Origin of the sequence: Bradyrhizobium sp. BR 10289, from assembly GCF_019455385.1 — a bacterium.
In the GTDB taxonomy this organism is placed as follows: domain Bacteria; phylum Pseudomonadota; class Alphaproteobacteria; order Rhizobiales; family Xanthobacteraceae; genus Bradyrhizobium.
In genome coordinates this window covers 1-422721 of sequence record NZ_JACOFR010000002.1, presented here as the reverse complement: position 1 = coordinate 422721, position 422721 = coordinate 1, and the positions used below count along the sequence as shown (strand labels likewise).

Sequence of the window (422721 nt, the reverse complement as noted above, 5' to 3'; positions counted from 1 at the left end):
TCGTGACCGGGCTGGCCGGCAAGGATGTCGCCACCGCGGTGACCAAGGCGCAAGACAGCACGTCCGATCTGGTCGGGACAGGCATCGACTATCATTTCGGCGATGCGACCGGCGACCAGGTTCTGGACGCAGCCGGCAAGGCCAGCGGCGATATCTCGAATGCGATCGTGACCGGGCTGGCCGGCAAGGATGTCGCCACCGCGGTGACCAAGGCGCAAGATGGCACGTCCGAGCTGGTCGGGACAGGCATTGACTATCATTTCGGTGATGCGACCAGCGACCAGGTGCTGGATGCAGCCGGCAAGGCCAGTGGCGATGTTTCAAATGCGATCGTAACCGGCCTCGCCGACAAGGACGTGGCCGCGGCCGTCGCGAAAGCCAGAGACAGCACCTCCGATCTGGCCAGGACCGGCATCGATTATCAATTTGGCGATGCGACCAGCGATCAGGTCATCGATGCGGCCGGCAAGACGGCCGGCACCATTTCCGACGCGATCGTGACGGATCTCGCTGGAAGCGGTTCGGCCGAAGCCGTTCGCCGCGGTCGTGAAGGCGTGTCGGAGCTTGTCGGCGAAGCCATCGACAATTTGACGGAGACGGATCGTCCGGCCACTCCCGCAAACGACAATGTCGAGACGGTTCAGGATGGGCCGGATTTTTCGCCTTCGTCGGACGATTCCGACGTGTCGAATTCCGGCAGCCAGCAATTGGCGGGCGACCGCGACGATGCAGACGCAAGCGCACAGAATGATGGTGTCCAGGACAGCGTCGCCACCTCGTCCAATTCTTACAACGATGTTACCGCGAGCGACACCTCGGATGCGAGCACCGTCGCGGCGGCAGATTCACAGAGTTCGAGCGTAGCCTCTCAGGACTCATACGACACGGAGAGCGACGCGCAGCCGGTCGGCGACGACAGCGTCGATCGGGCCGGTTCATCGGATCTCTATGGCGCGGAAACGGACACACGGCGCGACGATGGCGATGTATCCGACAGCGTATCAGCGCAGGACGTCGGCACTGTGCAGTCCGACGCCTGGGGCGCGCCCGATGGCAGCACACGCGCCGATGGTGCCGCCGATGACCCCGGCGAGCCGGGGCAGGACGACAGCTATCGGTCGTCGCAGGACAATGACGACAGCTCCGAGAGCGGCGTGCGTAGCGACGCCGATGCCGCGGGACCAACGCTCGCGACGTTGAATGATTCATACGGCGATGAGATCCCGGCACCGGAGCCGAGTTCAAGCGACACTTCGGATTTCTACGAGGATCCGGATTCCGGCGGCGCGTATCAGGCGCCGGCCGCCGGCTCCGACACGCAGACATCATTCCAGTCGGAGACTTACAATTCGTCCGACGATGCCATGCGCGAAGTCCCGGATGACAATTCCGACTCGTATTCCGAGACGTCGATCCCCGACAGCGTGGTCGAGACCGACTCGACCAGCGACGACAACGCATCCGATGCGGGAGCATTCACGAGCACATATTCGGTGAGCGCAGGGCCTGAAGTCACATCCGATTCGGACACCGGCGGAGGCGGTTACGACGCGGGTAGTTCCGGGGCGGACATTGTCGCGGGATCTTCGGGCGGGGAGAGCGACTAGCTCAGGGGGATGATATGCAGAAGGTCATTGGCTTCTTCTTTCCAAGGCTGACTTCCTCGTCCAGCCAGGGTCAAACCGCACCCGCCGAAATCGTTGCTGGCGATGCTTTGGAGCAGGTCCAGAAATACGTCCAGACAGCTCCGGACCTGCCCAAGTCGCCGAGCATCCCCCCACCAATCCCGGGTTTTGCTCCGCTCCTGACGGCGACCCAGGACGGCAACACCACCGACATTCCGGTTTTTCAGGTCTTTGTGCTCGGGACAAGAGGCGCGGGAAAGACGGTTTTCCTCTCGTCGCTCTACAATCTTCTGTCCGTCCAGGACGCGAGAAACAAATTTCATCTGGAGTGCGATGTCGAGTCCCGCATCCAGCTCATGGACACTTACCAATGCATTGCGAATCCGCATCGTGGCTGGCCGGATGGCACGTCAAAGACGGTGGAATACGTATTCAGTTGCATCCATCGCAAGGCGGGGAGCAAGCCACTCGAGCTGTTCAAGTTTCGCTATTTCGACTTTCCCGGCGGTTACATCACGAGCAGCACCAAGCCGGAGGAGGTCAAATTCATTCTCAATCAGGCGAAGGCTGCGCACTCCGTCCTCGTGCTGCTCGACGGGCTCAAGATCAAGAACCTGCTGGACAACGTGCCCTTTGTTCCCGCCGGCAGGGATGACACGTCGCTTTGGCAGGATCTCGATATGATGAAGGACATCCTTCAGCAGTGTGAGGGCAAGCCGATTCACTTCGCCGTCACGAAGGCCGACCTCCTGTCGAAGTCGAAGCACTCGCTCTCGAAGATCAGAGAGCTTCTGATGAGCCATCGTGGATTTCGGAGCTTCGTCAGTTTCCAGTCTATCGGAGGGGCGGTCCACCTGCTGCCTGTCAGCGCTGTGGGAGCGCATTTCGCATCGATCGATCCCAAAACCAAGCAGATGATCAAGAATCCAAACGCGCACGTGTCTCCCTTCAACGTCGATCTCTCGCTGACGTTCACGATCGTCGATTTTCTCAATCAGGTCGCGACCGATCTTCTGAAGGATCTGTCCGACCACTCCAGTGCAAACGACGTGAAGTCGTGGATTTATACCAAGGCAACGTCGTTTCTCGAATATTCCGGCTTCGCGGCATCTCCGCTGGTGATGCTGGGCGAGCATCTGTTCGGTCTGGCCGCGATAGCAAATCCGATCACCTCGGTCATCGTAAGCGGCGCCTCGCAGCTCGGAGCCGGTGCGGCACTCAGGGCCGGCGGTGCGCGGCTTCAGGCCATCCTGAGCGACCTGCGTGCGGAAATCGAGACGTCGGGGCAGGCGCTCAAGGGAAAGCAGACGATCATTCATGAGATCATTCGCATCCAGATCGCCCGCGCGGAGCAATTCACGAAGGATTATCCGGATTCGGAAATTGTCGCAGACCGAGGCTCCCAATGAGCGTTTGGCCATTCTCGATCGCAGCGAGCAGGGCGCTCGATTATCGATTTGTGCTTTGTCCCGAGCTGGTCGACCAGGGTGATCTGGGTGGACGGCTGCGCAACAGCCTCAAGGTTGAGGACGGCGCGTCGATCAAGCTGAGCGAATTTTCCGGACCGGGTGGCGAGAGATATTCCTGCGCATACCGCGCGCAGCAGATCGTCTTCAACGGAGCGGCGCAGTTCGACTCGGTCGGACGACCGCTCTTGCACATCGTTGGCCTCGTCGCCACGGTCGACCTTGGCGGGCTCCCGGCGGAGGTGCTCGAAAAGAGCGTGGACGCGCTTGATCCTCAGTTTTGCGATGCGCTGTCGGAGTTTCTGCGAGCCAAGGAAAGCTGGACCAGCATACCGTCGAGCGCGATTGCTACTTTCGCCCCCTCCAGTGATTCCTCGCCGCAACCGGCCGGCACCAGGGAGATTGCTCGGCCTCCCAACGTCGTCCGACAGGAGCCGAGGCACGACTATCTGAGTCGCGGGCGGAGAAGGGTTGCAGCAATTTGCCTTGGGGCCATCGGTCTGTCGCTGGCGTCGCTCGCGCTGTCAGCGCTGCTTTATTGGGACAACCGGGATGTCGCGAAGCGGCTGAGGAAGATCGAAGCGGTCTGGGAGAAGCTGGAGGGCAAAGTCTTCCAGGGCGACAGGACAATGTCGAACGAAACGACAGGGCCCAGCCAGCCCGAAGGTCGAAAGGTGGTTGAAAAAGAGCAGCATCAGCCAGCGGGTCCCAACGAGGGCATCCCTGCGGCACCGGAAGAGCCGAATGCGCCGACCGGGAAGCGGGCCCATTCGATCTCGCAGGACGCGGGACGCTTGAGTGACCATTAAAGTTAGAGGGCGGAATGGCGTTACGCTTTGAGCTGACGGATGGGAACGGTGCCAAGGCCGCCGGGTATTACGGCTTCTCTTGGACGACGCTGTTCTTTGGTCCGCTCCCTGCCTTGTTCAGGGGAGACGCTGGCTTCTTCATGGGGCTGTTGACGCTGGAAATCCTGGCGTGCGGCCTTGCCTATTGGTATTTCGGACTGGCCTGGCTGATCGGCGCGAGTGCCCTGGTGGTGGGGTTCGCCTGGGCGCTCGTGTACAACGAGATGCATGTCTTGCAGCTCATGAAGAAGGGCTTCCGCTTGACTGGAGAGCCCGAGGTCGTGACCGCCCTCCAGTCCGTTTTTGACGGCAAGGATATCGGGGGCAAGGAGCAACTGCTCAAGCAGCGTGCGTCGCTCATGATGCTCATCGCCTTTACGGCATTGTTCGGCGCGCTGCGCTGGGTTGGCCCGATCCCGGAGCGACAGCCTCCTGCAAGAGTGGTAACTCCGGAGCCGAGCCAGACTGCCGTCGTGGAGCCTCGCGTGCAACCGCCCCCGCGCCCCGATCCGGCGCCCGAGCCCTCGACGACGACGACGCCGACGCTGGCGCTCGACCCGGTCGACGCCTGCAACCGCGCGATGGCAATTTCCTACGATCAGGATCTGCCCGCTGGCGTCAGCGCCGTGCAGGACGTCTCCAGTCTGAGCACTGACGAACTTGATCGCGCCGTCACCGCTTGCGGGACCTCGCTTCAGCAAAATCCGGGCTCCCGTCGCCTCATGAGCCAGATGGGCCGAGCCTATGCGGCGCGAGCGGTCTACCTCGCCAAGAGCGGAAATATGGCCGCCGCGACCGCGGATATGAACAAGGCCGTCGAGCAGTGGACCAAGGCTGCCGATCGCGGTTCTAGCGCAGCTCAAAATTTCCTGGGAGCGTACTTCAGAGGCACCTTCAACAATAGTTCCGGACGACAGCTCGTTGAGCCCAATTTCCAGAAGGCGCTGTCTTACTGGTTGGCGAGCGCGAATGCAGGAAATCCTCGCGGCGCCCGCAACGCGGGGGCGATGCTGCTGCTCGGATCGGATGCACTGAAGCAGGACGACGTCAAATTTCCTGGGTCCAGCGGTGGCAGCAATCCAGTTCAGCCCGACATCCATCGTGCCCGCCAGTTTCTGGATTTCGCTGCGAGAAAAGATCCAAGCGCGGCGACCTTCTACGGCAAGGCCTTCTTTTATGGCGACCCTCCAGCCCTGGGAAAAGATACCAGCAAGGGCGTGTCGCTTCTGACCCAGGCTTGTGCGGCAGGTGACTCGGACGCGGGTGCCTTTTTCGACAAGGAAATGAATCGGCCTGCCTCCAAGCCATTGTTGCCTGCCAGCAAGCCACCGGGCTGTTAGCGTTCCGTCCGCAATGCAATCTGGGGGATGAGGCTTGGTCCGCTGGCCCGCAGCCAACGAAAAGGCCGCCCAAGGGGGCGGCCATGTTGTCCAGGCGGAAGTTGGCCGGGCTTTAGCGAATCTCGGACGTACCCGCGCTCGTCACCACCACCGGCTTGCCGGCCTTGATCACATGGGTGGACTGGGCGGTCTGGCTGTAATCGGCGTTGGTCCGGGCAGCAATCCCGAAACCGGCCACGGCAATGCCGGCAACCAGCGCCACCACCACGATCTTCAGGTGGGTCGCACGATCAGCAGAGTGAATGGAGTGGTTCATATGAGCCTCCCGACGGGCTTGGCCGCCGTCTATGGGCTCATCTTTTAGGGACCATCTGTTTCCGGATGGTTTCGCGGGTTCCGCAAAATGGTTTCATCTCTACGCTTGCTTGATTGCGCGGGGCTTGCCCGGGCAGCCTCAAGCCGCCCGGCCGATATCGTCCCGGATGCTGCGCGCCGCCCAGATGAACAGCAGGGCCCCCAGCGTGGTCGTCAGCGCCGCCGAGAGCAGGGAATAGCGCACGGCATCAGTGCCGTAAGCACCCTTCAGGGCGTCATTGACCACGCCCACGGCGAGCGGCCCGACGCCCTGGCCGAAGCAGGTCGCGGTCAGCGCGATCAGGGCGGAGGCGAGCGCCCGCATGCTGGGCTTGGCCACCGTCTGCGCGATCGCGAAAATCGGTCCGAGATGGAAGCCGACCAGGAACGAGGTCAGCGCCAGCGTGGCGACCATCATCGCAAAATCCTGCGTCAGCATGCAGAGCGCGAACACGGGGCCGGCAAGCCCTGAGGTGATCGCCGGCGCCCACAGCTTCCAGCGGTCGTCGCGGCGGCTGATTTGCGCCACCACGAAGCCGCCGAGCAGGGTGCCGGCCATGCCGGCGAGCCCCTTGAAGGTGCCGGCATAGGTGCCGATCTCGGCGCTGGAGAGATGGTGCACGCGGGCGAGGAACGGCGGGATCCAGGCTGCGGTCGCATAGTTGGTGTAGGTGGTGAGGCAAAAGCCGACCAGCACGATCACAAAGCTCTGCTGCGAGGCGAGGAAGCGCAGCGTCGGCCCGAGCGGCTCGGGCACGAAGTTCTCCTGCAGCGCGCCGCGCTTCGGCTCGGAGATCGTCAGCCACAGGATCAGCGCGAGCAGGATGCCGGGCAGGCCCGCGACATAGAACGCCATCCGCCAGCCATAGTGCTGGTTGATGGTGCCACCGACGAAATAGCCGAGAAAGACGCCGAGATAGGTGCCGATGGCGTAGATGCCGAGCGCGCGCGGGCGCTCGTTCTTGGCGAAGAGATCGGCGACGATCGACTGCGAGGCGGGCGAGCCCGCGGACTCGCCGATGCCGACACCGATGCGCGCCAGCGCCAGCGATGTGACGCTCGAGGCCGTACCGCACAGCGCCGTCATCGCGCTCCAGAACGCAAAGGCTGCGGCCACGATGTTGCGCCGGTTGAGCCGGTCGGCGACGCGCGCAATGGGAATGCCGAGCAGGGAATAGAACAGCGCGAAGCCGAAGCCCGCGAGCAGGCCCATCATGGTGTCGCTGAGCGAAAACTCCTTCTTGATGGGCTCGATCAGGACGTTGAAGATGGTGCGGTCGAGGAAGTTCAGCGCGTAGATGATGGTGAGCAGGCCTAGCACGTAATAGCGCCGCGGCGAGGGCGGGGCCGCAGCGGTCGTTTGCACCGACACCTGTGATGTCACATCGACCATCGCTTCCCCCAGCTTGTATTTGTTATCGTTGTCGGTCCAGCTCTTATTGAGCTGGTTACGTCAGGCTTCGCGAATGGAGTTCCCCGCTTCGAATTCGACCATGGGAGCGTCCGCCTCGAAGGAGACGCCGACCGGATCGCGACCTGCGTCCATCGCCTCGAGCTGCTCGGTCAGCATGCGCCGGATCATCAGGATGCCGCGGTCGCTCTGGCCAAAGTGCTCCTCGGAGTGAACGGTCACTGCGCCCTGGCCGACCTGCGCCTCGTAATCGCCGGGGAATTGCTGGTGCTCCTGCTCGGTCATGTCCCACCAGAATTTTCCGTTGAATTTCGAGCGCATGCGGCCGATGTCGCCGGAATTCTTGACGCGGCCGGCGACGTAGATGCGGAACGAGGTGTCATCGATCGGCAGCGTCCAGCCGATCGACTCGACACGGGCAAATTGCGCCACGCGCGGATTGGGCACGACGCGCAGCGTCGGGAGGGCGGCTTCGGTGACGCGGTAAAACACACGGCCGTCGTCCTGCTTGCGGATCGAGCGCACGGCAATGCCGCGCGGCGTCTTCTCGAACGTCACCTCCGGCATCGAGGCCATCATGGTGGTGAATTGCGGCCCCGAGAACGAGCCGTGCAGCACCGGCACGTGATAGGGGTCGACCACGTTCTCGAAATGCTGCAGCCAGTTGCAGGGGATGATCGCGGGGCCGCCGCCGCCGATCGAGGAATCGTCAGCCTCGACGAACTCGCCGTCATCCATGTTTTCCAGGCATTCGTAAGCCGGCAGCACCGGGCGCTTCTCGGCCGGACCCATATAGGCGAAGATCAGCCCGTAGCGCTCTTCGACCGGATACCAGGGCTGGCGCACCTTGTCCTTGAACTGCCCGCCGTCGGGCTCGCAGGGTTGTTCGAGGCAGCGACCCTCGGTGTCGAACTTCCAGCCGTGATAGCAGCAGCGGATGCCGTCGTCCTCGACCTTGCCATAGTAAAGCGTGGTGCCGCGGTGGCAGCAGCGTGCGTGCAGCAGGCCGGCGCGGCCGTTGCTGTCGCGGAACAGGATCAGGTCCTCGCCCAACGCGCGGACCTTCTTCGGCGTGTCGGTGGCGTCGCCGGCGAGCCCGACCGGATGCCAGTAGCGGCGCAGCAATTCGCCCATCGGCGTGCCGCGCACGACCGAGGTAAGCTCGGTGCGGGTGTGCGCCGGCTTCATCGCATAGGCGGTGCCGAGATCACGATCCCGCTGGGTGATGGTCATGCTGGTCCTCCCCGTCGTGGGCCGTGCCGGCCGGGCCTTTTCGATGCCTTGCTCACAGTGAAAAATAATTCGATGACAATGTCAACGATCTTCCAAATGCCTTTAAGTCGCATTGCGATGAGGCTGGGGAGGTTGCGCTGCCAGCCCTTGGCACACCCGACCTTTCTTGGCACAGGTGAAGCATGAACCAGACACCGGGCAGGGACGGGTGGGCGACGCCCGACGTGGACGCAAGCGAACCGGCGCCGATCACCGTGATGCTGTCGTCGCGGTTGCTGGTGCTCGCCAACCTGCTCAGGCGCGGTGCCATTCTGCGCTACAAGCGGGTTGCCGGTTTGTCTTCGGTCGAGTTCGGCCTCGTCGCTTCGCTCGGCCGCCGCCCGCCGATGAGCGTGGCCCGGCTCGCTGAAGCCGTCGGCCAGGATAAAGGGCAGATCAGCCGCGCGCTCGCCGAGCTCGTCTCGCGCAAGCTGATCGCGAAATCGGCGAACCCGAAGGACAGCCGCGAGGTGCTGGTCTCGCTCACCCCGGCAGGGCTCACGGCTCATGATGCCATCGTCGAGGGCGCACAAGAGCGCAATCGGCAATTGCTCGCGCAGTTGAGCAAAGACGAGTTCGAGACTCTCCTTGCCCAGATCGATCGCCTCACGGCGACCGCCGAGAAGATGCTCGAAGCCGAGAAGACTGCTCGCTGACTCTGCTTATCCTTCAGCAATCTCCGGACATGTTGGATGACTTCTAAGAACCTCTCTAAGAGAGTTTCTAAGAAGCATTCAATTAGCGAAACCGCGCACCTTCACCTAAGCGTCACCGCAAGCGCATGCCGTTGGGGGAATGGCATGACGCGGGCAAACAGACATTTTGGGGTGCGCGTTGAACAGTCTTCGTATGCTGCGGTCGGCCGTGTTGGCGACTGCATCCACTTGCGTATTGATGCCGCAGGCATCGCTCGCGCAATCGTCTGCGCAAAGTGGTGCGCAGAACCTGCCGCCGGTGAGCGTCACCGCGCCTGAAGTGCGACGCCGTGCGCCTGCCGCCGCAACGCGTACCGCGCCGCGGCGCGTGGTGCAGGCTGTCAACCGGAACAAGCCGGTGCCGCAGCGCAATGCCGGCTTCGTCGAGACGCCGCGTGGACCGGTGAACGGTTATGTCGCCGGTCGCAGCTCGTCCGGCACCAAGACCAACACGCCGATCATGGAGACGCCGCAATCGGTGTCGGTGATCGGCGCCGAGCAGATCCGCGACCAGAAGCCGAACAAGCTCGACGAGGTGCTGCGCTACACCGCTGGCGTGAGGGCAGGGACGTTTGGAGCCGATACGCGCAATGACTGGTGGCTGGTTCGCGGCTTCAAGTCCGACGATGTCGGGCTGTTTCTCGACGGCTTGCAGCTGTTCTACACCTCCTATGCGAGCTGGAAGCTGCAGCCGCCCAACATGGAGCGTGTCGAGGTGCTGCGCGGACCGTCGGCGGTGCTCTATGGCGGATCGAGCCCGAGCGGCATCGTCAACGTCATCAGCAAGCTGCCGCCGGCCGAGCCGATCCGCTATGTCGAGACCGGCGTCAACAATTTCGGCAACGCCTATGTCGGCTTCGATGTCGGTGGTCCCGTCGCGACACAACCGCAAGATGGCAAGCTGTTCTACCGCGTCGTCGGCCAGGTCCAGAACGGCCCGACGCAGGTCAATTTCACACCCGACAACAACTACTTCATCGCGCCGTCCTTCACCTGGAAGCCGGATGCCGACACCACCTTCACGGTGCTGGCCTCGGCCTCGAAGCAGGACACCCGCGGCATCAACTTCCTGCCGTACCAGGGCACGGTGACCAACGCGCCGTTCGGTAAGATACCGACCAGCTTCTTCGTCGGCGACCCCAACGTCGACAAGTTCACGCGCGAGCAGGAGATGCTGGGCTACCAGTTCGAACGCAATCTCACCGACGATCTGACGTTCCGGCAGAACGCGCGGTTCGCGCATGTCGATGTGACCTATCGCGGTTATGTCGGCAACGGCTGGGACAACATCAACACGGCCACGCTCAACCGCTACAATTGGTATGCGAAGAACACGGCGAACCAGGCCGATCTCGACAACCAGCTTGAATATCGCTTCGGCACCGGCCCGGTGAAACACACCATGCTGTTCGGGGTGGACCTGAAGGGCTATCAGATCGACGATTATCAGGCCTTCAACTTCAGTACCGTGCCGTCGATCAACGTGCTCAATCCGGCCTACGGTACGAACGTTCCGATCACCGGCGCGCCGTTCCGCAACTTGCAGATCACGCAGAAGCAGGCCGGTACCTATCTCCAGGACCAGATGAAGCTTGGCAGTTTCACGCTGGTGCTGAGCGGCCGCAATGACTGGGTCGAGACGACACAGGCCGCCCGGGACACCGGCGCGACTGTCGATCAACGCAACGACAGCAAGTTCAGCGGTCGCGCCGGCCTGATTTACAATTTCGACAACGGCATTGCGCCTTACGTCTCTTACGCGACCAGCTACAATCCGATCATCGGCATCAATAGTGCAACGAACCGGTTGTTCCTGCCGGAAACCGGCAAGCAGGCCGAGATCGGCGTAAAGGTGGCGCCGAAGGGGTTCGACGGCTATTTCACCGCCTCGTTGTTCGACCTGAAGCGCCAGAACGTGGCCACCACCGATCCGTCGAATGCGCTGCTCCAGAACCAGACCGGCGAGGTGACTTCCCGCGGCATCGAGCTCGAAGCGGTCGCCAATGCGACCAAAGAGCTGAAGCTGATCGGCGCCTTCACGGCCTATCATCTCTTCACCAGCAAGGACCTCGATCCAACCCTGGTCGGAAAGACGCCGACCAACACGCCCGAATTGCTGGTCTCGGGCTGGGCGGACTACACCTTCAAGGAAGGGCCGCTGGAGGGCTTCGGCTTCGGTGGCGGCGTGCGTTACATCGGCGCGTCCTGGGCGGACACGGCCAACACGCTCGAAGTTCCCGCGGTTGTGCTCGGCGACCTCGCGCTTCACTACGAATGGCAGAACTGGCGCACGGCCCTCAACGTCATCAACCTGACCGACAAGATTTATGTCGCCAGCTGCTCCACGGCCACGTCGTGTTTCTACGGCGATCGGCGCCGTATCACCGCCAGCGTCTCCTACAAATGGTAGGCGCGGGGAGGGCAGCGTGAAGGCGCGCACGGTCAGGCTCTGGTCGCTGGTCCATACCTGGACCAGTCTGATCTCGACCGTCTTCCTGCTGCTGCTCTGCCTGACCGGGCTGCCGCTGATCTTCCATCACGAGATCGATGAGCTCCTGGGCTATGCCCCCCAGCCCGAAGCTCATGCGGGCGCGGCGCGCGCGACGAGCCAAGCCGTCGCCGACGCCGCGCTCGCCGCCGATCCCGGCCACGTCCTGCAATACATCTCATGGGACAAGGACGAGCCCGGGATCGTGACCGCCTTCACCAACAGCGCCGTCGATGGTCTACCTGACAATACGACGGTACGTGCCTTCGATGCGGTCTCGACAAAACTGCTCGGGCCTGTCGGCGTCGGGCCGATGCTGATCATGCTCAAGCTGCACACCGACATGTTCGCGGGGCAGCCGGGCAAATTGTTCCTCGGCGGGATGGGGCTGTTGTTCGCCGTCGCCATCGTCTCCGGCGTCGTGCTGTACTGGCCATTCACCCGCCGCCTGCGCTTTGCCACCATTCGTGACAGCGCCGCGCGCCGCGTCCGCTGGCTCGACTGGCACAATCTGATCGGCGTCGTGACGGTGGCCTGGGCGCTGGTGGTGGGACTGACCGGCGTCGTCAACACCTGGGCCGAGCTGATGCTCAATCAGTGGAAGGCGACCGAGCTCGCCAGCATGGTCGCACCTTATGCCGGCAAGCCGCCGCCGGTGCATCTGGCCTCGCTCGACGACGTCGTCGCGCGCGCCCGGCAGGCCGCGCCCGGGATGGAGGTCGCCTTCATCGCGTTTCCGGGCACGCCCTTCACCTCATCGCACCATTTCGCCGCCTTCATGCGCGGCGATACCGCGCTGACCGCGCGGCTGCTCAAGCCGGTGCTGCTCGACGGCGAGACCGGACAGGTGGCCGATGCCCGCGCGCTGCCGCTCTATCTCCAGGCGCTGCTGATCTCGCAGCCGCTGCATTTCGGCGATTACGGCGGCATGCCGCTCAAGGTGATCTGGGCGGCGCTCGATCTGCTCACCATCGTCGTGATCGGCAGCGGCCTCTATCTCTGGCTGGCGCGGCGGCGCAAGCGCGCGCCGGGCCGGACCAATGCATTCGCCAGACGAGCCCCGGTCCCGTCGTGATGCATGGCTCCCCTGATCGTTCGCGGCTGTGGATACGTGTGTTTGCTGCACCCATCGTGCTCGCGGTTTCGACCCTCACGGGTCTGCTGGCCGCGCTGCTCTGGGAGACGGCCGGTCAATATGTCGCCTGGGTGACGGTGGGGGCGCCGGTGCTGGTCATTGCCTGGGTTTGGGTGCGCCGCCGCAGTGACAAAATCGGGCGATTTTCGCGGGCGAGAGCTGGCAAATAGCGGCCAGGCCCTGTGCGCTGCAATCTCGGGATCGCTGCCCTGCAAACCTGTGACCGCCCTTGCTGGCTTTGGCGATCTGCTCCATACCAGCCGCGGGGTGATTCCGGGATTTCTGCCGGTCTGGGAGCAGCAAAGGGCCTAAAAAGACCGTGTCTTGCGCCCATTGGTGCACTGCGCTAAGGCTCAGAATAATTCCAAATCGGACGAATCCGTGGCTGTCCCGAGGCTGCGGGAAAAAGGGCTCGTCAATGAGCGGCATTCTACAGAACTATCTTCCACTCGTCGTCTTTATAGGGGTAGCAGGGCTGATTGGCCTCGTGCTGCTGATCGCGCCCTTCATCGTGGCGTTCCAGCAGCCGGACCCGGAAAAGCTGTCGGCGTATGAGTGCGGTTTCAACGCCTTCGACGACGCCCGCATGAAGTTCGACGTCCGCTTCTATCTGGTCGCCATCCTCTTCATCATCTTCGACCTCGAGGTGGCGTTCCTGTTTCCCTGGGCGGTGGCGTTCGGCAAGCTTGGCGCGACCGGCTTCTGGTCCATGGTGGTGTTCCTCGCCGTGCTGACGGTCGGGTTCGCCTATGAATGGAAGAAAGGGGCACTGGAATGGGATTGAACCCTGTATCGTCCGCGGGTCCGGTTGTAGCGCCGGCCCCCAAAGGCATCCTGGATCCGTCGACCGGCAAGCCGGTCGGGGCCAATGATCCGTTCTTCCTCGAGGTCAACTCCGAGCTATCCGACAAGGGCTTCTTCACGGCCGCGACCGACGACCTCATCACCTGGGCGCGGACCGGCTCCCTGATGTGGATGACCTTCGGTCTGGCCTGCTGCGCCGTCGAGATGATGCAGGTGTCGATGCCGCGCTACGACGTCGAGCGCTTCGGCTTCGCCCCGCGTGCCTCGCCGCGCCAGTCGGACGTGATGATCGTCGCGGGAACCCTGACCAACAAGATGGCGCCGGCGCTGCGCAAGGTCTACGACCAGATGCCCGAGCCGCGCTATGTCATCTCGATGGGCTCGTGCGCCAATGGCGGCGGCTATTATCACTATTCCTACTCGGTCGTGCGCGGCTGCGACCGCATCGTGCCGATCGACATCTACGTGCCGGGCTGCCCGCCCACGGCGGAAGCGCTGCTCTATGGCGTGCTGCTGCTGCAGAAGAAGATCCGCCGCACCGGCACCATCGAACGCTAAGGTTTTACGTCATGGACGACGCCAAGCTCGACGCCCTGGGGCAGACGATCGTTAGCGCGCTTCCGGGCGCCGCCCTCGGTCATGCCGTGGCTTTCAACCAGCTCACGGTCGACGTCGAAGTCAGCAAGATCGTCGAGGTGGTCAAGTACCTCCGCGACGATCCGAACTGCCGTTTCGTCAACTTCACCGACATCACGGCCGCGGACTATCCGTCGCGCGAAAAGCGCTTCGACGTCATCTATCACCTCCTGTCGCCGACCCTGAACACGCGCATCCGCCTCAAGGCCCGGGCCGACGAGACCACGCAGGTGCCATCGCTGATCGAGGTGTTCCCCGGCGCCGACTGGTTCGAGCGCGAGGCCTACGACCTCTACGGCGTGTTCTTCGTCGGCCATCCCGACATGCGCCGTATCCTCACCGATTACGGTTTCGAGGGCCATCCGCTGCGCAAGGACTTTCCGCTCACCGGCTTCGTCGAGGTTCGCTACGACGACCAGGAGAAGCGGGTGGTCTACGAGCCGGTCCGGCTCAACCAGGAATTCCGCAAGTTCGACTTTTTGTCGCCGTGGGAGGGAGCCGACTATCCGGTTCTGCCGGGCGATGAAAAAGCAGGGCCGAAGGCTTGATCATGAACGAGCAACCCGAACAGCTTCGCAACTTTACGATCAACTTTGGGCCGCAGCATCCGGCGGCGCACGGTGTTCTGCGTCTTGTGCTTGAACTGGATGGTGAGGTGGTCGCCCGCGTCGATCCCCATATTGGCCTGCTTCACCGCGGCACCGAAAAACTGATCGAGCAGAAGACCTATCTCCAGGCGATCCCTTACTTCGACCGTCTCGACTACGTCGCGCCGATGAACCAGGAGCATGCCTTCTGTCTCGCGGCCGAGAAGCTGCTCGGCATCGAGGTGCCGCGCCGTGGCCAGCTGATCCGCGTGCTCTATTGCGAGATCGGCCGCATCCTCTCGCATCTTCTCAACGTCACCACGCAGGCGATGGACGTCGGCGCGCTGACCCCGCCGCTGTGGGGCTTCGAGGAGCGCGAGAAGCTGATGGTGTTCTACGAGCGCGCCTCGGGCAGCCGTATGCACGCGGCCTTCTTCCGCGTCGGCGGCGTCCATCAGGACCTGCCGCAGAAGCTGGTCGACGACATCGAGGCCTGGTGCGATCCGTTCCTGAAGGTGGTGGACGATCTCGACCGCCTGCTCACCGCCAACCGCATCTTCAAGCAGCGCAACGTCGACATCGGCGTGGTGCCGCTCAAGGAAGCCTGGGAGTGGGGCTTTTCGGGCGTGATGGTGCGCGGCTCGGGCGCGGCCTGGGACCTGCGCAAGTCGCAGCCCTACGAGTGCTACGCCGAGATGGATTTCGACATTCCGATCGGCAAGAACGGCGACTGCTACGATCGCTATCTGATCCGCATGGAAGAGATGCGCCAGGCCGTGCGCATCATGAAGCAGTGCATCCAGAAGCTGAACGCGCCTGACGGCAAGGGCCCGGTCGTCGTCGCCGACAACAAGGTCGCACCGCCCCGCCGCGGCGAGATGAAGCGCTCGATGGAAGCGCTGATCCACCACTTCAAGCTCTACACCGAAGGCGTCCACGTTCCGGAAGGCGAGGTCTACGCCGCGGTCGAGGCGCCCAAGGGCGAGTTCGGCGTCTATCTGGTCTCCGACGGCACCAACAAGCCCTACAAATGCAAGATCCGCGCGCCGGGCTTTGCGCATCTTCAGGCCATGGACCACATCTGCCGCGGCCATCTGCTCGCCGACGTATCGGCCATTCTCGGCTCGCTCGACATCGTGTTCGGAGAGGTCGATCGGTGATGGGGCAGCAGGCGCCGATCCAGTTCGACCGCGCCTCGGGGGCCCTTGAAGGGGCCAACCTGTGGGAGCGGACGGCTGCCCTGGCGCTGGTGACGGGCTCGAAGATCTCCTCGCACTTCTCGCATATGGGCTACATCGCCTGCGCCAATTTGCTGCGGAAAACGCTGCCCGAGCGCAACATCGCGATCAAGCTCAACCCCGACGCCGTGTTCGAATTCCCCTACGGTGACGGCTACTGGAGTAAGCTGCTCAACCGCTCGTACAACTATGAAGACGAGCTCGAGCTGTTGTTCGCCGATAGCATCGACGTCGACTACATGCTGCTCGATTGCGGCGCCAATTACGGCTACTGGTCGGTGCTGGTCTCGAGCAAGCCATTCGGGTCGCACAAGGCGATCGCGATCGAGCCGTCGGGCCAGAACTATCCCAAGCTTGCCAATAACGCCCGCATCAACGGTGGCCGCTTCGAGACCATGAAGTGCGCGATCGGCGCGGCGCGCGGCACCGCGCGGCTGTCGGGCACCAAGCACGAAGCCTTCAGCATCGCCGGCGGCCCGTCAGCGGGCGGCGAGGAGGTGCCGGTTCTGGCACTCGACGATCTGATCGACGACGGCAAGGTTTCGGCCAGCGGCAAGTACCTGATCAAGCTCGACGTCGAGGGCGTCGAGATCGAGGCGATCAAGGGCGGCGCCCGGCTGCTCCAGGCCGACAGCGTCATCATGTGCGAGGAGCACGGCAGCGACCGCTCCCATGCGGTGTCGCGCTACATCCTCGAACAGACGCCGATGAAGCTGATCGTGCTCGACCCCCGCACCAACCGGCTGGAGACCGTGACCGAGCTGTCGATCCTCGACCGCATCAAGGTCTCGACCCATGTCGGCTACAACGTTTTCGGCACCGCAAGCGCGTTTTGGCAGGACAGGATCGATGCCCTGAACGCCAAAAACGCGCGCCGTATGCAGTGAGAGATAAGATATGTCCGTTCGCCGATTAGCACCGAAGGAAGTCCAGCCCGCGAGCTTCGCGTTCACGGAGGAGAACCTCGCCTTCGCCAAGCAGCAGATCGCGAAATATCCGGCTGGCCGGCAGGCTTCCGCGGTCATCGCCATCCTCTGGCGCGCGCAGGAACAGAATAACGGCTGGGTGTCGGAAGCCGCCATCCGCGTCATCGCCGACATGCTCGACATGCCCTATATCCGCGTGCTCGAAGTCGCGACCTTCTACACGATGTTCCAGCTCTCGCCGGTCGGCAAGAAGGCCCATGTCCAGGTCTGCGGCACCACGCCGTGCCGCCTGCGCGGCGCCGAGGATCTGATCCACGTCTGCGAGAGCCGCATCCATCACGATCCCTTCCATCTGTCCAAGGACGGCGATTTCAGCTGGGAAGAGGTCGAGTGCCTGGGTGCCTGCGTGAACGCGCCGATGGTGATGATCGGCAAGGACACCTATGAGGACCTGACCAAGGAAAGCTTCGGCAAGGTGCTCGACGGCTTCGCCTCCGGCAATCCGCCGAAACCCGGTCCGCAGAACGGCCGCCAGTTCTCGGCGCCGATGGGCGGACCGACCACGCTGAAGGAGACCTCCTGATGCGTGATCTCTCGTCACCGGCAGTTGAGGGGAGCGGCATCGTGCAGAAGTGGGGCTTCATCGCGATGCACGCCGCGGGCGCGGCCGTTTTCATGTACCTGCTGCAGCGTTTCACCATGAACGCGTCGCAGGAAACCAGTCTGCTCTGGGCGCTGACCTTCGCCGTCTGCGCCGCCGGACTTGCCTACAAGCAGTCCAATCGTTGATCGGAAAGCACTGATATGCTCGAGGACAAGGACCGCATCTTCAAGAACCTCTACGGCCTCCATGATTGGGGGCTCGAGGGCGCGCGGCGCCGCGGCGCCTGGGATGGTACCAAGAACATCATCGACAAGGGCCGCGACTGGATCATCAACGAGATGAAGGCGTCTGGCCTGCGCGGCCGTGGCGGCGCCGGCTTCCCGACCGGTCTCAAGTGGTCCTTCATGCCGAAGGAGTCCACCGACGGCCGTCCGAGCTACCTCGTCGTCAACGCCGACGAGTCCGAGCCCGGCACCTGCAAGGATCGCGAGATCATGCGGCACGATCCGCATCTGCTGATCGAAGGCTGCCTGATCGCGAGCTGCGCGATGAACGCGCACACCTGCTACATCTATGTCCGCGGCGAGTTCATCAGGGAGCGCGAGCACCTCCAGGCCGCGATCGACCAGGCCTATGATGCCAAGCTGGTCGGCAAGGACAACGTCAATGGCTGGCCGTTCGACATCTATGTCGCGCACGGCGCCGGCGCCTACATCTGCGGCGAAGAGACCGCGCTGCTCGAAAGCCTCGAGGGCAAGAAGGGCCAGCCGCGCCTGAAGCCGCCGTTCCCGGCCAATGTCGGCCTGTTTGGCTGCCCGACCACCGTCAACAACGTCGAGTCGATCGCGGTTGCGCCGGACATTCTGCGTCGTGGTGCGGCCTGGTTCGCGGGCATCGGCCGTCCGAACAATGTCGGCACAAAACTGTTCTGCGTCTCCGGCCATGTCGAGCGGCCCTGCAACGTCGAAGAGGCCATGGGCATTCCGTTCCGTGAGCTGATCGACAAGCATTGCGGCGGCATCCGCGGCGGCTGGGACAATCTCAAGGCCGTGATCCCCGGCGGTTCGTCCGTGCGCATGGTGCCGGCCGAGCAGATCATCGACACGCCAATGGATTTCGACAGCCTGAGCAAGCTGCGCTCGGGCCTCGGCACCGCGGCCGTGATCGTGATGGACAAGTCGACCGATTTGATCCGCGCCATCGCCCGCATCTCCTATTTCTACAAGCATGAGAGCTGCGGCCAGTGCACGCCGTGCCGCGAGGGCACCGGGTGGATGTGGCGCGTGCTCACCCGCATGGCCGAGGGCCGCGCCCACAAGCGCGAGATCGACATGCTGCTGGAAGTGACAAAACAGGTCGAAGGCCACACCATCTGCGCGCTCGGCGACGCAGCTGCCTGGCCGATCCAGGGCCTGATCGCGCATTTCCGTCACGAGATCGAAGCGCGCATCGACCAGTATTCGCACAAGGCCGACATCGACGATGCCGGCGTCCGCGATCCCGTGAACATGGTCGCGGCGGAGTAAGAGACATGACCCAGCTCATCATCGACGGCAAAGAGATCGATGTCCCCGCCGAGTACACGCTGCTTCAGGCGTGCGAGGCGGCCGGCGCCGAGATTCCGCGCTTCTGCTATCACGAGCGGCTGTCGATCGCCGGCAATTGCCGGATGTGCCTCGTCGAGGTGAAGGGCGGCCCCAAGCCGGTCGCATCTTGCGCCTGGGGCGTGCGCGACTGCCGTCCGGGCCCGAAGGGTGAGCCGCCGGAGATCTCCACCCGTTCGCCGATGGTGAAGAAGGCACGCGAAGGCGTGATGGAGTTCCTTCTGATCAACCATCCGCTGGATTGCCCGATTTGCGACCAGGGCGGCGAGTGCGACCTGCAGGACCAGGCGATGGGCTATGGTGTCGACACCAGCCGCTTTGCCGAGAATAAGCGCGCCGTCGAGGACAAGTATCTCGGCGCGCTGGTCAAGACCTCGATGAACCGCTGCATCCAGTGCACGCGCTGCGTCCGCTTCTCGGCGGAAGTCGCCGGCGCGCCCGAGATGGGCGCGACGGGCCGCGGCGAGGACATGGAGATCACCACCTATCTCGAGCACGCGCTGACCTCGGAATTGCAGGGCAACCTCGTCGACATCTGCCCGGTCGGCGCGCTGACCTCGAAGCCTTATGCGTTCGCGGCGCGTCCGTGGGAGCTCGGCAAGACCCAGTCGATCGACGTCATGGACGGCCTCGGCTCGGCGATCCGTGTCGACACCCGCGGCCGTGAAGTGATGCGCATCCTGCCGCGCATCAACGAGGCCGTGAACGAGGAGTGGATCTCCGACAAGACCCGTCACGTCGTCGACGGCCTGCGCACACAGCGTCTCGACCGGCCCTATATCCGCGAAGCCGGCAAGCTGCGCGCGGCAAGCTGGCAGGAAGCCTTCGCAGCGATTGCCTCCAAGGCGGCGCGCACTGACGGCAAGCGCATCGGCGCGATCGCCGGCGATCTCGCCGGCGTCGAGGAGATGTTCGCGCTGAAGGACCTGCTCGCCAAGTACGGCTCGGGCAATCTGGCGGTGCAGGGCGGCGACGCCTTCGATCCCGCGCTCGGCCGCGGCTCCTACATCTTCAATCCGACCTTGGTCGGCGTCGAGCAGGCCGACGCGCTGCTGATCATCGGCGCCAATCCGCGCAAGGAGGCGGCGGTGTTCAACGCCCGCATCCGCAAGCGCTGGCGCGCCGGCGGTTTCAAGGTCGGCGTGATCGGCACCAAAGCCGATCTCACCTACGATTACGATCATCTCGGCGCAGGCACCGAGACGCTCGGTGAGCTCGCGGCCGGCAAGCATTCGTTCATGGACGTGCTGAAGAACGCCAAGAACCCGATCATCCTGGTCGGCGCGGGCGCGGCCGCGCGTCACGACGGCGCCGCCATCCTCGCAAGCGCCGCCAAGCTCGCGCTCGATGTGGGCGCGGTCAAGGACGGCTGGAACGGCTTTGGCGTTCTGCACGAGACCGCTTCGCGCGTCGGCGCGCTCGATATCGGCTTCACCGCCGGCCAGGGCGGGCTGAATGCCGCGCAGATGACGACCTTCGGCACGCTGGACCTCTTGTTCCTGCTTGGGGCCGACGAGATCAAGGCGCCGGATGGTACCTTCGTCGTCTATATCGGCACCCACGGTGACCGCGGCGCCCATCGCGCCGACGTGATCCTGCCGGCCGCGGCCTACACCGAGAAGTCCGCGATCTACGTCAACACCGAAGGCCGCGTGCAGATGACGGGCCGCGCCGCGTTCCCGCCGGGCGAAGCCCGCGAGGACTGGGCGATCATCCGCGCGCTGTCGGAAGCACTCGGCAAGAAGCTCGGCTACGACTCGCTTGCCGCGCTGCGCCAGGCGATCTTCAAGGCCGTCCCGCATTTGATGCGTCTCGATCAGATCGAGGCGGGCTCCGCCGACCAGATCAGGAAGCTGGCCGGGAAGGGCGGCTCGCCCGAGAAGGCGCCGTTCAAGCCTCTGGTCGAGGACTTCTATTTGACCAACCCCATCGCGCGCGCGTCCGCCGTGATGGCCGAATGCTCGCGGCTTGCCTCCGGGCAGATGCTGACCGCAGCGGAGTGAGCGGAATGGAATTCTTCGAAAGCGCATTCTGGACCGGTTTCCTCTGGCCGCTGATCATCATGATCGCGGAGAGCGTCTTGGTGCTCGTCGTCCTCCTGGTCGCGATCGCCTACATCCTGCTCGCCGACCGCAAGATCTGGGCGGCGGTGCAGATCCGCCGCGGCCCGAACGTGGTCGGCCCGTGGGGCCTGCTGCAATCCTTCGCGGACCTGCTGAAGTTCGTGCTGAAGGAGCCGATCATCCCGGCCGGCGCCAACAAGGGCGTCTTTCTCCTTGCTCCCTTGGTCTCGTGCGTGCTTGCGCTCGCGGCCTGGGCGGTGATCCCGACCAATCTCGGCTGGGTGATCTCCGACATCAATGTCGGCATCCTCTTCATCTTCGCGATCTCGTCGCTGTCGATCTACGGCATCATCATGGCCGGCTGGTCGTCGAACTCGAAGTACCCGTTCCTGGCGGCGCTGCGCTCGGCGGCGCAGATGGTGTCCTATGAAGTCTCGATCGGCTTCGTCATCATCACGGTGCTGCTCTGCGCCGGCACGCTGAACCTGTCGGCCGTGGTCGAGGCCCAGCATGTCCGCGGTCTCGCCAGCCTGATCGGCCTGCCGCAGCTGACCATCCTGAACTGGTACGTCTGGCCGCTGTTCCCGATGTTCGTGGTGTTCTACGTCTCGGCGCTGGCGGAAACCAACCGTCCGCCCTTCGACCTCGTCGAAGCCGAATCCGAGCTCGTCGCCGGCTTCATGGTCGAATACGGCTCGACGCCGTATCTCTTGTTCATGCTCGGCGAATACGTCGCCATCGTCACGATGTGCGCGATGGCCACGATCCTGTTCCTGGGAGGCTGGCTGCCGCCGGTCGACCTGCCGCCCTTCAACTGGGTGCCGGGGATCATCTGGTTCGCGCTGAAACTGTTCTTCATGTTCTTCCTGTTCGCGATGGCAAAGGCGATCGTGCCGCGCTACCGCTACGACCAACTGATGCGCCTCGGCTGGAAGGTGTTCCTGCCGCTGTCGCTGGCGATGGTGATCGTGGTGGCCGGCGTGCTGCAGTTCGCCGGCATCGCGCCGAAGTGAGGGCCGTCATGGGTATCAACATCAACGCCACTGCACGCTCGCTTCTGCTGTCGGAATTCGTCTCGGCGTTCTTCCTCGCCATGCGCTATTTCTTCCAGCCGAAGCCGACGCTGAACTATCCGTTCGAGAAGGGCCCGATCTCGCCGCGCTTCCGCGGCGAGCACGCGCTGCGCCGCTATCCGAACGGCGAGGAACGCTGCATCGCCTGCAAGCTGTGCGAGGCGGTGTGCCCGGCGCAGGCCATCACCATCGAGGCCGGCCCGCGCCGCAACGACGGCACCCGCCGCACCGTGCGCTACGACATCGACATGGTGAAGTGCATCTATTGCGGCCTCTGCCAGGAGGCCTGTCCGGTCGACGCCATCGTCGAAGGTCCGAACTTCGAGTTCGCGACCGAGACCCGCGAGGAACTGTTCTATGACAAGGCCAAGCTGCTCGCCAATGGCGATCGCTGGGAACGCGAGATCGCCAAAGCGATCGAGCTCGACGCGCCGTACCGGTGAGATGAGAGCATGATCCTCCCCGCGCTGTTCTTCTATCTGTTCGCCGGCGTCTGCGTCGCCTCGGCGGTGATGGTGATTGTCTCGCGCAATCCCGTGCACTCCGTGCTGTACCTGATCCTGGCCTTCGTCAACGCCTCCGGCCTGTTCGTGCTGATGGGCGCCGAATTCCTCGGCATGATGCTGATCGTCGTCTATGTCGGCGCGGTCGCGGTGCTGTTCCTGTTCGTGATCATGATGCTCGACGTCGACTTCGTCGAGCTGCGCGAAGGCTTCATCCAGTACCTGCCGGTCGGCGTCGTGATCGGCGGCATCTTCCTGTTCGAGCTGCTGCTGACGGTCGGCGCCTGGGTCATCAATCCCAGCGTGAGCAAGACCATCACGTCGGCGATCCCGACCAACGTCTCCAACACCGAGGCGCTGGGCCTGGTGCTCTATACGAAGTACATCCACTACTTCCAGCTCTCGGGCATGGTGCTGCTGGTGGCCATGATCGGCGCCATCGTCCTGACGCTGCGCCACAAGGCGAGCGTGAAGCGGCAGGACATCAACGTTCAGAACGCGCGCACGCCCGACATGGCGATGGCGATGCGCAAGGTGGCGCCGGGGCAGGGGCTCCAGGATGCCGATGCGGCGGAGTGGGTGAAATGACGATCGGGCTCGGACATTACCTGGCGGTCGCCGCGATCCTGTTCACGCTCGGGATCCTCGGCATCTTCCTGAACCGCAAGAACATCATCGTCATCCTGATGTCGATCGAGCTGATCCTGCTCTCGGTCAACATCAACCTCGTGGCGTTCTCGACCTTCCTCGGCGACATCGTCGGCCAGGTCTTCGCGCTTCTGGTGCTCACCGTCGCGGCCGCTGAAGCCGCGATCGGTCTCGCCATCCTGGTGGTCTATTTCCGCAACCGTGGCTCGATCGCGGTTGAGGACGTCAATCTGATGAAGGGCTGAGCTCTCAAATGGTTCAGGCAATCGTTTTCCTGCCTCTGCTGGGCGCCATCCTTGCCGGGCTCATCGCCCTGGCCGGCGCGCATGCCCGCAACCCCTCGGGCGACGAAGTCGAGCATCACGGCGACCACGGTCATGGCGCGCACGCGCATGCGTCCGCTTCGATCAACGAGGATGCTTCCGTCATCCACGAGACCCACCATGAGCCGGGCGACGGCCATGACGACCACGGCCACGGTCCGGCTGAGCCGCCGGCGGCGGGCTCGCGCGGCGCCGAGCTGATCACCACGGGGCTGCTGTTCGTCTCGGCCGCGCTGTCCTGGATGACGCTGGTCGATGTCGGCTTCAACGGCCACGACGTCCGGTACCAGCTGCTGCCCTGGATCTTCTCCGGCGACCTCCAGGTCTGGTGGACGCTGCGCGTCGACACGCTCACCGCCGTGATGCTGGTGGTGGTGACGACCGTGTCCTCGCTCGTGCACCTCTATTCCATCGGCTACATGGACGAGGATCCGAACCGGCCGCGCTTCTTCGGCTATCTCTCGCTGTTCACCTTCGCCATGCTGATGCTGGTGACAGCCGACAACCTCGTGCAGCTGTTCTTCGGCTGGGAAGGCGTGGGTCTGGCCAGCTACCTGCTGATCGGCTTCTGGTACCAGAAACCGACGGCGAACGCCGCCGCCATCAAGGCCTTCGTGGTCAACCGCGTCGGCGACTTCGGCTTCGCGCTCGGCATCTTCGCGATCTTCATGCTGACGAGCTCGACCGATTTCGAGACCATCTTCCATGCGGCCCCGAGCCTGACCGGCAAGACCATCGACTTCCTCGGCTGGCATGCCGACGCGCTGACCCTGACCTGCCTCTTGCTGTTCATGGGTGCGATGGGCAAGTCGGCACAGTTCCTGCTGCACACCTGGTTGCCGGACGCGATGGAAGGCCCGACGCCGGTGTCGGCGCTGATCCACGCCGCGACCATGGTCACCGCGGGCGTCTTCATGGTGGCGCGGCTGTCGCCGCTGTTCGAGCTCGCCCCGACCGCCCAGGCCGTCGTGATGTTCTTCGGCGCCACCACCGCGTTCTTCGCGGCGACCATCGGCCTCGTCCAGAACGACATCAAGCGCATCGTCGCCTACTCGACCTGTTCGCAGCTCGGCTACATGTTCGTGGCGATGGGGGCAGGGGCCTATTCGGTCGGTATGTTCCATTTGTTCACGCACGCCTTCTTCAAGGCGCTGCTATTCCTGGGCTCCGGCTCGGTGATCTACGCGATGCACCACGAGCAGGACATCCGCAACATGGGCGGCCTCTGGAAGAAGATCCCCTACACCTATGCGGTGATGGTGGTCGGCACCCTGGCGCTCACGGGCTTCCCGCTCACCGCCGGCTATTTCTCCAAGGACGCGATCATCGAAGCGGCCTACGCCTCGCACAATCCGTTCGCGGTGTACGGCTTCCTGATGACGATCGTCGCGGCCGGCCTGACCTCGTTCTACTCCTGGCGCCTGATCTTCAAGACCTTCCACGGCGAGCCGCATGACGAGCATCATTACGAGGCCGCGCACGAAGCCCCGCTCTGGATCCTGATCCCGATCGGCGCGCTCGCGGTCGGCTCGTTCGTCGCGGGCCTGCCGTTCAAGGAGCTGTTCGCCGGTCACGGCATCGAGGAGTTCTTCCGGGAGTCCGTGAAGATGAACCCGCACATCATCGAGGAGATGCACCACATCCCCGAGACCATCGCCTTCCTGCCGACGGTGATGATGGTGCTGGGCTTCCTCGTCTCCTATCTGTTCTACATCCGCCGGCCCTATCTGCCGGTCGAGCTCGCGAAGACGCAGCCGATGCTGTACCAGTTCCTGCTCAACAAATGGTACTTCGACGAGCTCTACGACCTGATCTTCGTCCGTCCGGCGAAGTGGCTCGGCTATCAGCTCTGGAAGAAGGGCGACGGCTTCATCATCGACGGCTTCGGCCCCGACGGCGTCTCGGCCCGCGTGCTGGACGTCACCCGCAACGTCGTGAAGATCCAGACCGGCTATCTCTATCACTACGCATTCGCCATGCTGATCGGCGCCGCCGGCCTGATCACCTGGTTCATGTTCGGCTTTGGAGGCCAGTAAATGACAACCTGGCCCATCCTTTCGGTCACGACGTTCCTGCCGCTGGTCGGCGCGCTGATCGTTTACCTGAGCCGCGGCGATGACGAGGCGGCCAGGCGCAATTCGCGCTGGATCGCGCTCTGGACCACGCTGATCACCTTCGCGGTGTCGGTGATCCTGGTCATGCGCTTCGACCCCAACAGCGCCGACTTCCAGTTCGTCGAGAAGGCGAGCTGGCTCGCTACCGGCATCACGTATCACATGGGCGTGGACGGCATCTCGCTGCCGCTCGTGATCCTGACCACCGCCGTGATGCCGTTCTGCATCATCGCCAGCTGGAAGGCGATCACCAACCGCGTCCGCGAATACATGATGGCGTTCCTGATCCTGGAAACGCTGATGATCGGCACCTTCTCGGCGCTCGATCTCGTGCTGTTCTATCTGTTCTTCGAGGGCGGCCTGATCCCGATGTTCCTGATCATCGGCGTCTGGGGCGGCCCGCGCCGGGTCTACGCGTCGTTCAAGTTCTTCCTCTACACGCTGCTCGGCTCAGTCTTGATGCTGCTCGCCATCATGGCGCTGTACTGGAACGGCGGCACCACCGACATCCCGGCGCTGATGCACACCGCCGTACCGCGGTCTTTGCAGACCTGGGCGTGGCTGGCCTTCTTCGCTTCCTTCGCGGTGAAGATGCCGATGTGGCCGGTGCACACCTGGCTGCCCGACGCGCACGTCGAGGCGCCGACCGCGGGCTCCGTGGTGCTCGCCGCGATCCTGCTGAAGATGGGCGGCTACGGCTTCCTGCGCTTCTCGCTGCCGATGTTCCCGCTGGCCTCGCATGACTTCGCGCCGCTGGTCTTCACCATGTCCGCCATCGCCATCATCTACACCTCGCTGGTGGCCTTGATGCAGGAGGACATGAAGAAGCTGATCGCGTACTCTTCGGTGGCGCATATGGGCTTCGTCACCATGGGCATCTTCGCCGGCACCATGCAGGGTGTCGCCGGCGGCGTGTTCCAGATGATCTCGCACGGCATCGTCTCCGGCGCGCTGTTCCTCTGCGTCGGCGTTGTCTACGACCGTCTGCACACCCGCGAGATCGCCGCCTATGGCGGCCTCGTCAACCGGATGCCGCTCTACGCGCTGACCTTCATGGTCTTCACCATGGCCAATGTCGGTCTGCCCGGCACCTCCGGCTTTATCGGCGAGTTCATGACGCTGCTCGGCACCTTCAAGGTTTCGATCCCGACCGCATTCTTCGCCACCTTCGGCGTGATCCTGTCGGCTGCTTACGCGCTGTGGCTCTACCGCAAGATCGTGTTCGGGGCCCTGGTCAAGCCGTCGCTGATGAGCATGAAGGATATGACCTTGCGGGAGTGCGTGATTCTGTTCCCAATGATCGCGCTGACGATCCTGTTCGGCGTCTATCCGAAGCCGGTGCTCGACATGTCGGCCGCCTCGGTCCAGCAACTCGTCAACAATTACAACACCGCTGTGACGGCCGTGAAGGCCGCCGCACTGCTCCATTGATCGGGCAGGTCAGGATATCGCCATGAGCATTACGACTGCAGGTTATCAACTGGCGCCGGTGCTGCCCGAGCTCGTGCTCGCGATCGGCGCCATGGCGCTCCTGATGCTGGGCGCCTATCGCGGGCAGGGGACCACCGGCGCGGTCACGACGCTCGCGGTGCTGCTCCTCATCCTCGTCGGCGTGCTGGAATACGCGCTGCCCGCGGGCAAGCAGGTGACCTTCGGCGGCAGCTTCATCGTCGATGACTTCGCCCGCTTCATGAAGATCCTGGCCCTGATCGGCTCGGCCGTGACGCTGATCCTGTCGACCGAGTTCCTCGCCGATCCGTCGCGCCGCATCTTCGAATATGCCATCCTGGTGCTGCTCTCGACGCTCGGCATGATGGTGCTGATCTCGGCCGGCGACCTGATCTCGCTCTATCTCGGCCTCGAACTGATGTCGCTCGCGCTCTACGTCGTGGCGGCCTCGAACCGCGACAACGCCAAATCGACCGAAGCGGGTTTGAAGTACTTCGTGCTCGGCGCGCTGTCCTCGGGCATGCTGCTGTACGGCTCCTCGCTGGTCTACGGCTTCACCGGCACCGTGAGCTTCACCGGCATTGCCGCGGCCACGACCATCTCGAATGTCGGCCTGGTGTTCGGCCTCGTCTTCCTGCTCGCCGGCCTCTGCTTCAAGGTCTCGGCCGTGCCGTTCCACATGTGGACGCCCGACGTGTATGAGGGCGCCCCGACCCCGGTCACCGCCTTCTTCGCCTCGGCGCCGAAGGTGGCTGCGCTCGCCGTCTTCACCCGCGTCACGCTGACCGCCTTCCCCGGCATCGTCTCGCAGTGGCAGCAGATCCTGGTGTTCGTGTCGATCGCTTCGATGGCGCTCGGCTCCTTCGCCGCGATCGGCCAGACCAACATCAAGCGCCTGATGGCCTATTCCTCGATCGGCCATATGGGCTTTGCCCTGGTCGGCCTTGCCTCAGGCACCATCGAAGGCGCGCAGGGCGTGCTGATGTACATCGTGATCTATGTCGCGATGACGCTCGGCTCGTTCTCGATCATCCTCGCCATGAAGCGCAACGGCCAAGCGGTCGAGCAGATCAGCGATTTCGCCGGCCTGTCGCGCACCAACCCGCTGCTCGCCTTCATGTTCGCGATGCTGCTGTTCTCGCTCGCAGGCATCCCGCCGCTCGCCGGCTTCTTCGCCAAATGGTACGTCTTCGTCGCCGCCATCAAGGCCAATCTGTTCACGCTGGCGGTGATCGGCGTGCTGACCAGCGTGGTGGGTGCCTACTACTATCTGAGCATCGTCAAGACGATGTATTTCGACGAGCCGGCCGGCCAGGTCGATCCGGTGCGTTTCGAGGTCAAGGCGGTCATGGCCGTCTTCGGCCTGTTCAACCTGCTGTTCGCGCTGTTCGCAGGTCCGGTGGTGACCGTCGCCTCGGCCGCGGCAAAGTCGCTGTTCTAGGATGGCATTCGCGCTCGGTCCTCGCGCACAAGCCGCGGGCTACAAGCTCGCGGCCCTTGAACGGACCGGCTCGACCAACGCCGATGCCATCGAAGCGGCGCGGGCTGGGGAGCGCGGCCCGATCTGGTTCGTCACGGATGAACAGACCGCCGGCCGCGGCCGCCGCCAGCGGCCCTGGATCGCGCCCAAGGGAAATCTCGCCGCCAGCGTCCTCGAGGTCCTCGATGTCGCGCCTGCGGTCGCCGCTACGATCGGATTTGCGGCGGGGCTGGCCGAGGAGGCCGCCCTGGAGAAGGTCAGCCTGGAGGCCGCGCTGCGGTTCGGCGAGGGCCGTCCTCGCTACGCCCTGAAATGGCCGAACGACGTCCTCGCCAACGACAAGAAGCTCGTCGGCATCGGGCTGGAGGCGGAAGCCGTCGGCGAGCGCCTCGCCATTGTGGTCGGTATCGGCACCAATATCGTCGCGGCGCCCGAGGGCATGCCGACGCCGGCAGTGTCGCTCGCGGCCCTCGGCGTCCAGATCAGCGCTGAGGAGCTGTTCTCGGCCCTCTCGGACGCCTGGGTCGAATATCGTGGCATCTGGGACAATGGCCGAGGCTTTGGCGAAATCCGCAAGCTGTGGCTGGAGCGGGCCGCGCGCCTTGGCGAGCCGGTCGCGATCAACACGGGAACCAAGGTCCTGGAAGGCATCTTTGAAACAATCGACGACACCGGCTGCCTGATCGTCCGCACCGCGGAGGGCGGCCTCGTGCCGGTTGCCGCAGGCGAGGTGTTCTTCGGTGAGGCTCGTTCGGCGGGAGCGGCGTGATGGCGAAACCCGACGAACTGGTGTTTGCGCCGCTCGGCGGCGTCGGCGAGATCGGCATGAACCTGTCGATCTATGGCCTCGGCAACCGCCAGCAGCGCTCCTGGCTGGCCGTCGACCTCGGCGTCTCCTTCGGCGACGAGGAGCATTTGCCCGGCATCGATCTGATCATGCCCGACATCTCCTTCCTGGAGAAGGAGCGCAAGAACCTGATGGGCCTCGTGCTGACGCACGCCCATGAGGACCATTTCGGCGCCATCATCGACCTCTGGCCGAAGCTGAAATGCCCGATCTATGCGACCAAATTCAGCGCCGCTTTGTTCGAGGCCAAATGTGCCGCCGAGCGCAATGCGCCGGAGATCCCGGTCACCGTGGTGCCGTCGGGCGGCCGCGTCGATGTCGGCCCGTTCAACGTCGAGTTCATCCCGGTCGCGCATTCGATTCCGGAAGCGCACGCGCTGGCGATCCACACCGACGCCGGCATCGTGCTGCACACCGGCGACTGGAAGATCGACCCGACCCCGACGCTCGGGGCGCCGACCGACGAGAGGCGCCTGCGCGAGCTCGGCGAGGAGGGCGTGCTGGCCCTGATCGGCGATTCCACCAACGCCGTGCGGGACGGCCGCTCGCCGTCCGAGGCCGAGGTTGCCAAAACCATCGTCGACCTCGTCAAGTCGGCCAAGGGCCGCGTCGCCGTCACGACCTTCGCCTCCAACGTCGCGCGCGTCAAAGCCGTGGCCGACGCCGCCAAGGCCGCCGACCGCGAGGTCGTCGTGGTCGGCCGCGCCATGGAGCGCGTGGTGCAGGTCGCGCGCGAGACCGGCTATCTCGACGGTGTGCAGAATTTCCGCTCGCCCGAGGTCTACGGCCACCTGCCCCAGGACAAGGTGCTGGCGCTCTGCACCGGCAGTCAGGGCGAATCCCGTGCCGCGCTGGCGCGGATCGCCAATGACGACCATCCCGAGATCACGCTGAACCGCGGCGACAGCGTGATCTTCTCCTCGCGCACCATTCCCGGCAACGAGAAGGCGGTCGGCTCGATCATCAATAATCTCGTGCTTCAGGGCGTCGAGGTTATCACGGATCGCGACGCGCTGGTCCACGTCTCCGGCCACCCGCGCCGGGACGAGCTGCGCGACATGATCTCCTGGGTGAAGCCGCAGCTCCTGATTCCCGTCCATGGCGAAGCGCTGCATCTCAATGAGCACGCAAAACTCGCCCGCGCCGCCGGCGTGCCGCGCGTGCTGGTCATCCGCAACGGCGACCTCGTCAAGCTCGGCCCCGGCGATCCCGGCGTGGTCGGCGAGGTGCCGTCGGGCCGGCTCTACAAGGACGGCAACATTCTCGAGGATTCCAAGTCGCGCGCCGTGGTCGAGCGCCGCCGCATGGGCTTTTCCGGCTGCGCCTTCGTCGCCATCGCCATGACCGCGCAGGGCGAGCTCGCTGACGATCCCGAGGTCGATCTGGTCGGCATCCCCGAGAAGAACCGGGCGGGCGAAGCCTTGGACGACATCGTTTTCGACGTCGTCGTTTCCACCGTCGAGGGACTGCCGAAGCCGCGCCGCAGGGATCCGGATGCGCTGGCTGAATCGGTGCGGCGCGCCGTCCGGGCCGTCATCAACGAACATTGGGGCAAAAAGCCCCCCTGTCTGGTACACGTCCTGACAGTGTAGATTGGGCGGCCTTTCGGATCACGCCCTGAGGGAGAAGAGACATGCTGGGTCGCCTCAATCACGTCGCGATCGCGACCAAGGACGCCGTCAAGGCCGCAAGGATCTACGGCACCGCGTTTGGTGCCCAGATCTCCGAGGCCGTGCCGCTGCCCGAGCACGGCGTCATCACCGTGTTCGCAACGCTGCCCAACACCAAGATCGAGTTCATCGAACCGCTGGGGGAAGCTTCGCCCATCGCCAAATTCGTCGAGCGTAATCCCGACGGAGGCATCCACCACATCTGCTACGAGGTCGTCGACATCATCGCCTCGCGCGACACGCTAGTGAAAGAGGGCGCGCGCGTGCTCGGCGACGGCGTGCCGAAGATCGGCGCCCACGGCAAGCCGGTGCTGTTCCTGCACCCCAAGGATTTTTCCGGCGCCCTCGTCGAGATCGAGCAGGCGTAAGGCCGTCCCATGGCCATCCAGATCTCGACCGCGCTTGCGATCTACTTCGTCATCTGGTGGATCGCGCTGTTCCTGACGCTGCCGTTCGGCGTGCGCAGCCAGCACGAGGACGGCGTCGGCGCCCCCGGCACCGACCCCGGCGCGCCGATCCTGACGCGGATGGGGCGCAAGCTGATCTGGACCACGATCATCTCGGCGATCATCTACGGCCTCGGCATGGTCGCCTATCAGGCCGGCTATCTCTCGATCGAACGCCTGTCGAAACTGATGGGCATGCCGTTTTAGCTTCACCTCTCCCGAAGGGAGAGGTCGGATCGCATCGCAAGATGCGATCCGGGTGAGGGGTTACGCTCTCACCGTATATTGCGGCCCCTCACCCGGATTGCTGCGCAATCCGACCTCTCCCCGTTGGGGAGAGGTGTAAGACCTCGCCGACAGACCTTGCCTGGTTTCATCACTAGCTTAGAGTTTTGCGCTCGCTTTGTTTTTGGGGGGTAACAAATGACTTTTCAACGGATCGTCATCGCGCTTCTGGTGCTGATCGTCGCCGGCCTCGGGGCCATCGGCTATGTCGAGTGGAAGATGGCGCTGCAGGTGCGAACGCTGAAGGCCTTTGTCGAAGGCTATGTCTTCAACGAGGCCGTCGCGGCCTGCGAGCAAGCCAAGAGCTCGACGCCGTTCAAATGGAATGGAGGCAAGAGCACCTCGGTGATCGGCCTGAACTCGGTCAAAACGGACAAATACAGCGTCTTCGCCAGCTACACGCTGGTGGCGGACAGCGTCTATTGCGATTACGATCCGATCAAAAGAAAGGCCGAGATCGGCTCGAGCTTCCTGGAGCGGGAGTAACGATCCGGACCGAGCGGGGCATGATCCGGAATAATGCGAAGCGGTTTTCCGACAGGATCATGCCCACATAAAAAGGGGATGGGATCGTCATGGCGCAGCAGCAGGCGGGCGACTATCGGATTCTGCATGAGGCCGGCTTGCGGGATCATCTCGCAGGCCTGTCGGACCTGAAGGCGCTGCTCGGCGGCGATCCGGCGTCCTGGTCGATCACCGAAGTCGGCGACGGCAATCTCAACCTCGTTTTCATCGTCAAGGGCGCGCGCGGCGGTGTCGCCGTGAAGCAGGCGCTGCCTTACGTCCGCCTTGTCGGCGAAAGCTGGCCGCTGCCGCTGTCGCGGGCGCACTACGAATATTTGGCCCTGTCGAAGCAAGCCCAGCTCGCGCCCGGCCTCGTGCCGGCCCTGCTGCACCACAATGAGAGGCTGGCGCTGACGGTGATGGAGCTGCTCGAGCCCCACATCATCATGCGCAAGGGGCTGGTGGCCGGGACGCAATACCCGCGCTTCGTGGACGACATCACCACCTTCACGGCGCGCACGCTGTTCTTCACCTCCGATCTTGCGCTGCCGGCCGCCGGGAAGAAGGAGGCCATCGCCGCCTTTGCCGGCAACCACGCGCTCTGCAAGATTACCGAGGACCTGATCTTCACCGATCCCTACCGCATCGCCGAGCAGAATCGCTGGACCGCGCCGTATCTCGACGGCCTCGCGGCATCGATGCGCGATGACATGGAGCTGCATGTCGCGATCTCGCGGCTGAAGCTGAAGTTCATTGCAAGCCCGGAAGCGCTGCTGCACGGCGATCTCCACACCGGCTCGATCATGGTGACCGAGAGCCAGACGCGCGTGATCGACCCGGAATTCGCCTTCTACGGCCCGATGGGCTTTGACGTCGGCGCCGTGCTGGCCAATCTCCTGATGGCCTATTTCGCCTCCGCGGGTCACGAGCGCACGCCGGGTGAGCGGCAAGCCTTCGAGCGATGGGTGCTGGAGACGGTCGAGAAGGTCTGGATCGAGTTCGCCCGAAAATTCCTCGATCTCTGGCGAACGCAGGCTCGCGGCGATGCCTATCCGGTCTCGCTCTTTCCCGGCGAGAAGGGCGCCATGCGCCTCGAGGCCGAGCGGCACGCCTACATGCAGCGCCTGTTCACCGACACGATCGGCTTCGCTGCCGCCAAGTCCATCCGCCGCATCTTCGGCCTTGCCCACAACGCCGATTTCGAGCTGATCGCGGATTTGAAGTCGCGGGCGACGAGCGAGGCGCGCGCCGTGCGGCTCGCGCGCGGGATGATGGTGGAGGCGGCAGCGTTCCGGACGATCTTCGACGTGACGGGTGCTGCGCGGAAGCTGAGGGACTGGCAGCCGGAGTTATCGGGCTGAAGACATTGAGCGAGGCGCATCTCCGAAGGGGGAGAGTAGAACACTAATACAGCCGCACCGGCAGCAGGACGCCATGCTCGACCAGCAGCCCCCAGCTCTCGTTGGCCGCGACCTCGAACTCCTGGCTGCGGGCCGCGCTGCCGTCCACCGTCAGGGTGATCTTGTATTTGCCCGGCGACAGATCGAGCTTTTGGCTGGCCGGCAATTCGCCGGCTGCGCTCTCCGAATTTGCCAGATGCTCTCCGGCGCGCGCCGCCAGCTTGATGATCCGCTCGTTGACGGTAACGACGGCCGACTCGTCCGTCCTGTTGCCGAGCATCAGCCGTCCTTGCTCCGGCTTCGGCAAGAACCCTGCCATTGCGACACGCGGCTTGTGCAGCGACAGGTCGGCGATTGTCCTGCCGTCCTGACGGGTGAGCCGAAGCGAGGCCGGTCCATCCGGCGTCGTGAAGGCGATCACGGCCCGATCAGCCTCGACCGCCGCGCCATCCGTCTCGGTCCAGCCGTTTTTGGTGAGGGCGGCGCGATAGAAGCCGAGGACGCTCTCGAGATCGAGGGGGAGCTCGACGTGAGCCGACTGGATGAAGGGCGAGTTGTTCGCGGTGATCAGGCCCCAGCCCGCGGGCAGTGGCAGGCCGACGTCCGCGGACATTTTGCTCTCGAAGGTTCGGCTTGCGGCCTGGGCCAGCACCCTGAGGCCATCGCAAAGCAGGCGCTCGCCGAGATAGTCGGGAGAGCAGCGGTCCCTGAGCGCCCACCAGATGTCGGCCACATCGCCATTTGATCGCGAGGTGTGGGACCAGCCGGCCTGGATGGTGCCGTTCGAACCGTCCCGGGCATCGTCGGGCGTGACGGGGATCGCCAGCGCGGCTGTCGCGGCGAGCAGACCGCCTGCGAGCAGGATACCTAACGTTCGGCCTTTCATGTGTCCGCGATCCTTATTTTCCGCGATTCCCGGGGCTCAGATAACGATCCCAAGCTTGGTCGCATCGATCGCGAAAAATGTTCACTGGTTCGCCTGCGCCATGACGCAGCGCGTCAATCGGCGGATTGCATCACCGCAGCATGCAACCTCTCCCACGGGGCGCCCGCTGCCTCAGGAACCGGCATCAATTGCCACCAAAACGAAGCTTGCTTTCGACAGGTGACGAATGATCAAATCCCTGATCGGAATACCTGCGCTGGTGAGGGACCCATGATGTTCAAGAGAGTGGCGCTCGTCGCCGGGTTGGGACTGGCGCTCGTCGCCACGGCAGAGGCCCAGACGCCGCGCAAGGGCGGAACCATCCGCATGACCGCGCCTTACGGCTCGAGCTTCACCAGTCTCGACATTCACACCACCCAGCGCGCCCAGGACGAGATCTACGCCAAGGCCCTGCATCGCTCGCTCTACATCTGGAATTCGGCGGAAGGCAAACCGGTGCTCGAGCTCGCCAGGGAGGATGTCGTCTCGGGCGGAGGCCTGGTCCACACCTTCAAGCTGCGCGACGACGCCTATTTCCACAATGGCCGCAAGATGACCGCCGACGACGTCATCTGGTCCTACAACCGCATCATGGACGGCGCCAAGGCCTATCCCGGGGCGCGCTATGTCCGCGTGATCGAGGGGGCGGCCGCGGTCGAGAAGGGCCAGGCCAAGGAGATCTCCGGGCTGAAGAAGATCGACGATTTCACAATCGAGATGAAGCTGACCGAGAAGGTCGATCCAGGCTTCTATTTCTTCACCGCGCTGACGTCGATTTATCCCGCGGACGAAGCCGCCAAGGACGGTTTCATCCAGAAGCCGATCGGCCTTGGCCCCTACAAATTCGTCGAGCACGTGCCGGGCTCGCGCATCGTGCTGGAACGGTGGGAGAAATTCTACAAGCCCGGCAAGCCCTATGCCGACAAGGTCGTCGTCGCGGTGATGGGCGAGGCTGCGGCGCGCGATGTCGCCTTCCGCAACAAGGAGATCGACACCTCCGTGCTGGGACCTGCGCAATATGTCGCCTACCAGTCCGATGCGGCCCTCAAGGGCACCGTCGTCGAGGTCGCCGAGGTCTTCACGCGTTACATGGGGATGAATCCGGCCTTCAAGCCGTTCACCGACAAGCGCGTCCGGCAGGCGATCAACTACGCCATCGATACCGATCTGATCATCAACAAGCTGGTCAAGGGCAAGGCCTATCGCGCCACCAGCTGGCTGCCGCTGACCTCTCCGCTCTACGACAAGGAGATGAAGCCCTACGCCTATGATCCGGCCAAGGCCAAGCAGCTGCTCGCAGAGGCCGGCTATCCCAACGGCTTCGAATTCGAATGGACCACCAGCCAGAACGAGAGCTGGGGCCTGCCGATCGTGACGGCGGTGATCCCGATGCTGGACAAGGTCGGCATCAAGGCCAAGGTCAAGCAGGTCGAGGCCGCCGTGCTGTCGGAGGTGGTCCGCAGCGGCGACTACCAGGCCTTCATCTACTCCCAGCAGACCGGCCCGGATCCGCAGGCCGCGCTGAAATGCTTCCACTCGGCGACGCCGCAATCGGCCTGCAACTACATGAATTTTAGGAACGCCGAGTTCGACAAGCTGATCGACGAGGCCGGGCAGGCCGACGACATCGCCAAACGCGGCCAGCTGCTGCAAAAGGCCAATGCGCTGCTCTACGAGGAGGCGCCGGTCTGGTTCTTCAATTACAACAAGGCCGTCATGGCCGTGCAGCCCTGGCTCCACGGCGTTCAGCTCAACGCGACGGAGCTGACCCATCAGAATGTCGAGGACCTCTGGGTCGACGAGACCTCGCCCGCGAAGTGACGTCGCGCTCCCTCCGTCGCCACAAGCGGTGGAGGGAGAGAGGACAAGTGCCGATGCTCTCATTCCTGATCCGCCGTCTGCTGCAAACCATTCCGACCGTGCTCGCCGTCGTGCTGCTGGTCTTCGTGCTGTTCAGCGTCGTTCCCGGCAGCATCGCCTCGACCATGAGCGACGATGCCGATCCCCAGGTCGAGCTGCGCCTGAAGAAACAGCTCGGCCTCGACGATCCCGTCTACCTGCGCTTCGGCACCTATGTGGCAAGGCTCGCGACCGGCAATCTCGGCGCCTCGTTCCGCACCCGCGAGCCCGTCACGACCATGATCGCCAAACGGGCCTGGCCGACGCTGCAGCTGATCTTCGCATCCATGGCCTTTGCGGTCGTGCTCGGCGTGCCCCTCGGCTTCGTCGCGGCGTTGCGACCCGGCGGCATCGTCGACAGCGCGGCGATGGTGTTGGCGGTGTCCGGCCTGTCATTGGCAAAGTTCTGGCTTGGACTGCTGCTGATGTATTTGTTCGCGCTGAAACTCGGCTGGCTGCCGAGCTTCGGCTATGGCGATGGCGGCGGCAAATATCTGATCCTGCCGGCCGTGACGCTCGGGGTGTCGCCGATGGCGCTGCTGGCGCGGACGACGCGCGCCGCGGTGCTCGAGATCATGACCGCGGATTTCGTCCGCACGGCGCGCTCGAAGGGCATGAGCGAGGTCCGCGTCGTGAAATGGCACGTGATGCGCAACGCGCTGGTGCTCATTCTCACCACCATGGGCCTGCAATTCGGGGCGCTGATGGGGCAGGCGGTCGTCGTCGAAAAGCTGTTCTCGTGGCCGGGCATCGGCTCGCTGCTGGTCGACAGCGTGCTCCAGCGCGACATTCCCGCCGTGCAGGGCTCGATCCTCGTGGTCGTGCTGTTCTTCCTCGCGATCAATCTCTTGATCGACTTGCTCTACGGCGTGATCGATCCCAGGATCAGATACGCATGAAGCTCCGCGCCAATCTCGTCATCGGCGGGGCGCTGTTTGCGCTCGCGATCCTGGTCGGGCTGCTCGCGCCCTGGCTCGCGCACACCGATCCCGTGCTCGACGCCAACCTGATGAATGCGGAGGAGCCCCCCAGCTGGACCTGGTGGTTCGGGACCGACGGGCAGGGCCGCGACATCTATTCCCGCGTCGTCTACGGCGCGCGCATCTCGCTGACGGTCGGCATCGTCTCGCAGCTGATCAACAGCGTCATCGGCGTCGCGTTAGGGCTGAGCGCCGGCTATTTCGGCGGCTGGTGGGACGACGTGGTCAACGCCCTCACCAATCTCATGCTCGCAATCCCCTCGCTGATTTTTGCGCTCGCCATCATGGCCGTGCTCGGACCGGGACTGACCAGCCTCTTGATCGCGCTCGGCCTGACCAACTGGTCCTTCACCTGCCGGATCGCGCGGGCCTCGGCGCTGTCGCTGCGGAGCCAGGGCTATGTCCAGGCCGCGACCGTGCTCGGCTACGGCGATTTTCGCATCATGTTCACGCAGCTGCTGCCGAACATGCTGGGCCCCCTCATCGTCATCGGCACGCTCGGCATGGGCAGCGCCGTCCTGTCCGAAGCCGCGCTGTCGTTCCTCGGCCTCGGCGTCCGCCCGCCGTTCCCGAGCTGGGGCAGCATGCTGTCGGAGGCCCGCGACCAGATCACGACGGCGCCGTGGCTCTCGGTCTTTCCAGGGCTTGCGATCTTCCTGACAGTGCTCGGCCTCAATTTGCTCGGCGATGGCCTGCGCGACAGCCTCGATCCCCAATCGCGGAGCCGGCGGACATGACGGCCGCGCCGCTGCTCGAGGTCGAGGACCTGCGCATCGATCTCGACGATGGTGCGAGGCGCGTTGCCGCCGCCGAGGGCGTTTCATTCCGGATCTCACGCGGCGAGACGTTTGGTCTCGTCGGCGAATCCGGCTGCGGCAAGAGCATCACGGCGCTGTCCCTGATCGGCCTGTTGCGGCCGCCGCTGTCGATCGGGAGCGGCGTCATCCGGTTCGAGGGCAGGGAGATCCAGCATCTCTCCGCGGCGGCACAGCGCGACCTCCGTGGCAATCGCATCGCCATGATCTTCCAGGAGCCGATGACGGCTCTGAACCCGGTCTCGCCGGTGGGCCGGCAGATCGCCGAGATGTTTGTGCTGCACAAGGGCAAGAGCTGGCGGGAGGCCAACCAATTGGCGGTCGAGGCGCTCGCCAGCGTCCGCGTTCCCGCGCCGGAGCGGCGCGTCCACGATTATCCGCACCAGCTCTCCGGCGGCATGCGCCAGCGGGTGATGATCGCCATTGCGCTGGCCTGCGGCCCGGACCTCTTGATCGCGGACGAGCCGACCACCGCGCTCGACGTCACCGTGCAGGCCGAGATCATCGAGCTGATGCGCAATCTCTGCGCCGAGCGGGGCACGGCTATCCTGATGATCAGCCACGATCTCGGCCTCGTCGCCAATGTCTGCCGCCGCGTCGCCGTGATGTATGCCGGTCGTATCGTCGAGGAGCGCGGCTCGGCCGATATCTTCCGTGCGCCGGCGCATCCCTATACGCAGGGCCTCGTCGACTCGTTGCCGCGGCTCGGCAGCCGTGCCGCGCTCGGCCGCACCAGGCTCAAGGAGATCGCCGGCGTCGTCCCGGCGATCACGAGCTTCCCCGATGGCTGCCGGTTCAATCCGCGCTGCGCGCAGGCGAGCGATATTTGCCGCACCAATGCGCCGACCGCGGATTTCCTGGAGGCCGGCGGTCTGGTGAGATGTCATCACCATGCATGAACCCAGGGACAGAGCGGTCGAGCGGAAGCCGGACGACGATGTCATTCTCAGCGTCGAGGATCTCGCAGTTCATTTCCCGTTGGCTGGCGGTCTCTTCAGCCGCGACCGGCGGCTGCTCCGCGCCGTGGATGGCGTCGATCTCACGCTGAAGCGCGGCGAATGTCTCGGCCTCGTCGGCGAGTCCGGCTCCGGCAAGTCGACCGTCGCGCTGTCGATCCTTGGGCTGCAGGCGCCGACGCGGGGCCGTATCGTGGTGGACGGGCAGGCCGTGACGGACGGGCCGTCCAGCGATCGCAAGGCCCTGGCCCGCACCGTGCAGATCGTGTTTCAGGATCCCTACGCCTCGCTCAACCCGCGCCAGACCGTCCGCCGCACGCTGGAGGATCCCCTGCGCGTGCACGGCGTGACCGCGGCAAGCGAGATCGAGGACCGCGTCGCGACCATGCTGCGGCATGTGGGCCTCCGGCCCGAGCAGGCGGGCCGCTACCCCCATGAATTCTCCGGCGGCCAGCGCCAGCGCATCGGCATCGCGCGTGCACTGATCCTCAATCCCAAAATCGTCATCTGCGACGAGCCGGTCTCGGCGCTCGACGTCTCGATCCGCGCCCAGATCATCAATCTGCTGCTGGAATTGAAGGACACGCTCGGTCTCTCCTACATCATGATCAGCCACGACCTCGGCGTCGTCGAGCACATGAGCGACCGGGTCGCCGTGATGTATCTCGGCCGCATCGTCGAGAACGGCCACTGGCGCGAAATCTTCGAGCGGCCCGCGCACCCCTATACGCAGGCCCTGATCGCGGCGATCCCCGATCCGCTGCGCCATGCCCCGTTGGCAACGACCGGCGGCGATCTTCCCAACCCGCTCAATCCGCCGAATGGATGTGCGTTCAGCCCGCGCTGTCGTTACGCGGAGGATGTATGCCGCCACGAGCCGGGGCCAGTGCTCGGGACGCGGCCGGATGGGCATACGGTAAGGTGCTGGCGAGCCGATGAGATCGCCGGTTCGGGAGTGCTCGCCGCGACCGAATGAATCCTTTGAGTGCTACCTGGCCGCAATTGCGGCCAGGTAGCTGCCGGGCATCGTCTCAGTGGTGCATCTTCTTTGCGCGAGCCGGCGGCAGCAGCACCGTGTCGATGACGTGGATCACGCCATTCGACGTCTCGATATCCGGCTGGATGACGTGCGCGTCGTTGACGCGAACGCCGAAGGTGCCGTCGACCTCGACGGGCTGGCCCTGAACGGTCGCGACCTTCAAGGATTTGCCGGCGACGTCCGCAGCCTTAACGCGACCCGGAATGACATGGTACTTCAGGATGGCAGCGAGCTTGGCCTTGTTCTTCAACAGCCCCTCGACCGTCCCGGGAGGCAGCTTGGCGAACGCCGCGTCATTCGGTGCGAACACCGTGAAGGGGCCCTTGCTCTTGAGCGTGTTCACCAGGCCTGCGGCTTTCACGGCCGTCACCAACGTGGTGAACGAGCCGGCCGAAACCGCGGTGTCCACGATGTCGGCGGCGCGCGCGACGGATGGTCCAAGCAGGCCAGCGGCCACGGCTGCGGCAGCCACGAACTTACGAACAGCAGGCGTCATCAGGTTCTCCAGCTATAGTTGAAACCATGCAGAGGCGGGGACGCATCCGAGGCGCCCCGCATCATGCGGTCAATTGCGATAGACCTGCCGGAAACGACGAGGCCCGCTGCCTGGATCACCGCACCTCACGAAAATCCACACGACGCGTGCGACTGCACGTTTGGCAACAGGACGTGGTACGAACGTGCGGTGCCCGGCCGAATGATGCCTTCAGCTCAGGGTCTTGATCACGAAGTCCTTGAGCCGTTGTGCGGGAAGCGGCAGGCGGTCCCGCTCCAGGATCGCAATTTCCGTGTCCTTGAGATCAGGCAGCGGTTTTCCATCGACGACGTGCAGATCGGGCGGGACCATGTCCTTGGGAAGCACGGTGATCCCAAGCCGGGCCCGGACGGCGGCAAGCGTGCCGGCGAGCGATCCGCAGGTATAGGCGACCCGCCATGACCGCTTGGCACGGTCGAGCGCTTCCGTTGCACGCTTGCGATAGACGCAGGGCTTGGGCGAGACCGCGAGCGGCAATGCGCCTTGCCTGAGATCGATGCCGCCGGTCACCCAGACCAGCGGCTCACGCCAAACCCGCGTGCCTGGAATTTCGATGGAACGCTCGCGCTTGATCAGCGCAAGATCGAAGGCGCCTTTGCGGAAGCGCTCGATGAGATTCATCGTGAGGTCGCAGGTCACCTCGAGATCAACCTGGGGATAGGCGTGGGCAAACCGGGCGAGCACGTCGGGCAGATGGCGCGTCGCAAAGTCCTCGGGTGCACCCAGGCGGACCAGTCCCCGCATCGCCGGCTCCCGAATGCGCGCGACCATTTCGTCGTTGAGGTCAAGCATCCGTCGCGCGTAGTCGAAGAACGTGTCGCCTTCCGGCGTCAAGGCCACCGCTTGGGGGGATCGTTCAAGCAACTTGCTCCCGACCAGCTGCTCAAGCCGGCGGACCTGCAGGGATATCGTCGACTGCTGCAAGCCAAGCGCCTGTGCGGCGCGCGTGAAATTGCCGAGCGAAACGATGGTCACGAATGACCGGATCAGGTCGATATCCACATTCGAGCGTGCGCGAGGCATCATCATTGCCATTTTTAATGGTAATATTCAATATAATCAATTTTCTTGAATGACAACAAGAAGCTATCTAGCCCTCGTCCAATCCCAACCCGCAGGAGGTCTCTTGCTCGCGCTCGCTGTTCAGAATCTCGCCTCACCGTCAGTGCTGTTCTTCAGTATGGGGATCGGTGCCTCGCTCGGCCGGTCGGACCTGTCGGTGCCGGAGGCGATCGCACGCTTTCTCTCGCTTTATCTTTTGATTTCGATCGGCTTTCGAGGCGGCGCCGAGGTTGCCCATCAAGGCCTGACCCTGGCGCTGGTGCTGACAATCGTGGCGGGCATCGTGTTGTCGGCCGGCTTGCCCTTCATCGCCTACGTGATGCTGCGGGGGGCCGGGCTCGACCACGTCAACGCTGCGGCCGTTGCCGGCCACTACGGATCGATCTCGGCGGTTACATTCGTTGCCGTGACCGGTGTGCTCACTCAGCTTGCTCTACCGTATGACGGCCACATGATAGCGGTTGCAGCCGTGATGGAGACGCCAGCGATTTTCTCGGCGCTCTTGATCGCGCGCAGCGGGCACCAGGGCGTGAAGGGACAATTTTCAGGAGATTTCCTGCGTGAGATCGCGCTCAATGGGTCGATTGTCGCCTTGCTCGGCGCGTTTGCCGTCGGCTGGATCACCGGCGAGCGCGGCATGGCCTCGCTCAAGCCTTTCCTGCTCGATGCATTCCCTGGCTTTCTTTGCGTCTTTCTGCTCGACATGGGTCTGATCGCCGGGCGCGGTCTACGGGATGGCTGGAGATCGCTTTCGATTGCAGTCGCCGGCTTTGCTTGGGGCATGCCGCTGATCGGCGCGGCGTTCGCGGCACTGTTCGCCTGGCTGATCGGGCTTTCGGCCGGCAGTACGGCAATCCTGATGACGCTCGGCGCATCTGCCTCCTACATCGCCGTGCCGGCTGCGATGCGGCTCGCCCTGCCGGCGGCAAACCCCGCGATCGCCCTCACGCTCTCGCTAGGTCTGACTTTTCCCTTCAACCTTATCGTCGGCATTCCGTTCTACATTGCCGTTGCTCAGATGGTCGCAGGGTGAGCGCATGCAGTTGTTTGCCAGGAAGCGGATCGAAATCCTCATCGAACGGGCGCTGTTGAAACGGCTGGCCGACGAGCTCGACCGCATAGGAGAGATCCCTTACTCGGTCGCTCCGCTCGCTGGGGGGCGTGGTCGCGCCGGGCGGTGGGAAGCAGACGGCCAGGTGGGGAAAGCCGCCGGCATGTTCGTTCTCTGGTGCATCGTCGATGCGGCCCGGACGGACGACCTGCTCAAAGTCCTTTTTGCCATCGTTGCCCGCCAAGTGGGGCTGATCTCCGTGAGCGACGTGCAGGTGTGCGGGCAGACCTGATGCTAAACCCGTCGCCCAAAAGATGGTATGAGGCGGTTTTGGGAGGCTGGCGTGCGGCGGCGCAATTTTCTGATGAGCTTGGCTGTTGTGGCGAGCGGATGGCCAATCGAGGGACGTGCGGCGAAACCGCCGGTTCGGATCGGCTTTCTGTGCGCGGGGTCCGCAACGTCCCAGAACTCCATCGATACGATCCGAACGATCAAGCAGTCGCTGTCTAGACAGGGGCTCGTCGAATCCCGTGACTATGAGTTCGAGGATCGGTACGCCGCAGGGGATTATGATCGGTTTCCGGCACTGGCCAGGGAGCTGTCACAGGCAGGGGTCAGCATCGTTCTTGCGAACACGATCGCGTCTGCGCGCGCTGCCCAGCAACTGTCCCCGTCAGTGCAGGTCGTCATGATCGGGATCAATAATCCCGTGGATGTCGGGCTCATCGCCAGCCTCGCAAGGCCTGGTCACAACACCACGGGCATGTCCGTCCTGGCAGAGGATCTGACGCCGAAATTGCTCGACCTCGCGCGGGAGTTGCTGCCATCGGCGAAATCGATTGCCGCATTGTTCAATCCATCGAACCCCTCCAATCCGGTTCTCTTGGAACGCCTGCAGAAAGCCGCGGGGTCGGCCGGAATGACGGTGGCTGCCGTCGAGCTCAAATCGGCCTCGGGCCTGGAGACCGCGTTTGCCGGCATTGCCGCCAGCCGGCCTGATCTGCTGGTCCTGATACCGGATCTCGGGACCACCGTTGATCTCTCGGAGAACATCGCTTCATTTGCGCGCGATCGGAAGCTGCCGAGTATCTCCATCGTCCCGGACTATGCGCGGCTTGGCGGACTGATGGGCTATGGCGTGCCCTCGCGCGATCTGTTCACGAAAGCGGCGTATTTTCTGAAGCGCATTCTCGATGGCGCCAATGCCGGTGACCTGCCGGTGGAGCAGCCCACACGCGTCGAATTGGTGGTGAACTTGAAAATCGCAAAGGTGCTTGGGGTCGACGTGCCTGCGACGATGGTTACTCGCGCCGACGAGGTGATCGATTAGCAGGCCTCGTGACGCCCCCTGGCCATGATGCGAGCGCAATTGGCGGAATGCGGGCGTCGCCTTGAGGCATTCCATTCGCAATCGCACGGTCCATCTGCGCGATCCGCTTGATCCGGATATGATTTAAGCGTGCTGGCAGGTGAGATTTCGGCTATCCAGAGCAGATTAGCAACGGGGCGCCGCAGATGGTGTCGGCATTCAATCGGCCAGCGCCCCGCTATGAGAGTCGGGTGATCGGCGAGCGGTTCCATCTGGACCTGCCGCCGACCGTGCTGGCGGGAACCGCCTCGGTCGCGCCGATCGGGTTCACCCGCCTGTCCAGCGATCGCGCGCTCAGCCTGCACCGCGTACGAATTTTACAAGAGGCTGGGGTACATGGAGGGAGGCGCGGTGTTCGATGATGGAGGCATACCACACGTGATGATGCGCAAGAAATTGCAGCTATGAACTTACGATCGGCTGAATCGACCGAAAATCTGTTCCGCCGCAGGGGATCAATCGATGGAAGTCATAACCTGTCGAACCAAATCAAGAAAAGTCGCGGAGTGAATTCCCCTCTGGCGTTCGTTCAAGTCGACGACCTGAACGGCGACCAGATGCTTCTCCGGCACGATCACGATCAGCTGTCCTCCGTAGCCGGACGCAAAGATCGCGTCTTTTCCCCAAGCGCCGGCATCGAGCGTCCACCACAAATAGCCATACCCGCGGTCATTTCGATCGGTTTCCGAATAGGCCTTGGTCGACTCCGCCGTCCATCGGGACGGCACGACGGAAACGTCGTTCCATCGCCCTTTGTTGAGGAACAGCAACCCAAAACGGGCGAGATCACGCGCACTCATGCTGAACACGTACGCGCGATAGAGAGAGGAGGCATCTCCGACGAATGTCCCGTCATGAGCCGAGAAATCTTGCATCCCGATGGGACGCGCAATCAGCTTCTCGAAGCTGTCGAACACGTTCGAGCTCGTCGCCTTCTCATAAATTGCACCAAGCGCGTTGAAGTCCCAGTTGTTGTAGTACCAGAACGTTCCGGGGGAATGAGCGCCGCGCGGCGGGCGCGTCGATTTCTGTTCGCTCGTCTCGTAAGCCGCCGGGTGATAGACCCCCGAGCGGGCCATGAGGAGCTGACGAACCGTTGCATGCTGCTCGTCAGCCGTCAGGGACGGCGCGATGTCGTCGATGCCGAGCTGGGCGAGGGTGCTGTCGATGTTGATCTGGCCGCGGTCGATGGCGAGACCGTAGAGAGCGCTCAGGAAGCTCTTCCGAACAGAGCGAACATTGACCTTGCGGCTGACGTCTCCCGATGCCGCGACCACGAGGCCGTTCTGCACGACCATGATCGCAGTTGGCCTATATTTGCGAGCATAGCTCTGGACAGCGCCTTGAACCGGTGAGGGTGGCGTGGGTCCGGCAGCACCGAGGAACTGCCATTCGATCCCGGGCTCAGCGCTCGCCCACCCTGAACAGAACAGCACGATCGCGATCAGTGCTGAATACCGCATGATCATGGTTGGCTCGATGATTCGACAGGCGTTTGGAGAAGGGCGAGGGAGACGACGTGGGTCGCCTATCACGAACTCGGGGGCGGCTCGAGCTGCGTGCTGCGCGGACACCCGGTCGTTGCCATGATGACATCCTACTCCTGTTTTGCCCGACGTGTCAAGCCGGAATTCGGAAAAATCGTAGCTCCCTCTGGCGCCCAAAAATTCCTCAACGATTTGTACTGTGCATGGGGTTGTTTTCGCATTTTTGTTTTGCGGGCGGGCTACTCCGCCGCTTCTTCCCTCAAGCGCTGCGCATAGACATTGATGATCAGCGCCGCCAGCAGGATCAAGCCGCGGATCAGGATCTTCAGAAAGCTGTCGATGTTGACGTGGTCGAGGCCGTTGTTGAGGACGCCGAGGACGAACAGTCCGACGATGGTGTTGCCGATGCCGCCGCGGCCGCCGAACAGGCTGGTGCCGCCGACGACGACGGCGGCGATGGAGTCGAGCAGATAGGTGTCGAACTCGTTCTGTTGCGCGCTGCCGAAATGGGCGACGCCCAGCATGCCGCCGATGCCGGAGCACACCGCCGAGATCACCATGACGCTGCCCAGGATGAGCTTGACGTTGAGGCCGGCATATTCGGCGGCCTCGCGATTTCCCCCGACCATGTAGACGTAGCGGCCGAAGCGCGTGTAGGTCAGCACCAGGTGGCCGCCGAGCAGCATGAGGGCGGCGACGATGACGATCCAGGGGATGCCGCCGATCGATCCCGAGCCGAGCGTCGTGATCAGGCCGGGTACCTTGTAGGCGATCTGGCCGCGCACCAGCAGCGCCGAGATGCCGGCCGCGATCTGCATCATGGCGAGCGTCATGATGAAGGAGGGGATGCCGATCACCGTCAGCCCCAGCGCATTGACGAGGCCGAGGGCTGCGCAAAGCAGGATCGACAGGACGATCGCAACCGCGCCGGGCAGGGGAATGTTGGCGATGTTGACGTAGGACTCCTGCAGCGTGAAGTAGGCGACCGCGATGCCCGTGACGTTGGCGATGCTGGCGATCGAGAGGTCGATCTCGGCGCACAGGATCACGAAGGTGAGGCCGACCGCGATGACGCCCGTCACCGACACCTGCGTCAGGATGTTGCCGAGATTGTCGAGCGTCGCGAAGGAGGGGCTGGCGAAGGCGAAGAAGGCGGAGAGGAAGATCAGCGTCAGGAACGGCGCGATGTTGCGCATCTGCGAGCGCAGGAACGGCGCAAGGCCCCGCGCCCCCCGAGCCGCCGCGAAAGCCGTGTCACTGCTCATGTGCTTCTCCGTCACGCCGCTTCCAGCAGGCGGTCCTTGCTGACCGGCTCGTTCCTGAATTCCCGCACCACAGCGCCACGCTTGAGCACGAGGATCCGGTCGGCCAGCGACAGCACCGTTTCCGGCTCGGTCGACAGCACCAAGATCGCGAGCCCTCTGGCGCGGAGGTCGCGGACGATGTTGATGACGTCGTTCTTGGCGCCCACATCCATGCCGCGGGTCGGCTCACACAGCACCAGCAGCTTGGGCGGATAGGTCAGCCACTTTGCGAGGGCCACCTTCTGCTGGTTGCCGCCGGAGAGCATGCCGAGATCAAGGCCGACCACCGGCGGCCTGATCTGCAATTGCTCGACCTGGCGCCTGGCGATCTCGCGCTCCTGCGCCGGCCTGAGCAGCAGCGCGGAGATGCGATCCAGAATGCTGATCGAGATGTTCTTGTAGACCGGCTCCTGATGAAACAGCATGTCGCGCCGGCTCTCCGGCACCAATGCCACGCCCGCGCGCCGCGCCGCCGCCGTGCTGGCAAAAATCTTCGGCGTGCCGCCCACGAGAAGCGTGCCGCTGTCCGGCTTCAGCTTGCCGAACAGGATGCGGGACAGCTCCTGCTGGCCGCAGCCCATGAAGCCGTAGACGCCGAGCACCTCGCCGGCGCGGGCCTCGAAGGAAATGTCCTTCAGGCTGCGGGCCAGCGAGAGCTGGTCGACCTTCAGGACCACCGGGCTGGCGCTCGGCTCCGGCAGCATCAGATCGTCGGAATAGCTGTGCTCGAGCGCTTCGCCGCCGCGGCCGATCATCGCCTCGATCAGCGCGCCCTTGCTGGTCGCCGATGACGCGGTCTCGGCGACCTTGCGTCCGTTGCGGAACACCGTGACGGTGTCGGACACGCGAAGGATGTCCTCGATGAAATGCGAGATGAAGACGATGGCCGTGCCTTGCTCGCGCAACCGCCGGAGGGTGGCGAAGAGCCGCTCGACCTCGGGCGGGGAGAGGGCCGAGGTCGGCTCGTCCAGGATGACGATACGGGCGCCCGAGAACAGCACCCGCGCGATCTCGATCAGCTGCTGCAGCCCGATGGGCAGGTCACCGAGCCGTGTCATCGGATCGACGTCGATGCCGAAGCGAGAAAGCTGCTCGCCGGCCTCGCGCGCCATGCGCCGCCATTGCACCAGGCCAAGGGCGTTGGTCGGCTGGTTGCCGAGGAAGACGTTCTCGGCGACGGTGAGGTCGGGCGCGACGGAGAGCTCCTGATGCACCATGGCGATGCCGGCGGCATGCGCGTCGCGGGCGGAGCGGAAATGCGTCTCCTGGCCGTCGACCAGGAAACGGCCGGAGAACTCGCTATGCACGCCGGCGATGATCTTCATCAGCGTGCTCTTGCCGGCGCCGTTCTCGCCGACGAGACCATGGATCTCGCCGGCTGAAAGCGCGAAGTCGACACCACGAAGCGCCTCGACGCCGCCGAAGCTCTTCGTGATGCCCTGCAACTCAAGGATGGGCGGACGCACCTCTCGCATGGAAGCTCAGATCAGGAAATGATCCTGCATCCACTGCATCCCGGCGGCATTGGCCTTGGTCACGACAGGCCCATCGGTGACGACGTTCTTCGGAATGCCCTGGCCGCTCTTCTCGCCGCCGACCACGGCGGACACGCCCGCGATGATGGCGCCGCCATGGATGCGGCAGGATGGATTGCGCACGGTCGCGAACATGCGGCCTTCGGCGACGGCCTGGATCGCGGGCGGCATGGCGTCGACGCCGCCGATCAGGATGTTGGTCCGGCCGCGCGCCTTCATGATGTTGTAGGCGGCGAGCGCCATGTCGTCATTGTGGAAGAACGCCGCATCGATCTGCGGATATTTGGTCAGGTAGGTTTCCCAGAGCCGCGCGGTCTTGGAGACGTCCCAGTCGGCCGGCTGGGTGTCGAGCACCTCGATGCCGGGGAACTGCTTCACGACGGCGTTGAAACCCTTCGCGCGGCCCTGCGCGCCGGTGTGGCCGAGACCGCCCTGGGTCATGATGATCTTGCCCTTGCCACCCATGGCGTTGCACAGCGCCTGGGTCACCGAGGCGCCCATGAACTCGTTGTCGGGGGCGAGGTAGGAGTGGACGTTGATCTGGTCGAGCGGCGCAATCAGCGTGTCCATGTCGATCACGGGCGTGCCCGCGTCGATCATCTTCTGCACGGGCTGGGTGAGGGTGCCGATGCCGGCGGCCTGGATCGCGACGAAATCCCATTTCTGCGACGCCATGTTGTCGACCGCCGCGCGCTGCTTCACCGCATCGAGCTGGCCGTCGAACCAGGTGACCTCGACGTTGAACAGCTTGCCCCAGAATTCCGCGGCCTGCTTGCCCTGCGCGCACCAGGTGGCCTGAAGGCCCGCATTGGAGAACGCCGCCTTCAGCGGCTTCTCGCTGCGTCCGACTTCGGCTGCCAATGCGGGATTTATGCCCATGCTGCCGAGAATGGCCGCTCCGGCGCCGGCGGCCGCTGCCGCCTGAAGAAGATCGCGCCTCGTCGTCGAGAAATCTTTGGTCCCGGACATCGCTCGCTCCCATGTATTTTTCGTCGGCGCGTCATTGCGTGCGCGACCGATCGGCGAAAGTCTCTCACAATCGCAGAGTTCACGCCACCCAATCTGCAATTGTGCGGGATGTCGCGAGCATCGTTCCCTCGACGAATTGGCTACGCTGCGCGCGGAAGATGGCTTGCGTTCGGGACTCTGTTCGCACGGACGTCGATGCGCCAAGGAGATGAGATCAGTGCTGCGCATGGCCGCGAGCCTGAAGCTCTACGTGATCGGCGCTGCGGGAGCTTTCATCGGCGCTTCAGCCCGAGGACAAAAAAAGAGCGGGGCCCTGGCCCCGCTCAAAAATTGTGTCGACCCTATTATCCCCGATTCTAAGATTTGCTCTTGATTGACGGGGCGACGCTGCGTTTTGCGCGCCAGGGGCTCCTCCCGAGACTTGGACCACCAGACTTCGACCTCGCGGTTCAGCCTGAGCAAGAGGATGCTAGATCAACTTTTCTCACTTGTCATCATTTTCGGCAATGATTGTTCAAAATAACAGCAGCGTACGAAATGATCGGGCTGTTTACCGAGTAAGCATATGACAAATATAAGAAATCTGTGGACGAGGCAGCTTGCCGGACTGCCTTAAATGCCGGACGTCCCGGTCCGATGGGGCGCTCCGACCACAGTTTTCGAGAAATTTGCGGTGGTCCAGGACGGCGGCGGAACTGACCTCGACTCAGGGCGAGCTGAGGTGTTTAGTTAGCGCACGAACGAATGGTTCGGTGGATGCGCGCTCGGCTGCAAAAATTCCTACCCTTGGTCCTGCTCGCTTTGGCGATGCAGGTGCTGGCGCCGATCGCCGCCTGCCTGGCGGCGAGCCAGGCCGTGGCGGATCCGCTGTCCGCCGCGGTCATCTGCCATAGCGCGAGCGAGCAGGGTGGTCTGAAGGACCAGACCGGCACGCCTACAGCGCACGCCGGAGCGTGTGCGCTCTGCTGTCTGGCACAGGCGAACGCCTCGCTCGATTCGCCGCCGCAAATTGCGCTGGCCATTCCCTTCCGCCACGTCGAGCGTGTGGTCTGGCGTCAGGCGGATGCCTCCATTGCTTTTGCTCCCAGGGGCTCGAACGCCCAGGCGCGCGCGCCACCTCGATTGTCCTGACGACCCCCAGTGTCGCCGCGGTTCGTCCGTCGGCGATCGATGCTGTCGAACAGCCGGGAAGAAAGCCGGCGTCAGGAATGCCCCATGTTATGTCGTCATGCCCGCCGCGGCGTGAGCGTCGTTGCCGTCCCGGCCGCGCTGCTTGCGTCGTCGTGCGGAGTTTTTGCCCAAAGCAGCAGCGCAGTGTTGCCACAGGTCACCGTCGATGCACCCGCCGTGGCGAAACCCAAGCCGCGCAAGCCGGCTGTGCACAGAGCCGCAGCCAGGAGCCAGTCGGCAAAGCCTGCCAGCGAGCGGGCGGCCCCCATCGTCGCCAGCGAACAGGGGACGGGGGGCGCCCGTCCGTCGCTGGATCCGCCGGCCGCTGTTGCACGCTATCAATTGCCGCAGCGTTCCTTCAGCGTCACGGCCAGGGAGGTCGACGAGACCATCAACCTCAAGGATCCCGAGGATGCGGTCAAATACATGCCGAGCCTGTTCGTGCGAAAGCGCAACGACGGCGACAACAATGCTGTGCTCGCGACGCGAAGCTGGGGCCTGAATTCCAGCGCACGCACGCTGATCTACTACGACGAACTCCTCATCTCGGCGCTGATCGGCAACAACAACACCAATGCCTCGCCGAAGTGGAACCTGATCTCTCCCGAAGCAATCGGACGTATCGATTTCCTCAACGGCCCGTTCGCGGCCGCCTATCCCGGCAACTCGATCGGCGGCGTGCTGCTGATTACGTCCAAGATGCCGGACAAGCCGTTCGCGACCGCCAAGGAAACGATCTCGGTGATGCCGTGGAATCAGTACGGCACCAAGGACACCTACGTCACCAGCCAAACCAGCGCCGCCGCGGGCGATCGCGAGGGTGCACTGTCGTGGCTCGTCAGCACCAATTATCTCGACAGTTTTCAGCAGCCGCTGACCTACACGACGAGCGGCGCGATCCCGGCCGGCACGACCGGCACATTTCCCGCGTTGACCAAGCAGGGCATTCCCGCCAATGTGGTCGGTACGGGCATCCTCGCCCATTCGCAGCAGACCTCCGGCAATATCCGCCTCGCCTATGATGTGACGGCGCAGGTGCAGGCGACCTATTCGTTCGGTGTCTGGAACAACCACCAGGTCTCCGATCCCCAGACCTATCTGCGGTCAACGGCGAACGGGCTGCCGACCTTCAACAACATCTCGACCTTCGCGAACGCCAAATATATCTGGGACGAAACCCATGTGAGCAACGCGGTCGCGATCAAAAGCGACACCAGGGGGATTTTCGATTTCGACCTGTCTGCCTCGAGCTACAACTATCTCGAAGACGCTCAGCTCAATCCCTACACCGTGACCCCGACCGGCGTCGGCTTCTCCCAGAACGGCAAGATTCAGCGCATGGACGGCACCAATTGGCAGAACGCAGACGCCAAGGGCATCTGGCGTCCACTCGGCTATGGTGGTGCGCACGAGGTCAGTTTTGGTATTCACGGCGATCGCTACCGCCTGGAGAACCCAACTTATGGCTCGGCCGTCTGGTATCAGGCCTCGACCACGACGGGGCAGCTCTACGCGAACAGCGAGGGCGAAACCCGCACCGGCGCGCTCTGGCTTCAGGATGCCTGGAAGATAAAGCCGAATCTGAAGCTGACGCTGGGTGGGCGGCTGGAGACCTGGCAATCGCTCGATGGCCAGAATGTCGTGACTCTGGCCAATGGGGCAGGTGCCGTCACTTCGTCGTTCATGACCAATCAGCCGGGCCTTGCATCGACGAATTTCTCGCCGAAGGCCTCAGTCTCCTACGATCCGAACGAGGATTGGAACGTCACATTCAATTTCGGCGAGGCCTATCGCTATCCGACGGTTCTCGAGCTCTATCAGAACGTGACCGTCGGCAATACGATCACGGTGGCCAATCCCTTCCTGAAGCCCGAGCAGGACTTCACCGGCGAACTCAATATCGAGCGCCACTGGGATGACGGCCGTATCCGGTTGACCCTATTCAGGGAGCGGACCAACAGCGCGATCATCGCGCAGACCAACATGATCAACGCGACTCAGAGCGCGACGACGTTCAGCAATGTCGATGCGATCAGGTTGCAGGGCGTGGAGTTGTCCGCCGACAAGGATAACGTCTTCGTTCGCGGTCTGCAGTTATTCGGCAGCGTCACCTATGTCGACTCCCGCATCCTGGCCGATGCGGGGTGGGCCGGATTGGATCCCTTGACCAACGTGGCCACGACCGTCGTCGGCAAGCGCGTGCCTTACGTCCCGGACTGGCGCGCCAAGTTCGGCGTGACCTATCGGCCGAACGAGAGCTGGGCGTATACGGTTGCGGCACGCTATAGCGGTAAGCAGTACTCGACGCTCGACAACACCGATCGCATCTCCCACGTCTACGGCGCGTTCGATAACTTTTTCGTTGTGGACTTGAAGATGCACTATAACGCAACGAAGAATCTCGCGTTGGACTTCGGCATCGATAATCTCTTCAACGAGCAGTATTTCCTGTTCCATCCGTTCCCGGGGCGAACTTTCGCTCTCGCGGGCAAATACACGTTCTAACGGCTGGGATGACATCTATGACAAGAAAGGCAAACGATATGAACAAGCTCTCTCGCATCCTCGCGCTCGCAGTGCTCTCCGCCGCAACGTTCGCCGGGCTCGCGCGTGCTGAGGACATCAAGGCCGGCGATCTCGTCATCTCGCAGGCGTGGAGCCGCGCGACTCCCGGTGGTGCCAAGGTTGCGGGCGGCTATCTGACCATCGAGAACAAGGGCGCGGCGGCCGACAAGCTGGTCAGCGTGACCGCCGACATCGCGGGCAAGGCCGAGGTCCACGAGATGGCGATGGACAATGGCGTGATGAAGATGCGCCCGCTCGACAAGGGTCTCGTGATCGATCCCGGCAAGACGGTGAAGCTCGCGCCCGGTGGCAATCATTTGATGCTCCAGGAGCTGAAGGGGCCGTTCAAGCAGGGAGACAAAGTTCCGGTGACGCTGGAGTTCGAGAAGGCGGGCAAAGTCAGGGTCTTGCTCGATGTGCAGGCTGTCGGCGCGCAGGCGCCAGGCGATGGCGGGCAGATGATGAAGAAGATGCACGATCATTCGGGAATGAAAATGTGACGACCATGATCTGGACTTTCGGGAGGTCGAGCATGTCGAAGCAAATCTGGCTGTTGCCTTTGACCATCCTTGCAGCGACGCCAGCGAGCGCGCACGTCTTCCTCGAAGGCAAGCAGGCGGCCGTGGGGGGATCGTACAAGGCAGTGTTCGCGGTACCGCACGGCTGCGCGGGATCGCCGACGACCAAAATCCGCGTGCAGGTCCCGGAAGGCGTGATCGCGGTGAAGCCGATGCCGAAGGCGGGTTGGAGCGTCGATGTGGTCGAGGGCAAATATGCTGCCGAGTACGACTATCACGGCAACAAGCTCTCTTCCGGCGTCAAGGAGGTGGCGTGGTCCGGCGGCAAGCTGCTGGACAAGAACTATGACGAGTTCGTCATGCATACCGTGCTGACCGAGGCGCTCAAGCCGAACACGACCCTGTACTTTCCTGTGGTCCAGGAGTGCGAGACCGGCGTCAGCCGTTGGATCGAGATTCCGGCGGAAGGGGCTGCGCATTCGCATGAGAGCAAGTCGCCGGCGCCGGGCGTGAAGCTGCTGCCGAAGCCCTGATGCGGCTGCTCGCCGCACTTGCCACGCTGCTCCTCGTCGTCGGCTTCGCAACCGGCGTCTCCGCGCATGCGGCGCTCGTATCGGTCCAGCCGACGAGCGGCAGCCTGCTCGCGAGCGCGCCTAAGGCGGTGGAGCTGCGCTTCAACGAGGCGGTGACGCCGGGCGCGATCCTGGTGATCGACGGCGCGGGACGGGCGCGGAACGATGCGCGGGTCAGCGCATCGGGCGAGACCATCTCGGTCGTGATGCCACCGGACCTGCCGCAGGGAACGTCCGTCGTCAGCTATCGCGTGATCTCCGAGGACGGTCACCCGGTCTCGGGATCGGTGATCTTTTCGATCGGCGTGCCGACCGGGACGCTGCCCCCGACCACCGCGGATAGCGGGTTGAATGCGCTGATCTGGCTTGCACGGGTCGGTCTCTATCTCGGGCTGTTCGTCGGTGTCGGCGGTGTGTTCTTTGCGCGCTGGATCGCGAGGTCGATGATCGGGACGACCGTTCCGCGCCTGGCGCTCGCAGTCGGCATTCCCGGTGCCATAGCCTCGCTTGGCATGCTGGGCCTCGACCTCCTCGGGCTGCCGCCGGCGGCGCTCGCGACGGCCGCGCCCTGGAAGGTCGCGTTCGCGACCAGCGCTGGCCCCGCGTTGCTGATGGCCATCGCCGCGATGCTGCTCGCGCTGATGGCGCTGCGCAGCGCACGGTATGCGCGTGCGCTCGCAATCATCGCGTTTGTCGGCGTCGGCCTGGCGCTCGCCATGACCGGTCACGCCGCAACGGCCCCGCCGGAAGCGCTGACCCGTCCGGCGATCTTTTTCCACGGCCTCGGCGTCACCATCTGGATCGGTGCCTTCGCGCCGCTGGTCGCGCTGGTGTCGAGGCCGACGAGCGCGACGCTCCCCGTCGTGAACCGCTTCTCCCGCATCGCCGCGCTGGCCGTGGGCGTGCTGGCTCTCACCGGCCTCGCACTGGCGATCGTTCAGCTCGAAAAGCCGGCCGCCCTGGTGGAGACACGCTACGGGCTCACCCTCGCGACCAAGCTTGTGCTTGTCACGGGATTGCTCGCGCTCGCCGCGCTCAATCGGTTCCGGCTGACGCCAGCCCTGGCGCGGGACGAGAATGCGGCACCAGCACTCAAGCGTTCGATCCTGCTGGAAGGGGGGATTGCACTCGCCATCCTTGCCGTCGTCGCAGGGTGGCGCTTCACGCCGCCACCGCGGACCATCGTTCCGGAGACGCCGCTGGCGCTCCACATTCACACCGACAAGGCGATGTTCCAGGTACTGGTTTCGCCGGGCAAGGCCGGGGTGGACGATTTCGTGCTCCAGCTCATGACCGGCGATGCGGCCTTGCTAACCGCCAAGGAGGTGACGTTGACGCTGAGCCTGCCCGAGCGCGGCATCGAGCCGATGGAGCGGGGGGCCTTGCTGGGGCCAGACGGTTATTGGCACGTGCGCAAGGTCGAGCTGCCGTTCTCCGGCCGCTGGCATGTGCGGATCGACGCGCTGGTGAGCGATTTCGAAAAGATCACGCTCGAGGACGACCTCGAGGTGGCGCCGCCTTAAGGCCGACATGGTTCAAGTCGAACCTGAAGTCGACGGAAAATGATAAGGAATTTCGTCGCGTTAGCGGCTTTTCCTCATTCCCGGTCTTGTGTTTTCGCTTCCAATCCGGTTTCACTGCAACCCCTCACTGATTCCCCGAGTATTGCCATGCGGTTGTCGCGGTTCTTTCTGCCCATTTTGAAGGAAAATCCGAAAGAGGCGGAGATCGTCTCGCATCGGCTGATGCTGCGCGCCGGCATGATCCGGCAGGAAGCGGCCGGCATCTATGCCTGGCTGCCGCTGGGCTTTCGTGTTTTGAAGAAGATCGAGCAGATCGTGCGCGAGGAGCAGGACCGCTCCGGTGCGCTGGAACTCCTGATGCCGACGCTTCAGCTCGCCGACCTATGGCGCGAGAGCGGCCGCTACGATGCCTACGGGCCGGAGATGCTGCGCATCGCCGACCGCCACAAGCGCGAGCTGCTGTACGGGCCGACCAACGAGGAAATGATCACCGAGATTTTTCGCGCGTATGTGAAGTCCTACAAGAACCTGCCGCTCAATCTCTATCATATCCAATGGAAATTCCGCGACGAGCAGCGTCCGCGTTTCGGCGTGATGCGCGGCCGCGAGTTCCTGATGAAGGACGCTTATTCGTTCGACCTCAACGAGGCCGCGGCGCGCGTCGCCTACAACAAGATGTTCGTGGCGTATCTGCGCACCTTCGCGCGGATGGGGCTCAAGGCGATCCCGATGCGGGCCGAGACCGGCCCGATCGGCGGCGATCTCAGTCATGAGTTCATCGTGCTCGCCGAGACCGGCGAATCCGGCGTGTTCATCAATCGCGATGTGCTGGACCTGCCGGTGCCCGATGAGAACGTCGACTATAGCGGCGACCTCACGCCGATCATCAAGCAATGGACATCGGTCTACGCCGCCACCGAGGATGTCCACGACGCCGCGCGGTTCGAGCAGGAAGTGCCGGCGGAGAAGCGGGTGAACACCCGCGGCATCGAGGTCGGCCAGATCTTCTATTTCGGCACCAAATATTCCGAGCCGATGAAGGCGATGGTGGCGGGCCCCGACGGCGTCGATGTGCCGATCCATGGCGGCTCCTACGGTGTCGGCGTCTCGCGTCTGCTCGGTGCCATCATCGAGGCCTGCCATGACGATGCCGGAATCAAATGGCCGGAGGCGGTGGCTCCGTTCCGGGTGTCGATCCTCAACCTGAAGCAGGGCGATGCCGCGGTCGATGCGGCCTGCGAGAAGCTCTATGCCGAGCTGACCGCAAAGGGCGTCGACGTGCTCTACGACGACACCGACCAGCGCGCCGGTGCCAAATTCGCCGCCGCCGACCTAATCGGCATCCCCTGGCAGATCATGATCGGCCCGAAGGGGCTCGCCGACGGCAAGATTGAGCTGAAACGGCGTGCCGACGGCGCGCGTGAGACGATGTCGCCTGCGGACGCGGTCGCAAGACTTGTGGGCTGATAAGGCTGGTCGGCTGAATAGTGTTCATCGCGCGATAGTGGGCCGGTAATCCGGCCACATTTGCCCCCGAATCATGGGATTATCGAGCGATGGATGAAACCATGACTGAAACCGTGCAAACCGCGCCTTTCGCGCCCTTCGAGTGGATGCTGTCGGCGCGCTATTTGCGGGCGCGCCGCAAGGAGGGATTCATCTCGGTGATCGCCGGGTTCTCCTTCCTCGGCATCATGCTGGGCGTGGCGACGCTGATCATCGTCATGGCCGTGATGAACGGCTTCCGCAAGGAGCTGCTCGACAAGATCCTCGGGCTGAACGGTCACATCCTGGTGCAGCCGCTGGAATCGCCGCTGACCGACTGGAAGGACGTCGCCGACCGCCTCAGCCAGGTCCAGGGCATCCGCCTTGCGGCGCCTGTCGTGGATGGCCAGGCGCTGGCGTCCTCGCCCTGGAATGCCTCGGGCGTGCTGGTGCGCGGCATCCGCTCCGACGACCTCAACAACCTCACCTCGATCGCCAAGAACATCAAGCAGGGCTCGCTCGAAGGTTTTGACGACGGGCAGGGCGTCGCGATCGGTCGGCGCCTCGCCGACCAGCTGTCGCTGCATGCCGGCGACAGCATCACGCTGGTGGCGCCGAAGGGCGCGGTCACGCCGATGGGCACGACGCCGCGCATCAAGCCCTACAAGATCGTCGCGGTGTTCGAGATCGGCATGTCCGAATACGATCTCGGCTTCGTCTTCATGCCGCTCGCGGAAGCGCAGGCCTATTTCAACCGCAGCAATGATGTGACCTCGATCGAGGTGTTCACCACCAATCCCGATCGTATCGTCCAGTTTCGCCAGGCGGTGACGGAAGCGGCGGGCCGCCCGGTCTTCCTGGTCGACTGGCGGCAGCGCAACTCGACCTTCTTCAACGCGCTCCAGGTCGAGCGCAACGTGATGTTCCTGATCCTGACCATGATCGTGCTGGTCGCCGCGCTCAACATCGTCTCCGGCCTGATCATGCTGGTGAAGGACAAGGGCAGCGACATCGCCATCCTGCGCACCATGGGCGCCTCGCAGGGCTCGATCATGCGGATATTCCTGATCACGGGCGCCTCGATCGGCGTGGTCGGCACTCTGGTCGGCTTCTTCGTCGGGCTGGTGATCTGCCTCAACATCGAATCCATCCGGCAATTCCTGTCCTGGCTGACCGCGACCGAGCTGTTTTCGCCCGAACTCTATTTCCTGTCGAAGCTGCCCGCCGAGATCGACATCGGCGAGACAGCGGCGGTCGTCATCATGGCGCTGACGCTGTCGTTCCTGGCGACGCTCTATCCGTCCTGGCGCGCCGCGCGCCTCGATCCCGTCGAAGCGCTCCGGTATGAATGAGGGGCTGATGGAGCGCGAGCAGGGGGCTGAGGATGTACCGGTCATTTATCTCCACGAGATAAAGCGGCAGTACTTGCAAGGCGAGGTGCCGCTGACGATTCTGGACGGCGCCAAGCTCGCGCTGTGGCCGGGCCAGTCGGTCGCGCTGGTCGCCCCGTCCGGCTCGGGCAAGTCGACGCTGCTGCACATCGCAGGCCTGCTGGAGGCGCCGGACTCCGGCGAGGTCTATGTCAACGGCGCGCCGACTTCGCAGCTGCCCGACATCGAGCGCACCCAGCTCCGCCGCACCGACATCGGCTTCGTCTACCAGTCGCACCGGCTCTTGCCAGAATTCTCGGCGCTGGAGAACGTGATGATGCCGCAGATGATCCGCGGCCTGAAGAAGTCGGAGAGCGTCAAGCGTGCGAAAGAGATCTTGGGCTATCTCGGCCTCGGCGACCGCATCACCCATCGCCCCGCCGAGCTGTCCGGCGGCGAGCAGCAGCGCGTCGCCATCGCACGGGCGGTGGCCAATGCGCCGCGCGTCCTGTTCGCGGACGAGCCGACCGGCAATCTCGACCCCGGCACCGCCGAGCGCGTATTCCAGGCGCTGATGCAGCTGGTCAAGGCGACCCAGGTCTCGATGCTGATCGCGACCCACAACATGGAGCTCGCCGGCCGCATGGACCGGCGCGTGTCGCTGTCGAACGGCCAGGTGGTCGAGCTCGAATAACAAAAGTTCGAAAACAACCCCATGCACAGTAGCCGAACACCGTCGGCTGCGATCGGGGTAATGCGTCCCAATCCCCTGACATGTCACGCAAACCTGCTGCGACGGCGCATCGCCGCAGCGGGCAGGCGATTTACGGCCTGATCACCGTCAGCCTGAACGGCCCGCCATTGGCCGCGGCATGCGCCACCGCATCGTTGGCATGGTCGAGGTCGAAAGCGGTGGTCTCGTACTCCTCCAGCCGCAGCAACCCGGCGCGCACCAGCGCGATCAGACGGCTCGCCGCATCCGGCGGGTACATCCAGACGCCGTGGATGCTGATGCAATTGCGCATGATCCAGGGGTAGGGCAATTCGAGGCCGGCGCCGCCGGCCATGCCGACACCGCCCATCAGCACGACACGTCCGTAGGCACGCACCGTCATGACCGCCGCGCGCACGACGGTCGGGCTGACCGAGGGCGGCATGATGTCGAACACGCAGTCGATCGGCCCCGGTGCGGCGCGCTTCATCGCCTCGCAATCCTCCGTCTCGCTGCCGGTGAGTTTGACCGGCTTCACGCGGTTGCCGAAGCGGCGGACGAGATCGGCCAGAATGGTCTCGTTGCGGCCCGGCGTGACCACGCAGGCCGCGCCCATCGCGAGGGCAACGGACACCGCGGCGCTGCCGAAATTGCCCGTGGCACCGCTCACCAGCACGGTCTCGCCGGGCTGAAGGTTGGCGGCGAGGAAGCCGCCATAAGGCACCAGCAGCGTGCCCAGCGCGCACCAGCGCGTGGCTTCTTCCGACGTGATCGCGCCGAGCCGTTTGACGTTCTCGGTCGGCACGCGCATCTGCTCGGCAAACGAGCCGCCGTGAAAATGCTTTTGCAGGCGCATTCCGCCGGGGCCGGCGGCGGTGAGGCCCTGCAGCGCGATGTCGGGCGCAACGATGTCGTCGCGCGAGCGTACCGTGGGGTCGCAGAACACCCAGTCGCCGACGCTGAGCCTGGTCGCGTCCGGGCCGATCGCGCGGACCCGGCCGATGCCGCCGGGGCCCGGGATGATCGGCAGGTCGAGCGCGTAGTTGCGCTCCCCGCTGAAAACCTCGTTCATGTAGGAGAGGACGCGCGTGGCGACGACATCGACGATGACCTCGCCGGTGCCGAGCACCGGGTCCGGGGCATTTTCGATCACCAGGGGCGATCCGAAGGATTTCAGGACGGCGGCTTTCATGTGTTCACCTCAAGGACGGGTGAGGCAGATATGCGCCGCCTTGGAAGGACCAGGAAGGCCTGGTATTATCCTAGTATTCCAAAAGCCCTCCATCCGCGGGAGCAATGCCATGGCCGACCCACGCCGCGTCGAATTCGGCGACTTCCTGAGGTCCCGCCGCGAAAAGCTGACGCCGAAGACGGTCGGGCTGCCCGCCGGCCGCCGGCGCCGCACCGCGGGCCTGCGCCGCGAGGAGGTCGCCCAGCTCGCCGGCATCGGCGTCGACTGGTACATCCGCCTCGAGCAGGGCCGCACCGTCAGCCCGTCGGTGACCACGATCGACGCACTGGCGCGCGCGCTGCGGCTCTCCAAGACCGAGCACGCGCATCTGAAGGCTTTGGCGCGGGACGGCGCGCGAACCGCCTTCGTGCCGGAGATCGTGCCGTCGCCGATCCGGCGGATGGTCGCGAGCCTGCAACAGCCGGCCTACGTCACGGGCCGGCGCTGGGACGTGCTGGCCTGGAACGAAGCCGCCGAGGACATCTTCGGGTTTGGCAAGCTGCCCGAGCAGGACCGCAACACGCTGCTGCTGGTGCTGACCAACAAACAGACGCGAAAATTCTACGGTGCCGGCTGGGCGGATGTCGCCAAGAGCATGGTCGCGATGTTCCGCGCCACCCACGACGTCTGGGCCGGCGATCCCGCCTTCGCCGAATTGCTGGCGCGGCTGCGCCAGGGCAGCCCGGAATTCGTCAAATGGTGGGAAGCCCACGAGATCCGCAGCACCTCGTCCGGCCTCAAGATCATGCACCATCCGACCAAGGGCCTGCTGCGGTTCGAGCACACCAGCTTCCAGGCCAACGACGATCCCGCACTGAAGCTGGTGATCTATACGCCGGTGTAGCAGTGTCGCACCGGCGATCTTGCGTGCGACCTGAGCGTGCCTTAGGATTTCTGCTCGCGCCGGGGATTTGGAATGTTCTTGAAGATCGTCGCAATTTTCTATGCAGTTTGTTTTTCGATTTCGCTCTTCAATCCCACGTTCTACGAAACACCGCTCCGTATCATCGGATTTGCGCTTGGGCTGGGTGGGGTGGCGGGCCTCTTTGTCGTCGCCTTCAAGAAGCACTTCCTTTCGCGGGGATTTTGGCGAGCTTTCTCGGCGATTTATGTCGGCTATCAGCTGTTCTGCGTGCTCTCGGGCGGCGCCCAGGCAGTATTCGCAGCACACGGCATTTTGGGCGTCATAGGTGCCCTTGCATCGAGCATCATCTTCCAGTTTCCGATCTTTCTGAGTCTGTGGCGCCTTTCGTTCGCGACCGATAAATCCGGTTCGCAAGCGTCCAATGGAATCGTTGCTCCCGAAGGTCACGTTTGAATGTCGGTTCAGCCCAACGATGTGGCGGCCTGATGCGCGTACCTCGACCGTCGGGCATTATATGGTTCGAGCGACTGGGCTGGATGGCGGTCGCTCTCAGCGCGGTATCGGCGGCCACGGATTGGGTTGATGTCGTCAAGTACTACCGTCAGCAGCCGATCGCTTATCCCATCGTGGTTGCCTGCGTCTTCGCATTACAACTGGCCTGGATCTGGCTGGTCGCCCGCAAGCGACGGAACTGGGCGCGGTGGATCAGTCTCGTTCTTGTCGTTCTGGCAATTCCCGGTGAAATAATCGTCTTGGACGAACGCTTCAGGTTCAACGCTGCCATGGCAATCGTCTCCTGCGTGACAGTCGCTGTGTGGGTGGTCGCCGTCGTGCTGCTGTTCCGCCGGGACGCGCGCGCATGGTTTGTCGAAGCGCGCTTGGTGTCGGAGGCCGGCCTGCCGCCCGCAACGTAGGAAGCGATGCACGAGCGAGGGACGCCGAGGAGAGACGGAATGATGGATCAGCTAGAGCTTGCAGGCCTTCATCGGATTGGTAGCGGCGATCCGCAGAAGCGAGAGCGGTATTCCTTTGATTTCGTGGTCAATGGAATCTCTCTCTTCGAAGCCACTCAAGCCCTCGAATACGATCTGTGCGGATGTCTTTCGGACCCTCAATTCGAGCCGGAGGTGGCTCGGCGGATGAATCGAACGACAATCGCGCAATTGACTTCGGGCGCTCCCGTCAGGGGGCACCGTGTCGCTTTGTTTGTTTGTCCGGAGTGCGGCGACCTCGCGTGTGGCGCCATCACCGCCCGCGTTTCCCACGAGGAGGCCCGCGTGCAGTGGTCCGATTTCGCGTACGAGAACGGCCATGATGCAGCCTCCAAGCTCGCGCTTGGGCCATTCGCGTTCGAGTGGGCTGCCTACACCGGCGTAATTGAGCGATCGCGGACCGATTGATTGAACGGGCCAGCCCAGCGTTCATGGTGTCGGTACGGCAGGTGGCGTCGCGCCGACGTTCGGCACAGTTGCGGGCCTGGGGCAGATCGGGTTCAGCGTCGACAAGGCGCAGGATGATTTGAGCCGTGCTCCACGTCACCGCCAGGCCCGTCAGCCCCGAGCAACTTCGAGCCATGGTGACATCTCGGAGTCCAGGAACCTAAATGCTCTCATAGAGTTAAGCGAGGCAGGGATAGCCTCGCGGCATGATCTCGGATTTCACAGACGCGGACAGCTCAACGCGAAAACTGGATATCGCCACAGCTTTGGGAGATGAGAAGGTGTCGGGGGCAGGCCGATGACGATAGCGACCGGGGCACGCCCGGCCGATCGCAACGCCGTCCTGGCAACGCTCGGCGACTACATCCGAGAGATCGGCGATCCGGACGATCTCGCCTACGCCGCTGCAGAGCTCCTCGGCCGCAGTCTGAACGTCAGCAGGGCGGGTTATGGCACGGTCGATACCACTGCCGAGACCATCACGATCGCCCGCGACTGGAACGCGCCGGGCATTTCCAGCCTGGCCGGCGTCCTGCAACTCCGTGACTATGGCAGCTACATCGAAGACCTGAAGCGGGGTGACACCGTCATCTGTGCCGATGCGGAGAAGGACCCTCGTGTCGGCGACCGCGCTGGTGCGCTCGAGGCCATATCGGCGCGCGCACTTGTCAACATGCCGATCTCCGAGCCCGACGGGGTCGTGGCTCTCCTCTATCTCAACAATGCGACGCCGCGCGAATGGAGCTCGGAAGAGCTGGAGCTGATCCGGGAGGTCGCTGAGCGCACCCGCACCGCCGTCGAGCGTCGCCGCGCAGAGATGGCCGTGCGGGAGAGTCAGGCCCGGCTGATCTTCCTGGACCTTCTCAACAAGGAGACCGCCAGAACGCGTGATGCAGACGGCGTGTTGGCGGTGACGACCAGAATGCTCGGTGAGCATCTGGGCGTGTCGAGTTGCGCCTATGCCGATATGGATCCCGACGAGGACGGCTTCACGATCAGGGGCGATTGGGCCGCCCCCGGAGCGACGCATATCCTCGGGCACTACAGTCTGGCTGATTTCGGCAAGAAGGCCGTCCAGGAGTTGAGCGCGGGCAGGCCTCTCATCATCAACGACAATCTGAAGGAGCTTGCGCCGGAGGAAGCGGCCACTTTCCAGAACATCGGCATCGGATCGACGATCTGCATGCCGCTTGTGAAAGAGGGGCGGCTGACGGCTTTGATGGCGATCCATCATCGGGGGCCGCATCGGTGGGCCCCGCGCGAACTCGCCTTGCTCAGCGAGGTGACCGAACGATCCTGGGCACATATCGAGCGAGTTCGATCCGACGATGCGGCGCGGGAGGCCGCCGAACGTTTGAGCCTTGCGACGTCCGCGGCCGGCATCGGCACCTGGGACTACGACCCGGTCAATGATTTGCTGCGATGGGATAGCCGCTGCAAGGCGCTGTTCGGCTTGTCGCCGCAGGCGGAGGTGAGCTACGAGGGGACCTTCCTGAAGGGATTGCATCCGGAGGATCGTCAGCGCACGCACGAAGCCGTCTCCAACGCCCTCGCGCCAAATTCTCCCGCAAGTTACAACATCGAATACAGAACCATCGGCATCGAGGACGGCGTCGAGCGCTGGGTTGCCGCCACGGGTGATACGATCTTCTCCAACGGCAAGGCTGTCCGGTTCATCGGCACGGTGCTGGACATCACCGCGAAGAAGAAGTCCGAGCGCCATCTTCGAATCCTGAACGATACCGGCGCTTCCGTGGCCCGCGAACGCGACCTCGAAAAGATCGTTCAGATTGTCACGGATGCGGGCGTCGAGCTGTCTGGCGCACAGTTTGGCGCCTTCTTCTACAACGTCCTGACCCCGGACGGCGGCAGCTACATGCTCTATGCGCTGTCCGGTGTGCCGCGATCCGCGTTCGAAAACTTCCCGATGCCGCGAAACACCGCAGTCTTCGAACCCACGTTCAAGGGAATGGGGGTGGTGAGGTCCGACGATATCCTGCGGGATCCGCGTTACGGCAAGAATGCGCCGCGAAGCGGCATGCCCGAAGGGCACCTTCCTGTCCGATCCTATCTGGCCGTTCCCGTGGTCACGCGCGCGGGCGAAGTTCTCGGCGGATTGTTCTTCGGTCATCCTGAAACGGGCAAGTTTCAGACGGAGCATGAGACCGCATTGCTCGGCATCGCTGGTCACGCTGCGACGGCCATCGAGAATGCACGTCTCCTGACGCGGCTGCAGACGCTCAACAGCGACCTGGAGCGCCGGGTTGCCGACGAGATCGCCGAGCGCATGAAGGCCGAGGAGCAGCTGAGGCAGGCTCAGAAGATGGAAGCTGTGGGACAGCTGACAGGAGGTATCGCCCACGACTTCAACAACATGCTTGCCGTCATCATCGGCAGTCTGAATCTCGCCAAGCGGCGCCTCGGCAAGGGGGAGGTCAATATCGACCGCTTCATCGACGGCGCCATTGACGGCGCGAACCGTGCAGCCACGTTGACGCAAAGACTGCTGGCATTCTCGCGCCAGCAGCCGCTTGCGCCTGAGGTCGTGGACATCAACAGGATGGTCGGTGGGATGAGCGAATTGCTCGACCGTTCGCTTGGCGAGCTCGTCAGTCTCGAGACAGTTCTGGCGGCCGGCCTCTGGCGCGTGAGAGTCGACCCGGCCCAATTGGAAAGCGCGGTGCTCAATCTCGCGGTCAACGCCCGCGATGCCATGCCACGAGGCGGCAGGCTGACCATCGAAACCAGCAATTACTCGATCGATCAGAAATATGCGCGCGAGTACGCGTTGACGCCGGGCCAGTACGTTCTGGTGGCGGTGACGGATAATGGCGTCGGCATACAAGACCACGTGCTGGGGCGGGTTTTCGACCCGTTTTTCACGACGAAGGAAGTCGGCAAGGGCACCGGACTTGGCCTCAGCCAGGTGTACGGTTTCGTGCGACAGTCGGGCGGGCACGTGAAGATCTATTCGGAGGTCGGTGTCGGCACTACCGTCAAGATCTACCTGCCGCGCCTCGTGGGCGACGCGACCATCCCGGATCCCTCGCAAGGGGCCGCGCACCCCGGTGCAAGTCTTCAGAAAGAGACCATCCTCGTCGTAGAGGACGATGAGCGCGTCCGGAGCATCTCTTGCGAGAGTTTGCGCGACCTCGGCTACACCGTCATCGAAGCGGCCGGTGCGAAGGAAGCGATCAGAAAGGTCGAGGAAGGGCCTGTTCCCGATCTCTTGTTCACGGATGTCGTGATGCCGGGGATGACCGGAGCCGATCTCGCGGCCGAGCTGTTGAAGCGACATCCCGGGCTGAAGGTGTTATTCACCACAGGCTATACGCGCAATGCGATCGTTCACAATGGTGTCCTCGACGCCGGCAAGCACCTGCTGACCAAGCCCTTCGCGATCGAAGATCTCGCGGCCAAGGTCCGCGGTTTGCTTGACGAGATCATCTAGTCCACGCGCGTCCGGAGATCAGCTTGTCCGAGCACCCGGTCTCACTTGCGTCATGGCGACGCCGGAGATCGCGAGCAGCCCGCCGGCAATCATTTTCGGCGTCACCTCATCACCGAGGAACAGCACGCTCGATATCAGGGCGAACACCGGAAGCAGCAGGCCGAAGGGGGCGACGCGGCCCATGGAGCAACGGGCGATCAGCCAGAACCAGAGGCCGAACCCGACGATTCCACCGATGAAGATGGTGTAGGCGAGCGCCAGCCAACCATGACCATCCGCCGTGACAAGGCTTGCCAGCTGTCCATGTTCAAGGAGCAGCGACATCACCAGGACTTGCGGCACAGTGAGCAGCGACGACCACCCCATCAGCATCAGGGGATCGAAGGGCCCGTAACGTTTCGTCAGGACGTTCGAGATCGCGAATGCAAGAGCCGCACCGACCACAAGCAGCAGCGGAAGCGGTTTTGCCGACAGGCCGGGCTCCGCCGCGAGCACGACCACGCCGACGAAGGCCAGCACCACGCCGGCGGACGTGGTGAGAGACGGTTCTTCCGCGAGCAGCGGCCAGGCGAGCAGGACGGTGAAGGGGGTGGCGAGCTGATAGGCGATCGCCGACATGGTGCCGGAGCCGAGCCCGAGACCGACATAGAACAGCCCGAAATTCAGTCCGCCCAGGAAGAGCGAGATCGCTGCCACGGGGCCGATCTGCCGGCGCATCGGCCTTCTGACGAAAGGAACGAGCAGCAGCGCGATGGCGAGGAAGCGCAGTGCGAGGAAGAACAGCGGCGGAAACTCGGTCACGCCTACCTTGATGGCCACAAACTGATAGCCCCAGAGCAGGGGCACCGCGACCGCGCAGACGATCTGGATCACCGACATGGCATTCTTTCTTTCGAGACCAATCGGTCTAGATATCGACGCGGTGATGGTGCGAGGGTGTCGGTGCGGTTGTCACCTTAAGAAGCGGTCGAGCAACGCGTCAGCGGTGGCTTGCGATGCGGTCCGCGTCGGCGCCGTCTTGCCGACCACGCGCAGCCCCTCGACGAAACAGACGAGAACGCGGGCGGCACTTGATGGCTCGACGCCATCGGCCAATTGGCCTCCCGTCCTCGCTCGGAACAGTGCGGCCGCCACCCGGGTCTCCATGGCACTGAAGAAGCCCGCGACGCGACGGCCGACCTCGGCATCCTGGCCGGCCAGCTCCATGGCGGTGGCGACCAGAAGGCAACCGCGCCGGCCGTTGGCACCGCTGGTGCGCTCGACATAGCCGCCGAGAAAGGCGCGGAGGCCGTCGATCGGCTCTCTGGCGGAGGCGAATTCGACATCCATTCGCGCGACGGCATCGGCAATGTAGCGATCGAGCGCGAGCAGGAACAGCGAGTGCTTGTCGCCGAAGGCCGCATAGAGGCTGCCACGCGACAGCTTCGTCGCACGAAGCAGGTCGGGCAGCGCGGTGGCGTGATAGCCGCGCGACCAGAACACGCCCATCGCGCGTTCGACGGCGGCGTCGATGTCGAAGCCTCTCGGGCGGCCGCGGGGCTGCGGCGCTGGGGTCTGGCGGCTCATGGTCGATATATAGACTGATCGGTCTTTAAAGCGCAAGGGGAGATAGGGCGGGCAGCTCGCTTGCGGCCGTCCTTCGGGACGCCCGCCACGGCGGGCCCTCGGGACGAGGCCGAGTTTGCTGCGAGGGTTCCGGACCACGGCGTGTCCCATGTTATTTCGGAAGGTATCGGGATCGACTAATGTCCCGCGCATCGAGAACCCAGCCATCGGGGGGCAGATGCAAGAACCGGTGAACGAGCCGAAGTCGCAGGACTGTCGAGACTGCAACATCCCCGCAACGTTCAGATCGTCGATCTCGAAGCGACAGCCCACCGAGCGCGTCGACGTGTATCAGTGCCCGAACTGCGCACGGCTGATCTGGACAGGCCGCGGAACTCAAGCGCGATGAGATCGGGATGAATCATCAACGCGCTCGAGATTGTTGTTTGCGCATGATCTTTCCGGAAAACCGCTTCGCACTTTTCCGGATCGTGCTCTAGCTCGCGATCTGCAGTTCGCCGGTATCGACGGGCCGGTCGACCTGCGCGATCCGCTTGTCGAGACGCCACAACTCGATGCGATGGACCAGCACGAGCGCGGCTGCCTGACGCTTGGCGTCCTCGTCGTCGCCGCAGACGAGATTGATGCAGCCGAAGACCTAGCCGTCCGGGTCGAGCTGGAATGCGCGATCGTGCTTGACGGTCTGCATCATCGTTTTGCCCGTCTCTGGTGGGCTGGCGCGCTCAGCCAGTCGGTCAGACTGGAGGTGATCTCGCTCTGGTTGGCGCGCCTGAGCAGCAACTCCCGCTCCTTGCCCGCTGGTAATTGGCGGGCGCTTTCGCGAGCGCTGCTGGCAAATGACATCAGTCGTTCCTGCAGCGATTGTGTCTGTTTCCTTCGATTGCGTTTGGCAGTCATTGGTCACTTCCGGCTTATGTCCAAAATGAGGAGTAGCCGCCCCGGCAGGGAGGTGGCGCCGGGGCCTTCGGCTGCCGTTCGGGAGAAGTCCGAGCCAGCAACATCGGAAGCTTCGGGCGCGCGTCAGGTTCCAGCATTTCAATAGGTTAATGGGTGGAGCCTTCATGCCGTTTGGTTTGCTGCGAGAGCGCGGCTCCAGGCTCCGCCGTCCATCCCGCGCCGCGCGAGATTCACCTGCGATAATGCGCAGCGCTGGAAAAATCCGATAATGCGCCGTCCTGCTGGTTTTCAAACAGCGGCAGGCGCCTTTGCCCCAGCACTCGATCCAAGATACCCCAGGTGCTGGGGCTTTTTTTGCGGGAGAAGGGCGCTAGGCCCGCCGGTAGAGCTGGAGATAGGTCGGCGAAAACAATGCCGCGCTCTTGAGGGCGTCGAGATCGCTGATCGTCAGCGTACGGTCACGCAGCGTGATCAAGCCGGTCGCCCTCAACTCCTGGATCGTGCGGTTGAGATGAACCACGGACAGGCCGGTCGCGTCTGCCAGATCCATCTGGGTGACGGGAAAGCTGCAGGAATTGCCCTCAACGAGCCCCACCGGACGAAGGCGTTCGTAGATCTCGCAAAACAGGTGAGCCACCTTCTCCAGCGCGACCCGCCGTCCGAGGTTGATGGCCCATTCGCGCTGGATCGCATTGTTCAGCAGCGTCTCGCACATGAACGCTTCGGCCAGCGTGCGCTCGCTCGCCATGAGCTTCTCGAAACGGACCCGCTTGATCTCGGCGTAAGCGACCGGCGTTGCCGTCGTGATCGAATGGTCGATGCTGGGCAGCAGATAAGCGTGCGCGTCGCAGGTCTCGCCGGGCAGGATGAAATTGACGATCTGCCGCCGACCGTCCTCGAGCGTCTTGTGCCGGAACAGCCAGCCCGAAAGCACGATCCGGACGCTCTCGATCTGATCGCCTTCGGCAACCAGGTCTTCGCCCGGACCCGCCCGAAACAAGCCTTCGAGAACGGCTTGCTCGAGCGCCGCCACGGCGCTCTCGGACAATGGCCGCAACACGTTGAAGCGGCGTATGACCGCCTGTGCGAGACCTCCATCGGTGCCCTGCGAGCGCATCAGCCGTCCATCGAAGGCGTGTGAAAGGTTCGTTTGATGAGAGGAATGACGATCTGGCAGTGAAGCCCCGACCCATTGAAGGTCATGGTCGTCTGCCCCTTCAGGTCGAACGCCATGGTACGCTCGAGAAGCTCCGAACCAAAGCCCTTGCGCGTCGGCCGTTGGACGGGCGGTCCGCCTCGCTCGCGCCAGTCGAACAGCAATTGCGGGGGATCGGCGGCCTCGTCGATGCGCCAGGAAATCTCGAGGCGCCCGGTCGGCTGTCCGAGCGCGCCGTATTTGAGCGCGTTCGTGGCCAATTCGTGGATCGCGAGCGCAAAGGTCTCGGCTGCCTTCGGCTGGAAGCGGACGGCGGGACCGGACACGCGCATCTGCTCGCCCTCGCGGGCATTGTAGGCGAGCAGTTCCTCGATGACGAGGTATTCGAGATCGACGCCGCCCTCGGGGTCGCGCGTCACCAGCGCCTGGGTTCGCGCGAAGGCGTTCAGCCGGCCGTCGAGATGCGCGGAATATTCCTCGACCGTGGAACTGGTCTCGGCCGACCGGCGGGCGATCGAGCGCACCACGCCGAGCGTGTTGCGCACGCGATGCTGGAGTTCGGCCAGCAGAAGCCGCTGCCGCTCTTCCGCGCGCGTGATCGCGGTCACGTCGATGAAGGTGATGACCACGCCGGCGATGAAATTGTCGATGCTGCGATAGGGCAGGATACGGACGATATAGCGCGTGCCGCTGTCGGGTGCGGTCAGCTCGCGCTCGGCGCTGGCGAGCGTCCGCAGCACGCGGCGGACGTCGTCATAGAGCTCTTCGATCGGAATGCGCGCCTTGATGTGCGCGATCGGCCGGCCGACGTCGGTCTCGACCAGATGCAGGATCTGGGTGATCGCAGGCGTGAAGTTCATGACGCGGAGATCGTTGTCGAGGAAGACCGTCGCGATCTGCGTGCTTTCGAGGAAGTTCTTGAGGTCGCTGGTGGCGCGGGTCAATTCCTGCACCCGGTGCGCCAGTTCGCCATTCACCGTGGTCAGCTCTTCGTTGACCGACTGCAATTCCTCGCGCGAGGTTTCGAGCTCTTCGTTGGCGGACTGCAGCTCCTCGTTGAGCGACTGGTATTCCTCGTTGGAGGATTTCAGCTCCTCGTTGGTGCTCTCGAGCTCCTCGATGGTCGCCTGCAGGCGTTCGCGGGTCGCCCGCAACTCGCTTTCGAGACGCTCGACATGCTCCGTGCGCACCAGCGTGCTCGGGTTGCTGTCGCGTGCCTCAGGGTCACGCGCCGGTGCGTCCTTGAACAGCACGACGAAATTGCGATGGCCGTCCGCACCCTCCTGGATGGGTTCGACGGTGATGTCGACGAGAATCCGGTGCCCGTTGACGCCGAGCTGAACCTGCTCGGCATGCGCGGATTCGTTGGATTCGGCCGCGCGGCTGAGCGCCGTGCGCAATTCCAGCCGAAGATCGCGGTGGACCAGCTGCAGGAGATCGAGCGAGGCGGCCCCCGCCGTCGGCTCGATATAGCGCCCGGTGCGGCCGGAAAAATGCAGGATCTGGAAATGATCGTCGGTGATGACATAGGCCGGCGCGTAACGCTCGGCGATCCGCTGCGCCCGGCGCTCCAGCCCGACGTCGGGACCGAAGGAGCGGACCGGGGCCAGCTCGACCGGCGCGCGGCCGGCGGAGGTCGCGATCGGAAATTCGGGCGGCAGCCGCGTGCCGGTCTCGAGCTTCTTGAAGATGCGGGCGCGGCGGTCGACGGGCGCAAACAGCTTGGAATGGCGGGTGACGTTCTCGGAATTGCCGAGGAACAGGTAACGGTCCGGCAGCAGCGCGAAATGAAACAGCGGGATGACGCGGTTCTGGAGCTCGGCGTTGAGATAGATCAGCAGGTTGCGGCAGGAGACGAGATCGAGCTTCGAGAACGGAGCGTCCTTGATCACGTTGTGCTGGGAGAAGATGCATATCTCCCTGAGCTCCTTCACCACGCAATAGGTATCGCCCTCGCGCACGAACCAGCGCGCCAGGCGTTCCGGGCTCATGTCCTGTTCGATATTGGTGCGGTAGCGTCCGACGCGGGCGGTGGCGAGCGCTCGTCCGTCGATGTCGGTTGCAAAGATCTGGACCTGCGGAGCGGAGTCCATCGTCGCCATATGCTCGCGCAAGAGGATGCCGATCGAATAGGCTTCCTCACCGGTGGCGCAGCCGAGCACCCAGACGCGAACCTGCTGCCCGGCACTCTTGGTTTCGAAGATCTTGGGAATGATCTGGGTCTCAAGCACCTCGAACTCGCGCTTGTCGCGAAAGAACTCGGTGACGCCGATCAGAAGATCGTTGAAGAGATGCTGGGCCTCGTCCTTGTCGTTCCTGAGGAAGTCGACATAGGAGGTGATCTCCTCGATCTGCACCACCTGCATGCGCCGCTGCACGCGACGTAGAAAGGTGTTCTGCTTGTAGCCGTGGAAATCGTTGCCGGTCTTGCTGCGCAGAATGTCCGCGATGCGCGACAGCGAGGTGGCGGCGGCCGCGAGCACCTCGTCAAAACCCTGCTTCTCCTCCAGGCGGCGCAGATGGCGCGCGTAGACCTGGATGTGTTCCGGAATGTCCTCCGGCGACAGCACATAGTCGGCGATCGCCGCAGGCTTGCTGCTGTCGATCAGGTGCTCGGATTCCTCCTCGTCGACCTTTTCCGCGATCGCCAGCCCGCCATGGTCCTTCAGCGTGGCCGCGCCCAGCGTGCCGTCGCCGTCGGTTCCACTCAGCAGCACGCCGATGGATTGCTCGGCGCGTTCTTCGGCGAGCGAGACGAGGAAGCTGTCGATGGTTGCGCGCTCGCCGGGCCCTTGCTCGGCCTTCCGCACCGCGAGGCGGCCGCCCTGGAGGGTGGTGATCATGGCGACAGGGCTGAGGTAGATCGTCCCGCCCTGGACCGCGGTGCCGTCGCTGATGTCGGAGAGGGCGGCGCCCTCGGCACGCCGGATCAGCGCGTGCAGCCGCTGGTCGGAAAGCGCCTCGCGATTTTGCAGCACGAGCACGATGGCCTGATCATCGGCCAGCGTCAGCTTTGCGAAGAAGCGCTCGATGCTGTCGATCGCACCGGCCGACGCGCCAACGCCGATGATCAATGGGGCCTTGGCCTGACGCTCCGCAACTCCCGGCGCCTTGCCGACTTCATCCATGATGGCCGCTACTCTCTTGATCCCGGATCAGAAAATACAAGTCCGTGCAATAGCAGAGATTTAGGGCATCCCAACAGCAAAAAGGCGAGAGCCTTCGGTCGTCATCCGCGGGCGATGGGTGCGTGATCAACGCGCGGCGGAGGTCCGGATCCGACCTCGCTCTGGAGATACTTGACGCGCTGAACGATCAGCGTGCGGTGCCGCTCCCATTCCAACAAGGTCTGCTTGAGCGACTCGACCAGCCGTTCGGCTTGCCGGGAGTCGTGACCCCCTGCCTGAAGCTCCCGCACCAGATCCTCCTGGTTACGGATCCGCTGCCAGCCTTCATCGATGTCGGCATCGGCCTTGACCAGAAGACGCTGCTCGGCGAGGAGCTGCTCGGTTCGTTCGGCAAGCGAGATGGCCACGGCGATGCCTCAGGTCTCTTGCCGCGGGAGCGCGGGATCGAGCGATTGTAGCACGACGCGCCGGATCATGTCGGCATAATCGCGATATTCCGCAGCGCGTGCCTCGTACATTTCGGCGACCGCCCGCCGGCCGCTCCGCCGGCCATCCTCGGCCATCCGCTGCACCAGCTCTGCGCGCTCCTCGATGATCCGCAGCGCGACCCGCAGCGCCTCATCGACCTGGCCTTCCTGCTCCTTGGCGAGGGCATCGGCGGTATAGGCATGGCCAACCTGGCAGCGAAACCGCATGGGATGGCCATCCTTCACGGCGGACAGCACGCCGCCACAGCTGGGGCAGGTGAGGGCCGCCGGATCGGCGATCCGCGCCAGGCTCGTTGCGCCAAGTCGTTCGCCGGCGGCGATTTCGACTTCCAGGCGGATATCCGGAGCAACCGGCAGCGCTGCTCCAGGTGCCTGCTGGGTCAGCTCGGACAGGACGTCGCCGAGCTTTGCTGCGGGAACGCAGAGGTCGGCGATCGTTGCCTCCAGAGCGCGCTGCGGCATCTCCGGCGAAATCGCGTCAGTCGGGTCCTGAACCAGCGCCATCCCGCCGCACCGCTTGATGGCATGCAGACCCGCGGCGCCGTCCGACAGCAATCCGCTGAGGACGACCCCGATGACGCGGGGGCCGTGATGCAGTGCGGCCGACCGGAACAGGGCGTCGATGGCCGGGCGGACCATGTTCTCGCGCGGGCCGCGCCCGAGCTGGATGTGATTGCCGGACAGCAGGAGATGGTGGTCGGGCGCCGCCAGATAGACGTGACCACGCTGGAACGTCATGCCGTCCGTCACCTGATGCACCGGCAGCTTGCCGGCCGCCGCGGCAACCGTCGAGAGGATGCCGATGCCCTGTGCGGGGATGTGCAGAACGATGAAGATGGCGGCGGGCAGGTCGAGCGGCAGCGCCGCCAGGATCTGCTTCAGCGGTGCCGTGGAGCCGGCCGAGCCGCCGATCACGATGATGTCGCGGTTGCTCATCGGGAACCCGCTACCTTGTGTTGCGTTTGCACCAAGGCGGCCTTTCGCCGTATGTTCCAAACTCTTTCGGAGGCCTGAGGACACATGCTGGCATCGGCAATGTTGTCTCGTGACCGTGCCCTGCTGTCCGGACGGCGCGTTCTCGTCGTCGAGGACGAGTATTTCCTCGCCGACGACATCAGCCGGGCGCTTCGTTCGCGCGGCGCGGATGTGGCCGGACCGGTCGGCGAGCTCGAGGACGCGCTGCGCATCCTCGATGACGGTTTGATCGTCGATGGCGCGGTGCTGGACGTGAACATTCGCAGCGAGATGGTCTTTCCGATCGCGCGGGAGCTGCGTGCGCGCCGGGTGCCGTTCGTGTTCACCACGGGCTACGAGAAGGTGAGCATTGCTCCCGAGTTTCACGACGTGCCGTTCTGGGAAAAGCCGATCGAGATCGCAGCCATGATCCGCGGTCTGGCGGGATTGATCGGCCAGAGTCGAACGTAACGCGCTTGGTCGGGAGCGCGGCCAATCCGCCTAGAGCAGGCGGCTCCAGGTCAGCCACAGGGCCAGGGCGAGGCAGAGGATGATCGCGCAATAGGGCAGGGCCAGCCGCAGGAGCGTGGCGCCCTTGTCCGTCAGCTCAGGATCATCCATAGAATCGCCCCAAGCATGACCAGAAAGCCCGTGGCCGCGGTTGCTACGAAAACCCGTTCGACGCGATCCATCGTCCTCACGGCCCTCTTGCACGGCGGCGATTTTGCCGCTGCGCGGCACCGTGCGCATTAGGCTATGTGAATCGCCGGCGCGATTTCGCTCGCGCGGAATCGAGCGATCGGGACGCGATCAGGCCAGCCCGCGAAGTCAGCGGCACACGCGTTCTATTGCTGGATTCGAGCCGCTCGCTACTGCAGCGGGATTGATCCGGAAAATGCGCCATTGCTGCCGTTGGCGCTGACGGCATTGTTCCCGTAGGTGGCCAGTAGGCCGCCTCCGGAGAAGCTCAGACCGGTACCGTTTCCGATGACGGAGGAGCCGTCGACGCGCACTGTCACGTTCGGTCCGATCGACCGAATGCCAATGGCATTGGTCACCGATTTGGTGTTCTTGACATAGACGCCGATCGGAGCGCCGCCGTTGGATGTCGTGGCGACGATGCCGTCCTGGGAGTTGCCGGCTATCATGCTGTCCGCAATCGTCATGTTAACGCCGCCCGTGCTGCGGCTGCCGTCTGCGGCGACGCCGAATGCGTTGCCGATGACGCTGACGCGCTCGAGCGCGACCTGAGCGGTGCCGCCAGATTGCGGGTTGATCACGACGCCACCCCCGGTACCCGTGCCGTTGGCATAAAAAACGGAGTCGCTCACTTGCAGTTTCGCAGGCCCATTGGGCGCGAAAAGCAGACCGGAAGAGCTCGAGCCGGGGTTGTTGCCAATGCGAGCGCGGTGAAGCTGGAGGCTTCCCTGACCGGAAAAAAAGATAGCGGTTCCGGAAGCTCCCGTACCGTCGAGCGTGAGACCTTCGATGGATACGATCGCGCCAGCGGGGAGGTTGATAAAAATGAACCCTGTGGGAGCCTCCCAAAGACCGTCGGCGCAGGATATCGTGACCGATTGCTGGATAGTGAACCCGGCGCCATAGGGGCTCTTGTCCATGCAGATGATCTCGCCGCCGACGCCGGCGACCGAGAGGGCCTTGCCCATCGAGGCGCACGGCTGCGTCGGCACGCAACTTGCGCTGTCACTCCCGGTCCGCGAAATGTAGACTGCTCCTCCGGCGGCGGACGTTGTCGTCAACGCCGCGAGCGCAAGCGTAAGGCCGGCAAACAGCATAGTCTTTTTCATGAAATGCCTTTCCACGAACAGCATGAAATCAATCGCTCACGCGCGGAGGCCTGGACAACGTAACGGGGCCGCGTTCCCTACCGGGAGCGGCAATCAGTCATTTGACGCGCATCTTCCCATTCGTTCCGCGCTGCGCAAAACTGGAGGAAGATCGCGCGCCGCACATCAACTGTTTGGTTGAGGCCCACACAATGACGGGTCGCCCGCCACGGATTTTCTAACCGCTGTTGCCGAAGTGCATCCCGGCGCTGCTCCGCCGCACTCGCGGGTCTTCAGCGCAGCCGTCAGCACGGCCGCGCAGGGCGACGCCCTGGCAGTAAACAGTCCAAGATCGGCGCCGGACCTACGCGCCCTCGCGTTTGCATGCCGGGCTCACAAGCGCTATGTCCGGCCTTCCCGCAACAGAGCCCTGCCATGACGATCTCCGACGACAACGACCTCACGCGCCTGAAGGAGATCGGCCGCATCGTCGCCAAGACCCTGGAGGCGATGGGCAAGGCGCTCGAGCCTGGCATCACCACAGCCGAGCTGGACCAGATCGGGAGACAACTGCTGGAGGCCGGCGGCGCGCGTTCGGCGCCGGAGCTTGCCTATGACTTTCCCGGGGCGACCTGCATCAGCGTGAACGAGGAGGTCGCACATGGCATCCCGGGTGACAGGCGCATCGCGCGCGGCGACCTCGTCAACATCGACGTGTCTGCCGAGAAGAACGGCTTCTTCGCCGATACCGGCGCCTCGTTCGCGGTGCCGCCCGCGACACGCGCGATCGAACGGCTTTGCCGCGACGGAAGGCGGGCGATGTGGACGGGGCTTCAGCAGGTCGGGACCGGCAAGCCGATTGCCGGCATCGGCAAGGCGATCGGGGTTTTTGCGCAGAAGCACGGCTACAGCCTGATCAGGAATCTCGCCAGCCATGGTGTCGGCCGGTCACTCCATGAGGAGCCGACGGAGATCGCGACTTGGCCCGACCGCTCCGAACGCCGCGTCATGAGCGACGGCCTGGTGTTCACCGTCGAGCCGTTCCTGTCGCTCGGCGCCGAATGGGCCCAGGATGGCGATGATCCCTGGACGCTCTACAGCAGCCCCGAGGCGCCGACCGTTCAGTACGAGCACACGGTGATCGCAACCCGGAACGGGCCCTTGATCGTCACGCTGGCGGGCTGAGGCCGCCTGGATCAGGGCCGGACGCGCCAGAATTCGTCGTGGCACCGGGTCAGGTCAGATCGTGGATGATCTGAAGCAGCCGGTCGGAAGCCGCTTCGATCTTCTTGTGCGGGCTTGTCGCGATGCCCAGCAACAGACCGGGGCAGCACGAAGCCTTCGAGGCGTACCAGAGCGAGAGCGGAGTAGGCGCCAATCCGAACGACATCGCTCGCCTGGCGATGGCGAGATCCGGCGCCTTCCTGGGCAATCGCAAGACCGCCGCCAATCCGGCAAGCTCGACGTTTGCGGCGCGCGGGCGAAGGTATTTCAGCAGCGCATCGGCTTGCGCGGCGTAGACTCGCTTGGTGCGTCTCAGATGCCGCAGATAGTGGCCGTCTCGGATGAAATCGGCCATCGCGAGTTGCACCGCCGGCCCGGGCGCCGGCGCAAGGCATGCCGCCACTTCGGCGAAACGCGATACAAGAGCTGCGGGTGCGACGACAAAGCCGAGCCGTAAAGCAGGAGTCACGGTCTTGCTGAAGGAGCCGATGTGAATGACGCGACCGGCGCGGTCGAGCGAGGCCAGCGCAGGCGTCGCCCGGCCCCTGAGCTGAAGCTCGCTGAGATAGTCGTCCTCGATCACCCATGCCCTGTTGTGTGCGGCCCAGTCGAGCAGGCGTGAACGTCTTTCCAGCGAAAGCGTCGATCCCAGAGGTGCCTGCTGTCCGGGTGTCACGACGACCAGCGCGGCGTCAGGGGCATGTTGCAGTCCGTAGCCGACGTCGATCCCATCAGCGTCAACCGGAATAGGCACGGGCGACAGCCGCGCAAGCTGGAGGCCGTGCCGTGTGAACGGAAAACCCGGATCCTCGATCCACGCCTTCTTCTGCTCGAGGCCGAGCACACGAAGTGCCAGGCCGAGGCCACCGCTGAAACCGCCGGTGATGATGATCTGGGACGGTGCGCAGGCGATCCCTCGCGCCAACGCCAGATAGCCGGCAATCTCGTGCCGCAAGTCCCGTTCGCCGCGCGGGTCGGGATAGATTGCCGGCGCACTCGCCTCGACGCGAACGGCACGCGCGCGCATCCGCGCGACAAGCTTGGCGGGAAAGGTCTCCCGCGCCGGCACGCCCATCTGGAAGATGGCCGGACCCGCCGTGAGCTCCTGGTACATCTGCATGAACGGGCCGAGGTCCGGCGCGCTCTCCTGCCGGACCGGGAAGGGCGGCCGGTCCGCGACATGCGTTCCGGTCGCGCGGGCCGCGACGATCAATTGGGCGGAGGAAAGCTTTTCGTAGGCCGAGCGCACGGTGCCGCGCGCGACACCCAGCTGGGCTGCCAAATCCTGCCAGGACGGCAGGCGCGAGCCCGGCGCCAGCACACCCCGTTCGATGGCGGTCCTGATCCCTTTGTGGATCTGTTCAGCCAGCGACGTCTTTGCCGATCGATCGAGTTCCAGCCGCAGCGGTTTGACCATGCCTCCCTGGTACACGAGTTCTGTCCGTTCTTGGTGCTTTTTTGTGGACCATGGAAAGAACATCTGAGGCGCAAGGGGAGCGCGCCGCTCCTCATCGATCATCCAGGACAAGGAGAAAGCAGATGAGCGAACGTCTCGACTACAATCGCATCGCACCGGCAGGTGCGAAGGCGCTGGGTGGGGTCTACGGCTACGTCATGCAGAGTGGGTTGCCCGCGACGCTGGTGACTCTTGCTTACTTGCGCGTCTCGCAGATCAACAACTGCGCCTATTGCCTCGACATGCATACGCGCGACCTGCTCAAGCTCGGGGTGAAGATCGAAAAGCTCGCCTTGCTACAAGCCTGGGCCGAGGCCGGTGCTCTGTTCGACGAACGCGAACGTGCGGCGCTGGCATGGGCGGAGACTGTAACCCGCGTCGCCGAGACCGGCGTGCCGGACGAGGCGTATCAGGCCGCCCGGAAGATCTTCAGCGAGCGCGAGCTGGTCGATCTCACGATCGCGATCAGCCTGATGAATGCGTATAATCGCATGTCGATCAGCTTCCGAAATACGCCCCAGGCCGCCATCGCCAAGGCCGCCTGACGGACCGCGGCACCACGTCAGCGGACATGCAGGACAGGAGCTTAAAATGACGAGCGTGATTTCCGGCATCAAAATTCCCGACAGCAAGCTGGCGCGCGAGGCCGCCGAGCTGGTGCGCAGTTACGAGGACGAGATGCTGTTCAACCATTCGGTACGCGTCTACGTGTTCGGCGCGATGAAGGGGTTGCGGCAGAAGCTGAAATTCGATTCCGAACTGCTCTATGTCGCGGCGTTGTTTCACGACCTCGGCCTTGTCGATCATTACCACACGGAGACCAAGCGGTTTGAGGTGGACGGGGCCGACGCCGCGCGCGATTTCCTCCGGGCGCGCGGGATTGGCGAGCCGCAAGCCGATCTGGTGTGGGAGGCGATCGCGCTGCACACCACACCGGGAATTCCGCAATACATGCGGCCGGAGATCGCGCTCACGAATGCAGGGGTCTTGGTGGACGTCGTCGGCGTAGGGTTTGACGAATACACGCCGGAGCAGCGCGACGAGGTCATCTCCGCGTTTCCACGCGGCGACTTCAAGAACGAGTTCCTAAAGGTCCAGACCTGCTCGGCGCTGAAGAAGCCCCACACGACGTTCGGGACGGTCAATTTCGACTATATCGAGGATCATGATCCGACCTTCCGCAAGCCGAACGCGTGCACACGCATCCGCAACACACCCTGGCAAACCTGAGCCGGCGCCTACGCCACCGGCTCCCGGCCGGCATCCGAGCGGCTGCGAGGGGCTGGCGCCGGCGGTGTTGGCGCGTTCTTCGGCGGAGCAGCGCCGGCGCCTGAGGCAGTGGTCATTGCAGCGGTCCGGGCGTCGCGCCAGGCGACGATCCAGATCAGGAAGCCGAGCAGCGCGAGCGCAGCGCCGACCGGACCCGTCGAGGTCCAGCCGAGGCCTTCGCGGATGGCGAGGCCGCCGAGGAACGGGCCGAGCGCATTGGCGGTGTTGAAGGCCGAATGGTTCAGCGCGGCGGCAAGCGCCTGCGCCTCGCCCGCGACGTCCATCAGGCGTGTCTGCAGGATGGCGCCGATCGAGACGCCAGTGCCGATCGCGAAGACGTCGGCTGCGAGCAGCCAAGGGTTATGGGCGGCGAGCGGAAACAGCAGCAGCGTGACCGCCGAAAACAGCAGGATCACGCCCGCCGTCGGCATCAAGGCGCGATCGGCAAAGCGCGGCACGAACAGATTGCCGAGCGTGGCGCCGACGCCGAAGATCGCCAGGAAGAACGGAATGACGGAGGGGCTGACCCTGGTGACCTCGATCAGCGTCGTCGCCAGATAAGTGTAGACCGCGAACATGCCGCCGAAGCCGATGGCGCCGATTGCGAGCGTGATCCAAACCCGGCCGCTCTTCAAGGCGCCGAGCTCGCGCAGCGGATCCGACCGGCCGGCCTGGTCGCGGGGCGCGAACAGCGCGCATAGCAGCACGGTGAGCAGCGCCAGCACCGAGACGAGGCCGAAGCTCGCGCGCCAGCCGACCGCCTGGCCGATCCAATTGGCCATGGGCACGCCGATGATGGTCGCGACGGTCAAACCGAGCATCACCTGACCAACCGCTCGCGAGCGGCGATCGGTGGGCACCAGCGAGGCGGCGACCAGCGCGGCGATGCCGAAATAGGCGCCGTGCGGCAATCCCGACAGGAAGCGCGCGGCGATCATCCAGCCAAAGCCGGGCGCAAGCGCAGTGAGCCCGTTGCCGATCGCGAACACGGCCATCAGGGCCAGCAACTGCGTGCGCCGGGCAAAGCGCGCGCCGAGCACCGCGATCAGCGGCGCGCCCAGCACGACGCCGAGCGCGTAGGCGCTGATGGCGTGGCCGGCGGTCGGCTCGTCGATGTGGAGGTCGGCGGCGAAGAACGGCAGCAGGCTCATCGATGCGAACTCGGTGGTTCCGATCGCAAAGCCGCCCATCGCGAGCGAGAACAGGACGATGGCGAGGTGAGGGCGCGCCGAAGCTGCCGTTGAACTGGCGCGAGACGAGGTCGCGTGAGGCGTGGTCGCCTGAGACTTGGTCGTCATCTGTCCTGCATTGGTGGCGTTGGCGGGAACCAGCCCAGCGAACGTCGCCACCCCTGCAAGATTTGTCTGTCGTACTTAAACCCGGATCAGCTTGCGTCAACCGGTCAGGCGCGGTGCAAGCAGCCCGCATATCAGCATCCCGCTTGCGAGGGCCGACATCCGCCGGAACGCCTGGACCGCGGAGCGGCTCTCCGCTGCGGATAATAGGGATTCACGAGACAGCTCGCCGAGCGGCCGACGGCAAGGAATCGGCACTGCTCGAGCGAATTGTAGCGGCAGTCGAAATAGCCGACCGGGCCGTAGATCTGCATGCAGACCGGATAGCTCGGATCATAGGTCTGCGCGTGGGCAGTTGCGCTCACGAGGAGCGCGCCGGTGGCAGCGAGTGCGAGAGCTGTGCTGCGCATCTCAGCGCGGCGGGAGGTAGCCCTGCGCGTAACCCGGCGCCAGCGTACGCGGACGGTTCTGATAGGCGTAGGGATCATCGCTCTCTCCTGCGAAATACGGATTCGCAAGGCAGGTGAGCGCGCGGCCTGACGCGCTCGCCTGACACTGCGCATAAGTGTCGAACGTGCAATTGCTCAGGCCCGGCCATTCATCGCCGGTCAGGCAGAACGCGTGATGCGTGCCGAACGCGCGCACTGGTGTGCTTGCACCCAGCGTCAACGCAAATGAGGCGAGAGCGAGCGAAAATGTGGCGGCAATGAGGAAGGTCATTCGTCGACGCATTTTCAAATCTCCATCACGCGATCGTGCGCGCGACGATGTTACGCGCGCGCGCAGTGTAGCGCGTTCAGAAAGCATTGGAACTGCTGAAAACTCTTGTTTCAAAGGGTTTCCAGCGCGCTCCGCTAAATCTTCATTAATGTTGCGCGGGCCTTTGGTGCGCAGTGTTGCGTCGTGGTTACAGCAATTCCGTCGATCGCTGTTATGACCACGCAACGGCCCGGGGGCCTACTAAGAAACTGGAACGGGATTCAAATGAAGAAGAACTTGTTGCTTGCTGCTGTGAGCCTCGTCGCGCTGAGCGCGGCTGCACCGGCGCTGGCTGCTGATCTCGCGGCTCGTCCGTACACCAAGGCGCCAGCGATGGTTGCCACCATCTACGACTGGAGCGGCTTCTACATCGGTCTCAACGGCGGCGGTGGTTCGTCGCACGCGACCTGGGATCTGGTCGGCTTCGGCCGCGACGGTTCGCACGATGCGACCGGCGGCACGGTCGGTGGCCAGATCGGCTATCGCTGGCAGTCCGGCCAGTTCGTGTTCGGCGTGGAAGGCCAGGGCAACTGGGCCGACTTCTCCGGCAGCCATGTCGGCGCGATCTCCGGCTTCACCAACAACACCAAGATCGACGCGTTCGGTCTGCTCACCGGCCAGGTCGGCTACGCCTGGAACAACGTGCTGCTCTACGTGAAGGGCGGTGCCGCTGTGGTCAGCACCAAGTACGACGCTTCGTTCGCCGGCGTGGGACTCGGGTCTTCCGACGACACCCGTTGGGGCGGCACGGTTGGCGCAGGCCTCGAATACGGCTTCGCTCCGAACTGGTCGGTCGGCGCCGAATACAACCACATCTTCCTGGATGGCAAGGATCAGACCCTGACCGGCGCGTTCGGCACGCTGGCGATCCATACCAAGCAGGACGTCGACATGGGTCTCGTCCGCCTGAACTACAAGTTCGGCGGCCCGATCCTCGGCAAGTACTGACACTGATCGCTTCGCAAGAAGCGGTTCTCAAAAGCCCCGGCCTCGCGCCGGGGCTTTTTTATTCGTGAATTCAACGGATTAACCATTGCATTTCGAGATGGCCCGGATCGCTTGACTCCCAAGAACGAAATGAGAACAATGTTCTTTATACGTTCTGCTGAGGGAGCAAACCATGTTCAGGATTTTCGTGGAAGAAGCCGCCGCACTCGCCTCGATCTCGCTGTTCGTCGGGATGATCGCAATCTGGGCGCAGGTGATCCCGCAGCTCTGATCCCGCAGCCCTGACAGGGCCTCCCTTGGGGAAAAGCGGGACGGCGCGGCAGATCGGCCGCTCCGGCGTGGACTCTGGCGGCGCGACACCCCACCATTGTGAGGCGAGTCGGCCGGGTGGGGCGGGAAGCTTCCATGATCCCCTGGAGCCGGCGACCGCTCCAACCCATTTGCAAGAGGCCGTCACGCGACCATGCCGAGCGCCGGATTTGTCCACCTTCACGTTCACTCGGCCTATTCGCTGCTCAAGGGCTCGATCAAGATCGCCAAGCTCGGCGAGCTCGCCAAGAAGGACCACCAGCCGGCGCTGGCGCTGACCGACACCGACAATCTGTTCGGCGCGCTGGAATTCTCCGACAAGATGGCCGGCTACGGCATCCAGCCGATCGTCGGCCTGGAACTCGCCGTCGATTTCGGCGACCAGGATCCGAACGCGCGCAACGCGATGGGACCCTTGCGCATCGTGCTGCTGGCCGCGCAGGAGCGCGGCTATCGCAGCCTGATGCGGCTGAACTCGCGGGCGTTCATCGAATCGCCCGACAGCCACGCCCCCTTCATCAAGTTCGACTGGTTCGACGGCGAGACCGACGGCGTGATCGCGCTGACCGGCGGACCGGACGGTCCGATCTCGCAGGCGCTGGCCGGCGGCATGGCCGAGCTTGCCGCGAGCCGCTGCGAGCGTCTGGCCAATCTGTTCGGCGACCGCCTCTACGTCGAGCTGCAGCGCCACAACACCGACAACGAGCGGCGCGTCGAGAGCGGCTTGATCGACATCGCCTATGCCAAGGGCCTGCCGCTGGTTGCGACCAACGAGCCGTATTTCGCATCGACCGACGATTACGAGGCCCATGACGCGCTGCTCTGCATCGCCGGCGGCCGGCTGATTGCCGAGACCGACCGCGTGCAGCTCACGCCCGATCACCGCTTCAAGACCCGCGCCGAGATGGCGGTGCTGTTCGCCGACATTCCGGAGGCGCTGGCGTCCACGGTCGAGATCGCCGAGCGCTGCTCGTTCCGCCCGCTGACGCGCAAGCCGATCCTGCCGTTCTTCACGGTGGGCGCCGCTGCAAGCTCCGACGCTGCAGCGGTCGAGTCGTCCGAGCTGAAGCGCCAGGCGGAAGAGGGGCTCGCCAATCGGCTCCGCGTGCACGGCCTGTCGCAGGGCACGACGGAAGAGGACTACAACAAGCGCCTGGCGTTCGAGCTCGACGTCATCATGCGCATGAAGTACTCCGGCTACTTCCTGATCGTCTCCGACTTCATCAAATGGGCGAAGTCGCAAGGCATCCCGGTCGGACCGGGCCGCGGCTCCGGCGCAGGCTCGCTGGTGGCGTGGGCGCTGACCATCACCGACCTCGATCCGATCAAGTTCGGCCTGCTGTTCGAGCGCTTCCTCAATCCCGAACGCGTCTCGATGCCGGACTTCGACATCGACTTCTGCCAGGACCGCCGCGGCGAGGTGATCAGGTACGTCCAGGAACGCTATGGCCGCGACCAGGTCGCGCAGATCATCACCTTCGGTACGCTGCAGGCGCGCGGCGTGCTGCGCGACGTCGGCCGCGTGTTGCAGATGCCCTATGGCCAGGTCGACAAGCTGACCAAGCTGGTGCCGCAGAATCCGGCCGCGCCGGTGACGCTGGCGGCGGCGATCGAGAGCGAGCCGAAGCTGCAGGCGTTCCGCGACGAAGATCCGATCGTGGCGCGCGCCTTCGACATCGCCCAGCGCCTCGAAGGCCTGACCCGGCACGCCTCGACCCATGCGGCCGGCATCGTCATCGGCGACCGTCCGCTCAGCGAGCTGGTGCCGCTCTACCGCGATCCGAAATCCGACATGCCGGTGACCCAGTTCAACATGAAATGGGTCGAGCCGGCGGGCCTCGTGAAGTTCGACTTCCTCGGCCTGAAGACGCTGACCGTGCTCGACGTCGCCTGCAAGCTGCTCAAGCCGCGCGGCATCCATGTCGATCTCGCCACGCTCCCGATCGACGATGCCGAGAGCTACCAGATGCTGGCGCGGGGCGAGGTGGTCGGCGTGTTCCAGGTGGAAAGCGCGGGCATGCGGCGCGCGCTGGTCGACATGCGGCCCGACCGTTTCGAGGACATCATCGCGCTGGTGGCGCTGTATCGCCCGGGCCCGATGGCGAACATCCCGACCTATTGCGCGCGCAAGCACGGCGACGAGGAGCCGGAATATCTGCATCCGGTGCTCGAGCCGATCCTGAAGGAAACCTTCGGCGTCATCATCTACCAGGAGCAGGTGATGCAGATCGCGCAGGTGATGTCGGGCTATTCGCTCGGCGACGCCGACCTCCTGCGCCGTGCCATGGGCAAGAAGATCCGCGCCGAGATGGACAAGCAGCGCGACATCTTCGTGGCCGGCGCGGTCAAGAACGGCGTGCCGAAGGGGCAGGCCGAGACCATCTTCGAGCTGCTGGCGAAGTTCGCCGACTACGGCTTCAACAAGAGCCACGCGGCCGCTTACGCGCTGGTGTCGTACCACACCGCCTATATGAAGGCGCATTATCCGGTCGAGTTCATCGCGGCGTCGATGACGCTCGATCTCAACAACACGGACAAGCTCTCCGAATTCCGCTCCGAGGCGCAGCGCCTCGGCATCAAGGTCGAGCCGCCCAACATCAATCGCTCGGGCGCGACCTTCGAGGTCGGCGACAAGGTCATCTACTACGCGCTCGCCGCGCTGAAGGGCGTCGGCATCCAGGCGATCGAGCAGATCATCGAAGAGCGGACCAAGAACGGCCTGTTCACCTCGCTCGCCGATTTCGCCGCGCGCGTGTCGCCGCGTGCGATCAACAAGCGCATCATCGAAAGCCTCGCCGCGGCCGGCGCCTTCGACACGCTGGAGCCGAACCGCGCCCGCGTCTTTGCCGGCGCGGATGCGATCCTCGCCGCCTGCCAGCGCGCGAACGAGGCTGCGACCATCGGCCAGAACGACATGTTCGGCGGTTCGGCCGATGCGCCGACCATCATGCTGCCGCAGATCGAGCCGTGGCTGCCGGCCGAGCGGCTGCGCCGCGAATATGACGCGATCGGCTTCTTCCTGTCGGGCCATCCGCTCGACGATTACGCCACCGTGCTGAAGCGCCTGCGGGTGCAGTCATGGGCCGAGTTCTCGCGCGCGGTGAAGACCGGCGCCACCGCCGGCAAGGTCGCGGCGACCGTAGTGTCGCGCATGGAGCGGCGCACCAAGACCGGCAACAAGATGGGCATCATGGGGCTGTCCGATCCCACCGGCCATTTCGAGGCGGTGCTGTTCTCCGAAGGCCTCGCGCAATATCGCGACGTGCTCGAGCCGGGCGCGGCCGTGCTGCTGCAATTGGGCGCCGAGCTCCAGGGCGAGGACGTGCGCGCCCGCGTGCTGCACGCCGAGCCGCTCGATGATGCCGCCGCCAAGACGCAGAAGGGCCTGCGCATCTTCCTGCGCGACACCAAGCCGCTGGACTCGATCGCCAAGCGTCTCGCCGGACCCGACGCCGCCGCCTCGAACGGCGCCGCGCCAAAAATCGGCAGCCCCGGCATCGCGCCGCGCTCGAATGGCGACGGCGAGGTCTCGCTGGTGATGATGCTCGAGCTCGGGACCGAGGTGGAGATGAAGCTGCCCGGCCGCTTCAAGGTCTCGCCGCAGATCGCCGGCGCGATCAAGGCGGTGGCGGGCGTGGTGGACGTCGAGCAGCTGTAGCGGCATCTATCCGCGGCTTGCGGCCCGCCTTCATCGAGTTGTCATACCGGGCCGGTTGCAACTTTTCGCTCTTTCCGGCTAGCATGCTCCGGGGAATTGGAATGGGGGCGTCATGCTGCGCGTGGGCGTGTTGTTGCTGGCCGTCGGTGCCGTGCTGACGGGCTGCGTCAGCGATCAGGTCGGAACCGACTTCGCATCGGTCTCGCAAAAAGTCGGTCCTCCGCGTGCAGGGCAGTCACGCGTCGTGTTCTTGCAGGACAAGCGGCAAGGTCTGAGCATGGCCATCTGCGGTTGCCAGGTGAAGCTCGATGGCGCACCGCTCGGAACGGTCCTGGCCGGGAAATACGCCTATGCCGATCGTCCTGCCGGCCGGCACGAGGTGCTGCTGAGCGAGGCGTTGTTTCCCGGTGATACCAAGCGCGAGATCGTGATGGAGTCCGGCCGGACGCATTTCTACCTCATCAAGAGCAGTGCCCGGCACGATGCCACGACGGGAGGAGCGATCCTCGGCGGCCTCGCCGGGCTTGCGGTCGTTTCCGTTGCGACGGCAGGTGAAGCCAATCTCGGGCCGGGCGAGCTCGTGGCGCTGGACGAGGCGACTGCACGAACGAAGCTCGCCGAACTGCAAGCTGTCGACTAGGTGGCGATGCGATCTGGACGAATCGCCGCTGCCTTCTGGATCGTTGCTTGAGCAAGCTCTCCGTGCAAACGCGCGCCCCGTTTGTTTTGCGTGAAAATCTTCACACATTTTGTCGCGTCTGCTTTTGCGGTTGATGGCGAATGCCTGCAGGCGGGTGCAGGTCGGTGCAGTCGCTGCGCGCGACACAAGCGATCATTTCGGCTGCGCAGCATGGTTGGCGTTGCAGCAATGATAAGTTGCACCCTTCACCATTTGTTATTTCTTCACATCGGGAAACCTATCCTCGCGACGTTTCCATTCGTCACTGACCCTGGGAAAACGTCACATGTGCGACAAGTGTTCTGACTCTCTGCATCTGGAATCTCACCATCAGGATATCGCGCCGTCACGGCGGTCCGCGATGCTGTTTGGCGTTGCTGCGTTCGGCATGGCCGTCGGCGGCGGAGCTTTCGCCGGCGCGGCCTACGCAAAGGACGCCAAGGCGCCGCCGAAGCCGGAGAACGTGCTTTCGCCCGACGCGTCGTTGAAGCGTCTGATGGATGGCAATTCGCGCTACGTCTCGGGCGTGTCGCGCCGGCATGATTTCAAGCACGAGCGCGAGGCGCTCGCGGGCGGACAGAATCCATTTGCGGCCGTGCTGAGCTGTGCGGATTCGCGTATTGCGCCGGAATACGCCTTCGACACCGGCCGCGGCGACCTGTTCGTTTGCCGGGTCGCCGGAAACTTTGCGGGCACCGAGACCATCGCCAGCATGGAATACGCGGTCGCCGTGCTCAACACGCCGCTGATACTCGTGCTCGGCCATGATGCCTGCGGTGCGGTCGATGCGACGCTGAAGTCGATCAAGGACGACAAGCCGCTGCCGGGCCACATTCCCTCGCTGGTCGAGGCGATCGCCCCCGCCGCGAAGGCTGCGATGCAGCAGGGCGGCGACGTGCTCAACAAGGCGATCCGGCAGAACGTGATCGACAACATTGCCAAGCTGAAGACGGCCGCGCCGATCCTCAACGCGGCCGCGGAGCAGGGCAAGCTGAAGGTTGTCGGTGGCATCTATCGGCTGACGACGGGCGCGGTCGATCTGATCGCGCAAGGCTGAACGAGTTCGTGGCCTTTCGCTTGGTTTGGCCAGTAAGGCTTACGCGGAGCTGACGCAACGGATTGGGGGCGGCTGGCGCCATGCCGCCGCCTCAATCCAAGCCTTTCGTGACAAAGTGTTTCGTTCAAGTGTCATTCAGCTGGCCAGGCGTCACATGCGCTTTGGCACCTCAACAACAAGAGCGGGCAAGCAAGCCATGCGTGGGACCAACAAGGCCTTCCTCTGTCTTCTCCTGCCGATCCTGCTGCTCGCCGCAGGTGCGCTCGATTCGGCGCGTGCACAGCAGCAGGAAAAGCGCATCGCGCTCGTGGTTGGCAACGGCGCCTATGCCAAGTCGCCGCTGGCGACGACGGCGAACGATGCCGGCCTGATCGCGCAGACGCTGCAGGCGGCGGGCTTCGACGTCGTCGGCGCGCGCGATCTCGACGGCGACACGCTGCGCAAGAGTTTCCGCGATTTCGTCCAGAAGGCGCAGGCCTCGGGACCGGGCACCGTCGCGATGGTCTATCTCGCCGGCTACGGCGTGCAGCTTGCCGGCGAGAACTATTTCATCCCGGTCGATTCCAACATCACCCGCGACACCGACATTCCGACCGAGGCCCTGCGCATCAGCGACTATGCGCGCCAGCTCGCGGCGATCCCGCTCAAGGCCAACATCATCGTGCTCGACGCGGCGCGCGCGCAGCCCTTCATCGAGGGCGGCCAGCCGATCGCGAGCGGGCTCGCGCTGGTCGAGCCCGATCCGAACATGCTGATCGCGTTCAACGCCGCGCCCGGCACGGTGGCGCCGGAGGAGCCGGGGCCGTACGGCATCTACGCGCAGTCGCTGGCTGAGATGATCCGCACCGGCGGCCTGCCGTTGCCCGAGGTGTTCGATCGCGTCCGCCTGCGCGTCAACGAGGCCAGCAAGGGCGCGCAGGTGCCGTGGAACGAGCAGAAGATCACCGCGCAATTCTCGTTCTTCGAGCGCGGGCCCGATGCACCGCCGCCGGCGGCGGCGCCCGACCAGGTCGCCGCGATCCGCAGCAAGCCGATCCGCGACCTCGGTGTGCAGGATGCCTATGCCGCCGCGCTCGAGCGCGACACGCTGCCGGCCTACGAGGAATTTCTCGCAGCCTATCCGGGCGACCCGCTCGCAAAGCGCGTGATGGCGATCGTCGCGGCACGGCGCGAGGCGATCACCTGGCGGCGGACCTATCGCACCGACACGCCCGAAGCCTATTGGTCGTATCTGCGCCGTTATCCGCGCGGGCCGCATGCGGCGGATGCGCGCCGGCGCCTTGCGATCCTCACGGCGCCGGCGGAGCCGCCGCCCACCTTTGCGATGATCGACTATGACGTGCCACCGCCGCCGCCGGAGGAGGTGGTCTATGTCGATCGTCCGGTGCTCTATTTCAGCGATCCCGATTTCGGCTTCGTGCCGCCCCCGCCGCCGCCGGTTTATTTCTGCCCGCCGCCGCCGCCCGACTTCGTCGTGCTGCCGCCGCCGCTGCCGGTGGTCGGGCTGTTCGTGCTGCCGCAGCCGGTGTTCGTGCCGATCCCGGTGTTCGTGAGGCCGCCGGTCTATGTCGCGCCGCCGCCGAACAACATCATCTACCAGAACATCCACAACACCACGGTCATCAACACCGTGATCAACCGGCCGATCGCACCGCCGCCGGGGGCGGGACCGGCGTCCGGACCAGCGAGCCTTGCGCCGGCCGTTGCCGGCCGCGCCAACCCGGTCGGCCCGGCCGTGCCGCAGGCGGTCGCGCAGCGCGCCGCGCTGATCCAGCAGGGCAAGGCACCGATGCCGCAGAGCGCGACGGTCCAGCCGACGGCACGGCCCGGGACACCGCCGGTGACGCCGGCGAATGTCGCGCCGGGGGCAGGGACGAGCCCGGCTCCGGGCACGGCGCAAGGCGCCGCGCCACATGCCGGGCCGGGGGCTGCTCCGAACGTTGCGCCACAGGCCAAGCTGCCCGCCGCCAACACGCTGCCGGTCCCCGGAGCCCATGGCGGTCCGCCGGCGCCGCCAGCGGCAGCCGCGCCCTTGCCGGGCGGCAAGCCCGCGCCGGCTGCGACGGCACCCGGCGCACCGACGCCGACGCATCCGGGCGCACCGGCGACTGCGGCAGCGCCGGCAACCGCCTCGCCCAATCCGGCAAGTCCGGCCGGCGCGCCCGGCCAGCCACCGAAGCCGCCGGTTGCACAGACCCCGCCCGGCGGGGCGCCTGCCGATCGTGCCAAGTCGGCAGCCCATGGGCCGGCCGGCGTAGCTCCGCCGGCAACCGCGACCGGCACGCCGCCCGCAGCAGCGGGACGACCGGCCTCGCCATCGCCACCGCCTTCGGCCGCGCACGAGCCGGTCAGGCCGCAGGCTCATCCGCCGGTCCCGCCGCAGGCGGCAAGACCCGCTGCGGCCCCGCCGCCGCGGCCCCAGGCTGTGGCGCGGCCCGCGCCGCCACCTCCGCCGCGCGTTTCGGCCCCGCCGCCCCGGGCTGCACCTCCGCCGCCTCGGCCGGCTCCCGTTGCCGTGGCCCGGCCCACGCCGCCCCCGGTGGCCCGCCCGGCTCCGCCGCCAGTGGTCAGGCCGGCTCCGCCTCCGCCGCCCCCTCGGGTGGCGGTCGCTCCGCCGCCGCGCCCGGCGCCCCCACCACCGCGCCCGGCAGCGCCGCCGCCGGCGGCCAAGAAGTGCCCGCCCAACCAGCCGAGGTGTTAGGGGTAGGGGTATTTACGGAAAGGGCCTCTCGCGGGCGGAAACGCCCGGGATGAGGCCCTTATTTCCTTGCTTCTGGCCGAAATGGCGCTATACAGCGCGCCATCTCACACGGAAACATGGCTCGCAAGGCCGTCCGGTGGCAACCGGGGCGAGAACGCTCCGTTTTGCTCACACGTTTCCGGAGGAACCAACCGGAGAATTCAAACGATGGCACTACCCGATTTCACCATGCGTCAGCTGCTCGAAGCTGGCGTGCACTTTGGTCACCAGTCGCACCGCTGGAATCCGAAAATGGCGCCGTTCATTTTCGGCGCGCGCAACAACATCCACATCGTCGACCTCGCCCAGACCGTGCCGATGCTGCACACGGCCCTGCAGGCCGTCAGCGACACCGTGGCCAAGGGCGGCCGCATCCTGTTCGTCGGTACCAAGCGCCAGGCGCAGGACGGCGTTGCCGACGCGGCCAAGCGCTGCGCGCAGTATTTCGTCAATTCGCGCTGGCTCGGCGGCACGCTGACCAACTGGAAGACGATCTCGGCCTCGATCAAGCGCCTGCGTCACCTCGACGACGTGCTCTCGGGCGGCGAAGCCAATTCCTACACCAAGAAGGAGCGCCTGACGCTGCAGCGCGAGCGCGACAAGCTCGACCGCTCGCTCGGCGGCATCAAGGACATGGGCGGTCTGCCCGACCTGATCTTCGTGATCGACACCAACAAGGAAGACATCGCGATCCAGGAGGCCCAGCGCCTCAACATCCCGGTCGCCGCGATCGTCGACACCAATTCGGACCCGAAGGGCATCACCTATGTGGTCCCGGGCAATGACGACGCCGGCCGCGCCATCGCGCTGTATTGCGACCTGGTCGCGCGCGCGGCGATCGACGGCATCTCGCGTGCCCAGGGCGATTCGGGCATCGACATCGGTGCTTCGGCCCAGCCGGTCGCCGAAGATCTGCCGGCGCCTTCCTCGAGCGGCTTCCAGGGTCTTGCCGGTCCCCGCGGCACCGCCGACGACCTCAAGAAGCTCCCGGGCGTCTCGGGTGCGATCGAGAAGAAGTTCAACGATCTCGGCATCTTCCACTATTGGCAGCTCGCCGAGCTCGACCACGACACCGCGCACACGATCGGCGAGGAAGTCGGTCTTCCGAGCCGCGCAGATGCCTGGGTCGCCAAGGCCAAGGCGCTGACCGCGGAAGCGGAATAGTCAGAGCGATCGGTTGGCCGGATCGGATCCGGCCACCATTTCATTCAGTTGACGCGAATTCCTGAGATGGACCGCGGCGGGGCAATCGAGGCCACGCCGCGGCAAACCGGCAGGCAAGAAGGATTTTCAACGATGGCAACGATCACTGCTGCGATGGTCAAGGATCTGCGCGAGTCCACCGGCGCAGGCATGATGGACTGCAAGGCCGCGCTGACCGAGAACGACGGCAACATGGAAGCGGCGCAGGATTGGCTGCGCAAGAAGGGCTTGTCCAAGGCCGCCAAGAAGTCCGGCCGTGTCGCGGCCGAGGGCCTGATCGGCGCGCTCACCAAGGGCAACAAGGGCGTCGTGGTCGAGGTCAACTCCGAGACCGACTTCGTCGCGCGCAACGGCCAGTTCCAGGGCCTCGTCAAGATGATCGCCCAGGTCGCCTTCGACGTCGGGGCCGATGTCGAGAAGATCAAGGCCGCCAAGGTCGGCGACGTCACGATCGAGACCGCGATCAATGACGCGATCGCCACCATCGGCGAAAACATGACGCTGCGCCGCGCCGCTGCGCTCGAAGTGAGCCAGGGCGTGGTCTCGCACTACATCCACGGCGCGGTCATCGACGGCGCCGGCAAGCTGGGTGTCCTCGTTGCGCTGGAATCGCCGGGCAAGGCCGACGAGCTCGCCGCACTCGGCCGCCAGATCGCGATGCATGTCGCCGCGACCAACCCGCTCGCGCTCGATGCCTCCGGCCTCGATCCGGCCGTGGTCAAGCGCGAGAAGGACGTTCTCGCCGACAAATATCGCCAGCAGGGCAAGCCCGAGAACGTGATCGAGAAGATCGTCGAGTCCGGCCTCAAGACCTATTACAAGGAAGTCTGCCTGCTCGAGCAGGCCTTCATCCACGACACCGGCAAGTCGGTGGCGCAGGCGGTGAAGGAAGCCGAAGGCAAGGTCGGCGGGCCCGTGAAGATCGCCGGCTTCGTGCGCTATGCTCTCGGTGAGGGCATCGAGAAGCAGGAAAGCGACTTCGCGGCCGAGGTCGCGGCGGCCAGCGGCAAGAAGTAAGCGCCGGAACACCTCCTTCCGGCGTTGCCGCCGGAAGCGGCGCCAGGGCCAAGGAAAGTGCTCATGACTGATCCGGTCTATCGTCGCGTCGTGGTCAAGCTGTCCGGCGAGTATCTCGCGGGACAGCAGGGATTTGGCATCGATCAGCCGACCATGGACCGGGTTGCGGACGATCTCATCGCCGCCCGCCAGCTCGGATGCGAAGTTGCGGTCGTGATCGGCGGCGGCAACATCTTTCGCGGCGTCGAGGTCTCCTCGCGCGGCGTGTCGCGTCCGACCGGCGACACCATGGGCATGCTTGCCACCATGATGAACTGCCTTGCGCTCGAAGCCACGATCGAGCGCAAGGGGACGCCGGCGAGGGCGCTCTCGGCCTTCGTCATGCCCGAGATTTCCGAGCTGTTCACCCGCACTGCGGCGCACAAATACCTGGCCGAAGGCCGGATCCTGCTGCTCGGCGGTGGAACCGGCAATCCGTTCTTCACCACGGACACGACGGCGGTGCTGCGGGCTGCCGAGATCGGCGCGGAGGCGGTGCTGAAGGCGACCAATGTCGATGGCGTCTACTCGGCCGATCCGAAGAAGGATCCGTCCGCGACGCGGTTCGACCGCCTGACGCATTCGCAGGCGATCGAGGGCGGCTACAAGGTGATGGACGCGACCGCCTTCGCACTTGCCCGCGAGACGTCGCTGCCTATCATCGTATTTTCGATCGCCGAGCCCGGTTCGATCGGCGCGATTCTGCGCGGCGCCGGCCACGGGACAATTGTCGCCGGCTGACGGCTCATCGGATGCGCCCTACAGCAAGGGCGCGGGTCGGGTCGCCGGGATATTGAAGGAGAAACGTGATGGCCACGGGTAATTTCGACCTCAAAGAAGTCAAGCGCCGCATGCAGGGCGCCGTCGCATCGCTCAAGCACGAGCTTGGCGGCCTGCGCACCGGCCGCGCCTCGGCCTCCATGCTCGACCCGGTGCAGGTCGAAGCTTACGGCAGCCACATGCCGCTGAACCAGCTCGCCACCGTCAGCGTGCCGGAGCCGCGCCTGATCTCGGTGCAGGTCTGGGACAAGACCATGGTCAAGGCGGTGGAGAAGGCGATCGTCGATTCCAATCTCGGCCTGTCGCCGGCGACCGAAGGCCAAGTGCTGCGCCTGCGCATCCCCGAACTCAACGAGGAGCGCCGCAAGGAGCTGGTGAAGGTCGCGCATAAATACGCCGAAGCCGCCAAGGTTGCCGCGCGCCATGTCCGCCGCGACGGTCTCGACGTCCTCAAGAAGCTCGAGAAGAATCACGAGATGTCGGAGGACGATCAGAAGCGTCACGCCGACGAGGTGCAGAAGGCGACCGACGGCACCATCGCCGAGATCGACCAGCTGCTGGCCGCCAAGGAAAAAGAAATCCTGACCGTTTAAGGCCGCTTCCATGTCCAACGCCGCCGCGCCCGCCACGGAAGGACCCGACCGGTCCGACGCGCCTGCGCATGTCGCCATCATCATGGACGGCAACGGGCGTTGGGCAGCGGCGCGCGGCCTGCCGCGGGCGGAGGGTCACCGCCGCGGTGTCGAGGCGCTGCGCCGCGTGGTGCGCGCCTCGCACGAGCTCGGCATCCGCTATCTCACCATCTTCTCTTTCTCTTCCGAAAACTGGTCGCGCCCGGCGAGCGAGATCGGCGATCTCTTCGGTCTGCTCCGCCGCTTCATCCGCAACGATCTCGCCAGCCTGCATCGCGACGGCGTCAAGGTCCGTATCATCGGCGAGCGCGAGGGACTCGAGGGCGACATCTGCGCGCTGCTGAACGAGGCCGAGGAGCTGACGCGCGACAATACGCGCCTCACGCTCGTCGTCGCCTTCAACTACGGCTCGCGGCAGGAGATCGCGAAAGCGGCGCAGAAGCTCGCCCGCGAGGTTGCGGAAGGACAGCGCGATCCTGCCTCGATCGACGCCGACACGCTCGGCGCGCATCTCGATGCGCCCGACATTCCCGATCCCGATCTCATCATCCGCACCAGCGGCGAGCAGCGCCTGTCCAATTTCCTGATGTGGCAGGCCGCCTATAGCGAGCTCGTCTTCGTGCCGATCCACTGGCCCGATTTCGACAAGGCGGCGCTGGAAAGCGCGATCGCCGAGTTCGCCCGGCGCGAGCGCCGTTTTGGCGGTCTGGTCGCGAAAACCGCCTCGTGAGCGAACCCGACGCCGCACCGGCGGGCGAAAGGCCTGCCCCGAGCAATCTGGTGATGCGAGTCCTCGCAGCCCTGGTGTTGGCGCCGCTCGTCATCGCGGTGGCCTATGCCGGCGGATGGCTGTGGGCGCTTCTCGTTACCCTGGTGTCGATCGGATTGTTCGCGGAATGGCTGATGGTGGTGGGTGCGGGCTCGACCGCGCTGACCGGAGCAGGGACGATCGTCATCGCCGCGATGGGACTGTGCGTCGCCGCCGGCGCACTCAAGACCGCGATCATCGTCGGCTGCATTGGCGGTGCGATCGTGACGCTGATCGCGCGCGGCAAGTTCATGTGGGCGGCGACCGGCTTCGCCTATGCAGCGGCGGCGCTGCTCGCTTCGATCCTGGTGCGGAAGGATCTCGTCAACGGCTTCTCCGCGCTGATGTTCGTGCTGCTGGTGGTGTGGGCAACCGACATCGGCGGCTATTTCGCCGGCCGCAGCATCGGCGGACCGAAGCTCTGGCCGCGCGTCAGTCCGAAGAAGACCTGGGCCGGAGCCTTTGGCGGCTTCACGGCGAGCCTTGCGGTCGCTGCCGGCTTTGCTGCCTGCGGGATCGGGAAGGCGGTTCCATTGCTGCTGGCCAGCGCCGTCCTCTCGGTGGTCTCGCAGCTCGGCGACCTCTTCGAATCGGCCGTGAAGCGGCGCTTCGATGTCAAGGATTCCAGTCACTTAATTCCCGGCCATGGCGGTCTGTTGGACCGTCTGGACGGCTTCGTTGCCGCCATTCTGATGGCATGGATTATCGGTTTCCTCCGCCATGGTGTGCATAGCGCCGGAAGCGGTCTTATGGTTTGGTGAGGATATGAGCGCCGTTCCCTTGCGTAACAACAGGCCTGCTGCGGCCGATATCCGCAGCGTCACGGTCCTCGGTGCCACCGGCTCGATCGGCGACAGCACGATGGATCTGCTGCGGGCGTCGCCCGAGCGTTACCGCGTCGAAGCCTTGACCGCGAACAGCAATGTCGAAGCGCTGGCCAAGCTTGCGAAGGAATTTTCCGCGCGCTTCGTTGCGATCGCCGACAGCTCCAGGCTCGCCGACCTCAAGGCCGCACTCGCGGGCACAGCGACCGAATGCGGCGCCGGCGAAAGCGCGGTGATTGAAGCCGGTGCGCGTCCCGCCGACTGGGTCATGGCGGCCGTCAGCGGTGCGGCCGGACTGAAGCCGGCGCTGGCTGCGGTCGATCGCGGCGCGCATGTCGCGCTCGCCAACAAGGAATGCCTGGTTTGCGCCGGCGATTTCTTCATGCAGCGCGCTGCGAAAGCAGGCGCCTGCATTTTGCCTGCTGATTCCGAGCACAATGCGTTGTTTCAGGCGCTCGCCTCGGGCAACCGCGACGAGCTCGTCCGCGTCATCATCACGGCCTCGGGTGGTCCGTTCCGGACCTGGAAGCCCGCCGACATCGAGCAGGCGACGCTCGAACAGGCGCTGAAGCATCCGAACTGGAGCATGGGCCAGAAGATCACGATCGATTCCGCCTCGATGATGAACAAGGGCCTCGAGGTGATCGAGGCGTCCTATCTGTTCGCGCTCTCGCCCGACGAGATCGACGTGCTGGTGCATCCGCAGTCGATCATCCACGGCATGGTGGAATTCTCCGATCGCTCGGTGATGGCCCAGCTCGGTTCGCCCGACATGCGCACGCCGATCGCGCATTGCCTCGGCTGGCCCGACCGGATCAAGGGCCCGGCGGCCAAGCTCGACCTCGCCAAGATCGGCCAGCTGACCTTCGAGGCACCGGACTTCGAGCGGTTCCCGGGACTGCGGCTGGCTTTCGACGCGCTCCGCACCGGGAAGGGGGCGACCACCGTCTACAACGCCGCCAACGAGGTTGCGGTCGCCGCTTTCATCGCCGGCAAGATCCGGTTCGGCGCCATCGCCCGCCTGGTCGAGGCGACGCTCGACGACTGGATCCGCAGCGGGAACCAGGCCCCCATGACCTCAGCGGATGATGCAATCTCTGTTGACCATGTTGCGCGAAATAGAGCTGCCGCCCTATTGCCTCAAATTGCCTTAAAGGCATCCTAGTTAATTCGGGGCCAGGGCCGAGCGGCGCTGGGCGAGGGACATCGATGATCGACTTTTTTACCCATAGTTTTAATACGTTGAGCCATGGGCTCCTCGGCTACGCAGTTCCCTTCCTGTTCGTCCTGACGATCGTCGTGTTCTTCCATGAGCTTGGCCATTTCCTGGTCGCGCGCTGGGCCGGCGTTCGGGTGTTAACCTTTTCGCTCGGTTTCGGACCTGAGCTCGTTGGTTTCAACGACCGCCATGGCACCCGCTGGAAGATCTCGGCGATCCCGCTCGGCGGCTACGTCAAGTTCTTCGGCGACGAGAGCGAAGCCTCGACCCCGTCGACCGAGAAGCTCGCGGCCATGACGGCGGAGGAGCGCGCCGGCAGCTTCCACCACAAGAAAGTTGGTCCACGCGCTGCCATCGTCGCAGCCGGCCCAATCGCCAATTTCATCCTCGGCGCCCTGATCTTTGCAGGGATGGCCCTGTATTACGGCAAGCCGAGCACGATCGCGCGGGTCGACGGCGTCGTTGCGGACGGCGCTGCTGCGGCCGCCGGTTTCAAGGTCGGTGACGTCGTCGTTCAGATCGACGGCAAGCCGATCGAGAGCTTTGCCGATATGCAGCGAATCGTTGCGATGAATGCCGGCTCAGCGCTTGCCTTCCAAGTGAAGCGGGACGGCGCCGTCGTGTCGCTGACGGCGACGCCGGCGCTGCTCGAACGCAAGGATCCGTTCGGCAACAGCCACAAGGTCGGCGTGCTCGGCGTCGAGCACAAGGCCCAGGCCGGCGAGACCTCGACCGCGCCGGTCGGGATCGGCGAGGCGCTCAAGATCGGGGTCGAGCAGGTCTGGTTCATCATCACCAGCACCTTCAAGTTCCTGGGATCGCTGTTCGTCGGACAGGGCAATCCCAACGAGGTTAGCGGCGTCCTGGGCATTGCCAAAATGTCGGGTCAGGCCGCAAGCGCCGGGTTCCAATTCGTGATCAATCTGTGCGCCGTGCTGTCGGTGTCGATCGGCCTGCTGAACCTGTTCCCGATCCCGCTGCTCGACGGCGGTCACCTTATGTTCTATGCGGCGGAAGTGGCTCGCGGCCGGCCCTTGTCCGAGCGGACCCAGGAGATGGGATTCCGAATCGGACTGGGCCTGGTGCTGATGTTGATGGTGTTTGCCACCTACAACGACATCCTCAGGATGGCGGCGTCCTGATAGGGGCTTTTTTGTGGCGTTGTGCATGGCGTTGCTGATCAGCAACGTCTTGGAATGAAATTGAAATTACGATGTCTGCTGCCGTTTGCGGCATCGAGGAAATTGGCTACAAGCGGCATCGAACTTGGGGAATCTCCAGACCGGCGTTGGGGTTGGGTCTGGCACGTTGATAAGGGCGCGTTGCGCATGAAGTTTGGACTGCGACTCCGGGGGGGCTTGCTCGCAACCCTGATCATGTTCGGCGCGCCGGTGCTTGCCCCGGTTGGGGCTGCTTTTGTGTCTTCGTCTGCGGTTGCCCAGACCGTCCAGTCGATTTCCGTCGAGGGAAATCGTCGTGTCGAGGTGGAGACGATCCGCTCCTACTTCAAGCCCGGTCCCGGCGGCCGCCTCGATCAGGGCGCCATCGATGACGGCCTCAAGGCCCTGATCGAGACCGGCCTGTTCCAGGACGTGCGAATCAACCGCGGCGCCGGCGGCCAGATCATCGTCTCCGTGGTGGAAAACCCGGTGATCGGCCGCATCGCGTTCGAGGGCAACAAGAAGATCAAGGACGAGCAGCTCACCGCGGAAGTTCAGTCCAAGGCGCGCGGCACCTTCTCCCGTGCCATGGTGCAGTCCGATACGCTCAGAATCGCCGAGATCTATCGCCGTTCCGGCCGTTATGACGTGCGCGTGACGCCCGAGATCATCGAGCAGCCGAACAACCGCGTCGACCTCGTCTTCACGATCGAGGAGGGTGCCAAGACCGGCGTCAAGTCGATCGAGTTCATCGGCAACAACGCGTTCTCGTCGTACCGTCTGCGCGACGTCATCAAGACCCACGAATCGAACCTGCTGAGCTTCCTCGCCAGCAGCGACATCTACGATCCCGATCGCGTCGAGGCCGACCGCGACCTGATCCGCCGCTTCTATCTCAAGAACGGTTTCGCCGACGTCCAGGTCGTCGCCGCGCTCACCGAATACGACCCGGAGAAGAAGGGCTTCAACGTCACCTTCAAGATCGAGGAAGGCTCGCAATATCGCGTCGGCGCGGTCGATTTCCGCTCCAGCATTCCGAACTTCGATCCCTCCTCGATGCGCAGCTATTCGCGCGTCAATGTCGGCTCGCTCTACAACGTCGAATCGGTCGAGAAGTCGGTCGAGGAGATGCAGATCGAGGCCTCGCGCCGCGGCTACGCCTTCGCCGTGGTCCGTCCCGGCGGCGACCGCAATTTCGAGGCGCACACCGTCTCCGTCGTATTCAACATCGACGAGGGCCCGCGCACCTATATCGAGCGCATCAACCTGCGCGGTAACACCCGCACGCGCGACTACGTCATCCGCCGCGAGTTCGACATCTCGGAGGGCGATGCCTACAACCGCGCGCTGGTCGATCGTGCCGAGCGGCGCCTGAAGAACCTCGATTACTTCAAGAGCGTGAAGATCACGACGGAGCCCGGCTCCTCGAGCGACCGCGTCATCCTGATCGTCGACATGGAAGAGAAATCGACCGGCGACTTCTCGATCTCGGGCGGTTACTCCACCACCGACGGCGCGCTCGCCGAAGTTTCGATCTCCGAGCGCAACCTGCTCGGCCGCGGCCTGTTCGCCAAGGCGTCGGTGACCTACGGCCAGTATGCACGCGGCTATTCGCTGTCGTTCGTCGAGCCCTATCTGCTCGACTACCGCGTCGCGCTCGGCCTCGACCTCTATCAGCGCCAGCAGCTGTCCAACAGCTACATCTCCTACGGCACCAAGACGCTCGGCTTCTCGCCGCGCCTCGGCTTCTCCTTGCGTGAAGATCTGGCGCTGCAGCTGCGCTACTCGATCTACCAGCAGGAAATCACGCTGCCGTACTATCTGGCGAACTGTAACAACGTCGTCGGCTCGCCAGCCTTCAACCCGAGCCCGGCCTTCGCCAACGCCAACGGCATCGACCTGAGCTCGACCAGCGGCCTTGGCTGCTACAGCGACGGCGAAGCCTCGCTGCCGGTGCGCAAGGAACTCGCCAACGGCAAGACGCTGACCTCCGCGCTCGGCTACACGCTGACCTACAACACGCTGGACAACAACAAGAACCCGACCGACGGTCTGCTCATCGACTTCCGTCAGGATTTCGCCGGCGTCGGCGGCGACGTCTCCTACCTGAAGTCGGTCGTCGATGCGAAGTACTACGCTCCGCTGGTGTCGGACATCGTCGGCCTCGTGCATTTGCAGAGCGGCATGCTGAACAAGATCGGCAGCCAGGATCTGCGCATGCTCGATCACTTCCAGATGGGTCCGAACCTCGTCCGCGGCTTCGCTCCGAACGGAATCGGTCCGCGCGATTTGAACCCTTACGGCACGCAGGACGCCATCGGCGGCACCAAATATTGGGGCGCTTCGCTCGAATTGCAGATGCCGTTCTGGTTCTTGCCGAAGGAAGTGGGCTTGAAGGGCGCGGTCTACGCCGACGCTGGTGGTCTCTATGATTATCAGGGGCCGACGACGTGGTCGGTGACCAACGAGATGACCACGACCAAGAACTCGAACTGTACGCCCTCGACGATCAACCCGGCCACGCCCGGCACCTGTACCGGCCTGGTGTATGACAACGGTAACGTCGTCCGCTCGTCAGTCGGTGTCGGCCTGATCTGGCAGTCGCCGTTCGGTCCGCTGCGCTTCGACTACGCCGTGCCGCTGACCAAGGGCAAGAACGACCGCACGCAGGAATTCCGGTTCGGCGGCGGCACCACGTTCTAATTCAAACAGCACGGCATGATCTGTTCCCCAGGGGTTTCCTTTGGATTTCCCTGGGGATCGGCCTTTCAAAAAGATCGTGCTCAATCCGTGAGATAAGGCATGATGCGGCCTTACCGCTTCATGCCGAAGCCGGACCGCGACGGGGTGGAATGGCGCAGCCGACCTTCTTCACAAAACCGCCTGCGACAGCGCTGGCCGATATCGCCACGCTGACCAAGGCCGAGCTGGTCGACCCCACTCGGGGCGGCCACATCATCACGGGCCTGGCTTCGCTCGACGAAGCCGGCCCGATGCATCTGACGTTCTTCGACAACCTCAAATACGCGGATCAGCTCAGGGCGACCCGGGCCGGGGCCGTTCTGGTCAGTCCGCGCTTCGAGGCCGAGGTGCCCGCGCATGTGGCCGTGCTGCGGGCCAAGCAGCCGTTCCGGGCCTTCGTCGGGATCGCCCGCGAATGGCACGGCGATGCGCTCCGGCCGCAGTCCTGGACCGCGACGTCAGGCATTGCGCCGTCGGCCATCATCGATCCCACCGCCCGGCTCGAGGACGGCGTGATCGTCGAGCCGCTGGCGGTGATCGGGGCGGATGTCGAGATCGGCAGCGGCACCGTGGTTGGCGTGGGCGCGGTGATCGGGCCGGGCGTCAAGATCGGCCGGGACTGCAATGTCGGCGCCCGCACGGCCATCCAGTGCGCCCTGATCGGCAACAACGTGCTGATCCATCCGGGGTGCTCGATCGGCCAGGACGGCTACGGCTTCATCTTCTTCGGCCCGGAGGGCCATCTGAAGGTGCCGCAGACCGGGCGCGTGCTGATCCAGAACGACGTCGAGGTCGGTGCCAACACCACGATCGACCGCGGGTCCCTGCGGGATACGGTGATCGGCGAGGGGACCAAAATCGACAATCAGGTCCAGATCGGCCACAATGTCACGATCGGGCGGCACTGCCTGCTGGCGGCCCAGATCGGCCTCGCCGGCAGCCTGACCATCGGCGACAATGTGGCGCTGGGAGCGAAGGTTGGTATCAACAATCACCTCAAGATCGGCGATGGAGCCCAGGTCACCGCGATGAGTGCGGTCAAGGACGACATCCCGCCGGGCGGTCGCTGGGGAGGACATTTCGCCAAGCCGACCAAACAATGGTTCAAGGAAATTATCGCGGTGGAGCGCCTGGTACGCGACAGCAAGGCCGATCCGAAAGACGAGGGACGGGAATGACGGAGGAATCACCGATCAAGTTTGCGCTGGTGGATATCAACGCGATCCTCCAGACGCTGCCGCATCGCTTTCCGATGCTGCTGATCGACCGCGTGATCAACATCCGCGCCGATTACAGCGGCATCGGCATCAAGAACGTCACCTTCAACGAGCCGGCCTTCCAGGGCCATTTCCCGGAGCGCCCGGTCTATCCCGGCGTCATGATGATCGAGGCGATGGCGCAGACGGCGGGCGTGATCGGCATCAAGTCGGTCGAGGGCACCGAGAAGCCGCGCGCGGTGTATTTCCTCACCATCGACAAATGCAAATTCCGCAAACCCGTGCTGCCCGGCGATACCATCGAGTATCACATGCGCTCGCTCGGCCGCCGCAAGGCGATGTGGTGGTTTCACGGCGACGCCAAGGTCAACGGCCAGGTCGTCGCGGAAGCCGATGTCGGTGCCATGCTGACGGACTGAGGGTGGTTCAGCGGACTTAAAGTGCCGGATGAAGTCGCTGAAGTCGCCAGACGGCTGGCTCGACCGGTATCTGAAATGCGCCGAGATGATACGTCACTGGACAGACCGGGCGAAGTCGCGCTAACCACGGAAAAGCCAGCAACTTCAACACATAAGCAGACCTTTTTGATGAGCAGGATTGATCCCACCGCACGGGTCGCGGACGGCGCCGTGATCGGCGAGGGCACCGAGATCGGACCGTTTTGCATCATCGGTCCGAATGCCGTGATCGGCGCGAACTGCAAGCTGATCGGACAGGTGACGGTCATCGGCCACACGTCGATCGGCGACGGCTGCGTGATCTCGCCGTTCGCGGTGCTCGGCGGCGCGCCGCAGGATCTCAGCTACAAGGGCGAGCCGACCACGCTCGAGATCGGCTCCGGCAACACCATCCGCGAAGGCGCGACGATGAACGTCGGCACCGTCAAGGGCGGCGGCAGGACGCGCGTCGGCAATGACGGCTACTTCATGAACAACAGCCATGTCGGCCATGACTGCACGGTCGGCAACAATGCGATCTTCGCGACCTCGGCGACGCTGGGCGGCCACTGCGAGATCGGCGACGCCGTCTATATCGGCGGCCTCTCGGCAGTGCACCAGTTCACCCGCATCGGCTCCTATGTGATGGTCGGCGGCCTCTCGGGCGTGCGCGACGACATCATCCCTTACGGGCTTGCCAATGGCCAATATGCGGTGCTGGAGAGCCTCAATCTCATCGGCATGAAGCGGCGCAAATTCACCAAGCAGCGGCTAGCGACGGTGCGGGGGTTCTACCAGAAGCTCTTCCTCGGCCCCGGCACCTTTGCCGAGCGGCTTGAGGCCGTCCAGCCGCTCGCGAGCGAGGATCCCGCGATCGCCGAGATCCTCGGCTTCATCGGCAAGGGCAAGCGCCCGCTCTGTCTTCCCGCCATCGAGAAGTGATCCTGGAATGGCCGCGGACATGACATCGGCGGCTTCGCAGGTTTCGTCGCCGGTCGGCGTGGTCGCGGGCGGCGGCGCCATGCCGTTCGCAGTGGCCGATTCGCTCGCCGCGCGCGGCATCACGCCGGTGCTGTTTCCGCTGCGCGGGGCCTGCGATCCGGCGCAGGTGGAGAAATTCCGCCACCGCTGGATATCGGTCGGCCAACTCGGCCGCGCGATGCGGCTGTTCCGCGAGGAGGGCTGCCGCGACCTGATCTTCATCGGCACATTGGTGCGGCCCTCGCTGTCCGAGATCCGGTTCGACTTGAAGACGCTGCGCCTGCTCGGCAACGTCATCCGCGCGTTCCGCGGCGGCGACGATCATCTGTTGTCGGGCGTCGGCCGCATGCTCGAACAGGACGGCTTTCGCATGGTCGGCATCAAGGATGTCGCGCCTGACCTCTTGATGCCGGAAGGCTGCATCAGCCGCGCCTGGCCGAACGAGAATTCCAAGGGCGATATCGAACGCGGCCGTGCGGTGCTGAATGCGCTCGGCCCGTTCGACATCGGGCAGGCCGTCGTGGTGATCGACGGCCATGTGGTGGCGGTCGAGGACATCGAGGGCACCGATGCGCTGCTCGCGCGCGTAGCCCGGCTGCGCGAGGAGGGCCGCATTCGTGCCGCCACCGGCCGCGGCGTGCTGGTCAAGGCACCGAAGAGCGGCCAGGACCTGCGCTTCGACCTGCCGACGATCGGCCCGCGCACCATCGAGGGCGTTGCGAAGGCCGGCCTTGCCGGCATCGCGGTGATCGCCGGCAACACCATCGCCGCCGAGCCGCAGGCGATGGTCGCGCTCGCCGACGCAAAATATCTCTTCATCATCGGCCTGCCGGCGTGATGCAGTCCCGCGATCCCAAGCGGAAGATTTTCCTGATCGCGACGGAAGAATCCGGCGACCGGCTCGGCAGCGCCTTGATGAAGGTGCTGCGCCAGCGCCTCGGGGACGGCGTGCAGTTCGTCGGCGTCGGCGGCCGCACCATGGCGCGCGAGGGGCTGGAGACGTTGTTTCCGATCGAGGAGCTGTCGATCGTCGGCTTTGCGGCGGTGGTGCAGCAACTGCCGAAGATCCTGCGGCTGATCCGCCAGACCGTGGACGCCGTGCTGGAGGCCGCGCCCGACGCGCTCGTCATCATCGACAGCCCCGATTTCACCCATCGCGTCGCCCGCCGCGTGCGCGCGAAGAATCCGGCGATCCCCGTCATAGACTATGTCTCGCCCTCGGTCTGGGCGTGGCGGCCGGGCCGGGCGCGGGCCATGCTCGGTTATGTCGACCACGTGCTCGGCCTGCTGCCGTTCGAGCCGGAGGAATATCGCAAGCTCGGCGGGCCGCCCTGCAGCTATGTCGGCCACCCCCTCATCGAGCAATTGGGCTCGCTGCGGCCGAACGCTGCGGAGCAGGCGCGTCGCGACACCGAGCCGCCGGTGCTCCTCGTGCTGCCCGGCAGCCGCCGCAGCGAGATCAGGCATCATCTGGATGTGTTCGGTGCCGCACTCGGCCGCTTGCAGGCTGGGGGCCGCGCGTTCGAGCTGATGCTGCCGACCATGCCACATCTCGAAGCCAGTGTGCGTGCAGGCATCGCGAGCTGGCCGGTCCAGCCGAAAATCGTGATCGGCGAGGCGGAGCGGCGTGCCGCCTTCCGCATCGCGCATGCCGCGCTGGCCAAATCCGGCACGGTGACGCTCGAGCTCGCGCTGTCGGGCATTCCGATGGTGACGGCCTATCGCGTCGGCGCGATCGAGGCCTTCATCCTGCGCCGCGCGATCCGGGTCTCCTCGGTGATCCTCGCCAATCTCGTGATCGGCAAGGATGTCATTCCGGAGTATCTGCAGGAGGACTGCACGCCGGAGAAGCTCGCGCAGGCGCTGTCCGCGGTGCTGGCGGACACGCCGCTGCGCCGGCAGCAGGTCGATGCGTTCGCGCGGCTCGACACCATCATGTCGACCGGCAACACATCGCCGAGCGTGCTCGCCGCCGACATTGTGCTCGCGACGATGCGGAAGGGGCGGCGGTAAAGGCGACGGCTTCGTAACAGGGGCAAAGCGAAGCGTGCCTTTAGGCGAGACGCGCGACGTCGACGATGATCCGTTTGCGATTGTCGGGATCGACGAGCACGGGCAATTCGACGCCAGGGGCCGTGCGGCTCTCGCGGCGGCTTGCGCTGCTGAAGGACATGCGCGTGACCGCGTCCCAGCCTGCGGCACCATTCGGATCGTTCACCGCGACGGCGATGTCCCATGTTCCTCCCGGAGCGCTGCTCGGCCGCACCTCGTGCGCGCTCAGCACCGTGGCCGTGGTCTGCACCAGACCGAGTGCGGCACCGGCGCCGGCGAGCGCGATTTCGGTCTGCTGCGGCGTAAGGCCGTTGACCAGCGCAGGCGATGCTGCGGCGTGTTCCACCTCGCGCCAGATGCGGGGAAACGGGCGGCGCGGCGCGTCAGGCTGGCCGTTGCCGCGCAAATGCTCCGCAAGCTGTTCGGCAGCTTCCCGCCCGGTCGGCACCTGATCCCATTCGATCCTGAACCGCCGGGGATCGGCGCGGTCCACGGTGACCGGAAGCATCATCCCCGGGCGCGGCCATTTTGGCTTGGGGACGTCGTAGCCGCTGTGCTGCACGGCCGTTGCGGCGAGACGCTCTGCAGTGATCACCCCGTCGATGACGCAGCGCGGAAGAAGTACGGTCTCGCCGGCCACATCGGGAAATGGCGAGCAGGACTCTACCTGCAGCCATCCATCCACCGGGTTCGTGATCCGCATCGGCCTGACCTGTGCTGACTCGTTCTTTCGGGTGTGATCGCAAACAAAAACGGCGCCATCGTGAGATGGCGCCGCTTCGAAAGCCATGTCGGCTTCAGACTTACTTGCGATCCTTGATCGCCACGTAGTCGCGGCGGGTGACGCCGGTGTAGAGCTGACGCGGGCGGCCGATCTTCTGCTGCGGATCCTCGATCATCTCGCTCCACTGGCTGATCCAGCCGACGGTGCGGGCGACCGCGAACAGCACGGTGAACATCGAGACCGGGAAGCCCATCGCCTTCAGCGTGATGCCCGAATAGAAGTCGACGTTCGGGTACAGCTTGCGGTCGATGAAGTACTGGTCGCTGAGCGCGATCTTCTCGAGCTCCATCGCCACCTTCAGCATCGGATCGTCGCCGTGGCCGGTCTCCTTGAGCACGGCGTGACACATCTTCTGCATGATCTTGGCGCGCGGATCGTAGTTCTTGTAGACGCGGTGGCCGAAGCCCATCAGGCGGACCTCGGAGTTCTTGTCCTTCACCTTGGCGATGAACTCGGGGATCTTGTCCACAGTGCCGATCTCGGCGAGCATCGCGAGCGCGGCTTCGTTGGCGCCGCCATGCGCCGGGCCCCACAGGCAGGCGATGCCGGCGGCAATGCAGGCGAACGGGTTGGCGCCGGAGGAGCCGGCGATACGCACCGTCGAGGTCGAGGCGTTCTGCTCGTGGTCGGCATGCAGGATGAAGATCTTGTCCAGCGCGTCAGCGAGCACCGGGTTGATCTTGTACTCCTCGCACGGGACGGCAAAGCACATGTTGAGGAAGTTCTCGGCGAAGCCGAGCGAGTTCTTCGGATAAACGAAGGGCTGGCCGATCGTGTACTTGTAGGCCATCGCCGCCAGCGTCGGGATCTTCGCGATCATGCGCATGGAGGCGATCATGCGCTGCTTGGGATCGTTGATGTCGGTGCTGTCGTGGTAGAACGCGGCGAGCGCGCCGACCGAGGCGACCATCACGGCCATCGGATGGGCGTCGCGGCGGAAGCCCTGGAAGAAGCGGGCCATCTGCTCGTGCACCATCGTGTGATGGATCACGCGGTCGTCGAAATCCTTCTTCTGCGCGGCAGTCGGGAGCTCCCCGTAGAGCAGCAGGTAGCAGGTCTCGAGGAAGTCGCCGCTCTCGGCGAGCTGCTCGATCGGGTAGCCGCGGTATTCCAGCACGCCCGCATCGCCGTCGATGTAGGTGATCTTGGACTGGCAGCTCGCGGTCGAGGTGAAGCCGGGATCATAGGTGAACAGGCCGGACTGGCCGTAGAGCTTGCCGATATCGATGACGTCAGGCCCGACGCTGCCGCTGTGGATCGGGAGATCGTAGTTCTTGTTTCCGACCGTGAGCGTGGCGGTCTTATTGCTTGCTTTTGCGTCCATCAGAGGTCCCCGATGTGTGGTGAAACGGGCCGGACCCGGAAGGCCCCGAAGACATGGTGGGGCAGGCCGGATATTCCAGAAGGTACGGCTGAGATGGGTATATTATTGCTGTGTGCGCTGCAAGATGGCGCCGCGCATGCTCGACTTACGTCGTAACCTAATCCTTGGCCTGGTCCTGAAGCCGGCCCAGACTTTCCTGGCGTCCCAGGACGTCCAAAACCTCAAATATACCAGGCGATGTCGTGCGGCCGGTCAGCGCCGCGCGCAACGGCTGGGCGACCGCGCCGAGCTTGAGACTATTTTCCTCGGCAAAGGCGCGCAGCGCGGCCTCCGTGGCGGCGCCGCTCCAGGTCTCGACATTCTCCAGCGCGGAATGCAGCTGGCCGATCAGCTTGCGGTTTTCGGGCGTCAGCAGCGCCGCCGCCTTCGGGTCGAGCTGCAGCGGGCGGTCGGCGAAGATGAAATGGGCGCCGTCGATCAGCTCGAGCAGCGTCTTGGCGCGCTCCTTCAGGGCCGGCATGGCTTTGAGCAGCTGCGCGCGCGTGGTGTCGTTTAACTTGGCCTTAATCTCGTCGCGGGCCGGCACGACGTGGTCGAGCACGTCCGCGAACATCTTCACGAGTGATTGATCGTCGGCGTGGCGGATGTAATGGCCGTTGAGGTTTTCCAGCTTGGCGAAATCGAAGCGGGCGGCGGCGCGACCGACGCTGGCGAGGTCGAACGCCGCGATCATCTCCTCGGTCGAAAAGATCTCCTGATCGCCATGGCTCCAGCCGAGCCGGACGAGGTAGTTGCGCAGCGCTGCCGGGAGGTATCCCATGGCGCGGTAGGCGTCGACGCCGAGCGCGCCGTGGCGCTTGGACAGTTTCGAGCCGTCCGGGCCGTGGATCAGCGGGATGTGCGACATGCTCGGCAACGCCCAGCCCATCGCGTCGTAGATCTGCTTCTGGCGGGCGGCGTTGATCAGATGGTCGTCGCCGCGGATGACGTGGGTGACGCCCATGTCGTGGTCGTCCACGACCACCGCGAGCATGTAGGTGGGGTTGCCGTCGCCGCGCAACAGGACGAGGTCGTCGAGGTTCTCGTTCTGCCAGACCACGCGGCCCTGGACCTGGTCCTCGATCACGGTCTCGCCGGTCTGCGGCGCGCGCAGGCGGATGGTCGGCTTCACGTCGGAAGGGGCGGTCGCGGGATCGCGGTCGCGCCACATCCCGTCGTAAAGCCGGGTGCGGCCCTCCGCGCGCGCCTTCTCGCGCATCGCGGTCAGCTCCTCGGCGGTGGCGTAGCAGCGATAGGCCTTGCCGTCGGCGAGCAACTGCTCGGCGACCTCGCGATGACGGGCAGCGCGGCTGAACTGGTAGATGACGTCGCCGTCCCAGCCGAGCTCCAGCCATTTCAAGCCGTCCAGGATCGCGCCGATCGCAGCCTCGGTGGAACGCTCCCGGTCGGTGTCCTCGATCCGGAGCAGCATCTTGCCGCCATGCTTCTTCGCATAGAGCCAGTTGAACAGCGCGGTGCGGGCGCCCCCGATATGGAGGAAGCCGGTCGGGGACGGAGCGAAGCGGGTGACGACGGAATCGGTCATTCGTGGCAGGGCCTATGCATGAGAGGCGGTGGTATATAACAGGACCGGAGCATAACTAAAGCCCGGCAGCGGACCGCTTAAGGCCTTGGCTCAGCCAAGCGAATTTGGCAGAAGGACCGCTGATTTCCCTACAGGATTTTCGTAATGACAGAACCGGTGGCACCTGAGGTTGGGCGCGATTTCATTCGTGACATCATCCAGGCCGACCTCGATCAGGGCAAGTACAAGGAGATCGTGACCCGGTTCCCGCCGGAGCCGAACGGCTACCTGCATATCGGCCACGCCAAGTCGATCGCGCTCAATTTCGGCATCGCCCAGGAGTTTCCGGGCCGCTGCCACCTGCGCTTCGACGACACCAACCCGGTCAAGGAAGAGCAGGAATATATCGATTCCATCCAGGCTGACGTGCACTGGCTCGGCTACGATTGGGGCAAGAACCTGTTCTACGCCTCGGACTATTTCGACCGCCTGTACGAATGGGCGGAGAAGCTGATCCGTGACGGGCTTGCCTATGTCGACGACCAGTCGCAGGAAGAGATCCGGCTTTCGCGCGGCACGCTGACCGAGCCCGGCAAGAACTCGCCGTTCCGCGACCGCTCGGTGGACGAGAATCTCGACCTGTTCCGCCGCATGAAGGCGGGTGAATTCCCGAACGGCGCGCGCGTGCTGCGGGCCAAGATCGACATGTCCTCAGGCAACATCAATCTGCGCGATCCCGTGCTGTACCGGATTCTGCACGCGCACCATCCGCGCACCGGCACCAAGTGGAGCATCTATCCGAGCTACGACTACGCCCACGGCCAGTCCGACGCCATCGAAGGCATCACGCATTCGATCTGCACGCTGGAGTTCGAGGACCATCGGCCGCTCTACGACTGGTTTATCGAGAAGCTGCCGGTGCCGTCGAGGCCGCACCAGTACGAAATGGCGCGGCTCAATCTGACCTACACGTTGTTGTCGAAGCGCGTGCTGACCCAGCTCGTCCGCGACGGTCACGTCGCGGGCTGGGACGATCCGCGCATGCCGACCATGGCCGGCATGCGCCGCCGCGGCGTGCCGCCGGCGGCCTTGCGCGAATTCGTCAAGCGCATCGGCGTGGCGAAAGCCAACAGCGTGGTCGATGTCGGCATGCTCGAGTTCTGCATCCGCGAGGAGCTGAACCGCACCGCACAGCGGCGCATGGCGGTGCTCAAGCCGCTGAAGGTCGTGATCGAGAACTATCCGGAAGGGCAGACCGAGGAGCTCGAGGCGATCAACCATCCGGACGATCCCACCGCGGGCACGCGCAAGATCACATTCGGCCGCGAGCTCTATATCGAGCAGGACGATTTCATGGAGAATCCGCCGAAAAAGTTCTTCCGTCTGTCGCCGGGCAACGAGGTGCGGCTGCGCTACGCCTATTTCGTCAAGTGCACCGGCGTGATCAAGAACGACAAGGGCGAGGTGGTGGAGCTGCGCTGCAGCTACGACCCCGCGACCAAGGGCGGCAACGCGCCCGACGGCCGCAAGGTCAAGGCGACCATGCACTGGCTGCCGGCGGCGACGTCTGTCCCTGCGGAGATCCGCATCTACAACCAGCTCTTTGCGAACCCGAGCCCGGACGCCGCGAAGTTCGCCGCTGATCTCAATCCGAACTCGCTGGAGATTCTCAGCGACGCGCGGATCGAGGCGTCAGTTGCCGAGAGCAATGCGACCGAACCGATGCAGTTCGAGCGCCAGGGCTACTTTGTGCGCGACAAGGATTCGACGCCGGGCAAGCCGGTGTTCTCGCGCACCATCGGCCTGCGCGACACCTTCGCGAAGGAAGTGGCGAAAGGTTGAGCTACGCATGAGTAGTGAAGCCGACGCCATCGTTTCCGCCATCATCGCGAAATGGTGCGCCGGCTTCGCAACGCTCGATGCAACGGCGCTGTCGTCGCTGTATGCGAAGAACGCGTTCTTCTTCGGCTCCAATCCAAAGCTCTACCGGAGCAGGGGCGGCGTCGCGGATTACTTCAACGGCTTGCCGCGCTGGCGCAGGCCAGCCGCGACCTTCTCGGACGTGAACGCAGCCCAAGCCGGCCGTGACCTCATCAACATGGGCGCGACCATCACATTCGACCTCGCCGGGGAGCGCCCGGACCTCGTGGTCAAGATGAGCTGGGTCATCATCCGCGAAGACGGCGACTGGAAGATCGTCAATCACCATGCCTCGGCGAAGGCGCCGCTGATCTGACGCACGGCATCGTCATTTCGACGATGGAAACGAACATGCGTACCGAGCGTTGACGGGGGTCCCAACAAGGATCCCACCATGCAGAACATCGCAGAACACATGGAAGTCATCGGCGCTGACGGCGTCCACGTCGGCACGGTCGACAAGGTCGAGGGCAACCGCATCAAGCTGACCAAGAAGGACAGCGGCGAGGGCAGCCACAAGGGCCACCATCACTTCATCGACAAGGGCCTTGTCGCCGGCGTCGAGGGCAACAAGGTCCGGCTGTCCGCCAAAGCGGATGTCGCCGTGACGATGGAAGAGGAAAAGTAGGCCCCAGCTCCCTCGTTCCTGATCCGTACCGCTATTCGACCCGCTGCACGTTCCAGTAGCCTCCAGCCCAGTCGCGTATCGCAGGGTGCGGGGTAATGGCGGAGCCGGGCCGGCCGATACGGTCCCAGGGGATCGCGGGCACTTGGCCCGTTGGCCGGGCCGCGCCGGCTGGCGGCTTTGCGCCGGCAGGCTTGGGCCTCACGCCTGCGGTTGCGGGTACGCTGCGCGAATGGCTCCGCGCCGAAGCCGGCGCCGGGCGGCTGTTGCCGTGGGTGCCTGTCGCGTTCGGCTGCGGCATCGCGCTCTACTTTGCGGCCGACCACGAGCCGGTGCTGTGGATCGTCACCACAACGGCCGCAGCCCTCATGCTCGGCGCCGTGCTGCTGCGGCGGAGCCGGCTGTTTGCACCGGCGATCATGATTGCGGCGGTCGCGGCCGGTTTTGCGATGGCGACCTGGAAGACGGCGCGGATCGCGCACACGGTGCTGGCAAAGCCGCTTTATTCCGTCTCGCTGTCGGGCTTCGTCGAGACGCGCGACATCCGCGAGCGTACCGATCGCTTCGTGTTGCGCGTGACGTCGATGGAGGCGCAGCGCAGCGACGTCAGGCTGGAGCGCGTGCGCCTGTCGGTGCGCAAGGGGACCGCGCCGGAGGTCGGCAGTTTTGTCCAGCTCAAGGCGCGACTGATGCCGCCGCTCTCGCCGGTGCGGCCCGGCAGCTACGATTTTTCGCGAGACCTGTTCTTTCAGGGGATCGGCGCCTCCGGCTTTGCCATGGGCGCGATCACGGTGGCCGCGCCGCCCGAGACCGGCGGCTTGCGGCTGCGCTATGCCGCGATCATGCAGAGCCTGCGCGATGCGATCGACACGCGCATCCGTGCCACCCTCGAGGGTGACAACCGGGCGATCGCGACCGCGCTGCTGACGGGGCGTCGCGATGCGATCACGACGCCGGTCAACGATGCGATGTTCGTGTCCGGGCTCGGCCATGTGCTGTCGATCTCCGGCTATCACATGGCGGTCGTCGCCGGCGTCGTGTTCTTTGCGGTGCGCGCGCTGCTCGCGCTGATCCCGGGACTGGCGGCAGGCTTCGCCATCAAGAAATGGTCGGCGGCAGCGGCACTGGTCGCGGCTGCGTTCTATCTGCTGCTGTCCGGTGCGGAGGTCGCAACGCAGCGCTCGTTCTTCATGACCGCAGTGGTGCTGATCGCGGTCATGGTCGATCGCCGCGCGATCACCTTCCGCACCCTGGCGGTGGCGGCGCTGATCGTGCTCGCGGTCGCGCCGGAAGCGCTGGTGCATCCGAGTTTCCAGATGTCGTTTGCGGCTACGCTCGGGCTCGTCGCGCTGGTGCAGATCGGCATGCCGAACCTGTTCGCTTCGCCCGATCATTCGACAACGGCGCGGATCGCGATGTGGGGCGGCCGCGAGATTGCGATGCTGTTCCTGGCCTCGATGATCGCGGGGCTCGCGACCACGCCTTATGCCGCCTTCCATTTCCACCGCGTCACGCCCTATGGCGTGCTCGCCAATCTCGGCGCGATGCCGGTGGTGTCGGCCCTGGTGATGCCGGCGGGATTGCTGGGATTGCTTGCAGCTCCCTTCGGGCTCGATGGCGTGTTCTGGTGGCTGATGGGGATCGGGATCGACTGGATGGTCATGGTCTCCCGCTGGGTGGCGGCGCTGCCGGGTGCGGTCGGCCGTATCCCGGCGTTCGGAATCGCGCCGCTGATCGCGGCCAGCCTCGGCATCATCGTGATGGGCTTGTTGCGTACGCCGCTGCGCTGGTCAGGTGGGTTGGTGCTGCTGGCTGCGATCCTCTGGGGGCTGTCGATGCCGCAGCCGGACATCCTGATCGCGGGGGACGGGCAGAGCGTCGCGGTCCGGGGCAGGGACGGGCAACTGCATCTGATCAGGGCGAGCAAGGATGGTTTTCTGCTGAAGGAGTGGCTCGCCGCCGATGCCGATCCGCGTGACGTCGGCAGCGCTGTGCTGGGCGACGGCGTGTCGTGCGACGAGGCCGGCTGCGTGACGCCGCTCGCTGATGGGCGGCTGGTCGCGCTGGCCCTGCGCGTCGACGCGCTGGCGGACGATTGCAGCCGCGCCGCGCTGGTGGTGACGGCCCGTCCGGCGCCGCCGGATTGCGCGGCGATGGTCGTCGACCGGCAGCGGCTCGCCGCGCAAGGCGCGCTGGCGCTGACACGGCGCGGTGACGGCTTTGAGATTCAGGCCGTGAAGGCGAGAGGGACGGACCGCCCGTGGTCGCCGGCGACGGCCGGCGAGGCCGATTTCGGCACCAGCCTTGCGCCGCAGGCGGCGGCGCCCCGCAACCGGGACGCGACGCCGTCAGAGTCTGACTTGCAGGCCGATGACTAAGTCGGCGAGCGAAATCTCGTGCAGCATGTCGGGTTCTTTGTGCTGGAGCTCGATCGCGCCGACTTCATGCGGCGGGCAGGCGCAGCGGATCGGAATTTCCGGAGGCACAAATACCACCACGTCGCCGGCCACGGCCGGCGATGGCGATTTCGATCCTGGCCCCGGACCAGTGAGCCGGGCTGACTACATCAGCCGATCGGCAGACGCGTGATCGTCGGCCTCTCCGCAATGACCTCAGGCTTGTGCTCGCGCTCGCCGAGCGGCTGGGTCACCGGCAATTGCAGCACGGTTGCGCGCTGGCCTTCAACCAGCTGTGTCACCAGCACGTATTTGCCGTCTGGGAATTCGATCGCGTCGTGATGACGGTCGGGAATGTGCGGATCGATCTTGCCGAACTTGCCGACGCGCGAATTGATCGTGCGGGTCCAGATCCAGCGATTGTCGTAGCGGACGTTGTCGGCGAAGGCGAGCTCCGTTCCCGGCAACAGGCAGACCGCGACGGACGTGTCGGCTTCGGAGGCGAAGCCGCGCGTCGAGGTACCGCGGAACGTTGTCGTGACGATGGTCTCGCCGACTTCTGCGGGACGCGTCGCGACGGCGTGCAGGCTGTAGTCACACATCGGGTGCTCCTCATTCGGGATAGAGCACCGACGCCTCTTACGAGGCGCAGGCCTCTATCAGAGTGGAAGCATTCTAGCGTCTGCCTGGTTGTAGGCAAATCTGCGGCTTGGGTCCGCGAGCCGCCATCACAATATCTTTCCCGGACGCGGGAGGAACAAAGCCCGCTCCCGTGCATTTCGCGTGCGTCTTTCGTCAGTGGCCAGCGGGCGCCGACCAGCCCGAATACGGCCAGGCTGGCTGCGATGGCTGTGCGACGGCGTTGCGAGCGTTGCGGAATTGCTCGCTCGTCGCCACCGCCGGCTTGCGGGCACGATGCCGTTGCGCGGCAAGGGCTTGCGATGCCGATACTGCGATCAGCGCCAACGTAACTGTGCTCAAGACGATCTTGCGCATATGGGTCTCCTCGGTTTTTCAAAGGCCTGCGAAGCGATGCGTGCTTCGTTGCGGCGTGCCGAGGAGGTAGCGCTGGAGAGATGGCCGGATAATCTATGCAGAACCAGAAAGACTATCCAGCCGGAGCGGACAATCATCCGCTCCAATCATGGATGGCGATCCCTGATCGCGTCAGAGCCGGCGCTCAGTACTTCCGGTACAGCCCGATCAGCTTGCCCTGAATCTTCACCCGATTCGGAGGAAGGATGCGGACCTCATAGGCGGCATTCGCCGGCTCCAGTGCGATCGAGGCGCCGCGGCGGCGGAAGCGCTTCAAGGTGGCTTCCTCGTCATCGATCAGCGCCACCACGATGTCGCCGGTGTCGGCGCTCTCGTTGCGCTGGATCAGCGCCATGTCGCCGTCGAGGATGCCGGCTTCCACCATGGAATCGCCGCGCACTTCGAGCGCGTAATGCTCGCCTGCGCCGAGCATGTCGGGCGGCACGCTGATGGTGTGGCTGCGGGTCTGGAGCGCCTCGATCGGCGTGCCGGCCGCGATGCGGCCCATCACAGGCACGGCAACGGGCCGCTCGCCCTCGTCGACGGGCGGGGTGGAGGTCGTGCGCACCTTGCCGAGATTGCCCTCGATGACGCTCGGCGTGAAGCCGCGGCGGTTGCCGGCGGCGGCCTGCAGCTCGGGCAGCTTGATCACTTCGATCGCGCGGGCGCGATTGGGCAGGCGGCGGATGAAGCCACGCTCTTCGAGCGCGGTGATCAGGCGATGGATGCCCGACTTCGAGCGCAGATCGAGCGCGTCCTTCATCTCGTCGAAGGACGGCGGGACGCCGCTTTCCTTCAGCCGTTCGCTGATGAACCGCAGGAGCTCGTATTGTTTGCGCGTTAACATCTCGACCTAGATCCCCCGGTTGGTGTCGTTCGATTCCGAGACGCTGAATTCAGCGATAAGCCGCTGCATGCTCGAAACAAATCATGAACGGACACTATATGTTCGATACATGTTCCGCAACTGCTTAATTTACCGTCAACGCGACAAAATTCGCGGAACGCACGCGAACGAAGCGGTCAGACGGGCAGGCGCAGCACCTCGCAGGGCGAGCCGGCCTCGGCCTTCGGCGCGAACGGTGCGCGCACGAGAAGTGCCTGTGCCGCAGCGAGATTCGCAAGCAGCGAGGAGTCCTGATGATTGACGGGAAGGGCGACGAGCGTGCCGTCGTCGTGCATATCGAGGCGCGCCCGCAGATAATCCTCGCGCTGGTCGTTGGCGCCGACATCACGGCCGAGCACGGCGCGCTCACGGCGGTGGTGAATCACCTGTCGGCCCGACAATGCGCGAATCAGCGGTACCATGAACAGGAAGGCGCAAACGTAGGACGACACGGGATTGCCGGGCAGGCCGATCACGCGCATCGCGCCGAGCCGACCGTTCATCATCGGCTTGCCGGGGCGCATCGCGATCTTCCAGAACGCCATGGCGATGCCTTCATCCTTCAGCGCCTGCTGCACCAGATCGTGGTCGCCGACCGAGGCGCCGCCGGTCGTGATCAGGATGTCGGCGCCGCTGTCGCGAGCGCGGCGGATGCCCGATGTAGTGGCCGCAAGCGTATCGCCGGCGATGCCGAGGTCGACGGTCTCGGCGCCCTCCAGGCGGGCGAGCGCGTGCAGGGCATAGCCGTTGGAGTAGACGATCTGGCCGGGGCCTGGCGTTGCACCGGGCATGACCAGCTCGTCTCCGGTGGCGAGGATCGCAACCTTCGGGCGGCGACGGACGGCGAGGAGAGGGTGATTCATCCCGGCTGCGAGCGCGAGATCACGATCGGTCAGTCTCGTTCCCTGACGGAGCAGCACGTCGCCTTCGCGGAAGTCGACGCCGGCAGGCCGGATGTGCCGCCCGGTCACGGCAGCTTCCTTGATCGTGATGCGCTCGCCGTCTGCAACGGTGTCCTCCTGGATCACGACGGCGTCGGCGCCGGCGGGAACGACACCGCCGGTGAAGATGCGTACCGCCTTGCCGGCGCCGACCGATCCCGCGAACGGCCGGCCCGCCGCGACCTCGCCGATCACGGTGAGTTGCGCATCGATCTTCGCCGCATCGGCCGCGCGCACGGCATAGCCGTCCATCGCCGACATCGCCTGCGGCGGCTGGGTGCGCCGCGCCGCGACGTCGCGTGCCAGCACGCGATGGAAGGCTGCCTCAAGGGAAACCATCTCGTCAGGCAGCGGCTCGGCGCCGGCCAGCACCGCGGCAAGCGCGTCAGATACCGGCATGAGGGCCACGGGTCAGAACTCCAGCTGCGCCCGCTCGGGCAAATCGGCGGCGAGAGTTCTAGCTGAGCGCGGGCGCGGAGGCAAAGCGGCAGCGAGCTGGACGATTGATCCTGCACCGCCGGTCGGCGATGAGGCCAATCAAGCCCGCGGCATGGTCTGCAGGATGAGCAGAACCGGTACGAGTGTGGCCATGGCGAGGATAAGAATGACGAGCGCCACGGCCAGCATCGGTCAGCGCCCCGATCCGTTTGGACTAACGTCCGGAGCGGCAGGGCTCTGGTCCTTGTCGGGCATCGGATCGGCCTGCGATTTCAAATCCGCGGCCTTGCTGATCAACTTGGCGGAAAGCTCAGAATCCGAGGTGGTTCTGGCGAACTTCATCAGCAGGGAGGCCTGCTTGGTAAGATAGGTTTTGCCCAACACGTGGATACGTCCGATGTAGAATTCCCAACGGACTCATGAGTCCGGAACAGGGCATTCCGTTCCCGGAACTTTGTACAAAATTGCACAAAGTGATTTGGTTCCCCATTTTGCCCAAATTGTTCCAGCCGGGCGGCGGGCAGTCCTAGATCCCCAGCGCCTTCAGGGCAGCCCCGACATCCGTCGGCGAGGTCACATGCACGGCGGTCAATCCGCAGGCGCGCGCTCCCTCGATATTCTCGGCGAGATCATCGAAGAAAACGATCCGGCTGGCCGGTACGCCCATCGCGGCGACCACGTGGTCGAAAGCCTCCGCGTCCGGTTTGCGAAGGCCGATGCTGGACGACAAATAGATCTCGCGGAAATGGCCTAGCAGATCGGCATATTCCTTCGAGAAATAGTCCACGTGCGGCCGGTTGGTGTTGGAGAAGGCGTAGAGCGGCATCTGCCTCGCCGCACGCGGCAATAGCTCGGCGATATCAGGCATCTCGCCGGCGAAGATCGCGTTCCAGCCTTCCAGGAACTGCGCATCCGAAATGCCGATGCCGAGCGATGCGCGCAGCGAGGCGAAATAATCCTCGTCGCTGATCTTGCCGACCTCGTGCAGGCGATAGGCCTCGTCGCGCACATAGCGCGCGACGATCGCCTCGGGCTTGCAGCCCGCATGTTGCGCCCAGCAGGCGATCGCCTTGGAGAAATCGATGTCGAGCACGACGCGCCCGAGATCGAACAGGAGCGCATCCGCGCTGCCGGGAGAAAGCGATGTCACCTGCGTCCTTTCACTCAATATCGGCAAGGTCAGTATCGATAAGGCTCGTGGTCGAACAGCGGGAACGCGCTGAACACGCTCGGCGCATTGGTTGCGGTGGCCGGATGCAGGCAGGACTTGCTGACGTCGGCAAACGACGTGACGCCCAGCAGGCCAAGGCAGCGCAGCACTTCGTCCTCGAGCAGCTCCAGCATCCGCGTCACGCCGGCTTCGCCGTTGGCCGCAAGGGCCCAGCATTGCAGCCGCCCGATGCCGACGAGATCAGCGCCGGCGGCGATCGCCTTGACGATGTCCGTGCCGCGGCAGAAGCCGCCATCTACCATGATTTTTGCGCGGCCCTTCACGGCATCCACGATCTCGGGCAGCACATGCATGGCGCCGCGGCCATGATCGAGCTGACGGCCGCCATGGTTGGAGACGTAGATCCATTCGACGCCGTGATCGATCGCGATCTGGGCGTCCTCGGCGGTGGCAATGCCCTTGAGGATGAGCGGGATCTTGAACTTGTCCTTGATCATCTTCACGGTCCGCCATTCCAGGCCTTTCTGGAAGTCGCCGCCGGTGGCGCGCAGGCGGCTCTCGCGAACATAGCGCTTGGCGATGTCACGTTCGCGACGGCTGTAATGGGCGGTGTCGACGGTCAGGCAGAAGGCCGCGTAATTGTTCTTCATGGCGCGGTTGACGACGTCGGCGACGAAGTCATCGTCACCGCGGACATAGAGCTGGAACAGGCGCAGCGCATCGGGAGCAGCCTCGGCGGTCTTCTCCAGCCCCGGCTCGGTGACCGAGCTCAGCATGTGGGCCGCACCGAAGGTGCCGGCGGCGCGGGCGACGGCCGCCGCCCCATGGGGATCGAACACTTCCAGCGCCCCGACCGGGGCCAGCACCACAGGCAGGCGCATCCTGCGGCCGAACTGCGCGACGGAGCCGTCGACCTCGTGCACGTCGCGCAGCACGCGCGGGCGAAAGGCGATCTCGTCCAGCGCCATGCGGTTGCGGCGCATCGTGGTCTCGGTCTCGGCGGCGCCGACAATATAGTCCCAGGCGTTCTGGTTGAGGTTGGCGCGTGCCTTCTTGATGAATTCGTGCAGGTTCTGGAACGGCTCGTTGCTGGCGCCGAGCTCGACGTTCCGTTCCGGCCGGATGCGGGGTGCCTCGTTCATTGTTATCCTCCCGAGAATTTGAAGCCTTGTCCCATCGCCTAACCCGTCCGGGCTTCCAAAACCATCCTAATATCGCATAGCTGCGAAGCAGCGGCCGGTCGGCCGATTCCCGCCGGGTGCGAGACGGTTTCCGAACGTTGCCAAAAGTTTAGCTCGAGGCGAAGGGATTTTTGCAGGTACAAGCCGGCGTGGCATTCCGGCCTTGAAGAAACCAGAATGGTATTGTGAGAAGCGGGCTGGATCGCCATTTGCATGGCGGCTCCCGAGCCCGAGCCAAGCTCCCAGGAAGAAGGCCAACTCATCCATGCGAAAATCCCTGCTGTTCCCACTGGGCGCGCTCACCGGAGTGTGTCTGACCCTTCTGGTTTCCGGTCCGCAGGGCGGACTTTGGGCAGCGAGGGCGGCGGCAGGCGCGGATGATGCCTATTCCAAACTCAACCTGTTCGGCGAAGTGTTCGAGCGGGTGAAGGCGAGCTATGTCGAGAAGCCCGACAACGCCAAGCTGATCGAAGGCGCGATCACCGGCATGGTGACCTCGCTCGATCCCCATTCGCGCTACATGAATGACAAGGCCTGGACCGAGATGCAGGAGACCACCTCCGGCGAGTTCGGCGGCCTCGGCATCGAGGTCACGATGGAGGAGGGCCTGGTCAAGGTCGTCTCGCCGATCGACGACACGCCGGCCTCCAAGGCCGGCATCATGTCCGGCGACCTCATCAGCAAGATCGACGGCGAGAACGTGCAGGGCATGACGCTCGAGCAGGCCGTCAACAAGATGAAGGGGCCGGTCGACACCCAGACCAAGCTCACCATCGTGCGCAAGGGCGCCGACGCTCCGCTCGATGTCGCGATCAAGCGCGAGATCATCCACGTCCGCCCCGTGCGCTTCCATGTCGAGAACGGCGACATCGGCTATATCCGCGTCACCTCGTTCAACGAGCAGACCACCGATGGCCTGAAGAAGGCGATCGCGTCGATCTCCAAGGATGTCCCGCAGGAGAAGCTGGTCGGCTATGTCATGGACCTGCGCAACAATCCCGGCGGCCTGCTCGACCAGGCCGTGTCGGTGTCGAGCGCGTTCCTGCAGCGCGGCGAGGTCGTCTCGACCCGCGGCCGCAATCCGGAAGAGACCCAGCGCTTCACCGCGCATGGCGGCGACCTCACCAAGGGCAAGCCGCTGGTGATCCTGGTCAATGGCGGCTCGGCTTCGGCCTCGGAGATCGTGGCCGGCGCGCTGCATGATCACAAGCGCGCGACCATCATCGGCACGCGCTCGTTCGGCAAGGGCTCGGTGCAGACCATCATTCCGCTTGGCGCCGGCAACGGTGCGCTGGCGTTGACCACGGCGCGCTACTACACGCCGTCCGGCCGCTCGATCCAGGCCCAGGGCATCGCGCCCGACATCGAGATCCTCCAGGACATCCCGCCGGAATTGAAGGGCCGGATGGACACCATGGCGGAGTCGCAGATGCGCGGGCATCTCCAAAACAGCGAGGGTGCCGAGCAGACCGGCTCGCAGTCCTACGTCCCGCCGGAAGAGAAGGACGACAAGGCCCTGCACGCGGCTTTCGACTTCCTGCACGGCCAGTCCGCGAACGCGGTCGCCGCCAAGCCCGCGCCGAAGGCTGCGGTGCCGAACTAAGCCGTCGCACTTGGAGACATCGATCGCCCGGGAGTGGATCACCGCTCCCGGGCGATTTCGTTTCAGGATGCGGTCTCAGCTCGGATTCATCGCCGCGAACGTCGCCTCGTAGCGGCCGTCGCGCTCGGCCCAGCGGCGGGCCCGGTCACGCTCGACCAGCACCTCGTCGCGGGGATGAACGCGCAGCTCCAGCAACTGCATGACCTCCGCGACATACGCATCGAGCGGCATCGCGCGTGCGTCGCTGGCCTGCTGCGTGCCCGTCAGCTCGGTCTGCACATAGGGCGGTGCGAGCTCCAGCACCTCCACCGGAATCCTGCGCAACTGGTGCCGCAGCGACTGCAGCCAGGAGTGCAGGAACGCCTTGCTGGCGCAGTAGGCCGGGAAATCGGCACGCGGCACGAAGGCGAGGTTCGAGCTGGTCGCGATGATCGTCGCGTCCGGCCGTCCCTTCAGGAGCGGTAGGAACGCCGCCGTCACGCGCAGCACACCGAGAATGTTGGTCTTGACGATGGCCTCGGCGTCCGAGGCATCCCATCCGTTCGCGGTCATGTCCTCGCTGCGCGAGATGCCGGCATTGGCGATCAGGACGTTGAGCTCGGGGAAGCGCTCGCGCATGTCAGCCGACAGGCGCTGCAGGCTCGCGGGATCGTCGAGGTCGAGCGGCAGGCCAACCATATCAGGGCGTTCAGCCGTGATCTGATCGAGCAGCGTCTGCCGTCGTCCCGTGACGATGACGCGATTGCCGCGGTCGTGGAAAGCCTCAGCCAGCGCGCGGCCGATGCCGCTGGTGCCGCCGGTGATGAGGATCGTGTTGCCAGTCATCTTCATGGTTGCCTCTCAATGGAGTTGAGAGCCGCGGCAACCCGGAAAATCCCTGCTGGGGCAAGCAAGACCACGGACGTCGCGGCGCGGACGAGCCGCGTCGGGACCGATGTCTTGAATGGATGATTGGCCGCAAACAGGGAGATGGATGGCATGACCGTGGCGTCTCGTGAATCGAGATCTCCCAGCTGGGTTCCTCTCGACAAGGGACGCGTTGGATGACGGTAACGCCTACGGCAGCGGCGTCGCGGCAGCTGCAAATGCTGAAATACTTTGGCCTGGTGTCACCGTCAAGCGCGGCGGGCCGGCTGAGACCTAACTCGCCTCGCGCCTTCGGCTTTCCCCGCCGGCGCGCTTGGCAAGCCGGCTGCGATGCAGCGCGAACAGCTCGAGCATTTTGTCGGCTGGCTTTGCGGCGCTGAACAGATAGCCCTGCATCTCGGAGCAGCCGAGCGTACGCAACAGGCGCTGCTGTTCCTCGGTCTCGACGCCCTCGGCCGTGGTGGTCATGCGGCGGGCGGTCGCGAGGTTGACGACGGCCTGAACGATGCTGGCGGAGCCATCGGGGCCAGCGATGTCGTTGACGAAGCAGCGGTCGATCTTGATCTTGTCGAACGGGAAGCGGTGCAGATAGCTCAGTGAGGAATAGCCGGTGCCGAAATCGTCGAGCGCGATGCGCACGCCGATGGCGCGGAGCTGGTGCAGGATCGCAAGCGCCATGTCATCGTCGCGGATCAGCACGGCCTCGGTGATCTCGAGCTCGAGCCGGCTCGCCGGCAGGTTGGAAGCGGCGAGCGCCGCCATGATCTTCAGCGCCAGCGTGCCGCTCTTGAACTGCACCGGCGAGACGTTGACGGCGAGGCGGATGTCGTCGGGCCAGCCTGCCGCGTCACGGCAGGCGGTCGCCAGCACCCATTCGCCGATCTCGTTGATTAGCCCGGTGTCCTCCGCGATCGGGATGAACTCGGCCGGCGAGACCCAGCCGCGCTCGGGATGGCGCCAGCGCACCAGCGCCTCGCAGCCGGTGATGCGGTCGTCCTTGAGGCCCAGACAGGGCTGGTAATAGACCTCGAGGCCGCCTTCACGCCCGCTTTGGGCGATGGCGTGACGCAGGTCGATCTCGAGCTGCCGCCGCTCGCGGACCTTGGCGTCCATCTCCGGCTCGAAGAAGCGGTAGGTGCGGCGCCCGGCGGATTTGGCGGCGTACATCGCCATGTCGGCATTCTTCAGGATCTGGTCCAGCGCCGTGCCGTGCTCGGGCGCCAGCGCGATGCCGATACTGGCATCGGTGGTCAGATGATGCCCCATGCAGTCGAACGGCGTACGGATGGCGTGGAAGACCCGGGCGACGAGATCGGTCACCTGCTCATGCGCCGTCACCGCGCTCTGCACGATGGCGAATTCGTCACCGCCGAGCCGGGCGACGAAATCCGTGGGGCCCGCGCAGAAGCTGAGCTTCGCTGCGACCGACTTCAGCAGCTCGTCGCCGACGAGATGGCCGAGCGCGTCGTTGACGCCCTTGAACTCGTCGATGTCGATGTAATGCACCGCGATCTCTTCGCCCTCGGCGAGCGCGCCGAGCTCCTGCCGCAGATGTTCGTGGAACATAGCGCGGTTGGGCAGGTCGGTGAGTGCGTCGTAATGAGCAAGGTGGGTGATGCGCGCCTCGATGCGCCGGCGCTCGGTGATGTCCTCGTGCGTTGCCACCCAGCCGCCGTCCGTGAGCGGTTCGTTGAGGATGTGGATCGAGCGCCCGTCGGCGGTGTCGACCACCATGGAGTTGCGCAGATGGATGTCGCGCAGCACGCGCGCGACATAGTCGTCGACGTCGCCGGTGAAGGAGCCGGTCGTCTTGCGATGGGCGATGATGTCGCGGAAGCTGCAGCCGGGCTTCACCACGTCAGGCGACAGGCCGTACATCTCGATATAGCGCTGGTTGCACACCACGAGCCGCCGCTCGGCGTCGAACAGCAACAAGCCCTGGGTCATGTTGTTGACGGCGCGGTCGAGGCGCTGCTTTTCCAGCGTCAGCCGCTCCCGCGAGAGGCGGTGCTGCTCGAGCAGCTTGCGCACGATCGCGATCAGCACGCCGGCGATGGCGAGGGCGGAGGAGGCGGCGACCGAGATCAGGATGCCGATCTGCTCGCGCCAGTCCGCCAGGGCCGCAGCGCGCGTGGTGGTGGCCATCATCAGGATCGGGAAGTGGGGCAGGGCTCGGGCCGAGATCAGCCGGTCCTCGCCGTCGACCGGGCTCATGAAGCGCCCCGCGAAGTGGTCGAGCCCGAACACGCGCTGCTGCTCGAACGGGCCGTTCCTGAAATTGCGTCCCATCAATTCGCCGGAATGCGGGTAGCGCGCGAGCAGCGTGCCGTCACGATGCAGCATGGAGATCGTCGCGCCTTCGCCGAGCACGACGGACTCGAAGAATTTCTCGAAATTGGCCGGCTCGATGCCGCGTCCGACGGCGCCCAGAAACTCGCCGTTCGGTCCGACGATCTTGCGCACGATGACAATCGTCCAGGCGCCGGAGACGCGGCTGTGCAGCGGCTCGATCAGGATTTCGGGCGAATGAGGATCGTAGCGAAAGGTGCGGAAATAGGCGCGATCGGCGAAGTTGATCTTCGGGACAGGCCATGTCGTCGACGAGTTGACCAGATTGCCTTCGGCGTCGATGACGTTGACGCCGCCCATATAAGGCAGTGCCTCGATCTTCGAGCGCAGCATCAGGTGGATGTTCTGGCCGGAAAGCCGCTTGCGATAATCCTCGGCACCGCTGACGCCGATGGTGCGGACGTAGTCAACGAAATCTTTCTGGATGACGGCGAAATCCTGCAATTGCTGGTCGAAATGATGGGCCAGCATCAGCACCGTGTTTTCCAGTTCGCGGCTGGAATTGCGCAGCGCGCGCTCGCGAAAATTCTGCGCCATCAGCACCGCGCCGACGGCAATCGCGGCGATCAGCAGCGTGCCGCCCACGACCAGCCAGCGGATCGGTCCGCTGCGCACGAAAGCCTGGTCGAACAGGCGACTGCCATATTTCGTCATCATCTTGATCGCTGCCGCGTACACGCCAGGATCAATTCTTGATCCTCAAAACATCCGTCGGTTTACGGGAACGATGTGGAGGTGAAGTTAGGAAGCACGGTTAACGCGGCGTGAATGGCTGCGTGCAAAAGCAACCGATGCGATCGGAGCGTTTTCGAGCGAACCGGGTGCCGGTTCGGTCAAGAAAACGCGTCGGAGCAATCCAGAGCCCGCTTCCGATGCAATCGGAAAGGGGCGCTAGACGCGGTAATGGCCGGACTTGCCGCCGATCTTCTCGACGAGATGGATGCCCTCGATACGCACGCCGCGCTCCACTGCCTTGATCATGTCGTAGATGGTGAGGCAGGCGACCGACACGGCGGTGAGCGCCTCCATCTCGACACCGGTCGGGCCCGTGACCTTCACGCTGGCCCGGACCAGGCAGCCCGGCAGCTTGCTGTCGGGCTCGATGTCGACCGTGACCTTCGACAGCGCGAGGGGATGACAGAGCGGGATCAGCTCGGAGGTGCGCTTGGCGGCCATGATGCCGGCAATGCGGGCGGTGCCGAGCACGTCGCCCTTCTTGGCATTGCCCGAGACGATGAGATCAAGCGTCGCCCTCGTCATGACGACGCGGCCTTCCGCGACCGCAACCCGTTCGGTCGCGGGCTTGTCCGAGACGTCCACCATCCGCGCCTCACCGGAGGCGCCGATATGGGTGAGGGCAGGGCCGGCCTTGGTCGGTTTGGCCTTTGCGGGCTGACGCGCCATCAGCGCGTGCCCGTGGCATGCGCCGTCGTCTCCCGCGCGAGCAGCGTGCGCGTGGCGGCGGTCACGTCGGCCTGCCGCATCAGGCTCTCGCCGACCAGGAAGGTCGACATGCCGACGCGCTCGAGCCGGGCGATGTCGGCGGGCGTGAAGATGCCGCTCTCGCCGACCATCAGCCGTTCGCGCGGGATCAGCGGCGCCAGCGCTTCGCTGGTCGCAAGCGTGGTCTCGAAGGTGCGCAGATTGCGGTTGTTAACGCCGATCATCGGTGAGCGGAGCTTGAGCGCGCGGTCCAGTTCGGCGCGGTCGTGGATCTCGATCAGCACATCCATGCCATAGGCGATGGCGGCGTCTTCCAGATCCCTGGCGGCGGCATCGTCGAGCGCATCCATGATGATGAGGATGCAGTCGGCGCCATGCGCGCGGGCCTCGACCACCTGGTAGGTGTCGAACAGGAAGTCCTTGCGCAGCACCGGCAGCGAGGTCGCCGCGCGCGCGGCCACCATGAAGTCGAGATGGCCCTGGAACGAGGGCGTGTCCGTCAGCACCGAAAGGCACGCGGCGCCGCCGGCCTCATAGGCCTTCGCGAGCGCGGGCGGATCGAAATCGGCGCGGATCAGCCCCTTTGATGGCGAGGCCTTCTTGACCTCGGCGATCAGCGCGGTGTCGCCATTGGCATGCTTGGCCTTGATCGCGCGCACGAAGCCGCGTGGGGCGGCTTGTGCCTTGGCCCTGGCCTCGACCGCGGAGAGCGGCTGCGCGCGCTTGGCGGCGGCGATCTCCTCGCGCTTGTAGGCCTCGATCTTGGTCAGAATGTCCGACATGTCAGGTTCAGCCGTTGGAGACTGCGATCAGATGCTTCAGCCGTGCATTCGCAGCGCCACTGTCGAGCGACTTTGCACCGATCGCGACGCCTTCCCTGAGATCCTTGGCGCGTCCGGCCACGACCAGCGCGGCGGCCGCGTTCATCAGGGCGACGTCGCGATAGGGGCTCGGCTTGCCGTTGAGCACGCTTTGCAGCGCGATCGCATTGGCGTCGGCATCGCCGCCTTTCAGCGCGCCGGGCTCGCAGCGCGGCAGGCCCGCGTCCTCCGGTGTAATCTCGAAATTCCTGATCTCGCCATTGTGGAGCGCGGAGACGAAGGTCGGGCCGGTGAGGGTGATCTCGTCGAGACCGTCGGAGCCGTGCACGACCCAGGCGGATTCGGAGCCGAGGTTCTTGAGCACCTGCGCCAGCGGCTGCACCCATTGCCTGGAGAACACCCCGACCATCTGCCGCTTGACGCCGGCCGGATTGGAGAGGGGACCGAGCAGGTTGAAGATCGTGCGCGTCGCCAGCTCGACCCGGGTCGGGCCGACGTTCTTCATGGCGGGATGGTGGGCGGGGGCGAACATGAAGCCGATGCCGCATTCGCGCACGCAGCGGCCGACCTGCTCCGGCTTGAGGTCGATCTTCACGCCAAGCGAAGCCAGCACGTCGGCGGCGCCCGAGCGCGACGACAGCGCGCGATTGCCATGCTTGGCCACCGGCAGGCCGGTGCCCGCGACGATGAAGGCGGCGCAGGTCGAGACGTTGACCGAGCCGGAGCCGTCACCGCCGGTGCCGACGATGTCGACGGCCTCAGGCGGTGCCGCCACAGTCAGCATCTTGGACCGCATCGCCGACACCGCGCCGGTGATCTCGTCGACGGTCTCGCCGCGTACCCGCAGCGCCATCAACAAGCCGCCCATCTGCGAGGGCGTGGCCTCGCCCGACATCATGGCGTCGAAGGCGGAAGCTGCTTCCTCGCGCGACAGGCTGGCGCCGGTCGCCACTTTTCCAATGATCGATTTCAGGTCGTCCATCGCGTGCTTTCAACTCACTGGTTCGCGCCGGTCACCTGCGCGAAGGCGGCCTGATTAATGGTGGTCCCGATGTCGGTTTCAAGCTTGTTGACGTAGGCGGAGACCTGCTCCTCGGTCTGCGCCTGGTCGAGGCTGGTCTTGAGCTTCTTGACCGCGTCGGAGGCGGCATCGACCGGGGGATCGACGATGTCGGTGACGCGGAACACGATCACCTCGGTGCCGCCGGTCACCGCCGTCTGTCCCACGCCGTCCTTGGCGGTGCGGAAGGCCGCGGCCACCACGGCGGCAGGCACGCTGGCTGGCGTATCGTCGCGCTTGAAGCCGCTCGCGCTCTCGACCTTGGCGCCGATCGCAGCGGCCTCATCGGCTAGCTTGCCGCCTGCCTCCAGCTTCTGCACGATCTCGGTCGCCTTGGCCTTCAGCTTGGTTGCGATCTGGTCCTGGCGCCAGCGCGCCTCGACCTGGTCGCGGACCTCGTCGAGCGAGCGGTCGCGCGAGGGCGTGATGGCGAGCACGTCGTACCAGGCATAGCCGCCCTTGAACGAGATCGCGTCATTGTCGACGCCGACATCGGTGTTGAAGGCCTGCGACACCACGTCGAGGCCCTGCGGGATGTTGGCGACCGGCTGGCCGTTCGGAGCGCGGCCGGAGCGGTCGACGGCGTCGATGGTAACGGCGGTGAGACCGAGCTTCTGCGCTGCGTCGATCACGCTGGCGCCGCCGCCGCGCTCGTCTTCCATCTTGTCGCGGAGCTCGGCGACCTTGACGCGCGCGCGCTCGGTCGCGACCTCGCGCTTGATGTCGCCGGCAAGCTTCGCATAGTCGGCCTCCGTGCCCGGCTCGATCTTGTCGACCTTGACGATCGAGGTGCCGAGGGCGCCCTGGATCGGCTGGCTGATCTCACCGGCGGGCAGCGCGAAGGCGGCATCGCCGACCGCGGCGTCGAGCGAGGATTTCGTTACGAGGCCAAGATTGACTTCGGAGGCACTGAGCCCGCGCTCCTTGCCGAGGTCCTCGAACGACATCCCACCGACCAGGCGCTCGCGCGCGGCCTGCGCCTCGGTGGCATTCGGGAACACGAGCTGCTGGATCTGGCGCTTCTCCGGCGTGCCGAGCCGGTCCTTGCGCTGCTCGAACAGTTTCTTCGCCTCCTCGTCGGAGACCTCGGTCCACTTGCCGATCTCTTCCGGCGAGATCACGACGAAAGCGATCTTGCGATATTCGGGCGCGCGGAACTGGACCTTGTGATCCTCGAAATAGGCGGCGAGCGCTTCGGGCGAGGGCGCGTCGATGGTGCCGGCCTGCGCCGAATTGAGCCTGACGAACTCGATCGTGCGCTGCTCGTTCTGGAAGCGCGTCAGCACGTCGATCATCGCCTTCGGTGGCTCGAGGCCGGCGCCGATCGTGCCGGTGATCTGCCGGCGCAGCGACACCTTGCGCTGCTCGGCGACGTAACGCTGCTCGGTGTAGCCGAAATTGCGGATCACGGCCTGGAAGCGGTTCGCGTCGAATTTGCCGTCGACGCCCTTGAAGTTGGGGTCGTTCATGATGAACTGGCGGATCTGCTCGTCGGACTGGCCAAGGCCGAGCCGGCGCGACTCTTCGTCGAGGGCGGCTTCCGCAATGGTCTGCTGCAGCACCTGACGGTCGAGGCCGAAGGCGCGCGCCTGGTCAGGCGTCAGCGGACGGCCGAACTGGCGGCTGATCTGTTGCAGGCGGTCGGTATAGATCTGACGGAACTCGTTCAGCGAAATCTCGGTGCGGCCGATCTTGGCCACCGTGGACTGCCCGAAGCCGCGGAAGATGTCGGCGATGCCCCAAATGCCGAAGCTGATGATCAGCACGCCCATCACCAAGGCCATAATGGTCTTGCCGAGCCAGTTCGATGAGGCCTTGCGCATTCCTCGAAGCATTTGGTCCAACTTGTTTGGTCAGGAGGGAAACGGGAGCGCGTCTTAATGCAGATTCCGCAAAAGCGCGTCACCAAATTGATAGTTCATCATAAAGTGGCGGCTTTCCCCCCGCAACCTCAGGTCAGGCGGCCCTTGAGTCCTGCGGTTAAAAGCCCCTGGTCTCTGGAACTGCCGCGACAGCTCTGCTAGCGCATGCACAAACCTCATTCTGCTGGACATTGACATGACCGACGCCATCCGACCGCTGATCGCCGGCAACTGGAAAATGAACGGGCTGAAGGGCTCGGCTGCCGAATTCGACGCCATGCTCAACGGCGCGGCAGATGTGGCTGCCAAGGCCGACCTGCTGGTGTGCCCGCCGGCCACCCTGATTGCCGCTTTCGCCGAGAAGGCACGGGGCAAGACGGTCGCGGTCGGGGCCCAGGATTGCCACCCCAAGGCCTCCGGCGCCCATACCGGCGACATCGCTGCCGAAATGCTGGCCGATGCCGGCGCGAGCGCCATCATCGTCGGCCATTCCGAGCGCCGCGCCGACCATGGCGAGGGCGATGCCCTTGTGAGGCAGAAGGCTGAGGCGGCCTGGCGCGCCGGGGTGATCGCAATCGTCTGTATCGGTGAAACCCAGGCCCAGCGCGACGCCGGAAAAACCCTGGACATCCTGCGCGGCCAGCTTGATGGCTCACTGCCCGATGCCTCGACCGCCGCGAATCTGGTCGTGGCCTATGAGCCGGTCTGGGCGATCGGCACCGGCCTGACCCCGACGGCCAAGGATGTCGAGCAAATTCATGGGTTTATCCGGGAACTCCTGATCTCCCGTTTCAAGACAGAGGGTGCCGGGATGCGGATTCTTTACGGCGGCTCGGTCAAGCCCTCGAACGCGGCCGAACTGATGGCGGTGAAAAACGTCAACGGCGCGCTGGTCGGCGGTGCCAGCCTGAAAGCGGCCGATTTCCTTGCGATTGCCAAAGGCTGCCCCTAGCTAACGTCAAAGCCGCGGCCCGGGCCGATCGGGGGTGACAATGCCCCCTCCGATCGTGTAACACCGCGCAACTTCAGGAAAACCCCGCGAAGCGCGATCGGCCGCCGTCAGGCGCCGTCCGCTTGTGACGGAAGGACGCTATGCAGACCGTTGTTATCGTCATTCACCTCATGATCGTCGCCGTGATGATCGGCGCCGTCCTGCTCCAGAAGTCGGAAGGCGGCGGCCTCGGCATGGGCGGCGGCGCGGGCTTCATGTCGAGCCGCGGCACCGCAAACCTGTTGACGCGGACCACCGCAATCCTGGCTGCCGGCTTCTTCCTGACCAGCCTGTTCCTGTCCTGGTATGCGGGCTACAACCGCGCGCCCTCGTCGATCATCGGCAGCCCGGCCTCGCAGGGCCAGCCGGCCGGCGGAACGCCGCTCGCGCCGTCGACCTCGGGCGGCATCCTGGATTCGCTGAAGAAGGCGGACGAACAGCAGCAGGCCCCGGCTCCGACCGGCCCGCAGGTGCCGCGTTCGCAATAAAGCAAGGGGGCCATGCAGGGCCGCTTCTACCGTCCTGCATCAACAATCCCCATCAAGGCACTGTCACCACACTTCGTTTTGGCTCACCCACAGGCCCGCAGAATCTTTGGGGCGGAATACGAATCGCTTTGGCGAATCGTATTCGAGGGATTAGAGGTTAGGTCCCATGGCGCGGTACATATTCATCACCGGCGGCGTGGTTTCTTCGCTCGGCAAGGGTCTGGCTTCAGCGGCACTCGGTGCCCTGCTGCAGGCCCGGGGCTACAAGGTCCGCCTCCGTAAGCTCGACCCCTATCTCAACCTCGATCCCGGAACGATGTCGCCGTATCAGCACGGCGAAGTGTTCGTGACCGATGACGGCGCGGAGACCGATCTCGATCTCGGTCACTACGAACGCTTCACCGGCCGGCCTGCGACCAAGCAGGACAACATCACGACGGGCCGCATCTACCAGGACATCATCTCCAAGGAGCGCCGCGGCGATTATCTCGGCGCGACCATCCAGGTGGTGCCGCACGTCACGAACGCCATCAAGGAGTTCGTGCTGTCGGGCAACGACGATTACGACTTCGTGCTGGTCGAGATCGGCGGCACCGTCGGCGACATCGAGGGCCTGCCGTTCTTCGAGGCGATCCGCCAGCTCAAGAACGAGCTGCCGCGCGATCACGCCGTCTATATCCATCTGACGCTGCTGCCCTACATTCCGAGCGCCGGCGAGCTCAAGACCAAGCCGACGCAGCATTCGGTCAAGGAGCTGCGCTCGATCGGCATCCAGCCGGACATCCTGCTCTGCCGGACCGATCGCGAGATCCCGAAGGAAGAGCGGCGCAAGCTCGGCCTGTTCTGCAACGTGCGCGAAAGCGCCGTGATCGAGGCGCGCGACGTCGACAACATCTACGCCGTCCCCGAGGCCTATCATAACGCCGGCCTCGACGACGAAGTGCTCGCCGCCTTCGGCATCGCCTCGCGGATTCCGCCGGCACTTCAGAGCTGGCAGAAGATCAACGAGCGCGTCCGTAATCCCGAAGGCAACGTCACCATCGCCATCGTCGGCAAGTACACCGGCATGAAGGATGCGTACAAGTCGCTGATCGAGGCGCTCTCGCATGGCGGCATCGCCAACAAGGTGAAGGTCAATCTCGACTGGATCGAGAGCGAGATTTTCGAGAAGGAAGATCCGGCGCCGTTCCTCGAGCACGTCAACGGCATTTTGGTGCCCGGCGGCTTCGGCCAGCGCGGTGCCGAAGGCAAGATCAAGGCGGCGCAGTTCGCGCGCGAGCGCGACGTGCCGTATTTCGGCATCTGCTTCGGCATGCAGATGGCGGTGATCGAGGCGGCGCGAAACCTCGTCGGCATCGAGGAGGCCAACTCCACCGAGTTCGGCCCGACCAAGGAGCCGCTGGTCGGCCTGATGACGGAATGGCTGCGCGGCAACGAGCTCGAGAAGCGCACGCAGGCCGGCGATCTCGGCGGCACGATGCGGCTCGGCGCATACCCGGCGGCGCTGACGCGCGGAAGCCGCGTCTCGGAAGTCTATGGCGGCGCGACCGAGATTTCGGAGCGTCACCGCCATCGCTACGAGGTGAACACCGCCTACAAGGACCGCCTCGAGCAGCACGGCCTGAAATTCTCAGGCCTCTCGCCCGATGGCGTGCTGCCTGAAATCGTAGAGTACGAGGATCACCCCTGGTTCATCGGCGTCCAGTTCCATCCCGAGCTGAAGTCCCGGCCGTTCGAGCCGCACCCGCTGTTCGCCTCGTTCATCGAGGCGGCGGCGAAGCAGAGCCGGCTGGTCTAACAATCCACTTCCGCTGCGACCCGCGTTGAAGAACCGGGCGCAACCGATCCTGCGACGATCTTCAACTGCGGCCGCCGCGTCAGCCTGTAGACGGCGGCGGGCGGCACGTTCAGCAGGGCGCGATCGACGAGCTTTGCGCGCAGACCCAGCCGGTCCAGCACCGGCCGCGGCACCGGGCAACTCATGCCGTAGGTGAACTGGTAGAAGGCACCGCCGGGGCGGAGATAGCTGAACGCGCCGCCGAGGATGGAGACGGCCTTGCGCGTCGACATGTTGAGCAGCGGCAGGCCGCTCACGACCGCGCCGACCGGAGCGCCGTCATAGAGGCGGTGTGTCGCAAGCTGCGCCGCGTCCATCCACAGCACGCGTGCGCCGGGGAAGCGCATCTGCAAGAGCTTCATGAAGTCGGAGCCGTATTCGATCAGCGTGAGATCCTGCGGCCGCACGCCGCGCTTGAGCAGCTTGTAGGTGAACGCACCGGTGCCGGGACCGAGCTCGAGGATCGGGCCCGTCGCCGCACTGATCTCGCGCGTGATGAGATCGGCGAGCGCCGCACCCGACGGTGCGATCGCGCCGACCTGGCGCGGGGACGACATCCAGGACAGGAAGAACGACAGAAAATCGTTGGGCATGCGCACTCCAGCATCTTGGTTTGCACCTCGAGAGATCAGAGGTGAGACGGATGCAGTTTCGGGGAAGCGCATTGCGACAGCATTGCGCTGTCGGAGACGAAGGCGAATTGTATCAGCTTTGTCGCATCGGCGGCAGCGTCATCCTGAAGCAGGCGCCGCTATCGGGGCCGTCCGCGACCGAGACGTGACCACCATGCAGCTGCACGATCTCGCGCACCATGTTGAGGCCGAGGCCGGCGCCGCGATCGAGCGGCGCCAGCCGGTAGAACGGCTCGAACACCTGTTCGCGCTGGTCGGCGGGAATGCCGGCGCCTTCGTCGCTGACCTCGATGCATGCGGGTCTGGAGACGCGAATCCCGATGGTGCCGCGGCGCGGACCGTGCTGGATCGCATTCTGCACGAGATTGGTCAGTGCGCGCTCCAGCGCCGCCGCATCGCCGATCGTCTCGATCGGCGTCTCCGGCGCATCGAGCGCCAGCTCGTAGCCGGCGGCGATCGCCAGCGGTGCGAGATCGGCGGCGACGCTTTGCGCGACCGCGGCGAGATTGACGTTGGTGAAGGGATGGCCGCAGCGGTCGAGCCGCTGGATGTCGAGCAATTGTTCGGCGAGCGTCGCCAGCCGCGCGGCATCCTCCAGCAGCCGCGTCTTGTCCGGCGAGGGGCTGAGCGATTCAAGGCGCGTATTGAGAATCGCGATCGGCGTGCGCAGCTCGTGCGCGGCGTCGGCGACGAAGCGCTTGTGGCGGGCATAGCCCTGGTCGAGCCGCGCCAGCGCGTCGTTGATCGCGCTCACCAGCGGCACGACCTCCAGCGGAATCCGTTCCACCGAGAGCCTCGCGCCGCGCTGGTGAATGTCGATGCGGCGCGCCTCGTCGGCCGTGGTGTCGAGCCTCCTGAACGCGCGCTGCACGATCATCGGTGTCGCAATGAACGTCGCCGTTCCCATCAGCAGCAGGCCGGGCAGGGCGATGCCGAGAAACGCAAGCGATGTCATGACCAGCGCCTTGGCGCCGGTCATCCGTCCCTGCGTCGCCGTGATGATCTGGACGTTACCGGCGTCGGTGTCGACGCGCTTGAGCCGCGCCGCCGGTTTGCGCGGATCGTCCTCGAACATCTGCCAGCCGAGCCGCGCCTGGCTGATCTGGTCTAGGCCGCCCCCGATCGCGGCGAATTCGGCCGGCACCGTGCCTTCGCTGAGCGAATGTCCTTGCTTGTCGCGGACCAGGAACCACAGATCGGGCGTTTCGCCCCGCAACTGTCTCAGCTCGGCCGTGGGGCGGATGATCAGGCCGCCCTGCGCATCACGCGCGAGCGCGCGCTGCACGATGTCGATCACGCGGTCCTCGTCGCGTTCGGCGAGCACGAAGCCGGATGCGCACAGCCCGGCGAGGACGACCGCGACCAGCGCAATCAGGATCGCAGCCTGGAGCCAGAGCAGGCGCCAACTCAGCTGCGAGCGCAGGCAGTAGGGATCCTCGTGGTGTACGCTGATCGTGCTCATGTTAGTTTCTTCAGGAGATAGCCGACACCGCGAATGCCGTGGATCTCCACGCCCGCCTCGGCGTCGGCAAGCTTGCGCCGCAGCCGCGAGATATGCGTGTCGAGCGCGTTCGACTGGATCTCGTCGTCGAAATTGTAGACCGCTTCTTCCAGCGCCGAGCGCAGCACGGTCCGGCCGATGCGGCGGATCAAGGCTTCGAGCACCAGGAGCTCGCGGCGCGGCAGCTCGAACGGCTGGCCGTCGATGCTGGCTTCGCGATGGCCGACATCGAAGGCGAGACGGCCGGCGCGGATGATTTCAGGAGAGAGGCCCGCGGGCCGCCGCAGCACCGCACGCAGCCGCGCCAGCAACTCCTCGACTGCGAATGGCTTTGCCAGATAATCATCGGCGCCGCTGTCGAGCCCGGCGATGCGGTCGGCGAGCTCGCCGCGCGCGGTGAGCACGATGATCGGCACGCCGTCGGCGCGCGCGCGAAGCTTCGGGATCAGCGCCAGGCCATCTCCATCGGGGAGCTGGCGGTCAAGCAGAACGGCGGCATGGACGTCGGCGGAAATGGCCTCCTCCGCCTCGGCGAGCGTCGGGGCGTGGTCCACGACCATGTCGTAGCGCTTCAGCGCCGACGACAATGCGCCGGCCATCTCCGCCTCATCTTCGACGAGCAAAATCCGCATGTAATGGGCACCTCGACCGCAACTCAGCCATTCTAGCGGCCCGATCATTGCGGCAGCATTGCGGGAGCCGGATGCGATGCGTTGCAAGGGTCCAACCTAGCCATGCGCAAAACGCCGCGGGGCCGGCCGGGCAGGGCTCAAGACACCATCGTGGCCAGACGTTATAACCGCCCGACCTGTTCAGGGAGGAGACGAATATGATCTACGAAATGCGCATCTATCGTTGTGTGCCCGGCCGCCTGCCGGCGCTGTTGAAGCGGTTCGAGACGGTGACGCTGAAGCTCTGGGAAAAGCACGGCATCAAGCAGGCCGGCTTTTTCACCACGCTGATCGGTGAATCCAACCAGGAGCTGACCTATTTCCTGGCCTGGGAGTCGCTTGCCGAGCGCGAGACCAAGTGGGGCAAGTTCATGACCGACCCCGACTGGATCAAGGCACGGGCCGAGAGCGAAGCCGACGGCCAGATTGTCGGCAACATCGTCAGCCAGTTGCTGACGCCGACCGCCTTCTCTGCCGTCAAATAGCAGGGCGCGTCCCATGGCGCGCCGGGGAACCCCGGCGCAACCCTGATATTCTGACCGTCCGGGGCGAATAGGGTTGATCAGGCCTCGATGGCGGCTATGGTCGCGCCGAAACGAGGGATTTGCCTTGAGCTCTTCATCATCCGCCGCGCCTGTCGTCACCGTTGGCTCGACCAAATTCGGCAATGATCTGCCGATCTCGATCATCGCGGGACCCTGCCAGCTCGAAAGCCGCCAGCATGCGCTGGAGGTGGCATCCGCGCTGAAGGAGATCGCCGCGCGCCTGAAGATCGGCCTCGTCTACAAGACTTCGTTCGACAAAGCCAACCGCACCAGCGCCTCTGCCGCGCGCGGCCTTGGCCTTTCGCAGTCGCTGCCGATCTTCGCCGAGATCCGTTCCTCGCTCGGCCTGCCGGTGCTGACCGACGTGCACGATGCCGCGCAATGTGCCGAGGTGGCGCAAGCTGTGGACGTGCTGCAGATCCCGGCGTTCCTGTGCCGGCAGACCGATTTGCTTCTTGCCGCGGCCGCAACGGGCAAGGTCGTCAACGTCAAGAAGGGGCAATTTCTGGCGCCCTGGGACATGACCAATGTCGTGACCAAGATCACCAGCGCCAACAACCCCAACGTGCTCGTCACCGAGCGCGGCGTCTCCTTCGGCTACAACACGCTGGTCTCCGACATGCGCGCACTGCCGATCATGGCGCGCACCACCGGCGCGCCGGTGATCTTCGACGCCACCCATTCGGTGCAGCAGCCGGGCGGGAAAGGCGCGTCCTCGGGCGGCGAGCGTGAATTCGTTCCGGTGCTCGCGCGTGCGGCCGTCGCTGTCGGTGTCGCCGGCGTTTTCATCGAGACCCATCCCGATCCTGATCGTGCGCCGTCCGACGGGCCCAATATGGTGCCGTTGCGTGAGTTCGAGGGATTGATCGCAGGGCTGATGGCGTTCGACGCGGTGACCAAGAGCATGTCAAAGGGCGCTGGCCGCTGATGCACCAGAAGGTGAGCAGGCCGCCCCAGGACCAGAAGTTTCCGCCCGCGATCAACATCATTGCGCTCGCGGGCTTTTCGGCGGCGCTGTCGGCGCGCGCGCTCGATCCCGTTCTGCCGCACATTGCGGACGATTTTTCGATCAGCATCACGACGGCCGCGAGCATCGCTGCCGGATTCGCCTTGATCTACGCGCTGGTGCAGCCGGCGATTGGAGCTGCCGCCGATCTGTTCGGCAAGGCGCGGTTGATGACGGCGTGCCTGGCCCTGCTTGGCGTTTCCTGCATTCTGGGGGCGCTCGCCACCTCGTTCTCGGGCCTGTTTGCAAGCCGCATCCTGGCCGGCATTGCCTCCGGCGGCGTGTTTCCGGTGGCGCTTGGTCTCACCGCCGACCTCGTCGCGCCGGCCAAGCGGCAGGTTGCGATCGGGCGCACGATGGCGGGGTCGATGACAGGCAATCTGCTCGGTGCGTCCGCCTCCGGCATCATCGGCGATCTCGTCGGCTGGCGCGGCGTGCTCATGCTCCTCGGCGCGCTCGGCCTGATCGCGGCCGTCGCGGTGGCGGCGGGGTTTCGCGGCGCCGCGCTGACCGCACCGCCGAAGACCGACCTGAAAACGCTCAAGCAGGGCTATCGCACCATCTTCGCCAATCCCAACACGCGCTACTGCTATTCGGCCGTGTTCATCGAGGGCTGCTGCGTGGTCGGCCTGTTTCCCTTCATTGCCGCATTCCTGTTCGATCTCGGCGAGAAATCGCTGTCGATCGCGGGCATCGTCATCGCAGGGTTTGCGGTCGGCGGCTTGTTCTACACGCTCACCGTCTCGCGCTTCCTGCCGCGGCTCGGCGTCAAGGGCATGATGATCGCCGGCGGCAGCATCGTGGCGCTCCAGCTCGCCTTCCTCGCGTTTGGTCCAGGCTGGAAGCTCCAGTTCGTCAGCATGCTGGCGATGGGCTGGGGATTCTACATGATCCATGGCTGCCTGCAGGTGTTCGCCAGCGAGCTGACGATCGAGGCGCGGGCAACCGCGATGTCGCTGCACTCGTTCTTCTTCTTCATGGGGCAGACAGTCGGACCGCTCGCCTATGGCTTCGGGCTCCACCATGGCGGCAAGGTGCCGACCCTGCTTGCGAGCGCCGCGATCATGGTGGCGCTGGGCCTCGTTTGCGCCCGGTGGCTCAGGTCGCGAGCACCGGCGGACGCACAGCCCTGACGGACGTATCGCGCTACCATTCCCGTAGTTTTCCGGGAAAAAATGGCAGCCAAGTCCGTTCGATCTTAAGTCAAATCTCACCGTTCGCTTCATAGATTGCCCGCGAACCGCGAAAGGGCGGCAACATCTGTGGATCAGTCGATGCAAAAGCAGCGTTCGGTCGCCCGTCTCCTCGGGGCGGTGGTCGGGTCCCTCGGCCTCGTCCTCGTCGTCATCTGTGCCTATGCATTGAAGCTCGCGGTCACCCGCTACTCGGACAGCAACCGCATCGTCTCGCTTGCGGTTGCCAGCCGCGACCTCACCAATACGCTGGTGATCTTTCGCCTGGAGCGGGGTGACACGCTGAGCTTTCTGGCGTCGGCCGCTCCCGCGCCGGACAGCACTATCAGCAGCCTCGCCGGGCAGCGCGCCACCGTGACGAAGAATCATGCGCAAGCCTTGCAGAGCCTCGCCTCCGTCGATGAGCCCGGTCTTGGCGCCAAGCTCGACAAGCTCCGTGGCATCTGGGCACAGCTCGAGGAGCTGCGGCCGCGCGCGATCGCGGCTCTGAAGCAGGAGAAGGGTGCACGTGATCCGAACCTACAGCCGAACTGGGCCAAGATCAGCGACGCCTATATGGAGGCGATCGGCGATGTCACCGCTCATGTCGACGGCGCGATGACATTGATCGATCCCGTTGTCGATCGGCTTCTGATCGCCAAGCAGGCGTCCTGGCAAGCCCGCGCCAACGTCGGTCAGACCATTCTGGTTCAGTTCTCCTCGATACTCGCCAACAAGACCTGGACCGCAGCCGACGGCGTCGCCTTCGCAGACCTGCGCGGCCGCATCCAGCAGTCCTGGCTGGTGGTGCGTGACCTCAGCCCGAACGTGGCTTCGCCCGACTTGCTGCAAGCGATCCGTAACGCCGAGCCGGAAATCTCTGGCGGACTCAGCGACGAGCGCAATACGATCGCGACCAAGCTGCTTGCCGGCGACCCCGCAGGCGTTGCCGGGATCGATTTTCGCGATCGCCAACTGGTCGGTGCCAACAATGTCGTCATCGTCACTCAGACCGCGCTCGCCAACATGATCGCGCGCGCCGAAGACGGCGCCTCGCGCGCCCGCTTCAGCCTGATTCTGTTTGGGGTGTTGCTGCCGGCATCGCTGGCGATGACCATCGGGGGCATGCTGTTGACGCGCAACCGCGTGACTCGGCCGCTGACCGCGATCACCGGCGTCATGACCCGGTTCGCCGCGCATGATTTCGCCGGCGACGTGCCGGGCCTCGGTCGCAACGACGAGATCGGACGGATGGCCTCGGCGCTGCAAGTGTTCAAGGATGCAATGATCAACGCCGAGCGCCTGTCGAGCGACCAGGCCGCCGAACGCGCCGAGAAAGAGAAGCGTGCGTCCGAGATGGCCGGCCTCGTGCGGCAGTTCGAAAGCCGTATCGGTCAGATGGTGCAGACGCTGTCGAACGCCTCGGGCGAGTTGGAGACGACGGCGCGCTCGATGTCGGGCACAGCGGCCGAGGCCCAGACCCAGGCCGGCTCGGCTTCCACCCTTGCTGACCAGGTCGGCAGCGGCGTGCAGACCGTTGCCGCCGCTGCCGAAGAGCTCAACGCCTCCATTCGCGAGATCAATCGCCAGGTCGAGCAGGCAACCCGCGCCACCGAGCAGGCGGTCGTCACCGTCAAGGAGACCGACAGCACCATGCGGGCGCTCGCCGACGGCGCCGACCGCATCGGCGAGGTCATCGGCCTCATCACCTCGATCGCCGGCCAGACCAATCTGCTGGCATTGAACGCGACCATCGAGGCCGCGCGAGCCGGCGAATCCGGACGCGGGTTTGCGGTGGTCGCGAGCGAGGTGAAGAACCTGGCCTCGCAGACGGCGAAGGCGACCGAAGAGATCAGCGCCCAGATCACGGAGATTCAGGGTGCGACCCAGAAGGCGGTCTCTGCGATCGACGGCATCGTCAAGACGATCGAGGAAGTCTCGACAATCAATCGCACCATCGCGGCGGCAATCGAGGAGCAGAACAAGGCCACCGCCGAGATCGCCAACACCGTGCAGCACACCGCGGAAGCCACCTCGACCGTGACGCGCAACATCGCAACCGTGTCGTCGGCGGCAAGCGAGACCGGCCGCGCCGCGTCCGGCGTGCTGCAGGCCGCAGCCAATCTGTCAGGCCAGTCGACCTCGCTGACCTCGGAGGTGGACGGGTTCATCAGCAAGGTGAGGGCGGTTGCGTAAGCTGCCGGACCGAGCGGTACAATTGTGGGTCCACCGCAGCGTCAGGCCGCGCCGCCGTCGTCTTTCTCGCGGCACCGTGCCACAGTCTTCTCCGGTATACATGGCACATGAATTGCTTGGTTTTTGAGCAAATCGAGGTGTGAGACCGTGGACGCCCAGACCCGCCGTTCGCCCAACGCAGCCAGCGTCGCCCGATCGGCCGGATATCCCACCAGGCCACCGCTGCGGCGTTTCCTGACCGAATGCCACGAGCAATTCCGGACCGATAAGTCCGGCGAGCTCGCCGACTACATCCCCGAGCTGAAGCGCGCCAATCCCGATCATTTTGGCATCGCGCTCGTCACCATCGACGGCCATGTCTATGAGGTCGGTGACAGCGCGGTCCCCTTCACGATCCAGTCGGTCTCGAAGGCCTTCGTCTTCGCGCTGGCGCTGGAGGCGGTTGGCGAGGAACGGGTCGCGGCCACCATCGGCGTCGAGCCGAGCGGCGAGGCTTTCAATTCGATCCGGCTTACCAACGACAATCGTCCGTTCAATCCGATGGTCAATGCCGGCGCCATCGCCTGCTCGGGCCTGATCTACGAGGTCGACGGCAGCGGCGCCTTCGAGCGCGTCCGCGCAAAACTGAGCCAGTTCGCCGGGCGCGAGCTCGGCGTCGACGAAGCCGTGCACGCCTCGGAGACCGCGACCGGCAATCGCAACCGGGCCATTGCCTGGCTGCTGCGGAATTACGCGGTGCTGCCCGATGATGTCGATGCCGTGCTCGATGTCTATTTCCGCCAATGCGCGATCCTGGTGACGGCGCGCGATCTCGCGGTGATGGCGGCAACGCTTGCCAATCGCGGCATCAATCCGGTGACGGGCGTTCAGGTGATCACGCCGCACATCGTCGCGCGCACCCTGTCGGTGATGACGAGCTCGGGCATGTACGATTATGCCGGCGAATGGACCTACCGCGTCGGCATTCCCGCCAAGAGCGGGGTGGGCGGCGGCATTGTCGCGGCGCTGCCCTCACAGCTCGGGCTCGGCACCTTCTCGCCGCTGCTCGACAATCATTTCAACAGTGTGCGCGGCCTCAAGGTCTGCGAGGCGCTGTCGGCCCGGTTCGATCTGCATATGCTCAACCGCAACGCCGATGTGCGGACGAGCATCATGGCGGACTACGACATCTACGGCATCTCCTCGCGCCGCAGCCGCCAGCCGCGCGAGCAGCAGATCCTCGACGAACGCCACAGCGACGTCCGGGTGCTCGAGCTGGTCGGCGCGATGAATTTCGGCACCATCGACTATGTCACGCGAAGGCTCACCAGCGAGCCGCCGAACGCGCCGCTGCTGATCATCGATTTCCGCCGCGTCCCCGATATCACGGCCGCCGGCGCCGAACTGCTCGGCGAGACGCTGACCGCGCTCGGCAATGCCGATGTCACTGCCGTTCTCTCGGGGGTCGAGGAGACCTCCGCCGTATGGGCGGCGATCTCCACGCGTACGGCCGATCCGCGCCGGCTGCGGCGATTTGCGTTGCTCGATGATGCCATCGAATGGGCCGAGGACCAGGTCATCTACCGCTTTGGCGGCTTCACCGATGTGAAGGAGAGTTCGCATCTCGGCGAGCAGGCGCTGCTCGCCGAACTCGACGCGGACGAGATCGCCGCAATCGTTAAACTGTCGACCACGCGCTATTACGCCGCCGGCCAGCGCATCATCGCCGCCGGCGAGCCCGCCAATTCGCTGTTCTTCCTCCAGAGCGGCATGGTCAGCGTCAAGCTGCGCAGCGGCGTGCGGCTCGCCTCGCTCGGCCCCGGCATGGAATTCGGCGAGATGGCGATGCTCGAGCAGAGCCGCAGCGCCGACGTCTTTGCCGACACGCCTGTCACCTGCCTCGAACTGCCGCTCGACAGCTTTGCCGATTATCGGCGGCTGCATCCGGACGCGTCGCTGAAGATCATGCGCAATCTCGCCGCCATCCTGGCGCGGCGGCTGGTCGCCGCCAACGCCAAGGTCGATCTGCTGAGCGCATATTAGTTCGCGATCGGCTCCATGCCGCTGGCGATGATGGTATCGCGCGCAGCGGGGGAGGCGAGGAACTTAATCAGCGCCCGGCCGGCCTCGGGCTCCTTCGAACCGGTGACGATGCCGGCGGAGAAGATCGTGATCTTCTGCAGTTCATTCGGCAAGGGACCTACGATGTCGATGCCCTTCACGGGCTTCAGCTCGCTGATCTGCTGAAAGCCGAGTTCGGCTTCGCCGTGGGCGACGATCTCGCCGACCGGTGTTGCCGGAATCTTGCGCGCCTTGTCTTTCATGGCCTCAGTGATGCCGAGCTTCTCGAACATCTCGGTCGAGACATAGACGCCGCTGGCGCTGTCGGAATAGGCGATCGTCTTCGCCGCCAGCAGCGCGCGCTTGACCGCTTCCACCGAACTGATGTCCGGCTTCGGCGCGCCTGCCTTCACGGCAACGCCGATCGGCGATTTCGTCAGATCGACTTGACTGCCGGCGACGACCTTGCCCTTGCCGGCGAGGTCGGTGAGGGCATAGCCCACCATGATCAGGACGTCCGCCGGCTCGCCGCGTTCGAGCCGCACGGGAATCGCATTGGTGGTGGTGCCCATCGAGGGCCCGTAGGCCGTCACCACCTTGTTGCCGGTGGCCTTCTCGAACTCCGGCACGAGCGCCTGATACGCCGCGGTCAGCCCGCCGGAGATCATCACGCGGACCTCGGCCGCCTCGGTCGCACCCGTGAGCCAGAGGGCGCTGAGAACGCCCAAGCCAATGCTGCGGAATGTTGCTGATATCGAGGTCATCGTCATTCGTCTCCCACTAACCCCGCCCGCGATAGGGCGCGACGCCTTGGTCGGGCACCCACAGGCCTTTCGGCACGCGGCCGGTCTGCCAGAACACATCGATCGGGATGCCGCCGCGCGGATACCAATAGCCGCCGATGCGGAGCCATTTCGGCTTGATCTCGCTCGCGATGCGCTTGCCGATCATCACGGTGCAGTCCTCGTGGAAGGCGCCGTGATTGCGGAAGCTCGCGATGTAGAGTTTCAGCGATTTCGATTCCAGCAGCCATGGGCCGGGCGCGTAGTCGATCATCAGATGGGCAAAATCGGGCTGGCCCGTGACCGGGCAGAGCGAGGTGAACTCGGGGACCGTGAACCGCACCAGATAATCCGTGCCGTTCTGCGGATTGGGCACGCGGTCGAGCTTGGCCTTTTCGGGCGCGTCGGGCCATTCCACGGCGCGGCCGAGCTGCAGGTCGGGGGAGGTCTTCGATTTGTTGGGCTTTTTCGACATGCGGCCCTCTTAGCCAATCATCGCCCTGCCGTCACCCGGCCTTTTCCACTTCGATGCATTGCGGTAGAAGCACCGCCAACTGCCCCCTTTGTTCCCCGAAAAGAGGCTCTCATGACCGCCATCATCGACATCATCGGCCGCGAAATCCTGGATAGCCGTGGCAATCCCACCGTCGAGGTCGACGTCGTGCTGGAAGATGGCGCGCTCGGCCGCGCCGCGGTGCCGTCGGGCGCCTCCACCGGCGCCCATGAGGCCGTGGAGCTGCGCGACGGCGACAAGGCCCGCTATCTTGGCAAGGGCGTCACCAAGGCGGTCGGCGCCGTCAACGGCGAGATCTTCGAAGCCCTGAGCGGTCTCGATGTCGAGCAGCAGGCCCAGATCGATCAGATCATGATCGACCTCGACGGCACGCCGAACAAGAGCCGGTTAGGGGCCAACGCCATCCTCGGCGTCTCGCTGGCCTGCGCCAAGGCGGCCGCGAACTCGCTCGACATGCCGCTGTATCGTTATGTCGGCGGCACCTCGGCGCGTCTGCTGCCGGTGCCGATGATGAACATCATCAATGGCGGCGTGCATGCCGACAATCCGATCGACTTCCAGGAGTTCATGATCCTCCCTGTCGGCGCGTCCTCCTTCGCCGAGGGCCTGCGCTACGGCGCCGAAGTGTTCCACACGCTGAAGTCCGAACTGAAGAAGGCCGGCCACAATACCAATGTCGGCGACGAGGGCGGTTTCGCGCCGAACCTGCCGTCGGCGGATGCTGCGCTTGAATTCGTCATGAACGCGATCGGCAAGGCCGGCTACAAGGCAGGGACGGACATCGTGCTTGGCCTCGACTGCGCCTCGACCGAGTTCTTCAAGGACGGCAAGTATGTCTATGAAGGCGAGGGCAAGACCCGCTCGATCTCCGAGCAGGCGAAGTATCTCGCCGACCTCGTCTCGCGCTATCCGATCGTCACCATCGAGGACGGCATGTCGGAAGACGACATGGACGGCTGGAAGGAGCTCACGGATCTGATCGGCAAGAAGTGCCAGCTGGTCGGCGACGACCTGTTCGTCACCAACGTCAAGCGACTCGCCGACGGCATCAAGACCGGCCGCGCCAACTCGATCCTGATCAAGGTCAACCAGATCGGCACGCTGACCGAGACGCTCGCCGCCGTCGAGATGGCGCACAAGGCCGGCTACACCTCGGTGATGTCGCACCGCTCCGGCGAGACCGAGGATTCCACCATTGCCGACCTCGCGGTCGCCACCAATTGCGGTCAGATCAAGACCGGCTCCCTTGCGCGCTCCGATCGCACCGCCAAATACAACCAGCTCCTCCGCATCGAGCAGCAGCTCGGCAAGCAGGCGCTGTACGGCGGCAGGGCGGCACTCAAGGCGCTGGCATAAGCCAGCGTCACCGCGCGAAAGCGCGAAAGAAGGACAGGGGAGGTTCGACATGAGCGACGGCAAGACCGGACTGCAACTGCGTTCGCTGATCAAGACGAGCGGTGAGCTCGAGATCTCGCTTGTGGACGTGCCGACCCCCGAGCCGGCGGACGACGAGGTCGTCGTCCGCGTCGAGGCGGCGCCGATCAACCCGTCCGATCTCGGCCTGCTTATCGGCGCCGCCGACATGAGCACGGCCAAGGCCTCCGGCACGAAGGAGGCGCCGATCATCACCGCAAAGGTGCCTGACGGCGCGATGCGCGCGATGGGGGCGCGGCTCGACCAGTCCCTGCCGGTCGGCAATGAAGGGGCAGGCGTCGTCATCAAGACCGGCGCGTCCGATGCTGCGAAGGCGCTGATGGGCAAGACGGTCGCGATGATCGGCGGCGCCATGTACTCGCAGTACCGGACCATGAAGGTGAGGGACTGCCAGGTGCTGCCCGAGGGCACCAGTGCGGCGGAAGGCGCGTCCTGGTTCGTCAATCCGCTCACCGCGCTCGGCATGACCGAGACGATGCGACGCGAGGGCCACAAGGCGCTGGTGCACACTGCGGCCGCCTCCAATCTCGGCCAGATGCTCAACAAGATCTGCATCAAGGACGGCATCCCGCTCGTCAACATCGTGCGCAGCCAGGAGCAGGCGGAGATCCTGAAGAAGATCGGCGCCAAGCACGTCGTCGATTCCAGCAAGCCGAGCTTCCTGGACGATCTCACCAATGCGCTGGTCGAGACCGGAGCCACCATCGCGTTCGACGCCATCGGCGGCGGCAAGCTTGCCGGCGACATCCTCAACTGCATGGAAATCGCGATCAACAAGACCGCCAAGGAATACAGCCGCTATGGCTCCATGGTGCACAAGCAGGTCTATGTCTACGGTGGGCTCGATACCCGTCCGATCGAGTTGCCGCGCGGCTTCGGCATGGCTTGGGGCGTCGGCGGCTGGCTCCTGACCCCGTTCCTCCAGAAGATCGGGCCGGCCGATATCGGACGGCTGCGCCAGCGTGTCGTGAGCGAATTGAAGACCACTTTCGCCAGCCACTACACCAAGACAGTTTCGCTTCAGGAAGCGCTCGATCCCGCCAACATCGCGGCCTACGCCAAACGGGCCACCGGCGAAAAATTCCTCATCAACCCAAATAAATAATCATCACGTGCGACGGCACGTCACCGCAAGAAGGTCTTGCCTTCTGAGCAAGGCGGGAGATTATTTCCGCCGCCATTTGAAAGCGGACAACCGCGAAGGCGCTCAGAAGGGGACCTCTCCATGACCGATCTCAATCGCCGCCATCTGCTCGCAGCCGCTGCCGCCATGGGTGCGGCTGCCGCCACCGGCCTGCGGCCGACCACCGCCAATGCCGCAGTGCCGCAAGCCGGCACGCAGGCGCCGGGCTTCTATCGCTACAAGGTGGGCAGCTTCGAGTGCACCTCGATCAATGACGGTGCCCGCACCTTCCCGATGCCGGACAAGTTCGTCGTCAACGTGCCCAAGGAAGAAGCCGCCGCCGCGGCCGAGGCCGCCTACATGCCCAAGGGCATGGTCACCGTGCCGTTCAATCCGCAGCTCATCAACACCGGCTCCAAGCTGGTGCTGATCGATGCCGGCAATGGCGTTGCCAATCTCGAGCCGAGTAAGGGCGCGGTCGGCCGCACGCTGCAGAACCTACAGGCCGCCGGCGTCGACCCCAAGAGCATCGACGTCGTGCTGCTGTCGCATCTGCATCCCGATCACACCAACGGCATCCGCCTCGCCGACGGCGGGCTCGCGTTCCCGAACGCCGAGATCATGGTGCCGGGCAAGGACTGGGAGTTCTGGACCAGCGAGGACAACACGGCCAAGGCCGAGTCCAATCCGATGATGAAGAACTACTTCGCCAACGTGAAGAAGACGTTTGCGGGCCTCGAGTCCAAGGTGACGAAGTACGAGTGGGGCAAGGAGGTCGCGCCGGGCATCACCTCGATCGCGACGCCGGGCCACACGCCGGGCCACACCTCGTTCGCGGTCGCCTCGGGCGATGCCAAGGTGCTGATCCAGTCCGACGTCACGAACATTCCGGAATTCTTCCTGCGCAATCCGGACTGGCACGTGGTGTTCGACACCGATGCCGCGATGGCGCAGGAGACGCGCCATAAATTCTACGACATGGCGGCCGCCGAGAAGGCGACCGTGATCGGCTTCCACTTCACCTTCCCGTCGGTCGGCCATGTCGAGAAGGACGGCGCGAAATATCGTCTGATCCCGTCGGCGTGGAATCCGACGATCTGAGAGCGTGGTTGCAGATTTATAGGAGACATCAGGCCGCCGCTTGGCGGCCTGATCGTTTTGGCCGACCATCTGCTTCCAGGAAACTCAGCGTTTCCAATCCCGACCGGTTCATGCACTTGCATCCATCAATCCGGATCGCTTAAGTGCCGCGCGGCACTCTCCCTCAAGCCTCCAAGGACAATCCATGGCCTACAACATCCTCGTGATCGCCGGCAGCCTGCGCAAGGACAGCTTCTCGCTGAAGATCGGCAACGCGCTGGCAAAGCTCGCACCCAGCTCGCTCAAGCTCGAGGTCATCACGCCGGCAGGCATCTCGTTTTTCAACCAGGACCTCGAGAGCGCGCCGCCCGCCGACTGGCTGGCGTTCCGCGAGAAGATCCAGAAGTCCGACGGCGTCATCTTCGTGACCCCGGAATACAACCGCGCCATCCCCGGCGTGCTGAAGAATGCCATCGACGTCGCCTCGCGCCCCTACGGCAAGAGCTCGTTCAACGGCAAGCCGGTCGGCATCATCTCGAACTCGCCGGGCCCCCTCGGTGGCGTCAGCGCCGCCAAGACCCTCCAGCACATCCTGCCCGGCATCGCCGGCCAGATCATGCAGCAGCCGGAAGCCTATCTGAACGCCGTCGGCGACGCTTTTGATGCCGAGGGTAACCTCGTCAAGGACTCGCTGAAGGGCGTGCTGCAGGCCTATATCGACGCCTTCGCGGCACACGTTGCCAAGTATCACGGCTGAGGCCGTGCTTGGTCATGCCCGGGGGCAAGCCCGGGCATGACACTCGATGGAGTGGGCAGGGCGCGTTAGCGTGCCCTTAACCAAGCTGCCCCATCTTCCAAAAATGGTCTCCCGCGCGCGCCTGAAATCGATCCTGACCGGCCTTGCCCTCTATGCGATGGCGGCCGCGATCGTCGGCTATTTCGGCGTCAACGCCTACACCGGCAAATACGGCCTCAACGCCCGCCAGGAGCTCGACCAGGAGATCATCGCGCTGACCGGCGAGCTCGCCCAGCTCAAGCGCGAGCGCGCCAGGAGCGAGCAACGCGTCTCGCTGCTGCGGACGTCGCGGATCGACCCTGATATGCTCGACGAGCGGGCGCGGTTCCAGCTCGACTATGTCAATCCGCACGATCTGGTTCGGATGATCCCGCAGAGCCAGTAACTGCGCGGGTTTCGAAAGTGGCGGCGAAAGCCGGCACCTCCCGACCTCATCACATCGAAAGTCGCAAGACCGCAGCCGCGTTGCCGCCTTGACGGGACGGCGCCCGCAGGGGCATGGCTTGTCCGGTGCGCTGCATCCCAGGATTGACGGAGATCAATCGGGCCGCGCCGGCAGGTCTTAAGATTGCCACCCGGAGGAAACGGTGATGAATGGGCAAGCCCCCCAGCATCACGCGGCCCGTGTCGAGGCCGCCATTGCATCAGGCCAGGCGGCGCGGTCGGCGCTCGTGGCCTCCTGGCGCCGTTCGTCCCGATTGCATCATCTCGACCCCTCCGGCCGCGGCCTGCCGCAACGGCTGACGGAGGCGGAACTCCGTGCGGCGCGCGAGCGCATCGCGCCGCTGCTGGCCGCCGCGCAAGGTGCGATGGACCGGCTCTACCAGGCGGTCGGCGTGGCCGGCTGCTGCGTGCTGCTGGCCGACGGCGAGGGGGTTCCGGTCGACCGCCGCGGCATGCCCGCGGACGACACGACGTTCCAGTCCTGGGGCCTGTGGACCGGCGCGCTCTGGAGCGAGGAGCACGAGGGCACCAATGGCATCGGCACCTGCGTCGTCGAGCAGCGGCCGCTGACGATCGACCGCGACCAGCACTTCTTCGCCCGCAACACCCTCCTGAGCTGCACCGCCGTTCCGATCTACGACCATGAGGCAGCCTTTGCCGGCGTGCTCGACGTCTCCTCCTGCCGTGCCGACCGCACCGATGCGTTCTCCAACCTGATTGCGCTTGCGGCAGGCGAGGCGGCGAAGCGCATCGAGGCCGACCTGTTCCGCCGCGCCTTCGCCTACGCCCGCATCGTGCTGACGCCGACTGCTGACGGCCAGTGCGGCGGCCTTGTCGCGGTCGATGCGGACGATCTCGTGATTGGCGCGACCCGGTCTGCGCGGATCGGGCTCGGAATTGCGCCGGGCAGGGCGCTGCAGCCGGTGCCCGCGGCCGACCTGCTCGGCGGCGATATCGCGCGCGACCATCTCGCCGGCGGCCAGCGCGCGGTGCTGCAGCGCGCGCTGCTCCGCGCCGGCGGCAATGTTTCGGCTGCCGCCAAGGCCCTCGGCGTCAGCCGCGCCACGCTGCACCGGAAGCTGAAGCGGTTTGAGATCCGGCACTGAACTCTATCCCCTCATGGTGAGGAGACCGCGACGCGGTCGTCTCGAACCATGCAGGCCCCACTGGATCCGTGGCCATCCTCCGAGACGCGCGCAACGGCGCGCTCCTCAGGATGATGACTGAGTATGCTGCTGCAGCCTCGTGATCTGTCGCAGAACTGCGACAGGTCGGCTTCGTCATCGCGCTCCCCAGGGCTGACAGAAATCACCTCCCGCGAGATCGTCGGCGCAAGTCGTGAGCACACGACGACAAGCGCAAACAGCAACATCGGGAGTGATCAATGAACAAGGTGGAATTCCTCGGCCTCACCCAAAGTCCGTTCGCCGAGCGCTATGACAATTTCATCGGCGGCAAGTTCACGGCGCCACGTTCCGGCAAGTATTTCGACAACGCCTCGCCGGTGAACGGGCAGATCGTCTGCAAGATCGCGCGCTCCGACGCTCAGGACGTCGAAGCCGCCCTCGATGCGGCGCATGCCGCCAAGGGCCCATGGGGCCGCACCAGCGTCGCCGAGCGCGCCGCGATCCTGAACAGGATTGCCGACCGCATGGAGGAAAATCTCGAGCGCCTCGCGGTCGCCGAGACCTGGGACAATGGCAAGCCGATCCGCGAGACCCGCGCCGCCGACCTGCCGCTCGCCATCGACCATTTCCGCTATTTCGCCGGCGTGGTGCGCGCGCAGGAAGGCTCGATCGGCGAGATCGACCACGACACCATCGCCTATCATTTCCACGAGCCGCTCGGCGTGGTCGGCCAGATCATTCCCTGGAACTTTCCGCTGCTGATGGCCTGCTGGAAGCTTGCGCCAGCGCTTGCCGCCGGCAATTGCGTCGTGCTCAAGCCGGCCGAGCAGACTCCGGCCTCGATCATGGTCTGGGCCGAGATCGTCGGCGACTTGCTGCCGCCGGGTGTCCTCAACATCGTCAACGGCTTCGGTCTCGAAGCCGGCAAGCCGCTCGCCTCCAGCCCGCGCATCGCCAAGATCGCCTTCACCGGCGAGACCACGACGGGCCGGCTGATCATGCAATACGCCAGCCAAAACCTCATTCCGGTGACGCTGGAGCTCGGCGGCAAGTCGCCGAACATCTTCTTCAAGGACGTCACCGCCGAGGACGACGACTTCTTCGACAAGGCGATCGAGGGCTTCGTCATGTTCGCGCTGAACCAGGGCGAGGTCTGCACCTGCCCGAGCCGGGCGCTGGTTCATGCCGACGTCTACGACCGCTTCATGGAGCGGGCGCTGAAGCGCGTCGCCGCCATCAAGCAGGGCGACCCGCGCGTGGCCGACACCATGATCGGCGCGCAGGCTTCCGGCGAGCAGCTGGAGAAGATCCTGTCCTACATCGACATCGGCAAGCAGGAGGGCGCCAAGGTGCTCGCGGGCGGCGGGCGTGCCGAGCTCGGCGGCGATCTGTCGGGCGGCTTTTACGTCCAGCCCACGGTGTTCGAGGGTCACAACAAGATGCGCATCTTCCAGGAGGAGATCTTTGGTCCCGTCGTCTCGGTCACGACCTTCAAGACCGATGACGAAGCGCTCGCGATCGCCAACGACACGCTCTACGGCCTGGGTGCCGGCGTCTGGAGCCGCGATGCCAACCGCTGCTACCGCTTCGGCCGCGCCATCCAGGCCGGTCGGGTCTGGACCAATTGCTACCACGCCTATCCCGCGCATGCGGCCTTCGGCGGTTACAAGCAGTCGGGCGTCGGCCGCGAGACCCACAAGATGATGCTCGATCACTACCAGCAGACCAAGAACCTGCTGGTCAGCTACAGCCCGAAGAAGCTCGGCTTCTTCTGATCGAAGATGTGATCGGGCGGAGAGGGCGGCGTCAATTTTTGACGCCGCTTATCCGGCAAACGGGGTTGACTGCCGCGGCGCTTTTTGTCGCGGTCACCGAATCTGCTGCGGTCGAGACCGGTGCTTAAATTTGTTGCCTGATCGGCGTCAAACATTTTGCAATATTACGGCCACGTTGCACTGCGGCATAATGAAAATCGTGCTATTCCGTTGCGGTGCTTTCCAACGGCGTTTGACTTGGGCTAGAGAGGGCTGAAGTTTTCTCTGACCCGGAATTCCCATGGCCGCACCCAAGAAAGCCGCCGCAGGCGCTGTACAGGACAAAACCGACGGCGCTTCGCCCCCGGAATTCACCAAAGAGCAGGAGCTGAAGGCGCTCCGCGAGATGCTCCTGATCCGGCGGTTCGAGGAAAAGGCCGGCCAACTCTACGGCATGGGCGCGATCGGCGGCTTCTGCCATCTCTATATCGGCCAGGAGGCCGTGGTGGTCGGCATGCAGATGGCCCTGAAGGAGGGCGATCAGGTCATCACCGGCTATCGCGATCACGGCCATATGCTTGCCACCGGCATGGACGCCAACGGCGTCATGGCCGAGCTCACGGGCCGCCGCGGCGGTTATTCCAAGGGCAAGGGCGGCTCCATGCACATGTTCAGCAAGGAGAAGCACTTCTACGGCGGCCACGGCATCGTCGGCGCCCAGGTCTCGCTCGGCACGGGTCTGGCCTTCGCCAATCACTATCGCGGCAACGGCAATGTCAGCGTCACCTATTTCGGCGACGGCGCGGCCAACCAGGGCCAGGTCTATGAGAGCTTCAACATGGCGGAGCTCTGGAAGCTGCCGGTGATCTACGTCATCGAGAACAACCGCTACGCCATGGGCACGTCGGTGTCGCGCGCCTCGGCGCAGCAGGATTTCTCCAAGCGCGGCGCGTCCTTCAACATCCCCGGCAAGCAGGTCGACGGCATGGACGTGCGCGCCGTCAAGGCCGCGGGCGAAGAGGCGGCGGAATGGTGCCGCGCCGGCAAGGGCCCCTACATCCTGGAAATGCAGACCTACCGTTATCGCGGCCACTCGATGTCCGACCCGGCCAAATACCGCACGCGTGAGGAGGTCGAGAAGGTCCGCCACGACCAGGATCCGATCGAGCAGGTGCGCAATCGCCTCTTGGCCGCCAAGGTCAGCGAGGCCGATCTCAAGGCGATCGACGCCGAGGTGCGTGACATCGTCAACGCCTCCGCCGATTTCGCCCAGCATGATCCCGAGCCGGATGCCGCCGAGCTCTGGACCGACGTTTACCGCTAAGACGCGCGCAAGCTTTCTCTTGGAGTCGATATGCCAATTCAAGTGCTGATGCCCGCGTTGTCGCCCACCATGGAAAAGGGCAACCTCGCCAAATGGCTGAAAAAAGAGGGCGAGACGATCAAGTCCGGCGACGTGATCGCCGAGATCGAAACCGACAAGGCCACCATGGAGGTCGAGGCGACCGATGAGGGCACGCTCGGCAAGATCCTGATCCCGGAAGGGACAGCCGACGTCGCCGTGAACACGCCGATCGCAACCATTCTCGCCGATGGCGAGAGCGCCGCCGATCTTTCGAAGGCGCCTGCACCGGCCGCGAAGTCCGCAGAGTCGGCTCCGCCCGCCGCCGCAAAGGCCGAGGCGCCGGCGCCGAAGGCCGCGCCTGCACCGCAGGCCGTTGCCGAGCCCGATCCGGAAGTGCCCGCCGGCACCGAGATGGTCACCCAGACCATCCGCGAAGCGCTGCGCGACGCCATGGCCGAAGAGATGCGCCGCGACCCTGACGTCTTCGTGATGGGCGAAGAGGTCGCCGAATATCAGGGCGCCTACAAGGTGACGCAAGGGTTGCTCCAGGAGTTCGGGCCTAAGCGCGTCATCGACACGCCGATCACCGAGCACGGCTTTGCCGGCGTCGGCGTCGGCGCCGCGATGACCGGCCTGAAGCCGATCGTCGAGTTCATGACCTTCAACTTCGCCATGCAGGCGATCGACCAGATCATCAACTCCGCGGCCAAGACGCTCTACATGTCCGGCGGCCAGATGGGCTGCTCGATCGTGTTCCGCGGGCCCAACGGCGCGGCCGCGCGCGTTGCCGCGCAGCACAGCCAGGATTACTCGGCCTGGTATTCGAACATTCCCGGCCTCAAGGTCGTCGCCCCGTTCTCGGCCGCCGATTACAAGGGCCTGCTGAAGGCCGCGATCCGCGATCCCAATCCGGTGATCTTCCTCGAGAACGAAGTGCTGTACGGGCACAGCGGCGAGGTGCCGAAGCTCGACGATTTCGTGATCCCGATCGGCAAGGCGCGCATCGTGCGCTCCGGCAGCCACGTCACGCTGATCTCCTGGTCGAACGGCATGACCTATGCGCTGAAGGCTGCCGACGAACTCGCCAAGGAGGGCATCGAGGCCGAGGTGATCGATCTGCGCACGCTGCGCCCGATGGACACCGAGACCATCATCAACTCCGTCAAGAAGACGGGACGCGCCGTCACGGTGGAAGAAGGCTGGGCCCAGAGCGGCGTCGGCGCCGAGATCGCCGCGCGCATCATGGAGAACGCCTTCGACTATCTGGACGCGCCGGTTACGCGCGTCTCCGGCAAGGACGTGCCGATGCCCTATGCGGCGAACCTGGAGAAGCTGGCGCTGCCGTCGGCGGCTGAAGTCGTCGAGGCCGCCAAAGCCGTCTGCTACAGGTAGACCATGGCGGGCCCCAAGGAGCAGCCACTGCCGCCCGACGTCATGACCCGCGACGACGCGGTCGAGATCCTGCGCGTGTTCGTGCTGGACGGCGGGCTGTCGATGGCGTTCCAGCGGGCCTTCGAGGAGCCCGACATGTGGGGCCTGCTGCTGGTCGATCTCGCCCGCCACGCCGCGCGCGCCTATGCCCGTGAGAGCGAATACACCGAGGAGGACGCGTTGAACCGGATCCTCGACATGTTCCAGGCCGAGATCGAGCGCCCGACGGATACCGGCACCACGACGCCGCGCGGGAAGGGGCACTGACCATGGCGATCGAATCCTATCATTTCGACTTCATGCTCGAGGCGATCCGCGAGGCCGAGGCCTCGATCGCGCAGGGCGGCCTGCCGATTGGCGCCGTGCTGACGCGCGACAACAAGATCATTGCCCGCGGCCACAACAACCGCGTGCAGGAGAACAATCCGATCCTGCATGGCGAGATGAGCTGCCTGCGCGAAGCCGGCGCGATCTCGTTCCACGACACCGTCATGTACACCACGCTGTCGCCATGCTCGATGTGTGCCGGCGCGCTCGGCCTGTTCAAGGTCAAGCTGGTGGTGATCGGGGAATCCGTCACCTTCGAGGGGTCCAAGGATATCCTCGACAAGTTCGGCATTCCCTGGATCGACCTTGCCGACGACCGCTCCATCACCATGATGAAGAATTGGCGTTCCATCCCCGCCAATGAGCGCCTCTGGCAAGGCGACATCGGCAACTAAACCTGGTCCTGTTCGTCTTCGCTTTCGGAGACGAGTTTTTGCAAAGTTCTTCTTGAGGTCAGCATGCCCATCAACATCCTGATGCCCGCTCTTTCGCCGACGATGGAGAAGGGCAACCTCGCCAAGTGGCTGAAGAAGGAAGGCGACAAGGTCAAGTCCGGCGACGTCATCGCTGAAATCGAGACCGACAAGGCGACCATGGAGGTCGAGGCCATCGACGAGGGCACGATCGCCAAGATCCTGGTGCCGGAGGGCACGCAGGATGTGCCGGTCAATGACGTCATTGCCGTGCTCGCCGGCGAGGGCGAGGACGTGAAGGCCGCAGGCAGTGCCAAGCCCAGCGCTTCGGCGGCACCGCCCAAGGCTGCCGAGGCTCCTGCCGCTGCTCCGGCACCCGCACCTGTCCCGCCCAAGGCTGCTCCCGCGCCCGCTGCGGCCCCGGCACCTCAGGCTGCCGCACCCGCCGCGCAGAGCAACGGTCACGCCGGCCGCGTGTTCTCATCGCCGCTGGCGCGGCGTCTTGCCAAGGAAGCCGGCATCGACGTGTCGATGATCACGGGCACCGGCCCGCATGGCCGCGTGGTCGCCCGCGACGTCGAACAGGCCAAATCAGGCAAGGGCCTCAAGGCGCCCGCCGCGGCTCCGTCATCTGCACCCGCGATCGCGCCGACCATGTCGGACAAGCAGATCCTGTCGCTGTTCGAGCCCGGCTCCTACGAGGTCGTGCCGCATGACGGCATGCGCCGCACGATCGCGCAACGCTTGACCGCGTCGATCCAGAACGTCCCGCACTTCTACCTGACCATCGACTGCGACATCGGCAAGCTGCTCGCCGCGCGCGAGGAGATCAACGCCGCCGCGCCGAAGGACAAGGAGAAGAAACCGCTCTACAAGATCTCGGTCAACGACTTCGTCATCAAGGCGATGGCGGTGGCGCTGCAGAAGATCCCGAACTGCAACGTCAGCTGGACCGAGAGCGGGATGGTCAAGCACCACCATTCCGACGTCGGCGTTGCCGTCGCGATGCCGGGCGGCCTGATCACGCCGATCATCCGCAAGGCCGAGACCAAGACGCTCTCGACCATCTCCAACGAGATGAAGGATTTTGCCGCGCGCGCCCGTTCGCGCAAATTGAAGCCCGAGGAATATCAGGGCGGCACCACCGCCGTCTCCAACCTCGGCATGTACGGCATCAGCCACTTTACCGCGGTGATCAACCCGCCGCATGCGACCATCCTCGCGGTCGGCACCAGCGAGGAGCGGCCCGTCGTGCGCGGAGGCAAGATCGAGATCGCGCACATGATGAGCGTGACGCTGTCGTGCGATCACCGTGCCATCGACGGCGCGCTCGGCGCCGAGCTGATCGGAGCGTTCAAGCAGCTGATCGAAAACCCCGTCATGATGATGGTGTGAGATGGCGTATGACGACGCGCTGGCCCTGGATCTCGATGCTGGTTTCGCTGATCCTCACGCTCACCCCGTTCGGCCTCGAGATCGTCAACGCTGCCTTCTTCGCCGATGAGGCGCTGTCGCGCAACATCTGGGCGCCGATCGCGCTCAGCATCATAGCCGTCATGACGGCAGCCATTCTCCTCGAATGGCTGGTCAGAACCTACATCCTCAATCGCCGCGCCCGCGGCGTTACGTCCTGAGTTGAACGGGAGCCGACATGGCCGACACATCCTTCGACGTCATCATCATCGGCTCCGGCCCCGGCGGCTATGTCGCCGCGATCCGCGCCGCTCAGCTCGGCTTCAAGACCGCGATCGTCGAGAAATCCTATCTCGGCGGCATCTGCCTGAACTGGGGCTGCATCCCGACGAAAGCGCTGCTGCGCTCGGCCGAGATCTACCACTACATGCAGCACGCCAAGGATTATGGCCTGTCGGCCGACAACGTCTCGTTCGACCCCAAGGCGGTGGTGCAGCGTTCGCGCGGCGTCTCGAAACGGCTGAACGACGGCGTCGGCTTCCTGATGAAGAAGAACAAGGTCAGCGTGATCTGGGGCAACGCCACGATCGATGCGCCCGGCAAGATCACCGTGAAGAAGTCGGACGTCGAGGCGCCGAAGGGCGCGCTCGGCGAGGGGGCCTACCAGGCCAAGCACATCATCGTCGCCACCGGCGCGCGGCCGCGCGTGCTGCCCGGACTCGAGCCCGACAAGAAGCTGATCTGGACCTATTTCGAAGCAATGGTGCCGGAGAAGATGCCGAAGTCGCTGCTGGTGGTCGGCTCCGGCGCGATCGGCATCGAGTTCGCCTCGTTCTTCCACACCATGGGAAGCGACGTGACTGTGGTCGAGGTGCTGCCGCAGATCCTGCCCGTCGAGGATGCCGAGATCGCCGGCCTCGCGCGCAAGCGGCTGGAGAAGCAGGGCATCAAGATCATGTCCTCGACCAAGGTGACCAAGCTGGAGAAGAAACCCGACAGCGTCGTCGCCACCATCGACGACGGCAAGGGCAAGCCTGTGACGACCGAGTTCGAGCGCGTGATCTCGGCGGTCGGCGTCGTCGGCAATATCGAGAATCTCGGCCTCGAAAAGCTTGGGGTGAAGACCGAGCGCGGCTGCATCGTGATCGACGGCCACGGCAAGACCAACGTGCCCGGCATCTACGCCATCGGCGACGTCGCCGGTCCTCCGATGCTCGCCCACAAGGCCGAGCATGAGGGCGTGATCTGCGTCGAGGCGATCAAGGGCCTGCATCCGCATCCGATGGACAAGCTCCTGATCCCCGGCTGCACCTATTGCAACCCGCAGGTCGCCTCGGTTGGTTTGACCGAAGCCAAGGCCAAGGAGAGCGGCCGCGAGATCCGCGTCGGTCGCTTCCCCTTCGTCGGCAACGGCAAGGCGATTGCACTCGGGGAGGACCAGGGCCTCGTCAAGGTGATCTTCGACAAGAAGACCGGCCAGCTGCTCGGAGCCCACATGGTCGGCGCCGAGGTGACCGAGCTGATCCAGGGCTATGTCGTCGCCATGAACCTGGAGACCACGGAAGAAGAGCTGATGCACACGGTCTTCCCGCATCCGACGCTGTCGGAAATGATGAAGGAAGCCGTGCTGGATGCCTATGGCCGGGTGCTTAATATCTGACGAGGCGAGGGCGGCGCCGTACCCGACCCGTCATCCTGAGGTGCGAGGCCGGCGGTGCGGAGCACCGTTGGCAGAGCCTCGAAGGATGAGCGGCCGAGATGCAGCAGCCGGGCTCGTCGCCCTTCGAGGCTCTCCATACGGCGCGTTGCGCCGCATGAAGAGCGCCTCAGGGTGACGGGTCTAATGACGAAACACCAGAACAAGAAGAGGAAATCACCCCATGCATGACAACGACAACCTCACCATCGAGCGCCCGACCTTCGTCACGCATCTCGAATGCGCCATGGAGGGCGATCATTACGCCGCCGACCAGGTCCACAATCTCTCCAAGGCCGGCAAGCCGCTCTTGGTGCGCTACGACCTCGCGGGTGTGAAGAAGGCGCTGACCAAGGATGCGCTCAAGGAACGTCCCGCCGACATGTGGCGCTACCGCGAGCTGCTGCCGGTGCGCAAATGCCAGGACATCGTCTCGCTCGGCGAGGTCACGACGCCGCTGATCCGGCTGCCGAAGCTGGCCAAGAAGCTCGGCGGCGGCGAGATCATCGTCAAAGATGAAGGTCGCCTGCCGACCGGCTCGTTCAAGGCGCGCGGCCTCGTGATGGCGGTGTCGATGGGCAAGGCGCTCGGGATCAAGCACATGGCGATGCCGACCAACGGCAATGCTGGCGCGGCGCTGGCGGCTTACGCGACGAGCTGCGGCATCAAGACCACGATCTTCTGCCCGGCGGATACGCCCGAGGTGAATGTCAGCGAGATCGAGCTGCAGGGCGCAACCGTCTACCGCGTCAACGGCTATATCGACGATTGCGGCAAGATCGTCGGCGAGGGCAAAGCCAAAGTCGGCTGGTTCGATACCTCGACCTTGAAGGAGCCGTACCGGATCGAAGGCAAGAAGACGATGGGCCTCGAGCTCGCCGAGCAGCTCGATTGGGACGTGCCCGACGTGATCTTCTATCCGACCGGCGGCGGCACCGGCCTGATCGGCATGTGGAAGGCCTTTGACGAACTCGAGAAGATTGGCTTCATCGGCTCGAAGCGCCCGCGCATGGTCGCGGTGCAGGCTTCGGGCTGCGCGCCGATGGTGCGGGCCTATGAGGCCGGCACCGAGCACGCCACGCGCTGGGAGGACGCCCACACCATCGCGTCGGGTATCCGCGTGCCGCAGGCGATCGGCGATTTTCTCATCCTGCGCGCCGTGCGCGAAAGCAAGGGTTTTGCCATTGCGGTCGACGACGACAAGATCTCGGCAGCACTGAACGAGGTCGCGCGCGAGGAGGGGCTGCTGCTCTGCCCCGAGGGCGCCGCCACCTACGCCGCCTACAAGGAGAGCCTTGCCGATGGCCGCGTCTCGAAGAGCGACCGCGTCATGCTGTTCAACTGCGCCACCGGCCTGAAATATCCGCTGCCGAAGGTCGACCGCACGCTCGATCGCCACAAGCCGATCGACTACACGCAGTTCTAGCGCGTCGTTTCGTCTCTTCACGAACGATCCCTCTTCCCGTACGCGGGGAGAGACAAGAACAAAAAGCACATCGTTGGGGAGAAGACCATGAAGAAGGCCGTCTGGGCTGCGCTGATTGCTGTTCTCGCTGTTTCGGGCGTCGCGCGCGCCGACGATTACCCCTCGCATCCCATCACCATCATCGTGCCCTTCGCGGCCGGCGGCCCGTCCGATGCGATGGCGCGCGTGCTCGCCGAGCGGATGCGCGTCTCGCTTGGCCAACCATTGGTGATCGAGAACGTCACCGGCGCAGGCGGCTCGATCGGAGTGGGGCGCGCCGTGCAGTCGCCGCCGGACGGATACACCATCTCGTTCGGCCATCTCGGCACCCACGTCGCCAACGGCGCGGTCTACAAGCTCAAATACGATCTCGTTGCCGATCTCGAGCCCGTGGTGCTGCTGCCCAGCAACCCGATGATCGTCGTCAGCAAGAATGCAGTCCCCGCGACCTCGCTGAAGGAACTGCTGGACTGGCTGAAGTCGCGGCCCTCGCCGCCGACCGCCGGCACCGCCGGCGCGGGCTCCGGCAGCCACATCGCCGGCGTCTATTTCGAGAGCGTCAGCGGCATCAAGCTGCAATACGTGCCGTACCGCGGCACCGCGCCCGCGTTGAACGATCTCATCGCCGGCCAGATCGACGTCATCGTCGACCAGACCTCCAACTCCATCAGCCAGGTCCGCGCCGGCACGATCCGCGCCTACGCCATCACCGACGACAAGCGCCTCGCCTCGGCGCCCGACATTCCGACCGCGGAGGAGGCCGGCCTGAAAGGCTTCAACATGACGCTGTGGTCGGGCATGTGGGTGCCGAAGGGCACGCCGAAGGAGATCGTGACCAAGCTCAACGCCGCGGCCGTGGAGGCCTTGAACGATCCCGCCGTGAAGAAGCAGCTCGAAAGCCAGGGCCTCGAGATGACACCGCAGGATCAGCTCACCCCGGAAGCGCTCGGCACGCGGCAAAAGGCCGAGATCGCAAAGTGGTGGCCGATGATCAAGGCAGCGAACATCAAGGTGGATTGAGAGGGGACTCTGGTAGGGTGGGCAAAGCGTAGCGTGCCCACGTTCGGAGTGTGATCAATGAGATCGTGGGCACGGCGCTTGCGCGCCTTTGCCTACCCTACGAGACCGTCGTCTAATCAACCGGCATCGCCTTGGCACTCACGTCCTTCGTCACCACGCGCTCATCGCTCTTGCCTGCGACCACGCCGCTGCCCTCGAACCTTGCGCGGTAGACCAGCACGTTCTCCATCACGCGCTGGACGTAGTTGCGCGTCTCCGAGAGCGGGATGCGCTCGACCCAGTCGACCGGATCGACCTTGGGATCCCTGGGGTCGCCGTGCGCCTGCACCCATTCGCGGACGCGGCCGCGGCCGGCATTGTAGCCGGCGAAGGTCATGATCTGGTCGCCGCGATATTCCGACAACAGCGCGCTGAGCTCGGCCGCGCCCATCTGCGTGTTGTAGACGGGGTCGGAGACCATCCTGTCCCAGTCATAGGTCAGGCCGAAGCGCTTTGCCGTGTCGCGTCCGGCTTCCGGCGTCACCTGCATCAGCCCGACCGCGTTGGCGGGCGACTTGTCGCGCTGGTCGAACGAGCTTTCGGTGCGCGCCACCGAGTAGATCACGCTGGTCTCGATCGCCGGGGCCACCTGCTTGTGCTCGGGAATCCCGATGGTCGGGAAGGCGTAATGGTCGAGCGCGAGCCCGCGCGCCAGCGCCGATTTGCCGACCTCCAGCATCACGCGCGCGTCGTTGCGCTGGCCGGCGAGCTCGCCGAGCGCCTCGAGCGCTGCGACGTCGGTGCTCTCCTTGGCGAGGTCCTCGGCATAATAGAACACTGTGTCGCGCTCGCCGATGCCGTAGAGCATGTCGGCGGCGCGCACGCGCTCGTCCGCTGGCGGCGTGCCGGCTGCGGCCAGCACGGGCGAGGGCGGGCGCAGTTCGATCCGGTCGAGCCCGAGCCTGGCGCGGGCGAGCTGGCCGTAATAGGCGGTCGAATAGCGCGCCGCCGCCTGATAGCTCATCCGGGCGTCCGCAGTCGCGCCCATCGCTTCGGCGGCGCGGCCGCGCCAGTAATGCGCGCGCGATAGCGCGATCGGATTGGCCGAGCCCTCGTCGATCGCGGCGAAATGCACCAGTGCCGTTTTTGGATCGTTGAGATAGCGCAGCGCGATCCAGCCGCACATGAAGTGATAGTCGACGCGGTAGACCTCCATCGCCGGCACGGCCGCGGTGCGCACCACGTCGTAAGCTGTTTTGAACTTGCCCTGGTCGAGCAGCTTTCGCGCCAGCAGGCGGCGCTCGCGCCACCACGCATCGGTGTCCTGCGCCGCCATGGTGTCGGGTGCGGCAGCCAGGATCACTTCGGCGGCGTCGTCGATACGGTCGTTCTGGAGATGCCATTGCGCGCGGCAGAGCACATAGCCGAGATCGCGGCGCGCCTCGGCCGCGACGTCCTCGAGATAGTCCTTGGCCTTGCTGGCCTTGCCGGTGACGGCCGAGCAGGCCTTGACGATTGCGAGCGCATCCTCGCCGAGCCGTTTGGCCGCGCGCCTTGCGCCGGCATAGTCCTTGGCGCCGAGCCGCTTGTCCATGCGGGCGCGATGGTCGTCGGCGGTCAGCAGATCGCGGAACGCTTCGTAGGAATCCGCCTCGCTGCGTTCGGACAATTCCTCCGTGCGCCAGGCCTCGCGGACGAGACGCGTTGCCCTGTCATTGTCGCCTTCAGCCAGCAGCACGCGCGCGAGCGCGAACTTGCCCTTGGCGCTGGTCGGCCGGTCCATGGTGAATTTGTGCACGGTCGCCGCATCGCTCTTCTCCTGCCACAGCCGCGCCTCGGCGCGGCGGCGGAGCAGGGCGCTGCTCGGCCAGTCCGGACTGGTGGCGAGAAAGGCGGCGTAGCGCTTGAAAGGTGCGGTGCTCTCCGAATGGCGCAGCATGAACCAGTCGGCGAGCTTTTGGCCGGCGGGATCGGCGATGCGGTCGCGCGCGGCGGTCGCATCGTCGGTCTTGCCCTTGCGCGCGAGATCGATGGCGTCCTTCAGCGCAGCGAGGTCGCCGGTGAGCGGCGGCGCCGCCGGCTTGTCCGCGGGCTCGTCGTCCTGCTTCTTCGATTTGCGCTTGGCGTCGGCATGCTTGCCGTGACGCGACTTCGCGGCGGCATGGCGCTGCTTACCGCCGGCTTTCGTTTCATGCGTCTTCTTCGACGCGGCCGATTTGTGATTGCTCTTCGCTGCCAGTTCGGAAGGAAGGAGGGCCAATGCGGCCACGGCAACGACACACGCGAGCGAGCGTAGGCACTGGTTCATTCGATGGTCCCCCTGCGAAACCACTACAAACCAAGGTCCGCGACGACATGCGGCTTGAGAATCAAGAGACGACACCAAAACGATGCCACGACATCGTTCGCATTCCTCACGCTGGTTCAACAATGCGGCAAAATACGGATTGGAACTGGGAACTTCCGAAATCGCTGAAGGGGGTAGCGGCTTTAACCTTTGTTAACGATCCGGGCTCGCGCGACGGTTGTGTGTGGCCAGCGGCGTCACGAGCGGACCAATTGCGCGTGTTCCCGTGGTCAAATCCGGTGTATTGAGGTTCCAATCCGTCCTTTCAGCCTTTGCCCCGCTCCAGATGCCGCTTTTCAACCAGTCGATCCGGCGCAAGATCGTCGGCATCGCCCTCGGATTGATCGTCCTGATGCTGGTCACCTCGATCCTGTCGATGGTGATGTCGAGCCAGGTCGGCGTTCTCCTGGACGAGCTGACCAACCGCTACATCCCGGCCTATGGCGACCTCGCGCGCGCCAATATCCGCTCGCTGGAGCGGTCCGTGGCACTGCGCCGGATGGTGATGATGAAGATGCAGGAAGCCCCGGACGAGGAGGCGTATGCTGCACGGCTCAAGGAGTTCGAAGAGGCCGACCGCAAGATCGAGGCGGAGACCTCGGACGCGCGAAAGCATATCAACGCGATCATCGACGACACCAGGACGCCGTCCGACAATGCCGCGCTGGCGCGGATCGATGTCCGCATCGAGACCGCCGTCTCCGAGCTGCGGCAAGGCATGAGCGAGGAGCACGCCAAACTGCTCAAGCAGATCGACGCCAGGCAGATGGCGGACGCGCGCGGCACGCTCGAGCATCTCGACATGCTGCGCGACCAGTTCAACCAGAAGATCGACGGCATTCGTTCCGACATGCTCAAGCAGGTGTTCGCGAGCACCTCGACGGTCGTTGGCCGTCAGCACGAGACGATCATCATCTCCGGTGTCGTCACCGCGCTCGCTGCGGTCGTCGGATTTGCCTTCGCGCTGCTGGTGTCCAGCGGCATCACGCGGCCGGTGCGGCTGCTGCTGGCCGGCACGCGCGAGGTCGAGGCGGGGCGCTTCGACAAGCCCATCACCGTGTCCACCCAGGACGAGATCGGCGAACTCGCCGCGGCCTTCAATCGCATGATCGAGCAGCTGCGCCACAACGAGCGCATCCGCGAGACCTTCGGCCGCTACATCGATCCGAAGGTGGTGCAGGGCCTGATCGACCGGCCGGAAGTCGCCATCGAGGGCCAGCGCCGCGTCATGACCATCATGTTTTGCGACATGAGCGGCTTCACCTCGATGAGCGAGGGCATGACGCCACGCGGCCTCGTCAAGGTGATGAACCACTATTTCACGGTCATGTCGGCGCCGGTGAGGAACAATCGCGGCATCATCGACAAATATATCGGCGACGCCATCATGGCCTATTGGGGCCCGCCCTTCATCGAGGATGATGAGCCGGCGCTGCTCGCCGGCCTTGCCGCCGTCGAGATGGCCGACCAGGTGCCGGCGCTCCAGAAGCAATTGCCCGACCTGCTTGGCATCCGCGCCATGCCCGGTCCTTGCGATTTGCGCATCGGCATTGCGACCGGCGAGGTCCTGACCGGCAGCATCGGCTCCGAGCTGATGATGAGCTTTACGGTGATGGGCGATGCCGTGAACCTCGCCTCGCGCCTGGAGCTGGTCAACAAGCTCTACGGCACCCGCATCCTGATCGCGCAGGCCACGGCCGATGCCATCGGCCAAAACCTCGAGCTGCGCGAGATCGATCGTCTGGCGGTCGCGGGCCAGGGTGCGCCGCAGCCGATCTTCGAGGTGATGGGCAGAGCAGGCGCGCTGACTGCCGTGCAGGAGGGCCTGCGAAAGCACTATGCCGAGGGGCTTGCTGCCTATCGCAGCCGCCGCTTCGGCGAGGCCCGCATGGCCTTTGGCGCCGCGCTGGAGAGCGTCCCGGGCGATGGTCCGTCGCGCACAATGCTTGCCCGGATCGCGCAGTTCGAAGCGAGCCCGCCGGCGGCCGATTGGGACGGAGCCTGGCGGCTGGACAGCAAATAGCCGGGCCGCTTCGGAATAATTGATTCTATCTCATAACGATGTTGGCCGTGACCTATTTCCCGGGCTTAGGTTGGTTGGCCCTAAGGCGTTTGATGGGGACACGCCGATGACCGAACTTGAGGACAGGCTGGAACGGTTCGAGACGCTCACCGCCGAATGCGAGCTGATTGCCAAGCTCGCCACCGACAGCACCAAGCGCGAATTCTATCTCAAGCTCGCCGAGCACTATTACGAGCTTGCGGACGAGACCCGGCGCGCGGTTGCGACCAGGGCTGCTGCCTAAACAGCAGCGTGAGGCGAGACGTAAGCCTCGGGCATGCAATCCGCTGCATGATGCGTGGAACCATTGCGGGGCCGCGCGGCTGAAAGCCGTTTTTAACGTTTGGCGCGCATCCTTGATCGCGATGCGAGGCGCGCGACGTTGCGTCGTTCCTCGCGATGGGAATGCCAGGGCTTGTTGCAACGCAACGAGCCTCTGGAAGCGTCGCTTTGACGCTGGCTTTTGCAGGGCGATCCCATGCGTGTCGTTGCGGTTCTCATGCTCGCGCTCCTGACGGCGGCCTGCAACCAGGAGCCTGATATCACCGGCTCGACCGCAGTCTGCCCGGCGCGGAATTACAGCGCCTACAACCCTCGCGACATGAACCAGTGCGTGGCCGCCTGTAAGACCTGCGATCACGGCAACACCGTGACCTGCACCACCGCCTGCACCCTCAGGGGCGCGCGCTGAGCCGACGGTTGCGGCGGTCTGCAGGGATCGCAACCGCGCCATCTCCTGCCGTCCATCGTTCCGCACGATGCGACCTGATAGGGCTCGTTCGGGAGCAGGGACATCCGATGATACTCGCAAGCCTCGAAATCGACGACGCCGTGTCAGGCGGCGTCTCATTGAACGTTTCATCGGCCCTGGCATCAGGCGCTATCGAGGCCTGATGCCGGTGGAGGAGACGAGGGCCTACGCGCCGCTGCTGCGCGCGATCCACTGGGCAACCGCGGTGCTGTTCATTGCGGCGATGCTGATTGGCCTTTATTGCGGCCTGCAGCCGCCGGGCACCTCGCCGCGTCGCGAGCTGCTCGAGGTGCACAAATCGGCGGGCATGACGTTGCTGTTCCTGTCGGTGCTGCGATTGGCGGTGCGCCTCGCGACCAAGGCGCCGCCGGAGCCGGAATCGTTCGGTTGGCTGGTCCGGCTGGCGGCGCGGCTCAATCATTGGGCGCTCTATGCCATCCTGTTCGCGATGCCGCTCACCGGCTACGCCTTCTCGTCGGCCGGCGGTTACTCGCTGAAGTATTTCTGGACGTTCAGCTGGCCGCGGCTGGTTGCCGACAACCCCGCGATCGCGCATGCCGGCGAGCTCTCCCACGATACGCTCGCCTGGCTGGTCTATGCCGTAGTCGCGTTGCATATCGCCGCAACCGTCTGGCACGCCGTCGTCATGCGCGATGGAACGTTGGCGCGGATGTGGCCCCGGGCGGGGAGCCGCAAGCGCTCCGCCGGCTGACGGTGCGGGGGCACCGGAACGATTCACATAGGATAATCATTGAGGTGGCGGCAGGACGCGGAGTCCGATGGAATGGGTATGCTCGATCCCGGTCGCTTTCTGGTGTCATGCTCGCATTGCGAGGCCTGGCCGATGGCCGCCAATGTCAAACGGTCGAGCTGGTCGGCGTCGCCGCACGAGGTCCGCTTCGTCTGTCCGCGCTGCCGCCGCGAGGAGACCGCGATCGTCTCGGCCTCGGGCGAGCTGACGCCAATCCGGCGCCTGGACGTTCCGCCGCGCCACGTCAGCATTGCCTGGGCGCAGGCTCAGCGCCCGCGAGGGCGAACGTAGGCCGCCCTGCTCCCCTTGTGCTCCCCTTGGGAACCCTGCCGCTCCGGAAGCGTTTCCGCGCCGACATCAACGCATCGAGGCTGGCGCATGATCAGCGAGCATTTCGACATCCGCACACGGATCAACATGAAGCTGGCGCTGGACCGCGTCTGCCGCAATCGTTCCCGCGGCGACGATCTTGGCTTACGCAGGTTGGTCGCCGAAAACATCATCCGCAGCGCGCTCGCAGGGAGGACCGGCATCGGCCAGCTTGTCGACGCCGGCGAGCGTGCGGTGATCCGGACGCAGGCGGAGCGGGAGTCGGCCCGGAGCTCGTGACGTCCGTTGCTCGCGCGCATGTCAATCGAAGCCTGCAGGCAAATGTGCTAGGATGGTCGCCAGGAGATCCATGATGCCTGCCGACATGCCTTCACCCCATGCCGATTGTTTCCGCCTTCATCCAGTCGCGCCGCGTCTCGCGCCAATGTTCGGCTTTGCGCTGCTGACGGCGTCGTGCCTGCTCGCGAGCATTGCACTGGCCTGCGCAACGCCGTTCGCGGCCTTCGCCGTCGTTGCGGCCGCGATGCTGCCGCTGCGTCCGGCGCTGCTCGTCGTCACCGGGGCGTGGCTCGTGAACCAGGGCATCGGTTTCGGCGCGCTGCACTATCCCGCCGATGGCAGCACCATCGCCTGGGGTTTTGTCATCGGCGCTGCGGCGCTGCTCGCAACCGCCGTCTCGTCGGCCGTGCTTCGCGTGCTCCCGCAGGGCCGCACGCCGCTGAGGCTGGCGATCGCGTTCGTCGCCGCCTTTGCGGCCTATGAGCTCGCGCTGTTCGCCGCGACGCCGCTCCTCGGCGGCGAGGGCGCCTTCACCGCCGCCATCGTCACGCGCATCGGATTGACCAGCGCGGTCTGGCTCGCCGGGCTCGTTGCTGCCTGTGAGATCGTGCGGCTGGTTCGGCCGTTCGGTCGCAAGGGCGCGATGTCGGCCTGAGCGGCTTCTTGAAGCCACCGCCGCAAGGCGACAGACTCCGTCTCAACAAACTCGAAGGCCCAAACGCCTTCACGGGACGAGTGTCCGCGGCGACTCACTCGCGTTGTTTGTTGTCATCGCAAGCAAGTCGGGCGCGATGTTCCCGTTTTGAAATTTCAAGTTGCGAATTGTCATATTCGGAAGGGTATTTCAGTAAGCGCACCCGTGTCTTCCCGGTAACGAATGTGCTGTCTCCGCAACACCCACGGTGGATTTAACCTTCACCACCGGTGGTTCGCATCACCGCCGCTTTTTGGCCACACCCAAACATGAATAAAATCACTCTAATGTTTCAGGGACTGGGCTGGTCCCTTGCAGGCGCTGGAAAATCCCAAGGTCGATTCAAATCTTGGGTCTCATGTTCCGGGTCTGACAAGGGTTCGCCAAGGAAACTGGACCAAGGAAACTGGTCGCGATGGACGCCAAGACCAACATCAAGCAGAGGCTGCCGAGCCGTCACGTGACGGAAGGTCCTGCGCGCGCGCCCCATCGGTCCTACTTCTACGCCATGGGTCTGACCACCGAGCAGATCCACCAGCCCTTCGTCGGCGTCGCCTCGTGCTGGAACGAGGCTGCGCCCTGCAACATCGCCCTGATGCGTCAGGCGCAGGCGGTGAAGAAGGGCGTTGCATCCGCCGGCGGCACGCCGCGCGAGTTCTGCACCATCACCGTCACCGACGGCATCGCCATGGGCCATGACGGCATGCGCTCCTCGTTGCCGTCGCGCGAATGCATCGCGGACTCGGTCGAGCTGACCGTGCGCGGCCACGCCTATGACGCCCTCGTTGGGCTCGCCGGCTGCGACAAGTCGCTGCCGGGCATGATGATGGCGATGGTCCGCCTCAACGTGCCCTCGATTTTCATTTATGGCGGCTCGATCCTGCCCGGCAATTTCCGCGGGCAGCAGGTCACCGTGCAGGACATGTTCGAGGCGGTCGGCAAGCACTCCGTCGGCGCCATGTCGGACGAGGACCTCGACGAGATCGAGCGCGTGGCGTGCCCCTCGGCGGGCGCTTGCGGCGCGCAGTTCACCGCCAACACCATGGCGACCGTCTCGGAAGCCATCGGTCTTGCGCTACCTTACTCGGCTGGTGCCCCGGCACCGTACGAGATCCGCGACGCGTTCTGCATGACAGCGGGCGAGAAGGTGATGGACCTGATCGCGCAAAACATCCGGCCGCGCGACATCGTCACCCGCAAGGCGCTGGAGAACGCGGCGGCCGTGGTCGCCGCGTCCGGCGGCTCGACCAATGCTGCGCTGCACCTGCCGGCGATCGCGCATGAGTGCGGCATCAAGTTCGACCTGTTCGACGTCGCCGAAATCTTCAAAAAGACACCTTATGTCGCGGATTTGAAGCCGGGTGGCCGTTATGTCGCCAAAGACATGTTTGAAGTAGGTGGCATACCGCTTCTGATGAAGACGCTGCTCGACAACGGATTTCTCCACGGCGACTGCATTACGGTCACCGGTCGAACGATCGCCGAAAACCTCAAAAGCGTGAAGTGGAATCCGCACCAGGACGTGGTGCACCCGGCAGACAAGCCCATCACCGTGACAGGCGGTGTGGTCGGCCTGAAGGGCAATCTGGCGCCAGAAGGTGCGATCGTGAAAGTCGCGGGCATGTCCAACCTCAAGTTTACCGGTCCGGCCAGGTGCTTCGACCGGGAGGAGGATGCGTTCGAGGCCGTTCAGAACCGCACCTACCGAGAAGGCGAAGTCATCGTGATCCGCTACGAGGGCCCCAAGGGCGGCCCCGGCATGCGGGAGATGCTCCAGACCACCGCGGCGCTGACCGGGCAGGGCATGGGCGGCAAGATCGCGCTCATCACCGACGGCCGCTTCTCCGGCGCCACGAGAGGCTTCTGCATCGGCCATGTCGGGCCCGAGGCGGCGGTCGGCGGCCCAATCGGGCTGCTCGAGGATGGCGACATCATCGAGATCGACGCCGACATCGGTACCCTTAACGTAAAATTGAGTGACGCTGAGCTGGCTCAGCGCAAGACCAAATGGGCGGCTCGCGCGACTAACCACACGTCGGGTGCGCTCTGGAAATATGCTCAGCAGGTTGGACCAGCAGTCGGGGGGGCAGTGACCCATCCGGGCGGCGCGCACGAGAAACAGTGCTATGCGGACATCTAGGCGTGCCATTGTTGCGTTTGTGTTGGGGGCCGGTGCGCTGGCCGCGCCGGCGCTCGCCTTTGATGGCGCGCCGGTCAACAACAAGGACGCGACCATCCCCGTCGTGACGACCTTGCCGGGTGCTGCGGGCACCGTGCGCAGCAAGGTGCCGGCGCCGGCCCAGGAAACGTCTCTCAGCGCGTTGCAATATGCCGCCGAAGGCGGTCATCCCGGCGCCCAGTTCAAGCTCGGCCGCATGTACGCCAATGGCGACGGCGTCGCCCAGGACGATGTGCGCGCCTTCGAATATTTCAGCCGGATCGCCAACGCCCATGCCGACGACAGCCCGTCGGCGCCGCAGGCGCAGATCGTGGCCAACGCCTTCGTCGCGCTCGGTCGTTACTACCTGAACGGCATCCCGAACTCGAAGATCAAGCCGGACCAGGACCGCGCGCGGGAGATGTTCTCCTATGCCGCCTCCTATTTCGGCAATGCGGACGCCCAGTATGATCTCGCCCGGCTGTACCTGAAGACCCCGGACGCCTCGCGCGAGGATTTCCGCTATGGCGCCCGCTGGCTCGGCCTTGCCGCCCAGAAGGGCCAGCACGAGGCGCAGGCGCTGCTCGGCCAAATGCTGTTCAACGGCGACCGCGTTCCGCGGCAGGCCGCGCGCGGCCTGATGTGGCTGACGCTGGCCCGTGACAGCGCTGGCACCGACGAGATCTGGATCAAGGAAAGCTATAACCGCGCTTTCGCCAAAGCCTCCGACGACGACCGCGCCATGTGCCTGCAGATGCTGGAGCAGTGGGTGCAGGGCCGCCGCGAGTAGGGCGGGTAAGGTCGGGTGAGGCGGCGTTACGCCGCCTCCAGATCCAGGTCCGCCCACACCGGCACGTGGTCCGACGGCTTCTCCCAGGCCCGCACATAGCTGTCGATCCCGACATTGGCGAGCTTGTCGCTGGCCTGCGGCGACAGCAGCAGATGGTCGATCCGCAGGCCGTGGTTCTTCTGCCAGGCACCGGCCTGGTAATCCCAGAAGGTGTAGAGCCCGCCCTCGTCGGTGACGGCCCGCAGCGCATCGGTCAGGCCGAGGCCGAGCAGGGCCTGAAAGCTCTCCCGCGTCGCCGGCTTGAACAGGGCGTCCTCGGTCCAGGCGGCCGGGTTATGGACGTCGCGGGCATGCGGGATGACGTTGAAGTCGCCTGCGAGGATCAGCGGCTCCTCGGTCTTGAGGCGCTCCTTCGAATACTCAAGAAGCCGCGACATCCATTTGAGCTTGTAGGGATATTTCTCGGTCCCGACCGGGTTGCCGTTGGGCAGATAAAGGCAGGCGATGCGCAGCACGCCGGATTTGAGCGTCACCACGCCCTCGAGGAAGCGGGCATGGGCGTCCTCGTCGTCACCGGCGAGGCCCGACTTGGTCTCGTCGAAGCGGAGCTTTGAGAGCAGCGCGACGCCGTTGAAGGTCTTCTGCCCGTGGGTGACGACGTTGTAGCCCAGCGCCTCGATCTCCAGCCGCGGGAACGCCTCGTCGACGCATTTGATCTCCTGCAGGCAGACGATGTCCGGCTGGCACTCCTTCAGCCAGGTCAGCAGCAGGTCGATCCGCTGCCGGACCGAATTGACGTTCCAGGTGGCAACTCTGATGGGCATAGGGGCGGCTCCGGACCAGGGGCCACGGTTAGAACAAACCGCTAACGCTCCCGTCAAGGACGCCGCAAAATCTCCCACAAAATTAACCCGGCTTAAGCCGGCTCCGCGCCATTGATACTGAAAGGTTTTCGAACGGGATGGCCGGACAAAATTCATGAAGCGAATTGAGCCGCAAGACGGCCTGATCGGTGCCTTCCTGTACTGGCTCGGTGGCTTCGAGATCGAGGACGGTTTGACCGTGGGTCTCAGCGAGCGCGAGCTGCGCCGGATCCGCGCCAAGCAGATCGACGCGGTGACCCGGCTGATCCCGGTGACGATGGCCGTCACCATGCTCAACGTCGCCATCGTGCTGATCCTGTTCTGGGGCCGGGGCTGGAACGATTTTCTCGCGATCTGGGGCCTGACGCTTGGTGCCACCGCCTCGCTCGCGGTGCGCTCATGGCGGCGCTCGCACAAGAACCCGCCCCAGGAAGCTTCGCCCCGCGCCGCGCGGCAGATGCTGCGGCAGGCGTTCTTCCTCGCCGCGATCTGGGGCACGCTGCCGCTCGCGTTGTTCAGCCGGATCGAGCCGACCAGCCAGCTGATCCTGGCCTGCCTGATGGTCGGCATGATGTCGGGCGGCGCCTTCACGCTGTCGACGTTCCCGCGCGCGGGCCTCGTCTATCTCGCCACCATGACCGTCGGCTGCGCCGGTGCGCTGCTGCTGTGCGGCACCGGGCCGTATCTGGTGACGGCGGTGTTCCTGATGCTGTTCGCCTTCTTCATGGCGCGCAACATCGTCTCGCAAGGCAATCTGTTCCTCGGCAATCTCAAGGCCCAGCTCGAGCTCGAACGGCAGACCGAGATCATCTCGCTGCTGCTGAAGGACTTTCAGGAGAACGCCAGCGACTGGCTGTGGCAGACCGACGCCGAGGGACACCTTGTCGACGTCCCCCAGCGCTTCGCTGATGTCGCGCAGCTGCCGTTGCCGCTGCTGAAAGGCTCGCACTTTGCGGACGTGCTCGACATGCTCTGCCCCGAGGACAAGGCGGCCGCCTACAATGTCGTCGGCCTGATGGAGCACGCCGAGCCGCTGCACGAGATGAACATCAAGGTCGTCGCCGGCGGCGAGGCGCGGCTGTGGTCGCTGACGGCAAAGCCGGCCTATGACCGCGACGGGCAATTTCTGGGCTATCGCGGCTTCGGCCGCGACGTCACCGAGCGCTGGCGCGCCGAGAAGGCCGAGGCCGAAAGCCGCGCCAAGTCGGACTTTCTGGCGGTGATGAGCCACGAGATCCGCACGCCGATGAACGGCGTGCTCGGCCTTGCCAGCATGCTGCTGGAGACCAAACTCGATGCGGAGCAGCGCGAGGCCGTCACCACGATCCGCGAGTCCGGTGACAATCTCCAGCGCATCCTCAACGACATCCTCGACCTGTCCAAGCTGGAGGCCGGACGCTTCCAGTTCGAGGCGATCGACTTCGCGCCACAGGCGCTGGTCGAGACAGTCGCGACCGTTGCGCGCGCGAGCGCCAAGAGCAAGGGGATCGCGGTGAAGGTCGAGCTCGATCCGAACCTGCCGCCGACGCTGCGCGGCGATGTCGCGCGCATCCGCCAGGTGCTGCTCAACCTCGCCTCCAACGCGGTGAAGTTCACGGATAGCGGCGAGGTGACGATCTCGGCGCGGTGTCAGGCGCGCCGCGATCTGCTCGCCACCGTCGAATGGACGGTCACCGACAGCGGCATCGGCATTGCGCCCGAAAAACTCGGACAGCTGTTCAGCGACTTCGCCCAGGCCGACGCCTCGATCAGCCGCCGCTTCGGCGGCACCGGGCTTGGCCTTGCGATCTCACGGCGCATCATCGAGCAGATGGGCGGCACCATCGGCGTCACCTCGACGCCGGGCGAGGGCTCGACCTTCCGCTTCACGCTGGTGCTGCCCTGGAGCCAGGCGCAGGCGTCCGACCAGGATGCAGGCCGTGACGAGATCGACGAACTCAAGGCGCGTATTGCCGAACTTGATCGGCCCTTGAAGGTGCTGGTCGCCGAGGACGATGCCGTCAACCGCATGGTCGTGAGCAAGATGCTCGGTGCGTTCGAGGTCGAGCTGCGCGTCGTCAGCGACGGCGTCGAGGCTGTCGCGGCGGTGTCCGAAGGCGATTACGACATCGTGCTGATGGACGTGCGCATGCCCGAGATGGACGGCCTCGCCGCAACCCGCGCGATCCGCGCGGAAGGCGGGCGCTTTTCCTCGCTGCCGATCATCGCGCTGACCGCCAATGCCTTCCCTGAGGACGTCAAGATCTGCCGCGAGGCCGGTATGTCGGACTTTTTGGCCAAGCCGCTGCGCAAGCCGGCGCTGGTCACGGCGCTGCTGCGCGCGCTGGACGGCCACGTGATGGCGGAGGACGCGCCGCTGCAGCCCGAACTGATGCCTGACGATGTCGAGTCGACGGACGACGAGAGACAGATCATCGGTGCGTAACCGCGCAGAACCGTTTATCTGCCACAACAATCCAGACTAGTTTCTTGATCGCTTGACAACCTTCGCTGTTCGGCTTTCACGTCTCGTGATATAGCGTCCGTCGCAAGCGTTTGAGGTCGCCATGAACTGGGAAGTGCCGGCGGAAGCTGCTGAGAGAAAGCTCAGATCGGAAGCGGTCCTTCGAGCCGAGGGCGTACCTTTCTTTGCCCAACTGCCCGTGATCGATACAGCCGCTGAGGCGCTGAAACGATCCAAGGAGGAGGTCGCGTTCCGCGCTCTCTGTGTCCTTTTCGTTGCTGCAAAGGGCGAAGGACTTGGAGAGGAGTTAGCCGAACATCTTCTGGAATCCTACGAACTCCGGCCGCATCTCACTCCCAAGGAGCTTGCCTTCGTCCTCGACAAATCCCCTTCTGAGCACGACCGGATACAGTTCACATGGAGGCACGAAGCTGCGTGGGCTTTGCTTTGGGCATTGGGCTTCGTGGCGGAGCTGGGCAAGCCAGATCGGATTTGCGACGTGGAATATGCCGCAGGAACGATGGCCGAAAGGACAACCTCTCAGTTCATCGCAGACTCCGAACTTCGTCCGATCGACCAGATTCTTGATCAGGCCGATCTGATCTACAGATATCACTGGGCTGTAACAAACGCGCGCATCAAAGGACAGCCAGTACCTGCAGGTCTCGATCCCGGCGTGACCCAGGAAAGACACCACGCCTTAAATTGGCTGATCGGGTACGACGAAGGAGGGTGGGATGATGTCTGGACCCATACCTGACCTCGATCGAGGCGGCCGGCATCCGGGACGACGGCCGAGCCTGGGCGCTCTCTCGGGTTTGGGTGTCAACTGGCGCAACTGACGAGCTTCGCGCGTTCTTGTAGTATCTGCCTGCTACGGATCACGCCGTTTCCAAGCTGCCAGGCGCGTGCCTGACTAAGCCGCCCGTCAGATCGAGAAGCTTGTCCCGCAGCCGCAGGACGCCGTCGCGTTCGGATTGTTGACGCGGAACGAGGCGCCGATCAGGTCGTCGACAAAATCGACTTGGGAGCCCGCGAGGAACGGCTGCGAGGCGGAATCGACCAGCACCACCGCATTCTCCTGCTCGATCACGAGATCGTCCTCGCCGCGCGCGCGGTCGATGTCGAACTTGTACTGGAAGCCGGAGCAGCCGCCGCCCTCGACCGAGATGCGCAGCATCGCGCCTGTGCCTTCGCCCTTGAGGATCTCCCCGATCCGGCGGGCGGCACGGTCACTGATGGTCACGGCAGTCGTCATGGCTCGTCTCCGATAGGCCCGCGGTCACACCAAGTTCATTTGGCCAATTCATTTGGTATCCCGCGTCCGGCATAGTTAAGTGCAAGGATACGCAGAATCAAATGGATAGGGACTAAATTCGTCGTGTCCGTCGGAATGGCAGCTCCCCGCGCGCCCTATGCCTGCGATCCCGACCGCAGCCGCGGCCGGCTGGTCGCCGAGCCCCCGAGCCGGACCCGCAGCCCGTTCCGGCGGGATTGCGATCGGGTGATCCATTCCACCGCGTTCCGCCGCCTGAAGTACAAGACCCAGGTGTTCGTGTTCCACGAGGGCGACCATTACCGGACCCGGCTGACCCATTCTCTGGAGGTGGCCCAGATCGCCCGCGCGCTGGCGCGCCAGCTCGGGCTGGACGAGGATCTCACCGAAACCTTGGCGCTCGCCCACGATCTCGGCCATCCGCCGTTCGGCCATGCCGGCGAGCGGGCGCTGGATGCCTGCCTGAAGGACTTTGGCGGCTTCGACCACAACGCCCAGACCTTGCGCGTCGTCGGCTCGCTGGAGCACCGCTATCCCGAGTTCGACGGCCTGAATCTGACTTGGGAGTCGCTGGAGGGCATCGTCAAGCACAACGGCCCGCTCACCGACCGCAGCGGTGCGCCGGTTGGCCGGTATCGCGAGTACGGCGTTCCCATCGGGATCGCCGACTACATCAAGACCTATGATCTCGAGCTGTGGAGTTTTGCCTCGCTCGAAGCCCAGGTCGCCGCGCTCGCCGACGACATCGCCTATGACGCGCACGACATCGATGACGGCCTGCGCGCCGGCCTATTCCAGCTCGACGATCTCAAGGTGATGCCGCTGACCGCGGAGATCATCGCCGAGACCTCGGCGCATTACCCCGACCTCGAAGATGTCAGGCGCGGGGCTGAACTGGTGCGCGAGCTGATCTCGCACCTGATCGGCGCGGTGTTCAGCCAGACGCGAAAGAACCTCGATGCGGCGAAGCCGCAATCGGCCCAAGACGTGCGCCAGCACAGCCGGGCGCTGGTCGCGTTCCCCCAGGAGGTCGCCGAGGAGGAGGCCGCCATCAAGCGCTTCTTGTACCAGCACATGTATCGCCACAAGCGGGTGATGCGGGTGATGGGGGAGGCCGAGCAGATCCTGTTTGACCTGTTCGAAAAATACCTGAAATCGCCGGCCGACCTGCCGCCGGAATGGCTGCTCGGCGCTGAGGCTGATAATGAGGGCGACCGGGCCCGCCGGATCGGCAATTTCATTGCCGGAATGACCGACCGTTTCGCCCTGACCGAGCACCAGCGGCTCTTTGACTCGACCCCGGATTTGCGTTAGGCGGCGGCCATGCCCGACACAGCTTCAGCACCGCATCTGTTCGCCGACGTGCTCGCACGCGTGCACGCCGCCTGCCGCGCGCTCGCCGCGGACGCCAACTGGCCCGAGGGCATCGATTTTTCGCGCGTGGTGGTCGAGCCGCCGCGCGATGCCTCCCATGGCGATATGGCGACCAACGCTGCCATGGTGCTTGCGAAAGAGGCAAAGGCAAAGCCGCGCGATCTGGCCGAGCAGATCGCCGAGAAGCTGAGGGCGGACGCGCTGATCGCCAAGGTCGACGTCGCCGGTCCCGGCTTCATCAATCTGACCCTGAAGCCTGCCGCCTGGGCCGAGGCGCTGCGCACCGTGCTGCGCGAGGGTGCCGATTACGGCCGTGTCCGCGGCGGCTCCAAGGTCAATGTCGAATACGTCTCTGCCAACCCGACCGGCCCGATGCATGTCGGCCATTGCCGCGGCGCCGTGTTCGGCGATGCGCTGGCGAGCCTGCTCGAGTTCGGCGGTCACGACGTCACCCGCGAATATTACATCAACGACGCCGGTGCGCAGGTCGACGTGCTCGCGCGCTCGGCGTTCCTTCGTTATCGCGAGGCGCTCGGCCAGGACATCGGCGCGATCCCGGAAGGCCTCTATCCCGGCGACTACCTCAAGCCTGTCGGTGCGGCGCTCGCCAAGGAGCACGGCGACAAGCTGCTCGCGATGAGCGAGGCACAATGGCTGCCGACGGTGCGCGCCAAGGCGATCGCGATGATGATGGACGAGATCAAGGATGATCTCGCCGCGCTCAACATCCGCCACGACGTGTTCTTCTCGGAGCGCTCGCTGATCGAGACCGGCAACAACAAGGTTGCCGAGACCATCGATTTCCTCAGGGCCAAGGGCGACATCTACGAGGGGCGCCTGCCGCCGCCGAAGGGGGCGCCGGTCGAGGACTGGGAAGACCGCGAGCAGTTGCTGTTCAAGGCGACCGCTTACGGCGACGACGTCGATCGTCCGCTGATCAAGTCGGACAATTCCTACACCTACTTCGCCTCCGACATCGCCTACCACAAGAACAAGTTCGACCGTGGTTTTGCGGAGATGATCGACGTCTGGGGCGCCGACCATGGCGGCTACATCAAGCGCATGCAGGCGGCGGTGAAGGCGACGACCTCGGGCAAAGGCTCTCTCGACGTCAAGATCGTCCAGCTCGTGAAGCTGCTGCGCAACGGCGAGCCGGTGAAAATGTCCAAGCGGAGCGGGGACTTCGTCACCTTGCGTGAGGTGGTGGATGAAGTCGGCCAGGATGCCGTCCGCTTCATGATGCTCTACCGCAAGAATGACGCGGTGCTCGACTTCGACCTCGCCAAGGTCATGGAACAGTCGCGCGACAACCCGGTGTTCTACGTCCAGTACGGCCACGCCCGCGGCCACTCGATCTTCCGCAACGCCCGGGCGGAGATGTTCCCGGACCTGCCCGAGGATGCCGGCAAGCGCATCGCCTGGCTGGGTGAGTCGGAGGTGGAACGGCTGTCGGACCCCGTGGAGCTCGATCTTCTCAAGCGCCTCGCAATTTATCCGCGGATGCTGGAAGCCGCCGCCGCGGCCCACGAGCCGCACCGTATTGCCTTTTATCTCTATGACTTAGCGAGCGAATTTCACGCACTTTGGACGAAAGGGCGCGATTTGCCCTATTTACGCTTCATTATCAATAATGATGCAGTTCTAACAAAGGCGCGACTGGCTATGGTCCAGGGCGTCGTCTCTGTCCTGGCATCGGGCCTCGCCATCCTCGGCGTCCATGCTCCGGACGAGATGCGGTAGTTTGGGGCGAACTACTTAAGGGGAATATCGGGGGTACCGGCAGAAGCCGGATCGCTTAGATTTGGTTGAAAGCCTTGTGGGTCGAAAGCCGTACCTTGGTCGAGGGGGCGCGCGGCTTTCCCGAAGGGACGCATCATCACGATGGCCGAACGATATCAGGATAGACCGTTTCCCTCCGATGACTACGGTCGCGGTGGCGACCAGCATGGCAAGGTGGAAAATGATCCCCTGGCCGAGCTCGCCCGCCTGATCGGACAGACCGATCCATTCGCTGCGCAGGGCCGGCCCAGCGCGCACTCGCCGACACCGCCTCCGCCGTCGGAAGGCTATCGCGACGACTATCAGCAGGACGATGATCAGCAGGACTATGCCGAGCCGGCTGCGCCGCCGCCCGGTCCGCCCTCATGGATGCGCCGCGCCAACGTGCAGGCGCCGCCGGCGCCCGCGCCGGAACCTGACTATCCCGTCTCGGTCAACCCGGTTCATCCGTTGCATCGTTATTCCGCCCAGCCGGCCGCGCCCGCACCTGATTTCCATCAGTCGCAGGCCTATCAAGCTCAGGCCCGTCAGGATCACGCTTACCAGGATCAGGCTTATCAGGATCAGGCCTACCAGCAGCACGATCAGGCCTATCAGGACCAGGCTTATCAGGAGCCGCACCAGCAGCCCGATCCGTCGCGCTATGACGATCAGCTCTACGGACGGCTGGAGGCGGGCGAGCAAGACTATCAGCGCGATCCCGCTTATCCTGACGATCCTTACGCGTTCCAGAGCGATTATCCCGAGGCCGATCTCGACGAGCCGAAGAAGCAGCGCGGCGGCCTCATGACGGTCGCAGCGATCCTGGCGCTGGCCGTGGTCGGGACGGGCGCTGCGTTCGCCTACAAGACCTATGTCGGTTCGCCTCGCAGCGGCGAGCCGCCGATCATCAAGGCCGACAACACCCCGACCAAGATCGTGCCGGCGCCGACGGATTCTTCGGCCAAGGTGCCCGATCGCATGGCGAGTGGCGACGGCACCGAGAAGATCGTGCCGCGCGAGGAAGCGCCTGTCGACGTCAACGCCAGGGCGAGCGGTCCCCGTGTCGTGCTGCCGCCGCTGACCCCGAATACGAACCCGCCGTCGGTTGCGAGCGTGTCGCCGTCCACCTTGCCGCCGCCGAGCGCGGGTCCGATCCCGAGCAACGGCACGATGCCGGCCAACACGCCGCGCCCGATCCGTACCGTCGCCGTGAAGGGCGACCAGACCGACAGCGCTGCGCCGCAAACTGCTGCAAAGCCCGCCGCAACGGCGCCGAAGCCTGTTGCCGCGCCACGCAATCCGCCGACCTCGGCCAATGCCAGTGCCAACCAGCCGCTCTCGCTGGCACCGCAATCGGCGCCCGCCGCCGAGCCGACGCAGCGGATGGCGGCCACCAATCCCACCCAGATCGCGCCAAGCGCGGCTCCTCCCGAGAGCCAGGGCGTCATGGTGTCGGTGTCGTCCCAAGACACCGAAGCTGCGGCAAGGGAATCGTACCGCGTGACGCAGGGCAAATATCCGTCGGTTCTGGGCTCACGCTCGGCGGTGATCCGGCGGACCGAATTGTCGGACGGCAAGGTCAAATACCGTGCGCTGGTCGGCCCTTACCGGACGCGCCAGGAGGCCTCGCAGTTCTGCAAGGAGCTGATGGCGGCCGGCGGGCAGTGCTTTATCCCGTAGTATTATCGGCCGTTTCCTTGACCCCCTGACGGGGCAGGGTTAATCGGCCGTTATGAGCACGCGGGCCTTCATTACGGGCGTATCCGGAACGGAACTGACCGCTGTCGAGCGGGAGTTTATCCGTGCGCACCGCCCATGGGGCTTCATCCTCTTCAAGCGGAATGTCGCGACCCCGGCTCAAGTGGCTGCGCTGGTTGCGGAATTGCGGGCGGCCGGAGAAGCGCCCGATGCGCCTGTCCTGATCGACCAGGAGGGTGGGCGGGTGCAGCGGCTCGGTCCGCCGCACTGGCCGGTCTATCCGCCGGGGGCGATCTTCTCGACCTTGTACGACGCTGATTCGGCGCTCGGGCTCACCGCGGCGCGCCTCAGCGCCCGGCTGATCGCCGCGGATCTCGCCGATCTCGGCATTACCGTGGATTGCTTGCCGCTGGCCGACGTGCCGGTTGCGGGCGCTGACGCCGTCATCGGGAACCGGGCCTATGGCACGGAGCCGGGCAAGGTTGCGGCGATCGCCCGCGCAGTCACCGACGGTCTGGAGCAGGGCGGCGTGCTGCCGGTGCTCAAGCACATTCCCGGCCATGGTCGGGCCACCGCCGACACCCATTTCAAGCTGCCGACGGTCGATACACCGAGGGCCGAGCTGGAGCGGACCGACTTCGCTGCATTCAAGCCGCTGGCCGATCTGCCGATGGCCATGACTGCACATGTTGTGTTTAGCGCGGTCGACCCCGCCCATCCGGCGACGACTTCTGCGACAATGATTGCTCAGGTGATTCGCGGCGCAATCGGGTTCCAGGGTTTGTTAATGAGTGATGACGTGTCGATGAACGCGCTGTCGGGGAATATCGCCGAACGGACTCGCGCCATCTTCGCAGCCGGTTGCGACATCGCCCTGCATTGCAACGGCAACATCGAGGAGATGCGCGAGGTCGCCGGCCAGACACCTGAATTGTCGGGCAGGGCACTGGCGCGCGCGAACGCCGCGCTCGCCGCACGCAAGGCACCGCTTCCGTTCGACCGCGCGGCCGGGCGCGCTGAACTGGACGCATTGATCGCACGGGCTAACACGGCATCCGCATGACCGCAGAAATCCTATCGTTTGAGACCGGGCGGCCCGCAGAGCTCGCCGAGGGCGAGCCGGCGCTGGTGGTGGACGTCGAGGGCTATGAGGGCCCGCTCGACCTGCTGCTCGCGCTCGCCCGCCAGCAGAAGGTCGATCTCGCCAAGATCTCGATCCTGGCCTTGGCCGACCAGTACCTCCACTTCATCGAAGCCGCGCGAAAGATCCGGCTGGAGCTTGCCGCCGATTATCTGGTGATGGCGGCGTGGCTCGCTTTCCTGAAATCGCGCCTGCTGCTGCCGGAGCCGCCGAGCGCGGAAGGTCCGAGCGCCGAGGACATGGCGACGGCGCTCGCCAACCGCCTGCGCCGTCTCGAGGCCATTCGCGAAGCGGCCAACCGGCTGATGAACCGGGCGCAATTGCAGCGCGACGTGTTCCCGCGCGGCGAGCCCGAGCAGATCGCCGAGATCAAGCATCCGAAATACACCGCAACCCTGTACGATCTGCTCACCGCCTATGCCTCGCAGCGCCAGTCGCGCGTGCTGGCGAGCGTGCATCTGGCCAAGCGCACCGTGTGGTCGCTCGCCGAAGCACGCGCCACGCTGGAGCGGCTGGTCGGCAGCATCAGCGAGCAGGACGATTGGGGCGTGCTCGACGACTTCCTGATCCGTCATGTCGCCGATCCAACCCAGCGCGCGACGGTGTTCGCCTCGAGCTTCGCCGCGGCGCTCGAGCTGGTGCGCGAAGGCCAGCTCGAGCTGAACCAGAAAGAGGCGTTTGCGCCCATCTATTTCCGGAAGGGGCGTCCTAAACCGGTCCCGGACGCAGCTCCTGCGCCCGACGCGCCGGTCGCTTAAGTGCAAGAAGGAGAATCTGCCATGGCAAGCCTGGCTGAAGTGCGGGTAGAAGAGGCCGAGCCGATGGAGAACGAGCCCCAGGCACGTCCCGAAGAACTGCGGCTGCTGGAAGCGCTGCTGTTTGCCTCGAGTGAACCGCTGGACACCGCAACGCTGGCCAAGCGCATGCCCGAGGGCGTTGACGTCAAGGTCGCGCTCGAGCAGCTCCAGGCCGACTACGCCTCGCGCGGGGTCAACCTCGTGAAGGTTGCCAACAAATGGACGTTCCGCACCGCCGGCGATCTGTCCTGGCTGATGACGCGCGAGAGCCACGAGACCCGCCGCCTGTCGCGCGCGGCGATCGAGGTGCTGGCGATCATCGCCTATCACCAGCCGGTGACGCGCGCCGAGATCGAGGAGATCCGCGGCGTCGTGACCTCGAAGGGCACGCTCGACGTGCTCCTGGAGACCGGCTGGATCAAGCCGCGCGGCCGCCGCAAGACGCCCGGCCGCCCCTTGACCTTCGGAACCACCGAGGAATTCCTGTCGCAGTTCACCCTGGAACAGCTCGGCGACCTCCCGGGTCTGGAGGAGCTGAAGGGCACGGGCCTGCTGGATTCGCGCCTGCCGACCGGCTTCAGCGTGCCGACGCCGTCGGATGATCCGCAGCTGCGCGAGGACGAGGATCCGCTGGAACCCGGCGAGGACCTCGATCTGGCGCTGGCCCCTGCGGTCGAGCCCGAGACGCCGCCGGAAAGCGGCCACGAGGGCGGCGAGGGCGGCAGCGAAGAGTGATCCTTGCGGCCTTCTACGGGCTGACTGCGACCAGTTAACACTAGCAGGATTACCTAGCGCCAACAGCGAATTGGCGCTGCCTTGGTCCTTGTTTTTGAGGCCTGCCGCGCCTAGGTTTCGGGGAAGATCGGCCGGGTCCCCGGCCATGCGTGTTTGGAGGGTTGCAGGATGGGTTCACTCAGCATTTGGCACTGGATCTTGGTGATCGCAGTGGTCCTGCTGCTGTTCGGCCGCGGCAAGATTTCGGACCTGATGGGCGACGTGGCGCAGGGCATCAAGGCGTTCAAGAAGGGCATGCAGGACGACGACAAGCCCGCCGAGAAGCCCGAGCCCTCGAAGTCCATCGAGCACAACGCCGCGCCGACCGCGGCACGGTCCGACGTCGGCAGCAAGGCCGTCTGAGCCGAAGCAAGCACGCGAGACGCGGGGTGCGGACCCGATCCTGCGCGCAAGGGATTGGGCCGGCTCCGGCTGGCGTGAACGGAAGACCTCATGTTCGACATCGGGTGGAGTGAACTGGTCCTGATCGGGGTCGTGGCCCTGATCGCCATCGGCCCGAAAGAGCTACCGGGCGTGCTGCGCATGGTCGGCCAGTGGATGGCCAAGGCCCGCAAGATGGCCGCCGAATTCCAGGGCCAGTTCCAGGAAGCGATGCGCGAGGCCGAGATGGCCGACCTCAAGAAGAGCTTTGACGAGGTCAAGGAGGCCGCCACCGGCTTCAATCCGCTGAGCTCGCTCCAGAAGGACGTCAGCGACGCGCTTCGCGTCGATGCGCTGGACAAGCCGGCCGAGACGCCCACCAACACCACGGTCGAACCGCCCGTTGCGCCGAGCACGCCCGAAGCGCCGACGCCCGAGACCTTCGTGGAGGCCGAGGCCCATGCGGCGGTGAACGAGCCGCTCGCCATCACCCGTGAGGTCGAGCAGGCGCAGGCTGCGCAGACTTCGGTGACCCAGGACACCGCGCCGCCCGAAGCGATCAAGGACGTCAAAGCGTCATGACCGACGCCGATATCGAGGCCAGCAAAGCCCCCTTGATGGACCATCTGATCGAGCTGCGGTCGCGGCTGATCAAGGCGCTGGTCGGCTTTGGCCTGGCCTTCATCGTCTGCTTCTTCTTCGCCAAGCAGATCTTCAACGTTCTGGTGTGGCCCTACGTCCTGGCGGTCGGAGACGGCGGCAACGCCAAGCTGATCTACACCGCGTTCCTGGAATATTTCCTGACCCAGTTGAAGCTGGCGTTGTTCGGGGCCGGCTTCATCTCGTTCCCGATCGTGGCGACGCAGATCTACAAGTTCGTGGCGCCCGGGCTCTACAAGCACGAGAAGCAGGCCTTCCTGCCGTATCTGGTCGCAACGCCGTTCTTCTTCGTGCTCGGCGCGGCGCTGGTCTATTTCGTGGTGTTCCCGATGCTGGCGCGCTTCTCGCTGGGCATGCAGCAGCTCGGCAGCGACGAGACCGCCAAGATCGAGCTGTTGCCGAAGGTCGGCGAATATCTGTCGCTGATGATGTCGCTGATCTTCGCCTTCGGCATCGCCTTCCAGCTGCCGGTGATCCTGACGCTGCTCGGCCGCATCGGCATCATCACCTCGAAGATGCTGCGCGAGAAGCGGCGCTATTTCATCGTCATCGCCTTCGTCATCGCGGCCGTGCTGACGCCGCCCGACGTGATCAGCCAGTGCTCCCTGGCGATTCCCCTGCTGGCGCTCTATGAGGGCTCGATCATCGCGGTGGCGATGGTGGAGAAGAAGGCGGCGCAAGCCTCTACCGGCACTGACGTGTCGACGCCGGTCAACCCGGCCGAGTAGGCGCCCCATCCTCGGTGTCATTCCCCGCGAAAGCGGGGAATCCAGTACGCCGCGGCTCCTCGGAGAATCACTGTCGTCTCTGGAATACTGGGTCACCCGCCTTCGCGGGTGACGACACCTGTGCTAGTGGATGCCCCGCCGCGAAAGACTGGCATGAATCATCAGCCGTTCGCCCAATACGCCCAGGACCACCGCCATGCACGACATCAAATCGATCCGCGACAATCCGCAAGCCTTCGACGCCGGCCTCGCCCGGCGCGGCCTGAAGCCGCTGTCGGCCTCGCTGCTCGCGATCGACGAGAAGCGGCGCGCGGCGATCCTGGCATCCGAGCAGGCGCAGGCGCGGCGCAACGCGGCCTCCAAGGAAATCGGCGACGCCAAGAAGACAAAGGACGAGGCGCGTGCCGCCAAGCTGATGGCTGAAGTCGCCGAGCTCAAGACCACGATGCCGGAGCTCGAAGCCGCCGCGAAGGCTGCCGACGAGGAACTGACGAAAGAGCTCTCCGCGATTCCGAACATCCCGTTCGATGACGTGCCCGACGGTGTCGACGAGCACGGCAACGTCCAGCACCACGTCTACGGCAACAAGCGCAATTACAGCTTCGCGCCGAAGCTGCATGACGATCTCGGCACCGCGCTTGGCTACATGGATTTCGAAGCGGCGGCAAAACTCTCGGGTGCGCGCTTCGTCGTGCTGAAGAAGGGGCTGGCGCGGCTCGAACGCGCGATCGGCCAGTTCATGCTCGACCTCCACACCAACGAGCACGGCTACACCGAGATCAATCCGCCGCTGCTGGTGCGCAACGAGGTGATGTTCGGCACCGGGCAACTGCCGAAGTTCGAGGACGATCAGTTCTGGGCGATCAAGGGCGAGCTTCTCGCTTCCCCGGATCACGGGCGGCTCAAGAGCGAGCGCCTCGGCCTGATCCCGACCGCGGAAGTTTCGCTCACCAACCTTGCGCGCGAATCCATTCTCGACGAGAAGCAGTTGCCGATGCGTCTCACCGCGCTGACGCCGTGCTTCCGCGCGGAAGCGGGTGCGGCCGGGCGTGACACGCGCGGCATGATCCGCCAGCACCAGTTCACCAAGGTCGAGCTGGTCTCGATCACGACGCCCGAGACAAGCAAGGACGAGCTGGAGCGGATGCTGTCCTGCGCCGAGCAGGTGCTGCAGAAGCTCGACCTGCATTATCGCGTCATGACGCTGTGCGCGGGAGATATGGGCTTCTCGTCGCAAAAAACCTATGACATCGAGGTCTGGATGCCGGGGCAGGGCGAGGGCGGCATGTTCCGCGAGATCTCGAGCTGCTCGGTGTGCGGCGACTTCCAGGCACGGCGCATGGATGCGCGCTCGCGCGGGCCGGACGGCAAGCCGCGCTTCGTGCACACGCTGAACGGTTCCGGCACCGCGGTCGGCCGCGCGCTGATCGCGGTGATGGAGACCTATCAGCAGGAGGATGGCTCGATCGCCGTTCCCGACGTGCTCCAGCCCTACATGGGCGGGCTGAAGGTGGTCGCGCGCGACTAGCAAAAGCGTTTTCAAGCGAAGTGGGCACCGGTTCGCGTCAAGAAAACGCGTCAAAATAAGAATCGCGGTGCCCGTCTGAAACGTTGGAACGTTTGGTTGCGAAGATCGGGGGGCGGGTTATCCTGCCGGCTACCGACAGCACGAACCAAATGTTCATGGCTTTACACCGCGACATCTTCTGGGTCGGCCGACAATGGGCGGTGACGGGTGCCGGCATCCAGGCCGTCGATCAGCGGCTGCGCGGCGTGCTCGACATCGAACTCGCGCGGCTGTGGGACGACGATCTCGTGCAGAGCCGGCGGGCGAAGCCCGGCGTGAACGCCGCAGATTTCGACGAGGCGCTGACGGTCGCGCGCGAACGTTTTCCCAATGCAGCTGTTGAAGCGGCGGCGCCGGATCCGATCCTTGCACAGATGAAAGCGCTCGGCGTGATCGAAACGCCGGTCGTGCCGGCGATGAAGCTGCGTGCAGAAGGCCGGCTCGCACGCTTCCTGCCGCAATGGCGCATCCGCCGCTAGCTAATAAGGCATGGGGCTCGGACAGCCGGGTATCCAGCCGAAACCAGCAAATATCGACCGAGAACGGGGATCCTTGCTGCGCTGCGGCGGCGAGTTGAGCGATAGCTCTCCGGCGGTTTGCCTCACCGGCCATAGCCGGATAATACGGCGCAAACGGCTTCAGGAATCGACCTTGTCCATGCGCATCCTCTGCACCAATGACGACGGCATTCACGCCCCCGGCCTCAAGGTGGTGGAGGAGATCGCCAGGGCGCTCTCCGACGACGTCTGGGTGGTCGCGCCCGAGCTCGACCAGTCCGGCGTGTCGCATTCGCTGTCGCTGAACGACCCCTTGCGGTTGCGCGAGGTCGGCGAACGGCACTTCGCCGTGCGCGGCACGCCGACCGACTGCGTCATCATGGGCGCGCGGCATATCCTCGGCACCAAGCCGCCGGACCTCGTGCTGTCGGGCGTCAACAAGGGCCGCAACGTCGCCGAGGACGTGGTCTATTCCGGCACCATCGCCGGCGCGCTGGAAGGCACCATTCTGGGGCTGCCGTCTTTCGCGCTGTCGCAGGAGTTCAGTGTCGAGACGCGCGACCGGCCGCTCTGGGACACCGCGCGCCAGTTCGGGCCCGACATCCTGCGCAAGGTGATCAAGGCCGGCATCCCCAAGGACACCGTCATCAACGTCAACTTCCCGGCCTGTGTGCCGGAGGACGTGCAAGGCATTCGCGTCACCCGCCAGGGCAAGCGCAATCTCGGCTTCCTCAAGATCGACGAGCGCAAGGATGGTCGCAACAATCCCTATTTCTGGATCGGCTTCGAACGCACGGCGATGATGGATACGCCTGCGGAGGGCACGGATCTGGCGGCACTGCGCGAGCGGTGTGTCTCGGTCACGCCGCTCCGGCTCGACCGCACCAATGAGGCGTTCTCGGAAGCGCTGAGTGCGACGTTGAAATAGCGGCTAGCCGCCTCGGAGGGCTGCCTCGATGGTCTTGCCGAGCGCATCGAGCTGAAACGGCTTTTGCAGCGCCGGCCGGTCGCGATACTGCTCGGGCAGGCCCGAGGAGCCATAGCCGGTGGCGAAGATGAACGGGCAGCCCTTGGCCTTGATGACGTCGGCGACCGGCGAGATCACCTTGCCGTTGACGTTGACGTCGAGGATGGCGATGTCGAACTCGGTCGCCTGGGCGAGCCGCATGGCCTCGGTAATATCGCCGGCTTCGGCGGCGACCTTGTAGCCCAGCTCCTCGAGCATGTCCGCGACCATCATCCTGATCATCACCTCGTCCTCGACGAGGAATACAGAGCGGCCGGAAAGCCCTGTCGCGGTCATTGTCGGTGAGTCCTTGCCCATTCCCGGAAAACGTTCGCAGATAACACGAATCGACGCAATGCGCGTTTCGACGAACGGCCACCCGAAATTGGCCTTTGCGGCCAGCCCGCTGCAAGCCAATTTGTGGTCAAATACTTCCGCCAAAGGCTATCATGAGTTCCTGAGCAGGAACAAGATTGCTGCCCTGCGCTTGCCGCAAGGCAAGTGACGATCCGGACCCTGACAGACGATACAATCAGCGATGATCTCCAATCAGCCCCCGCCGGAAAAGATGATGTTTCAGCTCACGCTGAGGCGTCGGGGCATCAGCGATCAGGCGGTGCTGCGGACCATGGAGGAGGTGCCGCGCGACGAATTCGTCGACGAGGCCGATCGCGAAGGGGCCTATCGCGATAGCGCTCTGCCGATCGCCTGCGGGCAGACCATCAGCCAGCCCTTCGTCGTCGCCTACATGACCGAGCAGCTCCAGCTCCAAAAGGCGCATCGCGTGCTGGAGATCGGCACGGGCTCCGGCTATCAGGCCGCTGTGCTGTCGCGGCTGGCAGGGCAGGTGCTGACGGTCGAGCGCTATCGCAAGCTGGCAGACGTCGCACGCGCGAGGATCGAGAAGCTCGGCTATCACAATGTTGAGGTGATGCTCGGCGACGGGCTCAATCTGCCGCCCAATATCGGCCCGTTCGACCGCATCATCGTCACCGCCGCGGTCGAGCAGCTTCCGGAGAACCTGGTCGAGCGGCTCGAGGTCGGCGGCATCCTGATCGCGCCGGTCGGTCCGCATCAGGGCGTGCAGACGCTGGTCCGGCTGAGCCGCACCGAGACCGGGATCGAGCGCAAGGAACTCGTCGAGGTCCGCTTCGTGCCGGCGCTGCCCGGGGTGGCGCGAGAGCTGTAGAATTCCGGATCAGCTGTGCCACCAACATCTTATTGGGAGGGTTAAGCCGTTATTTACTCGACGCGTGTTTACTTAAAAAATCAGTTCTGTTGCGTACGAGTGAGTAACCATGTCCGTTGTCGCCGAGTTGCTTTACTCGCGCCGCGTACCGCAGGTCGCGGTGCTGGCGCTGATTTCCTTCAGCTTCGCAGGGTGCAGCGCCGACATGTCGTCGCGTCTGTCCCAGTCGAACTTCTCCAATCCCTTCTCGTCTGAGCAGACCGGCTCGGTACAGCAGGCCCCGCCGCCGCAGCGCGAGCTGCCGCAATATGCGCGGCCGCAGACCCAGCCCGGATATTATCAGTCGCAGGCCTTGCCGCCGCCCGTCGTGTCAGCGCCGCAATCCTATCCCGTCACATCGAATGGTGGCGTGTCCGGAGGCGGGCGCGGCGTCAGCTCCTACGCGCCCCCGGCGCAGCCTCATCTTGAGACCACGGCCGCCGTGCCGCCGCGCTCGGTCGCGGCTGCCCAGCCGGCCGGTGGGACCAAGATCATCGTCGGCACCAGCGACACGCTCGACGTGCTCGCCAAGCGCTACCACGTCACGCCGCAGGCGATCCTCGCCGCCAACGGCTACAAGGGTCCGCGCGCGCTGTCGCCCGGCCAGCAGCTGATCATCCCGCATCCGGCGGCGGTCGCCGCTGCTCCCGCGCCAGTGATGGCTCCGGTCGCGGCTGCTCCCGCGATGGCACCCGCTGCGAAGCCGGTGGCCGCCATGGCCGCGCCGGCGAGCTCGCACTTCGTCAATCGCGGCGACACGCTCGCCAGCATCGCCCGCAAGAACCACATCTCTTCGGCTGAGCTCGCTCGTGCCAACGGCCTCGATCCCTCGGCCAAGCTCAAGCTCGGCACCAAGCTGACCGTGCCCGGCGCCAAGACGGCTGCCCTCGCGGCGCCGATTGCTGCGGCTCCGGTCGGAGCCGCCCCGGTTGCCGGTACGCTCCAGCCGGTCGCGGCCGCTCCCGCGCCCGCCACCAAGATGGCCGCTGTTGCCGCGCCCGTGCAGAGCGCGCGCCTCGCCCAGGCCACGACCAATGTCGAAGAGAAGCCGGCTACCGAGGCTCCGGCGAAGGCTGCTGAGACCACCAGCGCGCTGCCGACGTTCCGCTGGCCGGTACGCGGCAAGGTCGTCACGAGCTACGGCGCCAAGACCAACGGCAAGTCCAATGACGGCATCAATCTCGCGGTGCCTGAGGGGACGCCGGTCAAGGCGGCCGAAGACGGCGTCGTTGCCTACTCCGGCAATGAGCTGAAGGGTTACGGCAATCTGGTTCTGGTTCGGCACTCCAACGGCTACGTCACCGCCTATGCCCATGCGAGTGAGCTGTTGGTGAAGCGCGGCGATACCATCAAGCGCGGTCAGGTGATTGCCAAGTCGGGTCAATCCGGGGAGGTGGCGTCGCCGCAGCTCCACTTCGAGATCCGCAAGGGATCGAGCCCGGTTGACCCGCTTCAATTCCTGAACGGGGCCTGAGGCGCGGGCTCCAGTTCGGGGCGCGCCATCACCACAGGCCCGCTGTCATCGCCCGGCTTCGACCGGGCGATTCAGTATTCCAGAGACGGTTGTTGTTGAGCCGATAGCCCGCGGCGTACTGGATTCCCCGCTTTCGCGGGGAATGACGGTTGTGGGTGGGGCAATAGCTTCCGCTACTTCCCCGTCAGCTTCACGCCCAACCGTCCCGCCAGTTCCTGCACGAACTGCCAGGCGACGCGGCCTGAACGCGAGCCGCGCGTGGTCGACCATTCCAGGGCTTCGCGCTCCAGGGCCTCGTCATCGACCTTGATGCCAAAATGGCTGCAATAGCCGCGCACCATGGCGAGATATTCGTCCTGGCTGCACCGATGGAAGCCGAGCCACAGGCCGAAGCGATCCGACAGCGAGACCTTTTCCTCGACTGCTTCGCTGGGATTGATCGCGGTCGAGCGCTCGTTCTCGATCATGTCGCGCGCCAGCAGATGGCGGCGGTTGGAGGTGGCGTAGAGGATGACGTTGTCGGGCCGGCCCTCGATGCCGCCTTCGAGCACGGCCTTGAGCGATTTGTAGGACGCATCATTGCCGTCGAAGGAGAGGTCGTCGATGAAGACGATGAAGCGGAAGTCGGAGTCGCGCAGCTTCTCCATCAGCATCGGCAGCGTTTCGATATCCTCGCGATGGATCTCGATCAGCTTGAGCTTATCGGCGGGTTTGCGCTCCGCATTGATGCTGGCATGCGCCGCCTTCACCAGCGACGACTTGCCCATACCGCGCGCGCCCCAGAGCAGGGCATTGTTGGCGGGCAGCCCATTGGCGAAGCGTTCGGTATTCTCCATCAGGATGTCGCGCATCCGGTCGACGCCCTTGAGAAGGAACAGCTCGACGCGGCTGACCCGCGGCACCGCAGCAAGGCGCCCGTCGGGGTGCCAGACGAAGGCGTCGGCCCGGTCAAACGACTCGCGTTCGACGGCCGGCTTGCCCTGGGCGGCAAGGTGCGCCGCGATGGTCTCCAGCGCGCGGACGAGGCGCTCCTGGGCGACGTCGGGGGCTGCCTTGACCGCTTTCTTGACGCTTGCCTTGGGGCGATTTGCCGCGACCTGGGCGGGCTTTCTGGCAGGGGTACGGGGGCCTTTGCCGGCCGGGCTTTTGCTTGGTTTTTGGGGCATGTCCGAAGTTCCTGAGAATGCAGCCTTATCGGGCCTGACGGCGGGCCGCAAGGTGGCCAAATCGCCGGTCTGGCAGCGTTGCAATTGGGGCAATGGCCGCTATAGTCCGCGCGAATTTGACCGAGCCGGTCGCCTTTGAGGGCCTGACTGGCCTTCTCCCGTTTCCACGAGGATCGTCCGAATGTTCATTACCCCTGCGTATGCCCAGGCCGCGGGCGCCGGCGACACCAACAGCATGTTGATGTCGCTGCTGCCGTTCGCCCTGATCTTCGTGATCATGTACTTCCTGATTCTGCGCCCGCAGCAGAAGAAGGTCCGCGACCATGCCGATCTCGTGAAGAACATCCGCCGCGGTGACACCGTGGTGACCTCAGGCGGCCTCGTCGGCAAGGTCACCAAGGTCGTCGACGACGACCAGATCGAGTTCGAGATTTCCGACGGCGTGCGCGTGCGGCAGATGCGCCAGATGATCTCGGGCGTGCGCGCCAAGGGCGAGCCGGCGAAAGACTCCAAGGAGAGCAAGGACGCCGCCAAGGAAAGTGCCAAGGAAAACGCAAAGGACGACGCCGCGTCGAAGTGAGCGCTTCCGCGAGCACCTCAAGTCTCCCGATCTGACAGGTCCAGGCGATGTTGTATTTCACGCGGTGGAAGGCGCTGGGGATTATCCTGACGGCGCTGATCGTGTGCCTCTGCGCGGTCCCGAACTTCTTCCCCGAAGCGCAGGTCAAGACCTGGCCCGCCTGGGCGCAGCGCCGGCTCGTGCTCGGCCTAGATTTGCAGGGCGGCTCCTATTTGCTGCTTGAGGTCGATTCCAACTATGTGAAGAAGGAACGGCTGGAGCAGGTCCGCGACGACGTTCGCCGGACGCTGCGCGATGCCAAGATCGGCTTCACCGGCGGCGTCACCGTGCGCAACGACGCTGTCGAGGTCCGCATCACCAAGGAGACCGACTTTCAGCCGGCGCTCGCCAAGCTGCGCGAACTGTCCCAGCCGCTCGGCGGCCTGATGGGATCGAGCGGTCAGCGCGACCTCGAGGTGAGCGACGCCGGCGGCGGCGTGATCCGCCTCAACGTTCCGCAGGCCGCGATGCTCGACCGCATGCGCAAGACCATCGAGCAGTCGATCCAGATCGTCGAGCGCCGGGTCAACGAGCTCGGCACCGTCGAGCCGGTGATCCAGCGCCAGGGCAATGACCGCATCCTGGTGCAGGTCCCTGGTCTTCAGGATCCGACGCGCCTGAAGGATATTCTGGGCAAGACCGCGAAGATGGAATTCCGCATGGTCGACACGTCCGTGTCGCCCGACCAGGCGCAGCAGGGCAAGTTGCCGCCGGAATCCGAGTTGCTGATGAGCGCTTCGCCCCCGCCAACGCCCTATGTGGTCAAGAAGCAGGTGCTGGTTGCCGGCGGCGATCTGATCGATGCCCAGGCGACCTTCGACCAGCGGACCAGCGAGCCGGTCGTCAGCTTCAAGTTCAACACGTCGGGCGCGCGCAAGTTCGCGCAGGCCACGCAAGAGAATGTCGGATTGCCTTTCGCGATCGTGCTCGACAACAAGGTGATCTCGGCGCCCAGGATCAACGAGCCGATCACGGGCGGGCAGGGACAGATCTCCGGCAGCTTCACGGTCCAGTCCGCCAACGATCTTGCGATCCTGATGCGCGCCGGCGCGCTGCCGGCGCCGCTCACCGTAGTCGAGGAGCGCACCGTCGGTCCCGGACTCGGCCAGGACTCGATCGAAAAGGGCGAGCTTGCAGCTTACGTCGGCTCGATCCTGGTCATCGTGTTCATGCTCGTGACCTACCGGCTGTTCGGCGTGTTCGCCAACATCGCGGTCGCCATCAACGTCGCCATGATCTTCGGCCTGCTGTCGCTGCTCAACGCCACGCTGACGCTGCCCGGCATCGCCGGCATCGTGCTCACCGTCGGTATCGCGGTGGACTCCAACGTGCTGATCTACGAGCGTATCCGCGAGGAACTGCGCGGCGGCCGCAACGCGATCTCGGCGATCGACGCCGGCTTCAAGCGGGCGCTCGCGACCATCCTCGATTCCAACATCACCACCTTCATTGCCGCCGCGGTGCTGTTCTACATCGGCACCGGCCCGGTGCGCGGCTTTGCCGTGACGCTCGGGATCGGCATCATCACCACGGTGTTCACCGCCTTCACCATGACGCGGCTGATCGTCGCCTGGTGGGTGCGGTGGAAGCGGCCGCAGAGCGTGCCGATCTAGGAGCTTGACCCGTGAATCACACCGTTCTCATCGGGCTCGGCGTCCTCATCGCCATTCTCACCGTGGTCGCGGCCATGGGCCTGCTGCCGTCGCTGCGCATCGTCCCGGACAATACGCATTTCGACTTCACGAGGTTCCGCCGCATCAGCTTCCCGATCTCGGCGGCGCTGTCGATCGTCGCCATCACGCTGTTCTTCACCCATGGCCTGAATTTGGGCATCGATTTCAAGGGCGGCACACTGCTTGAGGTGCGGGCCAAGTCCGGTGCCGCCGATATCGCGGCGATGCGCACGACGCTGGACGGCCTGCGCCTCGGCGAAATCCAGCTACAGCAGTTCGGCGGCCCCGAGAACGTGCTGATCCGCGTTGCCGAGCAGCCCGGCGGCGACAAGGCGCAGCAGGATGCCGTCCAGAAGGTCCGCAACGCGCTCGGCGATTCCATCGAATACCGCCGTGTCGAGGTGCTCGGTCCGCGCGTCGCCGGCGAACTCCTGGCCTACGGCATGCTGGGCCTGATGCTCGCGATCGTCTCGATCCTGATCTATCTCTGGTTCCGCTTCGAATGGCAGTTCGCGCTCGGCGCCATGATCGCCAACGTGCATGATATCGTGCTGACGATCGGCTTCATGTCGATCAGCCAGGTCGATTTCGACCTGACCAGCATCGCGGCGCTGCTGACCATTCTCGGTTATTCGCTCAACGACACCGTCGTCATCTATGACCGCATCCGTGAAATGCTGCGGCGGTACAAGAAGATGCCGATGCCACAGCTGCTCAACGAATCCATCAACTCGACGCTGTCGCGCTCGATCATCACCCACGTCACAGTGACCCTGGCGCTGCTGGCGCTGCTGCTGTTCGGCGGTCATGCGATCCACAGCTTCACGGCGGTGATGATGTTCGGCGTGGTGCTGGTCGGTACCTACACCTCGATCTTCATCGCGGCGCCGATCCTGATCTATCTCGGCGTTGGCGAGCATCGCGAAGATGCGAAGGACGAGGCTCCGTCGGCGAAGAAAAGCAAGGCGTGATCCGAACCGCGCGCCCTCGCACGCGTTTGCGGGGGTAGGTAGCCCATTCGGACGAAACAGATGGCCGGCGATCCCAACGCACCGCATTTCCCGCGCTCGGCGCCGATTGATGCCTATGGCAAGGGCGGCTTCGCCTTTGCCGGCATGTCGCACCGGGGCTCGCTGCTGTGCCTGCCCAATGCGATCTGGGCGTGGGACGTGACCGACCCGACCAGGATCGATCGCTATTCGCTGGACCGGGTGTTCGCGGCCGCCAACGGCATCGACACGCTGCTGGTGGGTACCGGAACCGGGCTCTGGCTGCCGCCGCCGGAGCTGCGCCAGGCGCTCAAAGCGGTGAGGGTGGTGCTGGACACGATGCAGACTGGTCCTGCCGTGCGCACCTACAACATCATGATCGGCGAGCGGCGCCGCGTCGCCGCCGCGCTGATCGCGGTGCCATGAACAATCCGACGCCGCCGCCCGACACCGTGACCTTCTGCGCCGATCTCGTGCGCAGCCACGATTTTGCGCGCTATGCGGCAACCCTGTTCGCACCTGCCGCCGAGCGCCGCGCGCTGCTGGCGCTCTATGCCTTCAACGTCGAGATCGTCCGCGTCCGCGACCAGGTCAGCCAGCCCTTGCCCGGCGAGATCCGCTTTCAGTGGTGGACCGACCTGTTGTCGGGCCTCGTCCATGGCAGCGCCGAGGGCAATCCGGTCGCGGCCGAGCTGTTGCGTGCGGTGCGCGATTTCGGCCTGCCGGTCGAGCCGCTGTCGCTTCTCGTCGATGAGCACCAGTTCGACCTCTACAACGACCCGATGCCGACGATGGCGGCGCTGGAGGGCTATCTGGCCGCGACGTCCTCGGCGCTGTTCGACCTCGCCGCCCGTATCATGGGCGCACCGTCCGACGCCGCCGAGCATCTGGCGCGGCATGCGGGGCTCGCACAAGGCATCGCGCAGGTGATCGCCAACCTGCCGCGCGACGCGGCGCACCGGCAGCTGTTCGTGCCGCAGCAGCTGCTCGCGAGCCACGGCTGCGGGATGGAAGACGTGTTCGCGGGCAAGGATACGCCGGCCCTGCGGGCGGTGCTCGCGCAGCTGACAGGCGAGGCGCAGCAGCATTTGACCACGGCCATGTCGCTGCTGGCGCAGGTGCCGCCCGCGGTGCGGCCTGCCTTTCTGCCGCTGAGCCAGGTGCGGGCCGACCTCAAGCGCCTGTCGCAGCCCGCGCGCAATCCGTTTGCGCCGCAGCCGACGTCACGCTTGCGGACGCTGTGGACGCTATGGCGGGCTTCACGTTCCCGGGAATTTACCAAATAGCGGTTGGCTTATCGCCCGGACCGGGCAAATGCTCTATGCTGTTCCATGGCTGAGTTGAACCAAACCAATTCCTCCGATCTCAGCGGCCTTCCGGTCGCTCCGGATGATATTCACGCCGCCGCCGAGACTATCCGCGGCGCCGTCGTCGAGACGCCCTGTAGCTACAGCCGCACGCTGAGCGGTATCTGCGGCTGCGATGTTTGGCTGAAATTCGAGAACCTCCAGTTCACCTCCTCGTTCAAGGAGCGCGGCGCGCTCAATCGCCTGACGGCGCTGACGCCGGATGAGCGCGCGCGGGGTGTCATCGCGATGTCTGCGGGCAACCACGCGCAGGGCGTTGCTTACCACGCCAAACGGCTCGGCATTCCCGCCACCATCGTGATGCCGGTCGGCACGCCCATGGTGAAGGTCGAGAACACCAGGCACCACGGCGCCGAGGTGGTGGTGACGGGCGCGACGCTGGAGGAAGCCGCCGCCTATGCGCGCAGCCATGGCGAGGCCCGCGGCATGATCTTCATCCATCCCTATGACGACCCGCTCGTGATCGCGGGGCAGGGCACCGTCGGGCTGGAGATCATGAAGGCGGTGCCGGAGCTCGACACGCTGGTCGTTCCGATCGGGGGCGGCGGGCTGATCAGCGGCATCGCCATTGCCGCCAAATCAATCAAGCCGTCGCTGCGGATTCTGGGCGTCGAGGCCTGGCTTTATCCCTCGATGTACAACGCCATCCATGACGGCAATTTGCCGGCGCGGGGCGATACGCTGGCCGAAGGCATCGCGGTGAAATCGCCGGGCAAGATCACGACCGAGATCGTCCGCCGCCTCGTCGACGACATCGCGCTCGTCAACGAGGCCGAGCTCGAGCGTGCGGTCGCGACCCTGATCTCGATCGAGAAGACGGTGGTAGAGGGCGCCGGCGCCGCGGGCCTTGCCGCTTTGATGTCCGATCCCTCCCGGTTCGAAGGCCAGAAGGTCGGCCTCGTCCTGAGTGGCGGCAACATCGACACGCGGCTGATCGCTTCCGTGCTGACGCGCGAGCTGGCGCGCGAGGGGCGGCTGACGCAGCTGTCGCTCGACATCCCCGATCGGCCGGGCCAGTTGGCTGCGGTCGCCGCGCTATTGGCCGAGGCCGGCGCCAACATCATCGAGGTCTCGCATCAGCGGACCTTCTCCGACCTGCCGGCCAAGGCAACGCTGCTTCAGCTCGTCATCGAGACCCGCGACAGCGCGCATCTTGACGAGGTCATGGCCAAGCTCGGTGCGTCCGGACTGAGCGCGCGCTGCACGTGAAGCGGTTTGACGATTACTCCGGCAGCCCTGCGGCCCGAAGCGCTTCACCAAGCGATGCCGCCAGTGCCGGTGCGCAATTAACGCCCTGGAATTGGCGGCCATAGCGAAAGGTCGGGTGCAATTCCAGCACCCGTGCCGCGGCCGCTCTCGCTTCCTGCAATCGCCCGAGCTTTGCAAGCGCCGCCGCCAGTTGCACGTGGGTTATGCTGTGACGCGGATTGGCCTGAACCGAGCGGTAGGCCGCACGGCAGGCCTCTTCAAACCGTCCGCGGTGGAAGTGCCCCATCGCCTGTGCATCGAAGGCAGCGAAGGCCCAGGAATCGAACGGGCTGAGCCGCATGCCGCGCTCGCTCCATTCGATGGCCCGGTCGGCATCGCCGCCCCAGCCCAGCATGACGCTGCCGAGGATGTAAGTCAGCGCCGATGACGGGCTGATCGCAAGAGCAGCGTCGAGCGCGGTGAATGCCGCGGAGCGATCGTGCCCATCCATCCCAATCGAAAATCCCGCGAGCGTGAGCGCAACGGCATCATCCTGCCCGTGAGCGATGGCCGATCGCGCATGCTTGATCGAGGCTGCGCGGCTCGCCTCCTGCAAACCAGCGCGGAGGAACAGGCAATGATGGCACATCGCAGCGTTACCGTGCGCCAGCGCGTAGGAGGGCTCCAGCGTGATGGCGCGCTCGAGCAGGACGAGTGCCTGTTTAACTTGCTCCGGCATGCCGGAATCAACATCCGGTTGGGCTCGCAGGACGAGGTCATAGGCATCGAGACTGTCAGGCCGTTTGCGTTTGACCCGGTTGATTTCGGCGCGGCGTAGGCTCGGCGCGATGGCGCCGACGACGGAGATGGCGAGGTCGTCCTGAAGCGCGAAAATATCATCGGAGTGGCGGTCATAGCGTTCGGCCCACACATGCATGCCGGTCGACGTATCGATCAACTGGCCAGTGATACGCACAGTGCCGCCGGTCTTCCGGATGCTGCCTTCTAGTACGTAGCGCACGCCAAGCTCGCGACCGACCTGCTTCACATCGACCGCTCGTCCCTTGTACGTGAACGTAGAGTTTCGCGCGATCACGAACAGCCAATTGATCCGGGACAGGCCGGTGATGATGTCGTCGACCATTCCGTCGGCAAAATAGTCCTGCTCCGCATCGCCGCTCAGGTTTGCAAAGGGCAACACTGCGACTGATGGCCTGTCGGGCACAGTCAGCAATGCTGCGGATGCTTTGTCCAGATTGGATGTCGTCACCACCGGGCCAACATAGCGATAGCCGCGCCGCGGCAGGGTCTCGATCCATCGCGCCTGTCCCCCGACGTCCGCCAGTGTACGCCGGACAGCAGTCATCTGGACGGTCAGGTTGCTGTCTTCAATGGCCTGGCCGGGCCACGCCGCTTCGATCAAGGCGTCCTTCGCGACCGGCACGCCGGCCCGCTGCACCAGCAAGGCCAAAATCTGCACGGCGCGCTGGCCGAGCGGGGTGGGCTCGGCCCCGCGGTACAGAATCCCAGCTTCGGCGTCGAGGCGGAACGGTCCAAATTCAAGGATGGGGGCCATCGCCAGAGAAGGGCACATTTCGGAGGTTTTTTGCAACCATTTCCGCTCTGCTTCGCGACTTCCCGAGCAGGCGGCCCATGATGAGGTCGTTATCGCGCAATTTGACGACCAACCATGGAGGAGCACATGAATGCAAAGCCACTCGTCCGTCGGCCCGGCGAAGCCAGGGGAGTGATGCTACGCGGTCAGCCGATGGCTTTTCTGGTGACGGGACAGGATACCCGTCACACCAGCATGTTCGATTGGACCATACCGGCCGGGTTTGCTACGGGCCGGCATGTTCATCGCGTGCAGGAAGAGACCTTTTACATGCTTGAAGGCGAGTGCGAATGGCACGTCGCCGACGAGGTTGTCCGGGCTACGCCCGGGACGTACCTCTTCATTCCCCCAGGCGTTTCCCACAACATCACCAATGTCAGCGACAAGCCCGCGCGCGTGCTCATGACCGTGTCTCCGCCGGGGCATGAGCACTACTTCGAGGAACTGGCGAAACTCACCGCCAGCGGAACACCGGACGCCAAAGCGATCAGCGAGCTGCGCGCTCGCTTCGACACCGACCAGTTGTCGGCACTGACGACAAGAGCCTAGGTCTGCGCCGCCGCTCTGGTGCCACACTAACGTGGCGCGAAACCCGCGACGTGAGCGATCAGCCGATCGATCTCGGCTTCCGTGTTGTAGTAATGCGGGGAGGCGCGCACGAGCGGCGGTAGCCCCCGCATCTCCGCGTCGATGCGGGTGCTCGACGGATCCGATGTGCCGATGATGATGCTCGCCGCGGCGGCGCTGCGAACAACCTCATCCGCCTCATATCCATCCACGGTGAAGCTGACGATCGCGCCGGGGTTGCGCCCGAGATCGCGAATGGTAATGCCGCGCAACGACGACAGGCCGCCGCGAAGACGGTTCGCAAGCAGGCGGCAGCGTTGCTCGATCGGACCGATGCCGATCGCGAGGGCGTAGTCGACAGCCGCGCCGAGACCGAGCCTTGCCGCGTAATTGTTCTCCCAGGTCTCGAAGCGCCGGGCGTCGTCCCGCAGTTGATAGGCGCCCCGCGACACCCAGGGCGCGGCGAAATGATCGATCATCGGCGGCTCGAGCTGCTTTAGCAGCGCCCGGCGGACATAGAGAAAGCCGGTGCCGCGGGGGCCGCGCAGGAATTTGCGGCCCGTCGCCGACAGCATGTCGCAGCCGATCGCCTCAACGTCGACAAGCATCTGGCCGACGGCCTGGCAGGCGTCGAGCAGATAGGGAATTCCGTGCGCCCGCGCGATCTTGCCGATCGCCGCTGCCGGATTGACCAGCCCGCCATTGGTTGGGACCCAGGTGATCGCGATGAGTTTCACCCGCTCGTCGATCATGCGTTCGAGCGCGCCGACGTCGAGCTCGCCGCTGGCATCGCTGGGCACCACCTCGATGACTGCGCCCGTGCGCTTGGCGACCTGGAGGAACGCGACATAGTTGGCGGCGTATTCCGCCTCGGCGGTGAGGATTCTGTCGCCCTCGCGAAACGGCAGCGAATAGAACGCCATCTGCCAGGCGACCGTCGCGTTCTCCACCAGAGCGATTTCGTCGGGCGCGGCATTGAGCAGATGCGCAATCGAGCCGTAGACAGAATCGAGCCGGTCGGATTCGCGATCGGCAGCGGCATAGCCGCCGATCTCGCTTTCCAGATCAATATGCTCTTTCATCGCTTCGACAACGGAGGTCGGCATCAGAGCCGCGCCCGCGTTATGGAGATAGGCACGCCGCGAAGCCGCCGGCGTGTCGGCACGGATTTTGTCGATGTCCATCAACAGCGCCTCCATCTTTCGCGATGTCAGTGCAGGAGTTAGACGCGTTGAGCCGTGCGAACAAGACGTCCGGCAGACTCAGATGCAAAGGCCGAGTAGCTTGACGTGGCAATTGCTGGAATTGGACTGAGATTTGGGCTTGCTGGCCGGCGCGGCCTTGCGCTTCACAGCAACCAGCGGTTCCCCGTCCTTCTTGCCTTTGCCCTTGCCTTTGGGCTCATAGTCGCCGGCGATCACCATGGCCCAGTAGGTGCGCTTGCCGCTGGCATTCTTCGCGCTGGCGATGCCGACCCGCGAGGCATTGTGCAGCAGGAGGTTCTTGCGATGCCCGGAGGAGTCGATCCACTGGCCCAGCGTCTTCTCGAAATTGTCGTAGCCATAGGCGATGTTTTCAGCGGCTCGCCCCGCACCGGCCGGTGCGACGCGGCGGTTGAACGGGCCAAGCGCGTCGTGGCTGAGGTCGTCCTTCGCCGCCATCGCCTTCGCCTGGTCCATGGCGATGCGGTCCAGCGTTGAATCGCGGACGACCCGGACTTCGCCGTGCTTGAGGCGGAAGCTGGAGATCAGCTCGGCCGGAGATTCGGCCATTGCGGGTGCTATGGTCAGCAGCAAGCCGGCGATCACGCCGCCAACCACACGATGCATCATCGTCCCCCGAATTCTCATAACCCCGCCAAGCCCGAATGATCCGACGCTTCTCTATGGCCAATGTGGACGCTTCAAGGCGCGGACAGTCCGTCAGCCTGCCGGCAGGTCCGCTTCGAAATTGAAGCGGTCGCGCAGGTTCTTGCGCTGCTCCAGGATGTCCTTGAGAAAAGCGCGGTCCTGGTCGTTCTTCATCATCGGCTCGATCAGGTCGAGCTGGTTCATGGCGACCAGCTGCAGGATCTCGGTGCGCGGCTTGCCGCCGGCATCACGCGGCAGCGCATGCACCACCTGGATGTGTTCCGGCGGCTTCGGGCCCTTGGCGGCCGTGAGCGCGCTACGGAGCTCGCCTTCGAGTGCGGCCTGATCGGCCTCGACGAAGGCATAGAGCCCGACGCCGGAGCGGCGGTCGGCGAAGGCGACGATGGCGGTATCGCGCACCGCCGGGTTTTTGCGGATCAGCTCGGCCAGCACTGGCGCATCGTTGACGAGCCGGCGGCCGCCGCCCTCGCGGTCGGTGAAGTTGAACAGGCCGCGCGTGATCGCGCGATAGACCTTTTTGCCGGTGGCAAGCCACAGGCTCGCGGCGAAGGATTTCTTGGCCAGGATCTTTCGCTCGCGCGGCGTCAGCGCCTCGGGCGCATAGGAGCGCTTGTGCTTGAGCAGGTGCCGCAGATCCTCATAGGCGAGGATGCGATAGAGCCGGCCGCGCCTGATAAAGCAGGCCGCGAGCTGGAAGTCGGTTACATAGGCGCGGCCGTCGCGGCCGACCAGCCAGTTCTGCTCCTTGGCAAGGTCGTTGTGGCAGATACCGGCGCGGCGCAGCCGGCGCAGCGCCGCCTTGGCCGAGCGAAAATAGGCGAGGTCGCCATGCGGCTTGGCCAGATGCAGGGCGACGCCGTCGACGAAGCCGCGCACAAGCGCGCGGCGGCCGGCCCACAGCAACTCGGGACCGACGTTCAGGCCTTTCGCCAATGCCAGCGCATGCTTCTCGCGTGCGAACAGATGGCGCGCCAGCAGGAACGACCACCACGGCACCTCATCCAGCCGGCGCAGCACCGCGTCGACCTCGCCGTTCTCGCCGCGGAAACGGCCGCGCTCGACGGTCGAGAACACGTCGCGCTTGAGCAGCACGCCCTCGGTCCAGCGCGCCGAGAGTGTCGCGGCGTCGTCTTTGGGGAGGCTCATTGCAAACTCACGCGGCGGCGGCGATGCGCAAATGATCGGCGATCCAGCGATCGAGATCGGCGAGCGCCAGCGCACTCATCGCTTGCTTCTTCGCCACCGTCTTCTCGTTGCCGCGCAGGCGCGAGCCGTCGGGCTTCTTCGTCGGGGCGCTCGCGAGCGGCGGAAACAGGCCGAAATTGATGTTCATCGGCTGGAACGAGCGCGTGCCGGGTTCGACGGTCTCGATATGGCCGCCAGTGATGTGGCCGAGCAGCGATCCGAGTGCCGTCGTCGCAGGTGGGCTCGCAAGCTGCTCACCGCGCGCGTCGGCAGCTGCATAGAGGCCGGCAATCAGGCCGACGCTGGCAGATTCCACATAGCCCTCGCAGCCGGTCATCTGGCCGGCAAAGCGCAGCCGCGGCTGCGCGCGCAGACGCAGCTGGCTATCGAGCAGCTTTGGCGAGTTGAGGAAGGTGTTGCGATGCAGGCCGCCGAGGCGGGCGAACTCGGCCTTCTCCAAGCCCGGAATGGTGCGGAAGATGCGCTGCTGCTCGCCGTATTTCAGCTTCGTCTGGAAGCCGACGATGTTGTAGAGCGTACCGAGCTTGTTGTCCTGGCGCAGCTGCACGATGGCATAGGCCTTGGTCGTGGGATCGTGCGGGTTGGTGAGGCCGACCGGCTTCATCGGGCCGTGGCGCAAGGTCTCCGGGCCGCGCTCCGCCATCACCTCGATCGGCAGGCAGCCGTCGAAATAGGGCGTGTTGGTCTCCCACTCCTTGAACTCGGTCTTCTCGCCCGCGATCAGCGCGGCGACGAAGCCATCATACTGCTCCTTGGTCATGGGGCAGTTGATGTAATCGGCGCCGTTGCCGCCGGGACCGACCTTGTCGTAGCGCGACTGGAACCAGGCCACCGACATGTCGACGGATTCGCGGTGCACGATCGGCGCGATCGCGTCGAAGAAGGCGAGCGCGCTCTCGTCGGTCAGCTCGCGGATAGCGTCGGCCAGCGGCGCGGAAGTGAGGGGGCCGGTGGCAATGATGACGTTGCTCCAGTCGGCCGGCGGCAGGCCCTTGATCTCGCCGCGGGCGATCTCGATCAGCGGATGATCGTTCAGCGCCTTGGTGACGGCAGCCGAGAAGCCGTCGCGGTCGACCGCGAGCGCGCCGCCGGCGGGCACCTGGTTGGCGTCGGCCGCCCGCATGATGAGCGAATCGAGCCGGCGCATCTCGGCATGGAGCAGGCCGACTGCGTTATTGGCGGCATCGTCCGAGCGGAACGAATTGGAGCAGACGAGCTCGGCGAGCCCGTCGGTGCGGTGTGCCTCGGTCATGCGGTCCGGCCGCATCTCGTGCAGCACCACGGGCACGCCTGCCTTGGCCACCTGCCAGGCGGCTTCGGAGCCGGCAAGGCCGGCACCAATGACGTGCACGGGTTGGGATAGGGGTCCTGTCATGGGGCGGACAGGTAGCGCTTTTCGGCGAGGAGTGGAATCGCCGAGATCGAGTTTTCTGCCATCAGAAACGACAACGCCCGCACGAGGCGGGCGCTATCGGTTCGTCCGGTAAAGGGCTGAAGGATATCAGCCCTGATACTGACCGGCGGCAACGCGCGGGATGTCCGAGCGATCGAGGCCGATGTCGGCCAGTTCGCGATCGCTGAGCTGGGACAGCTCGGCAACATTGCGCTGATAGTCCCGGAACGCCTGGATCATGCGGATGAGCGAGAGCAGCATTGGTAGTCTCCTGTAGTTCGATTCAGCCCTTGCCCGGGCGTCATCGTTGAAATGAATATAGGTGAGAGTGGTGCAGTGCGAAAGTTCCGATGTTGCGATGCAGCTAAGCGAAGAATGCATGGCGTTGGTAATGAGCGATTAACCTCTTGGCAGTCCCGCCCAATGACTGGGCGGAGGTCCCGATAAAATGCAATAAAAGTCCGTGAAATCACGGGTTTATAGCAATTCCTGCGGTTCCCGTGACGGTTGAAATAAGTTGTCTTCTCGTGACCGGCAAGGCGACGCGGCAGCTAGTCAGCCCAAGTCTCGCATGCGCGGATCGCATATTTCCACGGACCATAGAAGTGAATTTATATTCATATTGTTTAGATCTTCGCGACTCGCCGGGAGCCCGGTGATTCGTCCTGCCGATGACACGAAATCCATCGCGACGACGCGTCGGAGTCAGAGCCCGTCGGTCCGCCCGCCAAGCGCATGTATCCGTCGCGCTGGCGTGACCTAGGGGCAACGATGAGGCTCGCTGGTCCGGGGTCGGCCAGATGGATCGGTTGGTGCGGCGCACACGCGCCCTGCGTGTATTCGTCCGATTACAAAACTGTAATGAAACTCAGAATTTTCGCATGTGGCTCTGCGCAGCGCGCAACATCACGCAGTTCTCGCGGGGAATTTATTGCGGCAAGTTGCCGCGTCCGAGGAAAGTCATATTCGCAGATTCCGGCGATGTCGCCGGCTCTGTCCCAAGAACAAGAGAAGGAAAGTAACATCATGACGAAGTTACTCGGGGTTATCGCAATTGCCGCCGTCGCTTTCGCCGTCGCACCGGCCCAGGCCGCCAAGCACGCCATGGGCGGCTGCAGCGGCTCCAATCTGGAGAAGACGGAGACCGCGATCGAGGCCATGGCCGATGGCGACAGCAAGTGGGTCGCCGAGAAAGAGATCACGGCTGCGCAGGACGCGCTGCTCAACGGCAAGATGGGTGTGTGCGGCATGCACCTGAACAAGGCGATGCAGGCCACGATGGCCAAGTAAAACGGGTGGGATAGCGCAAATCCAAGAGAGGGCCGGTCGCCGGGCGATCGGCCCTACGCCTTTGTCGACCGCGTTTTAAGGGGCGTGGGCCAGCTGGGTGGCGAAATAGGCGACGGTCTTGGAATAGACCTCGCTCTTGTTCCACTGCTGGAGCACCGCAAAATTCGGCGCGCCGGGCTGCCAGTCCTTGCCGCGCTGCCAGCCGTAGCCGGCGAGATAGTTGGCGGTGGAAGCGAGCACGTCGGGCGCGTTGTGCAGGAGATCGCGCTTGCCGTTGCCGTCGAAATCGACCGCGTATTTCATCCAGGATGACGGCATGAACTGGGTCTGGCCGAGCTCGCCGGCCCAGGCACCCTTCATGTCGCCGGGCGCAAGATCGCCGCGCTGGACGATGCGCAGCGCATCCAGCAGCTCGCCGCGAAACTGCTCCGAACGGCGGCAGTCATAGGCCAGCGTCGCCAGCGAGCGGATGGTGGAGAACTTGCCGGTGTTGACGCCGAAATCGGTCTCGAGCCCCCAGATCGCAACCAGCACCTCGCCGGGCACGCCATAGGTCTGCTCGATGCGCGACAGCACCGAGCCGTATTGTTTCATCATGTTGGAGCCGCGCGTCATCCGCGGCGGCACCATACGGCCGGAAAACTCCTCGAAGGTCTGGGTGAAGACCTTCTGCGACTTGTCGCGGTTGAGCACGCTCTGGTCGAGCGTCACGCCGGCAAGGCCGGCGGTGATGGCCTGCTGCGAGATGCCCTTGGCCGCAGCTTCGGTTTTGAAGTCCGCAAGCCAGGCGTCGAAATTGCCCGAGCCGCAGGCAACAGCGGCGAGCGCTGGTGCGGCGGACAGGATGGACGCGGAGAGGGCGAGGGCTGCGAGAGCGAGACGAGAAATCGTCGGGGTCATCAGATGAAATGTGATTCCGTGAAGTGGTCCGGCCAGCGCGTGCAATCTCTGCCGGAACCGCGGCCAAAGCAAGGCATCAGGCGATCCGGTCCTGCCCGGCGGACGGGCAGGACCGGATGTCACGCGATCGTCAAGTGTCCGTCCTGTTACGCCAGGGGAACAGGTTGGCGGGGAAGTCGGCGGCCGGCTTGCGCGGACGATGCGGCGGGGGCGGCACCGGCCGCGCGCCGGGATCGGAGGCGATCGCCTTGCGGTAGAGATGCCAGGTGGCGTGGCCGAGCAGGGGGATGACCACGGCGAGCCCGAGGAACGCCGGGATCGTGCCGAGTGCCAGCAGCACCGCCACGATCACGCCCCACGCCGCCATCGGCACCGGGTTCTTCGCGACGACGCGGAGCGAGGTCACCATTGCCTCGAACGCGCCGGCATGGCGGTCGAGCATCAATGGGAACGACACGGCGCTGATGCAGAGCGCGGCGAGCGCGAACAGGAAGCCGGTGCCGCAGCCGATCACGATCAGCCACCAGCCTTGCCGGGTCGTCAGCACGCGCGTCACGAAATCGGAGAGTCCAGTCACGCCCTCATAGCCGAAGGCCGCGACATAGATCGCCTGCGCGGTCGCAACCCAGGTCACGAACAGAGCGAGCAGCAGCGTGCCGAGGCCGAGCATGGCGCCGAACGAAGGCGAGCGCAGCACCTCCATGGCATCCCAGGCGCTGGCTTCTTCATGGCGTTCGCGCCGGCTGGAGAGCTCATAGAGACCGAGCGCCGCGAATGGCCCGATCAGGGCGAAGCCCGCCGCCAGCGGAAACAGCAGCGGCAGTACCGAATAGCCCATCACGACGCGCGCGAGCACGATGCCCAGCACCGGATAAATCACACAGAGGATGATGGCGTGGCTCGGAACCGCCTTGAAATCCTCCCAGCCGCGCCTGAGCGCCTCGTGCAGGTCGGACAAATGGATGGTCCGGATGACAGGTCCAGCCGCGTCGGTGGGCTGGGCCATTGTGGGGACATTGCCCTGGTAGAGTGTGGCCATGGTCGCTAGCTCCCTTGCCGGGCGGCCGAATCCGGCGCCGGCAAACGGCGCAAGCGGCCGCTCTTCTCTGAGTTTCGCGATTCCAACCAGGCGCGAATTCCGGGCCGGATCGCGACTTGAACCAAGAAGCTACTCCCAATTCCGAGTCCTGTCCCTCACGCTTGGGTGAAATTCGATGCCGCGGTGCAACCTCGAATGTGTCATGCGGCCGTCATTTCGCCGCAGATAAGCTGATGCTGGTTGCGGGTTCGCGGAACGCCGCGGGCGCAACGCAGAAACTTGGTTTATAAGTGCCACTCAAGGCCCTTCCAACGGATCCTTTTCGGGGAGAAGACATGAGCATTTTCGGGAAAATCATGGGCGCGATCTTCGGCAGCCATTCGGCTTCCGCCGCGCCCGCCGGTGGCGCAGGTCCGGGCGGCGCCCCGGCTGGGGCCGCGCCGAGCGCATCGGCGCCGTCAGCGCCCGCCGCGCCCGCGGCAACGGTCGATGTTGCCGCGATCGTCGATGCGGCCGTCGCCGCCCATAAGGGCGAGAAGCTGGAATGGCGCACCTCGATCGTCGACCTGATGAAGGCGCTCGACATCGACTCTAGCCTTGCTGCGCGCAAGGATCTCGCCAAGGAGCTCGGCTACAGCGGCGACATGAACGACTCCGCGAGCATGAACGTCTGGCTGCACAAGCAGGTGATGTCCAAGCTCGCCGCCAATGGCGGCAAGTTGCCGCCCGAGATCAAGCACTGATCGATTTTTCGGTCGTTGCGAAGGGCCTGCGATCTCTTGCAGGCCCTTTTGCAATCAGGCGACGAGATCCGCATCCTCCGGGTGCTTGTCGAGATAGTCGACGACAAAGCCGCAGCCGGCGATCACCTTCTTGCCGTCGCGGCGGATCAGCTCCAGCGCACCCCTCACCAGCTCGGAGGCGATGCCGCGGCCGCGCAGCGCGCGCGGCGTCTCGGTGTGGGTAATGATGACGGCCGATGGCGTCAGCCGGTAATTGGCGAAGGCGAGCTCGCTGCCGACATCGAGCTCGAAGCGGCTCCTGTCCTTGTTGTCGCGTACCGATGCCGTCATGGCTGATCCTTCTGCAGCGAAATGCCTGCCCCCTGATCTAGGCGTCTGAACCCGCGCTTGCCAAGGCGCGACCAAGGGAGGTTGCCGCAGGGGAGATATCTGCAAAATGCGTGTCCAGCTCAGTCTGATGGCCTTGCTTGCCGTGCTCGCTTCGGCGGCGCCGGTCCCGGCCGCCGCCGAGGGCGGTCCGGCCTGGGAGGCCTGCTTTGCGCCGAGCAGCACACCGGATCAGCGGGTGACTGCCTGCTCGACAGTGATTGACAGCAAGAGCGAGACTGGCAGCAGGCTCGCCGGCGCCTATTGCAGCCGCGGGCATGGCCTCACCGAGAAGCGCGAGCTCGACGCCGCGTTGTCCGATCTCGACGAAGCGATCAGGCTCGATCCCGAATATGCCTGCGCCTACAATAATCGCGGTCGCGTCTACAACTTCAAGCGCGATTATGATCGGGCCATCGCCGATTACACCCAGGCCATCAAGCTCGATCCTTCGCTGGCGCTGGCCTATAACAATCGCGGCGACGCCCGTTACAACAAGGGCGACCTCGACGGCGCGATCGCCGATTTCGACGCGGCGATCAAGCGCAATCCCGCCTATGCCCGCGCCTACGCCAATCGCGGCTACGCCTACGCGCAAAAGCACGATACCGCGCATGCACTCGCCGACTTCACGGTGCGGATCAAGCTCGCCCCGGACCTGATCGCGTATATCGACCGCGGCAACGTCTATCGCGACAGCGAGCAGCTCGACCGCGCCGCTGCCGACTATGGCGAGGCGATCCGGCTCGCCCCGACGGACGCGCGCGGCTGGCGCAATCGCGGCCTGGTTCGGCTATTCCAGGGCGACATGAAACGCGGCATTGCCGACTACGACAAGGCGCTGCAATACGATCCCTCGGACGCCGACTCCTGGAATAACCGTGGGGAGGCCCGCTTGCGTCTTGGCGACAAGCAGCGGGCGATCGCCGACCTGAGAAAGGCGCTGGAGCTGGAGCCGGGGCTGCAGACGGCCCAGGAGTCGTTGAGGAAGCTCGGCGTAATGTAGCCGCCCGTCATTGCGGGCGAAGCGAAGCAATCCGGAAATTCGTCCGCTGAGGCAGCCTGCATTGCTTCGCCGCAAGGGCTCCTCGCGATAACGGGATTAGGTCCCGACCAGGTCCTGATACTCCGGGTGCTTCTCGATCCACGCCTTCACGAACGGGCATTGCGGGATCAGCTTCAGGCCGGCAGCGCGGACCTGGTCGAGTGCGCCTTGGACCAGCTTTCCGCCGACGCCTCTGCCGCCAAGCTCCTTCGGCACTTCGGTGTGCTCGAATGTGATGACATTGCCGTCGAGCTTGTAGTGCTCGGTGGCGAGATGGCCCTCCACCTCGAGCTCAAAGCGGTGTTGGGCCTTGTTGTTGATGATGTCGCTCATGTCGTCTCCGTATCTTTATAAGGCGGAGAGCGGCCGTTCGGTTCAATCGCTCGCTTTGGCAAGCCTGGAATCTTCCGCCTGCGGCTCTTGGCGAAGGCAGCCCTGGCAGATGACGAGGGAGCGGCTGATCCTGGCGTCACGCTCGGCCTCAACGCCGTCCTGCGCCTGCCAGCGGTCCTTTGCAGAAGTCGGAACTGCGGCTTGCGACCTGTCGCGCTCGGAGCCGGCGGCCGTGCGCGGCCGATTGGGGTTCTCGCCGGCGCCATCCCAGGCATAGCGCGCCGGCTTGAAGGCGGGATCGGCGGCGAAATGGGCTTGAGGAGCCATGGCACATCCACCGAGCGCCAGCGACAACAGGAGGAGGGCGGGCGCTTTGACCATGATGCGGCACTCTGTACGCGAGGACTGATGAAGGTTGCGCTGATCATGTTTAAAATTCCCTGAACGATCGCGGCCCTGCCGGCGACAAACGCGCATGCGCCATCTGATCCTCCTGCTCGTTCTGTTCGCCACCGCTGCGCACGCCGAAGACGCGAAGCCGTTCAGTCCTTCGGACTATCCGCCCGGCGTGCAGAAGGCCGTGCGTTACGCCAACGAGGAATGCGAGAGCCAGGGCGGCGGCGCGGTGAGCTTCGCACCCGATACGGTGCGCAGGATCGATCTCACCGGCGATGGACGCGACGACTACATTGTTGATTTCAGCAACACCCGTTGCGGCGAGCGGGAGACGACCTATTGCGGAACCGGCGGCTGCGTCATGACCATCCTGGTGACGCTGCCTGATGGCGAGGTGCGCCCCGTTTTCGACGGCTATGTCCGCAGCTACACGATCGTGGCGCCGCCGATGAAGCGCGGTGCCGCGCGCACCATCCGCTTCGATCTGCATGGCAGCTTCTGCGGCGGCTTTGGTGCGCAAGCCTGTTCCAAGGAGAGGGCGATCACGGCGAGGCCCTTTGCGTTCAAGCAGCCGTAAGGCGGCTGCGCAGCCGGCGGCCTTGCAGGGGCGCGGGCGATCGCGATAAATGGGCTGCAATGAACGAACGGCTGGCATGCCGTCCGCTGTCGAAGAGGAAGCCCCATGCAGCCCCTGCGCATGTCCCGCCGCGTCATGAATCTCGCCTATATGCTGACCCAGAATGCGCGGCGGCATGGATCGCGGCCCGGCTTCGTCTGGGGCGAGAAATCCTGGACCTGGCGCGAGATCGATGCGCAGGTTTCGGCGCTGGCTGCGGCCCTTGCGGCGCGCGGCATCGCCAAGGGCGATCGTATCCTCGTCCATTCCAAGAATGGCGAGGAGATGTTTGTCTCGATGTTCGCCGCGTTCCGGCTCGGCGCGGTCTGGGTGCCCACCAATTTCCGCCTGATGCCGGACGAGGTCACCTATCTCGCGCAGGCCTCGGGCGCGAAGGCGTTTCTGTGCCATGTCGATTTTCCCGAGCACGCGGCGGCCGTGACCGGCGGTGCGCTGGAGTTCACCTGGAGCCTCGAGGGCAAGGCCGCGTTCGGCGAGCGCTCGGTGGCTGAGGCGATCGCCTCGCAGGCCGGCCGGGTGGTCGAGAACGTTGCTGTCGAGCACGACGATCCTTGCTGGTTCTTCTTCACGTCAGGTACCACCGGCCGTTCCAAGGCCGCTGTGCTGACGCACGGTCAGATGGGCTTTGTCGTCACCAACCATCTCGCCGATCTCACGCCGGGCGTGACCGAGGCGGATGCCTCGCTGGTGGTGGCGCCGCTGTCGCATGGTGCCGGTGTGCACCAGCTGGTGCAGACCGCGCGCGGCGTCTGCACCGTGCTGCTGCCGACCGAGAAGTTCGATATCGACGAGGCGTTCCGGCTGATCGAGAGGCACCGGGTTGCTAATCTCTTCACCGTACCGACGATTCTGAAGATGATGGTCGAGCATCCCGCCGTCGACAAATACGACCACTCTTCGCTGCGTCACGTGATCTATGCGGGCGCGCCGATGTATCGCGAGGACCAGAAGGCCGCGCTGAAGAAACTCGGCAAGGTCATCGTGCAGTATTTTGGCCTGGGCGAGGTCACCGGCAACATCACGGTGCTGCCGGCGGCGCTGCACGATCCCGAGGACGGCCCTTACGCCAGGATCGGCACCTGCGGCTTCGAGCGTACCGGCATGCAGGTCTCGATCCAGGACGACGAGGGGCGCGAACTTGCGGCGAACCAGAGCGGTGAGATCTGCGTGATCGGGCCGGCCGTGCTCGCCGGCTATTACGACAACCCCGAGGCCAATGCGAAGGCGTTCCGCAACGGCTGGTTCCGCACCGGCGATCTCGGCCACATGGACGAGGAGGGTTTTGTCTACATCACCGGACGCGCGTCGGACATGTACATCTCCGGCGGCTCCAACATCTATCCGCGCGAGATCGAGGAGAAGATCCTGACCCATCCCGCGGTCGGTGAGGTCGCCGTGCTCGGCGTGCCCGATGCGACCTGGGGGGAGGTCGGCGTCGCCGTCTGCGTTGCGCGCGAGGGCGAGACCGCTGTGAGCGAGGCCGAGATGGCGGCGTTCCTTCTCCCGAAGGTGCCGCGCTACAAAATGCCAAAACGGTTCTTCTTCTGGGAGGCGCTGCCGAAATCCGGCTACGGCAAGGTGCCGAAGCGGATGGTGCGCGACGAACTGGAGGCGCGCGGGCTGCTCGACCTCGACAAGACCAGGACGGGCTGAGCGCAGGTGATGCGGAGTATCAAGCAGCCGGGCGCGCCCGTCACGGACCGAATCCAATGGGTGGAGGCGAGGGGACGCGCCTTCTCGTTTCGACTCGAGGCGGGCGTGCCGCTGCTGGAAGCCGCGCGCGGCGGCTTTGCGGCGGAGGGTTTTGCCGGCGGCGTGCTGAACTTCCGCCGCGGTGCGCTCGGGCCGTTCGCCTATGTCATGCCGGCGCTGTCGAAGACCGGCGAGAATGCGGCATTCTACAGCGACACCTATCGGCCTGCGGGCGTGACGCACACCAGGCTCGGCAGCATGACGCTGGGCATGCGCGACGGCGCGCCATTCTTTCATTGCCACGGGCTGTGGACCGAGGCGGACGGCAGGGCGGGCGGCGGCCACATGATGCCGGACGAGACCGTCGTCGCCGAGCCGTTCGCGGTCGAGGCGTTCGGCCTCGATGGCGCGATGTTCGTCGCCGAGCCTGATCCCGAGACCAATTTCAAGCTGTTCGGCCCCGTAGCTGCCGCGAGCAGCGGCGCTCGCACGACGAGCCGCGCCTTCGCGCTCCGGCTGCGGCCCAATCAGGATGTCGCGTTCTCTCTCGAGGAATTTTGCCGTGCGCATGGCATTGCACGCGCGAAGATTCACGGCGGCGTCGGCTCCACGATCGGTGCGCGCTTCACCCATGGGGGGGTGACCGAGCCGTTCGCCACGGAGCTGGCGATCACGGCGGGCACGGTCGCGTCCGGCCCGTCCGGCGCGCCGGAGGCGACCCTCGACATTGCCCTGATCGACTATACCGGCGGCCTCGCGGAGGGGCGCCTGGTCCGCGGCGACAATCCCGTGCTGATGACCATGGAGCTGGTGCTCGAGGTGTTGAGCTGATTCCGGCGAGCGATCATCGGCCGAGCTTGGCGATGGCCAGATACGTCGCGTCGCTGATCCCCGAGCTCGAACCCTGAAAGAGGTTGAGCAAGGGAGACTGAACCTGCCCGGTGCTCTCGCTGTTCTTGACGTCATACATGGCGGTGAAACGGCTCAGCAGCTTGGCGACCTTCGCGGGATCGGAGAGATCCTTGATCTTCATGAATTTGTCGACGAACTTGGCCTGCTGATCGATCGGCATCGCCGCCATCGAGTCAGGCAGATCGAAGGTGGTTCTGAACACCTCCGAGAGAGCCTTGTCGGCAAGGATGTCATAGGCGGAGGTGATGTCGCCCGCCTTGCGCTGGAAATAGAGCGCGAGGCGCACGCCCGGATTGGTATCGCCCTGCTGCTGCTCCAGGGTTTGCTGGAGATAGTTGCCTTGCGTTTCCCGGAATTGATCCCGTTTCTGGGGCCCCATCATGGACAGACGCGCGACGTTGCCCTTGCTGTCGAAGTTGAACGACGCCACGATCTCGGCAAAGCGCGGATCGCTCTCCTTGTTGACGAAGCTCTTGGGATCGTTCAGATCAGAGGCGAAGATCTTCTTGAGATATTCGTCGCTGACCTTCTTGGGGTCGAGGCCCTTGGCGACGAGAACGAAATTGATCACCTTCCGGTTCGCAAGCAGGTCGGACACGCTGTCGATGCCTGCGATCGCTTCCTGATAAGCGGTCGCATCTTTCGCGGCTTGTGCCTTGACCGCCGCCTGCTGCTGGGGGCTGGCCTGTTTCACCGCCGCTATGACGTAGTCCTTCGAGATCTGGAGGACCTCTGCCGGATCCTGGGCCACCAGGGGCGTCGTCAGATTGCCCTTTGCGTCGAAGTTGAAGGCGTGTGCTAGCTCGACATACCGATTGTCCTTGAGCGTATAGACGAAGCTCTTGGGGTTGGTGAGATCGCTTTCGAGGACGGACTTGATGGTATCCTGCGAGACCGTTGCGGGATCGAGGCCGACGGCACCCAGCGCAAAATCGTAGACGGCCGGTGTCGATACGAATGCCTTGAGCGAGTCGATCTTGACGACAGCATTTCTGAACTGATTGATTGCGAAGGCTTCGCTCAGCGGGCTTGCCGCCGCATAGATGGCGGACTTGCTGTCGTCGAACCGCTTTGTCGTGAGCGTGATGTTCGCTGCCGTCTGCGCAGGCACACCGGACGGAAGCGAGCCATCGGCCGAAAACTCGTACGCGCCGGCCAGGTCTGTAAACTCGCCGATCGTCGAGATCTGGTCGCTGAGGTCGGAAACGCTCTTCGTGTAGGTCTCCAGATGGTATTTCTCGACCAGGATCTGGACGTTCAACTGGGCGACGTCTGCGCCCGGTTGCTTGAGCTGGGCGGTGTAGTCGGCGATCTTCGTGTTGGTGGCGCTGACATCCGATTTGGCTTGCGTGAGCTGGGCGTTGAGGCCCGTCAGCTGGGACGTGAAGGTGGTGTTGACGTAGCTGTTGGGGTCGGAGGGATCGCTGCGCAGCACCTGGCTGATCGTGTCACGTGGCCATTTGCTTTCGTCGATCCCGAAGGCTGAATAGACATAGTTGCGAAGGCGATCGTCGTTCAGCAGCTGGTCTGCGCTGGTGATGCCGCCGATTTTGGAATTGTAGTAGTCCTTGTCACTTGCAAGGGCATCGACCTGGCTCTTCTTGGTCGCGGTGTACAGGCCGATCATGTCGTCGGTCTGGGTGTCCGATTGCGCGACCGGCGTGGCCGTGCCCTTGAAGGAGAACGCTGCGGCAAACTCGCGGTAACGCTTGTCCACGAGCTTGTTGACGAAGCTGTTGGAGTCGTTGAGGTCGCTCTCCAGCACCTTCTTCATGAAGGCCTTGGCATAGGCCATGTCTTCCAGGCCGTAGGCCTTCATGGCGTAGTGGTAGAGGCGGTAGTCCTTCATCAGATCATCGACGGACTTCACCTTGCCGATGTTGGCCTTGTAGTAGGCGGCCTCGCGCGCCACGTCGGTTTGCTGTCCGACCCGCGTCAGCGACTGCTGGAGATTGCGCGTGATGTAGCTGTAGCTGAAATAGGTCGATACCATCGCGCATTCCTCGCGGCTTACTGTCCCGGACGTCCGCCAATCATTGCCGGGGTCGCGAGGTGGGAGCCGGCTTCATGCCGGCAAACTGAGTAGTAGCTGCGTCTTCTTAATCCGCACCCGGCGGACGGATGCCGACTTTGTTTCAAGTTGTTTCCGTATGTTTCTCAAATGCAGCTTTCGCGAGGATTGCGTTCCCTGTATGTTCCTGTCGCGAGATGGATCTGAACGGCTGATGCGGGAATTTTGCGCCGATCCGCGCGGATTCGTGGAGGCGAAGCTGGCAGAGTAGGCGAGGGTCGTCATTGACACCCGGTCTCTCCACGTCTTGCGAGCGCAGCGAGCAATCCGGACTCTTTCCGCGGCGGCCCTCCGGATTGCTTCGTCGCAGGAGCTCCTCGCAATGACGGAGTGGACGGTGGCGGCGCAACCACTCTCGTGTCCCGGACAAGCTGCGACGCGGAGCGTTGCGGCGCAGAGCCGGGACCCAGCGGGCGAGACGGATCTCTGCAGCATGGGCCCCGGCTCAGCAGCGCACCGCCGAAGAGGCGCTGCGCCGCGTCCGGGGCACGAGACTGCCGTTTGAAACGCGATCATAGCCTTTTGTCCTCGCGGCACATCATGCCCGAGCTTTGCTGCATTCGCCGCCCCCAAAAGTGCCGAGGGCGCAGGGAAAGCCGAGTGCCGGCTGGCACCCGCGGTCCACTGTGCGAAACTTGCGCTACAGAAGGCTGCACAGCGGCATACAGGTGAAGCCAAACATCCGGCCTTCCCTGCGCAGTGGTTTTACGGCTTATGTCGCGCTCTCCCCGGGGAGCGTTGCACTATTGCCCCCGTCGCCTTGCCGATGGCTGATGTGCGCACCCGGTCGGGCCGCCGCATCACTGCAAGACTTGGCGCACAGACCCCGGGCGCCAGGACCACACGATTTTGCCGTACGCGGACATCACCTGTCGTTGGCGCGCTGGTTTTCGCTCACGGCTCTCCGCCCTGCGAACCTGACACGCCGATGCTGCCCGCGTCCACCACGTCCCATCCCGCGTTCGTGACGATCGCGATACGCCCCTCGGCCAGGGACGGGAAGGCGGCAACATGCGATAATTCCGAATTCGTGTAAAGCGAATTATTTCGATCTCAACGTATTGCCCCTGATCTGGCGTGTTTTGCCCGTCGGGCAGCGCAAGGGATGGTGTGGATGAGGCGAGGCGCCGCCACGGCCCTACCGTGAACCGGGTCTCGCCAGGTCCAAAAATGCGCTACCATGACCTCAGCGCGCCTCAAGTCGCGCAGATTCAAGGGTGAGGAAACGACATGCGGATGAGAAGCGGAACGGCGTTCGCCGGGGTAGCGGCGCTGGCCGTGGCGGGAATGGCCTTGACCACGGCATGGGCCCACGGGCCGACCCGGCAGAAGGTGAGGGAATCCATCGAGATCAATGCGCCGCCGGCCAAGGTGTGGGCGGCGATCGGCAATTTCCAGGACATGAACTGGCTGCCGCAGGTGGCCAGGACCGTGGGCGAGAAGGGCAACGAGATCGGCGCCACGCGGAAACTGACCCTGGCCGGCGGGGCCACCATCGACGAGGAGCTTTACAAGTTCGACGCCGACGCGATGAGCTATTCCTACCGGATCACCAATGTCGACGTGAAGGTGCTGCCGGTCACCAATTATTCCTCGACGCTGACGGTGACGCCCGGCGCCGACGGCAAGGGCGCGACGCTGGAATGGGCCGGCGCGTTCTACCGCGGCTTTCCCAACAACGATCCGCCGCCGGAGCTGAACGACGAAGCCGCCAAGACCGCAGTGAGCGGGCTCTACAAGACCGGCCTCGAAGCGCTGAAGAAGAAGATCGAGAGCGGAAGCTGACGGTGCGCATCCCGGTTCTGGCGGCGCTCGCCGCCAGCCTTTGCCATGCGAGTGTTGGTTGTGCGTTTGCTGAGGAGGCCTTCGTCACCGATCAGCTCAGCGACGATCTCATGATCGTTGACCTCGCCACGGCGCGCAGCGTCGCAACCATCCCAATCGGGGGCAAACCGGCCGGCGTCGCGGTCAGCGCGGACGGGCGGTTTGCCTATGTGACCAGCCCCGACGCCAAGGCGGTGACGGTGGTCGACGCGGCCACGCGGCAGGTGGCCGGCCGCATCGACGTCGGTGGCGGGCCGCTCGGCATTGCGGTCGCGCCTGACGGCCGGACCGTCTATGTCGCCGACTGGTATGCAGCGGCGGTGCGGGTGATCGATGCGGCCTCGCGCAGCGTCACCGCCAGCATCGCGGTCGGCGCCTCGCCCTCGGGCCTTGCGGTGACGCCCGACGGCAAGTTGTTGCTCTCGGCCGACCGCGACGACGACAGCGTCTCGGTCGTGGACACCGCGACGCGCCAGCGCAAGGCGGTGATCAAGGTCGGCACCCGCCCGTTCGGCGTTACCATCGACGCCGAGGGCAGGCGCGCCTACACCGCCAATGTCGGCTCCGACGATGTCTCCGTGATCGACCTCGCCGAAGCGCGCGAGATCGCCCGCGTGCCGGTCGGCATGCGCCCCTATGCGGTGGCGCTGACGCTGGGCCGCGGCTTCGTCACCGACCAATATGGCGGCACTGTCAGCGTGTTCGACGTTGCGACGCTGAAGCCGGTCAAGCGCATCAATGTCGGCGATTATCCTGAAGGCATTGCGGCCACCGCCGACGGCAAGCGCGTCATCGTGGCCTGCTGGGAAAGCAACACGCTCGCGATCATCGATGCGACCGAGCTGAAGAAGATCGGCGAGGTCAGGACCGGCGACGGCCCGCGCGCGTTCGGGGCGTTCTTGCGCAGGATGGAGTAGGGCGCGACGATCGAACTTGATGCTGTGTTGCCGCGACAGATGCTATCCAGGATTCATTACGCCGCGACATGCGCTGAGGGGAGACGTTTGCGATGGATAAATGGGTTGAGCTCGCCGTCTCGTGGCTGCCGTTTCTGCTGCTGATCGGGCTATGGTTCTGGTTTTCGCGGCGGCAGGGCATGCAGGCGCGCAGCAAGTCGGGCGTGAGCCTGATCGAGCTCTATGAACAGCAGGTCGCCGAGACCCGGCGCATGAACGGCTTTCTGGAGCGCATTGCGGTGACCATGGAGAAGCACGAGCCGCCGCGCGGTGGCTAGGCCGGCGTCGGATCGCGCAAATTGACGGCGCCGCGCAGCAAGGCTGGCGCAATGTCCTCGATCCGCTCGAACGCGTGGTCCGGCCCCAGCGCCCGCAGCGCCGCCGGAGCCGCATAGCCCCAGCAAACCGCGCCGCAGGCGATGCCCGCAGCCCGCGCCGCCTCGATGTCGCGGACTTCGTCGCCGATCGCGATGACTTCGCCCGGCGCCACGCCGACGCGGCGGATGACCCGGCGGAATTTCGCCGATTTGCCGAACAGCGATGCCGAGCAGGCGTAATGCGAGAACAATGCGGCGGCCTCGCCGAGCTTCTCGCGCGCATTGGCTTCGCTGTCCGACGTGACCAGCGCGAGCTGCACGCCGTTTCCGGCCAGCGTCCGCAGCATGGCGTCGACGCCGGCAAACAGCGGAATCTCGCCAGCCGCCTCCGCCTTCAGCCGCCGCGCATGCCGCGCGATCGCCGGCAGCTTCCACAAAGGCACTTCGAGCCGGCTGAGGATCTCCCGGCTCGACGCATGCCGCAGCTCTTCGATCTCCTCATGCGTAACGCGGCGGAAATCGAAGCGATCCGCGACATCATTGATGGTGCGCAAGAACCACGGAAAACTGTCGGCGAGGGTGCCGTCGAGGTCGAAGATGGCGAGGGCGTAGGGCATTGAGCTGGATGTCGAGGCCCACTGACAGGCGAGATCTAATATGTTATTGTCGAGTAAAGTTCGAGGATAGCCATGCGGCACGAGCGGATTGAAATCAACCCGGCAATCATGGACGGCAAGCCTGTAATCCGCGGGACGCGTGTGCCGGTCGAGCTGGTGCTGCGGGAGCTGGGCGCTGGCATGACCACCGAGGCCATCATCGCGGAGCACCCGCGGCTGACGCCCGACGATGTTCGGGCAGCCCAGGCGTTCGCGGCCGACTATCTGGCCGACGAAGACATCATTTACCGCTAAATTGTGCTCTGGCTCGCTGACGAGTGCGTCACGGTCTCTCTGGTTCGAGAGCTGCGCGGCGCCGGTCACGATGTACTCTACATTGCCGAATTTGCAGCTAGCGTGAGCGATGTAGAGGTCATCGCGCTGGCGTCCCGAGAAGGGCGCATTCTTCTTACGGCTGACAAGGATTTTGGAGAACTGGTGTTTCGCCGCGGCCTGACCGTTCCAGGCCTGATCTTGCTGCGCATCGATCCGGAAAATCGACAACTCGGTAGGACGCGTTTGCTTGAGGCTGTAGACCAGTTCGGGGAGCAACTATTCGGCCGCTATCTCGTGATCGACGAGGTTCGCTTTCGGTCTCGCCCTCTGTAGCACATCGAAAGACTGCTGCTCATCGCAATTTGCGCACGTGAACATTGACGTCGAGATCGATGTTCTTGATGCAGGTCTGTGTCGTCCGATGTGAGCCGCCCTCGTGCCAGCGCCCATTGCGTGCCCGGGCGCCACTGACATTGGCCAACTTCAGGCACCGCCATTGCGGCAGCGGTCCGCTGCTCTCGCCGGCAAATTGCCAGGCCAGCACGGCTTCCTCGCCGGTTTTGTTGATGCCGATGATATGCGGGCAAAGCTCGCGGTAGTGGCCCTCGTAGACGCAGGTCACCTGCTGTTCGGCGAGGATGGCATTGCGGAAGAGCGTGTACGTTCGGCTGGGCATCGCTGACTCATGAGAACCCGAGGTCGGCGGCTGATCGTGTTTGGCTAGAACTTCCAAACCGTCTTCTCGGTCCACCTGAGCTCGGCGAATTCGGCAGCCCGGAGCGGCGCTTCACCCTCGGCAAAGAATTCGTCGAGTTGAGGTGGAGCGATGCTCGTTTCCGACAGCATGGCGTGCGCCTGTCCGCGGTGATGGATCTGGTGCTGGAACAGATGCATGAGCAGCCGGTCAGCCCGCTCGGTCTACACGCGCGTATCGCGGTTGATCTTGACGGCGTCATCGAGCCGCGCGGGCGTCAGCGCATCGCAGATGGCAATCAGGCGCTTGTCCATTGCGGCCTGGGCGGGCTTCAAGGCGGCAAGGGCAGGAAAAGGCACCTCGTTCTTCCAGGCTGCCGGTCCGAGCCAGCCACCTTCCAGTGCATCGATGTAGAAGAGATCGATGACGTAGATGTGGTTCAGCGTGCGTTGGATGCTCGGGAAGAAGCCGGTGCGGTGAGCTTCGAATTCATGCTGGGACAGCGAGGCGCAGGCGGTGAGCAGGCGATGGTTCGCCCAGGCATTGTTGTAGGCGAAGGCCCGATAAGTTTGCACAAGTCCAGCGGACATGTTCTTCCCCGGATCGTTGGTCTCACCAGACGAGCAGGGGCGGACTATGCTTTGCTTGTCCGCGGTCCGCCCTGCGGCATCGATGCTAGCCGCTACTCCGCCGCCTCGCTCGTGCTCCGCCGCTTCGGCTTCCCCGCCTTCTTCAGCACCGGCGCCAAAAACTTGCCCGTGTAGCTCCGCGGCGCTTTCGCGATGTCTTCCGGCGGGCCCCAGGCGACGATCTCGCCGCCGCCGTCGCCGCCTTCGGGGCCGAGGTCGATGACCCAGTCTGCGGTCTTGATGACTTCGAGATTGTGCTCGATGACGACGACCGTGTTGCCCTGCGCGACCAGCTCGTGCAGCACCTCCAGGAGCTTCTTGACGTCGTGGAAATGAAGACCGGTGGTCGGCTCGTCCAGGATGTAGAGCGTGCGGCCGGTGGCGCGCTTTGACAATTCTTTTGCCAGTTTGACGCGTTGGGCTTCGCCGCCCGAGAGCGTCGTCGCCTGTTGACCCACGTGGATATAGTCGAGGCCGACGCGGTGCAGGGTCTGGAAGGTCTCGCGCACGCGCGGGACCGCCTTGAAGAATTCGGCGGCCTCCTCGACGGTCATATCGAGGACATCGGCGATGCTCTTGCCCTTGAACAGGACTTCCAGCGTCTCGCGGTTGTAGCGCTTGCCCTTGCAGACGTCGCAGGTGACGTAGACGTCGGGCAGGAAGTGCATCTCGATCTTGATGACGCCGTCGCCCTGACAGGCCTCGCAGCGGCCGCCCTTGACGTTGAAGGAGAAGCGGCCGGGCTCGTAGCCGCGCGCCTTGGCTTCGGGCAGGCCAGCGAACCATTCCCGGATCGGCGTGAAGGCGCCGGTGTAGGTCGCCGGGTTCGAGCGCGGGGTGCGGCCGATCGGCGACTGGTCGATGTCGATGATCTTGTCGATGTGCTCGAGGCCCTCGATGCGGTCGTGCGGGGCAGCGCCTTCGCTGGCACCGTTGAGCTTGCGCGCGATGGCCTTGTAGAGCGTGTCAATCAAGAGCGTCGACTTGCCGCCGCCGGAGACGCCGGTGACGGCGGTGAATAGGCCGAGCGGAATCTCGGCCGTGACGTTCTTGAGATTATTGCCGCGCGCGTTCACCACCTTGATGGTGCGGCGATGGTTGGGCGGACGCCGCTCCGGCACCTCGACCTCGAGCTCGCCGGTCAAATATTTGCCGGTGAGCGATTTCGGGTTGCGCATGATCTCGTCGGGCGTGCCTTCGGCGACGATGTTGCCGCCATGCATGCCGGCGCCGGGGCCGATGTCGAGCACGTAATCGGCGAGGCGGATCGCGTCCTCGTCATGCTCGACCACGACCACGGTGTTGCCGAGGTCGCGAAGCCGCTTCAGCGTGTCGAGCAGGCGCGCGTTGTCGCGCTGGTGCAGGCCGATCGAGGGCTCGTCCAGCACGTAGAGCACGCCCGTCAGGCCCGAGCCAATCTGGGAGGCGAGGCGGATGCGCTGGCTCTCGCCGCCGGACAGCGTGCCGGAGGAGCGGGACAGCGTGAGGTAGTTGAGGCCGACGTCGAGCAGGAAAGTCAGGCGCTCGCGGATCTCCTTGAGGATGCGCCCCGCAATCTCGTTCTGCTGCGCGTTCAGCGCCGCGGGCACGGTCTCGAACCATTCGCCGGCCTTGCGGACCGACAGCTCCGAGATCTCGCCGATATGCTTGCCGCCGATCTTGACGCAGAGCGCCTCGGGCTTCAGCCGGAAGCCCTTGCAACCTTCGCAGGGCACGTCGTGGAAGTATTTTGCCAGCTCCTCGCGCGCCCACTCGCTCTCGGTTTCCCGATAGCGGCGGTTGATGTTGGTGACGACGCCCTCGAACGGTTTCTTGGTGTCGTAGGAGCGGACCCCGTCCTCGTAGGAGAACTTGATCTCGTCCTCGCCGGAGCCATAGAGAATCGCGTTCTGCGTCTTCTTCGGCAGGTCCTTCCACTTGGTGGTCAGCGTGAACTTGTAGTGCTTGCCGAGCGCGGTCAGCGTCTGCGTGTAGTAGGGCGAGGACGACTTGGCCCAGGGCGCGATGGCGCCCTTGCCGATCGCGAGCTCCTTGTCGGGAATGACGAGGTCCTCGTCGACATGCTGCTCGACGCCGAGACCGCCGCAGGCCGGGCAGGCACCATAGGGATTGTTGAACGAGAACAGGCGCGGCTCGATCTCGGGGATGGTGAAGCCGGACACCGGGCAGGCGAATTTTTCCGAGAACAGGATGCGCTCGGGGCCGCTCTTGTCGTGGATTTTTGCGGTCTTCTTCTTGTCCTCGGCGGGCGCGGCAGCGGCGGGCGCATCGGCGAACTCGACGACGGCAAGGCCCTCGGCGAGCTTCAGCGCGGTCTCAAAGCTTTCGGCGAGGCGCTGGCCGATATCGGCCCGAACCACGATGCGGTCGACCACGACGTCGATGTCGTGCGGAAACTTCTTGTCGAGCGTGGGCGCCTCCGCAAGCTCATAGAAGGTGCCGTCGATCTTGACGCGCTGAAAGCCCTTCTTGAGCCATTCGGCGAGCTCCTTGCGGTACTCGCCCTTGCGGCCGCGCACGACCGGCGCCAGCAGATAGAGGCGGGTGCCTTCGGGCAGCGCCAGCACGCGGTCGACCATCTGCGAGACGGTCTGGCTTTCGATCGGCAGTCCCGTCGCGGGCGAATAGGGCACGCCGACGCGCGCCCAGAGCAGGCGCATGTAGTCGTAGATTTCGGTGACGGTACCGACGGTCGAGCGCGGGTTCTTCGAGGTCGTTTTCTGCTCGATCGAGATCGCCGGCGACAGGCCGTCGATCTGGTCGACGTCAGGCTTCTGCATCATCTCGAGGAACTGGCGCGCATAGGCCGACAGCGATTCGACGTAGCGGCGCTGGCCTTCGGCATAGATGGTGTCGAAGGCGAGCGAAGATTTGCCGGAGCCGGACAGGCCGGTGAACACCACGAGCTTGTCGCGGGGAATCTCGACGTCGATGTTCTTGAGGTTGTGCTCGCGCGCGCCACGGATCGTAATTGCGCGCAGGCTGGAGCCCGCGTTCTGCTGTTGGCGCTTCGCCTTGATCACTTCATCCATCCGGGTTGCCCTCAAGGAATCCCAAAAGCTGCGCGATCGCGCCAATGAAGAGGCACGCTTCGCCCGGAACCGGGATCGGCGCCGATGGGGTTGTCAGCGAACGTAGGAAGAACGAGGACGGATTTCCAGTGGGACTTGCGAATCGTCAACGGATTGTTGGCGCGCTGGCGGCATCTGGCAGGAGGACGGGCGTCGCGGCCTCCGCTTTCCATGCGGGCACCGTTTGCGGCTACTAGGCTAGATTGCATTGTGCTAGACTAAACGCATTGCTGCACATCCATTTCTGGTCCTTCGCGATGGAAATCTTTGCGAAGATTGCGTTTTTCATAGCGGCCGGCCTAGTGCTACTGGCCTGCAACATCTGGTTTGCGACCGCCATCTTCCAGGCCGTTGCTGGTGGCGACCTCGTGATTGCGCCGGTCAAGGTCATTGGAGGAACCGGCAATGCCGCTGCGGAGGGCGAGACACTGGCGCGATTGATCATCGCGCGCCTCCACACCCGCGAATGGGAACTGCAACAGTCCCAGTCCTCGCTCAAGGAAGAGAAGCAGCAGGCCAGACTCGAGAAGCAGGAGGCGGCCGCGGCCGCTCCGGACGGCGTTCCCCACGGCGTGACGGCCGGCATCCTGGGAACGCCGAAGACAGCCGTGCTGGACGCGCAATTGTTCGAGCCGACCAATATCGACGTCAAGGTCGGCGGGGTCGACGTCGGGGGATTGCTGCCGACCATCCAGCGCTGGTTCGCGCAGGATCGGACGCTGTCGTTTGCCGTCTCCTGGGACGGAAAATCGGCGACGGTTGCGGGCAACATCGATGCGCTGGGGCTCGGCAAGACGAAGCCGCTCTGGATGACGATCGACGAGGCAACCGAGAAATCGGTCGCTGACGCCATCGCCCTGGCGCTGATCCACCGGCGATGGGCCAAGGACAGTCCCGAGTTCGGCGAGCTGCAGGACGATGAGTTTGCCAATCTGGTCAACTCGATCGGTGAGATCGCGCGCATCAACCGGCGCGTCATCACCTACAAGGTCGCGGCCAAATCCGATTTCGAGCGCATCTTCGTCATGGTCGGGCCGCTGACGGATCGTATGTCCGGATGGAACGAGCTGACCTATTTCGCGGCCTCGATCGCCGAAGGGGCGGAAAATTTCGAGCGGGCGCTCGCGCTGTATCGTCGGGTCCAGCCATCCAAGGATGCCAAATTTGACGCGCAGAGCCTGACGACGAAGATCGCCGCGCTGGAAGCGCTGGTCGCAAAGGCGGCCCCCGACCGCGATCAGCTGGCCATGCAGAAGATGAAGAAGCACGCTGCGGATGCGACCCGCATCCTCAACGGCCTGTTCGGGTTGGACCTGGCTACGCCGGACATCAACCTGCTCGCCAACGATTATCGTAATGCCTATTGGGACGGCGAGAAGATCAACGCGCCGCCGCAGGTCCAGGACATCCCCGATATCGTCTATCACGAAGCGACGTTCCCGTTCATCGAGAAGCGATGGAAGTACCAATATTCGGGACAGGAGGGTGCGATCGTACAGTCCTACACGGACGTCCTGACGTCGCTGATCAAGCAGAAGATGCAGGGCCAGACGGCGCAGGCGGCGGATTGGATCATCGCTCCCGGCGCGGTGTCCTGGGTCACCGGCAAGAACGATCCTGCGGATGTGCGGCCGCTGAAGTCATTGAAGGCTCCGGGCACGGCCTACGACGACCCGATCCTGGGGAAGGATGCGCAGCCCGATCATTTCAGCAAGCTCGTCGTGCTCTCATCCAGTGCGACCGATGACAATGGCGGTGTTCACATCAACTCCGGAATTCCAAACCGCGCCTTCTACCAGACCGCAATTCAGATCGGCTCGGAGGTTGCCGGAAAGATCTGGATCGACAGCCTCGAGCGGTTCAAGCCGCATCTGGACATGCGCACGGCTGCAAAGATCATCTACGACACGGCGGTGAAATCGCACGGCGCCGAGAGCAGCGAAGCCAGAGCGGTCAAGACCGGCTTCGGAACGGTGGGCCTGATGTAGCGGCCCCGCGAGGCTGCGTTGAGAAACAAAAAGGCCGGCGCAAGGCCGGCCTTTCGTGACGATGTGGCGTCGGTCGCGACGATCAGTACTTCGCGACGATCGGGCCGTTGAAGTGATAGTTCACGCCGAACTGCACGGTGTGGAGGTTGAGCGTGCCGGTGGGCAGGGTGCCCGAGAAATAGGTCTCGCCGCCGAGGCTGCGATAGAGGTACTCGCCCTTGATCGACCACTGCGGAGCGATGAAGGCTTCGACGCCCGCGCCGACGGTCCACCCCGAGTGCCACTTGCTGTCGGAAACGCTCACGCCGAGCGCCGAGAGCGTGATCTTGTTGTCGATCCAGGCGTAACCGCCGGTGCCGTAGAACAGGACCTGATTGACGGCGTAGCCGATGCGGCCGCGGACGGTGCCGAGCGCGTCGGTCTTGGAGGTCGCCGTGATGCCGAGCGCGGTCGCCGAGGCGTTCACGTCAGCCCAGGCGCCATCGGCCTCGACGCCGAACACGACGTTGCCGGTCTGCCAGTTGTAGCCGGCGGTGCCGCCGACGAAGCCACCTTCCATGCGCGGGCTGCCCGAGTCTTCCCAGGCGCCGCCACCGACGAGACCGAGGTAGAATCCGGTCCAGTTGTAGACCGAGGCCACAGCGACCGGAGCCTTGGTGTAGGGGCGAGCCGCCAGATCGGCAGCCGAAGCAGCGCCGGTGAGAGCGATCAGAGCGGCCGAAGCCAAGAGAATCTTCTTCATTTTCAACAAATCCCAGTCCCAGTTTCTATTTTGACTTCCGTGCGTCGGAAGCAGGATCGGACGCTGCGGTCCAACTCACGCGTGCTTACACCAGCGAAGCCGTAAGTTGAGTCTCTCAAAAGCCACAACAGTCACAAAACGTAATAATCGCTGATCGATTGTTCCGGAAATGGAACTCTCAAGCAAAAGGCCGGCGCGAGGCCGGCCTTTGATTTCCAAGTGTGATCAGAGAGATATCAGTATTTCGCGATCACAGGACCGCCCCAGCGGTAGTTCACGCGGATCAGGCCGATATCGACGTCCTGGCCGATGCGTTCGGAGCGGGTGGCGACGCCGAGCGCGCCACCGGGCAGATTGCCCGAACCGGTGAAAGTGATCGTACGATGGCCGAGGAAAAGATGGTCATATTCAATACCCACCGACCAGTTCGGCGCGAAACCGAATTCAAGGCCGGCGCCCACGGCGCCGCCCCAACGCGTTTCGTTGGCACGGTCGAATTCGAGACCGGTGGCGACACCGTAGCTCCGGTAGCGGTCGCCGACGACGGCGCCGCCGCCCTTCACATAGAACAGCACGCTGTTCCAGGCGTAGCCGACCTGACCCGTGATCAGGCCGAAGGAATCGATCTTGGAGCGATTGCGCAAGCCACTCAACGTGCCGATGTTGTCACCCGAAAAATCGGCCCAGTTGCCTTGGCCCTCGAGGCCGAACACCCAATTGACCGATTGCCAGCGATAGCCGACTTGGCCACCGACCGTGCCGCCGACTGCGTCGTGGCAGCCATCGGCGATGACCGCGCCGGCGGTCGGAGAGACGAAGTCCCAGCATTTGCGGCTTGAGCCGCCACCGCCGTTGATGCCGATGTAGAAGCCGCTCCAGTCGTAGACGGTGGCGACCATCGGCGGCGCCTTGGTGTAGGGACGGGCGGCGAGATCCGCCGCGCTTGCGGGAGCCGATAGGCCCAATGCGACCGCACCGATCGCAGCAATCAAAATCTTATTCATTGCAGTCTCCCCGGGTTCGGTCCGCTCCTCGAAGTCCCCGAAGCGGTGATCAGGCTCTGCGCCCATATGAACCAATTCCGACTCGATCGTAGCCCAGCAAGCGGTGGAAGTCCGTTTCCGAAATGCAACACTCGGTCGCTCGATGAAGCGGTTGCAACTTGATGAATGTTATATGGTTTCTCCTCGTCGCGGGAACCGGCAGGGTTCCCTGCGTCGCGAAACGGTTCTGAGCAATTCCAGCCTCATCGGCCCCCTCCCATTCAGCCATACTGGTGTGCAAGAACAAAGCTGGAACGGACGAGGTGTCGATGCTATATGTGGGGATAAGTTGAGCGGTGGCGGGCTGACCGGGGCCCGCAAGCGTATAGGGTCGCCTCAACACGTTGCAGGGGACCGCGCGGCGCGGCCCGGCCTTACGAATTCAGTGGCATTTGGAGTGGAGAGCGGCGATGGCGGGAAGCGTCAACAAGGTCATTCTGGTTGGAAATCTCGGCAAGGATCCGGAAATCCGCCGCACCCAGGACGGGCGGCCGATCGCGAATCTGAGCATCGCGACATCCGAGACCTGGCGCGACAAGAACAGCGGCGAACGCAAGGAAAAGACCGAGTGGCACCGCGTCGTGATCTTCAATGAAGGGCTTTGCAAGGTCGCCGAGCAGTACCTGAAGAAGGGCGCCAAGGTTTACATCGAGGGCGCGCTGCAGACCCGCAAATGGACCGACCAGAGCGGCGTCGAGAAGTACTCCACCGAGGTCGTGCTGCAGGGCTTCAACTCGACCCTGACGATGCTCGACGGCCGCGGCGGCGGGGGAGGCGGCAGCTTCGGCGAAGGTCCGGGCGACGATTTCGGCGCGTCCGGTCCCGTCAGCAGCGCGCCGCGCCGTGCGGTGGCCGCTGGCGGTGGTGGCCGCAACAACGACATGGACGACGATATCCCGTTCTGATGCGGGCGGGGCGCTTCGCCCCTGATGTCGTCCTGTTCGTCCAGAGCGACAGGATTTCTTGCCAATTGGCGGGTCAGGCTCGGCTTTTCCGGGCTTGCCTCATGTGCTGCCTCAAGTCTTTGACGGGCTGTGATGTGAATGGTATTAACTTCATGTTAATCCTATTCACATGGCCGCTTGCCGCCGGCGGACGAGAGGATGCATCGCATGAGCTTCGCGCCGCTGCTTGAGGCCGCCCCGGCGATCCCGCTGCATGCCTTCGCCGCCATGGCGGCGCTCGTCCTTGGGACTGTCCAGCTAGCGGCCCCGAAGGGCACGCTGCCGCACCGGGCTCTGGGCTGGGTCTGGATCGTGCTGATGCTGGTCGTGGCGCTCAGCTCGTTCTGGATCCACCAGATCCGTCTGATGGGCCCGTGGAGCCCGATCCATCTGCTCTCGGTCTTCGCGCTCGTGATGCTGGCGTTCGGCGTGGCGGCCGCGCGCACCCGCAATATCCGGCGCCACAAGATCACGATGATCTCGATCTTCTTCGGCGCACTCGTGATCGCCGGGCTGTTCACCCTGATGCCCGGGCGGATCATGCACCAGGTGATTTTCGGCGGTTAGAGGGCTGTCCTCTCAGGCTCGTTCCGGCCCCGCCAAGGGCAGTCCCGGGAACGGCGTAAGTCTCTGGAAAAACAATCGGAAAAAGCGCTTCCCAGACCCGGGCAAGGGTGGTTATCAGGGGGCCAATGCGCTATATGATTCCCAGATAAAATTTCACCGGATTCCCCCTTGGCTGACGACGACAACAAGCCCGGCGACCAGCCGGCGCAACCCTCGGACATTCGCCCCGTCTCCATCCTCGACGAGATGAAGAAGTCCTATCTCGATTACGCCATGAGCGTGATCGTGTCGCGTGCGCTGCCCGATGCGCGCGACGGCCTGAAGCCGGTGCATCGCCGCATCCTGTTCTCGATGAACGAGGAAGGCTACACGCCCGACAAGAAGCACAAGAAGTCGGCCGGTATCGTCGGCGACGTCATGGGCCAATACCATCCCCATGGCGACCAGGCGATCTACGACGCCTTGGTGCGTATGGCGCAGCCGTTCTCGATGCGCGAGCTGCTGGTGGATGGCCAAGGCAATTTCGGCTCGGTTGACGGCGATCCCCCGGCGGCGATGCGCTACACCGAGTCGCGCCTGACCAAGATCGCGCTGAAGCTGCTCGATGACATCGACAACGAGACGGTCGACTTCCAGGACAACTACGACGGTTCGACCAAGGAGCCGGTGGTCCTGCCGGCGCGGTTCCCGAACCTGCTCGTCAACGGCGCCGGCGGCATCGCCGTCGGCATGGCCACCAACATCCCGCCGCACAATCTCGGCGAGGTCATCGACGCCTGTCTGGCCCTGATCGACAATCCGTCGTTGACGATCGACGAGCTCAACAACATCATTCCTGGCCCGGATTTCCCGACCGGCGGCATCATCCTTGGACGCCAGGGCATCCGCAGCGCCTATCACCTCGGCCGCGGCTCCATCGTGATGCGCGGCAAGATCACGTTCGAGACCATCCGCAAGGATCGCGAGGCGATCGTCATCACCGAGATCCCGTATCAGGTGAACAAGGCGACGATGGTCGAGCGCATCGCCGAGCTCTACAAGGAAAAGAAGATCGAGGGCATCTCCGATCTGCGCGACGAGTCCGACCGCGACGGCTACCGCGTCGTCGTCGAGCTCAAGCGCGATGCGGTGCCCGACGTGGTGCTGAACCAGCTCTACAAGTTCACGCCGCTCCAGACCTCTTTCGGCGTCAACGCGGTCGCGCTCGATTCCGGCCGTCCGCAGACGATGAACCTGAAAGACATGCTGACGATCTTCGTCGGCTTCCGCGAGCAGGTCGTCACCCGCCGCACCAAGTACAAGCTGCGCAAGGCGCGCGAGCGCGCCCATGAGCAGGTCGGCCTCGCCATTGCGGTCGCCAATATTGACGAGATCATCAAGGTCATCAGGCACTCGCCGACGCCGGCTGTCGCCCGCGACACCCTGATGACACGCGACTGGCCGGCGCGCGACGTCGAGGACATCATCACGCTGATCGATGATCCCCGCCACCGCATCAACGAGGACGGTACCATCCGCCTGTCGCTGGATCAGGCCAGGGCGATCCTCGAACTGCGCCTTGCGCGCCTCACCGCGCTTGGCCGCGACGAGATCGGCGGCGAACTGGCCAAGCTCGCCGGCGAGATCGGCGACTATCTCGAGATCCTGCGCTCGCGCGCCCGCATCCTCGACATCATCAAGACCGAGCTCGCTGAGGTGAAGGCCGAGTTCGCCACCCCGCGCCGCACCGTGATCATGGAGCAGGAGGGCGAAGTCGAGGACGAGGATCTGATCCAGCGCGAGGACATGGTCGTCACTGTCTCGCACGCCGGTTACGTCAAGCGCGTGCCGCTGTCGGCCTATCGCGCCCAGCGCCGCGGCGGCAAGGGCCGCGCCGGCATGCAGACCCGCGACGAGGACTTTGTCTCCCGCCTGTTTGTGGCGTCGACGCACACGCCGGTGCTGTTCTTCTCCTCCCGTGGCCAGGTCTACAAGGAAAAGGTCTGGCGCCTGCCGATGGCAGCGCCAAACGCGCGCGGCAAGGCGCTGATCAACATCCTGCCGCTGGAGCAGGGCGAGCGCATCACCACCATCATGCCGCTGCCCGAGGATGAATCGACCTGGGGCAATCTCGACGTGATGTTCGCCACCACCGGCGGCAATGTCCGGCGCAACAAGCTGTCCGACTTCGTCGACGTCCGCCGCTCCGGCATCATCGCGATGAAGCTCGACGAGGGCGAGGCGATCGTCGACGTGCAGATCTGCACCGAGCGCGACGACGTGCTGCTGACCGCTGCCGGCGGCCAGTGCATCCGCTTCCCGGTTCCCGACGTGCGCGTGTTCACCGGGCGCACCTCGATGGGCGTGCGCGGCATTGCGCTCGGCGAAGGCGACAAGGTCATCTCGCTGGCGATCCTGCGCCACGTCGAGACCACCTCGGACGAGCGCTCGGCCTATTTGAAGATGCGCCGCGCGGTCGCCGGTGAAGCCAGTGCGGAAGAGGCCCCCGCCGATGCCGAGGCCGAGGAGACCTCAGGCAGCTTCCAGCTCGCCCAGGAGCGCTATGTCGAGATGTCGGCGCAGGAGCAGGTCGTGCTGACCGTCTCCGTCAATGGCTACGGCAAGCGGACCTCGTCCTACGAGTACCGCACCACAGGGCGCGGCGGCAAAGGCATCGTCGCCATGAGCGTCAATAACCGCAACGGCAATCTGGTCGCGTCCTTCCCAGTGGAGGACGCCGATCAAATCATGCTGGTCACGGACAAGGGCCAGCTGATCCGCTGCCCGGTCGAAGGCATCCGCATCGCCGGCCGCTCGACCCAAGGGGTGATCGTGTTCGACACCGCCGAGGACGAGCACGTGGTCTCGGTCGAGCACATCACGGAAGAGGCGGAGAGCGGGAATGGGGCGAATGGGGAGGCGAACGGGGAGTGATGCGCTCCGTTTGCGCGGCTCCATTCGCGCGTGTGACCTTGTGACGCGATGGATTAAACCTGCTTCATCTCAGGGAACTGCATGACGACGCGCGTTGTTGGCTCCGTGTTCATGAAACGACGGAGCTTACGATGCGACAATTCCGAACCCTGCTTGCTGGCGCTCTGGCTGGTGCGACCGCTCTGGCCACTATGCAATCTGCCTCGGCTGCGCCGCTCCAGGCAGATCGTGCGCTCGGTATGACTGGCGGCGCTAATGTCGAGACGATCCAGTACCGCCACGGCTGGCGCCATGGACATTACGGCTATCACCATGGCTACGGACATCGAGGCTACGGGACCGGTGCAGCCGTGATCGGCGGACTGGCAGCCGGAGCGATCATCGGCGGCGCGATCGCCAACAGCCAGGCTCGCCAGGATGCCGTGAGCTATTGCGCCCAGCGCTACAAGTCCTACGATCCGGCATCGGGAACCTATTTGGCCTACGATGGACAGCGTTACGCCTGTCCATAACAGAGACAGCTTGGGAGCCATACCATGGCGGCTCCCAAGCCTTCCTCACTTCCGGACTTAGAGGTCAGCCGTTGCCGTCCTTAGGGTACCCGGCGAGCACGGGTTGTTGCCTCACCGCTAGATCTCCAGCTCCGTCCCGAATTCCACCACCTGCTTGGTCGGCACGCCGAAGAACGCGGCGGAGCGCTCGGCGTTGCGCTGGAGGAAGGCGAACAGGCCTTCGCGCCAGACCCACATGCCCGGCACGTCCTCGCGCGGGATGATGGTCTCGCGGCCGACATAATAGGTGATGTCGGAGAGGTCGATGCCGGTCAGCTTGCCCTGGCGGCAGGCGAGCGTCAGGCCCTCGTAGATGGTCGGGTTCTGCATGAAGCCGTAATGCAGGATCACGCGGGTGATGCCGGGGATGATCTCGATCACCTCGGCGCGGTCCGCCTCGGGTATGTGAGGCATCTCCTCGATCAGCACAGTGACGAGGATGATGCGCTCGTGCAGGACGTGGTTGTGCTTGACGAACTGCGTCAGCGCCAGCGGCACGCCTTTCGGCGCCGATGCCAGGAACACGGCCGTGCCGGGCAGGCGCGCGCTGCACTTGTTCACCGCGGTCTCGATCAGATCCTCCTCGGGCTGGCGCAGTTTTGCGCGCGCGGCCTCGACCAGCTTCACGCCGCTGCGCCAGGTCAGCATCATGAAGGCGACGATGGCCGCGAGCAGCAGCGGAAACCAGCCGCCCTCGAACAGCTTGACCGAGTTGGCCGAGAAGAAGATCAGGTCGATGACGAAGAAGAAGCCGTTCACGGCCACGATGAGCCAGGGCGAATAACCCCACTGGATCGCAACGAGCGCGGCCAGCAGCGTGGTGATGGCCATCAGCAGCGACACCGCGATGCCGTAGGCGCCGGCGAGTGCGTCGGAGGTGCCGAAGCTGAAGACGGCGCCGAGCGTCGCTGCGGCCAGCAGCCAGTTCACCAGCGGCACGTAGATCTGGCCGATCGCGTCGCTCTGGGTGTGGCGGATCTGCATGCGCGGCAGGAAGCCGAGCTGGATCGACTGCTGGGTCAGCGAGAACACGCCCGAGATGATCGCCTGCGAGGCGATCACGGTGGCGACCGCCGAGAAGGCCACCAGCGGGTAGTGCAGAAAATCAGGGCAGAGCTGGAAGAACGGATTCTCGATCATCGCGGGATCGGTGATCAGCAGCGCGGCCTGGCCAAAATAGTTCAGCACGAGTGCGGGCAGGCAGATCGCGAACCAGGCGAGCCGGATCGGCATGCGACCGAAATGGCCCATGTCGGCATACATCGCCTCGCCACCTGTGACCGCGAGGAAGGCGGCGCCGAGGATGGCGAAGGAGACGTGAAAATCCTGGTGGATCAGGAAGTCGAAGGCATAGAACGGGCTGAGCGCCGCCAGCACCGCCGGCGCCTTGACGATGCCGTGGATGCCGAGGGCTGCGAGCACGACGAACCAGGCCAGCATGACAGGTCCGAAGATGCGGCCGATGAAGCCGGTGCCCTGTTTCTGCATCATGAACAGGCCGATCAGGATGGCGACGGTGACGGGCACCACGATGGGTGCGAGCGACGGCGCATCGACCTTGAGGCCTTCGATGGCTGACAGCACCGAGATCGCCGGCGTGATCGCGCCGTCGCCGTAAAGCAGCGCGGCGCCGACGAGGCCGACGACCAGAAGATGCGCGCGCCAGGTGCCGGGTTGCGCGTGGCGGGCATGCAGCAGCGCCAGCAGCGCGACGATGCCGCCTTCGCCGCGATTGTCCGCGCGCAGAATCAGCAGCGCATATTTCAGCGAGATGATCAGCAGCAGCGCCCAGAGGATCAGCGAGGCAACGCCCAGGACAGCGTCCGGCGTCACCGTTGCGCCATGGGCGGCCGCCTTGGCGGCTTCCTTCAGGGCGTAGAGGGGGCTGGTGCCGATATCCCCATAGACCACCCCGAGGGCGCCCATGGTCATGGCAATCGGCAGTGGATCGGGGTGGTGACGGCCGGAAGCGACTGCGGGCGTACTGGACAAAGGCAACCCCCCGATGGATCGCGCCCGCCGGGTCATTCCGACGGGCGCGAGCATTACGCAGTCTGCGACGAGACGTCGCAAATATCCATGGGATTTAACGGGCAGGACCTGACGCGAAACTGACAGACCTAGGGTGTGCGGTCCGCGGTCACGAGGCGCGCCTCGCGCACCGTGTTGGTCTTGGTGCCGGCGCGGCGCAGGCAGGATGCCTCGAAATTCGGCCAGGCCTGCTGCGAGCAGTCACGGCCGATGGTCTTGATGTCGAGCCGGTCGCCCTTGGCAAGCGGCTGCGGCACACTGGCTTCGACGGTCGGGGCAAAGCCCGGCAGGAGGGTGAGGGCTGCGGCAACACACGCAGCGAGTGCGATCGCTGAAAGAGCCTTGATCATTGACGGTCCCCTGTGATGCGGCCGCCTACGCCCAGTGTGCGGCCCGTCGTTCGTTGGGCAGATTAGTAACCATGGCCAATTTCCGGACGTCTTCGCGGATACGGGAAATGGTTTCGTTCGCGGTCCGTTTTGTTTCGTGGCTGCCTCGAGGACGAAACAATCGGGCCGGCGCCGACACCGATTGGCGGAAAAACCGGCAAGGCTGACAGGACCGGCAGGGAACCTGGCCGGCTTGCCGGCCCGCGCCGGGCGGGGTAGGAGGGGGCCATGCCGCGCATCGCCTTTTATCCGGGTTCCTTCGACCCCATCACCAACGGCCATCTGGACGTGGTCCGGCACGCCGTTCCCCTGTGCGACAAGCTCGTGGTCGCCATCGGCGTCCATCCCGGCAAGAAGCCGCTGTTCTCGACCGAGGAGCGCCTGAAGATGCTCCACGACGTCTGCGGGCCGATTGCGGCGCAGGCCGGCTGCGCGCTGGAGGCTGTGACGTTTGACGACCTGTCGGTGGCCGCAGCGCGCAAGGCGGGTGCAACCATCATGATTCGGGGCCTGCGCGACGGCACCGATCTGGATTATGAGATGCAGCTTGCCGGCATGAACGAGGCCATGGCGCCGGAGGTGCACACGGTGTTTCTGCCGGCCTCTCCCATGGTCCGCCCGATCACCGCCACTTTGGTGCGCCAGATCGCTGGCATGGGCGGGGATGTCTCGACCTTCGTGCCGCCGCTCGTCGCCAGCCTGCTCAAGGCCAAATTCGCCGGATAACGGCGCATCTCTTCACCTGACCTGATCCGGAGTTTTCATGATCCGTCGTCTCGCAATTCTTGCCACGATCTTTGCCGCGCTGATCAGCGCGGTCCCGGCGGTGGCGCAGCAGCTGCCGGCCAATCTCGACAAGGCCAACGCGCTCGTCATCGACACCACCAAGGGCCGCATCGTCATCAAGCTGCGCACCGACCTGGCGCCGCAGCACGCCGAGCGCCTCAAGACGCTCGCGCGCGAGGGCTATTACAACAACGTGCCGTTCCACCGGGTCATGGACGGCTTCATGGCGCAGACCGGCGACGGCCAGAACTTCAACGGCACCGGCGGCTCGAAATATCCGAACCTGAAGCAGGAATTCTCCAAGGTGCATTTCGCACGCGGCATCGTCGGCATGGCCCGGCGCGGCGACAGCGTCGATACCGCCAACTCGCAGTTCTTCATCATGTTCGCCGACGGCGGCAGCCTCGACGGCCAGTACACGGTTGTCGGCGAGGTCGTCCAGGGCATGGACGTCGTCGACAAGTTGAAGAAGGCCCCGGCGGGATCGCCGAGCGGCACCGTCACCGATCCCGACAAGATGGTGAAGGTGCAGGTCGCCTCCGACATCAAATAGGAGAGGGTCACCATGGCGCGCTGCGGCAACAGGCTCTTTCTGGCTGCCGCGGTGCTGCTGCTGGGCGCCTCGGGCGCGGCTGCCGAGGATGGACAGGTCAACACCATCCAGGACATCTTCCGGCACTTGCGCACCTGCTGGAAGCCACCGCCGGCGAGCCGGGCCCGCCCACTCGACATCACCGTCGTCGTGAGCTTTAACCGGTCCGGCGACATTCTGGGCCATCCGAGGATCAGCTATGAAGCCGCGGAGGCCTCCGACAATGACCGGCTGCAATACCGGATCGCGGTGATGGAGGCGTTGCAACGCTGCACGCCGTTGCCATTTACCGATGCAATGGCGGGCGCTGCCGCGGGACGTCCATTCGCGATCCAGTTCCGTAACCGCAAAACGTCACCCGACAAGACTTCACCTCCAACGCAAGAGAGACGAGCATGAGCGTCACTGAAAACACCCTGATCCTCGAGACCACGCAGGGCCCCGTCACCATCGAGATGCGCCCCGACCTCGCGCCCGGCCATGTCGCGCGCATCAAGGAACTGGTCCGCGAGGGCTTCTACGACGGCATCGTGTTCCACCGCGTGATCGAGGGCTTCATGGCGCAGACCGGCTGCCCGCACGGCACCGGCACCGGCGGCTCCGGCAAGAAGCTGAAGGCCGAGTTCAACAAGGAGGCGCATGTGCGCGGCACCGCCTCGATGGCGCGCGCTGCGAGCCCGGATTCCGGCGACAGCCAGTTCTTCATCTGCTTCGACGACGCCCGCTTCCTCGACAACCAGTACACGGTGTGGGGCAAGGTCACCGAGGGCATGGAGAACGTCGACAAGATCAAGCGCGGCGAGCCGGTGCAAAACCCCGACAAGATCGTCAAGGCGCGGATGGCGGCCGACAAGGAGTAAGCTCCTCGTTCCAGGGGCGCGCCGAGGCGCGCTCCTGGTGGCAAGCGACGAATGCGCACCGACCTCTTCGATTTCGATCTGCCAGCCGAGCGCATTGCCTTGCGCCCGGCGAGCCCGCGCGACTCCGCGAAGATGCTGGTCGTGGAGAACGGCGCACTGCGCGACCAGACCGTTGCCGACCTGCCGCAATGGCTGAAGGAGGGCGACCAGCTCGTCGTCAACGACACCAAGGTGATCGCGGCGCAGCTCAAGGGCCGCCGCATCGGCCGCGAGACCGAGCCGAAGATCGAGGCGACCTTGATCAAGCGGCTCGACGGCTCGCGCTGGCAGGCGCTGGTGAAGCCCGCAAAGAAGCTCACCGCCGGCGACCGCATCCGCTTCGGTAATGAAGGCAAGGTCTGCCTGCTCGGCCATCTCGACGCGGAGGTCGAGGCCAAGGGCACCGACGGCGAAGTGACGCTGTCGTTCTCGTTCCACGGACCCGCGCTCGACCAGGCGATATCAGATCTCGGCAGCCCGCCGCTGCCGCCCTACATCGCCTCCAAGCGCACGTCCGACGATCAGGACCTCGCCGACTATCAGACCATGTTCGCGGCGAATGAAGGAGCGGTCGCTGCCCCCACCGCAGGCCTGCATTTCACGCCGGCGCTGGAGCAGGCGTTGCGCGAGCGCGACGTCGGCATCAACCGCGTCACGCTGCATGTCGGGGCAGGGACGTTCCTGCCGGTGAAGGTGGACGACACCGACGGCCACAAGATGCATGCCGAGTGGGGCACGATCTCGACTGAGACAGCGGAGCGGCTCAACAGCGCGCGCAAGAACGGCGGCCGCATCGTTGCGGTCGGCACCACGTCACTGCGGCTGCTCGAGAGCGCAGCCCGCGAGGACGGCACCATCCAGCCGTTCACGGCCGAGACCTCGATCTTCATCACGCCCGGTTATCGTTTCCGCGCAGTCGATATCCTGATGACGAACTTCCATTTGCCGAAGTCGACGCTGTTCATGCTGGTGTCGGCGTTTTCGGGGCTGGAGACGATGAAGCGCGCGTATGCGCATGCGATCGCGAGCGGGTACCGGTTTTATTCGTATGGCGATGCGTGTTTGCTGTTTCGTGCCCGGGAGTGACCTGGCAGCGTCCTTGTGCTAGGTTGTCGCCGTCGTTTGCGTGGACCGAGTAGCTGATGAACATCCGCTCCGAGAAACTCGATGAGCTTGCCCAACGCCTCGCCCGCCTGACGGGGGAAGATATCGAGACGGCGCTGGAGCGCGCTATTGAGGAGCGCTTGTCTCGTGTCGGTCTTCCAGCCGGCGATAGAAATGCGGCCCTGACGTCATTCTTCGAGCGGACCGCTCGCTTGCCCGTTCTCGATTCCCGGCCTGCCGACGAAATCCTCGGGTATGGCCGGTTCGGGTTGCCGTCCTGATGGTGCTGGATACGTCCGCGATCGTTGCGACAGTAACGAACGAGCCCGACGGGCAACGCTATCGGACAGCGATGCTGGATGCCGACAGTCTCTCGATGTCGGCAGTCGCCGTCCTGGAAACCAGGATCGTTCTCTCTGCGCGCTTTGGGACCGCGGCCGTGGCGTTTTTCGATGAATTGCTGGAGACGGCCGGGATTGCCGTCGTGCCTTTCGACGCCGAAATGGCGAAGGGCGCTTTCGAGGCATTTCAACGCTTCGGCAAGGGTGGCGGGCATCCGGCGCAGCTCAACATCGTCGATTGTGCCGTCTACGCTTTGGCAAAAGCGCGCTCGGAGCCGCTCCTCTTCAAAGGAGCTGACTTTGCCAAAACAGATGTTGTGCAGGCGTTGACTTGACCGCGGAGTTCGTCGCTACAGGGTGGGCACGCGTCGCTTTGCCCACTCTGTGCGACAACGGTTATGCCATCACCCGCTGCGGCAGTAGCTCGGCGATCTGCACGGCGTTGAGCGCCGCGCCCTTGAGCAACTGATCGGCCGCCACGAACATCGAGATCGAATGCCCAGAGGGATCGCTGAGGTCCTTGCGGATGCGGCCTACCAGGACGTCGTCCTGGCCGGAGGCGTCGATCGGCATCGGGAAGTAGTTCTTGACGCGGTCATCGACGATCTTCACGCCCGGCGCTTGCGCCATGATGGCGCGGACCTGGTCTTCGGTGACCGGCTTCTCGCATTCGAAGGTGATGGCCTCGCAATGCGCCCGCAGCACCGGGACGCGGACGCAGGTCACGCCGATTGCGATCTTCTCGTCCTCGAAGATCTTGCGGGTTTCCTTGATGACCTTGGTCTCCTCGTCATTGTAACCGGTCTCGGGATCGACGGCGGTGTTGTGGTTGAAGAGATTGAAGGCGTAGGGGTGCGGCATCACCTTGGGCGTATAGACCTGCCCGTTGAGATTGGCACGGGTGGACTCGACGAGCTCGTCCATCGCGGCGGCCCCGGCGCCGGAAGCGGCTTGGTAGGTCGAGATGATGACGCGCTTGATGCGATTCTTCTGGTGGATCGGCCACAGCGGCACCAGCGCGGTGATGGCGGCGCAGTTCGGGTTGGCGATGATGCCCTTGTGGTCGCGGATGCGGCCAGCGTTCACCTCGGGGATCACAAGCGGCACGTTCGGATCCATCCGGAAGGCGGAAGAGTTGTCGACCACGACGGCGCCGGCCTTGACCGCAACAGGTGCAAACTTCTTCGAGATGCCGCTGCCGGCGGAGAACAGCGCGATGTCGACGCCCTCGAAGGCGCGCTCGGTCAGCTCCTCGATGACGACATCCTTGCCGCGGAACGACACCGTCTTGCCAGCCGAGCGGGCGCTGGCGAGCGCCTTGAGCTTGCCGACGCGAAAGCCGCGCTTGTCCATGGTGGCGATGAATTCGGCGCCCACCGCACCGGTGACGCCGACAATCGCGACGACGGGATCGTTACTCACTTTGTCCTCCATTGCATTGAAATCCAGACAACAAAAAAGCCCCGGACCATCATGGGCGGGGCTTCGGTCAAGCTGATTGCGTTCTAGTCGACGACTACAAGCGCACGCCTCCCCGGGCCCCGAAGGCCGTGGTGGTTTTGGTCGTGCGTTTGGTGGTCGTGAACATGGCGGCGACTTATGCGGGAGAGTCTTGCGTCCGTCAATGGCTTTTCGGCGGGATTGTGGCCGGCGTTACCTGCCTCGGGCGCCCGGCGGCTCCAGGGTAACCTCCTTGAGATCGTCGCCGCTGACGACGACGATCGAGAAGTTCAGCCGGCCGCCTTCGCGGACCAGACCGCCGCTGATGGCCTTGCCGGAAGCCGCGCGCTCGGCAACCTGCACGGCCTCTGCGAGGCGGTGCCGGATGGCACCGAGTGCCGCGAGATTGCTGCGATCGTCGCTGTCGAGCTCGGCGAGAGGGAGGGCGGCTTCGCCGCCGATCAGCTCGCCAGTCGAGGCGTTGATGGTATGGCGCCAGATCCGGTCGTTGTGCAGGGTCTTCACCCGGTAGACCGGCACGTTCGAGGCGCCGTCGAAGCTCACATCCGCCGTCGTCGCGCCGGCGTGACGGGCTTCCGCAATCGCCATGGCCTGGCTGATCGAGATCGACGACAAACGGAATCGTTCGATTTCGCGGCTTACCGCTTGGCGGTCGATCTCGCCGTCACCATCTGTGTCGCCATGAACCGCGGTCGGCGTGCCCGTGGTCACGATCGCCTGTGCGGGCGCCGCGAGGAGCAGGGCGGGCAAGGCGACTGCAAGCAGTCGTGAGGTCCATGGTCTGGCTGTCGTCATGCTCGAAACCCTCAGCCAGCGAGTGTGCTGGATGATCGTAAAGAATTCGCGGCCGGCCTTGGGCGTCGGCCGGCCGCTGAGCGTCGTGGCGGGCTGTACCCGTCGCGGCGATCAAAGCGGTACGGACCTCTTTTGGGGCTGGTGAAAAAAGCGGCCCGTACCAACTTCTAACTAAACCATACCGTATCGTTTTGTTTTGGTCAATGACGAGGATCTCTTCCCCAGGGGATAGGTCTCGACCTCACGGAATTGTCAGCGGGACGCGGGGCGGCGCGGTCTGGCCTTGAACGCGTCCTTGGAGGCGTTCTGGACCCGGTCGGCAGGGCCCAGCGCACCCGCCAGGAACAGCTTGATCGCGGCACGCATGCGCTTTTCCGCAGCCTTCAGTTCGAGCGCCATTCCGAACGTCGCCATGCGGTGGGTGTGACCGACGACGACATCGAGGAACACCTCGGCCGCGATGGTGGTGTCGTCGACGTCGAGCGCGCCTTGCGCCACCAGATGGTCGAAGAAGCGCGCGGTGGTGGCGACCGCCTTAAGCCAGCCTTCCTCCTTGCCGAGCTTGGCGACGTCGGGGAAGTTGATGGCCTGCGCCGTCATCATGCGGCTGAAGGCGACAGCGTCGGGCCCGCAGGTGAAGGTCAGCATCTCGCGGCCGATCTCGACCAGCCGCTGTTCGACCGGAATGTCCGAGGCACTGGAGAGCTGCGTCTCAGCCGCTGCCGACAGCGGCGCAAGCCAGCGCTCGATCTCGCGCCTCAGCACGGCGGCAAACAGGCCGCGCTTGTCGCCATAGCGGGAATAGACCGTCGGCTTGCTGACGCGGGCGGCTTCCGCGACCGCATCGAGCGATGTCGCGTCAAAGCCGCGGTCAAGGAACAGGCGGGTGGCGACCTCGATCAGCCGCTGGTCGCGCTCGATCGCGGCCGATTTGGTCGGCCGACCGCCGCGCGATTTCGGCAGTTCGCGCCGTGGCGCAGCCGATCGTGTTTTGGTCGCAGTCAATCCCATGTCCAATGATATGCCAAATGATAAACCAAATGATTCCTGCGCGTTGCCCGTCATTCGCTCTATATCGCGCAGGAGCGGGGGCGTCATCGCGAATCTGGCCGAATTGGCCGTATCGTCAACGGATTCGGCACGGCCTCGTTCCGTGACGAGGGATCACGGCAGCGTGGACGTCCATGCCTGGCCGGACGCGGCCTTCTCATATCCGTACTGATACAGCGCGCGCATATAGGCAGTATCGAAGCCTTCCGAGGGCGGCGCCGGATAATCGCGCGCGATGTAGGAGAGGTGGAAGCCCAACTGGTTGCGCGTGGCGAAATCATAGGTCGAGAAGATGATCGAGCGGGTCTGCGACTGCGTGATCGCCGACAGGCTGCGCGAGGCGACGTCGATGGTGCTGTTGGACACCAGCTCGAAATTGCGTTCGATCTTCTTGTTGACGAGGATGTAGATGTCCAGCTTCGCGGCGCCCGGCACGCGGCTGCCTTGGAACAGCATGGCTTCCGGCAGCGTCAGCACCGGTGCCGTCACGCCGCCGTCGACATGCATCTCCTGAAATTTGCGGCCCTGGCCTTCGGCGTCGATCATGATCGGCGGAAACACCAGCGGAATGCTGGCCGAGGCCGCCATCACGTCGCGAAACAGTTTGAGCGCCTCGGGCGTGCCGACCGCCGCGATCTTGCCCATGTCCCAGATCGCGGTGCGCTGGGTGTCGAGATCGGTGGTCACGATCAGCAGCCGTCGGCCCCGCGCGTTTTCGCGCGCGACCTGCGCCAGGATCTCCGGACCGACATAGCGCGCGACGAGCTCGCGCAGCCGCGTATTGCCGAACAGGCCGGAGCCGAACAGCACGCGCATGATGCTCGGGTCATTCAGCAGGCTCTCCGCGATGCCGCTGGTATAGACCTCCTTCAGCGTGTCGTCATATTGCCGTCCGAGGAACGCAAAGGGCGCGATCAGGCCGCCGGTGCTGACTCCCGAGACCACGGAGAAGTTCGGGCGGGTGCCGGCGGCACTCCAGCCATTGAGCACGCCGACGCCATAGGCGCCATCAGCGCCGCCGCCGGAGAGCGCGAGGTACGAGCTCGTCGTGGTGTTGGCGTCTTTCGCGAAGCTGAATTTCGTGACCGGCTCGTCGGCGTAGCGGCGGAGGCCGTCGATATCGAGCACGCGCGACGAGCTGGCCTCGGCGGCCGTATAGGGCGTCCGGGGCACGGAGGTGCAGGCGCCGAGCACCAGGGTGCAGGTCAGGGCCAGCGATCCGATCAGGCGAGCGCCTGTCTGCCTCATCCAGCCCTGCGAAGGGGCGGAGATCTCGGTCGAACATGAAGCGGGGGGCATTGTCGGTGGCTGGCGATCACGCATCTACCGCCGCCGGCAACCCGCCGCGGCATCTCGTCCAACCCCCACGGTAAAACTACACTGTATCGTTTTGTTTGGCAAGGCTTTGCGATCGTCCAGCAGGTGTCGAATGTGTCCCAGTCTGATGCAGGGAGCGCTCCGAGCGGGTTGATCGGGCCTTGCCGACACGCAATAAGCACCGCCATGAATCCTCCCGACACCCGCCTACCCAATCATTTCGAACTGCTCGCCAGCGATGGCGCTGCGCGCACTGGACGCCTGACCACGCCCCATGGAGTGGTGCGGACGCCCGCCTTCATGCCGGTCGGAACCGCCGGCGCGATGAAGGGCATGCACTGGCGGGAGGTGCGGGAGGCCGGCGCCGACATCGTGCTCGGCAATACCTATCATCTGATGCTGCGCCCCGGCGCCGAGCGGATCGCCGCGCTAGGCGGCTTGCAGAGATTCACCGGCTGGAACGGCCCGATGCTGACGGATTCCGGCGGCTTCCAGGTGATGTCGCTGGCCGACCTGCGCAAGGTCACCGAGCACGCCGTGACCTTCCGCTCGCATATCGACGGCGCCAAGGTCGAGTTGTCGCCGGAACGTTCGATCGCCGTGCAGCGCTTCCTCGGCTCCGACATCGCCATGCAGATGGACGAATGCGTGCGCCTGCCGGCCGAGCGCGACGACATCGACCGCGCGATGCGGCTGTCGCTGCGCTGGGCCGAGCGCAGCAAGCGGGCCTTCGAGAGCGCGCCCGCGGGCTACATGCTGTTCGGCATCGTGCAGGGCGGCGACATTCCGCAGCTTCGTCATGCCAGCGCGCAAGGCCTCGTCGAGATCGGCTTCCACGGCTATGCGATCGGCGGCCTTGCCGTCGGCGAGCCGCAGGCGGTGATGCTGGCGATGATCGACGAGACCGCGCCGCTGCTGCCGCAGGAGCGGCCGCGTTATCTCATGGGCGTCGGCACGCCCGACGATATCCTGGAGGCCGTCAAGCGCGGGATCGACATGTTCGATTGCGTGATGCCGACGCGCAATGGCCGCCACGGTGTCGCCTTCACCCGCTTCGGCCAGGTGAACCTGCGCAATGCGCGCCACGCCGACGATCCGCGTCCGCTCGATGAGGAGAGTTCATGGCCGTCGGCGCGCAACTATGCGCGCGCCTATCTGCATCATCTCGTCAAGGCGGGCGAGACCCTGGGGGCGATGCTGCTGTCCGAGATCAATATCGCCTACTACCAGTTCCTGATGCAGGGCATCAGGGACGCGATCGCGCACGGATCGTTCGAGCAGTTCTATCAGCGTACGCGCGAGGATTGGGCGAGGGGCGACATCGCCCCGCGCTGAGGCGTGACGGATGTCAGTTGCAGACGATCCGTTGCTTGACGGCGTGCTTGGTCACGAAGCCGTAGCCGCAGGTGTCGCAAGTCCAGAGATAGCTGATCACGTGGTCGGACACATATGCCGACGCTTCGGCGGCGACCATGGAGTCGGCGCAGACAGGACAGGTCGGCAACTCGCTGCAACGCGGATCACGCCTTGACACGACGGTCGACAACACTTCAGCGACTGCTGACATCGTGGTGACCTCCCTGCTTTGAGACCTAAGTCTAACATAAGCAGAATCACTTGACGAGGTCGCAACACAAAAGCGTCGGCTTTTATAAAATTGGCTTCACCTGGATGTGTCCGCGGACGTTCTTCCCGCGTCGTCTGCGTCCTTATCGCAGCGCAAACGTGTGCGTTGCGATAATTGGTCGCGCTGCTTCGCTCGCCCAGACGTTACTGCATCGCACCCTGCCGGCTCAGCGCCGGTGCGAAAGCATCTGTCTTGCTGCGGTCTGAACGCAGCCTGCGTCCGAACGAGATCCACGGTTTCTCGACGACGGAGTATGACACCCAGCTGACAAAAATGGAGGACGCCACGACCGCGGTCACGAAGACGAACCAGGGAAGCGGCCCGTCGCCAAGCCAGGCGTAACGGTGAACCCAGACCATCGCGAACGGCGACAGCAGATAGACCGAATAGCTGATCACGCCGACGAACGCGATCGGAGGCCACGCCATCCGCTCGCCGAACGCTGCGAACAGGATGAAGACGAGGGCCGCGCAGACATAAGCGCCCCCGATCGAATAGCTGTAGAAGAAGTTGCCGTCATAGACGCCGCCATAGCGGCTGTTGCACAGCGTGATCGCGAACAGCGCGTAGAGCGCGGTGCAGGCGGTCACATGCCGCCATCGCAGTGTTCCCGAGATGACTGTGTCGCGGATGATCTTGCCGAGGAACATCGCCGACAGGTTCAGGACGGCCTCCATCACGACCCAGGCCGCCCTGTTGTCGACCAGGACAGCCACCGCCGTGCCGGCAAGGGCCGTCGCGATGACGATCGCGATTGCGGTGAAGCGGTGGCTCAGAAGGCCTGCCATGAACAGACCAATGCAGAGGGCGTAGAACAGCAGCTCGATCGTCAGCGTCCAGTAGAAGTCCCAGAGGTGAGGGACTTCCAGGAAGGACTGAAGCATCGTCAGGTTCGCGGCGATCTGCGACAGGCCATAGGTCCTGGACTCGATGATCTGCATCGTGACCAGCCCCAGCGCGATCGAAGTCCAATAGGCGGGGTAGAGCCGGAAGAAACGACTGATCGAGAAGTCGTGGACGGGAGACGGGCTGTTCGGAAAACTGGAGGGAACGACGAAGCCGCTGACGAAGAAGAACAGCACGACGCCGAACCGCCCGAAATTCATGTAATAGCCGATCGCGTCGTGAAAGACCGCGTGATACGCGCCGGTTGGATGCTCGCGCACGATCACCTCGAGCGCATGCTGGACCACCACCGACAGGACGGCGATGCCGCGCAGCGTATCGATGAAGGCCAGCCGTCGATGCATTGCACGCTCTCTGCCCTGCCGCCTCGTCCAATCGCCAGATCAGCCGCGGCGGCATCGTCCTGCCCCGATCCGCCCGGCCGCAACGGACGCCGCCGTCGGAGGGTAGCTGGCTAAGGCACGCGCGATGATCGGGAGGCTGGCGCAAGGCGGCAGTTCAGCACGTCAATTGTCAACAGATTGACAACGGGGATCGGGAAGGCGAGGGGGCCCGACCCATGGCTGGCAGAACGGCCGACGGGATCACATATTTTTGCCAGGAGGCGGGCTCCGCCTGGGCTGCTTTGCCGCTTGCGCGGTGCGGCCACCTGTCTGTAACTGCGTTGCGGTATCAGTCAAAATCCTCGCCTTAGGGAGTTCATGATGGACGCATCGTCCAAAACGGGTGCAGCGCACCAGCCCGGCCGTGGCCGGATTTACGACTCGATCGTCGAGGCTTTTGGCGACACGCCGATCGTGCGGTTGCGCCGCTTGCCAGGCATGAACGGCGTCAACGCGACGATCCTGGCCAAGCTTGAGTATTTCAATCCGGCCGCGAGCGTGAAGGACCGCATCGGCGCGGCCATGATCATCGCCATGGAGAAGGCCGGCATCGTCAAGCCCGACACCGTGCTGATCGAGCCGACCTCCGGCAATACCGGCATCGCGCTCGCCTTCGTGGCGGCCTCGCGCGGCTACCGGCTCAAGCTGGTGATGCCGGAATCCATGTCGATCGAACGGCGCAAGATGCTGGCCTTCCTCGGCGCCGAGCTGGTGCTGACGCCGGCAGCCCAGGGCATGAAGGGCGCGATCGCCACCGCCGAGGAGCTGCTCAAGACGACACCGAACTCGGTGATGCCGCAGCAGTTCAAGAACCTCGCCAATCCGGACATCCACCGCCGCACCACCGCCGAGGAGATCTGGAACGACACCGGCGGCAACATCGATTACTTCGTCGCCGGCGTCGGCACCGGCGGCACCATTACCGGCGTCGGCCAGGTGCTGAAGCCGCGCAAGCCGTCCCTGCGTGTCGTCGCGGTCGAGCCGGAGGAGAGCCCGGTGCTCTCGGGCGGCCAGCACACGCCGCACAAGATCCAGGGCATCGGCGCCGGCTTCGTGCCCGACATTCTCGACCGATCGGTGATCGACGAGATCGTCAAGATCAACTCGACGACGGCGATCGAGACTTCGCGCGCGCTGGCGCGGCATGAGGGCATTCCGGGCGGCATCTCCTCGGGCGCGGCGATTGCCGCCGCCCTCCAGATCGGCAAGCGGCCGGAAGCTGCGGGAAAAACCATACTGGCTATCGTGCCGTCCTTCTCCGAGCGGTATCTTTCGACAGCTCTGTTTGAGGGAATCTAGCACATGGCGGATCAACCGAGGCGGCCGCGCACATTGGGTGATGCGCGGTCGGAGGCCGAGGCGGCGTTCAAGAAGGTGACGGCGAAGGTCGCCGCACCGCTGCCGAAGCAGAACGTGGCACCTGGCATCAAGGAGCAGGTGACGCTCCGCATCGACCAGGACGTGCTGGAGTTCTTCCAGGAGGGCGGCCCCGGCTGGCAGGACCGCATCAACGAGGCGCTGCGCAAGGCGGCGGGGAAGTAGGCGTCGGTCTGCAGGCTGAGAGGTCCGCGTGTTTGCGCATCTCGCTCCTCGTCATTGCGAGGAGTTCTTGCGAGGAAGCAATCCAGGCTGCTTCCGCGGAGAGATCCTGGATTGCTTCCGCCTTCGCCAAGGCTTCGGCGGACAAGTCGCTGCGCTCGCAATGACGGAGTATGTCGCGACGCCGTGCTCCTGCCTCGACAGGCGACCGCAACGAAAAAGCCCGGCGTGAGCCGGGCTTTTTATATTTGCGATCTCATCTCGCCTCAGCGGCGGAACATGCCGCCCATCATGCCGCCGACGACACCGCCGACAAAGGCTGCGCCAGCATCGCCGCCGCCGCTGTTGTGACGGGGGGCCGGTGCGCTCTGCGCCTGCGAGGGGGCAGCACGCCGGGCCGGCTTCGGGCTGTCGTCGCTCGCGCTGGCAGGCGCTGCTGCCACGATCTCGGAGAGCAGGGCCTTGTGCTGGAGCTTGTTGAGGTAGCCGGACGAGGGATAGCCGCGTGCGGCCTGCCAGCGCTTCAGCACCGTGCGAGTCTCGTCGTTGAACACGCCGGTCACCTTGGTGTCGAAGCCGAGACCGGTGAGGCGGCGCTGCACGTCGCGGCGCTGGCCCTTGTCGAGGCCGATCTGGTCCTCGGTGAGCTGGCTGGCATCATCGGTGAAGGTCGCGGGATCGACGCCGCCGTTGAGGTTGCGCGTCGTCGTCGACGGACCGCTCTTGATCGCGGCGAGCCGCGCCAGCGCCAGCGCCTTGAACTGGCCGTTCGGATAGGCCGAGAGATAGGCGTTGAGCTCTTCCGGCTTGTTGGATTCCTTCACCGAGCGCCAATATTCGAGCTCGACACCGTCATTGCTGCTGGCTGCTGCCGGCACGACGCCCGCTGCGGTCGGCGCCGCGTTGGCGACCTGGGTGGTCGGCGCCTGGTTGAGATAGACCGCGCCGATCAGATTGGTATGGCCCCAGGGCAACTGGCCCTTGTGGGTTTCTTCGTTGACCTGGGCGCGCACCGCGGTCATCGCCTGCTGGATCTCGACGCCGGGCTTGGTGATGTTGTCGATCAGCGCGCGGGTGAACGGGCTGTTGTTGCCCTCCTGGCCGTCGAGTGCGGTCTGGCCTGGGCCGGTGGCGAACGCGATCAGCGTGCCTTCGCCCGACTTCATCTCGGCAAGACCGCTTTGCACGTTGACGCTGCGGGTCGCCGAGTTCGACTTGATCTTGGCGGCGAACGGATTGTCGCGGCAGGCATCGAGGAACACCAGCTTGACCTTGGCGTCGCCCATGGTCTGGTCGAGCGTCAGGTCGATGTTGATGGCGGCGCCCAGCTTGACGTCCATCTCCGATTTGATGTCGGCATCAACAGGCAGGAGATAGTTGGTGCCGCCGACGGCGATGCCGTGGCCGGCATAATAGAACACGGCGACATCGGAGCCCTGGGCCTTGCGGCCGAAGTCGAGCAGCTTCTCCGTCATCTGGTCGCGCGTGAGGTTGGACCCTTCGATCACCTCAAAGCCGACATTGCGCAGCGTCGATGCCATCGCCTTGGCGTCGATCGGCGGGTTCGGCAATTGCGCGACGTTCTTGTAGGAGCCGTTGCCGACGACGAAGGCGACACGGCGGTCTGCCTTGGCGGCGCTGATCGAGAGCGCCATGCACATCAGCGAAGCGAGGAGGGTGAGAGTGCGCATCTGAAATCCCCAATAGAATCGAATTGCAGGCAGCAACAAATTCGCGGCGAAGCTACACGAAATCGCCCGGCTCCGTGCAAGCAAAACGACCGCAACCCGTTGCTTTGCGGCCGAGTGTTGCACGCTGGAATGCCCCTCCAACGTGATCCAAATCACGCTCGACCACATTGTTTGTCGCGCGAGGCAGCGCGCGGGTTCACGGCGCGCGGGCGGGAACTGCCGGGGTTGGTTTCAAATTCAGGAGATTGCCGCACAGGATCAGCGCAGCCCCGAGCAGGGTCCAGCCGTCGAGCCGCTCGGAATAGAGCAGCCAGCCGGCGGTCGCAGTCAGCGGAACCCGCAAGAAATCCATGGGAACAACGACGGTGGCGTCGGCATAGCGCATCGCGCTGGCGAGGCAGTAATGCGCGAATGTGCCGCAGACCGTGATCACCATGACCCAGGCCCAGACGTGCCCGGGCGGCCAGGCCCAGACGTAGAGAGAGGGCAGGACGCCGGCGACCGATTGCACCACCAGCATCCAGAACAAGACCGCGAGCGCGCTCTCGGTGCGGGTCAGCGATTTGACGAGGGCCATGGAGACGCCGAAGCCGACCGCGGCGCCAAGTGCGATCAGCTGGCCCTGATTGATCTCGCCGGTCGAAGGTCGCACGATCACGATGACCCCGACCAGCCCAAGCACGATCGCCGCGATCTTCCACGACGTCATGCGCTCGGACAGAAAGCTCGCGGCGAGGATCGCGGTCCAGATCGGCATGGTGAACTCGATCGCCACGACCTGGCCGATCGGGATCAGCGTCAGTGCAAAGAACCAGCCGAGCTGCGAGACATAGTGGATCAGATTGCGCGCGATGTGCTGCGGCAGCCGCGCGGTCTTGAGGGTCACGAAGCCGCCGGCGCGCCGGATCATCGGATAAAGCAGGCAGAGACCGACCAGCGCACGCACTTCCATGACCTGGAATACGTTCATGTCGCGCAAGGCTTCGCGGCCCGCGACGGCCATGACGAGCGTCAGCGACAGCCAGCCGGCCATCCACAGTGCGGCCATGGTTTTGGACGGTGTCGTGGTCATGGCAGAAGGATGCGGGGTGAATTCCTGAAGAGATGGCGGGTATCGGCGACATCGCTGTGCTTTGCAACGGCCAAATCTGCGGATGCAGCGATGCAGCGCGGTGTGCTGAGCGATCATCGAACAACGAGAAGATCGGGGGCCGACGCTGCTTTATATCGGAGGTCTCGTCGACCACGGTGCCGAGGTCGAGACCGAGGTCACCGCGTTCGTGCCGACTGCATGAAAAAAGCCCCGGCGAGGTCGCCGGGGCTTTGTCCTGTTGCCGTGCCGCCGTCTTACTTCGACAGCGAGATGTTGGCGCCGCGGAACTGGCTGTCCGCGCGTATCGCCACGTTCTGCTTGCTGCCGCTGGTCTTCAGCGAGAGGTTGGCGTTGAAGCCGGCGGTCGAGGCGACCAGCTCGTAGTTGCCGCCGGCGCCGCGGCCCTGCAGCGAGCCGGAGATGTTGCGGCTGGCCTCGGACCAGCTGCCGGAGATCGCGCCGCCTTCAGCCCTGACATTGGCGCTGAGGTTGAACTTGTAGGCGTCGCTGGCGCAGGTCAGCGACAACTCCATGGTCGGTCCGATCGGAGCGTATTTGGCCCGGCAGCGGATCCGCTCGGTCGAGCCGTCGTCCAGCGTGACGGTGCCGGCGCCGCTCCAGCTGCCAGCCAGCGGGGCAAACGGGCCGGACTGGGCCTTGCTCTCAGAATTGACGATCCCCGCCGCAAACAAAACGGCGGCCGCAATCAGCAGCCGCCGATTCCAGGCGCGAGCCTCGATTGGTTTATTGGCGCGATGCTTCCCATCGCCCGCTGCACGGTATGCCTGCAGATGCTCCATTCCACTTTCCCGATCCGGCGTTGCCGTTGAGTTGACCATTGGCATATGCACCATTGATCGAAACTTTCACAAGACCCCCGCTGCCGATGGTGCCGGAAACGTTAGCGCCAGGCGCGGTGATCTTGCCGTCGGCAACCGTCAGCATGGAGCTTGCGGTCGGTTCGCACGAGCCGGACTTGGTGACGATGGTGACCTGCCAGTTGCCGTCATAGGGGGTCTGGGAGAACGCGGGGGCGGCGAGGGTGCCGGCGAAAACTGAAGCGGCACAGAACGCCGCGATGCGAGCCAAACGCATAAATTCCGTCCTTGAATGTGTCTGATATGCTGTCGCTTATTCGGACCGAATGTGACGGAAATTTGATGCAACGCCAAATCTAAAATTGTTCCTGTGGGAACAATGGTTTATTTGCGTTTCCGGCTGCGATTTCCGAAGCAAAATCAACGTGGCTTCACGTTAATCGTTAACGTCGGGAGAGGCTTTGGAACCTCAGGACAGACTTGGCGCCGAGGTCGCGAACTGCTCATCCTGAGCTTTGGCCGGCAACGCCTTGTGAACCTTGGCATAATCGATCACGTCGGCGAGCAATTTCAACCCGAGCGGGGCGAGCGCACGCTCCCAGAGTTCGCGGGCGGTCTCGCCCTTCTTGACGAAGCACCAGTCCTGGGCGGCGATCGCGCCGGCATCCATGCGGTCGGCGAGATGGTAGATCGTGCCACCGGCGATCGGATCGCCTTCCTTGATGGTCCATTCCACGGCGGCCTTGCCCCGGTGACGCGGCAGCAGCGAGGGATGGTAGCCGATGCCGCCCAGCTTGGCCGCGGCCAGCGCATCCTTGCCGATCCGGGCGTGGCTGTGGGCGGTGATGATCAGGTCGGTGTCGGGGGCGATCTCGGAGGCCACCACCAGCTTCGGGTTGGCCTGGACCACCACCTCGATGCCGGCCGCCTTGGCGGTCGCGGCGAGGCGGTCCTCGGCGTCGGCCACGACGACCCGCACGATCGAGACGCCGTGCTCCCGGAGCATGTTCAGGGTGGTCACACCGAAATGGCGGGAGCCGACGAGGGTAATGCGCATGGGGGTCCGATCCGTCTCGCAACTGCGTCATCCCCCGATAACACGTCCGGGCGCCGTGTCACCACCCGCAGACCGTTTGCACCGGTTATCAACAATGCGCCGGGCGCGGGACACGACGAATCCGCGATTGCGCAGGGCGCCGTTCCGGTGCTTCCATGCGCGTGTTGCACCATCTCAGGAGCGAGCGCATGCGAAGCGCGTGGTTTGTTCTCGCCGCGCTGGTCGTGGCAAGTTCGGTCATGGCAAGTCCGGCCGATGCCGGCGGGCCTTACCCGGCGGTGCCGCCGGAAATGGGTGTCGCGCCGCTGATCGGCCCGAACTGGGATGCCTATCGCTGTATCGAAGGGGTGCCCAACAATTTCTACCACGGCGCCTATTACGGTGAGGAGCCGCCGGCGATCTATCGCGGTTACGCTTACAGGCCGTACTACCGCTACAGCGCCTATCGCAGGCTGCCGCGAAAGTACTTTTGCGTGACGGATTAGCGTTGCCGGGCGGTCACGGTCACCAGCAAATGATGGTCAGGCCGGTTCCTCCGTTTCATTTTTAACGGAGGAACCGGCTTTGTGCGGTTAGAACCTCGACCTACCCGGGGCTGGCGAAATTTGATTCCGGATCCGTTTTCGAACCCGGCTCGAGCCGCTGGCACATTTGCCAGCGGCTTTTTCATGCCCGGCCATCGCGAAATCATCAGACGGTAATACGTTCTCAACCAGCTTGTCGTATCGACGAATCCGTCGCGGATTTGTATTGCGTACCGCGACACCAAAAATGTCCCGCCGGCGTGGGTGCGTCGCGCGGGCATTTTTGCCGGGACCCATTTCATGCCGAGCGCGATTGAGCAGATCGTGGATGCCTATGTGCGTCTGAAGAACCGCCGTGGGCTCGACGAGCTGATGATGCACAGGCAGCGGCTCGCGGTCGATCTGAAGAGCCGGTCGGGCTATGATTTCAGCCTGCCGATCGAGAAGATCGACGAGGAGATCGCGATCATCGAGGCCGGCCTCAGCCGGCTGAAGGCCGACTCCACGGATTCAGGGACGACGCGCCCGATTTGACGCGCAGGCATGATCCGGAAAATTGCGCAGCGGTTTTCCGAAAAGATCGTGCTCAAACAACAACGTAAAGCGCAATAATCTCGTCGCGCTTTAGTCGCGCCGGCCACCGTCGATGACGGTGAACAATGGCCGCGCCGGCGTCGGCTCCACCAGCAATTCGTCCACGAGGGCGGTTGCCGCATCGACATATTTGCGCGTCGGCTTGTCGAGCTCGCGTTTGGCTTCGTCGTCGAGCGCGACTTTTGCGGCCTCGACCAGCTTACGCATCCGCGCCGCATGGTCGTCGCCCGCCGTCAGCGTCGCGCGCGCCAGCGAGCGCAGCACGAACAGCTCGCCCTCGAGGCGGAGCAGGCGGTCATTGAGCCTGGTGAGGACGGCGTTGAGGTCGGCCATTGCTGCTGTTCGTCGAGGAAGGGCCATCCTGATCTAGCGGCGATCGGTGAACGGAGTGCAAACGCGACCGGCGCAATTGCGGCGATCTCCCTTCACACCGCCGCTCGTGCGAGATAGTCGCGCGCAAACGCAAGATACCAGTCGAGGCAGCCGGGATTGGCCATCGCCTCCTTGTTGATGACCTTCTCGACCTGGTGGCCGAGCAGCAGCTTCTTGATCGGCAGCTCCTGCTTCTTGCCGGAGAGCGTGCGCGGAATCTCGGCGACGGCAAAAATCTCGTTCGGCAGGAAGCGGCGCGACAGGCCGGCCTCGATCGCCTTGTTGATCTTCGCTCGCATCGCGCCATCAAGCGCGACGCCGTCGCGCAGCACCACGAACAGCGGCATATAGCTGTCGCGGCCGAGATATTCGAGATCGACGACGAGGCTGTCGAGCACCTCCGGCAGCGCCTCGATCGCGGAATAGAGCTCGCTGGTCCCCATGCGCAGGCCGTGACGGTTGATGGTGGCGTCGCTGCGGCCGTAGATGATGCAGGAGCCATCAGGGTTGACCCTGAGCCAGTCGCCGTGCCGCCACACCGGTCCGCGGCCGCTGCCGTCGAAATTGTCCGGATAGGTCTCGAAATAGCTGGCGCGATAGCGTGCGCCGTCCTTGTCGTTCCAGAAATAGAGCGGCATCGACGGCATCGGCTCGGTGCAGACGAGCTCGCCGACTTCGTCGATCACGGCGCGGCCCTGCTCGCTGAAGGCTTCCACCGCAGCGCCGAGCAGGCGGCACTGCATCGCGCCCGGCGTCTGCGGCAGCTCGCGGTTGCCGCCGATGAAGGCGCCGGCGAAATCGGTGCCTCCGGAGATGTTGGCCCACCAGATGTCGGCCTGGGCCTTGCTGCCGTTGGTCTTCGACAGCGCCGCAAAGCGCGCACTGAACCAGGCTTGCGTGTCGGCACTGAGCGGCGAGCCGGTCGAGCCGAGGCAGCGCAGCCGCGACAGATCGCCCGCCGCGGCAAGGTCGATCTCGGCCTTGGCGCAGTTGGCGAAGAACGCTGCGCCCGCACCGAAGAAGGTTGCCTTCGACTGCGCCACGAAGCGCCACAGCGTGCCCCAGTCCGGCTTGTCCTTCGCTCCGCCGGGGCTGCCATCAAAGATGCAGCAGGTGGTGCCGCTGAGCAGGCCGCCGACCTGGCTGTTCCACATGATCCAGCCGGTCGAGGAGTACCAGTGATAGCGCTCGCCGAACGAGTTCTCGTGGTAGGAGCAGCCGACGTCGTTGTGCAGGCCGAGCAGTGCCAGCGCCACGATGACGATGCCGCCATGGCCATGCACGATCGGCTTGGGCAGACCGGTGGTGCCGCTGGAATAGACGATCCAGAGAGGATGATCGAACGGCAGCCACATCGGCTCGAACGCGTCGATCGCAGCTCCCGCCCTTGCGGTGACGTCGGCGAAGAGGGCATCGGGCGTGGCGGCCGCATCGGCCTCGCTGTGCAGGATGACATGCTCGACCGTCGGCAATGATCGACGCAGCTCCGCGACGACGTCCTTGCGGTCGTGCTTGCGGCCGGCATAGGTGACGGTGTCGCAGGCGATCAGCACTTTCGGCTCGATCTGCTTGAAGCGGTCGATCACGGCGGGCGCTGCCATGTCGGGCGCGCAGACGCTCCAGATCGCGCCGATGCTGGCGCTGGCGAGGAACGCGATGATGGTCTCGGCGATGTTGGGCAGATAAGCCGCAACGCGGTCGCCGGGCTTGACGCCCTGGTCCTTCAGATGCAGCGCGAGCGCGGCCGCCTTGCGCCGCAGTTCCGGCCAGCTCGTCTCGTTGAGCTTGCCGTCCTCGCCGCAGCTGACGATCGCGGGCAGGCCGGCAGCGTGCGCCGCCTCGACATGCCGAAACACCTGCCGCGCGTAATTCACCTGCGCGCCCGGAAACCAGATCGCGCCAGGCATCTTGCGCTCGGTGATCACGGCCGCAAACGGCGTCGGCGACTGCAGATCGTAATAGTCCCAGATGCTGCGCCAGAACGCGTCGAGATCGCGCACCGACCACTGCCGCATCTCCTCGTAGCTCGCGAAGGTGAGGCCACGCTGCGCGGCGAGCCAGTTGCGGTAGAGGGCGATCTGGGGAACGAAGGGAGCGGTCATTGCGAGCCGGATTCGGTTGCGGGGAGCGGAGTGTAGCTCTCACCGCAGACCAGCAGAAGCCATCATTCGCGCAGACCGCAATGACAGTGAGTCCGTGGCCTGGATTTCGATGCGCTCCGTCCGGGCTACGACACTTCAGTGAGACCGTGACTTCAGCCTACCACTCGACCCCGGCCCAGCGCCGGCCGAACACCGGCGGCTTGGTCTTCACCGCCTGCCAGCCGAAGAAGTGGTGCTTGCCGGACCAGCTGTGCACCACGCCGCTGCAGATGCTGCATTTGAAGCTGCCGCTGTGCGCTTCGCTGTGCTCCTCGCGCGTCGCGGTGTAGTTCATGCTGCAGCCGGGGCAGGTGAATTCTTCGGTCGTCCAGATGCTGTTGGCCATTGCTGATCAGTGTTCTTGGATGCGCTGCGAGAAGGGTAGGCGCGTGCCTTTGCAGCCACGTAAACCGACGCATGGAAATCCGGTTAACGGTCGTTAGGCAAACGGGTCGGTGCGACCGAAAGACAGCGACATGGGCTTCGGTGCGATCAGCGAGACGCCGATGACGATCGGCAATCAGGCCGCGCCGGGCGGCGCAGCGGTCCGTTGGCACGGAACACGGCGCGGCCCGTCGTCTTGACGGCGCGTGCGGGGCTGGCAATAACCCGGGCCTGTGCCAGTGCCGGAACCCGCGTGATGTCGCAAGGAAAGCCCTGCCCGTGAAAAGCCTTCGTCAGCTGCTGACGGGAGAGGACATCATCCAGCTCGTGATCCGGCTGGTCCTTCTGGGCCTCCTGATCATCTGGACCTTCCTGATCATCCGCCCGTTCGTGCCGATCCTGGCCTGGAGCGGCGTGCTCGCGGTCGCGTTCTATCCGGCCTTCAGCTGGGTCGCCAAAATGCTCGGCGGCCGGCCCAAGACTGCGGCCGCAATCCTCACTTTGATCACGCTCGGCATCGTCATTGGCCCCGCCACCTGGCTCGGCATCAGTGCCGTCGACGGCGTGCGCGGTCTGGCGCGCCAGCTCGACACCGGCGATCTCGCGCTGCAATCGGCGCCGGAGCAGCTCAAGTCATGGCCGCTGGTGGGGCCGTGGCTCTACGAGCTCTGGGAGCAGGCCTACAACAACATCCGTGCGGTGCTGCGCGAGGTGGCGCCGTATCTGCAGCCGCTGGCTGGACCATTGCTCTCTCTCGCCGGCGATGCCGGTGTCGGCACGGTCCAGTTCCTGCTGTCGGTGTTCGTCGCCGGCTTCCTGTTTCCGCACGGGCCGCGGCTGGTCGCGGCCGGGCGCAATTTCCTGTTCCGGATCGTGCCGGAGCAGAGCGAGCACTTCCTGGAGCTCGCGGGCGCGACCATTCGCGCTGTGGCGCAGGGCGTGATCGGTGTCGCCGTGGTGCAGGCGCTGCTCGCCGGCTTCGGCTTCAAGCTCGCGTCCGTTCCGAGCGCCGGCCTGCTCGCCTTCATCGTGCTGCTGCTCTCGATCGTGCAGATCGGCGCCTTCCTCGTGATCCTGCCGGTCCTCATCTGGATCTGGACCGCCAAGGACGTCACCACGGCGCTGCTGCTCACCGTGTTTCTGGTCCTCGTCGGCTTCATCGACACCATGCTGAAGCCGCTGGTGATGGGGCGCGGCCTGACCACGCCGACCATCGTGATCTTCGTCGGCGTCATCGGCGGCACGCTTGCGCACGGCATCGTCGGCCTGTTCATCGGGCCGATCATCCTGTCGGTGGCCTGGGAGCTGATGATGGCCTGGATCAGGACCGAGGACCCGGTGGGGGCGGGCGAGGGCTGATATCGCGCCTTAAAGTGACGAACGGCCTGCTTCGGCGTACGCGCGACATTCTGACGGCCCGCCGGCTGTGATCAAGGCGCGCCGCTAACTTGTCTATTCGAGTAGACAAGTTACCATTGGTACGATTCTGTTTTTGATGACGGCAGCAATGGCGAAGTCTTCCAAGCTGGTTGCCGCAAGGCGCGGCAAGATATTGTTGGTCAGACGTCGATCGGACGGCCTGTGGATGTTTCCGGGCGGCCGCAAGCGTGCGCGCGAGTCCGACAAGGACTGCCTGCGGCGGGAGATCAAGGAGGAGCTGCCCAAGCTGAAGCTCGGCAGGATCAGCCTGTGGAAGGAAGTGAAGGCCAGGAACAAGCGCTCTGGCCGCAAGATGAGCGATGCGATCTTCATCGCCAAGGGTGCCAAGGGCAGGCTCGCGATCGGCGACAAAAAAGAGATTGATCGCGCCGCCTGGCAGAAGCCGCGCGGCATCCGCCTGACCGCGACCTCGCGCTACATCCGTGACCGGCTGTTTCCGAGGAAGCGGCGCGGGTGAGGGCTGGCCGACTTTGCGGTGCGGGTGCGACAAATCGCGCGGCAAAGTCGGAGGTGTCGGTGCCTAATCCGACCTCTCTGCCGTGCGCGCGCGCCCGGCAAATCGCCGCGACGGGGCTGCTTGCGGCTGCGGCGCGGTGATCCGGGCCGCTTCGGCTTCGCGCTGCTCCTTGCGGACCTTGCGGGCGTTGCGCATCGCGCGCTTGATGAAGGGATGCGGCGCGTCCTCGGCGAAGAACAGCACCACCTCGCAGCTCGGACATTGCCTGGAATAGCCGTCCTGCAGCCGCCCCGCGCGATCGCGGAACACGCCCTTGCACCGTGTGCATTGAATCTGGACGAAGCTCATGCGCGATCGACAATGATTGCTGGAAATGGATGGTCAGCTGATCCCAAAAGCCTGAAGAAAGCTTGAACGCTCCCGCGGATGAAACGACAGCGTTGCTGCACCAGCGCTGACGGAAGGGGATGGTCCGAAAGAACCGGCGACAAGCATCGCCGGCCCGCGGCGACGGGCGGCAAGGCCCGGGGTTTGACGTCCTCGCTATTGCTTGGCCGCCATCGTGTCCAGGCAATGGGTGAGATAGGCGGTGCGATCCCTCGGCAACACCTTTTCGAGATCCGCCTTCAGCGCGCATTCGCGCTGGCGGATCTGCTCCGCCCGCCGCTTCTCCGCCGCTTCGCGATATTCGGGAGCAACCTTGCTGGGATCGACCAGCGGCTGCGCTCGGACGGGGGCGACGGCGAGGAGTGCAATCGCAGCGGTGAAAATGATCGGTTTCAAATGAGCCTCCGTAAAAAGGCGCAGCCTAGCGTGCCGCCTGGCGCCGCTCAAACGGCAAATGCGGCATGCGCTTCTGGCGAGGTCAGGTCAGCGGGCCTCGAACGTGACCCTTGTCACGCTCCGTGCGCAGCTCTCCATCGCCCAGCTGTGATGCCGCGCGAGATTGCGGCAGGATCGTTGGTGGGTGTCGGCCGGCGCTGGTGCTGAGCCACGGCCGGTCGTCGACAGGCGAAACTCAGTGAAGCGTGTGAACCAGTTCACACGCGATCTGCGCGGCTGCTGCTATCAAGACCGCATTGCTTGACCGATTTATATTTTGGAAACACCCCAGCGCACCCTACCAGGCGCTGGGGTTTTCATTTTGAGTGGCAGTACGCTGAGCGCGCCGCGTGCGGTCCGCGCGGCGGGCGCTTTCCGGATAACGAAGGCGAGGGCGGCTAGGCGGCCTGCTCCTCGAACGAGGTGTAGACCCGGCCGGCGGGGTCGACGATCCGGACATCCCAGCAGCCGTCTTCAACCAGCTCCCTGGCCTTCTTGAGGGCGGCCTCGAGCGAAGCCCGCTTGAGGCTGACGATTCCGGCCGTGTCGAAACCGCTGATTTCAAACATGCCGTTCCTCCCTGTTTTCCCGAATCCTACACCTTTCCTGCGCGTTGTCTTGCGGCTTTTGTGACTTGACCACGACAGGCGGGATCGCATCCGCCGCATGGAACCCGTATTCAGCCGGGGTGGAAGGGGGCGCCGGGCGACCACGCCGCTAACGTGGCATTAAGCCAAAAAGCCCACAATTTTAGGCAGTTGTGTAAGTGGGTGCCGCGTACAGGAGCCGTCGTGAAGACGCTCCGGCATCGGCCTCCTTTTGCTCGCTCAATGGAGGTCCATGCAGATGACCACGACATCCCAGGCAGAAGGCCTCGTCGAGCAGCTCGACCCCGCGGCCCTCGCGCTCGCTGCCGCTGCCATCGAACCCGAAACGCCGGAAGCCGAAGTGCCGGTGACGCGGTCCAGCAGAAAATCGGTCCTGGCGCTGGCGGTGTGCGCCCTGGCCATCAATGGCGCGGCGGCGGTCTATACGCTGCCGAATGATCTTGCGTTGCCGGATATCAGCCGCCTGGCCGAACTGCTTCCGCACCGGGAGCCCTCCGCGCCAAAGCCGGATCCCGTTCTCGCGGCCTTGAAGGAGATTCAGTCGGCCCAGCAGCAGCACACCGCGTCGTTGCAGGAGAACACCAACGCCCTGCAGCAGAAGGCGGCTTTGCAGCAGCAGGATTCAATGGTGCTGCTGTCGCTGCGCCAAAGCATCACGGACGAGCGCTTCGATGTGAAGAAGATCTCTTCGCAGCTCTCCACGCTCATCGCGAAGGTCGATACGCTGCAAGGCACTGTGATGTCGGACGTCACGTCCTCCATCCGCAAGGCGCACGCCCGCTATGGATTCTCCGCCGCGATGCGCAAACGGATGGAGCGGCAGTCGAAGTCGGTCGGGCCGGTCTCGGTCGGGGGCGCACCGCTGAGTGCGCCGGCGACGGTGGCAGCGCCCGAGAGTTAGGAATCGGGCGGGCCTCTTTCCAGAGTTCGCTAGTTGGCGGTGCTGCCGCTCTTGGTGCCGCTCTTGATGTCGCTCTTGGCCTTGGATGAATGCTTCACCGCGGGCTTTGCCGGCTTCGTCGACGCTGCATCGCCGCGGGCAGCTCCCCACGGATCGACCGCCTTCTGGTCGGGAACATTGTTGAGGGAGCGTTGATAGGCGCGCTCAGCCCGCTTGTCGTCCGCCTTCTGCGACTCCGTCTTTTCCTTGGGCGCTTCGCCATACATGGGAACATGGTCCTGCGCGAATGCGGGCGCAGCGACCAGGGCAAACATGGCGGCGAGGGCGATCTTGCGCATGGGGAGACTCCGGATTTTGCAACGAGCATAGCATCGCGAAGATTGCGGCATCAATTCAGACCGCGAGCCAGGGCAGACTCTTCACTGGATCCTATGGAAGCGCATCTCACATCGGCGCTGGGCTAGACGCCTGCCGTCTCGGGGAAGACCGCCTCGATCTTGGATTTCAGCGTGGCGGCGTTGAACGGCTTGACGATATAGTTGTTCACGCCCGCCTTCTTGGCGGCAATGACGTTCTCGGTCTTCGATTCCGCCGTGATCATGATGAACGGCGTGGTGGCGAGATTGGTGTCGGCGCGGACCTCCCGCAGCAGGTCGTAGCCGGTCATCGGCTCCATGTTCCAGTCCGAGATGACCAGCCCGTATTTCTTGGCGCGCATCTTGTCGAGTGCGGCCGATCCATCGCTGGCGTCGTCGACATTCTCGAAGCCGAGCTGCTTGAGCAGATTTCGGATGATGCGGATCATGGTGCTGTAGTCGTCCACCACCAAGACAGGCATCGACAGATCAACCGCCATCTTGCTTTCCTACGCAACGAAAACGCACATTCGGGACAGATTATTTAGGCCCCCGTGGGTCCGCTCCGAGGACTAGCATCGGCCCTTAAACAGGACGTTAACCGCAAGCCGCCATAGCTTTCTGGCACACAAAGGGACGTCGGGGATTTCTGATGATTACGCCGCAAGAAGAGAGGGTGCTGAAAACGCATTTGGTCGAGATGTTCGGCCACATCAGCAGCATGCGGCGGGAATTCGCCGCTCTTCAAGGCAACAGCAAAGGCAGTTTCGCGACGATGACAGACACCCTCGACGCGATCGTCGAGAATACGGAGGCAGCCGGGAACGCGATCCTCGAAAGCATGGAGGCGATCGGTGTCAGCGTCGCGAAGTTGCAGGGCGTCGACGAGCCGATTGTCGCAGCGGTCTGCGGCGAGATCGTCGACAGCACGAACAACGTGTTCGAAGCCTGCGCGTTTCAGGACCTCACAGGGCAGCGGATCACGCGCGTGGTCAAGTCGCTGCAGTTCATGGAGGACCACATCAACAGGCTGGTCCGGATGTGGGGTAAGGAGGAGCTGGCGCGGATGGCCGCCGAGCTTGCTGTTCCAAGCGAACCGAACCTGATGGAGGGCCCGAAACGGCCGGGCGTGGCGATTTCCCAGGACGACATCGACAAGCTGTTCGCGTGAGCTGCGGCGTGCTTGGAGCTTCGGCACTGAAAGTCGGGCAATTGGTCTGTGGGACTTCGATCACCAGCATGCAATTTCTAGCTGATCGGAGTCGCGAGCTAGCTAGTACGTCCTTTTTGTTCGTCTTCGCTATTCGTACAGAAGCTTGACCCCGAAAATACGATCAGTGTTTGGTGAGTGCACTGGGGCTCGAACCCAAGTTACGGTGCAGTGCAGTTACGCCAGCCCGAGCCTCATCACATCCCACCAATTAAGTGCACTGTCACCGTATTACTGTCACCGTAATGCCAATGAAGCACTGCCGACGGTTTAGGCGGTGAAGGCGCCAGGGGCCGCCGGTTCACGCTGGGGCTTTTTCGATGGTCAAATCGAGTCCGCGATCGTATCGACCACGCACGATAGGGCTGCTGCCCGATCGCGGATCTTCGCCAGTTCACAGGTAGAGCGACTATTGCCTGTCTTGCTCCGCGTTGCTGTTGTCGCCTGATAGCCAGGCTGCACATAGCCCCGGACGTAAACACCTGCGTAGAGTGCGTGATTAAAATCGTTTCGATCTTCTGCAACCTGAGCAAGCTCCAGTTGCGCAGCTGAAAGGAGAGCAGCGGCCGATGGATCGTTTATCTTGCCTGTTATAGCCTTGACCCACTCATCGGCTTGAGGCGCTGCGGTAAGCTTCCGCAATTTCGCAGCTGCCACGGAATCTACGCGTTCGGCTGATTCGATTAGTAGGTCCTCGATCAGACCCATGATTTCGACCAACTCGCCGAGCAATACATGCTGCGCAGCCGTTAAGACCAATGGACGGGTGGGTTGGACAGCCATGACTGAAGTAGCCTTCGGAAAGGTGTTGCTTCCGGTTGCTGAAATTTTCGTAAACGTTTCGAGTGCCCAGACCTAAAGGTTGTTTATTATTTGTTCTCAGACCTTACGCGTGAGCCATCGCAAGGATGCGACCATGGATACCCTGTTTACGCTATTCCCGACGCCTGAGGCTTTGCTGGAACTGGCTCCCGATGAACTTGCTCCGATCCTGCTGCAGTTGGCAAAAGTGCGCCGGCAGTCAGGCAACATGTTCTGGCCTGACAGCGTGCCCCAAGTAACAGTCGGCACCGGCATGACCTCAGCCAACGAGTACGGCTACCCGTATCACACGAAGGCGCGGGTCGAGGCGTTGCTCAACGAGACATGGGCCTACCTCTCGCGCGAGGGGTACATCATGCCGGCTCCCGACACGAACGGCCGCAACGGTTGGATGGTACTGACTTCCGACGGCGAAAGCGTCGGCTCGAAGGAGGACTTCGACCGCATTCGGGCGGCGCGCGAATTCCCGAAGTCGTTACTTCACCCCTCGATCGCAAAGAAAGTGTACTCGGCGATGTTGCGCGGCGAACTCGACGAAGCTGTCTTCGCTGCGTTTAAGGCCGTCGAGGTCGCAGTGCGTGAGGCGGGAGGGTACCAGCCGGCAGACATTGGCGTCGCTCTAATGCAAAAGGCCTTCGATCCGAAAGCTGGACCCCTGACTGATCTGACACAGCCCGAGGGTGAACGCGAAGCGCTCGCGCATTTGTTCGCGGGAGCCATCGGCTCTTACAAGAACCCGCACTCGCATCGCACGATCAACCTGACTGATCATCGTGAAGCACAGGAGCAAGTTCTCCTTGCGACGCATCTCCTGCGCATCGTCGAGGCTCGCAAACCCTAATCGAGCACGCGATGTAAGACGGAACCTAATCTGACGAGACGCATCAATTTCGATTGGATGCTCTGCGGCGATCTGAAGGGCTTGCAGATCATGACGGATGTGCGCCGCGGCAGGTTAGGGGCGCGAAGCTCGACAGCCTTATCGACAAGTTCTCGCGGTAACCGGAGTCCGAACGCGAGGCCGTCCTGAAGGCAATCGAGGAGGTGGGCCCCATGAAGCGCGCGCTGAGCCCACAGGAAACGCGACCGGCAGCGGCTAATGACGCTCCGCCGGCGACTAAAGCGGCAACGAGCAGCAGCGCGCTGCTTCCGTCGCGCGCTACTTGCCCTGAGCCGAGGCCTTTCGGCGATCGAGGGCCGCTCTCATCTCTTCCAGGCGCGCCCGTTGAGATGGCGTTGGATCAGGCTCGTGCTCGATCTTTCGTATCTCTATATCGAGCTCGGCCAGGGTTAGGTGATCGAATTGCCTCATCAGAGATCCTTCGAGGGCCACTGAGTGGTCAATCTCACGTCAACCGAGCACGAGGTCGCCTGGCCGATTTCACCGGCCACCACTTCAAGCTCTGCAGCAGTGCGCTGAAAGTGATGGGGGGAAATGACATCAATGCGGATCCGATCATTCTCCTCCTTCAGGACAACAATGGATCCTAAATTTGCAAGGCGAGGCTTCAGCAGTTCATAAGCCTTCTTCTCGACGGCATTCAGAGAGGCCGGTTCAATGTTCATTAGGTAACTCCAGAGAGAGGTTGCGGATAGTCTGGTGGCTTGGAACGCACGCGAGCTACTGCGCCTCGTGGGTGCGGAGAGGTTAGTGCCCGATGGCTCTAACGCCAGCGGGCACTAAGGGTGCCAAGGACGAAAGTTAGGATAAGGCGCGTAGTGCCTCGTCGGAGGCACGTCCGACTGCTTTCAGCTGATCGGTAAACTCGTCCGGTCGGGGCGGAAAGCTTTCCAATTTCGGAAGCGTTAGCTTCGAACGCTCAGCCAACTCCGTTGTCACCCGCGCTACTTCAGAAAAAAGGCGCTCATCCTCATCTTCCAAAGGTCGCGGATCGTAGAGCCGTTCTCGAAGCCTCGAAATCAATGGCCTTAAGGTCGAATACGGCTGCGCGATCAATTCGGCGTGTGCCCTGATCGCCGCAACGTTCCGCTCAAACGTTGCTTCGATGAGCGAAAAGTATTCAACCAGGGGCGCACAGACCTTGTCAAAATTTTCAACCGCGAGCTGTGCTGCGGGATCATTTGGCTTCAGCCTTGTTTTCAGCGTACGCGAAGAGTCAGCGACGATTTCAACGAACTTTAGGGCGGTGCCCCATCCTCGATCGAAACTCACACGTGATTCATCGATTGCTGGCTCAATGCGCGCGATTTTCTCGAAAAGCGATTCGTACTGATCAGTGACTTCTGACAAAACGTTTCTGTAGGCAGCTTCTTGAATGCTTTTCCTCGAAAGCGCGCAGTCGCGTACAGCATAGAAGAGTTTGGCCAGTGAATTGGGCAGGGCATCCAGGTCCGCTGTGAATTGCTCAATGAAATCGGCTTGAGCACCGTCGGGAAGGGATCTCGCGACCAACTTGACGATCCACTTCGCGAGTGGGTCAAGCCAAGCGTACAACTCCATCAGCGCCAAGCCGATTACTACCGAGATCAGAATTTCCATGACGGGCTCCCAACTTCGACCTCGAGGGTGGCCAGCGCTTCCCGTGCTTTGTTGTAGCCGGTCGGCGTGAGCTGATAGATGCGCTTGCGTGGGCGCGCGAGGGTTTCCGGCGGCAACAACTCCCACGTGCTTGTGAGCCAGCCCGCGTTCTCGAAGCGGAGGAGGAGCGGGTAGACCGTTCCGGTAAAGAGCCCGAGTGTTTTCCAGATATCGGACCCGGCAAGTCCTTCGCGTGGCCCTTCAAGGAAAACCTTTAGGACGCGCAATGCTTGGTGGGAGAGCCTGGGGTCTTGACGCTGCCGTTTCACCATAGGCCCACTCCATTATTCTGTATATCTACATAGCCCTATATAGAGTAGCTAGTGAGCTCGGTCAACGGGCGAGGAAAGAGAGATCCGTCCAGCTCGCGTTCCGCGCCGATCAACCGTCTCTGGCTGTAAGGGCGGCTGCAAATCCGTCGCGACAAGAGGGTCGAGTAAAGAAAGCAGCCGATCACGAGCGGGATTAGTGCGAGCACGTGAAAGGGGTAGGCTGGTCCAAAGCTTAGTTGGCAGTCTTCGGGTCCCCGGCGGGTCCCCGTCGGTATAAGGGAGCCCGGAGGCTGATCGCCATTTACAAATTAGATCACATATTCAGGTGCGTACTGGTGAGCGCGCTGGGGCTCGAACCCAGGACCCCGTGATTAAAAGTCAGGAAACAGGGGTAACACACCCCAACACTGCGTCACGTGGTCAGTGACAAATTCCTCTATAAATGCTAGAGATAACGTGAAAGTTAGATGTTGATACCCCACAAGGGGTAACATCCTCTAACCGGCCCTTGATGTTACCCCATCAACTACCCCGAGGAAGTCATGGCCAAGCTCACCGACCAAGCAATCAGAAAGTTGAAGGCCGATCCCGACAAGCGGGTGGAGCGCCACATCGGCGACGGGCTGTACCTCGTGATCCAGCCGAGCGGCGCCAAGAGCTGGGCCTTCCGATACCGGATCGACGGCAAGAGCCGGAAGCTGACGCTGGGGACCTTTAATCCGGAAGCCGAGGGGCAGACAGAGGAGGCCACCAGCACCCTGCCGGCGCTGAGCCTCGCGGAGGCCAAGGACCGGGCCAGCACGGCGGCTGTGAAGGTGCAGCGGGGAACCGACCCGGTAACCGAGAAGAAGCGCAAGGAGGCAAAGGCCAATAAGACCGTCTCCCATGTCCTTGATCAGTTCATCGAGCGCTATGCCAAGCCCAATCTCCGGAGTGCCGATCAGTATGAGAGCACTTTCGACCGCCTCGTGAAGCCGGACATCGGCGACTATAGCGTCTATGAGCTCAAGCGCTCTCACGTCGTGGAAATGCTCGACGACATCGAGGACGAGAGTGGGCCGGTTATGGCGGACAGGACCCTGGCCTATGTGCGGAAGGCCTTCAACTGGTACGCCTCGCGGGATGACGAGTTCAATTCCCCGATCGTCAAAGGCATGGCTCGGACCAAGACCAAGGATCGGGCAGGGAAGCGCGTTCTCTCTGACGAAGAGATCCGCGACGTATGGGCCGGGCTCGAGCAGGTCACCGAACCGACGTGCTATGCTCGATATGTCAAGTCGCTCTTGCTGACGGCCACCCGCAGGACGGAGTCGTCACGGATGCACTCGATCGAGATCGACGGCGACCTGTGGACTATCCCGGGCGAGCGCTACAAGACCAAGCTGGACCATGTCGTGCCCCTGACGGCTGCCGCGAAGGCGCTGATTGGCGAGAAGCCCAAGGGCGTCACCGGCAATTCCTGGTTCGTTTTCTCAACCACGGACGGCGCCAAGCCCTTCAGCGGGTTCAGCAAGGCCAAGCGTGACCTGGACGCCGCAATCGCCAAGATCCGGAAGGCAGACGGCCGCGAGCCGATGCCGAGCTGGCGGCTGCATGACCTGCGCCGCACGGCTCGGTCGCTGATGAGCCGGGCGAGGGTGCCAACCGATCACGCCGAGCGGGCTCTGGGACACGTCATAGGCGGCGTCAGGGAGACATACGACCGCTATGAATACCTCGACGAGAAGCGGCAGGCCTTTGAAGCGCTGGCTGGGCTGGTCGAGCTCATCCTCAACCCGCCGGCTTCCAATGTCGTGGCGATGAGAGGCTAGCCATGGCGGAGGAGCGGATCGATTGGTTCAGAGGCAAACCGCGCGATGCGATCAAGGCATATCTTCCTTGGCGGGCCGCCGTCGAAGCAGCAGATGCCGGGGACAAGGCGCCATTAATCGATCTTTTGCGATCTGAGAGTGTTCCGGGTCCCGAAGCTCGAGAGTTGATTGCGGACCTTCTCGATCGGTACAATTTGCGTCGACCTAAAAGCCGGCCACGCACACCAGCGTACCGAATGACAGCAGCCGAGGCCGACTGGAACGATTCCCTCAAGTTGTACCGCTATCACCGCCGCAAGGGCTTAGGGCTGGAGGAAGCATTGGCCGAGGTGGCGAAGGAAAAATCCCTCGGTCTTGCACACAGAAAAGCATTGCGGAGCAAGATCCGTGGAGGTGATGGAGGCACACGCCGGAAGAGGGGGAAAGGGGAATCCCGCGCTAAGTAGCGGGATTTCAACCATGGCGACCGCCAGATAGAAATCGCCCAAATACATCGCGTGCTCTAACGAAAGGACACGCGATATGCAGACCCTTCAAGTTGACCCGCCGCCATCGGCGGCCCCCATCTTCTCTCCCAGCAAGCTCTACCTCAGCGCCGCGCAGGTTCGCCAGCGTTATGGCAACATTAGCGACATGACGCTCTGGCGCTGGTTGAAGAACAACAGCTTCCCTGCCCCCAGGAAGATCAACGGACGTCGTTACTGGGACGCCGCGGATCTCGATGCATGGGATGCGGGGAGGGCGGGCTGAATGCTGGCGGAAATGGAAAGCCCCGCGTCGCAACCGCGGGGCGTTCCGGAAGTCTCTCTCGCGGCTGGCAAGATCGACCCGGAATTTACCTCGCTCCTAGCTCAACTTCAAGCGTCTCGTTTGCAGCGCCTGCATGCGCTCACCTATGCCACGGCGATCACGGTTGCTCGGCTTGCCTATGGGGTGGCGCGATGAAATCCATGATGGAGTTTGCGCTCGACTATGCGCAGCGCGGGTGGCACGTCTTCCCGTGCAAGCAGGGCAACAAGGCGCCGCTGGTCGGCCGCGACAAGGACGCCAACGGCAAGTACATCCCCGGCACCGGGGGCGTGAAGAAGGCAACGGTTGACCCGGAACAGATCAAGGCGTGGTGGAGCACCTGGCCAACGGCGATGATCGGCGTTGCCTGCGGCCCGGCCTCCGCGATCTGGGCCATCGATCCCGATGCGCCAAAGAGCCCGGGGGATCCAGACGGCCGAGCTAACTGGGCGGCGCTGAAACTGAAGCATGGCTGCCCACCGACACATACTCACGTCACCCCAGGCGGGGGCCAGCATCTGATCTTCAGATGGCGTGCCGATCGACCCCTGACGAACAGCGAGGGCAATATCACCGGCACCGGCATCAATGTGCGTGGTGCCGGCGGATACGTCATCGCGCCGCCCTCGAGGCGGCTCGACGGCAAGGCGTATGAGATCTCTGAGCCGTTGGACTTCTTCAACTTCGCTGACGCTCCAGACTGGCTCTATGCGATGTTGCGGCCAAAGCCGCGCGAGCAGGTGTCAAACGGTTTGACACTGTCAGCCTATCGATCCTCTGCACACCCGATCGCGCGCATCCAGGGCATCCTCAACCGGGTTGCGACAACGACGGAGGGTGATCGCAACAAGGTCCTATTTTGGGGCGCCATGCGCGTCGTAGAGATGGTTGTTGAAAAAGAGGTGCCCTCTACCGAGGGGGATCGTGCCTTCGCAGCCCTGTTCGATGCTGCCCTTCACGCCGGACTCTCTGATCGCGAGATTGTCCGAACCCTCCAGAGTGCGAGGGCCCGTGCATGACGGTGAGGTGGGACAAGTTCGAGGCTGAAACGCCTGAGGAGCCGCTGGAGCCGCTCAACTTCATTGATATGTCCCTCTGGGACATCACACCGGTCCCGCCGCGGCAATGGGCCGTGCGCGACCGTGTGCCGGCGCACCAGGTGACGTTGCTCAGCGGCGAAGGCGGTAGCGGCAAGTCCATCATTGAGCTTCAGTTGGCCTGTGCCCACGTCTTGGAGCGCGATTGGTTTGGCTCTCTGCCGGAGCCCGGGCCGGTCATCTACCAGGGCTGCGAGGACACCAGAGACGAACTGCACCGGCGCGTCGCCAGCATCTGCCAGCACTACGGCGCCACGTTCGCAGAACTGACCAAGGGCGGCCTGCACATGTTCTCCTGTGTCGAAGGAGACGGCCTGCTAGGCGTGCCCGATCGCGCTGGCCAGATCGAGCCCACGCGCATGTACAAGCGGCTTCTGGAAGCCGCCAACGACATTAGGCCGAAGCACATCGGGATCGACACCTCCGCCGACGTATTCGGTGGCAATGAGATCGATCGCGGGCAAGTCAGGCAGTTTGTGAGCCTGCTACGGAAGCTCGCCATTGCCGCTAACGGATCGGTGGTGCTGCTGAGCCACCCGAGCCTCACTGGGATCAACTCGGGCACCGGGCTTTCCGGCTCAACGGCCTGGCACAACTCAGTGCGGTCCCGGATCTACCTGACCTCTGATGGTGACCTGCGCACGATCGAGTTCAAGAAGAACCAGTACGGCCCGCTCGGTGAGAGGGTTGTTGTTCGATACGAGGATGGGGTGTTCGTGCCTGATGGTGGTAAGACTGACGTTGAACTCGCGCTGATCCACAAGCTGGCCGATGACATGTTCCTCGACCTGCTCGATCTGACAGCTAAGCAACTCCGGTTCTTTGGCGCGCAGAAGGGCACTAACTATGCGCCAGCACAGTTCGCCAAGCTCCCTCAAGCCAAGGGCTACACGCCGAAAGCTCTCGCTGATGCCATGGAGCGTTTGCTAGCCGCTGAGAAGATCCGGCTAGTCGATAACCCCACGAAGAAAGCCAGCAAGGCCACGCTGGTGCTGCTCCGTGCGTAGTTCGACCATCCGACCGACCATCGTCCGACCTGCGGGCAAGCTGGGTCGACCATGGGGGCCCGCTCTCTCCCCCATACCCCCAGGGCTGGTCGCCCCCTGGTCGGCCCTCCCTTTGGGTCGGGCCTCGGGGCTGGAAGGTGTGCTGGCGCTGCAAAGTTCTCGTCTGTTCGCGGCGCCGAGAAAATCCCGAAATTGCTGGCGAGGGAACACGACGCATGGTCGCCTCGGCTACCACTGACGATCAACCTCTCGACCTGAGAGCTTGATGGCGTGCGACATGTTGACTCACCCGTTAGTCAGCGTGACCCCGTGATATATGATCATAGGAATTAGCTGCCTCCAAGGCGTTGCATCCTACTGCGAAAGCTATCATTTTGCCTGAAATGATTTGCGTCTACCCAGCGATGGGTAGCGATAGGGGTAACATAATGGTTGAGCCCAACGAATTTGCCGACCAGCGAGGCCGTCCGGTGTCCATCCGCGTGCCTGAGGAGCTCGCTCGTCAGATTGAGGCCTGCGCCGCTCGCGAACTCATCAGCGTTGCCGCGTTCTGTCGGCGCGCCGTCGCGCGTGATGTCGCCTCGCAGCAGCGAGCGGGGAACGGCGCTTGATGACCCCCAAGCAACAAGCCTTCGTCACCGAGTACCTGAAGGACCGCAACGGCGCGCAGGCTGCGACGAGGGCCGGCTACAGTGCGAAGACCGCCAACGTGAAGGCCGCGGCTCTCATGCGCCTTCCGGAGGTCAAGGAAGCGATCGGCATCGCAACTGCGGAGGTGGCCGAGGCCAGCAAGATCACGCTCGCATCGTGCTTCGCTCGCCTCGAGACCGCGTACAACATCGCGCAGGCGAAGGGTAACGCAACCGCGATGGTCGGCGCGGTGACGGCGCTGGCAAAGCTTGCTGGCCTGTGGGTTGAGAAGACCGAGGACATCGCGGCTCGTGACGCCACTGAGGCTCAGCTTGCGGCGGCCGTCAGATCGAGCGAGGCCAAGAAGGCCGGCGAGCTGCTGGCCGATGCCGCCGAAAGCCTGGGCCTCTCGCGCACCGCGACGCCTGCCGAGATCGTCGGCGCCGTCAGCGAACGTGCTGTGGCCCCTCCTGCCGTGTTCGCCCTGATGCACGCCAAGGCAAAGGGGGACACGATCCAATGAGCGACGCTGTTCAATTCACGCTTGATCCAGACGTTGACGCAGCGCGTCGCATCGCATTCACGATCGTCAAGGCCGCGGCGGCTCTGGAAATTCCGCACCATCCCGATCTCAGCTTGGGGGCTCAGCTCGAGCATGTGCTGCAGGCTGCAATGGAGAGGCCGTGGGCCATCTCGCCTGAGATCTACGGAATGATTTTCACGCTAGCGGGGGCTCAGCAGCATGCATCCAACAGTTAAGCGCCTCTTCCGCGCGGCAGATCAGCCATACGCTGACGCCTTCGTCCGGCTCGCCAAGCAGCGCGGCGTTCCTGATCGTGAGGTTGAGAGTGCCCTCAGCTGGTACGCCCGCACGTTCGACGGCAAGGCCAAGCTGGAGGATGTCGGTCCCACCTGGGACTACGCCAGCAAGGGTTGGTCCCCGGAGCTGCAGCAGGTCGGTTACGACTGGTTCGCGGGCGTCCACAACAACGGCGGAGACCCTACTGCGGTGGCGCCTGCCTCGCGACCGGAATGCGACGCGGCCCGCGCCCGTCTCGCTGAAATCAGAGAATTGGCCCGCACTGATCCGCGCGCCTACGACGCCGACACAGCGATCCAAAGCGAGCAGCTCGCGCTGATCGAAGACCTATCCTCCAACCCATGAGAGAACGACAAGTGACGGACCAACATTTTCAGACCCTCGAGGCGGAGGTGACCGAACTGGAGGCCGAAGCCAAGGCGGACCCGAAGGGCTTCTACGGCAACCACGTCATCGGTTTCGGCGTCGGAAAGAAGCGGATTGATGCCCTGAAGCCTCGCCTGAAGGCGCTGCTTGATCGCGTGCACGGCCTGGACCGGGGCTGACCGCAATGGCTGATCTGGCGGAGAAACGCGAAGCCGCAATTGTCCGGCTGGGTGAGCTGCAGCGTAAGCGTGGCGGCACCCTTTTGGACAACGGCGAGGTGCCAGCAGCGCTGGCAAAGGAGATCGGCGCCGCTGAGCAGGAGCTGGCGGCGGTCGATGAAGCCTTGAGCGAACAGGCCCGGCGCGAGCGTGATGCTGCGATGGAAGCGGAGACCGGCCGTCGTGCTGCGCTCGTGGCAAGCCTGCGCGATCATGAGGCTGGCCGGCTCAATGCCATCGAGGCGGCAAACAAGGCCGCGCGGGAGATGGCTGAGGCGATGAGCGATGTGCTGGAGCACGGCAAGCATCAGCGCACCGCCATCAATGATCTCGGCGGAAAGGTCGCGCTGTCCCTTGAGCCCGTCATGGAGGCGAAGCGCCTCTCGGGCCTGCTCAGCATTGCTCTGGCTCGCGTCAGCGGCCGGCCTGATCAGTTCGGGGATCTCCGACTTCGGCTGCTGCCGTATGTCGACACCACCAAATCCTGGCGCGAGCTCGAAGAGGCCGAAGGCAAGCGCGCCCTTGAACCCTATCTGGAGAATTGAAATGCAGACTGCCGCAACCACGCTCGAGAAGCCGAAGGCTGCCGCCCCCGCCGGCCCCCGCAAGGCCCCGGAGATCGATCCCGCGAACGTCAAGGTCAACAGCAGCGGCTTCGTCCGTAAAGAGGTCGTTGCCCGCCTGCCTGCCGGCTTCGTCAGTGACGATTTGAAGGAGCCCGGCGTGTGGCGCAAGGTCCAGGTTAGCGGCTATCCGCTGAATGCCCTAGATGCCGTGCTGGTTGTCGCCTTCGACCGCTCGTGGTGCGCGGAGGCCATCGTTTCGGAAGCCATGCGCGATGGCGTCACGCTCGCGGGCATCAAGATCATCAGCATGCCCCGCCGCAACGAGGTGCTGCTTCGTGACGACACTTACGCGGTGACCTGGAACGGGGCCGGCTACCATGTCGAGCGTATCAGCGACGGCCACAAGATGACCGAGAGCGTCGGTAGCGCCGCGCTGGCTGAGCGGGATCTGCGCAACCTTTACGCCAAGAAGCTCAGCTGATGGGCCGCGAAGTCCGCACCTACAAGGCCGGCGATCCGTTGCCGGCCGACTGGTTCGCCGTCGTGAAGTGCGATCCGCGCTTTGGCGTCGATGCCATCGTGATCCGTACGCCTGGTCGTATCGAAATGCGGCCGGCGAGGACAGCGGTTCGTGCGCCGATGTCGTGCCTGATCGAGCTGGTGGGGCCGCACGAGACCGGTTCTTACTATGAGCCGGTCGAGCCCGAGCTGCTGGAATCGCGCGAACCTTTCTCTGGAGGGGGCGCCTAGATGGGCAAGATCGACCGCCGCTATAGTGTTGCCGAAGGCCTCGCTATTAAAGCTCCGGTGAGGTGCGCCACCACGGCCAATATCACCCTTGGCGGGCTTCAGACCATTGATGGCGTGACCGTCGTCGAGCACGACCGCGTTCTGGTCAAAAACCAGACGAACGCGGTTCTCAACGGTATCTACGAGGCATCAACCGGCAACTGGCAGCGGACGAAGGATTTCGATGGCGCATTTGATGTGGTCCACGGCACGCAGGTGTTTGTGTCGTCTGGCAACTCGAATTCTGCCCAGATCTTCTACGTCTCGACCAGCGATCCCATCACCATTGGGACAAGCGAGATCAACTTCCTTGGCCGGGCGGTTTTCGACACAAACTATAACATCTACGACGTGACGGGGTTCGGCGCGATCGGGGATAACTCCCACGACAATACGTCGCTGTTTGCCTCTCTCGCTGGTCTGGTGCCTGATGGCTCAACCCTCTACTTCCCGACCGGCACTTACAAGGGAAATAGCTCCAGCGCTCTGATCACCATCACTGGCAAGCGTCTACGGCTGATCGGCGATGGCGTTACGTCACTGATCCGCAACGTCGGGACCGGCGCCTGCGTGTTCCTTGATGGCGTCGATAACGTCACGCCCATGATGATCGACCAGCTCGCACTAGCGACGGAGGCCGGGGGCGGTGACGCTCTCAAGCTCCGCAACTGCGGCCGCTTCCCGATTGGGAAAATCTATATCCCGTCCGCTGGTGCATACGGCATCCACATGCAGGGCTCGCATTACATAACGTTCAATGCGCCGAATTTCGGCGTCAACATCCCTTACACGGCCGGAACGCAGTGCAAGCCGGACGCCGGCATTGTGTTTGAGGATTACAACAACGGCGTGCTGGGCAACATTCCATCGTCTCATAACACCGTCTGGAATGCAGATATCTCCGGCCTCAACCGCGTTGGCTCGACCGGCACCGGTATCGTCATGGAAGGCAACGCGTCACATAACGTCGTGATTGGCGGCAACTGCGCATCGAATTTGATCGGTGTGAACCTGAACACCAACGTGGAGCTCAACACCTTCATCGGCCTCGTGGTAGAGGGCAACACAACGACCGACTTCAACGTGTTCGGCAACATGAACACGTTCATCAACTGTCAGGCGTTCTCGTTCTCCGCCGACGGCACGGGTATGACATTCGCGTCGGGGGCCTATCAGAACACGGTTTATGGTGGTCGTCAGCGCGTCATCAAGGTCAATACCGGCGCCGACACGACGCTGTTGCACGGCGTTGCGTTCCAAAACCTGATCGACAACGGCACCAACACCCAGACCATCGCCTGTTACGATTTGGTCAACAGCGCACCATTCACGTGGAAGATGACGGCGCCGTCGGTCAGCTACGCCTCCACCGACGGCATGCAGTCATGGTGCGACAACGCCCAGCCGCTCAAGAAGCTCTACCTGGGCTTTGACAATACCACCGGCTCGTTCGGCACCGCGTGGCTGCAAGCCAAATTCCAGGGATCGGGCTTCCTGCCGCTGCGTCTCAATCCCGGCGGCGGCTCGATCGAGTTTGGCGGGGCCACGGTTCACAGCATCCAGACCCTTACGTGGGCCGGCACGCCCGATCCTGTGACGCCCAACGGTGCGCTCTACGATGGCATCATCATCACCGTGACGAATGCGGCTGGGTTCGGTCTCGCCCCGCCGTCAACGGACGGTGGACAGCTTACGCAGGTGGGTCAGCTTTTCGAGATCACCATCAAAAACGCTACTGGTGGAGTGATGGGCACGGTGAGCTTTGATAGCCACTACAAGATGGCTGCCTGGACGAAGCCGGCCAACGGTTTCTCTCGGTCAATTACGTTCCGATATGACGGGACGAATTGGATTGAGAAAAACCGGACGACTGCGGATGTGCCGAATTAGTTGCGGCGCAGCTGTCTGGAAAGTGAATCAATCATGTCCTCGGCCTCATGCTGAGCCAAGCGAAGTTTCTCCATTGCCTCGCCAACGGATTTGCTTTCGAAAAGTATTGAATTGAGTTGATCGTTAAATCGTGCTGGATCGAAGTCTAGCTGAATTCGCTCCATAAGCGCGGTGTGTTGGACCAATTTCTGCACGTTACGCGCAGCGTCCCGCGCCGTTAACGCTTCCCGATCAAGCTGACCAAGCAATTGATATGCTCGATCGAATTCATCTGGCGTGAGAAGGGTTGAATGTCCAAATCGGACCGATTCCGAAAGAATGTCGGGGTTGGCAGGGCTAGCTTGCCGCCGAGACTCCTCTAGAATGCGCAATACGTTTTCTGCAGCCTCAAAGCTATCCTGTAGGCTCCTTGAGAGCGTTTTCAGATAGGTTCGAATATGATCGTGCATCCGCTCATCAGGTTGGAGGCTTGGGCGTCCCCTGAGCATGATCCAAGTTGATGCGAGCGTAGCTACGTTCGACAGAACCGAAAGGCTCTGCATGAGGACCTCAACGAAGTCCGGATCGAGGTCCCGTTTAGTTGTCATCTGCCCCTCCTGTTGACAGTCAAGCCGAGCTCGACGAGCCGGCGGATGGCCTGAGATCGGGCGGGCTGATCTTCCTGGGCCAGAGCCCATCGCTCCACGTCGGCTAACACGGCTTCCGGCAATCTAATCGTGACTGCGGGATCGCGACCGGTCGCAGGTCGACCTCGTTTTTTTTGGTGTACCGTAATTGACCTCTTCATATTTTTGGTGTACCAAAAAAGCAAGCCGGATGCAAGGCGGCAACCTCGCAACCGGCTCTAACCCGAGCCAAGGAGTGACCCATGGCCCAAGCTAAGTCCCATCATACCACAGTCCCTCTTTATTCGCTGATCAGCGATTGGAAGCTGCGCCGGATCTTCTGGCAGGCCTCCCGCGATGCCGGCGATGAATTTGCGGTCCCCGTTGTCGGGCCTCGCCATCTCGACGGCGGCACAGCCGCATCTCCCGAGCTCGAGGAGGTGGTGTCGTGAAGCACGTTCCACCCCCCACCGGAGAGCCTGTAGAGGCGCTGGATTCGTTCGCTGCGCTCGCGGCTGCCGTACACCCCGACTGGCACAAGGCCATCCTGCGCCTCGCCAAGGCAACGGAGAGGGTCGAGAAGCGCATTGATGAGATGGGGCTTTGCAAGACCCCGCTGACCTTCCAGCGGAAGATGCGCCAGATGGTCGATGACCTGCTGGTCCTGCTCGACGGGATGGACGATGACCCGGACCTTGAGCCCACAGCCGGCGGCTCCTGCGACGACGAGTGCGAGCCGGACCAGGACGGAGAGCCCTCCCTGGGGTGGACGACCAGCGGCCTCATGGGTGACGTGAACGACCTCGAGCTGGACGACTGCGACCGAGAGGACGACGACCCGAACGAGGAGAAGCAGCAGGCGCCGGAGATGTGCCCGTCTGGCTAAGGTGATCAACGGCCCGCCGGTTCACGCTGGCGGGCATCGTTCGGCTAGCGAAATGTCGGCGTCCCTAACGCAACGGGCAGGGCACGTACGATCTCGTACAATGCTTCAAGTTCATGTGCTGGTTTCTTGTAAATGTAATTTTTCAGCAACTCCGGCACATCGCCTTGGACGCCGTTCTTCGATAGGCACAGTGTCACGATGGCGAACCGCTCCGCCTTTTTGCGTTTTTCGGCCCTCGCGTATTCAATTTCCGAGGCGAGCCAACTCTCATCTTTGAAGTCGGGCGTCACGAAAAACACAGCGGCACAGGAATCTTCGAATCCTTTTTGAATGGCGCGATCGGGCTGTGCCCCTGCCGCCATTGCATCGTCGTCCAACCATGGATCGAAGCCCATCTCACGAAGGACTTTTTCAAAGCGACGAACCATTTCCTTGTCTACACCCTTGTGGCTCAGAAAAACCCTCATAGGCGCTATCCCAAGATATTGTTCGTGTCTTTCGAGCACGGCCGCGAGTTGGCGTTCTGCTTCAACTACGACGAGGCTGTCTTCCGTCGCGACCGCGATGAACAGTCCGTCTTGTGGGCCAAGATGAAGATAGCGTTCGAGAGCCGCCCGCAAGGCCAATGCATTGTCGAGGGTGATGCTGGCGACGCCGAATTGTTGAGGATTAAGCGATTGAGTGATGACGTCGCCTCGGAAGGAGTTTCGGTTTCCAGTGTGGTCGCAAATCAGAACCATTCCACCCGGCATTTTGCCCGACCGGAGATCATAGCCTGAAATCAGCGGCCACTTCGCCGCTCGCATGGGGTATTTGGCTTGAACCATCCGGCGGTAGCGCGCCATTAGCTCGGCCGCCATTCTTGTTTGGATGGGTATCATTGATCTGTCGGATGCTGTGTTACGAACCGAACACCCGCCGGTCATCGCCGGCAGGGTGTCTTCTGTTCCGTCACTTACCGCCCTGCCGGCGGTCGGCAGCTCGGTCCCCACACCGGGAGCCATCCGAAGCTCGATCTGAAGCGTGGTCGCAAGGGCCAGCAAGAGCCGAGGCGAAGGGAGCCAGCGTAAGCAAAACGATGGTGAGTGCGAAAATGCGGATCACGACAATTCCTCCCCTGGTTGAAACAGGGCGAGAGTTGCACGCGGCGTGGCTGCGGGCAACTGTGATCGAGGCCGCGGTCGTTTGAACCACTTCATCGGCAGCCCAATGTCGTAGCCGCGCTTGCGAAGCTCTTGCTCAGTCCTGCACAGCGTTTCGCAAATGACTTCGATCGGTGCGCCTGCGTCAACAAGCTCGCGTAGCTTGTCGTCTTCTCTGCGCGTCCAGGGGATGCGCGCGCCGTTCACATCTTTGTTACCCGATATGCTACCCTGTTTCATTTCCTTCAGATGAAATAGCTCTGAATTATCGTACAAGTCCTTGATTTTATTGGTGAGCGCGCTGGGGCTCGAACCCAGGACCCCGTGATTAAAAGTCACGTGCTCTACCGGCTGAGCTACGCGCTCCCATGGCCGCTGATGGCTTGAACGCGATCGCCATCGTCTTCGGACATTCGAGAAGCATGTCTTGCTGCGACGCTTTGACTTTGCGTCGCAGGGAAAACCGGCTGTTTCCGGATCATGCTTTCGGCCCGCGCTGTGTAGGGGGCTGGCGCGCCGAGGTCAATAGCGGGCTGGCTGCCGAAATGCGCGGCATAGCTGCGGATTTTCTTGTCGCTTCTGGCGCTTAGGCCGGAGTTTTGAACCTGTTTGGCGAGGCGTCATCCACGCCCAAAGACGCCCGACTCCTCACCAGGGGACCCGGGGCGCTCACCCGGCCCGTCAATTCGTCTCCCGGCGCACCTCGCTCGGCACCGGCTGCGCGGTGCCGGCGGGGGTCGGCAGGGCGACCGGGCGCAGGCCGATCAGCTCGGCTGTGCGGATCGCGCTGTCGCGCCAGAACTGGAACGAGTTGATGCGGCTGAGCTCGAGGATGGCGATCGCCACCGCCGCCAGGAACGGCAGGCTCTGCAGCACCAGCACGCCGGCGAAGATGTAGATCTCGGTGATCTGCCGGAAGCTGTTGGACGCCACCAGCACGCCCGCGCCGACCAGCAGCAGGGTGCCGATCACGGCCTCCCAGAACGCCTGGAACTCGATCGACATCCGCGACAAGCCGCCCTTGGAGGTGCGGGCGAAGGCGATGTGCTCGGTGATCAGGCCTTGCGCCACTGCGCGCGACACGGTCCATTGCACGCTCATCGCGGCGATCATGGCGCCCAGCATCTGGCCGGGCTTGATCGCGACGCGCGCGCGGTACATCGACAGGAAGTGCGCCAGCGAGACGATGAAGGCGCCGATGATCGGCAGCGTCAGGATCTTGTCGGGGATGGCGATGTCGGCGAAGGCGACGATCGGCACCCAGACGAGGTTGAGCAGGGCCACGACCACGCCGAGGCTCTCGGCCCCGAGCCAGTTGAGCCAGCCCAGGCCATATTCCCGTTTCTGGTCGGGCGTCAGCCGGCTCTTGCCGGGCAGGAAATAGCGCCAGTGCTTCTTGACGATCTGCAGGCCGCCATAGGCCCAGCGGTGACGCTGCTTCTTGAACGCCTCGTAGGTGTCCGGGAGCAGGCCCTGGCCGTAGCGGTAGCGGGTGTAATGGGTGGTCCAGCCGAGTTCCTGGATCGCAAGGCCGAGATCAGAGTCCTCGCAGATCGTGTCGGATGACCAGCCGCCAGCCATGTCCATCGCGGCGCGGCGGATCAGGCACATCGTGCCGTGCACGATGATGGCGTTGGCCTCGTTGCGCTGGACCATGCCGATGTCGAAGAAGCCGGCATATTCGCCGTTCATGATGTAGTGCATGATCGACAGGTCGCCGTCGCGATGCTCCTGCGGCGCCTGCACGAGGCCGACGCGCGGATCGGCGAAAGCCGGCACGAGATCCTTCAGCCAATCGGGGTCGACGACATAGTCGGCATCGAGGATGCCGATGATCTCGGCGTCGACGGCGGTGCGGTCCATCGCAATCCGGAGAGCGCCGGCCTTGAAGCCTTGCACCTTCTCGGCGTTGATGAACTTGAAGCGTTCACCGAGCGCGCGGCAATGGTCCTGGATCGGTTGCCAGAACGCCGGATCCGGCGTGTTGTTGATGATGACGACGCATTCGTAGTTCGGATAGTTCAACCGCGACAGCGCATCGAGCGTCTGCTTGAGCATCTCGACCGGCTCGAAATAGGCGGGAATGTGGATCGAGACCTTCGGGTAGTAATTTTCCGGCACGTTCTCGATCGGCTTGTCCTTGGTGAGCAGTCGCTGCGGCGGCCGGCCGAAGGCGACGGCGGCGATCTCGTCGATGCGCGCCATGGCGATGAGGACGAGGGGAACAAGCAGGATCATGCCGAGCGTCAGCGCGAAGGCCGAGCCGAAGATGAAATAGTGGCTGTTCCAGAATGCGAACACGGTCGCGGCCCAGGCACCGACGCCGTTGGCGGTCGCCGACAGCAAGAAGGCCTGCTTTGCGGTCGCTTTCTCGATCCGCAGGATCGGCAGCGACAGCAGGACGCCGACCAGCAGCGCGATTCCCATCAGCTTCCAGTAATCGGGATTCTCCACCGGCCCGGTCCAGGCGAATTTCGCCTCGCGGCTGGCGTTGAGGATGCCCCAATAGGGACCGACGCCGCCTTCGAAGAACTTCCAGGGCTGATCGATGGCTTCGACGATGTTGTATTCCATGCCGATGGCTTCGGCGCGGCTCACGAAATTGCGCAGGGTCAGCGCCTGCTGGAACGGGCCCGGATCGGCGTTGCGTAAGTTGTAGCCCTGGCTCGGCCAGCCGAACTCGGCGATCACGATGCGCTTGCCCGGGAACAAATTGCGCAGCAGGTTATAGCGGTCGACCGCCTGGTCGACCGCCTGGTCCGAGCGGAAGTTTTCCCAATAGGGCAGCACGTGGGCGGCGATGAAATCGACGTTGGAGGCAAGGTCGGGATTGTCGCGCCAGATGTTCCAGATCTCGCCCGTGGTGACGGGCACGCGCACCGAGCCCTTCACCTTCTTGATCATGTCGATGAGGTCTTCGACCTTCTGCTCGCCGCGATAGATCACCTCGTTGCCGACCACGACGCCGACGACGTTGCTGTTCTTGCGGGCGAGCTCGATCGCCGCCTTGATCTCGCGCTCGTTGCGGTCCTTGTCCTTGTCGATCCAGGCGCCGACCGTGACCTTGATGCCGAACTCGGCCGCGATCGGCGGCACCAGCTCGACGCCACCGGTGGACGAATAGAGGCGGATCGCGCGCGTCATCGTCGACAGCGTCTTCAGGTCGGCGCGGATTTTCTCGATCGACGGGATGTTGTCGATGTCGGGATGGGCCGAGCCTTCGAACGGCGCGTAGGAGACGCTGGGGAGCAGGCCCTTGAAGTCGGGCGCGGGTTCCTTGTCGCGCAAGACTCCCCACAGCCCAGCGTGAAGCGCGGACACAAGCAACAGAACGGCGGCGACAACGCGCATCGCGGCTAAACCAAAAGGGGCTGAGGTGGCAGGGAAGCGGATCCGACCCCGAGATCCGACCGAGTCCGCGGCAAATGGAGCATACCTCTGCCGCGCGGTTTCACAACTGTCATGGCCTCATGACCGTATGAGGGCATGACAGTTTCGGAGCGCGCGGCAGTGCCAACCGCTTCTATCGCCGATCGTTCCTGAACGGAGGCTGAAACGACCTGCGGTTATTTCTGGGGCGCCGGAGACGGGCTTGCCGCAGGCGAGGGGCTCGCGGCCGGCTGCGGGGCCTGCGCATTGCCGGTGGTCGGAGCCGCCGGCTGGGAGGCCGCGGCCGCCGCCTGCTGCGGCTGCGAGGCCGGATTGATCCAGCAAGCGTGCACACGGCTATCCAGCGTCTCGGCGACCTTGGGATCGATCTGGCCGCCGAACCGGGTCAGGCAGCGGAAGGCGGCCTGGATATGGCCGCCGGGGCAGCCGAAGCGGTCGTAAAGGTCCAGATGGCGGAACGCGGTATCGAGGTCATCCCGCCACATCAGCCGCACCACGCGCCGGCCGAGCCAGACGCATTCGGGGTTGCCGGCCGGGCCGTTGATGACCTGAGCGGCTTCAGCGAACTCGTCGGTGCGGCGCTGGTTCTGGGCGGCGTCCTTGGCTGCTGCGGCGTCGGCGGGCTGGGCCGCGGCCTTGCTCTGGTCCGGGGCGGGCGTGCCGCTCTGGGCGGAGGCGCCGCCAAGGCCGGCCAGAACAAGAAGGGAGGAGACGGCCAAGGTGGCGGCGAACTGCCGCAGGACCGCATTTCGTGACTGACGCACCCGTTGCCGCATGAATTCCCCAATTGCTCCGCTCACCGCCCGCGCCAGGATCCCACGGACGCGCCAGTTGATGGCGTCCAAATGGGCCTCCAATGCGGCGGAAAATGCCCGGCGAGTCTGATGACCTGTATTTCGAATTTTGTCCAGCAAAGTCACGATCCTAGGCCCCGGTCGAACGGACGCAGGTAAATTCCGTTGGGAGGATACCGATCCAGCTCCGGTCACCCCTTGGCAGATGGCGTGGATGCAGGTAATCGACGGCCCTTCGCGGAGGACGGAACCGATTTCTCTTCGTACGCCACTGGCGCTTCTGCTCGTTTCACTGGGGGTAATTGCTGCCGTGTGGTGGTGGCTGGCCACGCCAATCACGCTCGCGCGCGCCCCGATCGATCCCGCCGACAAGGTCCAATGCGTCTCCTACGCGCCGTTCCGGGGCGAGCAGTCGCCGCTGAACGCATGGACCCATATCGAGGCCGACCAGATCGAGCAGGATCTGCGCCAGCTCAAGGAGATCACCGACTGCGTTCGCACCTATTCGATGGAGAACGGCCTCGATCAGGTGCCGGCGGTTGCCGCCCGGATCGGCGGGATCAAGGTGCTGCAGGGCGTCTGGTTGTCGAGCAATCGCAGCAAGAATCTCGACCAGGCCGCGCTCGCCGTGCGCCTCTCCAAGGATTTCCCCGGCGTCATCACCGGCATCATCGTCGGCAACGAGGTGCTGCTGCGTGGCGAGATGACGACCGCCGACCTCGTCTCCATCATCCGCTCCGTGAAGGCGCAGGTCAGCGTCCCCGTCACCTACGCCGATGTCTGGGAGTTCTGGCTGAAGAACCGCGAGGTCTATGACGCCGTCGACTTCGTCACGATCCACATCCTGCCCTATTGGGAGGATTTCCCGGTCAAGGCGAAATTCGCTGCCGCCCATGTCGAGACCATCCGCGAGCGCATGGCGGTGGCATTCCCCGGTAAGGAGATCCTGATCGGCGAAACAGGCTGGCCCAGCGAAGGGCGCATGCGCGATGGCGCGCTGCCGTCGCGCACCAACCAGGCGCGCGTGGTCTCGGAAATCCTGAGCCTTGCGAAGGCGAACAAGTTTCGCGTCAACCTGATCGAGTCCTACGATCAGCCATGGAAGCGCAGGCTGGAAGGCACCGTCGGCGGCTATTGGGGCCTGTACGATTCGGTGCGGCGTAACCTGAAATATCCGCCGGGCCAGCCGATCAGCAATTTTCCGTACTGGAAATGGTACATGGGCGCAGGGATGGGCCTGTGCGTGCTGGTGTTCGCGGTGGCACTGATCACGCTACGCCGGCGGCCGTGGACGCCGCGTTTCTCGGCCTGGCTTGGCGTCGCCATCTCGGCGACGACGGCCGGAAGCCTGCTCGGGATCGGCGCCGACAAGATGTACTATGAGAGCTACGGCATCGGTGGCTGGCTGCATTGGGGTGCGCTGCTGCTCGCCGGCATCTTGTCGCCGATCTTCTGCGCGCAGGCGATGGTGATCGGCCGCAGCCTGCCGACCTTCCTCGATCTGCTCGGCCCGCGCGAGGGTCGGAAATGGTCGAAGCTGACGGCCGTGCTCGGCCTGACGCTGGCGGTGACGGCGGTGGTCGGGGCGCAGACCGCGCTCGCCTTCGTGTTCGACCCGCGCTACCACGACTTCCCCTACGCCTCGCTGACGATGGCGGTGGTGCCGTTCGCGCTGCTGATGCTGAACCGGCCGCAAATCGGCCAGCGGCCGATTGCGGAAGCGGTGTTCGCCGGCGTGCTCGCGCTGTCGGCAATCTACGTGCTCGTCAACGAGGGCCGCGACAATTGGCAGTCGCTGTGGACCTGCGCGATGTATCTCTTGTTCGCGCTCACGCTGTGGCGGGCGCGGGCCGAGCAAACCCAAGAATGAGCAGGCCGATCGCAAGACCCGACAGCAGGACGTTGTAGAGCACGATGCCGAGGCCGGCGGCGATGATGCCGACGGTCAAAAGCACGATCGACGGCCGCATCAGGTTCAGCGTCGCGGCCACCAGCGCGACGATGCCGAACACCGAATTCTTGAACAGCACCGTCGCTACCGCACGCGCCTTGCAGATCAGTGTCTGAAGGCCGGCGTCGCAGGCAAGGCCGGTGGTCGAGAGCTCGATCCCGAGATAGCGCAGGTAAGTCGCATAGCCGACGGACACAAAGCCGACGACGATCAGGAACTGCACCTGGTAGGGCGTGAGGCGGAAGGGCTTCTTTGTCATGGCCGCAATATGGTCGGGATGGAAGCAGGGGGCAACAGGCGCAGGGAAGTTTCCTGCGAATTCACGCAAGAATGCACGATCGAACGAATTCGCGAAATCAAGCCTTCGAGACGATTATCGCCTGAAAAACGACGACAGTGTAGATCCCGCAGACGCCGTCTCCGGCTTCGGCTGCGCCGCCGCAGGGGCTGGCGCCGCGGGGGCTGGCGCCGGTTCCTCACGCTTCGATGAGCGCTTTGAGGAATAGCCGCGGCGATGCTTGTCCGGCTTGGCGGCGGCAGCGGGGGCGGGCGCGGTCTCGGCTTGCGGCGCCGCGTCCTGGGTCTTCTCGGCGTTTTTCTCCTGAACCCGGTCCTGACTCTTTTCGTTCTTCTCCGAGCCGCCGCGCATCGACAGCCGCTGCCCGTCGAACACGGTGGTCTCGCAATGGCGGTCGTTCTCGGCGAGACCCGCGCAGAGCTTTGCGGCAGCGGCGGCATTGATCAGCGGGCCGGCTCCGAGACGAAGCTGCATGCCGAGGCCGGTGGCGCCTTCCTTAATCATGATGATCGGACGCAGCGCGGCGACTTCCGGATTGGACCTGGTTACGCCGCGCCAGAGCGCGCGCAGGCCGTCGAGCGAGTTGGCGCCGCCGAGGTCGATCGCAAAGCGCGTCTGCTGGACCGCGATCGCTGGCGCCTCGCTCTCGGTGGTCTCCGGCGGTTTGGCAGGTAACGCGGCGACTTCGGACGGTGCGGGCTCGGGCTTCTTCTCGGCGGCCTTCTCGTTCGTCTTCTCGATTGTCTCGGGCTGAACCAGCCTGGAGGCTGCGGGATCGGGCGGGGCCAGGATCGACTTGGATGGCACCAGCGGAAGCATCGGCGTTACCGATGTCGTTGCCGGCGCCTGCGAGACGAGCGAAGCGGCCGCCGCGGTCTGCGGTGGCGGGCTTGCCGGCTCCTTGGCGGCGTCCTTCGTCGGGTCCTTCGATGAATCCTTGGCGGCCTCCGCGCGTGGCTTGTCGTTCGCGGTGGCCGGTGTCGAGGTGACGGGTGCGACACTGGGGGCCGGCGGTCCCATCAAACTGGCGGCGTCCTGCGGCTTCGCTGCGGAGGCTTGCGGCGGCCCTGCGTTCTGTTTCGCGATGGCGCCCGTCACGGAATCGAGCCCTTGCTCGAGCACGGTGACACGCGAGTAAAGCCGATCGCGATCGGTGTTCAGCGTCTCGATCGCGGAAGCGAGGCGACGGGCCTCGTTCTGGGTCTCCTTGCTCAGCATTTGCAACCGGTCGGCCTGGCGCGTGAGATCGGCGGAGGCGACCTGGTCACGGCGCCAGCCAAGCTGGGCCTGATTGGCCATCACGGCGACGACGACGGCGCCGACGGCCGTCAAACCCCACGAGCCCAGCCGCCACATCATGCGGCGGTCGAACGCGCTTTCCTCGGCCAACAATCCGGAGAACAGCCCGCCGGTCTCCTTTTCGCCGAAGGCATCCGCCAGTGGGTCGGAATCCTTTGCCATGAACGTTTAGTGCCCAGCCCCTGTCCGGCTTCCCCGAATCAATCAGGGAACATTAACAGGAAAACCCCGTCGCACTTGAATTCCGGGCGTTTGCGGGGGTAGCAAGGCGGGCCCTTCTTGGGGCGTTCCGCCCGTCACGCCAATTGATTCGGCCGTATCTGACAGGATTTCGATGACCGCCCGTTCCAGCCTCACGATCGTACTCGCCGCCGGCGAAGGCACGCGCATGCGATCGAGCCTGCCGAAGGTGCTGCATCCCGTCGCACATCAAACGCTGCTTGCCCACGTGCTTGCGGCCGCACCGAAGGGAACCGGCACCTCACTCGCCGTCGTGATCGGTCCCGATCATCAGGCGGTCGCCGATGAGGCCAGGCGCATGCGCCCCGACGCGCTCACCTTCGTGCAGAGCGAGCGGCTCGGCACCGCGCATGCGGTGCTGGCGGCGCGTGAGGCGATCGCGTGCGGTGTGGACGATCTGCTCATTGCCTTCGGCGACACGCCGCTGATCTCGGCCGAAACCTTTGCGCGTCTGCGTGCGCCGCTCGCCAACGGCGCCGCGATCGCAGCACTCGGTTTTCGCGCCGCCGATCCCACCGGCTACGGCCGCTTCATCGTCGAGGGCGACCGGCTGGTTGCGATCCGCGAGCAGGCCGAAGCGAGCGCCGAGGAGCGCAAGATCGACCTCTGCAATGCCGGCGTGATGGCGATCGACGGCCGCCGCGCGCTCGAAATTCTCAAGAAGATCGGCAACGCCAATTCCAAGGGCGAATATTATCTGACCGATGCAGTCGCGATCGTCCGCGACAAGGGATGGGAGTCCGTGGTGATCGAGACCAGCGAGGATGAGGTGCGCGGCATCAACACCAAGGCGCAGCTCGCCGAGGCCGAGGCCGTGATGCAGGCGCGCCTGCGCAAAGCTGCGATGGAATCCGGCGTCACGCTGATCGCGCCGGAGACCGTGTACCTGTCCGCCGATACGACATTCGGCAAGGACGTCACCATTGAGCCGTTCGTGGTGATCGGTCCCGGCGTGTCGATAGCCGACGGCACCGTGATCCATTCCTTCTCGCACATCGTCGAGACCACGCTTGGCAAGAAGGTTTCGATCGGGCCTTATGCGCGCCTGCGTCCCGGCACCTCGCTCGGCGACGGCGCGCGGATCGGCAATTTCGTGGAGACCAAGGCGGCGACGCTGGAGGCCGGCGTCAAGGTCAACCATCTCTCTTACATCGGCGATGCCACCGTCGGCGCCAATTCCAACATCGGTGCCGGCACCATCACCTGCAATTACGACGGCTTCAAGAAGCACAAGACGGTGATCGGGCAGGGCGCCTTCGTCGGCACCAACTCCTCGCTGGTCGCCCCCGTGAAGATCGGCAACGGTGCTTATATCGGCTCAGGCTCGGTGATCACGCGCGACGTGCCCGACGATGCCATGGCGCTCGAACGCAACCAGCAGACCATCCGCGAAGGCGGCGCGGCGCGCTATCGCGAGATGAAGACCGGCGGCAAGAAGTCGGAGAAATGAGAGGCCGAATCCCAGGCGCTCTCATCGGGCGTTAGGGCTGCCCGCTCATGGATGACGACGACATCGACGATGTGATCTCGTATCTCGTCAAGCGCGTGATCATGCCGCCGGGACGATGGGTGCTGGAACAGGTCGGCGACCCCGACCCGACCGCGATCGCATCGCTGGTCACTGGACTTGCGTTCTGGGCGTTCGTCGTCTTGCTCGTGTTCGCCCTGGTGCTGGGGTGGTAACGAGCCTCTAATCGTCGTCGGCAACTTCCGAGAACATCGCTCGCTGCAAGCGCCAGCCGCGCGGCCTCGCGCGTTTTGCCGGCTCGCCGGCCGACTGCGTGACGAGGACAGGCTTGGTGTCCTTGCCCCGCTCCATCGCGCGCTGGGGCGGCGGCCAATGGGCCAGGTGCGTGCCCGTGGTCTCGCTGGCGCGCACATGCATTGATGACAGACCCTTGCGGTCGGATGAGCCCTTCATGGCCTGATCTCCCTAAAGGGGAATCGTTGGCCAAATTCGTTGACAAGACGTTAATCCGCGCGGTTAAAGCCGAGGCAGTTCGACGCAGTCGAAGCAGTCGCACAACGCCGCTGTCTCAATCAGCAATAATTATTGAGTATCTGGTTCCTTAGGAACTTCGCTAAAAACCGAGCGCGTCGTTTAGGCGATTTTTCGACGATTTGGGGGATATTGATCCGCATGTGCGGGATTGTCGGCATTCTCGGGCGCGAGCCGGTTGCAGAGCAATTGGTGGATTCGCTCAAACGTCTTGAATATCGCGGCTATGACTCCGCGGGCGTCGCCACGCTCGAAGGCAAGCATCTGGCGCGCCGCCGCGCCGAGGGCAAGCTGAAGAATCTGGAGAAGCGGCTCGAGGCCGAGCCGCTTCTGGGCACGACCGGCATCGGTCACACCCGCTGGGCCACCCACGGCAAGCCGACCGTCAATAATGCCCATCCGCACGCGACCGAACGCGTCGCCGTCGTCCATAACGGCATCATCGAGAATTTCCGCGAGCTGCGCGATGAGCTCGAGAAGAAGGGCACGGTGTTCCACACCGAGACCGACACCGAGATCGTGCTGCATCTCGTCGACGATCTCCTGACCCGCGGCAACAAGCCGGTGGAAGCGGTCAAGCTGGCGCTGGGGCGGCTGCGCGGCGCTTTCGCGCTCGGCTTCATCTTCGCGGGCGACGACGACCTCATGATCGGCGCCCGCAACGGGCCGCCGCTCGCGATCGGCTATGGCGACGGCGAGATGTATCTCGGCTCCGACGCCATCGCGCTCGGCCCCTTCACCGACACGATCAGCTATCTCGAGGACGGCGACTGGGTCGTGCTGACCCGCAACAGCGCCACCATCTTCGACAAGGACGGTCACGCCGTCCAGCGCGAGAAGATCAAGCACGCTGCCTCGACCTCGCTGGTCGACAAGGCCAATTACCGCCACTTCATGGCCAAGGAAATCCACGAGCAGCCGGAAGTCGTCGGCCACACGCTGGCGCGCTATGTCGACATGGCGAGCGAGCGCGTCGCGCTGCCGGTCAAGCTGCCGTTCGACTTCAACGACATCCGCCGCATCAACATCACCGCTTGCGGCACCGCGAGCTATGCCGGCTTCGTCGCAAAATACTGGTTCGAGCGCTTTGCGCGCGTGCCGGTCGAGGTCGATGTCGCCTCCGAATTCCGCTATCGCGAGGCGCCGCTGCGCAAAGGCGATCTCGCGATCTTCATCTCGCAGTCGGGCGAGACCGCCGACACGCTGGCCGCGCTCCGCTACGCCAAGGCCGAGGGCGTGCACACCATCGCCGTCGTCAACGTGCCGACCTCCACCATCGCGCGCGAGAGCGAGACCGTGCTGCAGACGCTGGCCGGTCCCGAGATCGGCGTCGCCTCGACCAAGGCCTTCACCTGCCAGCTGATGGTGCTGGCCAACCTCGCCATCGCGGCCGGCAAGGCGCGCGGCGAACTCTCCGACGCGGATGAGACCAAGCTGGTCCACGGCCTTGTCGAGATTCCGCGGCTGATGTCGGATGCGCTCACGAGCGAGCTCCAGATCGAGAAGCTGGCGCGCGAGATCGCGAAATCGCGCGACGTGCTCTATCTCGGGCGCGGCACCAGCTTCCCGCTGGCGCTGGAAGGCGCGCTGAAGCTGAAGGAAATCTCCTACATCCACGCCGAAGGCTATGCCGCCGGCGAGCTCAAGCACGGCCCGATCGCGCTGATCGACGAGACCATGCCGGTCGTCGTCATCGCGCCCTATGACCGCGTGTTCGAGAAGACGGTCTCCAACATGCAGGAGGTCGCCGCCCGCGGCGGCAAGATCATCCTGATGACCGACGCCAAGGGCGCGGAGGAGGCGACCGTGGATTCGCTCGTCACCATCGTCATGCCCGACATGGCGGCGGCGTTTACGCCGATGGTCTATGCCGTTCCCGTCCAGCTGCTGGCCTATCACACGGCCGTCATCATGGGCACCGACGTTGACCAGCCGCGCAATCTCGCCAAATCGGTGACCGTGGAATAGGCAGAAGGGACCAGTGTCGCTCGCTTCGTGGTCTTCCAAAACCTGCTAGAAGACCCTAGCTTGTTTGCAGCGACCGACCTGGAACCCGAATGACCACCCGCGACGACGCGCCTGCGCCGCTTGATCCCGCGCCGGAACCGCATACCGGCCTGATGGGCCGTTTCCGCAACTATTTCCTGACCGGCCTCATCGTGACGGGGCCGATCGCGATCACCCTCTATCTGGTCTGGTGGTTCGTCACCTGGGTCGACGGCGTGGTGCGGCCGTTCGTGCCGCTGGCCTATCGGCCCGAAACCTATCTGCCTTACGGCGTTCCCGGCTGGGGACTGATTGTCGCATTCTTCACGCTGACGCTGGTCGGCTTCCTGGCGGCGAACCTGATCGGCCGGACGCTGGTCGATGTCGGCGAGACCTTCCTCGGCCGGATTCCGGCCGTGCGCGCCATCTACCGCGGCCTGAAGCAGGTGTTCGAGACGCTGTTCTCGGGCAAGGGCTCGAGCTTCCGGAAGGTGGGCCTCGTCGAGTTTCCATCGCCCGGCATGTGGTCGATCGTGCTGATCTCGCAGTCGCCGAACGAAGAAGTCTCGCGCAGCCTGCCGGGGCAGGAGGAGCATGTCTCGGTGTTTCTGCCGTGCTCGCCGAACCCGACCACCGGCTTCTTCTTCTACGTGCCCAAGAGCAAGATCATCGAGGTCGATCTCAGCGCTGAGGACGCCGCAACGCTGATCATGTCGGCCGGCGTGGTGCAGCCGGGCTCGGCGCCCGACCCGAAGAAGGCCGCTGCGCTCGCGGGCATGGCCAATGCCGCGCGTATCGCCAATGCGCCGGCGCTCCAGACGCAGCCTGCGAAGGTGGAGTAGGGCCATTCCCTTGGCGGATGGCCGCCGGTCACGCGGACAGTTCATCCTCTGCTAATCTCCGGCCAATCCGGGCGCGTCGCTCGGAGTTCAGTCCGGAGTGCCTTATGTCCAAAACCATTGCGATCCTCGCCCCCGGCGCCATGGGCAGCGCCGTGGCCCGCCGTCTCAGCGACAACGGCGCGCGCGTGCTGACGTCATTGAAGGGGCGCAGTGAGGCGACGCTGAAGCGCGCAGCGGAGGCCGGCATGGTCGGTGTCGAGGACGACGCGATCGCCGATGCCGACATCATCCTCTCCATCGTGCCGCCGGGCGAGGCGGTGGCTTTGGCCGAACGCCTGGCTGCGCTGATCGTCCGGCGCACGAAGAAGCCGGTCGTGGTCGACTGCAACGCGGTCAATGTCGACACCGTGCAACGGATCGAAGAGATCATCGGCTCGGCGCAGGCGCCGTTCGTGGACGGCGGCATCATCGGCTTCCCGCCGCAGCCGGGGGCTAAGGGCCCGGCGTTCTATATGTCCGGCGCGCATGCGAAGGATGTCGCGGTGCTGAAGGATTTTGGCCTTGACGTGCGCATCGTCGAAGGCCCGGTTGGCGCGGCGTCCGCGCTCAAAATGTCCTATGCTGGCATCGTCAAGGGCCTCGCCGGCATCGGCTCGGCCATGGTGGTCGCGGCCACGAAAGCTGGCGCGGCGGATGCGCTTCGCGACGAGCTCGCATTGAGCCAGCCCGCGATCCTGGCGCGGCTCGAAGTTGCACTGCCTGACATGCTGCCAAAGGCCTATCGCTGGGTCGCGGAGATGCGGGAGATTTCCGGCTTCCTCGGCCCCGATCATCCCGCCAGCCAGATCTACGAAGGCTTTGCCCGCTGGTTCGAACACCTCGCCGCCGACGCGAAAGGCGAGGCGGTGGATGCGGAGCTGATGAAGACGTTCGCCGCGAGCATCGCGACAGAAAAGGCTTAGTCGTCCCGACCTGAAGTGACGGACTCCAGAAACCCCTGGATATCGCGGTCGCGTCTGAGGCGCACGACCGGGACGTCGGGGCCATATTGCAGGCGCTCCGCCTCGATGACGGGCGCGCGCTCGGTGCCGTAGCGCCACGCCTCCTGCATCAGCTTCCAGTCGAACTGTTCCGGGCACCCCTCCGGCAAATCCGGCCGCGCCGTGTCGCGATCGAAGGCGGAGCGCCAGACGATGCGCCACTGGCACAGCCAGCGCGGGCGATCGATGACGACAAGAAGATCGGCGCGGGCAAGCGTGAGATCGAAGGCGAGTCCCGAGAAGCTGCCGTCGACGACCCAGGCCTCGCCCGCGATCGCCTCGGTGACGCGCGTCCGAAAGCTGGCGGTGTCGGATGGCGTCCAGCCCGGGCGCCAGTACAGCACGTCGAGATGCACCACGGGCAAGCCGAGCTTTCGCCCGAGATTGCGGGAGAGGCTCGTCTTTCCGCTTCCCTGGGAGCCAACGACGATGATCCGGCGCATGAGACGAAGGTTTCACGAAATCGGCCGCGACGAAAGGGCATGTCCTCTGAATCGGCCATGCCGTCATTGCGGACGGAGCGAAGTAGTCCAGACTGTCTCCGCGGACGCATTTCAGCTTCGCTGCGCTCGCAATGACGAGGAGGAGACGCTGCGAGACCCATCTGCTATGATCTCTGCCGAAACAATTTTTCTGCAATCGGAGTTCGAATGAGAGTGCTGGTGATCGGCGCGGGCGCGCTTGGCGGCTATTACGGAGCTCGCATGGTCCGGGCCGGGCGCGACGTGACCTTTCTGGTGCGCGAGAAGCGGGCCGGGCAGCTGCGTCAGAACGGATTGCAGGTCGTGAGCCCGCATGGCGACTTCGCGGTGCAGCCCAAAATCCTTCTGGCCAATGATCTCAAGGAGACGTTCGACGTCGTGCTGGTCGGCGTGAAATCCTACTCGCTCGACGATGCCATGAGCCAGTTTGCCCCTGCGGTCGGCGCCGACACGATGATTTTGCCGATCCTCAATGGTTTGAAACATCTCGACGCTCTGACCGCGAAGTTCGGCGCCGAGCGCGTCCTCGGCGGGCTCGCAAATGTCAGCGCCGGGCTCGATGCGGACGGTCGTGTCGTCCAGTTCATGGCCAATCAGACCATCGTCTTCGGCGAGACCAACGGCGCGCTGAGCGAGCGCACGCTCGCCTTGGAGACTCTGCTGCATGTCCCCGGGATCGACGTGCGCGCCAGCGAAGCAATCATGCAGGACATGTGGGAGAAATTCGTCCAGCTCTCGACGCTCGCCGGCATCACCTGCCTGATGCGCGCGAGCATCGGCGATATTCTGAGTGTCCCGAACGGCGAGCAGTCGATCTTCCGCCTGTTCGCGGAATGCTGCGCCGTCGCGACCGCCTCAGGTTTCGAGCCGCGCGCCCCGTTCATCGAGTTCGACCGAAAACTGTTCACGACCCTGGACTCGCCGCTCAAGGCCTCGATGCTGCGCGACATCGAGCGCGGCTCGGTCACCGAGGCCGAGCACATCCTCGGCGACATGGCCAACCGCGCCCGCACGCTTGGCATCGATACGCCGCTGCTGGACCTCGCCCGCGCGCATGTGGCGGCTTACGAGGTCGGGCGCCGGAGGGCCGCAGGCTAACCGGCGCCGATCAGCGGGATCGCCTCGTCGCGTTCAAACAGATACAACAGGCACCGCAGCGCCTCGCCGCGCTCGCCCTTCAGCTTCGGGTCTTCTTTCAGGATCCGCAGCGCTTCGTCTCTCGCCTGGGTGATGAGCTGGCCGTGCACCTCAGAGCGCGCGATGCGGTAGCCGGGCAGGCCGCTCTGGCGCACGCCGAGCACGTCCCCTTCGCCGCGCAGCTTGAGGTCTTCCTCGGCGATGCGGAAGCCGTCGGTCGTCTCGCGGATGACTTTCAGCCGGGCTTTCGACATTTCGCCGAGTGGCTCGCTGTAGAGCAGAATGCAGGTCGAGGCCTCCGAGCCGCGCCCAATCCGGCCGCGCAGCTGGTGCAGCTGGGCAAGGCCAAACCGTTCGGCATTCTCGATCACCATGATGGTCGCCGCAGGCACGTCGACGCCGACCTCGACGACAGTGGTCGCGACCAGAAGGCCGATCTCGTGGGCCGCGAACTGGCCCATGACACGGTCCTTCTCGGCGCCTTTCATCTGGCCGTGGACGAGGCCGACGCGGTCGCCAAAACGCTTCTGCAGGCTCTCGAAACGCTTGGTCGCGTTGGTGAGATGCTCGGTGCCCTCGGCCTCGGATTCCTCGACCAGCGGGCAGATCCAGTACACCAGCTTGCCGGCTTCGAGCGCGCGGCCGACGCCGTCCATGACCTCGCCGAGCCGGCTCATCGCGACGGCGCGGGTGTCGATCGGCTGGCGGCCGGCCGGCTTTTCGCGCAGCTCCGAGATGTCCATGTCGCCGAAATAGGTCAGCACCAGCGTGCGCGGAATGGGCGTGGCGCTCAGCACCAGCACGTCCACCGCTTCGCCCTTCGAGGTGAGCGCAAGGCGCTCGCGCACGCCAAAGCGGTGCTGCTCGTCGACGATGGCCAGCGCAAGATCGCGGAAGATCACGTCATCCTGGATCAGCGCATGGGTGCCGACGAGGAGATTGATCTCGCCGGCTTCGAGCTGCGCCAGCAGCTCGCGCCGTTCCTTGCCTTTTTCCCGGCCAGTGAGGATTGCGACCCGCATCCCCGCACGCTCGGCGAGCGGCGCGATAGTCTTGATATGCTGCCGCGCCAAAATTTCGGTCGGGGCCATCAGTGCCGCCTGCTTGCCGACTTCGGCGACGGCGGCGGCCGCGAGCAGTGCCACCACGGTCTTGCCGGAGCCAACGTCACCCTGGAGCAGCCGCAGCATGCGCACCGGCTGTTTCAGGTCTTCGGCGATCGCGGCCGCGGCACTGCGCTGGGACGGCGTCAGGGCATAGGGCAGGGCGTCGATGATCTTGTTGCGCAAATGCCCGTCGCCGGCATTGCGGACGCCGGCGGGGCGGCGCAGCTGCGCGCGGATCAGGGCCAGGGCGAGCTGGCCGGCCAGCAGCTCGTCGAAGGCGAGGCGGGACCAGAACGGCCGGTCCGGCAGGATGTCCGTCAGCTCGACCGGCTGGTGCACGCGATGGAGCGCTTCCGCGATGGGCGGGAAGTGGCAGCGGCGCATCACCTCCGGGCTGATCCATTCCGGCAGCACCGGCAGTTTCTGCAACGCCTGAGCGACCGCACGACGCAGCGAGCCGATCGCCAGACCCGTTGTCAGCGGATAGACCGGGTCGATCCCGGTGAGCTTTGAAATCGCCTCCTCGTCGAGCACGCGGTCGGGATGCACGATCTGCGGGATGCCGTCATACATCTGGAGCGTGCCGGAGACGTAGCGCTTCTCGCCGACCGGCAAGAGCTTCTCGACATAGCCCGCCTTGGCGCGGAAGAAGGTCAGCACCACGTCGCCGGTGTCGTCGCTGGCATAGACCAGATACGGCGCGCGCGCATTGCGCGGCGGGGGCGGGCGGTGACGGTCGACCGTGACCTCCAGCGTCACCATGGTTCCCTGCGCGGCGTCGCGGATCTTCGGCCGCGCCCGGCGGTCGATCACCTGGCTCGGCAGATGCAGCAGCAGGTCGACCAGCCGCGGCGTCTCGCTCCGGCTGAGCAGATATTGCAGCAGCTTGTCCTGCTTCGGACCGACGCCGGGCAGGCTGGTCACGGGAGCAAACAGCGGATTGAGGAGGCTCGGGCGCATTCTGGCAACATTCGTCATGCGCGGGCTTGACCCGCGCATCCATCTTTTCAAGGACGATGGATTGCCGGGTCAAGCCCGGCAATGACAGTCCCCGAACAATTGCAAGAACAAAGGGCTGACATCGCCCGTTCGAGTGGCTATATCAGCCCCGCCCGGCACGTCCGGGCTTTCGGCGTTTGACTGGATCTGAGGCATGACGGGAACGACACGATCGAGCAACGGGCTGGACGACCGCCGCAAGCGGCTGCTGTTCCGCTGCTGGCACCGCGGCACGCGCGAGATGGATTTGATCCTCGGCCGCTTCGCCGATGCCGAGATCGGCAATCTGTCCGAGGCCGAGCTGACCGAGCTCGAAACCCTGCTCGAGGTCAACGATCCCGATCTCTATGCCGCCATCACCGGCGACAAGGTGCTGCCCGCCGATGTCGCCGGCGCGATCTTCGCGCGCATCAAGGCGTTCCCGATCACGGACGGCAATCTATGAAGCAGGGGATGAAGTCGCCGGCCGAGCTGCTCACGCCCGGCCGCGCGCTGACGCTTGCCAATGTCGCGGAGGGCGCCGAGGGCCTCGTGGTCTCCGATCTGGCGCGCGCGCTTGCGGCACGGCCGAAGAAGCCGGCCGTCAGTCTGGCCGTGGTCTGCCGCGACGGCGCACGCATGCAGCAGCTCGAACGCGCGTTGCAATTCTTCGCGCCCGACCTGCCGGTGCTGACCTTTCCGGCCTGGGACTGCCAGCCCTATGACCGCGTCTCGCCGCATGGCGGCATTCTGGCGCAACGCCTGACTACGCTGGCGCGGCTTGCCGCGCTGACCGGCAGCGACAAGCCGCTGATCGTGCTGACGACGGTGAACGCCGTGGTGCAGCGCGTACCCGCGCGCGAGCTCGTGGCGGCGCAGGCGCTGTCGGTCGCCCCCGGCAATGTCGTGCCGATGGACACCATCGTCGCCTGGCTGGAGCACAACGGCTACAACCGCTCCTCGACCGTGCGCGAGCCCGGCGAATACGCCGTGCGCGGCGGCATCCTCGACCTGTTTCCGGCAGGCCTCGAGCAGCCCGTGCGTTTCGACTTTTTCGGCGACAGCCTGGAATCGATCCGCAGCTTCGATGCCGAGACCCAGCGCACGCTGCTCGACATGCGCTCGCTCGATCTGGTGCCGATCTCCGAATTCCAGCTCGTCACCGACACCATCAGGCGTTTCCGCATGGGCTATGTCGCCGAGTTCGGCGCGCCCGAGCGCGACGATGCGCTGTACGAGGCCGTCAGCGAAGGCCGCCGCCATCCCGGCATGGAGCACTGGTTGCCGCTGTTCCAGGACCGGATGGACACGCTGTTCGACTATCTGCAAGGCGCAACCGTCGCGATCGAGCCGCAGGCCGAGGACGCCGTCCGCGAGCGCTTCAAGCAGATCCAGGACTATTACGAGGCCCGCCGCGAGGCGATGGAGCATCCCGGCGGCGGCGCCATCTACAAGCCGCTGCCGCCCGACCGACTCTATCTCACCGATGCGGAATGGACCAAGCGGATCAGTGACGTCCCGTTGGCGCGGCTGACGCCATTCTCGGTACCGACCGACGGCACCAGCGTCGTCGATGCCGGCGCACGCAAGGGCCGCGACTTCGCGCCGGAGCGTAACGACACCACGGTCAACGTGTTCGAGTCCGTCGTCAGCCACGTCATGGCCCTGCAGGCCCAGCGCAAGAAGGTGGTGATCGCGCTCTGGAGCGAAGGCTCCCGCGACCGCATGAATTCGATGCTGCGCGACCACAAGCTGACCCACACCACCAGCGTCAATGCCTGGCGCACGGTGCAGGCGACCCCGCGCAACGAGACCATGCTGGCCGTGCTCGGCCTCGAAAGCGGTTTCGAGACCGACGAGATCGCTGTCATCAGCGAGCAGGACATTCTCGGCGACCGTTTGGTGCGGCCGCGCAAGGCCAGCCGCAAGCTCGACAATTTCATCTCCGAGGTGACGAGCCTCACCGCCGGCGACATCGTCGTCCACGTTGACCACGGCATCGGCCGCTTCGTCGGCCTGCAGACGCTCGACGTTGCTGGCGCGCCGCATGACTGCCTCGAGCTGCATTATGCGGCCGAGACGAAGCTGTTTCTCCCTGTCGAGAACATCGAGCTGTTGTCGCGCTACGGCTCCGACCAGACCACGGTCGAGCTGGATCGCCTCGGCGGCTCCGGCTGGCAGACGCGCAAGGCCAAGCTCAAGAACCGCATCCGCGAGATCGCGGGCGAGCTGATCAAGATCGCCGCTGCGCGCCATCTGCATGAGGCGCCCAAACTGCCGGTGCAGCAGGGCCTGTACGACGAGTTCTGCGCACGCTTCCCTTATGACGAGACCGAAGATCAGCTGGGCGCGATCGAATCCACGCTGAAGGACCTCGAGCTCGGCCGTCCGATGGACCGGCTGATCTGCGGCGACGTTGGCTTCGGCAAGACCGAGGTGGCGCTGCGCGCAGCGTTCGCCGTCGCGCTCGACGGCAAGCAGGTGGCCGTCGTGGTGCCGACCACGCTGCTGGCGCGCCAGCACTACCGTACATTCAGCGAGCGCTTCAAAGGCTTTCCGGTCAACGTCGCGCAAGCCTCGCGCCTGATCCCGACAAAACAGCTCAATGAGGTCAAGAAGGGCATCGCCGACGGGTCCGTCGACATCGTCGTCGGCACCCATGCGTTGCTCGGCAAGACCATCAAGTTCCGCGATCTCGGCCTCGTCATCGTCGACGAGGAGCAGCATTTTGGCGTCACCCACAAGGAGCGGCTGAAGGCGCTGCGGTCCGAGGTGCATGTACTGACGCTGTCGGCAACGCCGATCCCGCGCACGCTGCAACTGGCGCTCACCGGTGTCCGCGAGCTCTCGATCATCGCTTCGCCCCCGGTCGACCGTCTTGCGGTCCGCACCTTCGTCGCCCCGCACGATCCCCTGATGATCCGCGAGGCGCTGCTCCGCGAGCGCTATCGCGGCGGCCAGGCGTTCTACGTGGTGCCGCGTATCGACGACCTCGCCGAGGTCAAGGACTTCCTCGACAAGAACGTTCCGGAGATGAAGGTCGCGGTCGCGCACGGCCAGATGCCGCCCGCCGTGATCGAGGACATCATGACCGCGTTCTACGACGGCAAGTTCGACATCCTGCTGTCGACCACGATCGTCGAATCCGGCCTCGACATTCCGAACGCCAACACGCTGATCGTGCATCGCGCCGACATGTTCGGCCTCGCCCAGCTCTATCAGCTGCGCGGCCGCGTCGGCCGGTCCAAGCTGCGGGCCTACGCGCTGTTCACGCTGCCGGCGCAACAGAAGATCACCGCGCAGGCCGAGCGCCGCCTCACCGTGCTGCAATCGTTGGAGACGCTGGGCGCGGGCTTCCAGCTCGCGTCCCACGACCTCGACATTCGCGGCGCCGGCAATCTGCTCGGCGAGGAGCAGTCCGGCCACATCAAGGAGGTCGGCTTCGAGCTCTATCAATCGATGCTGGAGGAGGCGATCGTCAACCTCAAGGCCGGCGTCGCCGAGCCGGCCGCGGACCGCTGGTCGCCGTCGATCACCATCGGCATGCCCGTGCTGATCCCGGAGGACTATGTCGGCGATCTCTCGGTGCGGCTGTCGCTGTACCGGCGGCTTGCCGATCTCGACACCGAGGAGGAGATCGAGAATTTCGGCGCCGAGATGCGCGACCGCTTTGGCGTCTTGCCGGACGAGGTGCGCTACCTGTTCAAGGTCGCCGCCATCAAGGCGTTCTGCAGGCAGGCCAATGTCGAGAAGATCGATGCCGGTCCGAAGGGCGCCGTCATCGTCTTCCAGGACAATTCCTTCGCCTATCCGGATCGTCTGGTGTCGTTCATCCGCAGCTATGGCCAGGCTGCCAAGGTGCGCCCCGACATGAAGGTGGTCTTCCTGCAGGATTGGGAAACGCCCGAAGAGCGTCTCGCCGGTACCACGGAGATCATGCGGCAGCTGGCGCAACTGGCGCAGAGCAAGAAGGCGGCGTAGGGGCCGTAGTATTCCGGGGCCGGCGGAGTGCGCCCGGCTCGGAAACAGCGACATATGGCCACTTGCGGAATGACCGAACAGCGACCATGTTCGGTGCGTCGAGCGTGGGCCGGACGAATCGGCCCGCCAAAAAACTCCTGGTTCGTGCAACCCGCGACTGGTTTACCGGCCGCGGGTTTTTTGTAGCCGCCACTGCAACAGTTGAGGTTCTCGCGCGTGTCTATCAATATCGGTTCAGGCCCGGACAACGACGAACACGATGACGTCATGTATCCGCAGGTCCTGCCGTTCGTGCTGGTCCACGCCGGTTGCGTCGCGGCGATCTGGTCGGGCATCTCGTGGTCGGCCGTGAGCCTTTGCGTCGGTCTGTACTGGTTGCGGATGTTCGGAATCACGGCCGGCTATCACCGCTATTTCTCGCACCGCGCCTACGCGACCAGCCGGGTGTTTCAGTTCGTCCTGGCGTGCCTCGCCCAGAGCAGCGCGCAGAAGAGCGTGCTGTGGTGGGCCGCCAAGCATCGCCATCATCATCTGCATTCCGACACCGCGCATGATGTGCATTCGCCCCGCCACAAGGGTTTTCTGTACAGCCACCTCGGCTGGATCTTCTACCGGCAGCATGATGCGACCGACCTCGTGAAAGTGTCGGACCTTGCGGCCTATCCCGAGCTGATGTGGCTGCACAGGCTGGAGCTTCTGCCGGCCTTCGTGCTCGCGGGTCTCTGCTTCCTTGTCGCCGGATGGTCGGGCCTCGTGGTCGGCTTTCTCTGGAGCACCGTGTTGGTCTATCACGCCACGTTCTGCATCAACTCCCTCGCGCATGTGCACGGCCGCAGGCGTTATGTGACCGGCGATGACTCTCGCAATAACTGGCTGCTCGCCTTCTTCACCATGGGCGAGGGCTGGCACAACAATCACCACGCCTACCAGGCCAGCGCCCGGCAGGGCTTCTATTGGTACGAGATCGATCTGACCTATTACATCCTGGTGGCCCTGTCCTGGTGCGGAATCGTCCGGGATTTGAAGACGCCGCCGCGGCTGGTCCTGCGCAATGAGCATCGGCTCGGATCGCGCGTGGTCAAGCAGGCCGCCGAGCAGCTTGCCGCCCGCTTCAACCCCGAACACATCGCGCATGCGATCAGGACGTCGCTCCACGAGACCGAATTGTCGGTCCGCGACACGCTGGTTCAGCTGCACCACCGTGCCGATCTGCGTCTGGCCAGCATGCCGACCCGCGAGCAGCTGCTGGCCGAAGCGCAGCGCATGTTCGCCAAGACCATGTCGCTGGATGACATCGTCGACCGCGCCCACGAATTGCTGAACGAGGCCGTGGGCTTCCTCCTGGCTGCGCCTGCGCCGGTGCCGGCGATGGCGACCAACGCGCAGTCTGGGACAAAGGGCAGCGGCTAGCGAGCTGCCGTAGGGTGGGCAAAGCGAAGCGTGCCCACGCATTCTCGCGCTATAGAGACAAATGGTGGGCACGGCGCTACGCGCCTTTGCCCACCCTACGGCAGCGCGGTTGTGGTTACGACGCCGCCCGCGACGCGTCGGCTGACAGCCGCGCCAGCAGCGAGCGCGCAGTGTCCGACGGCGACAGCGAATCCACGCTGACGACGGGATCGCTGCGCATCTCGTGCTTGCCGTTGGAGGTGTGACGCATCACCGCCGAGAGGCGGCGGGCGATCATGTGCGCCGTGCGGAAATCGGTCTCGGCGAACACGACGATCACCGAGCCGTCCTTCTGGGCCGCGCCAAAATCCATCTGCCGCATCAGGCGGCTCAGGATGCGCGCGGCATCGAGCTGGGCGCGCGGATTGTTGGGATCGAAGGCGAAGCGCGCCACCGACAGGCCGCCGCCGCGGGCGAGCGCCTGCTCGACTGCCTTGGCGAAATCGCGCGCAAAGGCTTCCGCCGTCAGCAGACCGCTGCGCGGATCGAGCCAGCCGCCGGCATCGATCGAACGCAGCGTGCGGCTCAGCTGCGCTTCCATCGCATGCTGACGGATCAGCGGCAGTGCGTTGGCCGCAATCTTCGCCGGCTCGCCCGCAATCAGCTCGAGATTGGGCAGGTCGTAGCTCTGCACCAGCTGGTGCGCGGTGACGATGACGGGCAGGCTGCGGAAGCGGGTGTCCTCAGCCAGCACCGTGAGGAAGGCATCGATCACGCGCGCGGTAAAACCTTCGGCGAGCACGACACCGTCGAGGTCGCGGGTGTTGAGATGTTTGGCCGCGGCCTCGATCGAGAGTGCGCCGACGACACCGACGCGCTCGCCGAGCGCGACGGAGAGCGCAGGATAGGCCGCGCCGCGGCCGATCAGCAGCACCGTGGCATCACGCGACGGATCGGCTTCCGGCACGGTGACTGTCACCTCCGGCAACCGGCGCAGCACGGTCGCGTGTAGCGTGCGGACGCGCAGTGCGGCGCGTAAGCGGCCGCTCAGGCGATCGGGCTGACCGCCGCGTGACGCGAAGGGCAGGGCATTGGGGGGCAGCATGCCCGGCGCATCCAGCGCGACGAAGGGAAGGTAAGGCAATTGCTGCGCGATCTTCTTTGCGAGCAATGCCAGATGCGGTTCATGCCCGGCATGCATCGCGGCGAGGACCGCGGCCGGCTGCACCTGCTCGACCGCATGCGCCGCGCTGGCCCAGTCGGTGTCGACCACGGGAAAGAGACGGGCCTCGTCCAGCGCCGCAACGGAGGCGGGGCGACCGGCATCGGACACAAACAGGATCGGGCCCGCCTGGGACATCAAGGAAACTCTGATCACGCGACAGCTGCCGCGCAATCTAGTCCGGTCGCCTTAATGCAGCGTCAATGGATCGGTCGAAACTGCGTTCAAACCGGCCCGGAGCGGTCGCGAAAAGCCTCGACCATCAAGGGGTTAAGCCCGAGCTCGTTGAGCGCCTCGCGGGCGCGGGCATTGTCCTGGGCCCGGCCTGCGAGCCGGTGACCGGAGAGGCGGTCGGGCAGTGCGGTGAGCAGGGCGCCCTGGCCGAGCCGCCGCGCCCATTCCTGGAGATCATTGGAGAGGAAGCGGTAGCCGCCGACCGCCATGATGCCGGAGGGCGGCGCGGTGATGCAGATCGCGCCGCTCGGGCGGTCGAGCCGCGCCGCATAGCCGGTGTCGACATAGTCGCGCGGCGGCTGCGCGATCAGGGTGTCACCGACCGGCTGCGGCGGCGCGTAGGCCGCGATCGGCACCATCGGACCGCGCAGGCCGAGCGTGCCCTTCGGCGTCAGCAGGATCTCGCCGGCGATCGAGGAGCCGGATTGCTCGCGCGGGGCGCCGTGCGGCCCGGGCATCACGGGCACGGGCATGCCGTCCTCGCCGCGGCGGGCGCCGAACAGGCCGGCCTCGCCGAACAGATAGACGTCGGTGAGCGGCGCATGCGGCGCGATCCAGGCATCGCTGGCGGCGACCTGCTCCGGCGCCCGCCACAGGCCGACGACGTTGCGCAAGCTCGGCATCCGCGCCGCGAGATCGGAATCGCCGAGCCGCAGCGCGAGCTGCGCCGGTGCGATCAGCACCTCGCATTCATGCTCGTTGATCTGCTGCTCCAGCACGTCGTGCTCGAACGGATGATGCAGCGCCAGGGCGCCGCCGGAGAGCAGCCACACCGCGAGCGAGGAGGCGAGGCCCGCGAACGACATCGGCGTGAACGCGGTCATCACGGTTGCGCCCTGCCTAATATCGGCTTCGAGCGACATTGCGAGCCCGCCGGCGATCAGGCTGAAATGCGGCCGCGGCACCGGGCGAAAACCCTCCGCGGTGACGTCGAAGGAGATCATCGCCGCCTTGCGGCCGTCCTGGATCACGGCGCGCGTCATGCCGGGCGGGCGGGCAAGCACCTCGTCGAGCGAGGCCATGCCCTCGGGCAGGTCCGTGCCGAAGCCGCAGACATGGCGGATCGAAAAAGCCTCGGCGGCGGCATGCATTGCGAGGTCGGCATAGCTGACGCCGTCCACCTTGCTCATGGTGACGATGGCGCGCGCCGCGGTGCGGTTCAGCGCGGCGGTCAGTTCCGCATGGCGCCACAGCAGCGGCAGCACGGCGACGACGAGGCCGGCACGATGGGCGGCGAGCACGGTCAGCACAAACTCGACCGTGTTGGGCAGCTGGATCGCGATGACCGAATTGGCCGGCAGGCCTGATTCGACGAAATAGGCCGACAGCGCCTCGATGGCGGTATCGGCTTCGGCATAGCTCATCCGCCGCGGCTGGTGCCCGGTGATGCGCGCCTTGTTGAGAGGGTCGAGCAACGCGGGCGCATGCGGCTGGCGCATCAGCGTGCGCTGGAACAGCGTGTCGAGCGTCGGCGATATGGCTGGCTGGTTCACGGCGTCACTTCGCTTGAGGCTGTCCCTTCGACCACCAGGTCTCCGGCAGATAGCCGGACAGCGCGGTAGCCTCCGGCCGTTCTATCCGATTCCAGCGCGCGATCCATTGCTCGGATACGTTAAACAGGGGGATTGTGTAGAAGCCCGCGATCAGCGCGCGGTCCAGCGCGCGCACCGCCGAGACAAAATCCGTATGATCACGGGCCTCCAGCAGGGCGCCGATCATGGCATCGACCGCCGGATCCCGCGCACCCATGTAGTTGCGGGTGCCCGGATTGTCGGCGGCCGCGCTACCCCAATAGAAATACTGCTCGTTGCCCGGCGACAGCGACTGGTCCCAGCGATTCTGGATCATGTCGAACTCGTAGCCGAGCCGGCGCTGGTCGAACTGTACGGGATCGACCGCGCGCACGCTGGCCTCGATGCCGGCGCGCTTGAGGTCGCGCTGAAAGGCCAGCGCGATGCGCTCCTGATCGCGGGTCGTGACCAGCATCTCGAAGCTGAAGGGAGCCTTTGTCGCGCGGTTGCGCAGCACGGTGCCATCGAGATCGTAGCCGGCCTCCGACAGCAGCTTCAGTGCCGCCCGCAGCGTGGTGCGGTCGCGCCCCGAACCGTCGGTCACCGGCAGGTGGTAGCTGCCGTCCAGGATATCGGGCGGAATTTGCGCGGCGAACGGCTTGAGCAGCTCGCGCTCGCGCGCATCGGCGGGCTTCCCATAGGCCGACAGCTCGGAGCCTGCGAAATAGCCGGCGACGCGTGAATAGAGCGAGAAGAAATAGTTGCGGTTGACCAGCTCGAAATCGAACAGCAGCGTCAGCGCTCTTCGCACGCGGATGTCGGCGAAGATCGGTCGTCTGGTGTTGAACACCAGGAATTCGGACGGCTGCGGCACCCCTGGCTTGACGGTATCGCGGATCACCTCGCCGGTCTTGGCGGCTGGAAAATCGTAGCCGTCGTGCCAGCGCAGCGGCTCGGTCTCCACGCGGAAATCGTAGAGGCCGCGCTTGAAGGCCTCGAACTGGCCGTTGGCCTCGCGGAAATAGTCGAGCCTGATCTCGTCGAAATTGTAGAGCCCGCGATTGATCGGCAGGTCGCGGCCCCAATAATCGGGATTGCGCGTCAGCGTCACGCTGGCGCCGGGCTTCACCGCCGTGACGCGATACGGGCCCGAGGCAATGGGACCGGTCAGCGTCGTCTCCTCGAAGGTCGCGACGTCGACCGCGTGCTTGGGCAGGATCGGCATCAGCCCGAGGATCAGCGGCAGCTCGCGGTCGTTGGCGCCGGTGAGGTCGAAGCGGACGGTGAGGGGATCGGGCGCATCGGCCTTGGCGACCTTCCCATAATATTGCCGGTGGTTGGGACGGCCGTGATCGCGCAGCAGCTGCCAGGAGAACAGCACGTCCTCGGCCGTAACAGGCTTGCCGTCCGAGAAACGGGCGCGAGGATCGAGGCGGAACGTGACGAAGCTCCGCTCGTCGTTGGTCTCGACTGTCTTGGCGAGCAGGCCGTACAGCGTGAACGGCTCATCCTGGCCGCGCGCCAGCAGGCTCTCGACGACGTAATTGCGGATCGGCTGCACCGCCAATCCTTTCACGATGAAGGGATTGAGGCTGTCGAAGGTTCCGAGGATGCCCCAGGTCAGCCGGCCGGCCTTTCTGGCATCGGGGTTGACGTAGGGCATGTGAGTGAAATCGGGCGGCATCGCCGGCTTGCCGTGCATGGCGATGGCATGGGCCTGCTCGGCCCGCGCGCCGCCGGGCAGCCCGATCGCAAGCGCAAGGACGCAAAGTCGGATAGCGGGGCCCTCGAGAAGGCGCAGGAACATGAACATCGGCACACGGTGATTCGAGGACCGCCTAACGTGAATCCTATCACAGGGAATTTCACTGGGCGCAGTCCAAGGAGCGGTTCAAGCCGTGCGCAAAGGCGCTTGTCGGCATTGATCTTTTCGTCGGCCACGTTAAGAAGGCACCCGATCGCGCAAGAGCGCCGAGCCCGTCACTTAACCGCCTCAATTGACGGGGAGAGAGCCGCGCCCAAGGCGGCTTGGTTCGGCGCTTCGGAGCGGTTCGGGGCTTCCCGTTCAGAAAGGGTTTTCTGCAATGAATTTCCGTTATTTGGCCGCGTCCGTCCGGCCGCGCGGGCGACTCCTCGCCCTGTTGACGGCGACGGCATTGGTCGTCCCGTTTGCCGCGGCGGCCCAGACTCCTGCGCCGGCTCCGGGCGCGCCCGCTGCGCCCAAGGCCGCGCCGAAAGCGGCTCCGAAGGCGGCCCCCAAGGCACCTGCTGCGGCGCCCGCTCCGGCGGCGCCCCAGGCCCAGCAGGCTCCTGCCCAGGGTGCCCCGGCGCAGCAGGGTGCGGCCCAGCCGGCCGATCAGCAGATCCAGCTGATCTACGCCCCCTGGACCAAGTTCTGCCTCAAGGGCCAGGACGCCAATGCCAAGCAGGTCTGCTTCACCGGCAAGGACGGCCGCATCGAGACCGGCGTGCCGGTCATCGCCGCCGTGATCATCGAGCCCGAAGGCGAGCCCAAGAAGATCCTGCGCGTGACGCTGCCGCTCGGCATGCAGCTCGTCCACGGCACGCGCATCATCGTCGACAACAATGCGCCGCTGCAGAGCCCGTATGTGATCTGCTTCCAGAACGGCTGCATGTCCGACTACGAGGCGACGCCCGAACTCATCAACAACATGAAGAAGGGCCAGAACCTCGTGGTGCAGGCGATCAACGCCAACGGCGCGCCGCTGACCCTGCCGCTGCCGCTCTCCGGCGAATTCCAGAAGGCCTATGACGGTCCGCCGACCGATCCGAAGGTGTTCGAGGAAAACCAGAAGAAGCTCCAGGAAGAGCTTCAGAAGAAGGCCGACGAGCAGCGCAAGAAGCTCGAGCAGGGCGGTGGCGCCCCCGGCGCCGCGCCGACCGGCCAGAAGTAATCTGGACCAGATCCCGGACAAGAAAAAGGCGCTCGATCCGAGCGCCTTTTTTGATGCCTGTCGGCTGCGAAGCTCTAAAGCATGATCCGGAAAAGTGCGAAGCGGTTTTCCGGAAAGATCATGCTCAAACAATAACCTAAAGCGCGATGACGATTCATCCCAATCTCATCGCGCTTTAGTTCAGCGAAGGATTGCGCGGGCGGTAGCCGCCGTCCTTGTTCTTGATGAAGATCTCGGCCACCTGGGAATGCCGGATCGGCTCGCCGGACTCGTCGGGCAGCAAGTTCTGCTCGGAGACATAGGCGACGTACTCGGACTCCGCGTTCTCAGCGAGCAGGTGGTAGAACGGCTGGTCCTTGTGCGGCCGCACCTCCTCGGGGATCGACAGCCACCACTCCTCGGTGTTGTTGAATTCCGGATCGATGTCGAAGATCACCCCCCGGAACGAGAATATCCGGTGGCGTACGACCTGTCCGATCTGAAATTTCGCGGTCCGCGCTTTAATCATTCCCCGTCGATAGACCAGGATTGTGGCCGATGCTAGTGCCCTGATCTGGAATTAACCCGCGCTGAAGGGGCGGATAGCCCCCAAATCTTCAGAAAACACTTCATCAATGGCCGATATCCTCAATCTGGCGCTACCTTATTTCGGCTTGATCTTCGTTGGATTTGCCTGCGGGAAGCTCAAATCGCTGCCGGAATCAGGCCTCGCCTGGATGAACTTCTTCCTGCTCTACGTGTCGCTGCCGGCATTGCTGTTTGCGATCATGTCCAAGACGCCGTTTACTGAATTGAACAACCCGCCATTCCTGGTCGCGACCACGCTGTCCACGGTTGCGGCGTTCATCCTGGCGCTGGTCGTCGGCAAGGTGCTGGGACGGCTGACACTGCGCGAGGCGACGCTGGCGGGGCTTTCCGGCGGCTACGGCAATATCGGCTATATGGGTCCCGGCCTGGCGCTGGCCCTGCTCGGGACCAAGGCGGCGGCGCCGACCGCGCTGATCTTCTGCTGCGACAGCATCTTCCTGTTCACGATCGTGCCGCTGCTGATCGAACTCTCCGACCGCGACCATCCCTCGATCGTGCACGCCTTCGCCGTCGTGCTGAAGCAGATCGTGCTCAATCCGCTGATCATGTCGGCCGCCTTCGGTGCGGCGGTGGCGGCGCTCCATATCGAACTGCCGGTCGCACTCGACCGCACCATCACCTTCCTCCAGAACGCGGCCGCGCCGACCGCGCTGTTCGTGCTCGGCGTCACCGTGGCGCTCCGTCCGTTCGAGCGCGTTCCCTGGGAAGTGCCGGGCGTGGTCGCGGTCAAGCTCCTGATCCATCCGCTGATGGCGTTCGGCCTGATGCTGGCGTTCGGTCCGTTCGCGCAGCCCTGGGCCGCGACCGCCGTGCTGATGGCCTCGCTGCCGCCGGCGCTGAACGTGTTCGTGATCGCAAGGCAGAACGAGGCCTGGATCGAATCCGCCTCCGTCGCGGTGCTGCTCGGGACCTTTGCATCGGTGGTCACGCTGACCAGCGTGATGTGGCTGCTCCAGACCGGGCGGCTGGCGTTTCCGTAAGCGGCGGCTCGTCTGGTCCAGGGTGGTTGAGAATCCCCAGGTCTGCATGTCTCTCAGGTCTGGAGCACGCCGGCTTTCGTCAGCTTTCTGGTCCCGACGTGACGACGCAACAGGTCGAATGCCATGATGTGGTTTGCACCCGAGATGCCGACGCCATAGAGCGGGATCAGCGCCATCGGCAGGGTCTGAATGCCCGCCATGCGTGGATCCTCGAGAAGGAACAGAATCAAGCCGGTGCCGAGCGCGACGACGAAATCGGCGAATCCGAAGATATGGAACACGAGGTATCGGCTGCGGTTTTCGGGCAGCAACGTCACGCCGCCGGCCAGAAGCCCCGCGATGAGGTCGCCCCAGGCGGCGTTCCGGACAAAGACTTCCGGCAGCAGATTGTGCGCTCCGTACCAGAAGAAGAGCAACGCCGCTGCGATACGCCAGATGTGAAATGCCGTCAGGGTCCGCAGCCCGATGGCTTCGATGTAATCGCGAAAACCCTTCGCCATCGCGTACACGATGACGGGCACGACGATGCCCAGGACTATGACGGGAGCGAGCAGGAGCGGGGGGATGGCGCCGTAGAGCCCGGTCTCGGCGGCGACCACGACGGCCAATCCCCAAGCCGCCAAAATGGTCAACAGGACCCGTGTCCCACGACGTTTCGGGATCTCTATTTCACTGTCCATGCGATGCCTCTATCGATCTCCGCTATCGGCGGCACGCGCTCGTTGATCCACTCGTGGAAAGGCTGACTGTTACAGCCGGCCCCTCCGCTGATCTTCCGCGAGCTTGAGAAGTGGAGGCTGCCTGGACATGTTTTCCGGCTGGAGCCTTTCCCAGAGACTGCCCTTGCCGAGTTCCCGTCCCAGCTGGTCTTCCCGCCGCAACCATTGCTCGACGCTCTTGATGCGGTGGGGATGAATTTCGTCCAGCAGCGCGTAGTCGCGCCGGACGACTTCCTGCTTCCAGATGTTCCAGAAGCCCGAGAAGTTATCGCGGAAGGTCATCGTGCTCTTGTCGTTGAGATCGGCGTTGTATCCGGCCGGCAGGTTGGCGGCCATCTTGAGCGGGCCGCTCCAGTAGGCCTCCAGCTCGGTGTCGATGTACTGTGCTGGATGTCCCGTCACTCTCTCGAAGGCAGCGGCGAGGTCATGATAGCCGACTTGCTCGATGGCGACTTCGAGATTCATGCCATTGGCACGCTCCGGATGATCGAAAAGCCATCGGGCGTAGTATCCGCAGTCCTCGAGCGCGACGTGAGGCACGGCTCCCTTGCCCAGCGGAACGCGCCAGGTGACGACACCGTCCTCGATCGATGGCGTCATCGGCGTCATCGCCGCGATGGCCATCTCCATGTATGGGCCCGTGGTGAAGACGGCCGCGCCCATCCGCTCCTTGTTCGCCTCATTCTGGAATAATATCCATTCGCCGATCCGACCCTTGCCGTCGTAATGTCCCGCGCGGAATTTGGAGTCATAACCGGCCTTTTTCAGCGCGTAGTCCAGATTTCCGTAGACGAAGAACTTGATCCCTGCCTCGATCGCGATCTCATAGCTGCGGATCGCCCAATACATCTCGGTCTTTTCGCCGGTGTTGAACCCGTCGATGTTGATGTATGCGCCGTCGCAACCACGCAATCCCGCTCGCAGCGTTGTTTCATCAGCGAAGGTCCCCTCGATGATCTCGACGTTGCCCAACGCAAGCAGCGCCTTCGCCCGACGCGAGGCGGCATCACGGCTAAGGACTCGGACCGCATATTTCTTATCGGCGACGAGAGCGCGGATCACGGGCAACCCCTGAGCCCCGGTGCCCCCGACAACGAAGATTTTGGAGGTCGTATAGGAAGTCATGGTCATCTCCGCAGATTTGAATGAAAGGCCGCGTCTGGAGGCGGGCTTTGTGACGACGGCAAGTTTGCGGCCGTTCCCGACTCGCGAAACTCATCGCGATTCAGTTGCCGTGAAAGATGGCCGGCCGACCTTCCGTCTGCGCCGCCACGCCCTCGATGAAATCCTTCGTGCGGTAAAGCGCGCTATATTGCGCACCCAATTTGGAGAATGCCTGGGCTTCACCCGAGTCGATCGCCAAATGCGCCGACACCAGCGTGGTCTGCACGCCGAGGGGCGCGCAGGCCGCGACCTTGCTCGCCAGCTCAGCTGCACGGACGAGGGCCTCCTGCGGCGTCTTGGCGATCTCCTGCAGGACTCCCATGCGGTACGCTTCTTCGGCGGTCCAATGGTCCCCTGTGAGCATGTATCGCATCGCGTTGCCCCAGCCGGCCTCATGAACGAAGCGAACGGTCGAGCCGCCTCCAGGGAAGCGCCCATGGGCGTTCTCGTCTTGGCCGAAATTCGTATTCGCCGCAGCCACTCGAAAATCAGCCGCAAGGAATAATTCGTGCGCCATGTTCCAGGTATCGCCGTGGACGGCGGCGATCAGGGGTTTTGTGCGCTGTGCGCCGTAGTTCAGCGGGTTGATGGCGCGTGTCAGGCCGGCCAGCGGACTGCCGTTATTGGCGGCCGCCCTGTAGGCTTCGACGTCGATACCACGTGAAAAACAATCTCCGTGTCCGAACAGAACCGCTGCCCGCAGGGAAGGATCGTGGTCGTACTCGTAAATGGCTTTCGCCAGCGCCTGAAATGTTTCGGGATCGACGCGGTTCTGGACGGCTGGCCGATTGAGTCCGAACAGCGCCACCTGTCCTCGCCGTTCGATGGTCAATTTCGTGCCGGGATCAAGCGGCACCTCTGCAAGCGACGTAGGTTGGATGGTGGGTTCGGTCGACGGCTGTTGGACAGGTTGGGCCTGTGGCGCCTGTTCTGCACCGAATGCAGCTGTCGCGGCGGCCATTGCAGGCACCACTGCGGCCATGGTTGCAGTGGCCTTGATCAGGTCGCGACGCGCCAGGATGGGCTGCTTTTCCATTTGTCCTTTACTCCGATTATCGCGGCTACTGGGCCTCAGATCCGTTTCGGTCACGCGTCACGCGGCCGGTGCCACGGGACGCGCGCGCCTGAGCCTGAGCAACTGGCGCAGGGACAAGGCGTGCAGAACGAGAGAGGTGGGAACTGTGAAGGCGGGGATGATGGCGGTTGGATATGTCCCGGTCGTCAGATTGGGATGGTCGAACGCAAGGCGCTGCAATGCTCCGGGCGAGGTGAGGGCACCCAGGGTGACCGCAACGACGAGATCCGCGATGCCGAACAGGTTCCAAAGCACGGCCGCCCGAACGCTGCCCGGCCGACCACTCGCCAGCGCTAGGGCCGTTGGCAAGGCCATCAGGCCTGTGATGACGTCACCCGTGCCGGCAGGCACAGCGAACACAGCGGGAGTGGAGCCGGCCAGCCAATTCACCAGGAAGACGCCGCCAATGACCCTGTAGGCCTGCAATCCGACCAGCCAGTGGTCGGGTGTCGCATCGAGCAGCGTCCCTATTTGGCGCGAACGCCAAAGCAACGTGATGACCACCGCTGTCGGAACGACGATCATCAAGGGAAGCAACGGAATTGAAGTTGCTCCCGGGAGGAGAAGGCCGTTGGCGACGATCGCCCACGCCGCGCCGTGCCAGATGGTGAGTGGGATCGCGATCGCCAACCAGGTCGAAATACGCGCGGAGGTCGTCAGAGATGTGCGGGACAGGCCTGCCCACGTCCCGCCGAGCACGATGAGATGCACAACGAAACGCGCCACGATCACAGACAAACCCGAGCTTTGAAGCGTCGGGATTGCCACAAGCGCGGCGAGCCAAAGGCCCGTCGCGGCCGCAGTTCCCGCGAACGCGAAGGTCGGGCTGATGAAGGTCTCGGTCCTGTTCGGCGCCAATTGCGGCCCCTCTGCATTGGGTGTGTTCGCTGACGTGTTGGCAGTCAGCGCCCACTGCTGCATCGTTGGCCAGTCCGCGTGGTCCCGGTCGATCCGAGCAACTTCGATAGTAACTCTTATAATAAGAGTTACTGCTTTGCAAGCGGTTTTTCCCGAACGCGCCCCTTCGCGCGTGGGGGATCGCTCAGCTCAGCTGACCGGCCGCGAGCTCTTTCGAAGCGACGGTTGTCGCCGACGCGTGGGTCTCTTATTACAAGAGTGTGTCCCGGAATTTCCCTGGACTGCGGGAAAAGCTAAATGCGCTCGAAGGGTTTGGACGGAATGGTCTGTTCCATCGCCGGCGTCATGGCGGCGATCGGTGATCGTTGGGGGCTGGTGATTTTGCGCGATCTCGTCTGCGGCCTCAGCCGATACGAGGATTTTCGCCAATCGTCCGGCGTGACCAATGCGACGCTCAGCGATCGACTGAAACACCTGGAGGCCAATGGCCTCGTCGAGCGACGACGTTACCAGGTTAACCCGGAGCGGTTCGAATACATCCTGACCCAAAAGGGCTGGCAAATCGCACCCATCATGCCGGTTCTCGCCCAGATCGGTGACGGTTTGGGAGTCTCTGGAGCGTCAGCGCCACCGATGAAGTTCGTGAATCGAAATACCGGCGCCGAGGTTCGTTTGGGGCTCATTGATCAGAAGACCGGCAAGCCAGTGAGTGCCTCGGATCTCGAGATCAAGGAGGGGCCCGGTGCAGACGATTTGGTGCGTTGGCGCCTGTCGCACAGGAGCCGCAGCGGGGATCGGGTCGATGACCGGTCGGCCAGCAGACACCGCTAAACTAGCGCCGCCAGGTCGGCGTCAGGCCCTCGCGCATCGCAAAGCGCCGCAGCGGGCCGATGGCACCTAACAGGTGCATGCCGACGGCGCGGACCGGCTGGAGCGGCAGGAAGTCGTTGAGCAGCGAGCGGTTGGCGATGTCGATCGCGAAGGTGCGGCTCAGAATGTCCGGGCGCCGGGCGCGGTCGTAGCGCTTGAGCACGCCGTCCGCGCCGGGATCTTCGCCGGCGGCGATCGCTTCGCCTGCAAGGCGCGCGATGTCGGCGGCATCTCGCAGGCCAAGGTTGAGCCCTTGGGCCCCGATGGGCGGCACCACGTGTGCGGCTTCGCCGACAAGCGCGATGCGGTCACGGCCGAAGGATTTTGGGCGCTCGATGGCGAGCGGGAACAGGTTGCGGCCGGGCTCGACCGACATGCGTCCCAAAATGGAATGCGACTGCTTCTCGATCGCGGCTGACAGCTCCTCGTCGCTCAGGCCGCGCAGCCGCTCGGCCTCCGCAGGCGCCGAGACCCAGACGATGCTGGAGCGGTTGCCGGGCAGGGGCACGAACACGCAAGGGCCGTGAGGCGTGTGGAACTCGGTCGAGACATTGCGATGCGGCCGTGCGTGGCCGACGTTGAAGGTCAGCGCGGTCTGGTTCAGCTCGCGCCGGCTGACCTCGATGCCGGCGGCCTCCCGGCAGAGCGAATGCCGGCCGTCGGCGCCGACCACGAGCCGGGCCGAGAGGAATTGCCCGGACGCCGTGCGGATCGCGACATCGTCGGCCTCGATGACGACGTTCTCCGCCTCGTCGTCGAAACGGACGACGCCTGGCAGCTCCGCGGCGCGCGCTTCCAATGCCAGCATCAGGGAACGGTTGTCGATATTGTAGCCGAAGGCGTCCAGGGCGATCTCGTGACAGGAGAACCGCACCTCAGGGCTGCGGAACAGCCGGCCGGTGTCGTCGACGAGGCGCATCACCTCCAGCGCGGCCGCCTTGTCCTTGCAGCGCGGCCAGACGTCGAGGTTTTCCAGCAGCTCGACGGAGGCTCCGAGCAGCGCGGTGGTGCGGTTGTCGGCATAGGGCAGGCGGCGCGCCACCAGCGCGGTCCGCAGCCCCGCCTGCGCCAGCGCAGTCGCCGCGCTCAGGCCGGCCGGTCCGCCGCCGATCACGGCAGCGTCATAGAGTGTCGATGCCTCTGTCATGGAACGACATTTGACACGGCCTGCGGCAAATTCAAGCCCACCTATATTTCCCTGATTTTGTGGCGAATGATGCGACCGCGCGCCGCAATGGCTGATGTGCAAGCCGGCCCTATTCTGGTAGCAGGAGCCATGAAGACCGAGATGGATAGCCGCGAGGATTCGCTGAAGCCGAGACCGGTGGTTCGCGCCGCCGCCTTCTCGGTGCACATCTTCACCGCCTTCGGCGCGGCCATCGCGCTGCTGGCGATGCTGGAGGCCGTGCGCGAGCACTGGGCGGCGATGTTTCAATGGCTGGGTGTCGCCCTGATCATCGACGCGATCGACGGCCCCATCGCGCGCCGGCTCAACGTCAAGGACGTGCAGCCGAACTGGTCCGGCGACGTGCTCGATCTCGTGGTCGACTTCGTCACCTATGTGTTCGTGCCGGCTTATGCGATCGTCGCCAGCGGGCTGCTCCTGCCCGTGGCGGCTCCCTTGCTCGGCATCGCCATCATCGTCACCAGCGCCTTGTATTTCGCCGATCTGCGCATGAAGGCGGACGATAATCATTTCCGCGGCTTTCCGGCGCTGTGGAATGCGGCGGCGTTCTATCTGTTCCTGCTGCACTGGCCGCCGGTCGCCTCGACGCTGCTGGTCGCCGCTCTGGTGGTGCTGACCTTCGTGCCGTTCCACGTGCTGCATCCGGTCCGCGTGGTGCGGCTGCGCTGGCTGACCATGTCGCTGATCGCGGTCTGGGCCGTGCTCTCCCTCTACGCGCTGAAGATGGACTTTCGCGTCGGCACCGGCGTGACGGTCGCGCTGTGCGCGATTGCGCTCTGGATCAGCTTCAGCGATGCCTTGATCCGTTTCACAAGATCCTTCGCATGATGCATCTGATCACCAGCCCTGAAGCGTGGGCGGCGCTGCTGACCCTGACCTCGCTCGAGATCGTGCTCGGCATCGACAACGTCATCTTCCTGTCGGTGATCGTCTCGCGCATCCCGGAGCCGCAGGCCCATCGCGCCCGCCAGATCGGGCTGGCATTGGCGCTGGTGTTCCGTATCATCCTGCTCAGTGTGCTGGTCTGGCTGATCGGTCTGACCGCGCCGGTATTCTCGCTGTCCGGTTACGACTTCTCCTGGCGCGATCTGATCCTGATCGGCGGCGGACTGTTCCTGATTGCGAAGGCGACGCACGAGATCCACGCCGAGGTCGAGGCCGATGACGGCGAGGGCGATCAGAAGTCCGCCGGCAGCGCCTTCTTCTGGGTGATCGTCCAGATCATCGTGATCGACATCGTGTTCTCGCTGGACTCGATCATCACCGCGATCGGCATGGCCCAGGACATCGAGATCATGATCGCGGCTGTCGTGATCGCCTGCCTGATCATGTACATTTCGTCCGGTCCGGTGTCGCGATTCGTCGCCGAGCACCCGACCACGAAAATGCTGGCGCTGGCCTTCCTGGTGCTGATCGGCGTCGCGCTGGTCGCGGATGGATTCAAATTCCATATCCCGCGCGGCTACATCTATTTCGCAATTGCGTTTTCGGCTGCGGTGGAATTCTTCAACGTGCTGGCCAAGCGCAACCGCAGGAAAGCCGGCAGGCCGTCGCACTAGGCGTTCCCATTTGCATCATGTTGACAAGGCGGGTGCGATGTCTTTCGCTCAAGCCTTGGAGAAGAGGAGGTCAGACGATGACCAAAGCGGTCCGTGTGCACAAGGTCGGAGGCCCCGAGGCCCTGGTCTATGAGAGCGTCGACGTGCCGGCGCCCGGGCCCGGCGAGGTGCGCATCCGCCAGCATGCGGTCGGGCTGAACTTCATCGACGTCTATTATCGCACCGGCCTCTACAAGGCGCCGGGGCTGCCCTTCATCGCCGGCAACGAGGCCTCGGGCGAGGTCATAGCTGTCGGGCCGGGCGTGACCAATTTCCATCCCGGCGACCGCGTCGCCTACTACCACAATCTCGGCGCGTATACGAGCGAGCGCAACATCCCCTGGGAGAAGCTGGTCAAGCTGCCCGACCACATCACGCATGAGCAGGGCGCCGTGCTGATGCTGAAGGGGCTGACGGTCTGGTATCTCCTGCACAAGACGTTTCGGGTCGAGCCGCATCACCGCGTGCTGATCCATGCCGCCGCCGGCGGCATCGGCCTGCTCGCCTGCCAATGGGCGAGGGCGCTCGGGGCCCACGTCATCGGCACCGTCGGCTCGCGCGAGAAGGCAGAGCTTGCGGAAGCCAATGGCTGCGACCACGTCATCCTCTACAACGAGGAAGACTTCGTCGCGCGTGTCAAGCAGATCAGCCGCAACGAGGGCTGCGACGTCGTCTATGACGGCGTCGGCAAGGCGACCTTCCCTGGCTCGCTGTCCTGCCTGAAGCCGCGCGGCATGTTCGTCTCGTTCGGCAATGCCTCAGGTCCCGTGCCGCCGTTCTCGATCGCCGAGCTCAACAATCACGGCTCGCTGTTCGCGACCCGGCCGAAGCTTAACGACTACATCGGCACCCGCAAGGAACTTCTGGAAGGCGCCGACACGCTGTTCGCCGCCGTCATCAATGGCAAGCTGCACGTGCCGATCAACCACGCCTACGCGCTGAAGGACGCCGCGAAGGCGCATATCGATCTCGAAAGCCGCAAGACCACGGGCGCGTCGATTTTGAAGCCGTAGGTCTCGTGTCCCGGCCGCGCTGCAGCGCTCTTGCGCTGCTGCGCAGAGCCGGGACCCAGATGCGGCGCAACGTACTGCCGAGAGATGGGCCCCGGCTCTGCAGCGCACCGTCGAAGAGACGCTGCGCTGCGTCCGGGGCACGAGACTATCTTATGCCACTCGTCTCGCAGCACCCGCCTTGGTCAAGATCCCATCGAGACAGTCGATCATCTCGGCGATCTCCGCCCTGGTGACGTTCAGCGCCGGCATGAAGCGCAACGTGTCGATCTGCGGCGCGTTCAGCAGCACGCCGGCCTCGAACGCCTGCGCGACGATTCCCGCCGCGATCGGCAGCTTGAGGTCGAGCGCGAGCAGCAGCCCGCGTCCGCGCACGCCGCCGAGCCCGTGCCGGGCCGAGACTTTCTGCAGCTCGCTTTCGAGCAGCAGGCCGGTCTCGGCGACCTGTTTGAGGAAGTCCGGCTTGCCGACCTCCTCCAGCACCGCAAGGCCCGCTGCGCACATGATCGGGTTGCCGTTGAACGTGCCGCCCTGGTCGCCGTGCTCGAAGCACGCGGCGCGTTCCGTCGCCAGCAAAGCTGCGAGCGGCACGCCGCCGCCGATGCCCTTGCCAAGCGTCATGATGTCGGGCGCGATGCCGGTGTGCTGATAGTGGAAGAGCTTTCCGGTCCGGCCCATACCGGTCTGGATCTCGTCGAAAATGAGCAGCAGGCCGTGCGCCTCGGTGAGCGCGCGCAGCTCCTTCAGGAACTGGTCGGTTGCCGGCCACACACCCGACTCGCCCTGGATCGGCTCCAACATCACCGCGACGGTGTTGTCGTTGATCAGCCTTTCGACCGAGGCGATGTCGTTCAGCTTCGCCTTCTTGAAGCCGGCGACTTTCGGCTCGAACAGCGGCTCGAAGGCCTTCTTGCCCGAGGCCGACATCGTCGCCAGCGTCCGGCCGTGGAAACCGCCTTCGAAGCTGATGATCTCGAACGCGCCGCCTTTGTGCAGGCTGCCATATTTGCGCGCGAGCTTGATCGCGCCCTCATTGGCCTCCGCCCCCGAATTGGCGAAGAACACCTGATCGAATGCGCTGTTCTCGACGAGCATCTGCGCCAGCTTGAGGCTCGGCTCGTTGTAGAAGGCCGGGCTTGGCGTCAGCAGCCGTTTTGCCTGCGAGGCGAGAGCCTCCGCGATGACGGACGGGGAGTGACCGAGGCAGTTCACGGCCCAGCCCTGCACGAAATCGAGATAGCGCTTGCGGCAGTCGTCCCAGAGGTAGGAGCCGGCGCCGCGGACGAACACGGCCTTGGGCCGTGCAGTGATGTCCATCAGCGCGTCATACGGATGCGTCGTCATTGTCGAACTCCTCTTGGGGTAGGAAGATCTGGTCGGCGGGTGGAAAAACCGGTGCAAAAAGCAGAAAGGCCGCACCTTGCGGGTGCGGCCTTCTCGAAAACTTCAGCTGAATTCAGTGGTTCAGCGGCGTCGTCGGACATGGCGCACCCTCTCGTCGTCGCGGTTGCGACGGCGGAGCATTTCGGTGCGCTGATGGGTCCGAGCGTTGATCATGGGGCGCGTCCGTACAGCCGAAGGGCAGGGTTTGTCAAGCGGCCGTTTTGCAGGATGCCCGCCAAACGTGCGCCGGTCAGGTCGTGTGAGCGGCTTCTTCAGCGTCCTCGTCGCCCCAATCCGCATCCGCAATCGACGTGTCGATCAGCTCGCCGCGCATCAGCTTGAGCGGCGATGACCAATACAGCGCGATGTTGTGGAAGGGATCGGTCAGCACCTTGAAGGCCCACACGAGGCCGGTCATGACGTCGCGCGTCGCGAACAGCTGGAGCATGCGTGCAAGGCCGCCGCCGATGCCGATGGCGAGCCAGAGCGCGCCGACATGGCGGATGAAGTCGAGGCGGTCGGCGGGGGCTTCGAATAGCCCGAACAGGGTCGGATACGCATAAAGCGCAACCGGCGCGCTGCCCCAGACCAGCAGCAGGATGATCTTGCGGGTCTGGTTATAGCCGACCTTGACGGCTTCCTTGTAGTCGTTGCTGACGTCGTTGATCGCGTCATAGCCGTTCGGCTCGAAGAAGAAATGCCCGGTCTGTCGCGTCAGCATCGCGAGCCAGCCGACGATGCCGGCCAGCGCCGGGTCCTTGAACAGCAGCGCGTAGCAGCCGAGGAAGATCATGGCGCTGACGAGGTGCAGCGTCTGGTTGACGGTGCTCTGGTGGTAGAAACGGTAATCATCAAAGCGCTGCGTGCGCAGCATGTCCGAGAGACGGCTCATCAAAAATCCTCGTTCGCGTTGAAGACGCGCGAGAGTTAGGACGAGTCCGTGACCCCTGCGTGAATGCACTATAATGTCACATTGCGCGCGAGGGGATTGCGCGGCGGCCGGAAGTGCAAGCAGGTCAACGCCGGGCCGATGATTCACAGCGTGGGGCGGATACCGACGTTGTGATTGGTTTTCATCCAAAGCCGCGCAGAAACCATTGAGCCTCTAGCGCGTTTGTGATCAACGGACGCCAATTGGTTCGAACCGGACGCTTGTCGGGGAAGACCAAGTGTGACGGGACCAACCAGACAGTTTCAGCCTTGTCCGATACCCCTTATCCGATCGACCTCGACAGTGTTCGCGGCGCATTCCCGCCGGGTATCGAGGCGCCGCCGCTGCTGGTGGATTTTGCCGAATGGCTGAAGGGCCGTCCCTGGGGCAGCGTCGGCTGCTTCTCGCTGCAAGGCCAGTTCTCCGACCACGCCCCGATCTTCGATGGCAGTCCTTTGCGCGGCAGGTTCTCGCTGTTCATGCGCCTGCCCGACGGCTCGGCCGTCGGCGGCTGGTATGGCGCGGGCCTTGACCGCGACAATCCCCCGATCGTGGGTCTCGGGTCCGAAGGCGACTACGAGCTGCTGGCGCCCAGCCTCGACGCCCTGCTGGCAAAGCTAACCTCACAGCAATTCGACAAGAGCTGGAGCGATCTGAAGCCGAACGATGAAGTCGAGTGCCAGACGGTCGAGCTTGCGCGATGGCTGGCCGGTCGGCCGCTCAGCGAACACGTGGCGTGCGACGATGGCGCCCCCGACATGCCGGACTTCCGCGGCTTCATGGAAAAATGGAGCCGCGACCGCGAGGATTATTGGGCCAATCACCGCCTGATGGCCGAGCTGGGCTGGCGTCTCGCTGCGCATCTGCCCAAGGGCAAGAACCCCTGGGACAAGACCCATTTTGGGGTCGCGATCGTCGGCAAGCAGTATGAGGCCCGCGTGCTGTCGCGCGGCCCGCAGCCGTTCGAGGAAGCCGCCTCGATCGAATCCCTGCTGCGCGACCTGCGCGAGGAGATGTGCCGTGCGCAGCCCGAGCTTGGCCTGTGGTACGCGATGAAGTTCGGCCTCTATGCCGACGGCCGCGTCATGCCGAACTTCGAATACGACGTGCGCCCGACCATCGACGGCGAGCCGGCATTGCTCGCCGAAGCCAAGGCCGATCTGGCCCGTGCACCGCGTCCTGAGCGCTGGGTGCCGAAATGGCTGGCGGAAGCCTGAACGGGCGGACGCTTCGAAGCTCGCGAAGGGCAGGGACAGCGTGCGACCGGCATCTTTCATGGCCCGCCTTCGTCTGCTCGGTCTCGGCGTGCGGCGTTCTACAGAGACTCGATGTTGCGATGTAAGAAGGCGTGTCAGCGACTTGTAGATTGCCCCGCGCCGGCTATTCTTCCGCCGTTTCTTTTTGGGGAGACTGCGGTGAAGATTCTAACATCGACTTCATTGACTGCATTGGTTTTCGTTTCACAATCCGCCTTGGCGCAAATGGTCATGAAGACCGAGCCTCCCGCCGGACAACTCGGCCCTGGACAAGTCGTCTATGTCGACTGCGGTCCGGGCAAGGCCATGAAGATCACGGGCGGAAGCAACGTCGATTCAAACGGGGTCGTTGGCCAGGGGCAGCGTCGGCAACGCGGTCCGTGCGTGGCGATGAAGCGCTGACCGAGTCAGAAACAATCTCGATTGCCGGGTCGTTGCGGCCATCGGACTTCGACGTGCCGGCAATCGAGATTGTGTATCCCTTCCTGACCAGGGTCGTGTGTGCCAAACCTCGCGCGTTCAGGCGGCGATAAGGTCGGGGCGCCAATGCGGATCGATGCACGAATGAGCCATAGGCCGTGACAACTCTGCGGGAGATAGACGAGGCCGATTTCGAAGCGATGGCCGATGCGCTGATCGAAATGCAGGCTTACTATCGCGTCCCTTGTCCACCGCGTGATGCAATCATCGCGGGGTTGAAATCAAGGCCCGTGGGATCACGCATTCTGCTTGCCTACGAGCACGACAGGCTCGCCGGCTTTGCCTGCTTCAGCGCGCTCTACCCAGGGCCCGGCCTGACCTCAGGGTTCTTCTTGAAAGAGCTTTATGTTCGCAATGAGTGGCGCGGAGGTGGCTTGGGGAGAAAGCTGATGTCGCGTCTTGCCGCCATCGCGCAACAGGACGGGCACGGTCGCATCGACTGGACAGTCGATGCCGACGATCTGCGGCTTCAGGGTTTCTACGAGATGCTTGGCGGGCAGGCGCTGCCGGCGAAACGGTTCTTCCGCATCACCGGCTCGGAGCTGGCGCAGTTGGCCGAAAGATTTTGATGGCGCTTAGCCATCACGTGAGCAAGAACCTCAGAACCCCGCGACGCTGCCGTGCAGGTCGTACTGGTCGGCGCGCTCGATCTTCGCGGTGACGATCTCGCCGACGCGCAAGGGGCGGCGGCTGGTCAGATACACTGCGCCATCGATCTCCGGCGCATCGGCCTTGGAGCGGCCCTTTGCGACAGTCGGGCCGACCTCGTCGATGATGATCTGCTGGCGCGTGCCGACCTTGCGCTTCAGCCGGCGCGCCGAGATCTTCTGCTGGCGGGCCATCAGTGCGTTGTAGCGTTCCTGCTTGACCTCTTCCGGCACCGGGTTCTCGATCGCGTTCGACGTCGCGCCGGCAACCGGCTCGTACTTGAAGCAGCCGAGCCGATCGATCTCGGCTTCGTCGAGCCAGTCGAGCAGATAGGCGAAGTCTGAATCGGTCTCGCCGGGGAAGCCGACGATGAAGGTCGAGCGCAGCGCGAGATCAGGACATTCCTCGCGCCAGCGCTTGATGCGCGCTAGCGTCTTGTCCTGCGCGGCCGGGCGCTTCATCGCCTTCAGCACCTCGGGGCTCGCGTGCTGGAACGGGATGTCGAGATAGGGCAGCACCTTGCCCTCGTTCATCAGCGCGATGACCTCGTCGACATGCGGGTAGGGGTAGACATATTGCAGCCGCACCCAGGCCCCGAGTTCGCCGAGCTCGCGCGCGAGGTCGAGAAACTTGGCGCGGACCTGGCGGTCCTTCCACGGGCTCTCGGCATATTTGAGATCGACGCCGTAGGCCGAGGTGTCCTGCGAGATCACCAGCAGCTCTTTCACGCCGGCGCCGACCAGCCGCTCGGCCTCGCGCAGCACGTCATTGGCCGGACGCGACACGAGGTCGCCGCGCAATTTTGGAATGATGCAGAAGGTGCAGCGGTTGTTGCAGCCTTCGGAGATCTTCAAATAGGCGTAGTGGCGCGGCGTCAGCTTGATGCCCTGCGGCGGCACCAGGTCGAGATGCGGATTGTGCGCCGGCGGCAGCGCGCGGTGTACGGCGTCCAGCACGCTCTCATATTGCTGCGGGCCAGTGATAGAGAGCACGCCGGGATAGGCCTGCTCGATCGCTTCCGGTTCTGCGCCCATGCAGCCGGTCACGATCACCTTGCCGTTCTCGGCCATGGCCTCGCCGATCGCCGAGAGCGATTCCTGCTTGGCGCTGTCGAGGAAGCCACAGGTGTTGACGATGACGATATCGGCCCCATCATGCTTGCGGGCGAGCTCATAGCCCTCCGCGCGCAGGCGCGTGATGATGCGCTCGGAATCCACCAATGCCTTGGGACACCCGAGCGACACGAAGCTGACCTTGGGCGCAGCCGTCTGATCCATATTCAAATCTGCCTGATTGACGGGCTTGAGCTAGTCCCAATTGCCCATAATTACAACCCTTTGCATCGCCCCCCGGCGTGCTAAGGATGAATCGCCTGTCGTGAGTGAGCCATGAGCGCCGAACAGTCGCCCAAAATCGTGATTGTCGACGAGAGCCCGATCCGGGCCGCGATCCTCGAGGAAGGGTTGCGGGAGGCCGGATTCACCCAGGTCGTCCATATCAGCGAGATGCAGAGCCTGCTGGCCCGTATTTACGCGGTGGACCCCGACATCATCGTGATCGATCTCGAAAACCCCAGCCGCGACGTGCTGGAGGCGATGTTCCAGGTCAGCCGCGCCGTGCGCCGGCCGATCGCCATGTTCGTCGACCAGAGCGATTCCGCCTCGATCCAGGCCTCGGTGGAGGCGGGGGTGTCCGCCTACATCGTCGACGGGCTGAAGAAGGAGCGCATGAAGCCGATCCTCGATCTCTGCGTGTCCCGCTTCAACGCCTTCGCAAAGCTCCAGGAGGAACTGGAGCGCACCAAGTCGCAGCTCGAGGACCGCAAGGTCATCGAGAAGGCCAAGGGCATCCTGATGCGGGTCAAGGGCCTCAACGAGGACGAGGCCTATGTGCTGCTGCGCTCCACCGCCATGCGCGAGAAGAAGAAAATCGGCGAGATCGCCCAGTCGATCATCACCGCGTCGGAGATGCTGAAATGACCACGCCCCTCCGCATCGGATTCATTCCGCTGGTCGATGCTGCGGCCCTAATCGTGGCCGTCGACAAGGGCTTTGCCGCCGCCGAGGGGCTCGAGGTCGAGCTGGTGCGCGAGGTCTCCTGGTCCAACGTCCGCGACAAGCTTAATATCGGCCTGTTCGATGCCGCCCATCTGCTGGCGCCGGTGGCGATCGCGTCCTCGCTCGGGCTCGGCCACGTCAAGGTACCGATCGCCGCGCCCTTCAATCTCGGCATCAACGGCAATGCGATCACGGTCTCGCCGGCGCTGCACGCCGCGCTGATGGAGGAGATCGACGGCGACCGTTTCGATCCGCTCGCGACGGCAAAGGCGCTGGCCAAGGTAGTAGCCAAGCGCCGCAAGGCAGGGGCAGAGCCGCTCACCTTCGGCATGACCTTTCCGTTCTCGACGCACAATTACCAGCTGCGGTTCTGGATGGCGGCCGGCGGGGTCGATCCCGACGAGGACGTGCGGCTGGTGGTGCTGCCGCCGCCTTACATGGTGGACAGCCTCAGAAGCGGCCATGTCGATGCGTTCTGCGTCGGCGCGCCCTGGAATTCGATCGCGGTCGATCTCGGCATCGGCCACATCCTGCATTTCGTCTCCGACATTCTGGTGCGTGCGGCGGAGAAGGTTTTGGCGGTCCGCCAGACCTGGGCCGAAAAGCATCCGGACGTGGTCGCAGCCCTGGTGCGCGCGGCGGTGAAAGCGGCTGAATTCATCGAGGAGCCCGCGAACCTCACCGAGGCGGCGCAGATCCTGGCGCAGCCGGAGCGCATTGGCGTCGATGCCGAAGTCATCCAGCGCACGCTCACCGGGCGCCTGAAGATCTCGCCTGATGGCACCTTCCGGGAAAGCGGCCGCTACCTGCTGGTCGGACGCGAAGGGGCAGGGCGCCCTGATCCCGTCCAGGCCGCCTGGCTCTACGCGCAGATGGTGCGCTGGGGACAGACGGCGCTTTCGCCGGATGGCGTCAAGACGGCGATGGCGGTGTTCAGGCCGGACCTTTACGACGCAGCCGTCGGCCAGCGGCCGCCAGAGGCGGCTCCCGCAGCGTTCGGTGCATTTGCCGGTCCCGTCTTCGATCCCGACAATATCCGCGGCCATCTCGAGGCCTTCGAGGTGGGGCGCTGGAAGGCGTGATTCGGTGCTGCACCGTTTTTGAGCGCGGCGGGCGGGCGGCTAAATTTTGAGCCCGCTGCTCGAATTTCGTGAGAGTTCCCAGCCGGGCCTGTTCCGGGAACCCTAGTAAATAGCTGAAATCACGTTGTTTTCAATTTTCAGCCAGCTGGCACGCAATTTGAATATTGCAGTGCGGCCAGCTAGTCACAGACGCCTGCTGAGCCAAGTCCCACAGCAACGAAGCTGATTGGACCGTCGGGAAGCAAGGCAGGCCTTGGGCCAGCTGAGTTTCTCGCGGGTCGCATTCATTCCGTCGATTACCACCCAGGTGGCCGCAGGAGCTTCGTTACCGCCCATGAAACTCGAAACAGTCTCCGTCGACTTTACCGACGAACAGAAGCGCTATCTCGAAGGCTTCACGACCGGTCTGCAGATCAGCAAGGTCGGCCGCAGCCTTGGCGGCGGCGCCAGCAAGGCCAATGCCGAGCCCACCGGTCCGGACGCCCTGCACATCAAGGCGCAGGACAAGGTCATCGCTGCGGGCAGGAAGCTCGCCGACCAGGAGAAGTTCAAGCGCGACGAGCATCCGTTCGATGCCTATCCGCGGCTGCGCCAGCAGGCGCTCGACAACGCGCCCCCGAGCCCGGCCGACAATTTCCGCTGGCGCTATTACGGCATCTTCTACGTCGCGCCGACGCAGGACTCCTACATGTGCCGCCTGCGCATTCCCAACGGCATCATGAAGCACTGGCAGTTGTCGGGTCTTGCCGATCTCGCCGACGAGCTCTGCGGTCCCTACAGCCATGCCACCACGCGCGCCAATCTCCAGCTGCGCGAGATCCCACCGAAGCATGCGATCAAGGTGATCGAGGGCATCCAGGATCTCGGGCTGTGCTCGCGCGGCTCCGGCGCCGACAACATCCGCAACGTAACGGGAACGCCGACCGCCGGAATCGATCCGCAGGAGCTGATCGACACGCGGCCGTTCGCGCGCGAATGGCACTACCACATCCTCAACGACCGCTCGCTCTACGGGCTGCCGCGCAAATTCAACGTCGCTTTCGACGGCGCCGGCCGGATCGCCGTGCTGGAGGAGACCAACGACATCGCCTTCACCGCGTACGAGGTCAAGGACGGCTTTGGCGTCGAGCCCGGGGTCTGGTTTCGCCTCGGCCTCGGCGGCATCACCGGCCACAAGGACTTTGCAAAATACTCGAACATCATCGTCAAGCCGGAGCAGGCGACCGCTGTGGCCGACGCCATCGTGCGCGTGTTCATCGATCACGGCGATCGCACCAACCGCAACAAGGCGCGGCTGAAATACGTGCTCGATGCGATGGGCCATGACGGCTTCCTCAAGCTGGTCGAGGAACGGCTGAAGACACCTTTCGTGCGCGTGCCGGAGGAGGCCTTCGCACCGCGGCCTGCGGCGGACCGCATGGCCCATATCGGCGTGCACAAGCAGAAGCAGGAGGGCCTGAACTGGATCGGCGTCTCCCTGACGCTCGGCAAGATGAGCTGTGATCAGATGCGGGGACTTGCCAAGGTCGCGCGCGATCTCGGCGACGGCGAGATCCGCCTCACCGTCTGGCAGAACCTCTTGATCCCCGGGGTGCGCGACGAGAATGTCGAGCTCGCCATTGCCGCAATCAAACAGATCGGGCTCGCGGTCGAGGCCTCGCACATCAAGGCCGGCCTGATCGCCTGTACCGGTAATGCCGGCTGCCGCTTCGCGGCGTCCAACACCAAGCGCAACGCCGCCGAGATCGCCGACTGGTGCGAGCCGCGCGTTGCGATGGACAAGCCGGTCAACATCCACGTCACCGGCTGCCATCATTCCTGCGCGCAGCATTACATCAGCGACATCGGCCTGATTGGTGCCCGTGTGCCGATCAATGAAGAGGACACGGTGGAGGGCTATCACCTCTTCACCGGTGGTGGCTTCGGTCCCGACGCCGATGTCGGGCAGGAGGTCTATCACGATCTCAAGGCCGAGGACGCGCCGAAGACGGTCGAGGGCCTGCTCAAGGCCTACATGGCCCATCGCGCCTCGCCCGACGAAACTTTCCTCGCCTTCGCGCGCCGCCATGACGGCGAAGCGCTGCGCAAGCTTGCCGATGCACAGGTGTCCGCATGAACCAGATCACCCCTCCGCCGAAACTCGACATCATTCCCCCCAGCGCGCCGTTCTCCGACGCGCAGCGCTCCTGGCTCAACGGCTTCTTCGCCGGCCTGTTGTCGCCCGATGTGGCAACGCCTTTATCGGCGGAGCAGGGCGCTGCCGTCATGGCCGGAGACGGCGACGATGGTGAAGCGCCGTGGCACGACCAGACCATGCCGATCGCGGATCGCATGAAGCTCGCCGAGGGCCGTCCCGTGCGCCGCAAGATGATGGCGGCGATGGCGCAGCAGGATTGCGGCCAGTGCGGCTACAATTGCCACGATTATTCGGAAGCAATCGCGAGCCGGAGCGAAGCACGGCTCAATCTCTGCGTCCCCGGCGGCAAGGAAACCGCGCGGATGCTGAAACAGCTCTATGAGGAGCTGGACAAGGCGCCCGCGGCGAAGGCGGCTGACAAGCAGGATGCGGTCGCAGCGCCCGCCGTGACGGTGACGATCGCCGAGCCGGGCCGCTCACGCGACAATCCGGTGGAGGCGACCTTCCTGTCGCGGCGCCTGCTCAACAAGGGCCAGTCGGAGAAGGAGACCTATCACGTCGAGTTCGACCTCTCCGCAAGCAAGCTCGACTATGTGGTCGGAGATTCTTTCGGCGTGTTCGCGCGCAACGACATCGGCCTCGTCGACCAGATCATCGCGCTGCTCGGCGCGTCCCATACGAGTGAGGTCAACGGCAAGACGCTGCGCGAGGTGCTGACCGACGACGTCTCGCTGTCGCCGGCACCGGATTCGCTGTTCGAGCTGATCTCCTTCATCACCGGCGGCGCACAGCGCGAGAAGGCGCGGGCGCTGGCGCAAGGCGAAGATCCCGATGGCGATGCGGCAACCCTCGACGTGATGGCGGCGCTGCAGAAGTTTTCCGGCACGCGGCCGCATCCCGAAGCCTTCGTCGAGGCGCTGGAGCCGCTGCAGCCGCGGCTCTATTCGATCTCCTCGTCGCACAATGCGACGCCGGGCAAGCTGTCGCTGACGGTCGATTCCGTGCGTTACGTGATCGGCAAGCGCAAGCGCATCGGCGTTGCCTCGACCTTCCTCGGCGAGCGCATCAAGGAGGGCGACAAGCTCAAGGTCTATGTGCAGAAGGCGCACAATTTCGGCCTGCCGCAGGATCCGAAGACGCCGATCATCATGATCGGTCCGGGCACCGGCATCGCGCCGTTCCGCGCCTTCCTGCTCGATCGCAAGGCGACCGGGGCGCCCGGCAAGAACTGGCTGTTCTTCGGCCACCAGCGCAGCGATTGCGATTTCTTCTACCAGGACGAGCTCAACGCGATGAAGACCTCGGGACAGCTGACGCGGCTGTCGCTGGCCTGGTCGCGCGATGGCGAGAAGAAGTTCTACGTGCAGGACCGCATGCGCGAGGTCGGCCGCGAATTGTGGACGTGGCTCGCCGAGGGCGCGCATTTCTACATCTGCGGCGATGCCAAGCGCATGGCCAAGGACGTCGAGCGCGCGCTGGTCGACATCGTCGCCCAGTTCGGCGCGCGCTCGACCGACGAGGCCGTCAGCTTCGTCGCCGAGCTCAAGAAGACCGGCCGCTTCCAGGCTGACGTGTACTAAGGCGCGAGCAGATCAGCGCAAATTGTCCCGGCGGCGCAGGCCGCCGGGCGTTACGCCGGACAGGGCGTTTCTACTGTGCATGGGGTTGTTTTCGACATTTGGGTTTGGGAGGGGTTCCCCGCCGCCGATTCCGGCTGTCATCCCGCTGTCATCCGGGCCGGTTCCAGCTGACTCGGATCTTAACGAATAAGATTCTGGGAACCCGCGGGCGAAGAGAATTTGCGCCTGCGATGCGGGCCCTTCAGAGAAAGCGCATCGCTATTTCCGCCGGCGTCTTGCCCAGCACCCCCATTGATCCCCCATAATCCCGCCAATGGGACGTTGGAGATCGACCATGCGCGAACTGTCGGCGGAAGCCAAGCTGCACTTCTACGCGCGCTCGCTCTCGCGCCGGACCGGAGCGAGCCTGCATCACGTCGCCCTCTACAGCGCCTTCGCCGTCATCGCCGCGATCGTGTTCGGCACACTGTCGGTGCACCCGTTCTGATCAGGCGCCGCGCTTGAACGGCGCCACCTCGATCCCCGCTTCCTTCAACGCCTGACGCAAGGTTCGCGCGATCTCGACCGCGCCATGCGTGTCGCCGTGGATGCATACCGTGTCCGTGCGCATCTTGATCACCTTGCCCGTCACCGAGACCACCGCGCCGTCCTGCACCATGCGCACTACGCGCTCCGCGATCGCCTTGGCGTCATGCAGCACCGCGCCGGGCTTCTTGCGCGAGACGAGGTTGCCGTCGTCCTCATAGGCGCGGTCGGCGAACACCTCGTGCACCAGCGGCAGGTTGGCCTCTTCGCCGGCCTTCACCAGTTTCGAATTGGCGAGCACGACGAAGATGAGATTGGGATCGACCGCCTTGATGCCGGCGGCGATCGCCTTCGCCGTCATGTCGTCTTCGCAGGCGACGTTGGAGAGCGCGCCATGCGCCTTCACATGGGTGACCTTGTGGCCGGCCGCGGTCGCGATCGCCTGCAATGCGCCGATCTGGTAGGCGACGAGGTTCTCGATCTCGGAGGCCCTCAGGCCCGCGATCGGATGCCGGCCAAAGCCGTGCAGGTCGCGGTAGCCGGGATGGGCGCCGACCGAGACGCCGCGCGTCTTCGCCAGCTCTACCGTCCGCCGCATAATGTCGGGGTCGCCGGCATGGAAGCCACAGGCGACGTTGACCGAGCTTGCCAGCTCGATCATCGCGGCATCGTTGCCCATCTCCCACGCGCCAAAGCCTTCGCCGAGGTCGCAATTGAGATCGACTGTCTTCATGGCTGCTCTCCGCCTCTGGTTTCGTTGCCGGTTACGGTTCCGCCGTGACCTGCCAGGTCCCGGCATCCATGGCACTCACCGCATGGCCCGCGACATTGGCATCGCTGAGCGCCTCGATGTTGAGCTCGATGGTGTCGGACGCGCGCATGCGATCGGGCAGGTCCTTGATCAGGCGCGCAAACTTGCGCGCCTCGTCCTGCGCCTCGGCCATGGTGACCTCTCGGAAGCGGAACGCCGTACCCACCGAGGTCTGCGCCAGACGGCCGATATCGGCCGTGATCACGGTTGCGATCTTCGGGTAGCCGCCGGTGGTGCCGCGGTCCATCATCAACGCGATCGGCGAGCCGTCGCCGGGCACCTGGATGCTGCCGATGACCGTGCCGTCGGAGACGATGTTGTGGCCGTGCAGGTGCTTGATTGCGGGGCCCTCGAGCCGATAGCCCATGCGATCCGATGTCGCCGAGATCTTCCACTCGCTATTGAGGAATAGCGCCTTGTTGGCGTCGTCGAACTCGTCGTCCTGCGGTCCCAGCACGACGCGGATCGGACTCGCCACAGGCTTCGGCAATTCGATGCGCAATTCGGATGCGCCGCTGGCGGCATCGACAGTGAATTCATCGCCGGCCTGAAGCGGGCGCGGGTAGGGGCTGCCGAGGCCGGCGCGGGCATTGACCGCAAGGCTGCCGAACACCAGCTCGCCCTTGATGCCGCCTTCGATCGCGAGATAGGTGAACGCACCACCGCGGGCAAAGCCCAGCGTCAGCGTCTCGCCGTCCTTCAGCGTCACCGACGTCTCCATCGCGACCGGTTTCCCGGCGACGTCGGCATTGCGCGGCGCGCCCGCGATGGCGACACGCACAGCGCCATCCTTGGCCGTGAATGTCGCGCCGAACGGTCCGATCTCGACAGCGGCCGCCAGCTGATCATTGCCGACCAGCGTGTTCGCGGCCGCCAGCGATAGTCGGTCCATCGCGCCGCTGACCGTCAGGCCATAGCGCTGTGCGCCGTGGCGGCCGCCGTCCTGGACGGAGCTTGCCGGGCCGATAGAGGCAACGACAAGCCGGCTCATGAAACCACCTGCTCGGCGACGATCTCGCCCGCTTCGGCGGCACGGTCCAACTCATCGAAGGTCTTGGGGTCGATGGCGAAAAACGTCACGCGATCACCGGGTTCGGTGAGAAACGTTGGATTCCGGTGGAGCTGATAGGTCCGGACCGGCGTGCGCCCTAGGAGGTGCCAGCCGCTCGGCGCGGCCAGGCACTGGATGCCCGCCTGGATGCCGCCGATCGAGATCGTCCCGGCGGGCGTGAACAGCCGGGGCGACTGCCGCCGCGACATGTGCAGCGATTTGTCGAGACCGCTGAGATAGGACCAGCCCGGCGTGAAGCCGATCATGGCGACGCGGTAGTCGCCGCCGGTGTGCCGGGCGATGATGTCGTCGGGCGTGGTGTTGAGCGCCTTGGCGACGTCCTCGAGGTCGATGCCGTGCTCGCCGCCATAGGCGACGGGAATGCGCCAGCGCCGCGCCTTGGCGGCCGGCGGCAGCGGGCGGGTCGCGATCGGCAGGATCTTTTCGCCGAGCGCATCGAAACCGATCTTGCCGGGATCGTAATGCACCAGCAGCGAGCGATAGGTCGGCACGGTCTCTGTGATGCCGTCGATGGGGCTGGCCGCGAGCGCCTTGTCGAGCGCGAGCACGCGCTCATTGGCGGCGTCGTCGATGGTGCGGCTGAACTCGACCGTGACGGCACTGTCGCCACTGGGCAGAAGACGGGGCGGAGGAAGCGTCGCGGCCATTGAACTGTCAAAGCGCTGTCGAAATCGGGCTTCTCGGATAACGCGGGCTCGACCTTGAGTTCCGCTTTATCCCTGCTTCGCGTAAATGCGCCCGCAAGTCCAATAAATTAATGCTGGGGGACGTGATAATGCCTTGTTATCGCGTCGCATAACGGCCCTCCGGCCCTGCATTCTTGGCCCTTGACGCACAGCCCCCGGCTCGCAAGATGCGCGGCGTTCTTTCCCGCATCCCGGAGCTCGTTCTCGTCCATGTCGCTGTCCCCCGAAGCCCGCAAGACCCTCGCCGGCATCACCACTGCCACCATCACCACGGTCCTGCTGAAGAAGGGCCTGCGCAACGTCTGGATGCGCGGCGCGCGCCCGCTGCGTCCGGGCCTGCCGCGCCTGGTGGGCCCCGCCTTCACGCTACGCTTCGTGCCGGCGCGCGAGGATCTGGCGACGCCGGAATCCTGGTCCTCGCCGATCTCGACCCGCACCGCGATCGAGGCGATGCCCGAGAACTGCATCGCCGTGGTCGATGCGATGGGCATCACCGATGCCGGCATCTTCGGCGACATTCTCTGCGCCCGCATGGTGAAGCGCGGCGTCACTGCGCTCGTCACCGACGGCGTGGTGCGTGACGTCGAGGGCGTGCTCGGCACCAATCTCCCGGTTTGGTGCGACGGCTATGCCGCGCCGCCGTCGGTTGCCGGCCTCACTTTCGTCGGCTGGGGCGAGCCGATCGGCTGCGGCGGCGTCGCCGTATTCCCCAACGACATCGTCGTTGCCGATCAGGACGGCTGCGTGCTGATCCCGCAGGCGATGCTTGAGCACGTTCTCAACGAGGGCGTCGAGCAGGAGCGCATGGAAGCCTGGATCGTCAACGAGGTGAACAACGGCGCCGTGCTGCCGGGCCTCTATCCCATGAACGCCGAGACCAAGGCGCGCTACGCCGCCAGTAAGAAGTAACAGGAAGCGAGGTAACTCCCATGGACATCACGCTCGCAGGTGCGCGGCCGACCCGCCGCGCGCCCAAGGAACACTTCACCGGCACCGTGCTGCAGGATCCCATCAACATGGCGCCTGCGCCGGCGCGGCTGAACGTCTCGCGCGTTGCGTTTGAGCCGGGCGCCCGCACCAACTGGCACCACCATCCGCTCGGGCAGACGCTCTACGTGATTTCAGGCGTCGGCCGGGTCCAGACCAAGGGTGGCCCGGTGCAGGAAATCCGTCCCGGCGACACTGTCTGGATTCCGCCGGGAGAAGTGCATTGGCATGGCGCCTCGCCTGATAACAGCATGTGCCACATCGCCATGCAGGAAGCGCTCGATGGCGTGTTCTCGACCTGGCTGGACCCGGTGACGGACGCGGACTATTCGGCGCCGCTGGGCTAGTTCTCTCGTGTCCCGGACAAGACGCGTCGCCATGAGGCGATGCGTCGCCGATCCGGGACCCAGAGAGTTCGGACGACGAAAGCTGCTGGGTCCCGGCTCTGCGCAGCAACGCTTCGCGTCGCTGCTTGTCCGGGATACGGCGAACCTACATCCGCTCCGCGGTCCATGTGCCCTTGCACATCGCGCCGCTCCAGGTGCCGGAGCCGGAGGTGCCACTAAGCCGGCCGAAGCCGACCGCGCGCTTGATGCCGGTGCTCAGGGTGACGTTGATGCTGCCGGCTTCGGCGACGCGGCCCGATGCCGTCACCGCGGCGCTGCTCGAGGCGATCTGGCCATTGCTGATGCCGATTGCGACGGTCGCGCCGTTGCCACAGGTCTCGCTCGACGACGAGATGCGGACACTCCATGCGCCGTCGAAGGTGGAGCCTGCCGCGTCGGCCTGTGCGAGCGGGAAAGCGATGGCGACGATGGTGGCGAAGAGACCTTTGCGAAATCCGTTCATGACACGCCCCGTTGGTTGATCCTGCGGGGATCGTGCCATGGGCGGTGCGCGGGCGATGTGAGAGGCGTCACGCCATACCCGGCCGTCGTGGCTCCCGGACCGCTCCTTCTGTGCGCAACCGCACAGATCGGCAGCGGGATTGCCCCGCTGCCGATGCTTGCGACCTCAGGGCAGGACCGGCGGGTGATACGTGAAGGTCGACATCAGGATCGCCGCCACGATCATCACGATCGGGAAGTGGATGAGGAACTGCACCGAGGTGTAGCCGATCAGGTCCTTCGACTTCAGCCCGAGGATGCCGAGCAGCGGCAGCATCCAGAACGGATTGATGAAGTTCGGCAGGGTCTCGGCGATGTTGTAGACCATGACGGTCCACCCCAGATGCGCGCCGACCGCGTTCGCCGCCTTCATGATGTAGGGCGCCTCGATGATCCACTTGCCGCCCGCCGACGGAATGAAGAAGCCGAGCACCGCCGAATAGATGCCGACCAGGAAGGAGAACACGGTCGTGCTGGCGGACGCGTCGACGAACCAGTGTGCGATCGTGTCTGATAGCGTCACGCCCTTGGCGTTCGGGACCTTCGTGAGCATCTGGGCGATGCCTGCATAGAACGGAAACTGCAGCAGCACGCCCGAGACGCTCGGCATCGCCTTGGAGAAGGCTTCGAGCAGGCTGCGCGGACGCCAGTGCAGCAGGATGCCGAGGATCAGGAAGACGAAATTGTAGGTGTTCAGGCCCGACAGGGTGATCAGCGGATTGCCGGACTGGAAGGTCTGCCACAGCCAGCCAAGTGCCAGCACGACGATCAGGATCGTCAGGATCGGGCTGAATTCGAGGAAGTCGCCGGGGCGGGAGGGAGCTTTGGGCTTGATCGTGTCGTCTTCGAGCGACACGCCGAGATCCTCCGCGGTCTTGGTTTCCGCCACGTTGGGCGTAGTCAGATAGCAGATGACCGCCGAGACGACCGTGACAAGGACGGTGGTCAGGAGATTTTGCCAGGTCAGGATGGTCTCGGCGAACCCGATGACGCCGGTGATCGGCAGCAGCGAAGCCGGAATGCTCGCGGCATTGGCCTGGAGCTGGGCCGCCGACGAGGTGATGCCGAGCGTGAAGCCGCAGCCGAGGCCGAGATAGCCGGCAGCGCCTGCGGCGCGATAGTCGAGCTTGATGTCCTTGCGGCGCGCGATCTCGCGCACCAAGAGGCCCGAGAAGATCAGGCTCAGTCCCCAATTGACCAGCGACAGCAGAATGCTGAGGACACCGACGAAGACCACGGCACCACGTCCGGTCGACGGCACGGCAGCCAGCCGACGCAGCGCGGCGGCGATGGGCGGCGACATCGCGACGACATAGCCGCCGATTGCCACCAGCGCCATCTGCATGGTGAAGGGGATGAGATTCCAGAAGCCGTCGCCGAACGCGCGGCTGACGGCGAGCGGCGATCCGCCGTGCACGATGGTGCCGACGGCGATCGCGATGACGGCAATCAGCACGAACACGTAGGCGTCCGGAAACCAGCGCTCGGAGAAGACCACGAGGCGCTGCGAGAACCTCGCCAGCAGATTGGTCTCGGTCAATGCGCTCTCTTTGAGAGAGTCGCCGGAAACAGTCGTCATCATCAGCCCCCAATTTTGGCAGTGTTGGTCGTGGTTGAAAGTCGCGGTGCGTGGTCAGAGCGCGAGCGTGAGCTCCGACAGCGGGACGGCCTGACAGGTCAGGCAGTGTTCGGCCGAAGCATCGCCGCCGCCGAGCGGCGCGACGCGGCCGTCGACGATGCGCATGGCGCAGCTCTCGCACTGGCCGACGCGGCAGCCGCTCGGCAGCGGCACGCCCGCTTCATGCGCGGCGTCGAGCAGCGTGCCGCGCTCGGGCGACCAGACGAAGCTCTTGTCGCTGCCGGCGAGGTGGATCGTCTGCGGCTCCAGCGTCGTGGGGATCTCAGGCGGGGACGCGAAGGCTTCAGCGAAGATGTCGAATTTGGCGATGCCTCGCGCGACGAGGCGTTCGGTCATTGCGGAGGTGAAGTCGGGCGAACCGCAGAGGTAGACGAGGGGATGTCGCGACAGCAGCGGATCGAGCACCGACAGATCCGGGCGGCCCGCTTGGTCGTAATCCGCGTGAAGCCGATCGGTGGCGCGGGGCGCCGTGAACGCCGTCATCAGCTTGAGCTGCGGCAACTGCGCCGCGAGCTCCCGCAGCCGCGCGGCGAAAGGATGCTCGTTGCCGTTGCGGCAGGTGTAGAGCAGCAGGATGTCGCTGACCCGCTCGGCCGGCGCCAGCGACAGCAGAGCTTCGAGATGGCTCATGAACGGCGTGATGCCGATACCCGCCGCCAGAAAGATCAGGGGCCGATCGCCCTGCAGGGGCGGTGTGAAGATCCCGCCGGGCACTTCGAGGAAGATCTCGTCGCCAATCGCAAGGCGATGGACTCGCTCGGAGAGGTGAACGCCGCTGCTGGATGGCTGTTTCTTGACGGCAATCGACAGCACATCCTGACAACCGTGTCCCGTCAGTGAGTAGGCGCGGACGACGTCCACACCCGGCAAGCTCAGCAGGACGTGCTGTCCCGGCCGATACGACGGAAGCGCTTCGCCGTCCTTTGGGGCAAGGTCGATTGCGACGACGTCGTCGGCCTCGTGGCTGATACGCGCGACCGAGAAAGCGCGCCGCCCGGTCCAGCGGCCGCGATTGGCGGACTGATCGCGCCTGATATCGCAGAGCGTGGCCCGCAGCGGCACCGAGCCGCTGACCGGGTCGCGCGAGACGTCGCTCAGCGCGTCATTCATGTTCGATGTCGGAAAGCCGGCGGGCGAGGTGGCGCCACGTCCCAGCGGCGGACAATCCTCCCACCAGCCGAACTCGGCGAGGACGACGCGGTCATCAAGCGCGTCGTTCACGCGGACTTTCAGCCGGACCTGACCGGAGGGCGTCTCGACGATGGCCCAGTCGCCGTCATCGAGACCCTGGCGAGCCGCGAGCGTGCTGCTGATCTCGACGGCCGGGTCGGGCGATTTCCTGCGGAGCGACGCGATGTGCCGATGCGAAGTGTGGACGAACCAGCCGCTCTTGGCGGTCGTCAGCACCAGCGGAAACCGCTTGTCCGGACTCGTGGCCATGGGACTCTCGGCCGGCTCGATATGGCCTGCGAGCGGCGGATAGCCATGGTCGAGCATCAACTCGGAATAGATCTCGACGCGCCGCGTCGGCGTCGCAAAACCGGCGATCGTCCCGTCGCTCTTTCTGTCGGCGTATTTTTCGTGGTGGAATGGCTGAGGAAAGCGCATGCCATCGGGAGACTTGCGCAGGTCCTCGATAGTGATGCCGAGCGGTGCCAGCTGGTAATTCCAGCCGGCGCGGATGTCGCCGCCGAAAAATTGCTCCGCCATGCCCATGCGCAGCGCCAGCTCCGCGACGATCTCGTAATCGGCCTTGCTCTCGCCGTGCCGGGGCAGCATCTGCGGGCGGAATTGAATGGTCTCGACCGCTTCCTGCGTGATCTCGAAGCCGATCTTCAGCGCGTCCCGTTCCCAGGGCATGCCTGCGGGCAGCACGATATCGGCATTCTCGGCGGTCGGGTTCATGAACATGTCGGCATGGACATGGAAGTCGAGCGCGCGCAGCGCTTCGCGATTGCGCGAGGAATGTCCCTGCGACACCACGAAGTTCGTGCCGAAGCTCATCAGCGCCTTGACGCGATAGGGCTCGCCCTCGAGCGCCGCGCGGCTGAAATCGCGCGCCGTGATCCAGCCGCGGCTCGGCGGCCCCAGCGGCAATTCGTCGAGGCCGAGCGCCTTTTCCTTCTGTCCCGGCGGCAGCAGGCTGAGGTCGTTGATCGCGCGTGTCGGCGGCGCCACCTGCCAGACATTGCCTCCCGGTCGGTCGCAGGCGCCGGTGAGTGCGTAGAGGGTCGCGATGGCCCGCTCGGTCGCGGTCGCATTGGTGTGCTGGCCGACGCCGGTCCACGAATGATAGGCGAGCTTCGGGCTGTTCTCGAACAGTGCACAGAACGCGGCGACTTTGGATTGATCGAGCCAGGTCGTCGCGGCGACACTGGACGCCGTATAGGGCGCGGCTTCCGCCGCAAGGCGGGCGAAGGCGGTTCTCGCGGCAATCGCACGTCCGTCCAAACCATGGAGCGTTGCTTCCGCGTCGAGTGCGCAGGTCGCGGAATCGAGCACCTCACTGCGTGGATCGTGCGGCCGCGCGTTGCCGGATTGATCCAGCACCACGAACGCGTCCTGCGACTGGTCCGGCCATACATCGCTCGCACGGACAAAATGGCCGGTGTGCGTGTCGACCAGGAACGGAGCATTGGTCCAGCGCGTCACGAATTCCGCATCGAACGTGCCGGTCGAAATCAGGTGCCGGATCGCCGCCATCGCTAGAGCACCATCGGCGCCGGGACGGATGCGCAGCCAAAGATCGGCCTGTTGCCCCGATCCGTTCGGCTTGGGATCGACCACCGCCACGCGTGCGCCACGGCGGCGCGCGTCGGCAACGCGGGTCGCCTGCGCAAGCCAGGTCCGCGCGGGATTATGTCCCCACAGCACGATGACGTCCGCATTGTCGTAATCGGGAAAACCGATCCCGCGGCCGAAGGTCAAAGCGTGGGCGAAATCCTTGTGCCAGCCGCAAATCTCGACCGCATAGATCAGATTGGGGCTGCCGAAGCAGCGGATGAAGCGCTCGACCCACTCAAAACTGTCGACCATGGGGGTGCCGCTCGGCGTCGTGACTGCGAAGGCAACGGCTTCCGCGCCCGCGCTGCTGCGGATGTGCCCGAGCTTCCCTGCGATTTCGCTGAGCGCTTCGTCCCAGGAAATCTGCACCCAGCCCGGGTCTGGCGCATCGCGCGGGGCGGTCCGGCGGAGCGGGTGGGTGAGGCGGCGCGGGCTGTGCACCATCTCCGGGGCGGCGCGGCCCTTCGCGCACAAGGCGCCGCCGGTCGGGTGCCCCGGCGCGTTCTCCACGGCGATCATCCGGCCGTTCTCGACGACAGTAGTCGAACCGCACCGCGAACGGCAGAGCGTGCAATAGCCGGGATAGCGTTCTGCCATGGACAGCCCAAGAGTAGTGCATTACAGTAATGCGCTACATGCTGGACGGAGGCACCTCTATGGTCAAGTGCATTCTTTGGGCGGTGCTGATAGATCGGGCGGCAATCGCGAACAGGAGGGGACATGGACCAGAATCTGCGCGAGCAGGTCGTGCAGCAGGTGCGCGCGGAGATCATTTCTGGTCAGAGCCTCCCCGGCACGATGTATTCGGTGCCGACCCTGGCCGCGAGCCTCGGCGTCTCGTCGACGCCGGTGCGGGAAGCCTTGCTGGAGTTGAGCCGGAGCGGCCTGATCGAACCCGTCCGCAATCGCGGCTTCAGGGTCGTCGAGCCCACCTTGACGGAGCTTCGCAATCTGTTCGATCTGCGCGACGTCCTCGAACTGCACGCGGCGTCATTGGTCGCGCGTAAGCCGGACAAGGATCTCAGCGTCCTTTATCCCTGGGCCGAAGCCATCGCGCGCGCGGTCAAGACCGAGGATATCGGCCTCTACATCGAAGCGGATCGCACCTTCCATCGGTTGCTGACGGATGCGGCCGACAATCCTCGCCTAACCGAGATGGTGATGGGACTGCGCGATCAGATGCGGCTCTACGGAATCAATTCGCGCGCGGGCCTCGCGCGCCAGAACGAGTCGGCACCGGAGCACTTCCGGATCATCGAGCTGGCAAGCGCAGGCAAGGAGGAGGCGCTGACAAACCTTCTGCGCCATCACATCCGCGCGTGGGAGCCGATCTTCGTCGAAGCTCTCGCCCAGGTCGGGGCCGGCCGCGAGCCGATCGCTGCCGCGCGCAAGCGGCAGCTTCAGCCGGAGAGCCCTGATACCTAGTTCACCCGCGTCCAGGTCTGGCCACCGCAGAACATGCCGCCGAAGGCGCAGCCCTGCACGCGCAGGCGATCAGTGCCCTTCAGCGCGATCGTGGAATCGTAGGTCGAGCCGGTGTTGGGGTCGAGGATGCGGCCGGACCATTTTGGGTCCTTCTGGTCCTTGCCGGGCTTCATGTTGATCAAAACCTGCTCGCCGTTCTGGTTCGATTTGCTGTCGACCGAATAGCCGCAGAGATTGTTGCCGCACTGCTCGATGCGGACCTTGCCTTCTTTCTCCTCGGTCAGCCAGACGCCAAGCGGCGAATTGGGATCGCGCGCGGGGGCGGCAGCCGGAGCGGGCGGGGCGACCGCGGCTGCCTGGACCTGCGCAGGTGGCGGAGCAGGCGGAGGCGGCGGCGCCGAGGGCGCGGCCGCAACGGTTGGAGCTGGCGGTGGAAGCGGCGCGGGCGGTACTGCGGCCGCTGTCGGGGCCGCGCTCGGCGCCGGTCGAGGCGGCGGCACCATTGCATCTTCAGCCGGAGCATTGTTCGCCGTGGTCGGTGCCGGCGGGGCGGGAGGCGCCGCGGCTGCGGGAGCCTGGGCAGGGGCCTGCTCGGCCGTCGCAGCCGCGGCGACGGGCGCAGCAGGTGCCACCGGCGCTTGGGGATTGGCCTTGGCTTCTTGCGGCGTCTGCTGGCCTGGAGCCGCCTCGTTCTTCTTGGGCTTCTTTGCCTTGCCCTGGCCGGTGTTGTCGTAGACGCCGGGGATCTGCACCGTGCCGCGGTCGGGATCGATGCGGATGGTGCGCCCGCCATATTCGAAAGTGTACTGCGCTTGCGCAGCGGTGCTCGCCAACAAAAGGAATGCGGCCGTGGCCAACAGCTTCCTCATTTCGCATCTCCTGAGCAGATGGTCCCCGGACCGACGCATACGCCCCGGCACGATCGCTGAAAGTGATCTGGATCACTGTCGTCCGTATGAGTCGTCCAGTGGCCGGTCCCGGTTCAATAACGCCGAACTCGGTCCAGAGTTGGACCACAGTGCGTCGCTCCTCTGGACGGAGCATCGGATGGGCAAGTACGGTCGTCATGATTGAATTTTCAGAAAGTACACGCTCATGCCACGAACAGGACTTGGCGGCATCGTTCTGGGCACTGTCTGCTGCCTTGTTGCGACGCTGGCGCAGGCGGCTGGCATACGATTTATCGACGTCCCTGCTGACGTCAGCGGGCCCGCGCTGGCGGGAGTGGTGTGGACACCCTGCGCAACCCGGCCGGTACCGAGCGAGACGGCAGCGTTGCCGGGCGTCGTCAATTGCCCGATCGATGGCAAGGGTTTGCCGCTGATCGTCGTCTCGCACGGGCGGCGCGGCTCGTTTCTCGCGCACAGCGACACTGCAACTGCACTGGCCGATGCCGGCTTCGTCGTCGCGGCCATCAACCATCCCGGCGACACCGCCAAGGACGCAGGGCGGACCGACGCGTTCTCCGTTCTGATCGAACGCCCTCAAGACATGAGGCGGCTTACCGATTTCATGCTCGGTGTTTGGAAGGAGGCGCCGGTTCTGGATCCGCAACGGATTGGCCTATTCGGGTTTTCGCGCGGCGCCTATACCGGCCTGGTCGTGATCGGTGGCAACCCCGATTTCGGCGCTCTCGCTGGGCTCTGCGAGAAGACGGGGGCCTCGACGCCGAAATGCGTCGCTGTCCGCGAGGGCCGGGCGCCCACCGAGGCGCCGGTTCACGATCCCCGCATCAAAGCGGCGATCATTGCGGATCCGCCACTCATCGAAGGCCTCTTCACCCGCGAGCGCCTGGCCGAGGTGACAATCCCGATGCTGCTGTGGCGCTCAGCGCTCGGCGGCGACGGAGTCGTGCCCGAAGCCATAGACGAACTGGTGCCGGCGCTGTCCGTGCGACCCGACTACCGGATCGCGCCGAACTCCTCGCATTTTTCCTTTGTCCGTCCGTGTCCGCCCCAGCTCGCCGAAGCCGCGCCGGTCCTGTGTACCGATCCGCCGGGGTTCGATCGGCGCGCATTTCACGCCGAGTTCAATGCCGCGGCCGTGACCTTCTTCCGTACGCAGTTGAAGTGACAGCCGGAGTGGGGCGAGGACCTAGTCGAACCAGGCGGCGTAGATCTTCCTGTAGCTGCCGTCTTCCATCGAGATGTGCAGCCATTGGTCGACGAAGGCCTTGAAGGCCATGTCGCGCTGCAGCCAATAGGCCTTCTCGGAGAAGTCGAACGGCTTGTCCGGATGCACCGCGCACAGCTCGCCGGAATGCTGCTTCTGCTGGTAGCGGGTCTCGGAGGCATCCGTCATCATCAGATCGGCGTTGCCCTTGGCGATCTCATTGAAGATCTCGGTATTGTCGGGGAAGACGGTGATGTCGGCATCCCTGATGTTGGCGCGGGCAAAGCGCTCATTGGTGCCGCCGGGATTGACGATGACACGGGTGCCCTTCTTGTCGATGTCGGCGATGCTCTGATACTTGCCGACGTCGGCGCAGCGGGCGATCGGGGTCTTGCCCTCACGCATGATCGGGATCGTGAAGTAGCCCTTCTTCTGCCGGTCGAGCGTGACAGAGACGCCGCCCATGGCGATGTCGAACTGGTCGGCCTCGAAATCCTTCATCAGCTTCGGCCAGGCCGTGGGGACGAACTCGACCTTGACGCCGAGCGCCTTGCCGAGCGCCTCGGCCATGTCGACGTCGAAGCCGGAGAACTGCTGGGTGGCCTTGTCCAGATAGGTGAAGGGCTTGTAGTCGCCGGTCATGCCGACGCGCAACGTGCCCCGCTTCATGATCTCGTCGAGCCGCGAGGGCGATGCCTGTTGCGCGTGGGCCGACAGGTTGATCAGCAACGCCACGGCCAAAGCCGCAAAGATTCGAACGGTCGATCGAACGGTCATCTCTTCTCCACCCAAGCCCGAGCTGTCATTCTGCAGCTTCTCAGAATTGAATTTAGACCAGATGCCCGAATTGAAAGGAAGCCCTCAGGTGACGATCTCGATGTACGAGGCCTCGGTCGGCCTCTTCGTGCCGTATTTGCGTAATTTGTCCGTGCTGCTCGACAAGGGCGTCGCCTATGCCGAGACCCGCAAGTTCAACCCGGCGGTCCTGCTCGGCATGCGCATGGCGCCGAACATGTACGATTTGGCGCAGCAGATCGGCGAGGCCTGCCGCCACGCCACCATCGCGCCGGCCTTGCTGGCGCAGTGCGAGCCGGTCGCGCTGCCGCCGCTGGAGCACGACATGGCCGGGCTCCAGGCGCGCATCGCGACCTCTATCGAGTTCATCGAAAGCCTGCCACGCGCCGAGATCGATGCGTCAGCGGAGCTGAATGTCTTCTTCAGGCTCAAGAACGGCACCGAGCTGCCCTTCACCGGACGGACGCTGCTGCTGACCAACAGCATCCCGCAGTTCTTCTTTCACGTCACCACCGCCTATGACCTTCTGCGGCACGCAGGCGTCGAGCTGGTGAAGAAGGACTTTTTGGGAAGGAAATAATTGGCGGGCTAGATGTTCACCTCTCCCCGACGGGAGAGGTGAAGAGGCATACGGCGTGCTGATTGCCTTACGCTTCGCCCTTGCGCTCGTAATCGGCCAGCGAGCTGCGGCCGGCGATCTCGCTACGCAGCAGCTCGAAGCGACGATGCGCCTCGTCCTCCTGCGCATCGACGAAATGCACGGCGGCCTCGCTCGTCATGGGGCCGCTGACCACGGGCGCGGACTGCTCGCCGATGGTCTCGTGCACGTAATACTGACCGTCGTCGCCGCGATGGACGGTCCATTTGAGGCGGATCGCGACCATCGGTCCGGGGCCGACCTTGCTGTAGCCGTCGGCGTCGGTGTGATCGGGGACCAGCGGCTGCTCGTCGACCATGGGATGCTCGTCGGTCGCATGGTGCTCTTCATGTTCCTCGACAGCGGGCTGCTCACCGACGACGTACTCGGTCTCGCGGATGATTTCGGTTTCGCGAACGACGAGCGCCGGTTCGGGGCGCTCCAGAATGCTCGCGATGGTCGCCAGCGCGTGGTCGGTCGGGTCGATTTCTGACAAGAGTCCATCCTCCAGCTCGGCGCGGCCGGCAAGTCTGTCCCACTGCCGCCGCGGCCGGACTTATTACGCGGGTTTGATTAAGGCTGAGTTGGGGCTCGATCTGCGCCAAAATGGGACATATTCTGGCCGTCCGAAGGCGCCCAGATGAGTTGGCCTTCGGATTTGCCTTATCCGAGCACGTCCTGATTGATGACGTTCTGCGTGACGGGATCGCCATCCAGCACACTCAGAATATTGCGCGCCGTCTGCTCGCTCATGCGCTGGACTGCCTCCACCGTGACGCCGGCGACGTGCGGGGCCATGATGACGTTAGGCAGCGCAAACAGCTTGTTGCTGACCGGCGGCGGCTCCACCTCGAACACGTCGATGCCGGCACCGGCGAGCTGCCCTGCGACAAGCGCGTCGTAGAGCGCGGCTTCCTTCACGATGCCGCCGCGCGCGGTATTGATGAGGTAGGATTTCGGCTTCATCCGGCCGATCCTGTCCGCATCGAACAGGCCGACCGTCTCGGGCGTCTTCGGGCAATGGATAGTGAGGAAATCGGCGTTCGGCAGCGCGGCGTCGAGATCGGCGACGGGTTCGCAGCCGGCGGCCTTGATGTCGGCGGCAGGTTTGTAGGGATCGTAGACCTGCACCTTCATCTCCATCGCCTGGCAGCGCTTGGCGGTGCGGGTGCCGATGCGGCCGAAGCCGACGATGAGCACGGTCTTGCCGTAGAGGTCGAATGGCAGCATGCCGAGGCGGTTGGCCCACTGGCCGTCCTTGACGCAGGCATGCATTTCATTGGCGCGCTTGGCCAGCGTCAGCATCATGAACAGCGCCTGTTCGGCGACCGAGGGCGAATTGGCGCTGCCTGCGACCATCAGCGGCACCTTGCGGCGGGAGAGGGCGGGCACGTCGACGGCGTCGTAGCCGACGCCGATGCGGGTCACCACCTTCATGTCTTGCGCGGCCTCGAGCTCGGTCTCGCCGAAGGCGGTAGCGCCCAGCGCAACGCCATGGACCGGCGCATGGCTCTTCAGCAGGGCCTCAAAGTCCTTGGCCGAGATCAGGTTGGGAAACTCGACGAGCTCGATATCGTCCCGTTGGGTGAGAAGGGCGCGTGCCCCTTGCGACAAAGTTTGTGTAACGAAAATCTTCTTCTTGTTGGTCGCCATTGCTCCCCGCCTGCTCTACGTTTTTCCGACCGGCGTCACAGCACGACGCCGGTCTCCTCGTTTAGCAGGTGCATGTTGTTGAGGTCCATCGCCAAACGCATGGGAGCCCCGTCCGCCGCGCCGGCATTGGGATCGACACGGCCGCACACCGGCGTGCCGTCGAGCCCGAAATAAACCAGCGTCTCCATCCCCATCGGCTCGGTGACGTCGAGCACGGTGTCGAAGGTCTCGACACCAGGCGCGAGATGCGCGTGCGCCTCGGTGAGGTGCTCCGGCCGGATGCCGAGCAGCAGCCTGTCGGTGCGCGGCAGTCCGTTGTAGCGGGCAGCGCGGGCCGGTGGCAGCGGGAATGCGATGCGGTCGGTGAGGCGGATCTGAAGCGTGCCGCCGACCTCTTCGAGCCGGCACGGGATGAAATTCATCGCGGGCGAGCCGATGAAGCCCGCGACGAAGCGCGTCGCCGGCTTGTGGTAAAGCTCGTTCGGCGTGCCGATCTGCTCGATGCGGCCCTTGTTCATGACCACGACGCGGTCGGCCAGGGTCATCGCCTCGACCTGGTCGTGGGTGACGTAGACCGTCGTGGTGCGCACCTTCTGGTGCACCTTCTTGATCTCGATCCGCATCTGCACGCGGAGCTTTGCGTCGAGATTGGAGAGCGGCTCGTCGAACAAAAAGACTTTTGGATTACGCACGATGGCGCGCCCCATCGCGACGCGCTGGCGCTGGCCGCCGGAGAGCTGCTTCGGCTTGCGGTCGATCAGATCGGTGATGTCGAGCAGGCGCGCCGCTTCCGTGACCCGTGCCTTGATCTCGGCCTTGGGATAGTGCTTCAGCCGCAGCCCGAACGACATGTTCTCGGCGACCGTCATGTGCGGGTAGAGCGCGTAGTTCTGGAATACCATCGCGATGTCGCGGTCCTTCGGCGGCACGTCGTTGACGACGTCGCCGCCGATCATGATGTCGCCGTCGCTGATGTCCTCCAGCCCTGCGATCATGCGCAGTGTCGTCGACTTGCCGCAGCCGGAGGGGCCGACCAGCACGATGAACTCATGGTCGGCGATGTCGAGGTCGATGCCGCGCACGGCCTCGACATCATCGTAACGCTTGACGACCTTCCGCAATGCAACGTCAGCCATTGAATTTCAGCTCCTCAAACCTCAACCCTTTGTCGCACCGGCGGTCAGGCCGGCAATGTAGTAGTCCATCAGGAAGGCGTAGATGATCAGCGGCGGCGCCGCGCCAAGCAGCGCGCCGGTCATGATCTGTCCCCAGTTGAAGACATCGCCCTTGATCAGCGTCGTGGTGATGCCGACCGGCAGCACGAGCTGGTCCACCGAGGTCGTGAACACCAGCGGATACAGGAACTGCGCCCAGGACACGGTGAAGGCGAAGATAGTCGCAGCAATCAGTCCGGGCAGCGCCACCGGGATGAAGATCCGGGTCAGCGTCTGGAGCCACGAGGCGCCGTCGATCAGGGCGGCTTCATCGAGTTCCTTCGGGATCGAGGCGAAATAGCCGATCATGATCCAGGTACAGAACGGCACCGTCAGCGTCGGATAGATGAACACCAGCACGTACCAGCGGTTCAGAAGCGTAATGCCGGTGAACTCCTGGACCACCGCGAGCATCTTGAAGAGGGGAATGAACAGCAGGCTGTCCGGGATCAGGTAGGTCAGGAACACGCCGGTCGCGAGCGTCGCCGAGCCCCAGAACTTCATCCGCGCCAGCGCGAACGCCGCGGGGATGCTGATCAGCATCGTCACGATCACGACCGTGATCGAGATGATCGCCGAATTCCAGAAGAAGCGCAGGAACTGGTTCGAGGTCAAAAGCTCAGCATAGTTCGACAGCGTCGGGTGAAACACCCACCAGGGATTGGTCGCCGCCGAAATCTCCGCGCTGCTCTTGAGCGAGGTGATCAGCATGTAGACCGGCGGCGTCAGGAAGAAGATCGCGAACAGCACCAGGAAGAAATAGGACCAGCGCAGCGCCCAGGTCCGGTCCCGACTCATGCTGCCGAGCTTGACCTTGCGCGAAGGGCCGGCCTTGTCGATTGCGAGCGTGCTCATCAGGCTTCGTTCCCACGTTTGTTGACATCGCGCAGGATGAAGATCGCGGCGACGGCGAGGATCGGCACCATGAACAGCGAGACGCAGGCGCCGAGCGGAATGTCGCTGCTCTGGATGCCGACCTGGAACGCCCAGGTGGCGAACAGATGCGTCGTGTCCAGCGGGCCGCCCGAGGTCAGGATGCGTACGATGTCGAAATTGGCGAAGGTGACGATCAGCGAGAACAGCGTGGTGATGGCGATGATGTTGCGCATCATCGGCAAGGTGATGTGCCAGATCTTCTGCCACCAATTGGCGCCGTCGATCGACGCCGCTTCGTAGAGCTGGTCGGGAACGGATTTCAGCGCGGCGAGATACATGATCAGGAAGAACGGCGCGCCGTACCAGACGTTGACGAGGATGACGGAGAAACGCGCCCAGAAGGTGTCGCCGAGCCAGGGGATGGGACCGACGCCGAAGAAGGACAGCGTGTAGTTGAATGCGCTGTACGAGGGATCGAACAGCCACAGCCAGGCCAGCGTGCTCATCGCCGGCGGGATCACCCAGGGCACCAGCAGCATGCCGCGCCATTTGCGCTGCTTCTTGCCGGGAATGTTGTGGACGAAATGCGCGACGATGAAACCGATCAGCGCCTTGAAGATCACGGCGGTGATGGCGAAGATGCAGGACTGCTTCACCACCATCCAGAACGTCTCGCGCTTGAACAGGAAGGTGAAATTGCCGAGCCCGACGAATTTCGTCATCGCCTTGTTCAAGGTCGCCAGATAGAGCGAGTAGAAGGCGGGATAGAGCACGAGCATTGCGATCAGCAGGATCAGCGGCAGCGTCAGGAAGAACGCCACTGTCGATTTCCGGCCCAGCACGTTGCGCAGGCTCGTGCTCTTCTTGCGCGGGCTCGCGGTGCGGGCGAGGCGGCCTTGCTCAACGACGACATCAGCCATGAGTCAAACTTTCTGAATCAAGCTCTCTTGCGGAAGGAAGATCCAAGAGTGAAGCCGGCGACCGGTCGGCTTCACGGGCAGCCAGACGGAATCCGGATGCGCCTTGGCGGCTCACGCCCTTAAGGCATGAACCGCCATGGCACACACCCGGCTCAGGTCCGCATGAAGCCCTCGCACTCGCCCTCGGCCCAGGCGAGCGCGGTGTCCATCTTCTCGCCTTGCGCGAAGCGCAACGCCATCTTGGTCAGCGTCGCCTGGAAATAGATCTGCTGGGCGATCTTCGGCGGCGCCGGCGACGCGGCGATCGACAGCGTCTGTCGATGGTAGGGATCAGGATAGTGGAACAGCGTGCCCTTCGGCGGCCCTTCCTCGGCCCAGGTCTTGAACTTCGTCATGTTGGCATAGGCCGGCAGATCATATCCGCCACTCGCCACGACGAACTTCTCGATCGCCGCGGGCGAGGACAGATGGACGAGCAGGCTCTTCGCCGCCTCCTTGTTCTTGCCGAAGCTCCAGACGCCCCAGAAATACGGCAGGAACGGCGCAAAGCGGCCCTTCGGCCCGGCCGGGAAGCCATGGGTCCAGCATTGCTCCGCAACCTGCGGCGCATCGCGCTTGGCGACCGCCCAGGCGCTCGGCGGGTTCATGATCATCGCGCCGCGGCCGGAGATCAGCCATTTGTTGTTGGAGGCGTCATCCCAGGAGGGTGCGTCCGGCGGTAGCACAGCGATCAGCTTCTTGTAGAATTCGAGCGCCTGCCGCACCGCATCGGTCTTGACGGTGACGTCGCCCTTGGCATTGACGAGCTCGGCGCCGAACGACTGGAAGATTGCACCTGCCGTGTCGACGCTGTCGGTGGTCTCGCCGAGACCGATGCCGAAGGGGACGCCGGCCTTCTGACAGGCTTCCGCCGCTTTCAGGAATGTCTCCAACGTCCAGTTGTCATCTTTCGGCGGGCTGCCGGCCGGATACATCTCCTGCACGTCGATGCCGGCGTGCTTCTTCATCAGGTCGATGCGCGAGCAGGGGCCCTTGATCTGGCTGCCCGGGGTTGCCGGCACCGCAAGCCATTTGCCGCCCGACTGTCCCAGATATTTGACGGTGCCGTTGACCTCGCCGTTCTGCTTGATGAGCGGCTCCATGACGTCGTTGAGCGGCTCGAGATTCTCCGAATAGGCATGCGGCCACCAGCTCGGCATCTGAAGGATGTCGTGACCGGACTTGGCCTGGGCTTCCGCCGCCGCGGTCAGCTCGATCTTCTTGTTGTTGCTGGTGATGTAGTCGATAGAGACCTCGACCTTCTCCTTCTCGCCCCATTCCTTGACGAGGGCGGTGGAGGCATCGTTGGCGCCGGGCACCCAATGGTCCCAGAAGCCGATCGAGAGTTTGCCGGCGGCATAAGCGCCCCGGACATAGGGCGCCGCGATCAGCGCCGTGGAGGACATTGCAGTGGCAGCAACAAATTGACGTCGCGTCAGTGTCTTGCGTGACATCTCGTTTCCTCGCCTTGGTGTGTTTTATTGTTCTGTCGTTTCCTCGTGCATTCCTGAGTTTGTTTTTGATTTTCTTGTTGGCGTTTCTTCCGGACGTTTCTTTTTGATGCCGTCGGCTTCGATCGCAAATCAGGCGACGCGCGGCAAATTGGTAGCGCGATCAGATCATGATTGATCGCATCTGTCGAGAAATCCGAATGGCGATCGTCTAGAACTAACGTTGTGCCTGAAACCGCGGCAGGTCCGGTGGAGGGCGAACGCGGGGCGCGAGCCTTCGCTGTTCATTTTGCGATGCACACGCCGGGCTGAGCGCGCGCCTTCTTCGCGTGCGCAATTACGCCGCAGTTTCGAATAAGCCTTCATAACCGCTTCGCGCGAAAGAACTTTCGGAGTGGACGGCAAGCGGCCGCGCCTAGACCTCGGCGCGGCGAAAACGATAGAGTTACAACCGGCGGGTGGCTTGCACCCCGACAGGACAATCGGATCGACGATGGAGACCAGAATGATCAACCCGGCACCGTCCGCGCGGCTTCATCTGCGGCGATGGTTCGCCTTGGGGTCGGTGCTCGCGCTGTTGCTCGGCGCAGCCGCAGTGGCGCATGCCCAGGGCCTCGTCAAGGGCGTGCAGGACGGCGCCGCAGCCGGCAACAAGGCGGCCGGACCCGTCGGCGGCGTGCTGGGCGGTGCGATCGGCGGCGTGGTCGGTGTCTTCACCGGCGTGCTCGGCGTCAACAACAACAGCAACCAGCCGGCGCCGGCCGCGAAGGATGGCAATAAGGACGCCAGCAAGGACGTAGCCAAGGATTCCAAGCAGCCGGGTGCCAAGGACAAGGACGCAAAGAGCGCCAAGGCGGGCAAGGGCGCCAAGGCCAGCAAGGAAGCCAAGAACGCACCGCAGGACATCAGGGACGACAGCAATAAGGACAGCAACAAGGACCTCGCGGTCCTGACCCAGCCCGGCGCGCCGCAGCAGACCGCCGAGCAGATCGTCGCCAACAGCGATGCCTATATCGAGCGGATCAAGACCGAGCTGAACCTGACGCCGGAGCAGGAGAAGCACTGGTTCGGCTTCTCCAGCGCCATGCACTACCTGGGACATAATGGTGCGGAGCGGCTCAACCTGCGGATTGCGCGCGCCAAGCGCGACCCGCCCGACGACATCATCGAGCAGATGCGCAACGAGTCGCAATTCCTGATCGACCGCGCCGCCGACCAGCGCAACGTCGCCGACGCCGCCGAGCCGCTCTATTCGAGCCTCGACGACAAGCAGAAGCAGGTGTTCATCCAGGAGATGGTGCGCCTCAGCCACGAGCGCGGACTGGATTGATCAAGTTGAATCGGATTGCGGGCGCCTGAATTAACGGCGCCCGCCACGAATTCGTGAATCCTCCAAGCAATTCTGTTATGGTTAGCTTCGCAAGCTGACTGCGGGGTTGAGATGGCGGACGGACTCTCCGTTTTCCTGGTCGAAGACGAGGCGTTGATCCGGATGATGATGGCCGACATGGTGGAAGAGCTCGGCCACCACGTCGTCGCCGAAGCGGACAATGTCCAGGACGCCAGTGCGTTTGCGATGACCGCGCAATATGATTTCGCGATCCTCGACATCAATCTCATGGGCCTCTATGTCGATCCCGTCGCCGACCTGATCGAGCGCCGCGGCAAGCCGTTCCTGTTCGCTACCGGCTATGGGCCGGAATTGCTGCCGTCCTTGCTCCGCCGCAGGCCGATCCTGCGCAAGCCGATCTCGATCGACCAGCTCAAGGCGATGATCGATTCCCTGTTCCCGGAAGCCACCTCGAAGGCGCCGCTCTGAGCGTCGGCGCCGACGTCTCAACGAAATGGCCGCCCGTGAGGGGCGGCCATTCGAGTCCAGGGTATTTGCAAGCGGGCTTACATCAGGCCCGCGCTGAGGTCGATGCCGCGGGACATCAGGCCGAACGAGACGACGAGGCCGACGCAGCAGAACAGAAGAATAGTCTTGAGCGCCGTATCGGCAAAACGCGTTTCGACCGCGCTCGGCATCGCGGCGAGCGAAATCATGCTCATGTTCATTCCCCCCTTTGTTGATCCTGAATTGCATCAGGTGAGGGAACCCTAGAGCGAAAAGTTTGACGCTCGCTTTCGAGGCGTCGTTAATGGAATCGCAATTGACCGAGAGCCTGCGCGGGCGACGCTCGGGGATCGCAAATCTCAGCTGCGGCCGTTCTTCAGCACGGTGGCGATGGTATGGGCCGTCATCGCGGCGCGATCCGAGGCCCGCTGTGCGGCCAGCCGGTCTCGCGCCTTTTCCTCGATCAGGAGCTCGATCAGCGCGCGCCGCTTGTCCTCGTCATCCGCCTCGGTCAGCAGGCGGTGATAGCGATGATAGTCGAATCCCAAATCTTGTTTAGGCAGGTCCTGCTTACGCATGTCACGCCCCCGCAAGCTACGCCACGCTGGGCGGATTGTTTCCCATCGGAAACAGTCGGGCAAGCACGATCCGGTATGGAACCGCACTTCGCCTGCAATCAGCTGTGCATAGTTAACGGATCGCACGCGCCCGCCGGCCGCGGCTCAATCCAGATTGTGGTCGGCGAACACCTTCAAGCCGACGAAGCTCGCATCCGGCTTGGTGACCAGCCAAGTCGGGATGTTGCGCAAATAGTCCTGGAAGCGCCCCTTGGCCTCGAAGCGGGCGCGAAACGCCGAGGCGGCCAGGAACTCGGGGAAGCGTGGCACGATGCCGCCGGCAACGTAGACGCCGCCGCGGGCGCCGAAGGTCACCGCGAGATTGCCCGCGACCGAGCCGAGGATGGCGCAGAACATCTCGAGCGTCGCGCGGCTGTGCGCACAGCTGCCGTCCAGGGCCGCCTTGGTGATGGCGGCGGCGTCGCGGTGCGGCACCGCTGCGCCGTCGACCTCGGCCAGCGCCTCGTACAGGCTTTGCAGGCCGGAGCCGGAGAGCGCACCGCGCTCGATCGAGACATGGCCGGAGAAGCGCCGGCGCAAGCAGGCGATCACGTGTTCCTCGCGCTCGTTCTCCGCCGGCAGCGTCGCGTGGCCGGCTTCGGTGACGACCGCGAGCCGCGCACCATGGCGCTCGACCAGGCAGGAGACGCCGAAACCGGTTCCAGGCCCGACCACCAGCAGCGGTTCGCCGGGCAGGCCCGCCTGGCCGCCGAGCGGGATCAGATCGGCGGGCTGCAACGCGGGCAGGGACCAAGCCACCACCTCGAAGTCATTCAGCACGTGGACACTGTCGAAGCCGAGCGCCGGCTGAAGCTCGTTGCCGTCGATGACCCACGGGCTGTTGGTCATGACGCAGCGGTTGTTGGTCACGGGACCCGCGACAGCCAGCACGGCCCGCGGGGGCGGCTCGCCGCCGGCGCGGCGCGCAAGAACATCGGTGATGGCTTCCCGGACGGTGGGGAAGTCCGCGACTTTCACATAGTCGATGGGGCCGGTCTGATCGCCCTCGGTGATGGCGAAACGCGCGTTGGTGCCGCCGATATCGGCGAGAAGAATTTTGCCTGTCTTGCCGACACTCATGACCATGCGGTCGCCGCGCCATCAGGGCTTGCGGGAACCATTTCCTCCACTCTGTCGATCCGCAAGATTGCGAACGTCCTTGAGAATCCGCCCTTGCGTGAGCCTAGTCAACTCGGATGGTGCCAAACCGTTGCATCCCGGGTCCGACGCCGCGACATCGGCGCATATGGGTTGGGTGTTGCGCAGCGGTGCGGGAAGATCGACACTGGACGGGCGCGTTTCGGCGCCTGTGGCGCCGGACGGCTGTGCAGGACCTCGAGATGAAGATTTCCGACCGCGACGTGCTGCTGGTGATCGACGTGCAGAACGATTTCTGCACCGGCGGGGCGCTCGCCGTGCCCGACGGCGAGAAGGTCGTGCCCGGGATCAACCGCATCGCCCAAAAGTTTGGCAACGTCGTGCTGACCCAGGACTGGCATCCGGGCGACCATGTCTCCTTCGCCGCGAATCATGCGGGCAAGCAGCCGTTCCAGACCATTGAGCTCGACTACGGCACCCAGGTGCTCTGGCCGACACATTGCGTGCAGGGGACAGTCGGCGCCGAATTCCACCGCGATCTGGAGGTCACACGCGCGAGCCTGGTGGTGCGCAAGGGCTTTCGCCGCGGCATCGATTCCTATTCGGCGCTGTTCGAGAACGACAAGAAGACGCCGACCGGTCTGCTCGGCTATCTGCGCGAGCGCGAACTGAACACCGTCTTCGTTGCCGGGCTGGCGCTCGACTTCTGCGTCCGCTTCTCGGCCGAGGATGCCCGCAAGGCCGGGTTCGAGGTCGTGGTGATCGAGGATGCGTGCCGCGGCATCGACCTCGAGGGATCCGTCGCGGCCGCACATCGCAGTTTTGCCGAGCTCGGGATATCCGTGATCAGCTTCGAGGCCTTCTTGTGAGAGGTGCGGGATAGCAGTGGCGGAGAAGACAGGCAGACAGAAGGGCGGAGCGGACCACGTCGCTGACGATCCGCTGCTGTGGCCGTTTGCGGCGGCGCGGCTCGCCATGGATGCCTGCTTCTGGTGGATGGAACGAGGCCCGGTCGAGCCAGCCGGCAGCAGCCTGCCGTGGACGACGCCGGGCACGGCCACGCTGGAGCTTGCAACCATGCTCCTGCGCGATTGCGCGCGGGGGCAGTCCGGCCAGCCGGCGCTGGTCTGCGCGCCCTACGCGCTGCATCGGGCCCTGATCGCCGACTTCGCCCCCGGCCACAGCGTCGTGCAGTCGCTGCAGAACGGCGGCGTGGACCGGGTCTATCTGACCGATTGGCGCTCGGCGACAACCGAGATGCGCTATCTCTCCATCGACAGCTATCTCTCCGATCTCAATGTCGCCATCGACGAGATCGGCGCGCCGGTCGATCTCGTCGGGCTATGCCAGGGCGGCTGGCTGTCGCTGCTCTACGCGGCGCGCTTTCCAACCAAGGTGCGGCGGCTTGTTCTGGTGGGCGCTCCGGTCGATCTGTCGATTGATTCGGCCATGGCACAGCTCGCCCGCAACGCGCCCGGTATGGTCTACGATCAGCTGGTCGCGCGCGGCGGCGGCAATGTCAGCGGCAAGGAAATGCTGCGCGTCTGGTCGAAAACGCCAAGCCGCGAGGATATTGCAGCCGCCTTGCAGAGGGAGCTTTCGGATCAGGAGGGCGCAGCGCTGCTCGCCCGCTTCGAGCAATGGAACGTCGAGCCGCTGGATCTGCCCGGCACGTATTATCTGGAGATCGTCAACTGGATCTTCCGGGAGAACCGGATGGCCGGCGGCAACTTCACGGCGCTGGGACGACGAATCGACCTGAAGGACGTCAAGGTGCCGATCTTCCTGCTCGCCGGGCTCGACGACGAGGTGGTGCCGGCAGCGCAGGCGCTCGCCACCGCCGCGCTTGTCGGCACGCCGCCCGCCTTCATTGCGGCGGCCTCTGAGCCCAGCAACCATCTCGGCCTGTTCATGGGGGCGCGGACCCACGCGCAGGCCTGGCCCCGGATCGCTCATTGGCTCCGGGACGACCTCTCCGGCGTGCTCGCCCGCAGCGCCTGACCGAGGCGCAAATCCGTTATGCATGATGCCGGATGCCCTGCACGGGGTCGGGCGCATGAGTTACATAAGATCTGGAGCTGACGGTTGCCGCCGGCCGCCAAAGAATTAAGGGTACGCGATGACTTTCCACTCGATCTACGCCCACGGATTTGCGCGCGTGGCGGCCTGCGTCACCACCTCGCATGTGGCCGATCCCACGGCCAATGCGCAGGCGGTGCTGGCAGCGGCCAATGCCTGCCACGAGCAGTCGGTGGCGGTCGCCGTATTTCCCGAGCTGTGCCTGTCCGGTTACGCGATCGAGGATCTGGTGAAGCAGGACCCGCTGCTCGATGCGGTCGAGCGCGGCCTTGCCGCCATCGTCGAGGCCTCCGCGGCGCTGATGACCGTCCTGATCGTCGGCGCGCCGCTGCGCTTTGGGGCCCGCATCTACAATTGCGCCATCGTTATTCATCGCGGCAACGTCCTTGGCGTCGTGCCCAAGAGCTATCTGCCGACCTACCGCGAATTCTACGAGGGACGGCATTTCGCCTCCGGCACCGGCATCGCGGGGGAGACCATTTCTTTCGGCGGTCTGCACGCTCCATTCGGCGTCGACCTGCTGTTCGCGGCGGAGGACGTTCCCGGCCTGACCATCGGCGTCGAGATCTGCGAGGACATGTGGATTCCGGTGACGCCGGCCTCCGAGCTGGCGCTGGCCGGCGCCAGCGTGCTGATCAATCTCTCGGGGAGCCCGATCACGATCGGCCGGGCGCGCTCGCGCGCGCTACTGTGCCAGTCGACCTCGGCGCGCTGCCTTGCAGCCTATGTCTATTCCGCCGCAGGGGCAGGGGAATCCACCACCGATCTGGCCTGGGACGGCCAGACCTCGATCTACGAGAACGGCGTGCTGCTGGCCGAGGGCGAGCGGTTCCGCCAGGGCGGCCAGATCACCACCGCCGACGTCGACCTCGACCTGCTCAGGCAGGAGCGCGCCCTGATGGGCACGTTCGACGACAACCGCAGGCAGCGCGAAGGCTTTTATCGCAGGATCAGCTTTGCGCTGAAACCGCCGGCGACCGACATCGGCTTCCTGCGCAGGATCGAGCGCTTCCCGTTCGTGCCGAGCGACGAGAGCCTGCTCGAGCAGGATTGCTACGAGGCCTACAACATCCAGGTCGCCGGCCTCGTACAGCGCATGCGCGCCACCGGTACCAAACGCATCGTGATCGGCGTCTCCGGCGGCCTCGATTCGACCCACGCCCTGATTGTCGCCGCCAAGGCCGTCGACCTGCTCGGCCTGCCGCGCGAAAACATCCTCGCCTATACGATGCCGGGCTTTGCGACCGGCAGCGAGAGCAAGACCAACGCGCTGGCACTGATGCAGGCGTTGCAGACGACCGGTCAGGAGCTCGACATCCGCACCACCGCGACGCAGATGCTAAAGGACATCGGCCATCCCTTCGGCGAGGGCGAGAAGGTCTACGACGTCACCTTCGAGAACGTGCAGGCGGGCCTGCGCACGGACTATCTGTTTCGCCTCGCGAACCATCACGGCGGCATCGTCATCGGAACCGGAGATCTCTCCGAGCTCGCGCTCGGCTGGTGCACCTATGGCGTCGGCGACCAGATGGCGCACTATAATGTCAATGCCGGTGTGCCGAAGACGTTGATCCAGCATCTGATCCGCTGGGTGATCGCTTCGAAGCAGTTCAGCGATGACGTCAACCGGACGCTGTCTTCGATCCTGTCGGCCGAGATTTCGCCCGAGCTGGTTCCGGCCAAGCCCGGCGAGAAGCCGCAGAGCACGGAAGCTTCCGTCGGCCCCTACGAGCTGCAGGATTTCAACCTGTTCTACACGCTGCGCTTCGGCATGCGGCCTTCCAAGATCGCGTTCATGGCGCAGCACGCCTGGAAGGATGTCGCCAAGGGCGAGTGGCCACCGGCATTTCCGAACGACAAGCGCAAGGCCTACGATCTTCCCGAGATCCGCCGCTGGCTGGAGGTATTTTTGCGCCGCTTCTTCGCCTTCAGCCAGTTCAAGCGCTCGGCGATGCCGAACGGGCCGAAGGTTTCAGCCGGCGGTTCGCTGTCGCCGCGCGGCGACTGGCGCGCGCCGTCTGACTCGAGCGCGGCGGCCTGGCTCGAGGACCTCGAGCGGAACGTGCCGAAATAATGGCTGTGGTCGTGAGGAGACGATCGGATGACGGCGGGGGACACGTCAGAGACGAGTGAGGCGAAGGTCGTCAACGGCCTTTACATCTTCGACATCGAGATGCGCGATGGCAAGCGCGGGCAGGCGAAGGGCGTCGTCGTGCTCTGCGACGGCCGCATCATGGGCGGTGACAGCTATTTCTACTACACCGGCAGCTACACCTTCCGGAACGGCAAGTGGCGCGGCGACATGATCGTCAATCAGCACACCGAGGCGATCGGCAGAACCCTTGCCTTTGGAGGCAGGGAGGTCACCTGCGGCTTTTCCGGCGATTATTTCCCCGGCGGCGCAGAGGTCGAAGGCATGGCGCTGGTCGGCAAGACCAGCGTGACGTTCACGGCACGGTTGACGCTGAAGGATGCAATGTGAGCGTGACCTGATCCGCTCACCCCCACGTTCCCTCTCAGGGAACATTCGCACGGACAGAGCGTTCGCGTCCGTTGTTGCGAATTGTTGAGGAGAGGGATCATGCGAAAACACTTGATGTTATCGACTGCGGCCATCGGCCTGATGCTCGCATCCGGCATTGCCTGCGCCCAGGCGCCCGGTGAGCGCAGGGAGGAACCCAAACGCACCGAGGAACCGGCCAAGGGCGCTGCGCCGCAGCGTGGCGGCCCCCAGGAACATGTTCAGGAGCGCGTTCAAGAGCGTGCCAAGGGCGCCGAGGAGCGACTGCAGGGCGCGGGCCGTGAAGAGAAGGGTGGCGCTGCCAGGCAGGAGGCGAACGAGGACAAGCGCCAGCCTGCCAACTCTGCTGAGCGTAACCAGCCGAAAACGAAGGATCAGGCACAAGAATCCCGCGAGCCTGCCCGAGACCGCAACCGTGAAGCGGACAGCGCGAAACCGGGACGCGCCAGCAAGAGCAGCGCTGAGACCAAGCAGGACAAGTCTGCGCCGCAGAAATCGACGGCCGAGTCCGAGAAGTCCAAGACCGGCCCGGCTGCTCAGCAGAACGAGCGGACGGGGGCTGCAGCCAACCAGAACGAGCGCAATCAGAACCAGCCGCCCCGCAATGCCGCGGAGCAAGCGCCGCCGGCGCAACAGAACAACCGGCCAGCAACGGCGACCGATACCAACCGAGCGGCTCCGACCAACAATGCGCAGACCGCGCCCGGCACCGCGGGCACGCCGACCAATCAAGCCAATCAGACCACGCAGACCAACACGCAGGTCAATCAGCAGACGCAGATGAAGTCCGAGAAGCAGGTGCGGATCTCCGAAACGGTGAGCCGTGCGCGGCTGGCTGAGCCGGAGCGCAATCTGAACATCTCGATCCGGGTCGGCGAGACGATTCCGCCGCGTGTGCGTCTCTACCGGGTTCCGCCCGAGATCGTTTCGATCGAGCCGGAATATCGTGACTACGAGTATTTTGCGACGGATGAGGACGTCGTCATCGTCGAGCCGCGCACCCATCGCATCGTCAGCCAGGTGCCGCGCGATCCGTCGCGGGCCCGCGCGCAGATGGGCAACAGCGCTTCGTCGAATGTGGCGGCGGCCGGCGGGAGCAATGTGAACTGCCAGATCATGCGGCGTGACGCCTCGGGCAATGTCGCCCAGGCGGAACCCTCGACCGTAGGCTCGACCGCGCGTAGCGACTCCCTGAGCGTGACGGTCCAGATGCCCGGCGGCGGCTCGTCCGCGCCGATCGCCCTCGGCGCTCCCGCGGGCAATATTGTGGTCGCAACGCAAGGGCAGGGCGACTGCACCGTGACGATCGAGCCGCAGACGCGCTAAACGAAGGACGAGGCTGAAACGACAACGCGCCGCCCGGATGCCCCACCGGACGGCGCGTTGCTGCGTTCAATCTGAAAAGTTTCGAGGTCCGGAGTGCCTAGGAGTCCGGACCTCGTCACCTTGCCCCAGCCTTTGATTCCCCCGCCCCATGTGGTCCCCCAACCCCATAGTGCGCGATCAGAGGATGATGCCCTTGGAAGGCCGCCGATCGATGTCCCGCGATGTACGCGAGATATGGTTAGGATTCCATTCCGGATCACTACGGACTTAAAATTGCTTGATCTTGCGCGCTGACGCATGCGTCTGCACACGCCGCATTCGCTGCTGCCTGAATTCGATGCAGACGGTCGACGCGGGATGTCCACATGTCCTGGCGTCTTGCGACCTGCGTTTCACCGGCCTGTCATTGAACTGGTCTAGCGCTGCCCTTGTCATCGTTGACGGACAAGGAGCAAGCCATGTCGAAGCCGGTGTTGGGCGCCGCACTCTCCATTAAATCGATCCCCGGCCACCGCGATTGGCTTCTCGACAGGCAACGCGATCTCGAAATCCAGGACTTCTTCCGCGCCGATCTGCTCGACGGCGACTGGCGCAGCGCAGCGACCGAGATCAAGCAGATGCTGTCGGGCTATACCGGCCGGCTCGGCATCCATGGCCCGTTCTGGGGCTTCAAGATCGACAGCCACGATTCCCTCATCCGCCAGGCCGTGACCAAGCGCCTGCTCCAGGGTCTCGATGCCGCGGAATTCCTCGGCGCGACGCAGATGGTGGTCCATTCGCCGTTCACGACCTGGGACCACAACAATCTCGACCTCTATCCCGACAACCGCGCCAACATCGTCGAGCGCGTCAAGGCGACGCTTGCCGAAGTGATCGCGCGCGCCGAGACGATCGGCTGCGAGATCGTCATCGAGAACATCGAGGACAAGGATCCGCGCGACCGCGTCCGTCTCGCCAAGGCGCTCGAGAGCAACAAGGTCCGCGTCTCCCTCGACACCGGCCACGCCAACTACGCCCACATCTCCACCGGCGCGCCACCGGTCGACTATTACGTGGAAACGGCCGGCGACATGCTGACGCATGTACACCTCCAGGACACCGACGGCTTTGCTGACAGGCACTGGGCGCCGGGCGAGGGCAATATTCCGTGGGTCGGCGTGTTCCGCGCGCTGGGACGGCTCACCTCCAACCCGCGGCTGATCCTCGAGCTGCGCAATCACGACGACGTCCGCAAGGGCGCGGCGCATCTCGCCGCGCTCGGTCTCGCCGAATAACGGATCACAGAGGGCAGGGGTTATCCTCATGAGCAAGCTCAGCCGTCGTACCATCCTGAAGTCCGGCAGCGCCGCCGTGGGCACGCTGCTGCTGCCGCGCTTTGCCATCGGCCAGGCCGACAATCGTCCGTCGGTGACGATCGCCGTGCAGAAGGTGACGAACTCCAACGTGCTCGACGTGCTGCGCGAGCAGTCCAATGTCGGCGAGCGCGTGTTCTTCTCCTCGATCTGGGAAGGCCTGATCTCCAAGAACTGGCGCGGCAACCTCGAGGCCGTGCCGGGCCTTGCCACGGAGTGGCGCCGCATCGACGATCAGACCCTTGAAGTGAAGCTGCGCCAGGGGGTGAAATTCCACAATGGCGACGAACTGACCGCCGACGACGTCGTCTTCACCTTCAGCCGCGAGCGCATGTTCGCCGAGACCGAGGCCAAGAGCCGCTCGACGATCCAGGCGTTCGAAAAGATCCCGACGCCGCGTCCGGGCAAGGAGCTGCCGCCTGACGTCCCCGGGGTCGCGCGCCGCATCTGGCCGGACCTCGTCCGTGTCGACGCCGTCGACAAGTACACCGTGCGCTTCTACAACGCGACGCCTGACGTCACCCTTGAGGGCCGGCTGTCGCGCTACGGCTCGGACATCGCCAACCGCCGCGCCTGGGCAGAGTCTGCCAGCTATCTCGATTGGGCGCGCAAGCCTGTCACGACCGGCCCCTACAAGGTCGTCGAGCTCAAGCCCGACGTGTCGCTGACGCTGGAAGCGCATGACGAGTATTGGGGCGGCCGTCCGCCGCTCAAGCGCATCCGCTTCCTTGAAGTGCCCGAGGTCGCGAGCCGCATCAACGGACTTCTCTCGGGCGAATACCAGTTCGCCTGCGACATCCCGCCGGACCAGATCGCCGGCATCGAGAAGAACGCCGCGTTCGAGGTGCAGGGCGGCACGATCCTCAATCACCGCCTGACCGTGTTCGACAAGAACCACGCCGTGCTCGCCAATCCGCTGGTGCGCCGTGCCTTCACCCATGCGATCGACCGCCAGGCCATCGTCGACAGCCTGTGGGCCGGCCGCACCCGCGTGCCGAAGGGCCTGCAGTGGGAATTCTACGGCGACATGTTCAACGCCGATTGGAGCGTGCCGGCCTACGATCTCAAGCTGGCGCAGGACCTGTTGAAGCAGGCCAATTACAAGGGCGATCCGATCCCGTACCGCCTGCTCAACAACTATTACACCAACCAGGTCGCGACCGCGCAGGTGCTGGTCGAGATGTGGAAATCGGTCGGCCTCAACGTCCAGATCGAGACCAAGGAGAACTGGTCGCAGGTCATGGAGCGCGCGCCGACCCGTGCGGTGCGCGACTGGTCGAACTCGGCTGCCTTCAACGATCCGGTGTCCTCGCTGGTCGCCCAGCACGGCCCGAACGGCCAGCAGCAGCAGATCGGCGAATGGACCAATGCCGAGCTGAACACGCTTTCGGAATTCCTGGAAACTTCGACCGATCGGGCGGCGCGCAAGAAAGCGTTCCGCCGCATGCTGGAGATCGCCGAGCGCGAGGATCCCGCCTACACGGTGCTGCACCAGAATGCCACCTTCACGGCCAAGCCGAAGTCGATCAAGTGGAAGGCCTCGCCGGCGTTCGCGATGGATTTCCGCGCCGGCAATTTCGAGGCTTGAGGCATGACGCCGCTGGTCAGCATTGAAGGTCTCAGCGTCGCCTTCAACGGCGTGCCGGTGCTGCGCGGCGTCGATCTCGCACTTGGCAAAGGCGAGGCCCTCGGCCTCGTCGGCGAGTCCGGATCTGGCAAGTCAGTCACCTGGCTTGCCGCGCTCGGCCTGCTGCCGCGGCATGCAAAAGTCTCGGGCTCGGTGCGGCTCGATGGACGCGAACTGCTGGGTGCGCCCGCGTCCGAGCTCGACCAGGTCAGGGGCGGGCGGGTCGCCATGATCTTCCAGGACCCCGCGAGCGCGCTCAATCCGGTGCTGACCATCCGCAAGCAGCTCTGCGAAGCCCTGGCACTGCATCGCAATCTCTCGGGCGAGGCCATCAAGGCCGAAGCGCTGCGGCTGCTCAATCTCGTCGGCATTCCCGACGCAGGCCGGCGGCTCTCTGCCTATCCGCATGAATTCTCCGGCGGCCAGGTTCAGCGCATCATGATCGCGATGGCGGTGGCCGGAAATCCGGACCTCTTGATCGCGGACGAGCCGACCACGGCGCTCGATGCCACCATCCAGGCCCAGATTCTCGAGCTGCTCTCGACCATCCGCCGCGAGATGAGCATGGCGCTAGTCCTGATCAGCCACGATCTCGGCGTCGTCGCCGAAAACTGCGACCGCGTCGCGGTGATGTATGCCGGCCGCATCGTCGAGCAGGCGCCCAGCAACCAGCTCTTCGCCGACCCCGTGCATCCCTATGCGCAGGGCCTGATCGGCGCGCTGCCGCCGCTTGATGGTCCGCGCCGCCGCCTGACGGCTATTCCCGGCACCGTGCCCGATCCCGCGCACATGCCGAGCGGATGCGCCTTCGCGCCGCGCTGCACGCTCGCCGCCGAACCGTGCGCTCTTGCAGCGCCACCCCTGGCACCGATCGCGGAGGATCGCGTTGTCGCCTGCATCCGCGCCGAGGCGTCGCGCCACGCGCTGCTTGGGATCGCCGCCGAATGAGCCCGCCGCTCGTCGAAGTGTCCGCGATCTCGCGCAGCTATGCGATGCGCTCCGGCATGTTCGGTCGTAGCACCGCGGTGCATGCCGTCGATGGCGTGTCGCTGACGATCCGCAAAGGCGAGATACTGGGCCTCGTCGGCGAATCCGGCTCAGGCAAATCCACCACGGGCCGCATCGTGCTCGGCCTCGAGCCACCCGATCGCGGCGAGGTGCGGTTCGACGGCAAGCCGATGGCCGCACCTGGAACAGCCGCCTGGCGTGCGCAGCGCGCGCGCATGCAGATGATCTTCCAGGACCCCCTGGGCGCACTGGACCGGCGCCTGCCGGTCGCCGCCCAGATCCGCGAGCCGCTGGACATTCACGGCGTCGGCACGATCGCCGAGCGCGAGGACCGGGTGCGCGAATTGCTGCGCGCCGTCGAGCTGACGCCGGCCCATGGCGCGCGCTATCCAGGCGCGCTCTCGGGTGGGCAGCGCCAGCGCATCGTGCTGGCGCGGGCGCTCGCCACAAAACCTGATTTTCTCGTGTGCGACGAGCCGGTCAGCGCACTCGACGTTTCGATCCAGGCGCAGGTGGTGAACCTGCTGTGCGATCTCCAGGCGCAGCTTGGGCTGACGCTGCTGTTCATCAGCCACGACCTCCGCGTCGTCAGGCAGATCAGCAACAACGTCGCCGTGATGTATCTCGGCCGCATCGTTGAGATCGGCAGCGCGGACGACCTGTTTGCGCGTCCCGAGCATCCGTACACGCAGGCTCTGGTCTCTGCGTCACCCGCACCGGGTCGCCGTAGCGCCGGCCGTATCGTGCTGGCGGGCGATCCGCCGAACCCGGCCGCGCGGCCGCAAGGCTGCGCGTTCCATCCGCGTTGCCCGCGCGCGATCGCGCGCTGCGCGAGCGAGGTGCCGGCCTTGTCGAGTGTGGGCGGCGACAGGCAGGTCGCCTGCCATCTCGTCTCGGGTGCTGAGACGCGAGAAGCGGCGTGATGGGCCGCTATTTCGCCATTCGCATCGGGCGTGCGGCGCTGACGATCGTGCTCGTCGTCACCTTCGCCTTCGTCGTGCTGCGCCTCTCCGGCGATCCCGCGCTGATGATCCTTGGACCGGAAGCGCCGCCGGAAGTCCTCGCCGCCTTCCGCAAGGCCTGGGGCCTCGATGATCCCATCTGGCTGCAATATCTCGACTATTTTGGCGCCATCGCCAAGGGCGAGCTCGGCCGCTCGATGCGCGACGGACGGCCCGCGATCGAGCTGGTGCTGGAGCGGATTCCGGCCACGCTCGCACTGACGCTGCCGGCGTTCTTCCTCAAGGTCGCGCTCGGCGTTCCCGCCGGCATCTATGCAGCGCTGCATCGCGGCTCCGGCGTCGATCGCGCCGTGATGATGACGGCGGTCGCCGGCTTCACCGTGCCGAGCTTCGTGCTCGCGCTGCTGCTCGTGCTCGTCTTCGCCGTGCAGCTCGGCTGGCTGCCCTCGGGCGGACAGGAGAGCTGGCGCCACGCCATTCTGCCGATCACGACGCTGAGCCTCGGCGGCGCCGCCGTGCTGGCGCGCTTCACCCGCAGCGCGATGCTGGAAGTGCTGGGCCAGCCCTATATCCGCACCGCATCCGCCAAGGGCGTGCCGTGGCGCAAGGTCGTGACGTCGCATGCGCTGCCGAATGCGGCGATCCCGACCGTCACCATTTTGGGCTTCATGGTCGGCACGCTGATTGCGGGGGCTGTCGTGGTCGAGAGCGTGTTTGCCTGGCCGGGAGTAGGGCGGCTGCTCGTCGTTGCGGTCGCCAATCGCGACCTCGCCGTCGTGCAATGCATCCTGCTGCTCGTGGCGATGACCATGGTCTCGTCGAACCTCATCGTCGACTTTCTTTACGGCTTCCTCGATCCGCGCCTTCGTGCGAAAGGAGCGCACGCATGACGGACGCGACGCTGAAGGACACCGCGGTCCGTCGCCGCATCAGCTTGCCGGCAATCCCTGTCTCGGTCGCGCTTGCGATCGGCTGGATCGTCGCCATGCTGGTCATCGCGGCCTTCGCCGAGAAGATTGCCCCCTACGGCTACACCCAGCTCGACCTGCGTAACCGCCTCGCGGCGCCCGGAAATGTCGCGCACTGGCTCGGCACCGACGAACTCGGCCGCGACGTGCTGTCGCGCCTTCTGGTCTCGATCCGCATCTCGCTGCTGATCGCGTTCGGCGCGACCGCGATCTCGGCCGTGGTCGGCACCATGCTCGGCTTCCTCGCCGCGCATTTTCGCGGGGGCGTCGAGCAGTTCGTGCTGATGCTGACCGACTTCCAGGCCAGCATGCCGTTCCTGATCATGGCGCTCGCGGTGCTCGCCTTCTTCGGCAATTCGCTGCCGCTGCTGGTCGGCCTGATGGGCCTGTTCGGCTGGGAACGCTACGCCCGCATCGCGCGCGGCCTCGCCATCTCCGCCAATGCGCAAGGCTACGCCGCCGCCGTCCGCCAGCTCGGCGCCACGCCATCACGGATCTACCTCCGCCACATCCTGCCCAATATCGCCTCGACCCTGATCGTCTCGACCACCTTGGTCTTTCCCGAGGTGATCCTGATGGAATCGGGCCTGTCCTTCCTCGGCCTCGGCGTCCAGCCGCCGATGACCAGCCTCGGCAACATGGTCGGCTACGGCCGGGAGTACCTGACCCGCGCGCCCTGGATCATGCTGGCGCCGGCGACGACGATCGTCGTTACCACATTGGCGGTCTCCGTGATCGGCGACTGGCTGCGCGACAAGCTCGATCCGACGCTGCAGTAGGCCTCGTGTCCCGGACGCGCAGAGCGCGAGCCGGGACCCAGGAGGCCACGGTTCTCGCTGCCACGTGGGCCCCGGCTCTGCAGCGCACCGTCGAAGGGACGCTGCGCTGCGTCCGGGGCACGTGCCAGACCCCGCGCCGGGAGCAGGGGAGCCCTGTCCGGCCCAAGTTCCCGTTGCGTCCGTTCCGCCCGTGCGCTATCCGGCCGGAAAGGCCTGAAGGCGACTACCGTATTTTCCCGCCCGGCCCCCCAGACCCGAGGACGGAAACCGCCATGCCAGCCTATCGCTCCCGCACCACCACCCACGGCCGCAACATGGCGGGCGCGCGCGGCCTCTGGCGCGCGACCGGCATGAAGGACGGCGATTTCGGCAAGCCGATCATCGCGGTCGTCAATTCCTTCACCCAGTTCGTGCCCGGCCACGTCCACCTCAAGGACCTCGGCCAGCTGGTCGCCCGCGAGATCGAGCAGGCGGGCGGCGTTGCCAAGGAATTCAACACCATCGCGGTCGACGACGGCATCGCCATGGGCCATGACGGCATGCTCTACAGCCTGCCGTCGCGCGAATTGATCGCCGACAGCGTCGAATACATGGCCAACGCGCACTGCGCCGACGGCCTCGTCTGCATCTCCAACTGCGACAAGATCACGCCCGGCATGCTGATGGCCGCGCTCAGGCTCAACATCCCGGCCGTGTTCGTCTCGGGCGGCCCGATGGAGGCCGGCAAGGTCAAGCTGGCCGGCAAGACCAAGGCCGTCGACCTCATCGACGCCATGGTCGCCGCGGCCGACTCCAAGGTCAGCGACGAGGACGTCAAGGTGATCGAGCGCTCGGCATGCCCGACCTGCGGCTCCTGCTCGGGCATGTTCACGGCCAACTCGATGAACTGCCTGACCGAGGCGCTTGGCCTCGCGCTGCCCGGCAACGGCACGGTCGTCGCCACCCATGCCGACCGCAAGCGCCTGTTCGTCGAGGCCGGCCACACCATCGTCGATCTCGTCCGCCGCTATTACGAGCAGGACGACGCGAGCGTGCTGCCGCGCAACATCGCCAACTTCAAGGCGTTCGAGAACGCGATGACGCTCGACATCGCGATGGGCGGATCCACCAACACCGTGCTGCATCTCCTGGCCGCCGCCCATGAAGGCGAGGTCAAGTTCACCATGCAGGACATCGACCGCCTCTCGCGCCGCGTGCCGGTGCTCTGCAAGGTCGCGCCTTCAGTCGCCGACGTTCACGTCGAGGACGTGCATCGCGCCGGCGGCATCTTGGGCATTCTGGGCGAGCTCGACCGTGCCGGCCTGATCGACACCTCGGTCTCGACCGTGCACGCGCCGACCATGAATGATGCGCTGGAGCGCTGGGACATCAAGCGCTCCAAGAGCGAAGCCGTGCGGACCTTCTATCGCGCCTCGCCCGGCGGCATTCCCACGCAAGTCGCCTTCAGCCAGGAGCGCCGCTACGACGAGCTCGATACCGACCGCGAGAAGGGCGTCGTGCGCAACATCGACCACGCCTTCAGCAAGGACGGCGGCCTCGCCGTGCTCTATGGCAACCTCGCGCAGGACGGCTGCATCGTGAAGACCGCCGGCGTCGATTCCTCGATCCTGAAGTTCTCCGGCCCCGCGCGCGTGTTCGAAAGCCAGGACGCCGCGGTCGAAGGCATCTTGGGCGGCAAGGTCGTCGCCGGCGAGGTCGTGGTCATCATCTACGAAGGCCCGCGCGGCGGCCCCGGCATGCAGGAGATGCTGTATCCGACCAGCTATCTGAAATCGATGGGCTTGGGTAAGGCCTGCGCGCTCGTCACCGACGGCCGCTTCTCCGGCGGCTCCTCGGGCCTCTCGATCGGGCATCTCTCGCCGGAAGCCGCCGAAGGCGGCAACATCGGCCTCGTCCGCACCGGCGACATCATCGCCATCGACATCCCGAACCGCAGCATCACGCTGGAGGTCTCCGACGAGGAGCTCGCCAGCCGCCGTGCCGCGGAAGAGGCCAAGGGCGATGCCGCCTGGCAGGCCGTCGGCCGCAAGCGCAACGTCTCGACCGCGCTGCAGGCCTACGCCGCGCTCACCACCAGCGCCGCGCGCGGCGCGGTGCGCGAGGTGAAGCGTCGCGCGAAGTAAGCGCTGCATCGCGCAAGCACCGCGCGTGCATGGTCAACAAGTTCTGAACGGCCGGCGAAAGCCGGCCGTTCGCATTAAGGATGCCTCGACGAACTTCAGCAGCCCTGGATTTTAAGGCGTATGATGCGCCGACCTTCGCAAATCCATTTCGGGCAATTGGGGCGCCACATGATGTCTCGTACTCTTGCTGTTGTTTTCTCCACTGCCGTCGCTGCGATCGCGATGACGTCAGCGGCCTCCGCCGGCTGCTACAATTGCTACGCGCCGCCGCAGCCGTGCCAGACCTGCTACCAGCAGCAATACGTCGCGCCGCAATACCGCACCGTCGACGAGACCGTGATGGTGTCGCCCGGCGCAACCGTCGCGCATCGCACGCCAGCGCAGTACCGCACCGTGATGGTGCCGCAGACCGTGATGGTCGCCCCGCCGAGCGTCCAGTACCAGCACATCCCGCCGCAATACGCCACGCGCCAGCGCGTCGAGATGGTCTCGCCCGGCTATTCCTATTACGCCCCGGTGCAGATGGGCTGCGCGAGCTGCGGCTACTGAGCCGAGCCAACTCCGAACAAGTTCAAGCGGCGCTCCACACGGGGCGCCGTTTTCTTTTTGGGAGCGGCAAACGAGGCCCGGAGAAGGAGGCGAATCCAAACCGGGCCTCGCGACCGGCGACGCCCTGGGCGGTGCCGCCAGTGTCCGGAATTGCCGAGGCCAACAGGCTAAGGGAACAGCCTGACGGGCGCCTGACAGATCGGTGCTTCGTGCAGGGCGCCAACTTCGCGTTGCCATGCGCCGCCGACTGCGTTAAGCGACAGCCATTCCGGGTTTGCAGTTCCGGACTTGGAAGGGTGGCCGAGTGGTTTAAGGCACCGGTCTTGAAAACCGGCGTGCCCGCAAGGGTACCGTGGGTTCGAATCCCACCCCTTCCGCCAATCGCTCCGACCGGATCCGTCGGTCGGCTTTCCCGAACAGGGCATCCGTGAACCAAACCTCCAATCCGGCCGGGCTCGACAAGCTCAAGCTCCGCATTCAGGCGTTGCGCGCCAAGACCATCGCCAATGGCTGCACGGAGGACGAGGCGTTGTCGGCCGCCGCCAAGGTCGCCGAGCTCCTGGATCGCCACGATCTGTCGCTGTCCGACGTCGAGCTGCGCGCCTCGCCATGCGAACGGCGAGTGTTCGAGACCCATCGCAAGAAGCGAATTCCCATCGACGACTGCATCGGCGCCATCGCTCATTTCTGCGATTGCCGGGTCTGGCGCGAGAAGAATGCGGCGGGTGAGAACGTCTATGTGTTCTTCGGCCTCGGCGCCGATGTCGAGGTCGCGCATTATCTGGCCGAATTGATCGACGGCGCCGTGCGCACCGAGCTCGGCCGCTTCAAGACGTCGGTCGATTATGCGAGGTTTCGGCACCAGGAGCGGCATCTGGCTAACGCCTCCTTCGCGCTCGGAATGGTGGCGTCGATCGCGGACAGGCTGGTGGCGATCAAGGCCGGCCGCGATCAGGTCAGCGAGAGCACCGGCCGCGGGCTGGTGGTGCTCAAGACCTCGGTGGTCGATGCCGAGTTCGACAAGCTCGACCTCAAGCTCCGGACCCAGCGCAGCGCGGGCCGGATGGTGTCGATGACCGCCTATGAAGCCGGCGGCGCCGCCGGCGCGTCGCTGGCCATCAATCCCGGGCTTGGCGAGGCGCGGTCAGGGGCCGGTCCCAAGGGAAGCTGAACCGGAAGCTGAACCGTATCGGGCAGCGCCGTCGCAAGTCTCACTGGTACTTCCAATAGGCCGCAGCCAGCGGCGGCTCCGGGAACTGCCTGACCTGGGACAGCCGCGGCAGCTTCATTCCCTTGATGAGTAGCAGCTTGAGATCGTCCATGACGGCGCGATTGGTGGCGAACACCGTGTGGTTCAAGCCGAGGATCTCGTCGCCGATCGCGGTCACATCGATCGTGTCGAGGTTGGGGAGGAGGACCGGCCCGTTGGCGAAGACCATGCCGGCGCGGGGGAAATCGTTCAGCTCAGCCGATGCTTTCAGTGCCTTGTCGACGGACGAGGCGTAGAGGGTTGCCCCGTCGACGATCTTCTTGGCTAGGGGAAACTGGATCATGAATTTGTCGCGGGCAACGTCGGGCGCGGCCATGACCAGCTGCTGCACCCTGACAGGGCTCGACCGCTGCGCCAATTGATCCAGCGCCGGCAGGACGACGCGGTTGCCCATGCTATGGACGATGACGTCGATGTGCGCGATGCCGCTGTCGCGCAGCTTGGTCAGCAGCTCGGCAAACTCCGCTTGGGCGATGTCGGCGCTGTCCTGGTCGTAATTGTAGTCGCGCACTTTGCCCTTCGAGCTCCAGGAGAACAGCACCGACACGCCCTGATATTGCAGGTCCCAGACGATCTGCGCGTTGCGGTAGAGCGCGTCCTCGAAGCCGGTGTTGAAGCCGTGCACGAAGACGAGGGCGCGGTTCTGCGACTGGTCGGCTTGCCGTTTGACCAGCTCTTTCCAGTCGTCATACGACGTCGCCGCGAGCCGCTTGATGGAAAAATGCTTGGTTTCATCGGTCGCCGATTTGTAGTCGAAGCTGAGGAAGTGCCACTCGGACGGAAGCTCGATCTGGCCCGGCTCATGGTCCTCCGGAATGCGGATGGCGGCGACGCCATAGCTCAAGATGCCCAATCGCGGTGCCTCGGTGTCGAGCGTCGAGACGTTGTTCGTGATCTTGATGTTGCGATCCGTCGCAAAGAAGAACTCGACCAGCCGGGCGTCCCGATTGCAGGAGCCTGGAGCCGTCTCGCAGGACTGCACCACGGTTCGCCGCGCGCTCGAGTACCGGCGATGGTAGCGCGTGGAGGGTCTCGTCGACGTCGTCGCGGGTGCCAGAATCTTGGAGCCATAGACATCGGCGTCGGTCAATTCAGCCGCCAGGATCTTGCTTCCGTCCCGGATACTGAAGCTCCAGGTCGAGGTTCCGTCGGCGTGCTGGACCGTGGCTTCGACGATGGTCTGCTTTGCGATGTACCTCTCGTCTCCGATCTGGACATTCGTCACCTGTCCAAGCTGCGAAAGGATCTCGTATTTGGGCTGCCTGTCGGGCCGGTAGCCTTGCGCCGTCGTCGACTTCACCTTCGCAAGGTCCGACGTGCGGATGCCTTCGACGAAACTGGAAATGTTTTGCGCCAGCGCAGTCTGATCTGCGCTCGTGGCGGCCTGGAGCGTGCCTGAGGGGAGGGCAGCCAGAAGCAACAACGACAGGGAGGCGATGACATGCGAAATTTTCATAAAGTGACCTCCGCCTCTCCACCTGGCGCGCGATCTTCCCCCCCGCAGGAAACGCGCTCCCGGATGGCGGACGTATGAAATAGATCACGCTGGTTGACGGAAATATTTCGCCGTTCGCGGCGGGACCAAAGGTGCGCATTGGAATAGAAACAATCCCAAGTTGTGATGGGTTTCCGCCCCGCCTGCTTCGTCTTGCTTTGCTCGGGGGGCTGGAAGGGACGCCGCATCGGCTACTGTGCATGGGGTTGTTTTCGACATTTGAGCGGCAAGGCATCCGCCCTGGATCGTGCGCCGCTGACGCCGTTCTGCTAAAAGCTTGAACAGCCCCGCTTTTCGGCTTCGGCGCTCCGGGCCGCCAGAGGAACCTTTTCCTCACCCTGGCGTTATCGCGGCATGACAGAAGACGTTTCCTTCCGACGCAAACCCCTGACCCCCGAACAGCGCCAGGCGCGCGATGCGGCACGCCGGATCGAGGCCGAAAAGGCCATGCACGATCACGAGGAGGCGCAGAAGGCGTTTTACGCCAACAAGGAGCGGCTGAAGGCCGAGCGCCTCGCGCGCGAAGCCGCGGCGGCCAAGGGCTGATCAATCCCCGGTAGCCACCAGATCCTCGGGATGCGGTCGTCCGGCCGGCCTAGTGCCGGTTGGACGGCCGCGCTGCGCTCAAGGCCTGCCTGAGCGCCTGGATGGCGCCTGCCATGGCGCCGCGGGGCGATTGCGCCTCGATCGCTTCGGCCGCGATGCGGCAATCGTCGGCGACCTTGAGCAATCCGCTGCGGGCGAGGTCCATGGTGGACAGGGCGGCCTGCTCGAGGCAGAGGCGTTCAAGCCGTCGAAACTCGCGCAGCGCTCGGTTCATGCGTCAGCTCTCGATTGTCCCCCGCCATGCAGTGCTGAGTCCGCTTAAGGAACGGTGAACGTCCCCACCTAACATATCCGGCTGGCGCGAAGCTGGCGGCTGCGGGCCGTGCGGCAAGCAGCAGGCTTGACGGCGTTTGCCTTCCGGCGCGAAGCTTCGAATGATCCTCAACCGACGTGAAATACGGAGACGTGCGCTCCCGGCAAGTTCATCTCATCAGCGAAACGCAATGGAGCTGACCATGACCACGTTCGACAAGCGCGAGCAGGGCTTCGAGGCCAAATTCGCCCACGACGAGGAGCTCATGTTCAAGGCCGCGGCCCGGTCCAACAAGCTGCTTGGGCTCTGGGCGGCGGGCCAGCTCGGTCTCAGCGGGGATGGTGCTGCGGCTTACGCAACGGCGCTGGTGACGGACAATCTGGAGCGCCAGACGATCGAGGAGGTCGTGGCCAAGGTCTCGGCCGACCTCGCCGGCAAGGGCGTATCGCGCGAGCAGGTCGCGCAGAAGTTCCAGGAATGCCTGCACCAGGCGCTCGCGCAGCTTGAGGCAAAAGCCTGAGCGCTGCGCCTCTCGCTTACAAGGCGTGGCGCTCACAGCTCCATGTAGACGATCTCGATCGGCTCGCCGCCGAGACCGTGAGAGAACTGCCCTCTGCCGGTGCTTCGGAAGCCGTATCTCTGGTAGAAGGCTTCGGCGTTGATGGTGGCTTCGAGCCGGATCGGCCCGTGATGGCCGAGGCGCGCCTGGGCGACGCCGATGTCGAGCAGGCGCTGGCCGAGCCCGGAGCCGGCCGCCTCGGGCAGCACGAACAACCGCGTGACCTCGCCGGGCTCGGCATCGACGAAGCCGACCACGATGCCGTTGCGCAGGCAGACGGTCATGCGCCCCCTGGCGATGAGCTCTTCGTAGAACCGGGGCGTCCGCTCGCCCATCCAGTTCTCGATCTGCGCCGGCGAATAGCTTCCCTGCGACAGACCCGTGATCGAGGCCTTGGTGATGTTGAACACCGTTTCCGCGTCCTCGGGGCGTGCCGCCCTGAACGACACCTCGTCATCAGCGGTAGCGGACATAGCGCCTCGCGATCCCGTTTTTTGCTTCATTCCGCATGCTTGCGCATTCCGGAGTCGCTGAGCTTGTCGACATAGGCAATACCGATCGCCGAAAGAATGAAGGTGATGTGGATCAGCACCTGCCACATCACGCCGGTCTCGGTGAAGCCGGCGCGGTTCGAGCCGAGATTGCCGGCCTCGATGAAGGTGCGCAGCAGCGCGATCGAGGAGATGCCGATGATGGCCATGGCAAGCTTGATCTTCAGCACGCTCGCATTGACGTGGCCGAGCCATTCCGGCTCGTCGGGATGACCCTCGAGCTCGAGCCGCGAGACGAAGGTCTCATAGCCGCCGACGATGACCATCACGAGCAGGTTGGAGATCATCACGACGTCGATGAGTGCGAGCACGCTCATCATGATCTGCTGCTCCGTCAGATCGATCGCATGCCAGGAGAGGTGCCACAGCTCCTTCAGGAACAGCACGATGTAGACGCATTGCGCCACGATCAATCCGAGATACAGCGGCAGTTGCAGCCAGCGCGAGCCGAAAATGATCATCGGCAGCATGCCGAGGCGGGGCGAGGGCGGGCGGGCTTCGGTGGTTGGTACGGGCTCAACCGACATTCAGGCAGCATCCTCGCTGGCAGATGATTTCGTCTTCATGTAGCCCGACATGATGGCCTGCGGAAGACGCGAGGTTGTGGCGTCCCGGCGAACGGGCCGTTTCGTGCTAGTGTGGGACGCGGCTGTCGCGCGGATGGCCCGGTTCGGGAGGCGGGACGTGCGGAAAGGCCTGGGCAACGGGCAGGTCAGGATCGCACTCGCTGCGGTGATGATGCTTGGCGCCGGTGAGGTGTCGGCGACGCCGCTGACGCCGTTTCGCTACGAGGCGCAGGCGCAGCGCCATTGCCCGCACGACCAGGTGGTCTGGCTCGATTTCAGGAAAGGCATCTACTACGGCAAGGGCCAGAAGCGGTACGGCCAGGGATTTGACGGCAGCTTCGTCTGCCTGGGCGAGGCCCGCGACGGTCTCTATCGCCGCTCGCTGCTGGGTCTGCGCTGAGCGGCGCGTGATTCGGAGCTCAGTGGACGGGGCTACTTCTGGTTCTGACCCGGCAGCTTCACCGGCACGTGGGCGGAGGTGCTGATGACCCGGGGGCTTCCGTCGGGATAGGTGCGGTCGCCGCGGATCAAGGATTCAAGAACCAGGAAAAATTTCTCGGCAAGCATTTGCGTCACCCTCGTTGGTGATGGCCTCTTGAAATTAAGTCGAGGCGGCTAATGCGGAAATTCAATCAACTAAACGGGAGCAGGGCAATCCAAAACGGATCGCATGCTGCATCGCGGTGTGGTTGTCGCTGGAAAACAGGAAAGTGGAGGTAGCGCTCAGCCGAAGGCCAGCGCCACGAGGCTCGAGCAGAGCAGGAACAAACCGCCTGCGGTCAATGCCAGGAAGCCGTCGGATACGAGGTCATGGTTGTTGCGCATGGGACACCTATTGGGACACCTGCCGCTCTCGTCTTCGATGCTCGGTCGGATCGATTAAAATTGTCCGAACGTGCCGTCTTGAAAGAGGTGATGCTTGAAAGAGGTGATGCTTGCCGTCCGCGCGAGTGCCGTCAGGCTCTCGTACGGTAACCTTCAAACGCATGGGCCAGGAAGATCCCCGCGCTAACCAGACCCATCAGTGCCGAAACCGTCTCGATCATCGTTAAATTCCAAATCCCGCCCTTGCAGCCGAGAAGACGCGTGCGGCCTTGCACAGTCAAAAGAATTCCAGTGATTGTCGAGACAAAGGGGGTGGAGTGAGGATTTGGCGCAACAGAATGTCCAGGAGTGGCACAGAGCAGGGGCGCGCTCTCCGTAGATCGACGGGGGGACGCGAACGCGGCGTTTACCATCCCGCCGTGTTCGCTGTGGGCTCCCCATTTCCGCCGTGTTCGGGTTGCGTTATCCTTACCACATCCGACGCGGTGGTGGGCCTCCTCGGATTTGTTGACCGGACAGCGCCCCCGTAGCCAAAGCGGGTTGGGTACGCCTCCGGCGAGATGGTATTTGGGGCGAATGGGGATCCGACGGTCAGATTCGGTTTTGCGGGCCGCGCGCGGCGTTGCGGCGGTCGCAACCTGCCTCGCGCTCGCCAATTGCGCCTCCTCCAACAAGTTCGCCAGCCGGGTCGATCCGAAATACGGCGTGTCCTCGAGCCCCCGCGTCGTGGCCCTCGGCGATCCCGTCCCGAAGGGCGGCGGCACCTACCGCGTCGGCAAGCCCTATGTGGTGGCTGGCAGGACCTACGTGCCGGAGGAGGACGTCAACTACCGGGCCGAGGGCATGGCGTCCTGGTACGGCGATGATTTCCATGGCCGTCTGACCGCCAATGGCGAAGTGTTCGACATGGGCTCGCTGACGGCGGCGCATCCGACCCTGCCGATGCCGTCCTATGCGCGGGTGACCAACATGTCGAACGGCAAGTCGTTGATCGTCCGCGTCAATGACCGCGGCCCCTATCACGGCAACAGGCTCATCGACGTTTCGAACAAAGCCGCCGAACTCCTTGAATTCAAAGGCAATGGCGTCGCCAGGGTGCGGGTCGAATATGTCGGCCGGGCGCCGCTTGAAGGCTCCGACGACCGCCAGCTGATGGCGACCTTGCGGACCGGGATCCCGGCGCCGTCGCCCTCGATGGTCCGGGTCGCCTCCGCCAGGCCGTTCGTGCCGGAGCTGCCGTCATCGAGCCGTGGCGCCATCCGCGGCGAGGTTCCGATGCCGGAAGGGCGGCCCTATAATCTGGGCAACACCTCCGCCGACATGGCCTCGCTCAACGCGACCTCGGAGATGTCGGCCTCGAGCCGCAGCCGAGGCCGGGCGCCCCAGAATGCCCGGCAGGTATCCTATGACGACGAGGGCCGCTATGTGGCCGAGAGCGGCTCGTCCGCCGCTTACAGCTCGGACGGTGCTGCCGAGGCCCGCAGCATCCTGAGCGGCCGCGGCCTCTACTAAGTAAGCCTGGACACCCCAGCCCCGAAAATCGGTCAGCGGCGAAGCCGTCGCCGAGATCCGATGATCAGAACGGAATGCGCGCGCGCCCCGTGAAGGTCCAGATCTGCGTGTTGCCGCCGATGCCGCCAAGCTCGGCGCCGAAGCCGACCGTGGAGCCACCTGCGAGCCGGGCGCCGATGCCGCCGGTGACGCGTGCCGACCAGCCCTGAAGCAGCGGTGTCGAGGCCAGCGGTACGGCGCCTGCCGCGACGATCGCGGCTGCGTCGTCCTGGCTGAAGTAATAGTCGGCATAGACGCCGGCATAGGGCAGCAGCAGCACGCTATCGAGCCATGGCACGGGGTAGGACACCCTGGTGCCGGCCGAGGCACGGCCGCTGGAGAAGGTGCGGGCGGCCAGGGCGGTGCCGAGCGAATCGACATAGGCGTTCTCACGCTCCCACAGCGCATAGACTTTGGCCGATGGCTCGATATTGAAGTTTGCCCAGTTGTAGCTGCCGGTGAAGCCGGTCGCGAACATCCAGCGGTTGCCGTTGAAATTGCCGACGGCGGTACCGGCAACGCCGTTGTAGCCGATGCCGGAGTACGTCACGGCTGCGTCGTAGCGCAGCGTCGGGATGATCTTCCAGCCCAGATAGGCGCCGACGGTCCAGCCGTCACCCTTCAGCTTTCCGTTGATGTCGGTCTCGGTGTAGCTGAAGTTCTCGTAGCCGCCGACCACGCCGACCAGCAGATCGGGCCGCGCCCGGTAGGTCAGGCCCGACAGCAAATTGATCTGCTGACCATAGAGCGTGGCCTGCGTTGCGCCCTGACCGATATTGCCGGACGAGCCCCAGCGGTCGATGCCGGTGCCGCGCACGTCGATCCAGAACAGCCAGTCCTTGCGCTCCCTGAAGCGCGCGGCCGGTGCCTTGGTCGGCGCCGCGCGATCGATCGCGGCAAAGGCGTCGTCGATCCGCGAGGCGCCGCGCCCGCGGCCGCCGGTCCTGCCGGCATAGGCGTCGGAGCCGTGAGATGCCTGATCGGATTTGGGCTTATCGTCGTCATCGCCGTCGGGCGCGGCGGCAAAATTGACGCGCATCCCGCCCGCGCCAGGCGTGATGTATTGCCCGCCGTCGCTGAATCCTTCCGAGATCGCGGTGTCGATCGAACCGGAGATCGCCTGTCCCGAACTCTGCGCCACGATCTTGGTGGCGTTGACCTGGAGTGCGCGCAGCTTGGCGCTGTCGGCGGGAATCGAGACCGACTGCGTCAGGGCCGATGAGGTCGAGGGGTTGAAGGCCGGGCTGCCGTTGTAGGTCGCGGTGATGGTGTGATTGCCGACGGCGAGCGTGGTCGTGGCAAAGGTGGCGTTGCCGGATGACAATGTGGCCGTGCCGATTGGCGTTCCGCCGTCATTGAAGGTCACCGTTCCCGTCGGCGTTCCGCCCGTGCTGCTCACTGTCGCGGTGAAGGTGACGGACTCGCCATAGCTGCTTGGATTCTTCGACGAGGTGAGGGCTGTGGTGGTGATCGCGGACAGGTAGGTGAACTTGTCTGCCGCTGAAATTGGCGACGTCCCACCGACCGTCGTGACGGTGACATCGACCGTGCCGGCGCCGGCCGGTGAGGTCGCGGTGATCGAGGTCGCCGAGTTCACCGTGAAGCTGGTCGCATTGTTGGCGCCGAACTTCACCGCGGTGGCGCCGGTGAACCCGGTGCCCGTGATCGCCACGGACGTGTTGCCGGTCGCGGGTCCCGAGGTCGGCGAAATTGAGCTGACCGTTGGGGCGGCCGTGTAGCTGAACTGATCCGATGCCGATGTTGCCGAGGTGCCGCCGGGTGTCGTCACGGTGACGTCGACCGTGCCCGTGCCAGCCGGCGATGTCGCGGTGATCGACGTCGCCGAATTGACCGTGAAGCTGGTCGCATTGGTGGCGCCGAACTTGACCGCGGTCGCACCGGACAATGCGGTGCCGGTGATCGTGACCGACGTGCCACCCGTCGTCGGGCCTGCATTCGGCGCTACCGACGTTACCGTCGGTGTCGCGGCGTAAGTGAATTGATCCGCAGCCGAGGGGGCCGACGTTCCACCCGGGGTCGTGATCGTGACGTCAACGGTGCCCGTGCCGGCTGGCGATGTTGCGGTGATCGAGGTTGCGGAGTTGACCGTGAAGCTCGTTGCGTTCGTCGCTCCGAACTTCACGGCGGTCGTCCCGGTGAAATTGGTGCCGGTGATTGTCACCGACGTGCCGCCGGCAAGCGGGCCGCCGTTCGGCGAGATCGACGTCACGGTCGGGCCGGCGAAATAGGTGAACTGGTCAGCCGCCGATGTGGCCGAGGTGCCGCCTGTCGTCGTCACCTTGACGTCCACGACGCCGGCCCCGGGCGGCGAGGTCGCGGTGATCTGGGTCGCAGAATCAACGGTGAAACCGGTCGCGGCCGTCGTGCCAAAATTCACCGCCGTCGCGCCCGAGAAGTTGGTGCCCGTGATCGTCACCGACGTGCCGCCGGCGGCGGGACCCGATGTCGGCGAGATCGAGGTGACCGTCGGAGACGGGACGTAGGTGAACTGGTCGGCGGCCGATGTCGCCGACGTGCCGCCCGCTGTCGTCACGCGGATATCGACGGTGCCGGAGCCGACCGGAGAGGTCGCGGTGATTGTCGTTGCGGAGACCACGGTGGAGCCCGTAGCAGCCGAGGCACCGAACGTGACCGCGCTCGCGCCCGTAAAACTGGTGCCGGTGATGGTCACGGTCGTGCCGCCGCCGGTCGGTCCTGTGGTGGGCGAGATCGAGGTGACCGTCGGCGCAGGCGCGTAGGTGAATTGATCGGCGCCCGACGTGGCCGAGGTCCCGCCCGTCGTCGTGACCCTGATATCGACGGTCCCGGCGCCTGGCGGCGAGGTTGCCGTGATCTGGGTCGCCGAATTGACGGTGAAGCCCGTTGCGGCCGTTGCGCCGAAGACGACGGCCGTTGCACCGGAGAAGTTGGCGCCGGTGATGATTACCGTCGTGCCGCCGGCCAGCGGGCCCGACGTCGGCGAGATCGACGTGACGGCAGGAGCACCGACATAGGTGAACTGATCCGCCGCCGAGGTCGCAGACGTGCCGCCAGCTGTCGTCACCCTGACGTCGGCAACGCCGGTCCCCGGCGGGGAGGTCGCGGTGATCTGGGTCACGGAATTGACGGTGAAACCGGTCGCAGCCGTCGCACCGAACGTCACCGCCGTCGCGCCTGAGAAATTGGTGCCGGTGATCGTCACCGACGTGCCGCCGGTGGCCGGCCCCGATGTCGGCGAGATCGAGGTGACGGTTGGGGCCGGGATGTAGGTGAACTGGTCCGCCCCCGAGGTTGCGGACGTGCCGCCTGTCGTCGTCACCCTGACGTCCACTGTGCCGGTCCCCGCCGGCGCGGTTGCGGTGATCTGGGTCGCGGAATTGACTGTGAAGCCGGTTGCGGCCGTTGCCCCGAACACAACGGCCGTTGCGCCGGTCAAATTGGTGCCGGTGATGGTGACAGTGGTGCCCCCTGTGCCCGGACCTGATGTTGGCGAGATCGAGGTGACGGTCGGAGCGGGAACGTAGGCGAAGTGATCGGCGGCCGAGGTGGCCGACGTTCCGCCCGGCGTCGTCACCGTGACGTCGACCGTGCCGGTGCCGGCCGGCGATGTCGCAGTGATCTGGGTTGCCGAATTGACGGTAAATCCGGTCGCAGCCGTCGCGCCGAATGTGACGGCGGTCGCGCCGGAAAGGTTCGTGCCGGTGATGACCACGGTGGTGCCGCCAGTCTGCGGACCGGACGTCGGGGCGATCGACGTCACTGTCGGTGGCGCGAAATTGGTGAATTGATCGGCTGCCGAAGTTGCGGATGTGCCGCCCGGCGTCGTCACCCTGACGTCCACGGTACCAGCGGCGCCCGCCGGCGAGGTCGCTGTGATCGAGGTCGCTGAATTGAACGTGAAACTCGCTGCTGTCGCGCCGAACGTCACGGCCGTAACGCCGGTGAAATTGGTGCCGGTGATGGTGATCGTGGTGCCGCCGGCTGTGGGGCCCGTGGTCGGAGAGATCGAGGTGACAGTCGGGGCGGCGATATAGCTGAACTGGTCCGCTCCGGATGTTGCAGAGGTGCCGCCGGCCGTCGTCACGCGGACGTCGACGGTGCCGGTCCCGGCCGGTGACGTGGCGGTGATCTGGGTCGCCGAATTGACGGTGAAGCCTGTCGCCGCCGTTGCCCCGAACGTCACGGCGGTCGCGCTCGTGAAGTTGGTCCCGGTGATGGTCACGGTGGTACCGCCGCCGCCTGGTCCCGTTGTCGGCGAGATCGAGGTAACCGTCGGCGCGGCGACATAGGTGAACTGGTCGGCGGCCGAGATTGTCGACGTTCCGCCCGCGGTCGTCACAGTGATATCGACCGTGCCTGCACTGCCTGAGGGTGAGGTGGCCGTGATCTGGGTATCGGAATTGACGGTATAGCTTGCGGCATTGTTGGCGCCGAACTTCACGCCGGCAGCACCTGTCGTCGTGCTGAGTCCCGTTCCGGTGATGACGACCGTCGTGCCGCCACCCGTCGGGCCGGCAGTCGGCGAGATCGACGTCACGGCCGGCACGGGAATATAGGTGTATTGGTCCGCAGCCGACGTCGCCGAGGTCGAGCCGTTGGTGACGGTGACGTCGACGGTGCCGGCCGAGCCGGCCGGCGCGGTTGCCGTGATCTGCGTATTGGAATTGACCGTGTAGCTCGTCGCGTTGGTGGCGCCGAACTTGACGCCGCCGGCGCCGGTCGTTCCGGTAAAGTTGGTGCCCGTGATGACGACCGAAGTGCCGCCGGCCACCGGGCCTGAGGTCGGTGAGATCGATGTTACTGTCGGGCTGGGCAGATTGATCGTGAACACGAAGGGAGTGTTCGCGATTGAGCTCCCGCCGCAACCTCCGCTGAAGTCGCTACAGCCAGGCGCGTAATAAAGGGTGACGGAATCCGCTCCGCCTCCTGTCTTGCTGTTCAGCGTGATGTCGATCTCGGCTTGGCCGGCGTTCGCGCTCTGACCGTTCTGGTTCGGGTTTGTCGGATGAAACGTGTAGGTGGCCTTCGACGTCGTCGGATTGTAGTCGGCGGCGGTGAGTTGCTGATTGCCCGCATTGGTGCCACTCGAATTGGCGATCGGCGCGTTCCAGAACGAATCCGTGCCAGACACCGAGTAGAGGCCCCACACGACAGAGTCATCGGCAGGGGCAGAGCCCGTCCCGACGGTGAAGCACAGGCGGTAGACCTGACCGACCGACGTGAAGTTGACGGTCACGCCCGACGTGGAATTCGTGGTCTGATCGCAAGCCGCGTGCGCCGCGGCCATTGCGCCGAGCATCAGCACGGCCGCGATGCAGATGCGCTGGGCGGCGCGCCACAGAGCGCGCAGAATCGTCCGTGGCACAGCTCCGCCGTTGCGCGACTGCACCGCCAATTCCCCGGTTTTATCTGGCACGGCCACCGCAATTGCGTGACTCACCGGCCCCCCTTGGCGGCAGCTCTCGACCGAGCACCTGCCTAAATCCCTGATTGTGAATTAATTCGCGTATATTGTTGCGTGTATTTGGCCGGGACGCAGTGTACAACGCAAGCGTGTGAGCCAACCAAACTGCTGAAACCAAGTTTTGCGGCGCGACTTTCAGGCGAACCGTTGCAGAGCGGCAACAAAAACTCGTTTTTGTAGCCATCGACGGGGCCGCTGCCGGCTCCAATTTATGGTTGCGCTTGCGCTTGACTGCCGACGCATGGTGTTTCACAATCTCGGCGCGTAGTCGGAATTGTATTCATTCTCTAATTTAAGAATCGCCGTCGTGGTTCGCATCACCACAAGACGCGACGCCAGTATTTGGGGAGGGGTCTCATGCCGCTTAATCCGGTTCTCGGCCAGATCATGCCTTTTGCGGGATCGGTGATTCCCAAGAACTGGGCGCTCTGCAACGGCGCATTGCTGTCGATCCAGCAAAACCAGGGGCTCTTCTCGTTGCTGGGCACTTATTATGGCGGCAACGGCGTCACGAACTTTCAACTGCCCGATCTGCGCGGTCGCGCGATCATGGGTTCGACCGGCAATGCCGGCTTGTATCCCGTGGGCATGATCAACGGGTCGCCGCAGGCGACACTCAATGTGCAGCAGATCCCGTCTCACAACCATCTCATTCAAGTGTCCGCAGCGCAGGGCGGCGGGCGCGGCTCCGTCCCTCCCGCCGGCAATGTCTTCGCGACAAACACCCTGCCGGCGGCCAATCCGACGAAGATCTTTGCCACAGCCGGCAGCGGCGACACGCAGTTGGCGCTCGCCACCAATCTTTTGAACGACGGCAGTAACCAGGCGCACAACAACATGCAGCCCTATCTCACGATCAGCTATCTGATCGCATTGCAGGGGGTCTATCCGTCGCGAAATTGATCGCTCGCGCCGGAGCGTTGTCGCCAACCAAATACGTTCACATCAATTTCGGGTATTTGCGCTCTCGCCCATCGGATCGGGGCGCTCAGGCAAGGATCACACGCAATGTCGGAACCGTATGTCGGCGAGATCAGGTTGTTCGGCTTTCCGCGCGTGCCGGACGGATGGTTTGCCTGCAATGGACAGGCTATGTCGATTGCCCAATATTCGACGCTTTACGCCGTGATCGGCACCATCTACGGCGGCGACGGCGTCAACACGTTCAATCTTCCTGATCTCCGTGGCCGTGCGGCAATCGGACAGGGACAGGGGCTAGGCCTTCCAAACTATGTCCTCGGCCAAGCTGGAGGCGAGGAGAACCACACGCTGGTCGATGCCGAAATGCCGGCCCACAGTCATGCGCTGATGTCCTCCACCGCAACCGGAACCACCTCCACGCCCGGGCAGACCGTCCATCTTGCGACGGCGTCGGCGGGCGAGCTCTACGCGACGGTTGCGAACGCCGGCACGTACTCCACGATGGCCCCCTGCGTCACGACGGCGGGCAATAGCGTCGGGCACAACAACATGATGCCGAGCGTCGTCTCCAATTACTGCATCTGCAACCAGGGCATTTTCCCGTCGTCGGGCTAGCCTCGCGCGCATCCGCCATTCAGTCCGAGGAAAGACACCATGTCAGATCAGTATGTCGGAGAAATACAGGCTTTTCCCTTTGCCTTTGCAGTCACCGGCTTCAACAATGCCTGGCTGCCGTGCGGCGGCCAGCTCCTGCCGATTCAGCAATACAGTCCCTTATTTGCGCTGATCGGCACCTTCTATGGCGGAAACGGCACGACAAACTTCGCCTTGCCGAACCTCAATGGTTCGATCGCGATCAGTCAGGGACAAGGTCCGGGTTTGCAGAATTACGTCATCGGCGAGACCGTCGGCAGTCCGACGGTCAACCTGACGTCAGATCAGATGGCCCGGCACACGCACACTCTGCAACTCGGCAACAAGAGCGCGACGGGCGCCACGGCCGGACCGGGAGCGGCCGGAACCACGGTGGCGATCGACCCGAACTTCAACGGCTTCGTGGCGCCACCCGGTAATCTCACCTTGGCGCCCAACGCCATCACGCTGACCGGGCAGGGCCTGCCGCACGACAATATGCAGCCGACCCAGGCGCTCGTCTGGTGCATTGCCTATGCGGGAATCTTTCCGAGCTTCGGCAGTTCCTGATCGATCCCGAGTGCGCCATGGCATGATTGACGGGGCGCCACTCGATATCGTCCCGGATGATCCGGCTCTGCGGCTTCGGCCTGCAGGCCCGGGCGATGAGCCGTTCCTCCGGCACCTGTTCGCGGAAGTCCGGACAGGGCAACTCACCGCGACGGGCTTGCCCGGGCCGATCGTCGGCCAGATCGTTGCGCAGCAGTTCCGCAGCCAGACCGCCGGTTATGCCGCACAATTTCCCGACGCCATCTCGCTGATCCTCACACGAGACGACGTCGCGATCGGCCGGCTGCTGCTCCACTGCGCGAGTGAGCGCTGGCACATCATCGATATCGCGCTGCTGCCGGCCGAATGCGGTCGCGGCGCCGGCACTGAGATCTTCGGTGCGCTCGAAGCGAGCGCACGACAGCGGGGCGTCGGAGCGCTTGCGCTCTCGGTGTTCGCGAACAATCTGGCCGCGCACCGGTTTTACCTGCGGCGGGGATTCTCCGGGACCGGGCAGGCGGGGGTCGCCCACATCGCGATGAGAAAGGATCTCGTCTAGCACGCGGCTTCGCGCAGGAATTTCAAGAGCGCAGCATTCACCTCCTCGGGCCGCTCCTGCTGCACCCAATGGCCGGCCCCCTCGATGATGAGCTTGCGCGTCAGATTGGGCAGCACGCGCTCCAGCTCGTTGACGCGCTTGGCGCCGATCAGGCCGGTGATGACGGCGTCTTTCGAACCGGCGATGAACAGCGAGGGCTGGTGGATCCGTGCGTCCTGCCAGGGCGCCGTCAGTTCCCAGTTGCGGTCGAGGTTGCGGTACCAGTTCAGCCCGCCGCGGAAGCCGGACTTGCGGAAAGCCTCGGTGAAATAGGCGAGGTCGGCCTCGGTGAGCCACGCCGGCAGTGGCTCCTCGGGGTTGCCGTGGCCGAGAAAGCCCTTGCCGTTCTGCACGAACATGGCCGCGCTGGGATCGGCGAGGCCACGGCCGCCGAGCACGATCCGCATGGTGCGGGCAACGTCCTGCTCGAGCTCGGCTTCGGCAACGCCGGGCTCCTGGAAATACTGCCAGTAGAAATTGGTCACGCCGTTTGCGCGCAGCAAGTCGAGCGGCTTGCCTCTGCCGCGGAACGGCGGCGGCACGCTCAGGCCGGCGACCGCCGTGAAGATGTCGGGGCGGAACAGCGCCGCGTGCCAGGCGACCGGCGCGCCCCAGTCGTGGCCGACCACCATCGCCCTGGTCTCGCCGAGCGCCTGCACCAGGCCGACGACGTCGCCGACCGTATCCAAGATCGAATAGGCGTTCACATCCGCCGGCGCGGCGCTCTGGCCATAACCGCGCATGTCGGGGGCGACGACGCGGAAGCCGGCTTCGGCGAGCGCTGCGATCTGGTGGCGCCAGGAGTAGGAGAGTTCCGGCCAGCCATGGCACAGCACGACCAGCGGGCCCTGGCCGGCTTCGCGGACGAACAGGTCGATCCCGTTGGCCTTGATCACGCGGGTGGAGGACATCGCTTTTCCGCCTTGTTTCAGGGGTTTGGTCGACAAATATGAGGTGCCACGATAGGGGCGCAACGCGAATCGTGCAAACTCGGGTGCGCGCGCCAACCTCGTGTTGTTCGCACCGGTTCCAACTGTTAGAACGCCGCTCTCAGGGCTTGGCCATGGCATTTCGTTTCACTCCGCTCCGTCGCAGCCGGTTCACCGCCGGAGTGCTGGCGCGTGGGCTGATCGCTGCCGTATTGGTGGCGGGTATCGGCTGGAGCGGGGCGCTTCTGGCCGCCAACCAGAGCGTCCAGGGCGCCAAGAAAACCGAAGAGTCCGGCTTCGACGGCGATGCCCCGACCGCCATCCTGATCGAGGCCTCCAGCGGCAGCGTGCTGTTCGAGAAGAACGCCGACGAGCTGCGCGCGCCATCCAGCATGATGAAGCTGATGACGGCCGAAGTCGTCTTCAACGCCATCAAGAAGGGCGACATCAAGCTGACCGACGAGTACCGGATCAGCGAGAACGCCTGGCGCAAGGGCGGCGCGCCCTCGGGCGGCTCGACCATGTTCGCGGCCATCAACAGCAAGGTTTCGGTCGACGATCTCCTGCACGGCGCGATCATCCAGAGCGGCAACGACGCCTGCATCGCGCTCGCCGAAGCCATGGCCGGCAACGAAAAGATCTTTGCCGCAGACTTCATGACCAAGCGCGCCCGCGAACTCGGCATGACCAAGTCGACCTTTGGTAATTCCAACGGTCTGCCCGATCCCGGCAACAAGATGACGGTGCGCGAGCTCGGCATCCTCGCCCGCCACATCATTCTGGACTTCCCCGAATTCTACAAGCTGTTCGGCGAGAAGGAATACACCTGGAACAAGATCCGGCAGCCCAACCGCAATCCGCTGCTCAATTCGATGGAAGGCGCCGACGGCCTCAAGACCGGCTACACCAAGGAAGGCGGCTACGGCATGGTCGGCTCGGCCGTGCAGAACGGCACGCGGCTGATCGTCGTCGTCAACGGGCTTGAAGATCCCGAGGACCGCGCCACCGAAGCCAAGAAGATGCTGGAATGGGGCTTTCGCAATTTCGAGACCCGCACGCTGATCGCGGCCGATCAGCCGGTCGGCTACGCAAAAGTGTTCGGTGGTGACAGCCGCTCCGTAAAGCTCGTCGCGAAAGATCCCGTGAAGGTGATGGTGCACAAGAACGGCAGCGACAAGCTGATCGCGCGCGTCGTCTATAGCGGCCCGGTGCGCGCGCCGGTCGAGGCCGGCCAGCGGGTCGGCGTCGTCAGGGTCTGGCGCAGCGGCAATATCGCGGTGGAGACGCCGGTCTATGCGGCCGAAGCCATCGGCACCGGCTCGACCATGCGCCGCGCCATCGACGGCGCCAGCGAGCTCGTGATCGGCATGTTCCGCGCGGGTGCCGAGAAGCTCTGATCATGAGTGAGAGTGCAGGACAGCGACGGTCCGGACGCGGACGCTTCATCACCTTTGAGGGCGGCGAGGGGACGGGCAAGTCGACCCAGATCAAGAAGCTCGCCGACCGCCTCAAGGCGGCAAGGATGCGTGTCCTCGTCACGCGCGAGCCGGGGGGATCGCCGGGCGCCGAGATCATGCGCCATCTGGTGCTGTCGGGCATGGGCAAGCTGCTCGGGCCCGATGCGGAGACCTTGCTGTTCGCTGCCGCCCGCGACGACCATGTCCGCACCGTGATCCAGCCCGCGCTCAACCAGGGCGCCTGGGTGCTGTGCGACCGTTTCGCCGACTCGACGCGCGCCTATCAGGGCAGTCTCGGCAGCGTACCCACTGGGCTGATCAATGCGATGCAGCGGGTCACGATCGGCGACCTCAAGCCCGATCTCACCATCATCCTCGACCTTCCGGTCGAGATCGGCCTGCAGCGCGCCGCCGCGCGTCGCGGCAGCGGCACGCCTGACAGGTTCGAGGGAGAGAAGCTCGGCTTCCACCAGGGCCTGCGCGAGGCCTATCGCAAGATCGCGGCGGACGAGCCTTCGCGCTGCGTGCTGGTCGATGCCAATTCCGATCCGGATACGGTGGCCGGACGGGTCTGGAGCGCCGTGCACGAGCGCCTGCTTCCGACGCCCGCATCGGTGATCTCGGCATGAGCCCGCGCAAGGCCGAGAGCGAGAGCGCGATACCGCATCCGCGCGAAACCAGCCTGCTGTTCGGCCACCGCGAGGCCGAGACCGCGCTGCTGACGGCCTATCGCAGCGGGCGCATCCCGCATGCCTGGCTGATCGGCGGGCCGCAAGGCATCGGCAAGGCGACGCTGGCCTACCGCATGGCGCGCTTCGTACTCGCGCACGGCCAGCCACGGGCGCCTGAAGTGCAACGCGCCGAAGACCTCGCGATCGATCCCGATGACGCCGTGGCGCGTCAGGTTGCGGCGGGCTCGCATGGCGGCCTGTTGACGCTGGAGCGCACCGCCAATGATCGTGGCGTGATGCGCACCGTCATCACCGTCGACGAGACGCGCGAGACGATCGGCTTCTTCGGCTCGACCGCAGCGGCGGAGGGCTGGCGCGTCTGCATCGTTGACACCGTCGACGAGCTCAATCCGAACGCGGCCAACGCGCTGCTGAAAATTTTGGAGGAGCCGCCGCAGCAATCGCTATTCCTGCTGGTGAGCCACGCGCCGGCGCGCGTGCTCGCCACCATTCAGTCACGTTGCCGCAAGCTGCGGCTGCGGCCGCTCGGAACGGATGAGGTGATCAGCGCGGCGGCTTCAGTGGCTGATCTTGCTCCGACGGATCTCGCCCTGCGTGAAGCGGCGGAGGCCTCCGAGGGCAGTGTCGCGCGGGCGCTGACGCTGCTCGGCGGGGACGCGTTGAAACTCCAGCAACGTACGGCCTCGCTGCTGGCCCGACTGCCACAGGTCGATCCGCGCGAGTTGCACACGCTCGGCGATTCGCTGGGGACCAGCGACCGCGTCGCGCTCGCGGCCTTCATCGACGGCATCGATCGATGGATCGCCGAACGCCTGCATGCGGACGAGGCCAATGCCAACCAGAACCTGCCGCGCCTTGCGCGTCTAGCTGAGGTATGGGAAAAGATCGTCCGCGCCGCGCGCGACACCGAAACCTACAATCTGGAGCGAAAGCCCTTGGTGTTCTCGGTGTTCGGCTGGCTGGCGGACGCAACGCGCTAGAGCATGATCCGGAAAGGTGCGGAGCGATTTTCCGAAATGATCGTGCTCAAGGCAACAATCTAACGCAAGTTCGATTCAAGAAATACGAGAAGCCGTAAAGGAATTCGTCGTGGCAACACGAGCAAAGAAAGTCGCCAAGGGCAAGAACAAGGGCAAGACGAAGGCCGCCAAGAAAGCCGCGAAGAAGGCTGTAAAGGCGCTCGCCCGCAAAGCTGCAAAGAAGATCAAGAAGAGCAAGACGGTGGCCGCCAAGAAGGGCGTGAAGAAGGGCGCCGCCAAGTCGTCGAAGAAGGCCGGCAAGAAGGCTGCGAAGAAGCAGATCGTCGCAGCGAAGGCCTCAAAGAAGAAGGCAGCCAAAGCGCCGGCCAAGGTTCCAGCGAAGGCTCCGGCAAAGAAGGTGACCAAGAAGGCCGCGGCGCCTGCCGCGACCGTCGCGCCGGCTCCCGTCGTTGCGCCGCCGAAGGCCGTGAAGCCGAAGCTGTCGAAGCCGACGGCGCCGCCCGCGCCAAAGCCGGTCGCAGCACCGCAAGCCGCAGCTCCTGCGCGCGACAACGTCTTCTACATCACCACCGCGATCGCGTATCCGAATGGCGCTCCGCATATTGGCCACGCCTATGAGGCGATCGCGACCGACGTGCTGGCGCGCTTTGCGCGGCTCGACGGCAAGGACGTGTTCTTCCTGACCGGGACCGACGAGCACGGTCTGAAGATGGTCCAGACCGCGCAGAACGAGGGGCTCACGCCGGCTGCGCTCGCGACCCGCAACGCCGCCCGCTTCAAGGAGATGGATGAGCGGCTGAACGTGTCGTTCGACCGCTTCATCCGCACCACCGAGGAGCAGCACCATCGCTCGACCCAGGAGATCTGGCGGCGCATGGAGGCGAACGGCGACATCTATGCCGACACCTATTCCGGCTGGTACTCGGTGCGCGATGAGGCCTATTACGCCGAGGACGAGACGCGCCTGAACGACGACGGCGTGCGCCTTGGACCGCAGGGCACGCCGGTCGAGTGGGTCGAGGAGAAGAGCTATTTCTTCCGCCTCTCGGCCTATCAGGACAAACTACTGAAGCTCTACACGGATCGTCCCGACTTCATCGGGCCCGACTCCCGCAAGAACGAGGTGGTGAGCTTCGTCAAGGGCGGATTGCGCGATCTCTCGATCTCGCGCACGACGTTCGACTGGGGCGTCAAAGTGCCGGGCGACGAAGAGCACGTGATGTATGTCTGGGTTGACGCGCTGACCAACTACATCACCGGCGTCGGCTTCCCCGACGAGAGCGATACGAACTGGCGCTATTGGCCTGCCGATGTCCACATCATCGGCAAGGACATTATCCGCTTCCACGCGGTGTACTGGCCCGCATTCCTGATGTCGGCCGGCATCCCCGTGCCGAAGCGGGTCTATGCCCACGGCTTCCTGTTCAACAGGGGCGAGAAGATGTCGAAGTCGGTCGGCAACGTCGTCGATCCCTTCAATCTCGCCGACCAGTATGGCGTCGACCAGATGCGCTATTTCTTCCTGCGCGAGGTGCCGTTTGGCCAGGACGGCAACTACAACCATGAAGCCATCGTCGCACGCATCAATGCCGATCTCGCCAACGATCTCGGCAATCTCGCGCAGCGCTCGCTGTCGATGGTCGCCAAGCAACTCGGCGGCGTGCTGCCCGAGCCGGGCGAGTTCAGCGACAACGACAAGGCGATCCTGGCGATGGCCGACGGTATGATCGCCGCATCGCGGGAAGCCATGGCGACTCAGCAGATCCATCAATGGCTCAATGCGGTCTGGGCCGTGGTCGCGGAAGCCAACCGCTATTTCGCGGGTGAGGCGCCATGGGCGCTGGCCAAGACAGATCCCGCAAGACAGAAGACGGTGCTCTATGTCACCGCCGAAGTCGTGCGCCAGATCGCGATCCTGGCCCAGCCGGCGATGCCGACCGCATCCAGCTTGCTGCTCGACAGCCTCGGGGTCCCCGCGACCGAGCGTAACTTCGCGATGCTTGGCGGCGACAAGCGGATTGCGCCCGGCTCGACGCTGCCGGCGCCGACGCCGGCGTTCCCGCGCTACATCGAGCCGGCGGCTTAGGGCGGGCGTCACCATGCTGGTCGACAGTCACTGCCATCTGGATTTTCCTGACTTTGCGGAAGATCTCGACGGGATCGTGTCGCGTGCCCGTGCGGCTGGCCTCACGCGCATGGTCACGATCTCGACGCGGGTGCGCAAGCTCGATCAGCTTCTCGCCATCGCCGGGCGGTACGACGACGTCTATTGCACGGTCGGCACTCATCCGCACCACGCGGACGAGGAAGACGGCATCACGCCGGACGAGCTGATCGCGCTGACGCAGCATCCCAAGGTCGTTGCGCTCGGCGAGGCTGGGCTCGACTATTTCTACGACAATGGCTCGCCGGAAGCGCAGGCGAGGGGTTTTCGCGCCCATATCGCCGCGGCGCGCGCGACCGGCCTGCCGCTGGTGATCCATACCCGCGAGGCCGACGAGGATTGCGCCCGCATCCTCGAGGAGGAGACGGCGAAGGGATCGTTTCGCGCCGTGCTGCATTGTTACACCGGAGGGCGCGAGCTGGCGCTGAAGGCGGTGTCGCTCGGGCTCTATATCGGCTTCACGGGCATCCTGACCTTCAAGAAGTCGGACACTCTTCGCGCGCTCGCGGCTGAGCTGCCGTCTGACCGTATTCTGGTTGAAACGGACTCGCCCTATCTTGCGCCCGGAAAATTCCGGGGCAAGCGCAACGAGCCGGCCTATGTGGTCGAGGTCGCCAAGGTGCTGGCGGAAACCCGCGGCGTGTCGTTTGATGAGATCTCACGCCAGACCACCGACAATTTCTTCCGCCTGTTCTCGAAGGTGAAAGCTTAAGGTAGGGAACCGCATGACGCTGACGCTGACGATCCTGGGCTGCGGCTCCTCCGCCGGCGTGCCGCGTCCCGCACTCGGCTGGGGCGCCTGCGATCCAAGCAATCCAAAAAACCGCCGCCGCCGCTGCTCGCTGATGGCGGAGAAGACATCGAGCCACGGCATCACGCGCATCGTGATCGACACCGCGCCGGATCTGCGCGAGCAGCTCATCGACACCAATGTCGACCACATCGATGCTGTGTTCCTGACGCATGAGCATGCGGACCAGACCCACGGCATGGACGATCTTCGCTCCGTCGTGCTCCACATGCGCAAGCGCATTCCGGTCTATTTCAACCAATCGACCGCGAAAGACATCATGGCGCGGTTCTCCTATTGCTTCATCTCGCCGGAGGGCAGCGACTATCCGCCGATCCTGCACCGGCATTCGATCGAGGCCGGCGGGAGCCAGGTCATCAGCGGCAAGGGCGGAGACATCACGATGACCGCCTTCCTGGTCCAGCACGGCCAGATTCCCGCGCTCGGCTATCGCATCGGTAACGCCGCCTACACGCCCGACCTCAACGACATCCCGCCCGAGAGTTTTGGCGCGCTGGAAAATCTCGACCTCTGGATCGTCGATGGCTTGCGCTACACCCAGCATTCCAGCCATTTCAGCATCAACGATGCCTTGTCCTGGATCGACCGCTTCAAGCCGAAGCGCGCCGTCATCACCAACATGACCGCCGACGTCGATTACGAGGTGATCAGGCAAACGCTTCCCGCCGGCGTTGTGCCGGCTTACGACGGGATGCGGCTGGAGACGCACTGAAAGCCCATTCAGTGTAGATTTGCCGCAGGACGGCATGCTCCTTGCTTTCGTTGGGCCCATCGTGTTGGTCTAACGTCTGAAAGACAGGCGTTGGCCGGTGGCGTTAATCAAGCCTGATTGCGCCGCAGGATGAGGATGGGGGCTGCGTGGCAGGGCACGGCGACGACGTAAATTCTGGTGGACCGGTCCGGCGCGCGCTGGATCTGCTTTATCTCGCCTCGGGCGTTGCTGCCGGCATCTTCCTGGTCGCGATCTTCGCGATCATGATGGTGATGTCGGTCGGGCGCCAGTTTGCGCTCAACATCCCCGCCGGCGATGATTTCGCATCCTGGTGCATGGCGGCGATGGCCTTTCTCGGGCTTGCCCACACCTTCAAGCGCGGCGAGATGATCCGCGTCGGCCTGCTGCTGGAGCGCCTGCACGGACGCACCAAGCAAATCGCGGAGATCGTGGCGCTCACCATCTCGACCGCCTTCATTCTCTACTTCACCCGTCACGCGTTGCAGATGACCTACGATTCCTGGCGCTTCAACGACGTCGCGCAGGGTGTCGTCGCGCTTCCGCTCTGGATTCCTCAGCTCGGCTTTGCCGGCGGCCTCGTGATCCTGTCGATCGCGCTGATCGACGAGATGGTCAATGTCGTCGGCGGTAACCGGCCGAGCTACGAGAAGGGTTCGCCGGACGAGACGCCCGAGGAATTCGTCGAGCGCATCTCGCAGGGCGGCGGAGGTTGAGCATGGCCAATCTCGGCATGATCGAGCTCTCCTTCATCCTGCTCGGCGTCATGATCCTACTGCTGGGAAGCGGCGTCTGGATCGCCGTCTCGCTGGGGCTCGTCGGCTTCGTGGCGATGGCTCTGACCACCAGCCTGCCGCTCGGTTCGGTGCTCGCGACCACGACCTGGAGCGCAAGCTCGTCCTGGACGCTGGCCGCGCTGCCACTGTTCATCTGGATGGGCGAGATCCTGTTCCGCACCAAATTGTCGGAAGAAATGTTCCGCGGCCTGTCGCCGTGGGTCCAGTGGTTGCCCGGACGGCTGACGCATGTGAACGTGATCGGCTGTGGCATCTTCGCGGCCGTGTCGGGCTCCTCGGCCGCGACCTGCGCCACCATCGGCAAGATCGCGCTGCCCGAGCTCGACAAGCGCGGCTACGACAAGGGCCTCAGTCTCGGATCGCTCGCAGGCTCCGGCACGCTCGGCCTCTTGATCCCGCCCTCGATCCCGATGGTGGTCTACGCGGTCACCGCGAACGTGTCCGTGCTCCAGGTCTTCCTCGGCGGCTTCCTGCCGGGCGCGCTCGTGATGGTGCTCTATTCCGGCTACATCATCATCTGGTCGTTGTTGAACCCCGGCAAGGTCCCACCACGCGATCCGCCGATGCCGTTTCGCCGGAAGCTGCAGGAGTCGGCGAAGCTCATACCGTGTCTGCTGCTGATCCTCGCCGTCTTCCTTTCGCTCGTGCTCGGTTTTGCGACCGCGACCGAATGCGCGGCTTGGGGCGTTGCGGGCGCGCTGCTGCTGGCGTGGTGGAGCGGCACGCTGACGCGCAAGAACTTCCTCGAGAGCATCATGAGCGCGACGCGCCTGACCTGCATGATCATGCTGATCCTTGCGGGCGCGGCTTATACCACGGCGGCGATGGCCTACACCGGCATTCCCGCAGCGCTTGCCACCTGGGTGCAGGGCCAGCAGCTGACACCGGGCATGCTCGCGCTGTATCTCAGCATCATGTACATCATCCTGGGATGCCTGATCGACGGCATCTCGATGATCGTGCTGACGGCTGTCATCGTGCTGCCGATGGTCAAGCAGGCCGGGCTCGACCTGGTCTGGTTCGGCGTCTATCTCATCATCCATGTCGAGATGGCGCAGATCACGCCGCCGGTCGGCTTCAACCTGTTTGTGCTCCAGAACATGAGCGGCCGCGACACCTTCACCGTCGCGCGGGCGGCATTCCCGTTCTTCATTCTGCTGCTCGCCGCCGTGTTCATCATCACCGAATATCCGCAGATCGTGATGCTGCTGCCGAAACTCGCTTTCCCCGACTGATCTCAATTCGACCGTGAGGAGAAGTTCGATGACATCCCGTCTTATTCACGCCGCGCTGTTTGCCGGCGTCGTGCTTGGCGCAACACCGGCCCTGGCCCAGACCAAATGGAATCTGCCGGCAGCCTACCCCGCCGACAATCCGCACTCGGAAAATCTCGTCGCCTTCGCCAAGGACGTCGAAGCCGCCACGTCGGGAAAACTCCAGATCACGGTCCATCCGGGCGCCTCGCTGTTCAAGGCGCCCGACATCAAGCGCGCGGTGGTGACGGGGCAGGCGCAGATGGGCGAGGTGTTGCTGTCGATCCACGAGAACGAGGATCCGATCTACGGCGTCGACGTGGTGCCGTTCCTGGCGACCAGCTTTCCGGAGTCGATGAAGCTCTATCAGGCCTCCAAGCCGCTGATCACCAAGAAGCTCGAGGCGCAGGGGCTCAAGCTGCTGTTCGCGGTGCCGTGGGCGCCGCAGGGCGTCTACGTCAACAAGCCGCTGGCCACGATCGAGGACATGAAGGGCCTGAAATGGCGTGCCTACAATGTCGGGACCGCGCGTATCGGCGAACTGGTCGGCGCCCAGTCGGTCACCATCCAGGCGGCCGAGCTGCCGCAGGCGCTCGCGACGGGCGTCGTGAACTCGTTCATGTCGTCGGGCGGCACGGGCTACGATTCGAAGGCCTGGGAGTCGCTGAAATACTTCTATGACGTGCAGGCCTGGATCCCGAAAGACTACACCTTCGTGAACAAGGCCGCGTTCGAGGCGCTCGACAAGCCGACCCAGGAGGCCATCCTCAAGGCCGCCGCCACCGCCGAGACGCGCGGCTGGAAGGCCTGGGAAGAGAAGGCCAACTGGTACATCGACCAGCTCAAGGCCAAGGGCATGACGGTCGAGCCGCCCAGCGCTGCGCTGAAGGCCGGCTTCCAGAAGGTTGGTGAGCAGCTTACCGCGGACTGGCTCAAGAAGGCCGGCGCCGACGGCCAGGCCGTGCTCGACGCCTACAAGAAGATGTGACGGCGCATCGCGGCGCGGGCGGGCAGGGACCGCTCGCGCCGCGTCGAGATCAGTCAGGCCGTGATCGCCTTGGCCGATCCCACCTCGTTGCGCAGCAGGAATTTCTGGATCTTACCCGTGGACGTCTTCGGGATCGGTCCGAACACGACCGCCTTCGGCGTCTTGAAGCCGCTCATATGCGTGCGGCAGAAGGCGATGATGTCGGCCTCGGTCGCGCTGGCGCCGTCCTTCAGCTCGACGAAGGCGCAAGGCACCTCGCCCCATTTCGGATCGGGCTTTGCGACCACGGCGGCGAACAGCACGGCCGGGTGCTTGTAAAGGATGTCCTCGACCTCGACCGAGGAGATGTTCTCGCCGCCGGAGATGATGATGTCCTTGGAGCGGTCCTTGATGATGACGTAGCCGTGCTCGTCGAGCACGCCGAGATCGCCGGTGTGAAACCAGCCGCCCTCGAAGGCTTCCTTCGTCGCCTTCTCGTTCTTGAGGTAGCCCTTCATCACGATGTTGCCGCGGAACATGACCTCGCCGATGGTCTCGCCGTCGCGCGGCACCTCTTCCATGGTCTGCGGATTGATGACGGTGACGGCTTCCTCGAGCGGGTAGGGCACGCCCTGGCGGCGCTTCATGCGCGCGCGGTGGGCGGCCGGAAGCTCGTCCCAACCGGGCTGCTCGGCGCAGACGGAGGCGGGGCCGTAGACCTCGGTCAGACCGTAGACATGCGTCAGCTTGATGCCGATGTTCTCGGCGCCTTCCAGCACGGCGACCGGCGGCGCGGCGCCGGCGATCAGGCCGACAACGCGGCGGGCAGCGCTGCCTTTCGGCGCGTCGGGTGCGTTGATGAGGGTGTTGTAGACGATCGGCGCGCCGCACATGTGGGTGACGCCGTGCGTCTTGATCAGCTCGAAGATCTTGGTCGGCTCGACCTTGCGCAGGCAGACATTGATGCCGGCGGCGGCGGCCATGGTCCACGGGAAGCACCAGCCGTTGCAATGGAACATCGGCAACGTCCAGAGATAGACCGGATGCTGGCCGAGATTGTCGGCGAGGATGTTGCTGACGGCGTTCAGATACGCGCCGCGATGATGCGTCACGACACCCTTGGGATTGCCCGTGGTGCCTGAGGTGTAGCTCAGCGCGATCGCGTCCCATTCGTCGCTCGGTCGGATCGCGGCGAAATCAGGATCGCCCATCGCGAGCGCGGCCTCGTACTCGATCTCACCGATGCGCTTGCCGCCCTTGAAGGCGGCATCGTCGACGTCGACCACCAGCGGCTTCGGTCCCTTCATCTGCGCCAGCGCATCGGTGATCACGCCTGAGAATTCAGGATCGACCAGGATGATCTTGGCGCCGCCATGATCGAGCTGGAACGCGATCGAGGGCGCATCGAGGCGGATGTTGAGCGCGTTGAGCACGGCGCCGGTCATCGGCACCGCGAAATGCGCCTCGTTCATCGCGGGGATGTTCGGCAGCATCGCCGCCACGGTGTCGCCGACGCCGATGCCCTTGCCGGCGAGATAGGACGCGAAGCGCTTGCAGCGCTCATGGGTCTGCGCCCACGTGAAGCTCCGGCCCTCATAGACGGTGCTGACGTGATCGGGATAGACCGCGGCGCTGCGCGCGAGGAAGCTCAGCGGGGTCAGCGGCACGTAGTTGGCCGGCGTCTTGTCGAGGCCGATATTGTACGGGTTCTGCCGCTCACTCATCGACATCCTCCTTAAACCGCATCAAAGAAATCCGATCGAGATCCAGGGGAAGATCGCGACGACGATCAATCCCACCAGCAGCGCCAGCAGATAGCCCCAGATCGGCCTGATGCCCTCGGCCGGATCGACGCGTCCGATGGCGCAGGCGGCATAATAGCCGACGCCGAACGGCGGGGCGAATAGCCCGATACCCATGGCCAGAATGATCACCATGGCATAGTGCACCTCGTGCACGCCGACGGCGCGGGCGATCGGAAACAACAGCGGGCCGAACAGCACGATCGCCGGAATGCCTTCCAGCACGCTGCCGAGAATGGTGAAGGCCAGGATGGAGACCGCGATGAAGGTCGCGGCTCCCCCGGGCAGTCCCGTCATGGCGGCGGCCAGCGAGCGCGAGAAGCCGGATTGCGTCAGGCCCCAGGCCATGCCTGTGGCGGTGCCGATGATCAAGAGGATCGCGCCCGACAGCGCGGCGGTCTCGACCAGCATCGGAAACAGCCGCCGCCAGTCGAAGCGGCGGTAGACGAGGAGGCCGACCAGGGCGCCATAGACGATGCCGATGGTGGAGACCTCGGTGGCGGTCGCAATGCCCTCGACCACGGCGTAGCGGATGACAAAAGGCAGGGCGAGCGCGGGCAGGGCGACGATGAAGGTCCTGCCGATTTCGGAGGCCGTGGCGCGGCGGACATGGCTCATGTCCTCATGGCGGTAGCGCCACCACACCAGCATGCACAGTGTGATCGCGAGCACGACGCCGGGGAGGAGGCCGCCGGTGAACAGCGCCGCGATCGAGACACCCGTGACCGAGCCGATGGTGATCAGCACGAGGCTCGGCGGAATGGTTTCGGTCTGCGCGCCGGTTGCCGCCAGCAGCGCGACGAGATCGCCGGGCTTGGCGCCGCGCTGCTTCATCTCCGGAAACAGCACGGGTGCGACCGCGGCCATGTCGGCCGCCTTGGCGCCCGAGATGCCGGAGACCAGGTACATGGCGCCGACCAGCACGTAATTGAGGCCGCCGCGGACGTGTCCGAGCAGGCTTGCCAGGAACGCCACCATGGCCCGCGCCATGCCGGTCATTTCGATGAGCAGCCCCAGGAACACGAACAGCGGCACCGAGAGCAGGATGAGATGGCTCATGCCCTCGTCCATCCGTCCGACCAGCACCATCACCGGCGTGCGCGTGGTCAGCGCCAGATAGCCGAAGATCGCCAGCCCAAAGCCGAACGCAATGGGAACGCCGGCGAACACGCAGAAGCCGGCGACGCCGACGAAGAAAATGACGAGGTTGAGATTGCCGAGCGGCCGCAGATAAGGCTGCGCCAGCCAGAACAGGCCGACGATGACGGCCACGGTGATCACGGCTGTCAGCACCGTCCGGAGATCGGCGGCGCGCAGCAGCCGCAGCAAGGCGAACACCGTCATCAGGCAGATGCCTGACGGCAGCGCGGCGGCGCGCCACATGTTCGAGATCTGCAGTGCCGGCGTGGTGATGAAGCTTTCCTCGTAGGCGTATTCGGCGGACGGCCAGACGATCAGAATCAGGAACGCCAGCGCCGCGCAGGTCGCGACCAGGTCGAGCCAGGCGCGCGTGGCCGGCCGCGTGCTGGCGACGATCGCGGTCATGCGCATGTGCTCGGAGCGGCGGAACGCGACCGCCGCGCCCAGCATGGCCAGCCACAGGAACAGGATCGAGGCGAGCTCGTCCGACCAGATCAGCGGCCGGTGCACGCCGTAGCGCGCGACCACGCCGGCAAACAGGATCACGATCTCGGCGACCACCAGGATCGCCGCCGGGATCTCGACGGCAAGGCCGAGGATGCGCTCGAGCGAGGCCAGCAACCGGGATCGGCGAGGGGGCTGAACAGCCACCTCGCCCGCCATTTCGGTCACCTGAACCTCGACATGAGCCATCCTGATACGAGCCTCGGCGGCCCCAATGCGCTACGACAGCTTGCCGACGGCCTTCTCCAGCAGGTCCCAGGCCTGGTCGCCATACTTGCCCTTCCACTCGGCATAGAAGCCGGCGGTGCGCAGCTTGTCGCGGAACGGCGCGACCGTGGGCTGGTTGAAGGTCAGGCCCTTGCCCGCGAGCTCCTGCTGGAGGTTCGCATTGAGCTTGGCGGTATCCTCACGCTCCTTGACGGCGGCGGCGTTGATGTTCTTGGCGACGATGGTGCGGATGTCCTCGGGCAGCGCGCTCCAGGCGCGCCGGTTGGCCAGGAACCAGAAGCCGTCCCACATGTGGTTGGTCAGCGAGCAGTACTTCTGCACCTCGTAGAGCTTGGCGGTCGAGATGATCGCCAGCGGGTTCTCCTGGCCCTCGACGATCTTGGTCTGGAGCGCGGAATAGACCTCGGCGAAATTGATCGAGGCGGGCGCCGCGTCGAACGCCTTGAACATCGAGGTCCACAGCGGCGACACCGGCACGCGGATCTTGAAGCCCTTGAAATCGTCGGGGCCGCTGATCGGCTTGGACGACGACGTGGTCTGGCGGAAGCCGTTGTCCCAGATCTTGTCCATGACCTCGAGGCCGGCCTTCTTGATCTCGCCGCGGACGAAGCCGCCGAGATCGCCGTCCATGGCCTTCCAGACCGTGGGATAATCCGGGAACGCGAAGCCGATGCCGTTGATGGACGCGGCCGGCACCAGGGTCGACAGGATCAGGCCCGACAGCGTGAAGAACTCGACGCCGCCGGAGCGGATCTGGCTCAGCATGTCGGTGTCGGAGCCGAGCTGGTTGTTCGGGAAGATCTGGAGGTCGAACTTGCCGCCTGTCTCGGTCTTGATCGCCGCGGCCATCTCCCGGGCGCGGACGTTCATCGGATGGGTGTCCGGCAGGTTGTTGGCGTATTTGTAGGTAAACTCGGCACTCTGGGCCCGGGCCACATGGGGCGCGCTGAGGCCGCCCAGGACCGCGGTCGCGGCGGAGGCCTTCAGGAGCGTGCGTCGGGAGAAACGCGTAGAAAGAACCATGGGTCTGCTTCCTCGGAAGGTTTGTTTTTGTTGTGAGATGCAAACCTATACGGACGTCAGGTCAGAAGGTCATCTGCGATCTCGCGAAGCCTCGCTTATTGCAGCCGGACAACGTCACGGCAATATCGGCTTTCGCCACAGGCGCTGGATCTAAAAATGCGAAAACAACCCCATGCACAGTAGCCGTCAAGCGTCGGCAGGATGGTCGAGCGAAGGACCACAAACGGCGCTGGAGCGAAGGCGCCGTGGCAGGATTTCCCGCTAAAGGTCTGATCTAATTGTAGATAAATATATTCCATAATATACCTTATGCGAATCGTGGATGTAGGTAAGCCTGACTGAACCTTCTCTCTGATCCGAGTTTGTTTTCGGCAATTCTGAGTCTGTCCCCTATGACGCGCACAGAATTGTGGGGCGCGTGATCGGCCGAACATGACGCAAAACCCAGCTAGTAGGTCGCTCGTCCGCCTGAGAGGTCGAATACGGCCCCCGTACTGAACGAGCACTCCTCGCTCGCGAGCCAGCAGACGAGGGATGACGCTTCCTCGATCGCCCCGAACCGTCCGAGCGGAATCTTCGAAAGCATGAAATCGATGTGCTGGGGCGTCATCTGGTCGAACAGCGGCGTTCTGATCGCCGCCGGTGTTATGCAGTTGACCCGGATGCCGGTCGTGGCCGTTTCCTTGCCCAGCGATTTGGTGAGTGCGATCACGGCGGCCTTGGACGCACTGTAGGCCGAAGCGTTCGGGTTGCCTTCCTTGCCCGCGACCGAGGCGACGTTGACGATGCGACCGTAGCCGCCCTTCTCCATCGCGCGGACAGCGGCGCGGTTGCAGTAGAAGGCTCCGTTGACGTTGACGTCGAAGACCTTGCGCCAATCGCTGCCCGGGTAGTCCTTCACGGCTCCGTTCGGCCCCGTGATACCGGCACTGGCGACCAGAATGTCAAGCCGGCCACCCAGGTCGTCGATGCTCCGCCGCATGGCCGCATCGACTGCGTCTTCCTCCGCGACGTCGACGGACTGCGTGTATGCTGCTCCGGCCCCCGCCGCTGCGGCGGCGAGGACGGAGGCGTTCAGGTCCCACATGGAGACTCGGGCGCCCTCGGCCGCCAGGCGACGCGCCACGTCGCGACCGATGCCGGACGCCGCACCTGTAACGACGGCCGTTCGTCCTTCAAATCTTCCGCTATAGACCGTCACGACCGCGGCCCCGCAGCCGGCGGCCATTCTCGGGTTCGCTGACGTTGCGTTCCGAGACCCTCGATGCCGAGCGTCATGACGTCGCCCGGCTTGAGATAGATCGCTGCAGGCTTCTTGCCCATGCCTACGCCGGGCGGCGTGCCAGTCGCAATGATGTCACCGGGCATCAGCGTTATGAAGTGGCTGACGTAGCTGACGATCTCGGCGCAGTCGAAGATCATGGTCCGGGTGTTGCCCGCCTGCATGCGTTGCCCGTTGACGTCGAGCCAGAGGTCGAGCGCCAGGGGGGCGGTGACCTCGTCCGTGGTCACCAGCCATGGTCCGACAGGACCGAAGGTGTCACAGCCCTTGCCCTTGTCCCACGTGCCGCCGCGCTCCATCTGGTACTCGCGCTCGCTCACGTCGTTCACGATGCAGTAGCCGGCAACGTGAGCGAGCGCGTCGGCTCGCTCGACGTAGGAAGCTCGCGTGCCGATCACGATCCCGAGCTCCACCTCCCAGTCGGACTTCTTCGAGCCTTTCGGCAGAACGACATCGTCGTTCGGTCCGCTGAGCGAGGTGATCGCCTTCTGAAAGACGATAGGCTCGGACGGCAGCGGGAGGTTCGCCTCCCCCGCATGATCGACATAGTTCAGGCCGATCGCGATGAATTTTCCAACGCCCGCAATCGGCACGCCAAAACGTGGCTCGCCGGCGACGAGCGGAAGCGTGGATGGAGCGATCGCAGCGATCCTCTGTAAGGCTGACCGCGACAAGGTGGCGGGGGCGAGGTCGGCGATGACACTCGACAGGTCGCGCAGACGCCCTTGGTCGTCGACGAGCCCCGGCTTTTCGGCGCCGGGATTGCCGAATCTCACGAGCTTCATTTGGTGTTACCTCGGACGCGCTCAGGCGAACCGCGCCGAGACGGTGCCAAGCCCCGCGATGTTGGCCTCGAACGCGTCCCCCGGGTTCACCGCGACCATCGGACCGAGCGCTCCGGAGAGCACGACGTCGCCGGCGCGCAGCGGCCGCTTGCGACGGGCCAATTCGCCGGCGAGCCAGGCCATCGCGTTGAGCGGATTGCCGAGACAGGCCGCGCCCGTCCCCTTCGAGACGACCTCGTCCTTACTCGTCATCTGCATCTGGAGGGCACGGAGATCCAAGCCATCCAGCCGGCGGACGGGCCCTCCGAGGACGAAGAGACCCGACGACGCATTGTCGGCGACAGTATCGACGATGCCGATATCCCAATTGGTGATGCGGCTGCCGACGATCTCGAGGGCGGGCATCGCGTAGGCCACCGCGCGCAGCACGTCGGCCACCGTGGGTGCCTCGACCTCGACGTCCCGATCAAGAAGGAAAGCCACCTCCGCCTCGATCTTCGGCTGAAGAACACGCCCAGCAGCGACAGGCTCGTCCTCGCCGACGATCATGTCAGCGAACAGAACTCCGAAGTCGGGACGATCGACCCCGAGCTGCTTCTGCACCGCGCGCGATGTCAGCCCGATCTTGCTTCCGACCACGCGCCGGCCTTCCTTCTCCCAATGCGCCGTGTTCTCCTGCTGGATCGCGTAGGCCCCATCGACGTCGAGGTCCGCCAACTGCGGCCGGATGGGCGCGATCGGAGTGCCGGCGTAAGCGGCGCGGATCTGAGCGGCGAGTTCACTGTGCCTGGCTTGCTGGTTCATCTGAACGATCCTTATTTGCCGGTCCGGAGGAATTCGATGTGGAGCCGATTGAACTGCTCGGCGTCCTCGAATTGGGGCCAGTGTCCGCAGCGGTTCATGACCACGAATTTCGAGCCCGGAATCATGTTCGCGATCTGCTTCCCCTCCTCGGGCGTCGCGGTCGGATCATGCGAGGTCCATACGACCATGGTCGGCGCTTTGATCGACCGGTATTGGTCGGCGGTGATCATATTGGGCCGGCGGATTTCCATCTCCTGCAGGCACATGATCCGCTTCATCGTGTCGGCGAATCCGGGCTGCGCGTAGATCGCGCGACGGGTCTCGATCAGATCGTCCGAAACCATGCTCTTGTCGCACATCAGGAATTCGAGGCGCGTCTTGATCCGCTCCCAGGAGGGATCGGATGCAGATTCGTTGGACAGCTTCTTCAACCGCTCCATCACCTGGGGGTGCGCTGTCCAGCCGCCGGCGGTGTTGAGAACGAGCTTCGCGACCGTGGCGGGATGATGCACGGCCAGGTAGGTTGCGACCCAGCCCCCCAGCGATTCACCGCTGATCATCGCCTTGTCTCTGCCGAGCGTCTTGAGGACAGCGAGCACATGGTCAGCGTAGTCTTTGACCTGGTAGTCGATGGCCGGCTTGTCGGTCCAGCCGTGTCCCAGCATGTCGATGGCGACGAACCAGAAATGATCGGCGTGCGGACCGAAGTTTCTGGAATATGCCTCGGCATGGCCGCCGACGCCGTGCAGCGCCAACACGAGCGGCTTGGACGGGTCGCCCGACTCGATACAGCGGGTCCGAATTCCGCCGGCGTCGATGAAGTGCTGTTTGAAGGAAACGCCCCTCAGATCGGCCCAGACGCTGGAAAAGTTTGCTGGTCTGTTGTCGTCGCTCATAGCTGGATCTCGTTCGTTGATGTCAGGCGAAAAGCGGCGTGCCGCTGGGTTTCGTCGGAGAGGAAGGTTTCTCGCGCGGGATGGCCGAGAGGTCTGGGAGATCGAGGACCGTCCGGATGGCTGCACTGAGCCGGCCGAGGGCCACGCTTGCGTCCGACGTCCCCTCGATGTCTCGCCAGGCGACGACGCCATCGGGGCGAACCAGCAGAACTCCAGCTTCCTCGATCTCGCGGATGCGCTGCCACTCGCAATAGAGGTCCTGCGCCTCCGGCGAGCCCGTCACCACGACGCGGAGGAATGGCAGATCGAGGCGCAGCGCCGCCTCCTTCCATGCCCCGCCGGCGAGGCCGGTCACGACAGTGAAGAGGCCCTTTCCGGTCACGTCGAGCGTCGACACGCGCAAGCCCTGACGGTCGACGAGCCATGCATGCGGGATCTTGGCACCCGGGCGCGAGGTCGGCTGATTGTAGAGGCCGCGATCGCGCCGCCACTCCTCCGGCTTGGCACCGACGTCTGGAATCACGGCCGAGGATTCGTACCGCTGGTTCATCTCGGTTCCCTGGGCATTGAATTCGGTTTGCTTCAGGTCCAGCGCGGCCTGCGCCGCCTTCCGGGCGGCCACACCATCCGGACCCGGATCGCGGAAGCGCGCGATGCCGGCCGCGACCGGGTTCTCGGCGCCCTGCACCCTGAAGCACGCGTTCAGCGGGGCGTAATCGAGCCGGGACTGGTTCGCCCGCAGCACGATCTGCTTTCCGACCGGTGCCCGCTCCTGCGAGTAGCTTTCCAGCAGCTTCGGACCGGCCCAGCCCTTTACCGAGTAGGCGAGCTTCCAACCGAGGTTGTGGGCGTCCTGAACGCAGGTGTTGTTTCCCAATCCGCTCGACGGCGGGTGCCGGTGGACCGCATCGCCGCCGCAGTGCACCCTGCCTTTCGAATACTCGGTCGCATAGGCCTGGTTCACGTACCAGATCGACGTCCGGACGATGTCAATGTCGACCGATGGATCTCCTATCAGCACCTTGATCTTCGGAATGATCGCTTCCGGCGACAGGTCCGGCTCGCCCTTGCTGATGTCGAAACCCCAACCGGCGATCCACTGCGTCCACGGATGCACGGCCCGCAGCAGGCCCATTCCGATCTCACCGAAGCTCGCATCCGGCGTCACGATCCAGTTCAGGATGCTGGGCCGGTGTTTGCTGTATTTGGTCAGGTCACAGTTGAAGACGGTGTAGACGGTGCCAGCGCGCGCCATCTGGCCTTCGATCGGCAAGCCCAGATGGTCCACCACCATCGAGCGCGCGCCGTCCGCGCCGACCATATAACGGGCGCGGACGGTGTACTCTCGCCCGTCCAGGCGATCGCGCAGCGTGGCCGTCACACCGTCCGCATCCTGCTCATGCCGGATGTACTCGGTGTTGAACGCGAAGGTCGCGCCCTTCTCCGCTGCCTTTTGGAATAGAATTGGCTCGAGCAATGGTTGGATGATGTCGACCATGCCGCAGGGGCTTGCGCGCAGATAATCGCCGCGGCGGTCGTCGCCGGTCCCCCACGTCCGCATCCGGATCAGTTCGGAGCCGGCCAGGCTGGTCGTAAAGGTCGTGTCGCCCATGAGTTCCCAGGGGCTCGCGTACCGGGCTACGTCCTCTGCGATCCCGAGATCGCGGAAGACCTCGTTGGCGCGCTGGTTCGTGATGTGGGCGCGCGGGCTGTCGGCCATCCAGTTGCCGCGCGATACGATGTGACTGCGAACGCCGCAATTGGCGAGCGCCAGGGCGGTCGTCGAGCCCGTGGGGCCGGCGCCGATGATGAGCACGTCCGTTTCGTATGCCATTTGCCTGCTCCGCGATGCCCGCATTCGCGCGGGCTTTAGTCGATCAATGAGCGCCGTCGGCCTGCCTCGCCGCCATCATCGCCATGCCGGCGATCCACCCCGGAATAGCTTCGTAGAATTCCTGGTCCATCTCGAATTGGCCGCCCATGGAAAGAGCGCCGAAGGCGGCGACCCATGCGAGGACCTCGTTGGCGCCGCGTCCCGCGACTTCGCGGACCTTGCCGGTATCGAGCGCGTCTGCGCGCCAGATCTGGCCGCTGCGAAGGATGTCCATGAACCCCGCGTCCCATTCGGGATTGAGCGGTTGGCATGGCCCCTTGCCCGCCTCGGCGAGAACACCCGCCTCAAGCACGCGCTTCTCGCGGGCCTCCTTGGCCTCGGCCGTCGGATTCCGGCCGTTGATCAGGCGTTCACGGATTTCGGGCGGTGCATCCTTGATGGACGGCAGCGGTGGATCGTGCGACAATCCACCTGAGGCGGCAAACAGCACCCGCTTGCCGGACCGCATCGCGAAGCGGCCAACGGATTCACCGAGTTGGCGCGCGCGGCGATAGGTTGGGACCGGCGGAGCGGCAGCGTTCACGAAGATCGGCAAGATCGGGATGGACTTGAAGTCCCCGAGCATCGCTTCCCACAACTGGACGAAGCCGTGATCGACCGGCATGCGGTAGGACAACGCGACGTCGAAATCCTCGGCCCGCAAATGGTCGATGACTTCGAGCGCCGTCTTCTCCGGGACATTCAATGGACCCGTCCCGCCTCCCCAGTCGCCCAGGGAGACGGCTCCGGCTCCGACGCAGAACGAGGGCATCAGGTCGTAGAAGAAGCCGTTGAAGTGATCGGGCGCGAACTGGATGATGTAGTCCGGCTCGAACTCCTTCACGAAGCTTCCGAGACGTCCGAACGCGGTTCGGACGCGTTGCTCGGTCTCATTGCTGGCAGGCCCCTTGTACATCAGGGGAGTATGGGAAGCGCAGACGATAGCGACTGACATGGGCGAATTCCTTCGAACGCCGAGTAGAGTTGTCGAACGGTTGGCTGCGGCCAGCTACTTCTTCACCAGCGGACACGAGCTTTCTGAAAGCGGGCGGTTGACGGCTTCACCAGGCAGCGTCTGCACGACGTTGTAGAGATCCCAATCACCCTTGTTCTCTCCGGGCTTCTTCACCTGGAGCAGGTACATGTCGTGGATCATCTTGCGATCTTCGCGGATGTAGCCGTCGGCCGCGAAGAAGTCGTGTACGCGCTCCTTTTCCATCTGCTTCATCACCGTCGGCGCGTCGTCGGTGCCCGTCGCCTTGACCGCCTTCAGGTAGTGCGCGACGGACGAGTAGACGCCGGCGTGGAAACTGGTCGGCATCTGCCTCGCTTTAGCGAAGAATTTCTCGGCCCAAGCACGCGTTTCGGGCGTCCGGTCCCAATAAAACGGAGACACTTCATAGGCGTCGTGGGCGATCTTCAGGCCCACCGCCTGCACGTCCGTCAGCACCGATTGCAGCGGCACGATCTTGGCTTTTGCGCTCAGCCCGAACTCATCGGCCTGCTTCAGGGCCGTCACGGTATCGCCGCTGGAAGCCGCGATCGCGATGACGTTGGCGCCGGCGCTGGAAGCAGTCAGCAGAAAGGATGCAAAGTCGGACGTGTTGGGCGGAAACACGGAGTTGCCCACCACCTGCCCGCCGTTGAGCTTGACCTGCTCCGACGTATCGCGCGTCAGGGCATTGCCGTACGCCTGATCGACCGTCAGGAAGTACCACTTGGTACCACCTGCCTCGATCACGGACTTGGCGGCGCCCTTCGCGAGATTGTAGGTATCGACCGTCCACTGGACCGTGAGCGGCGAACAGGCCTTGCCGCTGAAGTCCGATGAGGTCGATCCCGAGAGCAGCATGATCTTGCTCTTCTGCGCGGCCATGTTCTGCACGGCGAAGCCGATCGGCGAGCCCTGCATGTCGGCAACGGCATCGACGCCTTCCACGTCGAACCAGCGGCCAGCGATCTGGGATCCGATGTCGGGCTTGCCGGAATGGTCGGCCGAGATCACTTCGACGTTCAGACCGGCGCCGAAGTCTTCGGCGGCCATCTGGGCGGCGACCACCGAGCCCTTGCCGTTCGCCATGGACGTCGGACCGGCGATGTCGGTCAGTACGCCGATCTTGACCTTGCCATCGCTGAGCTTCGGAGTGCCTCCGGCGGTCTGCGCCGCCGCCGGCGCCGCAAGCGCCAAGCACACGGCTGCAGCCAAATAATACCTTGAATGAACCATCGTTTCCTCCCGTCGCCGCCTGTTTTAGGCGTGCGGGGATGGATTGCCTCCGATTGAACTATGATTCCATCTGAGACTGTGAAATGTTCGCACTGCGAACATGTCCGGAGGCGATCATGCACCGCAACGTCAGGGCACTTTCCCGAGGGTTGGCCCTGATCAATGAGCTCAACGCGAGCGGGCCGTCGAACGTGGTGCAACTCGCGAAGAAAACCGGCCTCAACCGGACAACCTGCTACCGTTTGCTCGATACGCTGCGCGAAGACGGCTACGTAACATTCGACGAAACGAACGCCTTGTTCGGGTTGACGCCCCAAGTGCGCACCCTGAGCGAAGGCGTTTCGTCGCGCGACCTATCGAGCCAGGCAGCACTGCCGGCGATGTTTGGCCTGCTCGATCAGGTTTCGTGGCCCAGCGACTTCGGGGTCTTCGAACTTGGCTCGGTCCTTATCCGGGAGAGCACGCATCCCTTCAGTCCCTTCTCCGTCCATCGCTCTATGGTCGGCCGCAGAAGGTCGTTAGTCCGGAGCGCCTTGGGCAAGGCGATCCTCGCCGCCTCAATGCCTGCGCTGCGCCGCGAGATGCTCGAGCTGACGGCATCTCTCGTCGAGGAAGACGCAGGCCTGGCGAAGGATCGTCGCTTCATCAACGAAATCCTGCGGCAGACGAAGGAGGACGGATACGCCTCGTCGGTCGGTGGATCAGAGGCCGGTATCAGCGCCATCGCGCTCGCCATCCCTGGCGGTGGCCCCGTGCTCGGCAGTCTCAATCTCATCTTCTTCTCGTCGTCGATGACGCCGGAAGCCGCCGCGAAGAAGTACCTGCCCAGCATGAAGGTCGCCGTCAAAGAAATCGAGAGGCGATGGTCTGCGGCAAACAAGGCGAGAGGAAAGCTCGTTTAGCTCTGGCCTGGTCGGGACGCGCCGCCGTTTCCTCTTTAATCCTGCCAATCTACCGCGCCAGCAGCAACTCCAGCTGCCGCTGCGCCTTCTTCACCGCCCCCGCAAACCAGCTTTGGCTCGGCGCTTCCTTGGCAAAGCACTTCGTGTAGGCCTCCATGGCCCGGTCTTCCTTGGCCATGGCGTCTTGCGGGGTCTTCCTCGCCATCATCTGCTTCCAGACTTTCTCGCAAGCCGGGATCTCGGCGGTCTTCACGGCCTCGCTGCTCGCGAGGAAGTAGACCTTGTCGCCCTGGATCGCGACGACGTCGATTTCGTGCGGCGGGCCCTTCAGGTCGCCATTGCCGCGCACGCCGAGCACGGCGACTGCCGCGCTCGCGCCGGCCGGCTTTGTGATCGGCAGCTCCGCATATTTGGCAAAGGCGGAGTCCTGGATCGCCTGATAATAAAAGCGCTCCGATCTGAAGGCCGCGGCGATCTCCTGCGGCATGCCGTCTTCGCGGTGCTCGCGCAGCCAGTGCTTGAGCAGGCCCGTGGTGGTCACGACGGCTTGCAGCTTGTCGCCTTCGGAGGCAAAGCCGAGGCCATCGAGATGGCCGAAGCCGGAATCGCCCTTGAACAGCGTGTCGGCGTTCGACTTGCCCGCCGCCGGCAGCCCCTTGATCGTGACCGGTCCAACGAGGCCACGCAGCAAGCCTGTCAGCTCGTTAAGCGCCGCATCGTGCTGCTTGAAAGTCTCGTCGCTCTCCTTGGCCTTGGAGAACTTTGCAATGTAGCGATCGCGCAGGTCGAGATAGTGCTGCTCGGGGGTGGCGGCGTGTGCGGGCACGGCGAAAGCGAGTAGGCAGAGCAAAACAAGCGATCTCATTCAGGGTCCGAAGGCTGGAGCGATCTCCAGTCTTTGTGCCGGTGCCGCGCGGGAAGGTTCATCGCCGAGCGGGCGCCCTACTCTGCCGGCGTCAACTGCCGGTTCAGCCGCGAGAGCGCCGTCTCCCGCACACGGATGCGGGCGCGGCGCTTGCGCCACCAGATCACAACGCCGGTGACCGAGAGCGCGGCCACCACGAGGCCCATCATCGAGATCAGGATGCGGCCGAACAGTCCGACGATGCGGCCCGAATGCAGCGGGAACTGCGCCTGCACGAAGATGTCGGCGGCGGTGCCGACCCAGGGCAGCCGCTCGCCGAGCGGACGGCCGTCCTCGCTGTCGTGGTAGAGCTGCGCCGGCCCGACGCCGCCGGCGCCGTGATCGTCGCCGGGATGGAAATAGGCGGCAGCATAGACGCCATGGGCCGGGCCGTAGCTGAGCGCGCCCACCGGCGTGGTCCAGCCTCGCGCCTTGCCGTCGGCGGCCGCGCGCGCGGCGATCTCGGCGAAGGTCATTTTCGGCTCGATCGGATCGTCGAGATCGCGATAGGGCCGCTGCTCATAAGGCGTCGGCGTGTAGTTCGACACCAGCTTCATGATCGGCGAGAACACCTCGAAATAGAGGTTCAGCGAGAACGCCGTGAAGGCGATGATGAACAGCGCGCCCCAGGTCCACAGGCTGAAGGCACGGTGGATGTCGAAATTGATCCGGTAGGCACTGCCCGAGGTCTTGATCCTCCAGGCCGGCGCCCAGCGCGCCCAGAAGCCGCGCTCGAGCTGCCGCGCCACTTGCGGCGCCTGCACGGCCCTCGCGCTGCGCCGCGAGGGCAGCGTCAGATAGAAGCCGACGAAGCAGTCGATGGTCCAGATGATCGCGATCACCCCGAGCACGCGCATGCCCCAGCGGTCGCTGCCCCAGAACTCCGGGATGTGCATGGTGTAGTGCAGCTTGTAGAGAAACGAGACGAAGTTTTCGCGCGTGACCGGCCACACCGCGCCCCAATAGCGCCTGCCGAGCTCGATGCCGGTATTGGGATCGAGGAAGACCTGGTTGTAATCAAGCGGATAGCGTTTGCCGGTCGCGGGATCGATCCGCGGCATCACGAAGAACCACAGCGAGTGCCCCTGCTCCGGCGTCATGAAGAGATAGACGACGCGCGCCCTGGGATCGCGCCGCTCGATCATTTTGGCGAGCTCGATCGAGGATATCGCCGGGCCCTTGGTCGAGACGTCGAACAGATGGCTGTTCAGAACGTCGTCGATCTCGTGATCCCAGGAGATGATCGCGCCGGTGATGCCGGAGAAGAACAGGAAGCCGGCCGTGAGCAGTCCCGCCCAGCGATGCAGCCTGCCGAAGATCGCTCTCATCGTTCTGATCTCACTACCAGCGGTAAGTCAGCTTGCCGATCGCCTTGCGCCCCTCCGCATAGAAGCAGCCCGACAGGCTGTAGCAGGCCGCGACATAACGCGTATCGGCAAGGTTGGTGACGTTCAGCGAGAGGCGCCAATTGTCCTGGGTGTAGGCGAGTAGCGCGTCCAGCACGGTCGATGCTCCGACCTTGAACGTATTGGCATCGTCGCCCCAGGTCGCGCCGACATAGCGGATGCCGCCGCCGAACTGGAGACCCGCGAGCGGACCATGCTGGAGCGTGTAGTCGCTCCACAGCGAAGCGCGGTTGAGCGGCACCGTGACCGGCGCCTTGCCGACATTCACCGGATCCTGCGTCACCACGGCATCGACATAGGCGTAGGCCGCGCGCAGGTTCCAGCCGTCAGCGAGCGACATCGTACCTTCGAGCTCGAGGCCGCGCGACTTCACCTGCCCGGTCTGATCGGCAAAGACGGATCCGGGCGCATAGGTGACGACGTTGTCGCGCGTGAGGTCGAAGGCGGCGAAGGTGAACAGCGCGTTCCAGCCGAGCGGCTGATATTTGACGCCGACCTCGTACTGGACGCCGGTCTCGGGATCGAGCATCTGGCCGCCCTGTCCCGTCGCCAGCACCGGCAGGAACGATTCCGAATAGCTGAAATACGGCGCGATCCCGTTGTCGAAATTATACATGATTGCGGCGCGGCCGGTGAAGGCCGAGGCATCCTTCGAGACCGACGTATTGGCGAGACCGCTGTCGACCTGCGTCGTCACGAAGTCCTGACGGCCGCCAAGCTGGAACGACAGCCGGCCGAGCTTGATCTGGTCCTGCGCGTAGAGGCCGGTCTGCGATTGCTTGACGCCGGTGTTGTCGGTCATGGCGCCGATGCTCCAGTCGTAGCTGTAGACCGGATTGAAGACGTTGACCTCTGGCGCCGACGTCGTGACGCTGAAAGCAGTGTCGCGGAAGGTTGTGTTGCGATAGTCGACCCCGACCAGCGTCGTGTGGCTCAGGATGCCGGTGGTGAACTTGCCCTGGAGCTGGTTGTCCACCGCAAAGGAATTGATGTACGAGTTGCTGGTGCTTCCATAACGCGCGAGCTGTCCGGCGGCCTCGTCGGTATAGCCGCCTCCGTAAAACACCTTCTCCTCGTTGTGCTGATAGGCGTAGCGCAGGTTCTGCCGGAAGGTGATGGTGTCGCTGAAGTCGTGCGAGAGCTGGTAACCGGCCGTCGCGATCTCGGTGTTGAAGGCATCGAAGCTCGGCACGCCCGCAAAGAACGAGACCGGGATGGTGCGGCCGTTGTTCGGCCAGACTGTGCCCGAGGCCGGCAGGAACTGGAGGCCCCACCCTGCCCGGTCGCGCTGGTAATTGGCGAGGAACGTGATGGTGGTGTCCTCGTTCGGCTTGAAGGTCACGGCGGGCGCAATGAAGACACGGTTGTCCTTGCTGAAGTCGACCTGGGTCTCGCCGTCGCGGACGACCCCCGTCAGGCGCCACAGCACGGTGCCCTCCTTGTTGGCGGGGCCGCCCATATCGAACTGGCCCTGATAGCGGTTGAAGCTGCCGCCGGAGACCGAGACCTCGCCGAACTGCTGCGCGGTCGGCAGCTTGGTGACGTAGTTGAGCAGGCCGCCGGTGCCGCTGCCGCCATACATCGCCGACGACGGTCCCTTCAGCACCTCGAGGCGCTCGGCGCCGTAGGGATCAAGGCCATTGAAGTGCACATAATTGCTGGCGGGAATCCGCAAGCCGTCGATGTAGAGGCCGGGCATGGTCATGTCGAAGCCGCGGATCTGGAGGCCGCCAAAGCGGGTGTCCGAGCCGCCATTGACGTCGCCGCTGACGCCGGCAGTGTAGCGCAAGGCCTCGCCGATCGAGACCGCTCCTTGATTCCTGACCTGGTCGGTGGTGACGATGGAGACCGACTGCGGCGTCTCGATCAGCGGCGTATCGGTCTTGGTGGCGGTGCCGCTGCGCGTGGCGACGAAGCTGCGCACGGGGCCGCCGGCGCGCTCGCCATTGGCGCCGTTCGATGCGGATTGCGTCGGCGCCGCCTGCTGCGCCGGAGCACGTCGGCTGCTTCGGGCGGTGCGTGTTCTCGCGGCCTGCCGCGACGATGCAACGGCCGCCGGCCGGGCGCGCTGGGCTGGCGCTTCAACCGCGACTGACGGAATCTGCGACTGCGCCTGCACGGAACCAAGGGGCGTGATGAGAGCGACGATGCTGACGGCGCCGAAGAAAATTACCTGAAGTTGCCGAAGCCGCGCATCAGGGCGCGATGGAAGTTGGAAGTCTGTCACGTCTGTCGAGGTCCCACGCACTGCCGGCTTCGCCGGTATCGTTTTTGATGCCTCGCCCTAACGCAGGCGATTTCGGAGCGCGATAGGAACCACGTTAGAACCTCTCCAGAGCTGTGCGCAGCAGCTGCGGCGAATGCGCCCATGCGCGATCGTCTGTTCGCAGACGTTTTGAACTGGACTAATTCAAATGAAGCGAGGCTATGATGCGCAGAGCTCGATCAGCTTGGGAGATGACGGCGTGGCAGAGGCAGGATTCGGTCGGTTCATGAAAGACCATCGGGAGTTTTTCAACGCGCTGGCCGAGGATGGATGGCGCGCCGTCCCCGGTTATGTCGGCGTCGAGGAGAAGATCCTGTCCGGGCGTTTCGACCATTCGGCCCAATCGGGCGCGGTGACCCGGCTGTCACGCTGGGCCGCCGGGGCATCCGTGGAGCACCCGGTCTCGCATGAATGGTGCGAGGAGGTGTTTCTGATCTCGGGCACGCTGTCGATCGGCACGCCATCGCAGGAAACGCGGCTGCTGGAAGCCGGCACCTACGCGGTGAGGCCGGCCCATGTCGAGCATGGACCGTTCTTCACCCGCGACGGCTGTCTGATGATCGAGTTTCTGTACTACCCGCCGGCGGCCTAGCTCACCGGCTCTCCAGGCTCGCGGCCTGACGCGCCCGTTTCCTCACCACGTCGGCAGATACGTCCCCTTGAAGCGCGTTACCAGGAACGCCTTCACGGGCTCGGAGTGATAGGCCTCGATCAGCTGCTTCACCCACGGCTTGTCCTTGTCCTCCTCGCGGACGGCGAGAATGTTGACCCAGGGACCATCGGGGTTTTCGCGGGCGATCGCGTCGGTTGCGGGATTGAGGCCGGCCTGCACCGCGTAATTGTTGTTGATCGAGACGACGTCGACGTCCTGCAGCGCGCGCGGCAGCTGGGCGGCATCGAGCTCGACGAAGCGCAGCTTCTTCGGATTGTCGGTGATGTCGGCGATGGTGGAGGCGACGTTGTTCGGGTCCTTCAGCTTGATCACGCCGTGCAGCGCCAGGATCATCAGGCCGCGCGCGCCGTTGGAGGGATCGTTGGCGATGGCGACGCGGGCGCCTTCGGGCAGCTCGCTGAGCTTCTTGTATTTTTGCGAATAGACGCCCTGCGGCGATCCGATCGTGTTCGCGACCTTGACGATCTTCCAGCCGGTCTTGGAGATCTGGTTCTTCAAATACGGTTCGTGCTGGAACGAGTTGGCTTCGAGGTCCTTCAGGGCCAGCGCCTGGTTCGGGATCACGTAGTCGGTGAACTCGACCACCTTGATGTCGAGGCCGCGCTCGGCGCCGACCTTCTTCACGACGTCGAGGATCTCGGCGTGCGGACCGGCGGTGACGCCAACCCGGATGGTTTCGGCACTCGCCGAGGTCGCAAGCAAGGCTGCAGCCGCAAGGGTTGCGAGAAAACGCATGGATGTCTCCAGTTTCAGGACGTTTGAACTAGCGGTGTCGCAGCCGGCGGTTGACGCGGCGCGCCAGGTAATCGCCCGCGCTCTGGACGAGCTGCACCAGCGCGATCAGCACGACCACGACGGCCAGCATCATCTCCGGCATGAAACGCTGATAGCCGTAGCGGATGCCGAGATCGCCAAGACCGCCGCCGCCGACGGCGCCAACCATGGCGGAGTAGCCGAGCAGGCTGACCACCGCGAGCGTCAGCGCCAGCAAGAGGCCCGGCAGCGCTTCCGGGATCAGCACCTTGAACACGATCTGGATCGGGGATGCCCCGAACGAGGATGCCGTCTCGATGAGGCCGCCGTCGACCTCGCGGATCGCGGCTTCCACCAGACGCGCGATGAACGGCGTCGATGCGATGGTCAGCGGCACGATCGCCGCTGTCGAGCCGATCGAGGTTCCCGCAATGAGCCGCGTGAACGGGATGATGGCGACGACGAGGATGATGAAGGGCGTCGAGCGCGTCGCATTGACGACGATGCCGAGCGCGCGATTGACGAGGGGCGCTGCGAACAGCTCGCCCTTGCGGCTGGTCGCGAGGAAGACGCCGAGCGGCAGGCCGAAGACGGTGCCGAGACCCGCGGCAATGCCGACCATATACAGGCTCTCGAAGGTCGCCTGGACGATGAGGTTGATGAGTTCAGGCGACATAGCCGAGACGCTCCGCCGAAAATTGATGCTGAGAGAGCCAGGCGAGAACCCGCGCCTGCACGCCCTCGCCGCCGGGGACACCGAGAACGAGCGAGCCGACGTGCTGGCCGCCGATCTCGTCGATGCGCGCCGACAGCAATGAGACGTCGAGGCCGAGCTCGCGGGCAAGCCGCGCCACTACTGTGTCGCCGGCCCCTGCCCCGCGCACATGGATGCGGATCACGGCCTGTCCACCGGCCGCAGGGTCCGCCACGATCCGGCTCGCCAGCGAGACCGGCAGGCTGTCGCCGGTCACTTCGGCGAGGAAGGATTGCGTGATCGGATGCTTCGGATGGGTGAAGATGTCGGCGACATGGCCGCTCTCGACGACATGTCCGGCATCGAGCACCACCACTTCCCTGGCGAGCTGGCGCACCACGGACATTTCGTGGGTGATCAACACGATGGTCACGCCCAGCTCGCGGTTGATGTTGGCGAGCAGATCGAGGATGGCGCGCGTGGTCTGCGGGTCGAGCGCGGAGGTCGCCTCGTCCGACAGCAGCACGTCCGGCCGCGTCGCCAGCGCGCGGGCGATGCCGACGCGCTGCTTCTGGCCGCCGGAGAGCTCTGACGGATAGCGGTCGTGCTTGTCGGCGATACCGACCAGTGCGAGCAGTTCGGCGACGCGGGTCTTGATGTCGGCCTTGGCCCAGCCGGCGATCTCGAGCGGCAGCGCGATGTTGTCGGCCGCGGTGCGCGAGGACAGCAGGTTGAAGTGCTGGAAGATCATGCCGATCGAGCGCTGCGCCAGCCGCAGCTCGCGGCCGGCGAGCGCCGAAATATCGCGGCCATCGACGATGACGCGGCCCGTGGTCGGCTTCTCCAACCCGTTGATGAGCCGCACCAGGCTCGACTTGCCGGCGCCAGAGCGGCCGATCACGCCGGTGATGGAGCCGCGCGGAATCGCGAAATCGATGTTTTGCAGCGCGTTGACGCCGGGCTTGCCGCGATAGGCCGGATAGGTCTTCGAGATGGCTTCGAAGCGGACCATCGCGTCCGGCTCGGCGGCAGGCAAAATCGCGGCGGGCGGCGCGATCGGCTGTCCGATGGCAAGCGATTGGTGGGCGTTCATGGAGATGGCCTTCATGCACAATAATTCTCTCGCCCGCCCCAAAAGGCAAACAAGAGCCGGGTCGCTTCAAGCGGCTGGGGTGGAGCAGCGAGAAACCGCCTGCGAGGGGCGACGCGCTGCACCGCAGCACGCACCATCGCCTTTTCCGGTCTTTCTTGCAATTTCAGATATTTGGGAGGGGTTAGACGAAGTTTCCCCAATCCCTCTCCGGAGAAGAATATTCCTCCACCGGGGGTATCAGCCTCCCGCGCGGCTCAGGGAACCTGCAACCAGGGCAAGACGATCAGCAGAAGCCCCGCGAAATAGACCAGCCCGAACAGCAGGCCAAAACCCCAGAACTGGCCCTTCCCGATATAGCCGCTGCCGAAATACATCGGCGCGGGGCCCGTCGCGTAAGGCGAGATCACGCCCATCAGGCCGAGCGAATACATGCAGAGCATGGCGAGCGTCGTGACCGGCAGGCCGGGGATGCCGGAGCCGACCGCGAGCACCACCGGCAGCACCGCGGCGGCGTGCGAGGTGATGCTCGAAAAGAAATAGTGGATCCAGAAGAACAAAGCGACCAGCAGGATCATCGCGGTCGACGGCGACAGCCCCGCGAGCGGTTTTGCGTATTCGGTCGCGAACCATTTGATGAAGCCGATCTCGTTGAGGCCGGACGCCAGCGTCAGCAGCGAGGTAAAATAGAAGAACACCTCCCAGGCGCTCTTCTCGCTGACGATGTCGGCGAACTCGATCACGCCGGTCACCAGCATCAAGGAGATCACGATGAAGACGACGGTGGTGGCATTGACGAAATTCGAGCCGAGCAGCGGCACGTGGATGTCCGGACTGGAGCCCGCGATCCACAGAAACATCGCGAGCACGATCAGCGCCAGCATGATCCATTCGTTGCGCGACATCGGGCCCATCGCGGCGAGCTCCTTCGCCGCCCATTCGGAAATCTCGGGGCTGTGCTTCACCTCGGGCCGGCAGACCACATAGCTGAGCAGCGGGACGACGATCATCAGCAGGATGCCGAGCGGCGCGAAGCCGATGAACCACTGGCCCCAGCTCACCTCGACCCCCACCGTCTTCTTGGCGATCGCCAGCGCCGCCGCATTGGGGGCGAGCGCGGTGAAGAACAGCGAGCTGGTGATGGCGGTCGCCGCGAACGCGGTCCACATCACATAGGTGCCGATCCTGCCGGCGGTCGGCCCGGGCTCGGAGCCATAGATGCGCGGGATGTTGGAGATGATGGGATAGACGATGCCGCCGCTGCGCGCCGTGTTGGACGGCGTTGCCGGCGCGAGCAGGAAATCGGACATCGCCACCGCGTAGCCGAGCCCGAGCGTATTGCGGCCGAGCCGCCGCACCAGCACCAGCGCAATGCGCCGGCCGAGCTGGCTCTTGCGATAGCCGATCGAGAACACGAAGGCGCCGACGATCAGCCACACCGTGCTCTCGGCAAAGCCACCAAGCATCCAGCGCAGCGACTTGCCGGGATCGGGATCGATATAGCCGGCGACGCCCGCAACCGTCAGGCCGATGAAGCCGACCGCGCCGACCGGCATGGATTCAAGGATGAGCCCGGTGATGACGGCCGCGAACACGGCAAAATAGTGCCACTGATTGACGTTGAGGCCGACAGGCACCGGCCACAGATAGATCGCCAGCCATACCACGAGCGGCGCGATCAGCTTCCAGCGAAACGCTTGCCCTTCAGGCGCCTGCGAGCTAGCGGCCATGAGCCCTCCCCTCGATTGTCGTCATCACGTGCCGCCCGTTGGCCGGGCCGCTTTGGTCCCTGTGCGGCGTATACGGACTGTCCGCGGCGTGATCAATGGGCTGGCCGGTGCTCTGCGGCCCCCGGTCTCTCACAAATGCCCGGTGCGCTGATGCTCCGGCTGGCTGCCCTGGACCGGAAACCGGATCGTGGTGCCGAGGGTGATCCAGTTGGCGTTCTCGCCGGTGATATTGCGGCCGTAGATCAAATCGACGGAGAAGATCTCGTTCGGCCGGTAGCGGACACCGGTCTGGAAACGCGGCTGCGTGACGCTGGCGATCTCGGCGGCGCCGGCCTGCCCGTAGGCCTCGATGGTCCATTGTAAGGTGTCGGTGAACTTCCAGTCGAAGCCGATGCCATAGGTCAGATAGTGACGGTCGACCGTGCGATCCCACAACCAGCCGCCGTTGACGTTGATGCGCATGACCTCGGACAGGCGGAAGGTCGCGGGGATGACGGCAAAGGCGGTCAGCGCCTCGCCGGTCGCCGCGTCGAATGACCCGCCGCCATAGGCCGACAAGCCCCAGCGGCCTACCCCGGTCGGAACGAAATTGGTCTTCGCTTTCGGGGCGATCGTCGTGCTCCAGTCGCTATCGCTGCGCGCGCGGATGGTCTGCAGGCTCAGCTCGATCGGCCTGAAGGGATCGACGACGCAGGAGGGATTGGCGACGGCGGCGAAGTCGGTGTTGGACGCCGCCGACATCCAGCTTTCCACCTTGCAGGAGCCCACCTCGGAGATATCAGCGGCATCCACCGCATAGGCGCCATTCGCGGCGTGCGCATCGGGCGTCGCGAGTGCGACAAAAGCCGCGATCGCGGCTGATATTCCGGTGTGTCTGGCCCAGCCCATGGCGCGATGTTAGCAGAGTCTTCGCCTCGACAAGGCCCGGATTCTGGGACTATCCTCGAAGACATGAGCGAGCATCACCACGACCACGATCACGACCATTCCGAGCTGTCCGAGACCGAGCTGCGCGTGCGCGCGCTCGAGACGATCCTGACCGAGAAAGGCTATATCGAGCCGGCCGCGCTCGATGCCATCATCCAGGCCTACGAGACCAAGATCGGTCCGCACAACGGCGCGCGCGTCGTGGCAAAAGCCTGGAGCGACCCCGATTTCAAGAAGGCGCTGCTGGAGGACGGCAGCAAGGCGATCGGCACGCTCGGCCATGTCAGCCGCGTCGGCGATCATCTCGTCGTGGTCGAGAACACGCCCGCGCGCCACAACATGGTCGTGTGCACACTGTGCTCCTGCTACCCCTGGGAGATGCTGGGCCTGCCGCCGGTCTGGTACAAGGCCGCGCCCTATCGCTCGCGCGCGGTGAAGGACCCGCGCGGCGTGCTCGCCGATTTTGGTGTGAGCGTGCCGAAAGACGTGGAGATCCGGGTCTGGGACTCCACCGCCGAGACACGCTTCCTGGTGCTGCCGATGCGGCCCGCGGGGACCGAGGGCTGGAGCGAGGAACAGCTCGCCGAACTCGTCACGCGCGATTCCATGATCGGCACCGGCTTTCCCAGGACGCCGGGAGCGCCCTCATGAACGGCGTGCACGACATGGGCGGCATGGACGGGTTCGGCAAGGTCGAGCCCGAGCCGAACGAGCCGGTGTTTCACGAGGAATGGGAATCGCGTGTCCTCGCCATGGTGCGCGCGATGGGCGCGGCCGGCGCCTTCAACATCGACACCTCGCGCTTCTATCGCGAGACCATCCCGCCGCACGTTTATCTCTCGAGCTCCTATTACAAGAAATGGTTTTTGGGACTTGAGGAGATGCTGATCGAGAAGGGCTACCTGACGCGGGAGGAAGTCGCCGCCGGCCATGCGATGCAGCCCGGCAAGGCGCTCAAGCACGGCAAGTTCGATTCCACCCAGGTCGAGCGCATCATGGTGCGCGGCAAGTTCGCCCGCCCTGCTCCGGCGCCGGCGAAATTCAACATCGGCGACCGGGTGCGCGCCAAGAACATTCACCCGGCCACGCACACGCGGCTGCCGCGTTATGTGCGCGGCCATGTCGGTGTCGTCGAATTGAACCATGGCTGCCACGTGTTTCCGGACTCCGCGGCGATGGAGCTCGGCGAGAATCCTCAATGGCTCTACACGGTGGTATTCGAGGCCAGCGATCTCTGGGGCGCCGATGGTGACCCGACCTCGAAGGTGTCGATCGACGCGTTCGAGCCGTATCTGGACCCGGCGTGATGAGGGGTCACGCTGCGGCCGCTGCGACGGCGGCAATCCCGAGCATTCCGCGCGATGACGACGGCCCGGTGTTCCGCGCACCCTGGGAGGCGCATGCGTTCGCGATGGCCTTGAGCCTGTACGAGCGCGGCGTGTTCACCTGGCCCGAATGGGCAGCAAGCCTCGCCGACGAGATCAAGCGCGCGCAGGCCGCCGGCGACCCCGACACCGGCGAGACGTATTATCTGCATTGGCTCGCCACGCTGGAAGGCCTCGTCGCCCGCAAGGGCGTGGCATCGATGGACACCCTGCACCGCTATCGCGACGCCTGGGATCATGCCGCGGACCGGACGCCGCATGGCAAGCCGATCGAGCTGACGCCGGAGGATTTTCGCTAGCTCGCTCACTCTCATGTCCCGGACGCGCTGCAGCGTGCAACGCTGCGGCGCAGAGCCGGGACCCATATGTGGACGGCCCCCGTGGCACAAGAGCTTTG

At 64.5% G+C, this 422721-nt stretch carries 409 protein-coding genes, 2 tRNA genes and 2 pseudogenes; 256 read left to right on the top strand and 157 right to left on the bottom strand.

Annotation, left to right across the window (positions count from 1 at the left end):
* Positions 1 to 167 precede the first annotated feature (167 nt).
* Genes HYH08_RS05495 through HYH08_RS05480 form a run of 4 tightly spaced genes read left to right on the top strand, consistent with a single transcriptional unit; the run spans position 168 to position 5279 of the window.
* Positions 168 to 1607, top strand: coding sequence for a hypothetical protein (locus tag HYH08_RS05495; protein WP_220008725.1), 1440 nt, complete (start codon positions 168 to 170; stop codon positions 1605 to 1607).
* A gap of 14 nt (positions 1608 to 1621) precedes the next feature.
* Positions 1622 to 3034 carry a hypothetical protein gene (locus HYH08_RS05490; RefSeq protein WP_220008724.1) on the top strand — a complete coding sequence of 471 codons (1413 nt, stop codon included), beginning with the start codon at positions 1622 to 1624 and terminating at the stop codon, positions 3032 to 3034.
* Entirely contained in the window at positions 3031 to 3900 is an 870-nt protein-coding gene (locus HYH08_RS05485; RefSeq protein WP_220008723.1) for a hypothetical protein, read from the top strand. The genes HYH08_RS05490 and HYH08_RS05485 overlap by 4 nt, the downstream gene beginning before the upstream one ends.
* Before the next feature lie 14 nt (positions 3901 to 3914).
* On the top strand, positions 3915 to 5279 hold the full coding sequence (locus HYH08_RS05480) for a tetratricopeptide repeat protein (protein ID WP_220008722.1): 1365 nt from the start codon (positions 3915 to 3917) through the stop codon (positions 5277 to 5279).
* Positions 5280 to 5391: 112 nt separating this feature from the next.
* Here HYH08_RS05480 and HYH08_RS05475 read toward each other — a convergent pair whose 3' ends face one another.
* From HYH08_RS05475 to HYH08_RS05465, 3 genes are all read right to left on the bottom strand, one after another.
* A complete protein-coding gene (locus HYH08_RS05475) occupies positions 5392 to 5595 on the bottom strand; it encodes a hypothetical protein (RefSeq protein WP_015685754.1) in 204 nt (67 codons plus the stop codon).
* 138 nt (positions 5596 to 5733) lie between these two features.
* Positions 5734 to 7026, bottom strand: coding sequence for a spinster family MFS transporter (locus tag HYH08_RS05470; protein WP_220008721.1), 1293 nt, complete (start codon positions 7024 to 7026; stop codon positions 5734 to 5736).
* A 60-nt stretch (positions 7027 to 7086) separates the two neighbouring features.
* Positions 7087 to 8277 (bottom strand): aromatic ring-hydroxylating dioxygenase subunit alpha, encoded by a 1191-nt coding sequence (locus tag HYH08_RS05465; protein ID WP_220008720.1) that lies wholly within the window; start codon positions 8275 to 8277, stop codon positions 7087 to 7089.
* A gap of 182 nt (positions 8278 to 8459) precedes the next feature.
* Here HYH08_RS05465 and HYH08_RS05460 point away from each other — a divergent pair, with 182 nt between their 5' ends.
* From HYH08_RS05460 to mtnK, 26 genes are all read left to right on the top strand, one after another.
* Positions 8460 to 8972: a MarR family winged helix-turn-helix transcriptional regulator gene (locus HYH08_RS05460; RefSeq protein ID WP_220008719.1), complete on the top strand. Its 513-nt coding sequence runs from the start codon at positions 8460 to 8462 to the stop codon at positions 8970 to 8972.
* A gap of 193 nt (positions 8973 to 9165) precedes the next feature.
* On the top strand, positions 9166 to 11421 hold the full coding sequence (locus HYH08_RS05455) for a TonB-dependent siderophore receptor (protein WP_220008944.1): 2256 nt from the start codon (positions 9166 to 9168) through the stop codon (positions 11419 to 11421).
* Between the two features lie 16 nt (positions 11422 to 11437).
* A complete protein-coding gene (locus HYH08_RS05450) occupies positions 11438 to 12574 on the top strand; it encodes a PepSY-associated TM helix domain-containing protein (RefSeq protein ID WP_220008718.1) in 1137 nt (378 codons plus the stop codon).
* 38 nt (positions 12575 to 12612) lie between these two features.
* Positions 12613 to 12804, top strand: a complete 192-nt coding sequence (locus tag HYH08_RS05445) for a hypothetical protein (protein WP_220008717.1) — start codon at positions 12613 to 12615, stop codon at positions 12802 to 12804.
* A 248-nt stretch (positions 12805 to 13052) separates the two neighbouring features.
* Positions 13053 to 13418, top strand: a complete 366-nt coding sequence (locus tag HYH08_RS05440) for an NADH-quinone oxidoreductase subunit A (RefSeq protein WP_008136158.1) — start codon at positions 13053 to 13055, stop codon at positions 13416 to 13418.
* A complete protein-coding gene (locus HYH08_RS05435; protein WP_220008716.1) occupies positions 13409 to 13996 on the top strand; it encodes a NuoB/complex I 20 kDa subunit family protein in 588 nt (195 codons plus the stop codon). Before HYH08_RS05440 ends, HYH08_RS05435 begins: the two co-directional genes overlap by 10 nt.
* Before the next feature lie 11 nt (positions 13997 to 14007).
* The gene (locus tag HYH08_RS05430) at positions 14008 to 14622 is read left to right on the top strand and encodes an NADH-quinone oxidoreductase subunit C (protein WP_220008715.1); all 615 of its coding nucleotides are present in this window, start codon (positions 14008 to 14010) and stop codon (positions 14620 to 14622) included.
* Positions 14623 to 14624: 2 nt separating this feature from the next.
* Positions 14625 to 15821: an NADH-quinone oxidoreductase subunit D gene (locus HYH08_RS05425; protein ID WP_220008714.1), complete on the top strand. Its 1197-nt coding sequence runs from the start codon at positions 14625 to 14627 to the stop codon at positions 15819 to 15821.
* On the top strand, positions 15821 to 16786 hold the full coding sequence (locus HYH08_RS05420) for an FkbM family methyltransferase (RefSeq protein ID WP_220008943.1): 966 nt from the start codon (positions 15821 to 15823) through the stop codon (positions 16784 to 16786). The genes HYH08_RS05425 and HYH08_RS05420 overlap by 1 nt, the downstream gene beginning before the upstream one ends.
* Positions 16787 to 16796: 10 nt before the next feature.
* Entirely contained in the window at positions 16797 to 17408 is a 612-nt protein-coding gene (gene nuoE / locus HYH08_RS05415; protein WP_220008713.1) for an NADH-quinone oxidoreductase subunit NuoE, read from the top strand.
* On the top strand, positions 17408 to 17614 hold the full coding sequence (locus tag HYH08_RS05410; RefSeq protein ID WP_220008712.1) for a hypothetical protein: 207 nt from the start codon (positions 17408 to 17410) through the stop codon (positions 17612 to 17614). The genes nuoE and HYH08_RS05410 overlap by 1 nt, the downstream gene beginning before the upstream one ends.
* A 15-nt stretch (positions 17615 to 17629) precedes the next feature.
* On the top strand, positions 17630 to 18955 hold the full coding sequence (gene nuoF / locus HYH08_RS05405; RefSeq protein ID WP_220008711.1) for an NADH-quinone oxidoreductase subunit NuoF: 1326 nt from the start codon (positions 17630 to 17632) through the stop codon (positions 18953 to 18955).
* 5 nt (positions 18956 to 18960) lie between these two features.
* Entirely contained in the window at positions 18961 to 21036 is a 2076-nt protein-coding gene (nuoG, locus tag HYH08_RS05400; protein WP_220008710.1) for an NADH-quinone oxidoreductase subunit NuoG, read from the top strand.
* A gap of 5 nt (positions 21037 to 21041) precedes the next feature.
* Positions 21042 to 22109, top strand: coding sequence for an NADH-quinone oxidoreductase subunit NuoH (gene nuoH / locus HYH08_RS05395; RefSeq protein ID WP_220008709.1), 1068 nt, complete (start codon positions 21042 to 21044; stop codon positions 22107 to 22109).
* Between the two features lie 14 nt (positions 22110 to 22123).
* Complete coding sequence (gene nuoI, locus HYH08_RS05390; protein WP_026232873.1) at positions 22124 to 22612, top strand: NADH-quinone oxidoreductase subunit NuoI; 489 nt, start codon at positions 22124 to 22126, stop codon at positions 22610 to 22612.
* 9 nt (positions 22613 to 22621) lie between these two features.
* Positions 22622 to 23260, top strand: coding sequence for an NADH-quinone oxidoreductase subunit J (locus HYH08_RS05385; protein WP_220008708.1), 639 nt, complete (start codon positions 22622 to 22624; stop codon positions 23258 to 23260).
* Entirely contained in the window at positions 23257 to 23565 is a 309-nt protein-coding gene (gene nuoK, locus HYH08_RS05380; protein ID WP_212325390.1) for an NADH-quinone oxidoreductase subunit NuoK, read from the top strand. The genes HYH08_RS05385 and nuoK overlap by 4 nt, the downstream gene beginning before the upstream one ends.
* An 8-nt stretch (positions 23566 to 23573) precedes the next feature.
* The gene (nuoL, locus tag HYH08_RS05375; protein ID WP_220008707.1) at positions 23574 to 25679 is read left to right on the top strand and encodes an NADH-quinone oxidoreductase subunit L; all 2106 of its coding nucleotides are present in this window, start codon (positions 23574 to 23576) and stop codon (positions 25677 to 25679) included.
* Positions 25680 to 27188, top strand: coding sequence for an NADH-quinone oxidoreductase subunit M (locus HYH08_RS05370; RefSeq protein ID WP_220008706.1), 1509 nt, complete (start codon positions 25680 to 25682; stop codon positions 27186 to 27188).
* A gap of 22 nt (positions 27189 to 27210) precedes the next feature.
* Positions 27211 to 28647, top strand: a complete 1437-nt coding sequence (gene nuoN / locus HYH08_RS05365; protein WP_220008705.1) for an NADH-quinone oxidoreductase subunit NuoN — start codon at positions 27211 to 27213, stop codon at positions 28645 to 28647.
* Position 28648: 1 nt separating this feature from the next.
* A complete protein-coding gene (locus tag HYH08_RS05360; RefSeq protein ID WP_220008704.1) occupies positions 28649 to 29455 on the top strand; it encodes a biotin--[acetyl-CoA-carboxylase] ligase in 807 nt (268 codons plus the stop codon).
* A complete protein-coding gene (locus HYH08_RS05355; protein ID WP_220008703.1) occupies positions 29455 to 31125 on the top strand; it encodes a ribonuclease J in 1671 nt (556 codons plus the stop codon). The genes HYH08_RS05360 and HYH08_RS05355 overlap by 1 nt, the downstream gene beginning before the upstream one ends.
* Positions 31126 to 31166: 41 nt before the next feature.
* Positions 31167 to 31571, top strand: a complete 405-nt coding sequence (gene mce / locus HYH08_RS05350) for a methylmalonyl-CoA epimerase (RefSeq protein WP_220008702.1) — start codon at positions 31167 to 31169, stop codon at positions 31569 to 31571.
* Positions 31572 to 31580: 9 nt separating this feature from the next.
* On the top strand, positions 31581 to 31856 hold the full coding sequence (locus tag HYH08_RS05345) for a DUF1467 family protein (protein ID WP_220008701.1): 276 nt from the start codon (positions 31581 to 31583) through the stop codon (positions 31854 to 31856).
* A gap of 216 nt (positions 31857 to 32072) precedes the next feature.
* Positions 32073 to 32420, top strand: a complete 348-nt coding sequence (locus tag HYH08_RS05340) for a hypothetical protein (protein ID WP_220008700.1) — start codon at positions 32073 to 32075, stop codon at positions 32418 to 32420.
* 89 nt (positions 32421 to 32509) lie between these two features.
* Positions 32510 to 33799 (top strand): S-methyl-5-thioribose kinase, encoded by a 1290-nt coding sequence (gene mtnK, locus HYH08_RS05335; RefSeq protein WP_220008699.1) that lies wholly within the window; start codon positions 32510 to 32512, stop codon positions 33797 to 33799.
* A 43-nt stretch (positions 33800 to 33842) separates the two neighbouring features.
* Here mtnK and HYH08_RS05330 read toward each other — a convergent pair whose 3' ends face one another.
* Positions 33843 to 34724, bottom strand: coding sequence for a hypothetical protein (locus HYH08_RS05330; protein WP_220008698.1), 882 nt, complete (start codon positions 34722 to 34724; stop codon positions 33843 to 33845).
* Between the two features lie 270 nt (positions 34725 to 34994).
* Here HYH08_RS05330 and HYH08_RS05325 point away from each other — a divergent pair, with 270 nt between their 5' ends.
* From HYH08_RS05325 to HYH08_RS05305, 5 genes are read left to right on the top strand one after another with little or no spacing between them, the layout of a single operon-like run.
* Positions 34995 to 36584 carry an ABC transporter substrate-binding protein gene (locus tag HYH08_RS05325; RefSeq protein WP_220008697.1) on the top strand — a complete coding sequence of 530 codons (1590 nt, stop codon included), beginning with the start codon at positions 34995 to 34997 and terminating at the stop codon, positions 36582 to 36584.
* 53 nt (positions 36585 to 36637) lie between these two features.
* Positions 36638 to 37561, top strand: a complete 924-nt coding sequence (locus tag HYH08_RS05320; RefSeq protein WP_220008941.1) for an ABC transporter permease — start codon at positions 36638 to 36640, stop codon at positions 37559 to 37561.
* The gene (locus tag HYH08_RS05315) at positions 37558 to 38379 is read left to right on the top strand and encodes an ABC transporter permease (protein ID WP_220008696.1); all 822 of its coding nucleotides are present in this window, start codon (positions 37558 to 37560) and stop codon (positions 38377 to 38379) included. The genes HYH08_RS05320 and HYH08_RS05315 overlap by 4 nt, the downstream gene beginning before the upstream one ends.
* The gene (locus tag HYH08_RS05310; protein WP_220008695.1) at positions 38376 to 39356 is read left to right on the top strand and encodes an ABC transporter ATP-binding protein; all 981 of its coding nucleotides are present in this window, start codon (positions 38376 to 38378) and stop codon (positions 39354 to 39356) included. Before HYH08_RS05315 ends, HYH08_RS05310 begins: the two co-directional genes overlap by 4 nt.
* Positions 39349 to 40389, top strand: coding sequence for an ABC transporter ATP-binding protein (locus HYH08_RS05305; protein ID WP_220008694.1), 1041 nt, complete (start codon positions 39349 to 39351; stop codon positions 40387 to 40389). The genes HYH08_RS05310 and HYH08_RS05305 overlap by 8 nt, the downstream gene beginning before the upstream one ends.
* Positions 40390 to 40444: 55 nt before the next feature.
* Here the strand turns inward: HYH08_RS05305 and HYH08_RS05300 are convergent, their stop codons facing one another.
* Both HYH08_RS05300 and HYH08_RS05295 read right to left on the bottom strand, forming a co-directional pair.
* Positions 40445 to 40948: a fasciclin domain-containing protein gene (locus tag HYH08_RS05300; RefSeq protein ID WP_220008693.1), complete on the bottom strand. Its 504-nt coding sequence runs from the start codon at positions 40946 to 40948 to the stop codon at positions 40445 to 40447.
* A gap of 210 nt (positions 40949 to 41158) precedes the next feature.
* Entirely contained in the window at positions 41159 to 42016 is an 858-nt protein-coding gene (locus tag HYH08_RS05295; protein ID WP_228747545.1) for a LysR substrate-binding domain-containing protein, read from the bottom strand.
* A 97-nt stretch (positions 42017 to 42113) separates the two neighbouring features.
* Between HYH08_RS05295 and HYH08_RS05290 the strand changes: the two genes are divergently transcribed.
* From HYH08_RS05290 to HYH08_RS37865, 4 genes are all read left to right on the top strand, one after another.
* Positions 42114 to 43082, top strand: coding sequence for a sodium-dependent bicarbonate transport family permease (locus tag HYH08_RS05290; RefSeq protein WP_220008692.1), 969 nt, complete (start codon positions 42114 to 42116; stop codon positions 43080 to 43082).
* A gap of 4 nt (positions 43083 to 43086) precedes the next feature.
* Entirely contained in the window at positions 43087 to 43392 is a 306-nt protein-coding gene (locus HYH08_RS05285) for a P-II family nitrogen regulator (RefSeq protein WP_220008691.1), read from the top strand.
* A gap of 51 nt (positions 43393 to 43443) precedes the next feature.
* Complete coding sequence (locus HYH08_RS05280) at positions 43444 to 44430, top strand: ABC transporter substrate-binding protein (protein WP_220008690.1); 987 nt, start codon at positions 43444 to 43446, stop codon at positions 44428 to 44430.
* 249 nt (positions 44431 to 44679) lie between these two features.
* On the top strand, positions 44680 to 44877 hold the full coding sequence (locus HYH08_RS37865; RefSeq protein ID WP_502787394.1) for a GNAT family N-acetyltransferase: 198 nt from the start codon (positions 44680 to 44682) through the stop codon (positions 44875 to 44877).
* A gap of 47 nt (positions 44878 to 44924) precedes the next feature.
* Here HYH08_RS37865 and HYH08_RS05275 read toward each other — a convergent pair whose 3' ends face one another.
* The 4 genes from HYH08_RS05275 to HYH08_RS05260 all read right to left on the bottom strand — a co-directional run bounded on the left by HYH08_RS05275 (position 44925) and on the right by HYH08_RS05260 (position 49764).
* A complete protein-coding gene (locus HYH08_RS05275) occupies positions 44925 to 45938 on the bottom strand; it encodes a serine hydrolase domain-containing protein (RefSeq protein ID WP_220008689.1) in 1014 nt (337 codons plus the stop codon).
* A gap of 257 nt (positions 45939 to 46195) precedes the next feature.
* Complete coding sequence (locus tag HYH08_RS05270) at positions 46196 to 47221, bottom strand: ABC transporter permease (RefSeq protein ID WP_220008688.1); 1026 nt, start codon at positions 47219 to 47221, stop codon at positions 46196 to 46198.
* Between the two features lie 11 nt (positions 47222 to 47232).
* Positions 47233 to 48735 carry a sugar ABC transporter ATP-binding protein gene (locus tag HYH08_RS05265; RefSeq protein WP_220008687.1) on the bottom strand — a complete coding sequence of 501 codons (1503 nt, stop codon included), beginning with the start codon at positions 48733 to 48735 and terminating at the stop codon, positions 47233 to 47235.
* Positions 48736 to 48741: 6 nt separating this feature from the next.
* Entirely contained in the window at positions 48742 to 49764 is a 1023-nt protein-coding gene (locus HYH08_RS05260; RefSeq protein WP_220008686.1) for a sugar ABC transporter substrate-binding protein, read from the bottom strand.
* Between the two features lie 756 nt (positions 49765 to 50520).
* On the opposite strand from HYH08_RS05260, the gene HYH08_RS05255 reads away from it, so the two are divergent.
* The 8 genes from HYH08_RS05255 to HYH08_RS05220 all read left to right on the top strand — a co-directional run bounded on the left by HYH08_RS05255 (position 50521) and on the right by HYH08_RS05220 (position 59661).
* Entirely contained in the window at positions 50521 to 50895 is a 375-nt protein-coding gene (locus HYH08_RS05255; protein ID WP_220008685.1) for a DUF2946 domain-containing protein, read from the top strand.
* Positions 50896 to 51078: 183 nt separating this feature from the next.
* Positions 51079 to 53439 (top strand): TonB-dependent receptor, encoded by a 2361-nt coding sequence (locus HYH08_RS05250; RefSeq protein WP_349631399.1) that lies wholly within the window; start codon positions 51079 to 51081, stop codon positions 53437 to 53439.
* 38 nt (positions 53440 to 53477) lie between these two features.
* Complete coding sequence (locus HYH08_RS05245) at positions 53478 to 53999, top strand: copper chaperone PCu(A)C (RefSeq protein ID WP_220008683.1); 522 nt, start codon at positions 53478 to 53480, stop codon at positions 53997 to 53999.
* A gap of 32 nt (positions 54000 to 54031) precedes the next feature.
* Positions 54032 to 54550 (top strand): YcnI family copper-binding membrane protein, encoded by a 519-nt coding sequence (locus tag HYH08_RS05240; RefSeq protein WP_220008682.1) that lies wholly within the window; start codon positions 54032 to 54034, stop codon positions 54548 to 54550.
* Entirely contained in the window at positions 54550 to 56112 is a 1563-nt protein-coding gene (locus tag HYH08_RS05235) for a copper resistance CopC/CopD family protein (RefSeq protein WP_220008681.1), read from the top strand. Before HYH08_RS05240 ends, HYH08_RS05235 begins: the two co-directional genes overlap by 1 nt.
* Before the next feature lie 147 nt (positions 56113 to 56259).
* A complete protein-coding gene (gene proS / locus HYH08_RS05230) occupies positions 56260 to 57579 on the top strand; it encodes a proline--tRNA ligase (RefSeq protein ID WP_220008680.1) in 1320 nt (439 codons plus the stop codon).
* An 89-nt stretch (positions 57580 to 57668) separates the two neighbouring features.
* Positions 57669 to 58949, top strand: a complete 1281-nt coding sequence (locus HYH08_RS05225) for a lipoprotein-releasing ABC transporter permease subunit (RefSeq protein ID WP_220008679.1) — start codon at positions 57669 to 57671, stop codon at positions 58947 to 58949.
* A 7-nt stretch (positions 58950 to 58956) separates the two neighbouring features.
* Complete coding sequence (locus HYH08_RS05220) at positions 58957 to 59661, top strand: ABC transporter ATP-binding protein (RefSeq protein WP_220008678.1); 705 nt, start codon at positions 58957 to 58959, stop codon at positions 59659 to 59661.
* A 130-nt stretch (positions 59662 to 59791) separates the two neighbouring features.
* Here HYH08_RS05220 and HYH08_RS05215 read toward each other — a convergent pair whose 3' ends face one another.
* Positions 59792 to 60871: a quinone oxidoreductase family protein gene (locus HYH08_RS05215; protein ID WP_220008677.1), complete on the bottom strand. Its 1080-nt coding sequence runs from the start codon at positions 60869 to 60871 to the stop codon at positions 59792 to 59794.
* Positions 60872 to 60980: 109 nt separating this feature from the next.
* On the opposite strand from HYH08_RS05215, the gene HYH08_RS05210 reads away from it, so the two are divergent.
* From HYH08_RS05210 to HYH08_RS05190, 5 genes are all read left to right on the top strand, one after another.
* Positions 60981 to 61754, top strand: coding sequence for a helix-turn-helix transcriptional regulator (locus tag HYH08_RS05210; RefSeq protein ID WP_220008676.1), 774 nt, complete (start codon positions 60981 to 60983; stop codon positions 61752 to 61754).
* A gap of 72 nt (positions 61755 to 61826) precedes the next feature.
* Positions 61827 to 62228 (top strand): hypothetical protein, encoded by a 402-nt coding sequence (locus HYH08_RS05205; protein ID WP_220008675.1) that lies wholly within the window; start codon positions 61827 to 61829, stop codon positions 62226 to 62228.
* Between the two features lie 83 nt (positions 62229 to 62311).
* The gene (locus HYH08_RS05200) at positions 62312 to 62689 is read left to right on the top strand and encodes a hypothetical protein (RefSeq protein ID WP_220008674.1); all 378 of its coding nucleotides are present in this window, start codon (positions 62312 to 62314) and stop codon (positions 62687 to 62689) included.
* A gap of 39 nt (positions 62690 to 62728) precedes the next feature.
* The gene (locus HYH08_RS05195) at positions 62729 to 63175 is read left to right on the top strand and encodes a hypothetical protein (RefSeq protein WP_220008673.1); all 447 of its coding nucleotides are present in this window, start codon (positions 62729 to 62731) and stop codon (positions 63173 to 63175) included.
* A gap of 337 nt (positions 63176 to 63512) precedes the next feature.
* The gene (locus tag HYH08_RS05190) at positions 63513 to 66665 is read left to right on the top strand and encodes a GAF domain-containing hybrid sensor histidine kinase/response regulator (protein WP_220008672.1); all 3153 of its coding nucleotides are present in this window, start codon (positions 63513 to 63515) and stop codon (positions 66663 to 66665) included.
* A gap of 18 nt (positions 66666 to 66683) precedes the next feature.
* On the opposite strand, the gene HYH08_RS05185 is transcribed toward HYH08_RS05190, so the two are convergent.
* Together HYH08_RS05185 and HYH08_RS05180 are read right to left on the bottom strand one after the other, a co-directional pair.
* A complete protein-coding gene (locus HYH08_RS05185) occupies positions 66684 to 67544 on the bottom strand; it encodes a DMT family transporter (protein ID WP_220008671.1) in 861 nt (286 codons plus the stop codon).
* A gap of 72 nt (positions 67545 to 67616) precedes the next feature.
* Positions 67617 to 68231 (bottom strand): TetR/AcrR family transcriptional regulator, encoded by a 615-nt coding sequence (locus HYH08_RS05180; RefSeq protein WP_220008670.1) that lies wholly within the window; start codon positions 68229 to 68231, stop codon positions 67617 to 67619.
* Between the two features lie 418 nt (positions 68232 to 68649).
* On the opposite strand from HYH08_RS05180, the gene HYH08_RS37860 reads away from it, so the two are divergent.
* Positions 68650 to 69273 (top strand): hypothetical protein, encoded by a 624-nt coding sequence (locus HYH08_RS37860; RefSeq protein ID WP_220008669.1) that lies wholly within the window; start codon positions 68650 to 68652, stop codon positions 69271 to 69273.
* Between the two features lie 225 nt (positions 69274 to 69498).
* Here HYH08_RS37860 and HYH08_RS05170 read toward each other — a convergent pair whose 3' ends face one another.
* The 4 genes from HYH08_RS05170 to HYH08_RS05155 all read right to left on the bottom strand — a co-directional run bounded on the left by HYH08_RS05170 (position 69499) and on the right by HYH08_RS05155 (position 74836).
* Positions 69499 to 70245, bottom strand: coding sequence for a Crp/Fnr family transcriptional regulator (locus HYH08_RS05170; protein ID WP_220008668.1), 747 nt, complete (start codon positions 70243 to 70245; stop codon positions 69499 to 69501).
* The gene (locus HYH08_RS05165) at positions 70245 to 73412 is read right to left on the bottom strand and encodes a CheR family methyltransferase (protein WP_220008667.1); all 3168 of its coding nucleotides are present in this window, start codon (positions 73410 to 73412) and stop codon (positions 70245 to 70247) included. The genes HYH08_RS05170 and HYH08_RS05165 overlap by 1 nt, the downstream gene beginning before the upstream one ends.
* Positions 73413 to 73513: 101 nt before the next feature.
* A complete protein-coding gene (locus HYH08_RS05160) occupies positions 73514 to 73819 on the bottom strand; it encodes a hypothetical protein (protein ID WP_220008666.1) in 306 nt (101 codons plus the stop codon).
* 9 nt (positions 73820 to 73828) lie between these two features.
* Positions 73829 to 74836 (bottom strand): chemotaxis protein CheB, encoded by a 1008-nt coding sequence (locus tag HYH08_RS05155; RefSeq protein WP_220008665.1) that lies wholly within the window; start codon positions 74834 to 74836, stop codon positions 73829 to 73831.
* A gap of 99 nt (positions 74837 to 74935) precedes the next feature.
* Between HYH08_RS05155 and HYH08_RS05150 the strand changes: the two genes are divergently transcribed.
* Positions 74936 to 75325 carry a response regulator gene (locus tag HYH08_RS05150; RefSeq protein WP_228747540.1) on the top strand — a complete coding sequence of 130 codons (390 nt, stop codon included), beginning with the start codon at positions 74936 to 74938 and terminating at the stop codon, positions 75323 to 75325.
* 398 nt (positions 75326 to 75723) lie between these two features.
* Here HYH08_RS05150 and HYH08_RS05145 read toward each other — a convergent pair whose 3' ends face one another.
* Positions 75724 to 76686, bottom strand: a complete 963-nt coding sequence (locus HYH08_RS05145; protein ID WP_220008663.1) for a hypothetical protein — start codon at positions 76684 to 76686, stop codon at positions 75724 to 75726.
* Positions 76687 to 77076: 390 nt separating this feature from the next.
* Between HYH08_RS05145 and map the strand changes: the two genes are divergently transcribed.
* Positions 77077 to 77826 (top strand): type I methionyl aminopeptidase, encoded by a 750-nt coding sequence (gene map / locus HYH08_RS05140; RefSeq protein WP_220008662.1) that lies wholly within the window; start codon positions 77077 to 77079, stop codon positions 77824 to 77826.
* Between the two features lie 49 nt (positions 77827 to 77875).
* Here the strand turns inward: map and pdxR are convergent, their stop codons facing one another.
* The gene (gene pdxR, locus HYH08_RS05135) at positions 77876 to 79282 is read right to left on the bottom strand and encodes a MocR-like pyridoxine biosynthesis transcription factor PdxR (RefSeq protein WP_220008661.1); all 1407 of its coding nucleotides are present in this window, start codon (positions 79280 to 79282) and stop codon (positions 77876 to 77878) included.
* A 122-nt stretch (positions 79283 to 79404) separates the two neighbouring features.
* Between pdxR and HYH08_RS05130 the strand changes: the two genes are divergently transcribed.
* Both HYH08_RS05130 and HYH08_RS05125 read left to right on the top strand, forming a co-directional pair.
* A complete protein-coding gene (locus tag HYH08_RS05130; protein ID WP_220008660.1) occupies positions 79405 to 79866 on the top strand; it encodes a carboxymuconolactone decarboxylase family protein in 462 nt (153 codons plus the stop codon).
* 46 nt (positions 79867 to 79912) lie between these two features.
* A complete protein-coding gene (locus tag HYH08_RS05125) occupies positions 79913 to 80551 on the top strand; it encodes an HD domain-containing protein (protein WP_220008659.1) in 639 nt (212 codons plus the stop codon).
* A gap of 8 nt (positions 80552 to 80559) precedes the next feature.
* On the opposite strand, the gene HYH08_RS05120 is transcribed toward HYH08_RS05125, so the two are convergent.
* From HYH08_RS05120 to HYH08_RS05110, 3 genes are all read right to left on the bottom strand, one after another.
* Entirely contained in the window at positions 80560 to 81888 is a 1329-nt protein-coding gene (locus HYH08_RS05120) for an MFS transporter (protein ID WP_220008658.1), read from the bottom strand.
* 131 nt (positions 81889 to 82019) lie between these two features.
* Positions 82020 to 82295, bottom strand: coding sequence for a DUF3551 domain-containing protein (locus tag HYH08_RS05115; RefSeq protein ID WP_220008657.1), 276 nt, complete (start codon positions 82293 to 82295; stop codon positions 82020 to 82022).
* Position 82296: 1 nt separating this feature from the next.
* Positions 82297 to 82617, bottom strand: coding sequence for a DUF3551 domain-containing protein (locus tag HYH08_RS05110; RefSeq protein ID WP_220008656.1), 321 nt, complete (start codon positions 82615 to 82617; stop codon positions 82297 to 82299).
* A gap of 252 nt (positions 82618 to 82869) precedes the next feature.
* On the opposite strand from HYH08_RS05110, the gene HYH08_RS05105 reads away from it, so the two are divergent.
* The 19 genes from HYH08_RS05105 to lpxB all read left to right on the top strand — a co-directional run bounded on the left by HYH08_RS05105 (position 82870) and on the right by lpxB (position 107107).
* Complete coding sequence (locus HYH08_RS05105; protein WP_220008655.1) at positions 82870 to 83592, top strand: outer membrane protein; 723 nt, start codon at positions 82870 to 82872, stop codon at positions 83590 to 83592.
* A 463-nt stretch (positions 83593 to 84055) separates the two neighbouring features.
* Positions 84056 to 87559, top strand: a complete 3504-nt coding sequence (gene dnaE / locus HYH08_RS05100) for a DNA polymerase III subunit alpha (RefSeq protein WP_220008654.1) — start codon at positions 84056 to 84058, stop codon at positions 87557 to 87559.
* A 112-nt stretch (positions 87560 to 87671) separates the two neighbouring features.
* Entirely contained in the window at positions 87672 to 88199 is a 528-nt protein-coding gene (locus HYH08_RS05095) for a DUF2846 domain-containing protein (RefSeq protein ID WP_220008653.1), read from the top strand.
* Between the two features lie 325 nt (positions 88200 to 88524).
* Positions 88525 to 89295, top strand: a complete 771-nt coding sequence (locus HYH08_RS05090; RefSeq protein ID WP_220008652.1) for a carbonic anhydrase — start codon at positions 88525 to 88527, stop codon at positions 89293 to 89295.
* 196 nt (positions 89296 to 89491) lie between these two features.
* The gene (locus HYH08_RS05085) at positions 89492 to 91996 is read left to right on the top strand and encodes a caspase family protein (protein WP_220008651.1); all 2505 of its coding nucleotides are present in this window, start codon (positions 89492 to 89494) and stop codon (positions 91994 to 91996) included.
* Between the two features lie 207 nt (positions 91997 to 92203).
* Entirely contained in the window at positions 92204 to 93199 is a 996-nt protein-coding gene (locus HYH08_RS05080; protein WP_220008650.1) for a 30S ribosomal protein S2, read from the top strand.
* A gap of 132 nt (positions 93200 to 93331) precedes the next feature.
* The gene (tsf, locus tag HYH08_RS05075; protein WP_220008649.1) at positions 93332 to 94255 is read left to right on the top strand and encodes a translation elongation factor Ts; all 924 of its coding nucleotides are present in this window, start codon (positions 93332 to 93334) and stop codon (positions 94253 to 94255) included.
* A gap of 63 nt (positions 94256 to 94318) precedes the next feature.
* Positions 94319 to 95035: a UMP kinase gene (gene pyrH, locus HYH08_RS05070; protein WP_220008648.1), complete on the top strand. Its 717-nt coding sequence runs from the start codon at positions 94319 to 94321 to the stop codon at positions 95033 to 95035.
* Between the two features lie 68 nt (positions 95036 to 95103).
* Positions 95104 to 95667, top strand: a complete 564-nt coding sequence (frr, locus tag HYH08_RS05065; protein ID WP_220008647.1) for a ribosome recycling factor — start codon at positions 95104 to 95106, stop codon at positions 95665 to 95667.
* A 10-nt stretch (positions 95668 to 95677) separates the two neighbouring features.
* Positions 95678 to 96436, top strand: coding sequence for an isoprenyl transferase (locus HYH08_RS05060; RefSeq protein ID WP_220008646.1), 759 nt, complete (start codon positions 95678 to 95680; stop codon positions 96434 to 96436).
* Entirely contained in the window at positions 96433 to 97275 is an 843-nt protein-coding gene (locus HYH08_RS05055; RefSeq protein ID WP_220008645.1) for a phosphatidate cytidylyltransferase, read from the top strand. Before HYH08_RS05060 ends, HYH08_RS05055 begins: the two co-directional genes overlap by 4 nt.
* Positions 97276 to 97279: 4 nt before the next feature.
* Positions 97280 to 98503: a 1-deoxy-D-xylulose-5-phosphate reductoisomerase gene (dxr, locus tag HYH08_RS05050; protein WP_220008644.1), complete on the top strand. Its 1224-nt coding sequence runs from the start codon at positions 97280 to 97282 to the stop codon at positions 98501 to 98503.
* Positions 98504 to 98547: 44 nt separating this feature from the next.
* Entirely contained in the window at positions 98548 to 99699 is a 1152-nt protein-coding gene (gene rseP / locus HYH08_RS05045) for an RIP metalloprotease RseP (protein ID WP_220008643.1), read from the top strand.
* Positions 99700 to 99885: 186 nt separating this feature from the next.
* Complete coding sequence (bamA, locus tag HYH08_RS05040) at positions 99886 to 102420, top strand: outer membrane protein assembly factor BamA (RefSeq protein WP_220008642.1); 2535 nt, start codon at positions 99886 to 99888, stop codon at positions 102418 to 102420.
* A gap of 149 nt (positions 102421 to 102569) precedes the next feature.
* Complete coding sequence (gene lpxD / locus HYH08_RS05035) at positions 102570 to 103637, top strand: UDP-3-O-(3-hydroxymyristoyl)glucosamine N-acyltransferase (RefSeq protein ID WP_220008641.1); 1068 nt, start codon at positions 102570 to 102572, stop codon at positions 103635 to 103637.
* A complete protein-coding gene (gene fabZ, locus HYH08_RS05030; RefSeq protein ID WP_057756061.1) occupies positions 103634 to 104095 on the top strand; it encodes a 3-hydroxyacyl-ACP dehydratase FabZ in 462 nt (153 codons plus the stop codon). The genes lpxD and fabZ overlap by 4 nt, the downstream gene beginning before the upstream one ends.
* Before the next feature lie 168 nt (positions 104096 to 104263).
* Positions 104264 to 105055: an acyl-ACP--UDP-N-acetylglucosamine O-acyltransferase gene (gene lpxA / locus HYH08_RS05025; RefSeq protein ID WP_220008640.1), complete on the top strand. Its 792-nt coding sequence runs from the start codon at positions 104264 to 104266 to the stop codon at positions 105053 to 105055.
* A 19-nt stretch (positions 105056 to 105074) separates the two neighbouring features.
* Complete coding sequence (locus HYH08_RS05020) at positions 105075 to 105932, top strand: LpxI family protein (RefSeq protein ID WP_220008639.1); 858 nt, start codon at positions 105075 to 105077, stop codon at positions 105930 to 105932.
* Entirely contained in the window at positions 105929 to 107107 is a 1179-nt protein-coding gene (lpxB, locus tag HYH08_RS05015; RefSeq protein ID WP_220008638.1) for a lipid-A-disaccharide synthase, read from the top strand. The genes HYH08_RS05020 and lpxB overlap by 4 nt, the downstream gene beginning before the upstream one ends.
* A 40-nt stretch (positions 107108 to 107147) precedes the next feature.
* Here the strand turns inward: lpxB and HYH08_RS05010 are convergent, their stop codons facing one another.
* The 3 genes from HYH08_RS05010 to gltX all read right to left on the bottom strand — a co-directional run bounded on the left by HYH08_RS05010 (position 107148) and on the right by gltX (position 110839).
* Complete coding sequence (locus tag HYH08_RS05010) at positions 107148 to 107936, bottom strand: hypothetical protein (protein ID WP_228747538.1); 789 nt, start codon at positions 107934 to 107936, stop codon at positions 107148 to 107150.
* A 13-nt stretch (positions 107937 to 107949) separates the two neighbouring features.
* Positions 107950 to 109254 carry a citrate synthase gene (gltA, locus tag HYH08_RS05005; RefSeq protein ID WP_220008637.1) on the bottom strand — a complete coding sequence of 435 codons (1305 nt, stop codon included), beginning with the start codon at positions 109252 to 109254 and terminating at the stop codon, positions 107950 to 107952.
* A gap of 157 nt (positions 109255 to 109411) precedes the next feature.
* On the bottom strand, positions 109412 to 110839 hold the full coding sequence (gene gltX, locus HYH08_RS05000; RefSeq protein ID WP_220008636.1) for a glutamate--tRNA ligase: 1428 nt from the start codon (positions 110837 to 110839) through the stop codon (positions 109412 to 109414).
* Positions 110840 to 110983: 144 nt separating this feature from the next.
* Here gltX and HYH08_RS04995 point away from each other — a divergent pair, with 144 nt between their 5' ends.
* The 4 genes from HYH08_RS04995 (at position 110984) to HYH08_RS04980 (ending at position 115741) form a co-directional block, all read left to right on the top strand.
* Complete coding sequence (locus tag HYH08_RS04995; RefSeq protein ID WP_220008635.1) at positions 110984 to 112660, top strand: glutamine--tRNA ligase/YqeY domain fusion protein; 1677 nt, start codon at positions 110984 to 110986, stop codon at positions 112658 to 112660.
* Between the two features lie 7 nt (positions 112661 to 112667).
* Positions 112668 to 113054, top strand: a complete 387-nt coding sequence (locus tag HYH08_RS04990; RefSeq protein WP_220008634.1) for a nuclear transport factor 2 family protein — start codon at positions 112668 to 112670, stop codon at positions 113052 to 113054.
* A gap of 78 nt (positions 113055 to 113132) precedes the next feature.
* Positions 113133 to 113366: a DUF2171 domain-containing protein gene (locus tag HYH08_RS04985; RefSeq protein WP_015685840.1), complete on the top strand. Its 234-nt coding sequence runs from the start codon at positions 113133 to 113135 to the stop codon at positions 113364 to 113366.
* 95 nt (positions 113367 to 113461) lie between these two features.
* A complete protein-coding gene (locus HYH08_RS04980) occupies positions 113462 to 115741 on the top strand; it encodes a ComEC/Rec2 family competence protein (RefSeq protein ID WP_220008633.1) in 2280 nt (759 codons plus the stop codon).
* Here the strand turns inward: HYH08_RS04980 and HYH08_RS04975 are convergent.
* The 8 genes from HYH08_RS04975 to HYH08_RS04940 form a co-directional block, all read right to left on the bottom strand.
* Positions 115712 to 115873 carry a hypothetical protein gene (locus tag HYH08_RS04975; RefSeq protein WP_220008632.1) on the bottom strand — a complete coding sequence of 54 codons (162 nt, stop codon included), beginning with the start codon at positions 115871 to 115873 and terminating at the stop codon, positions 115712 to 115714. The two genes, HYH08_RS04980 and HYH08_RS04975, sit on opposite strands and share 30 nt — an antisense overlap.
* Positions 115874 to 115929: 56 nt before the next feature.
* Complete coding sequence (locus tag HYH08_RS04970; protein ID WP_220008631.1) at positions 115930 to 116361, bottom strand: hypothetical protein; 432 nt, start codon at positions 116359 to 116361, stop codon at positions 115930 to 115932.
* 193 nt (positions 116362 to 116554) lie between these two features.
* A complete protein-coding gene (locus tag HYH08_RS04965; RefSeq protein ID WP_220008630.1) occupies positions 116555 to 116755 on the bottom strand; it encodes a hypothetical protein in 201 nt (66 codons plus the stop codon).
* A 184-nt stretch (positions 116756 to 116939) separates the two neighbouring features.
* Entirely contained in the window at positions 116940 to 117641 is a 702-nt protein-coding gene (gene lexA / locus HYH08_RS04960) for a transcriptional repressor LexA (protein WP_220008629.1), read from the bottom strand.
* Positions 117642 to 117817: 176 nt separating this feature from the next.
* A complete protein-coding gene (locus HYH08_RS04955) occupies positions 117818 to 119029 on the bottom strand; it encodes a molybdopterin molybdotransferase MoeA (RefSeq protein WP_220008628.1) in 1212 nt (403 codons plus the stop codon).
* Positions 119030 to 119251: 222 nt separating this feature from the next.
* Positions 119252 to 119443: a hypothetical protein gene (locus HYH08_RS04950; RefSeq protein WP_220008627.1), complete on the bottom strand. Its 192-nt coding sequence runs from the start codon at positions 119441 to 119443 to the stop codon at positions 119252 to 119254.
* A gap of 142 nt (positions 119444 to 119585) precedes the next feature.
* The gene (locus HYH08_RS04945) at positions 119586 to 120209 is read right to left on the bottom strand and encodes an HAD-IA family hydrolase (protein ID WP_220008626.1); all 624 of its coding nucleotides are present in this window, start codon (positions 120207 to 120209) and stop codon (positions 119586 to 119588) included.
* Between the two features lie 29 nt (positions 120210 to 120238).
* Complete coding sequence (locus tag HYH08_RS04940; RefSeq protein ID WP_220008625.1) at positions 120239 to 121372, bottom strand: alpha-hydroxy acid oxidase; 1134 nt, start codon at positions 121370 to 121372, stop codon at positions 120239 to 120241.
* 304 nt (positions 121373 to 121676) lie between these two features.
* On the opposite strand from HYH08_RS04940, the gene HYH08_RS04935 reads away from it, so the two are divergent.
* Positions 121677 to 123014, top strand: coding sequence for a S41 family peptidase (locus tag HYH08_RS04935; protein WP_220008624.1), 1338 nt, complete (start codon positions 121677 to 121679; stop codon positions 123012 to 123014).
* 75 nt (positions 123015 to 123089) lie between these two features.
* Here HYH08_RS04935 and HYH08_RS04930 read toward each other — a convergent pair whose 3' ends face one another.
* The 6 genes from HYH08_RS04930 to HYH08_RS04905 all read right to left on the bottom strand — a co-directional run bounded on the left by HYH08_RS04930 (position 123090) and on the right by HYH08_RS04905 (position 131389).
* Positions 123090 to 123845 (bottom strand): SDR family oxidoreductase, encoded by a 756-nt coding sequence (locus HYH08_RS04930; protein ID WP_220008623.1) that lies wholly within the window; start codon positions 123843 to 123845, stop codon positions 123090 to 123092.
* 309 nt (positions 123846 to 124154) lie between these two features.
* The gene (locus tag HYH08_RS04925; RefSeq protein ID WP_220008938.1) at positions 124155 to 126887 is read right to left on the bottom strand and encodes a bifunctional diguanylate cyclase/phosphodiesterase; all 2733 of its coding nucleotides are present in this window, start codon (positions 126885 to 126887) and stop codon (positions 124155 to 124157) included.
* Between the two features lie 234 nt (positions 126888 to 127121).
* Positions 127122 to 127634 (bottom strand): cyclic pyranopterin monophosphate synthase MoaC, encoded by a 513-nt coding sequence (gene moaC / locus HYH08_RS04920; RefSeq protein ID WP_220008622.1) that lies wholly within the window; start codon positions 127632 to 127634, stop codon positions 127122 to 127124.
* Positions 127634 to 128455, bottom strand: a complete 822-nt coding sequence (gene trpC / locus HYH08_RS04915) for an indole-3-glycerol phosphate synthase TrpC (RefSeq protein WP_220008621.1) — start codon at positions 128453 to 128455, stop codon at positions 127634 to 127636. Before trpC ends, moaC begins: the two co-directional genes overlap by 1 nt.
* Positions 128456 to 128462: 7 nt before the next feature.
* Positions 128463 to 129476: an anthranilate phosphoribosyltransferase gene (trpD, locus tag HYH08_RS04910; RefSeq protein WP_220008620.1), complete on the bottom strand. Its 1014-nt coding sequence runs from the start codon at positions 129474 to 129476 to the stop codon at positions 128463 to 128465.
* Between the two features lie 14 nt (positions 129477 to 129490).
* Entirely contained in the window at positions 129491 to 131389 is a 1899-nt protein-coding gene (locus tag HYH08_RS04905) for a SurA N-terminal domain-containing protein (protein WP_220008619.1), read from the bottom strand.
* Positions 131390 to 131612: 223 nt separating this feature from the next.
* Between HYH08_RS04905 and tpiA the strand changes: the two genes are divergently transcribed.
* The 3 genes from tpiA (at position 131613) to pyrG (ending at position 134693) form a co-directional block, all read left to right on the top strand.
* On the top strand, positions 131613 to 132368 hold the full coding sequence (tpiA, locus tag HYH08_RS04900; RefSeq protein ID WP_220008618.1) for a triose-phosphate isomerase: 756 nt from the start codon (positions 131613 to 131615) through the stop codon (positions 132366 to 132368).
* A gap of 140 nt (positions 132369 to 132508) precedes the next feature.
* Positions 132509 to 132895, top strand: a complete 387-nt coding sequence (gene secG, locus HYH08_RS04895) for a preprotein translocase subunit SecG (protein ID WP_220008617.1) — start codon at positions 132509 to 132511, stop codon at positions 132893 to 132895.
* A gap of 166 nt (positions 132896 to 133061) precedes the next feature.
* A complete protein-coding gene (gene pyrG, locus HYH08_RS04890) occupies positions 133062 to 134693 on the top strand; it encodes a CTP synthase (RefSeq protein ID WP_220008616.1) in 1632 nt (543 codons plus the stop codon).
* On the opposite strand, the gene HYH08_RS04885 is transcribed toward pyrG, so the two are convergent.
* The 3 genes from HYH08_RS04885 to HYH08_RS04875 form a co-directional block, all read right to left on the bottom strand.
* Positions 134690 to 135325, bottom strand: coding sequence for a class I SAM-dependent methyltransferase (locus HYH08_RS04885; protein ID WP_220008615.1), 636 nt, complete (start codon positions 135323 to 135325; stop codon positions 134690 to 134692). The genes pyrG and HYH08_RS04885 overlap by 4 nt on opposite strands.
* Before the next feature lie 112 nt (positions 135326 to 135437).
* Positions 135438 to 136826 (bottom strand): sensor histidine kinase, encoded by a 1389-nt coding sequence (locus HYH08_RS04880; RefSeq protein WP_220008614.1) that lies wholly within the window; start codon positions 136824 to 136826, stop codon positions 135438 to 135440.
* Entirely contained in the window at positions 136823 to 137497 is a 675-nt protein-coding gene (locus tag HYH08_RS04875; RefSeq protein WP_220008613.1) for a response regulator, read from the bottom strand. Before HYH08_RS04875 ends, HYH08_RS04880 begins: the two co-directional genes overlap by 4 nt.
* Before the next feature lie 197 nt (positions 137498 to 137694).
* Between HYH08_RS04875 and HYH08_RS04870 the strand changes: the two genes are divergently transcribed.
* The 5 genes from HYH08_RS04870 to glsA all read left to right on the top strand — a co-directional run bounded on the left by HYH08_RS04870 (position 137695) and on the right by glsA (position 144477).
* Positions 137695 to 138021, top strand: a complete 327-nt coding sequence (locus HYH08_RS04870; protein ID WP_220008612.1) for an NIPSNAP family protein — start codon at positions 137695 to 137697, stop codon at positions 138019 to 138021.
* Between the two features lie 124 nt (positions 138022 to 138145).
* Positions 138146 to 139009 (top strand): 3-deoxy-8-phosphooctulonate synthase, encoded by an 864-nt coding sequence (gene kdsA / locus HYH08_RS04865; RefSeq protein ID WP_220008611.1) that lies wholly within the window; start codon positions 138146 to 138148, stop codon positions 139007 to 139009.
* Positions 139009 to 140220, top strand: a complete 1212-nt coding sequence (locus tag HYH08_RS04860; RefSeq protein ID WP_220008610.1) for an MFS transporter — start codon at positions 139009 to 139011, stop codon at positions 140218 to 140220. Before kdsA ends, HYH08_RS04860 begins: the two co-directional genes overlap by 1 nt.
* A gap of 141 nt (positions 140221 to 140361) precedes the next feature.
* Complete coding sequence (locus HYH08_RS04855; RefSeq protein ID WP_220008609.1) at positions 140362 to 142455, top strand: methyl-accepting chemotaxis protein; 2094 nt, start codon at positions 140362 to 140364, stop codon at positions 142453 to 142455.
* 147 nt (positions 142456 to 142602) lie between these two features.
* Entirely contained in the window at positions 142603 to 144477 is a 1875-nt protein-coding gene (glsA, locus tag HYH08_RS04850; RefSeq protein ID WP_220008608.1) for a glutaminase A, read from the top strand.
* Here glsA and modA read toward each other — a convergent pair.
* Positions 144474 to 145259 (bottom strand): molybdate ABC transporter substrate-binding protein, encoded by a 786-nt coding sequence (gene modA, locus HYH08_RS04845; RefSeq protein WP_220008607.1) that lies wholly within the window; start codon positions 145257 to 145259, stop codon positions 144474 to 144476. The two genes, glsA and modA, sit on opposite strands and share 4 nt — an antisense overlap.
* A 16-nt stretch (positions 145260 to 145275) precedes the next feature.
* Positions 145276 to 145752 carry a preQ(1) synthase gene (gene queF / locus HYH08_RS04840; protein ID WP_220008606.1) on the bottom strand — a complete coding sequence of 159 codons (477 nt, stop codon included), beginning with the start codon at positions 145750 to 145752 and terminating at the stop codon, positions 145276 to 145278.
* Positions 145753 to 145863: 111 nt separating this feature from the next.
* On the opposite strand from queF, the gene eno reads away from it, so the two are divergent.
* The 16 genes from eno (at position 145864) to HYH08_RS04760 (ending at position 162659) form a co-directional block, all read left to right on the top strand.
* Entirely contained in the window at positions 145864 to 147147 is a 1284-nt protein-coding gene (gene eno, locus HYH08_RS04835; RefSeq protein WP_220008605.1) for a phosphopyruvate hydratase, read from the top strand.
* A gap of 49 nt (positions 147148 to 147196) precedes the next feature.
* Entirely contained in the window at positions 147197 to 148330 is a 1134-nt protein-coding gene (locus HYH08_RS04830; RefSeq protein WP_220008604.1) for a zinc-binding dehydrogenase, read from the top strand.
* Between the two features lie 120 nt (positions 148331 to 148450).
* Entirely contained in the window at positions 148451 to 149449 is a 999-nt protein-coding gene (locus HYH08_RS04825; protein WP_220008603.1) for an MBL fold metallo-hydrolase, read from the top strand.
* A 184-nt stretch (positions 149450 to 149633) separates the two neighbouring features.
* A complete protein-coding gene (locus HYH08_RS04820) occupies positions 149634 to 150185 on the top strand; it encodes an NADPH-dependent FMN reductase (protein WP_220008602.1) in 552 nt (183 codons plus the stop codon).
* Positions 150186 to 150288: 103 nt separating this feature from the next.
* Entirely contained in the window at positions 150289 to 150609 is a 321-nt protein-coding gene (locus tag HYH08_RS04815) for an FtsB family cell division protein (RefSeq protein ID WP_220008937.1), read from the top strand.
* Positions 150610 to 150814: 205 nt separating this feature from the next.
* Positions 150815 to 151774 carry a helix-turn-helix domain-containing protein gene (locus HYH08_RS04810; RefSeq protein ID WP_220008601.1) on the top strand — a complete coding sequence of 320 codons (960 nt, stop codon included), beginning with the start codon at positions 150815 to 150817 and terminating at the stop codon, positions 151772 to 151774.
* Positions 151775 to 152052: 278 nt separating this feature from the next.
* Positions 152053 to 153570: an aldehyde dehydrogenase gene (gene adh, locus HYH08_RS04805; protein ID WP_220008600.1), complete on the top strand. Its 1518-nt coding sequence runs from the start codon at positions 152053 to 152055 to the stop codon at positions 153568 to 153570.
* Positions 153571 to 153850: 280 nt separating this feature from the next.
* Positions 153851 to 154873 carry a pyruvate dehydrogenase (acetyl-transferring) E1 component subunit alpha gene (gene pdhA, locus HYH08_RS04800; protein WP_220008599.1) on the top strand — a complete coding sequence of 341 codons (1023 nt, stop codon included), beginning with the start codon at positions 153851 to 153853 and terminating at the stop codon, positions 154871 to 154873.
* Between the two features lie 30 nt (positions 154874 to 154903).
* Entirely contained in the window at positions 154904 to 156286 is a 1383-nt protein-coding gene (locus HYH08_RS04795; protein ID WP_220008598.1) for a pyruvate dehydrogenase complex E1 component subunit beta, read from the top strand.
* Positions 156287 to 156289: 3 nt separating this feature from the next.
* Positions 156290 to 156592: a DUF5076 domain-containing protein gene (locus tag HYH08_RS04790; protein WP_008547332.1), complete on the top strand. Its 303-nt coding sequence runs from the start codon at positions 156290 to 156292 to the stop codon at positions 156590 to 156592.
* Positions 156593 to 156594: 2 nt separating this feature from the next.
* Positions 156595 to 157047, top strand: a complete 453-nt coding sequence (locus tag HYH08_RS04785; RefSeq protein ID WP_194393784.1) for a nucleoside deaminase — start codon at positions 156595 to 156597, stop codon at positions 157045 to 157047.
* A gap of 63 nt (positions 157048 to 157110) precedes the next feature.
* The gene (locus tag HYH08_RS04780; protein WP_220008597.1) at positions 157111 to 158460 is read left to right on the top strand and encodes a pyruvate dehydrogenase complex dihydrolipoamide acetyltransferase; all 1350 of its coding nucleotides are present in this window, start codon (positions 157111 to 157113) and stop codon (positions 158458 to 158460) included.
* A gap of 8 nt (positions 158461 to 158468) precedes the next feature.
* On the top strand, positions 158469 to 158699 hold the full coding sequence (locus HYH08_RS04775) for a hypothetical protein (protein WP_220008596.1): 231 nt from the start codon (positions 158469 to 158471) through the stop codon (positions 158697 to 158699).
* Between the two features lie 17 nt (positions 158700 to 158716).
* Complete coding sequence (gene lpdA / locus HYH08_RS04770) at positions 158717 to 160138, top strand: dihydrolipoyl dehydrogenase (protein ID WP_220008595.1); 1422 nt, start codon at positions 158717 to 158719, stop codon at positions 160136 to 160138.
* Positions 160139 to 160358: 220 nt separating this feature from the next.
* Positions 160359 to 161600 carry a threonine synthase gene (locus HYH08_RS04765; protein WP_220008594.1) on the top strand — a complete coding sequence of 414 codons (1242 nt, stop codon included), beginning with the start codon at positions 160359 to 160361 and terminating at the stop codon, positions 161598 to 161600.
* Between the two features lie 87 nt (positions 161601 to 161687).
* On the top strand, positions 161688 to 162659 hold the full coding sequence (locus HYH08_RS04760; RefSeq protein WP_220008593.1) for a tripartite tricarboxylate transporter substrate binding protein BugD: 972 nt from the start codon (positions 161688 to 161690) through the stop codon (positions 162657 to 162659).
* A gap of 112 nt (positions 162660 to 162771) precedes the next feature.
* Here the strand turns inward: HYH08_RS04760 and HYH08_RS04755 are convergent, their stop codons facing one another.
* A complete protein-coding gene (locus HYH08_RS04755) occupies positions 162772 to 164946 on the bottom strand; it encodes a lytic transglycosylase domain-containing protein (protein ID WP_220008592.1) in 2175 nt (724 codons plus the stop codon).
* A 325-nt stretch (positions 164947 to 165271) separates the two neighbouring features.
* Here HYH08_RS04755 and HYH08_RS04750 point away from each other — a divergent pair, with 325 nt between their 5' ends.
* From HYH08_RS04750 to HYH08_RS04710, 9 genes are all read left to right on the top strand, one after another.
* Entirely contained in the window at positions 165272 to 167008 is a 1737-nt protein-coding gene (locus HYH08_RS04750) for an adenylate/guanylate cyclase domain-containing protein (protein WP_220008591.1), read from the top strand.
* Between the two features lie 106 nt (positions 167009 to 167114).
* The gene (locus HYH08_RS04745; RefSeq protein ID WP_220008590.1) at positions 167115 to 167291 is read left to right on the top strand and encodes a hypothetical protein; all 177 of its coding nucleotides are present in this window, start codon (positions 167115 to 167117) and stop codon (positions 167289 to 167291) included.
* Positions 167292 to 167525: 234 nt separating this feature from the next.
* The gene (locus HYH08_RS04740; protein ID WP_220008589.1) at positions 167526 to 167738 is read left to right on the top strand and encodes a hypothetical protein; all 213 of its coding nucleotides are present in this window, start codon (positions 167526 to 167528) and stop codon (positions 167736 to 167738) included.
* Positions 167739 to 167940: 202 nt separating this feature from the next.
* The gene (locus tag HYH08_RS04735) at positions 167941 to 168510 is read left to right on the top strand and encodes a cytochrome b (protein WP_220008588.1); all 570 of its coding nucleotides are present in this window, start codon (positions 167941 to 167943) and stop codon (positions 168508 to 168510) included.
* Between the two features lie 72 nt (positions 168511 to 168582).
* Positions 168583 to 168840 carry a hypothetical protein gene (locus HYH08_RS04730; protein ID WP_220008587.1) on the top strand — a complete coding sequence of 86 codons (258 nt, stop codon included), beginning with the start codon at positions 168583 to 168585 and terminating at the stop codon, positions 168838 to 168840.
* An 87-nt stretch (positions 168841 to 168927) separates the two neighbouring features.
* Positions 168928 to 169158 (top strand): hypothetical protein, encoded by a 231-nt coding sequence (locus tag HYH08_RS04725; protein WP_220008586.1) that lies wholly within the window; start codon positions 168928 to 168930, stop codon positions 169156 to 169158.
* A gap of 70 nt (positions 169159 to 169228) precedes the next feature.
* The gene (locus HYH08_RS04720) at positions 169229 to 169813 is read left to right on the top strand and encodes a hypothetical protein (RefSeq protein ID WP_220008585.1); all 585 of its coding nucleotides are present in this window, start codon (positions 169229 to 169231) and stop codon (positions 169811 to 169813) included.
* 454 nt (positions 169814 to 170267) lie between these two features.
* A complete protein-coding gene (gene ilvD / locus HYH08_RS04715) occupies positions 170268 to 171992 on the top strand; it encodes a dihydroxy-acid dehydratase (RefSeq protein WP_220008584.1) in 1725 nt (574 codons plus the stop codon).
* Positions 171979 to 172800, top strand: coding sequence for a tetratricopeptide repeat protein (locus HYH08_RS04710; RefSeq protein WP_220008583.1), 822 nt, complete (start codon positions 171979 to 171981; stop codon positions 172798 to 172800). The genes ilvD (HYH08_RS04715) and HYH08_RS04710 overlap by 14 nt, the downstream gene beginning before the upstream one ends.
* 26 nt (positions 172801 to 172826) lie before the next feature.
* Here HYH08_RS04710 and xth read toward each other — a convergent pair whose 3' ends face one another.
* Positions 172827 to 173624, bottom strand: a complete 798-nt coding sequence (gene xth, locus HYH08_RS04705) for an exodeoxyribonuclease III (protein ID WP_220008582.1) — start codon at positions 173622 to 173624, stop codon at positions 172827 to 172829.
* A gap of 154 nt (positions 173625 to 173778) precedes the next feature.
* Here xth and HYH08_RS04700 point away from each other — a divergent pair, with 154 nt between their 5' ends.
* Together HYH08_RS04700 and HYH08_RS04695 are read left to right on the top strand one after the other, a co-directional pair.
* The gene (locus HYH08_RS04700; RefSeq protein WP_220008581.1) at positions 173779 to 176088 is read left to right on the top strand and encodes an ATP-binding protein; all 2310 of its coding nucleotides are present in this window, start codon (positions 173779 to 173781) and stop codon (positions 176086 to 176088) included.
* Between the two features lie 121 nt (positions 176089 to 176209).
* Entirely contained in the window at positions 176210 to 176866 is a 657-nt protein-coding gene (locus HYH08_RS04695; protein WP_220008580.1) for a DUF4272 domain-containing protein, read from the top strand.
* Positions 176867 to 177034: 168 nt separating this feature from the next.
* Here the strand turns inward: HYH08_RS04695 and erpA are convergent, their stop codons facing one another.
* Positions 177035 to 177364, bottom strand: a complete 330-nt coding sequence (gene erpA / locus HYH08_RS04690; RefSeq protein ID WP_220008579.1) for an iron-sulfur cluster insertion protein ErpA — start codon at positions 177362 to 177364, stop codon at positions 177035 to 177037.
* A 123-nt stretch (positions 177365 to 177487) separates the two neighbouring features.
* On the opposite strand from erpA, the gene HYH08_RS04685 reads away from it, so the two are divergent.
* From HYH08_RS04685 to surE, 12 genes are all read left to right on the top strand, one after another.
* A complete protein-coding gene (locus HYH08_RS04685) occupies positions 177488 to 178696 on the top strand; it encodes a deoxyguanosinetriphosphate triphosphohydrolase (RefSeq protein ID WP_220008578.1) in 1209 nt (402 codons plus the stop codon).
* A gap of 9 nt (positions 178697 to 178705) precedes the next feature.
* Positions 178706 to 180496, top strand: a complete 1791-nt coding sequence (gene argS / locus HYH08_RS04680; RefSeq protein ID WP_220008577.1) for an arginine--tRNA ligase — start codon at positions 178706 to 178708, stop codon at positions 180494 to 180496.
* Positions 180497 to 180637: 141 nt separating this feature from the next.
* Positions 180638 to 182197, top strand: a complete 1560-nt coding sequence (locus tag HYH08_RS04675) for an SPOR domain-containing protein (protein WP_220008576.1) — start codon at positions 180638 to 180640, stop codon at positions 182195 to 182197.
* A gap of 52 nt (positions 182198 to 182249) precedes the next feature.
* Entirely contained in the window at positions 182250 to 183278 is a 1029-nt protein-coding gene (gene nagZ, locus HYH08_RS04670; protein ID WP_220008575.1) for a beta-N-acetylhexosaminidase, read from the top strand.
* A complete protein-coding gene (locus HYH08_RS04665) occupies positions 183275 to 184114 on the top strand; it encodes a segregation and condensation protein A (RefSeq protein ID WP_220008574.1) in 840 nt (279 codons plus the stop codon). The genes nagZ and HYH08_RS04665 overlap by 4 nt, the downstream gene beginning before the upstream one ends.
* A gap of 21 nt (positions 184115 to 184135) precedes the next feature.
* Positions 184136 to 184888, top strand: a complete 753-nt coding sequence (scpB, locus tag HYH08_RS04660; protein WP_220008573.1) for an SMC-Scp complex subunit ScpB — start codon at positions 184136 to 184138, stop codon at positions 184886 to 184888.
* A gap of 168 nt (positions 184889 to 185056) precedes the next feature.
* The gene (locus HYH08_RS04655; RefSeq protein ID WP_195804379.1) at positions 185057 to 185290 is read left to right on the top strand and encodes a twin-arginine translocase TatA/TatE family subunit; all 234 of its coding nucleotides are present in this window, start codon (positions 185057 to 185059) and stop codon (positions 185288 to 185290) included.
* 90 nt (positions 185291 to 185380) lie between these two features.
* Positions 185381 to 185890: a Sec-independent protein translocase protein TatB gene (gene tatB / locus HYH08_RS04650; protein ID WP_220008572.1), complete on the top strand. Its 510-nt coding sequence runs from the start codon at positions 185381 to 185383 to the stop codon at positions 185888 to 185890.
* Complete coding sequence (gene tatC / locus HYH08_RS04645) at positions 185887 to 186696, top strand: twin-arginine translocase subunit TatC (protein WP_220008571.1); 810 nt, start codon at positions 185887 to 185889, stop codon at positions 186694 to 186696. Before tatB ends, tatC begins: the two co-directional genes overlap by 4 nt.
* A 196-nt stretch (positions 186697 to 186892) precedes the next feature.
* Entirely contained in the window at positions 186893 to 188224 is a 1332-nt protein-coding gene (serS, locus tag HYH08_RS04640) for a serine--tRNA ligase (RefSeq protein ID WP_220008570.1), read from the top strand.
* 155 nt (positions 188225 to 188379) lie between these two features.
* Complete coding sequence (locus tag HYH08_RS04635) at positions 188380 to 188742, top strand: hypothetical protein (protein WP_220008936.1); 363 nt, start codon at positions 188380 to 188382, stop codon at positions 188740 to 188742.
* A 178-nt stretch (positions 188743 to 188920) separates the two neighbouring features.
* Positions 188921 to 189688 carry a 5'/3'-nucleotidase SurE gene (surE, locus tag HYH08_RS04630; RefSeq protein ID WP_220008935.1) on the top strand — a complete coding sequence of 256 codons (768 nt, stop codon included), beginning with the start codon at positions 188921 to 188923 and terminating at the stop codon, positions 189686 to 189688.
* Positions 189689 to 189691: 3 nt separating this feature from the next.
* Here surE and HYH08_RS04625 read toward each other — a convergent pair whose 3' ends face one another.
* Positions 189692 to 190063, bottom strand: a complete 372-nt coding sequence (locus tag HYH08_RS04625; RefSeq protein WP_008547195.1) for a response regulator — start codon at positions 190061 to 190063, stop codon at positions 189692 to 189694.
* Positions 190064 to 190121: 58 nt separating this feature from the next.
* Here HYH08_RS04625 and HYH08_RS04620 point away from each other — a divergent pair, with 58 nt between their 5' ends.
* The 3 genes from HYH08_RS04620 (at position 190122) to HYH08_RS04610 (ending at position 192468) form a co-directional block, all read left to right on the top strand.
* A complete protein-coding gene (locus HYH08_RS04620) occupies positions 190122 to 190271 on the top strand; it encodes a hypothetical protein (protein ID WP_220008569.1) in 150 nt (49 codons plus the stop codon).
* A gap of 33 nt (positions 190272 to 190304) precedes the next feature.
* Positions 190305 to 190955 carry a protein-L-isoaspartate(D-aspartate) O-methyltransferase gene (locus tag HYH08_RS04615; protein ID WP_220008568.1) on the top strand — a complete coding sequence of 217 codons (651 nt, stop codon included), beginning with the start codon at positions 190305 to 190307 and terminating at the stop codon, positions 190953 to 190955.
* A gap of 109 nt (positions 190956 to 191064) precedes the next feature.
* Positions 191065 to 192468 (top strand): LysM peptidoglycan-binding domain-containing M23 family metallopeptidase, encoded by a 1404-nt coding sequence (locus HYH08_RS04610; protein ID WP_220008567.1) that lies wholly within the window; start codon positions 191065 to 191067, stop codon positions 192466 to 192468.
* A gap of 173 nt (positions 192469 to 192641) precedes the next feature.
* Here HYH08_RS04610 and HYH08_RS04605 read toward each other — a convergent pair whose 3' ends face one another.
* Positions 192642 to 193634: an ATP-binding protein gene (locus HYH08_RS04605; protein ID WP_220008566.1), complete on the bottom strand. Its 993-nt coding sequence runs from the start codon at positions 193632 to 193634 to the stop codon at positions 192642 to 192644.
* A 181-nt stretch (positions 193635 to 193815) separates the two neighbouring features.
* Between HYH08_RS04605 and yajC the strand changes: the two genes are divergently transcribed.
* The 6 genes from yajC to HYH08_RS04575 are packed head-to-tail and all read left to right on the top strand — an operon-like array spanning position 193816 to position 199491.
* Positions 193816 to 194214: a preprotein translocase subunit YajC gene (gene yajC, locus HYH08_RS04600; protein WP_220008565.1), complete on the top strand. Its 399-nt coding sequence runs from the start codon at positions 193816 to 193818 to the stop codon at positions 194212 to 194214.
* A 47-nt stretch (positions 194215 to 194261) separates the two neighbouring features.
* Positions 194262 to 195866: a protein translocase subunit SecD gene (secD, locus tag HYH08_RS04595; RefSeq protein ID WP_220008564.1), complete on the top strand. Its 1605-nt coding sequence runs from the start codon at positions 194262 to 194264 to the stop codon at positions 195864 to 195866.
* Between the two features lie 11 nt (positions 195867 to 195877).
* Positions 195878 to 196897 (top strand): protein translocase subunit SecF, encoded by a 1020-nt coding sequence (gene secF / locus HYH08_RS04590; RefSeq protein WP_220008563.1) that lies wholly within the window; start codon positions 195878 to 195880, stop codon positions 196895 to 196897.
* A 60-nt stretch (positions 196898 to 196957) separates the two neighbouring features.
* A complete protein-coding gene (locus tag HYH08_RS04585) occupies positions 196958 to 197341 on the top strand; it encodes an Mth938-like domain-containing protein (RefSeq protein WP_220008562.1) in 384 nt (127 codons plus the stop codon).
* The gene (locus HYH08_RS04580) at positions 197338 to 198201 is read left to right on the top strand and encodes a phytoene/squalene synthase family protein (protein ID WP_220008561.1); all 864 of its coding nucleotides are present in this window, start codon (positions 197338 to 197340) and stop codon (positions 198199 to 198201) included. Before HYH08_RS04585 ends, HYH08_RS04580 begins: the two co-directional genes overlap by 4 nt.
* Before the next feature lie 45 nt (positions 198202 to 198246).
* Positions 198247 to 199491 (top strand): threonine ammonia-lyase, encoded by a 1245-nt coding sequence (locus HYH08_RS04575; RefSeq protein ID WP_220008560.1) that lies wholly within the window; start codon positions 198247 to 198249, stop codon positions 199489 to 199491.
* A 13-nt stretch (positions 199492 to 199504) separates the two neighbouring features.
* On the opposite strand, the gene HYH08_RS04570 is transcribed toward HYH08_RS04575, so the two are convergent.
* Positions 199505 to 201046 carry a winged helix-turn-helix domain-containing tetratricopeptide repeat protein gene (locus tag HYH08_RS04570; RefSeq protein WP_220008934.1) on the bottom strand — a complete coding sequence of 514 codons (1542 nt, stop codon included), beginning with the start codon at positions 201044 to 201046 and terminating at the stop codon, positions 199505 to 199507.
* Positions 201047 to 201172: 126 nt separating this feature from the next.
* On the opposite strand from HYH08_RS04570, the gene HYH08_RS04565 reads away from it, so the two are divergent.
* Positions 201173 to 201634, top strand: coding sequence for a cupin domain-containing protein (locus HYH08_RS04565; protein ID WP_220008559.1), 462 nt, complete (start codon positions 201173 to 201175; stop codon positions 201632 to 201634).
* A gap of 26 nt (positions 201635 to 201660) precedes the next feature.
* On the opposite strand, the gene HYH08_RS04560 is transcribed toward HYH08_RS04565, so the two are convergent.
* From HYH08_RS04560 to HYH08_RS04540, 5 genes are all read right to left on the bottom strand, one after another.
* Positions 201661 to 202839 (bottom strand): aminotransferase class V-fold PLP-dependent enzyme, encoded by a 1179-nt coding sequence (locus tag HYH08_RS04560; protein WP_220008558.1) that lies wholly within the window; start codon positions 202837 to 202839, stop codon positions 201661 to 201663.
* A gap of 75 nt (positions 202840 to 202914) precedes the next feature.
* Positions 202915 to 203481, bottom strand: coding sequence for a CAP domain-containing protein (locus tag HYH08_RS04555; RefSeq protein WP_220008933.1), 567 nt, complete (start codon positions 203479 to 203481; stop codon positions 202915 to 202917).
* A 93-nt stretch (positions 203482 to 203574) separates the two neighbouring features.
* Positions 203575 to 204669 carry a serine/threonine protein kinase gene (locus tag HYH08_RS04550; protein WP_220008557.1) on the bottom strand — a complete coding sequence of 365 codons (1095 nt, stop codon included), beginning with the start codon at positions 204667 to 204669 and terminating at the stop codon, positions 203575 to 203577.
* Between the two features lie 7 nt (positions 204670 to 204676).
* Positions 204677 to 206104, bottom strand: coding sequence for a methylenetetrahydrofolate--tRNA-(uracil(54)-C(5))-methyltransferase (FADH(2)-oxidizing) TrmFO (trmFO, locus tag HYH08_RS04545; protein ID WP_220008556.1), 1428 nt, complete (start codon positions 206102 to 206104; stop codon positions 204677 to 204679).
* A 126-nt stretch (positions 206105 to 206230) separates the two neighbouring features.
* Positions 206231 to 206383: a DUF1127 domain-containing protein gene (locus HYH08_RS04540; RefSeq protein ID WP_007590701.1), complete on the bottom strand. Its 153-nt coding sequence runs from the start codon at positions 206381 to 206383 to the stop codon at positions 206231 to 206233.
* A gap of 765 nt (positions 206384 to 207148) precedes the next feature.
* Between HYH08_RS04540 and HYH08_RS04535 the strand changes: the two genes are divergently transcribed.
* Positions 207149 to 207412, top strand: a complete 264-nt coding sequence (locus HYH08_RS04535; protein WP_228747532.1) for a hypothetical protein — start codon at positions 207149 to 207151, stop codon at positions 207410 to 207412.
* 75 nt (positions 207413 to 207487) lie between these two features.
* Here HYH08_RS04535 and HYH08_RS04530 read toward each other — a convergent pair whose 3' ends face one another.
* Both HYH08_RS04530 and HYH08_RS04525 read right to left on the bottom strand, forming a co-directional pair.
* Positions 207488 to 208312, bottom strand: coding sequence for a lytic murein transglycosylase (locus HYH08_RS04530; protein WP_220008554.1), 825 nt, complete (start codon positions 208310 to 208312; stop codon positions 207488 to 207490).
* Positions 208313 to 208442: 130 nt separating this feature from the next.
* Positions 208443 to 209351, bottom strand: a complete 909-nt coding sequence (locus HYH08_RS04525) for a DUF2189 domain-containing protein (RefSeq protein WP_220008553.1) — start codon at positions 209349 to 209351, stop codon at positions 208443 to 208445.
* A gap of 335 nt (positions 209352 to 209686) precedes the next feature.
* On the opposite strand from HYH08_RS04525, the gene HYH08_RS04520 reads away from it, so the two are divergent.
* Entirely contained in the window at positions 209687 to 210094 is a 408-nt protein-coding gene (locus HYH08_RS04520; RefSeq protein WP_220008552.1) for a DUF3597 domain-containing protein, read from the top strand.
* 54 nt (positions 210095 to 210148) lie between these two features.
* Here HYH08_RS04520 and HYH08_RS04515 read toward each other — a convergent pair whose 3' ends face one another.
* Positions 210149 to 210424 (bottom strand): GNAT family N-acetyltransferase, encoded by a 276-nt coding sequence (locus HYH08_RS04515; protein WP_220008551.1) that lies wholly within the window; start codon positions 210422 to 210424, stop codon positions 210149 to 210151.
* 106 nt (positions 210425 to 210530) lie between these two features.
* Here HYH08_RS04515 and HYH08_RS04510 point away from each other — a divergent pair, with 106 nt between their 5' ends.
* Positions 210531 to 211466 (top strand): tetratricopeptide repeat protein, encoded by a 936-nt coding sequence (locus tag HYH08_RS04510; RefSeq protein WP_220008550.1) that lies wholly within the window; start codon positions 210531 to 210533, stop codon positions 211464 to 211466.
* A gap of 96 nt (positions 211467 to 211562) precedes the next feature.
* Here HYH08_RS04510 and HYH08_RS04505 read toward each other — a convergent pair whose 3' ends face one another.
* Both HYH08_RS04505 and HYH08_RS04500 read right to left on the bottom strand, forming a co-directional pair.
* Positions 211563 to 211838 carry a GNAT family N-acetyltransferase gene (locus HYH08_RS04505; RefSeq protein ID WP_220008549.1) on the bottom strand — a complete coding sequence of 92 codons (276 nt, stop codon included), beginning with the start codon at positions 211836 to 211838 and terminating at the stop codon, positions 211563 to 211565.
* 42 nt (positions 211839 to 211880) lie between these two features.
* Positions 211881 to 212219: a hypothetical protein gene (locus tag HYH08_RS04500; RefSeq protein ID WP_220008548.1), complete on the bottom strand. Its 339-nt coding sequence runs from the start codon at positions 212217 to 212219 to the stop codon at positions 211881 to 211883.
* Positions 212220 to 212313: 94 nt separating this feature from the next.
* Between HYH08_RS04500 and HYH08_RS04495 the strand changes: the two genes are divergently transcribed.
* From HYH08_RS04495 to HYH08_RS04485, 3 genes are all read left to right on the top strand, one after another.
* Positions 212314 to 212811 carry a hypothetical protein gene (locus HYH08_RS04495; RefSeq protein WP_220008547.1) on the top strand — a complete coding sequence of 166 codons (498 nt, stop codon included), beginning with the start codon at positions 212314 to 212316 and terminating at the stop codon, positions 212809 to 212811.
* Positions 212812 to 212916: 105 nt separating this feature from the next.
* Positions 212917 to 214524: an acyl-CoA synthetase gene (locus tag HYH08_RS04490; protein WP_220008546.1), complete on the top strand. Its 1608-nt coding sequence runs from the start codon at positions 212917 to 212919 to the stop codon at positions 214522 to 214524.
* 9 nt (positions 214525 to 214533) lie between these two features.
* Positions 214534 to 215394 carry a PCC domain-containing protein gene (locus HYH08_RS04485; RefSeq protein WP_220008545.1) on the top strand — a complete coding sequence of 287 codons (861 nt, stop codon included), beginning with the start codon at positions 214534 to 214536 and terminating at the stop codon, positions 215392 to 215394.
* Positions 215395 to 215407: 13 nt separating this feature from the next.
* Here HYH08_RS04485 and HYH08_RS04480 read toward each other — a convergent pair whose 3' ends face one another.
* Positions 215408 to 217468, bottom strand: coding sequence for a DUF1217 domain-containing protein (locus tag HYH08_RS04480; protein ID WP_220008544.1), 2061 nt, complete (start codon positions 217466 to 217468; stop codon positions 215408 to 215410).
* Positions 217469 to 218776: 1308 nt separating this feature from the next.
* Between HYH08_RS04480 and HYH08_RS04475 the strand changes: the two genes are divergently transcribed.
* From HYH08_RS04475 to HYH08_RS04465, 3 genes are all read left to right on the top strand, one after another.
* Positions 218777 to 219331 (top strand): SRPBCC family protein, encoded by a 555-nt coding sequence (locus HYH08_RS04475; RefSeq protein WP_220008543.1) that lies wholly within the window; start codon positions 218777 to 218779, stop codon positions 219329 to 219331.
* 2 nt (positions 219332 to 219333) lie between these two features.
* Entirely contained in the window at positions 219334 to 220287 is a 954-nt protein-coding gene (locus HYH08_RS04470; RefSeq protein WP_220008542.1) for a YVTN family beta-propeller repeat protein, read from the top strand.
* A gap of 92 nt (positions 220288 to 220379) precedes the next feature.
* Positions 220380 to 220604, top strand: a complete 225-nt coding sequence (locus HYH08_RS04465) for a hypothetical protein (protein WP_220008541.1) — start codon at positions 220380 to 220382, stop codon at positions 220602 to 220604.
* Here the strand turns inward: HYH08_RS04465 and HYH08_RS04460 are convergent.
* On the bottom strand, positions 220601 to 221260 hold the full coding sequence (locus HYH08_RS04460; RefSeq protein WP_220008540.1) for an HAD-IA family hydrolase: 660 nt from the start codon (positions 221258 to 221260) through the stop codon (positions 220601 to 220603). The genes HYH08_RS04465 and HYH08_RS04460 overlap by 4 nt on opposite strands.
* Positions 221261 to 221332: 72 nt before the next feature.
* Between HYH08_RS04460 and HYH08_RS04455 the strand changes: the two genes are divergently transcribed.
* Together HYH08_RS04455 and HYH08_RS04450 are read left to right on the top strand one after the other, a co-directional pair.
* On the top strand, positions 221333 to 221554 hold the full coding sequence (locus HYH08_RS04455; protein ID WP_220008539.1) for a DUF433 domain-containing protein: 222 nt from the start codon (positions 221333 to 221335) through the stop codon (positions 221552 to 221554).
* 3 nt (positions 221555 to 221557) lie between these two features.
* On the top strand, positions 221558 to 221908 hold the full coding sequence (locus HYH08_RS04450) for a DUF5615 family PIN-like protein (protein WP_220008538.1): 351 nt from the start codon (positions 221558 to 221560) through the stop codon (positions 221906 to 221908).
* 19 nt (positions 221909 to 221927) lie between these two features.
* On the opposite strand, the gene HYH08_RS04445 is transcribed toward HYH08_RS04450, so the two are convergent.
* The 3 genes and pseudogenes from HYH08_RS04445 to uvrA all read right to left on the bottom strand — a co-directional run bounded on the left by HYH08_RS04445 (position 221928) and on the right by uvrA (position 225930).
* The gene (locus HYH08_RS04445; RefSeq protein ID WP_349631398.1) at positions 221928 to 222326 is read right to left on the bottom strand and encodes a hypothetical protein; all 399 of its coding nucleotides are present in this window, start codon (positions 222324 to 222326) and stop codon (positions 221928 to 221930) included.
* Positions 222296 to 222859 (bottom strand): annotated as a pseudogene (locus tag HYH08_RS04440) (DinB family protein). The gene HYH08_RS04445 and the pseudogene HYH08_RS04440 overlap by 31 nt, the downstream one beginning before the upstream one ends.
* 92 nt (positions 222860 to 222951) lie before the next feature.
* Entirely contained in the window at positions 222952 to 225930 is a 2979-nt protein-coding gene (gene uvrA / locus HYH08_RS04435; protein ID WP_220008536.1) for an excinuclease ABC subunit UvrA, read from the bottom strand.
* 296 nt (positions 225931 to 226226) lie between these two features.
* On the opposite strand from uvrA, the gene HYH08_RS04430 reads away from it, so the two are divergent.
* Positions 226227 to 227957 (top strand): M4 family metallopeptidase, encoded by a 1731-nt coding sequence (locus HYH08_RS04430; protein ID WP_220008535.1) that lies wholly within the window; start codon positions 226227 to 226229, stop codon positions 227955 to 227957.
* 82 nt (positions 227958 to 228039) lie between these two features.
* Here HYH08_RS04430 and HYH08_RS04425 read toward each other — a convergent pair whose 3' ends face one another.
* Positions 228040 to 228699 (bottom strand): outer membrane protein, encoded by a 660-nt coding sequence (locus HYH08_RS04425; RefSeq protein WP_220008534.1) that lies wholly within the window; start codon positions 228697 to 228699, stop codon positions 228040 to 228042.
* A 236-nt stretch (positions 228700 to 228935) separates the two neighbouring features.
* Entirely contained in the window at positions 228936 to 229703 is a 768-nt protein-coding gene (locus HYH08_RS04420; RefSeq protein WP_220008533.1) for an outer membrane protein, read from the bottom strand.
* Positions 229704 to 230152: 449 nt separating this feature from the next.
* Between HYH08_RS04420 and HYH08_RS04415 the strand changes: the two genes are divergently transcribed.
* The 4 genes from HYH08_RS04415 (at position 230153) to HYH08_RS04400 (ending at position 234678) form a co-directional block, all read left to right on the top strand.
* Positions 230153 to 230647: a single-stranded DNA-binding protein gene (locus HYH08_RS04415; protein ID WP_220008532.1), complete on the top strand. Its 495-nt coding sequence runs from the start codon at positions 230153 to 230155 to the stop codon at positions 230645 to 230647.
* 207 nt (positions 230648 to 230854) lie between these two features.
* Positions 230855 to 231253 (top strand): DUF2306 domain-containing protein, encoded by a 399-nt coding sequence (locus HYH08_RS04410; RefSeq protein WP_220008531.1) that lies wholly within the window; start codon positions 230855 to 230857, stop codon positions 231251 to 231253.
* Between the two features lie 168 nt (positions 231254 to 231421).
* Positions 231422 to 234166 (top strand): DNA gyrase subunit A, encoded by a 2745-nt coding sequence (gyrA, locus tag HYH08_RS04405; protein WP_220008530.1) that lies wholly within the window; start codon positions 231422 to 231424, stop codon positions 234164 to 234166.
* 239 nt (positions 234167 to 234405) lie between these two features.
* Positions 234406 to 234678 carry a BA14K family protein gene (locus tag HYH08_RS04400; protein ID WP_502787391.1) on the top strand — a complete coding sequence of 91 codons (273 nt, stop codon included), beginning with the start codon at positions 234406 to 234408 and terminating at the stop codon, positions 234676 to 234678.
* Positions 234679 to 234795: 117 nt separating this feature from the next.
* Here the strand turns inward: HYH08_RS04400 and HYH08_RS04395 are convergent, their stop codons facing one another.
* Both HYH08_RS04395 and HYH08_RS04390 read right to left on the bottom strand, forming a co-directional pair.
* Positions 234796 to 236649, bottom strand: a complete 1854-nt coding sequence (locus tag HYH08_RS04395; protein ID WP_220008932.1) for a potassium transporter Kup — start codon at positions 236647 to 236649, stop codon at positions 234796 to 234798.
* A 188-nt stretch (positions 236650 to 236837) separates the two neighbouring features.
* A complete protein-coding gene (locus HYH08_RS04390; RefSeq protein WP_220008528.1) occupies positions 236838 to 237098 on the bottom strand; it encodes a hypothetical protein in 261 nt (86 codons plus the stop codon).
* A gap of 267 nt (positions 237099 to 237365) precedes the next feature.
* On the opposite strand from HYH08_RS04390, the gene coaD reads away from it, so the two are divergent.
* Genes coaD through HYH08_RS04355 form a run of 7 tightly spaced genes read left to right on the top strand, consistent with a single transcriptional unit; the run spans position 237366 to position 241194 of the window.
* Positions 237366 to 237863, top strand: coding sequence for a pantetheine-phosphate adenylyltransferase (gene coaD / locus HYH08_RS04385; protein WP_220008527.1), 498 nt, complete (start codon positions 237366 to 237368; stop codon positions 237861 to 237863).
* Between the two features lie 37 nt (positions 237864 to 237900).
* A complete protein-coding gene (locus HYH08_RS04380; protein WP_220008526.1) occupies positions 237901 to 238476 on the top strand; it encodes a peptidylprolyl isomerase in 576 nt (191 codons plus the stop codon).
* Between the two features lie 12 nt (positions 238477 to 238488).
* On the top strand, positions 238489 to 238914 hold the full coding sequence (locus HYH08_RS04375) for a UCP034077 family protein (RefSeq protein WP_220008525.1): 426 nt from the start codon (positions 238489 to 238491) through the stop codon (positions 238912 to 238914).
* Positions 238911 to 239375 carry a peptidylprolyl isomerase gene (locus HYH08_RS04370; RefSeq protein WP_220008524.1) on the top strand — a complete coding sequence of 155 codons (465 nt, stop codon included), beginning with the start codon at positions 238911 to 238913 and terminating at the stop codon, positions 239373 to 239375. The genes HYH08_RS04375 and HYH08_RS04370 overlap by 4 nt, the downstream gene beginning before the upstream one ends.
* Positions 239376 to 239426: 51 nt before the next feature.
* Positions 239427 to 240500 carry a tRNA preQ1(34) S-adenosylmethionine ribosyltransferase-isomerase QueA gene (gene queA, locus HYH08_RS04365; RefSeq protein ID WP_220008523.1) on the top strand — a complete coding sequence of 358 codons (1074 nt, stop codon included), beginning with the start codon at positions 239427 to 239429 and terminating at the stop codon, positions 240498 to 240500.
* 56 nt (positions 240501 to 240556) lie between these two features.
* The gene (locus tag HYH08_RS04360) at positions 240557 to 240799 is read left to right on the top strand and encodes a type II toxin-antitoxin system VapB family antitoxin (protein WP_220008522.1); all 243 of its coding nucleotides are present in this window, start codon (positions 240557 to 240559) and stop codon (positions 240797 to 240799) included.
* Complete coding sequence (locus HYH08_RS04355; protein WP_228747528.1) at positions 240799 to 241194, top strand: type II toxin-antitoxin system VapC family toxin; 396 nt, start codon at positions 240799 to 240801, stop codon at positions 241192 to 241194. Before HYH08_RS04360 ends, HYH08_RS04355 begins: the two co-directional genes overlap by 1 nt.
* A gap of 61 nt (positions 241195 to 241255) precedes the next feature.
* Here HYH08_RS04355 and HYH08_RS04350 read toward each other — a convergent pair whose 3' ends face one another.
* From HYH08_RS04350 to HYH08_RS04335, 4 genes are all read right to left on the bottom strand, one after another.
* Positions 241256 to 242293: an aspartate-semialdehyde dehydrogenase gene (locus HYH08_RS04350; protein WP_220008521.1), complete on the bottom strand. Its 1038-nt coding sequence runs from the start codon at positions 242291 to 242293 to the stop codon at positions 241256 to 241258.
* A gap of 219 nt (positions 242294 to 242512) precedes the next feature.
* Positions 242513 to 243115: a PepSY domain-containing protein gene (locus HYH08_RS04345; protein ID WP_220008520.1), complete on the bottom strand. Its 603-nt coding sequence runs from the start codon at positions 243113 to 243115 to the stop codon at positions 242513 to 242515.
* Between the two features lie 252 nt (positions 243116 to 243367).
* The gene (locus HYH08_RS04340; RefSeq protein WP_220008519.1) at positions 243368 to 244126 is read right to left on the bottom strand and encodes a TetR/AcrR family transcriptional regulator; all 759 of its coding nucleotides are present in this window, start codon (positions 244124 to 244126) and stop codon (positions 243368 to 243370) included.
* Between the two features lie 153 nt (positions 244127 to 244279).
* Positions 244280 to 245413: a patatin-like phospholipase family protein gene (locus HYH08_RS04335; RefSeq protein ID WP_502787390.1), complete on the bottom strand. Its 1134-nt coding sequence runs from the start codon at positions 245411 to 245413 to the stop codon at positions 244280 to 244282.
* A gap of 255 nt (positions 245414 to 245668) precedes the next feature.
* On the opposite strand from HYH08_RS04335, the gene tgt reads away from it, so the two are divergent.
* Entirely contained in the window at positions 245669 to 246817 is a 1149-nt protein-coding gene (gene tgt, locus HYH08_RS04330; RefSeq protein WP_220008517.1) for a tRNA guanosine(34) transglycosylase Tgt, read from the top strand.
* 13 nt (positions 246818 to 246830) lie between these two features.
* On the opposite strand, the gene HYH08_RS04325 is transcribed toward tgt, so the two are convergent.
* Positions 246831 to 247049 carry a hypothetical protein gene (locus HYH08_RS04325; protein WP_220008516.1) on the bottom strand — a complete coding sequence of 73 codons (219 nt, stop codon included), beginning with the start codon at positions 247047 to 247049 and terminating at the stop codon, positions 246831 to 246833.
* Positions 247050 to 247252: 203 nt separating this feature from the next.
* Entirely contained in the window at positions 247253 to 248359 is a 1107-nt protein-coding gene (locus HYH08_RS04320; RefSeq protein ID WP_220008515.1) for an acyltransferase family protein, read from the bottom strand.
* Between the two features lie 360 nt (positions 248360 to 248719).
* Between HYH08_RS04320 and cysK the strand changes: the two genes are divergently transcribed.
* The gene (cysK, locus tag HYH08_RS04315) at positions 248720 to 249697 is read left to right on the top strand and encodes a cysteine synthase A (protein ID WP_220008930.1); all 978 of its coding nucleotides are present in this window, start codon (positions 248720 to 248722) and stop codon (positions 249695 to 249697) included.
* A gap of 3 nt (positions 249698 to 249700) precedes the next feature.
* Positions 249701 to 249940, top strand: a complete 240-nt coding sequence (locus tag HYH08_RS04310; RefSeq protein ID WP_220008514.1) for a BrnA antitoxin family protein — start codon at positions 249701 to 249703, stop codon at positions 249938 to 249940.
* 263 nt (positions 249941 to 250203) lie between these two features.
* Here the strand turns inward: HYH08_RS04310 and HYH08_RS04305 are convergent, their stop codons facing one another.
* Complete coding sequence (locus HYH08_RS04305) at positions 250204 to 251628, bottom strand: caspase family protein (protein WP_220008513.1); 1425 nt, start codon at positions 251626 to 251628, stop codon at positions 250204 to 250206.
* Positions 251629 to 251824: 196 nt separating this feature from the next.
* Entirely contained in the window at positions 251825 to 252700 is an 876-nt protein-coding gene (locus HYH08_RS04300; protein ID WP_220008512.1) for a DMT family transporter, read from the bottom strand.
* Positions 252701 to 252842: 142 nt separating this feature from the next.
* On the opposite strand from HYH08_RS04300, the pseudogene HYH08_RS37365 reads away from it, so the two are divergent.
* Positions 252843 to 252923, top strand: a pseudogene (locus HYH08_RS37365) (RidA family protein); the annotation flags it as partial.
* 52 nt (positions 252924 to 252975) lie between these two features.
* On the opposite strand, the gene HYH08_RS04295 reads toward HYH08_RS37365, so the two are convergent.
* The 3 genes from HYH08_RS04295 to HYH08_RS04285 form a co-directional block, all read right to left on the bottom strand.
* Positions 252976 to 253521, bottom strand: coding sequence for a hypothetical protein (locus HYH08_RS04295; RefSeq protein WP_220008511.1), 546 nt, complete (start codon positions 253519 to 253521; stop codon positions 252976 to 252978).
* Positions 253466 to 253816, bottom strand: coding sequence for a hypothetical protein (locus HYH08_RS04290; protein ID WP_220008510.1), 351 nt, complete (start codon positions 253814 to 253816; stop codon positions 253466 to 253468). The genes HYH08_RS04295 and HYH08_RS04290 overlap by 56 nt, the downstream gene beginning before the upstream one ends.
* Positions 253817 to 254008: 192 nt before the next feature.
* A complete protein-coding gene (locus tag HYH08_RS04285) occupies positions 254009 to 254596 on the bottom strand; it encodes a formyltransferase family protein (RefSeq protein ID WP_220008509.1) in 588 nt (195 codons plus the stop codon).
* Between the two features lie 188 nt (positions 254597 to 254784).
* Between HYH08_RS04285 and HYH08_RS04280 the strand changes: the two genes are divergently transcribed.
* Both HYH08_RS04280 and HYH08_RS04275 read left to right on the top strand, forming a co-directional pair.
* A complete protein-coding gene (locus HYH08_RS04280; RefSeq protein ID WP_220008508.1) occupies positions 254785 to 255081 on the top strand; it encodes a hypothetical protein in 297 nt (98 codons plus the stop codon).
* 339 nt (positions 255082 to 255420) lie between these two features.
* Positions 255421 to 255654 (top strand): hypothetical protein, encoded by a 234-nt coding sequence (locus tag HYH08_RS04275; protein WP_220008507.1) that lies wholly within the window; start codon positions 255421 to 255423, stop codon positions 255652 to 255654.
* Between the two features lie 90 nt (positions 255655 to 255744).
* Here HYH08_RS04275 and HYH08_RS04270 read toward each other — a convergent pair whose 3' ends face one another.
* The 3 genes from HYH08_RS04270 to HYH08_RS04260 form a co-directional block, all read right to left on the bottom strand.
* A complete protein-coding gene (locus HYH08_RS04270; RefSeq protein ID WP_220008506.1) occupies positions 255745 to 256047 on the bottom strand; it encodes a hypothetical protein in 303 nt (100 codons plus the stop codon).
* 92 nt (positions 256048 to 256139) lie between these two features.
* A complete protein-coding gene (locus tag HYH08_RS04265; RefSeq protein ID WP_220008505.1) occupies positions 256140 to 258188 on the bottom strand; it encodes an acetoacetate--CoA ligase in 2049 nt (682 codons plus the stop codon).
* A gap of 157 nt (positions 258189 to 258345) precedes the next feature.
* On the bottom strand, positions 258346 to 258573 hold the full coding sequence (locus HYH08_RS04260) for a hypothetical protein (protein ID WP_220008504.1): 228 nt from the start codon (positions 258571 to 258573) through the stop codon (positions 258346 to 258348).
* A gap of 311 nt (positions 258574 to 258884) precedes the next feature.
* On the opposite strand from HYH08_RS04260, the gene HYH08_RS04255 reads away from it, so the two are divergent.
* Both HYH08_RS04255 and HYH08_RS04250 read left to right on the top strand, forming a co-directional pair.
* A complete protein-coding gene (locus tag HYH08_RS04255) occupies positions 258885 to 259970 on the top strand; it encodes an AI-2E family transporter (protein ID WP_220008929.1) in 1086 nt (361 codons plus the stop codon).
* Between the two features lie 148 nt (positions 259971 to 260118).
* Positions 260119 to 260508 carry an NUDIX hydrolase gene (locus HYH08_RS04250; protein ID WP_220008503.1) on the top strand — a complete coding sequence of 130 codons (390 nt, stop codon included), beginning with the start codon at positions 260119 to 260121 and terminating at the stop codon, positions 260506 to 260508.
* 63 nt (positions 260509 to 260571) lie between these two features.
* On the opposite strand, the gene HYH08_RS04245 is transcribed toward HYH08_RS04250, so the two are convergent.
* The 3 genes from HYH08_RS04245 to HYH08_RS04235 form a co-directional block, all read right to left on the bottom strand.
* Positions 260572 to 260856: a Zn-ribbon domain-containing protein gene (locus HYH08_RS04245; protein ID WP_220008502.1), complete on the bottom strand. Its 285-nt coding sequence runs from the start codon at positions 260854 to 260856 to the stop codon at positions 260572 to 260574.
* Between the two features lie 195 nt (positions 260857 to 261051).
* Positions 261052 to 261291 (bottom strand): hypothetical protein, encoded by a 240-nt coding sequence (locus HYH08_RS04240; RefSeq protein ID WP_220008501.1) that lies wholly within the window; start codon positions 261289 to 261291, stop codon positions 261052 to 261054.
* Positions 261292 to 261728: 437 nt separating this feature from the next.
* Positions 261729 to 261899: a hypothetical protein gene (locus HYH08_RS04235; protein ID WP_220008500.1), complete on the bottom strand. Its 171-nt coding sequence runs from the start codon at positions 261897 to 261899 to the stop codon at positions 261729 to 261731.
* A gap of 271 nt (positions 261900 to 262170) precedes the next feature.
* Between HYH08_RS04235 and HYH08_RS04230 the strand changes: the two genes are divergently transcribed.
* Positions 262171 to 262839 (top strand): hypothetical protein, encoded by a 669-nt coding sequence (locus HYH08_RS04230; protein WP_220008499.1) that lies wholly within the window; start codon positions 262171 to 262173, stop codon positions 262837 to 262839.
* Between the two features lie 29 nt (positions 262840 to 262868).
* Here the strand turns inward: HYH08_RS04230 and HYH08_RS04225 are convergent, their stop codons facing one another.
* Both HYH08_RS04225 and HYH08_RS04220 read right to left on the bottom strand, forming a co-directional pair.
* Positions 262869 to 263177: a hypothetical protein gene (locus HYH08_RS04225; protein WP_220008498.1), complete on the bottom strand. Its 309-nt coding sequence runs from the start codon at positions 263175 to 263177 to the stop codon at positions 262869 to 262871.
* 122 nt (positions 263178 to 263299) lie between these two features.
* Complete coding sequence (locus HYH08_RS04220; RefSeq protein WP_220008497.1) at positions 263300 to 263695, bottom strand: response regulator; 396 nt, start codon at positions 263693 to 263695, stop codon at positions 263300 to 263302.
* Positions 263696 to 263847: 152 nt separating this feature from the next.
* On the opposite strand from HYH08_RS04220, the gene HYH08_RS04215 reads away from it, so the two are divergent.
* Positions 263848 to 264366, top strand: a complete 519-nt coding sequence (locus HYH08_RS04215; RefSeq protein WP_220008496.1) for a protein phosphatase CheZ — start codon at positions 263848 to 263850, stop codon at positions 264364 to 264366.
* Between the two features lie 363 nt (positions 264367 to 264729).
* Here the strand turns inward: HYH08_RS04215 and HYH08_RS04210 are convergent, their stop codons facing one another.
* Positions 264730 to 265188, bottom strand: a complete 459-nt coding sequence (locus tag HYH08_RS04210; RefSeq protein WP_220008495.1) for a hypothetical protein — start codon at positions 265186 to 265188, stop codon at positions 264730 to 264732.
* 133 nt (positions 265189 to 265321) lie between these two features.
* On the opposite strand from HYH08_RS04210, the gene HYH08_RS04205 reads away from it, so the two are divergent.
* Positions 265322 to 266068 carry a TIGR02391 family protein gene (locus HYH08_RS04205; protein ID WP_220008494.1) on the top strand — a complete coding sequence of 249 codons (747 nt, stop codon included), beginning with the start codon at positions 265322 to 265324 and terminating at the stop codon, positions 266066 to 266068.
* A gap of 470 nt (positions 266069 to 266538) precedes the next feature.
* Here the strand turns inward: HYH08_RS04205 and HYH08_RS04200 are convergent, their stop codons facing one another.
* From HYH08_RS04200 to HYH08_RS04190, 3 genes are all read right to left on the bottom strand, one after another.
* A complete protein-coding gene (locus HYH08_RS04200) occupies positions 266539 to 266793 on the bottom strand; it encodes a hypothetical protein (RefSeq protein ID WP_220008493.1) in 255 nt (84 codons plus the stop codon).
* Between the two features lie 136 nt (positions 266794 to 266929).
* Positions 266930 to 267727 (bottom strand): hypothetical protein, encoded by a 798-nt coding sequence (locus HYH08_RS04195; RefSeq protein WP_220008492.1) that lies wholly within the window; start codon positions 267725 to 267727, stop codon positions 266930 to 266932.
* Entirely contained in the window at positions 267715 to 268038 is a 324-nt protein-coding gene (locus tag HYH08_RS04190) for a PadR family transcriptional regulator (RefSeq protein ID WP_220008491.1), read from the bottom strand. Before HYH08_RS04190 ends, HYH08_RS04195 begins: the two co-directional genes overlap by 13 nt.
* Positions 268039 to 268580: 542 nt before the next feature.
* On the opposite strand from HYH08_RS04190, the gene HYH08_RS04185 reads away from it, so the two are divergent.
* The 14 genes from HYH08_RS04185 to HYH08_RS04120 all read left to right on the top strand — a co-directional run bounded on the left by HYH08_RS04185 (position 268581) and on the right by HYH08_RS04120 (position 278021).
* Entirely contained in the window at positions 268581 to 269849 is a 1269-nt protein-coding gene (locus HYH08_RS04185; protein ID WP_220008490.1) for a tyrosine-type recombinase/integrase, read from the top strand.
* A 2-nt stretch (positions 269850 to 269851) separates the two neighbouring features.
* Complete coding sequence (locus tag HYH08_RS04180; protein WP_220008489.1) at positions 269852 to 270295, top strand: hypothetical protein; 444 nt, start codon at positions 269852 to 269854, stop codon at positions 270293 to 270295.
* Positions 270296 to 270371: 76 nt separating this feature from the next.
* Positions 270372 to 270599: a helix-turn-helix transcriptional regulator gene (locus HYH08_RS04175; protein ID WP_220008488.1), complete on the top strand. Its 228-nt coding sequence runs from the start codon at positions 270372 to 270374 to the stop codon at positions 270597 to 270599.
* Positions 270600 to 270794 carry a hypothetical protein gene (locus HYH08_RS04170; RefSeq protein ID WP_220008487.1) on the top strand — a complete coding sequence of 65 codons (195 nt, stop codon included), beginning with the start codon at positions 270600 to 270602 and terminating at the stop codon, positions 270792 to 270794.
* Positions 270791 to 271657: a bifunctional DNA primase/polymerase gene (locus HYH08_RS04165; RefSeq protein WP_220008486.1), complete on the top strand. Its 867-nt coding sequence runs from the start codon at positions 270791 to 270793 to the stop codon at positions 271655 to 271657. The genes HYH08_RS04170 and HYH08_RS04165 overlap by 4 nt, the downstream gene beginning before the upstream one ends.
* The gene (locus HYH08_RS04160) at positions 271654 to 272742 is read left to right on the top strand and encodes an AAA family ATPase (RefSeq protein WP_220008485.1); all 1089 of its coding nucleotides are present in this window, start codon (positions 271654 to 271656) and stop codon (positions 272740 to 272742) included. The genes HYH08_RS04165 and HYH08_RS04160 overlap by 4 nt, the downstream gene beginning before the upstream one ends.
* A 610-nt stretch (positions 272743 to 273352) precedes the next feature.
* Positions 273353 to 273895: a terminase small subunit gene (locus HYH08_RS04155; protein WP_220008484.1), complete on the top strand. Its 543-nt coding sequence runs from the start codon at positions 273353 to 273355 to the stop codon at positions 273893 to 273895.
* Positions 273892 to 274131 (top strand): hypothetical protein, encoded by a 240-nt coding sequence (locus tag HYH08_RS04150; RefSeq protein ID WP_220008483.1) that lies wholly within the window; start codon positions 273892 to 273894, stop codon positions 274129 to 274131. Before HYH08_RS04155 ends, HYH08_RS04150 begins: the two co-directional genes overlap by 4 nt.
* Positions 274115 to 274537: a hypothetical protein gene (locus HYH08_RS04145; protein ID WP_220008482.1), complete on the top strand. Its 423-nt coding sequence runs from the start codon at positions 274115 to 274117 to the stop codon at positions 274535 to 274537. Before HYH08_RS04150 ends, HYH08_RS04145 begins: the two co-directional genes overlap by 17 nt.
* Before the next feature lie 47 nt (positions 274538 to 274584).
* A complete protein-coding gene (locus HYH08_RS04140) occupies positions 274585 to 274737 on the top strand; it encodes a hypothetical protein (RefSeq protein WP_220008481.1) in 153 nt (50 codons plus the stop codon).
* Positions 274738 to 274742: 5 nt separating this feature from the next.
* Positions 274743 to 275321 carry a hypothetical protein gene (locus HYH08_RS04135; protein WP_220008480.1) on the top strand — a complete coding sequence of 193 codons (579 nt, stop codon included), beginning with the start codon at positions 274743 to 274745 and terminating at the stop codon, positions 275319 to 275321.
* Position 275322: 1 nt separating this feature from the next.
* Positions 275323 to 275823: a hypothetical protein gene (locus tag HYH08_RS04130; protein ID WP_220008479.1), complete on the top strand. Its 501-nt coding sequence runs from the start codon at positions 275323 to 275325 to the stop codon at positions 275821 to 275823.
* Entirely contained in the window at positions 275823 to 276092 is a 270-nt protein-coding gene (locus HYH08_RS04125; protein ID WP_220008478.1) for a hypothetical protein, read from the top strand. Before HYH08_RS04130 ends, HYH08_RS04125 begins: the two co-directional genes overlap by 1 nt.
* On the top strand, positions 276093 to 278021 hold the full coding sequence (locus HYH08_RS04120; RefSeq protein ID WP_220008477.1) for a right-handed parallel beta-helix repeat-containing protein: 1929 nt from the start codon (positions 276093 to 276095) through the stop codon (positions 278019 to 278021).
* Here the strand turns inward: HYH08_RS04120 and HYH08_RS04115 are convergent.
* Positions 278018 to 278608: a hypothetical protein gene (locus HYH08_RS04115; RefSeq protein WP_220008476.1), complete on the bottom strand. Its 591-nt coding sequence runs from the start codon at positions 278606 to 278608 to the stop codon at positions 278018 to 278020. The two genes, HYH08_RS04120 and HYH08_RS04115, sit on opposite strands and share 4 nt — an antisense overlap.
* A 281-nt stretch (positions 278609 to 278889) precedes the next feature.
* Between HYH08_RS04115 and HYH08_RS04110 the strand changes: the two genes are divergently transcribed.
* Together HYH08_RS04110 and HYH08_RS04105 are read left to right on the top strand one after the other, a co-directional pair.
* On the top strand, positions 278890 to 279078 hold the full coding sequence (locus HYH08_RS04110; RefSeq protein WP_220008475.1) for a hypothetical protein: 189 nt from the start codon (positions 278890 to 278892) through the stop codon (positions 279076 to 279078).
* Positions 279075 to 279512, top strand: a complete 438-nt coding sequence (locus HYH08_RS04105; protein WP_220008474.1) for a hypothetical protein — start codon at positions 279075 to 279077, stop codon at positions 279510 to 279512. The genes HYH08_RS04110 and HYH08_RS04105 overlap by 4 nt, the downstream gene beginning before the upstream one ends.
* A 44-nt stretch (positions 279513 to 279556) precedes the next feature.
* On the opposite strand, the gene HYH08_RS04100 is transcribed toward HYH08_RS04105, so the two are convergent.
* The 5 genes from HYH08_RS04100 to HYH08_RS04080 form a co-directional block, all read right to left on the bottom strand.
* A complete protein-coding gene (locus HYH08_RS04100) occupies positions 279557 to 280516 on the bottom strand; it encodes a toll/interleukin-1 receptor domain-containing protein (RefSeq protein ID WP_220008473.1) in 960 nt (319 codons plus the stop codon).
* Between the two features lie 96 nt (positions 280517 to 280612).
* Positions 280613 to 280930, bottom strand: a complete 318-nt coding sequence (locus HYH08_RS04095) for a hypothetical protein (RefSeq protein WP_220008472.1) — start codon at positions 280928 to 280930, stop codon at positions 280613 to 280615.
* Between the two features lie 14 nt (positions 280931 to 280944).
* A tRNA-Lys gene (locus HYH08_RS04090) sits at positions 280945 to 281020 on the bottom strand.
* Between the two features lie 315 nt (positions 281021 to 281335).
* Positions 281336 to 284005, bottom strand: a complete 2670-nt coding sequence (locus HYH08_RS04085; protein WP_220008471.1) for a glycosyltransferase — start codon at positions 284003 to 284005, stop codon at positions 281336 to 281338.
* Positions 284006 to 284220: 215 nt separating this feature from the next.
* Positions 284221 to 284820: a beta-1-3, beta-1-6-glucan biosynthesis protein gene (locus tag HYH08_RS04080; RefSeq protein ID WP_220008928.1), complete on the bottom strand. Its 600-nt coding sequence runs from the start codon at positions 284818 to 284820 to the stop codon at positions 284221 to 284223.
* A 223-nt stretch (positions 284821 to 285043) separates the two neighbouring features.
* Between HYH08_RS04080 and HYH08_RS04075 the strand changes: the two genes are divergently transcribed.
* Entirely contained in the window at positions 285044 to 286708 is a 1665-nt protein-coding gene (locus HYH08_RS04075) for a glycoside hydrolase family 17 protein (protein WP_220008470.1), read from the top strand.
* Here HYH08_RS04075 and HYH08_RS04070 read toward each other — a convergent pair.
* Together HYH08_RS04070 and HYH08_RS04065 are read right to left on the bottom strand one after the other, a co-directional pair.
* Positions 286668 to 287048 carry a hypothetical protein gene (locus HYH08_RS04070; RefSeq protein ID WP_220008469.1) on the bottom strand — a complete coding sequence of 127 codons (381 nt, stop codon included), beginning with the start codon at positions 287046 to 287048 and terminating at the stop codon, positions 286668 to 286670. The two genes, HYH08_RS04075 and HYH08_RS04070, sit on opposite strands and share 41 nt — an antisense overlap.
* Positions 287049 to 287162: 114 nt before the next feature.
* Complete coding sequence (locus HYH08_RS04065; protein ID WP_220008468.1) at positions 287163 to 288548, bottom strand: hypothetical protein; 1386 nt, start codon at positions 288546 to 288548, stop codon at positions 287163 to 287165.
* A 172-nt stretch (positions 288549 to 288720) separates the two neighbouring features.
* Here HYH08_RS04065 and glmU point away from each other — a divergent pair, with 172 nt between their 5' ends.
* Positions 288721 to 290076: a bifunctional UDP-N-acetylglucosamine diphosphorylase/glucosamine-1-phosphate N-acetyltransferase GlmU gene (glmU, locus tag HYH08_RS04060; protein WP_220008467.1), complete on the top strand. Its 1356-nt coding sequence runs from the start codon at positions 288721 to 288723 to the stop codon at positions 290074 to 290076.
* Positions 290077 to 290123: 47 nt separating this feature from the next.
* Complete coding sequence (locus HYH08_RS04055; protein WP_220008466.1) at positions 290124 to 290309, top strand: hypothetical protein; 186 nt, start codon at positions 290124 to 290126, stop codon at positions 290307 to 290309.
* 7 nt (positions 290310 to 290316) lie between these two features.
* On the opposite strand, the gene HYH08_RS04050 is transcribed toward HYH08_RS04055, so the two are convergent.
* Positions 290317 to 290547, bottom strand: coding sequence for a hypothetical protein (locus HYH08_RS04050; RefSeq protein ID WP_220008465.1), 231 nt, complete (start codon positions 290545 to 290547; stop codon positions 290317 to 290319).
* Positions 290548 to 290766: 219 nt separating this feature from the next.
* Between HYH08_RS04050 and glmS the strand changes: the two genes are divergently transcribed.
* From glmS to HYH08_RS04035, 3 genes are all read left to right on the top strand, one after another.
* Positions 290767 to 292593, top strand: coding sequence for a glutamine--fructose-6-phosphate transaminase (isomerizing) (glmS, locus tag HYH08_RS04045; RefSeq protein ID WP_220008464.1), 1827 nt, complete (start codon positions 290767 to 290769; stop codon positions 292591 to 292593).
* 89 nt (positions 292594 to 292682) lie between these two features.
* On the top strand, positions 292683 to 293453 hold the full coding sequence (locus tag HYH08_RS04040) for a DUF502 domain-containing protein (RefSeq protein WP_220008463.1): 771 nt from the start codon (positions 292683 to 292685) through the stop codon (positions 293451 to 293453).
* A 104-nt stretch (positions 293454 to 293557) separates the two neighbouring features.
* Positions 293558 to 294415, top strand: a complete 858-nt coding sequence (locus HYH08_RS04035; protein ID WP_220008462.1) for an NAD(P)-dependent oxidoreductase — start codon at positions 293558 to 293560, stop codon at positions 294413 to 294415.
* Here HYH08_RS04035 and HYH08_RS04030 read toward each other — a convergent pair.
* The gene (locus tag HYH08_RS04030) at positions 294412 to 294936 is read right to left on the bottom strand and encodes a P-loop NTPase family protein (protein WP_220008461.1); all 525 of its coding nucleotides are present in this window, start codon (positions 294934 to 294936) and stop codon (positions 294412 to 294414) included. The genes HYH08_RS04035 and HYH08_RS04030 overlap by 4 nt on opposite strands.
* Before the next feature lie 207 nt (positions 294937 to 295143).
* Here HYH08_RS04030 and panE point away from each other — a divergent pair, with 207 nt between their 5' ends.
* Positions 295144 to 296073 (top strand): 2-dehydropantoate 2-reductase, encoded by a 930-nt coding sequence (gene panE / locus HYH08_RS04025; protein WP_220008460.1) that lies wholly within the window; start codon positions 295144 to 295146, stop codon positions 296071 to 296073.
* Here the strand turns inward: panE and recG are convergent.
* Entirely contained in the window at positions 296070 to 298178 is a 2109-nt protein-coding gene (recG, locus tag HYH08_RS04020; RefSeq protein ID WP_220008459.1) for an ATP-dependent DNA helicase RecG, read from the bottom strand. The two genes, panE and recG, sit on opposite strands and share 4 nt — an antisense overlap.
* Before the next feature lie 193 nt (positions 298179 to 298371).
* On the opposite strand from recG, the gene HYH08_RS04015 reads away from it, so the two are divergent.
* From HYH08_RS04015 to HYH08_RS04005, 3 genes are all read left to right on the top strand, one after another.
* Positions 298372 to 298662: an FAD assembly factor SdhE gene (locus tag HYH08_RS04015; protein ID WP_220008458.1), complete on the top strand. Its 291-nt coding sequence runs from the start codon at positions 298372 to 298374 to the stop codon at positions 298660 to 298662.
* Positions 298659 to 302177, top strand: coding sequence for a transcription-repair coupling factor (gene mfd / locus HYH08_RS04010; RefSeq protein WP_220008457.1), 3519 nt, complete (start codon positions 298659 to 298661; stop codon positions 302175 to 302177). The genes HYH08_RS04015 and mfd overlap by 4 nt, the downstream gene beginning before the upstream one ends.
* A 267-nt stretch (positions 302178 to 302444) precedes the next feature.
* Entirely contained in the window at positions 302445 to 303587 is a 1143-nt protein-coding gene (locus HYH08_RS04005; protein ID WP_220008927.1) for an acyl-CoA desaturase, read from the top strand.
* Between the two features lie 115 nt (positions 303588 to 303702).
* Here HYH08_RS04005 and HYH08_RS04000 read toward each other — a convergent pair whose 3' ends face one another.
* The 3 genes from HYH08_RS04000 to HYH08_RS03990 form a co-directional block, all read right to left on the bottom strand.
* Positions 303703 to 304926: a GGDEF domain-containing protein gene (locus tag HYH08_RS04000; protein ID WP_220008456.1), complete on the bottom strand. Its 1224-nt coding sequence runs from the start codon at positions 304924 to 304926 to the stop codon at positions 303703 to 303705.
* Positions 304927 to 305012: 86 nt separating this feature from the next.
* Positions 305013 to 306515, bottom strand: coding sequence for an AMP-binding protein (locus HYH08_RS03995; protein ID WP_220008455.1), 1503 nt, complete (start codon positions 306513 to 306515; stop codon positions 305013 to 305015).
* Positions 306516 to 306519: 4 nt separating this feature from the next.
* A complete protein-coding gene (locus tag HYH08_RS03990; protein ID WP_220008926.1) occupies positions 306520 to 308346 on the bottom strand; it encodes an extracellular solute-binding protein in 1827 nt (608 codons plus the stop codon).
* A gap of 271 nt (positions 308347 to 308617) precedes the next feature.
* Here HYH08_RS03990 and HYH08_RS03985 point away from each other — a divergent pair, with 271 nt between their 5' ends.
* Complete coding sequence (locus tag HYH08_RS03985; RefSeq protein ID WP_220008454.1) at positions 308618 to 309448, top strand: invasion associated locus B family protein; 831 nt, start codon at positions 308618 to 308620, stop codon at positions 309446 to 309448.
* Between the two features lie 175 nt (positions 309449 to 309623).
* Here HYH08_RS03985 and hspQ read toward each other — a convergent pair whose 3' ends face one another.
* Positions 309624 to 309956: a heat shock protein HspQ gene (gene hspQ / locus HYH08_RS03980; RefSeq protein WP_018317973.1), complete on the bottom strand. Its 333-nt coding sequence runs from the start codon at positions 309954 to 309956 to the stop codon at positions 309624 to 309626.
* A 106-nt stretch (positions 309957 to 310062) separates the two neighbouring features.
* Between hspQ and HYH08_RS03975 the strand changes: the two genes are divergently transcribed.
* Complete coding sequence (locus tag HYH08_RS03975; protein ID WP_220008453.1) at positions 310063 to 311016, top strand: AEC family transporter; 954 nt, start codon at positions 310063 to 310065, stop codon at positions 311014 to 311016.
* A gap of 53 nt (positions 311017 to 311069) precedes the next feature.
* On the opposite strand, the gene HYH08_RS03970 is transcribed toward HYH08_RS03975, so the two are convergent.
* From HYH08_RS03970 to HYH08_RS03955, 4 genes are all read right to left on the bottom strand, one after another.
* The gene (locus tag HYH08_RS03970) at positions 311070 to 311615 is read right to left on the bottom strand and encodes a DUF8737 domain-containing protein (protein WP_502787393.1); all 546 of its coding nucleotides are present in this window, start codon (positions 311613 to 311615) and stop codon (positions 311070 to 311072) included.
* A 150-nt stretch (positions 311616 to 311765) separates the two neighbouring features.
* Entirely contained in the window at positions 311766 to 312860 is a 1095-nt protein-coding gene (locus HYH08_RS03965) for an NmrA family NAD(P)-binding protein (protein WP_220008451.1), read from the bottom strand.
* A gap of 100 nt (positions 312861 to 312960) precedes the next feature.
* Positions 312961 to 313935, bottom strand: coding sequence for an enoyl-CoA hydratase-related protein (locus HYH08_RS03960; RefSeq protein ID WP_228747526.1), 975 nt, complete (start codon positions 313933 to 313935; stop codon positions 312961 to 312963).
* A gap of 57 nt (positions 313936 to 313992) precedes the next feature.
* Positions 313993 to 314895: a DUF8737 domain-containing protein gene (locus tag HYH08_RS03955; RefSeq protein WP_228747524.1), complete on the bottom strand. Its 903-nt coding sequence runs from the start codon at positions 314893 to 314895 to the stop codon at positions 313993 to 313995.
* Between the two features lie 234 nt (positions 314896 to 315129).
* On the opposite strand from HYH08_RS03955, the gene HYH08_RS03950 reads away from it, so the two are divergent.
* Entirely contained in the window at positions 315130 to 315663 is a 534-nt protein-coding gene (locus HYH08_RS03950) for a winged helix-turn-helix transcriptional regulator (RefSeq protein WP_220008450.1), read from the top strand.
* Between the two features lies 1 nt (position 315664).
* Here HYH08_RS03950 and HYH08_RS03945 read toward each other — a convergent pair whose 3' ends face one another.
* Positions 315665 to 316849, bottom strand: coding sequence for a UbiH/UbiF family hydroxylase (locus HYH08_RS03945; RefSeq protein ID WP_220008449.1), 1185 nt, complete (start codon positions 316847 to 316849; stop codon positions 315665 to 315667).
* A gap of 87 nt (positions 316850 to 316936) precedes the next feature.
* On the opposite strand from HYH08_RS03945, the gene pcsA reads away from it, so the two are divergent.
* The 3 genes from pcsA (at position 316937) to HYH08_RS03930 (ending at position 319499) form a co-directional block, all read left to right on the top strand.
* Positions 316937 to 317716, top strand: coding sequence for a phosphatidylcholine synthase (pcsA, locus tag HYH08_RS03940; RefSeq protein WP_220008448.1), 780 nt, complete (start codon positions 316937 to 316939; stop codon positions 317714 to 317716).
* Positions 317713 to 318447: a TerC family protein gene (locus HYH08_RS03935; protein ID WP_220008447.1), complete on the top strand. Its 735-nt coding sequence runs from the start codon at positions 317713 to 317715 to the stop codon at positions 318445 to 318447. The genes pcsA and HYH08_RS03935 overlap by 4 nt, the downstream gene beginning before the upstream one ends.
* A 77-nt stretch (positions 318448 to 318524) precedes the next feature.
* Complete coding sequence (locus tag HYH08_RS03930; protein WP_220008446.1) at positions 318525 to 319499, top strand: quinone oxidoreductase family protein; 975 nt, start codon at positions 318525 to 318527, stop codon at positions 319497 to 319499.
* Positions 319500 to 319649: 150 nt separating this feature from the next.
* On the opposite strand, the gene HYH08_RS03925 is transcribed toward HYH08_RS03930, so the two are convergent.
* Together HYH08_RS03925 and HYH08_RS03920 are read right to left on the bottom strand one after the other, a co-directional pair.
* Positions 319650 to 320840, bottom strand: coding sequence for an acetylornithine transaminase (locus HYH08_RS03925; protein WP_220008445.1), 1191 nt, complete (start codon positions 320838 to 320840; stop codon positions 319650 to 319652).
* A gap of 289 nt (positions 320841 to 321129) precedes the next feature.
* Complete coding sequence (locus HYH08_RS03920) at positions 321130 to 321771, bottom strand: hypothetical protein (RefSeq protein ID WP_220008444.1); 642 nt, start codon at positions 321769 to 321771, stop codon at positions 321130 to 321132.
* A gap of 308 nt (positions 321772 to 322079) precedes the next feature.
* Here HYH08_RS03920 and HYH08_RS03915 point away from each other — a divergent pair, with 308 nt between their 5' ends.
* The 3 genes from HYH08_RS03915 (at position 322080) to HYH08_RS03905 (ending at position 324115) form a co-directional block, all read left to right on the top strand.
* Positions 322080 to 323027 (top strand): hypothetical protein, encoded by a 948-nt coding sequence (locus HYH08_RS03915; protein WP_220008443.1) that lies wholly within the window; start codon positions 322080 to 322082, stop codon positions 323025 to 323027.
* Between the two features lie 198 nt (positions 323028 to 323225).
* On the top strand, positions 323226 to 323468 hold the full coding sequence (locus tag HYH08_RS03910; protein ID WP_220008442.1) for a DUF6719 family protein: 243 nt from the start codon (positions 323226 to 323228) through the stop codon (positions 323466 to 323468).
* A gap of 239 nt (positions 323469 to 323707) precedes the next feature.
* On the top strand, positions 323708 to 324115 hold the full coding sequence (locus HYH08_RS03905) for a GNAT family N-acetyltransferase (protein ID WP_220008923.1): 408 nt from the start codon (positions 323708 to 323710) through the stop codon (positions 324113 to 324115).
* Between the two features lie 30 nt (positions 324116 to 324145).
* On the opposite strand, the gene rimO is transcribed toward HYH08_RS03905, so the two are convergent.
* Positions 324146 to 325471 (bottom strand): 30S ribosomal protein S12 methylthiotransferase RimO, encoded by a 1326-nt coding sequence (gene rimO / locus HYH08_RS03900; RefSeq protein ID WP_220008441.1) that lies wholly within the window; start codon positions 325469 to 325471, stop codon positions 324146 to 324148.
* A gap of 111 nt (positions 325472 to 325582) precedes the next feature.
* On the opposite strand from rimO, the gene HYH08_RS03895 reads away from it, so the two are divergent.
* The 5 genes from HYH08_RS03895 (at position 325583) to HYH08_RS03875 (ending at position 331537) form a co-directional block, all read left to right on the top strand.
* Positions 325583 to 326173 carry an ANTAR domain-containing response regulator gene (locus HYH08_RS03895; protein WP_220008440.1) on the top strand — a complete coding sequence of 197 codons (591 nt, stop codon included), beginning with the start codon at positions 325583 to 325585 and terminating at the stop codon, positions 326171 to 326173.
* Positions 326170 to 327333, top strand: coding sequence for a CmpA/NrtA family ABC transporter substrate-binding protein (locus HYH08_RS03890; RefSeq protein ID WP_220008439.1), 1164 nt, complete (start codon positions 326170 to 326172; stop codon positions 327331 to 327333). Before HYH08_RS03895 ends, HYH08_RS03890 begins: the two co-directional genes overlap by 4 nt.
* A gap of 334 nt (positions 327334 to 327667) precedes the next feature.
* A complete protein-coding gene (locus HYH08_RS03885; RefSeq protein WP_220008438.1) occupies positions 327668 to 329449 on the top strand; it encodes a NirA family protein in 1782 nt (593 codons plus the stop codon).
* Positions 329446 to 331050 carry a sulfite reductase subunit alpha gene (locus HYH08_RS03880; protein WP_220008437.1) on the top strand — a complete coding sequence of 535 codons (1605 nt, stop codon included), beginning with the start codon at positions 329446 to 329448 and terminating at the stop codon, positions 331048 to 331050. The genes HYH08_RS03885 and HYH08_RS03880 overlap by 4 nt, the downstream gene beginning before the upstream one ends.
* A gap of 334 nt (positions 331051 to 331384) precedes the next feature.
* Complete coding sequence (locus HYH08_RS03875) at positions 331385 to 331537, top strand: hypothetical protein (protein WP_220008436.1); 153 nt, start codon at positions 331385 to 331387, stop codon at positions 331535 to 331537.
* Here HYH08_RS03875 and HYH08_RS03870 read toward each other — a convergent pair whose 3' ends face one another.
* From HYH08_RS03870 to pxpB, 3 genes are read right to left on the bottom strand one after another with little or no spacing between them, the layout of a single operon-like run.
* Positions 331538 to 332308, bottom strand: a complete 771-nt coding sequence (locus tag HYH08_RS03870; RefSeq protein WP_220008435.1) for a LamB/YcsF family protein — start codon at positions 332306 to 332308, stop codon at positions 331538 to 331540. It abuts the gene before it with no gap.
* Positions 332309 to 332339: 31 nt separating this feature from the next.
* Positions 332340 to 333377: a 5-oxoprolinase subunit C family protein gene (locus HYH08_RS03865; RefSeq protein ID WP_220008434.1), complete on the bottom strand. Its 1038-nt coding sequence runs from the start codon at positions 333375 to 333377 to the stop codon at positions 332340 to 332342.
* Positions 333374 to 334105 carry a 5-oxoprolinase subunit PxpB gene (pxpB, locus tag HYH08_RS03860; RefSeq protein WP_220008433.1) on the bottom strand — a complete coding sequence of 244 codons (732 nt, stop codon included), beginning with the start codon at positions 334103 to 334105 and terminating at the stop codon, positions 333374 to 333376. Before pxpB ends, HYH08_RS03865 begins: the two co-directional genes overlap by 4 nt.
* A 249-nt stretch (positions 334106 to 334354) precedes the next feature.
* On the opposite strand from pxpB, the gene HYH08_RS03855 reads away from it, so the two are divergent.
* Together HYH08_RS03855 and HYH08_RS03850 are read left to right on the top strand one after the other, a co-directional pair.
* On the top strand, positions 334355 to 335053 hold the full coding sequence (locus tag HYH08_RS03855) for a ribonuclease activity regulator RraA (RefSeq protein WP_220008432.1): 699 nt from the start codon (positions 334355 to 334357) through the stop codon (positions 335051 to 335053).
* Positions 335054 to 335073: 20 nt separating this feature from the next.
* Positions 335074 to 335478: a (R)-mandelonitrile lyase gene (locus HYH08_RS03850; RefSeq protein WP_220008431.1), complete on the top strand. Its 405-nt coding sequence runs from the start codon at positions 335074 to 335076 to the stop codon at positions 335476 to 335478.
* A gap of 145 nt (positions 335479 to 335623) precedes the next feature.
* Here the strand turns inward: HYH08_RS03850 and HYH08_RS03845 are convergent, their stop codons facing one another.
* From HYH08_RS03845 to HYH08_RS03835, 3 genes are all read right to left on the bottom strand, one after another.
* Entirely contained in the window at positions 335624 to 335980 is a 357-nt protein-coding gene (locus tag HYH08_RS03845; protein WP_220008430.1) for a hypothetical protein, read from the bottom strand.
* Positions 335981 to 336145: 165 nt separating this feature from the next.
* Positions 336146 to 337597: a short-chain fatty acid transporter gene (locus HYH08_RS03840; RefSeq protein WP_220008922.1), complete on the bottom strand. Its 1452-nt coding sequence runs from the start codon at positions 337595 to 337597 to the stop codon at positions 336146 to 336148.
* A gap of 54 nt (positions 337598 to 337651) precedes the next feature.
* Complete coding sequence (locus HYH08_RS03835) at positions 337652 to 341038, bottom strand: molybdopterin-dependent oxidoreductase (RefSeq protein ID WP_220008429.1); 3387 nt, start codon at positions 341036 to 341038, stop codon at positions 337652 to 337654.
* Positions 341039 to 341161: 123 nt separating this feature from the next.
* Here HYH08_RS03835 and HYH08_RS03830 point away from each other — a divergent pair, with 123 nt between their 5' ends.
* On the top strand, positions 341162 to 341866 hold the full coding sequence (locus HYH08_RS03830) for a GntR family transcriptional regulator (protein WP_220008428.1): 705 nt from the start codon (positions 341162 to 341164) through the stop codon (positions 341864 to 341866).
* Here HYH08_RS03830 and HYH08_RS03825 read toward each other — a convergent pair.
* Entirely contained in the window at positions 341863 to 342735 is an 873-nt protein-coding gene (locus HYH08_RS03825; RefSeq protein ID WP_220008427.1) for a DUF2147 domain-containing protein, read from the bottom strand. The genes HYH08_RS03830 and HYH08_RS03825 overlap by 4 nt on opposite strands.
* Before the next feature lie 406 nt (positions 342736 to 343141).
* On the opposite strand from HYH08_RS03825, the gene HYH08_RS03820 reads away from it, so the two are divergent.
* A complete protein-coding gene (locus HYH08_RS03820) occupies positions 343142 to 343939 on the top strand; it encodes an alpha/beta hydrolase family protein (protein WP_228747522.1) in 798 nt (265 codons plus the stop codon).
* A gap of 21 nt (positions 343940 to 343960) precedes the next feature.
* Here the strand turns inward: HYH08_RS03820 and HYH08_RS03815 are convergent, their stop codons facing one another.
* Positions 343961 to 344755: a transporter substrate-binding domain-containing protein gene (locus HYH08_RS03815; RefSeq protein ID WP_220008425.1), complete on the bottom strand. Its 795-nt coding sequence runs from the start codon at positions 344753 to 344755 to the stop codon at positions 343961 to 343963.
* Between the two features lie 100 nt (positions 344756 to 344855).
* On the opposite strand from HYH08_RS03815, the gene HYH08_RS03810 reads away from it, so the two are divergent.
* On the top strand, positions 344856 to 345353 hold the full coding sequence (locus HYH08_RS03810) for a DUF1993 domain-containing protein (RefSeq protein ID WP_220008921.1): 498 nt from the start codon (positions 344856 to 344858) through the stop codon (positions 345351 to 345353).
* A 67-nt stretch (positions 345354 to 345420) separates the two neighbouring features.
* On the opposite strand, the gene HYH08_RS03805 is transcribed toward HYH08_RS03810, so the two are convergent.
* The 6 genes from HYH08_RS03805 to HYH08_RS03780 all read right to left on the bottom strand — a co-directional run bounded on the left by HYH08_RS03805 (position 345421) and on the right by HYH08_RS03780 (position 351566).
* Positions 345421 to 345906, bottom strand: a complete 486-nt coding sequence (locus HYH08_RS03805) for a hypothetical protein (RefSeq protein WP_220008424.1) — start codon at positions 345904 to 345906, stop codon at positions 345421 to 345423.
* Between the two features lie 167 nt (positions 345907 to 346073).
* Positions 346074 to 347063, bottom strand: a complete 990-nt coding sequence (locus tag HYH08_RS03800; RefSeq protein ID WP_220008423.1) for a hydroxyacid dehydrogenase — start codon at positions 347061 to 347063, stop codon at positions 346074 to 346076.
* A gap of 35 nt (positions 347064 to 347098) precedes the next feature.
* Entirely contained in the window at positions 347099 to 348199 is a 1101-nt protein-coding gene (locus tag HYH08_RS03795) for an ABC transporter ATP-binding protein (RefSeq protein ID WP_220008422.1), read from the bottom strand.
* Between the two features lie 21 nt (positions 348200 to 348220).
* Complete coding sequence (locus HYH08_RS03790) at positions 348221 to 349132, bottom strand: carbohydrate ABC transporter permease (protein ID WP_220008421.1); 912 nt, start codon at positions 349130 to 349132, stop codon at positions 348221 to 348223.
* The gene (locus HYH08_RS03785; RefSeq protein WP_220008420.1) at positions 349132 to 350073 is read right to left on the bottom strand and encodes a carbohydrate ABC transporter permease; all 942 of its coding nucleotides are present in this window, start codon (positions 350071 to 350073) and stop codon (positions 349132 to 349134) included. The genes HYH08_RS03790 and HYH08_RS03785 overlap by 1 nt, the downstream gene beginning before the upstream one ends.
* Before the next feature lie 152 nt (positions 350074 to 350225).
* Positions 350226 to 351566, bottom strand: a complete 1341-nt coding sequence (locus HYH08_RS03780; RefSeq protein WP_220008419.1) for an ABC transporter substrate-binding protein — start codon at positions 351564 to 351566, stop codon at positions 350226 to 350228.
* A gap of 502 nt (positions 351567 to 352068) precedes the next feature.
* On the opposite strand from HYH08_RS03780, the gene HYH08_RS03775 reads away from it, so the two are divergent.
* Both HYH08_RS03775 and HYH08_RS03770 read left to right on the top strand, forming a co-directional pair.
* Positions 352069 to 352893 carry a Spy/CpxP family protein refolding chaperone gene (locus tag HYH08_RS03775; protein ID WP_220008418.1) on the top strand — a complete coding sequence of 275 codons (825 nt, stop codon included), beginning with the start codon at positions 352069 to 352071 and terminating at the stop codon, positions 352891 to 352893.
* A gap of 111 nt (positions 352894 to 353004) precedes the next feature.
* Positions 353005 to 353382 (top strand): response regulator, encoded by a 378-nt coding sequence (locus HYH08_RS03770; protein WP_220008417.1) that lies wholly within the window; start codon positions 353005 to 353007, stop codon positions 353380 to 353382.
* A gap of 77 nt (positions 353383 to 353459) precedes the next feature.
* Here HYH08_RS03770 and HYH08_RS03765 read toward each other — a convergent pair whose 3' ends face one another.
* From HYH08_RS03765 to glk, 3 genes are all read right to left on the bottom strand, one after another.
* Positions 353460 to 353615, bottom strand: coding sequence for a hypothetical protein (locus HYH08_RS03765; RefSeq protein WP_220008416.1), 156 nt, complete (start codon positions 353613 to 353615; stop codon positions 353460 to 353462).
* Positions 353616 to 353759: 144 nt separating this feature from the next.
* Complete coding sequence (locus HYH08_RS03760; protein WP_220008920.1) at positions 353760 to 353963, bottom strand: hypothetical protein; 204 nt, start codon at positions 353961 to 353963, stop codon at positions 353760 to 353762.
* A gap of 159 nt (positions 353964 to 354122) precedes the next feature.
* On the bottom strand, positions 354123 to 355097 hold the full coding sequence (gene glk / locus HYH08_RS03755) for a glucokinase (protein WP_220008919.1): 975 nt from the start codon (positions 355095 to 355097) through the stop codon (positions 354123 to 354125).
* Between the two features lie 260 nt (positions 355098 to 355357).
* On the opposite strand from glk, the gene pncA reads away from it, so the two are divergent.
* From pncA to HYH08_RS03680, 15 genes are all read left to right on the top strand, one after another.
* Complete coding sequence (pncA, locus tag HYH08_RS03750) at positions 355358 to 355984, top strand: bifunctional nicotinamidase/pyrazinamidase (RefSeq protein ID WP_220008415.1); 627 nt, start codon at positions 355358 to 355360, stop codon at positions 355982 to 355984.
* Positions 355985 to 356000: 16 nt separating this feature from the next.
* Positions 356001 to 357116 carry an alpha/beta fold hydrolase gene (locus tag HYH08_RS03745; protein WP_220008414.1) on the top strand — a complete coding sequence of 372 codons (1116 nt, stop codon included), beginning with the start codon at positions 356001 to 356003 and terminating at the stop codon, positions 357114 to 357116.
* Between the two features lie 118 nt (positions 357117 to 357234).
* Complete coding sequence (locus HYH08_RS03740) at positions 357235 to 359268, top strand: NAD(+) synthase (protein ID WP_220008413.1); 2034 nt, start codon at positions 357235 to 357237, stop codon at positions 359266 to 359268.
* Positions 359269 to 359295: 27 nt separating this feature from the next.
* A complete protein-coding gene (locus HYH08_RS03735; RefSeq protein ID WP_220008412.1) occupies positions 359296 to 359676 on the top strand; it encodes a GrlR family regulatory protein in 381 nt (126 codons plus the stop codon).
* A 141-nt stretch (positions 359677 to 359817) separates the two neighbouring features.
* Positions 359818 to 361041 (top strand): DUF1236 domain-containing protein, encoded by a 1224-nt coding sequence (locus HYH08_RS03730; RefSeq protein ID WP_228747520.1) that lies wholly within the window; start codon positions 359818 to 359820, stop codon positions 361039 to 361041.
* Positions 361042 to 361499: 458 nt separating this feature from the next.
* On the top strand, positions 361500 to 362315 hold the full coding sequence (locus HYH08_RS03725; RefSeq protein WP_220008410.1) for a sugar phosphate isomerase/epimerase family protein: 816 nt from the start codon (positions 361500 to 361502) through the stop codon (positions 362313 to 362315).
* Positions 362316 to 362343: 28 nt separating this feature from the next.
* Positions 362344 to 363981, top strand: a complete 1638-nt coding sequence (locus tag HYH08_RS03720; protein ID WP_220008409.1) for an ABC transporter substrate-binding protein — start codon at positions 362344 to 362346, stop codon at positions 363979 to 363981.
* A 3-nt stretch (positions 363982 to 363984) separates the two neighbouring features.
* Complete coding sequence (locus HYH08_RS03715; protein WP_220008408.1) at positions 363985 to 364968, top strand: ABC transporter ATP-binding protein; 984 nt, start codon at positions 363985 to 363987, stop codon at positions 364966 to 364968.
* Entirely contained in the window at positions 364965 to 365951 is a 987-nt protein-coding gene (locus HYH08_RS03710) for an ABC transporter ATP-binding protein (protein WP_220008407.1), read from the top strand. Before HYH08_RS03715 ends, HYH08_RS03710 begins: the two co-directional genes overlap by 4 nt.
* Positions 365951 to 366880, top strand: coding sequence for an ABC transporter permease (locus tag HYH08_RS03705; RefSeq protein ID WP_220008406.1), 930 nt, complete (start codon positions 365951 to 365953; stop codon positions 366878 to 366880). Before HYH08_RS03710 ends, HYH08_RS03705 begins: the two co-directional genes overlap by 1 nt.
* Positions 366877 to 367737 carry an ABC transporter permease gene (locus HYH08_RS03700; protein WP_220008405.1) on the top strand — a complete coding sequence of 287 codons (861 nt, stop codon included), beginning with the start codon at positions 366877 to 366879 and terminating at the stop codon, positions 367735 to 367737. Before HYH08_RS03705 ends, HYH08_RS03700 begins: the two co-directional genes overlap by 4 nt.
* Before the next feature lie 272 nt (positions 367738 to 368009).
* Positions 368010 to 369860: a dihydroxy-acid dehydratase gene (gene ilvD, locus HYH08_RS03695; protein ID WP_220008404.1), complete on the top strand. Its 1851-nt coding sequence runs from the start codon at positions 368010 to 368012 to the stop codon at positions 369858 to 369860.
* A gap of 222 nt (positions 369861 to 370082) precedes the next feature.
* On the top strand, positions 370083 to 370409 hold the full coding sequence (locus tag HYH08_RS03690) for a hypothetical protein (RefSeq protein ID WP_220008918.1): 327 nt from the start codon (positions 370083 to 370085) through the stop codon (positions 370407 to 370409).
* A gap of 290 nt (positions 370410 to 370699) precedes the next feature.
* Positions 370700 to 370789 (top strand) — tRNA-Ser (locus HYH08_RS03685).
* Positions 370790 to 370836: 47 nt separating this feature from the next.
* Positions 370837 to 371580, top strand: coding sequence for a DUF7168 domain-containing protein (locus HYH08_RS03680; protein ID WP_220008403.1), 744 nt, complete (start codon positions 370837 to 370839; stop codon positions 371578 to 371580).
* 40 nt (positions 371581 to 371620) lie between these two features.
* Here the strand turns inward: HYH08_RS03680 and HYH08_RS03675 are convergent, their stop codons facing one another.
* A complete protein-coding gene (locus HYH08_RS03675) occupies positions 371621 to 373135 on the bottom strand; it encodes an alpha/beta hydrolase (protein ID WP_220008402.1) in 1515 nt (504 codons plus the stop codon).
* A 393-nt stretch (positions 373136 to 373528) separates the two neighbouring features.
* On the opposite strand from HYH08_RS03675, the gene HYH08_RS03670 reads away from it, so the two are divergent.
* Positions 373529 to 373720 (top strand): hypothetical protein, encoded by a 192-nt coding sequence (locus HYH08_RS03670; protein WP_220008401.1) that lies wholly within the window; start codon positions 373529 to 373531, stop codon positions 373718 to 373720.
* 49 nt (positions 373721 to 373769) lie between these two features.
* Here HYH08_RS03670 and HYH08_RS03665 read toward each other — a convergent pair whose 3' ends face one another.
* Complete coding sequence (locus tag HYH08_RS03665; protein ID WP_220008400.1) at positions 373770 to 373994, bottom strand: hypothetical protein; 225 nt, start codon at positions 373992 to 373994, stop codon at positions 373770 to 373772.
* 241 nt (positions 373995 to 374235) lie between these two features.
* On the opposite strand from HYH08_RS03665, the gene HYH08_RS03660 reads away from it, so the two are divergent.
* On the top strand, positions 374236 to 374553 hold the full coding sequence (locus tag HYH08_RS03660; protein WP_220008399.1) for a DUF1476 domain-containing protein: 318 nt from the start codon (positions 374236 to 374238) through the stop codon (positions 374551 to 374553).
* A 32-nt stretch (positions 374554 to 374585) separates the two neighbouring features.
* On the opposite strand, the gene HYH08_RS03655 is transcribed toward HYH08_RS03660, so the two are convergent.
* A complete protein-coding gene (locus HYH08_RS03655; protein WP_220008398.1) occupies positions 374586 to 375065 on the bottom strand; it encodes a GNAT family N-acetyltransferase in 480 nt (159 codons plus the stop codon).
* A gap of 26 nt (positions 375066 to 375091) precedes the next feature.
* Positions 375092 to 375670: a TIGR00645 family protein gene (locus tag HYH08_RS03650; protein ID WP_220008397.1), complete on the bottom strand. Its 579-nt coding sequence runs from the start codon at positions 375668 to 375670 to the stop codon at positions 375092 to 375094.
* Positions 375671 to 375878: 208 nt separating this feature from the next.
* Between HYH08_RS03650 and HYH08_RS03645 the strand changes: the two genes are divergently transcribed.
* Entirely contained in the window at positions 375879 to 376109 is a 231-nt protein-coding gene (locus HYH08_RS03645; RefSeq protein ID WP_228747568.1) for a hypothetical protein, read from the top strand.
* Positions 376110 to 376141: 32 nt separating this feature from the next.
* Here HYH08_RS03645 and HYH08_RS37655 read toward each other — a convergent pair whose 3' ends face one another.
* On the bottom strand, positions 376142 to 376276 hold the full coding sequence (locus HYH08_RS37655; protein WP_283844098.1) for a hypothetical protein: 135 nt from the start codon (positions 376274 to 376276) through the stop codon (positions 376142 to 376144).
* An 834-nt stretch (positions 376277 to 377110) separates the two neighbouring features.
* Here HYH08_RS37655 and HYH08_RS03640 point away from each other — a divergent pair.
* Positions 377111 to 378046, top strand: coding sequence for a septal ring lytic transglycosylase RlpA family protein (locus tag HYH08_RS03640; protein WP_220008395.1), 936 nt, complete (start codon positions 377111 to 377113; stop codon positions 378044 to 378046).
* 64 nt (positions 378047 to 378110) lie between these two features.
* Here the strand turns inward: HYH08_RS03640 and HYH08_RS03635 are convergent, their stop codons facing one another.
* Positions 378111 to 383384: an IPT/TIG domain-containing protein gene (locus HYH08_RS03635; RefSeq protein ID WP_220008917.1), complete on the bottom strand. Its 5274-nt coding sequence runs from the start codon at positions 383382 to 383384 to the stop codon at positions 378111 to 378113.
* A gap of 522 nt (positions 383385 to 383906) precedes the next feature.
* Here HYH08_RS03635 and HYH08_RS03630 point away from each other — a divergent pair.
* The 4 genes from HYH08_RS03630 to HYH08_RS03615 all read left to right on the top strand — a co-directional run bounded on the left by HYH08_RS03630 (position 383907) and on the right by HYH08_RS03615 (position 386211).
* Complete coding sequence (locus HYH08_RS03630; RefSeq protein WP_220008394.1) at positions 383907 to 384452, top strand: phage tail protein; 546 nt, start codon at positions 383907 to 383909, stop codon at positions 384450 to 384452.
* 105 nt (positions 384453 to 384557) lie between these two features.
* The gene (locus tag HYH08_RS03625) at positions 384558 to 385085 is read left to right on the top strand and encodes a phage tail protein (RefSeq protein ID WP_220008393.1); all 528 of its coding nucleotides are present in this window, start codon (positions 384558 to 384560) and stop codon (positions 385083 to 385085) included.
* A gap of 39 nt (positions 385086 to 385124) precedes the next feature.
* A complete protein-coding gene (locus HYH08_RS03620; protein WP_220008392.1) occupies positions 385125 to 385673 on the top strand; it encodes a phage tail protein in 549 nt (182 codons plus the stop codon).
* A gap of 22 nt (positions 385674 to 385695) precedes the next feature.
* Entirely contained in the window at positions 385696 to 386211 is a 516-nt protein-coding gene (locus HYH08_RS03615) for a GNAT family N-acetyltransferase (protein ID WP_220008391.1), read from the top strand.
* On the opposite strand, the gene HYH08_RS03610 is transcribed toward HYH08_RS03615, so the two are convergent.
* On the bottom strand, positions 386208 to 387161 hold the full coding sequence (locus tag HYH08_RS03610) for an alpha/beta fold hydrolase (RefSeq protein ID WP_220008390.1): 954 nt from the start codon (positions 387159 to 387161) through the stop codon (positions 386208 to 386210). The two genes, HYH08_RS03615 and HYH08_RS03610, sit on opposite strands and share 4 nt — an antisense overlap.
* A 152-nt stretch (positions 387162 to 387313) precedes the next feature.
* Between HYH08_RS03610 and HYH08_RS03605 the strand changes: the two genes are divergently transcribed.
* From HYH08_RS03605 to HYH08_RS03565, 9 genes are all read left to right on the top strand, one after another.
* Entirely contained in the window at positions 387314 to 388576 is a 1263-nt protein-coding gene (locus HYH08_RS03605; protein ID WP_220008389.1) for a D-alanyl-D-alanine carboxypeptidase family protein, read from the top strand.
* Positions 388577 to 388578: 2 nt separating this feature from the next.
* Positions 388579 to 389265 (top strand): dTMP kinase, encoded by a 687-nt coding sequence (tmk, locus tag HYH08_RS03600; RefSeq protein ID WP_220008388.1) that lies wholly within the window; start codon positions 388579 to 388581, stop codon positions 389263 to 389265.
* Positions 389262 to 390308 carry a DNA polymerase III subunit delta' gene (locus HYH08_RS03595; protein WP_220008387.1) on the top strand — a complete coding sequence of 349 codons (1047 nt, stop codon included), beginning with the start codon at positions 389262 to 389264 and terminating at the stop codon, positions 390306 to 390308. The genes tmk and HYH08_RS03595 overlap by 4 nt, the downstream gene beginning before the upstream one ends.
* A 109-nt stretch (positions 390309 to 390417) precedes the next feature.
* On the top strand, positions 390418 to 392394 hold the full coding sequence (gene metG, locus HYH08_RS03590) for a methionine--tRNA ligase (RefSeq protein WP_220008386.1): 1977 nt from the start codon (positions 390418 to 390420) through the stop codon (positions 392392 to 392394).
* A gap of 13 nt (positions 392395 to 392407) precedes the next feature.
* Positions 392408 to 393184, top strand: coding sequence for a TatD family hydrolase (locus HYH08_RS03585; RefSeq protein WP_220008385.1), 777 nt, complete (start codon positions 392408 to 392410; stop codon positions 393182 to 393184).
* Between the two features lie 13 nt (positions 393185 to 393197).
* Entirely contained in the window at positions 393198 to 393995 is a 798-nt protein-coding gene (locus tag HYH08_RS03580) for an MBL fold metallo-hydrolase (protein WP_220008384.1), read from the top strand.
* Between the two features lie 146 nt (positions 393996 to 394141).
* A complete protein-coding gene (locus tag HYH08_RS03575; RefSeq protein ID WP_220008383.1) occupies positions 394142 to 394729 on the top strand; it encodes a TRAP transporter small permease in 588 nt (195 codons plus the stop codon).
* A gap of 2 nt (positions 394730 to 394731) precedes the next feature.
* Positions 394732 to 396045, top strand: coding sequence for a TRAP transporter large permease (locus HYH08_RS03570; RefSeq protein ID WP_220008382.1), 1314 nt, complete (start codon positions 394732 to 394734; stop codon positions 396043 to 396045).
* Between the two features lie 28 nt (positions 396046 to 396073).
* Positions 396074 to 397051, top strand: a complete 978-nt coding sequence (locus tag HYH08_RS03565; protein ID WP_220008381.1) for a TRAP transporter substrate-binding protein — start codon at positions 396074 to 396076, stop codon at positions 397049 to 397051.
* A gap of 53 nt (positions 397052 to 397104) precedes the next feature.
* Here the strand turns inward: HYH08_RS03565 and HYH08_RS03560 are convergent, their stop codons facing one another.
* From HYH08_RS03560 to HYH08_RS03515, 10 genes are all read right to left on the bottom strand, one after another.
* Complete coding sequence (locus HYH08_RS03560) at positions 397105 to 398754, bottom strand: acyl-CoA synthetase (RefSeq protein WP_220008380.1); 1650 nt, start codon at positions 398752 to 398754, stop codon at positions 397105 to 397107.
* Positions 398755 to 398775: 21 nt separating this feature from the next.
* Positions 398776 to 400665 carry a TRAP transporter large permease gene (locus HYH08_RS03555; protein ID WP_220008379.1) on the bottom strand — a complete coding sequence of 630 codons (1890 nt, stop codon included), beginning with the start codon at positions 400663 to 400665 and terminating at the stop codon, positions 398776 to 398778.
* Positions 400666 to 400695: 30 nt separating this feature from the next.
* Positions 400696 to 401727 carry a TRAP transporter substrate-binding protein gene (locus HYH08_RS03550; RefSeq protein WP_220008378.1) on the bottom strand — a complete coding sequence of 344 codons (1032 nt, stop codon included), beginning with the start codon at positions 401725 to 401727 and terminating at the stop codon, positions 400696 to 400698.
* A gap of 448 nt (positions 401728 to 402175) precedes the next feature.
* Positions 402176 to 402955 carry an SDR family NAD(P)-dependent oxidoreductase gene (locus tag HYH08_RS03545; RefSeq protein ID WP_220008377.1) on the bottom strand — a complete coding sequence of 260 codons (780 nt, stop codon included), beginning with the start codon at positions 402953 to 402955 and terminating at the stop codon, positions 402176 to 402178.
* Positions 402925 to 403794 carry a fumarylacetoacetate hydrolase family protein gene (locus HYH08_RS03540; protein WP_220008376.1) on the bottom strand — a complete coding sequence of 290 codons (870 nt, stop codon included), beginning with the start codon at positions 403792 to 403794 and terminating at the stop codon, positions 402925 to 402927. Before HYH08_RS03540 ends, HYH08_RS03545 begins: the two co-directional genes overlap by 31 nt.
* A gap of 21 nt (positions 403795 to 403815) precedes the next feature.
* Positions 403816 to 404598 carry a 2-keto-4-pentenoate hydratase gene (locus HYH08_RS03535; protein WP_220008375.1) on the bottom strand — a complete coding sequence of 261 codons (783 nt, stop codon included), beginning with the start codon at positions 404596 to 404598 and terminating at the stop codon, positions 403816 to 403818.
* 11 nt (positions 404599 to 404609) lie between these two features.
* Positions 404610 to 405494, bottom strand: coding sequence for an alpha/beta fold hydrolase (locus HYH08_RS03530; RefSeq protein ID WP_220008374.1), 885 nt, complete (start codon positions 405492 to 405494; stop codon positions 404610 to 404612).
* Between the two features lie 22 nt (positions 405495 to 405516).
* Positions 405517 to 407328, bottom strand: coding sequence for an FAD-dependent monooxygenase (locus HYH08_RS03525; RefSeq protein WP_220008373.1), 1812 nt, complete (start codon positions 407326 to 407328; stop codon positions 405517 to 405519).
* A 43-nt stretch (positions 407329 to 407371) separates the two neighbouring features.
* On the bottom strand, positions 407372 to 408322 hold the full coding sequence (locus HYH08_RS03520) for a 3-carboxyethylcatechol 2,3-dioxygenase (RefSeq protein ID WP_220008372.1): 951 nt from the start codon (positions 408320 to 408322) through the stop codon (positions 407372 to 407374).
* A 54-nt stretch (positions 408323 to 408376) separates the two neighbouring features.
* Positions 408377 to 409594, bottom strand: coding sequence for an ABC transporter substrate-binding protein (locus tag HYH08_RS03515; protein ID WP_220008371.1), 1218 nt, complete (start codon positions 409592 to 409594; stop codon positions 408377 to 408379).
* Between the two features lie 116 nt (positions 409595 to 409710).
* On the opposite strand from HYH08_RS03515, the gene HYH08_RS03510 reads away from it, so the two are divergent.
* Positions 409711 to 410496, top strand: coding sequence for an IclR family transcriptional regulator domain-containing protein (locus tag HYH08_RS03510; RefSeq protein WP_220008370.1), 786 nt, complete (start codon positions 409711 to 409713; stop codon positions 410494 to 410496).
* Positions 410497 to 410545: 49 nt separating this feature from the next.
* Here the strand turns inward: HYH08_RS03510 and HYH08_RS03505 are convergent, their stop codons facing one another.
* From HYH08_RS03505 to HYH08_RS03495, 3 genes are all read right to left on the bottom strand, one after another.
* Complete coding sequence (locus HYH08_RS03505) at positions 410546 to 411361, bottom strand: hypothetical protein (protein ID WP_220008369.1); 816 nt, start codon at positions 411359 to 411361, stop codon at positions 410546 to 410548.
* A gap of 77 nt (positions 411362 to 411438) precedes the next feature.
* Positions 411439 to 412728, bottom strand: coding sequence for a siderophore utilization protein FsrB (gene fsrB, locus HYH08_RS03500; protein WP_220008368.1), 1290 nt, complete (start codon positions 412726 to 412728; stop codon positions 411439 to 411441).
* A gap of 13 nt (positions 412729 to 412741) precedes the next feature.
* Positions 412742 to 414730, bottom strand: a complete 1989-nt coding sequence (locus HYH08_RS03495) for a TonB-dependent siderophore receptor (RefSeq protein ID WP_220008916.1) — start codon at positions 414728 to 414730, stop codon at positions 412742 to 412744.
* Positions 414731 to 415298: 568 nt separating this feature from the next.
* Here HYH08_RS03495 and HYH08_RS03490 point away from each other — a divergent pair.
* Positions 415299 to 415664: a cupin domain-containing protein gene (locus tag HYH08_RS03490; RefSeq protein WP_220008367.1), complete on the top strand. Its 366-nt coding sequence runs from the start codon at positions 415299 to 415301 to the stop codon at positions 415662 to 415664.
* A 42-nt stretch (positions 415665 to 415706) separates the two neighbouring features.
* Here the strand turns inward: HYH08_RS03490 and HYH08_RS03485 are convergent, their stop codons facing one another.
* The 5 genes from HYH08_RS03485 to HYH08_RS03465 form a co-directional block, all read right to left on the bottom strand.
* Entirely contained in the window at positions 415707 to 416480 is a 774-nt protein-coding gene (locus HYH08_RS03485) for a MetQ/NlpA family ABC transporter substrate-binding protein (RefSeq protein WP_220008366.1), read from the bottom strand.
* Between the two features lie 28 nt (positions 416481 to 416508).
* Positions 416509 to 417174: a methionine ABC transporter permease gene (locus HYH08_RS03480; protein WP_220008365.1), complete on the bottom strand. Its 666-nt coding sequence runs from the start codon at positions 417172 to 417174 to the stop codon at positions 416509 to 416511.
* The gene (locus HYH08_RS03475) at positions 417164 to 418300 is read right to left on the bottom strand and encodes a methionine ABC transporter ATP-binding protein (RefSeq protein WP_220008364.1); all 1137 of its coding nucleotides are present in this window, start codon (positions 418298 to 418300) and stop codon (positions 417164 to 417166) included. Before HYH08_RS03475 ends, HYH08_RS03480 begins: the two co-directional genes overlap by 11 nt.
* 239 nt (positions 418301 to 418539) lie before the next feature.
* On the bottom strand, positions 418540 to 420012 hold the full coding sequence (locus tag HYH08_RS03470) for a DASS family sodium-coupled anion symporter (RefSeq protein ID WP_220008363.1): 1473 nt from the start codon (positions 420010 to 420012) through the stop codon (positions 418540 to 418542).
* A gap of 129 nt (positions 420013 to 420141) precedes the next feature.
* Entirely contained in the window at positions 420142 to 420900 is a 759-nt protein-coding gene (locus HYH08_RS03465) for a PA4824 family protein (RefSeq protein ID WP_220008362.1), read from the bottom strand.
* Positions 420901 to 420963: 63 nt separating this feature from the next.
* Between HYH08_RS03465 and nthA the strand changes: the two genes are divergently transcribed.
* The 3 genes from nthA to HYH08_RS03450 are packed head-to-tail and all read left to right on the top strand — an operon-like array spanning position 420964 to position 422623.
* Entirely contained in the window at positions 420964 to 421590 is a 627-nt protein-coding gene (gene nthA, locus HYH08_RS03460; protein WP_220008361.1) for a nitrile hydratase subunit alpha, read from the top strand.
* Positions 421587 to 422246 carry a nitrile hydratase subunit beta gene (gene nthB / locus HYH08_RS03455; RefSeq protein WP_220008360.1) on the top strand — a complete coding sequence of 220 codons (660 nt, stop codon included), beginning with the start codon at positions 421587 to 421589 and terminating at the stop codon, positions 422244 to 422246. The genes nthA and nthB overlap by 4 nt, the downstream gene beginning before the upstream one ends.
* On the top strand, positions 422246 to 422623 hold the full coding sequence (locus HYH08_RS03450) for a nitrile hydratase accessory protein (RefSeq protein ID WP_220008359.1): 378 nt from the start codon (positions 422246 to 422248) through the stop codon (positions 422621 to 422623). Before nthB ends, HYH08_RS03450 begins: the two co-directional genes overlap by 1 nt.
* Positions 422624 to 422721 lie beyond the last annotated feature (98 nt).

Coding starts and splice junctions, on each gene's coding strand:
- HYH08_RS04940 (WP_220008625.1), bottom strand. CDS start 121,372: ATGAACGAGGCACCCCGCATCCGGCCGGAACGGAACGTCGAGCTCGGC.
- recG (WP_220008459.1), bottom strand. CDS start 298,178: ATGCGCCCGAGCCTCCTCAATCCGCTGTTTGCTCCCGTGACCAGCCTG.
- HYH08_RS03595 (WP_220008387.1), top strand. CDS start 389,262: ATGAGCCCGCGCAAGGCCGAGAGCGAGAGCGCGATACCGCATCCGCGC.
- HYH08_RS05255 (WP_220008685.1), top strand. CDS start 50,521: ATGCGCGCTCGGCTGCAAAAATTCCTACCCTTGGTCCTGCTCGCTTTG.
- HYH08_RS03665 (WP_220008400.1), bottom strand. CDS start 373,994: ATGAACCGAGCGCTGCGCGAGTTTCGACGGCTTGAACGCCTCTGCCTC.
- HYH08_RS03690 (WP_220008918.1), top strand. CDS start 370,083: ATGACGTCAGCGGCCTCCGCCGGCTGCTACAATTGCTACGCGCCGCCG.
- pdhA (WP_220008599.1), top strand. CDS start 153,851: ATGGCCGCACCCAAGAAAGCCGCCGCAGGCGCTGTACAGGACAAAACC.
- HYH08_RS03730 (WP_228747520.1), top strand. CDS start 359,818: ATGCTCGCATCCGGCATTGCCTGCGCCCAGGCGCCCGGTGAGCGCAGG.
- HYH08_RS05355 (WP_220008703.1), top strand. CDS start 29,455: ATGGCGAAACCCGACGAACTGGTGTTTGCGCCGCTCGGCGGCGTCGGC.
- HYH08_RS04135 (WP_220008480.1), top strand. CDS start 274,743: ATGGCTGATCTGGCGGAGAAACGCGAAGCCGCAATTGTCCGGCTGGGT.
- HYH08_RS04040 (WP_220008463.1), top strand. CDS start 292,683: ATGACCACCCGCGACGACGCGCCTGCGCCGCTTGATCCCGCGCCGGAA.
- HYH08_RS04785 (WP_194393784.1), top strand. CDS start 156,595: ATGGCGATCGAATCCTATCATTTCGACTTCATGCTCGAGGCGATCCGC.
- HYH08_RS04235 (WP_220008500.1), bottom strand. CDS start 261,899: ATGTTTGAAATCAGCGGTTTCGACACGGCCGGAATCGTCAGCCTCAAG.
- lpdA (WP_220008595.1), top strand. CDS start 158,717: ATGGCCGACACATCCTTCGACGTCATCATCATCGGCTCCGGCCCCGGC.
- HYH08_RS03725 (WP_220008410.1), top strand. CDS start 361,500: ATGTCGAAGCCGGTGTTGGGCGCCGCACTCTCCATTAAATCGATCCCC.
- HYH08_RS04395 (WP_220008932.1), bottom strand. CDS start 236,649: ATGACCATGGGCGCCCTCGGGGTGGTCTATGGGGATATCGGCACCAGC.
- HYH08_RS04510 (WP_220008550.1), top strand. CDS start 210,531: ATGCGTGTCCAGCTCAGTCTGATGGCCTTGCTTGCCGTGCTCGCTTCG.
- eno (WP_220008605.1), top strand. CDS start 145,864: ATGACCGCCATCATCGACATCATCGGCCGCGAAATCCTGGATAGCCGT.
- HYH08_RS04765 (WP_220008594.1), top strand. CDS start 160,359: ATGCATGACAACGACAACCTCACCATCGAGCGCCCGACCTTCGTCACG.
- HYH08_RS05455 (WP_220008944.1), top strand. CDS start 9,166: ATGCTGCGGTCGGCCGTGTTGGCGACTGCATCCACTTGCGTATTGATG.
- HYH08_RS03835 (WP_220008429.1), bottom strand. CDS start 341,038: ATGGCAGAACGCTATCCCGGCTATTGCACGCTCTGCCGTTCGCGGTGC.
- HYH08_RS04465 (WP_220008541.1), top strand. CDS start 220,380: ATGGATAAATGGGTTGAGCTCGCCGTCTCGTGGCTGCCGTTTCTGCTG.
- HYH08_RS04735 (WP_220008588.1), top strand. CDS start 167,941: ATGCCGGTGGAGGAGACGAGGGCCTACGCGCCGCTGCTGCGCGCGATC.
- HYH08_RS04455 (WP_220008539.1), top strand. CDS start 221,333: ATGCGGCACGAGCGGATTGAAATCAACCCGGCAATCATGGACGGCAAG.
- HYH08_RS03645 (WP_228747568.1), top strand. CDS start 375,879: ATGATGCTTGGCGCCGGTGAGGTGTCGGCGACGCCGCTGACGCCGTTT.
- HYH08_RS05340 (WP_220008700.1), top strand. CDS start 32,073: ATGACTTTTCAACGGATCGTCATCGCGCTTCTGGTGCTGATCGTCGCC.
- HYH08_RS03635 (WP_220008917.1), bottom strand. CDS start 383,384: ATGCTCGGCGCAATGGCCGCGGCGCACGCGGCTTGCGATCAGACCACG.
- HYH08_RS03650 (WP_220008397.1), bottom strand. CDS start 375,670: ATGTCGGTTGAGCCCGTACCAACCACCGAAGCCCGCCCGCCCTCGCCC.
- HYH08_RS03530 (WP_220008374.1), bottom strand. CDS start 405,494: ATGAGCGACGACAACAGACCAGCAAACTTTTCCAGCGTCTGGGCCGAT.
- HYH08_RS03710 (WP_220008407.1), top strand. CDS start 364,965: ATGAGCCCGCCGCTCGTCGAAGTGTCCGCGATCTCGCGCAGCTATGCG.
- mfd (WP_220008457.1), top strand. CDS start 298,659: ATGAAGCAGGGGATGAAGTCGCCGGCCGAGCTGCTCACGCCCGGCCGC.
- HYH08_RS05060 (WP_220008646.1), top strand. CDS start 95,678: ATGTCCAACGCCGCCGCGCCCGCCACGGAAGGACCCGACCGGTCCGAC.
- HYH08_RS05300 (WP_220008693.1), bottom strand. CDS start 40,948: ATGACGCCTGCTGTTCGTAAGTTCGTGGCTGCCGCAGCCGTGGCCGCT.
- dxr (WP_220008644.1), top strand. CDS start 97,280: ATGAGCGCCGTTCCCTTGCGTAACAACAGGCCTGCTGCGGCCGATATC.
- HYH08_RS04300 (WP_220008512.1), bottom strand. CDS start 252,700: ATGACCACGACACCGTCCAAAACCATGGCCGCACTGTGGATGGCCGGC.
- HYH08_RS03555 (WP_220008379.1), bottom strand. CDS start 400,665: ATGGCTCATGTCGAGGTTCAGGTGACCGAAATGGCGGGCGAGGTGGCT.
- HYH08_RS05125 (WP_220008659.1), top strand. CDS start 79,913: ATGACGAGCGTGATTTCCGGCATCAAAATTCCCGACAGCAAGCTGGCG.
- HYH08_RS05305 (WP_220008694.1), top strand. CDS start 39,349: ATGCATGAACCCAGGGACAGAGCGGTCGAGCGGAAGCCGGACGACGAT.
- HYH08_RS05460 (WP_220008719.1), top strand. CDS start 8,460: ATGAACCAGACACCGGGCAGGGACGGGTGGGCGACGCCCGACGTGGAC.
- HYH08_RS05245 (WP_220008683.1), top strand. CDS start 53,478: ATGAACAAGCTCTCTCGCATCCTCGCGCTCGCAGTGCTCTCCGCCGCA.
- HYH08_RS04775 (WP_220008596.1), top strand. CDS start 158,469: ATGACGACGCGCTGGCCCTGGATCTCGATGCTGGTTTCGCTGATCCTC.
- HYH08_RS04655 (WP_195804379.1), top strand. CDS start 185,057: ATGGGTTCACTCAGCATTTGGCACTGGATCTTGGTGATCGCAGTGGTC.
- argS (WP_220008577.1), top strand. CDS start 178,706: ATGCCCGACACAGCTTCAGCACCGCATCTGTTCGCCGACGTGCTCGCA.
- HYH08_RS03765 (WP_220008416.1), bottom strand. CDS start 353,615: ATGAGCATGATTTCGCTCGCCGCGATGCCGAGCGCGGTCGAAACGCGT.
- uvrA (WP_220008536.1), bottom strand. CDS start 225,930: ATGGATGAAGTGATCAAGGCGAAGCGCCAACAGCAGAACGCGGGCTCC.
- HYH08_RS04400 (WP_502787391.1), top strand. CDS start 234,406: ATGACTGGCGGCGCTAATGTCGAGACGATCCAGTACCGCCACGGCTGG.
- HYH08_RS04970 (WP_220008631.1), bottom strand. CDS start 116,361: ATGTGTGACTACAGCCTGCACGCCGTCGCGACGCGTCCCGCAGAAGTC.
- HYH08_RS04965 (WP_220008630.1), bottom strand. CDS start 116,755: ATGCGCAAGATCGTCTTGAGCACAGTTACGTTGGCGCTGATCGCAGTA.
- HYH08_RS05265 (WP_220008687.1), bottom strand. CDS start 48,735: ATGCGAGAGGTGCGTCCGCCCATCCTTGAGTTGCAGGGCATCACGAAG.
- HYH08_RS04870 (WP_220008612.1), top strand. CDS start 137,695: ATGATCTACGAAATGCGCATCTATCGTTGTGTGCCCGGCCGCCTGCCG.
- HYH08_RS03830 (WP_220008428.1), top strand. CDS start 341,162: ATGGACCAGAATCTGCGCGAGCAGGTCGTGCAGCAGGTGCGCGCGGAG.
- HYH08_RS03655 (WP_220008398.1), bottom strand. CDS start 375,065: ATGTCCGCTACCGCTGATGACGAGGTGTCGTTCAGGGCGGCACGCCCC.
- HYH08_RS04155 (WP_220008484.1), top strand. CDS start 273,353: ATGACCCCCAAGCAACAAGCCTTCGTCACCGAGTACCTGAAGGACCGC.
- ilvD (WP_220008584.1), top strand. CDS start 170,268: ATGGACGCCAAGACCAACATCAAGCAGAGGCTGCCGAGCCGTCACGTG.
- HYH08_RS03885 (WP_220008438.1), top strand. CDS start 327,668: ATGAAACTCGAAACAGTCTCCGTCGACTTTACCGACGAACAGAAGCGC.
- tgt (WP_220008517.1), top strand. CDS start 245,669: ATGAATCCTCCCGACACCCGCCTACCCAATCATTTCGAACTGCTCGCC.
- HYH08_RS03620 (WP_220008392.1), top strand. CDS start 385,125: ATGTCAGATCAGTATGTCGGAGAAATACAGGCTTTTCCCTTTGCCTTT.
- HYH08_RS04360 (WP_220008522.1), top strand. CDS start 240,557: ATGAACATCCGCTCCGAGAAACTCGATGAGCTTGCCCAACGCCTCGCC.
- HYH08_RS04085 (WP_220008471.1), bottom strand. CDS start 284,005: ATGCGCGTTGTCGCCGCCGTTCTGTTGCTTGTGTCCGCGCTTCACGCT.
- HYH08_RS04120 (WP_220008477.1), top strand. CDS start 276,093: ATGGGCAAGATCGACCGCCGCTATAGTGTTGCCGAAGGCCTCGCTATT.
- HYH08_RS04115 (WP_220008476.1), bottom strand. CDS start 278,608: ATGACAACTAAACGGGACCTCGATCCGGACTTCGTTGAGGTCCTCATG.
- HYH08_RS05270 (WP_220008688.1), bottom strand. CDS start 47,221: ATGAGCAGTGACACGGCTTTCGCGGCGGCTCGGGGGGCGCGGGGCCTT.
- HYH08_RS05480 (WP_220008722.1), top strand. CDS start 3,915: ATGGCGTTACGCTTTGAGCTGACGGATGGGAACGGTGCCAAGGCCGCC.
- HYH08_RS03925 (WP_220008445.1), bottom strand. CDS start 320,840: ATGACGACGCATCCGTATGACGCGCTGATGGACATCACTGCACGGCCC.
- HYH08_RS03790 (WP_220008421.1), bottom strand. CDS start 349,132: ATGAGCACGCTCGCAATCGACAAGGCCGGCCCTTCGCGCAAGGTCAAG.
- HYH08_RS04565 (WP_220008559.1), top strand. CDS start 201,173: ATGAATGCAAAGCCACTCGTCCGTCGGCCCGGCGAAGCCAGGGGAGTG.
- HYH08_RS04005 (WP_220008927.1), top strand. CDS start 302,445: ATGTATCCGCAGGTCCTGCCGTTCGTGCTGGTCCACGCCGGTTGCGTC.
- lpxD (WP_220008641.1), top strand. CDS start 102,570: ATGGCGCAGCCGACCTTCTTCACAAAACCGCCTGCGACAGCGCTGGCC.
- HYH08_RS03560 (WP_220008380.1), bottom strand. CDS start 398,754: ATGAGTGAGCGGCAGAACCCGTACAATATCGGCCTCGACAAGACGCCG.
- HYH08_RS05475 (WP_015685754.1), bottom strand. CDS start 5,595: ATGAACCACTCCATTCACTCTGCTGATCGTGCGACCCACCTGAAGATC.
- HYH08_RS04325 (WP_220008516.1), bottom strand. CDS start 247,049: ATGTCAGCAGTCGCTGAAGTGTTGTCGACCGTCGTGTCAAGGCGTGAT.
- HYH08_RS04420 (WP_220008533.1), bottom strand. CDS start 229,703: ATGAATAAGATTTTGATTGCTGCGATCGGTGCGGTCGCATTGGGCCTA.
- HYH08_RS04635 (WP_220008936.1), top strand. CDS start 188,380: ATGGCTTTACACCGCGACATCTTCTGGGTCGGCCGACAATGGGCGGTG.
- HYH08_RS05310 (WP_220008695.1), top strand. CDS start 38,376: ATGACGGCCGCGCCGCTGCTCGAGGTCGAGGACCTGCGCATCGATCTC.
- erpA (WP_220008579.1), bottom strand. CDS start 177,364: ATGACGACTGCCGTGACCATCAGTGACCGTGCCGCCCGCCGGATCGGG.
- HYH08_RS03865 (WP_220008434.1), bottom strand. CDS start 333,377: ATGAGCCGGCTTGTCGTTGCCTCTATCGGCCCGGCAAGCTCCGTCCAG.
- tsf (WP_220008649.1), top strand. CDS start 93,332: ATGGCAACGATCACTGCTGCGATGGTCAAGGATCTGCGCGAGTCCACC.
- HYH08_RS03920 (WP_220008444.1), bottom strand. CDS start 321,771: ATGAGCCGTCTCTCGGACATGCTGCGCACGCAGCGCTTTGATGATTAC.
- HYH08_RS04580 (WP_220008561.1), top strand. CDS start 197,338: ATGAACAATCCGACGCCGCCGCCCGACACCGTGACCTTCTGCGCCGAT.
- HYH08_RS05285 (WP_220008691.1), top strand. CDS start 43,087: ATGCAGTTGTTTGCCAGGAAGCGGATCGAAATCCTCATCGAACGGGCG.
- glmS (WP_220008464.1), top strand. CDS start 290,767: ATGTGCGGGATTGTCGGCATTCTCGGGCGCGAGCCGGTTGCAGAGCAA.
- HYH08_RS03485 (WP_220008366.1), bottom strand. CDS start 416,480: ATGCGTTTTCTCGCAACCCTTGCGGCTGCAGCCTTGCTTGCGACCTCG.
- tatB (WP_220008572.1), top strand. CDS start 185,381: ATGTTCGACATCGGGTGGAGTGAACTGGTCCTGATCGGGGTCGTGGCC.
- HYH08_RS03770 (WP_220008417.1), top strand. CDS start 353,005: ATGGCGGACGGACTCTCCGTTTTCCTGGTCGAAGACGAGGCGTTGATC.
- HYH08_RS05090 (WP_220008652.1), top strand. CDS start 88,525: ATGTGCGACAAGTGTTCTGACTCTCTGCATCTGGAATCTCACCATCAG.
- HYH08_RS04855 (WP_220008609.1), top strand. CDS start 140,362: ATGCAAAAGCAGCGTTCGGTCGCCCGTCTCCTCGGGGCGGTGGTCGGG.
- HYH08_RS03580 (WP_220008384.1), top strand. CDS start 393,198: ATGACGCTGACGCTGACGATCCTGGGCTGCGGCTCCTCCGCCGGCGTG.
- HYH08_RS03505 (WP_220008369.1), bottom strand. CDS start 411,361: ATGAGATCGCTTGTTTTGCTCTGCCTACTCGCTTTCGCCGTGCCCGCA.
- HYH08_RS03965 (WP_220008451.1), bottom strand. CDS start 312,860: ATGACTTCCTATACGACCTCCAAAATCTTCGTTGTCGGGGGCACCGGG.
- HYH08_RS04720 (WP_220008585.1), top strand. CDS start 169,229: ATGATGCCTGCCGACATGCCTTCACCCCATGCCGATTGTTTCCGCCTT.
- pdxR (WP_220008661.1), bottom strand. CDS start 79,282: ATGGTCAAACCGCTGCGGCTGGAACTCGATCGATCGGCAAAGACGTCG.
- nuoG (WP_220008710.1), top strand. CDS start 18,961: ATGACCCAGCTCATCATCGACGGCAAAGAGATCGATGTCCCCGCCGAG.
- HYH08_RS03975 (WP_220008453.1), top strand. CDS start 310,063: ATGGCCGATATCCTCAATCTGGCGCTACCTTATTTCGGCTTGATCTTC.
- HYH08_RS04875 (WP_220008613.1), bottom strand. CDS start 137,497: ATGCGGATTTTGCTCGTCGAAGATGAGGCGGAGATGGCCGGCGCATTG.
- HYH08_RS04250 (WP_220008503.1), top strand. CDS start 260,119: ATGGCGAAGTCTTCCAAGCTGGTTGCCGCAAGGCGCGGCAAGATATTG.
- HYH08_RS04995 (WP_220008635.1), top strand. CDS start 110,984: ATGACAGAACCGGTGGCACCTGAGGTTGGGCGCGATTTCATTCGTGAC.
- HYH08_RS03465 (WP_220008362.1), bottom strand. CDS start 420,900: ATGGGCTGGGCCAGACACACCGGAATATCAGCCGCGATCGCGGCTTTT.
- HYH08_RS04430 (WP_220008535.1), top strand. CDS start 226,227: ATGGAAATCTTTGCGAAGATTGCGTTTTTCATAGCGGCCGGCCTAGTG.
- HYH08_RS04265 (WP_220008505.1), bottom strand. CDS start 258,188: ATGACCGCTCCCTTCGTTCCCCAGATCGCCCTCTACCGCAACTGGCTC.
- HYH08_RS03735 (WP_220008412.1), top strand. CDS start 359,296: ATGACGGCGGGGGACACGTCAGAGACGAGTGAGGCGAAGGTCGTCAAC.
- HYH08_RS04525 (WP_220008553.1), bottom strand. CDS start 209,351: ATGGCCACACTCTACCAGGGCAATGTCCCCACAATGGCCCAGCCCACC.
- rseP (WP_220008643.1), top strand. CDS start 98,548: ATGATCGACTTTTTTACCCATAGTTTTAATACGTTGAGCCATGGGCTC.
- HYH08_RS05435 (WP_220008716.1), top strand. CDS start 13,409: ATGGGATTGAACCCTGTATCGTCCGCGGGTCCGGTTGTAGCGCCGGCC.
- HYH08_RS04605 (WP_220008566.1), bottom strand. CDS start 193,634: ATGCCCCAAAAACCAAGCAAAAGCCCGGCCGGCAAAGGCCCCCGTACC.
- HYH08_RS03845 (WP_220008430.1), bottom strand. CDS start 335,980: ATGAACGGATTTCGCAAAGGTCTCTTCGCCACCATCGTCGCCATCGCT.
- HYH08_RS05420 (WP_220008943.1), top strand. CDS start 15,821: ATGGGGCAGCAGGCGCCGATCCAGTTCGACCGCGCCTCGGGGGCCCTT.
- nuoN (WP_220008705.1), top strand. CDS start 27,211: ATGAGCATTACGACTGCAGGTTATCAACTGGCGCCGGTGCTGCCCGAG.
- HYH08_RS05170 (WP_220008668.1), bottom strand. CDS start 70,245: ATGCGCTCGCAGGGCACCGATGGAGGTCTCGCACAGGCGGTCATACGC.
- HYH08_RS03870 (WP_220008435.1), bottom strand. CDS start 332,308: ATGAAGACAGTCGATCTCAATTGCGACCTCGGCGAAGGCTTTGGCGCG.
- HYH08_RS04905 (WP_220008619.1), bottom strand. CDS start 131,389: ATGCTTCGAGGAATGCGCAAGGCCTCATCGAACTGGCTCGGCAAGACC.
- HYH08_RS04055 (WP_220008466.1), top strand. CDS start 290,124: ATGGATGACGACGACATCGACGATGTGATCTCGTATCTCGTCAAGCGC.
- HYH08_RS04520 (WP_220008552.1), top strand. CDS start 209,687: ATGAGCATTTTCGGGAAAATCATGGGCGCGATCTTCGGCAGCCATTCG.
- HYH08_RS03625 (WP_220008393.1), top strand. CDS start 384,558: ATGTCGGAACCGTATGTCGGCGAGATCAGGTTGTTCGGCTTTCCGCGC.
- HYH08_RS04000 (WP_220008456.1), bottom strand. CDS start 304,926: ATGTCCCAGGCGGGCCCGATCCTGTTTGTGTCCGATGCCGGTCGCCCC.
- HYH08_RS04210 (WP_220008495.1), bottom strand. CDS start 265,188: ATGGCTGTCCAACCCACCCGTCCATTGGTCTTAACGGCTGCGCAGCAT.
- nuoE (WP_220008713.1), top strand. CDS start 16,797: ATGTCCGTTCGCCGATTAGCACCGAAGGAAGTCCAGCCCGCGAGCTTC.
- HYH08_RS05110 (WP_220008656.1), bottom strand. CDS start 82,617: ATGCGTCGACGAATGACCTTCCTCATTGCCGCCACATTTTCGCTCGCT.
- HYH08_RS04990 (WP_220008634.1), top strand. CDS start 112,668: ATGAGTAGTGAAGCCGACGCCATCGTTTCCGCCATCATCGCGAAATGG.
- HYH08_RS04320 (WP_220008515.1), bottom strand. CDS start 248,359: ATGCATCGACGGCTGGCCTTCATCGATACGCTGCGCGGCATCGCCGTC.
- nuoL (WP_220008707.1), top strand. CDS start 23,574: ATGGTTCAGGCAATCGTTTTCCTGCCTCTGCTGGGCGCCATCCTTGCC.
- HYH08_RS04015 (WP_220008458.1), top strand. CDS start 298,372: ATGACGGGAACGACACGATCGAGCAACGGGCTGGACGACCGCCGCAAG.
- fabZ (WP_057756061.1), top strand. CDS start 103,634: ATGACGGAGGAATCACCGATCAAGTTTGCGCTGGTGGATATCAACGCG.
- nagZ (WP_220008575.1), top strand. CDS start 182,250: ATGAGCACGCGGGCCTTCATTACGGGCGTATCCGGAACGGAACTGACC.
- HYH08_RS04035 (WP_220008462.1), top strand. CDS start 293,558: ATGTCCAAAACCATTGCGATCCTCGCCCCCGGCGCCATGGGCAGCGCC.
- HYH08_RS04200 (WP_220008493.1), bottom strand. CDS start 266,793: ATGAACATTGAACCGGCCTCTCTGAATGCCGTCGAGAAGAAGGCTTAT.
- HYH08_RS05020 (WP_220008639.1), top strand. CDS start 105,075: ATGACATCGGCGGCTTCGCAGGTTTCGTCGCCGGTCGGCGTGGTCGCG.
- HYH08_RS04480 (WP_220008544.1), bottom strand. CDS start 217,468: ATGGTATCGACCTATTTCAGCTACAGCTACATCACGCGCAATCTCCAG.
- HYH08_RS04935 (WP_220008624.1), top strand. CDS start 121,677: ATGCGAAAATCCCTGCTGTTCCCACTGGGCGCGCTCACCGGAGTGTGT.
- HYH08_RS03955 (WP_228747524.1), bottom strand. CDS start 314,895: ATGCAGCAGTGGGCGCTGACTGCCAACACGTCAGCGAACACACCCAAT.
- glmU (WP_220008467.1), top strand. CDS start 288,721: ATGACCGCCCGTTCCAGCCTCACGATCGTACTCGCCGCCGGCGAAGGC.
- mce (WP_220008702.1), top strand. CDS start 31,167: ATGCTGGGTCGCCTCAATCACGTCGCGATCGCGACCAAGGACGCCGTC.
- trpC (WP_220008621.1), bottom strand. CDS start 128,455: ATGTCGGACATTCTGACCAAGATCGAGGCCTACAAGCGCGAGGAGATC.
- dnaE (WP_220008654.1), top strand. CDS start 84,056: ATGCCGAGCGCCGGATTTGTCCACCTTCACGTTCACTCGGCCTATTCG.
- HYH08_RS03660 (WP_220008399.1), top strand. CDS start 374,236: ATGACCACGTTCGACAAGCGCGAGCAGGGCTTCGAGGCCAAATTCGCC.
- HYH08_RS04535 (WP_228747532.1), top strand. CDS start 207,149: ATGACGAAGTTACTCGGGGTTATCGCAATTGCCGCCGTCGCTTTCGCC.
- pyrG (WP_220008616.1), top strand. CDS start 133,062: ATGGCGCGGTACATATTCATCACCGGCGGCGTGGTTTCTTCGCTCGGC.
- HYH08_RS04415 (WP_220008532.1), top strand. CDS start 230,153: ATGGCGGGAAGCGTCAACAAGGTCATTCTGGTTGGAAATCTCGGCAAG.
- HYH08_RS04410 (WP_220008531.1), top strand. CDS start 230,855: ATGAGCTTCGCGCCGCTGCTTGAGGCCGCCCCGGCGATCCCGCTGCAT.
- trpD (WP_220008620.1), bottom strand. CDS start 129,476: ATGGACGACCTGAAATCGATCATTGGAAAAGTGGCGACCGGCGCCAGC.
- HYH08_RS04280 (WP_220008508.1), top strand. CDS start 254,785: ATGCGAAGCGCGTGGTTTGTTCTCGCCGCGCTGGTCGTGGCAAGTTCG.
- HYH08_RS04215 (WP_220008496.1), top strand. CDS start 263,848: ATGATTACGCCGCAAGAAGAGAGGGTGCTGAAAACGCATTTGGTCGAG.
- adh (WP_220008600.1), top strand. CDS start 152,053: ATGAACAAGGTGGAATTCCTCGGCCTCACCCAAAGTCCGTTCGCCGAG.
- HYH08_RS03795 (WP_220008422.1), bottom strand. CDS start 348,199: ATGGCTGACGTTGCATTGCGGAAGGTCGTCAAGCGTTACGATGATGTC.
- lpxA (WP_220008640.1), top strand. CDS start 104,264: ATGAGCAGGATTGATCCCACCGCACGGGTCGCGGACGGCGCCGTGATC.
- HYH08_RS03570 (WP_220008382.1), top strand. CDS start 394,732: ATGGCCAATCTCGGCATGATCGAGCTCTCCTTCATCCTGCTCGGCGTC.
- HYH08_RS03510 (WP_220008370.1), top strand. CDS start 409,711: ATGCACCGCAACGTCAGGGCACTTTCCCGAGGGTTGGCCCTGATCAAT.
- HYH08_RS03850 (WP_220008431.1), top strand. CDS start 335,074: ATGGACATCACGCTCGCAGGTGCGCGGCCGACCCGCCGCGCGCCCAAG.
- HYH08_RS04355 (WP_228747528.1), top strand. CDS start 240,799: ATGGTGCTGGATACGTCCGCGATCGTTGCGACAGTAACGAACGAGCCC.
- HYH08_RS37655 (WP_283844098.1), bottom strand. CDS start 376,276: ATGCTTGCCGAGAAATTTTTCCTGGTTCTTGAATCCTTGATCCGCGGC.
- HYH08_RS05205 (WP_220008675.1), top strand. CDS start 61,827: ATGTTCTTGAAGATCGTCGCAATTTTCTATGCAGTTTGTTTTTCGATT.
- HYH08_RS05485 (WP_220008723.1), top strand. CDS start 3,031: ATGAGCGTTTGGCCATTCTCGATCGCAGCGAGCAGGGCGCTCGATTAT.
- HYH08_RS03705 (WP_220008406.1), top strand. CDS start 365,951: ATGGGCCGCTATTTCGCCATTCGCATCGGGCGTGCGGCGCTGACGATC.
- frr (WP_220008647.1), top strand. CDS start 95,104: ATGGCCACGGGTAATTTCGACCTCAAAGAAGTCAAGCGCCGCATGCAG.
- HYH08_RS03855 (WP_220008432.1), top strand. CDS start 334,355: ATGTCGCTGTCCCCCGAAGCCCGCAAGACCCTCGCCGGCATCACCACT.
- HYH08_RS04080 (WP_220008928.1), bottom strand. CDS start 284,820: ATGCGGCAACGGGTGCGTCAGTCACGAAATGCGGTCCTGCGGCAGTTC.
- fsrB (WP_220008368.1), bottom strand. CDS start 412,728: ATGAGAGCGATCTTCGGCAGGCTGCATCGCTGGGCGGGACTGCTCACG.
- HYH08_RS03565 (WP_220008381.1), top strand. CDS start 396,074: ATGACATCCCGTCTTATTCACGCCGCGCTGTTTGCCGGCGTCGTGCTT.
- HYH08_RS04125 (WP_220008478.1), top strand. CDS start 275,823: ATGGGCCGCGAAGTCCGCACCTACAAGGCCGGCGATCCGTTGCCGGCC.
- HYH08_RS04110 (WP_220008475.1), top strand. CDS start 278,890: ATGGCCCAAGCTAAGTCCCATCATACCACAGTCCCTCTTTATTCGCTG.
- HYH08_RS05130 (WP_220008660.1), top strand. CDS start 79,405: ATGAGCGAACGTCTCGACTACAATCGCATCGCACCGGCAGGTGCGAAG.
- HYH08_RS04755 (WP_220008592.1), bottom strand. CDS start 164,946: ATGAACCAGTGCCTACGCTCGCTCGCGTGTGTCGTTGCCGTGGCCGCA.
- HYH08_RS05385 (WP_220008708.1), top strand. CDS start 22,622: ATGATCCTCCCCGCGCTGTTCTTCTATCTGTTCGCCGGCGTCTGCGTC.
- HYH08_RS03525 (WP_220008373.1), bottom strand. CDS start 407,328: ATGGCATACGAAACGGACGTGCTCATCATCGGCGCCGGCCCCACGGGC.
- scpB (WP_220008573.1), top strand. CDS start 184,136: ATGGCAAGCCTGGCTGAAGTGCGGGTAGAAGAGGCCGAGCCGATGGAG.
- tmk (WP_220008388.1), top strand. CDS start 388,579: ATGAGTGAGAGTGCAGGACAGCGACGGTCCGGACGCGGACGCTTCATC.
- moaC (WP_220008622.1), bottom strand. CDS start 127,634: ATGGCGCGTCAGCCCGCAAAGGCCAAACCGACCAAGGCCGGCCCTGCC.
- HYH08_RS04375 (WP_220008525.1), top strand. CDS start 238,489: ATGGCGCGCTGCGGCAACAGGCTCTTTCTGGCTGCCGCGGTGCTGCTG.
- nuoK (WP_212325390.1), top strand. CDS start 23,257: ATGACGATCGGGCTCGGACATTACCTGGCGGTCGCCGCGATCCTGTTC.
- gltX (WP_220008636.1), bottom strand. CDS start 110,839: ATGACCGATTCCGTCGTCACCCGCTTCGCTCCGTCCCCGACCGGCTTC.
- HYH08_RS04495 (WP_220008547.1), top strand. CDS start 212,314: ATGCGCCATCTGATCCTCCTGCTCGTTCTGTTCGCCACCGCTGCGCAC.
- HYH08_RS03540 (WP_220008376.1), bottom strand. CDS start 403,794: ATGAAGCTCGTGAGATTCGGCAATCCCGGCGCCGAAAAGCCGGGGCTC.
- HYH08_RS04740 (WP_220008589.1), top strand. CDS start 167,526: ATGCGTGTCGTTGCGGTTCTCATGCTCGCGCTCCTGACGGCGGCCTGC.
- HYH08_RS03840 (WP_220008922.1), bottom strand. CDS start 337,597: ATGACGACTGTTTCCGGCGACTCTCTCAAAGAGAGCGCATTGACCGAG.
- HYH08_RS04825 (WP_220008603.1), top strand. CDS start 148,451: ATGACCGATCTCAATCGCCGCCATCTGCTCGCAGCCGCTGCCGCCATG.
- HYH08_RS04730 (WP_220008587.1), top strand. CDS start 168,583: ATGGGTATGCTCGATCCCGGTCGCTTTCTGGTGTCATGCTCGCATTGC.
- secD (WP_220008564.1), top strand. CDS start 194,262: ATGTTGTATTTCACGCGGTGGAAGGCGCTGGGGATTATCCTGACGGCG.
- HYH08_RS05185 (WP_220008671.1), bottom strand. CDS start 67,544: ATGTCGGTGATCCAGATCGTCTGCGCGGTCGCGGTGCCCCTGCTCTGG.
- HYH08_RS03715 (WP_220008408.1), top strand. CDS start 363,985: ATGACGCCGCTGGTCAGCATTGAAGGTCTCAGCGTCGCCTTCAACGGC.
- HYH08_RS05295 (WP_228747545.1), bottom strand. CDS start 42,016: ATGATGATGCCTCGCGCACGCTCGAATGTGGATATCGACCTGATCCGG.
- HYH08_RS03875 (WP_220008436.1), top strand. CDS start 331,385: ATGCGCGAACTGTCGGCGGAAGCCAAGCTGCACTTCTACGCGCGCTCG.
- panE (WP_220008460.1), top strand. CDS start 295,144: ATGAGAGTGCTGGTGATCGGCGCGGGCGCGCTTGGCGGCTATTACGGA.
- HYH08_RS05210 (WP_220008676.1), top strand. CDS start 60,981: ATGGCCGACCCACGCCGCGTCGAATTCGGCGACTTCCTGAGGTCCCGC.
- HYH08_RS04625 (WP_008547195.1), bottom strand. CDS start 190,063: ATGACCGCGACAGGGCTTTCCGGCCGCTCTGTATTCCTCGTCGAGGAC.
- HYH08_RS04070 (WP_220008469.1), bottom strand. CDS start 287,048: ATGACAAAGAAGCCCTTCCGCCTCACGCCCTACCAGGTGCAGTTCCTG.
- HYH08_RS04030 (WP_220008461.1), bottom strand. CDS start 294,936: ATGCGCCGGATCATCGTCGTTGGCTCCCAGGGAAGCGGAAAGACGAGC.
- queA (WP_220008523.1), top strand. CDS start 239,427: ATGCGCACCGACCTCTTCGATTTCGATCTGCCAGCCGAGCGCATTGCC.
- HYH08_RS05150 (WP_228747540.1), top strand. CDS start 74,936: ATGTTGTCTCGTGACCGTGCCCTGCTGTCCGGACGGCGCGTTCTCGTC.
- HYH08_RS05320 (WP_220008941.1), top strand. CDS start 36,638: ATGCTCTCATTCCTGATCCGCCGTCTGCTGCAAACCATTCCGACCGTG.
- HYH08_RS05410 (WP_220008712.1), top strand. CDS start 17,408: ATGCGTGATCTCTCGTCACCGGCAGTTGAGGGGAGCGGCATCGTGCAG.
- HYH08_RS05275 (WP_220008689.1), bottom strand. CDS start 45,938: ATGATCATGCGGTATTCAGCACTGATCGCGATCGTGCTGTTCTGTTCA.
- HYH08_RS04065 (WP_220008468.1), bottom strand. CDS start 288,548: ATGGCAAAGGATTCCGACCCACTGGCGGATGCCTTCGGCGAAAAGGAG.
- HYH08_RS04370 (WP_220008524.1), top strand. CDS start 238,911: ATGAGCGTCACTGAAAACACCCTGATCCTCGAGACCACGCAGGGCCCC.
- HYH08_RS04165 (WP_220008486.1), top strand. CDS start 270,791: ATGAAATCCATGATGGAGTTTGCGCTCGACTATGCGCAGCGCGGGTGG.
- HYH08_RS03825 (WP_220008427.1), bottom strand. CDS start 342,735: ATGAGGAAGCTGTTGGCCACGGCCGCATTCCTTTTGTTGGCGAGCACC.
- HYH08_RS04980 (WP_220008633.1), top strand. CDS start 113,462: ATGGCGGAGCCGGGCCGGCCGATACGGTCCCAGGGGATCGCGGGCACT.
- HYH08_RS04830 (WP_220008604.1), top strand. CDS start 147,197: ATGAGCGACGGCAAGACCGGACTGCAACTGCGTTCGCTGATCAAGACG.
- HYH08_RS04170 (WP_220008487.1), top strand. CDS start 270,600: ATGCTGGCGGAAATGGAAAGCCCCGCGTCGCAACCGCGGGGCGTTCCG.
- HYH08_RS04295 (WP_220008511.1), bottom strand. CDS start 253,521: ATGGAGCATCTGCAGGCATACCGTGCAGCGGGCGATGGGAAGCATCGC.
- HYH08_RS04665 (WP_220008574.1), top strand. CDS start 183,275: ATGACCGCAGAAATCCTATCGTTTGAGACCGGGCGGCCCGCAGAGCTC.
- trmFO (WP_220008556.1), bottom strand. CDS start 206,104: ATGACAGGACCCCTATCCCAACCCGTGCACGTCATTGGTGCCGGCCTT.
- HYH08_RS03515 (WP_220008371.1), bottom strand. CDS start 409,594: ATGGTTCATTCAAGGTATTATTTGGCTGCAGCCGTGTGCTTGGCGCTT.
- glk (WP_220008919.1), bottom strand. CDS start 355,097: ATGAGTGTCGGCAAGACAGGCAAAATTCTTCTCGCCGATATCGGCGGC.
- HYH08_RS03550 (WP_220008378.1), bottom strand. CDS start 401,727: ATGGTTCTTTCTACGCGTTTCTCCCGACGCACGCTCCTGAAGGCCTCC.
- HYH08_RS04460 (WP_220008540.1), bottom strand. CDS start 221,260: ATGCCCTACGCCCTCGCCATCTTCGACCTCGACGGCACCCTCGCCGAC.
- HYH08_RS04310 (WP_220008514.1), top strand. CDS start 249,701: ATGGCGGATCAACCGAGGCGGCCGCGCACATTGGGTGATGCGCGGTCG.
- HYH08_RS05490 (WP_220008724.1), top strand. CDS start 1,622: ATGCAGAAGGTCATTGGCTTCTTCTTTCCAAGGCTGACTTCCTCGTCC.
- HYH08_RS05080 (WP_220008650.1), top strand. CDS start 92,204: ATGGCACTACCCGATTTCACCATGCGTCAGCTGCTCGAAGCTGGCGTG.
- nuoF (WP_220008711.1), top strand. CDS start 17,630: ATGCTCGAGGACAAGGACCGCATCTTCAAGAACCTCTACGGCCTCCAT.
- HYH08_RS03960 (WP_228747526.1), bottom strand. CDS start 313,935: ATGGAAAAGCAGCCCATCCTGGCGCGTCGCGACCTGATCAAGGCCACT.
- HYH08_RS03800 (WP_220008423.1), bottom strand. CDS start 347,063: ATGGCGACCAACAAGAAGAAGATTTTCGTTACACAAACTTTGTCGCAA.
- HYH08_RS05195 (WP_220008673.1), top strand. CDS start 62,729: ATGATGGATCAGCTAGAGCTTGCAGGCCTTCATCGGATTGGTAGCGGC.
- yajC (WP_220008565.1), top strand. CDS start 193,816: ATGTTCATTACCCCTGCGTATGCCCAGGCCGCGGGCGCCGGCGACACC.
- HYH08_RS05330 (WP_220008698.1), bottom strand. CDS start 34,724: ATGAAAGGCCGAACGTTAGGTATCCTGCTCGCAGGCGGTCTGCTCGCC.
- cysK (WP_220008930.1), top strand. CDS start 248,720: ATGGACGCATCGTCCAAAACGGGTGCAGCGCACCAGCCCGGCCGTGGC.
- HYH08_RS04245 (WP_220008502.1), bottom strand. CDS start 260,856: ATGAGCTTCGTCCAGATTCAATGCACACGGTGCAAGGGCGTGTTCCGC.
- HYH08_RS03545 (WP_220008377.1), bottom strand. CDS start 402,955: ATGGCCGCCGGCTGCGGGGCCGCGGTCGTGACGGTCTATAGCGGAAGA.
- HYH08_RS04270 (WP_220008506.1), bottom strand. CDS start 256,047: ATGGCCGACCTCAACGCCGTCCTCACCAGGCTCAATGACCGCCTGCTC.
- queF (WP_220008606.1), bottom strand. CDS start 145,752: ATGTCGAAAAAGCCCAACAAATCGAAGACCTCCCCCGACCTGCAGCTC.
- HYH08_RS05220 (WP_220008678.1), top strand. CDS start 58,957: ATGGAGCGCGAGCAGGGGGCTGAGGATGTACCGGTCATTTATCTCCAC.
- HYH08_RS05440 (WP_008136158.1), top strand. CDS start 13,053: ATGAGCGGCATTCTACAGAACTATCTTCCACTCGTCGTCTTTATAGGG.
- HYH08_RS04745 (WP_220008590.1), top strand. CDS start 167,115: ATGACCGAACTTGAGGACAGGCTGGAACGGTTCGAGACGCTCACCGCC.
- secG (WP_220008617.1), top strand. CDS start 132,509: ATGCAGACCGTTGTTATCGTCATTCACCTCATGATCGTCGCCGTGATG.
- HYH08_RS03780 (WP_220008419.1), bottom strand. CDS start 351,566: ATGTCACGCAAGACACTGACGCGACGTCAATTTGTTGCTGCCACTGCA.
- HYH08_RS03890 (WP_220008439.1), top strand. CDS start 326,170: ATGACCACGCCCCTCCGCATCGGATTCATTCCGCTGGTCGATGCTGCG.
- HYH08_RS03670 (WP_220008401.1), top strand. CDS start 373,529: ATGACAGAAGACGTTTCCTTCCGACGCAAACCCCTGACCCCCGAACAG.
- HYH08_RS03950 (WP_220008450.1), top strand. CDS start 315,130: ATGCGCTCGAAGGGTTTGGACGGAATGGTCTGTTCCATCGCCGGCGTC.
- surE (WP_220008935.1), top strand. CDS start 188,921: ATGCGCATCCTCTGCACCAATGACGACGGCATTCACGCCCCCGGCCTC.
- HYH08_RS05215 (WP_220008677.1), bottom strand. CDS start 60,871: ATGAAAGCCGCCGTCCTGAAATCCTTCGGATCGCCCCTGGTGATCGAA.
- HYH08_RS04725 (WP_220008586.1), top strand. CDS start 168,928: ATGATCAGCGAGCATTTCGACATCCGCACACGGATCAACATGAAGCTG.
- HYH08_RS04540 (WP_007590701.1), bottom strand. CDS start 206,383: ATGCTGCTCTCGCTCATCCGCATGATCCAGGCGTTCCGGGACTATCAG.
- HYH08_RS03815 (WP_220008425.1), bottom strand. CDS start 344,755: ATGACCGTTCGATCGACCGTTCGAATCTTTGCGGCTTTGGCCGTGGCG.
- HYH08_RS03810 (WP_220008921.1), top strand. CDS start 344,856: ATGTACGAGGCCTCGGTCGGCCTCTTCGTGCCGTATTTGCGTAATTTG.
- HYH08_RS04130 (WP_220008479.1), top strand. CDS start 275,323: ATGCAGACTGCCGCAACCACGCTCGAGAAGCCGAAGGCTGCCGCCCCC.
- hspQ (WP_018317973.1), bottom strand. CDS start 309,956: ATGATTAAAGCGCGGACCGCGAAATTTCAGATCGGACAGGTCGTACGC.
- HYH08_RS04930 (WP_220008623.1), bottom strand. CDS start 123,845: ATGAAGATGACTGGCAACACGATCCTCATCACCGGCGGCACCAGCGGC.
- HYH08_RS04750 (WP_220008591.1), top strand. CDS start 165,272: ATGCCGCTTTTCAACCAGTCGATCCGGCGCAAGATCGTCGGCATCGCC.
- HYH08_RS03490 (WP_220008367.1), top strand. CDS start 415,299: ATGAAAGACCATCGGGAGTTTTTCAACGCGCTGGCCGAGGATGGATGG.
- HYH08_RS05115 (WP_220008657.1), bottom strand. CDS start 82,295: ATGCGCAGCACAGCTCTCGCACTCGCTGCCACCGGCGCGCTCCTCGTG.
- HYH08_RS04205 (WP_220008494.1), top strand. CDS start 265,322: ATGGATACCCTGTTTACGCTATTCCCGACGCCTGAGGCTTTGCTGGAA.
- HYH08_RS04610 (WP_220008567.1), top strand. CDS start 191,065: ATGTCCGTTGTCGCCGAGTTGCTTTACTCGCGCCGCGTACCGCAGGTC.
- HYH08_RS04335 (WP_502787390.1), bottom strand. CDS start 245,413: ATGAGGCAGACAGGCGCTCGCCTGATCGGATCGCTGGCCCTGACCTGC.
- HYH08_RS05425 (WP_220008714.1), top strand. CDS start 14,625: ATGAACGAGCAACCCGAACAGCTTCGCAACTTTACGATCAACTTTGGG.
- pyrH (WP_220008648.1), top strand. CDS start 94,319: ATGACTGATCCGGTCTATCGTCGCGTCGTGGTCAAGCTGTCCGGCGAG.
- HYH08_RS04795 (WP_220008598.1), top strand. CDS start 154,904: ATGCCAATTCAAGTGCTGATGCCCGCGTTGTCGCCCACCATGGAAAAG.
- rimO (WP_220008441.1), bottom strand. CDS start 325,471: ATGGATCAGACGGCTGCGCCCAAGGTCAGCTTCGTGTCGCTCGGGTGT.
- HYH08_RS04350 (WP_220008521.1), bottom strand. CDS start 242,293: ATGGAGGACAAAGTGAGTAACGATCCCGTCGTCGCGATTGTCGGCGTC.
- HYH08_RS04620 (WP_220008569.1), top strand. CDS start 190,122: ATGCGCGTTTCGACGAACGGCCACCCGAAATTGGCCTTTGCGGCCAGC.
- HYH08_RS03990 (WP_220008926.1), bottom strand. CDS start 308,346: ATGTTCATGTTCCTGCGCCTTCTCGAGGGCCCCGCTATCCGACTTTGC.
- HYH08_RS05225 (WP_220008679.1), top strand. CDS start 57,669: ATGGATGAAACCATGACTGAAACCGTGCAAACCGCGCCTTTCGCGCCC.
- HYH08_RS04380 (WP_220008526.1), top strand. CDS start 237,901: ATGATCCGTCGTCTCGCAATTCTTGCCACGATCTTTGCCGCGCTGATC.
- HYH08_RS03475 (WP_220008364.1), bottom strand. CDS start 418,300: ATGAAGGCCATCTCCATGAACGCCCACCAATCGCTTGCCATCGGACAG.
- pncA (WP_220008415.1), top strand. CDS start 355,358: ATGAAGATTTCCGACCGCGACGTGCTGCTGGTGATCGACGTGCAGAAC.
- HYH08_RS04390 (WP_220008528.1), bottom strand. CDS start 237,098: ATGATCAAGGCTCTTTCAGCGATCGCACTCGCTGCGTGTGTTGCCGCA.
- HYH08_RS03720 (WP_220008409.1), top strand. CDS start 362,344: ATGAGCAAGCTCAGCCGTCGTACCATCCTGAAGTCCGGCAGCGCCGCC.
- tatC (WP_220008571.1), top strand. CDS start 185,887: ATGACCGACGCCGATATCGAGGCCAGCAAAGCCCCCTTGATGGACCAT.
- HYH08_RS04695 (WP_220008580.1), top strand. CDS start 176,210: ATGAACTGGGAAGTGCCGGCGGAAGCTGCTGAGAGAAAGCTCAGATCG.
- HYH08_RS04500 (WP_220008548.1), bottom strand. CDS start 212,219: ATGGTCAAAGCGCCCGCCCTCCTCCTGTTGTCGCTGGCGCTCGGTGGA.
- HYH08_RS03985 (WP_220008454.1), top strand. CDS start 308,618: ATGAATTTCCGTTATTTGGCCGCGTCCGTCCGGCCGCGCGGGCGACTC.
- HYH08_RS05470 (WP_220008721.1), bottom strand. CDS start 7,026: ATGGTCGATGTGACATCACAGGTGTCGGTGCAAACGACCGCTGCGGCC.
- HYH08_RS05120 (WP_220008658.1), bottom strand. CDS start 81,888: ATGACGACCAAGTCTCAGGCGACCACGCCTCACGCGACCTCGTCTCGC.
- HYH08_RS05345 (WP_220008701.1), top strand. CDS start 31,581: ATGGCCATCCAGATCTCGACCGCGCTTGCGATCTACTTCGTCATCTGG.
- HYH08_RS03640 (WP_220008395.1), top strand. CDS start 377,111: ATGGGGATCCGACGGTCAGATTCGGTTTTGCGGGCCGCGCGCGGCGTT.
- HYH08_RS04345 (WP_220008520.1), bottom strand. CDS start 243,115: ATGACGACAGCCAGACCATGGACCTCACGACTGCTTGCAGTCGCCTTG.
- HYH08_RS04195 (WP_220008492.1), bottom strand. CDS start 267,727: ATGGAAATTCTGATCTCGGTAGTAATCGGCTTGGCGCTGATGGAGTTG.
- HYH08_RS04305 (WP_220008513.1), bottom strand. CDS start 251,628: ATGCGCACTCTCACCCTCCTCGCTTCGCTGATGTGCATGGCGCTCTCG.
- pxpB (WP_220008433.1), bottom strand. CDS start 334,105: ATGGCCGCGACGCTTCCTCCGCCCCGTCTTCTGCCCAGTGGCGACAGT.
- HYH08_RS04485 (WP_220008545.1), top strand. CDS start 214,534: ATGCGGAGTATCAAGCAGCCGGGCGCGCCCGTCACGGACCGAATCCAA.
- HYH08_RS04820 (WP_220008602.1), top strand. CDS start 149,634: ATGGCCTACAACATCCTCGTGATCGCCGGCAGCCTGCGCAAGGACAGC.
- HYH08_RS03535 (WP_220008375.1), bottom strand. CDS start 404,598: ATGAACCAGCAAGCCAGGCACAGTGAACTCGCCGCTCAGATCCGCGCC.
- HYH08_RS04050 (WP_220008465.1), bottom strand. CDS start 290,547: ATGAAGGGCTCATCCGACCGCAAGGGTCTGTCATCAATGCATGTGCGC.
- HYH08_RS05145 (WP_220008663.1), bottom strand. CDS start 76,686: ATGCTGTTCGTGGAAAGGCATTTCATGAAAAAGACTATGCTGTTTGCC.
- HYH08_RS04925 (WP_220008938.1), bottom strand. CDS start 126,887: ATGATGACGAAATATGGCAGTCGCCTGTTCGACCAGGCTTTCGTGCGC.
- HYH08_RS04505 (WP_220008549.1), bottom strand. CDS start 211,838: ATGAGCGACATCATCAACAACAAGGCCCAACACCGCTTTGAGCTCGAG.
- HYH08_RS04710 (WP_220008583.1), top strand. CDS start 171,979: ATGCGGACATCTAGGCGTGCCATTGTTGCGTTTGTGTTGGGGGCCGGT.
- nthB (WP_220008360.1), top strand. CDS start 421,587: ATGAACGGCGTGCACGACATGGGCGGCATGGACGGGTTCGGCAAGGTC.
- HYH08_RS03785 (WP_220008420.1), bottom strand. CDS start 350,073: ATGGCTGATGTCGTCGTTGAGCAAGGCCGCCTCGCCCGCACCGCGAGC.
- ilvD (WP_220008404.1), top strand. CDS start 368,010: ATGCCAGCCTATCGCTCCCGCACCACCACCCACGGCCGCAACATGGCG.
- HYH08_RS04290 (WP_220008510.1), bottom strand. CDS start 253,816: ATGCGTTTGGCTCGCATCGCGGCGTTCTGTGCCGCTTCAGTTTTCGCC.
- HYH08_RS04675 (WP_220008576.1), top strand. CDS start 180,638: ATGGCCGAACGATATCAGGATAGACCGTTTCCCTCCGATGACTACGGT.
- serS (WP_220008570.1), top strand. CDS start 186,893: ATGCACGACATCAAATCGATCCGCGACAATCCGCAAGCCTTCGACGCC.
- HYH08_RS04570 (WP_220008934.1), bottom strand. CDS start 201,046: ATGGCCCCCATCCTTGAATTTGGACCGTTCCGCCTCGACGCCGAAGCT.
- HYH08_RS04860 (WP_220008610.1), top strand. CDS start 139,009: ATGCACCAGAAGGTGAGCAGGCCGCCCCAGGACCAGAAGTTTCCGCCC.
- HYH08_RS04880 (WP_220008614.1), bottom strand. CDS start 136,826: ATGAGCACGATCAGCGTACACCACGAGGATCCCTACTGCCTGCGCTCG.
- HYH08_RS04145 (WP_220008482.1), top strand. CDS start 274,115: ATGCATCCAACAGTTAAGCGCCTCTTCCGCGCGGCAGATCAGCCATAC.
- HYH08_RS04780 (WP_220008597.1), top strand. CDS start 157,111: ATGCCCATCAACATCCTGATGCCCGCTCTTTCGCCGACGATGGAGAAG.
- bamA (WP_220008642.1), top strand. CDS start 99,886: ATGAAGTTTGGACTGCGACTCCGGGGGGGCTTGCTCGCAACCCTGATC.
- HYH08_RS04340 (WP_220008519.1), bottom strand. CDS start 244,126: ATGGGATTGACTGCGACCAAAACACGATCGGCTGCGCCACGGCGCGAA.
- HYH08_RS05360 (WP_220008704.1), top strand. CDS start 28,649: ATGGCATTCGCGCTCGGTCCTCGCGCACAAGCCGCGGGCTACAAGCTC.
- nthA (WP_220008361.1), top strand. CDS start 420,964: ATGAGCGAGCATCACCACGACCACGATCACGACCATTCCGAGCTGTCC.
- map (WP_220008662.1), top strand. CDS start 77,077: ATGACGATCTCCGACGACAACGACCTCACGCGCCTGAAGGAGATCGGC.
- HYH08_RS04180 (WP_220008489.1), top strand. CDS start 269,852: ATGGCGGAGGAGCGGATCGATTGGTTCAGAGGCAAACCGCGCGATGCG.
- coaD (WP_220008527.1), top strand. CDS start 237,366: ATGCCGCGCATCGCCTTTTATCCGGGTTCCTTCGACCCCATCACCAAC.
- HYH08_RS04555 (WP_220008933.1), bottom strand. CDS start 203,481: ATGCATCGTGTGGTTGGCGGCGTGATCGCCGGCTTGCTGCTGACCATA.
- HYH08_RS04475 (WP_220008543.1), top strand. CDS start 218,777: ATGCGGATGAGAAGCGGAACGGCGTTCGCCGGGGTAGCGGCGCTGGCC.
- pcsA (WP_220008448.1), top strand. CDS start 316,937: ATGGCTGATGTGCAAGCCGGCCCTATTCTGGTAGCAGGAGCCATGAAG.
- HYH08_RS03615 (WP_220008391.1), top strand. CDS start 385,696: ATGATTGACGGGGCGCCACTCGATATCGTCCCGGATGATCCGGCTCTG.
- HYH08_RS04490 (WP_220008546.1), top strand. CDS start 212,917: ATGCAGCCCCTGCGCATGTCCCGCCGCGTCATGAATCTCGCCTATATG.
- HYH08_RS05180 (WP_220008670.1), bottom strand. CDS start 68,231: ATGAGCCGCCAGACCCCAGCGCCGCAGCCCCGCGGCCGCCCGAGAGGC.
- HYH08_RS05235 (WP_220008681.1), top strand. CDS start 54,550: ATGCGGCTGCTCGCCGCACTTGCCACGCTGCTCCTCGTCGTCGGCTTC.
- HYH08_RS03740 (WP_220008413.1), top strand. CDS start 357,235: ATGACTTTCCACTCGATCTACGCCCACGGATTTGCGCGCGTGGCGGCC.
- gltA (WP_220008637.1), bottom strand. CDS start 109,254: ATGGACGCAAAAGCAAGCAATAAGACCGCCACGCTCACGGTCGGAAAC.
- HYH08_RS04550 (WP_220008557.1), bottom strand. CDS start 204,669: ATGAGCCTCCCCAAAGACGACGCCGCGACACTCTCGGCGCGCTGGACC.
- HYH08_RS04275 (WP_220008507.1), top strand. CDS start 255,421: ATGCCGAGCGCGATTGAGCAGATCGTGGATGCCTATGTGCGTCTGAAG.
- HYH08_RS04285 (WP_220008509.1), bottom strand. CDS start 254,596: ATGCGCATTACCCTCGTCGGCTCCCGCCATTTCGGTGTGACCACCCTG.
- nuoH (WP_220008709.1), top strand. CDS start 21,042: ATGGAATTCTTCGAAAGCGCATTCTGGACCGGTTTCCTCTGGCCGCTG.
- HYH08_RS05315 (WP_220008696.1), top strand. CDS start 37,558: ATGAAGCTCCGCGCCAATCTCGTCATCGGCGGGGCGCTGTTTGCGCTC.
- HYH08_RS04615 (WP_220008568.1), top strand. CDS start 190,305: ATGATCTCCAATCAGCCCCCGCCGGAAAAGATGATGTTTCAGCTCACG.
- HYH08_RS03520 (WP_220008372.1), bottom strand. CDS start 408,322: ATGTCAGTCGCTATCGTCTGCGCTTCCCATACTCCCCTGATGTACAAG.
- HYH08_RS04260 (WP_220008504.1), bottom strand. CDS start 258,573: ATGGCCAACAGCATCTGGACGACCGAAGAATTCACCTGCCCCGGCTGC.
- HYH08_RS04530 (WP_220008554.1), bottom strand. CDS start 208,312: ATGACCCCGACGATTTCTCGTCTCGCTCTCGCAGCCCTCGCCCTCTCC.
- mtnK (WP_220008699.1), top strand. CDS start 32,510: ATGGCGCAGCAGCAGGCGGGCGACTATCGGATTCTGCATGAGGCCGGC.
- HYH08_RS03585 (WP_220008385.1), top strand. CDS start 392,408: ATGCTGGTCGACAGTCACTGCCATCTGGATTTTCCTGACTTTGCGGAA.
- proS (WP_220008680.1), top strand. CDS start 56,260: ATGCGGTTGTCGCGGTTCTTTCTGCCCATTTTGAAGGAAAATCCGAAA.
- HYH08_RS03450 (WP_220008359.1), top strand. CDS start 422,246: ATGAGGGGTCACGCTGCGGCCGCTGCGACGGCGGCAATCCCGAGCATT.
- HYH08_RS04815 (WP_220008937.1), top strand. CDS start 150,289: ATGGTCTCCCGCGCGCGCCTGAAATCGATCCTGACCGGCCTTGCCCTC.
- HYH08_RS03935 (WP_220008447.1), top strand. CDS start 317,713: ATGATGCATCTGATCACCAGCCCTGAAGCGTGGGCGGCGCTGCTGACC.
- HYH08_RS04225 (WP_220008498.1), bottom strand. CDS start 263,177: ATGCGCAAGATCGCCCTCGCCGCCATGTTTGCCCTGGTCGCTGCGCCC.
- HYH08_RS04160 (WP_220008485.1), top strand. CDS start 271,654: ATGACGGTGAGGTGGGACAAGTTCGAGGCTGAAACGCCTGAGGAGCCG.
- HYH08_RS04150 (WP_220008483.1), top strand. CDS start 273,892: ATGAGCGACGCTGTTCAATTCACGCTTGATCCAGACGTTGACGCAGCG.
- HYH08_RS03880 (WP_220008437.1), top strand. CDS start 329,446: ATGAACCAGATCACCCCTCCGCCGAAACTCGACATCATTCCCCCCAGC.
- HYH08_RS04230 (WP_220008499.1), top strand. CDS start 262,171: ATGCAGATGACCACGACATCCCAGGCAGAAGGCCTCGTCGAGCAGCTC.
- HYH08_RS04185 (WP_220008490.1), top strand. CDS start 268,581: ATGGCCAAGCTCACCGACCAAGCAATCAGAAAGTTGAAGGCCGATCCC.
- HYH08_RS05465 (WP_220008720.1), bottom strand. CDS start 8,277: ATGACCATCACCCAGCGGGATCGTGATCTCGGCACCGCCTATGCGATG.
- xth (WP_220008582.1), bottom strand. CDS start 173,624: ATGCCCATCAGAGTTGCCACCTGGAACGTCAATTCGGTCCGGCAGCGG.
- HYH08_RS04810 (WP_220008601.1), top strand. CDS start 150,815: ATGAATGGGCAAGCCCCCCAGCATCACGCGGCCCGTGTCGAGGCCGCC.
- HYH08_RS04885 (WP_220008615.1), bottom strand. CDS start 135,325: ATGCCCAACGATTTTCTGTCGTTCTTCCTGTCCTGGATGTCGTCCCCG.
- HYH08_RS03630 (WP_220008394.1), top strand. CDS start 383,907: ATGCCGCTTAATCCGGTTCTCGGCCAGATCATGCCTTTTGCGGGATCG.
- HYH08_RS03605 (WP_220008389.1), top strand. CDS start 387,314: ATGGCATTTCGTTTCACTCCGCTCCGTCGCAGCCGGTTCACCGCCGGA.
- HYH08_RS03905 (WP_220008923.1), top strand. CDS start 323,708: ATGCAGGCTTACTATCGCGTCCCTTGTCCACCGCGTGATGCAATCATC.
- HYH08_RS05325 (WP_220008697.1), top strand. CDS start 34,995: ATGATGTTCAAGAGAGTGGCGCTCGTCGCCGGGTTGGGACTGGCGCTC.
- lexA (WP_220008629.1), bottom strand. CDS start 117,641: ATGTTAACGCGCAAACAATACGAGCTCCTGCGGTTCATCAGCGAACGG.
- HYH08_RS05430 (WP_220008715.1), top strand. CDS start 14,008: ATGGACGACGCCAAGCTCGACGCCCTGGGGCAGACGATCGTTAGCGCG.
- HYH08_RS04175 (WP_220008488.1), top strand. CDS start 270,372: ATGCAGACCCTTCAAGTTGACCCGCCGCCATCGGCGGCCCCCATCTTC.
- HYH08_RS04585 (WP_220008562.1), top strand. CDS start 196,958: ATGGCCGGCGATCCCAACGCACCGCATTTCCCGCGCTCGGCGCCGATT.
- HYH08_RS04425 (WP_220008534.1), bottom strand. CDS start 228,699: ATGAAGAAGATTCTCTTGGCTTCGGCCGCTCTGATCGCTCTCACCGGC.
- HYH08_RS05095 (WP_220008653.1), top strand. CDS start 87,672: ATGCTGCGCGTGGGCGTGTTGTTGCTGGCCGTCGGTGCCGTGCTGACG.
- HYH08_RS03895 (WP_220008440.1), top strand. CDS start 325,583: ATGAGCGCCGAACAGTCGCCCAAAATCGTGATTGTCGACGAGAGCCCG.
- HYH08_RS03945 (WP_220008449.1), bottom strand. CDS start 316,849: ATGACAGAGGCATCGACACTCTATGACGCTGCCGTGATCGGCGGCGGA.
- HYH08_RS05240 (WP_220008682.1), top strand. CDS start 54,032: ATGTCGAAGCAAATCTGGCTGTTGCCTTTGACCATCCTTGCAGCGACG.
- HYH08_RS05165 (WP_220008667.1), bottom strand. CDS start 73,412: ATGGATGAAGTCGGCAAGGCGCCGGGAGTTGCGGAGCGTCAGGCCAAG.
- HYH08_RS03700 (WP_220008405.1), top strand. CDS start 366,877: ATGACGGACGCGACGCTGAAGGACACCGCGGTCCGTCGCCGCATCAGC.
- HYH08_RS03610 (WP_220008390.1), bottom strand. CDS start 387,161: ATGTCCTCCACCCGCGTGATCAAGGCCAACGGGATCGACCTGTTCGTC.
- HYH08_RS04985 (WP_015685840.1), top strand. CDS start 113,133: ATGCAGAACATCGCAGAACACATGGAAGTCATCGGCGCTGACGGCGTC.
- HYH08_RS04220 (WP_220008497.1), bottom strand. CDS start 263,695: ATGGCGGTTGATCTGTCGATGCCTGTCTTGGTGGTGGACGACTACAGC.
- HYH08_RS05085 (WP_220008651.1), top strand. CDS start 89,492: ATGCGTGGGACCAACAAGGCCTTCCTCTGTCTTCTCCTGCCGATCCTG.
- HYH08_RS05260 (WP_220008686.1), bottom strand. CDS start 49,764: ATGTCCGGGACCAAAGATTTCTCGACGACGAGGCGCGATCTTCTTCAG.
- HYH08_RS04700 (WP_220008581.1), top strand. CDS start 173,779: ATGAAGCGAATTGAGCCGCAAGACGGCCTGATCGGTGCCTTCCTGTAC.
- HYH08_RS05010 (WP_228747538.1), bottom strand. CDS start 107,936: ATGGCTTTCGAAGCGGCGCCATCTCACGATGGCGCCGTTTTTGTTTGC.
- HYH08_RS04190 (WP_220008491.1), bottom strand. CDS start 268,038: ATGGTGAAACGGCAGCGTCAAGACCCCAGGCTCTCCCACCAAGCATTG.
- HYH08_RS03775 (WP_220008418.1), top strand. CDS start 352,069: ATGATCAACCCGGCACCGTCCGCGCGGCTTCATCTGCGGCGATGGTTC.
- tpiA (WP_220008618.1), top strand. CDS start 131,613: ATGACCGACGCCATCCGACCGCTGATCGCCGGCAACTGGAAAATGAAC.
- HYH08_RS03470 (WP_220008363.1), bottom strand. CDS start 420,012: ATGGCCGCTAGCTCGCAGGCGCCTGAAGGGCAAGCGTTTCGCTGGAAG.
- HYH08_RS04100 (WP_220008473.1), bottom strand. CDS start 280,516: ATGGCTCCCGGTGTGGGGACCGAGCTGCCGACCGCCGGCAGGGCGGTA.
- HYH08_RS05370 (WP_220008706.1), top strand. CDS start 25,680: ATGACAACCTGGCCCATCCTTTCGGTCACGACGTTCCTGCCGCTGGTC.
- HYH08_RS03930 (WP_220008446.1), top strand. CDS start 318,525: ATGACCAAAGCGGTCCGTGTGCACAAGGTCGGAGGCCCCGAGGCCCTG.
- HYH08_RS05105 (WP_220008655.1), top strand. CDS start 82,870: ATGAAGAAGAACTTGTTGCTTGCTGCTGTGAGCCTCGTCGCGCTGAGC.
- HYH08_RS05155 (WP_220008665.1), bottom strand. CDS start 74,836: ATGAGCAACCGCGACATCATCGTGATCGGCGGCTCGGCCGGCTCCACG.
- HYH08_RS04075 (WP_220008470.1), top strand. CDS start 285,044: ATGGCGTGGATGCAGGTAATCGACGGCCCTTCGCGGAGGACGGAACCG.
- HYH08_RS05200 (WP_220008674.1), top strand. CDS start 62,312: ATGGCGGTCGCTCTCAGCGCGGTATCGGCGGCCACGGATTGGGTTGAT.
- HYH08_RS03675 (WP_220008402.1), bottom strand. CDS start 373,135: ATGAAAATTTCGCATGTCATCGCCTCCCTGTCGTTGTTGCTTCTGGCT.
- HYH08_RS05190 (WP_220008672.1), top strand. CDS start 63,513: ATGACGATAGCGACCGGGGCACGCCCGGCCGATCGCAACGCCGTCCTG.
- HYH08_RS03480 (WP_220008365.1), bottom strand. CDS start 417,174: ATGTCGCCTGAACTCATCAACCTCATCGTCCAGGCGACCTTCGAGAGC.
- HYH08_RS04790 (WP_008547332.1), top strand. CDS start 156,290: ATGGCGGGCCCCAAGGAGCAGCCACTGCCGCCCGACGTCATGACCCGC.
- modA (WP_220008607.1), bottom strand. CDS start 145,259: ATGACCTCGATATCAGCAACATTCCGCAGCATTGGCTTGGGCGTTCTC.
- HYH08_RS04575 (WP_220008560.1), top strand. CDS start 198,247: ATGGCTGAGTTGAACCAAACCAATTCCTCCGATCTCAGCGGCCTTCCG.
- HYH08_RS04515 (WP_220008551.1), bottom strand. CDS start 210,424: ATGACGGCATCGGTACGCGACAACAAGGACAGGAGCCGCTTCGAGCTC.
- HYH08_RS04760 (WP_220008593.1), top strand. CDS start 161,688: ATGAAGAAGGCCGTCTGGGCTGCGCTGATTGCTGTTCTCGCTGTTTCG.